Source organism: Rhizobium sp. L51/94, assembly GCF_019355555.1.
GTDB classification, from domain to species: Bacteria; Pseudomonadota; Alphaproteobacteria; order Rhizobiales; family Rhizobiaceae; genus Rhizobium; species Rhizobium rhododendri.
The window spans coordinates 856746-1312658 of record NZ_CP072141.1; the positions used below are offsets into that span (position 1 = coordinate 856746).

The following is a 455913-nucleotide window of genomic DNA, read 5'->3' on the forward strand; positions in this document are numbered from 1 at the left end:
GGCGCTGCAAGGCCGAGGCGATCGACCATGCGATGCAGGAGCCCAGTGACGTCACCGTCCTTTTGCCGCCGTGTCGCAGCGGCTATGTCCGCCCAGCCGGCTTGGAGAAGGCGGCGGGCGCTCCACTCCGCCCCAACGCTGCGCACCAGTGCTGTCGTGCAGCAGGCAATGACGAGGCCTATAATCAAAGCCGTGTTCGAGTTGAGAAATGTCTGCAGGTCGAGGCTCAGTCGTCCCTGCAGCGACAGCATGTTCGGCAGGTTGACGCCGAAGCCGAGGCCGAGAAGCATTGTCTTCGGCTTCGCCATCAGGACACCGGCAGGAATGAGGAAGAGGCCGAGCGCGGCCGAGAGCGCCCAGTAGCTGTAGACCATCGGGAATATGCCGAACTCGAGGACGAAGGCTGCCACGACGGCGGCAAGGCTCGCCGTGATGAAGCCCCGGATTGCCGGTGTCGGATCGTCCATGGCGGCAAACAGGCAGCAGATGACGCCGGCCATCATCGCCGCCGTACTTCCCTGCGGCCAGCCTGTGAGGATCCAGGCGGCGGTCGCAATGCAGGTCGAAAGCATCGCCACGAGTGCCGAATAGATCGCCATGCCGTAGTCCTTGTGCATCGGCTGTGTATCGAGCGACGCGCCGAAGCGGTTCCATCTCAAGGCGTGCCGCGATCCCGAGGCGATGTCCGACTTGAGGTCGATGCAGTCGCTCCAGATCTGGATGAGATCCCGCATGCGCGCGACGACATTCTGGACCAGCAGTTGCGCCCAGGGCGGCCGGCCGTCAGTGTCGTTTTCCGCCTCCTCCATCAGCGTTAGAAAAGTCTGCCGCTGGTCGGGCGAGAGTGGCTGGCCGCTCTCGAGCCAGTCGGACACAGCATCGATCAGCCGGGTCATGGCCGGCGTATATGTGGTCACACGCGACAGGGTAGCGAGCACGTCTGCAAGACCGGAGGTCACTGGGAGCAGCACGATCATGCGGCGTTGCAGCGCGCGAGCGCAGTCCACCATGTCTCGATGGCTGGAGGTGTCGTAGGAAACATGGGTCGTGAACGCATGCAGATCGACGGCATCGGCTGAAAGGCGTCCGACCAGCGCTGTGTTGGCGGGATCGCTGTAGCGGCCACGGAGTGTGCCGAGGGCAAGGGCCGCACCGTCCTTCAGCCAGGCGTCGATGCGCGTGGCAAGGACCGGGCCGGCGTGGCGGGGCAAAAACACGCGGCTGACAACCGCCGCGCAGACGATAGCCACTGCAATCTCGATGACCCGGGCCGCCGCATAGGTGAAGGCAATCTCCGGCGTTGCAACGATCGGAAATGCCGTCAGCGCCGTCGTATAGCCGGCAAGCATGAAGACATAGCTGCGCGGTGTCCGGTCGAGCAGCGCTACGGCGAGACAGAGCCCCATCCACAAGGAGATGGCGAGCGTCAGGACTTCGGGTGAATTGACCAGATTGGGAAGCAGGATGACGGTCATGGTGCCGCCGATCGCCGTTCCGAGCAAGCGATAGACGGCCTTCGACGTGCTTGCACCCGACAGGGGATGCGAAACGATATAGACAGTGCCCACAGCCCAGTAGGGATTCTGAAGGTCGAAACAGAGGGCAATCGCGAGCGCCAGCATCGCCGCGATAAAGGTCTTCAGCGAAAAGACGACGTCGCCCAGCTCCGGAAAACGGCTTGCTTTACTGGTCATCGTCGGATGCCCCGGTAAAGGAAGAAGCCTTTGTGGAAATGATCCTGAGGACGTCGAGCGCCGCCAGCATCTGCTCTGGTGGAATGTCGCCGAGCATCGTCTCACGCAGCTTTGCGGCGCATTTCTCACAGCGTTCGGCGACGATTTTTCCGGCTGGTGTCAGTTCAACCAGCTTGATGCGACGGTCCGTATCGTCGGGCACGCGGCAGATCAGGCCGTCGCTTTCCAGTCCGTCGAGCACGCGCACCAGCGTCGGGCCTTCTATTCCAACCCTGTCGGCCAGTACGCCCTGGGGAATGCGGTCGCCCAATCGAAGAAGGGTGATCAGCGGTGCGGCAGTCGCGTCCGACAGATTGTGTTCCACGAGCATGATGTTGAGAGCCCGCCGCCAGCCGCGCCCGGAGACGAGCAGAAGCGGGGCGAACTCGGCCCATAAACTCTTCAAATTAGTTTTCATGCTTATCGATAGCATTCAACTGATTTGAGTGCAATCGGATTTTGGGCAGGGAAGAAGGCTGCAAGTCCGGAAGATCTCAAGATCGGGGCCCAAAGCAGCATTCGGATGCCATTTTCAATATTTTGTGACCCTGCCCGCATCGTCTAAACTTGAAATGACTACTCATGTTAAATATAGGGCTGAGGAGAAATCTGTCCGCCCACCCAAATCGAGGATGCCATGAAGTTTTCCCGTTCATTTTTTGCCGGCCTGACACTTGCCTGCGCTACCGCAGCAGGCCCGTTGGCTGTTTCCCTGGCGCACGCGCAGGATGATGGCATCGTCGTCTACAATGCCCAGCATGAGACACTGACCCAGGCATGGGCCGAAGGGTTCACCAAAGACACCGGCATCAAGGTCACGGTCCGCAATGGCAGCGACATGCAGTTCGCCAATCAGATCATCGAGGAAGGCGCAGCATCGCCAGCCGACGTGTTCCTGACCGAAAATTCCCCGGCGATGGTCCTGGTCGATGCCGCCGGCCTTTTCGCCCCGATCGACGCGGATACGCTGGCCCAGCTTCCTGAGACCTTCAAGGCGGCAGACGGCAAATGGACGGGCGTTGCCGCCCGGACCACCGTCTTTGCCTATGACAAGACGAAGCTGAAGGAGGCCGATCTGCCGAAATCCATGATGGATCTTGCCGATCCGAAGTGGAAGGGACGCTGGGGCGCCTCGCCGGGCGGCGCGGATTTCCAGGCAATCGTCAGCGCCTTTCTGGAATTGAAGGGCGAGGCGGAGACCGCCAAATGGCTAAAGGCGCTGAAAGAGAATGCAACGAGCTACAAGGGTAACAGCGTTGCGATGAAAGCCGTCAATGCCGGCGAGATCGAAGGCGCGCTGATCTATCACTATTACTGGTTCGGCGATCAGGCGAAGACCGGCGAAAACAGCAAGAATGTCGCCCTGCATTACTTCAAGAACCAGGATCCGGGCGCGTTCGTCAGCATTTCCGGCGGCGCTGTGCTTGCCTCCAGCCAGCATCAGAAAGAAGCCCAGGCCTTCATCAAGTGGATCACCGGCAAGGGTGGCCAGACGGTGCTGCGCGATGGCAATTCATTCGAGTATGCGGTTGGCAACGGTGCGCAGTCCAATCCCAAGCTGGTGCCGCTTGCCGAGTTGCAGGCCCCCAAGATCGAGCCGTCCAAGCTGAACAGCAAGAAGGTGACCGATCTGATGACGGCCGCCGGCCTCATCTGATACCTCTTGCGCAAGGCTCGCCTGCCCTGCTAGGGCCTTGGCAACAGCGTCACGCATTATCATCGGCAATCGCCCACTGGCGGTTGCCGTGCTGTATTCAGAAATGAGGGCAGCCGTCATGCTGCAAAAAAACAGCCAAGCCGCACCCGGCTATCCGGCCGATGCCCTGCGCCTGACAAGGCCGGCGGCATCTCGTGGCCGCGTGCCGAACGTGCCGGTTTTCGTTGTTGCTGCCCTCGTGTCGTTGCTCAGCCTACTGCCGCTTGGCTTCATAGTCTGGATTACTATCCAGACCGGCTGGCAGCAGGTGATCGCGCTGGTCTTTCGAAATCGCGTCGGCGAGCTGCTGATCAACACTGTGCTGCTCGAAGTCTGCACGCTGCCGCTCTGCATCATCCTTGCGGTTACGCTCGCCTGGCTTACCGAACGCACCGACATTTTCGGCGCGCGGATATGGTCGTGGCTCTCGGCGGCACCCCTCGCAGTTCCTGCCTTCGTTCACAGCTACGCCTGGGTCAGCCTGGTTCCGGGCATGCGTGGCCTGTCGAGCGGCGTGCTCGTTTCGGTTCTCGCCTACTATCCATTTCTCTACCTCCCGGTCGCAGCTGCCTTGCGCCGTCTCGATCCGGCCATCGAAGATGCGGCCGCCTCTCTCGGGCTGGGCCCCTGGCGTGTCTTTTTCCGCGCCGTACTGCCGCAGCTGCGACTGGCGATTTGCGGGGGTTCGCTATTGATCGGCCTCCATCTCCTGGCCGAATACGGCCTGTTCATCATGATCCGCTTCGATACGTTCGCGACCGCCATCGTCGACCAGTTTCAGTCTGCCTACAACAGCCCGGCCGCCAATATGCTCGGCGGCGTTCTGGTGCTGTGCTGCCTGCTGATGCTTGGCCTCGATGCGCTGATCCGCGGCAATGAACGCTACGCCCGTGTCGGCTCCGGTGCCGCCCGTCCGGCAGATTGCCGCCGTCTCGGCCGCCTCGCACTCCCCTGCATCCTGTTGCCGGTCATCACGGCAGCGCTGGCTCTGGGCGTGCCCTTCGTGACGCTGGCGCGCTGGCTGGTGATCGGCGGCGCCGATATCTGGCGGATGGATATGCTCGGATTGGCCTTCGCGCAGACAATGGTGCTGGCAATCGCCGGCGGCATCCTGGCAACGGTCGCTGCAGCGCCGATGGCCTGGCTCTCCGTGCGTGCGCCGGGCAGGCTGCAACGGCTGCTCGAAGCCTGCCACTATTATGTGGGCTCGCTGCCGGGCGTTGTCGTGGCGCTGGCGCTCGTCTCGATCACCGTGCGAATGATCCTGCCGCTCTATCAGACCTTTGCGACGCTGCTGGTTGCCTACGTGTTGCTGTTTCTGCCGCGTGCCATGGTCGGCCTCAGGGCCAGCATTGCCCAGGCGCCGGTAGAACTGGAGCGGGCAGCCATGGCCCTTGGCCGCACGCCAGGTCAGGCGGTCCGCCAGATCACCATGCGGCTTGCGGCGCCAGGCGCTGCGGCAAGCGTTGCACTTGTCGCGCTCGGCATCACCAACGAGCTGACGGCAACGCTGATGCTCTCGCCAAACGGCACCGTGACGCTGGCGACGAAATTCTGGTCGCTGACCAGCGAGATCGACTATGTCTCGGCTGCCCCTTATGCCCTGATGATGGTCGTCCTGTCGTTGCCGCTCACCCTTCTTCTTCACATGCAATCCAAGCGAACGGCCGGGCAATGACCTTCCTGACGATCCAAGATATCAGCAAGCGCTACGGCCCTGTCCTGGCGCTCGACAGCATCGACCTGCAGGTTGAAATCGGCAGCCGCACCGCTATCGTCGGCCCTTCCGGCTCCGGCAAGACGACTTTGCTGCGTATCATCGCGGGCTTCGAACAGCCGGATCATGGCCGCGTCGTTCTGCAGGGCGAGACACTGGCCGATGGACCTTCTATCGTGCCCGCGCATCGCCGGGGCATCGGCATAGTCTCCCAGGACGGCGCCCTCTTTCCCCATCTGAGCGTGGCCGAAAACATCGGCTTCGGCATCGAGCGCGGTGTTGCTGACCGCAGCGAGATCATCCGCGACCTCGTGGATATGGTCGAGCTCGATCATGCCATGCTCGATCGACGTCCGCATCAGCTGTCCGGCGGCCAGCAGCAGCGTGTTGCACTTGCCCGCGCGCTTGCCCGCAAGCCGAAGCTGATGCTGCTCGACGAGCCCTTTTCGGCACTCGACACCGGGCTGCGTGAAAACATGCGCAAGGCCGTGGCGAGAGTTTTGCAGACGGCCGGTATCACCGCAATTCTCGTTACCCACGATCAGGCCGAGGCCTTGTCCTTCGCAGATCAGGTCGCCGTGCTACGCGGTGGACAACTGGTCCAGGCCGGCCCGCCCCAGTCGCTTTACCTCCGTCCTGTCGATCGGGAGACGGCAACGTTTCTTGGCGATGCGCTGCTTTTGCCTGCCGATCTCGGAGAGGGTTTTGCGGATTGCGTACTGGGCCGGATCGTAACGGACGCGCCAGCGCAAAGTGGCCCATCTGAAATCATGCTGCGCCCCGAGCAGCTTCATCTCTCCCTTGCCGAAGGCGCGCCGGACGGAACGGGATGCCGGGGAACCGTGGACGACATCGAGTTCGGCGGCGCGCTTTGCACCGTCACCCTGCGTCTCGCCGAACAGAACGGCGGCTCCACACTGATGGTCAAATGCTCCGGGATAGGCCTTCCCGCCATTGGCAGCGCGGTCGAGGTGACCGTGCGCGGTAGCGCCCATGTCTTTGCCACGCTTTAGGCATGGCAAAGGTTAGGCCGACAACTCTCTCAGAGAACCGGACTTTCCAGCAGCTGGCCGGTTGTCACGTCGGCAATGCCACGGTCGGTCTGGTGCGGCCCGATGTTGCAAGCGAGCGCCGCGCCGAAACACGCCTTGAACACCAGATAGGGCGGCTTCCAGTCGACAACCCGCGTCATGGCCTTGCGTATGGCGCCAAACCCCGCCGCGATATCCTCCAGTCCAGCCTCGCTGACAAGGCCGGAGAGCGGTAGCGGCAAGATGGCATCGAGCCTGCCGTTCGAGGCCACCGCCATACCGCCGCCCGCAGCGATCACGGCATTTGCAGCCAGCGTCATGTCGCGCACATTGCCACCGAACACAGTCAGGTTGTGGCTGTCATGCGATACAGTCGTACAGAAAGCACCTCGCCATTCACCCCAACCGGTGAGAAAGCCGATTCGCGGCCGTTCATCGACGCGGCCATGTCGGTGCGCGATCGCGAGCAGGGTCGTCCCCGGCGGCGGAACGACGAAGCCACCTGCAACATCGGCAGTCATCTCGCCCCAGGCCGTAAATCGTGGCTGGTCTATGGTGGCGATGCGTACTCTGTCTCCGTCCGCCAATACGCGAAAATCGTCTTCGGAAAGCGGTTCCAGCTTGACGGAATGGCGCAATGGCTCCGGATCGAGCCTCGCCGCTGTAAACAGCGCTTTGCCGTTACGGGCAACGGGCTTGCCATCGGCGAGGACAAGCCTTGCCCGGAAATCCTCGAGATCGTCGAATAACACGATGTCAGCCCGTCGACCGGCGGCAATCAGGCCGAGGTCAGGCCGGTTCAAGCGCATTGCGGCGTTCAGGGTTGCTGCGCGCAAAGCCCACTCTGGACGTAGGCCATCGCGCACCAGCCGCCGCACGACATCGTCAAGACCGCCATCCCGGTGGAGTTCGTCGGGAAATACATCGTCGGTGCATAGCGTGATGGTCTGGGGCATATGGCCGAGCTTATTGATTTCATTCACGAACTGCGTCAGCAGGTGATCATGTGAGCCGCGCAGTTCGATCGTCATTCCGGCCGAGAGTTTGGCGAGGAAGTCGGCGCCGGAGGTGAGCTCATGGTCGGATGTCACGCCTGCTGCCATAAAGGCGTTGAGATCGGCTCCCTCAAGTCCCCGCGCGTGGCCTGCAACGATCTTGCCTGAAGCGAGACCGGCGTTGACGATGCCGGTCATGCGCGGATCGCCGTCGATGACGCCGCGCATGTTCATCACCTCGGCGACGCCACCGATCTCGGGCCAGGACAGGATCTCGGCAATCACAGCTGCGTCGAAGTCCGCGCCGGCGCATTCCAGTCCCGGTGCCGAGGGAACGCTGGAAGGCGCAAGGGTGATCACTCGCAAAGGCAGGGGCCGCGTGGCCTCCACAGCCCAGCGCACGGCGGCCAGCCCGTGGACATTGCCGAATTCGTGCGGATCCCAGACAATTGTCGTAACGCCGCGCGGCATGACGCATTCCGCATAGGCCGCAGGCGTGATCATCGAGCTTTCGATGTGCATATGCGTGTCGATGAGCCCCGGCGACAGGAATGCGCCGGCCGCATCGATGATTTCGCTCGCGTCGGTTCTGCTGCCAGCAGGATGCACGCTGGCAATCAGGGCCCCCGTCAATCCGATATCGCAGTTGTCGATTTGCCCTGTGACCATGTTGACGAGTCGACCGCCGGTAATCAGCACATCAAACGGCGTATCGCCCCGCGCTGCCGAGGAGGCACGGGCCCTGAGAGCCGGATGGTTGAGGTCTGCGGGATCGCGCGCGCGCGTTTCGGTCATCGGCTGGCCTCGTCGGCGAGGGCACGCATGACCATGACGCGAGCCCTGGCTGCATCGATCCCGGCCACATAATGTGCGTTGAAAATGCCACGCGAGGCGCGAGATTCCACGACCGTCCGTCCTCGCGTATGGGATCCTTGCAACTCCACATCGATGCGGGCAGGTCGAAAGTCGGCGATATCTGGCTCAACGAAGATGGCAGCAGCGGTCGGATCGTAGAGCGCCATGCCGGCACGGCCGCGGCTGGTTCCAATCGTCACGTAGCCGCCCAGAAGATCGGCCAGCAACGTGGCTTTTTCGCTGGCTACCAGACGAAGGGCATCGACGTCCTCCGGGGTTGCGATCACCTTGCGGCAGATATCGAGATCGACCATGCGCAGCGGCAGGCCGTGGGCAAGGACGATTGCGAGCGCCTCCGGATCGGCAAAGGCATTGAATTCGGCCGATGCCGTATGATTGCCCGCTGTGACGCCACCGCCCATCCAGACCAGTTCCGTCACGCGGGTGGCAAGATCGGGCCGCGCCAGCGCCAGCGCCGCGATATTGGTGAGAGGCCCGAGCGCCAGGGTCCGGCAGGGACCTTGGTTGGTCTCAAGCCATTGGCAAAGCGCGGCAAAGGCATTGCCCGGAGGCAGCCGCTCTGCTGCCGGCAGCGTCCTTCCCAGCGTGGGAATTCCGCTTGAGCCAAGGATCGCCTCGGCTGTTTCCAGCTGGCATAGGACCGGCATTGCCCGCCCGCTGTGGATTTGAAAGCGCCAACCGAAAAATGCCGCCGCACTGGCTGCGTTGGCTCTCACCTGGTTGAGCGGAGTGTTCCCCATGACCAGCGAGACGCCGTCGATCTCAAGCCCCGAATGCGCCACCACCAGAATGGCGGCGATGTCGTCGAAGCCCATGTCGGTATCGATCCAGACCCCCATGTTTCACCCGAACCTTTCCAGCACCGCTGCCGCATCGACCGGCAGATCGAATGCGAGCTCGCTGCCCATCGGCTGCGCAGCCAGGGCGGCTCCGACTTCGGCCTTGATGGGACCGAGCGGCGTGTCGAGCAGGTACTCGCGTGTGTTTCCGGCAAAGGACGTGCCCCGGACGATGCCTCGAAACGGACCGACGCCGAGCGTGACCGCACGCGGACGCCAGGCGAGCCCCGCAGCACCTCGTGGCACGGGTTGAGACAGCGGCACGGCGCCACCGGCCGCTTTCATCCCGGTGCTCTCGGTGGGAAAGATGTTCTCGAATCCGACGAAGTCGGCAACGAAGGCGGAGACTGGTCGGTTATAGATCTCCTCCGGCGTACCGATCTGCTCGATTGCGCCATTCCGCATGACCACGATCCTGTCGGCCAGCGCCAGTGCCTCCACTTGGTCATGGGTGACGAAAATCATCGTCACGCCGGTCTTCTTCTGGACCCGCTGCAGTTCGGTGCGCATTTCCAGCCTGAGACGTGCGTCGAGATTGGACAGCGGCTCGTCGAGCAGCAGCACTTTAGGCTCCATCACCATAGAGCGTGCTAGCGCTACGCGTTGTTGCTGGCCGCCTGAGAGCTCTCCTGGTTTCCGGCGCGAGAAATCGCCAAGGCCCACAGACGTCAGGCCAGCGCCGACGCGCGCATCGAGGTCGCCGCCGCGCAGGCCCTTCAGGCGCAATCCGAAGGCGATGTTCTCGTAGACCGAAAGATGCGGGAAGAGGGCATAGGACTGGAAGACCAGGCCGACTGCCCGTTTATTGGCGGAAACACGGGTGATGTCGACACCGTCTAGGCTGATCTTGCCTGAGGAGGGCGTCAGCAGTCCGGCGATAGCGCGCATTGTCGTCGTCTTGCCGCAGCCGGACGGGCCGAGCAGCGCCACCAGTTCCCCCCGACCGATCGTCAGGTCGAGATCCCTGACGGCAACGGTGCTGCCGTAGGCAAGCGTCAGCTTCTTGAGGGTGAGATAGGAGGCGTCAGACATAGCGGGAAAATCCTAGAAAGCGTTCGGCCAGAAAGACGATGCCGATCGACAGGAAGGCGAGCAGTGCCGAAAGGGCGGCCACGGAGGGATCGTAGGTCGTCTCCATGTAGCCGAGCATGTTGATCGGCAGGGTCTGGATTCCGGGGCCCGACAGAAACAGCGACACCGGCACCTGATTGAAGCTGGTGACAAACCCGAGGATAAACGCCGCCAGCACGCCGCCGCGTATATTCGGCAGCACGACGCGGAAGAAGGCGCCCGGCCGCGAAGAACCGAGCAACACTGCGGCTTCCTCGATGTCGGAGCGCAGGTTGTCGAGGCTGGCCGAGACGACGCGCACGGCATAGGGCAACACCAGCGCAGTATGGGCGCAGAACAGCGCGGCGGTAATGCTGAAGCCGAAGGGCACGACGAGATACCGTAGGATGGAGAGCCCGACGATGATGCCTGGTACGATGATGGGCGCTGACACGACCGTGCGGATGGTCTCGGCAAACGGCAGCCTGTAGCGGGAGAGCGCATAGGCGGCCGGCACGCCCAGGACCAGCGCACACAGGGTGCCGCCGACCGCAAGCAGCATGGACATGGCAAAGCTGGCGCGAAAGCTGTCAACGGTGAAGACTTTTTCCACCCAACGCAGCGAGAGGCCCTGCGGCGGAAAAGCCAGCGTCTCGCCGGCTGAAAGCGAGGCGGCAACAATGATGACGAACGGCCCGATCAGGAAGACCAGCAGCAAAGACAGGGCAATCGGTGAAAACGGCCGGCGGCTCATATGCGGCTCCTCGCGGTTGCCACGCGCTTCAGCAGCAGATTGGCGCCGAAGCTCATGACGATGAGGATGAAGGCGATGACGCTCGCCGAGACGAAATCGCTGGAAACCGTGACCCGCTGGTAGAGCAGCGTTTCCAGCATCAGCACCTTGGAGCCACCAAGGATCGCAGGCGTGATATAGGCCGTCAGCGAACCGGTGAAAACCAGCGTGCCGCCGATCACCAGTCCCTCGCGGGTGAGCGGCAGGATAACTTTCCAGAACACCTGCAGCCAGTTTGCACCGAGCACTCGCGCCGCGGCGATCGCATCTTTCGGCATGTTTTCAAGCGCACTGATCAGCGACAGGATCATCAGGGGCAGGAACAATTGCAGCAGGCCGAGAAAAACTGCGGTCTCGCTGAAGAGAATGCGGAACGGGGTGTCTATCACATGCAGCCCGATCAGCGCCTCGTTGACGATGCCGGTGCGCCCGAGGATGACGATCCAGGCATAGGTGCGGGCAACCGGTGAAATCATCAATGGCAGCACGACAAGGCCGACCATGCGACCCTTGCTCTTCGGCGGTAGGTTGACGATGGCAAATGCGCCGGCATAGCCGATGACCGCAGAAACGGCCGTGACCTCGAGCCCGAGGCGTAGCGTGCGCAGGAAGACGGTACGATTGAGCGCCTCGGAGAAAAATGCCGTGTAGGCGCCGATCGACCACGCCCCATCGGGCGCGTGAAACCCCTCAGACAAAAGCAGGATGACCGGCACCAGGAAAACCACTGCCGCAAACAGTGCTGCCGGAAGCGCCAGCGCGAGGGCCTCGGTTCTATTCTGGAACATGCAGATCTTTCCCGCAGGCAGTGTCGTCTGAACGATATCCGCGGTGCTGGATTCGGATATTCCGCACCGGCAGCTTACTGGCCAACCGTCTCGTTCCATTCCTTCACCCAGGCCTCTCGCTCGTCGAGCGCCAGAGCGGAGGGGATGAGCTTGAGGCTCCTGGCGGTGTCTTCGCCAAAGGTCAGGTTGCTGGTGATGTCAGCCGGCAGCTTGACCTCCTTGTTGGCAGGGCTGTCGACCAGCTTCTGGCCAAGCGCGGTCTGCACATCCGTCGAAAGCCAGAAATCCATGAACTGCAACGCTAGATCCCGGTTCTTCGAACCTTTGGTCAGGATCATGACATTCATGCCACCTGTTTGGCCCTCCTTGGGGTCGGCCCAGGCAACGGGGACATCGAGCTTGGTAAAGCCGGCCCAGGAAAAGCGACCGATCGGCGCTGCCCAGATTTCCTCCTGCTGCATAAGTTGCACCAGTTGCGAGGACTTTTCGTAGAAGGTAACGATGTCGTCTTTATTTTCACCGATCGCAGCAATCGGCGCTTTGAGATCCGGCGTGTTCTTGCCCATTGCCTCGCCCAGCATGTAGAGCGCTGGCGGTCCCTGGTTGGTCGTCACATTCGGGAAGGCAATATGGCCCACATATTCGGGCTTCAGGAGATCGGCCCAGGACGTGATCTTCATTTTATCGGGGCGATAGGCGATGGACGTGGCGTAGAAGGTGTAGCCGACGCTCATACTGTCGCCGTTCGGGTCCTTGGCGATGTCGTAGAGCTTGTCGAAATTGGAAAGCCTTGACGTATCGATCTTGTCTGTGAGACCTGCGCGAGACGCCTGTAGCGCATCGGCCATCGAGACGACTGCCATGTCGATCACCGGATGGGCCTTGTTCGCCTCCATTTTTGCCAGCCGCTCGACGCTGTTGCCGGTCTCCACGACCAGCTTGCAGCCGCATTTCGCTTCGAATGGATCGTAGACCAGCTTCCTGTAGTCGTCCTGGGCAAACGCATAGACGGAGATCGTCAGCGTCTTGTCCGCAGCGCCTGCTGTCAGTGGAAAAAGGCAACAAACCGCGATGGACGTGCTCAGCAGCCAATTCATGGGACGGGATCTCCACCGGGTTCCTGCATCGCCGGTCCGGGAGGACCGGAGGACTGACGTGCTATAAGCCGCATCGGTACCCGTGAAACCGCCGCGGTGACGATGCGGCTGGCGTGCGGGGTCTCTTCTGCCAAAGATTGGTCGCGGGCGCCCATTTCGATGACGTCGACGAGCGCGCCGACGGCAATTTTTGCGATAGCCGGCATGTCCATACGCATCGTCGTTATGCCGGGCGTGACAACCGAGGACCAGATCAGGTCGTCGAAGCCGGTGACGCTGACGCTATCCGGCACGGATATGCCTGCCTGCTGCAATTCCGTCAGGGCCCGCAGCGCAGCGAGATCCGAGATGGCGGCAAAGGCGGTGAACCCTTGTCTGACTTTTTCCGCAAGCCCCAGCATGCAGCCTGCGCCATGCTCGGCTTCGATCTTTTCGATCCACATGACGCCCGTGGTGACGCTCGCGTCGAATGCCGATTTCAGGCCGCCGATGCGGTCGTTCTGGACGTTGGAGGCGGGGTTGTTACCCAGCAATATGATCTTGCGATGCCCGAGTTCATACAGATGTTGCGCCACCTGTACTCCGCCCTGCCAGTGATCAGCAGAGACGGTGTTGCCCGGCGTCGATGGCGTATCGATGACGGCTACCGGACAGCCGATGTCCGCAATCCGGGTGCCGCGCCGGGGGACAATGATCATGCCATCCACGCCGCGCTCCAGCAGACGATTGATAGCGTCGGTCTGGTGGCCGATATCGCCACGTGAATCGGCGATCAGCATGCCGTAGCCGGCAACCGAGGCAGCGTATTCCATAGCCTGGGCGATTTGCGGGAAGAGCGGATTGGCGATATCGGGCAGGACAAGGCCGAGCACCGCGCTTCTGCCGGTCCGCAACGCCCGCCCTGCCTGGCTCGGCACATAACCGAGGGCCGCTGCGGTCGCCCGTATACGGTCGCCGAGTTCGGCAGACACCCGGCCTTTGCCGGAAAGAGCATTGGAGACGCTGGCGACGGAAACACCGAGCGATGCCGCGATGCGGCTGAGATTAGGTCCGGAACGGTTGATAGCCAATGACATCACAATAAATGGTTAATCGTTTAATCAATCGATATACCACCTGATTTGATTTGTCGAATCGAATCTTGGCCCTGCAGTCATTTATGATGGTCGTGACGCCGGCAAGCAAGCCGCGAAGTGGTCGCATCCTGCTTGCCGGCTTTATTGTTATGCCGCCAGGGCGTCGAGGATCCGGATCCAGGAGCGTATGCCCTTGTGATAGGAGGCGAGCTCATACTTCTCGTTCGGCGAATGAATACGGTCGTCGTTCAGGCCGAACCCGACCAGCAACGACTCCATGCCGAGCATCTTCTGGAAATCGCCGACGATGGGAATGGAGCCGCCCATGCCGATGACGACAGCAGGCTTCGGCCACTCGTCAGAGAGGGCTGCCTTCGCCTTGTTGAGCAGCGCCGATTCATAAGATAGTTGAATGCCCGGAGACCCGCCGTGACCGTGAAATTCAACGGAGCAATCGGCCGGGATCTTCGACTTTACATAAGCGCGGAAACTGTCGCGGATGGCTGCCGGGTTCTGGTCGCCGACCAGCCGGAAGGATATCTTGGCGGATGCCTTCGAGGCGATGACGGTCTTGAAGCCGTCGCCCGTATAGCCACCGGTGATGCCGTTGACCTCTGCTGTCGGACGCGCCCAGGTCAGTTCCAGAGCGGAGCGCCCCTTTTCGCCTGATGGGATCGACAGTCCGATTTCGCCCAGCAGCTTTTCCGCCGAGGCGTCGAGCTTTTCCCAGCTTGCCTTGATATCGGCAGGCGTCTCGTTGACGCCGTTGTAGAAGCCCGGAAGCGTGACCCTGCCGGTTGCGTCATGCAGGCCGGCGACGATGTCGGCGAGGATATGGATCGGATTTGCGGCAAGTCCGCCGAACATACCGGAATGCAGATCGCGGTCTGCGGCCGTGACGACGATCTCATCGCCGACCAATCCGCGCAGGCCGGCGGCAATTGCCGGCGTTTCGGCATCCCACATGCCGGTATCACAGACGAGCGCGTAGTCTGCCGTCAGTTCCGCGGCATTGGCCTCGAGGAAAGGTTTCAGCGATGGCGAGCCTGATTCCTCTTCGCCTTCGAATAGGATGGTGATGCGGCATGGAAGCGCGCCGTTGATGTCCTTGTACGCCCGGCAGGCTTCAACGAAGGTCATTAGCTGGCCTTTGTCGTCCGACGTGCCACGGCCGGTGATGACCTTGCGACCATTGCCGATCTCCTTGATGGCTGGCGAGAAAGGGTCGTTCTCCCAGAGCTCGATCGGGTCGACTGGCTGCACGTCGTAGTGACCGTAGAACAGCAGGTGCGGCGCACCGGCACTGGCGCCTGCGTGGTGCGCGACGACCATCGGATGGCCGGGAGTATCGCGAACCGAGGCTTCGAAGCCGATAGAGACCAGATAGGCCGTAAGCCACTCTGCCGCCTTGCGGCATTCCGGCTTGAATGCAGGATCGGTCGAAATCGACTTGATCCTGAGCAGTTCGAACAGCTTGTCGAGGCTGGTGGGCAGGTTCTGGTCGGCGCGGTCGAGAATGGGGGATATGGCAGTCATGGATGGTCCTTCTTCCGATTTGGAGAGACGATAGACCAAAGCGGGGGGTGTTTCGAGCCGAAATCGGCTGTGTGTTCGATCGTAGCGGTCAGCGAAATGTCAAAGAGCTGCGATCGCCGCTAGAGGCGCTTGGCATTGTCGAGGACGCGCCGAATATATTCCAGCAGCAACTCACGCTCGAAGACCCTGAAACCTTTGAAGAGATCCTGGTCTGCAGCCATGGCTGCATCGACCGCGTCTTGCTGCATGGCAGATCCCTTTTCCGTCAGGTAGACGAGCTGAGCCCGCTTGTCGGAAGGATGAGGCTTGCGCTCGATCAGTTGATCGCGCTCCATGCGCGAAAGCGTGTTTGCCATGGTGGCCTGTTCGATGTCGACGCGCTCCAGCAGTTGCTTCTGCGTCAGGCCATCCTCGGCCCACAATTCGACCAGGATTGGAAACTGTCCGGGAGAAAAGCCGATTCCTGCCGCCCGCTGTTGCAAGGAGCGACTGAAACCCTTCGCAAGCTGGCTCGCAAGGTAGGCTGCGGAGTCTGTCCGACTATATCCCATGACGTGTGCTTATGCGCAATTTCAAGCCGAAACAACGCGTAAATCGCCGGCGAGGGTCTTAGCCGAGCGGGTTGTTGCACTGTCTGCTTCGATGGAAAAAGCCGCCATGGCCTGGAGGGAAACCATGGCGGCTAAAAATAGGGACAAAGGCCCGGAGAGGGGGGAAGGCCTTTGTCCAAGTCTGATGCGGCAGGGGACATGCCAGCGACCAGACCCGCGACGTTTGTTAAGCGCCGGCGAGGGAGAAATGCTAATTCAAATACGGCTTTTCAAGGGAACCGTTTCGTCGGCGCCGTTACAAATCGGTAACGTTTCGGTGACGCCGGGCACTGCATCCCTCAGCGAAAAGCAGGCAACGCGGTCTGGACCTCGGGCATGCCGCAGGCTATCCATTCCGGCATGAAAAATGGTGATCATCTCTTCCTCGTCGATGGCTCGGGCTTCATTTTCCGCGCCTTCCACGCCATTCCGCCGCTCAACCGCAAATCCGATGGTTTGCCGGTGAATGCCGTGTCGGGATTTTGCAACATGCTGTGGAAGTTGCTGCGTGACGCGCGCAACACCGATGTCGGGGTGACGCCCACCCATTTTGCCGTCATCTTCGACTATTCCTCAAAGACGTTCCGCAACGATCTATACCATCTCTACAAAGCCAACCGCTCGGCACCGCCCGAGGACCTGGTGCCGCAGTTCGGTCTGATCCGCGAGGCGACCCGCGCCTTTAATCTTCCGTGCATCGAAACTGAAGGTTTCGAGGCCGACGACATCATCGCCACCTATGCGCGGCTGGCAGAGGCCACCGGCGCCGATGTCACCATCATCTCGTCCGACAAGGACCTGATGCAGTTGGTGACGCCCAATGTGCATATGTACGATGCCATGAAGGACAAGCAGATCGGCATTCCCGATGTCGTCGAGAAATGGGGCGTCGCGCCTGAAAAGATGATCGACCTGCAGGCGCTGACCGGTGATTCCACCGACAACGTGCCGGGCATTCCGGGGATCGGTCCGAAGACCGCAGCCCAGCTTCTGGAAGAATTCGGCGATCTCGAAACGCTGCTGTCGCGGGCCGGCGAGATCAAGCAGCAGAAACGCCGCGAAAGTATCATTGCCAATGCCGATCTCGCACGGCTGTCGCGCCAGCTGGTCGAACTGCGCACCGACGTACCGCTCGACGTACCCCTCGAGGATCTGACACTCGAGCCGCAGGATGGCCCGAAACTCATCGCCTTCCTGAAGGCCATGGAATTCACCTCGCTGACCCGCCGCGTCGCCGATGCGACCGGCGCGAATGCTGCAGGCATCGAGGCGGCGGTCGTCGCGGTCGAGCTGGTTGCCGAGGCTCACGGCCCCGACATGGACACGCTCGCCTCCGCCACCGAGGGGGAGCGCTCCGAAGAGACGATCAAGTCGTCGCCCACCGACCCGCTGGCAGTCGAGGCGCCGCATCGGGGTGCAACGCCTACCGATCTTGCCAGGAGCCGGGCAGAAAGTTTCGCCGCCGCCAAACTCGATGCCTCTGCCTATGTCACCATCCGAGACCTCCCAACGCTCTCGAACTGGATTGCCGCCTGTCGCGAAACCGGCCTGGTCGCCTTCGATACCGAGACCACCTCGATCGATGTCATGCAGGCGGATCTGGTCGGTTTCTCGCTTGCCTACGCCGATCCCGCCGATGCGTCGGGCCTCACCATCCACGCCGCGTATGTGCCGCTTGCCCACAAGACCGGCAGCGAGGATCTGTTCAGCGACGGCGTCAAGCTGGCGCCGGACCAGATACCCATGGACGATGCACTGGCCCTGCTGAAGGGACTGCTGGAGGACCCGTCCGTCCTCAAGGTAGCCCAGAACCTCAAATACGATTACCTGCTGATGAAGCGCTATGGCATCATCACCCGGGGGTTTGACGACACCATGCTGATGTCCTACGTGCTCGATGCCGGTGCCACGACCCATGGCATGGACACGCTGTCCGAGCGCTGGCTCGGGCACAAGCCCATCGCCTTCAAGGATGTCGCCGGCAGCGGCAAGTCGCTCGTCACCTTCGACCGTGTCGCCATCGACAAGGCCACGGCCTATGCCGCCGAGGATGCCGATGTGACGCTGCGGCTGTGGATGGTGCTGAAGCCGCGCCTCGCCGCGCAGAAACTGACCTCGGTCTATGAGCGCCTGGAGCGGCCGCTCGTGCCGGTGCTCGCCCGCATGGAAGAGCGCGGCATCACCGTCGATCGCCAGATCCTGTCACGGCTCTCCGGCGAACTTGCCCAGAAGGCGGCAGCCTTCGAGGACGAGATCTATGAACTGGCCGGCGAGCGCTTCAACATCGGCTCGCCCAAGCAGCTCGGCGATATCCTGTTCGGGAAGATGGGCCTTGCCGGTGGCGGCAAGACCAAGACCGGACAGTGGTCCACCTCGGCAAGCGTGCTCGAGGATCTGGCCGCCGAGGGCCTGCCGCTGCCGCGCAAGATTGTCGACTGGCGCCAGTTGACCAAGCTGAAGTCGACCTACACCGACGCGCTGCCAGGCTACATCCACCCCCTGACCAAACGCGTCCACACATCCTACTCGCTGGCCGCGACCACCACCGGCCGGCTATCCTCGTCCGAGCCGAACCTGCAAAATATTCCGGTGCGCACCGTCGAAGGCCGCAAGATCCGCACGGCTTTCGTTTCGACACCCGGCCACAAGCTGCTGTCGGCCGATTACAGCCAGATCGAGCTGCGCGTGTTGGCCCATGTCGCCAACATTCCGCAACTGACCCAGGCGTTTTCCGACGGCGTGGACATCCATGCGATGACGGCCTCCGAGATGTTCGGTGTGCCGGTCGAGGGCATGCCGTCGGACGTGCGCCGTCGCGCCAAGGCGATCAACTTCGGCATCATTTACGGCATCTCAGCCTTCGGCCTTGCCAACCAGCTTTCAATCGAGCGCTCCGAGGCCGGTGAATACATCAAGCGCTACTTCGAGCGCTTCCCCGGCATCAAGGACTATATGGAGGCCACCAAGGCCTATGCCCGTGACAAGGGCTATGTCGAGACCATCTTCGGCCGCCTCATCCATTATCCGGAAATTCGCTCGTCCAATCCTTCGATGCGCGCTTTCAACGAACGCGCCGCCATCAACGCACCGATCCAGGGCTCGGCCGCAGACGTTATCAGGCGTGCGATGATCCAGATCGAGCCGGCATTGGCTGAAGCCGGGCTCGGCGAGCGCGTCCGCATGCTGCTGCAGGTCCATGACGAATTGATTTTCGAAGTGGAGGATGGCGATGTCGAGCGGACCCAGCCGGTCATCGTCTCCGTCATGGAAAATGCTGCCATGCCGGCCGTCGAGATGAGCGTGCCGCTTAAGGTCGATGCGCGTGCTGCCGACAACTGGGACGAAGCCCACTAGCAGAACCGGACTTGCTGTCAGCCGCGGAGTATTGCCTCGAGCGCATCGATCATCGCATGCGTCGCGGCATCCAGCGTGCCGCTGTTGTCGATGGTGACGACATCGAAGTCGCCTTGCACGGTCAGCGATCCGCGTTCCAGGCGCTTCAGGATGTCCGCACGGGTTTCACGTCCGCGCGCTTCCAGACGCTCTGCCAGCACCTCCGGCCGGGCTGTGACGTTGATGATCGTCAGTCTCGGGAAGGCAGCCTTGAAGCGATCGAGTACCGACCGCGAGCCGTTGGCGATGACGATATTGCCCTGTGCCAGTTCCTGGCGAACGGCGGCCGGAATCCCGTATTTCAGGCCATGTGCATCCCAGGATATGGCAAAACTGCCGGCCCTTTCCATCGCGTCGAACCCGCCCTCGGAGACGCTGACATGGTCCTCGCCACCCGCGTCGGCGCCGCGTGTGATGACGCGTCTCGCAAAGTGCACATCCGTCCGTCCGTCAAAATATTCTGCGGCGCGGCCGATCAGCGTGTCCTTGCCGGCGCCGCTTGGGCCGACCACCACCACCATCATGCCTGTTGCGGTCGGCGCGGCATTGCCGGTCTGCGGATTGGCCTCAAGCTCGGCCATCAGGCGATCCTTCGTCCTTCGCGCCAAATCGCGCGTGTCACAGGCACGCCGGTATCGCGGCGCACTCGCACGAGGTCTGCGCGCAGTCCGACCGCGATGCGGCCCCGGTCGTCGAGGCTGACGGTGCGGGCAGGGGTTGCCGTCACCATCGCAATCGCCTTCGGCAGCGAGATCGACTCGACCTCGTCGGCCAGTATGAACGGTGCATGCAGCAGGCTGAACGGCACGTAATCCGACGACAGCACGTCGAGTACGCCGAGCTCTGCCAGGTCCCGTGCGGCGATATTGCCGGAATGCGACATGCCGCGGACGATGTTCGGCGCTCCCATCAATACGCTCATGCCGGCAGCATGCGAGGCTTTGGCGGCCTCCACGCTGGTCGGAAACTCTGCCAGACGGACACCATAGGCAACGGCCTCATCGACATGTTCGAGCGTCGCATCGTCATGGCTGGCAATGGTGATGCCGCGCTCGTGGCAGATCTTGGTGATGGCGTCGCGGTGCGGCGTCGAATACTTGGCCGACTCCTCGAGGCGCTTGGCAATGAAGACCGCAAAAGCCTCGTCAGTCAGGCCGCGCTTCTTCTGGTAGTAGAAGATGTACTTGTCCATCGTCTGGAACTGTCGCTGGCCGGGCGCATGATCCATCAGCGACACGAGGCGAACCGCGTTGTCCTGCTGGAAGTCGGCAAAATGCTCGAGTACGTTTTGCGAAGACACCTCGCAGCGCAGGTGGATCAGATGGTCGGCCCGCAGCCGCCCGTCGTTCTGTGCCGCCTCGATGGCATCGGCCATGTCACGCATCTCGCCGTGGTCGAAGCCGTCATCCTCGTCGGAGCCCATGCGCAGGCAGTCGAACACGGTGGTTATGCCCGAAGTGACGATCTGCGCATCGTGCGCCTGTATGGCCGCCGTCTTGTTCCATCGCACGCCAGGCCGCGGCGAGTAATGGGACTCCAGATGGTCGGTATGCAGTTCCACAAGGCCTGGCATCAGATAATCGCCCTCGAAATCCTCTCCGACAGCGGACGCTCCCTCGGAGATCTCGGCGATCTTGCCGTCGCGGATGATCACTGTGCCCGACACGATCTGGTCTTCGAGAATGATACGGGCATTGGAGAGGATGGTTTCCTGGGACATGTCAGACGGTCTTTCAGCTTGCAGCGTGGGCGAGGGGTAACCAGGCGCGGACGGTAAATGGCGCGCCGCGTGTCTCTTCGACGAAGACGGCGAGGCCGGAGATGGGAAGGGGGCGGCCAATATAATCGGCAAATTTGTCGCCAAGCACGGTCCTGAACGCATCCTGGCGCTCGGGCGACACCTGGCCGGTCAGGGTCATGTGGAAACGAAACTGCTCCATGACATAGGGATAGCCCCAGCGAAGCAGATTGGCGCGGTGGGCGTCATCGAGTTGTTCAGGCTTGCGGCGGGCAATATCTGCCTCCGACAACGCGGCGCGGAAGGGCTCGAACGAGCGCACGACGTCGGCGGAGAACTCCTGCAGCGTCGGATACAGATCGCCCGGTACCAGCGCAAAGAAGCGCCCGAGCTGGCCTAGAACAAGCTTCGGCAGCGTGAACGTCGGCGTTTTCGCAGCAAATTCGGCAGCCACTTCCAGAAGATCGCGCTCGGTGACAGAGCTGGCAAGCTCGAAAGGCGCCTTCAGCGTGGCATGAAAACCGTAGCGGCGAGGATCTTCCGTTATCGCCACCCGCTCGTCCGCGTTGATATCACCGGCATCTGCTGCCGGAAACGTCTCGCCGGTAAACGCATCGCGGCCAAGCCAGCGACTGGCCGCCGTCGTCAGCGGATCGTCATGCGGCGGCGTGAAGTAGAGGGCGTAGCGCAAGTGGCCATCCTTGGGTCATGCGGGGAGCGCACAGTGACGTGATTTTTCCACCGACGGCAAGATGGTTCTGCGCTAAAAGATTTCCGTGACAGAATGATGATCAAACGCGCGGTATGCCGTCTTTATCGCTCGTTCTGCGTTCCCATGAGCCGGGTGCGCAGGGCGTTGGAAGCGGCATCGAAGATCATTACCACGGCTAGCGTCAGAAGCACCATATAGGCAACGTTTTCCCAGTTCTTGTTGGTACGCATCGCCTCCCAAAGCTTAAGGCCGATACCACCGGCTCCGACCGCACCGATGATCGTCGCACCGCGGACGTTCGATTCCCACTGGTATAGCGTCTGGCTGACGATGATCGGCACGATCTGCGGCATCACGCCGTAGCGCTGCACCAGCACTTCAGATGCGCCGGTCGACAGGATGCCTTCGCGTGGCTTGTCGTCGATGTTCTCCAGCGCTTCGGCGTAGATCTTGCCGAGCGTACCGGTCTCGGTAAAGAAGATCGCCGCGCTGCCTGCCAGCGGCCCCGGTCCGAAGGCCCGCGTGAAAAACAGCGCCCAGATCAGCATGTCCATAGACCGCAGGAAGTCGAAAAAACGCTTGAATATGTGGTTGACGATGCGGCTCGATGTGATGTTGCGCGCCGCCAGAAAAGCCAGCGGAAAGGAAACGATGGCGCCGAGCAGCGTGCCCAGAAATGCCATGACGATCGTCTGCAGCAGCTTCGTCAGCACATCGCCGTGCTGCCACTGGTTGTTGTTCCAGAAATCGTCGAATGCCAGCGACCAGTTGGACTGGCCTTTGACCAGCTGCGGACCGCTGAACAACAGGGTTGCGATTTCGGAAGGTGATTTCTCGAAAAACTTCGAGCTCGTGTCGAAGATGAAGTTCGGCCAGCCGAGAAAGCGCTTGCGGATCTTGACCCGGTCGTTGTCGATGCTGACGTCACCGGCAAAGCCGAGGTCGGCAAGCACGTTGTCGTCATAGACGGTCATCCAGGCAGGCACAGGGCCAATCACCTTCGGCTGGCCGCTTACAAGCGATACTGCGACCCGTTCGCCGTTGGCAACGACTGTCACCTCCGTCTTGGTGATCTCGATCATCTTGGCCTTGCCGGCAACCTCTACCGTCGTGCTGCCGTCGGCGTTGGCCTTTACCCAATCCGGATGCGGATCGTCGCCGAGCGGCGAAAAGCGCGGATAATGTGGCGCCACCTGATCTCCGGAGAGCCGAAACTCCGGCTGCACGTCGTAGCTGACCCATTGGCTGAGAAAGATGCCGACCCGGTCCCAGTGAGCTTCGCCGAGGATCTTCGGCAGCTGGAAGAACCAGACGGAATAGAGGGCGTAGAGCAGCAGCCCGATCACCACCAGGAGGCCGCCGAAGCGCTTGCGGAAGGGCGGGTTGAAGGCTTGCGGAAAGCGCTCTTCGATGGATGCCGCATGGCTTGCGTCGGTCAGCGTCATGGGAGCCTCAGTGATGCAGCAGGAAGGCGTGTTCGCCAACAAGCCGCTTGCGTAGCCAGGCGGAGAACTGGTCGACGGCGAGAATGGTGACGAAGAGCAGCAGGATCAGCGCCATCGTCTTGGCGCCGAAGCCGCGCGAGATGGAGAGCTTCAGTTCCTCGCCGATGCCGCCGCCGCCGACGGCGCCGATGATCGTCGAGGCCCGCACGTTAATCTCCACCCGCAGCAGGGTATAGGACATGAAGTTAGGCAGGACCTGCGGCAGGGTCGCAAACCGTACCCGCTCGCTCCAGCTGGCACCGACCGAGCGGATGCCTTCATCGGCCCGCATGTCGGCGTTTTCGATTGTCTCATAGAACAGCTTGCCCAGCGCGCCAATCGAGTGAAGGCCGACGGCGATGATGGCCGAGACCGGCCCTATCGAGATGATTGCGGCAAACAGCCCGGCAATGACAATTTCCGGAAAGGCCCTGAGCACCTCCATGACGCGCTTGACGACGATCCGCAAAGGCTTCGACGGCGTCAGGTTGCGTGATGCGATGAACGACAGTGGCAGGGCAAAGATGAAGCCGATGATCGTCGACACCAGCGCCACGTTGATGGTGATGAGCATCAGTTCGAAGTATTCGGGGATATAGAAATCGCCGAAGACATAGACGCGACCGCGCGGGAAATTGAACTCCTCGCCGCCCGTTCCCGGATCGTTGGGGCTGGCTATGTCGAAGAGGGCGCGCCAGACGTCGTTCCAGTCTTTCGGAACCAGCCAGCTGACGAAGTCGAAGAGATGCGGCAGGCGCTCGAAGAAGTGTCCGGCATTGCTGTCATTGGCAAATTGCATCGACGAGACGAAGGCCGCCAGCAGCACCAGAAGTCCGAAAATCGTGTAGACCCGCCGGCGCGCGACCTGCCTCGCCCAGCTGTCGCCGATCTGCTGCGCCGTTGGCATCTGCGAATGGGTGTCGGCTAGGGTCATGAAACGCTGCTCGTCGGACGGAGTTCAGGCACGTCAAAAAGGCGGCCGGTGGGACCGGCCGCCTTCAGTGATCTCGGATCAGCCGCCGATAGCTGCTTTGCGGACTTCAACGATTGCGTTGTAGAAGTCGGCCTTGACAGGAACGTAGCCCTTGAAGTCGCCGCCTTCGATGGCGTCGAAGCACTTCTTGTCCTTGGTCGGGAGCTGGGTGAAGAAGTCGGCCAGCTTGGTCTGCCATTCAGTGCCGAGCTTGTTGGAAACGACCAGCGGGCCGTTCGGGATCAGCGGCGAACGCCAGACTTCAACCAGCTTGTTCGGGTCGACAGCGCCCTTGTTGACTTCCTTGCGGAAGGTGCCGGAGGTGTAGCCGTCCTTGAAGTTGCCAATGCCGGAGGAATCGTCGACTGCAACATCGACCTTACCGTCATAGGCTGCGAGCAGGTTGTTCTCGTGGCCGCCGTTGAACTGCGTCGAACCGAAGAACTTGTCGTTCGGAACGCCCGTGCTCTTCGGGATCTGTGTCAGCGGAACGAGGTAGCCGGAGGTGGAGTCCGGGTCGGCGTAGCCGAGCTTCTTGCCCTTGGCGTCCATGATGGTCTTGATGCCGGAGGACTTCAGGGCCAGACCGATGGAGTAGTAGCCGGTCGCGCCGTCGGCCTGCTGAGTCGTCAGGATAGGGGTGACGGCCTTCGGATCCTTGATGAAGGTCGCGGCATAACCGGAGGCGCCGAGTTCTGCGAAATCGAGCGTGCCGCCCAGCAGGCCTTGGATAACGCCGTCATAATCGGCAGCCGGGAACAGCGAGACCTTTTCAAAACCGAAGGTTTCCTTGAGATGCTCGGCAAGGCAGGCGTAGTTGCGTAGACGGTCGGCTTCGTTCTCGCCGCCGAGAATGCCGACGCGGAATTCCTTGAGGTCGGCTGCGGATGCTGCCTGGCCGACGAGCGAAAGGATCGCCGTGGCTGCAAGAAGTGTCTTCTTCAACATGGGTTTCGTCTCCTGATTAACCGGTGTCCCCGGATGTTCGGTCTGAATGGATGCACCCGTGACGTGGGCCTTCGATCCCGGTCTCTCCCTCAGAGACCGGCCAGTGCCAGCGGCGAGGCGCCGGCAGATTGCTGAGCCACGCTTGCAGCAGGCAAGCTGGCAGTATTGATGCTCGTCGACGTCATCGTCTCGTCGATGCCCGCGCCATCCCGATCGGTGCCGTAGATGGCATTGACCGCGTCGGCGCTCAGCGCTGAAGGCGGACCGTCGAAGACGACGCGGCCGGACGCCATGCCGATGATGCGCTCACAATAATTGCGGGCTGTATCCAGCGTATGCAGGTTGGTGATGACCGTAATACCGTCGCGCTCGTTGATGTCGCGCAGCGCATCCATGACGATCTTCGCATTCAGAGGATCGAGGGAAGCGATCGGCTCGTCGGCAAGCAGCATCTTGGGCTTCTGCATCAGTGCCCGGGCAATTGCCACACGCTGCTGCTGGCCGCCGGAAAGGGTGCCTGCCATCTGCATTGCCGTCTGCTCGATACCGAGACGCTCTAGCGCCATGATGGCATCGATGCGCTCTTCGCGGGTGAAGATATTGAGCAGGCTGAGTGCCGTCGGCCGGTGGTTGAGCCGCCCGAGCATGACGTTGGTGAGTACATCGAGGCGGGGCACGAGATTGAACTGCTGGAAGATCATCGCGCAGTCGCGCTGCCAGTTGCGCAGGGCCTTGCCGCGAAATGCCGAAACCTCGGCGCCGGCGAAATGGATGGAGCCCGACGAGGGAAGTGCGAGATGGTTTATCATGCGCAGCAGCGTCGACTTGCCGGCGCCCGATCGACCGATGATGCCGACCATTTGGCCCTGCGGGATGTCCAGCGTCACGGAATCGACAGCGATCTTGTTTCCGAAAGTGCGGGTTACATCCCTGAGTTCGAACATCTGGTCTCTCTTTTCGCGACGACACACGTCATGTGTGAAGCTTTCAAAAAAGGCGCGTCTGAACGCGCCTATCGGTTGAAATGCTTACCGAAGGTTGATGAACCTCCGATGTCAGATTTGTGTAACTGCTGTCACAAATCCCGTCGGAGGCGTCCTTCAGCCACCGTAGCGGCTAAGAAAATCCTCGCCTGAAAGGGCACGGAAATCCTCCAGCGCAGTGCGCAGCCGGTTGTGGTCCCAATCCCACCAGGCCAAGGCATCCATCCGCTCGCCGACAGCCTTTGAAAATCGCTCGCGGATCAGTTTGGCGGGCACCCCACCGACGATTGTGTAGGGCGCGACGTCTTTCGAAACCACTGCTCCGGCGCCGATCACGGCACCGTTTCCGACCTTCACGCCGGGAAGCACAGTCGCGCCATGGCCGATCCAGACGTCGTTGCCGATGACGACGCGGTTCTCACGGCGCCAGGCGAAGAAGTCGGTTTCCAGGTCGGCATCCGGCCAGTAGTCCTTGGCACGGTAGGTGAAATGGTGAAGGGTGGCGCGCCATGTCGGATGGTTGGTCGCGTTGATGCGCACGGCGGCGGCGATATTGACGAATTTGCCAATGGTCGTGCACCAGACTGCACCATCCTGCATGATATAGGAATAGTCGCCCATATCGACCTCATCGAGCCGGCAGCGCTCGGACACCTCGGTATAGCGTCCGAGGGTCGACTGGCTGACGCGCGCCGTCGGATCGATAGAGGGCTGCTCGCCAATTTTCCTGGTCATCTCAATGTCTCCGGGCGCAGTTTCACCTTCACGCCGCAGGTCTGCGGCGCCATAGGTTTCTCGTTGGATTGGCAAAGTTCAGGCCTCGGCCGGAACGCGGGATATGCGTGGCGAGAACGCACTGACATCGAGGATGCGGTCGGCGACAGCAGCCCGAACCTCATCGTCATGGAAGATGCCGAGCAAGGCCACGCCGGCCTTCTTCTTGGCGGCGATCAACTCCACGACGACAGCGCGGTTGCGCGCGTCGAGCGATGCCGTCGGCTCATCGAGCAACAGGATCGCGTGATCGGTGATGAAGCCGCGGGCAATGTTGACGCGCTGTTGCTCGCCACCGGAAAATGTCGCCGGCGGCAGCTGCCATAGTTCCTCGGGCAGGTTGAGCCGCGATAGCAGTTCTGCGGCCCGTTCCCGGGCCACGATGTGGCTTTCGCCACGCGCCGTCAGCGGTTCCGCGACGACATCGATGGCGGCGACGCGTGGTACGGTGCGCAAGAACTGGCTGACATAACCCATCGTGTGGCGGCGCACGTCGATGACGGTGCGGGGATCCGCGGTCGCAAGGTCGACGATGCGGCCCTTGTGGACGACGAGGATCTGGCCACCATCGACGGCGTAGTTGCCGTAGGTCATTTTCAGCAGCGAGCTTTTGCCGATGCCCGATGGACCGCCGAGCACGACGCACTCCCCGGCGGCGACCGAGAACGAGACGTCGGCGACAACAGGCAGGCGAATGCCGTCGCGCAGATGCATGACGAAGCTTTTGAAAACTTCGGAGACGACGAGAGGGGTTGCCATGACGTTCTTTCCCTAGACTTGCAGGATCGAGGATACGAGCAGTTGCGTGTAGGGCTCCTGCGGATCGTCCAGCACGCGGTCGGTCAGGCCGTGCTCGATGACATTGCCGTCCTTCATCACCATCATCCGGTGCGAGAGCAGCCGCGCGACGGCGAGATCGTGGGTGACTACGATTGCAGAGAGGCCGAGATCCTGGACGAGGCCGCGCACGAGATCGAGCAGGCGGGCCTGCACGGAGACGTCCAGACCACCGGTCGGCTCGTCCATGAAGACCAGGCGGGGCGAGGTCACCAAGTTACGGGCAATCTGCAGGCGCTGGCGCATGCCGCCGGAAAAAGCGCGCGGCTGGTCGTCGATGCGGTCGGCATTGATCTCGACGCGTCCGAGCCAGTCAATGGCGGTCGCGCGGATATTGCCGTAGTGGCGATCACCGACGGCCATCAGTCGCTCGCCGACATTAGCCCCGGCGGAAACCGTCATGCGAAGTCCATCGGCCGGGTTCTGGTGCACAAAACCCCAGTCGGTGCGCATCAGGAAGCGCCGCTCGGCCTCGTTCATGTGGAAGAGCTCGCGATATTGCCCGTCGCGCATGTGGTACTCGATGCTGCCGGTGGTCGGCATCAGCCGGGTCGACAGGCAGTTCAGCAACGTCGTCTTGCCGGAACCGGATTCCCCGACGATCGCCAGCACTTCGCCCGGCCAGAGGTCGAACGAGACATTGCGGCAGCCGATGCGGCTCCCGTAGAATTTCGAGATATCCTTGACCCTGAGGAGTGGCGTCTCAGTCATTCCGCAGCCTCCTTGGCGGGTGCCAGCATCTCGCCGACATGCCCATGGGCCCGGCGATCCTCGCAATGGTCGGTGTCGGAGCAGACGAACATCCGCCCGCCCTTGTCGTCGAGGATGACCTCGTCAAGGTAAACGTCTTCCGCGCCGCAGAGTGCGCAGGGCTTGTCGAAGCTCTGGATCTCGAAGGGATGATCCTCGAAGTCGAGGCTGACCACGTCGGTATAGGGCGGCACGGCATAGATCCGCTTCTCGCGACCGGCGCCGAATAGCTGCAAGGCTTCCGACTGGTGCATTTTCGGGTTGTCGAACTTCGGCGTCGGCGAAGGGTCCATAACATAGCGGCCCTGGACCTTGACCGGATAGGCATAGGTCGTGGCAATCCGGCCGTTGCGGGCGATGTCCTCGTAGAGCTTGACGTGCATCAGGCCGTATTCTTCCAGCGCATGCATCTTGCGCGTCTCGGTCTCGCGCGGCTCCAGGAAGCGCAATGGCTCCGGCTGCGGCACCTGGTAGACCAGCACCTGATTGGGCCCGAGTTTCTCTTCGGGAATGCGGTGGCGGGTCTGGATGATCGTCGCCTCGCTGGTGCGGGTAGTGACAGCAACATTGGCGACCTTCTGGAAGAAGGCCCGGATCGACACGGCATTGGTCGTGTCGTCTGCGCCCTGGTCGATGACCTTGAGAACGTCGTCAGGGCCGATGATCGACGCCGTCACCTGCACGCCGCCGGTGCCCCAGCCATAGGGCATCGGCATTTCGCGCGAGGCGAACGGCACCTGGTAGCCGGGGATCGCAATCGCCTTGAGGATGGCGCGGCGGATCATCCGTTTGGTTTGTTCGTCAAGATAGGCGAAGTTGTATGTTGCAAGCGCGCTCATTCGGCAGCCTCCTGAAGGGGTTCCTGGCCGGCCTTGCGCGCCTTTTCGAAATCGCTGCGCATGCGGCGGACAAGATCGAGCTCAGCCTGGAAGTCGACATAGTGCGGCAGCTTCAGATGCTCGACGAAGCCGGTGGCCTGGACATTGTCGGAATGCGAGATGACGAATTCCTCGTCCTGCGCCGGTGCGGTCACGTCCTCGCCGAGTTCCTCGGCCCTCAGCGCTCGGTCGACCAGCGACATGGCCATCGCCTTGCGCTCGCTCTGGCCGAACACCAGGCCGTACCCGCGCGTAAACTGCGGCGGTGCCTTGGCCGAGCCCTTGAACTGGTTGACCATCTGGCATTCCGTGACCTGGATGGTGCCGAGCGAGACCGCGAAGCCGAGTTCCGGCACGTCGAGTTCGACCTCGACCTCGCCGATGCGGATCTCGCCGGTGAAGGGATGGTTACGGCCATAGCCCCGCTGCGTGGAATAGCCGAGCGCCAGCAGAAAGCCCTCGTCGCCGCGTGCCAGGGCCTGCAGCCGAAGGTCGCGCGTCATCGGGAATTCCATCGGCTCGCGCGTCAGGTCGCCGGTCTCGTTGTCCTCCGGCATGTCGCCATCTGCCTCGATCAGCCCTTCTTCCGCGAGGATTTCCGATACGCGCATGACGCGGTCATCTTCGGCCTGGCGCTGCGCGCCTTGCTCGACTGCTTCGTCTCCCAGCAGCGAGGGATCGAGCAGGCGATGGGTGTAGTCGAAGGTAGGCCCGAGCAACTGGCCGCCCGGCAGATCCTTGTAGGTCGCCGAAATGCGCCGCTCTATCTTCATCGCGGCGGTATCGATCGGCTGTGAATAGCCAAAACGTGGCAGCGTCGTGCGGTAGGCGCGCAGGATGAAGATCGCCTCGATCATGTCACCGCGTGACTGGCGGATGGCCAGCGCCGCCAGGGTCCGGTCGTAGAGCGAGGCTTCGGCCATGACGCGATCGACGGCGAGCGAAAGCTGCGCGACGATCTGGTCTATGCCGATGGCCGGCAGCGAGCGGTCACCGCGACGGCGGTCGGCGAGCAGCCGGTGGGCATTGGCGATGGCGGCTTCGCCACCCTTGACGGCAACATACATCGGTCAGATCTCCGTTGCAGTGATTTTGGTCGTACGCGGCAGGCAGACGAAATGCTTGCCCGCTGTCAGGACGATATCGGCGCCGCGCGGGAAAATGGCGCGGTTGTCATTCCAGAGGCGCAGGAAGCTCTCGGGAAGACCGATAGGTGCAATCGTCGCGATGTCCCTGATGCCTGGCCCGGAAAGAGCGAGCGGTCGGCCGCCCTCCAGAGCCTTGACTTCCAGCACGATGGTTGCCGAGCGATCCGGATATTCCTGGCTGCCCGACGCGAACTGGCTGAATGACGACAGCATCGTGCCGTCCTCAAGGAAGACGAAGCGCGCTTCCAGCTTGTCGCCGAGCGCAGCGCCCGTGTTGAAGGCCAGCCAGGCGGGGAGCGCAGACTTGGCAAGGGATGCCGACAGCCAGACGGGCGTCTCGTGATCGCAAAGCGTCAGCGCAATTGCGCCCGCAGCAATACCAAGCGGAGCGGGTGGGGCAATCTCCGGGCCGATCGTCTGGATCGTGCCGGGGCGCGCCATGCCGTCCATGATCGCCTTGAAGACGCTCTGGCTTTCGAAAACCGGGTTGGCAAAGCCGCCGCTAAAAGTATCGGGATTGACGCTCATTGATCTTCTCCGCGCACCATGGTGAAGAAATCGACGCGCGTTGCCGCAGTTTCCGCCGCCTTTTGGTGGTCGGCCGCTGCAATTCGCTCCGCAACAGGCGTCAGGATCGCCTGCTCGACGAAATCCCTCGTATCGGGCTCCTGCCACAAGGCGTCGAAGATCGCTGCCAGCCGCGCCCGCTCCATGTCGGTGCCGAGCGCCTGTGCATGACCGACGGTCCCGGAGGGGAGCCTGAACGTCGCCCGCGTGACGGTTACTTCGCCAAGGTTGAACATGGCGCCGCCGCCGCCGATGCGACCGCGGACCATCACAAGCCCGGTTTCGGGCCCGCGCACCGCCGTTGCCACCGGCTTTTGGGCCAGTGTTTCCCAGACGGCTTGCAGCTCTTCGCCTTCCGCCTTGGCCAGCAGGTCCGTGACGCGCTTGCGGGTGCGGAGTTCCCGGGCGGCCGCCTCGTGTCTTTGCGCCGAATTCATCTCTCGTCTCCAAATGTCTATTGATATAGACAACCATACAAGCTATTTGTAGCTTTAAGGGCGCGGGATGACAAGCGTGTGACGGGATGGGGAAGAATGGCAGTTCAGAAACAGGTGCAGCGGCAGACCGGAGTGGCCCTCTGGCGGCAGATTGCCGATCGCATCAGAGCGTCGATCAATCACGGAGATTTCGATGATTCCGGCATGGTGCCGGCGGAAACGGCGCTGGCCTTGCAGTTTGGTGTCAACCGCCACACGGTGAGAAGCGCGCTTGCGGCGCTGGCGCAGGAGGGTGTTGTGCGCGCCGTGCAGGGACGCGGTACGATGGTTGAGCGCAAGGAAAAGCTGAACTTCCCGATATCCCGCCGCACCCGGTTCTCGCAAGGGGTTGGCAATCAGGCAAAGGAAGCGCGCGGCGTGCTGATCGACGTAGCCTGCGAGACCGCCGGCGCCGACATCGCGGGCTGGCTAAAAATCAAGCCGGGGACCCCCGTTGTTCGGCTGGAAACGCTGGGCACCGTGGACAAGCGGCCCGTATCGCGCTCCACAAGCTGGTTTCCTGCGGATCGTTTCGCCAATATCGGTGAAGTCTATCGCCGGACGGGCTCGGTTACGCGATCATTTGCGGAGATGGGTCTGGAGGACTACGTCCGTGCCATCACCGAAATCACCGCCATGCATGCAGAAACAGCCGATGTCGCCGATCTCGAATTGTCGCCGGGCGCCATCGTCATGATGACGCGAGCCCTCAATACAGAACTCGGCGGCGCGCCGGTCCAGTATTCCATCACCCGCTTCGCAGCAGATCGTGTCCAGTTCACCATAGAAAACTGAGGTTCTGCAGCGTCGACTCGGGTTTTCAGGCATCCCCCGATGGGGACGCCTGGTTTTTAACTGACTTTAGTGAGCGGCAGACATATCGCCGAGAACTTCTTTCGACGCGACCGTCGAGTCGGCCTTCAGCTTGTAGACCATAGGGACCCCGGTCGCGAGGTTGAGCGCCAGGATCTGCTCCTTGCTGAGGCGATCGAGCACCATCACCAGCGAACGCAGCGAATTGCCGTGGGCAGCAACCAGCACCTTCTGGCCAGCCAGCACGCGCGGCAGGATTTCGGTGAGATAATAGGGCCAGACGCGGGCGCCGGTGTCTCGCAGGCTTTCGCCACCGGGTGGCGGGACGTCATAGGAACGGCGCCAGATATGCACCTGCTCTTCGCCCCACTTGGCGCGCGCATCGTCCTTGTTGAGGCCGGAGAGATCGCCGTAGTCGCGCTCGTTCAGTGCCTGGTCGCGGATCGTTTCCAGGCTGGGCTGGCCGACCTTGTCGAGGATGAGCTTCAGCGTGTGCTGGGCGCGGGTGAGGGCCGAGGTGAAGGCGACGTCGAAGGTGATGCCGTAATCGGCCAGCGCCTGTCCCCCAGCCGTGGCTTCCTCGATGCCGAGCGCCGTCAGATCGGGGTCTTTCCAGCCGGTGAAAAGGTTCTTCAGGTTCCAGTCGCTCTGGCCATGGCGAACGAGGACGAGGGTACCGCTCATAGTTTATTCCTCCGTAACAGTATCAGCGTGAAGACAGCCCGAGCACGTCGAGCATGGAATAGAGATCAGGTTTCCGGTCGCGCGCCCACAGCGCCGCCTTGACGGCGCCGCGCGCAAAGATGGAGCGATCCCCCGCGGAATGCGACAGGGTGACCATTTCGCCTTCCCCGGCGAGGATGACGGAGTGGTCGCCGATGACCGAGCCGCCGCGCAGCGTCGCAAAGCCGATGCTGCCACTCGCCCGCGCTCCGGTGTGCCCGTCGCGAACCCGCACGGAATTGTCGGCAAGATCAATCCCTCGCCCGTTGGCGGCCGCCTTGCCGAGCAGTAGCGCCGTGCCGGAGGGAGCGTCGACCTTGTGCTTGTGATGCATCTCGAGCACTTCGATGTCCCACTCGTCGGCCGGCAAGGCATGCGCCGCCTGTTCGACGAGAACACTGAGAAGATTGACGCCGAGGCTCATATTGCCGGACTTGACGATCCGGGCGTGACGCGCAGCAGCTGAAATCTTTGCCTCGTCGTCCAGAGAACAACCGGTGGTGCCGATAACATGGACGATGCGCGCCTGCGCGGCGAGACCAGCGTAGACGATCGTCGTTTCCGGCCGTGTGAAGTCAATGACGCCGTCGGCGTGCAGGAAGGCGGTTAGCGGATCGTCGGTCAGCAACACGCCGACCGGACCGAGCCCGGCGATCTCGCCGGCGTCCTTGCCGAGAAATTGAGACCCCTCGCGCCCGACGGCAGCGTGCAGCGTTGCGCCTTCGGTGGCATGGATGATGCGGATCAGCGCCTGGCCCATTCGGCCTGACGCCCCCACCACAACCAGTTTCATGGCCTGTTCGCTCATAGGATCGATTTGCTCTGCGTCTTGCGGGCCCGTGTCCGCACCGGTGCTTTCACCGGCGCCTGAAGGTTGTTGAGGCGAGCGTAAAGGCCCTCCGGCGATTTTGCCAGTGTCTCGTGATTGCCTTCCTCGACGACGCGGCCCTGCTGCATGACCACGATTTTCGCGGCCCGCACGACAGTCGAAAGCCGGTGGGCGATCACCACCACGGTGCGCCCGCTCATCGCTTCATCCAGCGCCCTTTGGACAGCCGCCTCGGACTCGGTATCGAGTGCGGAGGTAGCCTCGTCGAGCAGGAGGATAGGAGCATTGCGCACAAGCGCGCGGGCAATCGAAACGCGCTGGCGCTGGCCGCCGGACAATGTCACGCCGTTTTCACCGACCGGCGTATCGTAGCCCTGAGGCTGCGCCATGATGAAATCGTGCGCGTAGGCAAGCCGTGCCGCCTGTTCGACCTCGGCATCGGTCGATTCCGGCCGGCCGTAACGGATGTTGTCGCGGATTGTACCCTCGAAAAGGTAGGGCTGTTGGGAGACGTAGGCGAGGTGCTGGCGCAGCGACTGCTTGGTGATGTGGCTGATATCCTGCCCATCGATGAAGATTTGCCCGGCAGCAGGGTCGTAGAAGCGCGGAATGAGATTGATGACCGTCGATTTGCCAGCCCCGGAAGGACCGACCAGCGCCGTCGTCTTGCCACCCTCGGCCACGAAATTGACCTTGTCGAGTACAGGCTCGCCATTCGCATAACCGAACGTCACATCGCGAAACTCGATCCGCGCCTCGGTGATCGTCAGTTCCTTGGCGTCGGGCAGGTCCCGCTGGCGGGTCTCCATGTCGAGCAGTTCGTAGATCATGCTCGCATTGACTACGGCACGCTCCATCTGCACCTGCAGCTTGGCCAACCGGCGCGCCGGATCGTAGGCCATGAGCAAGGATACAACGAAGGAGAAAAATGCGCCTGGAGGGACGTTATAGTAGATCGCTCGATAGGCCGCATAGGCGAAGATGCTGCCGACTGCCACACCGGCAAAGGTCTCCGTCAGTGGTCCGTTGCGCTCCGAAAGCCGGGCAATGCGGTTCTGACGATGTTCGGCCGTGGTGATGAGCTTCTGGATCTTGCGTTCCAGTTGCTCCTCCATGGTGAATGCCTTGACGATGGCAATCCCCTGGATCGTCTCCTGCATGGCGCCGAGCACGTGGCTGTTGAGATTGACAGCCTCTCGCGTTGCCGACCGCAACCGCTTGGACACGTAACGAAGAGCGTAGAGAAGCGGCGGTGCCATGACAAACACGGCAAGGCTGAGGATCGGGTCCTGGTAGACCATGTTGGCGAGCAGGGCGACGAATGTCAGCAGGTCGCGCGCCGTCGACGTGATCGTCAGGTTCATGACATCACGGATGCCCGAAACGTTCTGGCTGACCTGCGCCGCAACCTTGGCCGACCTCGCCTCGCTGAAATAGCCGACCGAAAGCGTCATCAGATGGGCATAGATCCGGCGCTGGTATCGGGCGATGATGTTATTGCCGATCTTGCTCAGAATGACCGACTGGAAATAACCGGCGAAGCCGCGCACCAGGAATGCTGCGAAGATGCCTACGCAGACAAGCCCGACAATACCGGCATTGCGATCGACAAATGCCTGGTCGATGATGACCTTCATGATGAAGGCGATAAAGCCCGTGGATAAAGCGACCAGGATCAGGCAGATGATCGCGATCGTGTAGCCCTTGATATGATCCCGGCCGTTTTCTGCGATTACCCGCTTGAGAACGCCGGTCACGGTCTCGCTGTTAACAACAACTTTTTTGGTCTCGGGCGATTTCAAAAATCGACTTCCTGTCTGAACCAAGCGAGCGGCGGATGCCCGCGCTTTCGGCGGTTCTATAAAGCGTTCGGCTGGGTTTGGCTAGCGCACTCAGCGGCGCCAGCGGCGTCCTTCCGTCGAGAGACCGAACTTCTGGGGCATGCGGGCATAGGAGGAAAGGCCCTCGAGGGCAGCCAGCGGATGGGTTACGACATAGGTGGGTATGGAGCGAAGCATGGCGCTATGCGGCGCCTTGTCCTCGAAGGCAGCACGGAATTCCGGCTTCTTCAGCGCCGGAATAATCTTCTGGGAAATGCCGCCCGACAGATAGACGCCACCGCGTGCCATGAACAGCAGCGCGATGTCGCCGGCCAGCCTGCCGAGGTAGGTGACGAACAACGTCAGCGTCTCCACAGCCAGCCGATCGCTGGCGGCAAGGCCGTGGTTGGTGATATCGGCCGGTTCCTTCAGCGTCGGCTCGACGCCCTCGACATGGCAGAGTGCCCTGTAGAGGTTCTGCAGGCCACGACCGCAGATGATCTGCTCGGCCGAAATGCGGCCTTCGATAGCCTCGAGATGCGGCCAGATCTGCAGGTCGCGCTTGCTGCGGGGCCCGATATCGATATGGCCGCCTTCGCCAGGCGCTGGGATCCAGGAGTTCTTGGCGTGGATAAGGCCCGCGACACCGAGGCCGGTGCCCGGTCCAAGCACGGCGCGTGACGCAATCAACCCATCGCGGGCGGCGCCGATAGGCTCGCGGCCGTCGTCTGCGAGGTTGGAAATGGCCAGCGCCTGGGCTTCGAAGTCGTTGATGATCAGTACGTCTTCCATGCCGAGATCGGTGATCATCGTCCGAGGGCGAACGATCCAGTCGGAATTCGTGAGCGGAATTTCGTCGCCATTGATCGGGCCGGCAACGGCAAGGATCGCCGAGCGTGGAACGACGGTGCTCTTCGATAAAACGCCCTCACGGATGGCATCGTCGATCGTTGCGTAATCGGCGGCATGCATGATCGGAAACGGCTTCGCCTCGCTGTAAGCATCCACCTGAATGGAGAAACGAGCATTGGTGCCGCCGATATCGCCCATCAGAACGGGAAAGGGCAGGGGAATATCACTATGGTTGAGCTTAGGCATGGGCCCTATCCGTGGTCAGCCGCCGACAGGCGGATTGGTCAAAGGGTGGCTATCAGTCGTTCGGCGGTGGCTTCGTTGAGTGCCATCGGAATGTCGTAGACGATGGCAAGGCGCATCAGCGCTTTCACATCGACATCATGCGGCATCGGCGTCAACGGGTCGACGAAGAAAATCAGCGCGTCCACCTCAGCGGTTGCGATCATGGCGCCGATCTGCTGGTCGCCGCCGAGCGGACCGCTTTTCAGGCGGATGACATTGAGGTCAGGACAGGCCGCCAGCACGCGCGCTCCGGTCGTGCCGGTGGCAAAGATCTGCCATTTTGCCAGCATCGATTCGAACCGCCGGGCGAAGTCTGCCATGGCCGTTTTTTTCTCGTCATGCGCAATCAGCGCGATGCGTTTAACTTCTGCCATGACATGCCTCCCGCCACGCCTTAAATCGATTTGCAGCTTTCCTATACCATGCCAGTGCTCATTGAAAGTCTTGGCGAAAGACGTTGCCCGCAGATTTTCCCGGTAGTCATTGTGCAGCCGGTAAGGCGTCCTGCTCGGCCCCAGTGGGCGCTGAACTGCTGGGGGTGGTCATGCGTGCGGAGGACACCGGCGGTGCTGCCAACGTCGCTTTGCAGGCGGCCGGCAGGTCTGCCACCATGATTTCACGCGGCTTCACCGGCACTGCATTGGGTTTCGGGACAGGCTTTGCCCACGGTGCCGGCGTGAACCACCAGGCAAGGCTCTTGTCGCAACCGTCCCCCGCCTTCACCGGGGCCTGCGCCGTGCAGCCGATTTCCCCGGCGGGGCAGCGCAATCGTATATGAAAATGCGCATCGTGGCCGTATTCCGGCCGCAGCTTGCCGAGTGCGGTTCGGTCGCCGGCCCAGGTCTCGCACATTTTCTTCTTGATCGCCGGATTGACGAAGATTCGCTCGACCTCGGGGTAGCTTGCGGCGCGCATCAATAGTCGTGCACGGGCCTGCGTCCAAAGGCCGGGATCGACCGTCAGGAACTTGTCCTTGGCCAGCATGCTGGTGAACGGCATGGTTTCGCGCTCGGCTGCTGTCAATGTCCGCTTAGGCATCGGCATCAGCCAGATATCGGCGTCCAGGCCGATCTGGTGCGAGGCGTGGCCGCTGAACATCGGTCCGCCGCGAGGCTGCGAGATATCGCCCACCAGAAGCCCGGGCCATCCGTCGAGCCTTGCTGCGTCCTGGGACAGACGTTCGATCACGGAGATTGTCTCGGGCCTCCCCCAGCGTCGGTTGCGCGAAGGCCGCATTACCTGCCAGGTCGGACCATCCGTCGGCAGGGCGACTGCCCCGGCCAGGCAGCCCTTCGCATAAAACCCAATCGACTGCGGCGGGCCCAGTGTCGGCAGCGCGACGGCGCCGAAGAGAGCCTTGGCACTGCCGGGCGTCGGAACTGCTGGCTCTGCGGCAGCGCCGCCGAGTGTAGCGGCAATGGCGATCGTTGCGACCATGACGGCGCTGCAGAAGGTACGAAGTGTCCGGGCCGGGCGAAAAGTCATGCAGTTCCTTGGGTTGGGTCGGCCGATGCCGATGTGATTTGCGATTGAGCCTAGCGCGAAAAGCCCGCTTGGTGAATCGATCTTTGCGCAGAGGCATTCCCATATCGAAAGGTTCGTACAGCAACCACCAACGGGACTTGCGGATGGTACGACCACGACGAAATCTCTCAGCACCTATATTTCGCCTGTATTTCGCCTATCCTGCGGTCATCGCGAATCTTGGGGTATGTGAATGGCATTGTCGTTGTCGAAGACGGGTTCGGTTTTTCTATTGATTTCCCTGCTGGCCTTGCCGGTTGTCTCCCGCGCCGAAGACGCCCAGTTCCGGATCGGCACCGCCATTCTCGGCGACCTGAAATACGCCCCGGGCTTCAAGCATTTCGACTACGTCAATCCCGATGCGCCCAAAGGCGGCGATCTGAAGCTGTCGGCAGACGGCACCTTCGACACCTTTAACCCCGTGCTGAAAAAGGGCGAGACGGCCGAAGGCCTCTCGCTGGTCTTCGATACGCTTCTAAAGTCCTCCGATGATGAGACCGGCTCCGCCTATGGCCTGCTGGCCGAAGGCGTAGCCTACCCCGATGATATTTCCAGCGCCACGTTCAGGCTTCGCAGCGAAGCGAAATGGGCGGATGGGACGCCCGTGACTCCGGAGGACGTCGTCTACAGCTTCGACAAGACGAAGGAGCTGGATCCAGTGACCAAGAGCTACTATGCCCATGTCACCAAGGCGGAAAAGACCGGCGACCGCGACGTCACATTTTCGTTCGACGAGAAGGGCAATCGCCAGTTGCCGTGGATACTAGGTCAGTTTTTGATCGTGCCGAAACTTTGGTGGGAGGCCAATGGGTCGGACGGCAAGCCCCGTGACATTTCACGCACGACGCTTGAGCCAGTGATGGGCTCCGGGCCTTACAAGATCGCTGCTTTCTCACCGGGTTCAACGATCCGCTACGAGCTGCGCGACGATTATTGGGGTAAGAATCTCCCGGTCAACGTCGGCGAAAACAATTTCGGAGCGATTGCCTACACTTATTACGGCGATAGCCAGGTCAAGTTCGAGGCATTTCGGGCAGGAAATACCGATTTCCGCCAGGAACAGTCGGCCAGCAAATGGGCCACCGCCTATGACTTTCAGGCGATAAAGGATGGACGCATATTGCGAGAACAGGTTGCAAACCCGCTGCGCAGCCGAGGCATCATGCAGGCATTCGTTCCAAATCTACGGCGTGACCAATTCAAAGATGAGAAGGTCCGCGAGGCGTTAAACTACGCCTTCGATTTTGAGGATCTGAACCGCAATCTCGCCTATAACGCTTTCCAGCGTATCGACAGTTATTTTTGGGGCACCGAACTTGCTTCATCCGCCCTGCCGCAGGGGCGAGAACTGGAAATCTTGAACGAAGTAAAAGACAAGGTTCCGCCGGAGGTCTTCACCACGCCCTATACCAATCCTGTTGGCGGCGACCCGCAGAAAATGCGTGATAATTTTCGCAAGGCTATCGCACTCCTCAAGGAAGCGGGGTGGGAGCTCAGGGGCAATAACATGGTCAATGTCGCCACCGGCAAGCCTTTGAGTTTTGAAATTTTGCTCCAGAACCAGTCTTACGAGCGTACTGTTCTGCCATTCGCCAATAATCTTAAAAAAATCGGCATTGAAGCGCGACTCCGGACTGTCGATACTGCGCAATATACAAGCCGTATTCGTAGCTTCGATTATGATATGATTTACGGGATCTGGTCTCAGAGCGTAAATCCTGGCAACGAACAAAACAGCTTTTGGGGTTCTAAAGCAGCCAATTTGCAGGGAACGCAAAACTACGCAGGCATTACCGATCCTGGAGTGGATGCGCTGATTGCAAAGGTTGTCCAAGCTCAGAACCGCGAGGAAAAAAACGCAACGGCCCGAGCCCTTGATCGCGTATTGTTGGCGCATCATTATGTCATTCCGTTGTTTTATTCCTCGACCGTTCAAATCGCCTATTCCAATAGACTCGCGCGTCCGGCCAGCTATCCGGAATATTCCCTAGGCTTTCCGGACGTCTGGTGGTCGAAGTCGGCCGCAAAATGAGCGGCTCTTGCATTGGCGGAGCGGCTGGGGTCCAAATGGCCCTGACCGAATCAGCAGGATTTATGCTTGGCGATGACGGGTTTCGACCGGCAGAGCGCCGGTCGCGAAGGGACGATGCCTTGATAGAGATAGCAGCGCAGGACAGTCAGAAAAACGCCGGCAGAACCGGGGTTGTGGGCTGATGGGCGCCTATATTCTGCGCCGGCTTCTGCTGATGATCCCGACCGTCATCGGCATCATGGCGATCTCCTTTACCGTCGTGCAATTTGCCCCCGGCGGACCCGTCGAGCAGGTCGTGGCTCAACTCACCGGACAAAGCGACAGCGCCTCCGACCGCCTCTCGGGCGGTGGCGACCAAATGGCGCAGCAATCCTTCGATGACGGCAATTCCCGCTATCGCGGAGCGCAGGGGCTTGATCCGGAACTGATCGCCAAATTGGAGAAACAGTTCGGTTTCGACAAGCCACCGCTTACCCGCTTCCTCGACATGATGTGGAACTACATCCGCTTCGATTTCGGCGAAAGTTTCTTCCGCAACACATCGGTGATCGACCTCATCATCGACAAGATGCCGGTGTCGATTTCTCTGGGCCTCTGGATCATGTTGTTTTCCTACACGATCTCTATCCCGCTCGGCATCCGCAAGGCGGTGAAAGACGGCTCCAGTTTCGACGTCTGGACCTCTGGCATCATCATCGTCGGTTATGCAGTCCCGAGCTTCCTGTTCGGCATCCTTTTGATCGTCGTTTTTGCCGGCGGCTCGTTCTTTGACTGGTTTCCGCTGCGCGGCCTCGTCTCCGACAATTTCGCCGATCTCCCCTGGTGGCAGAAGCCGCTCGACTATTTCTGGCACCTGCTGCTGCCGCTGGTTTCGCTGTCGCTGGCAGCCTTCGCCACGACGACGCTGCTCACCAAGAATTCCTTCATCGAGGAAATCAAGAAGCAATATGTGACGACGGCGCGTGCAAAGGGTCTCACAGAACACCGCGTGCTCTACGGCCACGTGTTCCGCAACGCCATGCTGATCGTCATTGCTGGCTTCCCGGGCGCCTTCATCTCCGCCTTTTTCACCGGCTCGCTGCTGATCGAGAATATCTTTTCGCTCGATGGTCTCGGCCGTCTCGGCTACCTCTCGGTGGTCAATCGCGATTATCCGATCGTCTTTGCGACGCTCTATATCTTTTCGCTGATGGGCCTGTTTGTCGGACTTATTTCCGATCTTCTCTACACCTGGATCGATCCTCGCATCGATTTCGATCGAAGGGATGTCTGAGATGGATACACCGATCTCCACTGCCGCAGCCATTCCCGTCAAGCCGCCGCGCAAGGGCCTGTTGTCGCCGCCGAACCTGCGCCGCTGGGAAAATTTCAAGGCAAACCGGCGCGGCTACTGGTCGTTCTGGCTGTTCCTGCTGTTGTTCGTTCTCAGCATGGGCGCTGAATTCCTTGCGAACGATCGCCCGATCGTCGCTTCCTACAAAGGCGAGATCTTGTTTCCGATCTTCGTCAACTATCCGGAGGACAAGTTCGGCGGATTCCTGGCCCAGACCGACTATCGCTCCTCCTTCATCACAGACGAAATCGAGGCACACGGCTGGATGCTCTGGCCGCCCATTCGCTATTCCTATCAGACGGTCAATTCCAACATACCGCGCTCGGCGCCGACGCCGCCTTTCTGGCTGATGAGCAAAGATGAGCGCTGCGCCGCCTATCCGCAGAAGGCTGCCGATCCCGATTGCCGGCTTGGCAACATGAACTGGCTCGGCACCGACGACCAGGCCCGCGACGTCATGGCGCGGATGATCTACGGCTTCCGTGTTTCCATGCTGTTCGGCCTCGCATTGACCATCTGCTCGGCAATTGTTGGGGTCACGGCCGGCGCCGTCCAGGGCTATTTCGGCGGCTGGACCGATCTGCTGCTGCAGCGTTTCATCGAGATCTGGTCGTCGATGCCGGTGCTCTACATCCTGCTGATCATTGCCGCCATCCTGCCGCCCGGCTTCTTCGTGCTGCTTGGCATCATGCTGCTGTTTTCCTGGGTCGGCTTCGTCGGCATCGTCAGGGCTGAATTCCTGCGCGCCCGCAATTTCGAATATGTCCGAGCCGCCCGCGCGCTCGGCGTCAACAACCGCACGATCATGGTCCGCCACCTGTTACCGAACGCGATGGTGGCGACGCTGACCTTCCTGCCCTTCATTCTCTCCGGCTCGATCACGACGCTCACGTCACTCGACTTCCTCGGCTTCGGCATGCCGCCCGGTTCGCCATCGCTCGGCGAAATGATCGCGCAGGGCAAATCCAACCTCCAGGCCCCGTGGCTCGGCCTGACGGCTTTCTTCACGATGTCGATCATGCTGTCGTTGCTGATCTTCGTCGGCGAAGCCGTGCGCGATGCCTTCGATCCGAGGAAGACGTTCAGGTGAAGGCTTGGGCTCGTCATCACGCTCCGATCGGGTTAGGATCTTGTGTCCACTGCATGGAAAGGTTGAACCATGAACAAGCTCGTGCGTGACCATTATCCTGTATCGAAACTGCCGGAAGATCTGCGAGAGGGCTTCAATCCGGTAGGGACTGTCCGCGTGGTCATAGAGGTTGAAGATCGCGTTCCCGCTCTGCACATCGAAACAAAGCCGATGACCGGTAAAGACGTTGTCGAAGCCATCAGAAGTTATAAAGCGCTCGGTAGGCCATCCGTGACGACCGAAGAGGCCGTCGCGCGTATCCGCGCATTGCGCGACGAGTGGGATGATTGATGGCGTTCGGGACGATCTATCTGGATACCAATATTTTCGTCATAGCTTTCGAAGCTGAAGATGAAATCAGTGAAAAGCTGTCAGAGATTTTTGGCAATATCGATAGCCAGCCGGGTGCGCGCTTTGCTACCAGCGAGCTCACATTGTCCGAACTTCTTGTTCGGCCTATGAGAGACAACGACCCTCAAGCAGTCTTGCGCTATGAAGCACTCATCAGACCAAGTCCTTGGATGGAGGTAATCCCCGTTCGAAGGACCGTTCTTACCTCCGCTGCTTCTCTTCGCGCCCATAACACTTATCTGAAGTTGCCGGACGCGATCCATGTTGCGACGGCCATGGAAGCAAACTGTTCGCATATCCTCACCAATGATCATGGTATCAAGGGTCAGTACGCACTTCCTGGCAGCGAAAACGTACTGGGCCAAGCTCCACCGCTGCTCGACATTCTCCGCCCGGACGAACCCACCTTGACATCCCTCCTGCAAAGCCTGGCCTCATGACCGAACCGCTCCTGTCCGTCCGCAATCTCTCCGTCGCTTTCCATCAGGGCGGACGAACCACGACGGCTGTCGATGGCATATCCTTTGATATCCGGAAGGGCGAGGTGGTGGCGCTGGTCGGGGAATCGGGCTCCGGCAAGTCGGTCTCGGCCAATTCGATATTGCGATTGCTGCCTTACCCTTCGGCCAGCCATCCTTCCGGAGAAATCCTGTTCAAGGGCATGGATCTTCTGAAAGCATCGGACAACCAGCTGCGCTCTGTGCGTGGCAACGATATCACCATGATCTTCCAGGAGCCGATGACGTCGCTCAATCCGCTGCATTCGATCGAGAAGCAGATCGGCGAGGTTCTGGCACTTCACCAGGGCCTGACGGGGCAGGCCGCCCGCGTCCGCATTCTCGAATTGCTCGATCAGGTCGGCATTCGCGATGCCGAAAAGCGGCTGAAAGCCTACCCTCATGAGTTATCCGGTGGTCAGCGCCAGCGCGTGATGATCGCCATGGCGCTCGCCAATCGGCCGGAACTGCTGATCGCCGACGAGCCGACGACGGCGCTCGACGTCACCGTCCAGGCCCAGATCCTAAAGCTGCTGCGCGATCTCAAGGGGCAGCACGGCATGTCGATGCTGTTCATCACCCATGACCTGGGCATTGTCCGAAAGTTTGCCGACCGGGTCTGCGTCATGACCAACGGGCAGATCGTCGAAACCGGGAGTGTCGAAGATGTCTTCAGCCGCCCGCAGCATGACTATACGCGCCATCTTCTGGCAGCCGAGCCGCGCGGCGAGCCGCCTTTGGCGGATGCCAGCAAGCCGGTGGTCATGCAGGGGTCGGATATCCGGGTCTGGTTTCCGATCAAGTCAGGGCTGATGCGCAAGGTCGTCGATCACGTCAAGGCGGTGGATGGCATCGACCTGACATTGCGCGCCGGCCAGACGCTTGGCGTCGTCGGCGAGTCCGGTTCCGGCAAGACGACGCTCGGCCTCGCACTGGCGCGGCTGATTTCCTCGAAGGGTCGTATCAGCTTCGTCGGTCGTGATATCGAGGCCTATTCCTTCACGGAGATGCGACCGCTGCGCAACCAGTTGCAGGTCGTCTTCCAGGATCCCTATGGCTCGCTCAGTCCGCGCATGTCGGTCGGCGACATCATCGCCGAGGGATTGAAGGTGCATGAGCGCGGCCTCAGCTCAGATGAACGGGATCAGCGCGTCTGCTGGGCGTTGGAGGAGGTCGGTCTCGACCCGCTAACCCGCTGGCGTTTCCCGCACGAGTTTTCCGGCGGCCAGCGGCAACGCATCGCCATCGCCCGGGCCATGGTGCTGAAGCCCCGCTTCGTCATGCTGGACGAACCGACATCGGCACTCGATATGAGCGTCCAGGCCCAGGTGGTCGATCTCCTGCGCGATCTCCAGCGCAAGCACGACTTGGCTTACCTGTTCATCAGCCACGATCTGAAGGTGGTCAAGGCGCTGGCCAACGATCTCATCGTCATGCGCTTCGGCAAGGTGGTGGAGCAGGGCGCATCGGCAGATGTATTCCGCAATCCGCAGCACGAATATACACGTGCGCTGCTCGCCGCTGCATTCGATATCGAGGCTGTGCCGACGCCAGCTTTGCAGCACTAGGGCCGGCCGATCCTTGCACGGGTGGAACCTTCGGCAGGAACGTCCGTTCTGAGTTGTTAACGGCAGCGCAGGGCGGCAGCGCTTCGTCAACCAAAGGAGGAGAGAATGGCAACCATCGATCCAAAGAACCGCTGGCAGGAGCCGGAAAGCTCAAGCGTACCCGAAGGCGGGCTTCCCGCCACAAAGGCGCGGCAGGGTCGCGTCGGGCGCCGAGTTCTGACAGTTCTCGTGGCAGCTCTCGTCCTCTCTTTCATCGTCTGGATCCCCGTCGAGATCTGGGGCAGCCACAAGGCCGAACAGGCATCTCCTACAACGACAACGGAGACCCAGTCACCCACCGCCCCGGCTAAACCGGCACCATAGCCGCGCTACGAACAGGAGCTTGGCACGGTCGGTTGGTCAAAACTTCAGCAACCCTGCACGCGAAAAAAGCGGCAGGGCACGAATTTGCATCAATCTTTGTTCTGCGACTGGACTCTTCCGCAGCATTTTTTGATAAGAATAGCCGCGACCCCCACCTGCTTTGCTTTAGGCCTGCAGCGGGGACGTGCAAAGCAGCATGCAGTGATACGGGACGAGCAGCATGACCAAGACGGATATCGCCAACCGCGTCTACAATCACGCCTGGAAACTCGATCCGATCATCCGCAGCCTGATCGATACGGACTTCTACAAGTTGCTGATGCTGCAGATGATCTGGAAGCTTTATCCGGATGTCGACGCCACGTTTTCGCTCATCAACCGTACCCGCACAGTGCGCCTCGCCGACGAGATCGATGAGAACGATCTGCGTGAGCAGCTCGATCATGCGCGCACCCTGCGCCTCTCCAAGAAAGAGATGATCTGGCTCGCCGGTAACTCGTTCTACGGTCGCGCGCAGATCTTCGAGCCCGAATTTCTGACCTGGCTATCGCACTTTCAGCTTCCTGAGTACGAGCTGACGAAAAAGGACGGCCAATATGTCCTGAATTTCCACGGTTCGTGGAAAGAGACGACGATGTGGGAAATCCCCGCACTCGCTATCATCAACGAACTGCGCTCGCGTGCAGCCATGAAGGCGCTCGGGCCCTTCACGCTCGATGTTCTCTACGCGCGCGCCAAGGCCAAGATGTGGGGCAAGGTCGAGCGCCTGCGCGAGTTGCCAAACCTGCGGATTTCCGACTTCGGGACGCGGCGGCGTCACAGCTTCCTGTGGCAGCGTTGGTGTGTCGAGGCGTTGAAGGAAGGTGTGGGGCAGGCCTTCACCGGCACCAGCAACGTGCTTCTGGCTATGGACTCGGACCTGGAAGCCGTTGGCACGAACGCCCACGAATTGCCGATGGTGGCGGCAGCACTTGCGCAAACCGACCAGGAGCTGGCGAATGCGCCCTACAAGGTGCTGCGCGACTGGAACCGGCTCTACGGCGGAAATCTTCTTATTGTCCTTCCCGATGCCTTCGGCACGGCCGCGTTCCTTCGCGATGCCCCTGAATGGGTGGCGGACTGGACCGGCTTCCGTCCGGATAGCGCCCCTCCCATCGAAGGCGGCGAGAAGATCATTGCCTGGTGGGAAAAGATGGGCCGCGATCCGCGCCAGAAGCTGCTGATCTTTTCAGACGGCATGGATGTCGATGCGATCATCGACACCTATCGCCATTTCGATGGACGGGCACGCATGGGCTTTGGCTGGGGCACCAACCTCACAAACGACTTCGCCGGCTGCGCCCCGACAGAGATCCGCGGCCTTGCGCCCATTTCTGTCGTCTGCAAGGTGATCGAGGCCAATGGCCGCCCCGCCGTCAAACTCTCCGACAATCCGCAAAAGGCGACCGGCGAACCGGCCGAAGTCGAGAGATACCTGAAATTCTTCGGAACTGAGGAGAGGGTCGAGCAGCCGGTCCTCGTCTGAAGCTACATGGCTGTAAAGCCGTTGTCGACGAAGAGATGGGCGCCGTTGACAAAGTTGGAGTCGTCGCTCGCAAGGTACAGCGCTGCCCGAGCGACATCCTCGGGCTCGCCGATGCGGCCTTGCTGGGCAGCGATTGCCGCATCCGAGACATCGACGCCGAGGGCCTGCAATTCGGCAACTTCCTTCAAGCCATGGGGCGTGCGGATGAAACCGGGGCAAACAGCATTACAGCGGATATTTCGGTCGCGAAACTCCACGGCGATCGCTCGTGCAAACATGTGTACAGCCCCCTTCGTCGTATCGTAAAGCACCTCCATAGGCGTCGCTGCCACGGCAGAAATCGAGGAGGTGCAGACGATGGAGCCGCCGCCGGCTGCGAGCATCTGCGGCATCACGGCTTTCGTCATCAGAAACATCGAGCGGACGTTGACGGCGTGCAGCCATTCCCAGTCCTCGAGCGTCGTTTCCAGAAACGGTTTGATGACGATGGTGCCGGCATGGTTGAAAAGGACCGTCGTCGGCCCGAAGGCTTTTTCCACGGACGCGACGGCAGCGTTAACCTCTGCCTCCTGCGAGACGTCAGCGGTCCAGTGATCCGCGATGCCTCCCTGTCGCCGGATATCCGCGACCGTTTCCGCTGCGGCATCGCCATTGCGGTCGATGATCGCCACCTTGGCGCCCTCTGCAGCAAAAAGCCGGGAGGACGCTCCGCCCATGCCGGTCGCGCCTCCTGAAATGATCGCAACCTTGTCCTTGAGCCTGCCCGCCATTCTTGCTCTCCAGTATTCGACATCTCCGAGAGCACTACGATAGTGATCCCGCCTCGCTTGGCAACGCAATCGGACGCGGGAGAGCGTTTATTGTTCACATAAGGGGATGAAGCGAGTTAGCTCAACGAGAGCCAACCGCTAAGCGCATAGCGCATAGCTGCCCTGCGAATTTCTGCCTAGGTTTTGAGCAAAATATCGGTATAGTCGTTTTCATCGAAGCAATGCACCTCCTCCCGCAGAGCTTCGATGGTACGGAAAGCCTACTCCTCCTCCCAGGGTTTTCCGTAGGATCGGCAACACTCCTCCTCCCAGTTGTCGATCGGTTCTTTTCGAAAGCCTGCCGCACCTCCTCCCGCGGCAGGCTTTTTCGTTTTGGGACGATCAATTTTCGCTAGGCAACTGCCTTTTCAGGCAAAGAGATCGAAGACGTATCGAGCGGCTTTACGTCTGTCTTGGGGTCTCCGGGATGACCCAGAAATACGTAGCCAGCTGCGACGATGCAGGCCACGGCAAAAATCACTGCAACAAAGACCTTGAACCGGCCACGAACCATATTGCCACGAACCATGATGTACTCCTTGTAAGGTTATGCCCGTCAAACCGTTTGAGCGGCTAATCGGTTCCCGTTTATGCGGCATTGTTTTCGTTCGCTTCTTTCCATTGCGCCTGGGTGGATCAACATTCGTGCCTGTCCTCCTTCTTGCGCAGGCGCTGCCGGCACCCCCGGCGAGCGGGCGGCTTGGCCTTGGATCTCGGAACAAATTTCGTTCTCAGCCAGTTAGGCGACCACACCTTCCTGATGCGTTTGTATGTCTTGAGAGAAAGTACGCCTGTGAGCCTCGCCCATTTCGGCCCCGTCTTTACCGCCAGCGGCATGCTTTTCCGTCTATGGGCGCCCCGCCAACAGGCTGTATCCCTACGAATAGGCGATGTGGCGCCGGTCCCCATGGCTGCCGGTGTCGATGGCTGGTTCAGCGTCAACATAGATGGCGCCGGGGACGGCACCGCTTACAAGTTCGTTCTCGAGGATGGCCTGGAAGTTCCTGACCCCGCGTCCCGGTTTCAGCCTGACGGCCCGCATGGCCCGAGTGAGGTGGTCGACCCCAAATCTTATGTGTGGAGGTCAACGGGGTGGACCGGGTTGGCATGGGAAGAGGCTGTTGTCTACGAACTTCATGTCGGCACATTCACGCAGGAAGGCACATTTCGAGCGGTCATCGACCGGCTGGACCACCTGCAGTCACTCGGGATAACCGCGCTTCAACTCATGCCGGTCAATGATTTTCCGGGCGAGCGGGGCTGGGGCTATGACGGCGTCCTTCCCTATGCGCCGCATGGCAGCTATGGACGCCCGGAGGATCTCAAGGCGCTGATCGACGCCGCTCACGAGCGGGGCATCTGCGTTTTTCTCGACGTGATCTACAATCACTTCGGCCCGGACGGAAACTATCTCCCGTCCTATGCGCCGCTGTTCACCGACAAACACAAATCGCCCTGGGGGCAGGGCATCAATTACGATGGCGAGGGATCGCAGTTCGTCCGCGAATTCGTCATCCAGAATGCTCTGTACTGGCTCCAGGAGTTTCGCGTCGACGGTCTTCGCTTCGATGCTGTCCACGCGATTGTCGACGACAGCCGCGAGCATCTCCTGAAGGAAATGGCGCGACGCATCCGCAGCGAAATCTCCGGACGGCATATCCACCTCATTGTCGAGAACGAGGACAACAACAGCGCGCTGCTGTTTCGCAACAACTATGGCAAGCCCGAGCTTTATACCGCCCAGTGGAATGACGACATGCACCACGTGATGCACGTCGCGGCGTCGGGCGAGGATTTTGGCTACTACGCAGACTACGCCGACGATCCCGCCAAGATCGGACGCGGACTGGCCGAGGGCTTCGTATTTCAAGGCGAGCACATGCCCTACCGTGGTGCGGCGCGAGGCCAGCCCAGTGGAGCACTGCCGCCGACAGCCTTCATATCCTTCATCCAGAACCATGATCAGATCGGCAATCGTGCCTTCGGGGATCGTCTCAACGAGACAGCGTCGCCAGAGGCAATCGAAGCCATGGCCTCGATCTACCTCTTGGCACCGCAGATCCCGATGCTGTTCATGGGTGAGGAATGGGACGCAAGGCAGCCCTTCCCGTATTTCTGCGACTTCAACGACGAACTGAACGAGATCGTCCGGAAGGGTCGAAGGGAGGAGCTCTCGCGGCTACCCGGCTTCGACGATGACGTTGCCGATGTGCCGGACCCGACGCGGCGCGAAACGTTCCTGTCTGCGAAACTCGACTGGCAGGATGTGGAAAAAGAAGCGGGCGCCGCGCGGCTGGCCCTTTACCGCGACCTCCTTGAGGTAAGGCGTCAGGAAATCATTCCCCGCCTTCCGGGCATTGTCAGTGCCGGCGGCGGGTACAGCGTCGAGGGCAAGCTGGTGGCGGTCAACTGGTCGCTCGTCGACGGCACCTCGCTACGGCTGCTCGCAAACGTCGGTGCCGACGAGCTGCACCACGGAGAGGCATTGCAAGGCCGGGTCATCTGGAGCCAGGGCAAGTTTGCCGATGGTATCCTCTCGCCCTGGTCGGTCATCTGGTCGATAGGTTAGGCCTCGGAAGACTCGCCATCCCTGACATCGACAGGCTTAGCCCGGCGCCGGAAAGACCAGCGGCGGTGCAGCTTGGCGAGCATGATGTAGATGATCGGGGTGGTATAAAGCGTCAGGACCTGCGAGATCACCAGGCCGCCGACAATGGTGATCCCGAGCGGGCGGCGAAGTTCGGAGCCCGGCCCAGTGGCGATGATCAACGGCACGGCACCCATGATGGCAGCCAGCGTCGTCATCAGAATGGGCCTGAACCGCTGCAGGCAGGCCTGGAAGATCGCTTCTTCCGATGACAGACCGCGCGTGCGCTCTGCTTCAAGGGCAAAATCCACCAGCATGATGCCGTTTTTCTTGACGATGCCGATCAGCAGCACAATGCCGATAAAGGCAATGATGCTAAGCTCCGTTCCGCTGATTTCCAGCGCCAGCAAGGCTCCAAGCCCTGCCGATGGCAGCGTCGAGATGATGGTCAGCGGATGCGCCAGGCTCTCGTACAAAACCCCCAGCACGATATAGACGGCGACCAACGCGGCCAACAGCAGGAGCGGCTGGCCACCGGACGATTGCGCGGCGCTTGCAGCATCGCCCGCAAAGTCTGCATGCAGCGAATCCGGAAGGTGCAGATCGGCGACGGCGCGTATCACGCTGTCGTTGGCGGCCTGTAGCGTGCCCCCGGGCGCAAGGTTGTAGGAAAGGGTGACGGCTGGAAACTGCCCCTGGTGGTTGACAACTAGTGGCGCCAGTGTGCGCTGCACCTTGGCAACGCTGCTGAGGGGTACCTGGGTGCCATCCGCAGCCGGTACGTAGAGATTGGTGATCGCTTCCGGATCAAGGGCATAGGTCGGATCGGCTTCAAGCACGACGCGATACTGGTTGCGCTGAGTATAAATCGTCGAGATCTGTCGCTGGGCAAAAGCATTGTTGAGAGCGCTGTCTATCGACTGGATGCTGACGCCAAGCCGTGCCGCCTCGCTGCGGTCGATGTTGACGGTCGCCTGAAGCCCGTTCGGCTGGCGGTCGGTGGCGACATCCGCAAGCGCCGGTTCTGCCTGCAGCGCCGCCAGCACCTTCGGCGCCCAGGCAACGAGTTCGTCGTAATTGGAATCCCAGAGAGTAAACTGGTACTGCGATTGTGACGACCGCGCGCCGACGCGAATGTCACTGGGGGAGAAAAGGAAGGTACTGAGCCCTGGCACCTTGGCCAGCTGCGTTCGTAACCGGGCTATGACCTCGTCGGTCGAAACGCGTTCCGCAGCAGGCTTCAGCGAAATCAGCAATTGCCCCCTGTTGATCGAGCTGGAAAAGCCACCACCACCAACCGATGATCCAACCCCGGAAACGGCTGGATCGGCGCTGGCAATCGCTGCCGCCTTCTGCTGCAACAGCACCATGGCGGGATAGGAGATATCCGTAGAGGCTTCGGTGCCGCCCTGAATGAAGCCGGTATCGTCCTGCGGAATAAAGCCCTTCGGCACTTTAACATACAGAAACGCCGTGATGGCGACGCAGCCGAAAATGACGACAATAGCCATCGCGCGGTGGTGCAGAACAGCCTTCAAGGTCCGTCCGTAGAAGCCGACAACGGCGTCCAGCGTCCTTTCGACTGTGCGGGCGAAGAAATTCGGCGGCGCTTCGTTGTCGTGAGCCAGCAGCCAGTGGCCACAGATCATCGGCGTTACGGTCAGGGAGACGACGGTCGAGACGACGATCGCAAAACCGAGCGTCAGCGAAAATGCCTGGAAGAACCGACCGATGATCCCGCCGAGGAAGAACAGCGGTATGAAGGCTGCCAGCAGCGACAGGCTGATCGAAATGACGGTGAAGCCGATCTGTCGCGCGCCTTCTTTTGCCGCCTCCATCGGCCGCATCCCTTTTTCGAGGTTTGCGTAGATGTTCTCGATCATGACGATGGCGTCGTCGACCACGAAGCCGACGGAAACAACCAGCGCCATCAGCGACAGGTTGTCGATCGACAGCCCACAGGCCCACATCAGCGCAAAGGTGCCGGCCAGCGACAACGGCACGGTCACCCCGGCGGCCAGGGTCGGCGTCGTCCGTTGCAGGAATACGAAGACCACCGCCATGACGAGGAACACGGTTGCGAGCAGCGTCCACTGCATGTCATCGACGCTGGCGTTGATGGTGGTTGTCCGGTCGGAAAGAATTGCGATGTTGATCCCGGCGGGAATGGTTTTCTGCAGTTCGGGGATCAGCGCCTTTACCGCGTCGACGGTTGAAATGACGTTGGCGTCCGCCTGCCTGGTGATATTGAGCAGCACCGAAGGCTTGCCGTTATACCAGGCGTCGGAGCGGCTGTTGCGGACGCCGGGCTCGACGGTGGCTATATCGGACAGGCGAACCGACGTGCCATCGCCGCTTCGGATGATGATGCGGCCGAAAGCCTCTGGCGTCTTCAACTGTGCATTCATGCTGATGGCGAAGGCTGCATCCTTGCCGTCGATAGAGCCGATGGGTCCAAGCGTATTGGCATTGACGATGGCGGTGCGTACTGCATCGAGTGAAAGCCCGATGGCCGATAGCCGGTCGGGGTTAAGCCGGACGCGCACCGCTGGCTGGTCGGCGCCGCTGGCGGTCACTTCACCGACGCCATCAACCTGTGAAATCTGCTGCACCACCACCGTGTCGGCAGCATCGTAAACGGCACTCGGTGCCAGATTGTCGGAGGTCATTGCCAGGATGAGAACAGGTGCTGCGGCCGGATTGACCTTGCGGAACGACGGCAGTGTCGGCAAGTCAGCCGGGAGGTCGATGGCAGCAGCGTTGAGTGCCGCCTGCACATCCTGCCCGGCACCATCGATGCTGCGGGAAAGATCGAACTGTATGGCAATGCTGGTCGAGCCGAGCGAACTCACAGACGTCAGTTCGGTAACGCCGGCAATCGTGCCGAGATGCCGTTCGAGGGGGGCCGCGACGCTGGCCGCCATGCTGGCAGGATCGGCGCCCGGCCGGCTGGCCGACACGATGATGGTGGGCAGATCGACGGCCGGAAGACTGGCGACCGGCAGGAAGAAATAGGAGACGAAGCCGAGGATCATCAGCCCGATCGACAGGAGCACCGTGCCGACAGGCCGCTTGATGAACGGCTCGGAGATGTTCATGCCCGGCCTCCCGCTCCGCTCGCCTCTGGTGCCGGGGTGCCCGTCGGCCGGCCGACGATGCGGCTGCGCAGCCGCTCGAAGGCGAGGTAGATCACTGGCGTGGTGTAGAGTGTCAGCAACTGGCTGAGCACAAGTCCGCCGACGATACTGATACCGAGCGGGGTGCGCAATTCCGAACCCGTGCCGGTTGCCAGCGCCAGTGGCAACGCGCCGAAGAGAGCTGCCAGCGTCGTCATCATGATCGGCCGGAAACGCAGGATCGACGCTTGCAGGATCGCCTCGCGCGGTGGCAGCCCGCCGCTGCGCTCTGCCTCCAACGCGAAGTCGATCATCATGATGGCGTTCTTCTTGACGATCCCCATCAAAAGCACGATGCCGATCAATGCGATCAGCGACAGGTCCTGGCCGAACAGCATCAGCGCCAGAAGCGCGCCGACACCGGCCGACGGCAGGGTGGACAGGATGGTGATCGGGTGGATCGCACTTTCATAGAGCAGTCCAAGAACGATGTAGATGGTCAGGACCGCCGCCAGGATGAGCCAGGGCTCGCCGGCAAGCGATGACGAAAACTCCTCTGCATCCCCCGAATAAGCCCTCTGGATGCTGTTCGGCATGCCGATTTCGCTTTCGGCTGCCGTTACCGCGCTGACGGCATCGCTGAGTGACGCGCCTGGCGCCAAATCGAAGCTGAGCGTCACCGAAGGAAATTGCGCGTCATGACTGATGACCAGCGGCGCAGTGGTGAAGGTTGCGGTCGAGAAGGCATTGAGTGGTACCTGGACATCGCCGGTGCCGGCGACATAGAGCTTGTCGAGCGATTTCGGATCCGCCTGAAACTGCGGTGCCGCCTCGACGATGACGCGGTACTGGTTCGACTGCCCGTAGATCGTGGCAATCTGGCGCTGTCCGAAGGCGTCGTTCAGCGTGTCGCTGACCGCTTGCATCGAGACACCGAGGCGCGACGCCGTTTCCCGGTCGACATCGACGAAGATGCGTCCGCCGCCCGTCTGAACTTCGGAGGAGACATCGACCAGGGTCGGCGCCTTCTGCAATTGGGTCGCCAGTTTCTGCGCCCAGTCGACGACGACAGCGGTATCGGTGCCAGTCAAGGTGTACTGGTACGGCGCACGGCTCGACCGGGTGCTGATGCTGATGTCCCGCACGCTCTGGAAGGTCACATGAACCCCCGGCATTCCGGCGACCTCGTTGCGTAACCGGTCGATGATCTCTGTCGAGGACGAGGTGCGATCGCTGCGCTGGCGGAGCACAAGGCTGAGAGTACCGGTGTTGAGCGTCAGGTTGTTGGCGCTGGCCCCGACCACCGAGACGATGCCGGTGACGTCCTTGTCGCCACGAAGCCGCTCCGTCACCAGCGCCTGCGTCCGCTTCATGGATTCGAAGGACGTCGTCGGCTCCGTTTCAATGACTGCGGTAATGAGGCCAGTATCCTGCGGCGGCAGGAAACCCTTTGGAATGAAGATGTAGAGGCCGATGGTCGCAACCAGTGTCATTACGGTCAGAAGCAGCATCAGCGGGCTGCGATCGATGGCCCAGACGAGGCTCCGGCGATAGCCACCAATCAGGCGGTCCATCATCCGGTCAGCGCCGGCGAGCATGCCGCGGCGACCCTCTGCCGGCTTGCGCAGGATACGGGCGCACATCATCGGCGTCAGCGTCAGCGAGATGATTGCCGACACGACGACGGCAATTGTCAGCGTCAGCGCGAACTCGCGAAACATCCGCCCGACGATCCCGGTCATGAACAGCAGTGGAATGAAAACCGCGACCAGCGAGAAGGTCAGAGAGATGATCGTAAAGCTGATTTCGCCTGCGCCCTTCAGCGCCGCGTGCATCGGGTCGTCACCTTCCTCGATGTGGCGGGCGATGTTTTCGATCATGACGATGGCGTCGTCGACAACGAAGCCGGTGCCGATCGTGAGTGCCATCAGCGACAGGTTATCGAGACTGAATCCGGCAAACCACATGACGCCGAAAGTGGCGATCAGCGAGAGCGGCAGCGCCACAGCAGCGATGATGGTGGCGGTGATCGTCCGCAGGAAAACGAACACGACGAGAATGACCAGCCCGACGCTGAGCGCCAGCGTCCATTGTACATCGTGGATCGAAGCGCGGATGGTTTCCGTTCGGTCATTGACGATATCGAGGGCAATGCCGGCCGGCAGTGCTTCCTTCAACTGCGGTAGCTGTTTGAGGACATCGCCGACTGTCTTGATGACGTTTGCGCCGGGTTGGCGCATGACATCGATGATGACCGCCGGCTTGCCCTGGTACCAGGCACCGACGCGCGTGTTCTCAAGGCCCTGCACCACATCGGCAATATCCTTCAGCAGGATGGGCGCGTTGTTGCGGTAGGCGACGATCACCGATTTGTAGGCCTCGGGATCGACGATCTGGTCGTTCGCGGCAAGCGTGAAGGACTGGTGCGTGCCGTCGAGCGCACCCTTCGCACCGGCAACGCTGGCAGCGACGATAGCGCTGCGGATGTCCTCGAGCGCAAGCCCGTACGAGGCGAGGCGAGGCAGGTTTGCCTGGATACGGATCGCCGGCTTGACGCCGCCCTGGATCGTGACATTGCCGACGCCACTGACCTGGCTCAGCTTCTGGGCCATCATCGTATCGGCGAAATCGCTGAGATCGCGGATCGAATAGCTGGAGGAACGTAGCGCCAGCGTGATGATTGGCGTGTCCGCTGGGTTCACCTTGGAATAGGTCGGCGGATACGGAAGGGTTTTCGGCAATGTCGACCCGGCGGCATTGATGGCAGCCTGCACGTCCTGCGCAGCACCGTCGATATCGCGGCCGAGGTCGAACTGTAGGGTGATCTGGCTTATGCCGAAGGCGCTGGACGAGGTCATCGAGGCAAGCGAGGGGATCTGGCCGAGCGGTCGCTCGAGCGGTGCCGTCACCAGCGACGCCATTGTATCCGGATCGGCGCCGGGAAGCTGCGTCGTCACCCGGATCGTCGGGAAATCGACTTGCGGCAGTGGCGCCACCGGCAGCTGCGCGTAGCCGAGCAACCCTCCCAGCAGTACGGCTACTGCCAGCAGGGATGTCGCAATCGGGCGGTTGATGAAGAGCGAGGAGACGCTCATTGCGTCGCTGCCGGCGGGTTGGCCGGCGCCGCTCCATCGTTTGCGGGCTTGTCGCCGCCGTCGCTGTTGTGATGCCGGTGCGGCTTGCCATCGGCTCCGGTTGTTGTCGCCGGTTTATCGACGGCCGGCTTCGAAGGATCGGAGACCTCGACCTTGGAGCCCGTCTGCAGCCTTGCAAATCCTGTCGTCACGACGATGTCGCCGGCGGCGATACCGTCGGTGATCACGGCCTGGACATCGTCCTGCTGTCCGACCCTGATCGGTTTCATAAGCACGGTCTGGTCGGGCTGGAGGAGATAGGCGAAGGTTCCGTTCGGACCGCGTTGGACGGCTGCGGTCGGCACGACGATCACGCCTTTCATTGTTTCGATCAGCAGGCGTGCATTGACGAAAGCACCAGGCCAGAGTGCCAGCTTTTCGTTAGGGAAATTGGCTTTGAGCTTCACCGTGCCGGTGGTCACGTCGACCTGGTTGTCGACGACTGCCAGCGTGCCGGTATCGACAACGGCCTGGTCGCCGCCTGCAAGGGCCTGAACGCTGAGAGTGCCTGCTGCGTTGGCGGCATTGACCTTGGCCAGCTGCTGCTGCGGCACGGAAAAGACGACGGAAATTGGCCGGATCTGGGAAAGCGTCACGATACCGGTCGTATCGGTCGAGCTGACGATGTTGCCGATGTCGACATTGCGGATACCGGTGCGTCCGTCGATCGGTGCCTTGATGGTCGTATAGTCGAGCGTTGCCTGCGCGCTCTCGATGGCCGCCTGGTCGGATTGCACCTGCGCCTGGTACTGGGCAACCTGAAATTTTGCCGTATCGACCTGCTGCTGCGTACCGGAGTTCGACTGAAGCAGCCGCTGGTAGCGCTCGAAGTCGTTCTGGGCACTTTGCAGCAGCGCCTGGTCCTGGGCCTTCTTGCCAACGGCCTGGTCGAGCGTGGCCTTGTAGACGGCATCGTCGATACGGGCGATCACGTCGCCCTTCTTGATGTCCTGGCCTTCCTCGAAATGGATCTCTACCAGCTCGCCGCTGACCTGCGGCCGAACAGTGACGGTGTTGAGCGGTTTCACCGAGCCGACACCGTCGATGTAGACAGGCACATCCGTCGCCTTTGCCACGGCTGTCAGCACTGCCGTCGGGCCCGTCGATTGCGCCGCCCCGCGTCGTCGCCCGCCACCGCGTGTTCCGCTTGCCTGCTGGGTGTTTGCAGCTTGACCCACGCCAAGCATGCGCTCGGCCGGTCCCAGCCAGCTGTCGCGAAGGACGTAGGCTCCGACGCCGATGGCGGCGACGATTACGACCGATATCAAGACCCGAGAAGTCCGAGCCATTTATTCACCTTCTTTCGCGATTCCAGACAAGAGCCGTCGGTCACGACCTTATCGTGCAGCGGGCGCAGAAGGAATTTGTAGCGGAATTAAATTTTGTCCACGTGGACGGGCAAAACAGCAGTGCTCGCAGCAGTTTAAGGCGTGACAACCGCCGGTGCGACCGGCTCATTGGCAAACCCGGCTGAATCGAGTGCGCGGCGGACCAGTCCCGATCGCTTGGCTTTCTCCATGAACTCGCTGACAATCGAGAGAGCCATGGGTTTCTCGCGGCCGACAGCAATGGCGATGCCCGTTGCCTGGAAGCCGCCATCGAGAACGCGCGCGCCGGGGAGCAGCGGCAGAAGCGTCTGGAAGGCATCCCGCGACAACGCCAAAGCATCGGCATTTCCCGATCGTAGGCGTTCGACGGCCTCCGCAATCGTCGAAACGGCAACGGGCGCCGTATGACAAAGGGTGCGCGCCGCACTGCGAATAGTCGTGGTATTGGCAATGCCGACGACCCGCACTCGGTCGTCATCGACGCCGGTCAAATCGACGATGCCTGAGGCGTGGCTGACGAGATAGGTGCTTTCCAGGATGTAATAGGCCGGCCCGAAAGCCACGCGCGTGCTTCGCTCTGCATCCACCGGCATGAAGCTCACGTCGATCCTGCCGTCTTCGAGGGCTTGCGTACAGTCACCGGAGTTTGCAAATCCGGTGATCGCCAGCGGGCTGCCCAGCTGCCGGGCGAGTTCGGTAACGAGATCCACCGTAACACCCTTATATATTCCGCTAGCCTCGTCGAGTGTCACGAACAGTGCCGATGGCGCAGGTGCTGCTACAACGCCGGCCCTGAGGGTGCCGGTGGGAAGAAGTTCGCGCCTTCCGGCATCGTCGGCGCTGCCGTATGTTTTCGAGCCTGTCAAAATCTAGGACCTGATGACGCGCGATGGCGCTTGCCGGTCTTCCAGCGCCGCCTGTGCGGCGGCGTCTATCACAGCAAATTTTTCGGCCTGATAATTCCAGTATTCTGCCACGAAACTGCGAGACAGCCAGAAGCTGCTCTTGCCGGGCGCGCCGGCCCAGCCGACACTTCCCATGCCGGCGGCCTGTTTCAGAAGGCGTTTGAGGTGCGCATTTGAAATCATGAACTGCTGGTGGATATCGCGCATGGAAATGGGGCCGATCAGGATCTTGTCCGTATCTCCCTCCATCGTCTGTATACGGGAGATCAGGTAATCCATCACCACGCCACCGGAGTTGACCCAGTTGAAGAGCGCGAAACTCGGTCCGGGATTGCGGACCGCATCGCTGTTGATGATTTGCCTGGCAATCATCGGCTGCATGACCGCAATTGCGTCCGGATTGGCCAACATCTGTTCGATCCGCGAGCCACCGTCGAGACTATCGAGGATGAAGAGGTGCGTCTGCAGCCATCGGCCGAGATAGTCGACAGCGGTTGGTGTTGGCTCCAGCAGTCGTGTCCGCCGGTCTGCGCGGTCTGGAACAGCGGCCAGAAACCGGTAGGCCAGCATCTCCTGGAGAAAGGCGACGGCGGTGTTGCGGCTGGAGATCTGGTGCTTCAGCACGAGATCGACATAACGCGCCGCATAGAGGCCCGATCCTGGCTCGTCAGGGTATCCGTAATGAAGCGCGAAACCCGCATGGGCAAGAAGCCAGCGTTGCTGCGCAGCGAAAATAGAAGCAATGCGTGGATTTTCACGATAGATTGCAATAAGCTCGTCGGCACAGCGAAGGATTGCGGTCAGAAAATGCTGGTTAGCGCTAAGGTCTTTGGCTTTAAACGTCATGAATTTTGCCTAAGTAATAAAGTGCCGGTGCGCCGCAACCGGATGCGTTTGCCTATCGTCTCGTTGGTCCCCTGAGCTCCGACTGAACAAAGAGCTTCGAGATTCTCAGTTTATTTTTATCGTCTCGCATCCAAAAGCCTATCGATGCGTTTTAATTCTATTACAAGGAGAACGTTATGATAAATGCTTCAACAATAAAAGAACACGCAGAAGTTATTGGCGCCGATGGCGTCCACGTCGGCACCGTCGACCATGTCGTCGGCAGCCGCATCAAGCTGACCAAGAAGGACAGCGGCGAAGGTTCGCACAAAGGCCATCACCACTTCATCGACCTGAGCCTCGTTGCCGAAGTCGAAGGCGAACGCGTTCGCCTGTCGGCAAACGCCGATGTCGCTGTGACATTCGAGGAAGAAGAAGGCGGCCAGCAGGCCTGATCCTTCACAGCTTCACAATCGGAGCCCCGCTAAACGCGGGGCTTTTTTTGTGAGTTATACACTCTAGCGCCAGATCAGCAGCCGAGCGCGATGCCGTCCTTGCGATGGTCGGAACCACCGAGCAATATGCCGCGCTCATAGTCGATGAGGATTGCTTGCGCGCCGCCGATCGGCTCGTCGGCCCACTCCGTGAGGTGCCCTCGTCGATCGAGATCGGCCTTGACCTCCGGCGAAATGGTCGGCTCTAGCGACAGGGTGCCACCGAAGTAAAAGCTGCGCGGCTGGTCGCTGGCCTGCTGCGGATCGAGATCTCGGTCAAGAATCTGGCTCAGCAGATGCGCGTGCCCGCAGGCCTGATACTGGCCGCCCATCACGCCGAAACTCATGCGCGGCCGTCCGCTTTCCATCAGCATGCCCGGGATAATGGTATGGAAAGGTAATTTGTTTGGGCCGATGGCATTCGAGTGGCCTTCCGTCAGCACGAAACCGGCACCGCGATTTTGCAGCAATACGCCGCTGCGCGGGGCGTAGATGCCGCTGCCGAAGGGGAAGAAGACGGAGTTGATCAGCGAAACTGCATTGCCATCGCGGTCTACCACCGAAACGTAGACGGTATCCTTGTGGGTCGGCCCTTCCCACGTGGAGGCGGCAGACGCACGATCGAGACTGATCTCGCGGCGCATCGCATCTACAGAACGATCCGACAGCAGTTCGTCGATATCGAATGTCAGGTGGTCGGGGTCGCTGATCAGTTGATCGCGACGAGCATAGCCTGCCTTGGTCGCTTCAGCGAGCAGGTGGATACGGTCGGCCTCCGTCAGCTTAGGATCGCGCAGGTCGAAGCCGTCGAGGATGCGGGTAATCAACAGTGCTGCCAATCCCTGGCCATTAGGCGGGCATTCCAGCAGATCGAGCCCACGGTACTGGCCCGAAATCGGCTTGGTCTCAAATGCCTTGTAATTTGCAAAATCGCTTTCTTCATGTAATCCGCCGAGCGATTGCAGCAGCGTGGCGATCTCCTCCGCCACGGCATCCCGGTAAAATCCGTCTCGACCGCTCTTGGCGATCGCCCGAAGGGTTGCGCCGAGCGCTGGATTGGCCATGCGCTCACCGGTTCGCGGCGCCCGGCCATTGCGCAGGAAATAAGCGGCTGAATCTGGAAATTTGGCAACGCGGCCTGCATAGCGCGTCCAGTCCAGTTCGACCCGGGGGGTGATGACGTAGCCGCCTTCTGCTGCCGCGATGGCCGGTGCCAGCACACGATCCAACCCGAAGGCACCATACCGCTCGATCAACTGACACCAGGCATCGACTGCCCCCGGAATTGTCACTGCATGCGGGCTGTCATCGGGGATGCTTGTCAGGCCCTTTTCAAGCAGATGGCCAAGGTTTGCCTTCTGTGGCGAACGGCCGGATCCATTGAGGGCGACAGGTGTTCCACCCGCAGGGCAGTACAGCGCAAAGCAATCGCCACCGATGCCCGTCATCAGCGGATCGATGACCGATTGCAGTGCGACAGCGGCCACGGCGGCATCGACGGCACTGCCCCCGGCACGCAGGATATCGACGGCAGCAAGGCTTGCCTGCGGGTGCGATGTCGCCGCCATGCCCCGGTCCGAAATTGCCACCGAACGGCCTGGCTTGAAGAAATCACGGGATTGCATGCTGTTTTCCTTATGCTTTACGGCAGTTTGCTGAAAATCATCGGCTATTGATGCGCGACAAGGGCGGCGCGATCAAGCCCCGCCGATTCCCAGCCGTGTCAGCAGCATTGCCCAGGCGGTCAGCCCGATGCGGAAATTGGCAAGCCGGAAGAACTCGTTCGGCGCATGATAATCCTCGTCCGATGTCGAGAACGAGAAGAAGATCGCCTCTCGGTCCAGATGCTTGCGGAACGACGCGCCAATCGGGATCGTGGCGCCCATCGCAACGCGCAGGGGCTTCTGTCCCAACAGTTCCTCGAGCACGCCCTCGGCCACCGCCAGTGCGGGCAATTCGGGATTGACGAAAAATGCTTCGCTCCCGGGCCCGTGCCGGTGAATGTCGAGGGTGAAACCCGGCGGGAGTCTCGCCTGCAGATGTTGGGTGACGACCGAGAGAATGTGATCCGGTTTCTGCCCAGCAATCAGCCGGCAGGTGATCTTGGCAGTGGCGGAGGAGGGAATGACGGTTTTCGTGCCCTGGCCCTGGTAGCCTCCCGAAATTCCGTTGAACTCCAGCGTCGGCTCCAGCCATTGGCGGATCAGCAGATCCCGGCCCTCTGCGATCGGCGCCTGTCCCTGAACCCCGATGTCGCGATAGTATTCGCCGGCGTCGAAATCTGCCGCTTCGATGGCGGCGATGATCGTCGGATCCGGCGGCGCCGTACCGTCGAGAAAGCCGTCGACGGCCACTCGCCCATCATCTCTGTGCAGGGAGGCGAGCAGAACGGCCAACGCCCGGATAGGATTGGGGGCGCTGCCTCCGTGCCGGCCGGAATGCAGGTCCTTCGAAGCGCCGGTGACGGAGATATCCATAGCCACCAGACCCCGGCTGGCAACGGTCATCGACGGCCGGTCGGGCCGCCACATCGCACCATCGGCCGAAATGACCAGGTCGCAGTCTAGCCTCTCGCGGTAAGTCTGGAGCGTGGCTTCGAAATTCGGACTGCCGGACTCCTCCTCGCCCTCGATCAGCACCTTGAGATTGACCGGCAGGCGCCCCGCCGTCTTCATGAAGGCTTCCGCGACAAGGATCGGGATCAGCAGAGGCCCTTTGTCGTCGGAGACACCCCGCGCATACAGCCGACCGTCTCGTTCGGTCGGCTCGAAGGGCGGTGTCTGCCACTTTTCCAGCGGATCCGGCGGCTGCACGTCGTAATGGCCATAGATCAGGAATGTCGGGAGCGAGGGATCGCTGATCAGTTCTCCGTAGACTGCCGGATGGCCGCCGGTTTCAAGCAGTTCGACGGCAGCAAAGCCGGCCTGCGTCATGCGTCCCGCAACGAACCGGGCCGCCTCGGAGATACCGTCGGCATAGGCCGGATCGGTGCTGACGCTCGCGATACGGCAGAAGGCCTTGAGGTCTTCCAGCGCCTCGGCAAAATGCGCGTCGAGGTAGCTCTCCATCTCGCTCATTTGCCACCATCCACACTGATGACCTGTCCGCTAATCCAGTTGGCAAAATCCGAAGCGAAAAACATGACCATCGCTGCGATGTCATCCGGCACGCCGAGCCGTTTGAGGGCGATGTTCTGGAGGAGCTTGGCTTGTCCCTCGTCGCCCATCGCATCCCATTGTCGTTCCGTCGTCGGATTGGAACGCACGAAGCCGGGCGCCACATTGTTGACGGTGATACCCCACGCTCCGAGCTCGTGGGCAAGCTGTCGCGTCAGGCCGATCTGGCCGGCCTTGGCGCTAGCATAGGCCTGTATGCCGGTCAGCGATATGCCGAGGCCGGCACCACTGGAGATGTTGACGATCCGGCCGTAGTTCTGCCTCTTCATGCCGGGCGCCACGGCCTGTGCCATGAAGAAGGCGCCGGAGAGGTTGACGTCGAAGATCGACTGCCAGTCCTGTTCGGAAATCTCCTCGATCGGCCGTCCAGTCTGGCCACGCACGCCGCCGGCGTTGTTGACGAGGATATCCACCGTCGCACCGTCTGTTTCGATAGCGGCGATCAGCCGCTGGCAAGCACTGCGATCGCCGACATCGAGCCGGTGGGTCCTGACGGCGTCGCTGAGCGCAGCCGTGTCCGCAAGCCCGGCTTCGTTGACATCGCATGCGTGGACGATGGCTCCCCGGCTGGCGAAGGCCAACGCGATCGCTCGGCCAAAGCCATGGGCGGCACCCGTGACGACAACGGTCTTTCCGGCAAAGTCGATATTCACGCCACGCTCTCCAGTTCGTCGAGATTCCTCAGCGAAAGAGGACGCTTGCCATCCTCGATCTCGTGGATCATTTCCACCAGCCGCGTGGCGATCGGGGTCGGGACGCCGAGCGAGCGACCGACATCGACCACCGGCTGGACCTGTGCGTCCACCTCGGTCTTGCGCTTGCGCACCGCCAGGTCCCGCCAGATGCCGGAATGGGACTTCAGCGAGGTGCGGTTATGCGCCACCATCTCGTCGAACGACCGCTCGGTGTCGGCAGCGGTTGCCGTCGGTGAGAAGGCGGCGGGATCGAAGCCGTTGAAAGCCTCTGGCTTGATGTTGTTGGCGCTAGCGACGCGGCCGACTTCCAGCGCCAGCTTGGTCAGCACCGGCCGGTAGCGCGTATTGGCCAGCACATCGGCGATGCTGTCGTCAGTCAGCGCCGTGCCGAACAGCAGCGCGCCGTAGACCAGCTTGCCCCACAGGAAGCCCCAGATATTGTCGGTAAGGATAGCCTTGGAATCGAATTCGTGCAGCAGACGGTGGATTGTTTCGATTCGCTCTGTCGTCTTGCCATCGAGTTCCCCGACCACGACCGCGCCGCGCCCGCTGTAGTGCACCACGCCCGGCGACAGATAATCGGCACCGAAATTGACGAAGCAGCCGATCACCCGCTGGATGCCGACGACCGGCGCGATGACCTGTTCGTTGAGGCCGTTCTGTGCCGAAACGACGTAACCGTCGGAGGCGAGATGATCCACAAGCGCATGGCTCGCCGCCTCGGTGTGGTGGGCCTTGACGCAAAGATAGATGCGCTCGTAGACGCCCTCCAGTTGCTCCGGGAGGTAGGCCTTTGCCTTGACGGTATCCTCAAAAATCGGCCCTTCGATCGTCAAGCCCCTGTCGTTTATGGCGGACACATGGTCTGCGGCATTGTCGACGAAAATGACCTCATGGCCGGCGCGGATGAAAGCGGCGCCCAAGGTTCCCCCGATGGCGCCGGCGCCCCAGATGACAATAGGCGTGCTCATGCCCAGCCTCCTTCGAGAAGCTCACGTGTTTCCGTCACCGCCACATCCCAGATCGCCTGCATTTCCTCATCCGGCCGCTCGTAGTAGCCGCCGAAGTTGCCGTCGCCGAGCAGGGCTTTGACACCTGCGGGGTTCATCGCTCGCATGTGGGCGAGATCGACCATCGGCTTCTGTTGGGTCGATTGGACGACGCCCGGCAGGCGCGTCCAGGGAAAATTCTCCATCCACGACGCATGCGAGGCGACGGTGTCGATCTCCTGCACCTTGGCAAAGGTCTTGGGTGCGTTCCACCAGTTGTGGAACTTGACCGATGTGTCGGGATTGTCGGCCATCCATTCGACCGCCAGGCTGCCTGCCGGCTGGTTGCCGCCATGGCCGTTGACGATGAGGATGCGCCGAAAACCCTGCAAGCGCAGTCCATCGAGGATATCGCGGACGATGCGGATATAGGTCTCCTGGCGCAGGCTGATGGTGCCGGGATAGGCGAGGAAATAGGGCGTGATGCCGTAGGCAAGCACCGGAAACACCGGAATACCCAGCGGCTCGGCGGCATCGAGGGCAATTTTCTCGGCCAGGATCGAGTCGACCGACAGCGACAGATGAGCATGCTGCTCGGTGCTGCCAAGCGGCAGGATCGCCCGGTCGTCGGTCTTCAGGTAGGCCTCGATCTGCTGCCAGTTGGTGTCGGAGATCTTCATGGTTATTCCTCTTTAGCTCTGAACGATCGGCGCCGGTACGATGACGGGGGCTGGCGGCACTTCTGTGGGCGGCTGCGCGACGCCTGCGGCACGGATGATGGGCACGATGACCCGCTCGATATCAGCGGTATCGGGTGCATGGCGGTATTCGATTGCCTGTATGCCGGCCGGCGCGCGGCCGACGGCACCCTCGGCACCAGAGGCATAGATCACGACGCTGGAGCGGCAAAGGAGCTCATCTAGCCCCGTCGTTTCCAGTGTCGCCGCAGCGATCTCTCCGACATGGGGCGCAAAGCGCTGCACGCCGCTCTTCATGATCGGCAGGAAATCGGGAAAACGGGAGACCACGGCAACCGATGCCAGCGAATCCAGCGCGGCGAGGGAGAGGCGCGTCTCCTCTGACGGCGTAAAGCTGATCGAAACCACCTTGGTGTTCGGCAGCAGGCCTGCGACTTCCCGATGTCGGTTGGCAAAGGTGATGGCAAGATCGGCAGAATTGGCGCGTGCCTTGGCACCCGTCTCCCGCTCGATGGCAGAAATGGTGAGCGGCTCGACAGTCACGCCGCGGCCCAGCCGCGCTGCGATGAAACGTGCATAGCTCGCCGTCGCCTCCGGAAAAAGCCCGACCATGACGATGCGCATCCGAGGGCCGATACTGTCTCGGTAGAAGATGCGCGAACTGATCATCGACACGAGTTCCGTCGCCCTGATGCCCAGCGAGTGGCTTTCGTCGATCAACTGTTCGATCTGGCGATGCAGGTTGGCTGTGTCGTTGCGCCCAGCAAGACGCGACTGGCGGCTTTCAGTGACAAAGGTGCCCGAGCCCGGTCGCGCGTCGATCAGACCGGCGACCTTCAGGTCGGCGTACACCTGGCTCACCGTCATCGGCGCAACGCCGATTTTCTCTGCAAGCTCGCGCACGGACGGCAAGGTCTCTCCGGGCGTCAGCTCGCCACAGGCAATGCCATATTCGATGAGGCCGTGGAGTTGCGTCCTCAGCGGGACGGGCAACTCGCGATCAATAAAGAACTCCATGTCAAGGCACAATCTGGCTGTTATAGTGAACTATGACGATTATCCTGCTCCGGCGAAATTGCTGTGTCAACCGGCTCCTTTGCAATAGTTGAACCCTATAAGAAAGCGATTGACTCCGCAGAAAACGCATGAAATCGTTATACCCTATAAGAACACTTCATGCGTTTATCAGAGCAAGGGGAATTCAATGAAAACGATCGCCAAGGCGGCCCTCGTCGCCGGACTTCTTCTGGGCACCAGCTTGTCGGCCCATGCCGTCGAGCGCGGCGGCACCCTGAATTACGGCCGCTACGCCGACAGCCTTTTCCTGGAACCCGTGCTCAACGACGCCAATGTCGATATCTGGGTCCTGTCCAATCTCTACGACACGCTGCTGTTGCCGACCGACGACGGCAAGGGCGTTCAGGCCGGTCTTGCGTCCGCCTGGAAGCTTGCCGATGACGGCCTCAGCGTCACACTGACGCTGCGCGACGGGATCAAGTTTTCCGATGGCACGCCGATCACCCCCCAGGACGTGGCCTGGTCGCTGAAGCGCGCCGCCAAGCCTGACAATGGCGAGTGGACCTTCATCGTCGGCTCCATCGGCGACGTGACGACGGAGGGCGACAAGACAGTTGTCATCAAGCTGAAGAACACCGATCCGGCGATCCTGACGGCGCTGACCGTCTTCAACACAGGCATCATGCCGCAAAAGGCATTCGAAGCCGCTGCCGGCACGACAGAGGCAGAAAAGGCCAAGGCCTTTGCCGAGCATCCGATCGGTTCCGGCCCGTTCATGCTGAAGTCCTGGGATCGCGGCTCGACCATGAAGCTGGTGCGAAACCCTTATTACTGGGGCATGGGCGAAGACGGTAAGCCGCTGCCTTATCTCGACGGCATCAACTTCGAAGTCATCCCGGACGATGCGACCCGCATCCTCAAGCTCAACTCCGGCGAGCTCGATGGCGCCGAGTTCATTCCCTATTCGCGCGTCGACGAGCTGAAGTCCGCCGGCAACCTGAACATGGAACTCTACCCTTCGACCCGCGTCCAGTACATCACGCTGAACACGCGGCCGCAGTTGAATGGTAAAGACAACCCGTTGTCGAACGCCAAGGTGCGCGAGGCAATGAACTATGCCGCCAACAAGGAAGCGATCATCCAGATCGTTACCCACGGCGTCGGCAAGCCGATGACCTCCTATATGTCATCAGCGACGCCGCTGCACACCGGCGACAAGCCGCTGTTCCCCTACGACATCGACAAGGCCAAGAGCCTGATGAAGGAAGCCGGCTTCGAAAGCGGCTTCTCGACGAGCCTGCTGGTTCTGGCCGGCAACCAGGATGAAATCGGCATCGCCACGGCCCTGCAGCAGATGTGGGCGCAGATCGGCATCAAGCTCGAGCTGCAGCAGGTCGACAATGCCAGCCGGACGGCGCAGTACCGGGCCGGCACGTTCGCGATGCGTGAATCTGCCTGGACCGACGATATCGCCGATCCGAACGAGATCACGTCCTACTTCGTCTACTCTCCGAATATCGGTGCGCTGCACACCGGCTGGAAGAGCGAAGAGGCCGACAAGCTGTTCGAGGCTTCCCAGAAGGAAATCGACGTGACCAAGCGTGCGGCCGACTATGCCCGCATCCAGGCGATCTACAACGCGGAAGGTCCGATCGTGCCGCTCTATGAGACGCCTTATCCGGTGGCGCTCAGCAAGAAGGTGCATGGCTTCCTGCAGATCCCGCTCGGCAACAACATCTTCACCAAGACCTGGCTCGATAAGTGAGATTGCGATTGTCGCAGGCTGCCCCGGCAGTCTGCGACATCCCTGATGTCACCTGGAATACGAGGGCGGCTCTTTGCCATTGTTCAGTTATATAGTCCGTCGCATTCTGCAGATGATCCCGACCATCGTGTTCATTCTGATCGTGACTTTCGTGTTGATCCGGCTTCTGCCCGGCGACCCAGCCAGCGCCATGCTCGGAGACCGCGCCCGGGATGCCGATGTCCTGCGCATCAATGCCAGCCTCGGCCTCGACAAACCCGTGATCGTGCAGTTTTTCTACTTTGTCCGTCGTATAGCCACCGGTGACCTCGGCGATTCGATCACGCTGAAGACACCGGTCGTCGATCTGATCGCGCAGCGAATGCCCGTCACTCTGATGTTGATCGGCATGGCTGCGGTGATTGCGCTGCTGCTTGCCGTGCCGCTCGCCTTCGTCGCCGCCCTTCGCCGCGAGAAGACCGCCGATACCGTCATCCGCGGCACCTTCCAGGTCGGGCTTTCCATGCCGGTGTTCTATATCGGCATCCTGCTGCTGACGCTGTTTGCCGCAAACCTCAAATGGTTTCCGGTCGGCGGCTATGGCGATACGTTCGGCAGCAAGCTCTACCACCTGTTCTTGCCCGCTCTGACTCTGGCCCTGAGCTTTGCCGCCGTGCTGATGCGCAACCTGCGCACCGCCATCATCGGCGTCATCAATGCCGAGTATGTCGATTTTGCTCGCTCAAAGGGTCTGAAATCCCGCGTCATTCTCATCCGTCACGTGCTACGTAACGCGCTTATCTCGACAATCACCCTGTTCGGCCTGCAAATCGGCTCGCTGCTTGGCGGCGGGGTCATTACCGAGACGGTGTTTGCGGTTCCCGGTGCGGGTCGCTTGATGATCGACAGTATCTACGGCCGCGATTATCCCGTGTTGCAGGGCCTCACCATCGCGCTCGCCGTGCTGGTGTCGCTGACCTTCCTGGTGACCGATATCGTCCAGGCCTGGCTCGATCCGAGGGTGGCCCGATGAGTGCCGTCACCGATACCCCGCGCGCGAAGTGGCGATTGAAGCCCCGGACATGGCCGAAGACGCTGGTCTTCGGCGGCCTCATCCTGCTGGCCAGCCTGCTGCTCGCCTTTTTCCCGTCGTGGTTCGCGCCCTACGATCCCATCGCCTTCGATTATAACGCGCTGCTGAAAGGTCCAACCTGGGCTCATCCGTTTGGCACCGACAGTTTCGGCCGCGATGTGCTGTCGCGGGTGATCCATGCCTATACGATCGACATGCAGATCGCCGTCTTTGCCACCACCGGCCCCTTCATCTTCGGGACCCTCGTCGGCGCCTTCGTAGGCTATGCCGGCGGGATAACCGAGATCATCTTCGGACGCATCGTCGATGCCGTCCTGACATTTCCGTTTCTGGTTCTGGTCATTGCCGTGGTTTCTGTCCTGGGGCCGGGGCTCGGCAACATGTATGTGGCGATCGGCGTCGTTGGCTGGGTGTTCTATGCCCGCATCGTCGCTGCCGAGGTCAAGGTTCAGAAGCGGCTGGATTACGCCGATGCCGGCCGGGTCATGGGCTACACGCCGACGCGCATCGTCTTCCGCCACCTGCTGCCGAACGCCATCACGCCGGCCATCGTCTACTGGATGACCGACATGGCGCTCGCCATCCTGCTCGGCTCCAGCCTCGGATATCTCGGCCTCGGTGCGCAGCCGCCGGCCTCCGAATGGGGCGTGCAGATCGCCGATGGCAAGAACTACATGACGACGGCTTGGTGGATCTCCGTTTTCCCCGGTGTCTCCATCGTCCTGACCGGACTGGGGTTCAGCCTCGCAGGCGATGGCGTCGCCGAACTTTTGAGGATACGCCGATGATGCCGGCAAGCGACAACAGCGGCCTGGTCGTCCGTGGACTGACCACCACATTCGACACCGCGCGTGGCACGGCAATCGCGGCAGCCGATGTCGATTTCGATGTCGCTCCCGGCGAGGTCGTCGGTCTGGTCGGCGAATCCGGCTCAGGAAAGAGCGTGACGCTCCGCTCCGTCATGCGGCTGATCCGTGAGCCGGGCAAGGTGACGGGACGCGTCGAATGGGGCGGTCGCGACCTGATGGCTATGTCCGACGAAGATCTGCGACGGGTTCGCGGCAGCGAAATTGCCATGATTTTCCAGGAGCCAATGACCGCGCTCAATCCGGTGCTGCCGGTCGGCCTGCAGATCGAGGAGAACCTGAGCGCTCATACCGGCCTCGACCGCCGCGCGCGTCGTGCCCGGGCGCTGGAGTTGATGACCATCGTCGGCATCCCAGACGCCGAACGGCGGCTGAACGAATATCCCCACCAGTTTTCCGGCGGCATGCGCCAGCGGGCGATGATTGCCATCGCGCTCGCCTGTTCGCCGAAGTTGCTGCTTGCCGATGAGCCAACGACGGCGCTCGATGTGACGATCCAAGACCAGATCCTGAAACTGCTTCTCGACCTCCGCGACCGACTCGCCATGAGCGTCGTGCTGGTCACTCACGATCTCGGCGTCGTGGCAGCCACTTGTGACCGGATGGCTGTCATGTATGCCGGACGGATCGTCGAAACCGGCACCGTCGTCGATGTGTTTGCCCAGCCGCGCCATCCCTATACCCGCGGCCTTCTCGGCTCCGTGCCACGCGGCCGTGCGGTGCGCACCATGCTGTCTTCCATCGATGGTACGCCGCCGAGCCTCACGGACCTGCCCGACGGCTGTGCCTTTCATCCGCGCTGCAGCTTCGCCACGGAACAATGTCGACGCGAGCGGCCGCCTTTGGCACCGGTCGCGCCGGGCAGAATGGCCGCCTGCTTCCACCATGACCGGGTCGCGGCCTCGGAGGCTATCCTATGAACACGGTAAGGCCGATCATATCCATCGATGGCGTCACCAAGCGCTTTGCAGGCCCCCATTCGCTCGCGCGCCGGCTGGCGGGCAAGCCGGCGCTTGCGGTTCATGCGCTCAGCGACGTCAACCTCGAGGTCAACAGCGGCGAGACACTGGGTATCGTCGGCGAATCCGGCTGCGGAAAGTCTACGCTGGCGCGCTGCATGGTTCGCCTGCTCGATCCGGACGGTGGTGCTATCCGCTTCGAGGGCAAGGATATTGCTGACCTGAAACCGTCGGAACGGCGTGGCTTCAACCGGCGCGTCCAGATGATCTTTCAAGATCCCTACAGCTCCCTCAACCCGCGCATGACCGTTGCCCAGATCATCGGCGAGGCGCTCGGGGTTCACAACATGCGGCCGAAGGCTGACATACCGGGCCGTATTGCCGAATTGCTCGAACTTGTGCGTCTGCCGCAGGACGCCGCCGGCCGTTATCCGCACGAATTCTCCGGCGGACAACGCCAGCGCATCGGCATTGCCCGCGCGCTCGCGGTCGAGCCCGAGGTCATCGTCGCCGACGAGCTAGTCTCGGCTCTCGACGTCTCCGTCCAGGCGCAGGTGGTCAACCTCTTGCTGCAACTGCAGGAACAGCTGCAGCTCACCGTGGTTTTCGTGGCCCACGACCTGAGGCTTGTGCGTCACATCTCGCATCGCGTCGCCGTCATGTACCTCGGTCAGGTCATGGAGGTGAGCCCGTCTGAGGCGCTGTTCACCTCGCCTCGCCACCCCTATTCCAAGGCCTTGCTGGATGCGGCGCCCGAGCTAGACCCGACCCGCCGTACGCGTACGGCTGCCACCCGTGGCGAACTGCCGAGCCCGATGAACCTGCCTGTCGGCTGCCCCTTTGCCGGCCGCTGTCCCCATGTCTTCGAGCGCTGCCTCGTCGAGCGACCCGTGCTGACGCCGCGTGGCAACGGCCAGTCCGCCGCCTGCCACCTGACCGAGTTCGGTGCACCCCAAACGCTATCCAACGCCTAGAGGCATTTTCCCATGAGTTTTGCTGTGTTCGAAACCGAAATTGCCCGGATCAACGACATCCTCTGTGCGGTGAACCTGCTTACGTGGGATTCCCGCACGATGATGCCGGCTGGTGGTGTCGAAGCGCGCGGCCAGCAGATCGCCACGCTGGTTGGCATCGCCCGCGATATGGCGACAGGCGACGAATTGCAACGTGCCATCGAGACGGCGCGCTCGGAGCTAGCGGGGGCACCATCGGATGATCTGCGCCTCGTCGCTGTCGAGCAGGCGGCAGCGTCTATCGCCAAGCTGTCGCGCATTCCGGCAAAGCTCGTTGCTGCCTCGACCACCCTGAAGACGCTGGCCCAGGCGGCCTGGGTCAAGGCCCGTGCCGCCAACGATTTTGCAGGCTTCGCGCCCGTCCTCGAGCGCACCATGGAAATGCAACGAGAGATCGCCGGCGCGCTTGGCTACGAGGAGCACCCGTATGACGCTCTCGTCGATACCTACGAGCCCGGCATGCGCTGGTCGAAGCTGCAGACGCTTTACGGGCAGCTGCAGAAATCGCTGATCCCGCTGCTGGCGCAGGCGAAAGAGGCGCGGGTGCGCAGTGAAATCCTCGATCGCGCTTATCCTGTCGAGAAACAGCGTGAGTTTTCCAGCTTGATGGCTACGCGGCTCGGCTACGATTTCGGTCGCGGCCGGCTTGATGACGCCGTGCATCCGTTCGAAATATCCTTCACCCGCTCCGATGTCCGCATCACCGGCCGTTTCCGTGAAACTTGGCTGCCGGGCGGCCTGTTTGCGGTCTGGCACGAGGCCGGCCACGGTCTCTACGAGCAGGGCATCTCGGAGCAGTTTTCGCGCTCGACCTTCACCACGGATTTCGTCAATCTCTACGCCGTCGGCGGCGCCAGCTTCGGCATGCACGAATCCCAGTCGCGGCTGCTGGAAAACCGCGTCGGCCGCTCGCGCCGGTTCTGGGACCTGCACTTCCATGAACTCAAGGCCGTTTTCCCTGAGCAGCTGTCGGATGTCTCGGTCGATGATTTCTGGCGTGTGATCAATGCCGCCCGCCCGAGCCTCATCCGCGTCGAGGCCGACGAACTGACCTATGATTTCCACATCATGCTGCGCTCGGAAATTGAGGCCGGCCTGATTGCCGGCGACACCCGGGTTGCCGACCTGCCGGAAATCTGGCGCGACAAGGTAAAGTCCTATCTCGGTCTCGATGTCCCCACGGATACGCTAGGCGTGCTGCAGGACGTGCATTGGTCATCGGGCATGGTCGGCTCCTTCCCGACCTACACAGTTGGCAACATCATGTCTTCGCAGCTGTTTTCCACGGCGCGGAAGGAGGCTGCCGTCGAAAAAGGCCTGGAGAGCGGTGACTACATGCCGCTGAAATCGTGGCTCCAGCACAATGTCCATCAACACGGGCGCTCGAAAAGCCCGGGCGATATCCTGGTGGCGGCCACCGGCTCGGACCTGTCGGCAGATGCCTATATTGCAGACCTGACCGCCAAGGTCGCCGACCTCACGGCCTGATCATCCAGAGGGGCGCCACGCATCAGGCGCTTTTTGCCAGTTCTTCGTCGAGCATGGAGAGCAGGCGCGGATCGTCCGGCGTGACATCCGGCGCAAAGCGCGCAACGACGCTACCATGACGGCCGATCAGGAATTTCTCGAAATTCCAGAGGACGTCGCTGGCGGCGCCCGTATCGACGCCGTAGCCCTTCAGCCTTTCGCGCATCGGGCCATCGCCGGTGGTCGGTACGGGGGAGGCTGTCAGCATTTTGTAGAGCGGGTGCTTGGCCGCGCCCTTGACTGAGATCTTGGAGAAAACCGGAAATTGCACGTCGTAGGTCGATTGGCAAAAGGTCATGATCTCGGCGTCCGAACCCGGCTCCTGCTCCTTGAAATCATTGGCAGGAAAGGCCGCAATGGTAAATCCACGGTCGCGCTTCGCCTCATAGAGTTTTTCCAGCGCTTCGTATTGGACGGTCAAGCCACATTTCGAAGCGACGTTGACGACCAGCAAGACCTGTCCGCGGTAGTCGTTCAGTGTTGCAGCACGGCCGTCTGCTCGCTTGAGCGGGATATCGAACAGGGTTTCGGGCACTGGTCTCTCCATAACAGGCTTCGTTCCGTCTTGCCCGCGATATGAGGGCGGCGACGGGGCGCTGTCAATCGCGGGCATCGATGGCCAAGAGGTCCCGCGACCGGTCGTCGGAAGCTGAAAATATGAAGTCTCCCTTGCTTTTGTCCGGCTTGCGATCTTGACTTCGAGACCAGGAAATATTCAATGCCCTACACGCTCTGGCAGGCCTATTGACGAGGAGATTCGCCTGCCTTTCCTCCTATTAAACTACCTAAAAATCCATTGTGAACGCGATGCCGTAGACAGGTCACCCGCCGTGTTCATCCGGACGTATGCGTGAGAAAGGAATGTCGATGACCGACTTCGTCGATCCATCGAAGCGGCCGCTGGTTGTCGGCGCCATCGTGCTTGCGACTTTTATGGTGGCGATCGAGGCGACCATCGTCGCTACCGCGATGCCGCGCATCGTCGGTGAGTTGGGCGGCTTCACCTACTACAGCTGGGTATTTTCGGCCTTCCTGCTCGCCCAGTCTACGACAACAATGATCTATGGCAAGCTGTCGGATATTTTTGGCCGCAAGCCGATCCTGATCGTTGGCATCCTGATCTTCCTCCTTGGCTCCGCACTTGCCGGTTTCGCCTGGTCGATGACTTCGCTGATCGTCTTCCGACTTGTCCAGGGTGTCGGTGCCGGCGCCATCCAGCCCGTGACCACGACAGTTGTCGGCGATCTCTACAAGCTCGAGGAGCGTGCCAAGGTCCAGGGCGTGCTTGCCAGCGTCTGGGCTATCTCGGCTGTGGTCGGACCTCTTGCCGGCGGGCTTATCGTCGATCATCTCTCCTGGGCCTGGATCTTCTGGATCAACCTGCCGCTCGGCGTGCTGACTATTGCCGGGTTCGTGCTTTTCCTGAAGGAGAAGATCGAGCCTCGCGTGGTCCACATCGATTATCTCGGCACGTTGCTGTTTTCTGTTTCCATCGTTTCGTTGCTGTTTATCCTGACAGAAACCGATGCCAGCGCCGCCGTCCTCGGCGGCTTTGGCCTGCTGTTCCTTGTCTCTGGCGTGCTGTTCCTGCTTCAGGAAGGACGGGCGCCGGAGCCGTTGATTTCGATCGCCCTTTGGAGCCGGCGACTGATCGCCACCAGCAATGCCGCGACGCTGCTGGCCGGCATGGCGTTGATCGGGCTCACGACGGTGCTGCCGATATACGTCCAGGGTGTGCTCGGCCGCTCTTCACTCGAGGCAGGTTTCACGCTGACGATGCTGATCGTCGGCTGGCCCCTGGCGGTGGTGATGTCGCCAAAACTGTTTCGCGCTTTCGGTATCCGCCGCACCTTGAGAGTCGGCAGCCTGCTGTTTCCGTTCGGGGCGATATTCCTGCTGTTCCTGACCCCCGAAAGCACCCCCATACCCGCCGGTGTCGGCGCTTTTTTGATGGGCTTCGGAATGGGATTGATCAGCCTCACCAGCATCGTTCTGGTGCAGGACAGCGTCGACTGGTCGGAGCGCGGCAGTGCAACGGCCTCGATCCTGTTTTCACGCAGCCTCGGCAATACGCTTGGCGCCACGGCGCTAGGTTCGATCCTCAATCTCGGCATTGCCCACTTCGGCAGCGGAGCGCTAGCCGAGAAGCTTCATGACGTCTTGAACCAGCCGACCGGCCTCTCAGATCTTTCTTCCAATCCTGCCATCAGGGCCGTTTTCAATTCTGCGCTGCACTGGAGTTTCTGGGGGGTCTTCGTGGTCGCTGCTTTGACATTTCTCACCACCTGGCTCATTCCGGTCAGCCATCGCGCCGGTGGCGCAGCGGCGAAGGTCGATGCGAAGGAAGCGATGTCACACTGATCGGCAAAGCCGGCCCGGAGTTGTTGAATGGCAGACGTATCGACGCGGCAAAAGACCGATCTCGCAGAAGCACCGAAAGCACGGTCGCTGCTGCTTGCACTGCTGGTCGCCGGCGCGTTCTTCATGGAAAACCTCGATGGCACGGTGATCGCCACTGCCCTGCCGCAGATGGCCACGTCCTTTGGCGTACGGCCCGTCGATCTCAATATCGGCATGAGCGCCTACCTGTTGACGCTCGGCATCTTCATTCCCATCAGCGGCTGGATCAGCGACCGGTTTGGCGCACGGCTGGTGTTCTCGTCTGCCGTGGTCGTCTTCACGCTGGCATCCGTTCTCTGCGGATTTGCGGAGGGCATCGGGACGTTCGTTGCCATGCGGATCCTGCAAGGTATCGGCGGTGCGATGATGGTGCCGGTGGGCCGGTTGCTTGTGCTCAACAACACGCCGAAAGAAAAGCTGATTTCGGCCATCGCGACGATTACCTGGCCTGCGCTGGTGGCCCCCGTGCTCGGCCCGCCGCTTGGCGGGTTCCTCACCGATCATGCCAGCTGGCGCTGGATCTTCTTCCTCAATCTGCCGCTCGGCATCCTTGCCTTCGTCTTTGCCCTGATTCTGATTCCCAAGGGGCAGCATCAGGAGAAGCGGCCCTTCGACTGGACCGGCTTCGTCGCCAGCGGTTTTGGCCTGGCGTCTGTGATGTATGGTCTGGAACTGATTGGTCGAGCAAAGCCGGAATGGCTGTCAGCAGGCACCTATCTGGCGGTAGGACTTGTTCTGCTGACCGTGGCAATTCTCCACTTCCGTCGTAGCGCCCACCCGCTGATCGATTTTTCAGGCCTGAGCAAGCCGACATTTGCCGTCGCCTTGTGGGGGGGCTCGCTGTTTCGCATGGCGATCGGCGCGGTGCCGTTTTTGCTGCCGCTGATGTTCCAGGTCGGGTTCGGGCTTGGTGCCTTCGAGGCGGGGATGATGACGCTTGCGGTCTTTGCCGGCAATCTCCTGATAAAGCCCGCAACGACGCCGATCTTGCGACGATACGGCTTCCGCCGTGTGCTGCTGGTCAACGGCATCCTCAATGCGCTCTTCATCGCAGCCTGCGCGCTGTTCTCGCCGACATCGTCGTTGGCGTTTATCATCCCCGTGCTGTTTATCGGCGGGATGTGCCGCTCGATGCATTTCTCGGCTCTCAATACCATCGCCTTCGCAGATATTCCCAAGCCGCAGATGACTGGCGCCAACACGCTGTTCAGCACCGCCTTCCAGCTGACGATGGGCATGGGCATTGCACTCGGTGCCATCGGTATTCGCATCGGTCAGGTCTTGGCACCCCCGCTGGGTCTGGCCCTGCCGGCCATCGAGTTCCGCCTTGCCTTCGTCCTGCTTGGTCTCGTGGCGCTGTTGGCCACCGTCGACTGCTGGCGTCTCGCTCCCGATGCCGGGGCAAATGTTTCCAGGAAACCGGCGCAGGGCAAGTGACGATCGCTATGTGCCCTGTCGTTGCCGGCACCGAAGATAATCGGATGATAATTGCTGCGCCGTCGCTCGGAACAAGCCTGCGGCAAGCTTGCGGGCGATAGGGTCCGCCACCGATCAGTTCACGCCGAAATCTCTGGACGCATGATGAAAAGCCACCACCGTCTGCTCGCCATCTTGAGCGTTGCCATCTCCTTGTCCGCCTGCGTAGATCATATCGGCAAACCCCTCCTGCTGCCGGTCGGTACCCCGGCGCAGTTTCCCGGGGTGGTGCATGTCATGTGCGTTGGCGATGCCGACGCTGCCTACGACCGGCAGAAGGAAGAATTTGCCTACCGCGCCCGCATGAATGGCCCAGGAGTGTTGCCAAGCGAGGTGCCGGCCCAGGAAAGCCAGGCAGAGGCTGCGGCACGCATGAAATATATGTCCTGCGTCTCGAGCCAGGGATACCGCGCCGTCTTTAACTGACGCCTGTGGCTGGAGGCACGCTCAGGTTCACGAGAGTGGATTTGCCGGAAAGCGCATGGTGAATGCGGTTCCGTTCGCATTCTCATAGGAAAAAGTACCATTGATCTGGGCAACGAAACCAGTGATCAGCCGGCTGCCCATGCCCTTGTGCGTCAGTTCCGGATCGATGCCGGGCCCATCGTCACGCACTGTCAGAACTGCCATACCGTCGCTTTCGCTTTCCAGTTCCACAACGAGATGCCCGTCGGAGCGGCCGATAAAGGCGTATTTGAAGGCGTTTGAGACCACCTCGTTGATGATCATGCCGATAGGGAGAGCCTGGTCACGGTCCACGGAAATTGAGGTAAGCCGTGTTTCGATCGTGACCGCCGCGTCGTAGGAGGCGGCGATCTCCCCGACCAGTCGCTCCGTATAGGGGGCGACATCGACACGGTCGAACTGGTCCGTCTGGTAGATCTGTTCGTGAACCGCAATCATGGCTGCGATCCGCCGTTCCATATCGCCGCGCGCCTCCTTGGAGATAGGCTGAAGGCGGATCAGCGCCGATACGGCCTGCAGGTTGTTCTTCACGCGATGATGAATTTCCCGGAACAGAAACTGGTTGCGCTCCAGCAGCCGCTCGAGAACGGCGTTGCGTTCGGCAAAGGCATTCAACAAGGCGACAATCCAGATGGCGCTTGCGATGATCATCAGGATGATCGGCAGCCCGAAGATGAGTTGCGTGTCGAGGCCTGACCAGAACATCTGCAACGTCTGCGCGGTATCTATACCCGCAGTGGCGATCAGCGGCCATCCATCCACATGCCAGTAACCGACGATCCGCGCCACGCCATCCACCGGCGAGGCGCCGCTGCGATAATAGCCTTGCGGACTTTTCGGGAGGTGGACCGTGAAAAGCGGAGTCTGGCTGAAATCCATCGGCTTGTCGAAGGTCGGGTGGCGCGCCACCAGCCATCCGTCGGAGCGGATCACGCCGACGCTCGATTTCGGTCCGAGTTCCATGGAGTTCCAGAACTCGTCGAGCTTCTCGGTCGGAATGGCAATGCTCGCCACGCCGTGGAACTGCCCGTCGCGCTCGATGCGTCTTGCAATGATGAAAACCTGCTTCCCACTCAGCCGCTCCTGCAACTGCTCGGAAATGACCACTTCCCGACCGGCCTTCAACTGCTGGAAATACTCGCGATCGGCCACCGTGATGCCCGTTGCCTGCCGTACGCTCGAAAGACGCAGCGCGCCGTTTTGATCGTAGACGGAATATTGAAACCCGGAGGGCAGATCACCAACCGCCTGCGAGATGTCGGAAATCGTATTGGCGTTGGACTCGATCGGCTGTTCGTCGAGCTTTGCATCGATGCGCCTCAGCGCCTGGTCGCTGGCTTCAATCATCCATTGCAGATGAGCGGCAACCACGTGGGCAGAGGATTGCGCCCGAGCTTCGCCGGCCGCTATCGTGGCCTTGTAGTTTTGCCAGATCATGAGGCCGGAGAGGCTCAGGACGGCAACAAGAAACAGGCTGACGAGCACTACGGCCGACTTTGACGTCAACCGAGCTATCCGTCGCTCAGGACCATCCACTCCGCGAAATCTCCCCGTGCAAATCGCTTGCTGGAACGTTCTAACACGCGACGTCACAGGGCTGGAAGAGCAAGTTAAGTTGAAACATGTTTGAAGTTCTGGCCGCCTTTGCCAACCTGGCGATGACGCCACGCCTTGGCAGACGCCAAGGTTAGAAAGCGGAAAATCGACCGGCGGCGGGCACCTCTTCGAAGCGCGAATGCGGCGAAGGATATCATGACGATGTACCAGCAAAGGATAATGGCAAACAGATCGAAATGCTCGTTCAGGGCGATTGCAATGCCCGCGAAGCCGACGAATCCGCAGGCGAGGAAACCGATACCAATGAACGGGATGTTTGACAAAGTCATAATGAGAACTCCTCAAGACTGTAGTAAGGAAACGCTTGCATCCTGAGGTAGTTCGATGTGGTCTGCTTTCTTGGTAAGTAAAGAGTAAACAGGCGAGCGTCCAAAGCTGCGTCTTTGGTTGTCAAGTTGCCACCAGAGAAGGGCCAATTTTGGATACTGGCCCTTCCTGAAATCAGCAGATTTCGTGGGGCAACCTAGTTCCGCAGATACGCTTCGAGGCTGTCGTCCATGGCCTCGATCCAGGGCGTGTGGTGCTTCGGGGCCATATTTCCGGTCATCAGCGAGCGATAGCCGTTGTCACGGAAGCTCATGATGCTTTCTGCCTTGTGATGCTCCCATTCCATGAAAGTCCGGTTGACGCCCTCGATATCGAAATCGGGGTAATCTGTGGCGGCAAGCAGCTCCTTGACGTAGTCGCCCTGGAACCAGATCATCTGCTCGGCGTCCTCGAGCCCTTCCTCGCGGGCACGCCATGTGTCGAAATGTGCTTTCATCCCGTCTGCGTCCGGCAATGCGATGCGGCCGAGGATAATGTCGCGAGCGTACCAGGCCTGCGCGTCGAACATGTTGAACGTGTAGAACTGGTCCTGCATGCCGATGTAGAAGAGCTGCGGGTTTTTTTCATAGACGATGCCGTTGTAGAGATCGTCGGCCCACAGGCGGTTTGCAGTCTTCAGGCGCAGGCTGTCGGGCAGGAACGGAAAATGGTGTAGGTAGCCGGTGCATAGGATCAGCGCGTCGACTTCCTTCGTGGTGCCGTCCTTGAAATGTGCTGTCTTGCCGTCCAGCCTCTGTAGCAGCGGCCTCTCTTCGAAACGCTGCGGCCACGCAAAGCCGATGGGCTTGCTGCGATAGCTGACGGTGACCGATTTGGCGCCATATTTCCAGCACTGCGAGCCGATGTCCTCGGCCGAATAGCTGCGACCGACGATGAGGATATCCTTGTCCTTGAACTCCAGCGCATCGCGAAAGTCATGGGCATGCATGACACGACCGCCGAAGCTGGCGACCCCCTCGAAATAGGGAACATTAGGCGTCGAGAAATGGCCTGATGCCACCACGACATAGTCGAAGACCTCGTCATACATCCGGTCGTTGACGCGGTCATGGGCTGTCACCGTGAATTTTTTACTCACCTCGTCGAAGGTCACCATCCGCACGGGCGTGCTGAAACGCACCCAGTCGCGGACGCCGGCTTTCTCTACGCGACCCTTGATATAGTCCCAGAGCACGGCGCGCGGCGGGTATGAGGCGATAGGCTTGCCGAAGTGTTCCTCGAAGGAATAATCGGCAAACTCCAGGCATTCCTTCGGGCCGTTCGACCATAGATAGCGGTACATGCTGCCGTGCACCGGTTCGCCATATTCGTCGAGCCCGGTGCGCCAGGTGTAGTTCCACAAGCCGCCCCAATCCGCCTGCTTCTCGAAGCAGACGACTTCGGGGATTTCTGCGCCTTTCGCTGCGGCCGATTGGAACGCTCTCAGTTGCGCCAGTCCCGATGGTCCGGCGCCGATCACGGCAACTCTCGTCATGTCAGTTCCCTCATTTTTATTGATCTGCTTGGTATGATCGGTCGGTCAGTCCGGAAAAATGCCCGGGCTGGTCGGCGCTCCGTCATCGTAGGTGCTGAGCCAGTCGATCATGATCGGGCGATTGCGCGTCAGACCCTTGTAGTCGACGATCTCGGGCGGCAGGCTCGCCAGCACACGCGGCAGGCGGCGTGCCCATTTAGGCACGGTGACCAGTTCATCGAGGCTGATGAGATAGCAGCGGATCACGAACAGGATGGCGTTAGAGCGGGGCAGGCGCCAGAGGCTCTGCAGCTCGACGCGAAGATGCATTTTCCGGCCGACGTTTTCCGGCGTGACCGTCAGGCGGTCAGGCCCCCATTTGTGGTAATTCTCCGGGCTGGTGTCGAGGCGCGGGTTGACCGTCATCGTCCAGTTCAGCCGCCGCGTCGGCTTGCCCTGCTGCAGGTTCAGGAGGAACTTCAGCGCCCGCTCGAAGACGCCGATCTGGTGGGCCAGCGGCACCGGGCCATGCCATTCCATGAAGTTCATGCCGATGTCGAAATCGAGCGACCAGTCGGCCTGCGTCGTGACCATGCCGGCATCCATCCAGAGATTGCCGTCGCGCTGATCGACAATGCAGAAATCGCCCTGCGCCTGGCGGGTGATATATTCCATCGGCTGATAGGGGAGGGTCGAGGCATCGCCGAAGGTGAAGCTGTCATCGATGCCGAGCGGCCGATTTATCCAGCGCCACTTGTCACCGTCTTTGGTGAGGGAGAAATGCTCCGGATAATCGGAGGCCTGGTGCTCCATGATCAGTTCCAGCGTATCCCACTGGGCCGTCATCATATGCGGCAGTGCCTGGCACCGCAGCGGATCCTCCTTCAGCACCAGCGCCCGGTCATGCATCTCGGCGACGTAATGTTCGTCGACGTCGATCAGGTTTTCAAAGACGCTATTGGCCGGCCCTCGCACGTGCGGTTCCATGTTGACCGCGTACATGTAGGCGTCCCGGTCGAAGGGAAATGGAAATCGGCGAATGTTTTCCGGGCTGTTGCGAAAGGTGAAATCGTCCCGGAATGTTTCCTGCCTGAACTTGATGGTCATCCGTCCGATCCTTCCTCGAGGCTAAAGTTGAAGCAACAGTTGCTGGCCCTTGAAGCGCGACACGCAGATCATGATTTTCCGCCCCTCGGCCTTTTCCGCGTCCGAGAGGTAGACGTCGTTGTGCTCGAGTTCGCCATCGCTGGAGAGGACGACGGTTTCGCACTGCCCGCAGGCCCCGCCGCGGCACATGTAGGGCGCCTCGCAGCCAGCAGCCTCCACCGCCTCGAGGATGCTCTGATGCTCACCGACCGTGATCGCCCGATCTGCCTTTGCCAGCATCACCTGGAACGGCAGGCCGGCAGGAGGTGCAAGAAAGCGCTCCGCATGCAGGTTTTCCTTCGGCCAGCCGGCCTCCAGCGCCGTCAGCAGCACACCGTCGATCATGCCGGAGGGTCCGCAGACATAGAGATGCGTGCCGAGAGGCTGGTTATCGACGATCGTCTCCACCGGAATGAGTCTTTTCTCGTCGTCGAAGTAGAGTTTGACCTTGCGCGGTCCGTAGCGCTCAAGCAGTTGCTGCCAGAAGGCACCGTGTTCGCGAGAGCGCATGGCATAGTGCAGTTCGAAGGCGGCGTTATCGCGCGTAAACTGCTCCATCATCGCCAGAAACGGCGTGATGCCGATGCCGCCGGCAAACAGGATATGCTTGCGGCCGCGATGATCGACGGGAAAGAGGTTGACCGGCTGGCTGATCGTGAGCTGGTCGCCTACGCGAAGCCTGTCGTGGAGAAACGCCGAGCCGCCGCGCGAATTGGCTACCCGCAGCACGCTGATTTCATACCCTGATGTATCGTCCGGTGACGACATCAGCGAATAGGGATTGCGCCGCAGCTGCTCGCCGTCGTTCATTGAGACGACAATATGCGAACCGCCCGAAAACACCGGCAAAGGGGCGCCGTCGGGCCGCTCCAGCCGGAAGGTTTTGACCGCTGCCGCCACCTGCGTCACGGCTGTCACTTGGACGGTCATCTCTGTGTTGATGCTCACAGGAAAATTTCCTCCGGCTCCGGTGCAGTGCCCGGCTCTTCGGCATCGACGTTGACGCCCTGGAAAGCGCCGAGCCGTCGCGAATAATGGTCGCGAACGAGAAGCTTCAGGCCGCAGTGCGAGCAGACGAAGGGCGTCGTGGTGACGTTGTCGGTCACGCCCTTGCAATGGACGCACTGCACACGCCGGGCCAGCGATCCCCGATGCTCCGTCCTCAGCGAGTTGAAGTCGACGCCGAAATCGAGGGCCACCTGGATCGCCTGACCAATAAAGCCTTCCGTCCCGGCGATGTAGATCCGCATCCCCATGGTCGCATTGTCGAGGCAGACGCGAAGACGCCCCAGCAGCGGCTGCAAGCCGGCGGCCGTCCAGGTGACGTCGGCGCCAAGTGCTGCGAGATCGGCGACGTGGCTCTGGCCAGCCGAGCCACCCGGCAGATAAAGGATTTCGGCCCTCGGTAGAAATGCCCCGCCATCGCTCCCGGCGCGATCGAGAAGAGCCAATGCGCCTTCGCCCTCAAGCACAAAGAGGTGGCGCTTCGCATGGGGGTCGATGTCGAGCCCCTTATATTCCGGTCTGCTCTTGATCCCTGCAACCAGCATCGGGCTCGCCCCTCAATCTTTCGCCGTCCGCTTCTTTTTCTCCGGATCGTCGAAGGTGATGGTGTGGGCAATCGCCGGCGCATTGACAGTCTTGCCCTTGACCTCGAGCTTCACGCCCTGCGACGCATAAGGCACTTCGACGCGCATGATCGCCATGGATCGGTTGGTCAGCTTGGAATAGCTGGGGCAGGTTATGACCCCGACCTTGCGACCGTCGGCCCAGACCTCGTCGCCGAGATCGGTCGGGCCATCCGCATCGACCAGCAGGCCGAAAATCTTGAACCTCTCCTTGCCCTTGAGACGCGCATGCTCCTCGGCGCCTCGAAAGCCCACCTTGCCGGGGCTGACGGTGAAATCGAGCCCCAGCTCCCACAGGCTGTCGCCCGGCTGCTCATTGTCGAACGGGTACATCTGCGAATTGTCGTAGGGGAAGAACAGCAGGTAGCTTTCGACACGCAGCATGTCGAGAACACTAAAGCAGCAGGGGATGATGCCCATCTCCTTGCCCTCGTCGACGATCCGGTCCCAGATCATCCCGGCATCCTGTCCGCGAACGAAAAGCTCATAGCCCCGTTCGCCGGTATAGCCGGTGCGAGAGATCATCACGGGCGCCCCGAACAGCGTCGTCTGCATGTGGTGAAAGTATTTGAGCTCGCGGATGCCCGGCACATATTTCGACAGGTAGTCGACGGCAAGCGGCCCCTGCAGCGACAGGTCGTGGAGGTCGTCGTCGAACAGCACAGCGCAATTGCGGCCTGCGGCCTGTTTCGTGATCTCCTCGTGACCGGTTCCCGAACCGTGCACCAGCATCCAGGAGTTCGGGCCGGTGCGATAGACGATACAGTCGTCTGTGAAATGGCCGCGATCGTTGAGCATGCAGGCATAGACCGAGCGGCCCGGATAGATTTTGCTCATGTCGCGGGTGGTGATGTATTCTAGCACTGCAATCGCGTGCGGACCGACGAGGTGGACCTTCTTCAGTCCCGACACATCCATGAGGCCCGCCTTTGTGCGGATGGCGATGTGTTCCTCGTAGATATCCTTGTCGTAGGTCCAGGCGGTTCCCATGCCGCTCCAGTCCTCGAGCTTGGATCCGAGCGCCCGATGCCGGTCCGCGAGCGCAGAAAATCGCCAACTCAAAGCCATGCCATTCCCCTTCAATATTTCACTATGTGGAAATAATTATTCCTGATTATATGTGTGTGGACGCGAACGGCAAGGGTAATCTGGACACCCCGCGAGACAATGTTGGAGCTATCGTGGGAAACCACCTGCTGGCGGATTGCTGTCGTGCTCAGGCGATCTCAACTTTTTTGGCTGGCATAAAGTGCTATTGAAGGTCGATCGCAGATTGGATGGAAACCAGCGCATGCGCAAACTGCCGGCATTGTCCGCCATGAAGGTGTTTGAGGTCGTCGGCCAGACGCGCAGTTTCACCAAAGCAGCCGCAAGGCTCAATCTTACCCAGAGTGCCGTCAGCCGACAGGTGCGAAACCTGGAGGACCAACTCGGCGAACCGCTCCTCATCCGGCGTCATCATGACCTGGAACTGACGCCGGCGGGCGTTGCGCTGTTTTCCACCCTGCAGCATGCCTTTCACAGCGTCGAACTGGCCGTGCGCGGCATCGTCGACAAGAGCGCCGGCAATCGTCTGCGCATCAATGTGCCACCGACCTTTGCCAAGCGTTGGCTGATGCCGCGGATGGGACGGTTGCGCGTGGCACTTCCGGACGTCGGGATCAGCATCGGCACGGAACTGCGCGACAGCCTTGCCGAGCGCAGTCTGCTCGACTGCGCGATCCGCTTCGGCGATGGCGAGTGGCCGATGCTGAATGCCCATCTCCTGATGACCGAACGCCATATCGCCGTCTGCGCACCGACATTGCTGAACGGGCGGCGCGACACGTCTCCCATGGACTTCTCCGGCCTCACCTTTCTGCACGTCCTCGCCTCCCCAGACCGGCGCTATATGACCTGGCAGCACTGGCTGGATGCCGCAGGCCTTGCGGATATCGACACGAGCGGCGGCCTCGAATTCGATCTGCTGGATCTGGTGATCGAAGCCGCCTGCAATGGCCTCGGCGTCGCCGTGGTCGATCGCTTCATGGTCGGCGAATACCTTGCAGACGGCAGGCTCGTGCAATTGTCCGATGTCGAGATCGAGGGCCATGAATCCTATTGGCTTGTCGAAAGGGCGGGCGTCGCCGGAGGCAACCATCTCAAGGCCTTCAGGCAGTGGCTGTTCGACGAACTCTCGCTGACTGGCGCCAGGGTCTGACTGTTGCCGTTGGAAGCATTCCATTTTGGAATGCTTTGCCCGACAATAACACGCTTGCGCGCGTCCTAACCTGCCGGTCGAATGGCGAGGATGGCGTCGACCTCCGACGCTTTGTCGCGATATCGGGGACGGAAGATGCAGCACTACCGCAATTTCATCGGGGGCCAATTTTGCGAGCCGACGACGGCCTCGCGGATCGAGGTCCGCAATCCTGCCGATGGCGCCGTTTTTGCAGCTGTAGCCGAAGCCGACGAAGAGACTGTCATCGATGCCGTTGCACAGGCAGCGGCAGCACAGAAGCTGTGGCGGGTCTTGCCGGCGATCCAGCGCGGCGACGCCCTGCGCCGTCTGGCCGATGCGATCGAGAAACACGCAAGGCAGATCGGCGAAGCCTTGGCACGCGAATCCGGCAAAAGTCTTGCCGACGCGACCGGCGAGGCGATCTACGGTGCCGAGCTTATGCGCTACCATGCGGAGTGGGCGCGCCGCGTCGAAGGCGAGATCATCGAGAGCGATACGCCCAACGAGACCCTGCTGCTGAAGCGTGAGCCGATCGGTGTCGTCGCCTGCCTGATCCCGTTCAATTTTCCGATCTACACGCTGGTGCGCAAGATTGCGCCCGCGCTGATCACCGGAAACGCCGTGGTGGTTCGCCCCAGCAACACCACGCCGACCTCCGCCTTTGCGTTTGCCGACGCGATACTTGACGCCGACCTGCCGCCCGGCCTGGTCAACATCATGGCCATGAGCCATGACGTCTGCCGGACGCTCTGCACCCAGCCTGCCGTCGGCATGATCACACTGACCGGTAGCGTCGCTGCTGGCCAGGCGGTGCTCGATTTCTGCAAAACCAATATCGCCAAACCGTCTCTGGAGCTCGGCGGCAAGACACCTGTCATCGTCGAACCTGATGCCGATCTCGACGCCGTGGCAGCTGCGATCATCACCGCCAAGACCGCCCATTGCGGCCAGATCTGCACTGCGGCCGAGCGGCTCTATATCCATGCGTCGGTGCATGACGCACTTCTTGAAAAGCTGCGCGTGGGCTTTGCGGCTCGCAGCTTCGGCAATCGCGCCGTCGATGCCGGCTCAATGGGGCCGCTGGCGACAGCCGCCGCCCGGGAAAAACTACATGCAATGGTCGAACGGGCGCAGGCGGAGGGCGCGACGCTGGAGACGGGTGGCGTGCTGCCGGAAGGCCCCGGCTTCTTTTATCCTCCGACGCTGCTGTCCGGATGCACTCAGCAAATGGAAATCGTCCGCGACGAGGTTTTCGGCCCTGTCTTGGCAGTGCTCAGATATGAGACCTTCGAACAGGCGCTGGCGTTGGCCAGCGATCACCAGTTCGGTCTTTCTTCGGTACTGTTCACCGAGAACTACCACAAGGTGATGCAAGCTTCAGGTGAGATCGAAGCCGGCGAACTTTATATCAATCGTTTCCCGGCCGATCCCTATCAGGGCTACCATGCCGGCTGGAAGAAATCCGGCCTTGGCGGCGACGACGGCAAGCACGGCATGCTCGAATTCACCCAGACCCGCCTCGTCATCCTGAAGCACTGACGCCGCGCCATCCCGGCGCTGGATCGTTGAGGAAACCGCCATGAAGATCGCCTCGCTCAAGACCCATATCGTTGCCGTACCGCCGCCCCATGTCGGCGGCATGTACTGGATTTTCGTCCGGCTCGAGACGGCATGCGGCATCGAGGGCGTCGGGGAGATCTATGCGACGTCCTTCCACCCCTCGGCCATGGTTCCGCTGATAGACGACGTCTTCCAGCGCTATCTGCTGGATCACGATCCCCACCGTATCGAGCGTTTCTGGCGGGCGGCCTATTCCAGCGGTTTCACCCAGCGGCCGGACCCGACGATGATGGGCATCGTCTCAGGCCTCGAAATCGCCTGCTGGGATATCATCGGCAAGGCGGCGGGTCGCCCGGTGTCCGATCTCCTGGGCGGCACGGTCAACGAGAAGCTGCGGGCCTATACCTATCTCTATCCGAAGAACGCCGCCGGCGAGTTCGATTTCAACGACCCCGATCTTGCTGCCGAATGCGCCGTGGACATGGTCGACCAGGGCTTCACGGCTGTCAAATTCGACCCAGCCGGTCCCTACACCAATTATTCGGGCCACCAGTTGTCCATGGGCGTCATGGCTCGTTGCGAGACTTTTTGCGCAAGGATCCGCGAAGCCGTCGGCGACAGCGCCGACATCCTGTTCGGAACCCATGGCCAGATGGTGCCATCCTCCGCCATCCGCCTTGCCCGGCGGCTGGAGAAATACGATCCGCTATGGTTCGAGGAGCCGGTGCCGCCCGGCCAGGAGGCCGCGATGGCGGAAGTGGCCCGTGCTACGTCGATCCCGATTTCGACCGGCGAGCGCTTGACCACGAAGTATGAATTTCAGCGCGTCCTGCAGCTGGGTGCGGCCTCTATCCTGCAGATGAACGTGGCACGCGTCGGCGGATTGCTGGAAGCCAAGAAGATTGCCGGCATGGCAGAGGCCTATTACGCACAGATCGCTCCGCATCTCTACAACGGTCCCGTCGGTGCTGCCGCCAGTATCCAGCTATCGGCGGCCACCCCGAATTTCCTCATTCACGAGGCGATCATGGATTTCGGCGGCTTCCACGCCGAGGTGCTGAAGACCAAGCTGCAGTTCGATGACGGCTATCTCATTCCGTCGCGCGAGCCCGGCCTTGGCATCGAGCTGGATCTCGACGTGATCGAGCGTCATTCGCCCTACACTGGCGACCGTCTGCATTTGCAGATGGCTGCCGAACCCGCCGATATCAAAGCGTTTGCCCCCGCGCGTGGCTGATCACGATAGAGACAAACCATGATCTACGACTTCGTCATCGTCGGCGCGGGTTCGGCCGGCTGCATCCTGGCTAGCCGCCTCAGCGAAAACGGAAAGTATAGCGTGCTGCTCATCGAGGCAGGCGGCAAGGACAATTCCTTCTGGTTCAAGATCCCCGTCGGATACGCCAAGAGCTTCTACAATCCCGATGTCAACTGGATGTATTCGACGGAACCGGAGCCTGAACTGAATGGACGCCGGATCTATGTCCCGCGCGGCAAGGTGCAAGGGGGCTCCGGCTCGATCAACGCCATGATCTTCGTGCGTGGCGCTGCAGCCGATTTCGACGACTGGCAGGCGGCAGGCAACCCCGGCTGGGGCGCAAGTGACGTGCTCCCCTATTTCCGCAAGCTGGAAACCCACGCACAGGGGGCGTCCCGGTGGCATGGAGGCGAAGGACCGATCCACGTCACGCCGATGCGCGGAATGACCCACGGGATCAGCGATGCCTTTCTCAAAGCCTGCGGCGAAGTGAATTTGCCCGCCAACCCGGATTTCAACGGCGCTTCGATCGAAGGCGCCGGTGTCTACGACATCAACACCCGCAACGGCCAGCGTTCCCACTCCAGTGCTGAATATCTGCGTCCCGCCCTTAGACGACCGAACCTGACGATAGAGCGCCATGCCTTTGCACAGCGGTTGCTCTTCGCTGTCGATGGAAAGGTCGAGGGCGTCGAGGTGGTGCAGAACGGTCTGTCTCGACGTTTCATGGCCCGCCGGGAGGTGATCCTTGCGGCCGGCGCCATCGATAGCCCGAAGCTCTTGCAGATGTCGGGCGTTGGCGACGCCGCTTCCTTGACGCAACTCGGAATTCAGATGCGGCATCACCTGCCGGGGGTCGGAGCAAACCTGCAGGACCATCTCTGCGCCAGCTTCTACTATCGCGCCAACCGCCCGACGCTGAACGGCGTCTTCGGCAGTAAATTCGGCCAGGCGGCACTCGGTCTGCGCTATGTTCTGACGCGCAAAGGCCCCTTCGCCATGAGCGTCAATCAGGCGGGCGGTTTCTTTCGTGGCAGTCCGCAGGAGGAAAAGCCCAACATCCAGCTCTATTTCAATCCGCTTTCCTACCGGATTCCTGCCACTTCCAAGTCCGGGCTCATGCCGGAGCCCTATCCGGGGTTTCTGATTGCTTTCAATGCCTGCCGCCCCACCAGCCGGGGAAAGGTGCAGATCGCCTCTAGCGATCCCTCGAGGGCGCCTCTGATCCAGCCGAACTACCTGTCGACGGAGCGCGACGTCGCCGAAGTCCTGCAGGGCAGCCGCCTTGTGCGTCGCATAGCCTCGGCGCCGTCATTTTCAGAGATCACCGACACGGAAGTCTCGCCTTCTGCTGCGGTCGAAAGCGATGCGGATCTGCTCGCCTATTTCCGCGCCAACAGCGGCTCGATCTATCATCCATGCGGCACCTGCGCGATGGGGCCGGATAGCGGCAGATCGGTGGTCGATGCGCGCTTGCGGGTGCATGGCCTCAGGGGGCTGCGGGTTGTCGATGCCTCGATTTTCCCGACGATCACCGCCGGCAATATCAATGCGCCGACGATGATGGTGGCAGAAAAGGGAGCCGCCATGATTCTTGAGGATATCCGAGGCTAGACGCAGGCCGTCGAGAAGGCGAACACGTCGATGGGATCGCCCAGACCGCGCAGCGGATAGGAGCCGAGGTTCTCCAGCACGCCAGAGCAGCTAGCCATCTCCACGAAGGCGCGCGACAACAGGACAGGGCGTTTGATTTCCTTGGTCAGGCTTTCCAACCGCGAGGCGACGTTGACGGCTGGCCCGATCACGGTGAAATCGAGACGCCGTTTGGAGCCGATATTGCCATACATGACATCGCCGACATGGACCCCGATGCCGTAGCCAAGGGCTTCATAGCCGCGTGCCATATTGTGGACGTTGAGCGCCGTCATGGCGGATTGCGCTTCCGCAATAGCCCGCATGAGGTTGCGGCAGGCGTCGGGGTTGCTCAGCGGAAAGATTGCCAGCAGCCCGTCACCCATGAATTTGAGAATTTCGCCCCCAAACTTCTCGATGGGCTCGGACATGGCGTCGAAATAGCCATTGAGTAGCTCGATCACATCGTCGCGCGGCCAGATATCGGAGAGTTTGGTGAAATCCCTGAGATCGCAGATCATGATCGCCGCACCGACGGTGACGCCGCTGCCCCGCGTGGTGGCACCCGCCAGGATTTGCTCGCTGGCATGCGGACCGACATAGGTCTCGAGCAGCGTCCGCGCCAGGCGATTTTTCAACCGGATTTCGCTTACAAGCGCCAGCACCGGTATAAGACCTTTGAGCACGGCGATGTCGGCGTCGCTGAAGCCGCCGGGCTTTTTGGTCGCAAAGCTTGTGACGTGACGTTTTCCGTGCGTGTGGTCGATCGGCCAGGCCACGTACTCTGTGTATCCCTCCAGCTTCAGATCGTCGTAGATCGGATGCCAGACGCCCTTACCGTCCTTGCCCTCCAGCAGCTGGCGCGCCTGGTCGGCACCTTCACTGATGGCATACATCGGGCTACCGAGATATTGCGTAGTCAATTCGACGCCATAGTCGAAAGTCCGGATTTCCGCTTCGGTCATGCCGGTCTCCCAGAGGATGCGGGCGCCCAGCCATTGCGGATTGCGGGTGCTGAAATGCAGGGTCGCGCGGGCCACCGGCACACCCTCCGCCACCAGCCGATCGCACATCTCGACAAAGATATTATCGATGTAGGGCTGCGTCCGGGTCTCCATAATCAGCCATTCGAGTATTTTCCCATGCGCGAGCGAAAGGTGGCCGGCCGGCGGCTTCGAATCGAGACCAGCGTTTTGCGGCGATGACATGGCGGCACTCCATTGGGTCATTGGCTTGCATGCCCACATGGAGCAAAGCCGCATCGATTTACTGTCCAGTGTGGACTTTGCACATGCAATTGAAAAGCCGGCTGAACGAAAGCGGCCCTATCCTTCTTCGCGCACAAGGGCTTCCGCTGCAAGACCGACGCCTAACAGGTGATCGTCTGTGCGCGGCATGCCCGAGAGAAGCAGCCCCACGGGCATGCCGGCATCGCCCGTCCCGCAGGGAATGGAAATGCCGCAGCCATCCAGAAAATTGCCGATCAGCGTATTGCGCAACGTCTTGCCGTTCGTCTGGAAAAACAGATCGTCGTCATTGAGAACAGATGCGATGGGTGGCGCAACATGCGGAAGCGTCGGGAAAACGAGGATATCCTTCGGTCCGACCAGAGCCGCCATTGCGGCAATCAGCCTCTCGCGGGCACTGAGCAGGTCGATATAGCCGGTCATGCTGATATTGGCACCGAGACGGGCGCGCGCAACGACGCGGCGGTCCATACGGTCGGTGTCGGCTCCCGCTAGGCGGTGACGGTGCAGTGCGAAGGCCTCCGCGGTGACTAACGGGCCATGCTGCTGCTGCAGATCGAAAATCTCCGAAAAGATCGGGAAAGCCTGGCGCCTGACGACGGCGCCCGCCTTGACCAGCCGCGCCAGTGCGGCCTCGAACGCCGCCAGAACTCCATCCTCAATGCCGTCGAAGACGACTGTTTCCGGAACGATCAACACCAGCCCGTCGATCGACCCGCGCGTGATTACAGGTGCTGTCAGACCGCGCATCGCTGCATCGATCCAGACTGCGTCCTGGACTGTGCGGCAGAGAGGGCCGAGCGAATCCAGGCTCGTTGCCAGGGGAAAGACGCCCTTCATCGAATATCGCCCGCGTGTCGCCTTGTAGCCGACGATGCCGTTGAAAGCGGCCGGAATGCGGATGGAGCCGCCAGTGTCGGTGCCTATCGCAACGGGCACGAGCCCTGCTGCTACCGCCACTGCGGAACCGGATGACGAACCTCCGGGCAGGCGCGGAACGTCTCTCGATGCCGGGTTGTAAGGAGTGCCGTAATGCGGATTGATGCCGAGGCCGGAAAAGGCAAACTCGCTCATGTTGACGCGGCCGACACTGACTATCCCGGCTGCGGCAAGTGCCGTGACGACATCGGCGTCATTAGTCTCGGGGGAAGCATCTTTCAACACGACTGAGCCAGCAGTGGTTGCAAGGCCTTCGACGGCAAACAGATCCTTCCAGGCAATAGGTACGCCGTCGAGCAGGCCGAGCGAGCGACCTTCGCGGATGCGACGCGAGGCGGCGGCGGCCTCTGCCTTGGCCCGGGCCTCGCTCAGGCTGACAAAGATCGCCTGGTCCGGGTAGGTTCGGATCGCATCGAACGTCTGCTCGACGAGTGTCTGCGGGTCAAGCACACCGGCTTGCAGCAGCGCAGACAACTGGGACACGGATTTTCCGGCAGTGGCATCGCTCATGATCTATCCTCGAGGCTGGGCTTGCCGATTGGGGCAGCAAATTGTCAGCTGTCAAACTAGAGGGGTTTTCACAGGCGGTCGAGCAGTTCGCGTTTCTTGGCGTGGAATTCCTCGTCACCCAGAATGCCTTTGGCATGAAGCGCTGCCAGGCGCTCGATCTTGGTGAATATGTCGTGCTCCGGAGAAACCGAAAGCGCATCGGTGGATTGCTGCGGGGCCGGACCAGTTGACGGTGCAGGTTCAGAAGCCGATTTCGAGACGCCTGCTTCAATCTCTCCGCCCGCGTGAACTTCCTGTAGCTCCTTGACGCTCACCGGCCCGTGTTGGGAGGTAAATGAGAGGGACTGGTCGTAGCCCTGCTGCTGGGAAAAGCCGGTAATCCGGTGATCGCCGGTGTCGTAGATCGTCACCTGACCGTCCTTGCGGATCGCAAGCCGGTTGGTTGCGGGAAATATTGCGTAACGCATATCGTTCTGCGACCCGGTCGAGCCGGCGGCGCCGAGCCCGTGCGGCCACCAATGCCCGCCGCCCGTAGATGACTGATTGCCCGCGTGGTCCGGGTGGGTCTGGCCCTGTTGCGAAACATGCGCGACGTCGGGTTGTTGAAGCCTGCCGTCGCGGCTGAGTTCGGCAAGGTCGCGGCAGACATCGGCCACCTGGGCCTTGAGGCGGTTGTTGAACATGTCGCCGATCATCGTCATGCCGCCCGTAGACCATTGCCCCATGCCGCCGAGTTCCGGATGGTTGAACTGTGCCTGATACCCTCCGCCAGACACGACCGCAGCCAACAGATGTTCGGCTGCGCCTCGGCTGATGCCATGGCGCCCGGCGATGTCGGCCAGGGCGCGGTTTCCCTCTTCGGTCAGCTTCATCAAGACGCGCCTCCTAGAGCGATGCTGCGGAGGCGTATCTCTGCTCGCGAAAGGCGCTGCCGCTGCCAGCGAGCGGCTCGGCAGCCAGACCCTTTCCGGCTTCGGCAATTATCTCGTAGGAGCGCAGGCGTGCCTTATGGTCGAAGATATCAGAGACGATCATCAGTTCATCCGCACCTGTCTCGGCCACCAGCTTCTGTAGGCCCGCGCGGACAGTTTCGGGAGAGCCGACGATCGACCGGCCCAGCATCTGCATAGCCTGCGCCTTCTCCCTCGGCGACCAGTAAGTCTCGATATCGTCGATCGGCGGTTGGCTGAGGCCACGCGTTCCGCGAAACATGTTTGTGAACGACATCTGTTGCGTTGTTGCCAGACGCTTTGCCTCGGCATCCGTCTCGGCGCCGATGATGTTCACGCCCACCATGGCGTGCGACGTTGCAAGCTGTTCCGATGGCTTGAAGCGGGTGCGATAGATCTGCAGGGCCTGCATCAGCATGTCAGGCGCAAAATGCGAGGCGAAGGCATAGGGAAGGCCGAATTCTGCAGCGAGCATCGCGCCGAAATTGCTTGAGCCGAGAATCCACAGCGGGACGTTGGTGCCCGCCGCCGGTACTGCCTGTATCCGCTGGTTATCACCGGCGGGCGCAAGAAAGGCCTGCAGCTCGAGCACATCCTGTGGGAAGTTTTCGGACGCCTCGTTGGTGCGTCGCAGGGCGCGCAGTGTCATCTGGTCTGTGCCGGGTGCGCGCCCGAGGCCGAGGTCGATGCGGCCTGGAAACAGCCGGGCGAGCGTGCCGAATTGTTCGGCGATGACGTAGGGCGAGTGGTTGGGAAGCATGATGCCCCCGGCGCCGACCCGGATGGTCTTGCTGCCAGCAGCGATGTGGCCAATTACGACGGACGTGGCTGCACTGGCGATACCGATCATGTTGTGGTGCTCGGCAACCCAGAAGCGCTCATAGCCCCACGTCTCGGCATGCGCTGCGAGATCGCGCGCGTTGTCGAGAGCGCCGCGGGCATCTTTGTCCTCGGTGACGCGGACAAGATCGAGAATGGACAAGGCGGTCATGGCGCTGCTCCTGGTTTGAGACGCAATCCGGCGATCGTTGGCCGATCGCAAGGCAGGCTTGCTATATCACATATGGAGGCGACACCGGGTCGAGACAAGGCGCCGGATGCAGGCATTGGCCGCGCATCGTAAAATCTAGACGGCGGAGTTCTGGTTTACTTGCGGCTGATGAGAGAGACGTTTTGTGCCAGTCGTTCGCCGCCCCGCATCTTCAATAGCCTGGCCGGAACGCCGCCGTAGACGCCAAATGGCAATGTCTTGCCCTTGACCACTGCATTGGCGCCGATCACGCAACCCTTGGCGATATGGGCCCCGGCGAGAATCTTGGCACCCGCGCCGATCCATACGTCGTCTTCGATGATGACGGCCTTGTTGGTATTGCCTTGCGTCCTGATCGGGCGCGTCGGATCGTCGAAATTGTGCTCGAAAGACGTAATCAGCACCTGCGCGGCAATTCTCACATCATGGCCGATATGCACCCCACCGTGGCCAAGAACGATTGTATAGTCGTTAAAGGAGACATTGTTGCCGATCTCGATGCTGCCGTGCTGGGCATCGAGGATCACTCCGTCCCTGATGGCACTATGGGTGCCGACTGAAACCGCACCGTGTTTCCAGATGATTTTCGCAGTCCATGGCAACCGAATGTCAGCCGCCAGAAAAAGCGAACCGCGCGAGAACAGCGCCTTGAGCCTGTAGAAGAATGCCAAATTGCGCATGCGAAACCCTTTGAAACTTCCCGACAGGATTGCACTAGGGCAAGATTGTGTCGGCCTTTCGGCTCGGGGGTTTCCGAAGGTTGACCACGGAGCGTGCGGTGCAGATGGTGATCGGGTTGGCGATGCGCAAGTCTGCTGCTGGCGGGTCCGCTACCGGATCGAGAGGCTGGGATCGGCCGCAGTTACGCTTGGCCAAGTGGCAAGCGAACGTCGCTGTTCGGCTGATCCAAGCGAGGAAGACCCGTCCGGCGTGTTAACGAGGTGTGCCGTGGGATGCAGCACAGGCTCCTTGCGCCTGAGGCCGAAGGCTTTCAGCACCTCGAGATAGCTGGAATATACATAGCCGTCGTTCATCTGCCGCCATTCCTCGCGCCGTTCGCGGTAGAGGCGCGGCAATCTATACCATGCCGCCGTTGGTTGCTTGTGGTGCACCAGATGGAGGTTGTTGTTGAGGAACAGTAGCCCGAGAACGGATTTTTCGATGATCACGGTCCGGCCGTCCGGATGTTCCGACCACTGGTGCTCGCAATAGGAGCGGATGGCGAGGATCGACAGCGAGGCATAGGCCAGCAGCCCATAGAGCCAAAGCGGCATGCCGAACAGGAAATGAACAATCGTCAGAACCGGTACCAGGCCTGCCAGGTGCAGCACCCAGGCGAGACGCTGCGCCCTGCTGCCTGCCGAGAGGAGTTTGATTTCTGTCAGAGCGAAGCCGATAACCCCGATCGCGGGTCCGATCAGCACCCGGCCAAGCAGCGCGTTGTTGGCGTGGAGCATGCTCTTCAACCAGGCGGGAAATCTTTTCCACTCAGTCAGCCCCCGATAATAGCTCTCCGGATCGTCGTAGGGATCCGTCAGTCGCTCGTCTGCGTGGTGTCGCAGGTGCAGGTTCTTGTAGCGCCTGAAGGGATAGAACAGCGCGATCGGAAGGAAAACCAGGGCCTCGTTTATTAGCGCATTGCGCGTCGGGTGACCGTGAAGAGCTTCGTGCTGCAGTGACGAATGAAATGTCGCCATGACGGGAATCGCGAGGACCCCTATCCACGGCAGTGACTGGTACATCATGCCGGCAGCAAACCATATGAGGTAGCAACCTGCAATCATTCCGAGTGTCACCCACTCGATCCTAAGTCGCCGGTTTCGCCGCTTTGAACGCTCACCAGTTCTCAATTTTATGATCATGCCCTTGATCTCGCTGCGATTCGTTGCCCCCGTATCAGCTTCCGCGCAAGTTGCATTTTGTGCAACGCGATAATGGTGACGATGCGTTGACATTGCGCACGGAATTGCCATGATGGTGATAATTGTCACCAAACGGAACGATATGATGGATAAACGCAAGCTGGCAGTCCTGTTTCAGCAGCGTCTCCGCTTGCTTTTCGACCGCTCCCAGGAGAGCCAATCGGCGTTCGCGGATAATGTCGGCATCGACCGGTCGGCATTATCGCAATTGCTGTCGGGGAAAACCGCCCGGCTTCCAAGGGTGGAAACCCTGCTGAGCATCGCCGAGCGCCATCAGGTTTCGCTGGACTGGCTGCTCGGCATTTCGCAGGACGAGGGCCTGATGGGCGCGCTTCTGCCAAGCCTCGAAATTGAGACCAGCGACGACGAAGGGGCGGGGCTCCTGATCAAATGGCATGCCGAGGCCACCGGCTCTAAAATCCGCTATGTGCCGGCTCGCATTCCCGATCTCCTGCGGACACCCGAAGTTATTGCCTATGAGGCGTCGGAGGCGCACCAGAGCGCCGCGACGCAGGTGGCGGGAACGGCGTTCCGGCTGGATTACAATCGCGAGCCCGGCACCGACATGGAGTCCTGCATGCCGCTGCAGACGCTGGAGGCTTTTGCCGCTGGGCAAGGCATCTGGCAGGGGCTTCCGAAGGCTGCGCGTCAGGGGCAATTGCTGCATATGGCAGACCTTATCGACGATCTTTATCCATCATTCCGGCTGTTCCTTTTCGACGGTCGGGCCCGTTTTTCGGTGCCCTACACCGTCTTCGGCTCCCTGCGGGCAGCGGTATTCGTCGGGCGGATGTATCTCGTCCTGCACAATGTCGATTCGGTCCGCATGATGCAGAGGCATTTCGACGATCTCGTCCGCGATACCAGGATCCATGCGCATGAAGTAGCCGCCTATATCCGCTTGCTCACGGTGGTATGAGCAAGTGCTTCCCGGCTTGGTAGTGGACAGGAACATCCGCGTCTCTCTTGCGTTGTCCTCGCTCTGGTCAGACGGGTCTCTCCGGTTGTATGGAGCCGATGTCTGACTTCGGATTGGAGCCCTATGGAAAAGAAGCAGAACGACGCAAGCCGCGACAACGCAACCCTGATCACCCACGGATCGGCGAGCCTGCCCTCGGTGACGATCGACGGCTATAATCTCGAGTTGCGCGACAAGAACGGCTTTATCGGCGACCGGGCTAGCAAGTCCGCCTTCCAGGCAAAGCTCAACGAGTGGCGCCAGCGCATCCGCAACGGTGGGGATGACCCGCTCGGCGATGTCGCGACGAAAGACATGTCGAAGAAGCAGATCGACGCATTGCTGACTGGAGACAACAAGGAAGCAGCTGCGCTGGTCATGGGCGCCGTCGAGGACTTTGCTGGCGAACTCGGCCATGTGCTCGGGAAGTTCTTGAAACAAGATAGCTGGAAGGGTACCGAGAGAATCGTCGTCGGCGGCGGCCTCAAGGAGAGCGGCTTCGGCGAACTGGCAATTGCCCGCGCCATGGTGCTGCTGAAAAGCGAGGGTTTCAAGGTCGAGCTCACCCCGATCGCCCACCACCCTGACGAAGCCGGTCTGATAGGCGCTGCGCACCTGATGCCGGGATGGATGCTCGAAGGCTATGATGCGATCCTCGCGGTCGATATCGGCGGCACCAACATCCGGGCCGGCATCGTGGAAATGCGTCTCAAGGACCATCCTGATTTATCCAGGGCCAGTGTCTGGAAGTTCGACCTCTGGCGGCACGCAGACGAGGCACCGAAGCGCAGTGCCACGGTTGAAAGGTTGGCCGGCATGCTGGAAAGTCTCATCAGAAAGGCTGAAAAGGCCAAGCTGACACTGGCGCCCGTCATTGGCATTGCGTGCCCAGGGGTTATAGAAAGTGACGGCTCTATTGCCCGTGGCGGGCAGAACTTGCCCGGCGGCAACTGGGAGAGCGAGAAATTCAATCTGGGCGAGGCCCTGACCAAGGCTATCCCGCAGATCGGCAGCCACGATACTTTGGTGGTTATCCACAACGACGCCGTCGTGCAGGGTCTTTCGCAAACGCCTTTCATGCAGGATACAAAAAAATGGGGTGTGGTGACCATTGGCACGGGGCTCGGAAATGCGCGCTTTACCAACAAAGCGCCGAAGGAAAATTCTGACAAAAGCAAGACTTGACGTTAGATAGAAGGTCAGAGAACCATCAGACTGCGGCGCCATTCTTTGGACATTGGCTTAGAGAGACATATCAATGGCGCATGATCATCATGACCACCACGACCACTCCCATGATCACGCGCACGACAGCCATTCGCATGTCTCCGGCCTCGGCCACAGTCATGTGCCGGCAAACTTCGGCAAGGCATTTGCGATCGGCGTCGGCTTGAATATCGCCTTCGTGCTGGTCGAAGTGATCTATGGTATCGCCAGCAATTCGGTGTCGTTGCTGGCCGATGCCGGGCACAATCTTTCCGATGCGCTCGGGCTCTGCGTTGCCTGGGCGGCGGTTATCCTTGCCAAGCGCAATCCCACCCAGCGTTTCACATTCGGGCTCGGCGGCAGCTCCATCCTTGCCGCGCTGTTCAACGCGGTCTTCCTGCTTGTGGTGGTCGGCGGTCTCAGCTGGGAGGCGATCGGCCGTATATTCGAGCCGCAGCCTGTCGCCGGAAAGACGGTGATGATCGTCGCAGCCTGCGGCATTGCGATTAACGGCTTCTGCGCCTGGTTGTTCTCCTCCGGCGGAGGCGATCTCAACGTGCGCGGCGCCTTCATGCATATGGCAGCGGATGCCTTGGTTTCGCTCGGCGTGGTGATCGGCGGACTGCTGATCCTCCTGACCGGCTGGCACTGGATAGACCCCGTCATGAGCGTGGCGATTAATATCGTCATTATCGTCGGCACCTGGAGCCTGCTTACCGGCTCGATCACCATGACATTGAATGCCGTTCCTGCTGGCATCGACATAGTCGAGGTCCGTGCGTTCTTGAGCAAACTGCCCGGCGTGGCTTCGGTACACGACCTGCATGTTTGGTCGCTGAGCACGACCGATACGGCGCTTACCTGCCATCTCGTCACGCCTGCCGGCCATCCTGGCGACGAGGTGCTGGAGGAGGCAGCCAGGGGCCTGCAGCGTCGCTTCGGCATTGGCCACGCGACTTTCCAGCCCGAACTTGACCGTTGTTCCCTTGAAAATACGCCGCACCAACACATCTAAAGGCGCCTGACGGTTATCATGTGGGTCCCATCGAGTGGCCCCGGCTGGCGCAATGACGCAAAAATTCGCTTCAGCTGCTTTTTTCTATGGCGAAAACGCCATGATATGATAGGACGCCGTTGGCAAAGCGATCGCGTCAGTATATGACGCGTCGTCGCCGACCTTTATTGAAAGGGCCGGCCGAGAATTACGACAGCGCAGCGGCCTTGCGAAATAGGGAATATTTCCTTTCGCATGACGATCTGCTGCCGAATGCGAATAAACAAGCGCAGGTCACGCGCCAGCAGCGACCGCGAATGTCAACAAAAGGATAGAAGTTTGCAAGTTCTAGTTAGAGACAACAACGTCGATCAGGCTCTCCGCGTCCTCAAGAAGAGAATGCAGCGCGAAGGTCTCTTCCGCGAAATCAAGGCACGCATGGCTTACGAAAAGCCATCGGAAAAGCGCGCTCGCGAAAAGGCTGAAGGTATTGCACGTCACCGCAAGCTTGCCCGCAAGAAGCTGCAGCGCGAAGGTCTGATCCCAGGTCCTAAGAAGGCTGTATACACACGCGGCGGCGAAGCCGGCGCTGGCGCCAACAAGGCTTAATTGCCTGACGATTGGATCTCGGCCCGACTGAACGGTTTGCACCTCTGTGCAGCTATGCGTCGGGCACGACGCTAGTCGTTGACGTCCTTCTTCCTTTTGCCAATAGAATTGAGACGCTTGTCGTGCGCGCGACAAGCGTTTTTCTGCGTTTCGCTTGCCTTCGTCTTTGCGAGATAGTAGGTCTTTTCCATGGAGGAGGCGCCTCGGACAAGTCGTATTTGCTGTCGAGAAATCACCATCGGCCTCAGCCGCGTGGGCGATCGCAATGTGAGAGGTTTTCGACCCGCCAGACTATCCTTCCGATAGGTCACCCAGGCACAACAGACGGAGATGACGATGGCTAAAGGTCAGATGAAGAGCAACCGCGAAACGCGCAAGCCAAAGAAGGACAAGGCGGATGTCAAGTCGGCAACGCCTGTCGGCTCGCAGGTCAAGCAGGCGGAAAGCAGCCTGAAGCTCGGCAAGAAAGACAAGTAACTCCGACAACACGACGTCAAGGCACAGCGTCGGCCTGCGATCCTCGAGATAGGCAGGCCGCAGCGACGCTGATAAACAACCAATATTGCTGCCGGACTTCACGGCTCCCCACACTGATCCTGTATTGTCGCAAGATAATCTGGAACACCGGCTATCAGCACTGGAAAATCTCCGGTTCATGGCCCAAAGTCAGCCTCGCGAAGCCTGGTTCCAGGCATCTCCCTGGCTTACTGGCAGGACAACGCTCCCTTTGTCGCACTTGCCCACCGAGGTTCCATGGCCCGCGTGCTCGTTCTGTTTGCTCATCCCGGCCAGCGCCATTCGAAGATCAACGTCGCAATGGCAAAGACCGCGCGGTCCATCGAAGGCATCACCTTCGTTGATCTCTATGCCGAATACCCGACCTTCAATATCGATATAGACCTGGAACAGGCGCGGCTGCTGGAGCACGATGTCCTGGTGCTGCAGTTCCCGATCTACTGGTATTCGACGCCGTCTCTTCTGAAGGAATGGCAGGATCTGGTGCTGGAATACGGTTTTGCCTATGGGCACGACGGAGATCGACTGAAGGGCAAGCGCTTCCTGGTGGCCGCAACGGCCGGCGGGGATGAACAGGCCTACCATCCGCAGGGAAGCAATCATTTCGGCTTCCGCACTCTTTTGTCTCCACTCGAGCAGACAGCCAATCTTTGCCAGATGGAGTTCGTCGCACCATTCGTGCTGTTTTCGGCGGGTAAAGGTGCCTCCGACGGCCGAGGGGCGCGGCATGTCGCGGATTACCGCGCTTTGCTGGAATCGCTGCGCGACGATCGGTTCGACTACGAAGCGGCGCGCCATGTCGATGTGCTGCACCACGATACTCTTCCCATTCAAGGTGGTGCGCGATGAGCGGCTTTGTCTTCCAGGCTTTCGTCTATCTCCTCGCCGCCGTCGTCTCGGTGCTGGTCGCCAAGCGTCTCGGCCTTGGTTCGGTGCTGGGTTACCTCATCGCCGGCGTGCTGATCGGGCCGGTCTTTCATCTGATCGGCAACGAGACGAAGGATCTGCAGCATTTTGCGGAGTTCGGCGTCGTCATGATGCTGTTCCTCGTCGGGCTCGAGCTGCAGCCGCGCGCGCTTTGGGAAATGCGGGCAAAGCTGGTCGGCCTCGGCGGTCTTCAGGTGGTGGGTACTGCGGCGATCGTTACGGCGATCGGCATGGCGTTCGGGCAGGTCTGGAGTGTGGCACTCACTGTGGGCTTCATTTTCTCCCTGTCGTCGACCGCAATCGTATTGCAGACCCTTGGAGAAAAAGGCCTTCTGAAATCCGACGGTGGCCAGGCAAGCTTTTCCGTCCTGCTGTTCCAGGATATCGCCGTAATCCCCATGCTGGCATTCATTCCGCTGTTGGCGCTGCCTGAACTCAGTCATCATGCGCAGGATGTCGCTGCAGCCTCCGGCGGCCACGAAAGCGTCAGTCTCCTCGACGGCCTGCCGGCATGGCAGGTGGCGATCATTACCCTTGCCGCCGTTGCCTTCGTGGTCGTCGCCGGGCATTACCTGTCGCGGCCCATCTTCAGGATCATCGCTGCCGCCAGGCTGCGCGAGATTTTCACGGCGGCAGCCTTGCTGCTGGTCATCGCCATCGCCCTGCTAATGTCTGTCGTCGGCCTGTCGCCGGCGCTCGGCACTTTTCTTGCCGGCGTGGTGCTGGCCAACAGCGAATTCCGCCACGAGCTGGAGAGCGACATCGAGCCCTTCAAGGGCCTGCTGCTCGGCCTCTTCTTCATCACCGTCGGTGCCAGTATCGATTTTGCGTTGCTATGGGCTCATCTTGGCGTCGTCCTGGGCCTGACGGTGGCGCTGATGGCAGTCAAGGTCGGCGTGCTCTATGGCCTGGCGCAGTCCTTCAAGCTGCGCGGCTCCGACAAATGGCTGTTCGCGCTCGGCCTGGCGCAGGCGGGCGAGTTCGGCTTCGTGCTCTTGTCCTTCACCGTGCAGAATGCCGTTCTTCCACCGGATATCGCTGCCGTTCTTCCACCGGATATCGCTGCCGTTCTGCTGTTGGTGGTCGCGCTGTCCATGATGCTGACGCCGGCGTTGTTCATCATGCTCGATAAGGTCATCCTGCCGCGCTACAATCGGCAGCAGGCGGAAGAGGCCGACGAGATCACCGAGCCTGGCTCGGTTATCATTGCCGGCGTCGGGCGTTTTGGCCAGATCATCAATCGGCTGCTGCTGGCCAATGGCTACAAGACCGTAGTTCTCGACCATCGGGCCGATGTCGTCGAAGGCGTGCGCAAGTTCGGTGTGCGGTCGTTTTTCGGAGATGCCGGGCGTCCGGATCTGCTGCACGCTGCAGGTCTGTCGAGCGCCAAGCTGCTGATCGTCGCGATCGACGATGTCGAGCGGACAATAGAGATCGTCAAGCATGCGCGCCGGGAAAATCCGCAGTTGCACATCATTGCCCGCGCCTTTGACCGCGGACACGTCTACCGTCTCTACCAGGCCGGTGCGAACGACATTGTGCGGGAAATGTTCGACAGTTCGGTGCGGGCCGGCGGTTACGCGCTATCGGCGCTCGGCATGCACGCCTACGAAGTCGAGAAGAGCAAGGCCGTCTTCGTCAAGCAGGACCGATGGGGCCTTCGCCAGCTGGCGCCCCTGTGGCGAGAGGATATCGAGGTCTTCAACAACCCCGAATACATCGCCCGGTCAAAGGAGATCGGCGAAATCCTCGATGCCGCCATGCTGGGCGACCGTAGCGCCCTGCACGACAGGACGGAGCGCGGCTGGATGCCGCCCGGCGCTCGTGAGCGGCCGGACGAAGAAGACGCGCCCGCCGCCTAGCGACGCGTCAATCTCAGCGGTGGTCGAGCTTGGCGACCAGCCGGTCCCCGAACCACTGCATGGCGCAGACGATGACAATCAGCACGGCAACCACGGCGACCATCACACTGGTCTCGAACCGCTGGTAGCCATAGCGGATGGCAAGGTCGCCAAGCCCGCCGGCCCCGATCGCACCGGCCATGGCCGACGCGCCGATCAGTGTCACCAGCGTCACCGTGAAGCCTGCAACCAGGCCCGGCATCGCTTCCGGCACCAGTACCTCGCGGACGATTGTCCAGCGGTTTCCGCCCATCGCCCGCACGGCGTCGATCAGGCCGTGATCGACCTCGCGTAGCGAAACTTCCGCAATGCGGGCGTAATACGGGATAGCCGCGATGGCGAGCGGCACGATGGCAGCCGTCGTTCCGAGCGCCGTACCGACAATCAGGCGTGTCAGAGGTATCAATGCCACCAGCAGGATAATGAAAGGCACTGACCGGAAGCCGTTGATGATGGCGCCGAGAATGCTGTTGATCCAGCGGTGTTCGGCAATGCCGCCTTGCCCCGTCGTCACCAGAGCCAGCCCGAGCGGCAGACCGACGATGAGGGAAATCAGCCCGGAGGCGACAGTCATGACGATCGTCTCCCAGATGGAGCGGCCGAGCAGTTCAAGCATGATCGGTGTCATAGCCAAGCACCTCCACCCGCGCGGAGCGGGTTTTTAGAAACTGTTGTACGTCGCCGGCAAGCGCCGGATTTCGTGTCGGCACGGCAATGAAGAACCGCGCCACCGGCTGGTTCTGGATATGGTCTATCCCGCCATGCACCAGCCGGTAGGAATTCGGCAGTGCCGTCGACAGGTCGTTGAAGACGGCTCCCTGCGCTGCGGGTCCGGCAACATCGACGCTGATGATCGCTTCCGTTCCCGATGTCTGAGAAAGGCGCTGCAGGATATGATCCGGCAGTTGCGGGCGAATGCCTTCAAGCAGGCTCTGGGTGATCGGCTGCTGCGGATCCGAGAAGACGGACCAGACACGGCCCTCCTCGACGATCCGGCCGGCATCGATGACGGCAACGCGGTCGGCAACTGAGCGGACGACTTCCATCTCGTGAGTGACCAGCAGGATTGTCAGGCCGAGCTTCTGATTGATGTCCTTGAGCAGCGCCAGTATGGCCCGCGTTGTCTCGGGGTCGAGCGCCGAGGTGGCCTCGTCGGAGAGAAGCAGTGCCGGTCGTGCCGCCAGCGCCCGGGCGATCCCGACCCGCTGCTTCTGGCCGCCGGAGAGCTCCGAGGGATAGGCCTTCGCCTTGTCGGCCAGGCCGACGAGATCCAGAAGTTCACCGGCGCGCTTCAGGCGCTCAGTCTTGCCGATGCCTTCGATCTTCAGCGGCAGTGCGACGTTTTCCTCGACGGTCTTTGCCGAAAGCAGGTTGAAATGCTGGAAGATCATGCCGATCCGCCGGCGCATCGGCTGCAGATCCTGCTCCGCCAGTCCGGTGATGTCGCGGCCTTCGATCTCAATCCGTCCACTGTCGGCTCGCTCCAATCCATTGAGGCAGCGGATCAGCGTTGACTTGCCGGCGCCGCTGCGACCGATGATGCCGAGGATCTCGCCGCGATGGACGGTGAGCGAAATGCCGTCCAGCGCCGGCGTGGTGCCGAAGCGACGGGCGACATCTGTCAGCCGGACAACCTCCTCTGTGGTTGCTAGCGACTGCGCCTCGGCTGCGGTCGGAATATCGTTCATTGTCTTTTCCTTCATGCCTTCACGTCAAGGCGGCCCGGAATGACCCGGGCCGCCTTGGTCGATAGCTGTTGTCGCGCAGATATCAATAGGCGCTGATGCCGGTGCCCTTATAGACTTTGTCGAACTCGGCCTTGACGTCAGGGTTCTGGTAGGAGGCGACCAGCGTCTTCACCCATTCCTGGTTCTCGTTACCCTGCTTGACGGCGATGAAATTGCGGTAGGGATTGTCGGAGACAGGCTCCTGGGTAATGCGGTCATCGGCCGACAGGCCGCTCTTCAGCGCCCAGTCGGTATTGACGACAGCGGCATCGAGATCGTCGATCGAGCGGCCGACGATGCCGGCATCGAGTTCTTTGATCTCGATTTTCTTGGGGTTCTCGGAAACGTCGGCGACAGTGGCCAGAATCCCGGTGCCGTCCTTAAGCTTGATCAGGCCGGCGGTCTGCAGCACGCGCAGCGCGCGGCCCTCGTTCGACGGATCGTTCGGCACGCCGATCACGGCGCCATTCGGGATCTCGCCGACGGACTTGTATTTCTTGGTGTAGAGACCGATCGGCCAGACGCCGGTGTAGCCGACGCGGACGATATGGTAGCCATGCGTCTTGATCTGGTTGTCGAGATAGGGCTGGTGCTGGAAGGCATTGGCATCGATCTCGCCGCGCTCAAGCGCCTCGTTCGGCTGGGTGTAGTCGTTGAAGGCTACGGTCTCGATCTTCAGGCCCTTCTTGGCTGCCTCGGCGGTCACAACACGCCAGACGTCCTCGTCCTCGCCACTCATGATGCCGACCTTGATCGACTTGTCTGCGGCCAGACTAGACTGCGGCAAGGCCGCAACTCCAATGATGGCTGCCGCCGACGCAATCATCACGGCAAGGCCAGCGCGACGCGACAGGCTGGAGGTCAAAAGATTGAATTTGAATGTCTTGGTCATTGTTTCATCCCGTCAAAATCGCGGGGCTTTCCGCCCCTTCACGCCGAGACAATCGCAAATGGGAGATCCCTATACCAAGCACGATCATCTGTTGTTGGCGCAAGGACAGGAAAACCTGTGTTGCCGTGGAGCGATCGACGCCGCATTTATTTCAGCACACCGCCACCGCCGTAGGCGCGCCGATCTGAAGATTACCCCTCTACACCGGCGATGGACCTTGCCACGTCCCGCGCCTGCGTGCGTATATCGGGCACCGCCGTAATCTCCCAGAACTGTCCTGCCGTCAGCGCGCCGATTGCAAACAGTCCGTCCTGTTGACGACCGCCCGCATCGAGCACCCGCGAATGCCGGTCGACGACGATGCCCAGCCCCAGTTCATCGGCTGCGATCATGTCTTTCTCCAGCATTTCGCGGAGCAGGGGCGAATGGGCAATGCCGGCCCGCTCCATGCCCGTGCAGTTGACGACCCAGTCTGCGCGCAAGCAGGCCTCTTCCTGGCGGCCGCGTGGCCGGTAGTGAATGTCCAGTCCAACCTCCGACTGGCGGATCGCCTGCAGAAACCCTGCATGCGCTGTCACCGTCCCGTCTTTCACCAATCCATCGAACTCGCTGAACACGGCGGGCGCGATGCGGTGGCGGTGAATATTCCACCAGGCAAGTGCGTGGCGTAGAAACCGCGCTCGCTGGTCTTTGTCCAGCCTCTGCCAAAGCGCTTGGGTCTGCGAGCGCAGGCCGTCCATCAGGTCGCGCCAGTCCGTTCCATCGCGCACCTGCCTTCGCAACGCGTGCAGGACGGCACTCATCGCCATCGTGTCTGTCGGGAGGTCCGGTTTCGCCGGAGAATGATGCCCGGCGCGGTGCGAATGCGGCAGTAACCCGCGCCGCGAAAGCAGATGGATCGGCCCACGATGCCCATGCGCCCGGAGCGCAAGCACCTGGTCGACCATGGTGAGGCCCGAGCCGAGAATGCAGATCTCGTCCGAAGGCGCGACCTTCGAAAGTCAGCCCAGTCGCCATGGGTTGCGCACGATCCTGGGTTTTGCGGCAGCATCGAGGCTGCCCGATCCAAGCGGCAGCTCGGCATTTCCGACGCCGAGACAGAGGACGACGTTGCGTGCGGTCATTTCCGTCTGGTTGTCGAGATGGAAGATCACGCCCGAAGTTGCACACTCGACGCAGGCCCTCGCTTTCGCCTTGATGAAATCGACACCCGCACGGTTTGGTCTGTCGCGCAACAATGCAGCCAGCCGATCGCGCAGATAACGCCCGTAATCCCCCCGCGAGGCGAAGTCGTGGGTATCGACCAGTCGGTTCTCGGCGCGTAGCCACGCGACGAAATCGTCCGGTTCGTCCGGGAACACACTCATGCGACCCGCCGGCACATTCAGGCGGTGTAGATAGAATTCCGTTCTGTAAGCAGTCCCACGCCCGAACCCTGGATCGTCTCCTACCACGGCGATACGTGCCGATGATGGCAGTAGCCTGAGCAGATTGATCGTAACGGCTATAGCCGAAAACCCCGAGCCAACGACAGCGACATCATACGCCATATAGGCCCTCACTTGTGTTCATACGGATACCAGCTGCTATCGCAACATAGCCACATCTGGTACCGATTGCCGCGCAAGTCACTGAAATCGCGCGATAAAAATCGCAAATTTCAGTCAGATCTCGATTGTCGTCGGTTCCAAACTTACAGGAAATCGAAGCTGTGGCCAAGATGCCAGCCTCAGAACTAGCCGAGTTCGATGCCATGTCGCGCGATGAAATCGACCATTGCCCGGTCTTCGACGGCGTCTTTTTCGATTGCCTCGACGACGCCGAAGACTTTGCGCTCGTACTTCGTTCGCTCCGCATCATAGGACCACCCGCGCGTCACCTTCGCCTGAAGTTCGGCGCGTGATTTGCTGTAGTAGTGGTTGAGCTGCAAGAAACGATTGGAATAGAAGGCCGGCGACTTGCGGCCGGAGCGGGTGAATTGCTGGCCCGCATCGTTGACGGTGAGCTCTCCATGCTGGCGCGTCCTGAATTGGTGGACGCTGACTTCGACCACTTCGCAGGGATCGACGATGCATTTGAAGTTGGAAACGTTTTCCTGCCGTGTCAGCGGATCTGCGCCGCGCATCGTGTAGTTGGAAAGCAGCGGTCCATCTGGCTTTACGACATGACCTGATGTGCCGAACATATGCCAGGGCAGGGAGACATTCGGAAAGCCGCCGGCGCCTTCCAGCGCCTGCTCGATGGTCGAGCCCTGTTTGGGCAACAGGAATTCATCGACATCGATGAACGCCATGCGGCTGTAAAGGCTGCCGAAGTTGAGAATAGCGTGAGCAAAGGCAATCGTCTGGCCATTCAGCAACTGTCCACTTGCCGTATCCGACATGCGGGCGATCCAAGGAACGATTGTCAGGGCATTGGCTGGAAGGAGATCCGACAGAAGCGCCCGCGTACCGTCCGTCGAGCCGTCATCGTAGATATAAAAATGGTCCACGCCAACGGCACGATGGAAGCGGATCCACTCTTCGATATAGACTGCCTCGTTCTTGACGCAGGCCATGATCGCAATGCCATGGCGGCCGGGAGCAGGCGCCGGCGGTACGATCGAAAGCTTTCGTGTGAGCGGCCTTGCCGACTTGAACCAACCCATTGAGGCCTCTTTTCGCGAATGGGACTGCCGAATCGCAGCGCTGTTGCGACAGCATATCCACCCGCCAGCCCCCTAGGGCAAGTCGCGCTGCCGATGATGCTTACTAACAAAATAGCGTCGCAATTCTGTCGACAAATGCGATATCCGTCCTATTTCGCGTCGAAGCTGCAACTTGACTTTCGAAAGCGGGAGTTACAAGCATCAGGCCGTAGTTTTGATAACGGTGGCTACTGTAACAATATCTGTTGCTTTGCGAGGTGACGGCTTTTTGGCCTAGCACCTGGCACATGGACGATAGCGGAGAGATCATGATCGATAATTTAGCGCGTATTTTCGTCGGCTTCGATTCCAAGGAAGTCGTAGCCTACCACGTTCTCACGCAGAGCATCGTCGAACATTCATCCATTCCTGTGGCGTTCTCGCCGATCGTGCTGAGCAATCTCGGCGACCTCTTTACCCGCGAACGCAATGCCCTGCAGTCTACCGAGTTTTCCTTCTCGCGCTTTCTGGTCCCGCACCTTTGCAACTACGAAGGCTGGAGCATCTTCATGGATTGCGACATGCTGGCGCGTACCGACATCGCCGAGCTCTGGAACCTGCGCGACGACCGCTATGCAGCGATGTGCGTCAAGCACGATTACCAGCCCAAGGTTGAAACCAAGTTTCTCGGCCAGACCCAGACCAAGTACGAGAAGAAAAACTGGTCCAGCCTGATCATGTTCAACAACGCCAAGTGCCGCGCGCTGACGAAGGAATTCGTCAACACAGCGACCGGCCTCGAACTGCACCAGTTCAAATGGCTGGAAAGCGACGACCAGATCGGCGAACTGCCGGTAACCTGGAATTACCTGGTCAACGAATACGATCACCGCCCTGATGCAAAGATCGTCCACTTCACCGACGGCGGCCCTTATTTCGACGAACACCGCAACGACGATTACTCGGAAGAATGGTTCGCGATGCGCGACCGCGTCCTCTCCGTTCAGCAGAAATAAGTATTCGTGGAACCCGTTTCAGGCAATGAACAAGCGCCTGGCAGTTCTCTGCCAGCGGCCGGCTCTCTTTCAGGGATCACCGAGGTCAAGGATTGGCAAGCGATTTTCGCGGCCTTCTCCCATGTCGTTCTCGTTGCCAACAGCGATACGGTCGATATCGCCGGGCTTCAGAAGCAATATCCGCCCAGCACCCTCTTCGTGTTTTTCAACAAGGTCTACAAGGTGCTGGACGCGCCCTTTCAAGGCAACGCGCTGCTGATATCGCGCGGCAGCTCCAAAGGTGCCAACATTGTCTACCGGCGAGAAGTTGGCGACGTCGTCAAGTTCTTCCCTCGGGATCGTTTCCTCGGCATCATGAATATTCGGCTTAACACCGAGGAGAAATTCAATACCGCCGCCGAATTTGAAAACACGCCCACCGGCCATCTCGATCTGAGCGGGTTCTGCAACGACTTCTATCCCGAGGACAAGGTGCCGACCAGCGGCTTTGCCATTGCCCTGTGGCTCAGCGACCTGAAATTGCCCGGCACCATTGTCCTTGCCGGGTTTTCCGCGCGTCGCAGTCAGCAATGGAAGGTCGTTTCCGTTCACGACTGGAGTTTCGAGCAAGTCTTCTTGCGCCTTTTTGCGCGCATGGGGAAAATCTCTGTCCATGGCGGCATCTCACAAAATGCCTACGCAGCCTTGGCAAAACGTTTCCCGGATATTCCGTCGTCGGAAATTTCAATGGCGATTGCCGATGTCTTGTCCGAGCGTCTCGGCAACGCCAATGCCGAGATCGACAAACTGATATCCCTCACCAATGTCATTCGCGACATCGATAATTTCTTCCGTCGCCTGCGGCCGCGTTTTCTAAAGCGACGCTGAGACGGTATTCCTCCCAAAAAAGATGGCTATGCCCGGCTCATTTTCCGACCTCAAAAAACTTCTTTACCGGAACATCAAATACCGGCTGACGCGCCCGTCGCCGCCGACAGTTACACCGCGCTTCGCAGGCCCCGTGCTTGTCGTCGGTTCTGCGCCGGTCTCCCATAAACCGGCCGATTTCGACGACAGGTTTCGCGTCGTGACGATCAACGGTTCGCAGGCGGTGACTGAGGCCTGGGGCATCGAGGAGCCGGATGTTACCTTCGTGCAATTCAACCAGATCGAGGGCACCAACACCAACGCTGTAGAGGTTCGTCGCGTGCTCAACGGCAAGCGGACTGGAGCTTTGTTCGTCTTGCTCTGGCGCAAGGATGAGCGCGAACGGCTCGAAAGGGGTTTGCAGGCGTTCAATTACAAGCCGCGCACGCTGACGATCGTCGATCGGTACGAGCGAATGGCTTTGCTGGACCGCGTTGTCGGCCGCAAGAGTTTCGAGATGGATACCGATTCCAAGTGTTCCAATGGTATCAACGCCGTGCTCTTTGCCCTATACAACGGCGCCACGGCAGTGATCATCACCGGCATCAACCCCAACTCGGGCGGGCATGCCTACAATCAGGTGAATTTATCGCGTCAGCATGTTCGAATGGATCAGGAGATCCTTGTGAGACTGATGCAGCAGGGTTATCCCGTTTTTACCACTGACCCATCGGTGTCGGAGTCGATCGGCCTGCCGCTGTGGCAGGGCATTGAAAATGTCCAGCATGCAGGATTGTCTGGCGAGCGGAGCAATTCATGAACCCTTTTAAACCCGTCGTTGCGCTCTGTCGTCACATTGAGCAGCGCTTTGTGCCCTGGCCATTGCTGCTCATTATCCTACTGACGATTGCCGCCTTTTTATTCGGCTATCTCGCACCCTGAAGGAGCGGTCGACATCCTATGTCGCGACTGCCCTTAATTTTCGGCGTAAAAGTAAATGACGTCGCTGGCTCCTGGCTCTGATCTGCCGAAAAACGCGTCCCTCACGAGCGCGGCTTGAGCTTCTGCGGATCGTAATGGGCGAAAGGCACGATCACGGCTGGAAGGCGCTTTTGCTGGCCATCCAGCATGCCGATCTCGACCTCGGTTCCGATCCCGGCATGCACTACGTCCATCCGCGCCAAGGCAATGGTCTTCCTCAACAGCGGCGAGCGGGTCGCACTGGTGACGACACCGACCTGCGCCCGCCCGATATGCACGGTGTCTCCATGCCCAACCGTCTCGTTGGCATCGATATCGAGGCCGACAAGCCGGTAGCGGGGATTTTCCTTGCGGGCGAGCAGCGCGGTGCGTCCGATGAAATCCTCCGTCTTCGACTTCAGTGGCACGGTAAAGCCGATGCCGGCTTCAAAGGGATCGGTCTGGTCTGAAAATTCGTAATGCGCGAAGATCAGTCCGGCCTCGATGCGCACCATATCGAGTGCTTCGAGCCCCATCGGCTTGATGCCATGCTTCTGGCCGGCCTCCCACACGGCGTCGAACACGGAGATGGCATCCTTCGGATGACAAAAGATTTCGTAGCCGAGCTCGCCGGTATAGCCGGTTCGTGACACCACCACCGGTGCGCCTTCGAAATGACCGATCCGGCCGACTGCGAAACGGAACCAGTCAAGCTCGGAGATCGCTGGCTGCGTCGGCGCGGTCCAGACGATTTCCGCAACGATGTCCCTGCTTTTCGGCCCCTGCACGGCGATATTGTGCATCTGGTCGGTGGACGAGCGCACCCAGGCTTTGAAGCCCATCTTTTCCGCCTGCTCGCGCAGCCAGACGCCAGAGAAATCGTCGCCGCCGATAAAGCGGAAATTGTTCTCCGCCAACCGGAAGACGGTACCGTCGTCGATCATCCCACCGTTTTCGTAGCACATGGCGGTGTAGACGACTTGGCCGGGAGACAGCTTTCTGATGTCGCGGGTCATGCAATATTGCAGCAGGGCCTCGGCATCCGGCCCGGTGATCTCGAATTTCCGCAGTGGCGACAGGTCGATCACCACAGCCCGTTCGCGGCAGGCCCAGTATTCCTCGGTCGGTCCGTCGTTGTTGAAGCGGTTGGGCAGCCAATAGCCGCGATATTCGGCGTAATTCCGCGTCATTGCGGACAGGCGGGGATGGAAGGCGGTTTCCTGGGTCATGTCCGGCTCTGCATCGGGAGTCATTCTGGTCGCCACGGCTCGAGAGAATTTTCGGTCAGCGGAGTAGGTACGGACATGGATATCTGTGGGGTCCCAGCCGTTGGCGGCATCGATATCGTCGGGACATGACGAGGAGACGCAAACGAGATCGGTCAGTGCCCGCATCAGCACATAGTCGCCCGGCCGCGACCAGGGCTCGTCGAGGTAGAGCTGGTTCTGGTGGTCAATGTTGGTGTTGTAGAAATAGTTGATCGCCTCCCAGCCTTTGCGGGGAGCAATGCCAAAGGGCGACAATGCATCGTTGAAATTGTCGGTGCAATTGGCATGGCCGGGATAGCCCATGTCGTCATAGTAGCGGGAATTGCAGGCGGTGGCGAAGGCGTCGTGCCTTCCGACCGTGTCCTGGACGATTTCGACAAGCGGTTCGAAGTCTCGGTCAAAACATTTTGAGGGAAGACCGGGTGTCGGATAGCTGCGGCTGAGCAGCGTCCGTGTGACCGTGGCGTCGATGGCCCGGTCGAGCCCCTTGTCGACCTTGCGGGCGGCAAAAGCCTGGAAGTCGGTACATTGGCGGCCGGCGACATCGATGATCTGGATGAATTCGCCGGCGCGGACAAAATAGGCTGATGCCGATGCCGCCGCGATGCGCAGGTCCTGCAACGGATCGGCCATAGGCTCCGGCAGCGTCTCCTCGTAGCTGCGCGACAGGCGTGCGCGCTGTACCATGACAGAGATTGCCGTCGATGTGTCCTGCCGATCGAAATCCATGGGAGCGCCGGGTGCGGCGACGACCAGCAATCCATCCATTGTCATGGTCAGCGCGGCCGAAGACCCTGGTGCAGAGCCGCCACCGAAAACTGTCAGTGCAGCGGCCTTGCTGAGGTCTGCGCCGCGTCGCCTCAGCGCTGCGAGCGTTCGGCTGGCGCTATCGCCACCTTCGGAGAGGATATCCTGCAGGCCTGATGCAGTTCGCGAAAACGCCACGCCAAGTCCCGCCGCATTGAACTGGCCTGCCCCGTCGATGAACGTGATCTCGCAGAGCTGGCCGCCTTCGGTATCGGTGACGACAACTGTGTCGCCAGCGCTGACCCTGATCACGGTCGAGCCTCGCCCTTTCACCCGGTAGCGCTCGCCGCCGGGCCCAAGTGCCGGCATTCCGGGCCTGATGATCCGGCTGGCGCGGGGCGGCTGCAATACGTTGGCGGAATGGGGCATTCGAACCTCCGGCGAGCATCGGCCGCCTGATCTGCATGTTCTTATATATCCAAATTTTGGGATGGAACACAAAGAGAGACTTGACCCTCATGAAAAAAAATTCACTATGAGAAATAAGTGACGCGACCGCTTGAGACTGGGATCGATCAGGAGACGCTGTAAAAGCGCCCTGCCGAACAAAAGCGCCGCCACGATCCAACAAAAATACAAGGGAACGCGCATACCGCGCGACGCAAAAACTGGTCGAGGAGACTGCTATGGTAGCTTTCGTTGAAACCGAAGGGTCCGAAGCCGCGTCAAGCGGCGGGCTGATCCGATCCCTGGATTGGAAGGGCGCCTTCTGGGTTGCCGCCGGCGTCCCGCCGCTTGTGCTGTTCTCAATCGGCGGCATTGCCGGCACAACCGGAAAGCTGGCCTTCGTCGTCTGGATCATCTCCATGGTGATGGGCTTCCTGCAATCCTTCACCTACGCCGAAATCGCCGGCATGTTCGCCAACAAGTCCGGCGGCGCATCCGTCTACGGCGCCACCGCCTGGCTGCGTTATTCGAAGTTCATCGCGCCGCTATCCGTCTGGTGCAACTGGTTTGCCTGGTCGCCGGTGCTGTCGCTCGGCTGCGCCATTGCTGCGGGCTACATTCTCAATGCGCTCTTCCCGATCCCGGGCGCCGATTCGCAACTTGTCGTCTCCTGGATCGCCGCCCATGCCGGCAGCATCACGGCCGATAGCCCGAGGGTTGCCGAATGGCTGGCGACCAATACCGGCAAGACCCAGGCAGACGCGATTACCGCGCTGATGTCCGCCGATGGCATCGCTGCCTATACGCCATGGATCAGAAGCTGGTCGCTGGTGACTTTCAACATTCCGTTCCTCGCCAAGGCCAGCCTCAATGCCACCTTTGTCATCGGCGGCATTCTGATGCTGATCATCTTCGCCATCCAGCACCGCGGAATTCTTGGCACTGCCAGCGTTCAGAAGTGGCTGGCCATCATCGTTCTCCTCCCGCTGCTGATCATCGGCCTCTACCCGATCTTCAGCGGTCAGATCGACACGCTCAACGTCACCGGCCTGCTGCCGCCCACGGCTGCCTATTCCGGCGTCGATGGCACCTGGAGCAATGGCGGCTGGACACTGTTCCTTGGCGGTCTCTATATCGCCGCCTGGTCGACCTACGGCTTCGAGACCGCCGTCTGCTACACGCGCGAACTGAAAAACCCGAAGACAGATACGTTCAAGGCGATCTTCTATTCCGGCCTGCTCTGCTGCCTGTTCTTTTTCCTCATTCCATTCACGTTCCAGGCCGTACTTGGCCAGACGGGCATGCTGGCACCGGGGATCGTCGATGGAACGGGCGTCGGCGAGGCGCTTGGCGGGCTGGTGCATGGCGGCAAGATCGTCACGCAGTTACTGGTTATCCTGATGATCATGGCGCTCTTCCTGGCCATCATGACAGCGATGGCCGGCTCCTCGCGGACGCTCTATCAAGGCTCGAAGGACGGCTGGCTGCCGAAGTATCTTGATCACGTCAACGAGCACGGCGCACCGACGCGCGCCATGTGGACGGATTTTGCCTTCAACCTGTTCCTGCTGGCGATCGCCTCTGACACGGCCGGGTACTTCTTCGTACTGGCGGTATCCAATGTCGGTTACATCATCTTCAATTTTCTCAATCTCAATGCCGGCTGGATCCACCGTATGGATAGCGGCCACATCGAGCGCCCCTGGAAGGCGCCGACATGGCTGATCGGTCTCAACACGATACTGGCGTTCGTCAACGCATTGTTTCTTGGTGCCGGCGCCAAGGTCTGGGGATACTCCAATGCGCTCTGGGTCGGCTTCATCTTCGCAGCCCTGATCCTGCCGGTCTTCGCCTACCGCCATTTCGTCAGGGACGGCGGGAAATTTCCGGAAGGCGCGATGGAGGACCTCGGTCTCGTCGGCCAGGACCTCGGTGTGAAGAAAGCCGGTATCCTGCCATATGTAGCGCTGGCAGCAGGACTTGCGGTGGTGCTCGTCGCAAATGTCATCTTCCAGCTTCCGGCCTGAGCCTTGCAGACGACACGCGGCCTATGCCGCGTGTCTGAACTATCCGCATGCCTCACGCTGAGGTGAGACGTCCGCCCAGTTTCTCAAGGCCAGCACTAAAATGAACATACCTCAGGCTGTGATAACCCGGGTCGAGTATCGGCCAAGAGAGGAATGGGACGATCCCGTACGCGGCAGCGTCGCCTTCTACACACTGCTCAGCAGCGACATCACCCCCACCGACAGCATGTGCGCCGGCGTCGCCGAAATCGCGCCGGGCGGCGGTTCGAGGCAACTGCATCGCCACGCCGAACCGGAGATCTACTATATGCTCGAAGGCACTGGCGTCATGAGCATCGACGGGACCGAGACGCTCGTCGCTGCGGGTGATGTGATCTTTATTCCCGGCAATGCGGAGCACGGATTGAGGAATGAGACGGATGCGCCGGTCAGGCTATTTTATGTATTCCCGACTGGACGTTTCGGTGACGTCGTCTATCGCTTTCCGGATTGATTGCTCGTCAGTAGTCGACGAAAATATCTGCATCCTTGGCTGCAGCAATGAAGGCTTCGCGTGACGCGCTGGTCGGCTTATCGTTGTCGAGCACTGCAAGACAGATGTTGATAGCCATGCGATGGGTATCCCCCTGTGGGCCTGGCCAGCAGGAATAGAGGCAGTCTACGGCATCGAGCGCGCTTCCAACGTGCCTGAATTCACCAGCTTTAGGAGCCTCGACGGTCACCATGACGTCCCAGATTTTCATATCCATACAACACAACGAATGAGTGATCGAAATGGTTGCATACAATTATTAATAGAATTAGAGAGTATGAAAATTCAACACAGGTAATATACGCTCCTCTCGGGCATCAGGGCCTCGAGGATCCGAACAGGTCACCCCAGGCTGGCTGTGCGCCGTCGAAGGGCAGGGCAGTTGCTTGATGGACGCCACGTGCAATAGCGCGTGCCATCACCGTCGTCGAGAGTTGGCAGAGTTCGAGAAAGTCAATCATGCCTTCCATCGGCCGGGCGCCGGTCGATGCTGCAAAGACTGTGTCGCCGTCGAATGGCAGATGGGCCGGCAACAGGGCGCGAGCCAGTCCGTCCTGCGCCATGATTGACAGCCGGTGTGCCTCCACTTTGGTGACGATGGCATCCGTGACGACGACGCCGATGGTGGTTGCCGTGATATTGACCCCCTTCAAGCGCATCGCCCGGTCTGCCGTGGAAATGGCGGGAGGCATGCCAAGACCTCCGAATTCGTTGTTCTCCTCGAACGGCGCGGCCCAGAAATGCGGACCGTCTCCGATGGTAGGCGTGCCCAGCGCATTGACTGCGACCAGCGCGGCAATTCGGTGTCCGCCGCTTGTGACAGCACTCGCCGACCCAAGGCCTCCCTTGAACGTTGCCGTCGTGGCCCCAGTGCCGGCACCGATGCTTCCGAGGGTAAATTCGCCCTTGGTCGCTGCGACGAATGCCTCATAGCCCATGTCGCGATAGGGGGAATGCAGGCCCCAGTCCTTGTCTCCTCCGTTCAGCAGATCCATCAGGATCGCCTGTGGTACGATCGGCACGCGCGTGGTGCCGACCTGCAATCCGCGTCCAATCTCGCGCAGCGCCGCCTGTACGCCGCCCGCCGCATCCAGCCCGAATGCCGAGCCTCCTGAAAGCACGAGCGCATCGACTGCGCCCACCGACATCGACGGATCGAGCAGCGCCGTATCCCGCCCGCCGGGCGCGCCGCCCATCACCGTGCCGGAAGCAACGGCCGGTGCATCGAAGACGATGACGGTGACACCGGACCCGAGCTTTAGGTCGGTGCAGTGGCCGACGGAAACACCCTCTATGTCAGTCAGCAGATTGCGGGAAACGGTCACGGGAATATCCTGTCGCTATGGTCGGATGGCGATAGGATCGCAAGGCATTGGAAAAGACAAGACCGGCACAGCTTCCGCTGAACCGGTCTTGCTTGGCAGGATTTGGACGACAATGCCGACTTTGGCCCTTAACTGAGCCTAGACGTGAATGGGCTTTGCAGGGCTGCGTGCCAAGAGGTCGCGAATGGCGAGCCTGACTTCGTCAGCGCTGCCGAAGCGGCGCTCATCCAGGTCATGGACATGGTATTTCACGGCAATGAACCGCAATTGATTGTCGTCAGGAACGACGATACCGACAGGCACGCCTGCATACTCGATAACTTGCTTCTTCATGCGATACTCCCACCGCGCTATGCACGGTTATGGAAAAATGACGATGTTGTTCCGAAAGGGACGAACGTCACATTCGACAGCGCGGGCCGGAGCGAAAGCCCGAGCAGTCTTGGTCCAGCACAAGCTCCCAAGGCGGGCATGCGATAAGTGTGTCTTTCTCATGTCACTTCCCTTGCGTTGGCGTTGCACTTTTGAGGTCCCCGCGATATCCGGGGTACCGGACGATGGAGCCAAGTTTGTCTACTCAGTTAGTAGATTATAGCCTGGTTTCCATCGCAAACATATTCTGGTCGATGTCAAAAATTTGCCTGTTGTCGAAATATCGTTCCGGCTATCGAGCATATCTGCGAAAGATAATTCGTTCTTCCGTATATACCCGACGCCGGGATTCGCTCCTTCTCCGACGCGCCAGAGATAGGAATTTGGGATCAGCCGGACAATCCCCCAACGGTTGAAAATCAGCCGGGTCGCCAAATGACCCTAATGGTTAACGGCCAAACCCAGGTTCTCCGAAGCCTCGATGAGCGCCTTTTCCAGGGCTTGCAGGAAAAATTCGGCGCTCTCCCTGCTGATGCAAAGTGGCGGCTTGATCTTCAACACGTTGAGGTGATCGCCGGTCGGCTGCACGATGACGCCGAGTTCCAGCAGCCTATCGCAGAGCGCCGCCGTCTCCATGGTTGCAGGCGCGAGCGAATCACGGTCGGTGATCAGTTCCAGGCCGAGATATAGTCCCATGCCATGTACCGCGCCGATCAGGGGAAAGCGCTCCATCATCGACACCATCCGGGCCTTCAGGTGTTCACCGACAACTCGAGCATTGTTCTGCAGCGCCTCGTCCTCCAGGATGTCGAGCACGGTCATGCCGACGATCGAACTCACCGGACTTCCACCTGTCGAGGAGAAGAAATAGCCTTGCCGTTCCAGCGCATCGGCAATCGGCCTGCTGGTGATGACAGCACCGAGAGGGTGGCCGTTGCCCATGCCCTTGGCGATCGTAATGATGTCGGGGACCACGCCCTGCTGCTCGAACCCCCAGAAAAAATCCCCGAGCCGGCCATAACCGATCTGCACCTCGTCGGCGATGCAGAGGCCGCCAGCGTCGCGCACGAGCGCATAGATCTGGCTGAGGTAGCCCTCGGGCGGCACGATACCGCCGGCATTGCCGCAGAGTGATTCTGCAATCACGCCAGCCAGGCCCTCGCCACTTTCACGGACGGCATCGATCAATGGCCTCGTTGCTTCGAGATAGGCGTTGCCTGCGTCGGGTCCGCGAAACTGCCCACGAAAGCTGTTCGGCGCCGGTGCTGCATGCACCCAGTCTGGCCGCGTTGTCAGGGCTTGCGGGTTGTCGGCAAGCGAAGTCGAGACCGCGTCGCTGGCGACCGACCAGCCATGATAGCCCTCCTTCAGGCAGAGCATGTTGCGGGCGCCGGTATAGGCCCAGGCAAGCCGCAGGGCGAGATCGTTCGCCTCCGAACCGCTGTTGACCAGGAACACGCAGTCGAGGCCCTTCGGCGCAAGTGCGGCCAGCCGCTCTGAAAAATCTGCGATTGCCGCATAGTGAAAACGCGAGTTGGTATTGAGCAGCGACCACTGCCGGCCAATCGCCGCGTTGAGGCGTGGATGGGCATGGCCGAGGATCGTGACGTTGTTGATCATGTCGATATAGGTGCGGCCTTCGACGTCGAAGAGATATTCGCGCCACCCGCGCTCGATCTGTGGCGGGTTTGCGTAATAGTGCTTCTGCGAGGCCGCAAGATGGCGCATCCGGCAGGCCAGCCTTTCGGCGCCGCTTGCCTTGGGGGCTTCGATCCCGGGCCCGAGCAACGCAGACGGTGAAGGGCAAAGCGCCGACCAGGCCGGGGCCGCATGGCGGGCACACAGCAGCGGCGGCACCAGCGCGGGACTGCGGCAAAGCTGCACCCGCAACCCGCCGACCGCGCCTTCTTCTCCGGCTATCGATCCGAGAACGTGGCCGGCAGCAATCTCGGCGCCGTCTTCCAGGCTGCAGGCGATGCCGTCGAGGTGCAGGCAGACATCCTGTCCTACCAGCACCAGATGCTGGGCGTCGTTGATGATGCTGCCGGCAAAGGGCGCGTTGACGATGGTGCCGGCGGGCAGGCAGACGTCGCAGTGCAGGGCAAAATTCTTTGGCGGTTGCAGGGCAAGCGGTTCCGTCAGCGACAGGCGGAACTCTCCGTACCGCGTCGCTGCCAATCCCGTCTCGCTGGCTGCCTTCGCCAGCAGTCGCCAATCGATATCAGGCTCCAGCCAGTTGCCATCGTCCAGCAGCGGGCTCGTTGTCGACAGATCGAGCGAAAGAATATCCGCAGTGTCGATGCCTGCAAGCAGCGGCATCCACGCCGAGGTGTCGATGGGCTGCGGATCGATGCCGACCGCCCTCAGAATGGCAGCGTCCATGAAATCGGCATTGGTGGACGTCGCGACCTCGAAGATCTCGCGCTCGAGGACAATGTTGTCACGGACATAACTATTGTCGGGATCGATCGCCAGCTGCTGCTCGCTGCTCGCCACCAGGATCACGGCGCGCGCGACGATCAGCGGCCACAGAGCCTGCAACTCGACCCCGCTCAGCGGCATCACGGCATGGTAGGCGGCAACCGCCGGCAGGATAAACAGCGGATCGCCATCCGCATGATGCAGAAGGGAGGCGCATGTCACGGCGAGGTCGCCGACCACCCAGCCCTTGATGATGTCGCCGAAGTCGATCACCCCATCGGGAATGAGATTGCCATGACCATCCGGCCGCGCCACGACATTGTCGCCGGTGATGTCGTGGTGCACCGGCTGCACGCGCAGATGCGCCGCCAGCGGCTGGATGCGCTTGACTGCCGTCACCATGGCCTTGGCGATGCGGTCGCGGGCCTCGTGATTTGTGATCGCAGACAACAAATGCACCGCCACCGGGCCGGCCCGGCGCAGATCCCACTGCAGGGTACGGTCGAGCCCGTGATGGTCGAAACCGGAAAGCGACTTTGCCAACCTGGCACAAAGCGACCCGAGCGCTGCCACCGTCGCTGTCGGCAGATGCTTGCGGCGCGTCAGGCCCTGGCCCTCGACATAGCTCAGGAGCCGGATCTGGAGGTCCTGGTCGTTGATGCTCAAAGCGACGATCTCGGCACCGCCGACTGTCGGGATGATCTCCGGAACGCGCGGTGCCCCGTCCATCGCGCGAAGATAGCGAAGCGCGGCATTCTGTGCTTCGAGCTCGACGGTGGCATAATCCGCATGGCAGATTTTCAGCACGTAGCGCGCTTCGCCGGTATCGAGCCGGAAGTTCCGGTCCTGCTGGCTGCCGAGTTCGATGAACTCGCCCGAGAGACCATAATAGGTCGCTGCAATTTCGGCAGCGTCTGCCACCGTGACTTCGGGCCTCGGCAATTGCATGCGGTTGACGAGCGCTTGGTCGGTCATGACACCCCCCGGATCACTTACTGCAAGAAGCAGATACGGCAAATCCTGGCAGCCACAAGACAAAGATGCAATCCGCCGGGGCGCAAACGCCGAGAATGTCGATTTTGCTCGCCGTTATGTCCGGCTAACCCATGCGCTCCGAAGCATAGCTGCCGGGGCTTGCCGGGAAGACGACTGTTCGGTTGCCGTTGATGAAGGTCCGGTGATGGATATGGGCGTGGATGGCGCGGGCGAGCACCTGGCTCTCGACGTCGCGACCGATGGACACATAGTCCTCGGCGCTCTGCGCGTGGGTGACCCGTGCCGTATCCTGCTCGATGATCGGGCCTTCGTCGAGATCGGCAGTGACATAATGCGCCGTGGCGCCGATCAGCTTGACGCCGCGCTCATAGGCTTGCTTGTAGGGGTTGGCGCCCTTGAAGCTAGGCAGGAAGGAGTGGTGGATATTGATGATCCGCCCCGACATCTTGCGGCACATGTCATCCGACAGGATCTGCATATAGCGGGCAAGCACGATCAGCTCCGTGCCGGTCTGCTCGGCCACGTCCATGATCTCCGCTTCGGCCTTCACCTTGTTTTCCTTGGTCACCTTGATGTGGTGAAAGGGAATGTCATGGTTGACGACGACCTTCTGGTATTCGAAATGGTTGGATACGACGCCGACAATGTCGATCGGTAGAGCGCCGATCTTCCAGCGATAGAGCAGGTCGTTGAGACAATGGCCGAAGCGCGACACCATCAGCAGTACTTTCATGCGCTTCGTCGCATCGTGGATTTCGGCATCCATCTTGAAGGTCGCGGCTATCGGCTTGAAGCCCTCGACCAGCGCCTCCTGCGCGATGCCTTCCTCGGACATGAAACTGACGCGCATGAAGAACTTGCCGGTATCGAGGTCGTCGAATTGCGATGAATCGACTATGTTGCAACCCTGGGCGGCCAGATAGGTTGAAATGGCAGCAACGATCCCGCGCGTTGATTGGCAGGATACCGTCAGCACGTAGCTCTTCATGTCTGTTCCCTCATTCGCAGGTTTTGGACCTGCATAAATCAAAGCATGGGCGCCGGATAGCCGGATGCGCAGCGCAATCCGCAAAGCCAGGGCCTACCGGCGCCTAGATCACCTTGCAAGCCCGCAGCCCATTCGCTTGCAGATTACGGCAGGCAAGCGAAAATCCCGTTCCCATTGCGTCGTCGGAACGCGTATCCCCGCCGTTGGCAGGGAAGTGCTTGCGCGGGATTTCCAAATGCCGCCGTCCTAGATGTCCAGCGTCGTATCGCGCTCCCACTGCGTGAAGTGCGAGGCATAGCTATTCCATTCCTGGTGCTTGAGCTTGACAAAGGCGGCGGAGAATTCGAGGCCCATCGCCTGCTTCAGTCCCTCGTCCTTGTCGTATTCGCGCAAGGCATCGAGAAGGTTCAGCGGCAGGCGCGGCGCGTCCTTCACGAGATGGCCTTCGGCATACATGTCGATGTCGTAATGCCTGCCGGGATCGGCATTGGTGTTGAGCCCGTCGAGGCCGGCAGCGATGATTACCGCCTGCAGCAGGTACGGATTGACCGCGCCATCGGGCAGCCGCAGCTCGAAGCGACCCGGCCCGGGTACGCGCACCATGTGGGTGCGGTTGTTGCCGGTCCATGTCACCGTGTTCGGCGACCAGGTGGCGCCGGAGGTCGTGCGCGGCGCATTGATGCGCTTGTAGGAATTCACGGTCGGATTGGTGATCGCCGCCAGCGCCGAGGCATGCTTCATGATACCGCCGAGAAACTGGCGGCCCTCGGACGATAGCCCGAAATCCATGCTCTTGTCGGCAAAGACGTTGGTCTTGCCGTCGGTATCCCAGACCGAGATGTGGCAATGGCAGCCGTTGCCGGTCAGGCCCTTGAAGGGCTTGGGCATGAACGTAGCGCGCAGCCCGTGCTTTTCTGCAACGGATTTGACCATGAACTTGAAGAAGGAATGCTTGTCGGCGGTGATGAGCGCGTCGTCGAACTCCCAGTTCATCTCGAACTGGCCGTTGGCATCCTCGTGGTCGTTCTGGTACGGGCCCCAGCCGAGTTCCAGCATGTAGTCGCAGATCTCGGTGATGACGTCATAGCGGCGCATGACCGCCTGCTGGTCGTAGCAGGGCTTGTCGGCCGTATCGTATTTGTCGGAGATCTGTTCGCCGTCCGCCGTGATCAGGAAGAACTCGGCCTCCACACCCGTCTTGACGCGCTTTCCAAGCGCCTTGGCCTCGGCAATCAGCTTCTTCAGCACGTTGCGCGGCGCCTGCTCGACCAGCTTGCCCTCCATCACACAATCGGCTGCAACCCAAGCAACATCCTTCTTCCACGGCAGCTGGATGGCCGACGAGGCATCGGGCACTGCAAACAGATCCGGATGCGCCGGCGTCATGTCGAGCCAGGTGGCAAAGCCAGCGAAACCGGCACCATCGGCCTGCATGCCTGCAATCGCCTGGCTTGGTACGAGCTTTGCCCGCTGGCCGCCGAACAGGTCAGTGTAGCTGATCATAAAGTATTTGACGCCGCGTTCCTTCGCCCACGTCTCGAGATTGATCGTCATCGTTCAGTTCCCCATTTGGTTTTTGCTGCGGCCTTTCCGGCCTGTCAGTCTACGGGTTCGCAGGCCACTTCCGTGCGCACCGAATTCGCGATAAAGCATTCGTCATGGGCCAGGTGATGCAGTTCGGCAGCCGCCTTCGCGTCCGGACCATTGCCCTCCCAGACAATGCGCGGACGCAGCACGACTTTGGCGACCCACATGCGACCGCTCTCGTTCTTTGCCATCACGCCTTCGGCGACATCTTCGTAGCGGTTGACCACGAAGCCGCGCTTGGCCACGAGGTAGAGAAACGTCAGCATATGGCAGGACGAAAGGCTGGCAATAAAGGCTTCCTCCGGATCGACGCCGGATGGATCCGAGTAGCGCGGTACCACGTGCGGCGAGGACGAGGCGCGAACGCTGACGCCGCCGTCGAACGACCAGAAATGTCCGCGACCATAGCGATTGTCGGTGAACGGCTCTGCCGCGCCCCGCTCCCACAAGATGGTCGCAGTATAGACGGCCATGTCAGAAGCCGCCCTTGCCGGGGATCCAGGAGGTGCCGGCCAGCGGCACCTGCGCCATGCCCGACGCCTCGATCGTCAACGCGCACAGATCTTCCGGCTCCAGATTGTGTACGTGGTTCTTTCCGCAGGCCCTGGCGATGGTTTGCGCTTCCAGCGTCATCACCTTCAGATAATTGGCAAGCCGGCGCCCGGCAGCAACCGGGTCGACGCGCTTCATCAGTTCCGGATCCTGGGTGGTGATGCCCGCCGGGTCCTTGCCTTCGTGCCAATCGTCATAGGCTTCGGCTGTCGTGCCGAGCGCCGCATATTCTGCTGCCCAGCGCGGGTCGTTTTCGCCAATGGCAACCAGCGCTGCCGTACCGATCGAGACGGCATCGGCGCCGAGCGCCAGAGCCTTTGCAACATCGGCACCATTGCGGATGCCGCCGGAGATGATCAGCTGCACCTTGCGATGCATGCCGAGATCCTGCAGCGCCTGTACTGCGGGACGGATGCAGGCGAGCGTCGGCATGCCCACATTCTCGATAAAGACTTCCTGCGTTGCCGCCGTGCCGCCCTGCATGCCGTCGAGGACCACGACATCGGCGCCGGCTTTTACCGCAAGTGCCGTGTCATAGTAGGGACGGGCGCCGCCGACCTTCACATAGATCGGCTTTTCCCAGTTGGTGATTTCGCGCAACTCCATGATCTTGATCTCAAGATCGTCGGGCCCGGTCCAATCGGGGTGGCGCGAGGCAGAGCGCTGGTCGATGCCCTTCGGAAGGGTGCGCATGTCGGCGACCCGGTCCGATATCTTCTGGCCGAGCAGCATCCCGCCACCGCCGGGCTTGGCGCCTTGTCCGATGACGATCTCAATGGCGTCGGCGCGGCGCAGGTCCTTGGGGTTCATGCCGTAGCGCGATGGCAGGTACTGGTAGACGAGGATCTGCGAATGGCCGCGCTCTTCCTCCGTCATACCGCCGTCGCCGGTTGTGGTCGAAGTCCCGGCGATCGTCGCGCCACGTCCGAGCGCTTCCTTGGCCGGGCCTGATAGCGATCCGAAGCTCATGCCGGCAATGGTGATCGGGATCTTGAGTTCGATCGGCTTCTTGGCGAAGCGGCTGCCAAGCACGACATTGGTCTCACACTTTTCGCGGTAGCCTTCCAGCGGATAGCGCGAGATCGAAGCGCCGAGAAACAGCAGGTCGTCGAAATGCGGCAGCTTGCGCTTGGCGCCGCCGCCTCTGATATCATAGATGCCGGTTGCCGCAGCCCGGCGGATTTCCGACATCGTATATTCGTCGAAGGTTGCCGAGGAACGTGGCGTGGTCGGCGGGTTCTGGTAGCTCATGGCGGACCTCGATTGATCGCATTGTTTTTTTGTCGCAGCGGAAAGTCCCCGCTGACTGCCTTGGTCTGACGCTCAATAGGCGTCCGCATTGTCGACATTGAAAGTATAGAGCTTGCGCGCCGAGCCGTAGCGGTTGAATTCCTCCGGCTTGACGTCTGTGATGCCGGCCTTTTCGAGCAGTTCGGCCAGCAACCTCAGGTGTTCTGGCTTCATCTCCTTGGCGATGCAGTCCGCGCCCAGGCTTTTCACCGTACCGCGCACGAAAATCTTCGCTTCGTAGAGCGAGTCGCCCAAGGCATCGCCGGCATCGCCGAGCACCACCAGGTTACCCGCCTGCGCCATGAAGGCCGACATATGGCCGATGCTGCCGCGCACGACGATATCGACGCCCTTCATCGAGATGCCGCAGCGCGACGAGGCGTTACCCTCGATGACCAGCATGCCGCCGCAGGCCGTCGCGCCGGCATATTGCGAAGCGTCGCCTTTGACGACAATCGTCCCGGACATCATGTTTTCGCCGACACCGGGGCCGGCCGATCCGTGGATGGTGATGGTGGCGTCTTCGTTCATGCCGCCGCAATAATAGCCGACATTGCCCTGCACATCGATGGCAACCGGCGCATGCACGCCGCAAGCGACGGCATGGCTGCCGCGCGGGTTGATCACCTCGAAATGCAGATCGTTGGATCCCGGCGCAATGTCATGCAGGGCCTGATTGAGATCGCGGAGCGGCGTGATCGCCAGATCGAAGGTGGGCATGTTCTGTCCTGCAATTGGTAACTTGGAAGGGGATAGAGGCATCCGGCGTAGAGCCAGTTTAGTGCTCCCAGAAATAAACGGTCGCCGGCTCCGGCTCCCAGACACGCGCAGCCTCGATACCGGGCAGGCTGACCAACGCCCGGTATTCCGAACCGAAGGCGACATACTGGTCGGTCTCGGCCATCACGGCGGGCTTGCAGGCGATGGCATCGCGCAGCACGCCGAAACCGGATTTGGTGCCGACGACGAAGGTGAAGAAGCCGTCGAGATCGTCGACAGCACCTTCCAGTGCCGCTCCAAGGTTTTTGCCCTTTGCCATTTCGGCCGTCAGGTAGGCGGCCGCGACTTCGGAATCGTTCTCTGTCTCGAAGCGCATGCCCTGATGCTTCAGCGTGCGGCGCAGGTTGTTGTGGTTGGAGAGCGAGCCGTTGTGCACCAGGCACTGGTCCGAGCCTGTGGAAAACGGATGGGCGCCGAGCGTGGTGACCGCAGACTCCGTCGCCATGCGGGTGTGGCCGATGCCGTGCGTGCCGGACATGTCGGCGACGCCGAAGCGCGCCACGACATCGCGCGGCAGGCCGGTTTCCTTATAAATCTCGATCGAATCGCCGCTGCTCATCACGCGGATATCCGGGCGAATTTCGCCTAGCGCCGAGCGGGCATCATCCAGCTTGTCTTTCGGGAGCGTAATGACGGCATGGCTGCTTTTGATCTCGACCGCAATCGTCTGTCCCAGCGCCTCTTCCAGCTCTGCCTGAAGTCCGGCAAAATCCTTCGCAGGCGTCGCGGATTGCACGGTGATCTTGGCGTCGCGCCCTTGAGAGCCCCCGTAGATCGCGATACCAGCCGAATCCGGCCCACGGTCGGTCATCGTCACCAGCATCGTGGACAGCATCGCGCCCAACTGGGGTTCCAGGCTTTTGTCCTTGAGGAACAGGCCGACAATGCCGCACATGATGAAATCCTCCGAATGATCGTTGCGAAAAAGGCCTAGCAAGAATCTTGGAATACTTCAACTAGGAAGAAAATAAATTTCCCTTAAAGAAAGATTGTCTGATCGTGTCAGTTTGTTTTACGGGCAGTTTTCGGAGGTCCGCCATAAGCCTGCCGATAGCAGCGAGAAAAATGTCCGGGGTTGGAGAAGCCGCAGGCAAAGGCGATTTCGGAGATGGATAGGCTGCTTTGCTGCAGCAGCTTTCGCGCATGGGCCAGCCTTATTCGGTGGTATTCTGCCAGGAATGTCGAGTTTAGCCTGGTTGCAAATAGCCGGTCGAGATGGCGTGGCGTGATCCGCGCGAAGGTCGCCATCGCCTTGCGATCGAGCGGCTGCTCGATCGTCGTCTCCATCTTCTCGATCACCGCAAGCAGGATAGGATGGTGCGTGCCATGGCGTTCGGCCTCGGAAGCCCGCTGCGGCTCTGCGGCCGAACTGACATGCCGGTGCAGGTACCAGTCGCTAACCCGGCGGGCAAAATCTGCACCCATGCGGGCCGCAATGATCGCGTGCAGCATGTCCAGCGGCGCAACGCCACCGCCGCAGGTCAACCGCTTGCCGTCGATGATGTAGCGCGCCTGCAACGGCGTCATGCCGGGAAAATCCTCGATTAGCGCCGGGGCATGCTCCCAGTGGATGGTGAAGCGCTCGCCGGAGAGAAGTCCGGCTGCGGCCAGCAGGTACGGCCCACCAGAGATGCCGCCGATGCGTACCCCGTCGCGATCGAGGGCCCGGAGCGCGCTATAGACGCCCGGCCAGTTCCATTCGTCAGGGTGGCCGCCGGCAACCACGAAGACCGTGTGCAGCCGTTCACCGCGACCCGGCAGAGGTTCTGCGGGAACCTGCACGCCATTCGAGGCGACTGCGAATACACCTTGCGGTGAGAACACGCGAAAGCGATAGATTTCCCGACCGGCGAGGAGATTGGCCGCCCTCAGCGGCTCCACCGCCGAGGCGTAGCACATCAGCGCAAAGCCTGGGATCAGGATGAAGCCAATTTCCTGGACATTGCTGCTTTCGCTATCGCGCATCACGTTTGCCCCAAGCCGGTCGCCCATAGGGATACGGAGTGGAAGCGCGGTCCGTGAAAGAGAAGTCGTGTCCCTGCGGACCATCGCCGGTCTTTGCTCTCGCTTATTTTACGGTCGCGCTGCATGCTTTCGCCATACGCTGGTTCTTGGCCGCAGTTGCCAGCAGCGCCATCTGCGGCCGGTCCGGTGTCTTGCGCGGTTGCACGTTGAGCGGCTCGCTCTCCGGCCACCAGTCGCCCGCCGCCCAGTAGCTCCAGCCGAGCCAGACATCGCTGTTCTTGCCGAGGATGTCGAGCATACTCTGAAGCCCGTCAAGGCAGGGCTGATTGCCGGCGGCGCCGAACTCGCCCAGAAATCCCCGTTTATGGTTCTGCCTCAGCCAGTTGGTGACGTCAGTGATACCGGTGCGTGCCTTCTCGGTGCCTTCGCAGAGAGCGTGGGTTCCTGACCAGTCAGCGTCTAGATACTGGTGAAATTCATAGGCGTAGAAATTGAGCGGGTCCGTTACGCCAAGCATGATCTCGGCGTTCGAGCCGCCGCCGAGCCTTTCCTCGCTCCATGAGTGGGCACCGGTCCAGATCGTCCCGGGAACGAGGATGAGATTACGGGCACCGATCGCGCGGATCCTGCCGATCGCGGTATTCGCCGCTTTAAGCCAATCCGGTGCCTTGATATCGTGCGGCTCGTTCATCAGGCCAAAGACTGTGCTCGGCTGGTTGGCGAAGGCCCCGGCAAGCCGCGACCAGAAATCACCGAATGCATCATCGGTGACCGGATCCTGCGAAATCGTCACCTTGTCGTAACGGGCGTAGTTGTGCGGGTCGAGAACGACTGTCATCCCGTTCTTGTGGATCCGGTCGACGGCCGCCTTCAGGCGCGAAAGTTCTTCGTCATCGAGTTTCTCGTTCAACTCGGGCTGCAGCCGCTCCCAGAGGAAGGGCAGGCGGACGACATTCATGCCCTTGCCGGCAAAGTAATGCACGGTTGCTTCCGTAGGGTAGATGTAGTCCGTACCTGCGACGCCATCGCGATCACCGTACTCAGCGCCCGAAAGATTGATCCCGCGATAGCAAAGCCCCGCTGCCTCGCCGCTGCCGGCGAAGGTCACGAGCCCTATGAGGGCCGTCGATAGCATCGCAAACCTGCGCGCCATGCCAGCGATCGAGATTTTCATATCAGTCGCCCACGGGTTAGCGGTCTCGCCGCGCGTTTATACTCTCTGCATACAGACAGGTTCACGGCAGGTCCAGAGATAGGCAGCCGCAGATCTGCCACCCGTTTAAGGACTTGGGATTATCCCTTTCAAAACAATAATCGCGCCAGAGGTTTTCCTTTTGCCGCGAGTGGTGAATTTGCGCTATAGCGTTGCGAAAGACGCAGCGCGGCTGTCTCGCGCAATTGCCTTTTGCTGTTGGAAGCAGCAAGACATACTAGGTGTGCTGGAGACGGGCGAATACGCCCGGAAGAAATGCAATTGCGGACTGGGATGACCGGCGCCTGAGGAAATTGTTGATGGTACCTGCCGATCGGCTCGTTATGCCCTTTTTGGCTTTGCCGCGCGTAACAAAGCGCGCCTTTGCACTCCTGGTCGACTCCAGCCTTTGTGTACTTACGGTATGGTTTGCCTATTGCCTGCGGCTTGACGGGTGGGTGATCCTCGAGGGTGTCGAATGGGTACCCGCCTTCGTTTCGCTCCTGCTCGCGATACCGATCTTCATTGTGCTCGGGCTTTACCGCGCGATCTTCCGCTATGCCGGGCTCTCGGCGTTCATGACGGTGGTCAAGGCCGTGGCGATCTACGGCCTGGCCTTCATGACGATCTTCACCGCGATCAGCATTCCAGGCGTGCCGCGTACCGTCGGCATATTGCAGCCGTTGCTGCTTCTGATCGCCGTCGGGCTGTCGCGCATGTGGACACGCTATTGGCTCGGCAACGCTTACCAGCGGCTTCTGAACCGCAATTCGCTGGCAAAAGTGTTGATCTATGGCGCTGGTGCTTCCGGAAGGCAGCTCGCCGCAGCTCTGTCCAATAGCTCGGAGCTAAATGTCGTAGGCTTTCTTGACGATGACAGGCACCTGCATGGCAGTATCATGGCCGGGCTGCCGATCTACGATCCCGCCGACCTGCCGGCACTCGTTGCTACCGGCGAAACACGCGATGTATTGCTGGCGCTGCCGAATGCCACAAGGCAACGCCGCAACGAAATCCTGGAGGCGATTCGCAAGGCCCGCGTCACCGTCCGCACCATGCCCGACCTGACCGCCTTGGCGCAGGGACGTGTGGCCGTCTCCGACTTGCGTGAACTCGATATCGAGGATCTTCTTGGCCGCGATGTCATTGCGCCCGACCAGGCTTTGCTCGACCGCAACATCCGCGGAAAGGTCGTCATGGTGACCGGTGCTGGAGGCTCGATCGGCAGCGAGCTGTGCCGCCAGATCGTCAAGAACCGCCCCTCCAGCCTGCTGCTGGTAGAGCAGAACGAATTCGGCCTCTATCTCATCTTGGGCGAGCTGGAAAAGGCGGCGCTGGCGATCCAGGATGCCGAGATCCGCATCATCCCTTTTCTTGCCTCCGTTCGCGACGGGCCGCGTCTGGAGCAGATCATGACGGCGTGGAAGCCCAGCACCGTCTATCACGCTGCCGCCTACAAGCACGTGCCGCTCGTCGAATATAACCCTGCCGAGGGTATCAAGAACAACGTCACCGGGACCGTCGCCGCAGCCACGGCAGCGCAAAAGGCTGGCGTCGAGAATTTCGTCCTCATCAGCACGGACAAGGCGGTTCGTCCGACCAATATCATGGGCGCGAGCAAGCGACTGGCGGAGATGGTACTGCAGGCCCTCGACGCTGATCGCGTCACCAGCGGCACGACCACGAGTTTTTCGATGGTCCGCTTCGGCAATGTGCTGGGCTCATCGGGTTCCGTCGTGCCGCTGTTTCGCCAGCAGATCCGTGACGGTGGCCCGGTTACGCTCACCCATCCGGAGATCACCCGCTATTTCATGACAATCCCGGAAGCCTCGCAGCTGGTCATCCAGGCCGGCGCCATGGCATCGGGCGGGGATGTCTTTCTGCTCGACATGGGAGAGCCGGTTCGCATCGTCGATCTCGCCCGCCGTATGGTTGAGCTCTCCGGCTTCAGTGTTCTGGACGACGATAATCCCGAGGGCGATATCGAGTTGCGGATTACCGGCCTGCGTCCCGGCGAAAAACTCTTCGAGGAACTGCTGATCGGCGACAACCCGCAGCCGACGCCGCATCCGCGGATCATGCGGGCTCGCGAGGATTTTCTTAGGTGGCCGGAATTGTCCGAGCGCCTGGCGGCGCTGGAGAAGGCTTTGGATGAAAATGACATTCCGCTCGCCCAGAGCATCCTGAAGATGCTGGTCTCCGGCTATGCCCCGAACGGAGATGTTGTGGACCTGGTGTTTCGCGAACGCGAGGGAGAGGCCGCCGCATAGACCTGCTCGCGGTCTTTTGTGTTTTCTTTGAGCGCCTGAAAGCTTCTAGCGGCTGATCCGCTGGCATCCCCATGTCGCATAGAACCACCGTCGCAGCTGGTCGTGAGCGCGAAACCAGTGGGTTGTCATGCGCAGCATGAAGTGTCGCTTGGCAGCCCTGTAATGCGACCTCTTGCCGATCGTCGTGTCTCTTCGATGCGGACTGAATGTTACGAGATTGTCTTCTGTCGAAAACGTCTGGACACCAGTCGACCAGCCGCGTTCGAGAGCGACATCGTAGGGCAACAGAACCGTATTCAACCTCTTTACCAACTTCAACGCCGCTTCGCGCGTGACGATGTAGCATGCAGCCGAGCCCTGGGGACCGTGCAGGCAGCGGCCGACGACATCGCCGAGGGTGGTCATAGCGACGGGTCTGAAACCGACCTTTCGGTGATTTGCGAGCTTGATGACGCTGCCCTCGGTGCCAGGCACGGCCGCCACGGCCGCTATGGCCCGCGGGATAAGTGCCGCGTTGAGGTCGACATCATCCTCTATGATGATGGCCATCGCGTCGCCACTGGCAACGAAGGTTTCAAGAGCCAGCAGGTGGCTTCGATAACAGCCGTATTCGCCGGCGAGGATCGTGCGGCCGTTGTGATAACTGAAGGAGCGGGGATGAAAGCCGACCCGCTCCTCCGCGAGCACAGATTGGCCGTCTACGGCTGCGACCCGAACGAGGTTCAGGCCATGCTGGACGGCCTGGGTGCGGAGGCGATCCCAGCGCTCGATGCAGCGATCCAGATTGATAACGTAAATGAGGAGCGGAGACGCGGGTACTGCCCTGTCAATCCCGCGACAGGCATCCTTTCGCTCGACCCGTTCAAGCATTCACTCAACTCCCGACAGATCAGCACGACTTAAACGTCATAAAACCGGAAAAGATTGGACAGATGCAGTACAGCGATCGCAACTTTGTTCCCGCTCTAACTAATGCCATGTCGTCCGAGCGAGTTCAAGCGCGTCCGGGATCGCCATTTGTGACAGGCTGTTACGTTGGGACATCGGTTTCAGCAAGATGTGATGAGGCCGCGCTGCCTTTTGCAAGCCGCTCAGGCTTTCCCTCGGTTCCTGTAATGACTATATGCGGATAGCACGGGGTGTTGCGCAATGCTCCGCCCAGCAGAAGGGTTGGCGTTCATGTGGATAATGAGAGTTGCTCTGGTCGGAGCCACGCTGCTTGCCCTGACACCCTACAACGGCTTTGCCGAAGGTGAGGGCAAACTCACATGGAATAAGCCGATCTATCCCTACAAGGATTTGCCAGGCGTCACGGCACCACAGGCATTTCAGGAAAAGTTTAAGTGCTGGACGCGCTTGGCCGACCTCGATTTCGGCTATCGCAGCTTCTACCGCGACTACCCGCGCCTGGTCTACGTCTGCGACCAGAACGGCGTCATTTCCGAAAGCACCCGCCCACCCAACTACAGCTACTGGCAATATAACAATCGTAATCGCTGACCTGTCCGACACCGAGTTTTCGCACAGCGTAACGACAGCAAAAGACACCCCCGAAGGGGCGTCCGCTAACAATTACTATGAAAGCTAAGCTGTTGATCTGGCAGAGATCAAAAATGGAATGGTGCCCAGAAGAGGACTCGAACCTCCACACCCTTTCGGGTACCAGCACCTGAAGCTGGCGCGTCTACCAATTCCGCCATCTGGGCGACGGTCAGGCATGTAAGGGGGTCGTCCGCTGCTGTCAACAACGTTTTTGAAGTTTTGATGTCATTCCCCGAAAAAGCGACTTATTGCGCTGTTCGGGCGAAGGCGCGGACCAGATCAAGTCCTTGGACCAAAAGCGACTTTGCCTCGTTTTCGCTGGCCGCCTCGACATAGCAGCGCATTTCCGGGGCATTGCCCGAGGGACGGAAATGGATCATCCGGCCGTCCTCCAGCATGACCTGCAGGCCGTCTATGTCGCTCGTTGAGGCCACCGATCCAACAGGTGCCAGAAACGCAGCCAGATTGCTTTCCGAGGCGCGCAGATGCGCCATCAGCGCGCCGCTGGTCTCTAGTGCGAAATTCTCCAGCCGGTCGGCTGCGGCAAAGGGCAGGCTGTAGCCGGCGGCGACCTGAGACAGGGTCTTCTTCGAAGCCGCTGCCGCATGGAGCGTGGCAAGGATCGGCAGAAAACTATCGCGCGTCGGCAGGGGCTGGATGGTCGTGCCGTTGACGGTAAAGGCGCTTGCCGTCAACGTGCCGCCATTGGCCTCGAAACCCATGACGCCCGGCCGGCCGTCCGCCAGCGCGGCGTTCATGCCAGCGATCACATAGGGCGAGCCAACGCGGGTGCGGGTAACGCTGTAGCGGCCGGCGGTCTCGACACCGGAATTAGAGGTGACAGGCGTAACGAGCACACCGGCACCGAGGAAATTGGCGGCGATGAGACCGAGAAGGTCGCCGCGCAGCGGCTCGCCGTGTTCGTCCGAGACCAGTGGCCTGTCGCCGTCGCCATCGGCGGAGACGATGGCATCGAGCCGGTGTTCGTTCGTCCATCCGCGGAGCAGTTCGACGGTCTGGGCAGAAACGGCTTCGGTATCGACCGGGATGAAGCTGTCGGAGCGACCGAGCGGCACGACGCGGGCGCCGTAATGATCCAGGACTTGCCCCAGCAGGTCGCGGGCGACCGTGCTGTGCTCGTAGACGCCGACGGTCAAGCCCACAAGGCTGCCTGCCGGCAGGAGTGCTGCGTTGCGGCTCAAGAACTGTGCCTCAGCCTGCTCGCCGCGCTTCTCCGCGCTGGCAGGCGAGGCGTCGATGGCGCTGTCGCCGATGGCGGCCGCTTCCGCTGTGATGGCTTCTTCGTCCTGCTTGTCGATTTCGCCATCCGGGCGGTAGAATTTGATGCCGTTGCGATCAGCCGGAATATGAGAGCCGGTCACCATCAGGCTGGCGGCTCCGAGTTCCAGGCCATAGAGTGCCAGCGCTGGCGTGGCGATGGCGCCGCAATCGATCGGTACGAGGCCCGCGCGCCCCAGCGCCCCGATGCAGGTCGCAGCAACTGATGGGCTCGACTCGCGGAAATCACGACCGACGAGAACGGGGTCACCAGGCTTGGCATGGCCGCTCTTCAGGAGATGACGGGCAAACGCCGTTGAATAGAGAGCCGAGGCGCGGCCTTCGAGATCGACAGAAAGGCCGCGAAGGCCGCTCGTTCCAAATTTCAGACTGCTCACGCGATAACTCCCGACATTGATAAGGCTTTATGGCGCAGGACCGAAGATCGATCAACCGACGCAAACGGTCGGACGCACCAGGTTTGGCCCTGCGCACTTGGGCAGGACATGATGGTGTCCTATATAGCCTACCATATGACGCGCGAAAGAAAGCGGCACGGGAAATGATGAAATTTACCGCAAGGAGCCCCGGCGCTCCAAGGGGAGGTGGTGCCGCACGGTTTCGTAACCTCGTTCCGATGGCTGTGGTAGCCATGGCTTCGCTGACTGCAATGTCAGCTCAAGCCTTGCCTCTCACAGCCGTCGCCAAGATAGAGCCTTCGGCGGCTTTGATCGAGATCTCGACGGTGTGCGATACGCGCGGTTGTTTCACATTCGGGCCGCGCCAGAGCTATCAGCGGCCAAACTATCGTCCGCTCGGCCAGACCGGACCCCGATATTATAGTCCCGGCGCACGGCCGCCTCGCTTTATCTTCCGACCCCAGCCCCCGAGGCTGCCGCCGCAGGTCCGGGTGCCTGCCGCCGATCCGAGCTTTCACCGCCAAAGCTGCATGAACCGTTACCGCTCCTACGACCCGTTGACCGACAGCTACAAGGCGCCGGGCGGAAGGCCGGTGCGCTGCGTCCTGCCGGAGCGCCGCTGATCGCTCCAGCTCTCGCTGCGCTCCCGGTCGGTGTGGCCGAGATCGCGCTCGGGTTCGATGATGTCGCGGACCCGCTGCTTCAATTCCTTCGGGCCCGGAAAACCACCGTCGCGCTTGCGTTCCCAGATCAGCTCACCGTCCACCCGGATCTCGAAATTGCCGCCGGTGCCGGGCAGGAGGGCCACCTCGCCGAGACTGTCGCCAAATGTTTGGAGCAGTTCCTGCGCCATCCACGCGGCGCGCAGCAGCCAGTTGCACTGGGTGCAGTAGAGGATGCTGATGCGGGGTTTTGCGGTCATGTCGGTTCTCCTGTGCGACCCGCAGTCTAGGGACGTGGGCCCCATGTCACAACGGCTAAACGTTTATCGCGAAGCGGGCACTGGTGACTTAGTGTTCCATCCGGTCGTCACCAGCAGGGACTCGCGCTGCTTGGCTGGCATGGCGCGCAGTCGGCTTTGCGTTACCAGGCGTATCGCGGCAAACCCCGCCAAGACGAGAAGCACTTTGCTGGAGATGGTAAAGATCGCCATCGTCAGTGCCCAGGTTTTGATTTCAGTGCTGAGCGCGAGGTACGCATTGAGCGCTGCGGTGGTGAACATAAGGCCTGACCACACGAAGCCGAGCGCGATGCCGATATCGGCCGAAACGGCGCGGGCAATCGCAGGCAGGTAGCGATTGATCCATCCGGGCTTCAGCATCGCGGCACCGACAATCACATAAATCACGCTCGGCTTGAAGAGCACGAAACGGGGATCGTCCGTCACCATCGTTGCCGTACCGGAAGCGAAAACCAGAAACAGGCTTAGCCACTGCATGCTGTCGACAGGCTTCCTCCTTGAGATCTGGACAGCAATTTGGCAGGCACCGAACAGCATGCCGAGACAAGCCGACAGCACTGCGTTCTGCGTTAAAGAGAAGAGGATGACAAAAAGCAGGCTCGCGCCGAGGTCGTTGGCCATCAATCCTATGGTTTTCAGAAAGGACTTCATAAGGACTGGCCCAGCGATCGCTATGCGAAGGCATAGAGCCAATCGCGTATTGCAGCAAGCCGGGAGGTTAGGCAATGGATCAAGCTTGAGCCGAAGCGCACGTTTGCCGCAAACCAGACAGCAAAAAGGGCGCCTCGGCGCCCTCAATCATATGCCTTGAAAGGGCTTCCCCTCACTCGTCGCTCATCTTCAGCGCCGCAATAAACGCTTCCTGTGGAATGTCGACCTTGCCGAACTGGCGCATACGCTTCTTGCCAGCCTTCTGCTTGTCAAGCAGCTTGCGCTTGCGGGAGGCGTCGCCGCCGTAGCACTTGGCGGTCACGTCCTTGCGCATTGCCGAGATCGTCTCGCGGGCGATGACGTTGCCGCCGATGGCCGCCTGGATCGGAATCTTGAACATGTGCCGCGGGATCAGGTCCTTCAGCTTTTCGCACATGTCGCGACCGCGCTTTTCGGCGGCGGTCCGGTGTACCAGCATCGACAGCGCGTCGACCGGCTCGCCGTTGACCATGATCGACATTTTCACAAGGTTGCCTTCCTTGTAGCCGTCGAGATGGTAGTCGAAGGAGGCATAGCCCTTGGAAATCGATTTCAGCCGGTCGTAGAAGTCGAACACGACTTCGTTGAGCGGCAGCTCGTAGGTCAGCATGGCGCGCTTGCCGACATAGGTAAGCTCGGTCTGGACGCCACGGCGATCCTGGCAGAGCTTGAGGATGCCGCCGAGATAATCGTCCGGGGTAAGGATGGTTGCCTTGATCCAAGGCTCGTGGATTTCCGAGATGCGCACGACATCCGGCATGTCGGCCGGATTGTGCAGCTCGCGCTCGCTGCCGTCGGTCATGTTGAGCTTGTAGACCACCGACGGTGCCGTCGCGATCAGGTCGAGATCGAACTCGCGCTCGAGGCGTTCCTGGATGATTTCGAGATGCAGCAACCCGAGGAAGCCGCATCGGAAACCGAAGCCGAGAGCTGCGGACGATTCCATTTCGAACGAGAACGAGGCGTCGTTGAGGCGCAGCTTGCCCATGGCAGCGCGCAGATCCTCGAAGTCGGCCGCATCGACGGGGAACAACCCGCAGAAGACGACCGGCTGGGCCGGTTTGAAGCCTGGCAGCGCCTTGGCCGTCGGCTTCTTGTCTTCGGTTATGGTGTCGCCGACGCGGGTGTCTGCCACTTCCTTGATCGAGCCGGTGAAGAAGCCGATCTCGCCCGGGCCGAGGCTGTCGACCGCCAGCATCTTCGGCGTCAGCACGCCGACGCGTTCGACCTGGTATTTTGCGTCGGTGCCCATCATGCGGATGGTCTGGCCCTTGGTCAGCACGCCGTCGAGGATACGCACCAGAACCATGACCCCGAGATAGGTGTCGTACCAGCTGTCGACCAAGAGCGCCTTCAGCGGGCCTTTTTCGCCCATCTCGCTTTTCGGCGCCGGCAGCTGGTGGACGATGGCTTCCAGAACCTCGGGGATGCCGAAGCCGGTCTTGGCCGAAATCAGCACGGCCTGGCTGGCGTCGATGCCGATGACTTCCTCGATCTGCTCGCGGATGCGGTCGGGTTCTGCGGCCGGCAGGTCGATCTTGTTGAGAACGGTGACGATCTCGTGGTTGTTGTCGATGGCCTGGTAGACGTTGGCAAGGGTCTGCGCCTCGACTCCCTGTGACGCGTCGACCACCAGCAGCGATCCTTCGCAGGCCGACAGCGAGCGCGACACTTCGTAGGCGAAGTCGACGTGCCCGGGTGTGTCGATCAGGTTGAGGACGTATTTTTCGCCGTTGTTGGCCTGGTAGTGCAGGCGCACGGTCTGAGCCTTGATGGTGATGCCGCGTTCGCGCTCGATGTCCATGCTGTCGAGCACCTGCTCCGACATGTCGCGTTCGGCAAGGCCGCCCGTCGACTGGATCAGCCGGTCGGCAAGCGTCGATTTGCCATGGTCGATATGGGCGACAATGGAAAAGTTGCGGATATGGTCGAGTGGGATGCGGTTCGGATCGGTGCTCATGCGCGCCATATAGCAGCGCCGTCCTCAGCCGCAAAGCGGAAAACGGGTGCAGTGCAGGGCTTTGCGGCAATTTGCAAAGCACCCGAGGCGGTAAATCTCTAAGCTTGACAGGGGTCGATTCCATTATATGAATAATATATTCCCTAATAGTAGAAAAAGAGGGTGTCATGGAACAGGAGCTCGACATTGCAGTTGGCGCCCGGATCCGACAGTTGCGAATCGATAAGGCGCTGACGCTGGATGAGTTGGCCCGGTCCTCGGGCGTCAGCCGTGCCATGATCTCGCGGATCGAGCGCGCCGAGGCGAGCCCGACCGCGTCGCTGCTGGCGCGCCTTTGCGCGGCTCTCGGTCTGTCTCTTTCCGCCTTTTTTGCCGACGAGGGCAGGGCCGCGTCGCCCTTGGCGAGGCGCGAGGAGCAGCCGGTCTGGCGGGATCCGGAGACGGGCTATGTCAGGCGCGCAGTCTCGCCGGCGCGCACCGCTTCGCCCGTCGAAATCGTCGAGATTTCGTTTCCGCCCGGCGCCCGCGTCAGTTTTCCACCGCATGCTGCCGGCCGTGGCATCACTCAGCACGTATGGCTGTTCGAGGGCGAGATGGAGGTGATTACCGCCGATTGTGTCCAGCCGCTACAGGCTGGCGATTGCCTGTTCATGCCCATTGGCGAGGGCCACGTCTTTCACAATCCGACCGAACGCCCCGCGCGCTATTGCATCGTGCTCGACCAGAGCGGCCGATGACCAACATCTGGAGAAAACAATGATCGATATCCGCATGCTCGATGCCGACCAGGCTCGCAGTGCAGGGCAGCAGCTTGCCGAAATCCTGGTGGATTGCGTCGAAGACGGCGCCTCCCTCGGTTTCATGCACCCCTTCGGCGTCTCGGATGCGCTGCCCTTCTGGGCTGGCGTCGCCGATGACGTGGCATCCGGCAAGACGCTTCTGTTTGTCGCCGAGATCAATGGTGAGATGGTCGGTACGGTGCAGATCGGCTTTGCCAGCATGCCAAACCAGAGCCATCGCGGCGACCTCAAGAAGCTGCTCGTCCACCGCTCGGCGCGGGGCAAGGGCGTGTCCCGGCTGCTCACGGAAGCCGCCGAGCAGGAGGCGGCACGGCATGGCAAGAGCCTGCTGGTGCTCGATACCGCAACCGGCAGCCCGGCAGAAGCCATCTACCCCCGCCTCGGATGGAACAGGGTCGGCATCATTCCGGACTATGCCGCCTGGCCCCAGGGTGGCCTCGGCGATGTAACGCTGTTCTACAAGCGGATAGGGCTTCCTGCTGCTTGACAGCGGTGGCCTCGTCCCCGTTCTATCCTCCCGGACGACAATTGGGGACCTCCAATGCGCATTTTCTATTCCGAAGACCACAAGCTGCGCGATGCAAAGACGGAACTCCATGGCGGCTTGCTGGTGACCCCGTTCGAGGGGCCGTTCCGCGCTGAGTGGATCCTCGCGGCGGTGCGGGAGGCCGGTTTTTCCGACGTGGTATCGCCGCGTCCGCAGGGACTTGAGACCGCGTTAAAGGTCCATGATGCCGGCTACCTCGATTTTCTGTCGAAGGTCTGGCGCCTGTGGAAGGCAAGTGGGGCGGAAGGCGAGGCGATCGCGACCTCGCTGCCGGTGCGCCGCTCCACCCAGCGCATTCCCAACGATATCGACGGAATGCTCGGCTACTATGCCAACGCTACCGAGACCTCCATCACCGATGGTACCTATGAGGCCGCGCTTTCCGCCATGCGTTGCGCCCTCGATGGCGCGGACTGGCTGAATGCCGGTAACCGCTTTGCCTTCGCGCTCTGCCGCCCGCCCGGTCATCATGCCGGTATCGATCTTTTCGGCGGCTATTGCTTCATCAACAATGCCGCCGTCGCCGCCGAGCGGCTGATCGAGCATGGCGCGAAAAAGGTCGCCATCCTCGACGTCGATTTTCACCACGGCAACGGCACGCAGGACATCACCTACCAGCGCAGCGATATCTTCTTTGCTTCGCTGCACGGCGAGCCGGCCAATGCGTTCCCCTATTTCTGGGGTTACGCCGACGAAATCGGGGCAGGCGCTGGCGAAGGGTGCAACGCCAATTATCCGCTGCCGCGCGACACTGCCTGGCAGGCCTGGTCTGCAGCGCTCGCCGATGCGCTCGCCCGCATCAAGGCGTCAGGTGCAGAGGCGATCGTTCTGTCGCTCGGCGTCGATACGTTCGAGCGCGACCCGATCTCCTTCTTCAGGCTGACCTCCGAGGACTTCAGCCGCATGGGAGCGATGATCGCGGCGGCCGGCCTGCCGGTGATCACCTGCATGGAGGGCGGCTACGGCGTTCCGGAAATCGGCCTCAACGTCGCCAATGTTCTGATGGGCCTGGAAGCCTGATCCGTAGCCATCGGTTTTCCTGATGTCAGCATGACAATTTGGCGTTTGCCGCCATGCCCGCCGCCCGCTAGGAGCGGTGGCAAAGGGGGAGTGGCATGGATCAGAACGCAGCGACGATGGGAAGCGATGGCGGTGCGCCGTTGATGCCCGTACCGGACAAGGCGCCGCAGGGCGGCATGGCCGCAGGCGCGCTGATGTGCCTGCTGTCGATGACGTCGATCCAGTTCGGCGCGGCTTTTTCGTCGCCGGCCATCGGGCTCTATGGGGCAGCCGGCGCCAGCTGGCTGCGGCTTGGCTTCGCAGCCCTTATTCTTGTCGCCATCGTCCGCCCTCCGATCTCTCGCTACAGCCGCCGGCAATGGTTGGGCGCCTTGTTGCTGGGCACGGTAACGGCCTGTATGACGATGTCGTTCTTTGCGGCAGTCCAGCGCATCCCGCTCGGGCTGCTCGTGGCGATCGACTTCCTGGGGCCGCTTTCCGTGGCAGCTTTCGGTTATGGCATCGGCTGGCGGCTGGCCTGGCCGCTGGTGGCGGGCATCGGCGTGTTGTTTCTGGCGCGCGACGGACAGGGCTGGGTGGGCAACCTGCCGGGCGTCATGTTCGCGCTCGCCTCGGCCGTCGGATGGGCGATCTACATTATCCTCACAAAGAAAGTCGGTGCCGCCTTCAAGGGTTTCGAGGGTCTGGCAATGTCGCTCATGGTGGCGGCCCTGCTGGCCACGCCCTTCGGCCTGCCGGCCTCGATCGGGGCTCTCTCCTGGGAAGGTCTGGGCGAAATGCTCGGCCTCGCCATCCTCGTGCCGCTGTTGCCCTACGCGTTGGAAATGGTGGCGCTGCGGCGCATGCCGACAGCCTCCTTCGGCATCCTGATGAGCCTGGAGCCAGCGCTCGGCGCGCTCGCAGGCTTCCTGGTGCTGTCTCAGCCGATGACACTGCTGCAGATGCTAGGCACGGCCTTTGTCGTCGCAGCCAGCGTAGGCGCCACTCTCGCGCCCTAGGCTGGAGGAGGACCGGCCGGGGCGTCGTTGGCCGAACTGTAGAAAAGCGCCAGGAACATGCTCTTGGCGATCCGCTCGGCCGTTGTCATGAACCAGTCACGGGCCTCTGGCGTCGGCGCGATATCCTCGAGCGTCGCAGCAAATAGCCCCAGCCATTCCGGAAACATCTCCGGCACCAGCCCCTCCACCGATGCATGCGCCTGCACGGGCTTGCCGCCATAGGCGCCGGTCTTCAAGGCGATCGACGACCAGAAGCGCTTCATCTTTTCCATATGCTCCGGCCAGCGACCGGAAAGCCGCGCCTCGAAGACAGGCCCAAGTCGCGAGTTCACCTGGATCCGTTGGTAAAACTCTTCGACCAACTTGTCTATGAATGCGGCATCGATGCCGATGCGAAGCATGTCCGCCTCGGCACGCTCGCGCATCGCGGCGATCTGGGCGGCGCGGCCCTGCAACTCGTTGGTCATTCGGTTTCGCTCCTGCCGCAGCCGCTCCTGCAGCCATGGAGGCCGCGTAAGAACAGCCGGTATAGCCGCGTTGCAGAGGATACAGAAGGCCATGCCCGGCAGCTTTGCTCAAATTGCACGATTGCCCTTGCCAAGATCTTGACCCGTGCCATATCGCACTTTAGATTTAGATTAATTCTAAAGTGGAGACACCCATGCTGACCCGCCTGTTCCGATCGTCCAAGCGCCCGTTCAAGTCCCTGACGGAGCAGGAAGTCCTTGCCGTGGCAATCGCGGCAGAAGAGGACGATTCCCGCATCTACCTCGCCTATGCCGACACCCTGAGGCCGAAGTATCCCGCGTCTGCCAAGGTCTTCGAGGACATGGCCGAAGTCGAAAGCACGCACCGCAAGATGCTGATCGAGATGCATCGCAAGCGGTTCGGCGAGCGCATTCCGCTTATTCGCCGCGAGCATGTACAGGGCTTCTACGAGCGCAAGCCGGATTGGCTGCGCAACACGCTGTCTCTGGAAGCCATGCGCCAGGAGGCCGAGACGATGGAGGGCCAGGCATATCGCTTCTATCTCCAGGCGGCCAAGCAGACCTCCGATGCCGGGACGCGTCAGCTGCTCGACGATCTCGCCATGGCCGAGCAGGGCCACGAAGACGTCGCCGCAATGCTGAGCGAGAAGCATACGCCGGAGGACGTCAAGAAGAACGAAAATGCCGATGCCCGTCGGCAGATGGTGCTCACTTATGTGCAGCCGGGCCTGGCAGGCCTCATGGACGGCTCGGTCTCGACGCTGGCGCCGATCTTCGCCGCAGCGTTCGCCACCCAGGACACCTGGCAGACATTCCTGGTCGGCCTTTCAGCGTCCGTCGGTGCCGGCATTTCGATGGGCTTCACAGAGGCTGCCCATGACGATGGCAAGATTTCTGGTCGTGGCTCGCCGATCAAGCGCGGTCTGGCCTGCGGCATCATGACGGCACTCGGTGGCCTCGGACATGCCTTGCCCTACCTTATCCCGGATTTCTGGACGGCCACTATCACCGCTGGCGTCGTTGTCTTCTTCGAGCTCTGGGCGATTGCCTTTATCCAGAACAAGTTCATGGAAACGCCATTCCTGCGTGCCGCTTTCCAGGTCGTCCTCGGTGGCGGTCTCGTCCTGGCGGCAGGTATTCTGATCGGCAATGTCTGACGATATTTCGCTCCGACAGATCTTACCTGAACCAGCAATGAAAATGGGACCGAAGCCATCCGGCTTCGGTCCCATGTTTGTATTCGGAAATCACCTGACGGCGGGCGCCGGGCTCAGTTTCCTCCGCGGCTGAACATGGGGCCGCGCGGCGAGTCTGGATTAGGCACGATGATCTGGTTGTTGTCGGGGCGGTCGCGGTTGTAGTCTCTTCTTGGGCCGTCGGGCCTGCCGTCACCGCGTCCTGGACCGCGGGGCCTGTCGTTATCCCGGCGACGATCCGCATAATCTCGCCTGTGATATCCGCCGTCGCGACGGTAGCCCGGGTAACCGCGATAGTAGCCTCCGTCACGGTAGCCACCATAATAGCCTCCACCGTAATAAGGCGCGTCATAGGTGGTGACGTAGGCGCCGCTGTAGCCTCCGCCTTCCACGCAACCGGCAAGAGTGAGGGTCGCGAGACCCATAACGGCCGTTAACAGCAATGATCTGATTTTCATTTATTTCTCCCCACACTCGGATCCGGGAATGAAAACAGGTTTTCAATTCGCAGCCGAGGCAATTTGTATTTCTGAACGTTCTAATGCAGCTGACCCGCCGAAGTTCCATCCGCGTGCACGGAATGCTTCGATGCGTTTGTGAGGCGGTATGAACAAACGGGTCATGGCGACGAAATATCTTGCCCGGCTCCGGTCGAGCCGCTGCATCCGCAGGCTTCCGGATGCAGTCCCGCCTTACTTCAAGGCGCCGACCAGTACGTCACGGCCATTCTCGATCGTCACCCAGCGGCCTGCATTATAGCTCGCCTGGCGTTTGATGTAGGAATAAGGCGTCTGGTACCAGATCTTCACTTCATCGGTGAGGTTGTCGAGCTCGTAATCGCCCTGGGCGGTGCGCAGCGTCAGAATGGCGTGACCTTCGCCATCCGGCTTGCGGACGACGGTCATGAGAAGGTTGGACGGAGAAAAGCCGCGCTGGATCAGGATACGGCGCTTCAGCAGTGCAAAGTCTTCACAATCGCCAGCGGTGACCGGATAGGCCCAGTATTCTTCCTTGCCATAGACTTCCATGTCCGTGGCCGGGATGATGGTGGTGTTAACCTGCAAATTGACCTGCTTGACCGTTGCCCAGTTTGCATCGGTCATCTTGACGGGCATCAGATCCGAATTGGGGCCGCATTCGCTGCGGTAGCGCTGACAGAAATCATAATGGCCGATTGGCTGCGAGGTGGTGCCGCCGACAACCATCGAAGGCCCACTCTGGGACGCCGGCATAGCCGATGTCGACATGGCAAATATCGCCACTAAGGCTAGAAAGATGCCCTTGAAATCCACGCCAGCAACCTCGTACCGTCCCTAATTCTTAACAAATTGTTAATGGACGCGAGGCCGCATGGTCAATCGTTACTTAAACGTTAACAGGGTGAACCGTGCAACATGGTTAAAATGCAACAGAAATCGATGTTGGTTTAAGGCCGCCAAGGACCTCTAAACCGTTGCGAACGCCGCGATCACACCGAGCATCCTCTCCAGATCCTGTGGGCGGGAGAGGCGATGGTCGCCATCGCGGATGAGCGTCAGCACCACATCGTCGGCCGGCAGATGCTCCACCAGTTTCATCGCGTGGGCGTGGGGTACGTCCTTGTCCTGCATGCCCTGCAAGATGTGGACCGGGCAGCCAGTCTCGATCATGCCTGACAGCACCTGGTTCGCCCGGCCGTCCTCGATCAGCTTCCGCGTATAGATATTGGGGATAGGGCTGTAGGCAGACGGCTCCTCGAAAAAACCTTTCTCCGCCAAAGCCTGGCGCTCGACATCTTTCAGGTTTGGTTCGATCAGGTCGATCGTAAAGTCCGGTGCCGGGGCGATCAGCACCAGGCCCTTGATATCTGGCGCGCTCTTCCGGGCGCGCAACTCCTGGATCAGCCGTAGCGCGATCCAGCCGCCCATAGACGAGCCGACGATCACGAGGCGTTGCGGATTGGCGTGATCGACAACCGCCAGCGTTTCCTCCAGCCAACGCGAGATCGTGCCATCGCGAAATTCGCCGCCCGAGACGCCGTGACCGGAATAGTCGAACCGGATGCATCCAAGACCCAGCCGCTCGGCCAGCGCATCGACCTCGACTGCCTTGGAGCCCCCCATGTCGGAGCGATAGCCGGACAGCCAGAGAATTGTCGCTTGCTTTTCGGGGTTCGAGGTCTCGCGAAGTCGCATGGCAATCGGACGGGCACCATCGCCGCTGCCGACAGTGATTGTCTCGAGCGGAAGGGCATTTGCGGTTTCGGACATAGGCTGAGCTCCTGTTTGGCCGCTTTTAAAACAGATTCGCTTCCGGGCTGACAGGAGGTGATTTCTGCCATACACTGTGCTATTGACATCGCTGCCGCTTTGAGCACATTGCCGCCAACTGCGCCGACGGGAGCTTGGGGCCGCAAACACTTTAAACAATTCGTGGAGAATACGACCATTCGCAGACCTTTTAAAACCGACGCTCCCGTTAAGGACGGGCCGCGTTCAAACCGGGAAATTCGCATCCCGAAAGTCCAGCTCATCGGAGCGGACGGCGCAAACCTGGGCATAGTCCCCACAGACGAAGCAATGAAGATGGCGGAAGACTCAGGTCTCGACCTAGTGGAAATTTCCCCTAACGCAGAGCCGCCCGTCTGCAAGATTCTCGATCTCGGCAAGCTGAAATACGCCAACCAGAAGAAGGCGGCCGAAGCGCGCAAGAAGCAGAAGATCGTCGAAATCAAAGAAATCAAGATGCGTCCGAACATCGACACCCATGACTACGAGGTGAAGATGAAGGCCATGAGCCGCTTTTTCGATGAAGGCGACAAGGTCAAGGTGACCCTGAAGTTCCGCGGCCGCGAAATGGCCCACCAGGAACTCGGCATGAAGCTGTTGCAGCAGGTCAAGGTCGACACGATCGAGTTTGCCAAGGTCGAAGCCGAACCGAAGCTCGAAGGTCGCCAGATGATGATGGTGCTCGCGCCGAAGTAAGGTGCGGACCGTCACACTGGAAGTCGAAGCCGTCCGTCCGGGCGGCTTTTTCTTTTGTCAGGGCTGCGTTCGAAAGATTCAGCTGCGGCCCCGTTGCACTTTGGCGGGACTGCGGTTATAGGACCCCGTCCGAACTGACCGGCAGGGCATGCCGTGGCAGTTCAGAATGCTTGCAGAACGGTTCGTCACCGCACCTGCAGTTCAACAACCAAGCCACCCGCACTTTGTGCAAGCCCGGCATGCCGGACCTGCGAGAGGCGCCTTCTTCAAAAAGAGCGCGACCGGGGGCATAGAAGGAGTAGCAAAATGCCCAAGATGAAGACGAAGTCCTCTGCCAAGAAGCGGTTCAAGATCACCGCAACCGGCAAAGTGAAGGCCGCCGCTGCTGGCAAGCGCCACGGCATGATCAAGCGTAGCAACAAGTTCATTCGCGATGCACGCGGCACCATGGTTCTTTCCGAGCCAGATGGTCGCAAGGTCATCAAGAATTACTTGCCGAACGGTCGCTAAGACCCTTCGCCCGCTATTATTAAGGAGATCATGACATGGCACGTGTCAAAAGAGGCGTCACCTCGCACGCCAAGCATAAGAAGGTTCTGAAGCAGGCCAAGGGTTTCTACGGCCGCCGCAAGAACACCATCCGCGCCGCCAAGGCAGCGGTCGATCGTTCCAAGCAGTACGCTTACCGCGACCGCAAGGTAAACAAGCGCAATTTCCGCGCCCTCTGGATCCAGCGTATCAACGCTGCCGTCCGCGAGCACGGCCTGACCTACGGCCGCTTCATCGACGGCCTCACCAAGGCTGGCATCGAAGTCGACCGCAAGGTTCTGTCTGACATGGCGATCCATGAAGTCGAAGCATTCGGCGCCCTGGTTGCTGCCTCGAAGAAGGCGCTGGACTATCTGAAGGATGCCGGCACGAAGAACGAATTCGAAGCGGTCGTTAAGTAACGGCGCGACGAACCCTTTGTGTTCCAGGTTTGAAACCCGCGCCGGCAAGCTGGCGCGGGTTTCGCGTTTTCGTCACCCCGTTTTTTCATCAACCCAGTCTCTGAGCGGCGCGCCAGGCCCGCAAGACAGGATCGCAAAGTGGAAGACCAGCAAGATTACCTGCGTTCTCTACCGGATCTGACCGCCAGCGACATCGAGACGCTGCTTGCGGTGCTGGTTTCTGGCAAGAAGCGCGTTCAGCGGGTCGTCCTGTCTCAGCGGACTGTCTGGATCAAGCGCTACGGCACGGAGAAGCCGACATGGTGGCGTCACCTGCAGGCTTTTGTTTCACGATTGATCCCCGTCGATTACCTCAGGCCCTCACCCTATCTGACACCACGAGAGATGGCAGAGCGCGAACAGCGGCGCATCCGGTTGTTTGCTGCCAGCGGCATCGCCGCTCCCCAGATCCTCTATGCCTCCAGAAGCGCCATCGTGCTGACCCATGTCGGCGAGACGGTGCAGGCGCGCCTGCGCAAGTCGGACGACGATACGGTCCGCGACGGGCTGCTGGTTGCCTGCGCCGAGGAACTTGGGCGTCTCCATGCCGCCGGTCTCTGCCATGGAAGGCCTTACCCGCGCGACATGTTCTTTGCCGGCGACAGGCTCGGTTTCATGGATTTCGAGGAGGAGCCGCAAAGCGTCATGCCGCTGCCGGTTGCCCAGGCGCGCGACATATGGCTGCTGTTTCTGCAGATCGCCAGCACGGCCCGGCGCGGTACCGACACCTTCGACGCTGCCTACAACGCGTGGTCGGCGCGGGCGCCAGCGGCAGCGATTGCCGAATTGCGACGCATGACGGGCTTCCTCGGGCATTTTTTGTCCTTTGCCCGGTTGATTGGCCGCGTCCGCATGGGTAGTGATCTGCGGCGCTTCATTGTCGCCACGAGCTATCTGGCGACGGTGCCGTCCGATAGTCGCTCCAGCACGACCCACGAAGAACGCCCGCAAGGCAGGACACCATGACCGAACTCGATACATTGCAACAGCAGCTGCTTTCCGACGTCCATGCCGCATCCGACGAGGCGGCCATCGAAGCCGTCCGGCTTTCAGCGCTCGGCAAGAAGGGCTCGGTCTCGGAACTGCTGAAGACGCTGGGCGGAATGTCGCCGGAGGAACGCCAGACGCGCGGTGCCGCCATCAATGCGTTGAAAACCGTTGTGACCGAGGCCATCGTCAGCCGCAAGGCAGAGCTGAAGGACGCCGCGATCACGGAGAAGCTCAAGGCGGAGACAGTCGATGTCAGCCTGCCGGTGCGCTCCTCGCCGGCCGAGCGCGGTCGAATCCATCCAATCAGCCAGATCGTCGACGAGATCACGGCCATCTTCGGCGACATGGGCTTCTCGATTGCCGAAGGTCCCGACGTAGAGACCGATCACTACAATTTCACGGCGCTGAATTTCCCGGAAGGCCACCCGGCCCGCGAAATGCATGACACGTTCTTCTTCCAGCCGGACGAGAACGGCGAGCGGAAGGTGCTGCGCACCCACACCTCGCCGGTGCAGATCCGCACCATGGAAGCCCAGAAGCCGCCGATCCGCATCATCATTCCCGGCAAGACCTACCGCCAGGACTCGGATGCCACCCATTCGCCGATGTTCCATCAGGTCGAAGGCCTGGTGGTCGACAAAAAGGCGAATGTCGGCAACATGCGCTGGGTTCTGGAAGAGTTCTGCAAGGCCTTCTTCGAGGTCGACAGCGTCACCATGCGCTTCCGCCCGTCCTTCTTTCCCTTCACCGAGCCGTCCTTCGAGGTCGACATCCAGTGCGACCGCTCCGGCCCGAGCGTCAAGTTCGGCGAAGGCACCGACTGGATGGAGATTTTGGGCTGCGGCATGGTCCATCCGAACGTGCTGCGCCACGGTGGGCTCGATCCGGACGAATATCAGGGCTTTGCCTGGGGTATGGGCCTCGACCGTATCGCCATGCTGAAATACGGCATGCCGGACCTGCGCGATTTCTTCAACGCCGACGTCCGCTGGATCTCCCACTACGGCTTCCGCCCCCTCGACATGCCGACGCTGTTTGGGGGCTTGAGCGTTTAAATGCCAACCCTGCTGGTCTGGCATGGATACGAGTTCCGGTTCTATGCGCTGGATATGGGCGAACCTCCCCATACTCACGTCGTGAAGTAGGGGAAGTCGTTGAAGGTCTGGCTGGAAAGCGTGGCGGTTGCGCGGAATGTTGGTTACAATGAGCGGGATGTTGACCGCCTTCTTGCGGCGATTGCAGAACACAGGGATCAATGGATCGAGGCGTGCGTCGAATGACTTCTTTGGAGTTTGAAACCGAGGATATGCGCCCCATCAAAGCCTGGTGCTCTGCGGATGAGGTCCATGTAACGTTGGCAGACGGCCGTACCATTTCGGCTCCGCTCTGGTGGTATCCGTTTCTTCTTGATCTCGATCAATCCGCGCTCAACGATATCGAGTTGATGTATGAGGGCGTCTGGTGGCCGGAAGTGGACGAGGGCATCTCTGTCCAGAGCATGTTCCGTGGCGTCAAGGCACCGGGGGCGAAGGCTCCGCAGAAGGTGGCTTGAGTGACGGAACAACGGCCCACCTATTACTTCGTCACGGACGTCGAGACGAACGGTCCGGATCCTTTGCGTCATTCGATGTTGAGTTTCGCGACAGTTGCGTTGCGTTCTGATGGGGTCGCGTGCGGTGAGTTCGAGGCGGTTCTGATGCCCCGCGTGGATCGAGGAACGGATGAGCGGACCATGGCCTGGTGGGGGACGCAACCGGAGGCATGGGAGGCGGCAACTGCTGATCCAGAAGATCCAGCGGCTGTTATGGTGCGGTTCGTGGAATGGATTGAAGGCTTTGCCGGAGAGCGCGCATTCGCTGCGCGCCCGCTCATGTTCGATGGTCTCTGGATCGACCACTATTTGAGGACATTTGCTGACCGTTTTCTGCTGGATGTCCCCTATTGGGGCCAATGCGTTTTTAACGCGGGACCACTGGATATCGGGACTTATCTTTTGGGTGTATTTGGCAAAACTCAGCCTCAGTCGGGTGCAGACAAATTTCCCGATGACTTGCTTGGTCATCATCCGCATACCCACAAGGCTATCGATGACGCACGCGGTTATGCGTCACTCCTTTCGAAACTATTTGATGTGGCTCGGGGTCTGCCAGAAAACCCGCTCGATTTTATAAGGGTGCAACAATGAAATTCACGCTCTCCTGGCTGAAAGATCACCTCGACACCGAGGCGACGCTTGATGAGATCTGTACGCGCCTGACCGAGATCGGGCTTGAAGTCGATGCTGTCGATGACAAGGCGGCGTTCAAGCCGTTCGTTATCGCCAAGGTGCTGTCGGCTGAAAAGCATCCGCAGGCCGACCGGCTGAAGGTGCTGATGGTCGATACCGGCGCGGACAAGCCCGTGCAGGTCGTCTGTGGCGCGCCGAATGCTCGGGCTGGGATGATCGGCGCCTTCGCCCCCGCCGGTACCTATGTGCCCGGCATCGATGTGACGCTGACGGTTGGCAATATCCGTGGTGTTGAAAGCCATGGCATGATGTGCTCCGAGAAGGAGCTGCAGATTTCCGACAATCATGACGGTATTATCGACTTGGCAGCAGATGCACCGGTCGGTTCGAGCTATGCCACTTACGCCGGCCTTGACGATGCCATGATCGACGTCAACCTGACGCCGAACCGGCCGGATTGCACCTCGATCTACGGCATTGCCCGCGATCTCGCCGCTTCCGGCCTCGGCACGCTGAAGACCCGCGCGGCGCCTGCGTTCCCCATCGAGGGCGAAACGCCGGTCAAGGTGACGCTCGATCTCGATGACCCCAGGCTTTGCCCCGGCTTCGCGCTCCGCCTGGTGCGTGGCGTGAAGAACGGCCCGAGCCCGGCCTGGATGCAGCAGCGGCTGATGGCGATCGGCCTCAGGCCGATCAGCGCGCTGGTCGATATCACCAATTACATGACCTTTGACCAAGGCCGTCCCATGCACGTTTTCGACGCTGCCAAGGTCAAGGGCGACCTGACCGTGCGCCGTGCCCGCGACGGAGAATCCGTCCTCGCGCTGGATACCCGAGAATACAAGCTTTCCGGCAACAATGTCGTCATCGCTGACGACAACGGTATCGAGTCCATCGGTGGCATCATGGGCGGCGAGCACTCGGGCTGCGACGAGAACACCACCGACGTGCTGATCGAATCCGCACTGTGGGATGCCATGAACATCGCCAAGTCCGGCCGCGGCCTCGGCATCATCACCGATGCCCGTTATCGTTTCGAGCGCGGCGTCGATCCCGAATACATGCTGCCGGGTCTCGAGCGCACCACGGAACTGGTGCTGGAGATCTGCGGCGGCACTGCTGCCAAGGCCAATGTCGTCGGCTACACGCCCTACGAGCCCAAGATCGTCGAGTTCCCCTTCGCCGAAATCAAGAGGCTGACCGGGCTTGAGGTCTCCACCACCGAGAGCACCGAAATCCTGACGCGCCTTGGCTTCAAGGTCTCGGGCTCCGGCGAGCGCGTCTCGGTTGCCGTCCCCTCCTGGCGCCCGGATGTCGATGGCAAGGCTGATCTCGTCGAAGAGGTCATGCGTATCCACGGCGTCGATAATATCAAGCCGACGCCTCTCGAAAGCCATGCCGCCGTCAACGGCAAGATCCTGACGACGCTGCAGATTCGCACCCGCACCGCTAAGCGTGCGCTGGCCTCGCGCGGCATGCTGGAAGCGGTCATGTGGTCGTTCATCTCGACGGACCAGGCTAAGCTGTTCGGCGGCGGATCCGATACCCTCAGGCTCGCGAACCCTATCGCCGCCGATATGTCCGATATGCGCCCGTCGCTGCTGCCGGGCCTGCTGAGCGCTGCCCAGAGAAATGCCGACAAGGGCTACGGCGACGTCGCGCTGTTCGAAGTTTCCGGCACCTACGAGAACGACCGGCCGGAAGGCCAGCGGCGTGTCGCCGGCGGCATTCGCCGGGGCACGGCGACGCTTTCAGGCGCCGGTCGCCTCTGGTCCAACGCCACCAAGGGCGGTGGCAAGCCGGTCGATGTGTTCGATGCCAAGGCCGATGCCCTGGCCGTCATCGAGGCTTGCGGGCTGCCGATGGGCAATATCCAGATCGAGCATGGCGGGCCGGATTGGTATCACCCGGGTCGCTCAGGTACCATCAAGATGGGCCCAAAGGTCGTGCTCGGCTATTTCGGCGAGTTCCATCCGAAGACGCTGGAGGCACTCGATGTGTCTGGCGCTCTCTGTGGCTTCGAGGTGTTCCTCGACGTCATGCCCGAGCCGAAGCGCAAGCCAACGCGGACCAAGCCGGCGCTCGAGCTTTCGCCCTTGCAGGTGGTCAAGCGTGACTTCGCATTTGTCGTCGACAAGACGGTGGAAGCTGGAGCGATCATCCGGGCGGCATCCGGCGCAGATCGCAAGCTGGTAACGTCGGTCAACGTCTTCGACGTGTTCGAAGGGGCTTCGCTCGGCGATGGCAAGAAATCCGTTGCCATCGAAGTGCAGATTCAGCCGGCTGAGCGCACGTTGACCGATCAGGATTTCGACGCGCTGACCCAGAAGATCGTCGCCAACGTCACCAAGACGACCGGTGGCGTCTTGCGCGGCTGATACAGTCAACCCGCAAGCGCCTCACCCGCCAGCACGTTCTGACGGCGGGTGAGGGCACGTTTGGTGCATTGCATCATATTTTTGCGATGCACCAAACCTCGACCCCTTGTCCATGAGCGCATTTGCGCATAGCGAGGAATGGTGCTGGCCATCACGGCCGCTCGAGGGCAGCGAAGTGTCGAAGCGCAGTTTTTCCTTCCCCAGTGCCGAGATTCGCGCAAAGGCGATCGGTGAGATCCATTCGAGGCCCTATACGCTGCTCGCACTTCCGCGCGTCGTCTTCCAGATTGCCTTCCTGACGGAAGCAAATTTCACTGCCGACCACGCAATCCTCACGGATCTGTCGCTAGGGCAGGGTGTTCCGGCTCCGGCTGCCGATTCCAGCCATCATACGATGACCTGGGGTGGCGGCACGTTGCGCTGGGAGCGTCATACGGAATTCTCGACCTATTTCTGGGACACCCCGGCTCCCGCGAAATTCGGCGGCGATATCCCGATCAATCCCTTTGGATCCCGCTTTGTAGCGCCCGGTCCGTTCATCTCCGGTGTCCGCATCGAGATCCGGCCTGCCACAGAGGTATCGGTTGATGTGATCGAGAATTTCGACCTGACCAGTCTCTGTCAGAGCACCGTGGCGGACGGCAAGGCGACGATCGTGACCGACTTCCGCCAAGATGGTGATGGCCTCACCAAGTTCCTGATCCTCGACCGCGGTATGACGGATGCCGCCCGTGGCATGCTCACTCAGCGTATTCTCGATATCGAGACCTATCGCACGCTGGCGATGATGGGTTTGCCGCTTGCGCAGACCCTTTCCCCCGAGATCCGCCAGATCGAGAACAGCTTCACCGCCATCACCCAGGGCATGAAGCAGCACGCGCGTGACGAAGCCGATGCGATGCTCGCCGAGATCACCCGCCTTGCTGCCGAACTGGAGGCAAATGCGGCGCTGAGCCTCTATCGATTCGGCGCCAGCCGCGCCTATTACGACATCGTCCTTGATCGTGTCGCCATGCTGGCGGAGAAGGGATTGCCCGGCAACGAGACGCTCGGTGCTTTCCTGCAGCGGCGCCTGGCGCCGGCCATGCGAACATGCCAGTCCGTTGAAGTGCGGCAGGCCAACCTCTCGAGCAAACTGGCGCGCGCCAGCGGCCTGCTGCGCAGCTGGATCGACGTCGACCTGCAGAAGTTCAACACCGAAATTCTGGCATCGATGGACAAGCGGGCGCATCTGCAGCTGCGCTTGCAGCAAACGGTGGAAGGCCTGTCGGTAGCTGCCATTTCCTATTATGTCATCGGCCTGGTCGGCTATCTCGCCAAGGTCATCCACGCCATCGGTCTCAATATTTCGTCCGATACGCTGACGGGTGCCTCGGTGCCGTTCGTGATTGTCGGCGTCTGGCTTACGGTCCGGCGCATCCGGAGCCGGCATAGCGATGATCCCGTGCGTGCATCAGACAAACCCCGCTCCATCAACTAAAGACGCTCATTCTGGCGTTACTGCAGGAGCTGAATTTTCGATGCCGATGACCGGATCCGCAATGGAAAAGGCGGCGTCTGCTCTCGCTGACGTCGCCTCGTTGTATCGCGCTTTTCCATTGTATGCAGCGAACTGCTTCAGTGTTGTTTTTGCATCCGGCTCTTGATCTCGTCGATACGCTTGGACGCCTCTGCCTTGGAGAGCTCTTCGGAAAAAGCATCCGGCTCGTGCGCCTGTTCCGTCAACGTTTTCAAATAGGACTTCTGGGCACCGGTCATCGGTTCGTCGCCGGTGACCCAGTCGTCCGGATCCTTTTCCGTGTTGGAGGAAGGGTCCGGATCGGTCTTTGGATTGTGCTCGTCTATCATTGCTAGCCTCCTTGTTTGTTCTCTTAACGTTCTTGAGGAGGCCAGGTTCCGTCAGCGCTTTGCATTCCAGGCCGCAGGTTTGCCATAGCGCGCCCCGGCGATCTTGTCCGGCGACAGCATGTCATCCAGTCTCGTCACGTCTTCGGCCGTCAGCACGACGTCGGCCGCAGCAGTGTTCTGCTCCAGATGGGTAATCTTGCGGGCGCCGGGAATGGGCACGATGAAATCGCCCTTGGCCAGAACCCAGGCGAGCGCCAGCTGCGCGGCAGTGGCTCCCTTTTCAGCTGCCATCTCCTCCACGAGCTTCACGAGCGCCAAGTTGGCAGCCATGTTCTCGGCTTCGAAGCGTGGCAGGTTCTTGCGGAAGTCGCCTTCCCCGAACTCGGAGGTGTTTTGGATCTTGCCTGTCAGGAAGCCGCGTCCAAGCGGGCTGAACGGTACGAAACCGATGTTAAGTTCGCGGCACGTATCGAGGATCTCGCCTTCGGGATCGCGGGTCCAGAGCGAATACTCGCTCTGTAGCGCCGAGACCGGCTGCACGGCATGGGCGCGGCGAATGTGCTCAGCGCTCGCTTCCGAGAGGCCGAAAGCGCGGACCTTGCCGGCTTTGATGAGATCGGCCACGGCACCGGCAGTGTCTTCGATCGGCACTTCCGGGTCGGGGCGGTGCTGGTAGAACAGATCGATCACCTCGACGCCGAGCCGCTTCAACGAGGCCTCCGCCACCTCGCGCACATGCTCCGGCCGGCTGTCGAGCCCGGACATGGCCTGCGAATCCGTCTTGGCCGGATCGATCTTGAAGCCGAATTTGGTGGCGATAGTCACCTTGTCGCGGACGCTCTTCAGGCCCTTGCCGACCAGGATCTCGTTGGCGAAGGGGCCATAGACCTCGGCCGTGTCGAAAAAGGTGACGCCGATCTCGACGGCGCGATGCAGGGTGCGGATGGCATCCTGCTCGTCCTGGCCACCATAGGCGTGGCTCATTCCCATGCAGCCGAGGCCGATGGCCGAGACGGTGAGTTCTGTTCCGAGTTTGCGGGTCTTCATGAAATCTCTCCTTGGGAACGGTCAGCCCTGCAGGCGACGCAATACACCCAAGAGATAGGGCGCGGGAAAGCTTTTGAATATGGGTGCAAATTGCAATGCACTGTTCTATCATTTCGATCAATGAACAGAACACAGCTCTCGCAACTGGCGGTCTTTGCCTCCGTGGCCGCCCATCGCAGCTTTCGTGACGCCGCCAAGGAGTTGGCGATCGCGCCGTCGGCTGTTAGCCATGCCATATCCAGCCTGGAGGCGAGCCTCGGCGTCCGCCTGCTGGCCCGCACCACCCGCAGCGTCGCGCCGACGGAGGAGGGGCAACGCCTGCTGGAACGCCTGCGCCCGGCGCTCGACGAGATCGGTATTGCGCTGGAGGCGGCCATCGACGCGCGCGACCGGCCCGCCGGCAACCTGCGCATCACCGCGCCCCGGTTCGCCTCGGACATCCTGCTTGGACCCCGCATCGGCGATTTCCTCAATGCCTATCCCGATATCACGCTGGAAATCGCCAACGAGGATGGCTTCATCGACATCGTCGACCAGGGCTATGACGCGGGCATCCGGATGGAGGAAAGCCTCGATGCCGACATGATCGCTGTGCGCATCTCGCCTGAGATGCGCACAGTCATCGCCGCCTCGCCCGGTTATTTCGCAAAGCATCCGATCCCCGTCCATCCCCGCGACCTCGTCGCACACCGCTGCATCAAGCGCCGCTTTTCGAACGGCTCGATCTATCGCTGGGAGTTCGACAAGGACGGAGAGGCTCTGGTGGTCGCGGTCGACGGGCCGCTCATCGTCGGTGAGGATAGGCTTGCGCTACTGGCAGCGCTCAGCGGCGCCGGTCTAGCCTATCTCTTCAACATCCGCGTCGAGGACGAGGTGGCCGGCGGGCGGCTGGTCAGAGTGCTGGAGGACTGGTGCCAGCCCTATCCCGGTCCCTTCCTTTATTACCCGAGCCGCCGGCAACTGCGTCCGGCGTTGCGCGCCTTCATCGATTTCTTCAAGGTCGGCGGCTGAGATGCAGCATTTCGGGTGGCCGGCATGAAAATGCCGCTTACCCTGGCGGGGAGGAGAGCGGCATGAGAAAACCGGCATCTATGCGCGGGCTGGAAGACCTGGGGCGGGTGCGGCTGTCCGAAAACTTCTTCCTTCGCGATTTCCTGTATTCCGAAATAGACAGCCTTTACGGCATCCCCAATATCCCTGATGACCCCGCCCTTGCCATCGCGGCCGGCAGTCGGCTTTGCGCCGACCTGCTGGAGCCCCTGCAAGCGACCTTCGGAAGGCTGCATCTTCGCTCAGGCTACCGCTCGCAGGCGCTTAACCGGTTCGGAAACGACAACAATCTGAACTGCGCTCGCAATGACGCCGCCGGCCATGTCTGGGACCTCAGGGATTCCAATGGCTATATGGGCGCGACGGCCTGCGTCGTCGTCCCCTGGGTGTGGGATCGCTATCAGGCACCGGGCGACTGGCAAAAGCTGGCATGGTGGATCCAAGACCATCTGCCATACGCCTCCTTGCAATTTTTCCCGAAGCTCTGGGCCGTCAACATTTCTTGGCATGAGCGCCCGAAGCGATCGATCAACAGCTATGCCGAGCCGCGCGGCATCCTGACCCGGGAAGGTATGGCCAACTGGTTGGACGATCATTCGCGGTCGTATGACGGCTTTCCGCGGATCAGAGTGTGATGCGATAGCGTATGTGGCCGTCGCTCTGGACGAAGCGGTCGTATAGCTTGCGCGCAGTGCTGTTGGTCTCGTCCGTGTGCCAGTAGAGCCGCGTCCAGCCGCTGGCTTTGGAAAGTGCCACGAGGTCGTCGAGCAGTGCCTGACCTACGCCCCTGCCACGCACTTCCGCGTCGACGAACAGGTCTTCGAGGTAGCAATCGAGACCTGAGGTCCACGTACCTTCGTGGGTCAGGCAAAGGGCGAAGCCCATCACCACGTCATCGACAACGGCCACTCGCATGAAGATCGCCGACGCCGGGTCGAAAACCCGGCGCCAAGTGAGATCGGTGATGTCGTCCGAGATGCCAACGCCATAGAAAGCGAGGTAGTCGGCCCAGAGTGCGCGCCAGCGGACCTCGTCTTCAGGCCTGGCTTCTCGGATCGTCACCGTCATTTCGTCGTCCTCGTTATGCGCCTGCCTTGTCGAGCAGGGCCATCGCCTCAGGCGACAATGTCAGCTGCGCAGACTTCACCAAAGCCTCCAGCTGCGCAAGGCTGGTCGCTGAAGCAATCGGCGCCGTCACGGCCTTTTTCTGCTGCAGCCAGGCGAGCGAAATCTCCGCGGGGGTTGCCCCTGTCTCCTTGGCGACGGTATCGAGCGCCGACAGGATTCGAAGTCCCTTGTCGTCCAGATACTTTGCTACCCTGTCCTGGCGTGCCTTGCCCTCGGTGTCGGCTTTGCTGCGGTATTTGCCGGAGAGGAAGCCCGACGCCAGGCTGAAATAGGTGATGACGCCAATGTCTTCACGCATGCAGAGGTCGGCAAGCGGGCCTTCGAAACTCCCGCGATCATAGAGATTGTATTCCGGCTGCAGCACGTCGTAGCGCTGGACGCCGGCCTTTTCTGCAGCATCCAGCGAGGCCTGCAATTGCGCCGCGTCGAGATTGGAGCAGCCGACCGCGCGGATCTTGCCCTGCTGGCGCAGCTTGGCATAGGCACCCAGAGTTTCCTCGTACGGCGTCTCCGGGTCGGCCCAATGGGATAGATAGAGGTCGATGTAGTCGGTCTGCAGCCGCCTCAGCGAATCTTCCACCGCCTTCAGGATGTAGCTTTCCTTCAGGCCCTTTTTGCCGGGGCCCATTTCTGAGCCCACCTTGGTGATGATGATCGCCTTGTCGCGCGCCACATGCCCCTGTTTCAGCCACTTGCCGATGATCTCTTCAGAATCGCCACCTTTGTTGGTGGGCACCCAGCGCGAATAGACGTCGGCCGTATCGATGGTGTTGAAGCCGGCGCCGAAGAAGGCGTCGAGAATGTCGAAGGACGTCTTCTCATCGGCAGTCCAGCCGAAGACATTGCCGCCGAAGACGATTGGCGAAATTGAAAGTCCTGTTTTACCGAGTGGGCGCATCTGCATGCCGCTCTCCTGAATGAAGTGGGACGCTGAAAAATTGGCGCAGCGCTAAGCCGCCCTGCCTATGTAGGGCCTGGACGTCGCTAAGGAAACCGGACGTCGGTGAATTGCCCCGCCGCCGTTGCGCGCTACCTCAACGCTGCCTATGATCAGGCGAAAGAGGATGAGGAGATATCGATGTTGCGTTTTGGAATTCTGTCGACGGCCAAGATCGGTCGCGAACTCGTGGTGCCGGCCATTCAGGATGCGGAAAACTGCGTAGTCACCGCCGTTGCCAGCCGCGAGCTCGCTCGCGCTCGAGAAATGGCGGACCGCTTCTCCATTCCGCACGCCTTCGGCTCCTACGAGGAGATGCTCGCCTCCGACAAGATTGACGCCGTCTACATTCCGCTTCCGACATCGCAGCATGTCGAGTGGTCGATCAAGGCCGCCGATGCAGGCAAGCACGTGCTCTGCGAAAAGCCGATCGCCCTCAAGGCTGCCGAGATCGACAGCCTGATTGCTGCCCGTGATCGCAACAAGGTGCTGGTGAGCGAAGCTTACATGGTGGTGTATACGCCGGTCTGGAAGAAGGTGAGGGAACTGCTTGCCGAGGGCGCCATCGGCCGCCTGCGGCATGTGCAGGGCGCTTTCACCTATTTTAATCGCGATGCCGGCAACATGCGAAACATTCCAGCACTCGGCGGCGGCGGCCTCCCTGATATCGGCGTCTACCCGTCGATCACCACACGCTTTGCCACGGGCAAGGAGCCGCAGCGCATCCAGGCGGTCACCGAGCGCGATCCCGAGTTCGGCACTGACATGTACTCCAGCGTCAAGGCCGATTTCGGCGACTTCGAGATGAGCTTCTACATCTCGACGCAGATGGCCAGCCGGCAGATCATGGTCTTCCACGGCACGGACGGCTTCATCGAGGTGAAATCGCCGTTCAATGCTGACCGCTACGGCGCTGAAGAGGTCGAGCTTGCCAACCGCAGCCACGGGCAGTCGCAGATCTTCCGCTTCCCCGACAGCCGCCAGTACAAGCTGGAGGCGGAGGCCTTCGCCGATGCTGCTACCGGTGGGGCTTCAGAGGTGGTGACGCTGGAAAGCTCGAAGAAGAACCAAGCGATGATCGACGCGATCTACCGCGCCAGCGAAAAAGACGGCTGGGAAACAGTCTGATCCATCGATAAAACTCAGCGGCGGAAGACGAAGCGGGAATAGCCGAAAAAGCTGAACGCCGTCGCCGCCGCCGAGGCCATTACCAAGGCAAAGGTCGGACGCAGGATCGGGATGGTGATCAGCAGCCCGGAATAGATGCCGTAATTGATCAGCGCCGAAACAACTCCCACCGAGCCGTACCTAAACCCCTCGACGGCCAGCGACTGGCTGGATTTTTCGAAGGTAAAGCTGTGGTTGAAGAACCAGGTCGCCAGCATCGCCGACGGAATGCTGATGGCACGGGCGCCAAAAGGCCCAATCGGGGTGAAATGCAGGAGCAGCATCAGCAGGCCACCATCGACGACGAAGCCGATACTGCCGGCGATGGCAAACCAAAACAGTTTTTTCATGCTGCACCGCTGCAGCTGAAATCGGGTGCCGGGCGAGGGTTGGTGATATCGGTGGTCAACGGCTGGAGCATCGGCTTGGTCGCTCATTCATAACGTCGTTGGTGCGGTGGCCGATACAAAGCGTCTCGGCAACCAGTGTCTCCCCTGACCATCCCACCAATTTGTCAATATTTCCTGACGGATGATGGCCGGCAACTTTACGCTTTCTTGAGGCTGGAACGGTAGTTTCGTCTCTGCAGCAAGTAAGGGTACGGGATCACGACATGACTGGTGTGACGGATATGCGGCCGATCGAAGGCATCGACGGAAAAACAGCAACCGCGTCGCTCTGGTCGAGCGCCTGGTTCGTGATGCTGGCCTACAGTCTGGTGGTTATTCTCGTCCTGCTGTTCCTCAACCGCAATGCCGTCGATTATATCGGTGCCGACAACGACGATGCCATGCGCCTCGTCGAAGTCCGCGACCTGCTTGGCGGCCAGGGCTGGTTCGACATGATGCAATACCGGCTAGGCCTCGACGGTGGGACGCTGATGCACTGGTCCCGCTTCATAGACTTGCCGATTGCGAGCCTGATCGTTTTATTCCGTCTGTTTGTATCCCCGGAGCGGGCAGAGGTGCTCGCCGTCACTGTCTGGCCGTTGTTCCTTGTGTTGCCGTTCATGGGCAGCATGGCGCTTCTCGGGCGTCGGCTGGGCGGACTGCCAGGCCTGCACGTCACGCTCGTCCAGACCGCATTTTTGATCATCACCTCCGTTCGCTACCTGCCGGGGTCGATCGATCACGACAACGTCCAACTTGGCCTTGTCGCACTGATCGTCGCCATGCTGGTCGACGAGCGGTTTCGAGCCTCGAGCTTCGCCATTGCTGCGCTGGCCTCGGCCCTCGCCATCGGCATAGGCGCCGAAACGACGCCTTTCGTTGCCGTCGCCTGCATCGTGGTCGCAACGCTCTGGGCCTGGGAGGGAAAAGTTTTCGCACCGGCCGCCGCAGCCTTTGCGCTGACCTTGACCGTCGCCATCAGCGCTGCGTTCTTTGCAACGGTGCCACCGCATTTCTATTCCATGGTCACCTGCGACAATCTTTCGCTCGGCTTTTACGGCATCACTGCTGTCGGCGGGGTGGGTCTGCTGCTCTCAGCGCTGTTTGCCAGCCACCTGCCACGCCAGGCACGGTTTGCAGTTTTGGTTGCAAACGGTGTTGCCGTGGCAGTCGCCACAGTGCTGCTTGCCCCGCAGTGCCTAGGTAACCCGCTGGGTGGCCTCGATCCGATGCTGGTCGAACTCTGGCTCAACAGCGTCAGCGAGGCGCAGTCCATCGTGACGCTCAGCGTTACAGAACCGACAGCGCTTGGCGCGTTCTACGCCGTCGGCCTGCTCGCAATCGCGGTCTGCGTCCTCAGGATTGTCCGCCATGAGAGGCCGCAACTGCACGCTGTTTTGCTGGCGCTGCTCGCGGTCAACTGGATCATTGCGCTGGTGCAGGTGCGCGGCGCAGTCTTTGCCAACCTGCTCGCCATTCCGCCGCTGACGCTTTTCGTCCTCGACCTCAGGCGTGTTTCCAATGCCGATTCCGAGGACATTCGCGCAGCATTCTTTTACGTGGTCGGAGTGTTGATCTCGGTACCTGCGGTCTGGGCGGTCGGCGGTGGCCTTGCCGATAGCAATGTCGGCAATATCTTCTCGAAGACGCCGGCCATTGCAGATGTCGCAGCCGACCAGAGCAAATGCTCCTCGAAGGACGCCCTCGCTCCGCTCGCAGCGCTCGATCCGGGCGTGGTCGTCGCGGCCTCCAACCTGGGCTCACCGATCCTGCGCTTTACGCGGCATCGTACGCTGTCGGGCCCATACCATCGGGACGCCGATGGTATGCTGGCGGAAATGAAGATCGGCCTTGCCACGCCGAAGGATGCGCAGGCCCTGTTGCAGCAGGCCGGTGTGACGCTGCTTGCCTATTGCGCAATTGATCCGCAAGTCGAAAAGCTCTCGCAGCGGAGCCCTGACGGCCTCTATGCGCAACTAGCAAAGGGTAACGTGCCTGCCTATCTGGAGCCACTCTCGGTAAAACAGGGTCCGGACATAAAGTTCTTTCGCGTCAGGCAGCCCTGAATTCCGGTTTTCCGATGGCGTCGGCCAACCTAGGCGACGCGGGGCTTCTGCAGCAGGAGAAGCAGGGCAACCTGCCCTGCAAAGGCTGAATTGAAGCCTGCAATCGCCAGCAACAATGAAACAAGGGAAGCTCCTGCCGGAGACAGCAATGCCGCGGCAGCGAAGGCGACACCTATCAAGGCGGCCGAAAGCACTATGCTTGCAACGGACCGTGTCAGGGACACGGCAACGCCGATTGCCAAGGCAACCACGAAGACCATCTGGGAAACTCCTGTAGAAGATAGTCCCGGATATACCCGGATCTCACTAAGAAACACTGAAACAGCTCGTTCAAAGTGTTTGCAACGGCTGAAAACTGCGTCGTTCTATAACAGGACAAGCCCAATCTTCTGATCTTGTTAATGGCTTGCCGGATGGCTGAAAACTGCGGGTGAAGGCGGTCGGATGGCTGATCTTGGCGCACAGTTGCGCTAAAAGAATGCATGAGCAGCTTATTCGAAAATGATTCGCCATCGAACCTCGCGGAATATTCGGTCTCCGAATTGTCCGGCTCGATCAAGCGTACGGTCGAAAATGCCTTCGACCAGGTGCGGGTTCGCGGCGAGATCTCCGGCTATCGCGGTCCACATTCTTCCGGGCACGCCTATTTTTCGCTGAAGGACGACCGTTCACGCATAGACGCGGTCATCTGGAAGGGAAGCTTCTCCAAACTCAAGTTCCGCCCGGAAGAGGGTATGGAAGTCATTGCCACCGGCAAGGTCACCACCTTCCCCGGATCCTCGAAATACCAGATCGTCATCGAGACCCTGGAGCCGGCCGGCGCCGGCGCCCTGATGGCGTTGATCGAGGAACGCAAGCGCAAGCTTGGCGCCGAAGGCCTGTTCGACGCCGATCGCAAGAAGCCGCTGCCCTTCATGCCGAAGGTGATCGGCGTCGTCACCTCGCCAACCGGTGCCGTCATCCGCGATATTCTGCACCGCATCGCCGATCGCTTTCCGGTGCATGTGCTCGTCTGGCCAGTCAAGGTCCAGGGCGAGGGATCCGGGTCGGAAGTCGCCAACGCCATCCGTGGGTTCAATGCGTTCGAACGCGGCGGAGCGATGCCGCGTCCGGATGTGTTGATCGTTGCGCGGGGCGGAGGGAGCCTCGAGGATCTCTGGAGTTTCAACGACGAGATCGTCGTGCGTGCTGCAGCCGAGAGCACCATCCCGCTGGTCTCTGCCGTCGGCCACGAGACCGATTGGACGCTGATCGATTATGCGGCCGATGTGCGCGCGCCGACCCCGACAGGCGCTGCCGAGATGGCCGTGCCGGTGAAAGCCGACCTTGAGGCGCAGGCAGCAGGCCTTTCCGCCCGTCTGCAGACAGGCATCCGTCGCCATATGGATCATCACGGCCAGTCGGTGCGGGCGCTGGTGCGCGCCCTTCCGTCGCTCGATCAACTGCTGGCATTGCCGCGTCGCCGCTTCGACGAGACGGCCGCAGGCCTTGGACGCGGTCTCGAACTGAATACCCTCAACAAGCGCCGCAGTTTCGAGCGCGCTGCCGCTCACTTGCGCCCCGAGGTGCTGTCGACCCGGATTGCCGAGAAGCGTCAGAAACTCAACGAGCGGATGGTGCGCGCCGAGCGTCGCGTCGAGCGCCTGCTCCTCGACGGCCACAAGCGTATTTCCAACGCCGATGTTGCGATGCGCGGCGTGCCCGCGCGGTTGACCGCCCAGACCCGCAGCTTTCGCGACCGCCTGGCCAATCTCGGCCGGCATTCCGATACTGCCATCTTGCACAGGCTCAGCATGGCCAAGGGTGCCATCTCTGCGCAGGACCGCATGCTGCAGTCGCTGTCCTACAAGAATGTCCTGAAGCGCGGCTATGCTGTCGTGCGCGATGAGGAGGATCGCCCGCTCTCGTCGGCAGCGCTGATCTCGGCCGGCCAGGCGATCTCGCTGGAGTTTGCAGACGGCCGTGTGGCTGCCACCGCAGGGGAGGGGATGGATACGATGCCGCCGCCCGCCGCGCCTGTTCCTCCGACGAAGAAGCGCGCCGCAAAACCGGCGGCGATACCTGCCGATGGTGAGAAACAGGGTACCTTGTTCTGAGATTTGCGTCGCTACTCCACAGCGGCCCTTTCGAAATGCGCGAGATAGCGAGCAAGAAGTCCGTCCAGCGCTGCAAACTCCTCCGCGCTAAGGCATGCGATGATCCTCTGCTGGTTCGCCACATGCGCCGTCACGGCATCCTCGATCACCGACAGTCCCTTGTCCGTTAGGCCTATCAGCACGCTTCGGCCGTCCTGCGGGTTGGAAAGGCGGGCGACAAGGCCCTGCTTCTCCAGTTGGTCGATGCGGTTTGTCATGGTTCCTGACGTCACCATGGTGGCGGCGATCAGATCGCCCGGAGAAAGACGATAGGGTGCACCAGCTCTCCGGAGCGTCGCCATAACGTCGAAGCTCGCGGGTGACAGGCCATGTTCGGCAAGGGTCGTCTCGACCTCGCGCATGAGATGGCTGTGAAGGCGACCGAGACGCCCCAGCAGGCCCATGGCCGCGGTGTCCAGATCCGGCCGCTCTCGGCTCCACTGTTCCAGAATTCTATCGACATGATCCATGCAGCCACTATGGCAAAATTTATCTTGACGTCAAGATTTATGGATCTATCTTGAAGTCAAGATAAATAGAGATATGCCGTGTCCCGCCTCCGCGATATTGGCCTGACGGCGCTTGCTCCCGCCATCTGGGGTTCGACCTACATCGTCACGACGCAACTGCTGCCGGCAGGAGTGCCGCTGACGGTAGCGACGCTGCGTGCCTTGCCGGCAGGGCTTCTGCTGCTGGTAATGGTGAGGGAATTGCCGCAGGGCGCATGGTGGTGGAAAAGCCTCGTGCTCGGTCTGCTCAATTTCTCGCTGTTCTGGGCTTTTCTCTTCGTCTCCGCCTACCGCTTGCCCGGCGGCGTGGCCGCGACCGTGGGAGCGGTGCAGCCATTGATCGTCATCGGCCTCTCGCGCCTCGTCATGGGCACCTCGGTGCGCCCAATTGCCATCGTGGCCGGCATGGCGGGACTTTGCGGCGTCGCACTGCTGGTGCTGCGGCCGGGTGCGTCGCTCGATCCTATCGGCATCGCTGCGGGACTTGCCGGCGCTCTCTCAATGGCTTTCGGCACGGTCCTCAGTCGCCACTGGAAGCCGCCTGTATCACCGCTGACCTTCACGGCCTGGCAACTCACAGCTGGCGGTCTGATGCTGGCACCTGCGGCACTTCTGCTGGAGCCGGGTTTGCCGCCGCTGACGATCGCAAATCTTGCCGGGTTTCTCTATCTCGGGCTGGTCGGCGCGGCCTTCACGTATATCCTGTGGTTTCGCGGCCTCCGCCTCATCGGCGCGCCGGCGGCATCAGCGCTAGGCTTCCTGAGCCCTCTCGTGGCAGTCCTTCTCGGCTGGAGCCTGCTGGGACAAGCACTCGATGCGGTGCAACTGGCCGGTGTTGCCGTCGTGCTGGCCAGCGTCTGGGCAAGCCAGCGCGCGTCTCGTGCCCAAGGGCCGAAATGACGCGCGCAACGCTCTTAAATCAGGCCCATTCGCCCTTGCGCATCACAGGTACGCGCGTGCCGTCCGGCTTTACCCCGTCGATGTCTACCTTGTCCGAGCCGATCATCCAGTCGATGTGGATCAGGCTGGAATTTCCGCCCTGCGCCTTGACCTGTTCCTGCGTCAGCGACGCGCCGTCGAGGAAGCATTTCGAGTAGCACTGGCCAAGCGCGATATGGCAGGATGCGTTCTCGTCGAACAGCGTGTTGTAGAACAGGATGCCGCTGGCGGAAATCGGCGACGAATGCGGCACCAGTGCCACTTCACCCAGCCGTCGCGCGCCGTCGTCGGTGTCGAGCACCTTGTTGAGCACTTCCTCGCCACGACTGGCCTTGGCCTCGACGATCCGGCCCGCTTCGAATTTCACCCGGATATCGTCGATCAGCGTGCCGCCATGCGACAGCGGCTTGGTGCTCGAGACGTAGCCGTCCACTCGCAGGGCATGCGGCGTGGTGAAAACCTCTTCCGTCGGGATGTTCGGGTTGCAGGTCACGCCGTTCTTCGCCGTCGAGGCGCCGCCATGCCACTCATGGCCGTCGGCAAGACCGATGGTGACATCGGTGCCCGGGCCAACGAAATGCAGGCTTTCAAAGCGCTGGTCATTCAGCCAGCTGGAGCGGACGCGCAGGTTGGTATTGTGCTCCGCCCAGGCGGCAATCGGATCCTCGACATCGACGCGCGAGGCGGCAAAGATCGCCCTGGCGAGCTTGGCAACCGCAATCGGCTCGGGGTCGTTGGGGAATACCAGTCGTGCCCAGGATGGGTTCGGGTAGGAAACGATGTTCCAGTTGATGTCGAAATTGGAGATCTTCTCGAGCGCCGGCTTGTATGCCGTCGAATTGGCGCGGTTCGCACGGGCTACCTTGGCCGGATCCTGGCCGGAAAGCAGCATCGGGTTGTCGCCGGAGACGGCGAGCCGGGCAGCACCGTTGGCAAAGGCATTGGCCATGCCGTCATAAAGCCAGCCTGCGGCGCGGTCGAAGCTTTCGTCGCTGCCGTTTTCATAGCGGGCAAGGGTTGCTTCCTCGTCGGCATAGAAGGAGGTCACCAGCCCGGCGCCGGCGATATAGGCGTGCCGGGTAATACGGCGGACCAGCGGCATGGCGGCGACCGGCGCGGTGATGACCAGATCCTGGCCCTTCTGCAGCTGCAATCCGACCTTGATGGCCACTTCGGCAAGCTTGTCGAGCTTGACGGGATCAATGGTGTGGGCGCTCTGGGAAACGGATGTCATGGGAACCTGCCTGCTGGGAAATGCGAAGGCAGAAGACTTAAACCCCATTGCGGCGAAAATGAAGCTTGCTGGCTGCCAAATCGCCAGCGGTATCGGCAGAAAAAAATCAGGCGACCAGCGGCACGGCAACGGCTTTCAAAACCGCCAGAGCATCCTTCGGATCGAGCCGAACTTGCAGGCCGCGTTGTCCGCCGTTCATGAAAACATAGGCCTCGTCCATGGCACTGACTTCGATGGCCGTCGGCACGAGCTTTTTTTGGCCGAAAGGGCTGATCCCGCCAACGTGGTAGCCGGTCAGCCGCTCGGCATCGACAGGCTTCATCATATGGGCCGGCTTGCCGCCGAAGGCAGCGGCCAGCTTCTTCATGCTGACTTCGTGATCCGAGGGTACGACAACGCAAACCGGCTTGCCATCGACTTCCGCCATCAGCGTCTTCAGAACCCGATGCGGCTCCTCACCCAAGGCTTCCGCCGCCTGCAGTCCGATACGCTCGGCGTTCGGGTCGTAGTCGTAAACATGGGTAGTGAAAGCGATCTTTGCCTGGCTAAGGACCTGCGTCGCCCGGGTGGTTTTTGACATGGATCAAACCTTGAAAAGGGCGTCGTATTCGCCAGGCCTGAATCCCACCAGCAATTTACCCTCAGCTTCCAGCACCGGCCGCTTGATCATCGAGGGCTGGGCCAGCATCAGCGCAATGGCTTTTTCGGCGTCGAGACCGGTCCTGTCGGCCTCGTCGAGCTTGCGAAAGGTGGTACCGGCGCGGTTGAGCAACGTCTCCCAGCCGGCTTGCCCGATCCAGCCTTGCAGATGTTCGCGGTCGATGCCTTCGGCCTTGTAGTCATGGAAACGGTACGGGATGCCGTGGGCGTCCAGCCAGCTGCGCGCCTTCTTCATCGTGTCGCAGTTCTTGATACCGTAGATCGTGACGCTCACGCTCAGTCCTCCAATGTGCCGGGCTTGCGAACGACGCTGCTCGGGGCGTCGCAGCCGATCTTCATGAGGTCTGCGCCGCGCCGCACCAGGCGGTCGGAGACGCGGGTGACGATCAGTCCGCCCTGCGGCGCGACGATATCCAGCGTACTGTCGGGCATGCCGGGTGCAGTGATGATCGTCGCCAGAAGGTCTCCCTTTTCAACGCGCTCGCCGATATTGCGGTGGAAGAGCACCGTGCCGGCGACAGGGGTTCGGATCATTTCGATATTGTCGAGCGGAACGGCCGGCCCGGTAAAGGCGGAAAGACGGACATCGTCGTCGCGGACGATGCCGCGGGCTGCAAGGAAATTCCACAGGCCATCGGCATCTTTTCTCGCCATCTCGGGATAGACGTCTCGGGTACCGCGCAGCTCGACGGTCACCGACAGTTTCCCTGGGAGCCGCTGCTTCTTTTCGCCCGGCACCTCGTATTTCCAGGCATAGCTCACCGCCTCCTCGAAGGCGGAGCTTTCCCCGTCGGACAAAAGCACCGCCTCCATCTCGAGCGCTGCGGCAAGGTCGGAAGACTCCGGCCAGAAGGCGCTGTCGATATAGGCGTATTGCAGCGATTCATCATCGCAATGGAGATCGATGACCAGATCTGCGCCGAGCGCCATGTGGATCAGCTGGCGCTTCAGCCGCACCACGGCCGGCAGGCGGTCGAGGTTTTCCAGCAACTTGTCGCGGTCGCCAAGTGCGATCAGCGGAAAGTCACGGTTGAAATTGGTGCGCGAGCCGAGCTCGAAGCGGCCTTCCATGCCGCCGAACAGCGATTGGGCAGCACCGATGGGATTGGCATGCGGGACGACGACGATGTCGCTCTGGATGCCGCCGCTGGCCTCCGCCGCCCGCAGTTTCTCGCAGAGAAAATGCAACAGCGCGGTTCCCGGCAATTCGCCGGCATGCAGCGCCGCCTGGATATAGACCTTTGGCGCAGAAGCATCGGAGCCGGCAAAATGCAGCACCGGCAGCTTCCAGGCGATGCCCGGCGTATCGCCCTCGATGACGATCTCGGTAACGTCCATAGATGCGGCTCCCTGGCTGATGACGAGAGGTTCAATAGCAAGCAGGCTCCCCCGCCGACAAGCGCTTTCGGTATGAATCGGGCAGGCAGCTGAGGTGGTGCTGCTAAACTGGAGTAAATATGAGCGCACAACTCTTGTTTTTATCCCGACGGAATGGTTATACCGCGCTGACAATCTCACATTGCCGCAAGGCCAAGAGCAGGATGTTTTCCGTGACCGTATTCAGATCGTTCCTGACCGCAATTGGCGTCTGCCTCGTGCAGGTTTTCGTCAGCCAGCCGGCGCTCGCCGCGGCAACGAAATATCCGCTTACGATCGACAATTGCGGTGCGAAGATCACGATCAGCAAGGCGCCGCAGCGGGCTATCGGGCTCGGGCAAAACAGCGCCGAGATCATGCTGCTGCTCGGCCTGCAGGACAGGATGGCAGGTACCGCGTTCTGGCCGAGCAAGGTCCTTCCCCAGCTCGCCGAGGCCAACGCCAAGGTAAAACTCCTGACGGTAGAGTTCCCGACCTTTGAATCGATCCTCGCCGAAAATCCCGATTTTGTGGCCGCCGCCCTGCCGAGCCTGATCGGGCCGAGCAGCAAGGTCGCCAAGCGCGAGGATTTCGACAAGGTCGGCGTGCCCACATACCTTTCGCCGAGCACCTGCCTCAGCACCGAGAAGGTCAAGAACGAATATGGCAGCCGCGACCAGCTGTGGAACATGGATCTGCTCTACAAGGAGATCGACGAGCTCTCCCAGATCTTCGATGTCGCAGATCGTGGCCAGGCGCTGATTGCCGATCTGAAGACGCGTGAAGCAGCCCTGCGTGCCAGCGTTTCAAAGGACGGAAAAAAGCTGTCCTACGTCTTCTGGTTCTCCAGCCCCAGCCCTTCGGCAGACGCTTATGTCGGCGGCAAGAACGGCGCATCCGGCTTCATTGCCGATGCGCTGGGCGGCCGAAACGCAATCGAGGCGGAAGCCGAATGGCCAACGCTTGGCTGGGAGAGCATCATCGCTGCCAACCCGGACGTCATCGTCGTCGCCAATCTCGACCGTAATCGCTGGGAACTCGACAAGCCGGAAGCGAAGATCAAGTTCCTCACCAGCGATCCTGCCGTCAGCCAGATCGCAGCCGTGAGGAACAAGGCCATCGTTGTCATGGACGGTCAGGCGATGAACCCGACAATCCGCACCATCTATGGTGCCGAACAGGTGGAGACCCAGCTGAAAGCCGTCGGCCTGCTGAAGTGACCGTGACGCGCCGGTCTCTAAGACAGCTGGCGACAGTCAGCCTGCTTGTGCTGGCGTCGCTCGCCGCCATCGGCCTGGTGGTCGGCATCAGCGTCGGCATCGGCGATCTGCCGATCCCGCTTGCGACGACGTTTGCCGCTGTCACCAACCGCCTCGGCATGACGGCGATCGAACTCAACCGCATCCATGAAACCGTGATCTGGGATTACCGCCTCAGCCGGGCGCTGGTGGCGGCATTCTGCGGTGCGGGGCTGGCTCTGTCAGGGGCCATCATGCAGTCGCTGCTGCGCAATCCGCTGGCAGAACCTTATGTGCTCGGGATTTCGGCCGGCGCCTCCACAGGCGCAGTTGCCATCGTCATTCTCGGCATCGGATCGGGCGCGGTGTCGCTATCCTCGGGCGCCTTTGCCGGCGCTTTCGCGGCCTTCCTGTTCGTGGCGCTACTGTCGAACGGCGCGCGCGGCGGCGCCGATCGCACGATCCTTGCTGGCGTCGCCGCCTCGCAGCTTTTCAATGCCACCACATCCTACATCGTCACCACCTCGGGCAACGCGCAGCAGGCGCGCGACGTGATGTTCTGGCTGCTCGGCAGTTTTGGCGGCGTGCGCTGGCCGGAACTGACGCTGGTTTCGATCGTCATCGGCATCTCGCTAGTTGCCTGCCTTGCCTATGCGCGCGTGCTGGATGCCTTCGCCTTCGGCGACGAGACAGCCTCATCGTTGGGAGTGAACGTCGGTCGCGCCCGGATTGTCCTGTTTGCCCTGACGGCGGTCATGACGGCAACGATCGTCAGCATGGTCGGCTCGATCGGTTTCGTCGGCCTCGTGGTGCCCCACGCTGCACGCTTCATCGTCGGGCCGCTGCATATCCGGCTGCTGCCAGCCTGCGCCATCTTCGGTGCGATCTTCATGGTGCTGGCGGATATCGCTTCGCGTGTGCTGATCCCCCATCAGGTGCTACCGATCGGCGTCGTCACCGCGCTCGTCGGCGTGCCCGTATTTTCCTTCATTCTCTACCGGTTCCAGCGGGCATCATGAGCATTGCAGCTGAAAATCTCATCTGGAGCATTGGCAGGAAGACGATCCTGGACGGGATCTCTTTCAGTGCCCGATCAGGCAAGATGCTGGGCCTGCTCGGCCCCAACGGCTCCGGCAAGACATCCCTCCTGCGCCTGCTGGCGGGCCTCAAGCAACCGGATACGGGGCAAGTCACACTCGACGGGCAGGACATCGGCACGGTCAGCCGTCGCAACATCGCCCAGCGCGTCGCCTTCGTGGAGCAGCATGCCACCACCAATGCCGGTCTTCGGGTCATCGATGTGGTCAAGCTCGGCCGCTTTCCCCACCGTTCGATGTTTTCGGGCTGGTCGATCGCAGACGAGGAGGCGGTGGAAGCGGCCCTAGCGCGCACAGGCATGGGGGAGAAGCGCCAGGACCGTTGGCATAGCCTCTCCGGCGGTGAACGGCAGCGCACCCAGATCGCCAGGGCGCTGGCACAATCGCCGAAAGAGCTCATCCTCGACGAGCCGACGAACCACCTTGATATCCAGCACCAGATCGGCCTGCTCAGGCTCGTCTCCAGCCTGCCGATGACCAGCATCATCGCACTCCACGACCTGAACCACGCCGCCATGTTCTGCGATGAACTGATCGTCCTGGAGCGAGGAAAGGTCGTGGCCTCAGGCACTCCCGAGGAGGTGCTGACGGAGACGCTGCTGCGCGACGTATTCTCCGTCGACGCCAGGGTGGAACTGTCGCCGCACACCCAGAGGCCGCACATCCACTATCTCGGGTAGTGCGCATCCCAAGCGGGATATCAGGGAGAAAGACCGCCGCACCGCTGTCTCCGGGGACGGCAAGACTGCGCTTGCTCGCAGGCTAGATGTCTGCAGGTCAGAGGTTCGAAGGGACTTGAAACATTCTCAGACGCTTACTTCGATACGTAAGCGCGCCCACTCCGCGGACGTGACCCGGATGGCAAGCGCATTCGAGCATGATGATATGAAGCGGGCGGTAGCGCTGTGAGACGGATCGGACCGGACTAAGCTGTAATATATCTATGCGCGCAAATTTGTTATGTCGCTAAGTTCGAGCTCATAGGATCGAAACACTAGACAATCTACTCGGTTCGCTGACTGGCGGATCGACGTTTAGGCAGCTTCCTTCAAACGAACCAGCCAGGCGAGTGATCTCATTCCCACTCGATGGTCCCGGGTGGCTTGCTGGTGACGTCATAGACGACGCGGTTGATGCCGCGGACTTCGTTGATGATGCGGGTGGCGGCGCGGCCGAGGAATTCCATGTCGTAGTGGTAAAAATCGGCAGTCATGCCGTCGACAGAGGTGACGGCGCGTAGCGCGCAGACAAATTCGTAGGTGCGGCCATCGCCCATCACGCCGACGGTCTGTACCGGCAGCAGCACGGCAAAGGCCTGCCAGATGGCGTCGTAGAGGCCGGCCTTGCGGATCTCGTCGAGGTAGATTGCGTCGGCCTCCCGCAGGATTTCGAGTTTTTCGCGTGTGATGCCACCGGGGCAGCGGATCGCGAGGCCGGGGCCGGGGAAGGGGTGACGACCAATGAAACTGTCGGGAAGGCCGAGCTCCTTGCCGAGCACCCGGACTTCGTCCTTGAACAGTTCGCGCAGCGGCTCCACCAGGGCCATGTTCATCCGGGCGGGCAGTCCGCCGACATTGTGGTGAGACTTGATGGTGACCGATGGGCCGCCAGAGAAGGAGACGCTCTCGATGACATCAGGATAGAGCGTGCCTTGGGCGAGGAAATCGGCGCCACCGAGCTTCTTTGCCTCGGCCTCGAAGACGTCGATGAACAGCCGGCCAATCGTCTTGCGCTTGGTCTCCGGGTCGCTTTCGCCCTCCAGCGCATCGATAAACATGTCGGACGCATCCACATGCACCAGGTGCAGGTTATAGTGCTCCTTGAACATGGCGACGACATCGGCCGCCTCGTTCTTGCGCATCAGGCCGTGGTCGACGAGGATGCAGGTCAGCTGATCGCCGACGGCCTCGTGGATCAGCAGCGCTGCAACGGAGGAGTCGACACCGCCGGATAGGCCGCAGATCACCTTGCTGCTGCCGACCTGGGCACGGATCGCTTCGACTGCCTTGGCGCGGTAGGCCGACATCGTCCAGTCGCCCTTGAGGCCGGCAATGTTGTGGATGAAGTTGGCGATAAGCTTGGCGCCATCAGGCGTGTGGACCACTTCCGGATGGAACTGCACACCGTAATATTTGCGCTTCTCGTCGGCGATGAAAGCATAAGGCGCGTTCGACGATGTGGCGATGACCTCGAAGCCTTCCGGCAGCGCCGTTACGCGGTCGCCGTGGCTCATCCAGACCTGGTGGCGCGAGCCGGAAGACCAGAGGCCTTCGAACAGCTTGCAATCCTGGTTTACCTCAAGGAAGGCGCGGCCGAATTCGCGGTGATGGCCGCTCTCTACCATGCCGCCAAGCTGCATGCACATCACCTGCTGGCCGTAGCAGATACCGAAGACCGGAAGGCCGCTGTCGAAAATAATCTGCGGTGCCCGAGGCGAGCCTTCGTCGACCGTCGATGCCGGGCTGCCGGACAGGATGACCGCCTTCGGGTTCAGCCGGTGAAAGGCTGCTTCGGCGGACTGGAAAGGGGCGATCTCGCAATAGACGCCGGTTTCGCGGACGCGCCGAGCGATTAGCTGGGTTACCTGGCTGCCGAAATCGACGATGAGAACGGTATCTGGATGAACTGTATGGGTCATGGCGAGCCTTTAGAGAAAAGCCTTGCTTCATGCAATCGGGCAATGCCGGCAAGCGTTAAAAATATTGTCCCGATTGTCCTTGGCAGCAGGGCTTTCAGAACCAGAAGACACCGTCCTCAAGCGCTGCAAACAGGCTGTCGACGGCATAGGAGAGCTTGCGGTCGACGATGTGCAGGTATTCTGTCCAGCCGCTGATATGCTGCAGCTCGACGATGCCGTCCGATATGCCGCGCAGCCCGATCAGCGGCAGGCTGTAGGTCTGGCAGGCGCGCAGCACGGCGAAGGTCTCCATGTCGACCATGTCAGTACCGATGGCGGCATAGGCTTCCGCTCCCGAGATGACGTTGCCGCCGGTCGACAGGCTGGCCGTCGGCACTGCCGGGATACGCAGCGGCAGTTCGACTGAGGCAGGAAGATCGAGAAACGGCGTGCGTCCGCGCTCAAACCCCAGTGGCGAAGCATCCATGTCGCGGTAGGAAACGGAGCTGACCTGGTAGACCTCGGTCTGTTCCAGCGTTGCAGAGCCGGCCGAACCGAGCGAAACGACGAGATCTGGCAGTTCGTCGCGGGCGTCGAGCTGCTCAAGCGTCCGGGTGAGCGCAATCGCTGCCTCGACCGGCCCGACACCGGTCATCAGCGGCTCGATGCGGGAGCGCAGGAACGGCCCGTATTCCGCCTCTGCCGCCATCACGAACAGGATCGTCTTGCCGGAAACGGATTTCAGTTCGAAGCTCATCCCGAAATTCCTTCCCTGCCGCGGATCACCATCATCGTGCCGGTCATCGAGGCGATCAGTTTGGCAGGTCCGTCGCCGATGGCGTAGCCCCGACCGTCGGCGACGATAATCGTCGTGCCCGGCTTGGTGACTTCGCCGCGAAAAAGGAAGCGCTCGCCGCGGCCCGGCGACATCAGGTTGACCTTGAATTCGATGGTCAGGATGGAAGCCTCCGGATCGATGACGCTGTAGGCGGCAAACCCACAGGCGGAGTCCAGGGCTGCAGAAATGATGCCGGCATGCAGGATACCGTGCTGCTGCGTCAGCTTGATGTCGAAGGGCAGTTCGATCTCGACCATGCCGTGCTGGACACGCGTGAGCTCGGCGCCGATGGTTTCCATCGCTGCCTGCTTCTCGAAGCTGTCGCGGATCCGCTGCCTGAAATCGCCGCTGCTGCCATCGTTCATGCCATGCCCTCGTTGGTCACGGGAAAGTGGCATGGCTGCCGGTGTCAGACAAGCGGCGACAGGGCAATTTCAGTTGAGATAGGCGATGGAAGCGTTCAGCACCATCGCAAAGGCAACCCAGGCGGCATAGGGGATGAACAGCAGCGCCGCAATCCTGTCGCGCTGCCAGCGGTTGGCGATGAAGGCGAGGATGACGATCAGCATTCCGAGGATGATGACGAGCGCGATCACCGGCTTCTCTAGACCGAAGAAAAACGGCGACCAGAGAAAGTTGAGTGCCATCTGGACGAACCAGAGCTTCATGCCTTCCGTCTTTGGCCCCATGAGCCATGTGCGTGCACCGGCAATGCCGATGAGGACGTAAAGCGTGGTCCAGGCAGGGCCGAACAGCCAGTTCGGCGGATTGAACGGCGGCTTGACCAGCGACTGGTACCAGGCACCAGGCAGATTGAAGAAGCCGATCGCAAGTCCTATCCCGAGAACGGCGACGATGAAGACGATATAGGTCGATGCTTTGTTCATGGCGACCAACATAAGGTAGCGCCGCCTGTCCGCCAAGCGTCATACCTTGCCAGTATGCATTCCCGGCTGCACGGTTGCGTGTGGCTCTGAAAATTGACCGAAGTTAGAATGGAAAGTGTGATGGCTAGCATCTTGCAGTCGACTGAATCCTACGAGACGTGGCTGCGGACGGCGCTGCCGGGAGAAATTGTAGAGGCCGATCTCGCCCTGAAGCACCAGAAGATGAAGAGCGGCAGCTTCGCGTTCCTTCGCGCCACCTACTGGCGCTGGGCTGAAACCATCCTCGACCTCTGCCCCGAACTGGCGTCGGCGCCCGAGGTGCTGGCGATCGGCGATACCCATCTTGAAAACTTCGGAACGTGGCGCGATTGCGAAGGCCGGTTGGTATGGGGAGCCAACGATTTCGATGATGCAGCGACCATGCCTTATGTGCTCGATCTCGTTCGCTTGACGACAAGTGCCATTCTTGCCCGCAAGGCAAGCTCGCCCTCTACCACTGCCATTGCCGCTGCTATCCTTGCCGGCTACCGACGCGGACTAGGTAGGTCGATGCCCGTTATCCTCGAGCGGGACTACAAGTGGCTGCGAAAGGCCGTCATGTTGTCCAATGGCGAGCGTAAGGATTTCTGGGAGAAATTTACAGAATTGCCGGCCTGCACCGCACCGCCGCGGCAAAAATACCTGGAAGTGCTCCATGGTTCGATGCCAGAGCATACGCGTGACTTTGTTATCAAGCCCCGCACTGCCGGCACGGGAAGCCTTGGTCGTCCACGCTTTGTAGCGATGGTGGATTACTGGCGCGGTGGCCCGGTCCTCAGGGAAGTCAAGGCGCTCGCCATGTCCGCCTGGTCGCTGCGCCACGACCCCGCCAACACCGCCATTCATGCCGGAATTATCGCTGACGGCCGGGCCCGTTCTCCCGATCCGCAATACAGGATCACGGGAGACCTCCTTGTTCGCCGCCTTTCGCCGAACAGCCGCAAGATCGAGGTCGATGGCGATCTCGACATGCTGCTTATGCCGAACATGCTCGACCTCATGGGTTTCGAGATCGCCAGTTGCCATTCGAACGACGCGTCCGTCATCCCGGCCATCCTCGCCGATCTCGATGCGCGCGGCGATGCGTGGCTGCGTGCGGCGGCGAAGACGGCGGCAGCCGCAGTTGCTGCAGAGCAGGCCGAGTATGCGGCAGCTGGCTGAGTTTGGGGCAACTCGTTTGCCCGAGGCAACCGGCTACACCGGCCGGCCGATCCTCACGATATGCTGGTCCCAGGAAACATCGCTACGGGCACCACCGAAAGTGCCGTCGTAGGAGGAGACTGCAAAGCCATCCGCCCCGGGCGCAATACCGGCGGCATTGTCGATGCTCTCGACTTTCAATACGACACCCGTGCGGCCGTCGAGTGTCACGGCTGTGCCGTTGACCGGCGAGGTAACGCCGACCAGATGTTCATGCCGGTTGACGGCAATGGCGCCGACATAGTTGCCGAGTGCCCGCGTCGTGTCGTCGGGCAGCGTCACGAACGTCAGATCCTCGCCCTTTGCGAAGTGACCGACGAGAGGCGGCAGCGAATTGCGCGGGCCCTCGTACTGGCAGGCAAACCAAATCCTGCCACTGGCATCTATGTCCACGTGACGCGTCGACACCTGGGCATATTCCGCCGGCAGGCCGTGTTTTTCGACCAATGCTCCGGTGGCCGCGTCAATCAGCGTCAGCGACGGTTCCATGTGGTCGAGATTGAGCTTCGTGCGGCCGAATTCCGGATGGGTCTCGATGCCGCCGTTGGCGACGACGATGAGACGGCCGTCGTCCGACACCGTCATGTCGTGCGGCCCGGTGCCGAAGGTCTGGTATTCGCCAATGCGGGAGAACCGATTGCGGGCGTCGTAGAGGCCGATGACGCCGCGGTTGTTGTCGAAGTCGTTCTCGCTGGCATAGAGCAACCGGCCGTCCGGAGAAAATGTCCCATGGCCGTAGAAATGGCGCCCTTCTGCGGCGGCGATAACGATAGGCTCGGCCTTGCCTAAAGGATCGAAAATCATCGCGTAGGTGCCGGGGCGGCGGGCGAAGGCTACGGTATGGCCGGTCGCTTTCGAAAAGGCCATGCCGTGGGCGCGGGCGGGAAGGGCCACGCGATCGACGATCTCGCCGCGCTCGGTCACGGTCGCCACGGCGAAGGAGCCGTCGGCTGCGCGGATGCCGGATGCATAGACCGCATCGGCCCGCTCCAGCGCCATCAGCGCGTCTGGCCGGAGGCATGCGAGGAAACCGATCCCGGCAGCCTTGACGAATTGTCGGCGATCGATGAGCGCGCTGCGCAAGGCCTCAGTCTCCGTCAGCAAACGAAAAGCCGGCCGACAGACCGATGTCCACGCCATAGCCGTCTGAGAGATCGGTCGCCAGCAACCGGGCTTCGGCGAGCAGCGTATCGATCTTGCCGCGCTCCGTGGGGTCGCCGATGGCGGCTTCGATATCGGGATTGATCGAGCCTGCGGTGGCGATCAACTGGCTCAGTCTCGTGTCTATCTTCGCAGCGATGTCATGCTTGGCCGGCGGCAGGAGGTCGGTCATGCCAGCTTTCTGCCACAGAGCCTGCAAGCCTTCGAGGTTGGCCTTCACCGAGGGCCAGGTGTTTCGGGAGCGCCAGTAGATGGCCATGTGCGGTCGGGCCGCCGCAGGGTCGCCCTTGTAGAAGGTCTCCAGCCGCTGGTCGCGGACGTTCTCAGCCCCGTGGACAAGGATGCCGAGCAGAGCGGTGATGGCTTCCTTGTTGTCCATGAAATCGTCGCTGGTCTTGCCCGGTGTCTTCCAGGAGGCCTGTACGCCCTTCGGGTCGTCCCATTCGGCTGAAATATCGCCGGAGACCTGCGCGATATTGCCGGCGATGGCCGCACCGTAGCGGCATCGGAAGCCGTTTTTATCGGTAGCAAGCGTCTCGGAGCCATTGCCATACAACACGTATTCCAGCGCCGTCAGGCTCTGCAGCGCGACGCTCTTGGCGGCAACATCGGCAATTGTGGTGTCCTTCTCGTCGGCCTTGGCGATGAGCGCCTGCACCTGCTTCATGCCGATGCCCTTGCGGTCGGGGTAAAACAGGATGTGCTCGAAGCGGTTCTTGTCGAGAACCGGGCCAACCTGGACGATCTCGATCATGGACCACGCCGTGATGGTGTCGGTGAAGGCAGCTTTAGCGATCGTTTCCGCCTGCACCGAGGGATTTTTGCAAAGACCTGTTATCGCGGTCGAAAGCGCATTTGAGGACGCGTGCATCCTTGTGTAGCCGGGGCGGATGACGTCATCGACGGCCTTCTGCATAACGCCGGGGACCGCCGCGTCGTTCATGGGGCCGGGCGCCGGCGTCTCTGCACCGGCCGGCATAGCAGCGCTTGTCATCAGCAGGGCAGCAGCGAGAAATTTCCAAGGGCGCATCACAGGGACTCCACAAAGGTGATCAGGGCTTGCCTATCGTCTTTCGACAGGGTTGCAAATGCGTCGCGCGCTTTTGTCGCCTCGCCGCCATGCCAGAGTATGGCTTCGGTCAGGCTGCGCGCCCGGCCGTCGTGCAGGAAGAAGGTATGGCCGCTGACGGTTTTCGTCAGGCCGATGCCCCACAGCGGAGGCGTGCGCCAGTCCTTGCCGCTCGCCACGCCGACAGGTTGACCATCGGCGAGACCGTCGCCCATGTCGTGGAGGAGGAAATCGGAATAGGGCCAGATCAGCTGGAAGGACTGCGCCTCGGTGCCGGCATCGCTGCGGGTGACGAATTTCGGCGTGTGGCAGGCAATGCAGCCGGACTGATAGAACATCTCCTTGCCGTGCAGCACGGTCGGATCGCTGGGCTTGCGGCGGGCCGGCACGGCGAGGTTCTCGGAATAGAACGTCATGAGATCGAGCACTGCCTCAGGCGCTTCCGTCGGGCCGAGGCGCTTCTGCACGCCATCCGGCATGGCCAGACATTGCGGCTCCCGGGCGGTGCAATCGCCATAGGCGTTCGGCCTGTCGGGGTTGGATATGCCGATATCGCCTTCGAGGGCAGCCGAGGACTGGTCGCGCACCGTGGCATTCTGCGCCTTCCAGCCGAAGCGTCCGAGCGCAAGCTTGCCGGTCCTGTTGTCCCGCACGATCGCCGCCTTGCCAGCAATGCCATCATGGTCGCGGTCGTCTGGGTCGGCATGCGCCAGGATATCGGCATCCGGAATGGCCTCGATCAGCCCGAGCCCGAGCATGGCCGGGGCGACGCGCGCCGAGAGCGTTGTATCTGGCTCAAGCGGACCATAGGCCAGATCGGTGGCGGAATAGCGCGGCTGTCGCAGCGATACCGTCTCGCCACCTGCCAGGGTGACAGAATGCTCGGTGTAGGCGACAGCGACCTGGCCCTCGCCGGCAAGCCCGGGCACTGCCGTGTCCTGAAGCTGGGTGCCATAGGTCGCGTCGGGAAAGTTGACGACACGGGAGTCCGCCACGGCCTGGCGCTCCTCGGCCGTTCTTGCTGGCCGAGCCAGCCGGAGGAACATGGTGGCAGCTCTGCCCGAAGTCTCCGGCGGGTGGCCACGGCCGTCGTTGATATGACAGCTTTGGCAGGAGCGGGCATTGAACAGCGGCCCGAGGCCATCGGCCGCCTGGGTCGATGACGGCGAGGAGACCCAGAGCTGGCGGAACAGCGCATTGCCGAGATGAAAATCGAGCCCGCGTGCCGGATCGAGAGTGGTCGGAGGCTGGGAGAAGGCCTGATCGTTGACGGCAGCAGTCGACGTCCCGGCGCCGCTTTCCATCGTCTCGTAGGTCTCTGCCCGGGAGAAGTCCGTCGTCGGGCGGGTCACGGCCTGCACGCGCTTCAATTGCTCCGGCGTCAGGTCGGTGCGGACCGCAGGAGCGTCAATCCCGTCGGCAGCCACCGGCAATCCGCTGCAGCCAAGCGCAGCAGCCAGCAGTGTGACGGTGAAAATGCGACGGCCAGAATGGTCTTTCATAACGGACGAAAGGGCGGCGGTATCGCGCCACCGCCCTCCTTCATCACTTCTTGAAGACGGAGCCGGGGTTGTCGAGGCTGTCAGAACCTTCGAGCTTGACCGTCCCGACGTCGAGCGCAGCGATAACCCGCTGGATGCTCTTGGTCTGATCCAGCAACCCGTCGATGACGCTCTGGACAACGGCGTTGCCCTTGGCGTTGCCTTCGCCGATCATCTGGTCGTACTTCTCGACGGTCTCGCCACGCTTGACCATGGCATCGGCCGCCTTCTGGGTGAGGGCGAACTTGGCCATCATTTCCTTATCGACGGCCTTGTCCTTCTCGGCCACCAGCTCGTGTAGCGAGGGACCCTTCATCTTGGTGCCGTCGATGCGCGTGTAGTTGCCGGTGTAGGCCGACTGGATGCCGACGATGTCGTTGTTATAGGTGTTGTAGGTATTGTCCGAGAAGCAATCATGCTCCTGCTCCGGATCGTGTAGCAGCAGGCCGAGCTTCATGCGTTCGCCAGCCAGCTCGCCATAGGAGAGCGAGCCCATGCCGGTCAGGATGGCAACGATACCGGCTTTCGGGTCCTTCTCGTCTTCCTTGGTGGCAGCACCATCGGGCGCCCAGTCGTCGGTCATGGTCTGGAGATCGGCAACCAGCTTGGTCGATGCCGACTTCAGATACTCGGCGCGGCGATCGCAATTGCCGCCGGTGCAGTTCTTCACGTCGTAGTCCGTGGCTGGACGTTCGCCGGCACCCGGGCCGGTGCCGTGCAGGTCCTGGCCCCACAGCAGAAATTCGATGGCGTGGTAGCCGGTGCCGACATTCGCGTCGACCTTGCCTGCGCTGTTCAGCGAGGTGATGAACTCAGGCGTCAGATGCGACGCGTCGACGTCCTTGCCATCGATCTTGATCGTCTTGTTGGCGATGACGTTTGCGACATAAAGGGCATTTTCGTCGCTTTCTGTGCCGTAGGACTTGTCGACATAGTCGATCAGACCTTCGTCCAGCGGCCAGGAGTTCACGTCGCCTTCCCAGTCGTCAACGATCTTGTTGCCGAAGCGGTACACTTCCGACTGCGAATAGGGAACGCGGGCCTTGATCCAGGCAGCGCGGGCAGCGTCGAGCGTCTTCTTGCTCGGCGTCGCGATCAGCGCATCGATGGCCTTGTCGAGCGCCTTTGCGAGCGTCAGCGAATCCTCGTACTTCGCATGGGCGACGTCTGCATAATGCTTGACGATGGCAGCCTCATCGACGGCAGCGCGGGCTGGAAGTGCGTAGGCGGTCATGGAGGTAGCGGCGAGCGCCAGGGCGGCGTAAAATCTGATTTTCAATATCGTAATCCTCTACAGCGACTGTCTGCGCCATCGGAAACTGGGGCGATGGCTTCATGGCCGAAAAATAAAGTGGTGTCAAACACTCTAGTTTGGAATGAATTTAAGCGTGGCCTGTCCCTAGGATGCCCGAAATGCGAAATGCCTTTGCTTGCAAAGCAGGGCGTTGCGGCGCAAAACGCTATTCAAGCCGAAACTTTAGAAGTCTGCTATGATCCATCGCCATTTAAGACACTTCATTCACCGCCACGAGCCCAGGGGCCACTGGCACGGGCAGTTAAAGGCCGGTATCGGCGCCTGCGTCGGCATGCTTGCCGTCGGGGCGTTGGCGATCATGACGGGAATTCCGCTGCTGATCGCACCGTTCGGCGCCACGGCCGTGCTGATATTCGGACAGCCGAAAAGCCCGCTGGCCCAGCCTGCCAATGTGTTCGGCGGCTATCTCATTGCCGCCGCCATCGGCAGCCTCGCCATGGCCGTTGCGCCCGGCCTCTGGTGGACGGCGGCCATCGCTGTGGGCGTAGCGATCGGAGCCATGCAATTGCTGCGCGTTACCCATCCGCCGGCCGGCGCGGTGCCGTTGGTGGCCTTCGCCTCCCACCTTTCGGCGGGTCTGTTATTCACCGTCGTCGTGGTCGGCGCGCTGGCATTGATCGCCATTGCCGTTCTGCATCATGCCATCCCGCCGCGACATCAATATCCGCTGCGGGTGGATTGAATTACGGATTGCGACGCATCCGGCAGAAGAAGAAGCCGTCTGTGTCGGTGGAGGCCGGCGTCAGCGTGATCGTCTTGCCATCCGACGAGCGCGGCTGCTGTGCGTCAGCACCGAACAGCGCTGTCCACGAACTCAGCGACTCGATGATCTCGAATTGTGGATTGTCGGTGGTAAAGCGCTGGACCTGAGCCTCGTTTTCTTCCGGAAGTACCGAGCAGGTCACATAAATAAGAATACCGCCCGGCCGGACATATTCAGATGCCTGTAACAGGGCGTCGTGCTGCTGGCCGATCCGCTCGTCGAGGTTCTTCTGCGTCAATCGCCATTTAGTGTCCGGCCGACGCCGCCAAGTGCCGGTCCCGGTGCAGGGAGCGTCGACCAATACCTTGTCGAAGCGACCGACGAGTGCGGCAAGACTGGTCTTGTCGTCGTGCACCTGAACGTTGCGGGTGCCTGCGCGCTTGAGACGCTCGATGATGGGCGCTAGTCGCTTCCGATCGGAATCGTAGGCATGCACCTGGCCCTTGTTGTTCATCGCAGCAGCCATTGCGAGTGTCTTGCCGCCGCCGCCGGCGCAATAGTCGAGAACTTGATCGCCTTCCGCCGGCATGACCAGATCTGCAACGATTTGCGAGCCTTCGTCCTGGACTTCGAACCAACCTTTTTGGAACGAAAGCTCAGCCGTGACGTTAGGGAGACGGGAAGCACCTTCGCCTGCGGCAATTCGGATGCCGTATCGGGCGATCTTCGCGGGGTGGGCGCCCACCCGTTCCAGCGCCTTGGCAGCCTTTTCCCGGGAAGACTTGAGTGCATTAGCGCGGAGATCGAGCGTGGGACGCTCGGCCAGCGATTTTGCCTCGGCCAGCCAGTCGGAACCAAATGCCGTTTCGAACGACGCCTGCGTCCATTCAGGGATGTCGCCCTGGATATAGCCTTCGGCATTGGCGAGTGAGCGGCTTGCAAATGCGGCAACCGAGGCATCGCTCAGCGGTTCGGGCGCAAAGCGGTCGCCCTCCGTCTCTGACGCCAGGCTTTCGGGCGTAACGCCCCATTGGCGAAACAAAACGGCATGGGCAAGAGCGGCAGGGCCGTCATCGTCCATGAGGTAGGCATGGGATAGACGCATGCGAAGTGCGTCGTAGACGATATTTCCGATTGCAGCCCGATCGCCCGATCCGGCGAAACGGTGACCCAATCCCCAGTCCTTTAGCGCGTCGGCGACAGGTCGCTTGCGGGCCTCGATGTCGGCAAGGATCTCAATGGCCCCTTGAAGCCTGCCGCCCAGACGCATGTACTCTTCTCCCGCATATCTCTAGGTCCCCGTGACGTACTCGACCAACGTCGGTTTGCCAGCAAGGGGCTGTCTCAAGCGGCTAGGTAGCCGCGATTTACGCGGAGAGCAAGCTTTGGAGCAGACACGTGGCTCAGGTGACGACCGAATAGCAGATGCTGGCGGTGCCTGAAGCAACCATGCCGATGTCCTGTGCGGCAGCGCGGGAGAGGTCGAGGACACGTCCGCGGATGAATGGACCGCGATCGTTGACGCGGACGACAACCGTCTTGCCGTTGTTCTTGTTGGTAACGCGGATACGGGTCCCGAAGGCCAGCGAGCGATGGGCAGCGGTCAGCGTCGAAGCATTCATGCGTTCGCCGGAAGCGGTCTTGGAATGTGCTGCATACCAGGATGCGCCTCCACAGCCCGTTGCTGCCGATGCTGTAATAGGATTGATAACAACGCAAGCTGATATAGTTGCGGTGATCGCTAGAATGCGGGAGATAATATTCAAAACAGATTTACCCTCGACGTTGTTGAGCGCCGTGCTTGAACGACGAGGGGCTTAAATCCGGCGAAAAATGGCGAAAAAGTGCTGCAATCGATCACGGAGTATTACAGTCTGTAATATTCGTTGTGAAGCCGATAAAAGAAGATGTAAATCAAATTGTCTGTTTTTTGGAAAAAAATGAATGGAATCAGCGAGAAATCAGATGATTATTCTGCCGGCTCAGGCGCGGGCGGGGAGATCACGATATTTCTGAAATTTCTTTTGCGCGAGCGTCATATTCGTTGCCTTAGTTGCGCAAATTTAGAGGCCGTTAACCTTTGCTGTCAGCACTTTTCATCCAGAAAAGCTTCTAAGTAGGAAAATTCAACCCTTTGATCGCATGCGATCCATGAATTTTCCAGCGATGTCGCGTGCGTTGCGCTTGAGAGAAAATGCGGGTCTCTTCAATCATGACGCGAAAGAATTCATTCGCTCGCCCATGGGCGAACGCGATTTCAGCCGCGCCAGCGACCGGATGACCAGAGTTCGGCAAGCGATGCGCGGTACTCGGGATGGCTGAAGTGGAAGCCCAGCGCCTTCAGCCGGCTATTCGATACACGCTTGTTCTCCCCATAGAAGGATCTCGCCATGGGGGATAGTTCGGCCGTCTCGAACGGTGTTTCCGGCGGCGGGGCAATGCCCATGAGCTTTGCCGCTTCCGCCACGATGTCCTGCGGTGGGGCGGGTTCGTCGTCGGTGACATTGAAGATGCCGCCAATGCCGCGATCTGCGAGGAAACGGCTGGCGGCGCCGATGTCTTCAACGCGAATGCGATTGAATACCTGGCCCGGTTTCACGAGCCTGCGTGCTGTACCCTTTTCGAGATTACAGAATGCGTTGCGGCCCGGACCATAGATACCGGAGAGCCGCAGCACGGCTGTCGGCACCCCGAGTTTGTCGCCGATGGACATCCATCCGTCCTCTGCGGCCACCCGCTCGACGGATCGGCCGGACACGGGCCTTATCGATGTATCCTCGTCGATCCATGCACCCTTGTGGTCACCATAGACGCCGACGGTCGAAAGATAGCCGATCCATTGCAGCTCGGGCATCAGCGTCGCGATGCGCTCGCCCGCCAGCCGGATCAGTGGATCCCCCGCCTGCCCGGGCGCAATCGACTGCACGAGGTGGGTCGTCTTCCTCATTTCGTCGAGAAGGCGCGGTTCCAGCTTTTCGCCGTCGAACACCAGGCCCGAAATGCCTTGCCGTTCAAGGACCAAGCGCTTTTCCTCGGCGCGCGTCGTACCGACGACGGTGTTTTGCGGGCCCGAAAAGCTTTTGGCGATGGCTGTGCCGGAATAGCCGCAGCCGAAAATCATTGTGTGCATGACATCATCCTTGCAGCGCGCCACTCCTCGCGCACCTCTTCGTCGAGATCGTCCGGCCTTTCTGCCGCAAATAGCGCAAACTCGCCAGCCGTCATCAGTCGACCCAGGGCCCAGGCCGCCATGCCGCGCACGATGGGCGCGCTGTCGTCGGCAAGCCGCCGGCATGGCTCGATCAATGTCCCGTCGCGCGAATTGCCGGCAGCGATCAGAACGTTACGCGTAAACCTGTCGCGGCCGATGCGCTTGATGGGCGAGCCGCTGAAAAAGCTGCGGAAGCTTGCGTCGTCAAGGCCGAGCAGGAAGGCGATCGACGGCTCCCGCAGATCCTCCCGTGCCACCAGCTTCATCTCGGAGGCACTTGCTGCAAACTTGTTCCAGGGGCAGGCGGCAAGGCAATCGTCGCAGCCGTAGATGCGGTTGCCGATGAGCGGCCGCAGTTGTCTGTCGATCAGCCCCTTGTGCTCGATCGTTAGGTAGGAAATGCAGCGGCGCGCATCGAGTTGGTAGGGAGCTGGAAAGGCATCGGTGGGGCAAGCCGTAAGACAGGCGGTGCAGGAACCGCAATGATCGCTCTCCGGCTCGTCGCTGCCAAGGTCTGCCGTGGTGAACATCGACCCTAGAAACAGCCAGGAGCCATGCGTACGACTGACAAGGTTGGTGTGTTTTCCCTGCCAGCCCAGCCCGGCTGCTGCCGCCAGCGGCTTTTCCATGACCGGTGCGGTGTCGACGAAGACCTTGACGTCTTCCTTCGAGCGCGCCGCGAAACGGGTGGCAATCTCCTTCAGCCGCCCCTTGATGACATCGTGATAATCGCGGTTGCGGGCATAGACCGAAATCGCAGCCTTGTCCGGCTTGCCAAGGATGCCGCGTGGATCTTCGTCCGGCCCGTAGTTCAGCCCGAATACGACTACCGAGCGTACGTCTGACCAGAGGGCAGCCGGACTTGCCCGACGCTCCCGTGTCTCCGCCATCCAGTCCATCGTTCCGTGAAAACCCTCGTCGAGGTAGATGCCGAGCCGCGGGCCGGCCTCCTGAATGGAGTGCGGACCGGTAATCCGACAGAGATCGAAGCCCAGTCGCAGGGCTTCCTCCTGGAGGAATGTCTTCAGGCTCCGGCTTCGGGCCGCCGCCTTGTCGGGCCTTGTCGGCGGATTTTCGGTCGCCTCAGGCATGGCGCGCCCCGTTAGAAGTCCAGGTCGGTATAATGGGAGACCGGTGAAAGGCCGCGGACGCGCTCGGTGAGCAGGGGCCTGAAGGAAGGCCGCGATTTCAGGCGCTGGTACCAGTCCTTGACGATCGGCACCTCGGCCCAGGCGATCTCGCCCATGTAATCGAGCACGGAGATCGAAGACGCGGCCGCCAGGTCGGCGTAGCTCATCCGCTCGCCGGCCAGCCATTGGCGCGAACCGGCAAGCCAGGTCACGTATTTCAGATGCTGGCGAATATTGGCGCGGGCGGTGCGCATCATCTTCGAATCGGGAGCGCCGCCGCCCTGGGCAGCCGTCATCTGCAGTTTGTAGACCCGTTCGCGCGCGAGAGGCCGTGTGACGTCCTGCTCCATCTTCAGGAGGAACCATTCCGTCAGCCGGCGGATCTCGGCGCGCTGGAAAGGATCTTCGGCAAGCAGGCGCCGATCGCGTTTCAGCACACCATGCGTCTCGTCGAGATATTCCGAAATGACGGTAGCGCCGCACAATGCCCGCATGCTGTCGTCGACATAGACAGGCAGTGTCCCGGCCGGGTTGAGCGCCAGGAAATCATGACGCTTTTCCCAGGTCTGTTCTTCGATCAGATCGGCGTGGAACCCGTATTCCGACAGGATCAGTCGTACGAAGCGAGACGCGGATGACATGGAATGATGATAGAGAGTCGGCATGTAAACTCTGAACTATGGGATTGATGAAGGGCTTGGGCGTGGCTTGTCGTGTGGCTGCCCTAGTCATGACTTGTTTGTTGCAGCTATAGAAGTTTGGTCCCGGCAACACAAGCCAATCGGACCACCCGCCCTTTGACATAGGACACAAGATGGCTGAAGAAACTATCAAGGGCCGATAGGCGGCCCTATCGACAGCGCATCATATCGATAAAAACGGACCCCGTTTTTGCCCCCGCCCACCCCTCCAATCGAGCGAATCCCAACTGGAGACTATTCATGGACTACATCAATGCTGCGCTTCTTGGCATTATAGAGGGTATCACCGAGTTTCTGCCGATCTCGAGCACCGGCCACCTGATCATCGCCGAGCAATGGCTCGGCGCCCGGTCGGAACTTTTCAATATCGTCATCCAGGCTGGCGCCATTCTCGCCGTGACCTTCATCTACTGGCGCCGGTTGATGGATCTGGTGCTCGGCTGGCGGGATCCACGCAACCGATCCTATGCCGCCAAGCTGATCGTCGCGTTCCTGATCACTGCGGTGCTCGGGCTGATCGTCAAGAAGTTAGGCTTCGAATTGCCTGAAACAGTTACGCCAATCGCCTGGGCGCTGATCGTCGGCGGCATCTGGATGATCTTTGCCGAGTGGGCTGCAGCCCGTCGGCCACAATACAAGAGCATCACCTGGTATGTGGCGATCCTCGTCGGCATCGCCCAGATCGTCGCTGGCATCTTTCCCGGCACGTCGCGCTCGGGTGCAACGATCTTCGTTGCCATGCTCGCCGGTACCGGCAATCGTGCCGCCGCGACCGAATTCGCCTTCCTGGTCGGTATTCCGACGATGTATGCGGCCAGTGGCTATGAGTTGCTGAAGACATTCAAGGACGGCGGAGCGGCAGGCGAGGACTGGGGCGCTCTGGCGATTGCCTTCATCGTCTCGACGGTCGTTGCCTTCGTCGCCGTCAAGTGGTTGCTCTCCTATATCCAGAGCAACCGGTTCACGGTGTTTGCCGTGTATCGCATCATTCTCGGCGCGATCCTGCTCGGTCTGGTGGCAGGTGGCATCGTTCGCTGATCAAAGACTTCCAGCATTCGCGCCTGATGGCGCGGATGCGATAGGGCGATTGCTTTGATTTAGCTATTTCCGGGGGGTAGAAGTCAGGAAGCCGGTGGTCATGCGCCGGCTTCTTTTCGTTGTCAGTGGGCGATCGATGCGGAATCGATGGAGCCGGTGCTGCATGGATCGACGCCATAAGCAGGCGAGCACTCGCCCTTGAGTGCGGCAACACTGTTTGGTGCCATGAATGAACCGGCAACGATAACCAGAGCCGCACAGACGAAGAGAAGTGCGATTGACTTGCCCATCTAAAAATACCTTTCCGCAATGAATAGTGCGCGTTGAGACCCTTGGGGACGTCGTCCGTCGCGCGGTTTTGTTAATCAGTGGAATGGAAATTAGCAATAAAGGTTCCTGCTGAATTTCCCGTTAATTCGAGTATTCCGGCGCTGCGTCTTTTGGGCAACGCTGCGCGGTGGACAACCGCTCGAAAAGCCCGAAAGAGGCCGTTTTCCGGCCACAAACTAAAGACGCCGTCTGCGAAATCGCAAACGGCGTCGAGGGCATTTAAAATTTATTTTATGAACCTCAGGCCGCTTTGCCGGTTCCGGAGAATTGCCCGTGAGGGCGAAAGCGCACCAGATAGGAGGGGAGCACCGAGGTCGGCATGGTCGGGCGGATGCCCATTGCAGCCAATGTCCGGCCTTCAGCCTCTGCCTCCGGCGACACGATATTGTCGACCTTCAGCAGCGTCACCTGGTCTGGTGTAATCGGTGGCGTGATCAACGGTATCATCGAGGCGACGCTGCCGATCATCGAGGCGACGCCGAACGGGATCGACACCAGCGGCCGCTTGCGGTTGACGACCTTGAGGATAGTCTCGAGACATTCGCGGAAGCTCAGCACTTCGGGGCCGCCCAGCTCGTAGATCGTACCCGGTGTCAGCTTGCCATCGACCGCGCGGCCTACGGCCTCGGCAACATCCTCGACATAGACCGGCTGAAACTTCGTCTTACCGCCGCCGATAAGGGGCAGGGCAGGCGCCAGGCGCGACATATCGGCAAACTTGTTGAAGAAGCCGTCCTCCGGTCCGAAGACGATAGACGGCCGAAGAATGATTGAATCCGGCACGATCGACAGCACTGCGGCATCCGCCTTGCCCTTGGTACGGCCATAAGAAGAGGCTGAACCGCCGTTGGCTCCGATCGCCGAGATATGGGTAAGCTTGGCACCGACTGCGCGGGTGGCCTCGGCAATCGCCCGGCCGCCGAATTCCTGCACGGCGTCGAACGTATTCCGACCGCTCTCCGACAGGATGCCTACGCAGTTGACGACGAACTGCGCGCCTTCGACGGCGCGGTCGACAGAGTCGCGATAGCGCAGGTTGGCCTGTACGGCAGAAATTTGTCCGACATTGCCGGCAGTCAGCAGGAAGCCTGCAAGATCTGGACGCCTGACGGCGACACGGATGCGATAACCGCGTTTCGCCAACACCCGCACGACATGCCGCCCGACGAAACCGGACCCTCCGAACACGGTGACAAGCGGCGGCAGGTTGGACAGTGTCATTGCAAATTCCTCGAAAGGCTATGGTGCTGATCGCAAAGGTCTTAGCCGAATCGCCACGCGAGGTGAAGGGCCTGCCGTGCCATCAGCGCTGCTGTTTTCTACCCGATGTCGACGGCAAGGCACTCGACAAGGCTTGGTCACGCACGGGTGAGGCGCGAGAGGCTTCAGGTCGCCGTGAGCGCCAGCCATTCAGCGCCCGTATGCGGCCGCCACCGACACCGATCTTTGCCTAACCCGGCGATCCGACCGTGCTTATTCCAAAAGGCGGCAACTCTACGTTTCCGGTACCCGTTTCGACCGTCTGGACATAGGGCGTGAGATTTGCGATCCACAACAGCCTTTTGCCATCTGGAGCACTGACTTCAAGCCCCATGAGCTTGTCCGGTGCGCTTGAAATGCATTGGATCCAGCGACCGCCGAAGAGCGCCGCCAGGCCATGGACGACCCTGTGCAGCGGTCGCATGCCGCCTTCGGCAACAGGTTCGCCCCGGCCGGCGATCAGCCCGAATGGACCTGTCAGCGCCGAAAGGGTCAGGCACTCGAGCCCGGCTTCCACCACACGCGCCGCATAGCCAAGCGCGAAAGCCGCAGCAAAATCGGCATTGTGGCGCGGGTCGCTGTTGGCCATCGCCATCCGCGCGCCAGATGGATTATCCATCGTCCGGCTCCCATAGGGGTTCTGGCGCATGGGAATCGTAGAAGGGCCGATACGGTATGGTTTATTCCCATAGATCGCCCGGACCGACCGGGTGATGAAGGGCAGCGCTTCGAGCGTCTGCATGACGCTGAGATCGTCTGCGGCATGAACGATTGGATTGGTGCAATGCGTGATAAAGTCGAGTTGTTCGGCCGGTACCCGCTTGCGGTTGAGCTCTGTGAAATAGCTGAGCATGCCTCCGCCAAGACGGACTCCGGGAAACGCGGCGCGGGCAGCGCTGTAAACCGTCTCCAGCGGCGGGCAATCCGGCCACGGGCTTCCCGGAGGCGTCGACTGCCGGTCGATGGAGGGCGAGACGACGACGGCGTCTGGCGAAAAGCCGGCATCGCGCATCCATCCCGCAATCTCTGACAGCTCGTCTGACACGGCCGCACGGCAAGGAACCGCGATCTCCAGCGTAGTCCGGCCGTGGTGCAGGTTGATAATGTCGGCAAAGTCTGCAAACGCGCTTCTGCCGTGACCTGCCAGCGGATCGAAGTGGAACAGCAACTCCTGCGCGCCGACAGCATTGAGTTGCATGCCCGCCCCGAGCGTCGCAGCCGCTTCCTCGGGCGTCACGACCAGTCCGACGGCAGGCATTTTCCCGGACGCAGGGCCGGAAATCAGCCGGATGACTGCATCTGGTGATACGCTTTTTAACGGAGCCGTTTTTCTGAGATCCGTGATGGTCAGCACGACGCGCTGATGCACCGTCTCGCCGGCTGCGATCCGGTAGGGCCATGGCAGCGCAAGCGGCCGCACATAGGTCTTGTACGAGGCGTCCGACCAGTTGCGCTGGTCTTCCATCTCGAATGTGTCGCCTTCCATCCGGCATTCGGCGGTCACATCTGGCATCACCTCATGGCTGATGGCGCGCATTTCCAGGAAGGGTTGCCAGGGCTCGATGAGGTCGGGAAAGGTCGACGTCTCCATGCTGCCGTCGACATGGGTGACAGTCACCGGTCGACCGGCAAGGCCGACAATGGGATGGAGAATGCAGAAGCCGCAGCGGCAGGTCTCGAAGCCGCTCTTCGAGACAGCCTCGGCATCAAATCGTAGCTGTCCGCCGGCATCGGCTGAGATGGTCACGGGAATGCGGAGGTCGGCATCATCAGGACCATCGCATGTGGCTAAGTAGCTGACCGCAAAACCGTCCGTTTGCTGATCGATGACGAGGTTCTCGATACGGGGACCGTAGGTCCCCCAGTCGCGGTCGCGCACCAGGAAGGCGACGCCCCTGAGCACTTCTACGCCGTCGTAGCGGACTGTGCGAAGATTGCCGCCGGCCAGATCCACCGTCAGACGCCCGGCCAATAGGCGAACGGGCGGGGCATCACTCCGGTCAGTGCCGTAGAGGGCAAAGGCATCATCCTGCCTCCTGTCGCCGGTCATTTCAGCATCGCTCCGACATCGACGGTCCTGCCGGTGGCGGCGCTCTCATAGGCAGCTTCGACGAGCGCGAAAGTCTTCAGATTGTCGGCTCCCGAGGTCGAGGTCTCGCCGCCTGTCGCCAGTTGCTCGACCCAGTGCTGTTGGATGGCCAGCACGCTTTCCTGGATATTGTGCCAGGGCCGCGATGCCCAGGAGAGCAGGTTCGGCGAGACATCGCTGACCTCTGTGCCATCGGCGCCGGTGACTTCGAGCCGGTAGCCCTGCAAAAGCCTGAGAGAACCCGCGCTGCCGTCTATCTCGACCAGCGTTTCCGGGAACGGCTCGACTGACTGCTTCGTCGCATAGCTGACGTCGACGATCGAGGTAACGCCGCTTTCGTGGTCGAGCAGCATGGTGGCGACATCCTCCCCCCTGATCGCGGGATTGACGCGCTGCGTGCGCGCCGTCATCGCCTTGACGTCTCCCAGCAGGAAGCGGGCAATATCGAGCGTGTGGATGCCGAGATCCTCGATAATGAAACGCTCGCCTTCTGCCAGGTAGGGCTGCCCGGAAAAGACGTCATAGCCGGATCGAAACGAAAGTCGTCCCCAGAACGGCATGCCGATCACGCCCGAATCGAGCACCTTGCGCACCGCTTGGATAGGTGTCTGCCAGCGAAAGTTCTCGTGCACCATTAGCGGGACGCCGGCCCGTCCGCAGGCTGCGACCATAGCCTTGGCATCGTCGAGTGTTTTAGAAAACGGCTTCTGGCAGATCGCCGGCACCTTATGGCTTGCCGCCATCTCCACCAGCGCCCGGTGGCTGGACACGGTAGTGGCGATATCGACGAAATCGAAACCACCATCGGCAAACAGTGCCGCCGCATCACTATAGCGCCGCGAAATGCCAAACTGGTCACCGACAACTCGGAGCCGCTCCGGATCCCGGTCGCAGATGGCTACGATCCTAGCCCCCGCCACATCACCCCAGGCATGCATCTGGTTCACCGCAAAGAAGCCGCAACCGATCAGGGCACCGCGCAATTCCGTCATCTCTCAGCCCGCCTTTGCCATCTGCATCAGGGTCACCCGCTGCTGCAATTTCCGCTGTGCCTGGTCGACGACCACGGCGATGATAATCACCAGGCCCTTGATGACCATCTGCCAGAAGGACGAAACGCCCATCATCACCAGGCCGTCTGAAAGGATACCGATGACAAAGGCACCGACAATGGTGCCGCCAATCGTGCCCCGTCCGCCCGACATCGACGTCCCGCCCAGAACCGCCGCCGCAATCGCATTCAACTCGAAGCTCTCGCCGGTCGCCGGATGCGCCGCCATTAGCTCTGACGATATGACGATGCCGACGATAGCGGCGCAGAGGCCGGAAAACATGTAAACGAAGATCTTGACGAGATCGACCCGCACACCGGACATCCGGGCGGCGCGCTCGTTGCCGCCGACTGCAAAGATGTGGCGGCCGATGGGTGTCGAGCGGGCGACGTAGGCGGCAGCCAGTGCCAGAAAGATCAGGATCCAGATGGAGACGGGCAAGTCGAGAATGCGGCCGGCACCGAAAAAGTCGAAGCCGGTTGTCGCGTATTCAGGCCGGCCCGAGAGGTTTGGAAACGTCTGTCCATCCGACGACAGCAGCGCCAGGCCGCGGGCGACATAGAGAGTGCCGAGCGTGGCGATGAATGGCGCGACGTTCAGCTTGGTGATCAGCAATCCGTTGATCAGGCCGATTGCAATGCCGACGGCAAGCGTGATCAGCACGATCTCGAACAGGTTGAAATAGACGGTGTAGCCCATCGGCAGGTCGACGCCGTTGAGGATCAGCGCGCCCGCTACCATCCCGCAGAGCCCGACGATCGAGCCGACCGACAGGTCGATGCCACCGGTGATGATGACGAACGTCATCCCCATCGCCAGGAAGGCGTTGAGGGCCACATGCTTCGACATCAGGATCATGTTGGCGGTGGAGGTGAAATTCGGGGCCGCGAAGGCAAAGAAGATCAACACGGCAAACAGCGCGATGAAGGTGCGCAGTTTCATGATTGTCAGCAGAGCCGAGCCGCTCGAGCGCTTGACAGCCGGTGTAGAAGAGGAGGTGTCCGCTGTCATGATGCGAGTTCCCTTGTATGTCCGTGTCCCTTGGCCGAAGCGGCGATGATGGCCTCTTCCGTTGCGTCGTTACGATTGAAGATTGCCACCAGCTTGCCGTTGCTGAGCACTGCGATGCGGTCGGAAAGCGCCATGACCTCTTCGAGGTCGGAGGTCGAAAACAGGATGGCCAGCCCTTCGCCAGCCAGCCGCCGCATGGTGCGGAAGACGTCCGCCTTGGCGCCGACATCGATGCCGCGGCTGGGCTCGTCCATCAGCAGCACTTTCGGGTTCGTCATCAGCGCCTTGCCGATCACCACCTTCTGCTGGTTCCCGCCTGACATCGAGGTCACCTCGAAATCCGGATTGGGTGCCTTTATCGAAAGCTCCCGGATGCTTTCGCGGATCGCCTGCTTCTCTGCACTGGCATTGATATGGAAGAATTTTGAGAAACGCCCGAGGCTTGCCAGTGTCAGGTTGCTGGCTATCGACAGTATCTGGACCAGGCCCTCGCGCTGCCGGTCCTCCGGGATCAGCGCCAGTCCGCGCCGGATACGTCGCGTGGTGTCGCGCTCGCGCACTTCGTTGCCATCAATATGGATCCTGCCGGTCGATTGCGGGTGGCGCCCCATGATGCATTCGAAGAACTCGCTGCGGCCGGCCCCCATCAGCCCGTAGATGCCAAGAATTTCGCCGGCCTGGACGCTGAGCGAAACATTGTCGACGGCAAGTCCGCCGGTGGCGCGTGGCATGGTGATGCCATCGGCGCGAAACATCTCCTTGCCCATCGCGTGGCCATCGGCTTTGGCAAAGTCCTTTGCGTCCGAACCGATCATCGACCGGACGATCCATTTGGTGTCGATGTCCTTCACCATCGCCTGGCCGGTAATCTGGCCGTCGCGCAGCACGGTGATGTAATCGCCGATGCGCATCAGTTCTTCCAGCCGATGAGAGATATAGACGATGGCCACGCCCTCTGCCTTCAGTTCGGCGATGACCTTGAACAGGATATCGACTTCAGCCGCAGACAGCGCCGAGGTTGGCTCATCCATGATCAGGATGCGGGCATTGAGCGAGATCGCCTTGGCGATTTCCACCAGTTGCTGCTGGCCGATCGGCAGGTCCTCGACCATCGTTTCCGCATCGATCCCGGCATCCAGCTTCTTGAGGTACTGGTTGGCCTTGGCGACCTGCGCCTTGTGGTCGATGCCGAAGATGCCGCGGGTGATCTCGCGCGTGGCAAAGATGTTCTCGGCGACCGTGAGGTTGGCAAAAAGATTGAGTTCCTGGAAGATCATCCCGATGCCGTTCGCCTGGGCATCGGCCGGACTGTCGAAATGGATCGCCTTGCCGTCCAGGATGATGCGGCCGATGGTCGGCTTCTCGACGCCGGCGATGATCTTCATCAGCGTCGATTTGCCGGCGCCGTTCTCTCCAACCAGCACATTAACCGCGCCGCGCCTGAGTTCCAGATTGGCGCGCTTGACGGCAACGATGCCGGAATAGACCTTCGTCACATCGTCAAGCCGCAGGATGATATCGTCCGGGGTGAGCGCTTCCATGCTATTGGCCGATAGCAAGTGTTGCGGGTGTCACCAGCGGTAGCTGGCCAGATGTCGGCAGCGGGAAGGCGCCGGTGACCTTCACGGTCTTGCCGGGTAGAGCATCGCGCGGCAGCGCCGAGAGAACGGTAGCATTGACCTTTTCATTGAACGACTTGCCGAACTGCGCCCATTCGATCTGGTTCTTGAACTCGTTGAAATTAACGATGTCGAGACTGTCGCGCAGCGCGGTGCCGCGGATGGCCGGGCCGATCTGCACCTTGATATCCGCCTTGCCGTCGCCATCGATGTCGACATCGATCGTGGCTGCCCGAGATGTGGTTTCGGCCGCGCTGATCTTGCCTTCGAACTTGACCACGTAGGTCCAGGGCGCATTGCCTTCCTTCTCGCGGTGACCGAACTTGGCACCGGCGTCGTCCGGGTTGGCGGCAATAAGTGTCATCACCTGCCTGAAGTCGCCGGCTCGCTTTTCGATGGAGGGCAGGGCCTTGCTCTGCCAGATCGCCTCGACCCTGTCGCCAGGATTGAAGTCGGTCTTCGCAGCTTCGGCAGCTTTTTCAGCGGCTGTCTGCGTCTTGACGATCTTGCAGCCCGGCAAGGCTGCCGCAGCCAGCATCGCCATCAGCAACGCGCCCTTGATCCTCACCATTGGCATGCACTCCGCCCGTATCAAATACCGTCTATCGAGGTGACGGAGAGCGGATCTTGTCGCTCTCCGTCGATGTCAGTCCTGTGAGATCAGTTTTTCAGGGCGAAGGTTTCGAGCTTGTCGGCGTTCGCGGCGTTGATCAGCACGCAATCCATCAGCTGCTTTTCTTCCTTCGGCGCGGTCTTGTCCTTGATGTAGGCCGCTGCCTGGTCGACCGCCATCTGAGCCTGCGCATAGGCTGGCTGCATGACCGTAGCCTTGATGCCGCCCGCCTTGATCGAATCGCGGACGTCATTGGAGCCGTCGAAGCCGACGACGATGACATCCTTGCGGCCGGCAGCCTGCAGCGCTGCAATCGCGCCCATGGCCATGGTGTCGTTGCCGGCGATGACGCCCTGGATCTTCGGATTGGCCTGCAGGATGGTTTCCATCTTGGAATAACCTTCCGTCTGGCTCCAGTTGGCCGACTGCTGGGCGACCATCTTCATGTCAGGATAGTCATCGATGACGTCGTGATAGCCCTTGGAGCGGATGCCGGCGTTGAGATCGGCTTCCCGTCCGAGCAATTCGACATAGCTGCCCTTTTCGCCCATCAGCTTGACGAACTCCTCAGCGCCGAGTTGTGCGCCCTGGTAGTTGTTCGAGACAATCTGCGAGACGGCGATGCCGGTGGCATTGATCTCGCGGTCGATGAGAAAGGAGGGGATACCGGCGTCCTTGGCCTTCTTGACGGCAGCGATCGAGGCTTCGGAGCCGGCATTGTCGAGGATGATCGCCTTGGCGCCGCGGCCGATGGCTGTATCGATCAGCTGCGACTGCTTGTTGGCGTCGTCGTCGTGGCTGAGCACCAGTGTGTCGAAGCCGAGCTCCTTGGCGCGGGCTTCGGCGCCGACCGACTCTGCCTTGAAGAACGGATTGTCGAAGGCCGGCGTGATGATGGCGATGAGGTCTGCCGAAAACGCGGGTAAGGCTGTGCCGAGTGCCAGAGCGCCGGCAAAGGCCGCGATGGTGAGCTTGCGTGTCAGTTTCATGATTATCCTCCCAGATGTGAAAATCAGCCCCGTTTCCCGGACAGGGCTGTCGAAGAAGGGAGAGCGGGTGCTCTCCCTGGTATCAGGTGATGCGCTGAATGCTGTCAGCGATCTCCTTGGGTTCGAAAACCTTCTTCCAGTCGTCGCGCATCAGCGCCGGAATGCCGAACTCGATGGCCTTGTTGCAGGCATCGGAGAACACGCCATGCACTTCGCCGAAGATCACGGCGCCGAGCACGTTGAGGTGGCCGAGCAGGAAGTCGCGGGCCGCTTCTTCCGGAACGCCGCGTTTGACGCACTCGTCCATCGCCTGCTTCATGACGACGAGCAGCGAAGCTGCCACCGTTTCCGACAGGCCCGGCTCCAGCATTGCCATCTGGTCGACGGTGACGCGGTGCGAGCGCATGACGGGCGCCCAGATCGTCTTGGCGATTTCCTCGCCGAGGCCATAGGCTTCGTCCGGGCCCTGCATCAGCGCCGACACGATGTGCTGCTTGGCGAACAGGCCGCCGAAGTGATCCTTCTTCGCCTGCATCTCCGTCTCGTCGTTGAAGATCGGCGGATGGCAGGGGTGGGTGACGAAATAGGTGAGATCCGGCCGCTCGGGGAAGTGACCGGCGAAAGGCGCTGCAGCGTCGAGCGCAACCACCATCGTACCAGGCTTCAGCTTGTCTGCGATGCCGGCGGCAACCTTGCCAATATGCGTGTCCGGAACCGCCAGGATGACAACATCGGCGCCATCGAGGGCCGCGTCGACATCAAGGCAGGTGAGGCCGAGATCATCCTTCAGCCGCGCCTTGCCGGCGTCGCTGATCTCGACATGACGCACGTCGAACCGCGAACCTTTGAGATTTTTGGCCAGCCGATAACCCATTTTGCCGCCGGCGCCGAAGAGTGCAATCGAAGTCATGTTTTTCACCCAATCTGTTTGGTGAGGCGACTATATCTAACTGGTATAATGAGTCAATGAGTATATCAGTAAGTGGGTGATCTGGCGGCAAATCAGGCCGCGAGCCCATCGCGGATTTGGGCGAAGTAACCGTCAGAACCAACCTGGCCGCCCTTGAGCGCGATCTGCAGGCCGTTTGTCGCGGTGTCGTTTCCATGCGCCACACATAGCGGAGACCCCGGGGTCTGCGGCAGAGGAAGCAGCGTCGTCAGCGCGTCCACATGTAGCTCCTTCAGCGCGTGGCTCGACGTGTCGCCTCCGGCGATCACGGCCCGACCGAGTTTTTCCTCGGCGACCAGCTGATGCAGGATGCCGCCCAGGATGCGTCCGAGCCGATGGCGGCTTCCGGCAATCCGGTCGATATCGCCGCCACGATCGGCCGATGGTCCGAGGGCGGTGTTGAGAATGACACTGTGGCCGCTCTTCAGGCTGGCGAGACCGCTCTGTACCGCGCGCTCGATGGCAGAACTGCCACCTTCGCCGAGCAATTCCAGTGGGTCCAGGTCGATCCCATCAAAGCCGTTGGCCGTTGCATGGCGGATTTGCCGCTCCGTCGTCGGAGAAACGCTACCGGAGACGACTGCGAGCCGGTCAGCTTTGCCGGGAAGCGGAAAGACGCTCGTCCCTGTCGTCAGACCCGTCTTTTTCCAGGCGGCGAGCAACGCGTATTCGATGCCCGAGGAACCGGCGACGAACCAGCCTCCGTCCCTTTTGATCCGCCAAAGCTGGTTCCCGGCCTGCGCCTGGCTCTCGGCGCTGTCGACGTCGAACAGCAGCATGCCGCTGCAATCGCTGGCGAGCGTATCGATCCGGCGGTCGGCATCGACCGACGATAGCACTGCAAGATCGGCTAGCGCTGTTGAAAGCTTCGTTTGAGCCTTGAGATGAATCCGGAGATCAGCCTCCCGCATCGGCGTCACCGGATGCCGGCTCATGACAGGATGGCGGTCTATGCGGAACACCTCGCCTTGGTAGGCGGCAAACAGGTTGCCGAACGCGGTAAACCGCTTCAACTGCGGTGCGCCGACGACAAGGGGAACGAAGGGCTGATCGAAGACTGATTTGCCGATTTCGACCGCCCTGCCAATGTTGCCGACTTCGGGGCTGGAATCGAAGGTCGAGCAGACCTTGTAATGGCAGATGGCGGCATCGAGGCTTTTTAGCCACCTGAATGCAGGCGTCAGATGAGCCTCCATCCAATCCGGCGTCTCGCTGCGGCTGGTGCCGGCTAGGCCGATGGCACGGCAATAACTGAATCGGGAAAGCAGCGCCTCATCGGGCTGGTCCATGAACAGCACCGTATCGACGCCGTTGGAAGCCAGCGCTTCCATGACGTCGGTCGAACCTGTCAGGTCGTCGCCATAGTAGGAGAGCAGCAGATCGCTTCGAGCAGGCACGGTCATTCCCCTTCGCCCCCGAATTTCTTCAGCGAGGCGGCAAGTTCCGGATGGCCCGTGGCATAGGTCGCAAGCGGGATATCGCGGACTGCTGCCTGCCATGCCTGCTGAACGGCCCGCACGCCGGCCGCCGGGCCGCCGGGGTGGCTGACGATTCCGCCGCCGCAAAGATACATGAGGTCAGTGGTGCGCCCAGTGCGCTGATAGGTTTCAGGCGCCTGGCCACCCCACTGGCCGGAGCCGGCGACGGGAAGCGCGCAATCGACCTCTGAAAACATCGGCGTGGTCACGGCCGCAAAGGATTCGACGAAGCTCTCGTCCGGCTCCCAGTATTTGACCTTGATGCCGTTGATCTGGAACTGGTCGACGCCGAGCAGCCGCCAGAATTTCTGCCACACCTTGAAATCCAGGCCGATGCCCGGGTGGCGGGTCAGCACGTCCCAGCCGTTGCGATGGGCGTGTAGCACGAGGCCGGAGCGCTTGCGCAGGAACAGCATGCCGCCCATGCCGATCGAATTGATGTTGATGACGGCGCAATTGCCCCCGGCTTCAAGAACCATGTCGTGATTGCGCATCATCTCGTCAGGGTCGGTGTGCGAGATGCCAAAGGCGTACATCACTTTCTTGCCGGTCTTCTGCTCGTGATCGAGGATTAGCGGCATGATGGCCGCGACCCGCTCCTTCAGCGGCGAGTAGGCCGGGCTCATCAGCTTCTCGTCGTCCTTGATGAAGTCGACGCCGGATTCGATCAGCTCGCCGACCAGGGCTGCGGTCTCCATCGGACGAAGGCCCAGCGCCGGCTTGACGATGGTGCCGATGATCGGCCTGTCGTAAACGCCGGTGAGCCGGCGGCTGCCGGCCACGCCGAACTGCGGGCCGGGATAGGCATCCCGATAGGGCTCCGGCAGATCGACATCGACGACCCGCAGGCCGGTCATCCCGCGTATCGAAAAGATGCCGCCGATGGCAATGGTCATCAGCGCCGAGAGGTCGGTGCCAACAGCGTCCAGCGGAAATGCGATGTCGACATCGGCGCGGCGGATCGGGCCATGTCCGGCAGCCGCTTCCGGCCAGCTAGGAAACGCGGCATCCTCGAGCGGCCGGATGGCCAGCACCCTGGCGGCAACGCGCGCCTTCAGCTCGTCGGTTTCGCCGGGAACAGCAACAAACGTGCCTGTCGATTGGTCGCTGGCGATTTTTTCCGCCATGGCTTCGATGCTGCCCGGCGTTTCGATGCGGTAGGTGACTTTTATCTGCATGAAATCTCGGTTGCTCCTCTCGCCAATCCCGGAAAAGACTGACGTCAACTACTCAACTGGTATAATGAGTATTCCATTGAGGCAATAGAAACTTTTGTGAGCGGTCGGGATGAACGGCTATGCATTCCGCGATTGACGTTTTCCCAAACGATGGGAAATGTGCATAAGGGAGGGTCTTGATGAGCCGGAAAGAATCCATGGACCAACCGAACGAACCCATCGTCCGCCGCAAGCTGTCCGACGAGGTCTTTGCCCGTCTGGAAAGGATGATCACCAGTGGTGAACTGGCACCCGGCGACGAAATGCCGTCGGAGCGCGATCTAATGGAGCGCTTTGGCGTCGGCCGGCCGGCTATCCGCGAGGCCATGCAGTCGCTGGCGAGCATGGGACTTGTGGTGATCTCGCACGGCGAACGGGCCCGCGTGCTGCAATTGACGGCAAAGACGATCTTCAAGCAGGTGGACCTGACCGCCAAGATCATGCTGTCGCAATCATCCGCGACGCTCGAATATCTGAAAAGCGCCCGCATCTTCTTCGAGCGCGGAATGGCTCGCCAGGCCGCGACCGAGGCGACGCCGGAGGATATTGCCGATCTTCAGGCCATTATCGATCGCCAGCGCGCCAGCCTCGGCAATGCCGATGCCTTCATCGCGGCCGATATGGAGTTTCATACGCGGATCGCCCGCATCTCGGCCAATCCGATCTTCGTGGCTGTGAGCGAGGCCATGCTCGCCTGGCTGAAGGAATATCACACCGACATGCTGATCTGGACCGGCAAGGAGAAATTCACCCTCGTCGAGCACGAGGAAATCCTCCAATGTCTTGCCGCCAACGATGCCGACGCGGCCGAAACCTCGGTGCTGAAGCATCTGGAGCGGTCGCGTGGCCTCTATCTGAACAACGGCCAGCGCGATGCGCCGGACCATCGGTAACCGCAAAGTCTCGATGTTCTTTGCCGCGCAATCAATTCGTCAGATTCCGAGGCTACGCCTTTTCGCCCAAACCTTGGCTGGCTAAACGCCTTCGACCACGACCATCTCTGCGGTGGCAATTTCCTGGCGGATCTTGGCTGCGACCTGATACTCCGGTGAGTTGTAGCAATCGACCGCGTGCTGCAGTGATGGAAATTCGATGACCACGTTGCGACCGCGTGCCGTCCCCTCCAGTTCGACGAATTTTCCGCCGCGCGCTATGAAATTCGCCTCGTAGCGCTCAAACGCCGGCTTTGCGGCCGCAATGTATTCGCCGTAGCGCTCCGGTGTGTGGACGTCGACGCGTGCGATCCAGTATCCCTTGGCCATGGTTTTCCTCCTCGTTGAAATCTCAGTGGTTGGCGGGCCAGAGCGCCGTCAGCATCTCGTCGAGAATGGCGCGGGCCGCAGCCTTCGGATCGGGCGCCTTGACGATTGGCCGGCCGACGACGAGATGGCTGGAGCCGGCGCGTATCGCATCGGCGGGCGTCATCACCCGCTTCTGGTCGCCGGCGTCGCTGCCTATGGGGCGAATGCCAGGGGTTACCAGCGCCATGTCCGGTCCGATGATGGCGCGAACTGCAGTGGATTCCTCGGCCGAGCAGACAATACCGCCCATGCCGGCATCACGGGCCTGTTCGGCGCGCCGCATCACCAGCGCATGCGGATTGGACGAATAGCCGGCCTCCAGCATGTCGTCGCCATCCATCGAGGTCAGGACGGTGACGCCGAGCAGGCAGAGGCCCGAGCCTTCCGCAGCCTTGACAGCAGCCCGCATTGCCTTCGGGTAGGCGTGCAGCGTCAACATCGACATGCCCATTTTGGCGATGTTCTCGACGCCGGATGCAACGGTGTTGTCGATGTCGAGCAGCTTCATGTCGAGAAAGATCTTCTTGCCGCTCTGTTCGAGCTCGCGCGCAAACTCAAGGCCGCCGGCAAACACCAGCTGGTAGCCGATCTTGTAGAACAGGATGTCGTCGCCGAGCGTCGAGACCAGCGCCTCGGCCTCTTTCAGGTTCGGTACATCCAGGCCGACGATCAGCCGGTCGCGCGCTGTTTCTGTCGTCATCGTCCAACCCATCCCTGCCAGTCTTCCATTGGCGTCCAGTCGCATGCGACAGACCCGTTCGCAAGATCGAAGGCGAAAAGATTACCTCCACCTGCCGGCTGGTCGCCGTCACGGCCGATTGCCCGGCCCATCAGATGGCACTTCAGCAGGGTTCCCACCCCGCCATGGCCGACGAACGCAATCGGCGTGCTGGGATCGTGAGCGTCAAGCACCGCATCAACTGCCCCGACAATCCTTGCCTGCGCATCGGTAGCCCGTTCCCAGCCGCGAAAACTCTCATCCGGATGGGCGAAGAACCAGTCGGCCGCTTCCTCGAAAGCCATTGGTGGCAGGAACCCGGTGGCAGACCGGTCGTTTTCGTGCATGCCGCCAACGATCTCGACCGTAAGACCGGCCGCGGTTGCCAGCAGGTTTGCGGTTTCGATGGCCTTGGTTTCATCGCTGGACACAATGCGCCCGAGCGTTGCTGCCCACGGTTGGGCGGCCGCTTGCCCGGTGCGCGCACGACCGAGATCCGAAAGTCCCCATTGCGGCACCGGAACATCGGGGTCGATCTGCACCTGCGGATGCGTAATGTAGAGACCAAACATCTGACGCTCCCGGGATCAGCCGCGGCTGTAGATCCAGAGCTGCGCCGGCGGAATATTTCGGACGATGAAATCGAAATGCTTGATGTGGTAGCGGTCGGGCCGGGCTATGATCGGCGAGACGGCACCATAGGAGATTTGTACCACCGGTCGGCCCGGCGGCATTCGGTCGAGCAGGCTCTCCAGTAGCGCAACGCGCGCCTGCATCGGGAAATTCAGCAACGGGATACCGGAAACGACGCAATCGAACGTCTGTCCGTTGAGCACTCCGAGCGTCTTGTCGAGATCGAAAGCGTCGCCGTTGATGAAATGCACGCCGGCGTAGCGCTTGACCAGATGGTTGAAGAAGTCGGTCGAGTACTCGATCGCGATCAGCTTCTCGGGTTCAATGCCGCGCGCGAGAATTGCCTTGGTGATGGCACCGGTTCCAGGTCCTAGTTCTAGAACGGGCAGACCGGAGTGCGGATTGATGACGCTTGCCATCTTGCGGGCGGTGATCGTCGAGGTCGGGGCGATCGAGCCGACGGTTCGCGGCCCCTGCATCATTCCCTTGAAGAAACGGATTTCCTCGTCGAATTTCTTTCCCAGACGTTCCTTCAGGCGTAGCGCCATAGGTATTCTCCACGAGCATTTAAAAGCGGAGAGGGGCACTCTGCCCGCCTCGATCTCGTAGACCCGTCACGAAAAGGGGGGCGAAGCATCGCTCGGCCCATCCTCGCGCCGGTGCCTGTCTTGCCTAGACCCGCATCGGCATCAGGACATAGATCGCATCGTCACCGGCCGTATCGCGAATAAGGGTAGGCGAGCCTGCATCCGCCAGCAGGAAGATGGCTTCGTCGCCGGAGAGCTGCGCGGTGATGTCGAGCAGGTATTTGGCATTGAAGCCGATTTCCATCGGTTCGGTTTCATAGCCGACGGCAACTTCTTCGGTGGCGCTGCCGGAATCCGGGTTGTTGACGGTGAGCAGCAGCTGCCCCTCCGTCAGCGCCAGCTTCACGGCGCGGCCGCGTTCGGAAGAGATCGTCGAGACGCGGTCTACAGCCTGTGCGAAGGTCTGGCAATCGACGCGCATTTCCTTGTCGTTGTTGGCCGGAATAACGCGCTGGTAATCGGGAAAGGTGCCGTCGATCAGCTTCGACGTCATCACGATGTTGCCGACCGACAGGCGGATCTTGGCATCGGACACTTCCAGCGTGACGATCACGTCGGGATTGTCCATCAACTTCTGGAGTTCGCCCACCGTCTTTCGGGGAATGATGATGCCGGGCATACCCTCGGAGCCGGAAGGCGCATCGACATCGGCCCTCGCCAGGCGGTGACCGTCGGTCGCAACGGCGCGCAGCTTCAGCCCACCGCCGCTTTCGATGGTGTGGAAGAAGATGCCGTTGAGGTAATAGCGGGTTTCTTCGGTGGAGATGGCAAATTGCGTCCGGTCGATCAGCATCTTGAGTTCTGCCGCCTTCAGCGGAAACTTGTGGCTGAACGTGCCGGCGGTCAGGTCCGGAAAGTCCGATTGCGGCAGGCATTGCAGGGTGAACTTCGAGCGGCCGGAAGCGACCGTCATGGACCCGCCATCGGCATTGGTCGACAACGAAACTTCGGAGCCGTCGGAAAGCTTGCGGACGATGTCGTAGAGAAGGTGCGCCGGAACGGTCGTCGCGCCGGGCTGCTCGACATTGGCTGGCGTCGCCTCGGTGATTTCGAGATCGAGGTCGGTCGCCTTCATGTCCAGCGTCGAGCCTTCTGCCTTCAAAAGCACGTTCGACAGGATCGGAATAGTGTTGCGGCGCTCCACCACGCGATGGACGTGGTTCAGCGATTTCAAAAGGTGGGACCGCTCAATAGTAATACGCATGGATGCTACCGCTTTCGACCGTGACTGTCCGGGCGTCGAGACGATGCCCAAAAAATTCTCGCCCGGGTCCGGCCCGGAGGAGTGGACCGGCAAAGTGGCAGAAATCCGCATGTGAAAGCAAGAGGTATAGCGCCGACGCCGGGTTCATTTCCCCCATTTCGTCTTCAAAGCACACAGGATTCCACGCTCCCTTGCCGAAGCCGTGCGCCTCGCCCATAAAGACCCAACTTCAGGAAGGGCATATCAGGGCATGGACGACGAGATTTCGAGCGAAGTCGCCAAGGGGCGTAGTTTCAGGTTGCACAACGTGACCGTGCCGGCCCGCCCGCTCGAGCCAATGCTTTATCTCGTCGCCACGCCGATCGGCAATCTCGGCGATATCACGCTGCGGGCGCTGGAAACGCTGGCCGGAGCCGACGTGCTCGCCTGCGAGGATACCCGCGTCACCCGGGTGCTGCTCGATCGCTACGGTATCCACAATCGCCCCTACGCGTACCATGAATACAATGCCGATGAGGCGGGTCCGAAATTGCTGGCAGCACTGGCCGGCGGTCGGTCCGTGGCGCTGGTGTCGGATGCCGGTACGCCGCTGGTCTCCGATCCCGGCTACCGGCTGGCGCTGCAGGCGATCGATGCCGGCTACCGCGTCGTGCCTATTCCGGGCGCCTCGGCCCCCCTCGCGGCCCTGGTTGGCTCCGGTCTTCCGAACGACGCCTTCTTCTTTGCGGGCTTCCTGCCGGTCAAGGACAAGGCCCGCCGTGACCGGTTGGCAGCACTCTCCTCGGTTCCGGCTACTCTGCTGTTCTTCGAATCTCCCCATCGCATCGCCGCAACCCTGACTGCTGCCGCCGATGTGCTAGGTGTCGACCGCAAAGCCTCTGTCTGCCGCGAACTGACAAAGACCTTCGAGGAATTTCGTCGCGGCACGCTCTCCGAACTGGCAGCGCATTATCATTCCGTTGATAACGTCAAGGGCGAGATCGTCCTGGTGATCGGGCCGCCGCCGGAGATCGCCACGCCGGAGGCCGATGTCGAGGCAATCCTTCTCGATCTCTCCCGTGAGATGCCGACCGCCAAGGCGGCCGCCGAAGCGGCCCGGATCACCGGCCTTCCGCGCCGGGATCTCTACCAGAGGCTGCTCGCCATGAAGGCGAGGGTCGATGGACGATAGCGGCGAGCGCCGGAAACGGCGCAAGGCCTGGCGCCGGGGGCATCTCTCGGAATACCTCGCCGCGCTCTATCTCGCCTGCAAAGGCTACAGCATCGTCGCCATCCGCCACAAGACAGTCCTTGGCGAAATCGATATCGTTGCCCGTAAGGGCGATCTTGCTGTGTTCGTGGAGGTCAAGGCAAGGCACGGCGAACAGGCGGCGATCGACGCCGTCTCATTTTCCTCTCAGCGCCGCATCCGTGCCGCCAGCGACCTGTGGCTTGCCCAGCAGCCGGATTTCGGGCGCCTGTCGCAGCGCTACGATATTGTTGCGATCCTGCCCGGCCGCTGGCCGAGGCATTTCCGCGACGCTTTCTGAACCCGGCCCATCATGCAACTGTCATATATTGCCTCTAAGGCGCGGCGACCCCCACCATGCGCCGAGGACAGCCCGATCATGATCCGCACTACCGTTTCCGCCTTCGAGGTACCGTCCGAAGAGCAGCGTCAGCACTTTCTGACACTGCAGAAGACGCCGGCAGTTTGCGAGGCGACGATCGCATCGCTGCCCTGCATGAACGCTGCGCGCACCGGCGGAAAGAGCCCGGCTGCGCCATTGGCTTTTCCGTTTACGGTCGCGGCATGGAACATGGAGCGCTGCCTCTTCCCGCAGGCCTCCGCCGAGAAACTGAAGGCGCTGGGGGCACCGCTGGTCCTGTTATCGGAGATGGACGATGGCATGGCTCGCACCGCGCAGGCCGATCCGACTGCGCTGATTGCGACCGAACTCGGCATGGCCTATGCCTACGGTCTCGAATTTCTGGAACTCAGTCTCGGTTCCGAGATCGAGCGCTCCTATTGCACCGACAGCACCAACGCGAGAGGCTTTCACGGCAACGCAATCCTGGGTGCCACGCCGCTTCGGGATGTTTTCGTCTTTCGGCTGCCCGGGGAATCGCTCTGGTTTTCCAATGCCAGGGAGCAGCCGCGTATCGGCGAGCGCTGCGCAGTCGGTGCGACGATCGATACGGAGGCCGGGGCCTTCGTCGCCGTTTCGGTTCACCTCGAGAGCGTCGGAGATGGTCCCTACCGCGAACGCCAGGTGGCGGCGCTGATCGATGCCGTCGAGGCCTATGCGCCTGGCCTGCCGATCCTCATCGGCGGCGACCTGAACACCGGCAACCACACTGGCGGCAACTTCGAGACCGACACGCTGTTTGCCATGGCGGCGGCCCGGGGCTTCGAGCGCCATGGCGGCCCGCTCGACCAGGCCAGCACCCGGCCAAGCCTGATCACCCGTTTTCCCGACCGGGCCATGAAACTCGACTGGTTCCTCAGCCGCGGTCTTGCGATATCCGGCAGCCGGCTGGTGACGTCGCTCGATGCTGACGGCAAGCCGCTTTCCGACCACGACATCATCGCCTGTGACATATCAGGTTTTCTCTGAGCTGCCGATGAGGCGGACGCTGAGACTGATGCGTAGTCCGACGGCTGCCTGATTAGCCGTTGCCTTCGAAAGCCCGCCGACCTACATCTGTCGAGAAATCGAGCAAGGAATAGCGATAGTGACGATCAGGAATGTGGCGGTCCAGATGGACCATGTGTCGGGCATCAATATTGCAGGCGACAGCACCTTCGCCATGAGCCTCGAGGCGCAGGCGCGCGGCTACAAGCTGTTCCACTACACGCCGGAGCGCATGAGCATGCGCGACGGCAAGGTCTATGCCACAGCCGAACCGATGGTGCTGCGCGACATCAAGGGGGACCATTTCGACCTCGGCGCGCCCGAGCGCATCGATCTCTCGACGATGGACGTGGTGTTGCTGCGCCAGGATCCACCCTTCGACATGGGTTATATCACCTCCACCCACATGCTGGAGCGCATCCATCCGAAGACCTTGGTGGTCAACGATCCCGCATGGGTCCGCAATTCGCCGGAAAAGATCTTCGTCACCGAATTCGAAGATCTGATGCCGAAGACGCTGATCACCCGCGATGCCGATGAAATCCGGCGCTTCCGCGAAGAAATGGGCGACATTATCTTGAAGCCGCTCTACGGAAACGGCGGCGCCGGCGTCTTCCACTCGACGCGCGATGACCGCAACCTGTCTTCGCTGCTGGAGATGTTCGGCCAGCTGTTCCGCGAGCCCTTCATCGCCCAGCAATATCTGCCTGATGTCCGCAAGGGCGACAAGCGCATCATCCTCGTCGACGGTGAGCCGGTGGGCGCCATCAACCGTGTGCCGGCCGAGCACGACAGCCGCTCCAACATGCATGCCGGCGGCCGCGCCGAGGCGACCGATCTGACGAAGCGCGAAGAAGAGATTTGCGCCCGCATCGGTCCGGCCCTCAAGGCGCGGGGCTTCCTGCTCGTCGGCATCGACGTCATCGGCGACTACATGACGGAGATCAACGTCACCTCGCCGACCGGCATTCGTGAGGTCAAGCGTTTCGGCGGTGCCGATATCGCCAGCCTGCTTTGGGACGCCATCGAGCGCAAGCGCGCTTAACACAGACCCCGACTTTCAATCGCCAGCGGTAATATGTTCCGCCCCCGCAACCCGCTGCAACCTGGCTGCAGCGGGAGGCTGTGCTTGTTCATTAATTGTTCTTGTTTCATTCCATCTTCTATGCCAGATTGCATTTAGCCTGCTGCAATCGCTGCGGGTCTTTACGAAAAGACTGCGGCATAGGGGATTGCGCATGATAGCGCGGGTCAGCACGGTTGCATTTCAGGGCATAGAAGGGGTTCCGGTCGAGGTCCAGGTGATGATCGCGCCGGGCAAGATCGGCATCAACATTGTCGGGCTGCCGGACAAGGCGGTTGCAGAGAGCCGCGAGCGCGTTCAGGCGGCCTTGCATGCCTCGGGCTTGGCGCTGCCGCCGAAAAAGGTGACGGTCAACCTTGCTCCGGCGGATTTGCCAAAAGAGGGATCGCATTTCGATCTGGCCATCGCGCTTGGCCTGATGGCGGCACTGGGAGCCATTCCCGGCGATGCGCTGGCGGACTTCATGGTGATCGGCGAGCTCAATCTCGACGGCACGATTGCGGCGGTGTCCGGGGCATTGCCGGCGGCTATCAGCGCCAATGCCATGGGCAAGGGGCTGATCTGCCCTGCCGACAGCGGCCCGGAGGCGGCTTGGGCGGGTGCCGACATCGAACTGCTGGCGCCCCGCAGTCTCATTGCCCTCGCCAATCATTTTCGCGGTACGCAGATCCTGTCGCGCCCCGAACCTGCCATCCGCGCCGCCCCGGCCAATCTCGGCGACCTTGCCGAGATCAAGGGTCAGGAGAGCGCCAAGCGTGCTCTCGAGGTGGTGGCTGCCGGCGGCCATAACTTGTTAATAGTAGATACAAAAGACCCAATTGAAACGAGGGAAATGCCTTATCGGAAAAAGTTACCTCTCCAGCCGCAGGTCATCCTTTCGGGGTGTCAGATTGAGAGTAGGGCCTCCTCAACAGCAAACATAGGTGGTAGCTTCCCAAAAAAATCGGGGGGTTTCTGTGACAGTGCAGTTGGGTAACATTGAGTTCGATGAGGACCTGATAGTCAAACAGCTAAAAATTGACTTCAAAGACGATTGGTTTCCCGATCCCATCGGGTACGCGGACTTCATAAGTGCTGGCCTCTTGCCCGGTATCGTTAGGGAGAATTTCGAGAGAAATGACGGGGCGTATAGTCCGTCAAAAGCACTGCTTTTAAACGTTCCCAAAGGCAACTTTACGTTGAGATACGCTCTCGAAACGAGCTTTTCCGACCGCGCTATCTATCATTCGTTGGCAATGCACCTGTTGCCCTTCTACGATCCTACAATCTCACGATGGGTATTCAGCCACCGCTGGGGCGAAAGCGCAGGCCGCCAACGTAGTGATCCGAAATACGTTTTTCGAAATGGTATACAGGCTTGGAGCGATTTCCTTGGTTGTGTGCAGTCGGCTGCGAAACCCGGCACTTACCTTCTGTCGACTGACTTAGCGAACTATTTTGAGAACATTAGTCTTTCGACATTGAAAGAAATTATGTTGGAGCTTGTCCCATCGCTGGATGCTGACGAAGAAGCGAAGGACCAAGTTCGGAGACTGGTCGATCAATTATTTGGTTATCTCACGTCATGGTCATTCAACGGGGATAGAGGATTACCGCAGAACCGTGACGCCTCCTCTTTCCTCGCAAATGTCTATATGAGGTCGGTTGATCAAGCGATGCTCGATAAGGGATACAACTATTTCCGATACATGGACGACATAAAGATTGTCTGTGGTTCAGAGGGGGCTGCAAAGCGCGCATTGAAAGAGCTTGTGCTGGCGCTTCGCCCTCTGGGTCAGGTGGTCAACGGGGGAAAGACCCAAATCGTTGCGTCCGACAATCCTGAGGCAATTCGCCTGTGCTTGGACCTGCCAAGCCTAGAAATGAAGCGCATCGACACGGCTTGGGCAAGCAAAGCTTTGAGCCCCATTTCGCGGACTTTTGTTCCCCTAAAGCGGCTCGCGCTGTCTGCTTTAAGGGCGGGGAATTTCAATAGTCGAGAGTTTCGATTTTGCATTAACCGGCTTGAGACGTTGGGAAGGTGCAGCGAGTTCGAAGTTCCAGCCACCTATTTTGAAAACCTGACGCCCTTAGTCATAGGCGGACTTGACGCTTCTCCCGTCTCAACGGATCAAATTTGCAGATACTTACGGGCAGTGCCTATAGGTGAAAAAGACTACGAGACATTAGAAAGTCATTTAATTGATGATGAACGCGTTATTTACAACTGGAAAAACTACCGTCTTTGGGTCCTGCTGACGCAGCGGGGTTATCGTTCAGACACTTTGATCGAACACGCAAGGAAGATGGTCAGAGAGCGCGATGACGATCCAACACGCGCGGGAGCCAGTCTCTATCTAGGCGCATTTGGTGATCTGGAAGACCGCGAACTCATCGCTTTGAAATTCGGTGAACTCCACAGTTTTCTTGGTCAACGTACCGCTATAATTGCAGTGCAAGAGCTACATTTTCGGCCAGCAGCTACCAGAGAAGTAAGCATTAACACGCATGTCCGTTCCCATCTCCGCGAGGATTTGAAAGGTACTTACACGGCCCTCAAACGCTCTGGGGTGTATTCCGAAAAACTCGAACCGGTGTCCATCACGCGTTATGTGGAACGGGAGCGCGATTATGACTGAGCGGGTACTAGTCTATCTCCCCGACCCATATGGGGTAGGGAATTCAAAGTACGCGATTGCGGACGTCAACGGCATTGAGTTCGTGGATGGAACGTGTCTGCCAGAGATCGTGGATGAGGCAGTCACCTATGACGTGATGACATTGGTAGACGATCTTCGTCGTAGCGGTGGCGCACTACCAGCCAGACTTATAGATGTCGGAGAGGCAATACGACTTTCAGTTGGGGTGTCAAAATCCGACGGCGGTGAACAAAAGTGGAGCTTGTGGAAGCGTCTTAAGCCGCATTTCAATAAGGTGACAGATTGGAAGCTTGCTCAATCCCTTCACGAAGGAAGGGCGCTGCATCCCGATGCCGAAGAGCTCATCTCTTGCCTTGGCATGTTGGCAAATGCCATTACGTCACTCTGGGCTGCGATGAAAAAAGAGCTTTCTGCCAATGGTGAGAGTGATCGGTTCTTCTCTGTAGAAGTTCCTGTTGCTCAGATATTTTACAATCGCCAGTTCAAGGGCGTGCCTATCGACACCAACAGCACGAGGGCGGCCATCCAAAAGGCTTCGGCGACCAAATATGACGCTTACCGGGAGGTTGCAGACGCTTTGGAGGTAAGCCCTACTGGGCTGAGTTATTGGAATATCTCTCCGCACCTGAAAAATACAGATGTCCCGAAAATTGGTGAGAAAATCGAGGGATACGCCCTCCGTGATCAATTGAAACTTGCGGCAGATATTTCGGTATTCGCAAAATCGTTCACAGAGTACCAGAGCGCAAGCCGAGATGTGGCTGTTCTGACAAGACTGTCGGACGCAGATGGGCGGGTCCATCCGATATTTCATCCAATGGGTACGATAAGTGGAAGAATATTGGTTTCCGACCCTCATCTTCAAGAATTGAGGCGAAGCCTCCGGGGCTCAATCGCGGCCGACGATGGATTTGAAATCGCTTATTTCGACTACTCCCAGTTTGAGCCCGGTATTATGGCCTCAATCTCGGAAGACGAAAAATTGATATACCTGTATAACTCAGGAGATGTTTATTCCGCCTTGAGTAACGAAATATTCGGGTCAGCAGAAAATCGAAATCTTAGCAAGAAGATATTCCTTGCGTTTAGCTACGGCATGTCTGCGGAGGGCATTGCCGCGCTGGTGGTGGGAAAAAATACCGATCCATCCAAGAGGGCGGAAATTGAGGCTGCTATCAGGAGGTTCTTCTCGCAGTTTCATTCATTGGCGGAGTTCAAGCTAGCCTCTGAAAAACGCCTAGCGGTAGATGGTCGCGTAAGCAGTTTGCTCGGCAATTACCGGCATCGAAACAGAGACGGGGAATTGACTGGGAAGGAGAGGCGGTGGTCTCTCAGCCATGCTGTCCAAGGAACAGCGTCACTTATTTTCAAGCGAGCTCTTCTTTCCATAGCGCATGAGTTCGGCAATGATGCGGTGATCCTGCCAATGCACGATGCGGTAGTGATGCAACTGCCATCGGGTTCCCTACCGGATATGTCGGGTAAAGTTCAGCGTTTGATGGAAACAGCATTTGTGGAGCACTGCCCTCGGTTAACGGTCAAGGTTACTGCCGGAAAATTCGATGGCTAATTACAATTTCTTAGCCACACAAGTCGTCTGCGCATCTTGGAAATTTTGAAGAGTAACATAAGAGTGCGCGGTCTCATGGTCTGAAGGCGGGGCAACTTGAGCCCCACCCATGATATCGTCAGTCTCGGAGAAAATAATTAGTTCCCTTTAGCTTGCGCCACGGCGCGTCAGGGGGGCTTTCTTTCGCGAATTCAATAGGTCACCTAACCATCAGCCCGTTGCGGCCCCTCACCAACCTCTTGGCGGGCTTGTCATCTGCAGCAGGCATGGGGCGCTTGACACCATCCCCAGCATACCCAAGCTTCGTTGATCCTGCCTTCGCCGCAAGCGTAGCGGCGGCACGGGCCTTAGCCTTCTGAAGTCGGTCGCTCATTGTGTCAGCAGGGTCAGAAGATGCACCATCGCTGACCGTGGTGGCTGACTGTACTGGTGTGGACTTCGGTGCAGCACCGGGCCGCTTGATGCCGTCGCCAGCGTAGCCTGATGCCGTCACAGGGGTCACGGCAGGTGTTGGCCGCTTTACGCCATCGCCGGGATAGCCAGCCTTCGATGGGACTGGTGCCACCGCCGTGCTAGTCTTATCGTCTTGGACGGGAGGGGTGTTGCTCGGGGCGACGGAAGGTTTACGGTCTGAAGGGCGAGGCGTTGGTAGAGGACCCGCCTTGGGTGTCTTGGCAGCGCTGTTGACTTCGGACTTCAGCTTTGTGGTGTAGGACTTGCCGTTGAATGTGAAGGTCTTCGCGCCGGAATTGCGGGCGGCTCTGAATGCGTTGCCAAAGTTGGACATGGTATCTCTTTCTATTGTGGGATTGCGGTTAGCGCGGAGGGTGCGGCACGTTGACCGCTGGGAGCCGTCGGGGCTGAAACGTGGCATGGTTCAGGATGATGATAGTTCGCGTTCGGTGAACCCAGCGTCCTCCTTTCGTTGTAGCCGGGAGGCGTGAGCCGTTCGATTGCCTTCCCTGTCTTTCGCTCCCACGCTTTGCGGAGTTGCCATGTGTAGCGGGACTTCTCTTTGAAAGACGCGCTCGCTGTCGGGGGCGGTGGTAGTTGGGCTAGGGGTATCCCAGCTTTGATGCACTCAACGAGCCAGTTAGGCTGTGTTCGCTTTGTCGTGGCGTCTTTGCCTGTTCGTATGTCTGCCCTCATTCAGGCCTTCCTTTCGTGGAATACAAAAAGGGCCCGGTGTGAACCGAGCCTGTGTGGACGTTTGATGCGGTGAAACATCGAGGCGAATGGTCTACACGCCTTATTTTACAGGGCTTCTAGGGCTCTGCTGTCGCCTGTAGGTGGCTAATTAGCCACTTTGGTCGGCAAGCCATTGAAATCCTTAGGTTCACCTCAGAAATCTCCGAGATCAACAGCAGCCTTGGGCCATTCCCGACTGCCTGTGACAGCTTCCGATACCTCAGTAACTCGGGCAGCAGCGGCGACACACACGGCCCTAGCAGCCTTGTTGCTGGACATCGCTCGCATGCAGGCCATGAACTCGTCCAACTTGGCGACAGCCACACGGGCATACTCCTTGTCCATGTCTGCGGGCTTCAGTCCCATCTCGGCTATGTCGCCGTCGTCGCAGTTCATCGCCGCATAGATCGCAGGGAAATCGGACTGCATCCACTTTGGCAGCTGGTGGCGCGATACAATGCCATTCAAATCCTTGGCCATCTCCCGGGCTGATTTCAGCGCCTTGCCTCGACCCTTTCGGTGCCTCTTGGCTTTGACGTAAGCCCTGAACACATTCCGCTTATCCGCTCGGGACAGGGGCAACCCGTGCCGCCTGTTAGCCTCTGCAGCCAACCACGGGATTTCCTCGGGTGACGCCTTGACCACAATGGCCCTGATGGTTCGACAGCCATTCCGCTGAGCCGCCGTGACGCGGTGCCACCCGTCAATCAAGGTGTACCCCTTGTCCCCGCTAGTGCCGTCTGTTGGTGCCACCCTGATAGGCGGGAACTGGTCTCCGCCCATCATCAGGTCAGCGTATTGCTTGGCAATTTTCTGACAGGTCGCGGTGCGTATCTGATTGCTCGGGAGCATCAAGAGGCTATCGAGACGGATGTCGATTACCTCGATTGCCGTGCCTCTCTGGTGGTCCTCAGCGATCACAGCGGTCCAACATGAAGGCATCTTTGGTCGCTCTCGCTCTTGCCCGCCGTTCGTCTTTCTCGACAGCAATGCGGGCCATCGCCATTATGCTGAGTTCCCGCTTTTGCTTGGCGGTCACGGTCTTGGTCTTCTTTGGTCGTCTGTGGTTCAAGCTTTTGTCCTCATCGGTTTCCTCTGGTGTGATTGGCGGCTGACATGCGCGGCATGAGGCCTCTGCTCATGGTCTGAGACATAGATAGGCAAATGCGGGCCTGTGACGTTTTCAGCCGGTGCAGTGCATGGAAATGCACACGGCAGCGCTCAAGCCGGTCTCCCCTATGAGGAGTAGGTTCGACAGAGGAGCGCTAGCGTGTGGATTTCGGAGGGGATAGGCAGCGCGGTAGAAGATCGACACACGCTTGGTCGTGCTATTGGGGGACCTATTCGACATGGGCCAAAATAGCGCCATTCGTCCTATTGGAATATCCAACCCTGCGACCGCGGAAGCACTTCATAGACCTATTGATGGACCCATTCCCCTCCGCCTCAGGCCAGACAGCGGGCCTCTGACACAGAGAACAGGTCCGTGTGAAGCTTCCGTAGGCCACGCATTATTTTCGGTAACATCCAAGAGTATAGGCCAGCCGGTGCGTCACTGACCCTAAGTCTGATTAAGGGTCAACTCAGGTTTGCACGTAGCCATGGCGAGGTTGGGCGGCGTGAAGTGCAATGGTCGCACTCCCGAGGTCTCAAAGGATCACCCACGGTCACGCTCGATCACCCGAGACACCTGTGTCGCTGTCCATACGCCACCTCGGGAGGTCTTGACGCCGGTACTGTTGAGTGATGCTGCGATTGGGCGAGGGTGGCCCCGCCGTCACGCATGGGCACGACAGGCCTCCAAACAACATCCACGGATGCAACTACTTTTTTGGTCAAGCGCCGATTTCGTAGTCGTTTCAGGTTCGTGCGGTTTGCCATGTGCTTTCATATTGCTCCCACTGCTGCAAATGTTGCGATAGTGTAACTAAGTGGTTGATATGTATGGATATTTATATTGCCAGATTGTGGGGCAAGCCGTAAGCTTCGGAAATTCGCAACACAAAGGAGCGCTACAATGTCATTGCCAACGGGAACCGGGATTGGCCTGCCACCGCAAACCAATCAGTTCAGCGCATTCCAAACTACGAGAACACCCCGGGGATACGAAACGGCACACTCCTATTTTTCCCAGCACAACCCGGAAGCGTTCTGGCTTTTGCAGGACGCCGCACAAGAGGTCGATGCTGACTTGGGTCCGTTGGCTGTTATGACGCTGGAGAAGGGACGGGAAGTGATTGTAGTCGATGCGCCGTCGGCTCTTCAAGAAAGGGGCGTGCGCAAGACGCTAGCGTTCCCAGAGATCATTTTGAGGCGCTTCTATAGGTAGGCCATCCCTCCACCACCTTGCTCAAAGTCTGGGCCACTGCCGTCCGATTTGCCACTGAATAGGGCCGCAACCTTTCCAGATTTGTGCCGCTGGTTCGGTGCGTGGATACGTTGGACAAGGTGATGGGCACTGCAAATTGCGCTAGCACAAAGATTGCCGCTGAGCTACCACCATAGGGTTCAGTTACCGGATACTGGGAACGATCATCCGTTGTAGCGTTGGCGTGAGCTTAGCCTGCGTATCGACAGTGATTTTGGAAGGCGCAGGGGTAAGAGCGTGGATTTGGATTTACTTTTTAGACTTATCAGCACTCAAGGTACCCTTGAGCAAGTTGGCGCATTTCTGAAAGAGAGAAAGCTTCCGTCATCCGGAAATTCCTGGCAGACAATGATCAACTCTCGCTTGAAACCATTTGCGGTCGACGGGCGGTTGACCGAAGTAGACCTAGTAGAGTTATTACGGCAAACTGAAGAGCATGGTAGTCAGCATATTTTCTTGTACGATCTGGTCAGCGGGCAGAGCGTTGCTAATCTGTTTAATGGAGGCCTGCCGGCGATACTGGCATCTGCCGGTTTTCCCGCACTTGGAACGACGTCGCTAGTCGACATGCCTGTAACCCCCAAAATCGTAGAAGTCCGTGAGGAGTTTGGTTCACAGAGGGCAGTAGTGTTCAAGATAGTGGAGAGGCAGACAACTTTAGAAAAAGAGACTGATGTCGGAGTGCCTGGAAAGGTTGTGATTACTTATAATGAGGTGCCTAGGCGGGCAGTCAATCTCATGCGTATTAGGGAGGATGGGTTCGCCGAGGTGCGGATCCAATCGTCCGCTGACGCCATCAGCTATGTCGGAAATGCAGAAGCGGTGTTTTCGATCTTGAAGCCTGTGGTGAGTAGATTTGATTGGAGAGACGCAAATCTTGATAAGTTCAAGGCGAACCTCCTGGATGGCGCGAAAAGAACGCTGTTGCAGACGATCTTTGGGTTGAGGCATACTCAGTTTTCTAACACGGTAGGCACAAGGCTTTCTGCGGCTGCTGGCCCTATTGGTTCCAGTATGTACGACGATGAAGAAGGTGTGGCGAGTTTAGACCGATTTCTGCAAAAAAAGGGGGATGCTCATTGTGAACGTGTTACCATCACAATGAAGAGGCATGGTCCAATGGAGCGATCAGTTGGACTGTTGGTCACTGGTGAGGCAAATGAAATGGCAATCACTAGCAAAGTGTCGAAAATTGAATACGAATACATCATCGGCAAAATTTTAGAGAACAACACATGAACTCGAGCGGCTGGGTCCAACGGCTTCATCGTTTGATCTCAAGCATGCGTGCTAAAAGGCCGCGTGGTGAGTATCCTGCGAAGCGCGTCGTCGAGCTAGTCGGTGCGCCTAGTGTCGCGATCCTTAATACTGAACTAACCAAGCTAATTGGTGACGGAAAACTGGACGCTATCTACAGGATAAGGTCGCTGCGGACTGGAGTTGGTATCGCGGAATTTCATTCAATTACGGAAATACCGCCAAGAGTGTTCGATGATAGCGCTGACATCTACCAAGACGTGGTGCTTGGGAGGGATGTAGAGATGATTTACAGAGCCCCATGAAGGGACGTAAATCGGTGCCGGAGTGGTTGGCGGCAAGCAATGATATCCTAAGAGTGGTAGGGGAAGCCTCCCCTAATGATCAGCTCCGGGTATTTCAACAGCAGCTCCGATTGCTCCCTGCGGAAATATCACCAATGGTGGAGCACTTTGTATCTCTAGCAGTCGTCTTCAAAAGTAATGAAATGGGATCGCAAATGGCAGCTAAGAAACATTTCCATCTTTCTTTAATTAGTTGCTTTACGTTCGTATTTGCCTTGATACTGGTCGGCGGCGGTATATATATTGTGATGATCGCTGGGCCTTCTGCAGCTTCTAAAATCAATATTCTTGGTGCTACCGTAGAGACATCAAGTGTTGGGGTTGCGTGCTTCGGACTGGCTGCAATCATGTTCATTTTTACCATTCGCTCTGTGGTGGCGAAGATGTAACAATGCAAATTTACAGCCATGCTCCGCTTGCCCCGGTAAGCAACTGTCTCAAGTTTTAGCTTTTTCCTCCGCAACCATTGTTCGGCAACTTCAATAATAGGTTCTCCGTCTCGCAGATAATGCGCCACAAAAAAATGGGGCCGCTGTGTCTTTCGGTTAAACACGTGAGCCGGTGACTACACATTACCTTTTTCGCGCATAATGTTTTTTGCCCTCTCTTGCTTCCGCCGCGCATTTCCACGAGGCAACCTGCTGCGCCGCCTTGGCGGGATCGGCACGGATGCGAATGATGGTCTGTCTCACCAGCCCCGTCTTCCTCGCAATCTCGCTATTGCTGGTTTCGATGCCGACCAACCTCATGACCTCGTCCAACTGATCGCCATCGAAAGTCGGCTTGCGTCCTAGGAACTTCTCGGGTTCCTTGGCCTTTGTATGGGCTATCCCCGCCGTCTGAGCATCCTTGGTTGCCTCCAGCTGCGCTTGAGCCATGCCTGCCATGAATGTCATCATTGCGTCTCTCAGGGCCATTCCCATGGGATCTGTGCGAGATCCATCAAACTCTATGTCGTTGATCAGGGTCTTGACGATGACACCTTGCCGCATGAATGCCCTGAGGTTGTCGTTCACGTCGTTGTAGTCACGGCCAAGCCTGTCTATCCACCTGATAACCAACGTGTCTCCACGGCGTAGGATATCAAACAGACGCTTGCCTTCCTTGCGTTCTTTTAAAGGCAAAGTGCCCGACACGCCTTCGTCGACGACGACAGTGTCGAAGGTGTATCCTTTGGCCTCTGCGGTGGTGCGCTGGTGCGCTACGGTCTGGTCGATAGTTGATACGCGGGCATAAAGAACGGTCTTTGTCATAGGTCTTCCTGTCCATAAGGCTTATGTACACAAGAATAGGATGTCCACAAGACTAAGTCAACCCTAGTGGACAGGAGAAGGCGAACGAATGTGAGTGTCCACAGTCCTATACCCCTGTGTACGCCTTTGCATCGGGCGACCTCTGTCCTACAGTAGGGTGATGGCCTCATTCACCCTTGGATACGAATGTCTGACTGACGTGCCGAGGAGCGCGATGAGTTTGGCTTGGGGAGGACACCATGACGACACTTAGGGTCTACGATCTCAAAGATAGCCGGCTCGCGCTAGATCTCAAAGACTTGCTCCGGCTGTTAATTCCCAGGTCTTTGGAGGCAAACTGGATCGTCTCGACAGTTAAGTCGGCTGAGCCAGGGCACGAATGGTTTGAGGCGACAGGTGAAGGCGGGGAGCAGCTTGAAGTATTGGCGCAAGACGACGCCCAGCTTACGGGTTCTGAGTTGGCCGTGTTGGCTGAGGATACGTGGCAAGTAATTTGGGGGGAGTTCGTCGGCTGGCAACCCGCACAATCAGACAAAGCGTGGGTGACAATACGAGCGGTCGATAGCACGTTCTACGAAGTGGACACAGACGACGAGACTGTACTGAACAAGATTAGCTCGACATACAAAGATGTCCGAGCCGGGGAGCCTCCAGTTACATCATGGGATTTAGGCCTCAATGAATAATGGCAGCCAAACGCGAACGGCAGCCAGACCCAAGCCCACCCAAGCCCGACCCAAGATGTCACAATTTTCCGAGGGTGCTTATTAGGCTTCGAGGGGGCAGAGGGGGGATCGCCGCGCGGTCCATCTCTATCATGCCGCCTGAAATTTCTGTGACGGAAACAGCTAACGCTTCAGCGCCGTCGTAGTGCACCGATGCCATCGCGGAACATGTAACTTAGTCAAACCATCGCATAGAAGACTTTCACCTCTGCCTCATCCATGTGCCTCCATTGTAGCCGCAAAAACCCGGTATCGTAGTCGATTACGACGGCATCGAACAACTGCCTCAGGACGGCGTTGACTTTTGCGAGATCTAGGCTCTCAGGTTCGACGGTGGTCAATACGCGGAACTCATCCACAGTATTACCAATTCTATTCGTGATCAGTGCGGCGGCCCTTGACGCGAGTTCAGCCTCCTCCAAACGGAGCTTCGGGAGAAGGGCCTCTCGTTCCTCAATGCCACGCAATACAGCCTTGCTCCCCCTTCCACTTGCCACGCTCTGGACGAGGTTCTGTATCTGGAACTCGACTTCTTCCACCTGCATCCTGACGGTCCGGTATCTCTCCTCGATCTCCACATCTGGCGACGGGATCAGATCGTGAAGGTAGGTTCCCAAGGAAATGACTGAACGTTCGATGAACTCAAGTTTCACCTGCCGGTAGTCACAGCCTGCACCAACCTTCGCCTTGCTGCACACCAAGAACGGTTTGCCGCCCTTGGCTCCTCCTTTGTTCACGCGGGTCATCGTAGTGCCGCAGGCGGGGCACTTGGCAAGGCCAGAGAGAATATTGGCTACGTGCGCCACCTTGCCAACGCCAGCTGATTGACGAGCTCCACGGCTACCGCTCATAGCGGACACCCTCTCGAAAGTTTCAGCGTCAATGATAGGGGGGAAATATCCTTCAAGCGTCTCTAGTGCCGTTCTCACTTTGCGTCTGGCAACGGTGTCTTGCGTGTGCGGGGTGAAGCGTCCAATGACGGCGGGGTTCTCCAGTATCTTCTTCACATAGGACCGATGCCATAATTCGGACCGACCGAATGGCGCAATCCTCCTAGTGTTGAGATCGGAAGCGATCGCGTGTTGACCAAGGCCGCGAAGGTACATGTCAAAGATACTACGGACTACATCGGCACGTTCGCTAATTACCTCGTACCTCGACCGATCATTGCTCAGCCTCAACCAGCCGGGGCAGATCGCAGTGAGTGGTGCTGTAGCCATTTTCAGTCGCTTGCCCTCCCACGCTTGCTTCAGGCGCCGAGCCTTTGTTGCGCTTTCCTCATGGGCTCGCTGGGCGACCATAAGCGCAAGGATCATGGGCAAGGGATCCTTGTCGAAGGCGTCATGCGTCCAGACCCTGTTGTCAAATAGCGTGACGACGATGATACCGGCCTCGCAGATGTTCTCCAGAAGCCTAACCGCCTTGCGTGGGGTCATGCGGCTCAATCGATCTAAGCTTTCAACAAGTAGGTAGCTACCCACTGAGATATCGCCGTGCCTAACGGCTTCAAGGAAGTCACCTAAACGTCCTGTCTCCTCATTAGCCCCATGATAGGCCGAAATGCCTTCGTCGCGGAGCTTGAATGTCCGGTCTAAGTCAAGGTTGTGGAGTGCGGCATAGGTTTCTGCTCCAGCAATCTGTCTTCGGGCGCTATCGCCTTTCGCTTGCTCAGGTGTGGAGAAACGCAGGTAAGAATAGGCTTTGGGCTTGATCATGGAATGGCTCATACCACTCTCTGACGTAAGTAGGGTCTATTGTCAACATTATGTTGATGGTCGGCCCTCCAGGGTCGGGAAAATCGATGCTGGCTGCCCGTTTGCCATCGATCCTGCCGCCGCTGTCGGCTGCCGAATTGCTGGAAGTCTCGATGATCCATTCCATTGCCGGGCAACTGTCGGGTGGCAAGCTCTCCGACCGCCGGCCATTCCGGACCCCGCATCATTCGGCCACCATGGCGGCGATGGTCGGTGGCGGGATACGTGCCCGGCCCGGGGAGGCCTCGCTCGCCCACCATGGCATCCTCTTCCTTGACGAGTTTCCGGAGTTTTCGCCGCAGGCACTCGATGCGCTGCGTCAGCCGCTGGAAACCGGGGAATGCATCATAGCCCGCGCCAATCACCGCGTCTGCTATCCGGCTGTGATCCAGCTGATTGCCGCGATGAACCCTTGCCGCTGCGGCATGGCTGGCGAACCCGGCCACAGCTGCGCCCGAGGGCCGCGCTGCATGACGGACTATCAGAACCGAATTTCCGGACCGCTGATGGATCGCATCGACATCCGCATCGATGTGCCGGCCGTCTCCGCCGCCGACCTTATCCGGCCGATGCCGGCCGAGAAGAGCGCCGATATCGCCAGACGTGTCGCAAGGGCGCGGGAATGGCAGCAGGAGCGGTTCTCGCAAGCCGGCATGCGCGGCGTGTCGACCAATGCGCGCTGCTCGACATCGATGATCGAGGTTCTGGCCGAACCCGATGCCGGTGGCCTTCAATTGCTGCGCGATGCCGCCGAGAAGCTGAAGTTCTCCGCCCGAGGCTACCATCGCGTCCTGAAAGTGGCGCGCACGCTCGCCGATCTCGACGGCAAGCAGACTGTCGGCCGGATCCATCTGGCCGAAGCGATTTCCTACCGCATAGCCGGCACGCGCCTGCCAGCCGTCGCCTGAGCCGCAGATACTGAGAAGGGCGCCTCCGCCCTTCTGTTCTTTGAAAAGTGAAGAAAGTTAGCCGCCGAGGCCTTCGAACAGCGCTGTCGACAGGTAGCGCTCGGCAAAGGACGGGATGATCACGACGATCGTCTTGCCGGCATTCTCTTCGCGTTTACCGATCTCGATGGCTGCAAACAGCGCCGCGCCGGAGGAGATGCCGACCGGCACGCCTTCGAGCCGGGCGACGTGGCGGGCGGTTTCGAGGGCTTCGGCGCTGGCGACGGTGATGATCTCGTCATAGATTTCGGTGTCGAGAATGGCTGGCGCGAAGCCGGCGCCGATCCCTTGGATCTTGTGCGGGCCGGGAGCGCCGCCGGACAGCACCGGCGATTCGGCCGGCTCGACGGCGATAACCTTGAGGCTCGATTTCTTGGACTTCAGCACCTGGCCGACGCCGGTGATCGTACCGCCGGTGCCGATGCCCGCGACCAGGATATCGACGCCGCCCTCGGTGTCGTTCCAGATCTCCTCGGCGGTCGTCTTGCGATGGATCTCGGGGTTTGCCGGGTTTTCGAACTGCTGCGGAATGACCGCGTTCTCGATGCTTTCTGCCAGTTCCGTCGCCTTGGCGATGGCGCCCTTCATGCCTTTGGCGCCTTCGGTCAGTACCAGTTCGGCGCCCAGCAGCGCCAGCATCTTGCGGCGTTCCACCGACATCGTCTCCGGCATGGTGAGGATGAGCTTGTAGCCCTTGGCGGCGGCGGCAAAGGCCAGCGCGATGCCGGTGTTGCCGGAGGTCGGCTCGATCAGCGTTGTCTTGCCCGGCGTTATCTTCCCCTGGGCTTCCAGGCTCTCGATCATCGCCACGCCGATACGGTCCTTGACCGAGGCAATCGGGTTGAAGAACTCCAGCTTGGCGAGCAGGTGGGCCTTGACGCCGTTCTCCCTGGCCAGCTTGTCGAGGCGAACGATGGGCGTGTCGCCAATGGTGTCGGTGATCGACGCATAGATGCGACCGCGGCCTGGCTTACGGGTGTCGGACATGGAACTCTCCCTTGGTATTTATTGGCGGGAGAATAGGATCAAACATGGCACTAGGCCAGAGTGCGTTTGTCCAACCAAGGCCACGAAGTTGGCATAAAAATCTCCGCCAAAGGCTTTTGGTAAAACGCAGCACAGTACCATCGGCAGGATGCCTGTCGCTGCAGCACGAAAAACACTCATGGATGCTAAAATGCTATCGTTCTGTCGACCAGTGCCGCAACTGCGGGCACTCGTTCCGTTGCTCCTTATGATGATAACTATGACCCCAGCCGGTCCCGTCCGCGCTGCCTCTCCGCCGGGAGAGGAGACGATCGTCTTCCTGCGCCACGGTGAAAAACCTGAAGCAGGGCTCGGCCAATTGAGCTGCAAGGGCCTCAACAGGTCGCTGGCGTTACCCGCCGTGCTTTCCCGTCAATTCGGCGGGCCGGATGCCGTCTTTGCGCCCGATCCTTCGAAGCAGAAAGTCGATGACGGCATTCTCTATGATTATGTCAGGCCGCTGGCGACGATCGAGCCAACGGCGATCGCCGCTGGACTGCCAGTCGATACCACGTTCGGCTACGACGAGATTGCCAAGCTGCAGGCAGCACTGACTGCGCCGAAATATCGCTCGGCACTGGTCTTTGTGGCCTGGGAGCACAACGAGATCCAGGATCTCGTCGCCGCGTTGCTGAAAGACAATGGCGGCGATCCGGCGGCTATGCCGAAGAAGTGGAAGGGCAAGGATTTCGACAGCCTCTACGTCGTCCGGATCAAAACCAGCGGAGCCGGGCCATCTGCGACATTCGAGGCAAAGGCTGAAGGCCTCGATGATGTCGCCGACGGTTGCCCGGTCAATTAGCGATCAACAGACGGGCATCGTGGTATCAGACGCCGGTGGAGCCGAAGCCGCCGGCGCCCCGCGTGGTTTCGCTGACATCCGTCGTTTCGACGATTAGAACCTGCGTGACCGGCGCGATCACCATTTGCGCGATGCGCATGCCGCGCGTCACGACGAAATCCTCGTTGCCGTGGTTGATCAGCAGAACCTTCACTTCGCCGCGGTAGTCGCTGTCGATGGTTCCCGGCGTATTCAGGCAGGTGACGCCGTTCTTGAACGCCAGGCCGGAGCGCGGCCGGATCTGCGCCTCGTAGCCATCAGGCACCGCAAATACGAAGCCCGTCGGCACCAGCGCGCGCATGCCCGGCGACAGCACCAGCGGCTCGCCGTCGTCGATCGCAGCCCTCAGGTCCATGCCGGCGGCACCGGATGTTTCGTAGGACGGCAGATCGAGGCCGAGGCCGTTGGCAAGGCGAACGAGGGATAAGCTCGGGCGGTTGTCTGTGCGAATATTCATGCCCTCATTAGCAATTTGGCGATGGTTCGGGTCAATCCGATTTGCAAGTTATCCACGGAGTCGCTAGATACGCGGCAATTCACAGGATCCGACATCATGGCCGAAAGTCTCGCCGAGGCGGTCTCCCGCCGCCGCACATTTGCTATTATCTCCCACCCGGACGCCGGCAAGACGACGCTGACCGAAAAGCTGCTGCTGTTCGGCGGCGCCATCCAGCTGGCCGGCGAGGTCAAGGCGAAGAAGGATCGCATCCAGACGCGCTCCGACTGGATGAAGATCGAGCGCGAACGCGGGATCTCGGTCGTCACCTCGGTGATGACCTTCGAATATGACGATGTCGTCTTCAACCTGCTGGACACGCCGGGCCACGAAGACTTCGCCGACGACACCTATCGCACGCTGACCGCCGTCGATGCCGCCGTCATGGTCATCGATGCTGCCAAGGGTATCGAGCCCAGAACCCTGAAGCTGTTCGAGGTCTGCCGTCTTCGCGACATCCCGATCATAACGTTCGTCAACAAGATGGACCGCGAAAGCCGCGATATCTTCGAAATTCTCGACGAGATCGAGGTCAAGCTGGCGCTCGATACCGCCCCGATCACCTGGCCCATCGGCCGCGCCAAGAGCTTTTGCGGTTCCTATCACCTTGCCAAGAACGAGGTTCGCGGCAACGACAAAGAGGCCGACACCACGCCCGTAAACGGCCCGCAGGCAGTGGCCGAGCGGCTGCCGGAAAACGAGCGTCAGGCATTGATCGACGAACTGGATCTCGCGCGTGATGCCTGTCGGCCGTTCGAGCGCGAGGCCTTTCTCGAAGGTCATCTGACACCGGTATTCTTCGGCTCGGCGCTGCGCAATTACGGTGTGCGAGACCTGATCAATGCCTTGGCCGAGATGGCGCCGCCGCCGCGCGACCAGGTTGCCGATATCAAGACGGTGCATGCCACCGATCCGAAGATGACCGCCTTCGTCTTCAAGATCCAGGCGAACATGGACCCGAACCATCGCGACCGTATTGCCTTCGTGCGCGTCTGCTCGGGTACGCTTGCGCGTGGCATGAAGGCGCGCCTGTCGCGCACCGGAAAGCAGATGAGCCTGTCCGCGCCGCAGTTCTTCTTCGCCTCGCAGCGCCACATCGCCGACACCGCCTTTGCCGGCGATGTCGTCGGCATTCCGAACCACGGCACCCTGCGCATTGGCGATACGCTGACAGAAGGCGAGGATCTGGTGTTCCAGGGTGTGCCGAATTTCGCCCCGGAAATCCTGCGACGCGTCCGTCTTGAGGATGCGATGAAGGCCAAGAAGCTGAAGGAAGCGCTGCAGCAGATGGCCGAAGAAGGCGTTGTGCAGCTGTTTTCCCCGGAAGATGGTTCGCCGGCTATCGTCGGCGTCGTCGGCGCGCTGCAGCTCGACGTCCTGAAGGAGCGCCTGCAGGGGGAATATGGCCTGCCGGTCTCCTTCGAAATGTCGCGCTTTTCCGTATGCCGCTGGGTGTCTGCCGATGCACCCGCCGACATGGATAAGTTCGTCACTGCCAAGCGTGGCGACATTGCCCGCGATCTCGACGGCGACCCTGTCTTCCTCGCGCAGGACGGTTTCTCGCTGCGATACGAATCCGAACGCTATCCGGCCATCAAGATGGTCGCCATCAAGGAATATCACGCCATCAAGGCGGCGTGATTTTTCGATCGCCAGAGCGTCGGGCTGGTTCCTGTGATGCGCAGGAATTCGCGGTTGAAGTTCGATTTGCTGAGAAATCCGGCATCGAACATGATGGATGTCACCGGCGCGTCGGTTTCTGACAGCAACCGGCACGCCTCGGCAATGCGGAAGTTGTTGACATATTGCGACACGCTGACGCCGTGCACCCGGTTGATCGCTATCGAGACGCTGCGGGCAGGGCAATTCAGCTTCCGCGCCAGCCGCCCGAGATTGAGTTCCGTATCCCTGTAGAGCGCCTTCGTCCGCATCAGGGCGTCGACAGCGGCAGCGGTTGCCGCAACGTCTTCCGGCGCTGACCCGGCTATGGCGGCCGTCGGTTCGGTTTCGCCGCGGTCGTGCACTGTGGCGCCGGAGCTTGCAACCGATGCTGCGGCGCCGAGCGCCAGCAATGCAAGCACATTTCCCACCGCCACCACTTCGCCGGCATGGCTGCCATCGCTCCAGGAGAAATCAAGGCTGATGGCGATGTCGGCAACCGCGGACATGAGCACGGCTGCTGCGGTGAGCTGCAGGGAGCGATAGGACCTGAGCGCGCCGTCTAGGCGGGAGGAGACGAGACCGTCCGGCCCCGTCAGGCACAGCCATGTCAGCGCAGCGCCATAGCCGAGAAAAACGAGGATAATGACGAGGCCCACCGGCTCCGGCCATACGATCCGCAGCAGGACAACTGTGGCTGTCGGCAGGCAATGTCGCCACGTCGTCCATGTTCGAAAGATCGATCCTTCGCTCGCCAGATCGTAGAAACTCAAGAAAGCCAGGGTCGCGATCACGGTGGCCAGCACGGCCTGGAACGGCAGCACCGCGGAAATCCCGTATCCCCAGCGCAGGCCGATCAGCACCGATTGCATTGCGTAGGCTCCGATCAGCAATGCAAACAGGGGCTGGTCGCGCAGGCCGTCGTCGCTCCGCCTATGCATCTGCAGCAGCAGTGTGAGGAGAAAGAGCGTCTCGACAAAGGGCAACGGGATAAAAATCATGGTGCGTTGTTCTGGCTGCTGAAACTGGATCAAAACGTCAGAATGCCCCGGATGGCGATCGAGGTCGACCCGCATCGCGTTCGAGGTCGCGACGGACAGTGATTTTCGCGAATTTGCGCTCGGCCCGCTGATGGGACCGGGAGCACATCATGAAGCGACTTCTTTTGACAGTCATTGTCCTTTTCGCAGCAGCGACCGGCTGCAATGCGACACAGCCGCGGGGCTTGCCGCTGGATATTTCCGGTATCACGGCCGTGGCCATTGGCGGCGAGGCCAGTTCCATCGACATCACCACCGCGCCGGATCGACCCTATCAGGCAACTCTCATGCGCCATCGCTCGGGCTGGTTTGCGCGATGGAATTCGATCTGGTCCTACGATGACTGCAGTTCTTCCAGCCGAATGTGGATCGAGGGCACGCTGCTGCACATCGATGTCGGCGTATCTACCTGGTTCGGCGTTTCCGATTGCAGCTACGACATCAATCTGAATGTCAAAAAGGATACGGCGGTCGCGATCCATCAGCAGGCTTTGAGCGCCCGACTTGCCGGGCAGTTCTCGGCCGTGATGATAGAATCGAAGGCCGCAGACGTCGCCCTCTCCGGCCATGCGGAAACGATTTCCGTCAACAGCGATGCTTTACGTCTAGGGATCGTCCTTCATTCGCCCGGCAGGGCGGAAGCTGTTACCGTCAATGCCCGCATGCTAGAGGCCGATCTCGACTTCTCAGCGGCACAGCAGCTTGCCTACGCCGTAACGGCAAAGGCATCCTTCGTCGACACGTCAAGACTATCCACGCCGGGAGCGCCGGTCTCGCTGACGATTGCCGGCGAGTTGGTGCACGCGACGATCCGATGAATGCAAGCCTCTGCCCGGCGGCCGGCCCACTCGCGCTGCCGAGCTCAGGCGGCTTCGTCTTGCTCGGTAAGATCCTTCAGGAAATCGTCGCACCAGCGCACGACGTCGTGCTCGAGCAGATGCGTCATCATGCCTTGCCAGCGCTGGCGACGCTCCTCGAGCGGCATCTCCAGGGCCCTCGCTATGGCATTGGCTGTCGCCTCGACGTCGTAGGGGTTGACGATGATTGCACCATAGAGTTCCCGCGCGGCGCCGGCGAAGCGGGACAACACCAGCACGCCGGGATTTTCAGGATCCTGCGCGGCAACATATTCCTTCGCAACGAGGTTCATCCCGTCGCGCAGCGGCGTGACGAGGCCGATCTTTGCAAGCCGATAGAGGCCGGCTAGCACTGTGCGCGGGATCGAACGGTTGATGTAGCGGATCGGCACCCAGTCCACCGTGCTGATGGCACCGTTTACGCGGCCGGCCTGCTCGGCGACCATGCGCTGCATCTGCTCGTATTCAGGCACTTCCGAGCGCGATTTCGGGGTGATCTGCAGATAGGTGACCTTGCCCTGATGAGCGGCGTCGGCGGTGATGAAACGTTCGAATGCGTCGATACGCTGGGTAATGCCCTTCGAGTAATCCAGCCGGTCAACGCCGATGATCAGATCGCGGCCTTCGACGCTTTGTCGCGCCTTGCGGACCATGACGTTGGTGGCCGCCTTGGTCGCGAATTCGGCAAAGGCTGCAGTCTCAATGCCAATCGAGTAATACCCGCCCTTGAATGTCCGTCCGTGCGCGCTGAACAGGCCTTTGCCGAGTTCGTCGCCAATGCCTTCCCGACGCAGGCAGCCGGCGAAGTTCTCGAGGTCATGGTCGGTCTGGAAGCCGACAAGATCGTAGTGAGAGAGCCCGCGCATGATTTCCTCATGCACCGGCATGGTGAAAATCACATCGGCCGGCGGCCATGGGATGTGCAGGAAGAAGCCGATCTTGTTCTTGAACCCCATCTGGCGCAGCTCTGCAGCCAGCGGGATGAGATGGTAATCGTGGACCCAGATGATGTCGTCCGGCTGGATCAGCGGCGCCAGCCGATGCGCAAAGAAGCGATTGACGCGGAAATACCCGGCCATCTCCTTGCGTCCGTATTCGGCCAGATCGAGCCGATAATGGCAGATCGGCCAAAGAACACGATTGGCAAAGCCGTGATAATATTCCTCGACGTCGGTATCAGTCAGATCTGTGAGCGCGTAGGTGATTTTGCCCTGCTCGTTCATGGTCAGAGGGCCTGGCTCGGCATCGCCGCTGGAATTGCCGGACCAGCCCATCCAGACGCCACCCTGTGCTTCGAGCGCAATCTTCAGGGCAACCGCGAGGCCGCCTGCCGGTGCGGCGCCGCCCTTTTCGGGCACGGGAACACGGTTGGAGACAATGATAAGACGGCCCATGGGAAAATCCCTTCAGAAGTTCGGTCGGGTATTATGTGGTCAGGACGCAAGCTGTGCCAGAATCTGGCGAAGAATGGCCGGAGAGGCGACGCGGTTGCGTGCCTGGGTCTCGACGCTGTCGAGGCCGATGAACAGCGATTGCCCGCCGATGCGATTGACGGTGCGAAACATTGCCTCGTCGGTAAAATCGTCGCCGGCCGCAAAGGCGCGCCTTCCCTTGAAAGGCGCCTCGCTCAGGAACGCGGTGACTGCATCGCCCTTGCCGGCGCGCGCCGGGCGGATTTCAACGACCATCTTGCCGCGCTGCAGCGACCACTCAGGCCCGGCTTCCCGGAAGTAGCGCTCCATCATGGCTTCAACCAGATGCTGGCATTCCGGGGCAAGCCGGTAGTGTGCAGCCACTGCAGCACCCTTGTCCTCGACGAGGACGCCGGGCCACTGGCTTGCCTCTTCGGTCATGCAGCGCTTCATTTCGGTAAAGGCCGGGGTGACGGTGACCCGCTGGACATTGCCGGCAGCGTCGCGCCGCTCCGCTCCGTGGAGGCCGGCAACGGGGAACTGGAATGGATAGAATAGCGGATCGACGAACGATAGCGATCTGCCGGTTACCAGTGCCAGCGCGCCGCCAAGTTTTTTCGACAGCGCATCGAGATCGTAGGGAAGGGAGGAGGGGACGGTGATCGAACTCGGCGTTTCCGCCAGATCGACAAGCGTGCCGTCGATATCGAGAAAAAGCGCCCATTCGGAGGGATGGGCTGCCAAAGCCGAAAGGGCTGTGCTTTCCATCACCGCCGCAACGGTCGCTTCGGTTGCGGGTTGTATTTGCTCAGACATGGCTACCTATTTATGGCGCGTTCGCCTCAAGGCAAGGCCGAATTGTGGTGAACGACCATTCTTTTGTTGCGCTGCAGCATCGTGTTGATGGCTCGTACAGCATAGCACTTAACCGCCGGAGCGCCACAGTGTCCATCGATGAGCGCGCGCTCCGGGATCTGAAAGGTGACTATCACGTAGCCAGCGGCACGCTCTTCGATCGCACATATTTCGACCTGCCGGCACCCCAGCCGTTGACGGCCGCGATGAGCCCGATAGCCACGAACAGGATAGCGCAGGGGCCGAAACTTCCGGTCCAGCTCCGGATCAGGCCGACGATCAGAGGCCCGATAGCGGCGAGCAGATAGCCGACGCATTGCGCCATGCCGGAGAGATGGGCGGCGATGTGGGCATCCGGCGATCGAAGAACGATAACCGTCATGGCAACCGCAATCAATCCGCCCTGACCGATACCCTGCAGCACAGCCCAGAGCCAGACGGTCGACAGCGGCGCGAACAAGAGCCCGAGCAATCCGCCGACCGCAAAAAGGCAAAGTGCAACGTTGATGATCCGCTGGTCTTTGCCGCGTACAGCCAGATGCGGCATGAAAAGGCATGAGGCAGCCTGCACCATGACCGATGCCGAAACGATACCCCCGGCAGTGATGCCGTCCAGGCCCCGTTCCCGCAGGATGGGGGCCAGCCAGCCGAATACGCTGTAGGCCAGCGCCGACTGCAGACCCATGAACAACGTCACCTGCCACGCCAGCGGATCGCGCCAGAGCCCCTCGACGCGAAACGCCGTCTTGCGCGCTCGGCTCTTCGTCGACATCGCCTGCGGCAACCACAGCAAAGCGGTCGCCAGTGCGGGCACGGCCCAGACGGCAAGAGCAGCGCCTGTGGATCCGCCGAAAAGGCGTTCGGCCGGTAGGCTGAGGCCTGCGCCACAGGCTGCACTGGCGCAGAGCGCCATGGTATAGAGGCCCGTCATCAGCGCCGCCTTGTCCGCGAAGTCGCGCTTGACAAGGCCCGGCAGGAGAACGTTGCCAACGGCGATGCAGGCACCAGCCAGCCCCGTGCCGATAAACATGAGCGGGATCGAGCCCAGTCCGCGCAGGGCAATGCCGAGCGTCAGCAGGAAAAGGATAGCGAGCAGCGCCCGTTCGGCGCCCATGCGTTGCGCCAGTCTCGGCGCCAGCGGCGAAAACAGGCCGAGGCAGAGGACCGGCACGGTGGTCAGCAGGCTGGCGCCTGTTGCCGACAGGTCGAATGTACTGCGGATCTCCGGCAGCAGCGCCGATGCGCTCGAAAACAGTCCGCGCAGATTGAAGGCGATCAGTACCAGGCTGATGCCAAGCAGCAGACGCGAGCCCTTGGCGCTTGCGATCGGCTGCGGAGCATCGTCGATTTCGGCGTCAACCAGCATTGCAGTTTCGGCGGCCAGCGTGTCACGCGAGAGGGACACGGTCACGAGAACAGGCTCCGATCGAGAGCGGCAATCACGGGTGCCATGAAACTCCGCACCGATGCATCGGCCTTGTCGGGGTCGCCGGTCTCGATGGCGTCGACAATCGCTGCATGGGCCAGATGATCGGGTTCCGGCACGTCGTCGCCTATGCTGGCCTCGATGGTCTGCTGGATCGAGGCCGAGAAGAAGGCATAGATGTCGATCATCGCATCATTGCCGGAGGCGGCGATGACAGCCTGGTGAAAGGCGAGGTCACGGGCGATAAATCCGGTATCGCCCCTTCCCTGATGGGTGCCGCGCAAAGCCAGCAACTCGCGCAGGTTGGCAATGACTGCCGGCGTATGCCGGAGTGCTGCCAGCCGCGCACCTTCGACATCCAGCGCGCATCGCGCCTCGAACCGGTCGCGCAGGCTCGCGCGCCGCGCCATGTCGAGAATATCGGTCCTGTCGATGGCCGAGCGCAGGTAAGTGCCGGATCCCTGCCGCGTTTCGAGGTATCCCTGCGAGACGAGAACGCGCACCGCCTCGCGGATCGTGCCCCGGCTGACCGACAGCATCGCCGAAAGCGCGGTCTCGTTTGGCAGCTTTTCGCCCACAGACCAACGATTGGCGCGGATTTCACCGCGTATGATGTTGGCCGCGGTCTCGGCGAGGTTGCTTCGGGGGAGAGGTTGCATGATCGCACCAGTCATAAAGTCATCGGATGACTTTATGACTAATATGCGTACGGCCGGCCGTCAAGCCATGTATGTCGTTTCAGTGAGCGGCCTTGATAAACGTGCCGTTTTGCAGTTCCTTCATCGCCTGCATGATTTCCTCACGGCTATTCATGACGATCGGCCCATGCCAGGCGACGGGTTCCTGTATCGGTTTGCCGGAAACCAGAAGGAAGCGGATGCCCTCGTCACCTGCCTGCACGGTAACTTCATCGCCGCTGTCGAACACCACCAGCGTTCTATTGCCGGACATGTCGCGAATGTTCAGTTCTTCGCCGTCGACTTCCTTTTCAATGCGGATGCCAAACGGCCTGGAGGCATCCCTGAAGGTGCCGGAACCGGCAAAAATATAGGCAAATGCGTTGCGATAGGTGTCCACCGGCAGCCGTTTCCTGACGCCGGGTGGGACCGAGACATCAAGATAGATCGGCTCGGCTGCAACGCCATCGACCGGTCCGGCCTTGCCCCAGAAGTTTCCGCAGATGATCCGGACAGCCGTGCCGTCATTGTCGATCACGAGGGGAATGTCCGTCGATTTGACGTCCTGATAACGCGGCGCGGTCATTTTCAACGCCGACGGCAGGTTCGCCCAGAGCTGGAAACCGTGCATGCGCCCGGCAAAGTCGCCCTTCGGCATTTCCTGATGCATGATGCCGCTGCCAGCCGTCATCCACTGGATGTCGCCGGCATTGAGGTCGCCGCGATTTCCGAGGCTGTCACCGTGCTCCACCGTGCCCGCCAGCACGTAGGTGATCGTCTCGATGCCGCGATGCGGATGCCAGGGAAAGCCCCTGATGTAATCGCTCGGCACATCGTTGCGGAAGTCGTCCATCATCAGGAAGGGGTCGGTGAGCGAAGGATCTCCGAAGCCGAAGACGCGATGCAGCTTGACGCCCGCGCCCTCCATGGTCGGCGTGGCCACGCTTTCATATTTGACGGGACGGATGGACATCGCAGGCTCCTCATTTGGTTGACCATGCTGTCATACAACCAACCCGCCAATGCAGCGAGCTTGGGTTCAAGAACGCACCGTTCACAAAAAGAAATTGCTGCGTTGCAAAATCGTGATCTGACTTGCGTCAAAAATATGTCATGCTCAACGGCAAGCTGCGGAATCATTAAGGTTTTGTTATCCATTCCGCTTAACAATCGTCCTTGATTTCGACATTCTTCCGCCGGAGTAAATACAGGCGAGAATCGGAGCAAAAGCATGTGTCGCTGGGCAGCCTACTGTGGAGACCCCCTCTATCTGGAGGAGCTCGTCTCGTCACCGGCCCACTCTCTGATCGAGCAATCGCACTGCGCCACCCGCGCCAAGACAGCGACAAATGGCGATGGTTTTGGCATAGCCTGGTATGGCGACAGGCCTGAACCCGGCCGATATCGCGACATTCTTCCAGCCTGGTCCGACTGCAATCTGAAGAGCATGGCGCGGCAGATCCGCTCTCCATTGTTTCTGGCCCATGTTCGCGCCTCCACCGGCGGCGGCACGCGGCGCGACAACTGTCATCCGTTCGTGTGGGATAACTGGTCCTTCATGCACAACGGCCAGATTAACGACTTCGAGCGTTTGCGCCGTCCGATGGAAGCCATGCTCGACGACGAGCTTTTCAATGCCCGCTCCGGTACGACGGATTCCGAGCTGATGTTTCTGCTGGCGTTGCAGTTCGGCCTTTGCCAGACACCGATATCGGCTATGGCCGATACGATCAGCTTCGTCGAAGGCCTCGCCGAGCACATCACCGGTACGGCTCTGGTGCGTTTCACCGCCGCCTTTTCCGATGGCAAGTCGCTCTATGCCATCCGCTATGCCACGGATCGCAAGGCGCCGACGCTCTATGCCGCTCCGCTCGGCGCCGGCAAGGGCTACTGCCTTGTGTCTGAACCGCTGAACGACGACATCGACAGCTGGGCCGAGATCCCGAACGGCAGCGCCGTGACGATCACGCCTGCCGGTGTCGATGTTGCCGTGTTCCACCCCGAAAGGCGTGAAGTCGCAAAATCGGTCGCGTTGGCTATTCCGGCCTGAACCGCTCGGCGATCAGTGCCGCCAGCTCTGCGGCCACTTCGTCCTTGCTCATCTCCGGCCACGCTTCCGTGCCCTCAGCGCTGATCAGCGTCACGCTGTTGCGATCGCCGCCCATGATGCCGGTACCCGGCGAAACATCGTTCGCCACGATCAGGTCGGCACCTTTGCGGGCAAGCTTGGCCTTGCCATTGGCCTGTATATCTTGCGTCTCTGCCGCAAAACCTATGACGAACGTCGGGCGCATAGGATGATGGCCGATCGTCTTCAGGATGTCGGGATTTTCGACCAGCGACAGGCTCGGCAGCGGCTGGCCTGCGACCTTCTTGAGTTTCTGGCCAGAGGCAGTTTCAACGCGCCAGTCTGCTACCGCGGCGACCATGACGGCGATATCGGCCGGCAATGTCTTTACCACAGCCGCAAGCATGTCCTCTGCGCGCTCGACATGGATCGTCTGCACGCCCAATGGATCGGGGATCGACACCGGGCCGGATACCAGAGTCACGTGGGCGCCGAGATCAGCCAGAGCTGCGGCGATGGCATGGCCTTGGCGGCCTGACGAGCGGTTGGCAATATAGCGGACCGGATCGATGGGCTCGTGTGTCGGGCCTGATGTGACGATTGCGGTGCGGCCTGCAAGCGGCAATGGTCGGTCTTGAAGCAATGCTTCGAGGGCGGCGACGATCTGCAGCGGTTCCGCCATGCGTCCGGTGCCGGCCTCGCGGCTTTCGGCCATTTCTCCCTCCATCGGTCCGATAAAGCGGATTCCGTCGCCCTGGAGGGTGGCCACATTGCGCGTCGTTGCTGCGTGCGACCACATCTTCGGGTTCATGGCCGGCGCCACGAGCACAGGCTTGTCTGTTGCCAGCAGGATGGTGGAGGCAAGGTCGTCGGCAAGGCCGTTCGCCATCTTGGCCATAAGGTCGGCGGTGGCCGGCGCCACGAGCACTAGGTCGCATTCGCGCGCCAGGCGTATGTGGCCGACATCCTGTTCGTCCTCACGGGAAAACAGGTCGGTGTAGACGTGGTCTGCGGCGAGCGCTCCGACAGCAAGCGGCGTGATGAACTGCTGCGCTCCCGCCGTCATCACCGGGCGCACGGACGCGCCGCGTTCACGCAAGCGACGGATAAGGTCGAGGCTTTTATAGGCCGCGATACCACCGGAAATGATGAGAAGGATGCGTTTGCCCGAAAGAACCATCGCCTGAACCTGTCGCCTGGGTTGTTCAGAACACCTAGGGCTTCGACAGGCAACATGCAATCTCCGCCACGGACGGGGAAGAGACTGGTAGCGTCAAAGCCCCCGGGGTCGTATCAGCAGAAACCGTTCAGCTTCAGGATCTTGTGGGCCTCGATCGCGGCCTGAAGGTATGTCTCGGAGCCGCGGTCGCCTTCGTTGGCGTCCGGGTGGTGAAGCTTCAGTTGTTCCTTGTACTTCGCCTTGATCTCTGCAGCCGTTGCCGTCTGCGGCAGGCCGAGCGTCTCGAATGCCTTGGCCTCGAGCGTCTTCAGCTTGCGACCGCGCACCTGCGGCTCGTATCGGTCGGCACTGTTGCGCTTGGCTGCGGGGCGTTTGAACTTATAGGCCTGTGCCGCGCCCGATTTCACCTCGGACTGCGCCGGCGCGTCCTGCGCACCCTTGTTGACGCCCATGCTCCATGTCGGCCGCCCGCCGGTCGCGGCTTCCCGCTGATACCGGGCTATCTCCGCGTCGGAGAGGCCGGACATGAAGTTGTAGCCCTTGTTGTATTCCTTGACGTGCTCGAGACAGAACAGAAAGAATTCTCCTTCTGCCTCGCGGCCGACCGGTGCGCGATGCGTGCCCTTTTTGTCGCAACCGTCCCAATGGCATTTCGGCCCGGAATCGTCCGGTTGCGAGGCAGGCCGCTTGCGTTTTGTCCGGATGCTGTCGAATATTTTTGAATCAAGTCCCATGCCTCCTTATGCAGGCAAGAGCCGTTTCCGGCAAGAACCGCAGAAAAAAATCGTCTGAAATCCGGAGATCAATTCTTATCGGTCAGACGTTGCCGCCTCCGATCGGCGTGGCTGCCAGATGACGTCGAGGGTTCGCTCAGGCCAAGGGCTGGCAGAATACGGCTCGTCTACAGAGCCGGCAGCAGGCTCATCAGATTGTCGGTCACGGGCGATCGCTGGCTCTTCAGCATCGCCAGGCCCAGTCGTGCCACGAGAGGCGGGCCGTCGATTTCGCGGTAGACGACGCCGTCGAGCTTGATCTGGGCGATAGAGGCTGGAACGATCGAGACGCCGAGATCGGCCGCCACCAGGTTGACCACCGACGGGATTTGCGGTGCCTCCTGGCTTACCACGAGTTCGAACCCCGCTTCGCGGCAGGCGGCGGCGATGTCGTCGTAAAGGCTGAGGCCCGCGACGCGCGGAAAGAGAATGAACTGTTCCTCGGCAAGCGCCGAGAGCGGCAGGCGCGGGGCGGCGGCCAGTCGATGCCCAGTCGGCAGTGCGATGACCATGCTCTCGACGGCAAGCATCCGGAGACGCACTTCGCGCGGATTTTCGAGGCCGGGCCGGATGAACGCGGCATCGATCTCGCCGCGCATCAGCCGCTCCATCAACCCCTTGCTGTTCATCTCTGTCAGCGACAGGCGCACCTCTGGCCAGCGTTTGCGAAACTGGCGTATTGCGCCACTGACATGGGTATTGAAGGCGGAGGACGCGGTGAAGCCCAGCGACAGGCGCCCGGTTTCCCCTCGGTTTGCGCGCTGAGCCGAGAGCTTTGCCCTCTCAGCCGCATCGATCGCCGCCTGCGCCTCCGGCAGGAAGGCCTCTCCGGCAGCGGTCAATTCTGCACCGTGCGGCACACGGTGAAACAACTGCACGCCGATTTCGGTTTCCAGATCGCGGATCTGCTGGCTGAGCGGTGGCTGGCCGATGCCGAGTTTCCCAGCTGCACGTGTGAAGTTGCCTTCATCCGCCAATGCCAGAAAATAGCGCAGGTGACGCAACTCCATCGCTATCTCCAAAACAGATTGAAAACGTCTCTTTCATATATTGGACACATGAAGGCGGTTTGACTAGATCAGGGACAAGAAAAGGTTGGTGCTCATGTCCCTTGTCACTCCCCTAAAACCTCTCGCTGCCACACGCCCCGCACTGAAGATCGTTGCAACTTCAGAGGCGCCGCAGTTTCTCGTTCGCGGTACGCCCGAATACAAGCGCGCCAGCCTTGCGCTTTTCCTGTCGGGGTTCTCGACCTTCTCGCTGCTCTATTGCGTGCAGCCGCTGATGCCGGTTTTCGCCAACGACTTCGGAGTCACTCCTGCTGCAAGCTCTCTGTCGCTGTCGCTGTCGACAGGCTTTCTCGCCTTCGCCATCTTCATCGCCGCAGCGGTCTCCGAAGGTGTCGGCCGCCGCAGCCTGATGTTTGCCTCGCTGCTCGGTGCAGCGCTCTGCACACTCGGCTGTGCGATCGCGCCCAATTGGCAGACCCTGCTGGTCATCCGTGCCCTGGAAGGTTTTTTGTTGGGCGGTGTTCCGGCCGTCGCCATGGCATACCTGGCGGAAGAGATCGATCCGCGCGGTCTTGGCGCTTCCATGGGCCTCTACATTGCCGGCAATGCGTTTGGCGGCATGGCAGGCCGCGTGATGACGGGCATGATTGCCGAAAATTTCTCCTGGCGCCCGGCACTGGCAACGGTCGGCATGCTGGGCCTTGCTGCTGCGGTCGGATTTCTCCTGCTGTTACCGGCCTCGCGTAATTTTACGCCCCGTAAGGGCTTCAATGCGGCATTCCATGTGAGCGCCTGGCTCGGCCATCTCCGCAACCCGGCGCTTCCCTGCCTGTTTGCCATCGGCTTCCTAATCATGGGATCCTTCGTCACGGTCTACAACTACGCCGGCTTCCGCCTCGTCGCCGCTCCATTCAATCTCAACCAGACGGAGCTTGGCCTGATCTTCACGGCCTACTTGTTCGGGATAGCCGCCTCCTGGGCAGCTGGATTGCTGGGCGACCGCTTCGGGCACTTCCGCGTCATGCCGGTCGGCATCCTGATTGCCGCAATCGGTGGCCTCGTGACGTTGTCGTCATCGCTACCGTTGATCATCGTCGGCATCGTACTGGTCACCATCGGCTTCTTCGGAGCCCATTCGGTGGCAAGTGCCCTGGTCGGACGGCTGGCACGCGACACCAAGGGCCACGCCTCGTCGCTCTACTTGCTATCCTACTACCTCGGCTCGAGCATTGCCGGTTCGCTTGGCGGTTATTTCTGGCTTGCAGACGGCTGGTCGGGCGTCATCAGTTTCAATCTGCTGCTGCTTGTCGCCTGCATGACGGCGGCGCTAGCGGCGGCGAGAGTTGCCCGCCGCTAGTCCGATACATATTGCAGATAGAACATCAAAACGGCCGGCTGGCCCGGGCAATGGCGGCCTTGCGCGCTGTGGAGTTGCGAAGGCCGCTCCACAGATACCAGGCCACTGCCACCAGTATCAGGCTGGCGCCCGCAATCGTCGAATTGCCTGGCCATTCCGAAAAGGCAAGCCATACCCAGAGCGGGCCGAGAACGACGTCCATCAATCCGATCAAACCGGCTTCGCCCGACGGAATATAACGGCCGCCGGTCATGTAAAGCAGGTAGGCGATCCCTGAGGTCGTCGATCCAAACAGGGCGAGGATCGCCAGATCCGACGGGCTCGGTAATGCATGCGACATCAGCGGCAGGCAGAGCAGCACGCAGAGGCCGGAGCCTAGGGCGTTGACCGGTGCCATCCGCAACGAGGGGTGCTTGCGCGCCATGACCAGGAGGATGCTGAAGGTGACCGTCATCAGCAGGGCGAGTGCGTTGCCTGCGAGATCTGTCAGTCGCGCCGCAAAGCCCGCGACCACGAGGACGCCGAGAAAAGCGACGCAACTGGCACTCAGAACGCGCCTCTCCACCCTTTCGCCGATCAGCAGATAGGCAAGCCCTGCTGCGATGAATGGCACCGTGGCGTAGATCGACAGGACATTGGCAACGGTCGTCAATTTCAGCGATGCCATGTAACCGAACATCGACAGCGCCGAAAATAGCCCGAGCAGCGCGTACATTCCATAAGGCGTGGTTGCGGTCGGTGGCGCGGCGCGCCGTCCGAACAAGGAAATGATGAGCAGCGTCAGCCCGCCAAAGACCGAACGCCAGCCCAGCGTTGTCCAGACATCCAGATCGAGCATGCGGACAAATAGCCCGGCGCTGCTCCACATCACCGTCGCGACGGTGACGAGCACGAGTCCATAGGTACGGGGTTTCATTGATTCTCCGCATGTTTGGAGCTTAATGATCTGAAAAATATGTAGAAATATATCGTGTCTGTACCGGCCGCGCGCATGGGTCAACCACCTTGCAGATAGCCTAGCAGATGTCGGCCCGAACGCAGGATATTGCTGGCGACAATCGATTTCGCAATTGGGACCGTTGCGACATGATGGCGTCGCTCATAAACAGGGCGGGAGCCGACGCACCAGGCAGGTCGGCGGCAGGAGCATGTCTTGAGACATCTGTATCTGATCGGGATCGGCACCGGTAATCCGGAGCATATGACCGTTCAGGGCATCAACGCCCTGAACGCCGCAGACGTCGTGTTCATAGCCGAAAAAGGAGACGCCAAGAGCGGGCTCGCCGATGCTCGCCGTGAAATCTGTGCCCGCTACCTGACACGTCCGGAAACTCCCGTGATTGCCTACGATGTGCCCGTGCGCCAGACGAAAGACCGATCCTACGGCGAGGGCGTCGATGCGTGGCATGCCGACATCGCCCTGGTCTATGAGAAAATGCTGTCGGAGGCGACGGCAGAGGATGGCCGTGCCGCGCTTCTCGTCTGGGGAGACCCGGGCCTTTATGACAGTACCATCCGCATCCTGCAGCGCGTGATGGCCCGGGGCAATGTCGCCCTCGACTACAGCGTCGTTCCCGGCATTACGAGCATTCAGGCCTTGACGGCCAGCCACCGTATCCCCCTCAATCTGGTCGGCAAGCCGGTCGAGATCACCACCGGGCGACGACTGGCAGCGCGCTTTCCTGAACTGGAAGGCACAGCGGTCGTCATGCTTGACGGCGAGCAGGCCTTTGCCAGGCTCGACGACCCCGATGCCTATATCTATTGGGGTGCCTATCTCGGGAGCAAGGACGAGATCGTCCTTTCCGGTCGTCTTCACGAAGTGGCGCAGACGATTGTCGAGACCCGCGCTGCCGCCCGTGCCCGGCACGGCTGGATCATGGATATCTACCTGCTCCGCAAGGGGCAGGATTTCGACGACTGAGCAGGCCCGGCCGTGCCTGCCAAATTGTTTGCCTCAAGGACGGGATGATGTAAGGAGACAACAGGAAAGGGTGTGGATATGGCGATAGATGGGCAAACGATGGCCGAACCGGGTCTCGCTGTGCCGCGCGTCGGTCTTGGCCATGACGTGTCGTTGCCGTCCCGCCTCGTCCGCGGTGCCTGCCCCTCGCTGGCCACCCCCATGCAGACCGGCGACGGCCTGCTCGTCCGGCTCCGGCCGTCGACTGCGGGCCTGACTGTCTCCCAGTTTCGCCTTGTCGCCAGCGCCGCCGCAAGACATGGAAACGGCCTGATCGAGGTGACCGCCCGTGGAAACCTGCAATTGCGTGGCCTCGCCTGGGAGACGGTGCCGCGCCTCGAAGCCGACATAGCCGGTGCCGGCATCGTGCCCGTTACCGGCCTGACGATCGAAACGCCACCGCTGTCCGGCCTCGATCCCGATGAAATCGCCGATGCGCGCAGCATGGCCGCACGCCTCGGCGAGGCCCTCGCGAGTCTTCCTGCGCAACTGGTGCTCGCCCCAAAATTGTCGATCATCGTCGATGGCGGCGGCCAATTGGTTCTCGATCATGTCACCGCCGATATCCGCCTCTCGGCAATACCGAGCGCCGATGCAAGGCCGCTATGGCAGGTGGCCGTGGGGGGCACGCGTACCGAGGCTCTCCCCGCGTTGCTCGGTCCCGACGAGCAGGCCCTGTCGGCGGTCCTCGATCTGCTGAAGAGCCTGGATGCACGTGGCCCCCGCGCGCGCGGCCGTGACTTGGCCGAGAGCTATCGTGGCGAAAACGAGACGCTCGCCAATGCCCCTTTGGATATCCAATCTTCAAAGTCCTGTGTCGGCATCCATCCGCTGGGTCCGACGTCGGTCGCACTTGGCCTGCAGCTGGCTTTCGGTCAGATTCACGCCGTCGAGTTGACTGCTTTTCTTGATATCGCCGAGGCGAAGGGCATTGCCGAAATCCGGACGGCACCCGACCACGCGCTTCTGCTCTTGGGCGCGTCGGCCGATATCATGGCCGAGATACAAGCACAGGCTGCGGACTTCGGTTTCTGGACCGACGCCAGTACTCCGGCCAGCGCCGTTGCCACCTGCGCCGGCGCCGGCGGGTGTGCTTCAGGCACATACCGTACCAAACATCTGGCGGCCAAGGTGGTCGGCTGGGTCCCCGAATTGCTGGATGGCTCTGTCGTGCTTCACCTTTCAGGCTGTCCAAAAGGCTGCGCCCACCCCGCCGCGAGTGCCCTTGCGGTCGTCGGCATGCCTTCCGGTTTTGGCATCGGCGTCAATGAGAAAGCCTCGGGCCCCCCAGCCGTTTCCGTTGACGAATACGGACTGCAAACCGCCCTGGAGAGTCTGGCACGAATGGTCGCAGCTACGAAAGCGGCTGGCGAATCGGTCGGGGACTGCCTTACACGGCTTGGCAGCGACGCGACCGTCGCCGCGTTGAGACAGGAATAGGCATGGTTGACTACGATTATATCCATCAGGGCGACGCGATCTACGAAAAGTCCTTCGCGATTATCCGCAGCGAGGCAGACCTGTCGCGCTTTTCGGATGACGAAGCCGATGTCGCCGTTCGGATGATCCATGCCTGTGGCCTCGTCGAAGCGGCCGCTCATTTCCAGTTTTCTCCCGATTTCGTCACCTCGGCCCGTGCGGCGCTTGCTGCCGGCGCGCCGATCTTCTGCGACGCCGAGATGGTGGCGCAGGGCGTCACCCGCGCCCGGCTGCCCGCCAAGAACGATGTCATCTGCACGCTTCGCGATCCGCGCACGCCTGGCCTCGCGAAGGATAGCGGCAACACCCGTTCGGCTGCTGCCATGCATCTCTGGGGTGAACGCCTGGGCGGCTCCGTTGTGGCCATTGGCAACGCGCCGACGGCTCTTTTCCATTTGCTCGAAATGCTGCGCGACGGCGCCCCGAGACCGGCGGCGATTATCGGCATGCCGGTCGGCTTTGTCGGCGCTGCGGAATCGAAGGATGCTTTGGCGGAATATTCCTATGGCGTTCCCTATGGCATCGTCCGTGGTCGGCTTGGCGGCAGCGCCATGACTGCGGCAGCCGTCAACGCCCTGGCGCGAGGCGGCCTATGACCCTTGTTTCGACCGGTCGCCTGATCGGCGTCGGCACCGGTCCCGGCGATCCCGACCTTCTGACCGTCAAGGCCGTAAAGGCTCTTGAGCGGGCAGATGTCGTCGCCTATTTTGCCAAGGCCGGTCGCCATGGCAATGGACGCACGGTTGTCGATAACCTGCTGCGGGCGGACGTCACGATGCTGCCGCTTTACTATCCCGTCACCACCGAGATCGACCGACATCACGAGGATTACAAGCGGCAGATTACCGCATTCTACGATCTGTCGGCCGAGGCGGTCGCCGCACATCTCGACGCCGGACGCACCGTTGCCGTCCTCAGCGAAGGCGATCCGATGTTCTACGGCTCCTACATGCACCTGCATATCAGGCTCGCGCACCTTTACCCGACCGAAGTCATCCCCGGCATCACGGCGATGTCCGGCTGCTGGTCGCTGGCCGGCATGCCCATCGTCCAAGGCGACGATGTGATGTCGGTGCTGCCTGGCACCATGGAGGAGGCAGAGCTGGCTCGCCGTCTGGTGGATACCGAGGCCGCGGTTATCATGAAGGTCGGCCGCAACCTGCCCAAGATCCGCCGTGCGCTTGCCGCCTCCGGTCGGCTTCACCATGCCGTCTATGTCGAGCGCGGTACGATGAGAAATCAGTCGGTGACGCAGATGATCGAGCGCGACGACAGCGAGGCGCCGTATTTTTCGCTGATCCTGGTGCCCGGCTGGGAACGCGGTTCATGACCGGCCGCCTCTATGTAATCGGCACGGGGCCGGGCAACCCGGGGCAGATGACGCCGGAGGCCATGGCAGCCGTCGAGGCCTCGACCGAGTTCTTCGGCTACGGCCCTTATCTTGACCGGCTCTCGCTGCGGCCGGACCAGTTGCGGATCGCCTCCGACAACCGCGAGGAAATCGATCGCGCCAGGGTATCGCTGGAGCGGGCTGCGGCAGGTTCGACAGTCTGTGTCGTCTCCGGCGGCGATCCCGGCGTATTCGCCATGGCCGCCGCCGTCTGCGAGGCGATCGACAATGGGCCGGAACACTGGCGCAATATCGACCTTGTGATCGTTCCAGGCATCACTGCGATGCTGGCGGTGGCGGCGCGTCTTGGAGCGCCCCTCGGGCATGATTTCTGTGCTATGTCGCTGTCCGACAACCTCAAGCCATGGGATCTGATCGAGCGGCGGCTTACGCTTGCAGCGCAGGCCGGTTTCGTCATCGCGCTCTACAATCCGATCAGCAAGGCACGTCCCTGGCAGCTGGGTCGCGCTTTCGAGATTTTGCGCCTGGCCCTGCCGCTGACGATACCCGTGATTTTCGGCCGTGCGGCTGGACGCCCTGACGAAAGGCTGTCCGTTGTCCCGCTGTCGGATGCCGATGCGTCGGTCGCAGACATGGCGACTTGCGTCATCATCGGATCGCCGGAAACGAAGATCGTTAGGCGGCCGGTCCTGCCTGACCTGGTTTACACGCCGCGTTTTGCTTCCACGGAGACAAAATGATCGATCCGGGCGAGCGCAGCCTCGAGCGAAAAGACCGATGCCACGTTGGTGGCCGCGCTGCGGGCAATCATCAGCACGGGAATGCCGAGCAGCCTTGCCGCCTCGATCTTGGCATAGGTGGCGCTTCCACCGCTGTTCTTGGCAATGACGCAATCGATCAGGTGCAGCTTCATGAGGCGCAGTTCGGCGTGAAGGTCAAACGGCCCGCGTTCCAGGATGCTGACGACATCCGGTGCGAGCAGAGGCGGATCGACGGGATCGACGCTGCGCACAAGATAGAAGTGCTGCGGGAAGAGATCAGCCCTATGCGCCTCCTGCCGGCCGACGGCCAGAAATACGCGGCGTGGTATGGGTCCGAGCGCGGAAAGGGCGGCCGTCACATCCGCTACCTCGTGCCAATGGTCGCCGGCAACCCGCTGCCAGGCCTCGCGGCTGAGGGCAAAGATCGGAGTGCCCGTTATCGTCGCGGCGGTAGCGGCGTTTGCGGATATCTGCGTGGCAAAGGGGTGGGTAGCATCGACCACGAGATCGATGGCCTCAGCCTTCAGAAACGCACACAGACCTTCGCTGCCGCCAAACCCGCCGGTGCGAACCGGAGCATTCTGGGGGAGGGGATCCTTCGTCCGTCCGGCCAGCGACAGCAGCACGTCGATGCCATCGCGTTTCGCCAGCGTCTCCGCCAGCAGCCGCGCCTCCGTCGTGCCACCCAGAATAAGGATGCGAGTCCTGCCCATGTCTGAGACGCTTTCTTCGTTGCCAACGCAATGGCTCACCCTTATCGGCCTCGGCGAGGACGGTCCAGCCGGCTTGACCGAGGAAACAAGGCAACGGATCGCCTCTGCACCGATCGTCTACGGTGGGGCCCGCCACCTGGAACTGGTGGCGCCACTGATCGGCGGCGAAACCCACAGCTGGCTCAGCCCGTTCGAGCGCTCGATAGATCACCTGCTTGCCCGGCGTGGAATGCCTACCGTCGTCCTAGCATCGGGCGACCCCTTTTGGTTCGGGATCGGCGCCACCCTCTCGCGCTTCATTCCGCCCGAAGAAATGTACGTCATCCCGGCGCCGTCGGCTTTCAGCCTGGCAGCAGCAAGGCTGGGCTGGCCGATGCAATCGGCGACGCTCCTGTCGCTGCATGGCCGTCCCATCGATCTTCTCCGGCCCCATCTCCATCCCGGCCGAAAGATCATCGCGCTGACCTCTGATGCCACCAGTCCGGAAGCGATAGCCGCACTTCTGACAAGGCTCGGCTTCGGTCGTTCGACGCTGACGCTGATGGAGGCGATGGGCGGAGCACGCGAGCGGGTAACCCTGCACAAGGCAGCAAGCTTTTCACTCGAGGATATCGACGCCTTGAATGTGATGGCAGTCGAGGTCGTCGCCGACCGGGATGCACGGCTATTGCCGCTGGCGCAAGGCCTGGACGACGCCCTGTTCAGCCATGATGGCCAGATCACCAAGCGGGAGATCCGGGCGATGACGTTGTCGGCGCTGGCCCCCCGTCACGGCGATCTGCTCTGGGATATAGGCGCCGGCTCTGGCTCGGTCTCCATCGAATGGTTGCTGGCCGATCCGAGCCTGCGGGCAATCGCCATCGAGGCGGTGCGGGACCGTGCCGCGCGCATCCGCCGGAATGCCGACGATTTCGGCGTGCCTATGCTGCAGCTGGTCGAAGGCACGGCGCCTGAAGCATTGACCGGGTTGGCCCAGCCAGATGCGATCTTCATCGGCGGCGGCGGCAGTGAGCCCGGGGTGATGGAGGCTGCAAAGGCAGCCTTGAAACCGGGAGGCCGGCTCGTTGCCAATGGCGTAACCACCGAGATGGAAGCCGTGCTGCTTGCCGAATATGCCCGCCACGGCGGATCGCTGACAAGGATCGACATCGCCCGTGTCACACCCATCGGCACGATGCACGGATGGCGCACGGCGATGCCGGTGATGCAATGGTGCTGGACCAAGCCTGAAACCACAGAGATCGCCCAATGACAGTCCATTTTATCGGCGCCGGACCTGGCGCCGCCGACCTCATCACCGTGCGCGGCCGCGACCTCATCGCAAAGTGCCCGGTCTGCCTCTATGCCGGCTCGCTGGTGTCGAAGGACCTGCTTGCATACTGCCCGCCGGACGCGCGCATTATCGATACGGCGCCGCTATCGCTCGATGAAATCGAGACGGAATTCCGGCGCGCCAATGAGGCAGGCGAGGATGTTGCGCGCCTGCATTCCGGCGATCTGTCGGTCTGGAGCGCGGTCGCCGAGCAGATCCGCCGGCTGAACGCATGCGGTATCGGCTACACGATGACCCCCGGCGTTCCGGCATTTGCTGCGGCTGCCTCGGCGCTCGGTCGCGAGCTTACCATACCGGCCGTGGCGCAGAGCCTCGTGCTGACCCGCGTCTCCGGCCGTGCCTCGCCGATGCCATCGGGCGAGACATTGCAGGCTTTTGCCGTGACGGGGTCGACGCTTGCCATTCATCTGGCCATCCATGCCTTGCCTCAGGTGGTCGAGGAACTGATGCAGCACTACGGCGCCGATTGCCCCGTCGCGATCGTCGTCAAGGCGTCCTGGCCCGACGAGCGCATCCTGCGCGGCCGGCTGGATAATATCGAAGCAAAAGTTGCGGCCGAGCCAATAGAGCGCACCGCGCTGATTTTTGTCGGGCGGTCGCTTGCATCCGACGACTTTCGCGAAAGCGCGCTCTACGACCCTGCCTACCAGAGACGGTTTCGCGACCGGGAATAGCGCAGTCCCCTGTGTCTCGACTGGCGCAAATAACTATGATCCAGAACGGATCTCGCTTAAACTCCAGCCTTGAAATCGGTTCTGTAGCGGCCGATTTCCCGCCACTGCTATTTCCAATGTTTGCCGCGAGTAATCATGAACGTCACCAAGAGCGGCTATATCTTCACGATCGTCGCTATCACGCTTTTTTCCATCCAGGACGGCATATCGAAGCATCTGGCCGGCGCCTATCCTCCTTTTCTGGTGGCAATGATCCGCTACTGGACATTCGCCCTGTTTGCCATCGCCCTTGCCGCCCGTTCACGCGGCGGTCTCGCGGTGACGGTGCGCACCAGGCGCCCGTGGCTGCAGATCCTCCGCGGCCTGCTTCTTGCGGCGCAGATCGTCATCGTCATACAGTCCTTTGCGATGGTGGGGCTCGCCCGTTCCCAGGCGATTTTCTCTTCCGGCCCGTTGATCGTTGCGCTGCTATCGGTGCCGATCCTCGGAGAAAAAGTTGGCTGGAGGCGCTGGACGGCGATTTTCGTCGGTTTTCTCGGTGTGTTGCTGATCCTCAAGCCGGAAAGCGGATTTTTCGACGTCCGGTTTCTGGTTCCGTTGTCCTCCGCCCTGCTGTTCTCGTTCTACGTCATCGTCACCCGCCTGGTCAGCCGGCAGGACGCGTCGATGACCAGTTTCTTCTACACCGGCGTGGTTGGCGCCATCGCCATGAGTTGTATCGGGCCGTTCTTCTGGATGCCGCTGACGCCCCATGACTGGATCTGGATGGGGCTGCTCTGCCTGACGGGCATGTCGAGCCATTACTGCCTGATCCGCGCATATGACCTGCTGGATGCCGTCGTCATCCAGCCGCTGACCTATCTGCAGCTGGTCTACGCCGCCATCATCGGGGTCGTCGTGTTCGGGGAGGTCTTGACGGCAAACATGGTGGTTGGCGCAGCAATCGTGGTCGCAGCCGGGATGTTTACCGTGTGGCGGGAAAATGTCCTCGCCAAACGAAGGGCCGGGCACTGAGGCCCGGCCGCGCAAGGATCAATTGTCGTGGTAGTATGACGTGTAGCGCGAGTAGTAATATTCACTCGAGCCGTGGGCACGATACAGCTTCATCTTCTCCGTATCGACCTTGTTGAGGATGACGCCTGCGCACTTGCTGGCGATTGCCGGTTCCGAGGTAAACATGCTGCGGACAACCTTGCGCGATGTCTTGCCCCACTCGACGACGAACAGGAAGGCGTCGATGTTGGGGCTGATTGCCCGCGCATCGACGACGGGTCCGAGCGGTGGAAGGTCGATAACGATATAGTCGAAGTTCGCCCTCGCCATGTCGAGCAGCGCATTCATCGCCGGTGACGACAGCAGTTCGGACGAGTGTGGCACGCGCCGCTTGACGATGGCGGGCAGGAAGGCGAGCTTGGTCTTCTGGTCGATAAGCAGCAGATCCTGGATGGGTCTGCGTTCCAAAAGTGCTTCCAGCAGGCCGGCCTCGGCATGCCGGCCGATGCTCCGGGTGGCACCAGGATTGCGCAAGTCGGCGTCGATCAGCAGTGTTCGCGCACCTTGCATCGCAAGCAACTGCGCAAAGTTCATCGAGATCGTCGATTTCCCTTCGCCCGGAAGGCTGGACACGATGCCGACGACTTTGGCCATTCGCTCGCCGCTTTCGACATCGATTGCGATCTTGGCGCTGCGCATCGTCTCCGCGAAGGCTGAAAGCGGATGCTCGGCAACATAGTTCGAAACGCCGTTCACCTGCCTGATACTGCGCGGATGATCCTGCACGATCTCGGCGGCAGTCACCGGTTTGACGATCGGCGCGATGCCGAGATACTCCTGATGCAGGCTGTCGCGCACCTGGTCGCCGGTGCGGAAGAAGCGGTCACGGAATTCCCTGAACACCCCGATGCCGCCACCGACGATGCCGCCAAGGATGATCGACAGTGCAAGCACGATGATCTTCTTAGGCTTGCTCGCGCCGATAGGGAAAGTCGCCTTGGTGATCACGCGGGCTTCGGTGATCGGAAACGACTCCTGCTGCGAAGCCTGCTGGTAGCGGGTGAGGAAGCTCTGGTAGAGATCGCGGTAGGTATCGCGCGTCCGCTCCAGTTCGCGCAATTGCACCTGCGCATCGCTGGCCGTCGCCGAAACCGTCGTCGCCGAGGCAACGCTGTCGGCCAACGACTTCTCGCGCGCCTTGGCGACATCGAGGTCGTTGCGATAGCTCTGGGCAATACGACCGAGCTCCTCGAACATCAGGCGCTGGTATTCCTGCATTTCACCACGCAGACGCACCGCCTGCTCGTGATCAGGCCCAAGCCGGCGGGCAATGTCCGCCTGCATCTTCGAGGCGTCGAGGTACTTCTTGCGCAAGTCGTTGATCGTCGTGCTTCCCAGCACATCGGAGACGACAGCATCCATGTTCTTGGACTGGATGATGGATTCGACGCGGTCATATTTTGCCTGCGCGGCTGCCGTGTCGCCTTGCGCAGTCGTCAGCGCAGTATTCAGCTGTGACAGCTGCTGGTCGCTGACAAGCTGGCCACTGGTCTCCACCAGTCCGTTGTCGGCCCGGAATTTCTGGACGGCCAGGTCGGATGCGAGCGACTTCTTGCGCAGTTCCTCGATGCGGTCCTGAAGCCAGTCGCTGGCACGCCGGGTCGCGTCGTATTTCGAATTCAGCTTGTCGACGAGGTAGGCGTCGGCGATGCCGTCCGCGATCTGCTGGGCGAGCTTGGGCGAGGGCGATGTGTAGCTGATCGAGAGCACGAAGGAGCGGTTGACGCGCTCGACAAGCATGTTCCGCTCGATCTGGGCTGCAGCATTCTCCAGTTTGACTTCGGCTTCATCGACAGGAACTGGGGGTGTTCCAAGCCCAAGCCAGGATTTGATCTTGATCGACCCGATGAGCTTGCTGATCCAGGAGGGGCCCTTGCCGACGAAATCGGGATTGTTCAAGAGGTCGAGCTTCTGGATAACGGCAACCGCAATCGTGTCCGATCGAAGCACTTCGACCTGGGTGAGGATGTTGCCTTCTTCGTCCACGGACCCCGGTGGCACGGTCGTGTCCGTCATCTGGTTGACGATGGTGGACGTGCCATGGTCGATCAGTACGCTGGTGTTTGCCGTATACTGCGGCGTGGCCAGCAGCAGGTAGACGATACCCAGCACGATAAAGGCGCCGATGGCAGCGGCAACGACCTTCCATTGCCGCCGGGCGGCAGCAAGGATGCGGTCGAGATCGATGATCTCGGAAATCTCGTCGTGGTCGAAGCCGGCCCAGCTGTCGGTGTTGGACTTTTTGGGTGATAGCAAAGAGCGATCTCCTACTCTCGGTGGCTGAGCGTTTCATCCTCCGGCCACGCCGGAGGAGCACATAAAAGAGGCAAAAGCCCTGGGTCTGGCCGGTCTTGCCGAGCCGCGTTTCAGGCGGCCCGGCAAATTTGTCGGTCTATAGTTCGCGTATCGATTTGCGCGTCGTAACGGCATCGCTCGTCGTCCCCGCCGCCGTCGATGTGACGGAGTTGGCGATGTCGAGGAACTTCAACAGTTCGACGGAGTCGGAGTTGGAGATGTAGATGACATCCTTGTCCTCCATCGCGAACTTCTGAGCAGCAAAGAAGCCGGCTGGATCACGCAAGTTGGCACGGAAAACGACAGGCACCAGTTCGTCGCGGAAGTGCGTGGTGTCGACTCCCATTTGACGCAGCAACGTCTTGTCGACCAGGCGGTACAGCAGCACCTGCGCCGGATTTGCCTGCGTATCGAGCGCGCCTCCGGCCTTGCCCAGACCATCCGCCAGGGTCAGGTTTTCATCGTCGAAGGTGTAGCGTCCGTTGGCGCCGGTCGCACCGAAGGCGACGTAGCTACGCGGATGGTGATCGGCAATGACGGTGTCCATTGGCGACACGAAGATGTTTTCGGACGGGTTCTTCAGCAGTGTCTCGTAAGGAACGGTGACGATCTTGCCCCGGCGCTGCAGGGTGATGTTTGTTTCCATCGCCGCAGTCGACAGGCCACCGGCCTGAGAAATGGCATCAAGCACGCGTTCACCGGCCGGGCTGAGTTCTACCTTTGCCGGTGCGTTTACGTCGCCGAGAACGGAGACCTGGCTTGAGTTGCTGGTAACCGTCGTGATCACCACCTGAGGCTCGATTGCCCGGCTGGAGAGCTTCTTGACGATATCCGCCTCGACCTGCTCCTTGCGCTTGCCGGCAGCGACGATGCGTCCGGCATAGGGAACGCTGATCGTTCCGCCACGGTCGATCGTCTGACTTGGAATGGTCACGAAATTGCCGGCGCGGCTGCCGGCATCTGCGGGAATGAACAGGCCCCCTGCCTGGGATTCAAAGATCGTCACCTGCACCACGTCGCCATAGCCAAGCGGGATGTCAGGAGCAGAGGAACGCGAAGTGCCGAAGGTTGCCTTCAGCGATGAACTTGCTTTCCCGTCGAAGTATTTCAATGTGTTCTGGTTGAGGTCGACCAGTGCGTAGTCGATGCCGACCTTGCGGTCTTTCGACGAAACCTTGACGAGTGCCTGGGTGTCGATCAGGCCGGCATCTGGTCCTGAGCGAGGGAGCGACGTGCAGCTGGATAGCATGACCATCAGCGCAACAACGGAGCCTCGACGTATACGGATAGTGGTCTTCATGCCCAATCCCATCTTCATCCCCCCGTAAGCAGCCCCCTGGGCAGATCGATAGCAGGCTTTATTTATAAATTCGATGAGCAACCGGCCGCGCCACTTCAGCTTTTTGCCAGTGGCACCATGGAAGACGATCGGCGGAGTGGGATTTGGCGTGGAGAATGACAATCCTGCTTGCGACTGGATCGTGGAAGACGTCCAGTCCTTCATCGCAGGTACGCTGTCGGTTACAAACAAAGCATTCATAGATCGCGGTACTCTTTATTCGCCTGCATCAGGCTCGGGATAACGAAAACACATGGCAGCTCGATGTCAGTTGGCATCAGACGAACCTCCTCAGGATAGTCTTGCGGAACGGGATCTCGATAAATCGGCAGGTGAGCCAGCCCAGGATCACGGCAGCGACGATCGCCGCCAGGAAGCATAGCCAGCTTGCAACGGGCATTGTCGGATCGATGCCCAGGACTAGCGGTGCCAGTTTCATCCACAAGCTGATCCCCACGATGCTGACCAGGGCGTGCGTCATATACAAGCTGTAGGAAATCTTGCCCAGAAACAGGGCAGGTCGGTTTGTGAACACAAGCGCGGACCCCGGAGATTGCAGGACGGCGAGGACGAGAACCGGCGCCAGCAGCACTGAAAACGAGGCGATGGACGGAACGCTCAAGATAACGAGAAGCGCGGCGATGACTGCCCAGACGGTCCATCGGGCGGACAAAAAGTGACTATAGGAGAGATTGAGGCGAAACAGCGCCATCCCGGCAACAAATAGCGGCAGCACGCGCAGCAGGACCACGGGCGAGTTGGTCGGATACTGATCGGTGTGCATGTCGATGTTGTAGAGCGCGAACGCGCCGAGGCAGCAGAGCGTCAAGATCACCACGGAAAAACGCGCGCTCCACCGGCTGGCAAGAACCGCCACGAACGGAAAGATCACATAGGCATGCCATTCGGCACTGATCGACCAGGACGGAAAATTCCATGTCCGATGATCGATCCAGGGACCATGCAGCATGAAAAATGCCGCGAGCGCGGAATTCCATGAGTAGCGCCCATCGATCGAGGTGAAATCCGGTTTGGCGTGAATGAACGGCAGCAGCGCCAGTACCAGGATGCCCATGGCAAACAGGTGCACGGGATAGAGGCGCGCGATGCGGGCCGCAAAGAAGTCGCGAAAGTCCGCCCAGCGCACTTTATCTGAGAATGCCGTTCCATAGACGTACATCATCACAAAGCCGCTCATGATGAAGAACACGTCTACCGAAAACCAGGCCTGCGACAGGATCGGCAGATAAGCCGTCAGGGTGCTCGCGACCTGCGCGAACGGATCCTGCAGGTGATACACCACGACGAAAAGTGCGAGGATGCCGCGAAGGCCATCCAGTTGCTCCAGTCGTGCACGGCGCTGCTTCGGCGCGTTTCCACCGCGAACGTCGGTCGCTGGCGCCGCGTCTGCATTGGCTACGGCTATCGCTGCTGCTTGCGAGGTCATGCAGAAAATCCTCCTGTCAGAGGATTAGTAAAGCAAGCGGCGTGCCGTGTGCGGATACGGGAGACTTTATCGCTCAAGCGGCGTTCTCCTCGGCTGTCGCGGCGAACTCGGGCGTCGCCTTGTCCTCGACCAGGAAGGCTGCCAGCCACATCGCTCCCGCAAGGCAGGCGTGACTTGCAAGGAACGCCATCACCAGGCCGGGAACGCCGGCAATGTTCACCCCGAGTGCCATTAACAGTCCGAAACCGAAAGTGGCGCAGAGCGAGATGAAGGCGCGAATGCCCTGCTTTCCCGCACCGGTGAGCGCGTCGGCCGGCGGATATTGCAAGGCGATCAGCGGCAGGGCCAGCCCGAGCATCGCAGAGATATTCGCCATGCTGGCAAAGTCCTTGCCGAGCGCAAAGGGCGCAAGGTAGCCGGCGGCAGCGACTGCGATGCTGGAGGCAATGCCCACTCCGAAGAGCATGGGCGTAATCTTCAGCGCATAGCTGCGGCTCGCAGCAAGTCCGCTTTTGCCGTGAACGAAGAAATTGGGATAGGTGATGCGGGTGACCACCTGGAGGGGGAACAGCCCGAGCGCCAGCACGCGCGAGGCGGCGCCGTAGATCCCGACGCTGGCCGCATCGGCGAAACGGCCGAGAATGATGCGGTCGAAGTTTCCCTGCGATGCACGGGCCGCCTGGTTGACGCAGAATGCGCCGCCGGCCTTCCACTCCTGTCGCTTCAGCATGAAATCCGGGCGCCCGTAGAGCTTCACCACGAGCGCGATGTAGACAAGCGAAGTCACTGCGCATTGTGCAAACGCGACTTCTATCCAGCCGCCTAGATCGGTCAGCCCCAGAAGGCCGAAATAAACGAGTGCAAGCAGCATCCGCACGGAGGCTGTGGTCAGCCGTATCCAGCCCGCCCTTACGGTATGGCGATGCGCAACCATGATCAGCTCGACGGACGCGGCAATTCTGTTGAGCGCCACTTCGCCGACAATGATTGCCAGCACATGCCAAATCTCGATCTGCGTCTGCATGAAGCTGACAGCAACGACCACACCGGCGGCAACGACGACTGGGAACGTGGCTGCAGCAAGAAGCAGGAGGTTGCCGAAATAGGACGAGAATTTCTGAGGTTCGCGCGACACCGCCCGAACCAGCAGGTCGGCGCCGCCGAAGCCGACGAGTTCGACGCTGACGACCGTGACGGCAAGGATCGCCGTGTAGGAGCCGAAAGCCTCGACGCCCAGACCGCGTGCCGTCACCGCAAAGGCCACTAGCTGCACGGCAAGTGCCGACACCGTCGGCATCAGGGCGCCAACGAAGGTCATCAGTTTGAAGCGGCTCTCGAGATGACGGACAAACGTCATCAGTCGTTTCAGCATGCCTTCCCGGCTCCTTGCTTGGTCCTAAAACAGGCGGGCGTGTCAGCCCGTCCTCGCTGCATCAGCGGCAAACCCTGCCGCTGTCTTCCGGTTTCTGGGTGTCAGACGACTTGGCTTCGTCGGGCTTCGGCCTAGCATATTCTACAAAGACATCACCGAAATGTGCATTGTAGCGACCGCGAACCTTGTCGTATTCCAGCATCCAGCCCAGCATTCGAGATTCAGGCTCGCGCTGCAGGAGAGGATAGAGAACCAGCCGCGCTGTCAGCCCGAGTGTCTTCGCCAGGCTTTTGCGCCCGCCGCCACCGAGGCTCTCCCAGCGGACGGCATGGTTGCCGACGCGAAAACGTCGCTGCCGCATCCAGGCGATGGAAGCGCGAGATTGCGGCACTTCCTCATAGACGAAGGCTTCTTCCGACCATGCCATCTTCATGCCGGCAAAGAACAGGCCACGGAAGAACACCGTGTCGCCGCCGCCCGAAAGTCCGAATTCCTCATCGAAAAGCGGCCTCGGGATGGCCGCTACAGCTTGCAGGTCGATCAGGAAGTTGCAGGTGCAGAACACGAACGGCTTGCCGTTCAGGAACTGCTTATCCACTGACCAGTAGCGGGAATATTTGCGCAGATGGGCTGCGTTGTCCGGGAATACCGGGCGCACCGGACCGCCGACCACGGCAGCGCCCTCGGACGCTTGTGCCTTCAGCATTTCGCTGAGCCACTCCGGCGACGGCCATTCGTCGTCGTCGATCATCGCGACGAACCGCAGGTTCAGCTTTTCGGCTTCGTCGAAAACGGCATTGCGAGCTGCCGAAATGCCTGGATGTGTCTCGATCCTGTAGTGGACCTTCAGTCCCGATTGCGCGGAAAATGCGGCAACGCTCGCAGCAACAGCGGGATCCTGCCCGTCATTGTCGGCGATGATGATCTGCGGCGGCGACGACAGTGCCTTGGCGCTGATGGCAATGTGATCGAGAAGCCTCATCAGCGATGGCAGGCGCTTATAGGTGCACAGGCCAACCGCCAGACCCTCGCGGGGCCCCTTCGTACTCACATGTGTGTCAGGTGTCGTCACGGTCTCTCCTTGACGTTAAGTGTATCGCGCGGTGCTTCCGCCGAGCAGGCCGACGGCCCGTCCCGCATAATGCGCCGTTGAAAGCATTCCCTGTGCGACCGCGTTCCGGTCACGGCGAAATCCGGCGCCGATCGTTCGCAGCAACGAAGAAGCAAAGCCCTTGAACGCTGTGGTGTATGTCTTGCGCGGCCCGTCGTAGAACCGATCGATCTGCGACATGTAGATCCCGGTCGTATAATATCGCGAGAGCACGCTGCCATGCGACAGCCTGTTTTCAGGTGTCGGCTCGAAGACGACCGCCTCGTCGCACCAGGCGATCCGGCCGCCGCTCTGCCTTACCCTGCGGAACAAATCGTAGTCCTCGCCCCCGGACGCACTGTATTCGTTGCGAAACAGAGGTGCCGGTGCAAGCGTCAGTAATTTTCGCGAGATCAGCAGGTTTTGTGTTGTGTTCAGTGAATCCACCAGGCCGGTCTTCCAGCGCCGACGCCGGGCAAAAATGCTGTTGCGGGCGAGAATGTTTGCGCCCTCGGGCAGCACTCCCTCGACCGGCCCGCCGGTGAGATGGGCATCAAAGGTTTCGCCGCACGCGACGATACGAGCCAGCCAGCCTTCGGACACGTAGCCGTCATCGTCGAGCATCGCCAGCCAGCGCCAATCCGGCACAAGATCGGTCACCGCGCTCACCAGCCCGTTGCGCACCGGAGCCAGCCCACGCTCCGGAATTGGGACATAAAAACAACGCGGAAAATCCGCCGCAAAGGCAGTGACAACTGCCTTCGTATCGTCGGAACATCCGTTGTCCGCTACAACCAGCCATACGCTCTGGCTAATTTCGTTAACCAAACTCGACAGAAGTTTTTGCAGCAGTTCCGGCCGCTTAAAAGTGGGAATGCCGATCACAATATCAGCCATCTAGTGCAATCTCGTTTGTCAAGGTTGTCGTCCTAGCCTGGGTCCAGTCTATAGTGCAATGCAGCATTAGGCTATGGCAAATCGGTAAATTTTCCTCTACAGTCCGCTTCTAAGTGCGGGTCTTTGGCCGGTTATTCAATGAATATGCTATTATTATCAATAGCATATCTCTCGGTGCAGGCCTGTCGAAGATGTCGATGCGTAAGCCCTCGGAACACCACCTGAGAAACCAAGCGGGATGGGAATTTAGATGGTTCGAAGTGTTTTGGTTGCTATTCCGACGCTGAACGAAGCTGCTCATATAGAGGCTGTCCTGGATCAGCTTTACGTCGATCTTCCCGACTGCAATATACAATTTGTAATTGCAGATGGCGGAAGCACGGATGGCACGGTGGAGGTCGTTCGACGCCTCGAAAAGCAGCGTGATCATCTTTCGCTCGTTCACAATCCGCAGCGTCTCCAGAGCGCCGGCGTGAACCTCGTCGTGCGCCAGTTTGGACAGGATAAGGACGTGTTGGTTCGTTGCGATGCACATGCGTCTTACCCGAGGGGCTTTCTCCGCTCACTGGTCAATAGCCTGCAAGGGGTCGAAGCAGACTCCGTCGTCGTGCCGATGGATTCAGTCGGAAACGGCTGCCTGCAGCGCGCCGTTGCCTGGGTTTCGGACTCGCCGATAGGCTCAGGTGGATCTGCGCACCGGGGCGGTCGCCAGAGCCGTTTCGTCGATCACGGCCATCATGCCGCTATGCTGATGGAAAGTTTTCGCCGCGCAGGCGGATATGAAGAGACGTTCACCCACAACGAGGACGCGGAATTCGATTGCAGGCTGCGCGCGCTCGGCGGCAAGATCTATCTCGATACCGATATCCGCATCGAGTACCAGCCGCGAGCAACATTCGCCAAACTTGCCAGGCAGTATTTCAATTACGGCAAGGGTCGCTCCCGCACTGTTCGCCGTCACCCGACATCGTTCAAGATCCGCCAGTTCGCCGTTCCGGCTTTCATGAGTGCCTGCGCTGCGGCAATCGTTCTGAGCCCGCTGTTTCCACTGCTGCTGATGGTGCCGGCCTTCTATGTCTTCGTACTGGCGGTGACCTCGGTTGCCATCGCCTTCAACAAGCGATCTGCCTGCGGCCTGCTGGCCGGGCCCGCCGCTTTTACAATGCATGCCTCATGGGCACTTGGCTTCATCACCGGGATCCTGACGCTGCGGGAAACCCAGTGGCAGCCGGACAAGGCCTATCGTGGGCTGGGAGAAGCTGTTTGAATTCCGTGACGGAAAAAACGCCCGTGCGGGCCTTGCTGATCGACCCCTCGCTGTTCACGCCGGCCTACGACGCCGGATTGACGCGGGGTCTGCGCGCTGTCGGTGTCGCGCCCTATTGGGCAGCGCGGCCGTTGCGCAAGGGGGAGCAATCCGAGATCACCGTCGCCGATATCGGCATTACATTCTATCGCGGCGTCGAAGCTATCCCCGCGAAATGGAACAAGCTGCGCGGTCTGGCCAAAGGCCTGTCGCACATCGTCGATCTGGTTCGCTTGGTAACCCATGTCCACCGTCGCCGCCCGGCGGTCATGCACGTGCAATGGGCCGTCCTGCCTTTGTTCGATGCCTTGGCGATGCGCCTTGTGCGCCGTGTTTGCCCGGTCATCATGACCGTCCACGACACGGTACCATTCAATGGCGAGAAAATCTCCTTTCTGCAGAACTCTGGCTTCGATATGCCGATTGCTGCTGCGGACCACGTCATCGTCCACACTCGCGGCGCTCGCCAGAACCTGATTGCGCGCGGCATTGCCGAAGGTAAGGTCTCTATCGTCCCGCATGGCCCGCTGACGCTCAATGTCGAACCTGCTCCTCTTGCGCCGGGTGCAATCCGCGATCCGCGCTGGACGTTCGTTATGTTCGGGCAGATCAAGCCCTACAAGGGCCTGGATGTGTTGGTCGAGGCGCTCGGTCAATTGCCGCCGACCCTCCGTCAGCGTGCCCGCGTGGTCATTGCCGGCGCCGCTCATATGGACATGGCGCCGATCAGCCAGCGTATTGCGGCCCTCGGTCTGGAGGATGTCGTCGAATTGCGCCTTGGCCGGCTGGACGAAACCCAGATGGCGTCGCTTTTCGAGGAGGCCGACAGCTTCCTCTTTCCCTACCGACAGATCGATGCCAGCGGTGTCTACTTTCTGCTAAAGCCGACCGGCAAATGGATGATCGCATCCGACGTCGGTATCTTTGCCGAAGACATGCAGGAGGCCAACGGCGCGCTGGTGCCACCGGCGGATGCCAATGCGCTTGCGGCAGCCCTTGCCGATGCCATCGAACGCCGTCCCGAGATCAGGATTACCGCCGGCGGCGATTGGACCAGCATCGGCGAGCGCACCTTGGAAATTTATCACGAGGCGATGCGCCAGCGCGGCGCCGTCGTGGCTGGCCTGCCTTCGCCAGCCCGTTCCTCCCTCTAGTCCCAGAAGGGTTCTTCCCACTTGCAGCAGCCCCAGAAGAAGCAAATCCAGGAAATTCAGGTGCTTCGCCTCGTGGCGTCGATGATGGTGCTGATCAGCCATCTCCAGCACGAAGTGATGGATCAGTCATTTGTCGATACGGCAAACTTCAAGCCATTCGATCCGGTCTTCTGGGCCGGCGGTGTCGACCTGTTCTTCATCATCAGCGGCTTCATTATGTACCACCTGTCGCGCAACAGCTTCGGAAAGCCGGGCGCGCCGCTTCAGTTCATCCTGCGCCGCATCGTCCGTGTCGCGCCGCCCTATTGGTTCTTCACCATCGCCATGCTCTGCGCCATGGTGGTGTTTGCAAGCTCGATCCGCTACGGCAGCCCGTCTCTCGAACAGATCGTCGGCTCGTTCCTCTTCATTCCGTTGCCTGATCCTTACGGCCACTTCTATCCGGTCCTGATCCTCGGCTGGACGCTGAATTTCGAGATGCTGTTCTATGTCGTCTTCGCGATAGGCCTTTTCTTCAGCAAGGGCTGGGGCATGACCTGGGTCATCGCGGCGCTCCTGGTACTCGGCGGCTTGCCGTATTTTCACGTTGTCCAAACGCCACCGTTTGCTTTCTGGGCCAATCCTATCGTCTTCGAGTTCTTGTTCGGCATCGCGCTGGCGCATCTGCGCGACCGCGGCGTCCGCCTCGGCGCGTTGGCCGGCTGGTCGCTGTTCGTCGCCGGCATGCTGCTGATGGTGGTCTTCAAGTCGACAGGCCTGACCGAACTCGGCGGTCTCTGGCGGCCGCTCTGGATGGGGCTTCCCGCCTTCGTCGCCTGCGCCGGACCTGCCTTGCTCGATGAAAAGCTCGACAACGCCCTGAAGCCGCTGATGCGCGTTCTGGTGTTTGGCGGCAATGCATCCTTCGCGCTTTACCTGTCGCATCCATTCTCGATCAACCTGGTGGCGCTTGTTGCACCGCGCATCGGCATCCACAGCCCCTGGCTTTACATCTTCGTCGCCGGTGGCTTTGCTATGTTCGTGGCGGCCTTCGTCTACCTGTTGCTCGAACGGCCAATGACCGGCTGGCTGCACCGGCGCTTCTGGGGGCCGAAGGCGCTCAAGAGTTTCGACGTTCCGGCGGTGGGTCCAAGATGACGTGCGCTCGCTATCTTCATACGGCCACGACCCACACGCTATCGGGAGCCATCCATGACTAACGCCAAGGTCGCCATCATCACGCCGTCCTATCGCAACGATTTCGAGAACGCCGTCGACCTCTGCCGGAGCATCGATACTTTCTGCCAGTTCGACTTCGAGCACCTGGTCATCGTGCCCCAAAGCGACATGAAGCTGTTCGCCTCGCTGCAAGGGCCGCGTCGCCGGGTCATGGCGCGCGAAAGCATCCTGCGGCCACACGGGTTCATCAGGCTTCCCGTGCCGACTATCATCAAGCTGCCATTCGGCAAGACGCTGCGCCTCCGCGAGCAGTATTATCTGCCCGGCGTCGGACGGATAAGCGGTTGGCTGGTGCAGCAGATCGTCAAGCTCTGCGCGGGCGATCTTACCAAGGCCGACGTCTTCATCTTTGCCGACAGCGATGTCTTCCTGGTACGCCCGTTCTCGCTCGAAGCGCTGCAAAGCGGTGGCCAGCTCATCCTGCAGCAGCATGTGAGGGGTCGCGATCTCGATACGCACCGGCTCTGGAGAAAGACGGCGCACGAGCTTCTCGGCGTCGGCAAGCCCCGGGAGACCGAGCATTTCAACTATATCGGCCAGCTGATCCCCTGGGATCGCGCTACCCTCGATGGGCTCATTAGACGCATCCAGTCGGCAAAGGGCCCGGACTGGCAGCGCGCCATCGCCAAGGCCAAGACCGTCTCGGAATACATTCTCTACGGCGAATACGTCGTCGAGATCGCCGCCGTCGCCGAACCGCGCCCGATCAAGGACATGAAGCTCGCAAACTCCGTCTGGTCGCCGGATGCCGTGATCGACGTCGAGGCGATCATTGCGGCCATGGAGCCGGAAAATATCGCCGTCCACATCCAATCGACGAACCCGCTGCCCATCGCGGAAAGACGTGCAGCCATCGCGACAATCAGCGGCCGGGTCCTGGATCCGCAAGTTGCCTAGTTTCAAGGAAACAGCATGAACCGATCCCGCAAGATTCTCGCCATGCTCATCTCGCGCTTGCCTCACAAGGCTTTGCGCGCGGGAGCATACCGTATGCTGATGGGTTACAGCCTGGGCCGGGGGGCAAGCATCGGCTTCGGCGTGATCATCGCTGTCGACCGCTTTTCTTGCGGACCCGATGTCATCATTCGCCGCGGCACAAGCTTCGTGGGCCCCATTTCGGTGACGCTTGGCGAAGGCACGTTTATCGGCCGGTGGAACCGCTTCGAATGCGGTGACGCCGCTGCCGATCCGCGCCAGGCGCATATGGGCTATGCCCGCAGCTTCGAGACCGGGCGCGATTGCCTGATCAACGAAAGCCACCTGTTCGATATTCTTGGCAGCATCTCCATCGGCGACGGCACCTGGGTCGCAGGCTTTGCCTCGCAATTCCTGACGCACGGCGCGGGCACGATGAACCGTGACATCGTCATCGGCGAAAAGAGTTTCCTCGGCACCGCCGTACGCTTCGCCCCAGGCAGCGGTGTGGCCGACCGGGTGATCGTCGGCATGGGTGCGGTGGTCACGAAAAGACTTCCGGAGAGCGACGTCATTGTCGGCGGCTTGCCGGCCAAGGTGCTGCGCGTGCGCAGCGATGCCGATGTCTATTCATTCGAGCGGACGTGGTGAGGGTAAGCGCTCGATCGTGAGATCGGGCCCTGGGCAACGTCAAGGAACGAGTGCGGAATGAGCAATGTGAAATATCGCGGCGATATCGATGGCCTGCGTGCCGTCGCTGTCTTGTCGGTGATCCTCTACCATTTTCAGTCAGGTATTTTTCGCGGCGGTTTTGTCGGGGTCGATGTATTCTTCGTCATCTCCGGCTATCTGATCACCAGCATCATCAGCCGCGAGATGCTGGCCGGCCAGTTCTCCTTCATCAAATTCTATGAGCGGCGCGTACGGCGCATCTTTCCTGCGCTTGCCTTCATGCTGGTGGCGTCGGCCGTCGCCGCCTTCGTGCTGCTTTACCCGTCGGAACTGATCGACTACTCGAAAAGCATCATTTCGACGCTGACCTTCACTTCCAACTTCTACTTCTACGGTTTTCGCGGCTATTTCCTCAGCGATGTCGAGACCAAGCCGCTGCTGCACACCTGGTCGCTGGCTGTCGAAGAGCAATATTACATTTTCTTTCCGCTGCTCCTGCTCGGCCTCTATCGCTTCCTGCCGCGTTTCGTCACTGCAGCTATCGCCGTCATGGCTGTCCTTTCCTTCGGCCTCGCGCTCTGGCTGATGCACACGCAGCAGCCAGCGGCCTTCTATTTCTCTCCGCCGCGATTTTGGGAGATGCTGGCCGGTTCGCTGCTGGCGCTGGCAAAGATCCCCGTCTTTCCGCAGCGCATCCTGCGCGAGGGTGCCGGCGCGGCGGGTCTGTTTCTGATCCTTGCCGCCGGTCTCCTCTACAAGCCGACGACGGCCTTTCCGGGCATGACAGCCCTTGCTCCGGTGCTCGGGGCGACGCTGGTCATCTATTCCGGCTCCGGTCCGGCAACCCTTGTCAGCCGGCTCCTGTCGCTCAGGCCGATCGTCTTCATCGGCCTGCTCTCCTATTCGCTCTATCTCTGGCACTGGCCGGTTGCCGTCTTCTATCATCTGTTTGTCGAGAGGCCGCTCGAGCCTAAGGACATTGTCATCGTCGCGCCAATTACGGCGGTTCTTTCCTATGTGTCCTGGCGTTTCGTCGAGCAGCCTGCCCGTGATCGTGTTGCCGTGCCGCCAAGGCGGCTGTGGATCGCGAATTTCGCGATTTCGGCGCTCGGTATCGTCTTCGGCCTCTGGTGCATCGTGGCGTCCGGCCTGCCGCTGCGCTTTTCGCCCGAGGTCGACCGGCTGGCGACCTACCTGCAATATGATGACCGTGCTGCCTACCGCCGTGGTACCTGTTTCCTCGATGGCGAATTGCAGACGCCGGCCGATTACGACACGCAGTCCTGCCTTCGCTTTTCGGACACAAAGCCGAATTACGTTCTGATCGGTGACAGCCACGGTGCCCACTGGTGGAGCGGTCTCAGCAAGACGATGACCGACGTCAATCTGATGCAAGCGACGTCGTCGGGCTGCAAGCCGCTGATCTCGGGCAACGGGCTTAAAAATTGTCGCGCCTTTATGGAAGGTATCTATGACACGCTCGGCAAACAGCATCCTCAGGCCGTGATCATCTCGGCACGCTGGGTGGCAACCGACCTGCCGGACCTGCTTGCGACCATAGATCGGCTCAAGTCTTTCGGCAGCCGGGTCTACGTTCTCGGGCCGATCCCGGAATACAAGATCGGACTGGCGCGCCTTCTGACCACGCAGGCGCTCTGGGGATCGGCAGACCTTGCCCAGGAGAGGCGGGTGCCCGCCATGAAGACTATCGACGAACAGTTCGCCACTGCTCTGAAGACAACAGGTGCGACCTACGTTTCGATTTATGACCTGCTCTGCCCGCCCGGCACAGCCACATGTCAGACGACCACCGACTCCGGCGTGCCGATGCAGTGGGACTATGGCCATCTGACTGCGTCGGGATCCGTTGTCCTTGCCCGCCGTGTTGCACCGGAATTGATGCCTCACTGAAGTCGAAAATCATCGAGGATTACCCCATGAGCCACAGCCCTCTGAAAGCTTTCGCCACCGGTCTGCTCTTCGTCTCTTTTGGCGCCCAGGCCTGGGCCGCGGAGGAGACGATAACTTTGCCCGTTTCCTCAAAGCCGGCGACCGCGACATGCCAGCCGGCGACCGCCACCGGCGACGTGCCGGACGTGCACCTCACCCGCACCTTCTTCGACAATTTCGACAAGCTGGACCTTTCCGACAAGAAATGGACGCCGCACTACGATGGCGACTACAGCTGGATGACAAAGCGCACGTTGCAGGGCAACAAGGAGCAGGAAATCTACGTCGATCCGGGCTACAAGGGGCAGGGACAGAAGCCGGTCGGTATCAATCCCTTCAAGATCAAGGACGGCGTGCTCTCGATCATAGGCGACCGTACCCCCGATCAGTTCAAGCAGGCGCTCTACAATTACCAGTTCACTTCGGGTGTGCTGACGACCCGCCAGTCGTTCTCCCAGACCTACGGCTATTTCGAAATGCGCGCCAAGATCCCGGCTGGCAAGGGGCTCTGGCCGGCCTTCTGGCTGCTGCCGACCGACAAGAACAAATGGCCGCCTGAGCTGGATATTCTCGAGGTTGTCGGCCAGCAGTCCGACAAGATGGTGATGACCGCCCACTGGAAGGCCGGCGGTACCGGCGCCTATCAGCATTCCGGCTGCCGTGTGCCTTTTGCGCAGGCGACCACGGGTTTCCATACCTTCGGTGTGCTCTGGCAGCCGGATCGCCTGACCTGGTATATCGATCGCAAGCCCGTACAGGTCCTGACAACACCACCCGGCTATGACATACCGATGTACATGATCGTCAACCTGGCAATCGGCGGCAAGATGGTCGGTGTGGCGGATGCGGAAACGCCGCTGCCTGCCGCCTTCCAGATCGACAAGATTGCTGCCTACCAGATCGACGGGTTGCCACACCCGGGAGCAAGTAAATGACGCAGGCCTACATGGCTGAAGACGTCTACACACCGGTCTCGATGAAAGAGCGCGACTTGCCCGTGCTGGTAAGGCTCGGGCTGGTCGTGCTGCTCGTTCTCTGCCTGATCCAGTTCTCCGGTGCCTGGTACTGGGGCGGGGTGGATCTGACGCAGGAAGACCTGGAGGGCGTCCAGCCCTTCGGCGTGCCCTTCCGCTATGGTGTCTGGTTGTCGATCAGCATCGCCATCTTCTATTATTTCACCTCCCATTCCTACAAAGCTGTCGGCACGGCACTGATGCCGTTCCTGCCTTTTGTCGGTATGGGGATGATCTCCGGCATCCAGGGCTACTCGTTCATCAACTCGTTTCGCATCGAGATCTTCTGGCTGTTGATGGCGCTCAGCGGCACCATTATCGGCCTGCTCTTGCCTGCCAACCTCATGGCCCGGGTGATGTCACGCTATCTGACCGTAATCCTCATCCTGTCGATCGTGCTGGTCATCGCTGTCCCGAAAGCCGGCACGGAGGTCTACGGCGGCGCCAGCGTCTGGAAGGGAGCGTTCCAGCAGAAGAACTATCTCGGCGCCCTTGCCATGTGGGCCGCCGTCTTCGCCTTTTTCTTCTCGAAGGCCGTCGGCCGCTGGAAAAGCCTGCTGTTGTTTCTGGTTGCCGCCATCTGCCTAGTCGGCTCGGACTCGAAGGGGTCGCTTGCCGTCGCCTTTGCCGCCATCGGTTACTATGTGCTGCTGATGTCCATGTCGAGGTCGCGGCTGTCGCCCTTTATCGGATCGGCGGCGCTGATCGGCACGGTCCTGCTGCTGGCGGTGGGCGTCTATTTCCTTTGGGTCCCGATTACCGGCGCATTCGGTCGCGATGCCACGCTGACGGGACGAACGGATATCTGGATGGCCTATCTCGCCCGCGTGGTAGACCACTGGTTCCTGGGGCAAGGTCCCGGGGCCTTTACCTCCGTGTCTCCGGTGACGGAAGACCTGTTCTACCAACTGGCCGCGCTTGGCTCCATTCGCCAGCCGCATAACATTTTCATCGCAGTAGTCGGCGACGGCGGCGTGGTCGGGCTGTTTCTGTTCGTGTCCGCGCTCTTTTACGTAGCTTTCGTCCTGCCGTTCCAGAAAAGGACCTTCGAGGCGCGGCTCTGCGCAATCGGCGCCTTTCTCATCATCGTCGGCGGCATGGTGGAGGGCCGTGTCGGATACAATGCCAGCCTCGACAGCTTCTTCCTCTCGCTGCTGCTTGCCGCCAGGGTCCGGGCAGAGCGTGCAGTATTGCGGCGCCAGCGGCAATCCCAGGTCGCGACCGACGAGGATGCCCTGCTGGCGCCGTAAGTCTCAGGACGGCCCGGGAATTAACCCCGACGCCGGCGCAGCTGGTCGAAATAGACGATCAGGATGATCAGGAAACCGGTGATGACGCGCTGCCAGAAGGAATTCAGGTTGAGCAGGTTGGCACCGTTGTTGATGGTGGCGAGGATGAAGGCGCCGATCAGCGGGCCGTAGGCCGTGCCCACGGCTCCAAATAGGCTTGTGCCGCCGATAACGCTCGAGGCAATGGCCTGCAGCTCCCAACCGTCGGCCTGGGTGGCATTGCCGATAGCGATACGCGAGGCAAGCAGAATGCCCACGAAGGCTGCAAAAGTGCCCGAGAGGATATAGGCAAGGTAGATCATGCCCCTGACATTGACGCCCGAAAGGCGCGCCGCCTCCGGGTTGGAGCCGACGGCAAAGAGATAGCGGCCCCAGCGGCTGAGGTGCAGGAAGACGAAGGCCGGCACAGCCATGATGATAACCATCCAGAACAGGCTCGGCACGCCGAGGAAATCCGCGCGGGCAAAGTTGCTGAAGGCTTCATTGGTGATGTTGATCGAAGAGCCGTTGGTGATGAGCAGGCCTATGCCGCGCAGCGAAGTGAGCGTCGCCAGCGTGATAATGAATGGCGGCAAGCCCATGCGGACGATCCCGAAGCCGTGGAAGGCGCCGATCGCCGTGCCGAACAGCAGCGTGATGATGATCGACACCCAGACCGGAAAACCAGCCTGCAACAACCAGGCGATGATGACCCCGGCGAAGCCGACGATGGCGCCGACCGAGAGATCGATGCCGGAGGTGATGATCACGAATGTCTGGCCGAGTGCCAGGATTGCGGTCATCGAGCCCTGACGCAGCAGGTTGCTGATATTCAGCGACGTCCAGAAGCTGTCGGTCGCAAAGGCCAGCACCAGCCAGAGGAAAAACAGCAATCCGATCAGCGTCAGGCTGAAGAGCATGTTCATCCGCTTGCGGGGGACGGGCGCTACGGTTTCTGTAGGAGTAACTGTCATCGAATTCTTCCCTTAATCTTTATGTCTCACGCGCCGATGGCTTCGCCGAGGACTTCCTCGTGCGATGCGGCATGGAAATCATGGCTTGCCACCAGTTGGCCGCTACGGAAGACGTGCAGCCTGTCTGCCAGCTCGTAGACTTCCGGCAGGTATGAGGAAATCAGGATGATGCCCGCTCCCTGCTTCAGAAGCGTTGCGAACAGCCGGTAGATTTCCGCTTTGGTGCCGACATCGACGCCGACGGTCGGTTCGTCGAAGATGAACAGCTTGGCGCCGTGGCTCAGCCATTTGCCGATCACCACTTTTTGCTGGTTGCCGCCCGACATGCTGGCGGCGGGCACGCGCCGGGTAGGCGTCTTGATGCTGAGGTCGCGGATCTGCTTGTCGGCATTGGCAGCCTCCTTGCTGCGGTTGATGACAGGCCCCATGCTCAGGCGCTGGAATACCGGCAGGTTGATGTTGAGGCCAATCGGCAGATTGAGGCACAGGCCCTGGTCGCGCCGGCTCTCTGGGGCAAGCGCAATGCCGAGCGCCATGGCGCTCCGCTCGTTCTTGATGTCGACCTTGCTGCCCTTCCAGTGGATTTCACCGGCAGTTGTCTTCTCGCGGCCATAGAGGCCGAGTACGAATTCACTGCGGCCAGCGCCGATCAGCCCGTAGAGGCCGACGATCTGGCCCTCCTTGACTGTCAGCGAAACATCCTTGAAGCCCGGCCCGGATAGGCCACGAACGTCGAGGATCGTCTCGCCGATCGGGATTTCTTCCTTGTGGTAGATCTGCTCGATGGAGCGGTTGATCATCATGGTGATCAGCTCTTCGTCGTTCGTCTCGCCGATAAGGCGCGTGCCGACGTGGGTCCCGTCGCGCAGTACCGATACGCGGTCGGCCAGCTCGAACACCTCTTCCATGCGATGGCTGATATAGACGATGGTGACGCCCTCGGCCTGCAAGCGGCGGATGAGCTTGAAAAGCTGGGCCGATTCCTGCCGCGTCAGATAGGCGGTAGGTTCGTCGAAGATCAGGAATTGCGTACCACGCATCGCCGCACGCGCCGTGGCAACGAGTTGCTGCTGGCCGATCGTCAGTGAATTCAGCGGCGCTGCGGCGGGCAGTCCGAAGCCGAGGTCGTTCAGCACCGTCTGCGCCATTGTCTCCATCTGCTTCTTGCGCATCACGCCGAAGCGGCTGACTTCGTCGCCCAGAAACAGGTTGGCTGCGACCGAAAGGTGCTGGCACAGCACGACTTCCTGATGCACGGCATTGATGCCGCGCTCGATCGCCTCGTTCGGCGTCGCCAGCGCGACCGGATGTCCGCACCACACGATTTCGCCCGACGTCCTGCCGATGACGCCGGTCAGAAGCTTGATGAGGGTCGATTTGCCGGCGCCGTTTTCCCCGACGATGGCGTGGATTTCGCCGGCGAGGAATGTCAGTGTCGCGGGCTTCAGGGCCTGTACCGAGCCGTAATTCTTTTGAAGCGCCTTCAGTTCGAGAATGGGTGATCCCGGCGGAACACGGTTTGCTTCCTTGAGGGCGGCGTTGTCATCGTGGCGATGACTGACCTCTTCCAATCCGGCCATGGTCCTATCCTCTCCACTGCATCAAACGCCTTTCAAAGGCGCTTTTCGCATTTCTTCAAAGTCGGTTTGTCTTTGGGTGGAAAGGCCGCGCGGGTGTCCGCGCGGCCTCCGGTGATGGCTGTTACTTCAGCTTCGGGTTCAGGAGCGCATCGATCTTCGGATCGCTCATGTTTGCCTTGGTGACGAGGTTGGCACCTGTGTCGACCGTAGCGGGGACCTTTTCACCCTTGGAGACGGCGAGTGCGGTCTTGATGCCGTCATAGCCCATCCGGTAGGGGTCCTGAACCACGAGGCCTGCAATGGCGCCGTCCTTGAGGAAGCCGATCGTCTTGTCGTCGCTGTCGAAGCCGATGACCTTGACCTTTTCGCCGAGCTTGTTTTCAGCGATTGCCTGGCCGACGCCCTGCGCCATGATCAGGTTGGAGGCGAAGACGCCAACGATCTTCGGGTTAGACGTGATCAGGTCGGTCATGATGTTGAGACCAGTGGTCGCCTGACCGTCGGCATACTTGTCAGCAACAACCTTGAGGCCCGGATACTTGGTCTTGATTTCATCCAGGAAGCCGGCGCGGCGCTGCTCGAGGGAGCCGGCACCAGGTGTGTTGGTGATGATGACGACATCGCCTTCTTCCTTGCCGGTCATGCCTTTGATGGCAGCGGCAAGACCGTCGGCAGCAATGCGTCCGCCCTGGGTGTTGTCTGTCGTCAGGAACGACTTGAACGCCTTGGAGTCGGCACCGGAATCGATACCGATGATCGGAACCGCCTTGGCGGCTTCATCGACAGGCTTGCCGAGCGCCTTGGATTCGGTTGGCGAGATCACGATTGCAGCGGGTTTCCCGGCAACGGCATTTTCCAGGATGCTGATCTGGCCGTTGACGTCTGTTTCAGCCTGGGCACCGAGTTCCGGCACCTTGACGCCGAGATCCTTGCCGGCCTTGCGGGCGCCGGCGAGCACGATCTGCCAGTAGAAGGACGTAGTGTCCTTGACGATGATCGGGATCGTCACTTCGGCTGCAAAGGACGTGACAGGTATCGCTGTGGCAAGGACGGCAGCGCCGGCAAGGGCGGCAAATGCACGGCGGGAAAGAATGGATTTCATGATGTGAGTTCTCCTCTCAGGTGCGTTCTCCTCCAGATAAATCGCGCCGCTGAACGCATGCGGACGACCTTTTTCGGTAGTCTCGTGATTGTTTGACGCGAAAGGGAGCCCGCGTCCGGCGTGTCCGCCAATGGTGGCTCGAACTGTTTTGAAAAACGGACGGCGTCCGTACCTTTTCCTCCCTCTCCAAGGCCGTCTCCCCACGGCCAGTTGTCTCAACGAAACATAAATTCCACGAAGGTGTCAAGATGGAATATATGTTCCAAATAGTCGTTGTGGCGCTTTCGGCCCGGTAATCTGTGCAGCGCTACACCCGCACAGCATCTTCTCCCAGCGGCGGTGCCACCAGCACGTAGGGCTCGAATTGCGGATAGATGCTCTCCGGAACCGGCTGCGCGAAGTTTTCCATATTGCGATGCAGGCTTGCAGCCTTTCCCGTGCCGATCAGCACCGACGCAACGAGCTGATCTTGCAGCGGAAACTGCAGCGCCGGTGCCGCCAGGGGAACACCGCTTTTCGAGGCTATGGCTTCCATCGCTGCGACCTTTTCGATCACTTCTTCCGTCGCCGGCATATAGTCGAAATTTGCACCGGGAACCGGCCCCGTTGCCAGGATGCCGGAGTTGAACACTCCGCCGATGACAAGCGAGGTCTGCGCTGTCCGGCAGAGCGGCATCAGTTCCGCTACTGCCGAGCGATCAAGCAGCGTGTAGCGTCCGGCCAGAAGAATGCAGTCGAGCGGGGCGGCGCGCATGACGTCGAGGCAGACCGGAACTTCGTTGACGCCGAGACCGTAGGCGGAGATGGCACCTGAAGATTTCAGCTGCTCCAGCGCCTTCAGTCCGGAGCCGAGCAACTGTCCGAGATGATGTTCGTTTGCGGCCCGCCCGTGGGTGTAGGCACCGATATCGTGGACGTAGAGGATGTCCATATGGTTGAGGCCGAGGCGTGCATAGCTGAAGTCGACCGAACGCATGATGCCGTCGTAGGAATAGTCGTAGTCAGCATCGAAGGAGAGCGGGTCGACATAGCTGTAGTCGGGGACCGTCCCGGTCGGCACCGGCCGGAGTAATCGGCCGACCTTGGTCGACAATACGTAGCTGCCATCCGGCTTGTCGCGCAGGAAATCCCCGACATAGCGCTCGGCAAGGCCGAGGCCATACCACGGTGCGACGTCGAAATAGCGGATGCCGCTATCCCATGCCGCCTGCAATGTCTCCATAGCCTGATCGCGTGGGCAGGCGCGGTACAGACCGCCGAGCGCCGCGGCACCGAAACTGATTTCGGTGACTTCGAGCGCCGTCCTGCCGATTTTCCTCCTGTTCATCATCTCTCCTCAGACGATTGCAGATCTTCAGTCTTAAAGCGTCGCACCCAAATGCCAAGGCACAAACTCGTTGTCGCCATAGCCGAAGGCTTCGCTCTTGGTTTTCTTGCCCGATGCCGTTTCGATGATCAGCTCGAAGATCTCGCGGCCCTTGGCCTCGATGGTCGTCTCGCCGGTGGCAATCGTGCCGCAGTCGATATCCATGTCCTCTTCCATCGCCTTGTAGAGCGCGGAGTTGCTGGACAGTTTGAATGACGGAGCAGGTCGCGATCCGAAGCAGCTGCCACGTCCAGTGGTAAACGCGATCATGTTGGCGCCACCGGCAACCTGTCCGGTTGCCGATACGGGGTCGTAACCGGGCGTATCCATGAACACCAAGCCGCGTCCGGTGACCCGTTCGGCATAGCCATACACGTCTGTTAGCGGTGACCGGCCACCCTTGGCGACGGCGCCAAGCGACTTTTCGAGGATAGTCGTCAGGCCGCCGCGCTTGTTGCCGGGCGACGGATTGTTATCGAGCGATGCGCCGTGCAAGGCGACATACTTTTCCCACCATGTGATCTTGGCATCGAGCTTGGCAGCGACCTCTTCGCTCACCGCCCGGCTGCGCAGCAGGTGTTCTGCGCCGTAGATTTCCGAGGTTTCCGACAGAATGGCGGTGCCGCCGGCAGCAGCTAGGATATCTGCCGCAGCCCCCAGTGCAGGATTGGCGGTGATGCCGGAAAAGCCGTCCGAGCCGCCGCACTGCAGGCCGATGATGATCTCGCTGACGGAGATCGGCTCGCGGCGAGCGGTGCCCACTTCCTCGCAGATTTCCTTGAGCACGCCCATGGCAAGATTGACGGCACGGCGCGAACCACCGGCATCCTGAATGTTGAAATGACGCTTGCTGGCACCGGCACCGCTCTGACCGTAGAGCGTCAGCTGATTGACCTCGCATCCAAGCCCGATCATCAGCACGCCACCGAAATTGACGTGACGCGCGTAGCCGGCCAGTGTCCGGTGCAGGATATGCATGCCATCGCCGGTCGAGCTCATTCCGCAGCCCTGATCGTGGACGATCGGTACGAACCCGTCGATACCATCATAGTGCGGCAGCAGCGTCCGGTTTGCCTCTTCTGCGATGGCTCGGCAAACCGTGGTGGAACAGTTCACGCTGGCAAGGATGCCGATATAGTTTCTCGTTGCCGCTCGTCCGTCGGCGCGGCGGTAGCCTTGGAACGTCCGGGCCTTTTCAGCCTCGGTTGCCGGCTCCGGCGCCGCTGCTGCCGTCACGGAAAGCCGGTCGTTCTCGAAATGGAGGTTATGGCTGTGCACATGATCGCCGGCCTTGATCTCTGCCGTCGTGCGGCCGATTGCCTGTCCGTACTTGACCACAGCTTCGCCCAAGCCAAGATCCTTCAGCGCGAATTTGTGGCCTGGGTCGATCTTTTCGCGCGTCGTCAGCAGTCCGCTAAACGCAGTTCCCGCTGCGATCGGTGCAGTCGCAACGGCGACATTGTCCCCGTTGGACAAGATGATCCAAGGCTGGTTGTTCAACTTCGTCTCCCTGTCCAAGCGCTTGCTGCATTGGCAATCGCGCATTGATTTTGTTTTTTATCTACAATAAACATTTTGAAGTCAACGGGGAATATGCCGCTGACGAGGGAGAATGCGCCAACAACAAGCGCTTGTGAAAAGGCGCGCTACACTGGCCAAGCAAGCTTTGCCGCCCTAAGAGGTGGCCGAGCTGCGCGGGGTCGTGCAGGCAGCAGGGGGTCGGCATGGCCAGACAAAATACGGTGTTCAAGGAAGCGTTCAATCGCTATGCGGCGACGCTTGTCCCGCATGCCGCGTTGCCGTCCGAGCCTGATATCGCGGCCCAGCTCGGCATCAGTCGCAGCACTGCGCGCGCAATTCTCCTGCGGCTGAGCGAGGTCGGTATCATCCAGTGGAACAAACGCGAGAAGACGGTTCTCCGGCCGCCTGTGGCAGCCGATCTGTTTCCCGAGCAGGAAACAAACTCGCTGCACGACATCATCGAGCGCAGCTTCATGCTGCGCATATTATCGGACGAAGCCCAGCCGGGCATGCAGATCAACGAGCTGGAACTCGCCCGCGAAATCGGCACAGGCACGACCAGCGTGCGCGAGTTCCTCATTCGCTTCTCGCGATTCGGCTTGATAGAGAAACGCCCCAACAGCCATTGGACGCTGAAGGGTTTTACGCGCGAGTTCGCGCTGGAACTGGCTGACGTCCGCGAAATGTTCGAGCTGCACTCGGCAGCGGAATTCGGGCGGCTGCCGGCCGATCATCCGGCCTGGGCAAGCCTTGCCGCCATCCGCAAGGAGCACGACGAGTTGCTTGCCGACTTTGACGAACGATATCGTGACTTTTCACAACTCGACGAGAAATTTCACCTGCTGATCCAGCGCGCCTCGAACAACCGTTTCATCGCCGATTTCTACGACGTCATCGCCATCGTCTTTCACTACCACTACCAGTGGAACAAGGCACAGGCCCGGGAACGGAATGCCAGGGCGATCGCCGAGCATCTGGCCTATATCGACGCCCTGCAATCGCGCGACATCGGTCGTATCGATGAGGCTTGCCGTCATCACCTGAGGTCTGCCCGGCAGACATTGCTGCAATCGATACCGCAGGCCCCGAGCGAGGAAGGAAACCCAAAGTGAAGACCCCCATAATGCAGTTCGGCACCAGCCGCTTTCTCCAGGCCCATGCCGATCTCTTCGTCAGCGAGGCGATGGAGAAAGGCGAAGCCCTCGGGCCCATTACCGTCGTGCAGACGACAGGTGCAAGCGAGCGCGCCGAGCGCCTCAAGGGGCTCGCCGTCGAAAGCGGCTTTCCTGTCCATATCCGTGGCATTGAAGAGGGCCGCCCGGTGGACCGCTTACAGCAGGTGACTAGCGTCAGGCGGGCACTCTCCGCATCTGCAGACTGGGCAGAGGTCGAGCGCGTGTTTGTCGAGGAAGTCCAACTGGTTATCTGCAACACCGCAGACCGGGGATACGATATTTCCCTCGAGCCCGCGACGCTCCCGGCGGATATGCCGGTGTCCTTCCCCGGAAAACTGACGGTTTTGCTGCATCGTCGGTTCGGGTCAGGGCGGGCAGGTCTGACAATCCTGCCTTGCGAGCTGATCAGCAGGAATGGCGAGGCGTTGCGAGCTATCGTGACCGGACTTGCCTCCCGCTGGTACGCGGACGACACCTTCAATGCGTGGCTCGCTACGGAAGTAATCTTCTGCAACACCCTGGTTGACCGCATCGTCTCCGAGTCGCTGTCACCGGCAGGCGCAGTTGCCGAGCCCTACGCTCTCTGGGCGATACAAAGGATGCCGGGGCAGGCCTTGCCCTGCGTCCATCCGGATATCGTCGTGGCTGATGACATCGAGCCTTACGAGAAACTCAAACTCTTCATCCTCAACCTCGGCCATACCTATCTCGCCAGTCGCTGGATCGAGCAGGGCCGCACGGAAGCGATGACCGTGCGCGAAATGCTTGGCGATCCGGAAACCCGAGGCGCCCTCCTGTCGCTCTACGAGACCGAAGTCGTTCCGGGTTTTGCGCGAAAGGAAATGGAGGTCGAGGCGGAGGCCTATGTGGTCGCGACATTGCAACGCTTCGACAATCCGTTTCTCGACCACAAGCTTTCCGACATCGCCCAGAACCATGTCGAAAAAATTCGCAGACGTTTCGAGGGTTTCGTGGAATGGTCGGGCATCCCCGCGCCGACATTGCAAGCCATTATCCGCTCTAACGCCGAAGCGTAGCTGCTTCCCGGAGTGTCCAGGGTAGCCGGCAACGGTTTCCTCTGGTCAAGGGCTTCGAACGGCGTGTATCACATCTGCTCCTGAAGCCGTCGGACAGATGCACCATGCGCCTTGCAAGCCTAGCCATGTACACCACGCCAGCCCCGGTTGCTGCTGCCAACGACGCACTATGGGTCTATCTCCGAAATCGGTTGCGCCAGCTAGGGCTCGATGGTGTCCCGGACGATCTGGACAGGCTTGTGGTCTACGATCAGGCCTGGCTGCGTCCAGACCTGCTGGTGGCGCAGACCTGCGGCTTCCCGTTCGTAACCAAGCTGCTTGGTCGTGTCCGCCTGCTCGCAACCCCCGTTTATGATCTGCCGGGCTGCAACGGACCTCTCAACCGCAGCAAGATCATCGTCGCCGGAACCAGTCCTGCCACGGGCCTGGAAGATCTGCGCGGATTGACTGCGGCCATCAACGAACCCGGCTCGAACTCCGGCAGCAACCTTTTTCGCGCAGCTATCGCACCGCTTGCGCGAGACGGCAGATTTTTCGGCTCCGTAATCGAGACCGGTGGCCACCTCGCCAGCATCGAAGCCGTCGCCTCCGGCAAGGCCGACGTGGCCGCTATCGACTGCGTCACCTTCGGCAACACGCTCCGCTTCGATCCGGATCGGCTTGCCAATGTACGCATCCTTGCCGAGACCCCGGAGGGCCCGGGCCTGCCTTTCATCACGTCGATCAGGACGACGGACGACGAGATAGCGGCAATTAGGCTCGTTCTGGATGAGGTTGCTTTGGCAACGGAACTCGTTGAAGTCAGGGAAGTCCTGTCGCTTCGACGTTTCGAGGTCCTGCCCGAAAGCGCCTACCAGCGTCTCGCCGAACTGGCACGCGATGCCGCGTCGCTAGGCTATCCCGTCATCGCCTGATCTCGAGTAGGTCTCACCCGACGACGATCAGTTCGAGGGATGCGCCTGTTCGTTTCGGGCATTGGTCAGGCCGGTGATGGCATCATGGTCGCCGGTGGCGGCTGCAGCCTCGAAGATGCGGATGGCATCGGAATAGCGCTTGAGGTTCAGGTAGGCGTAGCCGCGCAGCACCATCAGGCCGATCTGCTCGGGCTGGATCTGGTTGAGCTGGTCGAGATAAAGAATGGCCTCCCGATACCGCTTTTCGTCATAGGCGGACGAGGCGCGCTTGGTGAGGATTGCCACTTGCAGGCTCAGCGCCCGCTCGCGGCTCTGCGGCGCCTTGATTGCGGAGACGGCGGCATTGCTGGCGAGATTGAGCTGCAGGTAGGCGAGGCTCTGCCCGTACGCGGCGTCCTGGCGATCCTTCGGCAGCGGGCTGCGAAGCGCAATTTCAAAGGTTGCCGCTGCTTCGGCCGGCCGCTTCTTGCTCATCAGGCACCAGGCGCGGGGGAGTGCCGCCTCTGGCGATAGCATGGCGGGATCGACGGTCGTCGTGCAGCCGGTGCCAGCAGGCCTGCGGGCTTCCCTTACCCTTACGACCTGAGCCTCCTGTCGCGGGGCAGACGAGAGATAGCTTGTCTCGCGAACCGGTGCCGGTGGCTGCCGTCTGGTGCCCTGGGGCGCAGCTTCGATCGCCTGCGTCTCGCCACCATCGACACGGGCCTGCCTTGGGGCTGCACCGATGTCGCGGAGCATGGCGATCCGCTCGGATCGCCCGGCCCACTGACGCTGGACATCCATGACGCCAGCCTTGTCGTTCAATTGGGCAAGGGTGATGGTCAGGCCGTAGGCGGAAGGCTCATCGTCTGCCTTCCACCCGAGCGCCGTCCGGAACCACTGTGCCGCCGTCTGTGGCTGGTTGAGGCCGCGCGCATACCAGCCGAACTGCTGTGCGCTGGGCACATCGCGGGCCTTGAGGACCGCGCCAGCGATCCGCTGCAGGACGTCGACCTTGAGGATAACCGGTGGGTCGATTGCCAAGAGGTTTGCTGCCGCCGCGAGGTAGGTGGCATTCGCATCCTTGGAGTCGTCACGCCACTTGAACATGACCTCCTCGGCCTCCTCCGGAGACTTGCGGGCAATCAGGGTCAGGGCAAGCCCCTGCGATGCCGACGCGGTGTCCTCCTTGGTGCGCGCAAGACGAAACCACTTTTCCGCATTCGTGAGGTCGCCCCGGGGATAGTTGTACCAGCCGAGCAGCAGCGCATCGGACGCCAGTCCTTGCGTCTCGCTCAGGCGCTCGAGGCGGCTCAGATATTCGGGGGCAATCACGAGTTTGGGGTCGGCATTGGCCTCGGCCACGAAACGGCGGGCGAGGTCGTCGCGGATACTCTCGAATTCCCGCGTCCCATCGGCCATTGGTTTTTCCTGCGCCATCAGGTCCTGCATGGTGCCGTAAGGCAGCAGCGCCGAGGCCTTCTGGATCGTCGCCAGCCGCTCGGCAGCATTGGTGCAGTTTTTCATGACGTACATGTAAGCGTCGCGCGCACGGGTCAGGCGGTCGATGTGACCGAAGGCATCCGCCACCCGCCACAGCACATCGACTTCGCTGCAGGTCAGCAAGCTCGGGGTTTCGGAGGCCACGCTGACGACGGTCTCGTACTGCTTCAGATCTGAAGCGTTGATCAGGCGGGTGCGAGCCTCCGCGACATTCAGGCGCTCGGTCAGGTCCGTAGGTGGCTGCCAGCCCGGCTCGGCGGCCTGACGGTCGGAGATTGCCTTGCGCACCTCCGCATAGCGTGCCTCCGAATAGAGCTGCCACATCGATTCCAGCTGCTTGTCCTGGTTCTGTGGCACGGCCAGCGGATCGGCCGGTGGGGTCCATGTCGGATAGAGGGCCTGCAGCCTGGAGATTTCGGCCTGCAGCCGCGCCTTGTCGCCGCGGCTGGCAAAATACCGCAGGGCGCTCTCGTCGATCGCCGGTTGGGCAGCGGCAGGCGGGTTCGGTGGCGGAGATGCGGCCTGCGAGACCGCGGAAGGCTGGTCGGCGGCAGTTGCCGGCGCATCGGAAGCTGCGGTATTCTGGGCGAGTTCCACGGCCTGTGCAGTATCCACATCGCGCCCCAGTTCCGGCTCTGTCGTCGGCCTGTCGAAGGGATGAAAGTCAGGGCCGGTGATACGCCCCATGCGCATCAGCTGGGGTATCTCACCAGGCGTGTTCGTGCCCAACAGGTCTGACACCCTGTCGGCGATCTGCGAGCGGTCCTTGAGTCCGACTATGCCCACCGTCATGATGAGCGTCGCCGACAACAGGACTAGTGACGGTCTCATAGGCACTCCGGATGCTTTTCCGCAACAAAGGCAAGCCCCAGCAAGTGGAGCGTGGACGGGAAATACAAAGTCGGAACAAATGATTTGGCCGACGCTGGGAGTTTCGTCCCCGCAAGCATACAGGCCATAGTATGGTTAATAATCTGATAACCGGGGTCGTCCAGCGTAGCTTTGACGCTGTCGTTGTTGAGGTCGATAAGCCGGATAGAGCCGTCGGCAGCGCTCATTCCAGACTGCAGCCGACCCAGCAGATCCTTGTCGTCGATGCCGCCGCGCATTAGGTAGAGCGGAATCCGGATTGCGTTATAGCCGAACTCCGGCACGAAGCCTTCAGCGGGCTTAGCCTGCCTCTTCAGGCTCACCCAATCTGCCGGCAGCTTTTCTTTTCCGAATTGCATCTGCGAAATCAGGACGTGGCCGTCATCCGAAAGCTGTTGCCACTTCGGCGATGGCACCAGGCCATTCATCACAGGAAAGGCCTCGAAGATCCAGTAGGACGGATTGATCACCGGTCCATCTGCACGGTCGGCCGCCGCAAAGCCTGAGACGCCCGGCAGCAGCAATGTCCGGCCGCCGCTTTCGACGACCGCCTTGTCGAGCAGCGTCGCCGCAATCTTCGTTGCCGCCTGCGTATAGTCTGCCCGGCCCCAGGCCGCGCCAGCGCGCGCCAGCGCGTAGGCAATCAGCAGGTCGCCATCGGTCGCATCGTTGATGTCGTCGACATGCGGGGTCTTATCGGGGCTCCAGCTCCAGGCGGCAAGCCCGTCATCGCGGATCAGTAACTCGGTTCGCGTGAAATACCAGATCTGCTCGAAATCTGCGGGGCTTTCGGAGAGGTAGGCGAGCAGCAGTCCGTAGCCCTGTCCCTCGCTGTGGCTGATCCCGCCGTTTCCGTCGTCCACGATGCGACCGGAGGGATCGAGAAACTTCGCCTTGTACGCCTGCCAGGACTGCGTCTGTATCATCGGCTCCTGTGCTCCGGCCGGGTTGTCGCAGATAAAGAAGAACAGCACTCCGATGACGCAGGCGGCGACCTGCCTCAAAGTCATCGGCGCCGTCCGAGATTGGATAGAAGCGCGGCAGTCGCAAGCCCCATCAGCATCGTCAGGGCTGCAAAGAGCAAGGCGTAGGAAAGGATGTTGGTCGACAGCCAGTTGGCGGCAACCAGCCGGTAGTTGGAGAAGGAGAAATCTTGCGTCGGCACGAAGGCAAACCGCGCCACCGGCACCGTCTCGATCTTCTTGGTTGCTGCCGCATAAGTCGTGATGCGACCGGAAAGCTCCGGCCACGTGTCCTCTGCGGACAGAGCAGTCAGGCCGGATCGCAAGTCGCCAGCCGTTGGCGAGGTGACGATGGTCCAGGTTCCGTTGCCATCCGGACTGGCGCCCTGCGCGACCATGATTGTCGCAGCGTTGCTCGGCATGAACGTTGCCTCGGCACTCGGTGCGAACCGCAGGGAGCTGAAGGAAATATCGAAATTCCGCCGCATCCATTCCTCGAACGCGGAGATCTGCCCGGTCCAACTTCCGCCACTGACCATGGACCGCCACTGCTCGAACGTTGCGCCGGTATCCACATCTGCCGGCTTTCCAGCCGTATTCGGTCTCCAACTGACCTGGCTTGCCGGCGCGATATTCAATTGCGTGAGTGCTGTCGGCGGGATCTGCGAAATGGGGCCGATGAACAGCGCGTTGCGATCGCCGATCCCGGCGGGCGAGGTTGCGACCTCGATGGGAATGGGTCGGCCAGCCATCAGGGCCAGCCTCGCGAGGAAGGTCGCCGATGCGGACAGCGTATCGGCGTCCACCCGGTCGAGATAGACCGGGAGAACATTCTCGATCAGGCCGTAGGGATAGCCGGTGCCGCCGGTTGCCGCGAGATTGGGACGCTGGCCGACGCGGGCGAAGTCAGGCATGCGGAATTCCGATGTATCGAACAGCGCGAAATGTGGCGTTGCCGATGCGTTCGAGCCCGGAGCGCAGGCGGCGTCGGCGCTCGTCAGAAGGGCGGCCTCCACCGCAACGTGGTTTAGCCCGGGCTTGAAGTGTCGGAGCGTAACACGGATCGGCAGGTGCCGGAAAATGCCACCGCCCTTGTTGGTGATTGGCACGGTCGAGGCAACGCTTCCGTTGACGAATACGTCGATATGGCTGCCGGGCAGGACGTCGGGGGAATAGGCAGCGTCAAGCAGTATGGTCGCCTCGCCGTAGGCGTTGGCATAGAAATCGGCCGGTACGCCGATCCCGAAATCTGTGCGGAATCGGCGTCCGGTAAATTGTGTCGTGGAGACGCCAAGCTGCGAAAACGGCAGGACAGTATTGCTGAAAATCAGTGGCACATCGGGTGCCTGCCATCGCTGCGTCGCCAGTACGTCGCGGCGGTTGTCCACTGCCCGGTCAGTCGATGTGACCAGGCTGTCGATGGCGGTGTCTATCGATTGCCACGAAGGACCCGTGACCAGCAGAACCGGTCCGCCGCTACGGGGATCGTTGACGAACGTTGCCACAGGGGCCACTTGTGCCGCCGGTGGCAGTGACGGAAAGAGTGGCTGCAGTTCGCTTGCCGTCCCGACAAGAACAGTGAGCTTGCCCGGTGCCAAGGCTGGCAGGCCGGCGGTCTGGAAGTTGAAGGACTGGTTGGGCATGCCGCTCAGTACCGAAAGGCCCTGCGCCAGTCGCATGAGCGGTTTCGTGGTGCCAGGCTGGGCAAGCCCAGGCACGACGAAGTCGAATTCAGTCGCGCCCTTTTCGTCGACGCCCACCGCGCGGACACCATCGGTGCTCACCAGCCGCGCGGCTTCCGTACCGCCAAAACTCAGATAAGTGCGGCTCGGGTCGATATCCGTCCAGAGTTCGTAGGTCGAGGAGATGCTGCAGTCCGTCCGGTGGCGCTGTTGCATCTCGAAGCTCACCAGGTTGGAGCCTGCCTGCAACAGCCCGGGCGGCACGTCGAAGCTGAGCTCTTCCGGCTTTTCGGAAGAACGTATGGGCGTCGATCCGACCGAACGGCTGTTGATGAGAACAGTCAGTTGAGACGCTTCGGGCGCGACGACGATAGCGTTCTGATAGGCGAGGTTGAGCTTGACCGGAGCGGCCGCTTGCGCCGGTGTCAGATAGATCGACCATGTCTTCTTGTCGATTTCGCCGTTCAGGCCAAGATCCGAAGCCGGGACGAGGAAGCGCCTGAAGCGCTCGGTCGTGACAGGCTTGCCAACCGGAGTACCTGCGCTTTTTGGCGGGGCCGCGGCGGTCGGCACGGGTGGTGGCTTTGCGGTGGTCGGCACGGGTGTAAAGGGCGGTATGGCCGGCTGCGCGGCAGGCGCGGCGGGTGCCGGCTGAACCGATGGGCTCGCGGGTGCTGCACCCTTCGGCCGCTCAGGCGTCATGTCGAAGGGCGTCGTCTGCGCGAGGGCAAATGGCGCGAGCCATGTTGTAGCGAGCGCGGCTACGACCGCGATACGACCCGGCCTCATTGTGCGCCCGCCTTCACTGGCTGGATCTGCTCCTCGGGCTTGCCTTTGAAACTGCGGAAGAAATACACAAGCCCGCGGCTCGTCTGGTAGGCCGATACACCGAGAAACCAGATCGTTCCCCTGATCAGCCCGGGATTGCGGCGACGGGAGAGCTGGAATTGCGTCCACTGGTCTGAGTTTGCAAAGATCAGATCCGCGATCAGGCGGTGATCCAGCGCGCTTTGTGGATTGTAGAGGCAGCCGATCGCCGTGATTTCGCCGCTAGGCTGGGTGTTGCGCACGGTGACGATCAATGTCTCTTCCTGGGCGCCGCTGTAGGGCCTGAACTTGATCGTCGCGCGAGTGTCCACTCCCAGCGGATCGAAGGTCTTGCTGAAGACGTGCAGCCTCGCACCATGAACGGATACGTCCTCGATAGAAGCCGGATACCAGCGTCCGTCGACGCCGAATTCGCACCGTCGGTTAACACGCACCCGCCGCGACGAAGACCGCTCGCCGCGCTCGGAGACAACGCCGAGAGCGCAGCCGGCCATGATTAGGTTGAGCAAGGTCCAGCCGGCAACGACCAGCGTCACGTCTGCCTTGTAGGGCTCGGCGTAAAGGCGGTAGATCGCCATTCCGAAAGCTACCAGCAGAACCCCAAAGATGACGAAGAACGGTCGGCTGATTTCGGAAAGGCGCGCGACGGCAATGGATTCGTCCTTGGCCGTCACCTTGAATGTCGGCTTGCGCGGATTGAGGATGACCGAGATCACCGCCGGCAGCAGGTGCACCGTCTGCACATATTCATAAAGCTCTGAGATCCAAGGCCAGCGGAACGAGCCGTAGAGATAGTTCTGCATCATCATGTTCACGACCATGTAGGCGAGCGAATAGGCCAGGAACTCGCCGCCCGACGAGGTGAAGATCTCGAGATTGAAGAAAAGATAGAACAGCGGCGCGAACAGGAACATCGTCCGTGGGAACGGGAAGAGCCAGAACAGCGTCGACGACATGTAGCAAAGCCGCTGCGGCAGGGAGAGCCCGCGCTTGAAGAGCGGGAAGCGGAAACGCAGGATCTGCATCATGCCCTGCGCCCAGCGGCTGCGCTGGCCGATGAAGCTGGCAAAGGTCGCCGGCTGGAGGCCCGCGATCAGCGGCTTGTCGACATAGATGCTGTTCCAGCCTCGCGAGTGCAGCTCGATCGCCGTTTCGCAGTCCTCGGTGATGCTGACGCCACTGAATCCGTTGGTTTCAGCCAGCGCCTTGCGCCTGAGGACGGCAGCAGAGCCGCAGAAAAACGAGGCGTTCCACTTGTCGAGACCGCGCTGGATAATGCCGTAGAACATCTCGTTCTCGCTCGGCATGTGGTCGAACGTCTGCAGATTGCGCTCGATCGGGTCTGGATTGAGAAAGAAATGCGGTGTCTGGCACAGGAAGAGCTTCGGATCGTCGTCGAAGTAGCCAACGGTTTCGAGCAGGAAATCACGTGCCGGCGCGTGGTCGGCATCGAAGACGGCGATGAGCTCGCCCGTCGAGTGCTGCATGCCGTTGTTGAGATTGCCGGCCTTGGCATGCTCGTTGCGATCGCGGGTCATGTAGCGAACGCTGAGTTGCTCGCACAGTTCCTGCAACTGGATGTGGCGGAGGGAAGCGGCTTGCGCATCGAGGATGTTGTTGGCATTGCGCTTTTGCAGTGTACTGCCGTCGTCGAGCAGCCAGACGGTGACCTTCTCGGGTGGATAGTCCATGGCCTTGGCCGCCGCCAGCGTATTGCCGAGAAGCGCCGCATCTTCGTTGTAGGTCGGCACGAACACATCGACATGCGGAAACTTGCCCTCGGTGGCGGCACGAGAGGGTCGTGGCGGCAGCGGCATGGCAACGACAAACAGGCTGAGCGCGCCCATCATCACGCTGTACATTTCGGCGAGATAGACGAGGAAGCCCGGAATAAAGTTTTCAGGCTGATTGATTGGCGGCAAGGTGCTGGTCGTCCGCCAGAACACGTAGCGCAGAATGATCGAGCTTCCGAAGGCGAGCGCTACGAGGCGCCATTTTCCCTCGCCCTGGAACAGCTTGATCAGCGCCATGATGATGACCACCGTGACACTGACGATCAATTGCGTCTGGAGGCTGATCGGCAGGGTGATGAGGGTAATTACGCATACCGCGACGATCATCCAGATCAGGATACTGGCGGCTTTGCGCATGGTTATTCCTTTACCTCAAGTCAACACTCAAGCACGACGCGATCATGGCGACGACACCAAGCACCGTGACACCGGATGGTTGACAAACCGTTCATGCTACTCGTCTCTTGATCGATATAATCGCAAGACCTTAGTTAGGAGCAGGCACAATGACCGCCGGAGCTGCTGTCGTGCTGCTTTTGTCGTCGCCGATCGGCGACGGAACGACCGGCCCTCTGGGCGCCGGCGCGGGTGGCTGCTGTTGCGCGACCGGACGCGGTGCTGCGCGCGGTTCTACGCTGCGCGGGCTTTGCGGTGCGATGCCAGGTGACGTCGCCGGCAATTGGAAAGCGGCTGGCAACTGGCCGGCGCTCGTAGGCGATACCACCGGGTAGATCGGATTACCGGTGCGGCCAAGCGTCGGATCGACCGGTGGAGCGCTGTCATACGGGTTCCAGCCGGGAGCCGGGAAAGTGCCTGTGATGGTGTAGCCATACATGACACGAAGCAATTGCTCGGCGGTTGCATGTGTGTCGCAAAGTCGCAGCCGGACCTGCACGGTACCGCGATTCTGAAAAGCACCACGAGCATTGTCGCTGGAGCGCACCTGCTGCCACGCATAGAGGCAGGTGTCGCCCTGTGCACTTTTGCCCGTGGCATAGCCGAACGGTCCGTAGTTGTTCTGGACGTAGATGCCGGACCGAACCATCGCCACGCCAGGCAACGCACGACGCATATCCCTGTCGACCGTGCTGTCGCGGATCGAGGCATAGCCGAGGCCCTTGCGGTTGTCGTAGTCGAGACCGACCGGCCCGAAGAACGTCACCTGCAGATCGTTCTGCCCCGAGGTTGCGGCTGAGGTAAAGAGGTAGATGTCCTGCTGGACGGCGTTGTTGTAGGAGTGCTGCACGACATTGACGATCGACGGACCGCCCGGAGGTGGCAGCGCGAAAGCCTTGTCGCTCGTCACCGTCTCCGCGGGACCGGGAACCCGGATCCCATCCTTCGACGCGCAGCCGGATATCGCCAGCGCCGCCGTGAGCCACAGCGCGCCATAGACACCTTTTGTCATGCGTGACGGCGCGACATGCCGAATCAGAGAACGAGGGACCATGCGCATGAAATAGCCAAATGCGCTACATAAGCAACATGAACATCGTTTTGCGGGTATTGGTGGGTGCGCTGAGGGCCCCGGTCGCGAATGAAATCTTCTGCCACGCGTGCCTTTCCGGCGACAATTGACAAGCCAGCGTGGATGAAGAACATGCCCTCGAGATTGCGTGATGCCCGGGAGTGCAGCGCGCCATTCAGAAAAATCAGGGCAGGAGACGGCAAAATGGCAGGCGATATCGGCATGTTCGAAGCGGGAAGCTTCATCGGGCGCACCTGGGATGCGGCCAAGGATGGTCCATCCGTTGTCGTTATCCGCGACGGCACTGTCTATGACGTCACGTCACGAGATATTCCGACCGTCTCCGCCCTTCTTGAGATGGACGATCCCGTCGCTTTTCTAAGCACGCAGGCGGGCGAAGCTGTCGGCAGCCTCGAGGCGCTGTTTTCGGCGGACGCCAATTCGCCCCACACCTTGCTGGCGCCGATCGACCTGCAGGCTGTCAAAGCTTGCGGCGTCACGTTCGCGCGCTCGATGCTGGAGAGGGTGATCGAGGAGCGCGCTGCCGGTAATCCGGATCTGGCGAACAGCATTCGCGGCCGCATCACATCCATCATCGGCGACAGCCTTCGCAATCTGAAGGCGGGATCGCCGGAGGCCGCCAAGGTCAAGGCGGCTCTGATCGAGGACGGTGTCTGGTCGCAATATCTGGAAGTCGGCATCGGCCCGGATGCCGAGGTCTTCTCCAAGGCGCAGGTACTCTCCTCCGTGGGTCACGGTGCCGATGTCGGCTTGCACCCCATTTCCAAATGGAACAACCCAGAGCCGGAAATCGTGCTGGTCGTCGATAGCCGGGGGCGCGTCAAGGGCGCAACGCTCGGCAACGACGTCAACCTGCGTGACGTCGAGGGCCGCTCTGCCCTGTTGCTCGGCAAGGCCAAGGACAACAATGCTTCCTGCTCGATCGGGCCGTTCATCCGGCTGTTCGACGATACTTATTCCATCGACGACGTCCGCAATGCCGACCTCGATCTCACAATAGAGGGAGAGGACGGCTACGTGCTGCACGGCAAGAGTTCGATGAAGGAGATCAGCCGTGATCCGCTCGATCTTGTCTCCCAAACAATGGGGCGGCATCACCAGTATCCCGACGGAATGGTGCTGTTCATGGGGACGCTTTTCGCGCCGGTCGAGGACCGCGACGTGCCGGGGCAGGGCTTTACCCACAAGATCGGCGATGTCGTGACGATTTCGAACGACAAGCTGGGCGCACTGCGCAACCGCGTCATGCTGTCGACAGATTGCCCGCCCTGGACTTCAGGCATTGCAAAGCTCATGCGCAATCTGGCGTCGAGGGGCCTGCTCTAGGAAGCCCCTCGCTCGCTGCGGCTACTCGGAGACGAGCAGCGCCACTGGTGAAGTGGCCAGCAGGGCTGCCAGTTTCAGGGGCTGGCTTGTCTCGTGGACCGTACCGTCGATGACATTTCGCACTCTGCCGGCAGCGCGCTCGGGCAAGGCGATCGCACTGTCTCCCCAGTAATCGCCGCACGGCCATTCGCCTTCGCCGAGTCCGTAAACCAGCCGAGGAGCAATGGCGACGACCATTTTGTTCTCGTGGCTGCGCAGGAATGCAATGGCGTTGTCGGCGCGTTCACCGGTGACGGCCAATGGCTGATAATCGCCTTTAGCAAACAGCGTTGGCTCAGCCTTGCGCAGCGCAAGGCCCTTTTGGACGAGGCGCTGCTTGAAGAGTCCCCGGGCAAGCGCGCCCTCATCGCGTGTCTGGAGGGGCACGGCCAGGTCCTCACCCAGGCGTGCAAAGTCTGGCAGGCGGCTATTGTCGGGATCGACGAGGCTGAGATCCAGTTGCTCGGCGCCCTGGTAAATGTCGGGTATCCCTGGAGCTGCCAGCTTGATGAGCGTCTGTGTCAGGCCGTTAAACAGGCCCGCCCGCACGAACGGCTGCAGCGTCTTGCGGAAGTCCTGCAGAAAAGCCGCATTGTCGCTCGCAAGCAGGTTGGCCGCGAAAGCCTTTACGGCGTCCTCGTACGCACCATCCTCCTCGCCCCAGTTGGTGCGCTGCTTGGCCTCGCGCAGCGCTTTCTCGACATAGGCAAGGAAACGGTCGAGCAAGTCGGCCGGAGCAGGCGCGTCGAGCGCGAGGTCTGCTGGCCAGGCACCGGCGAGTGCCTGATACAGCATCCATTCGAGCCGTGGTTCCGGCGCGGCGCCACCCGGCAGGGAAGCGACGGTGGCGGCATTGAGCTTGCGCCAGCGCTCCACGCCATCCAGCCATGCCTCCGGAGCTTCGGTAAGCGCATAAAGCCTCGCCCGCCCGTCCTCGCCGCGTTTCGTGTCATGTGTCGAGGTTGCGGACAGGCCGGCGGGCTGTGTCTCCATCCGCTTAGCCATCTCGTGGTGGAAGCGTTCGAGGCCGAATTCAGTGGCAGCAGGTTCGCCGCCGACCTCGTTCAGGCCGATCAGGCGGTTATATCGATAGAACATCGTGTCTTCGATAGACTTCGCCGTCAAAGGCCCCGTCAATTGCTGGAAGCGGCGTCGGAATTCGAGCGCATCCGCCTTGGCCTCCGGTGCCACATTGCCTTGAAATACCTTGTCGACAAAGGACAACGCGGCGTGGTCCGCCTTTTCGGACGAGCCACCCGCAGTTTCCACGATAGTGCTCCACATCGCGCCATCGGCCGCGTCGAGGGCGCCATCCGTCCCGTAGGTCCGATACACCGGGCAGGCGACAAGCAGAGACACCAGCGCCTGTTCCAGTGCCGCTTGCTCGGGCACGTCGCCATTGATCGCTCCGACACTCAGAAGCAGCTGCAGCAAATTGTTGGTTTCAACAGCGAAGTTTTTCCGGGCAAGCATCGCCTTGACCGCCAGCGCGCCCTCGGCAAATTCCGGCTCACCATCGGCAATTTCCCGATAGGTATCGGTGATTGCGTTCATTCCGGACGTGTTCACCAGAACGTCGGGCAGGGTAGTGATAAATTCATAGCCGGTGGTTCCGGAGATCGGCCACGCCTCTGGCAGCGTCTCTCCTTCGGCGAGGATTTTCTCGACGACGATATAGGTATCCTCACCCACGGCACTGCGCAGACGCTCGAGATAGGCGGCGGGATCTGCCAGCCCGTCGATATGATCGAGCCGCAATCCATCAACGGCACCATTGCGCACCAGTTCGAGTGTCAGCCGATGTGCATCGTCGAAAACAGCCGGGTCTTCGACGCGCAAGCCTACAAGACCGGTCACCTCGAAAAAGCGACGATAGCTGAGCTCGCGCGGCGCGTCCTTCCAATAGATCAGCCGCCAGGGCTGTTCATCCACCACGGTCTGGAGCGAAGCGGGGTCACTGAACTTCTGCGCTAGCGCCTTGTTTATCTCTGCCGCCTCGCCAGAGAGCATGTCGCGCATGCTCTGGTGAAATTCCGTCTCCCGCCGTGGATCTGCATCAGACGCCAGAGTGCACATTGCAGCGACGACCGGGAGATCAAGTCGCGACAGCACGGCGGCATAGGTACTCGGCGCCAGCGGCAGCCGCTGCTCGTAGTAGGCAACAGTGAGCGTGCCCGCATCCGCGTCCACAGTCAGCGTCAGTTCGCCTGCCTCCAACGCATCCTGCAGCGGCTTTCCGAGGATAGGCAACGTCAGCTTTCGGCTCCAGTCGATGTCGAAATGCTGGCTGAAAGGGCTTTCCTCACCCCACTCGACGACGCTGCGCCACCACGAATTTTCCAGCGAGGCGGCCATATGGTTTGGAACGATGTCGACCAGCAGGCCTATTTCGGCCTCCCGCAGCGCCTCGGACAACTTGTCGAACCCCTCGCGGCCGCCAATCGCGGGATCGATCTCGTTGGTGTCGGTGACGTCGTAGCCATGGGTTGAACCCTTGGTGGCGGTGAAGATCGGTGACGCGTAGAGATGGCTGATGCCCAATTGGCGGAGGTAAGGAACCATTTTCCGGGCATGGTCGAAAGTCATGCCGTCGCGAAACTGGATGCGATAGGTAGAATTGGGCAAAGTCATTGGATACCTGGCAGAGTGGGAAGGCCGTCGGGCGGCGCAGTCAGCAAATTGGCTTCCCGGGAGCCGATTTAAGGCCGCAAGGAAACGAATTAACCGGCCACACAACGCCGTTAGCCTCTCGGTGAAGCCTCGACCTGCAAACTTGCGGAAGCAAAATAAGTTCCGTCCACTGGCGATGTGGGGTGGCCGCAGGGCGCCTCCGTCTAGTGGGTCGGTGCCGGTTGCAATGCCGGCTGGCTGCGTGCGGCCGTCAGCTCTGCGGTAGTGTGGTTGAGGCGGTCGGCCAGCACCCTCATGATATCCACGGCCATTTCGGGGAAGTCGGAGAGCAGCTTGAGGAAGTGCTCTTTGCTGATCCGCAGTGCCTCGACATTCGAGGTGGCCTTTACGGTCGCAGTACGGGAGACGTCGCAGAGGATGGCGATTTCTCCGACAATCGAATTGACATCGACATCGGCGACCTTGATCTCACCGGTCGGCGTATCGACTAGGATATCGGCGGTTCCTGCCAGCACGACATAGGCAGCGTCGCCGAGATCGCCCTGGTGGAAAAGTATCTGGCCAGCACGGTAGCTGACGCGATCGGAGGTGAAGGCGAGCAGTTTCAGCTTCGCCGGCGCAATGCGTGCGAAAATCGGCACTCGCCGCAACATTTCGACTTCATCTCTTAACAGCATGCGCGTTCAACCCCGGGATCACAGCCGCCAGATAGCCTATAACGATAAAAGTTCTTTGAACATCCCGTCGTGCTGCAAAAGATCTTCGGTTGTGCCGCTTTCAGCCAGCGTGCCGCCCTGAAATACCAGGACGCGGTGGAACTGCTCCGCTAGCGCGACATTCGACAGAACCCAGATGATAGCCGGGTTGTGGTCGCTGTTTTCGATGTCGCGTAGAACGGTGCGGACGATCTGGTCCTGGATGCGATGGTCGAGCGCAACCAGCGGCCTGTTGAAGATCAGGTAGTCGGCGCGCTTCAGCAGCGCGCGGGCAAGGTTCAGCTTCTGGCGCTGGACGTTGGTCAGGCGCTTGCCGCCGGAGCCGACGTCGAAATCGAGGCCGATTGCCAATACGCTGTCCTGCAGGCCGAGCCTGTCGAAAAGATCGCGCATGATCACATGGATCTGCTCAGGCGCATCGGCCTGCTGGTGGGCGATACGCCCAAACAGCACGTTGTCCATCAATGTGGCCGAAGCCGTAAAGCGCTCGGGATCGTAGCGTTCGATGACAGCGTTCAGATCGGCCGGGATATGCTTGTGAAACTCCGTACGTGCCTCGACGATCTTGTTCATCAACTGCTTGGTGAGCAGACCGAAGCGGTGGCGTGGCTCGATGTAGGAGAAACTGAGACGAATGATCGATGCCCGCTCTTCGGGCGTCGCCGTCTCGAAGTTGCGGCCGCCCCGCTTCTGCAGCAACGCCTGATAGTCGGGAATGTCGTCCGCCGTCATGAAAGTGAGCTGCTGGAAGAAAGGATGGTCCGGCGGCAGGTCGTTGAACAACTCGACTGTGTTTTCGGCGATCTCGATGCCCATGTCGTAGAGTTCGCTGTTCAGGCCGCTGTCCTGGAAGAGCTTGATGAAATAGGGATGTGCAGCGAGCTTCCTGTTGGTCATCAGCGGACGCTTCAGTGTGCCGAACAGCAGGTTTTCACCCACCGTCGCCTGCGTATTGTAGGCGGTGAATTCGAACGGCACGACCAGCCCGTCGAGATCCTGCTCCTTCAGCCGCTCGATCAGCGCATGGCGCAGTTCGACGATCCGTTCGGTCAGGTCCTTGTGCGTCTCAGTATCGACCGTGGAGCGAAGCGCCATGTCGAGAATATCCTGCGACATCAGCACCGAATCGAGCACTGGTCGGATGACGCTGTAAAGGTCGTCCGGCCCGGTCGCCCCGGCAGATGTGTAGTCGACCCAGTCGCTGTCGAGGCTGAGAGACGGGTTGCCGGCGCGTTTGGCCTCCGAAATCGCCCACTTGTTGCGCACCGCGGCCTCGCCCTCATAGGTGACGGTCGTCAGCGGGGCATGCTTCAAGCCATATAGAATGTTGTCGCGCAACGTTCCGTGGAAGAAGTAGGTGTCCGAGCCGGCATAGGCGATCCGTCGGCCGGTCACCGATTCCGGTAATTCCAGGATGTCGTGCCCATCGACGGTCACCTTGCCGCTGTCCGGCCAGACCAGCCGTCCGAAGGCCTCGGCCAGATACTCACCCCCACTGCCGCTCTCACCAACGATCGCCACGGTTTCGCCGGGCTGGATCTCGAGCGAAACATGGTCGAGAACACGGGCGCCGCTGTCGTCGCTGATTGTCAGGTTGGTGGCGACAAGCGCATGCTCCAGCCGTGCCGGAGATTTGGGGTCCATGACCTGGATGCGAGGGTCGATCAGTCGGTCGACGCTGAATTGCTCGACCACCTGATTGTACTTTACCTGGACATCCTGACGCGACTGGTCCCAGTCGATCAGTTCCTTGAGCGGTCCCGGCAGATCCTTGTAGGCGTTGATGACCGCGACCAGCTGGCCGATGTCCAGGCGCCCCTGCAAGGCGAGAAACCCGCCGATCGAATAGAACAGGAACGGCGTGACCTGGGCCAGGAAATTGTTGATGAACTTGACCAGGAATTTCCACTGATAGAGGTCGTAGCGGATCGAGAAGATCAGCCCCAGCCGGGCAGCAATATCGGCCCGCTCGAAGTTGGACGTGTCGTTGCCATGGATGGTGCCGATGCCATCGACGATCTCGCCAACTCGGCCAGAAAGTTCGCGCGCCGTCAGCTGGCGCTGGCGGCCAAGCTCAAGCAGTCGCTTGCGCATGCGGGGAATAACGACCGCCTGCACCGCGACGATGCTGGCGGCGATCATACCGAGCCAGAAATTCTGCATGATGATGAAGATCAGAGCGGTGACCGCCTGACCGCCGAGCAGCGCGGGCTGCACGAAAGCGTCGCCGGTGAACCCGCCGAGAGGCTCCACCTCGTCCTTGATCATCGTCGCGATTTCAGCCGCCTTGACGCGCTTGAAATGCGAAGGCGGAAAACGCAGCACCCGATCGACAAGCTCAAAGCGGATGCGACGCAGCATGCGCTCGCCAAGCCTGCCCTTGTAGGTATTGATGTAGAGTTTGAAGAGGCCGTTCAGCACCACCAGGGCCAGAAACACCAGGCTGAGGGCGATCAGCATCTCGAAACGGTCGAGCTTCAGGCCTTTGAATACCTCGATATGGCCGACAAAGGGGATGTCGTAGGCGATATGCATGAAGGACTGCGTGGCGCCTTCGCCCTCGAAGCCCTTACCCTGGATCGGGCCGTTGACGATCTGCTTTGGCAGGTCGAAGGACAGGAAGTAAGGCACCATGGACGCGGCAACGACGAGCAGGATCCATATCTGCTCGAGGCGCGTGTTCGACCAGATATATTTGGCGAGGCTTTTTTCCATTGCTTACCGCATGCTTCTAAATTCGGGGGTCGCCACGCTCGTCTTGCTCTCTCGCATGCCGCTTTTCCCTGTCGCTCGAAATGCGAAATGCCATGGCGGCGATCCGTTCCGATTCCCCGCCTTCGAGCTTATATCACAACAGTCTGCAAAACGAGGTCAAAGCTGCAACGGTCAGGCGGCATCTTGAACGATAACAGCCGTCTTTTCGGCGCCATCCAGGTCGATGGAATGCGAAGCCGGCTTTGGTTTCTGCAGTGCTGTTGCAACGGACTGTTCCAGCATCTCCGCCGTCAGCCCTGCCTCCGGCAAGGCTGTTGCCAGCCCGAGCGCCTCCAGCCGTTCGGCGCGGACAGATTGCTCCGTTTCACCACCGGCGGTGAACGGCACGAGGATGGATCGGCAGCCGGTCACCAGCAGGTCGCAGACCGTATTGTACCCCGCCTGCGAGATCGAAAGCTCGGCCCCCCGCAGCAGCGACGGGAAATCGCTGCGAAAACGAACCAGTTGCGTATTGGCCGGAGCTTCGTTCTGAAGGGCCATGAAGTCCGCCTCGGGCATGTTCGGACCCGCGATCAGGCACCAGCGCCGGTCGGTCGCCACGCGTCTCGCCGCGTCGAGAGAGGCGCGGACGAGATCGCGCCCAACCGCGCCGCCGCCAGCAGACACGACGATATCGAAGACCTCGACCGGCTCCGGTGGTATCGCCGGTGCCACAAGTCCGGTGTAGCGTATCTTGCCGGCGATATCGGCGGCCAATGGAAACGTTTCCTCAAGACGTACGAAACGGGGGTCGCCATGCACAAGCACGCCGTCGAAATGGGCGTCGAGCGTGGCAACGGTTTCAGCGTCGCGCCCCGCCTTCTTCTGCTGCTGCAGGATGTCGCGCACCGAGGAGAAAAGCTTTGGCCGCGGCTTTGCCGTCTCGATGGCGTCGAGCAGCGGCAGCAATTCGAACCGCATTTGCCGACGGCCGAAGGGAAAGGCCTCGATGATGACGACGTCCGGTCGCGTCGCATGAAAGGTCGCAAGCAGCCGGTCGCGCCGGTCGTCCAGGAACGCCTGGTCGACCGGCGTGCCATCCTTGTGGGCAAGTCCTGAAAACCCCGACGTCGCAGCCACTACCGGAGGCAGGGCGATGGAGGTTACGTCGTCACCCGGAAATCCAGCGACGGGCAAACCGCCGGTCACCAGCGTAACGCTGCAGCCGCGACGCGCGAGCGCACTCGCGATGCGGCTTGCACGGGCGATATGGCCAATGCCGAGCAGATGCTGAACGTAGAAGAATACCTTTGGTCCGCTCACGCCGATTGCTTCCGGTTGTCGTCTTTTTGCCATTCCTCCTCGAACAGCCGGCTGAGGTGTCGGATGCTGGAATGATAGTCGAAGTTCTCGCGCACCCGCCGCTCGGCAGCCAAACCCAGACGGTGGCGAAGGGCGGGGTCGCGGATTGCGGTTTCCAGAGCCCGGGCCAGGCCGGTTGGGTCTTCGGAAGAGACCAGCAGCCCATTCTCGCCGTCGATCAAAAGTTCCGGAACGCCGGAAACCCGCGTCGAGATGCAGGCGAGACGCTGGCTGGAGGCCTCGACCAGCACGTTCGGCAGCCCATCGCGGTCTCCGTCGGCAGCAACGCGGCAAGCAAGCGCAAACACATCGGCACGTCGATAGTGTGCCAGCACCTCATCCTGCGCCATCGCACCCTTCCAGATGATGCGGTCGGCAATGCCGAGACTGTCCGCCAGTGCTTTGAGCTCGGGCAACCGGTCACCGCCGCCGATATGCTCGAAGCGCCAGTGGAGCGTCTCAGGCAACAGCGCCAGCGCCCGCAGCAGCACGTCGTAGCCCTTTTTCTCGACGGCGCGGCCGACGCTGAGCAGCAACACCGGTGCAGCGGGATCGCTGCCGTTGCGGTTGGAATGTTGACTTTGGGAAGGGCTGAAACGGGCGAGGTCGAGACCGTGGTAGCTTAGGTGCACACGCTCCTTGAATGGCGTTAAAGTTCGCATGTGGTCAAAACCACTATGAGTGCAGGTCACGGCCCAACGGGCCTGTCCGAGCTTTTCGGTCAGTTCCCAGTCGGGTGACGTCCAGATATCCTTGGCATGCGCCGAACAGGTCCAAGGGGTGCCGGTGAGAATGCTTGCATAGGCGGTGACGGAGGCGGGGGTGTGAATGAAGTGGGCATGCAGCCACTCGGCTCCGTCAGGCCACTCATGCGCAAGCACCATGGCCTGGCCGAGGCGGCGAAATCGGTTGCGCGTCGGGTCACGTTTCAGGTCGGCCCAGAATTGGCGCAGCAGCGGCCGAAAGCCGGGTCGGTGCCTGACCGATAGTAGCGCCTTGACGACGCGCAACGGCTCCTCGTGCAGATATTCCGGCAGGTAGACGACACGCGCCTTGATCTCGTCGTGGACCGGGTGCCGCTTCTTGTCGGTGGGACGGCGCATCGAGATCAGCGTCAGGTCGAAGCCCGCCTGCTCCAGCCCAAGCAGCTCCTGGGCAATAAACGTTTCAGACAGCCGGGGATAGCCCTTGAGGACGACCAGTATTTTTTTTCGGATAGGCAATGGCTGCGCTCTACTCACCGACGACGGAAAGCGAGGGATAGCTCTCCCGCCCGTCGAGCCACTCGCCGACGATCTGCGAGATGTTGACGAGACCCTCGAGCCGCATGTTCTTCTCACCGCTCTTCGATGGAGGTGCACGATTGACCAGCTTCTTCAAGGCTGCCGACAACTGCAATGCGTCCTCGGACTCCTCGGGCAGCAGCATGTCGACAAGTCCCAGTGCACTCGCCCGCTGGGCGCGGATCAGTTGTTCCTCGCGCGGCCGCGTCCGCGGGATGATAAGCGCCGGCTTGTCGAAAGACAGGATTTCGCAATAGGTGTTGTAGCCACCCATGGCGACCACGGCCGTCGCACCATCGATCAGTTCTTCCATGCGCTTGTCGAACTCGATCACCTCGAGACAGCTGATCTTGTTGGCACGCTCGACAAGTTCGGTCCGCTCACGGGCCGGCATATAGGGTCCGAGCACGATCAGCGTCTTGTACTGCAGCGAGCGATCCTTCTCATAGGCGTTGACGATATCTCGCACGAGATCCGCGCCATCGCCGCCGCCGCCTGTTGTCACCAGAATGTAGTCCTCATCTGGCACATGCTCGGATTTCTTGCCCTGCGGCACGCTGCGCTGCAGGAAGCCGACAAAGTCCATTTTCCGTCGTACACCGGCGGGAACGTCGAGGCCGAGAAGCGGATCGTAGAAATCGGGCGGCCCATAGACCCACACCCGGTCGTAGTACTGGTCGATCTTCTCCAGCATGTTGCTCTTCTTCCACTCGGCATCGAGCAGATGCGGCGCATCCATCACATCGCGCATGCCGAGCACCAGCGTCGTGCCGCGCGCCTTCAGATATTGCAGCGTTTCCTCGACTTCGCCCTTGAGACCGAGCGGTTCCTTGTCGACGATGAAGATGTCCGGCTGGAAGTTTTCGGCCGTCTGGCGGATGATCGCCTGGCGCATCTTCAGCGTGTCTTTCAGGTCGACGTCGCCGGACATCGAGGTGTATTCGCCGTCCTTGAGCTTGATGACGCTCGGCACCTGGACGAAGTCGACACGGGCACGGTAGTCGAATGCCCCGGCGATGGTTGCGCCCGAAATAATGAGGACATTCAGCCCGCGATAGTCGCCAACCAGCGAATGCGCGATCGTCCGGCAGCGGCGCAGGTGTCCGAGCCCGAACGTGTCATGGCTGTACATGAGTATGCGTGCATCTTCAACGCGCCGTTTCATGGGCAAAACCTCAAGTCCAAACGTCTTTCGCAGTTAGTTTGCAAGAGGGAGCCAATGCCGTCATGCGCCGTGCGCGCTGTTTTGCGTCCGCACCACACGCTATTTGTAGGGATCGGCAGCATCGCGCAAGCCATCTCCCAGAAAATTGAAGGCAAGTATCACAAGAATTACCGGAATCATCGGGAACAGAAGCCAAGGATAAAAAGCGATAACGCTGACGCTTCGGGCCTCTGTCAGCAGGATACCCCAGCTGGTGATGGGTGGGCGCAGGCCAAGGCCGAGAAAGCTCAGGGCTGTTTCGCCGAGGATCATGCTCGGGATCGAAATCGTCGCGGTGGCGATCAGATGCGACATGAAGCCCGGTACGAGATGGCGGCCGATGATGCGTCGCGATTTGGCGCCCATCAACTGTGCCGCCAGCACATAATCCTCTTCGCGCAAGGACAGGAGTTTTGAGCGGACGGCGCGCGCAAGCCCGGTCCAGTCGAGAATGCCGAGAATGATGGTGATCCCGAAGTAGACCAGGATCGGGCTCCACGTCACCGGCATGATCGCCGCCAGCGCCATCCACAGCGGCAGGCTCGGTAGCGATTGCAGCACTTCGATAACCCGCTGCACGAGAAGATCGAACCAGCCACCGTGATAACCGGCAAGTCCACCGAGCACGATACCGAGGATGAAGCTGATCGATATGCCGATCAGGCCGATGGTCAGCGAGATACGTGCACCGTAGATGATCCGCGAGAATACGTCCCGCCCGAGCCGGTCCGTTCCCAGCAGATACATCTGCCCGCCCACAGCCGGGCAGACCAGATGGATGTTGGAGGGAATGGCGCCCCAGAAATTATAGGCATCCCCACGGCAGAGGAAGCGGATCGGCTGCACGTCGTCAGGCTTATCCGTATAGGACCTGCGCAGCGTCTCGATATCGAGCGACATGGTGCGACCGTAGACAAAAGGCGCCACGAGCTTTCCGTCATGGAAGATGTGGACCGCCTGGGGCGGCGCATGGATGAAGTCGACATTGCGGGTGTGCAGGCCATAGGGAGCAATGAACTCGGCGATTATAACGACGCCGTAGAGGAAAAGCAGGAATATGCCGGAGGCGACCGCCACCCGGTGGCGCTTGAATTTCCACCACATAAGCTGCTTTTGCGACGCCATGTGATAGCGCGTCTGGCCCGCCGACATCGCCTCGAACTGCATCGGGTCGAATGGCGCTGTCGAGACGTAATGCTGCATCGGCGCCCCGGGTTCTGGCAAGGATGAGGTCAACGGATGCTCCTGCCCTGCAAGCGGATACGGGGGTCGAGAAAGCCAAGGGCTATGTCGGAAATCAGCACGCCGATGACATTGAGGACGGCAAGGAACATCAGGAACGATCCGGCAAGATACATGTCCTGGCTCTGCAACGCCTTGATCAGCATAGGCCCGGTGGTCTCCAGCGACAGGACGATCGCTGTTATTTCAGCGCCCGAGATGATCGATGGCAGGATCGAACCGATATCGGCGACGAAAAAGTTGAGGGCCATTCGTAGCGGGTATTTGATCAGCGCACGCAGCGGGTGAAGACCCTTGGCCCGCGCGGTGATGACGTATTGCTTCTGCATCTCGTCAAGCAGGTTGGCGCGCAGCCTCCGGATCATGCCTGCGGTACCGGCCGTGCCGACGATGACGACGGGGATCCACAGATGCGAGAGGATGGAACTCGCCTTCTCCCAGCTCATCGGCTGGGACAGATATTTCTGATCCATAAGGTGGCCGATGGAGACGCCGAACCAGACATTGGCGAAATACATCAGGATGAGCGCCAGCATGAAGTTCGGAATGGCGATCCCGAGCAGCCCGAGAAACGTCAGGCTGTAGTCGCTCCAGCTGTACTGATGCGTCGCCGAATAGATGCCGATGGGAAACGCGATCAGCCATGTCAGCAGGATAGTGGTGAACGACACGAGGATAGTCAGCCACAGTCGGTCGCCGACCACCTGGGAGACGGGTAGCTGATACTCGAAGGAATAGCCAAAATTGCCATGCAGCATGCCGGCCACCCAGTAGACGTACTGGACCGCCACCGGCTTATCCAGGCCGTATTCCTTGCGAAGCTCCTGTATTTCCTGAAGGTTGGCGGTCTCGCCCTGTGCTTGAAGTTCGGCAATCTGGCTTTCGAAGAAGTCGCCCGGGGGCAGCTGGATGATGGTGAATACCAGCATCGAGATGACCAGCAGTGTCGGGACCATGACGGCGATGCGCCAGACGATATATCTAAGCACGGGGATGGTCCTCCGTCAGCCAGAAGGTATCGGGCATGTAGATGCCGAGGAAGCATGTCGGATCGAAACCGTAGAGCGCCTTTTCGGGCACGTTCTGCAGCCGCCTGGAGTGCAGGATTGGCTGCAGGGTGCCATTGATCAATCCGATCGAAAATACCTGCTCGGTATAGATGGCCAGCATCTTTTGCCAGATTTCCGTCCGTTCCTCGAATGAGGCCGCGATACCCCATTGTGCCAGGAGTTCGTTCAGCTGCGCAGCCTCGGGAACATCGGGGGCAACCCCCTGGCTTCCGCCGGACAGGTAGTACATGCCCCAGAGCGGCCATTGAAGCTGGTCGTCCATCGTCGGTGCCAGTTCGCCGGGGTTCATGTCTGCCGTCGGTACGCCATTGTCGAGCCCGTACCAGATGGACATCATGATGCGCCCGCCCATCGCCCGGCTGCGGAAGATGTCGCGCTGCGAGGAGCGCGTGAAGGCCGCAATGCCGATCTTCCGCCAGTGGTCGGTGACCAGCTCCATCACATCGGTGTCGAGCGTGCTTTCGCCCGCTGTCTCAACGGTGATTTCCATCGGCCGCCCGTCGGGCAGCAGGCGCAGGCCGTCTGCGTTGCGCTTGTCGAGGCCAGCAGCATCGAGCAGGGCATTGGCCTGGGCCGGGTCATGGTTCACCCAGGCCTTGGCGTATTCCGGCTTGAAAAGCGGGCTTTCGGGCAGCACGGTGTCGGCACTTTCAGCACCTAGGCCATAGAAAGCCGCCATGTTGATCTCGTGACGGTCGATCGCCATGGACAGCGCCCGGCGTACCCTGACGTCGCGGAACACTTCGCGCCAGACCTTGTCGGCACAATTGAGGTTCGGCAGCAGCGCCACGCGCGATCCGCGCGCCATTTTCCAGAGGTTGACCTTCACCGGGTAGCGCTTTTCGGCGTCTTTCAGGAACGCATAATCGTCGAAATCAATGCCGGTCGCCTGCAGGTCGCTTTCGCCGGCACCGGTCTTGGCAGCAATTATCGACGACGAACTGACATTCAGAACGAAGCGGTCGATATAGGGAAGCTGCCGCCCGTTCTCGTCGACCCGGTGAAAATACGGGTTGCGCTCGAAAACGAACTGCTCGGCCGGTGGCGCGGTGGTGTTGTGCCAGGGATCCAGCACCGGCAGGGCCGGATTTTCCGGACGGTAGGCGCGACCCATCTTGATGTGCATCTCCTGCCACTTGCGCGCATGATTTTCCTTCATGAGCGAAGACAGCCTGATCTCGTCCTGATATTTCTTGTGAAACTGCTTGAGGTAATGAGCGGGGCCGGCAAGCACCAACGGCTGCGGGGCAGCGATGATCGGCAGGAAATTGGGGTTCGGCTTGTCCCAGGAGTAGCGCACCGTCAGGGAATCGATCACCTCGAACTTCGGCAGGCTGCCATGCGGCCTCAGTTCCAGGGCGCCGCCGCCCGGAGTGAGCTGCTTGTTGAGGATGACGTCTTCCCACCAGTAGCGAAAATCGTCGACGGTGAACGGCGCGCCGTCCGACCATTTATGGCCGGGCCTGAGGTGGAAGGTAAAGACCCGGTCGTCTTCGATGTCATAGGATTCGAGAATGTCCGGTTGCATCTGCAACTTCTCGTCATAGCCGATCAGTCGCGCGTAGCCGTAGATCGTCATGAACCGGAGATCGCTCTGCCCACCGATGATGGTCCGCACCGAGCCGCCATATTGGCCGGGCTGGCGCCCCATCGCCTTCAGTTGGACAACCCGAGGGCGGTCCGGCAGGCGGTCGGCCATAGCTGGCATCTGGGCTGCATCCAGCCATGGCCGAAGATATTCCGGCTCAATATCGCGATCTGCAGCGCGCGCCGAAAACGTCGGCAGCATGGTCGAGGCAATTGCACCAAGGAACGTCCGACGGGTTACCACGTGCGCAATTCCTGGATGTTGGCGTCGCGATGGGCGCGAACGAAATGGCCATCGCCGAGATCTGCGTAGGCAAGTTCTTCGCCTTCGGCCTCGGCGAAGTTCGGACCCCAATCCCGCTTCGAGCTCGGGCCGACCGCTTGCAGCCCTGCAAAGTCGAGGGGACGATCGAGGTCGGGGAAGGGGACGGCTGACAGCAGCGACCGGGTGTAGGGATGCACGGGGTCGCGCAATATGATGCCCCTGGGGGCGATCTCGACGATGCGTCCGCGATACATCACGGCAATGCGGTCGGCCATGTAATCGACGACCGCCAGATTGTGCGAGATGAACAGGTAGGTGAGCCCGAGTTCCTTCTGCAGGTCCTTCAGCAGGTTGAGAATCTGCGCCTGCACGGAGACATCGAGCGCCGACACCGGTTCGTCCAGGATCAGCAGCTTCGGACCGAGAGCCAGTGCCCGGGCGATGCCGATACGCTGGCGCTGCCCGCCGGAAAAGCTGTGTGGATAGCGGCTGAGGTAGCGTTCGTCGAGGCCGATCGCGCGCATCAGCGCCGAGACTTTCTGCTTGCGGCCGGCGCTATCGCCGCGCCCGTGTATTTCCAGAGGCTCGCTGAGGATATTGCGCACCGTCATGCGCGGCGAAAGCGACGAAACCGGGTCCTGGAACACCATCTGTATGTTGGTGCGCAATTCCATCAGTTCGTCGCCGCTCACAGCCAGCACATCGACATCGCCGTGGCCGTCGTTGAAAACGACGGTACCGCTGTCCGGCTGGACGGCGCGCATCAATATCTTGCTGACCGTCGTCTTGCCGCAGCCGCTTTCGCCAACCAGTCCCAGGCATTCGCCCCGACGAATATCGAAGCTAACATTGTCGACAGCACGCATCTCGGAGCCGGCTCCCCTGTCGAACAGACCGCGCTTTTTTGTTTTGTAAGTCTTGGCAAGATTGCGGACCGTCAGCAGCACTTCCGGTCCTGCCGGCTCGCTCTTGCGCTTTGCGGAGAATGTATCGATGTTGACAGGCACGTCGCGCAGCGATTTCAGCCGCTCACCGGGCTTCATGTCGAAATGCGGTACGGCGGACATCAGTCCCTTCAGATAGGGATGTTGCGGGTTCCTGAAGATAGTCTCGACGGGACCGGCCTCCATCACCTCGCCGTGGTAGATGACAACCACTTCGTCGGCCATATTCGCGACCACGCCGAGATCGTGGGTGATCAGCAGCATCGCCATTTGCATCTTGCTCTGCAGATCGCGGAGCAGCGTGAGGATTTGTGCCTGGATGGTCACGTCTAGCGCCGTCGTCGGCTCGTCGGCGATCAGCAGCGCCGGGCTGCAGATCAGCGCCATGGCGATCATCGCTCGCTGGCGCATCCCGCCGGAAAGCTCGAACGGATACATGTTGAAGGTACGCTTGGGGTCCTGAAAGCCCACGAGCTCCAGCATTTCCTCGGTCTTGAGGCGCTGTTCTTCCTTGGTCGCGGTGCTGTGTATCCGAAGCGCTTCGCTGATCTGGTTTCCAACCGTGTGAAGCGGGGACAGCGACGTCATCGGCTCCTGGAAAATAGTCGCCATCCTCCCGCCGCGAAGAGCCCGCATGGGGGCGCTGTCGCGCGACAGGCTCAAGATGTCGGTGGTGACGCCGTTTTTTGGGTCGGTGAACAAAATCCTGCCGGATGCAACAGCCGGAGTGGGCAAAATGCCCATGATTGCCTGGCTTATGATCGACTTTCCGGACCCGGATTCGCCGACCAGTGCGGTCACCTTGCCCGGTAGGATCCGAAGGCTGGCACCTTTGACGACGGAGAGCTTGTCGCCGTAAAGCGAAAACGATACGTCGAGATTTTCGATACGCAGCAAGTCCGTCTCAGGCGCCATGCAAAAGAATTTCCCCGTATCACCTGTGACCCGCGCCGGCACACTAACGTAGGCTATAACGGGTGTCCAGTTCGCCGGTTCCAGTCTCCCGACAGAAATCTGCTTCGTCTTCAGATACCTATCAGAATGGCGCGAAGGAGCTTATGCTTGGCTCTACTGGACGATTTTTCCGGGTTGCCGCCGGATATCCTGTTTCTTGGCGTCGCGATGCAGAAGAATAACTTGCTCTGCCTCGGATAACCCGTCCGTCGCGGCATCGTAGAAAACATCCTGATCACCCTGCGATGTAACAACAGGCTTCGGGTGAAGTACAGTCAGTTTCTGCCGTACGCCGCGAAGCTTTTCTTCGCCGAGCGTTACCCAATCGCCGCCGCTATAGCCAACGAATGCCTTGCTGGCGACCACTTCGCGGGAATACTTCTTGGTCAGCGATTGCAGTCTTTGCACTTCGTTGACGGCGGAGCCGAACGCGGAGAATGTCAGCCGGTCCCTGAGGCCGACGTTGCCGAACATAACATTGCCGACATGCAAGCCGATGCCATAGCGGATCGGGTTTAGCTTTCTGGACAGGCGATCCTCGTTCAGTTGCGCGACACGCATCTGCGCCTGCGCGACGGCAGCAAGCGCTGCCCGGCAGGCAACCTTCGACGGGTCCCTGTGCCTGTCGCAGGGATACACCGCCAGAAATCCGTCCCCGAGAAAACTCATGATTTCGCCGCCGTTCCGGTTGAACGGCGCGGCTATCGCGTCGAAGAACGCGTTCAGCGTGTCGATATACGCCTGGCGCCCCTCTTTCTCGGCAAATACCGTCGATTGACGCATGTCTCCCATCACCAAAGCGGCGCGGATAGTCTCGCCGTCGCCGCGCCGGATCTGGCCGTTCAGCACGCGTCTGCCCGCATCGCCTCCGAGATAGGTGGTCAGCATGTTGTTGGCGAGCTTGCCGAGCACCGCCATCTTGGCTGCCAGCGCCAGATGGTTTTGCATCCGCAACAGGGCACCGATCATCTCTTCACTGAAGCCGCTCGCGCCATCCGTTGCCCACGAACCCATCATGCCTTGCGCCGAGCCGTCACCGAAGGTCTGCACGAAGGCTATGTAGTCGGTGACTTTCTCCTTGCGCAGTTCCTCGAAGATCGGGAAGTCAAGCGGCCCGTCGCCGTCGATGCGGCGGCGCATATAGTCGAGATTGCTGGTCAGCAGATGGTAATAGGGGCTTTGCAGGAACCGCTCCGGCTTTTCGCCGGAGTGGCGATAACCTTCGATCGTCAGCCCGCTGGCGCGACGCCAGGTGAATCCCAGCGCATCATAGAGTGGATGCAGCATCGAAAATGTCAGATGCACACGGGCAATCGGCAGGCCGGATGCGGAAATACGGTCACAGAAGCCGCGCACGACGTTCTCGAGGTTTTCGCCCGTCAGCGCCGCCTGCGTCAACCACTCCGCCACCTTGTCGAGAAAAATGTCGGAGACGCTGGGAAAGGAGTTCGTCATGCAAGCGGTTCTCTGGAGTGGCGTCGGTTGCCGGGTGCAAGGGGCAACTGTTACGGAGGCAGATAAGAACATTTCAGGTTGAGGCAATGGGCACGGTAAAGCCTGTCGCGTAAAACACTATTCCTCCTGACGAACAGTGTCAGACCGGGCCCGATGCAATAGTCGACCAGCTTCCGGCGGGCATCTCGGCGCCAGACTGCGGCTGGCACGAAGATCCGCGGCAGCCATGGCGTAGCCGCCATTGGCGCCATCGATGAAATGCATGTGGTCGCGCGACAGGGGCGTCGGCACGAAGCAGGTCATCAGTGCCGAGGCCTGCCGGTGCAATCCGTAGCGGCATATACCCTTTGCTTCCGCTTCCTTCAGGATTTTCTCCAGTCGCGCGAGGCGGTCGGCATCGAGGTCGATCGTCATTTTCAGGCCGTCGTCGAATTTCCGGAAATCGGAATTGGCCGCGACGTCCCGCTTGTAGCGGCGTGCATCGAAGGACCCCAGCGTGAGCCTAAGCTTGTGCAGGGCGATGGTCAGGCCGATCTGTGCGGCGATGGCGAGCTTGCGGCGCAGGATCCGTCTGTCCGAGGCCGTCGCGCGCGCTTCGTCCGCCACCCCGCCAAGCGCCAGACCCAGTTCGGGGCCGTCGACCGGCACCGGATGGCCATCGCGACCCTGCTCGGCGGCGATTGCAATGATGCCGGCGACGAGGCTCTGGAACTCCAAACCATGGCCGCGCACATCCGGTACCGCGATGACAGAGACGATTTCGCCGTTGCGCGCCTCGATCGGGTTCCAGCGACAGGAAAGACCGGTCAGGTCCGGACGCATCTGCGTCTGGTCGGCTTCGACACCGTAGTTACCGGCCTTCATCTGCGCCTCGGCCCAGGTCGTGCCGCCGCCAGCGAACATGGCGTAGGAGACGAAATCCGTCGGGCTGAAACGCGCCACCCGAACGTCCATTCCCTGTGCCCGGATGTCGGCCATCGGCACGAGCGCGCATCGCAGGCTCAGGTGCAGGTCGGCGGCCACGAAGGATTGCACGGAGGCCAGCGCCTGGCGTGTGCGGTCCAGGCCGCTCGACGGAATGACGATGCACGCCCCATCTCCGCCGAATACGAAAGGATAGTCGGCGCGTCCGAGTGCGTTGAGAACGGCGGAGATGACGCTGGCTCCGGCCATGTTGACGGCCTTGTAGCGACCGGCTGCAATCGCTTCCGTCGAGGAGACAATATCGGCAAGAGCCAGATACCAGTCGTCGGGCAGGGGACGATAGTTGCCGTCGTCCGTCACCCCTTCGAAGCGGGTGAAGACCGGCAGGGCACTGAAGAACGCATCATGTGTCAAATCGTCCATAATCCATCCCTATCATATCCCTTTATGTTGAACGAGTGCAGTGACGGATGAGTTGCACGCGACGCGACAGACCGAAAACGTCGTTGTCCTGTCGACGGGGCCGTCCTGACCTGCTAGGCGGACACACTCAATTGCCAACCCTGGAAATTCCCGACCATGAGCCGCCTCGACAGTTTCATTCGACGCCTGAGCGCCCAGCGCGACATACTCGATCATCTGACCAGAGATGTCGCCGCTCTCGAAGGCCCGATCCTCGAGTTGGGGCTGGGCAACGGTCGCACCTTCGATCATCTGAGGGAGCGTTTTCCCGGGCGTCGGATCATTGCCTTCGACCGCGCCGCCAATGCCTCCGCCCATTCGATGCCGGCGCCGGAAGATCTGGTGCTTGGCGAAATCCAGCAGACGGCCCAGGCATTTCTCGGTGTGGATGCGGCACTCGCCCACGCCGATATCGGCACCGGCTACCCTGACAAGGACGAGATCACGCTGCGCTGGCTGCCCCAGTTGATGGCCGGTGTGCTGAGATCGGGTGGCGTGGCAGTCAGCGGCCTGCCGCTTGTCCACGCCGACCTGCAGCCGCTTCCGCTGCCGGATGGCATCCACGAGGATCGCTATTTTATCTATCGCCGCAGATAAGACTCAGCCGTAAAAGAGCACATCGAACTGTTCGCCGGTAACCGGCAACTCGTCGACCTGCATGTCGATCTGACGATCTTCGCTGAACATGATGCAGGTCTGGTAGAAGCCTGCCAGCTGCCGCTTGAAGTCGGCAGCCTGCTCCGGCCCGTAGAATGCCGGCGTGAACTCCATGTAAAGCGGCACGCGCCGAGCCATCAGGGCGTGCATCGAGCGACAGGCCACCGGCTCGTAGCCTTCGATGTCCATCCAGATCAGCCCGATCTGACTGACCGCCACGCCGGCCTCTTCGAGGATCTGCGCCACCGGCCTGACCGGAACGGAGATCTTCAAGGATCCGCCGGCCTTGCTGATGGCGCTGCTTTTGCCATGGTTGCTGTGATGCTGGAAGAATTCGAGGTTGCCAGTGCGGTCGCCTGCAGCGCAATTGACCAGCGTGACGCGGTCTTCGAGCTGGTTCTGCTGGATATTGCAGCTGAGCAACCTGACATTGCGCGGATCCGGCTCGACCGTGACGATCCGGCGATAGGCCTGGCTCAGGGCAAAGTAGATGGTCTGCGTGCCGATATTTCCGCCGAGTTCGAGCAACACGTCACCGCGGCGCTGCAATCCGCGCTCACGCAATACAGCCAGCAGGCGGTCTACATGGTCGCGCTCGAAATGCCCCTTCCGGAACACCTTGCGGCCGATATAGTCCGATGGCGAAACGCTCATGATGTGATCGCCGCAGTCGACCGTCAGCGTCAAAACCCGCGACCCTATCCCGCCGATCAGCAGTTTGCGGCCGAACGGCATGTCGAACAGGCGCGTCGCCAGACGGTCGCGCAGCTTGCGCAGGCGTCGCTTGTAGTTTTTGCGTATCCAAAGGAGAGGGCTCATCATCGCCTTCCCTACACCGGCCGCCCGCTCATGCAAAGCGGCGGCACTCGCTCTTCGGCACGATATAGACCTGCAGCGGCTGCGCACGACCGCGCACGGCGATCTCACGGCTCTCGATGCCTGCAGTGTCGACACCGGAGAGCAGCGCGACCGGCTCCGAGAATACAAGCGCGGTCTCGAACTCCTTGGCAGCGCTCTCGAGCCTGCTCGCGACGTTGACCGTATCGCCGATTGCCGTCAGAGATTTCACGTTGCCATAGCCCATCGATCCGACAACGGCCCGCCCGGTGTGGATGCCGATGGCGATCTGAAGGGGCGCTGAGAGTTCATCCGCCAGTTCCGCCGCCAGCTTGTCGAGCTCGACGACAATCGCAGCTGCAGCCTTCAGCGCCTGCCGGCAGGCAATCTCCGGCGTAGTGCCAAGGCCGAACAGCGCCATCACGCCATCACCGATGAATTTGTCGATACGGCCGCCTTGCTCCTCGATGACGCGCCCGACGATGGAAAAATAGCGGTTGAGCAGAAACACGATATCGAACGGCAGACGCGATTCGGTAAGCGTTGTGAAATGGCGGATGTCGCAGAACAAAACGACGATCTCGCGCTCCCGACCCGGGCTTGCCGCCTGGCTGAAGGTGGGAATGGCCGTCTCGGCGAGAGGCACGAGCATCGGCACGACGGTGACGTTATGGGGCGGGCGCAGCTGGCAGGCGAGCCTGACTTCAGGTGCCGCACCAATCCTGGTCAGGGTTTTCTGCTCGAGGGAATCAGGCGGCGGCAGGTTCTTGCCACCCTCGAGCACCTGGACGCGGCAGGTCGAACATTGCCCCTTGCCACCACAGATCGAATAATGCGGAATGCCCCCGAGGCGGCTGGCTTCGAGCACTGTAAAGCCACGCGGCACCTCGATGGTCTCGCCGCCGGGATAGCGAATGGTAATCTGGTGCGCCCGCTCGCTCCATCGACGTCTGGCCCGCAGCAGGAACAGTCCAATGATCGAGACAGCGAGGATTCCGTAGAGCGCCAACCGGTACGGGGCAAGCGCCTCCGACACGCCGCGGGGTGCGGAGCCTGCGACGCTTGCAGCCTCCCGGGCCCCGTAATAGCCGCCGGGATAGCCGTTGGGGACTTCATGGGCGATCTGGTAGGCGATATTGCGGCCCATCGCCGCAAAACCGAGCAAACCCAGCACCGGCAGGAGGATTGCGAACGCCAGCAGGGCAGGTGCGAGGCGGCTGTACCATGGGCGATATCGCAGCCAGAAATGCAGCCCGATGCATCCATGCACCCAGACCACGACCAGTGCGATCGCCTGTCGCATGCCAACGTAGGGCGAGTTGACCCATAGGGACCGGACGGTGGAATGGTAGGTGTCGGCAAAGCCGTAGAGGCTGTAGACGACCCGCGTGGCGACGACGTGGTCGATCAGCAGCAGCGGCACCAGCAACCCGGTGATAATCTGGAAGGCCTCGCCGACCGGCATCCGGAGCGTCCTGCGAAGATACAGCGCCCGGAACACCAGAAGGACATGGATGACGACCGCACCGTAGAAAAGGCCGGTGCCGATGGGATTGCGCCATATCAGCAGGAAGATAAGGCGACCTTTTTCCGCTACATGAACGGAGATCAGCCCGAGCGCGTGATTGCTGATATGCATCAGCACGAACAGGAACACGACCAGACCCGAGCCCAGTCTGGCTCTCCGGATGGATCGGTCGGAAAGCAGGGTATGTCGCGCCGCTATGGTTTCAATCCGCCTCTGGATGGCTGTTCACAAATGCGCTCTGATAGGCTAACCAAAACCGGCCATGAATATCGACATGCCACATTTGTCTATGGTTTATCTAGCGAATAACCGGGAAGCTGTCGAGGATCACCCCGCAATACAAGGTCGCATCATCCTGTCGTTCACGAAGGCTTTATGGGTTTTCCACGCCGTTCGACGGCAACGCGACAGGGGAAACGTCAACAAACTGGCGATGCCATGAAAATTGCCTTCTATGCGCCGCTAAAATCGCCCCACCATGCCGTCCCCTCTGGCGACCGCCTGATGGCGAGGCAGCTGATCGCAGCGCTCGAAATGGCAGGCCACAGCGTCGAGGTTGTGTCCGAACTACGCAGTTTCACGGCAACGCCGGATCCGGATTTGCGCGCGCAAATGACGACAAAGGCCGGCGAGGAGATCGCGCGCCTTGTGGCAATGCCGACATCAACCAGGCCACAGCTCTGGTTCACCTACCATCCTTATTACAAGACGCCGGACCAGATCGGTCCGGCTGTGGCACGTGTGTTCGGTATCCCCTATGTCACCGCCGAAGCCTCCTATTCCGGGCGCCGGGATGAGCAGGGCTGGCGCGAAAACCAGCGTCTTGTTGCTGATGCCGTGCGCCAGGCTGCCGTCAATTTTTGCTTCACCGAGCGCGATCGGTGCGGCCTGATGAAAGCCATTCCCGAGGGTGTGTATGCTCACCTTCCCCCGTTCATCGACCCGGCGCAGTTTGCGTCGCCCGCGACAGAGGCGCCCCACCGGCTGATAACTGTCGCGATGATGCGCGATGGCGACAAGCTCGACAGCTACGCGATGCTGGCGCGCGCGCTCGATTTGATCCGCGAGAAGGACTGGACGCTGACGATCATTGGCGATGGCCCCAAACGTCCGGACGTCCAGGCAATGTTCGCAACGTTCGGTGACCAGCGCATCGATTGGCTCGGCCAGAAAAATGTTGACGAACTCGCCGTCGAGCTTTCACGCGGCGGTATCTATGTCTGGCCGGGCTGCGGCGAGGCCTATGGTCTCGCCTATCTCGAGGCCCAGGCAGCAGGTCTTCCCGTCGTTGCCCAGGCAACGGCCGGTGTTCCGGAAGTCGTCGTGAACGGCAAAACTGGCATTCTGACGCCGGATGGGGATGTGCAGGCATTTGCGGCAGCGATTGCCGAGCTTCTCGACGATCCCCAGCGCAGCCGGGAGATGGGGGCCGCCGCGCGTCAGTTCATTTTTGCCGAACGGTCGCTGGAGGCCGCATCGAGCCGGCTGGACGCGCTCTTGCACCAGCATCTGGGAGAACGATATGCGCGATGAGCCGCACTGGGAAAAATTGGGCAACGTACTCGAGAGGATGTCCGATGCAAACCGCAGCGCTCGGCTATGGCTGCGCGATGACGATGCTATCCAACCGACGCCGGCGCTCGAGAGGCTGCTGGACATGACAAGGCATGCCTCGGTGCCGCTAAGCCTTGCCGTCATTCCCGCCTTCACCGGCCAGCCGCTGGCAGACAGGTTGGAGGGCGAGACCCACGCCGCCGTGACCGTTCACGGCTGGAGCCACGAAAACCATGCCGGCAGCGGTGGCAAGAAGTGCGAACTCGGTTTGGATCGCCCGGCCGACGTCGTGCTTGGAGAACTCGGTGACGGTCTGGCCAAACTCCGAGCGCTCTATGCCGCCCGGCTCGATCCAGTGCTCGTCCCGCCATGGAACCGCATCGACAAGACACTGCTGCCCGAACTGAAGCCTCTCGGCTTTCGCGCCGCATCCGTCTATGGCAAGGCAGACATCGCCAGCCCTATCGAATTGATCAATACCCATGTCGACATCATGGATTGGTCAGCAGGCCGTTGCCGCCCTCACGCGGACCTCGTGGATCTGCTGGTCGCCGAACTCGCACGTCGCATGGACGGCAGCGATGAGCCGATCGGATTTCTGACCCATCATCTCGTGCACGACGAAGCCTGTTGGGATTTCATGGAAAAGCTGTTCGAAGTGACGGCTACCAGCGACGCCGCGCGCTGGCATCCGCTGGGCGAGCTATTGGATTAAACAGTCACCGTCTGGCCATCGAACGCGGCGAATGCGCCAGGAAGACGTTCGCGAGCCTTTGCCTGCATGGCGTCCAGTTCGTCGTCCGTGCGCGATGGAGCATGGTGAAAGAGGGCCATGCGCTCGACACCGGCCATCTTCGCGAGCTTGACGCCTTCTTCCCAGGTCGAATGGCCGAACCCGCGATATTTCGTCATTTCCGGTTCTGTATAGGTCGTGTCGTAGACCACCAGATCGGCCCCCTGCATCAGGGCCAGAGCCGCTTCGTTGATCTGGTCGTCGCGGTGCTCGGTGTCATAGACAAGGGCGATGATCCGGCCGGCCCATTCGATGCGGTAGCCGACGGCCCCGCCTGGATGATTGAGCAGCGCGGTGTGGATGACGATCCCCGCATGGGGCTCGATCACGTCGCCGGGTTTGAAATCGCGAAAGCCGAGTGTCGCCCGGCAGATATCAGGCTCGACTGGAAACCATGGCGGCCGCATGAACTGGTCGATCATGCCTCTCGTGGTCGTCTTGCCGGCGAGATGTCCCGACCACAGGTTGACGGTGACGTTTGGATTGTAGATGGGCTCGAAGAAGGGCAGGCCTATGATGTGGTCGTAGTGGGAATGGGTGAAAAACAGGTCGATGTCCGTGACTCCGCCCTGTCGCAGCGCAGCCGACGCTTCGCGCACGCCTGTGCCAGCGTCGAACAGCAGGTGCCTGTCGCCAAATTTGATTTCGATGCAGGACGTGTTGCCGCCGTAACGCTCGAATTCCGGGCCGGAAACCGGGATACTTCCCCGGACGCCCCAGAATTTGAGTTCAAGCAGATCGCTTTTCATGCTCGTTTTTATACCAATTCCCCATTGCCGACAACGTAACCACACTTTTTCCTCCGTGCGAAGCCAGCAATTTCCATAAAAGTTTCCATCAGGCGAAAACCAAATCACCGAAAACCCGGCCCCGACCTTCGGCGCGCGCGCGTAAGGTCGGCTTTGTGCGTTTTCGCGGGAACCTAAGCATCTTCTTAACGTTTAAATTGTCGGCATCGTAATGCCTGCCGATCCAGAAATTTTGCAAACGGTGCATCATCTCCTTGTCGATATTTCATCGCATAATGCCGCAGCGCCTGTGCTCGACAAAGCGATGGGCGCGTTTGCCTGATCTGACAACCAACCCAAGAACGGACCTATCCTTATGAGTTTTTCATTCTCGGAACTAGACTTCATGAAGCCGGAACTCGGCGCCGAATACACCGGCGCCGGAACGCATTTTGCGGTGTTTTCGGCCAATGCCGAGAAGATTGAACTTTGCCTCTACACGGATGACGGCAAGACGGAAACAGCCCGCATGGCGCTGCCAAAGCGGGAAGGCGATATCTGGTCGGGTTATATCGCCGGCCTCGGCCCAGGCACGGTCTACGGCTACCGCGCTCACGGCCCCTACGATCCAGCCAATGGCCACCGCTTCAACCCCAACAAGCTGCTTCTCGACCCATACGCCAAGCAGATCATTGGTGACATAAAGTGGGATGACGCGCTCTACGGATATACGATTGGCGCCGAGGATGGCGATCTCTCGTTCGACGAGCGTGACAGCGGTCCGTTCATGGTAAAGGGCGTTGTTCAGGATTCTGATTTCGACTGGGATGGAGACAAGGCAATCCGGCGCCCCTGGACGGAAACCGTTATCTACGAAGCCCATGTCCGCGGCATGACGATGACCCACCCGGATGTTCCTGACGCCTTGCGCGGCACCTTTCTCGGCATGTGCAGCGATCCGATTATCGAGCACCTGACAAAGCTCGGCATTTCTGCCATCGAGCTCTTGCCGATCCAGTCCTTCGTCGATGACCGCTACCTCGAGGAAAAGAACCTCCGCAACTACTGGGGCTACCAGACCCTTGGCTTCTTCGCGCCGATGAACCGCTTCATGTCGAGCAACAAGATCACCGAAATCAAGACGATGGTGCGCAAGTTCCACGCCGCCGGCATCGAAGTGATCATGGACGTCGTCTACAATCACACTGCAGAGGGTTCCGAACGCGGACCTACGATGAGCTTCAGGGGGCTGGACAACCAGAGCTATTATCGCCTGTCGCCGGACGATCAGCGCCACACCTTTGATACCACGGGCACCGGCAACACCCTGAACGTGTCGCATCCGATGGTGCTGCGCATGGTGCTCGACAGCCTTCGCTACTGGGTCGGCGTCATGCACATTGACGGTTTCCGCTTCGATCTGGCGAGCACGCTCGGCCGCGAGGAAATGGAGTTCGACCGCCAGGGCGGCTTCTTCGACGCAATTCGCCAGGATCCGGTCCTCGCCGGCGTCAAGCTGATTGCCGAGCCGTGGGACATCGGCGAGGGCGGTTATCAGGTTGGCGGCTTCCCCTATCCCTTCCGCGAATGGAACGACAAGTTCCGCGACACCGTCCGGACCTACTGGACAGGCGAGGGCGGTCAGATTTCAAAGCTTGCGACGCGTCTCGCCGGCTCGGCAAGGCAGTTCAACCACTCCGACCGTGGCGCTACCACGTCTATCAACCTGCTTAGCGCCCATGACGGCTTCACATTGATGGACACCGTGTCGTTCAACGAGAAGCACAATGAGGCCAACGGCGAAAACAACAATGACGGCCATTCCGACAATCACTCGGACAACATGGGCGTTGAGGGCGCGACAGACGATCCCGAGATCAACGCTGCCCGCGCCCGTCGCCGTCGCAACATGATCATGACGCTGATGCTGAGCCAGGGCGTGCCGATGATTGTCGGTGGCGATGAAGTCGGCAACAGCCAGGGTGGCAACAACAACGCCTATTGCCAGGACAACGAGATCGGCTGGACGGACTGGAACGGTCTGAAAGATCCCTTCCTCGAATTCTGCCAAAAGGCCGTCGCCTTCAGGAAGGCTCATCCCGTCCTTCGCCAGGAGCGCTTTCTGACCGGTGACACCTCGGAAGACGGTCGCGCTGAGATCGCCTGGTTCAAGCCCGACGGCAACCAGATGGACGACGGCGCCTGGGATGATGGCGAATTGCGCGTCCTGGGTGTCTACATCGGTAAGAGTGTCCATGCTACCGATAGCGAAGTCCTCGACGACCTGTTCATGGTGTTCAATGCGGGCGGCGACTGTGAATTCCATCTTCCTGAATTGGGGGAGGGTGAAAAATGGTGCCGCGTCGTGGATACTGGCACGGAAGAAACCTTCAAAACCCATGAGGTTGAAAACACGGTTGTCGTCTACGCCGCGAGTGTCGCGGTATTCGCACCGAAAGCCGATGAGCCGGATCAGCCGAAGACTGCCGAGCGCAAGCGTTGGTTCCACTTTGGTCGTCAGGCTCAACCCGACAGGAAATAGCAGGCAGCTTCGATGAGCGAAATATCGATCACAGATCTTGGTCTTGTGTATGTGAACGACAGCGAACCTGGTATACGCCGCCATCGAAGAGGCACAGGCTTTTCCTACAGGCTGCCGGACGGCAGCGTGCTCAACGACGCGGTCCATCGCAAGCGGATCGCGTCGCTCGGTCTTCCGCCCGCCTATGACAATGTCTGGATCTGCCTGCAGGAAAACGGCCACCTGCAGGCAACCGGCATGGATGCGCGCGGACGCAAGCAGTACCGCTACCACAAGGAGTGGCAGTCGCACCGGAGCGTGGAGAAATTCCACCAGCTCATCGAATTCGGTCAGGCATTACCGAAAATGCGCCGCGCCGTCCTGCGTCACCTCGATGGTGGCATGGATGACATCCACGGTGTCCTTGCTGCGTTGGCCACGTTGCTCGACGAGGCCCATCTGCGCGTGGGCAATCAGAGCTATGCGCGCGAAAACGGCACCTATGGCGCGACCACTCTTCTGAAACGCCACCTTAAACTCAACGGCGGGCGTATCGAGCTTCGGTTCATCGCCAAGGGTGGCAAGAGGGTGCAGCGGAGCCTGAAACATCCGCGTCTGCAAAGGATGCTGGAAGAGATCGCCGATCTGCCCGGTCGCCAGTTGTTTGCTTGGAAAGACGAACACGGGTTGCTGAGACCAATCGATTCGGGCCGCCTCAATCTTTACCTCGGAGAAATCTCCGGCCTTTCCGTCTCGGCAAAGACATTTCGAACCTGGGGTGGCTCGCTCGCCGCCTTCACCTCCGCCCGCAATGCGCTGGAAAAAGGCATGCGGCCGACGGTCAAGGAAATGTCCGAGGCGTCTGCCGAGGTGCTCCACAACACGCCGGCAATTTCACGTTCGAGCTACATACATCCGTCGATAATTGCTCTTGCAGACAAGCAGCATTCTCTCGACGAAGAGGTCTTCGCGCCCCTCGTCGAACCCCTGCGTGGTCTTCGGGCTGACGAAAACCGATTGCTCGATTTTCTGATCAGGCGCAGTGAAGAGAGCAGTCCATCGGCATAGTAGGTCTTGGCTCCAGGAACCATTTGCCCCTGCAGCAGTTGCAACCTGAACAATGCGTTGTGGAGGTAGTGATGAAAGACGTCCAAGACAGCAAGGCCTCCAGGCAGCCGGATCCCCGCGATCGTTTGATAGTCGCGCTTTACGCGCAGCTAAAGGCGGAACGTGAAACCCGCGAGGCGCTGGAATGGCTCATCCATAACGGCACCTTGTCGAGCGCGGTTCTGGAGGCGGTCGCTGGCGATGCCGTGCCCGCTGCCAGCAGTGACGAGCTGGCTGCTGTCGAAAAGATCGTCGCCTTAGACAACCGTCGTCGCGGACACTGATCATGACAGCACGAGCAAGCTGGAAGGGGCAGTTGACCATCGGCGCACTAAGCTGCTCGGTAGGGCTCTACACTGCGGTATCGTCCTCCGAACGTCTTTCATTCCACATCATCAATCGCAAGACCGGCAATCGCGTCGAGCGCCAGTTCGTCGACAGCGAGACAGGCAAGCCCGTGGAGCGGGACGATCAGATCAAAGGCTACCTGCTGGACGATGGTGAGTACCTCGTCATGGAAGGCGACGAGCTCGCCTCGATAGTGCCCGAAAGTGATAAGGTCCTGTCGATCGAAAGCTTTATCGGCTGGGACGATATCGACCGGCTGTATTTCGACAGACCCTATTTCCTGATCCCGGTCAGTGACGATGATCGCGAGGTCCTGGCGCTGGTGATCGAAGCGATGAATCGGGAAAAGGTTGCCGCTCTCGCCCACGCTGTCCTATTCCGCCGGTACCGGACGCTGCTGGTTCGTCCCTATGAAAAAGGTCTCGTCGCCACGATGCTCAATTTCGACTACGAGGTCCGTTCCGAGGCCGATGCCTTCGAGGATATACCCGAGCTCGAGGTGACAGGGGAAATGCTGGAGCTGGCAAGCCACATCATCGATACCAAGAAGGGCACCTTCGACGCCTCCGCCTTTGACGACCGATACGAAGAGGCATTGGTGGAACTGGTCAAGGCGAAGGTGGAGGGCAAGCCTCTGCCGAAGAAGCCGCCAGTAAAAGAAGAGAAGGTCGTCGATCTCATGCAGGCCTTGCGCGAGAGCGCGGGCATGGCGAAGCCCAAGCCCGGGGCAAAGACAAAGAAAGCGCCAGCGCAGACAAAGAAAGCCGGCTAATCAGTTCTTTGGCCGAGTTATCGCCCCTTGGGTGTCTGGTTTGCTTCGATGCTCTTCTTCAGCGCATCCATGATGTTGATGACGTTGCCAGATGTCGCGGGAGCTTCTTTGCAAGCAGGTGCCGGCTTCTTGCCGCGTCCCTTTTTCTTCGCCTTGATCAATGCTGCGAGTTTGTCTTGGATAGGGTCGAGCGTCAACTCGGGAGACCAGTCCACCTTGCGCTTTTCGATCAGCGTCTTCATCAGGACAAGTGCCTCTGCTTCCGGCTTTTCTGCCACTGCAAAGGATTTGTCCGGCTCACGCACCTCGTCGCCATAACGCAGCGTCCAGAGGACAATGCCGTTGCCGCTCGGCTCCAGCAACACAGCACGCTCGCGCCGGTTCAGCACAAGGCGCGCGATCCCGACCACCCCGCTGGCCTTCATGGCCTCCCGAATGACGCAGAAGGCTTCCAGACCCACCTTGTCCTCAGGCGCCAGAAAATGCGGAGCGTCGTAGTAGATCCAGTCGATCGAGTTTTTTGGCACGAAGGTGTCGATACTGATGGCGCGATTGCTTTCGAGGGCGACAGCCTCGATCTCCTCGTCCTCGAGGAAGATGTAATCGTCGTCGCCGCGCTCGTAACCCTTCACCTGCTGATCGTCTGGCACAGGCTTGCCGGTGCCGGAATCGATGTAGTGGCTTTCCAGCCGGTTTCCACTCTTCCGATTGATCACATTGAACCTGATCTTGGCATTGTCCGTCGTCGCCGGCGTCAGCGATACCTGGCAGGTCACCAGGGAGAGTTTCAAATAGCCTTTCCAGTATCGGGGCTGTTTTGCCAAAATCTGTCTCCATCCCTTTCGCGACTACGCGATGTCCTGATCCAGCTCGGGGTAGTGTCGGAATATGCCGTCCTCGTTGAACGGGAGGCGCCTCTCGGATTGCAGGTAACGTGCGATGTTGGGTCTCTGGGCGACAGCATCGCGAAGCGCGATCAGCAAAGGATATCGAGGGGCGTAGCCTTTCATGGCGCGCGGAAACGCATAAGTCAGGCCTTCGACGACCTGGAGCAGAGACAGGTCCACATAACTCAGCGATGGCCCCACGCTGTATGTGGGGCCGGAAGTATTCGCCTTCAGGATACGCTCGAAATAGCCGAGGTACTTCGGAATGCGTTCCTGGATGAAAGCTTCCGCCCGCAGCTTTGCCGCGTCTTTCTGGTCTTCGTAATATTGCGATGTGGAGATTGGGTGGTGCGTGTCGTGAACCTCGGACACGAGGTCCGTGATCGTCAGCTGCAAGCCGTTGGCAACAAACCGTTGCTCGTCTCCCGCCGGCGCCAGGCCGAGCTTCGGCCCCAGATAAAGAAGGATATTGGCAACATGCGACACGAAGAGCTCGCCATCCTTCAGGAACGGCGGTGAGAATGGAATCTGGGGGCGCTTTTCACGCTTCATAATCTCCAGCATGGCACCCGTTCCCCGGCCGGGACCGTCGGCGCGGGTCACATCGACGTAGTCAGCGCCAGCTTCTTCCAAGGCGAGGCGGACAAACTCACCGCGGCCTTGTAGTCCGTCCCAGTAATATAACTCATAAGTCATCGAATCTCGCCATGTCATTGGGTCGTTTGGGTCGCCGCTGCAGACCTTCGGACCCGCTGAAAGACTGGTGCTTAACGGATGACCGTGCAGTTTACGGAGGTGGGGCTACGCTTTCGCAGTCACATCCTTCTTGGTCGACCGCTTCGGCGAAAGGGCTGGCGCTGGTGTTGACCCATTGGCTTTTGCCGCCTTGGAAGAGGTGGTCTTTGCTTTCGGCTTCACGGCAAGGCCGTGTGGCGCCGTCGTTTCCATGACGGCCCTTTCCTTGGTCGCCTGTTCCCAGTGGATTGAGTCTCTCCCTGTTGGATAGCCTTCCTCCTCCCAGAGTGCGTAAGCGCGTTTCATAATCCATTCGTCTCGGGATTCCGTCATCGCTTTTCTCCTTGGCAGCTTGGAAAGCTTAACTTCTTGGGAAATGCAAAGTTCCAGCTCCGCTGACACGTCTGTTGGATATCGGGTCGCAGCGTCGCGATGGCGCTGCCAGAACTGGGGCGATATTGGGACCAGGGAAACCCGCTCGTCGCGAACATCAGGTCGCATCAACATTGCCGCAAAATCAATATGAGCCGGCAATGGCGCTTGTTCAATTCAAAAACGTAATCCCTCGTTTTTTGCAGTGCAAAACCGCCCCTCTACACCCCGCTCCCCTCAACCCTTCGATTGCGCACAATTCCGGCACCGTTATAGTCGCCCGATGTTCAGCATTATCATTGCCTACTGGCCCCATATCCTTCTCTTTCTGTCGGTTGCCATGGGTGCAACTGCGGCTATTCATGCCGCCATGACGAAGGAAGACGTGCGTGCCGCCATCGGATGGGTCGCTCTCATCGTCTTGTCTCCCATCGTCGGTGCGCTTCTATACGCGGTCGCGGGTATCAACCGCATCCGGCGGGCGGCGCTGACATCCCAGCGAGACATGCTTTTCAGGCAGGAAACGCGCAGTGAACTGGCGATCTTCGAAGCTGACAGCGAGGCGCTGCGGATTGCCTATGGGCAGCGTTTTGGCGCGATGAAGGTGCTGGGAGATCGCGTCACCCGCCATCCCATGACCAGTGGCAATTCCATCAAGATGCTGGAGGGCGGCGATGTCGCCTACCCGGCGATGCTGGAGGAAATCAATGCCGCGGAGCGCAGCATCATCCTCGAAACCTACATCTTCGATCGCGATCCCATCGGGCTGAGGATCGCCGATGCGCTGATTGCTGCCGTCCGGCGCGGAATCACTGTTCGCGTGCTGATCGATGCCGTCGGCGCCCGCTATTCGGTGCCAAGCATCATGGGCCACCTGAAGGAGGGTGGGGTTACGGTCGACGTCTTCAACGGCAATGTCATCATTGGCCTCCGGCTGCCCTATGCCAACCTCAGAACCCACCGCAAGATCCTGATCGTCGACGGGCGCGTAGCGTTAACCGGCGGCATGAACATCCGGAAGGGCTTCACGACAGAGTTTGCCGGCGAACAGGCTGCCCACGATGCGCATTTCCGCGTCACCGGTCCGGCCGTCGCAGACCTGTTCCACACCGCGTCCGAAGACTGGCGTTTTGCCACCGGGGAAATCCTCCAGGGCGATGAATGGCGAATGGCAGAGCAGCAGAGGGATCCGGATGCACCGATCCTGATGCGCATCGTCTCATCCGGTCCAGACCGGAGCCTCGAGACTAACCACAAGATGCTGATTGGCGCGTTTTCAGTCGCCCGCAGCTCGATCCTGATCATGTCCCCCTATTTTCTGCCGGATCGCGAATTGATCAGCGCCCTGATCACGGCAGCGCGACGCGGCGTAACGGTCGATATCGTCGTGCCTGCGGCCAATAATCTGGTGCTCGTCGACCGCGCCATGACAGCGCAGTTCGATCAGATGCTGAAGAACTACTGCCGTATCTGGCGCGCGAAAGGCGCTTTCAATCATTCAAAGCTGCTGTCGATCGACGATGTCTGGGCCTATGTCGGCTCGTCCAATCTGGATCCTCGTTCGATGCGGCTGAACTTCGAGGTCGATATGGAGGTCATCGACCGGAGTTTCGCAAAGAAGATCGGCGACCATATCCGCGAAGTCCTGTCGACTTCGGAGCAGGTCGAGCAGCATGCGCTGCGCAAGAGACCGTTCCTGGTGCGGTTGCTGGAAAAGGTCCTCTGGCTCGGATCACCTTTTCTTTAGCGCCAAACGGGCATTGGGGACTGGCGGTCGCGTCGGCCGGCCCTATAGTCGGGAGAAGCGACATCGCGGTCGCCTGCAAGCTGGTCGAGTGAAATGCATACGAAAAACCACCAAAGCCTGCGCAGAAGCATTTTGCATTCCATCCGGAACCGGAAGATCCATCGCACGCACGCCCATGCGACCGACCATGAACGTATGCCGGGCACCGTAATCGCCTCCTACAATGTTCATAAATGCGTCGGCTCGGATCGACGCTTCGATCCCGATCGCATTCTGCGGGTCATCCAGGAAATCGATGCGGACATCATGGCCTTGCAGGAGGCCGACAGCCGGTTTGGCGAACGCACCGGCCTGCTCGATCTGTCCAGGCTCGAGCGTGAGACAGGGTTGGTCGCCGTGCCGGTCGAAGGGGTCGCGAAGGCCCATGGTTGGCATGGCAATGTCGTGCTGTTCAAGCAGGGAAAGGTCCGAGATGTCCATCAGATCAAGCTGCCAGGTCTCGAGCCACGTGGCGCGCTGGTGGCGGAGATCGAGCTGTCGAACGGCAGTGCCCTGCGCATCATAGCCGCCCATTTCGGCCTCTTGCGTCGCTCACGCGCGCAGCAGGCGCGTGTCCTCGTCGATATCATGACCAGGGACGATGAAACGCCGACCATCCTGCTCGGCGATCTCAACGAATGGCGTCTGGGCAACCGCTCATCGCTACACACGTTTCACGCGGCGTTCGGTCCTCAGCCGGCTGCGGTACCAAGCTTCCCCGCCAATATGCCGATCCTTGCGCTCGATCGCATGATCGCCAACAAGAGCGGCCTGATCTCGGCAATAGAGGTCCATAACACCCCTCTGGCGCGCATGGCTTCCGACCATCTGCCCATCAAGACGACGTTGGTGGCAGAGCCAATAGCCGCAGCAAGCGTCTGATCGCCGGCGTCAAACCTTATCGCGAAACAGTTTCCAGCGTGTCGGCCTGAAGGCGATGCGGCTACGGTCGAGCTCGCCAACTTTTTCGGGTGGTAATTCGATCTCGACCCGGGGATGACCGGCGCCGATATCGATTTCGATATGACGTGTGCCTGCAACGCGACGGCTGGCGGTAAGCAGCCCCGCTATGCAGCCGCCGCATCCATCGCGCAGTTCGACGTCGTGAGGCCGAAAGTAGAGATTGGCCGTACCGTCGGGCTCGCCTGCGGCCGTCAGTCCGAGCGGGCGATCCTCGAACCAGATCTCGCCATCGGTCAACTGCACCTTCAAGCAGTTCGACTGGCCGATGAAGCCGAAGACGAAGGGCGAATTCGGAGTGTCGTAGATATCGTCGGGCGTGCCGATCTGCTCGATGGCACCCTGGCTCATGACGACGACCCGGTCCGCAAGCTCGAGTGCCTCGTCCTGATCATGGGTCACGAAGACAGTCGTATGGCCCGTCCGGTCGTGAATTTCCCGCAGCCATTTGCGCAGATCCTTGCGCACCTGCGCATCGAGCGCCCCGAAAGGCTCGTCGAGCAAAAGCACGTTGGGCTCGACGGCCATGGCGCGGGCGAGCGCCACGCGCTGCCGCTGGCCGCCGGACAGCTGTGCTGGATAGCGTTTTTCGAGGCCGGAAAGCTGAACCAGATCGAGCAGTTCGAGCGCCCGCCGACGGATCTCCGATCGCGCCGGGCGGCGCGCCGAGGGGCGCACCTTGAGGCCGAAGGAGATATTGTCGAGCACCGTCATGTGGCGGAATAGCGCATAGTGCTGGAAGACGAAGCCGATATTGCGCTGCTGCACGGTCTTCATCGAGGCGTCTTCATTGCCGAAATAGATCTCGCCTTCCGTCGGCGTCTCCAGCCCGGCGATCAGCCGCAACAAGGTCGTCTTGCCGGAGCCGGAGGGCCCCAGCAGCGCAATCAGCTCGCCGGAGCGGATGTCCAGCGTGACGTCGTGCAGGGCCGGAAAGCGGCCGAAATCCTTGCGGATGTTTTGAACGCGAACTTCCATCAGTCTTCCTTAGTGACGCCGGCTCGCAGCGATTTCCTCGCTGAAGCGCATTTCCAGCAACGTCTTGAGAATAAGCGTCACCAAGGCGAGCAGCGCAAGCAGCGTTGCCACGGCGAAAGCGCCGGAGAAATTGTAGTCGTTGTAGAGAATTTCGATCTGCAGCGGCATGGTGTTGGTCTCGCCGCGGATATGACCTGACACTACCGAGACTGCGCCGAATTCGCCCATGGCGCGGGCGTTGCAGAGCAGCACGCCGTAGAGCAGTCCCCATTTGATATTCGGCAGCGTCACGTACCAGAAGGTCTGGAAACCGCTGGCGCCGAGCGAAAGGGCGGCCTCTTCATCGGCCGTGCCCTGTTCCTGCATCAGCGGGATCAGTTCGCGGGCAACGAACGGAAAGGTAACGAACATCGTCGCCAGCACGAGGCCGGGCACCGCGAAAAGGATCTTGATATTGTTTGCCTCAAGCCATGGGCCGAGCAGGCTGTTGGAGCCGAACAGCAATACGAAGACCAATCCGGCGATGACCGGGGATACCGAGAACGGCAGGTCGATCAGCGTCGTCAGGAACGCCTTGCCCTTGAATTCGAACTTGGCAATCGCCCAGGCCGCACCCACGCCAAACACCAGATTGAGAGGCACGCTGATGGCAGCGACAATCAGCGTCAGCTTGATGGCAGAAAACGTCTCTTCGTCCTGCAGCGCCTCGAAAAATGCGCCAGCGCCCTTGCGAAACGCTTCGACGAAAACGGCCGCCATCGGTAGCAGCAGGATCAGCGCCAGGAAAACGAGCGAGATTGCGATCAGCGTCCAGCGGGCAAACCGGCCCTCGGTGACGGCAGACGTCACCTCATGAGGCGGCGCTGTTGGATCATGCGCCATAGCCGTACCTCCGCCTGCTCCAGGTCTGGATGAGGTTGATCACCAGCAGCATCACGAAGGAGATGATCAGCATGATCGCGGCGATGCCGGTCGCTGCGGCATAATTATATTCCTCGAGCCGGATGACGATCAGCAACGGTGCAATTTCCGACACGTAGGGCAGGTTGCCGGCAATGAAGATCACAGATCCATACTCCCCGACCGCACGCGCAAAGGAAAGCGCGAAGCCGGTGAGCACGGCAGGAGCCAGCCCCGGCAATAGCACCCGGGTGATGGTTTGGAAGCGGTTAGCGCCGAGCGTTGCTGCAGCCTCTTCGACCTCGCGGTCGATTTCTTCCATGATCGGCTGTACCGTGCGCACCACGAAGGGCAAGCCGACGAAAATCAGTGCAATCACAACGCCCACAGGCGTAAAAGCGACCTTGATGCCGAGCGGCGAAAGAAACTGGCCGATCCAGCCATTCGGCGAATAGAGTGTGGTCAGCGCGATACCGGCGACGGCCGTCGGCAGCGCGAAGGGCAGGTCAACGACGGCATCGATGATCCGCTTTCCGGGGAAATTGTAGCGGACCAGCACCCAGGCCAGAATGACGCCGAAAATTGCATTGACGACGGCAGCGACCAGGGCGCCGCCAAAGCTCATTCGCAACGCCGCGAGAACCCGAGGGTCTGACGCGATCGACCAGAAGGCTCCCCAGCCGAGCGAACTCGTCTTCAGCAGCAGGCCTGAAATCGGAATGAGAACTATGAGGATAAGCCATATCAAGGTAAAACCGAGCGCCATTCCAAATCCTGGAATGACGCTCGGTTGCCTGAATTGCCACCGCCTACGGGTTGGTGCCTGCATCTAGTCTTACTGTCCCGGCTTGTAGATCTTGTCGAAGATGCCACCATCCGCGAAGAATTTAGGTTGCGCCACCTTCCATCCGCCAAAATCGTCGATCGAGGCGAGCTTGAGGTTGGGGAAGCGGGCAATGTCTTTCGGGTCGGCGGCTGCAGGCTTGATCGGACGGTAATAATGCGCAGCCGCAATCTTTTGTCCATCGTCTGAATAGAGATAGTTCAGATAAGCCTCGGCAAGCTTCCGCGTGCCCTTCTTGTCGACATTGCCGTCGACAACGGCAACCGGCGGATCGGCCCGGATCGATACCGAAGGGGTGACGATCTCGAACTTGTCCGGCCCGAGTTCCTCGAGCGACAGGTAGGCTTCGTTCTCCCAGGCAAGCAAAACGTCGCCGAGGCCGCGTTGCACGAATGTCGTCGTCGCGCCACGGGCGCCGCTGTCGAGAACCGGCACATGCTTCAGAAGTTTAGAGAGGTATTCCTCCGCCTTGGCATCATCGCCGCCATTGGCCTCTTTTGCCCAGGCATACGCCGCAAGAATGTTCCAGCGCGCGCCACCTGAGGTTTTGGGGTTCGGAGTGATGACCTGGACGCCGTCCTTGATGAGATCGGGCCAGTCCTTGATAGCCTTGGGGTTGCCCTTGCGCACGAGGAAGACGATCGTCGATGTGTAAGGCACGCTCTTGTTGGGAAACTTGGTGTTCCAGTCTGCCGGTATCTTGTTGGTCGCCTTGGCGATCGCATCGATATCGCCTTCGAGCGCCAGCGTCACCACATCGGCGTTCAGCCCGTCGATAACGGAGCGAGCCTGGGCGCCCGAACCGCCGTGAGAGGCCTTCAGCTCGACCGTTTCGCCGGTGTCCTTCTTCCACTTGGCAGCGAAGGCGGCGTTGAAATCCTTGTAGAGTTCGCGTGTCGGGTCGTAAGACACGTTGAGCAGCGTCTGTTCGGCTGCAAACACGGATGCTAGTCCCGAGAGCGAAAAGCTGCCGATTAGCACTGCGGTGGCAAGAAGTCTGGATAGCCGTAGCGTCTGCATGAACACCTCCCTGATTGTGCCTCAACTCTACCAATCTGGTCGTATAATGTAACGGCGATTGTTCCCGCGACGCGCGCCAACGTGGAATTTCATCCCATAGACTCGCGAAAAATGAAATCACATTGCTGAGCGAAGCAGCTTGGCCCTGCAAATGCCGCAGAGACCGGATCTCATTGATCGGCAATCATGATTTAAGCTGACATTGCCGGTCCCTTTGCGTTAATTGCTCGAAATGCCTGAGGAATAAGTTCGTGAGCGAAAAAATTGCAGTGATAGGGCTCGGCTATGTTGGCCTGCCGGTCGCCATGGCCCTGGCCGACAAATACGCCGACGTGATCGGTTTCGATGTCAACCACGCGCGGATCGAAGACCTGAAAAATGGCCGGGACTCCACCCGAGAAGTATCACCCGACCGCCTTCGCGAGACGTCGCTGCGCCTGTCGAGCAGCCTGGAAGACCTTGGCGACCGCACCGTATTCATCGTGGCGGTGCCGACGCCGATCGACAAGAACCGCCAGCCGGACTTGCGACCGCTTATCGCCGCCTCGCGCACCGTCGGCCAAGTGCTGAAGCCGGGCGCAATCGTCGTCTACGAATCGACCGTATTTCCTGGTGTCACGGAAGAAATATGCGGCCCGGTGCTGGCCGAAGTCTCCGGCCTGAAACAGGGCGAAGGCTTTCATCTCGGCTATTCGCCTGAGCGCATCAATCCCGGCGATCGCGAGCACACGTTCGAGCGAATCGTCAAAGTGGTGTCAGGCGATACGGCCGAAACGCTCGAACGGGTCGCGGCGATCTACAGCAGCGTCGTCGATGCCGGCATCCACCGCGCGACCAGCATCCGTGTTGCCGAGGCTGCCAAGGTCATCGAGAACACCCAGCGCGACCTGAACATCGCGCTGATGAACGAGCTGTCTATCATATTCGAAAAGATGGACATCCGAACCGCCGACGTTCTCGAGGCCGCGCGGACCAAGTGGAATTTCCTGCCCTTCACGCCAGGGCTGGTCGGCGGCCACTGCATCGGCGTCGATCCCTATTATCTGACGGCCAAGGCCGAGGAACTTGGCTACCATCCGGAAGTCATCCTGTCCGGCAGGCGGATCAACGATGGAATGGGAGCCTTCATCGCCCAGAAGCTGATCAAGATGCTGGTGTCGGCGGAAAAGCCCATCAACGGTGCGCGGATCGGCATCTTCGGCCTGACATTCAAGGAGAATGTCCCCGATCTGCGCAACAGCCGCGTGCCAGACATCATCCGCGAATTGCACCAGTTCGGCCTCAAGCCGCTGATCCACGACCCGATGGCCGATGCCGACGAGGCGGAACATGAGTATGACGTTCGGTTCACCGCCCTTGAAGCATTCCCGCCGCTCGATGCCGTCGTGCTTGCCGTTCCGCACCGCCAGTATCTCGCCGACGATGCCGGAGCCCTGCTCGGCCTGCTGAAACCTGGCGGCGTCGTGGTCGATGTGAAATCGGCGCTCCAACTCGATAATCCAGGCCTTGTGGGCCATGCCGTCTGGAGCCTCTAGCCTGGGAAAGCCTGCACCGTCAGCGCCACACCCTGTTCGCTTGAAAACGGTGGCGTCCAGCCGGTAATGCGGCGGGTCTCGCCGATATCGACTTGCAGCGAACCCAGCAGCCGTCTCGCCGCCGAACCCTTGCCCAGCATTGCCGCAGCCGCTTCGATGAGACGGGCTGGCACGGGCAGAAGCCAGGTCTTGCGACCCATTGCGCCAGAAATGCCGGCGATCAACTGCCCGATGGAAAGGTCCTCGCCGTCGCTGACGAGAAATGTGCGGTTGGCAGCGTTCGGGTGAGCGACGCAGAGGATGATGAAATCCGTCAGGTTGCCGACGAACAGCAGCGACCTTTTGTTGGAGATGAGACCGAAGGGGAGGGGCAGCCCGCGCCGCGCAAGGCGCATCAGGCTCGCGAAATTGGCTTTGACACCCGGACCGTAGATGAGTGGCGGACGGATCACGACGATGTCCATGCCCGTCTGCCTGCCGAGGTGAAACAGCGCCTGTTCTGCTTCCCATTTCGAAAGCCCGTAGGGATCCCTGGGCTCCGGCACGTCTGCGGCGGTGAAAGGCCGGCCTGGGGCCGTCTCCTCGCCGTTGACCTTGATCGAACTCACGAAAATGAAGCGTCGAGCGCCGGCTGCTGCGGCCTGGCGTGCCAGATTGAGCGTGGCGTCGACATTCGCGGCACGAAACGCAGCCAGCGGATCTGCCGCCGTATCATCCATGACATGCACGCGAGCGGCTAGATGAACCACGCAATCGATGCCGGCCAGCGCTTCGGTCCAGTCCGTGCGGGCGTCGATCGTGCCCACCGGATGAAATCCTGACGTAGGCAGACGACTGGCCGGACGAAAGGCAATCCCGCGCGCCGTAAGGTCCGCACAGAGCGCTGTGCCAACGAACCCGGTTGCCCCGGTCACCAATATCATGCGCCGGCCCCTGTGGTAGTTTCAAGCATTCGATCATCCCGCGTTTCTGTCTGCTATTAGCGCTATCAGCACTCAGGCGATAGACGTCGGGATGCGATCCAAAACCGGGAAAACAGGGTGCAAACGACAATCTGATTGTGAAATCGCCCCGGATATGAGATTCACGCCGAAATTTCTCTCCGGCAGTTCCAGATGTTGTACACCGTCTCCAAACGCAGTTTCGACCTGTTCGCAGCCCTTGCGGCAGCGATCCTGTTTTCGATTCCGATCCTGGTCGTGGCAATCTGTGTGCGCGCAACCTCGAAGGGGCCGGTGCTGTACTGGTCCGATCGGGTAGGCCGGGACAATCGCATTTTCCGGATGCCGAAATTTCGCAGCATGCGCGTCGATACGCCAGCCGTTGCGACCCATCTGCTTTCCGACCCGAAACGTTACCTGACGCCGATCGGCTCCTTCCTGCGCCGCTCCAGCCTCGACGAGTTGCCGCAGCTCTGGTGCATCCTCAAGGGTGAGATGAGCCTTGTCGGTCCGCGTCCAGCCCTCTTCAACCAGCAGGACCTGATCGAGCTTCGTACCGCCAGTGGCGTCCACACTCTGGTGCCGGGCCTGACCGGCTGGGCCCAGATCAACGGCCGCGACGAGCTGCCCATTCCCGACAAAGTACGGCTCGACGCCGAGTATCTGAAGCGTCGATCCTTCGCGTTCGATCTATGGATCATTCTCCTGACCGCCATGAAGGTGCTGGGGCGGGATGGCGTAACGCATTGAGCCGAGTGCGATCTTCTTGCCATGACGGCGTGAATTTCGAGCCCTGCTGCAGCTGAAACCCCGATCCCCTCTTTACAGCCAGCCGGCACCTCGGGATAAGCGTCAGGAGATTGTCCGGTCGGACACCCGAAGACCTCGACGAGGCCGGGGTCAATGCCCACCTACCTATCGGAGCGGTCAAGGGATATGATGACTACGTCGACTGCAGCGAAGCCGAATGCCCTTCTGACGATTATCATCAGTATCGCCTGGCTTTTCGCCGCCTCCGCGGTGTTCGTCGAAACGGATGCCTATCGCTATGCATCGGCAGTTCTCGCCATCATTGCCCTGGTCCATTTCCTGAAGATGCCGAACCGGCCCGCTACAAACTGGCTTGGCTGGCTGTGCATGGCGTGGGGCATCTATGTCGCGGTCCGCTTCCTTCGCTTCTACATCATGACGCATCCGCACGAGAGCGGCGCATCCGAGTGGCTCTACGCTTTCCCGTTTTTCTTCCCGATCCTGGGTGTTGCCTTTTCGATGACGGAAGGGCGGATCGAGCGCATCGTCGCAGCGTTTTTCGCGGTCGCCCTGGTGATGCTCGCGGCCACCACCGGATACGTGCGGATATTTGCCGGCGAAACGGTCAAGCCCCTGATCATGAACAACCAGATCCACGGGGCGGTCGCCTGCGGCCTTATCCTCTTGTCGGCCTATTTCTGGTGGCTTCACTACCTTTCCAACAGCGATGCGAAGCCGCTCCTGCGCCGATTTGGCCTTGTCGTCGCACCTGTAGTGATGATCCTCTGTCTCATCGCAATCTATGGCGCAAAGTCCAAGGGCGTCTGGCTGGCGCTGACCCTGACGTTGCCGATTGCTGGATTGTTGTCCCTGACCTATCTGCGCCTGCGTACCGGGCTGATCACCATCGTCGCTGCATCCATCCTGCTCGGTTGTGGCGCCTATGCCGTACGCCACAATCTCAACAAGACGGCCGGGCCGACTGTCGATGCGGCGATTTCCATGCTTGAAGGTTTTCACGCGCGTCGCGACTTCAACGGGGTCGTGCTCGGCACCATCGATTCCCCGACGACACCCGTCTCGATGGATGAGCGTTTGCAGCTCTGGTACGACGCCGGAGAACTCATTTCCTCGGCGCCGGTGTTCGGCTGGGGAAGCAAGTGGGTCGACCAGTTGAATGCCGCGCGCTATCCGAATGTCAGGTACACGCTGTTCCACAACGGCTATCTCGAAATCCTGGTGCGCTTCGGTATCTTCGGCGCGGTTATCATGTCTGTCATCCTCGGCGCGCTGTTCGTTTCGGTGTTTCGCGCCTTTCGCGCAGGCGTCATCCCGCGCGCCGCCTTCCACGTCTACACGGTCGGCCTGTTCTTCTTCGCTCTGACGCTACTCAGCAACTCGAACAACAGACTGGCGATCGGCGAAAGCCTGGCCCTCCTCAGTTCGGCCTTTGCCTGCTGGTGCAACATGCGAACCGCACACGACTACGATGCATTGCGGGAGGAGCCCGGCGCGAGAGGCTGAAAGTGCAACGCGCGAGCGAAGGATTGTCGCTGTCGGCATGCGAATATTCGAAAACTCTGCCGTTTGCTTAAAAGGGCAACCGCCCGTTTAATCAAAACGCAATTGTTACCCGTCATGGTAAGAGCGTCCAGGCGCCGCCATCCGCCTGTCAACGTTCGGGTCATTCGCTGGCAACGCAGCCGCCTCGGCCGGCAGGAGTTTTGATGAACATCGTCCACAAGCAATCGCATTCGAGCGGCGATACCCTCGAAATCCTCTCCTTCCACCTCAATGGCCAGGAATTTTGCGTACGCACGACGGCCATTCGCGAGATCCGCGGCTGGGATGCCGCAACGCCGATCCCCCATTCGCCGGCGGAGGTCATGGGCGTGATGAACTTGCGCGGCACGGTGATCCCGATCATCGACCTTTCGCTCAAGCTCGGCATGAAAAGCACCGTGCCAACCGAGCGCAGTGCCATCGTGGTCGCCGAAATCAACGAAACATCGATGGGCCTGATCGTCGACAGCGTATCCGATATCCTCACCATCGATGCCGCCCTGCTGCAACCGGTTCCCGACATGAACGTCCCCGGCGGCACGAGCTATTCCGATGGCATCATCGCTCAGGATAGCGGCATGATCTGCTTTCTCAATCTTGAGCGCATGTTCGAAGCATCCGGACTGGAAAACCTCGCCGCCTGAGCCGGCGGCTGACGACATTTGTGTTCGGTGACTTGCCCTGGTTGCCCCGGCTGATGGTCGACAGGTTGACATCAGGGCCACCGAACCCTATCTAAAGGTTGTCGATATTGCTTGTCTGACTTTTGTTATTGCGCGCATCTTGCGTGCCCTGGACGAACTTCCTTTCAAAATCGGGACTTCACCTCGCGGCGCTTTTTGCGCGGCGATCCTTCAAATTACATGAAAGGGTTTCGTCATGGCCACTGGCACAGTTAAATGGTTTAATTCCACAAAGGGCTTCGGCTTCATTCAGCCTGACAACGGCGATGCCGATGTTTTCGTTCACATCTCGGCCGTCGAACGCGCTGGCATGCGCGAAATCGTCGAAGGCCAGAAGCTCTCCTACGAGCTTGAGCGCGACAACAAGTCGGGCAAGATGTCCGCCGCTCAGCTTCAGGCTGCTTAAAGGTCTTTCTGTCCCGGCGGCGACAACGTAGCCGGGGCATGAACACCATCGGAAGGTCAGGCAATATGCCTGGCCTTTTTTGGTTGCAGTCGGTCTTCTCGCTGCAGGCAAACCCCTTCGTGTCCAGGCATCTCGAGCCGACACGCGCCAGCCTCCCGATCTAACCAAACAATCTGTACCGGCAACTTCATCCGAAACGGGTGACGATTGCGGCATTGGAGATATCATGCGCCCTACACGATGGAGCGAAATCGTCACGCTGACGGTCAAGCCAGGCGAACTCATAACCCTCAAGAACCCTGCTGAAGCGCTCGAGTTTCTGGACGGCCCATGGCCGGGCAGTCCCGGTCCACGCCATGCCGCTGCGCGCCGCTTTTGCCGCGCTGCTCTTGCTGGCAACAAGGATTCGGAAGACGCCCGCAAGGTCTTTGTCGAGGCAGCCCAGGAGGCCAACCTCAAGCCTCGCTGATTTCGAAGCCATATCCAGCGGATCGTCGCATGAACCATGCGGCAATCCCTAAAAAATACCAGTCCGGACACTTTTGGAAATATTCGGAAAAACGCCGTTCGCCGATGGATGTTATGCCCGGCGCAATGGAGAGTTTGATGATCCGATTGCTGCAGCCTGCCTGTCCCGCCTTTGACGTCGACGGGGAGAATTCCTGATGCGCCGTGCACTTTTATTCGTGCTCCTGCCGCTGCTGATCGTCGCTTCGGCAGCCTTCGTCTTTCGCGGCCGGCTGTTTGCGGCCGACGGACCGTCTTTCATCGTGGCCGCGGTGACGCGCGGCGATGTCGAGGAGACAGTTCTTGCCTCTGGCACCTTCAAGCCAGCGCAGATGGTGGCCGTTGGTGCGCAGGTTTCCGGCCGTATCACCGCCCTCAATGTCAAGCTTGGCGATACGGTGCAGAAAGGTGCGCTGGTTGCCGAGATCGATTCGGTCACCCAGAGAAACGAACTTCGCACGGCGCAGGCTTCCCTTGCCAACGTCAAGGCGCAGCGCGACGAGAGCGAGGCGGATCTTGAAAACGCCGAGATAACGCTAGCCCGCCAGCGGGCGATGTTTGCCAAGCAGGCCGGCCCGAAGTCCGACCTCGACAGTGCCGTCGCAACCGTCAAGAAAACGACCGCCGAGATCGCAGCTCTCGATGCCCAGATCACCTCTGCCCAGGTCGCCGTCGAGACAGCAGAGGCGAACCTTGCCTATACCCATATCACCGCGCCGATGGATGGCACCGTTCTGGCGATCGTCAATCAGCAGGGCCAGACCGTCAACGCTGCACAGTCGGCTCCGACCATTGTCATTCTCGGCCAATTGCAGACGATGACGGTGCGGGCCGAAATTTCGGAAGCCGATGTCGTCAAGGTCAAGGTCGGCCAGGCGATCGACTTCACCATCCTCGGCGATCCCGGAACGATCCACCGTACGGTGTTGCAGTCTATCGAGCCGGCGCCCGAATCGATCACCAGCGACAGCAGCATCAGTTCGTCGAGCACGACATCGAGTTCGTCCACCACTTCGTCGACATCGACCTCTGCGATCTACTACAACGGCATCTTCGATGTTCCCAATCCCGACGGCCGCTTCCGGACCTATATGTCCGCCGAGGTTCACATCGTGCTGGGCTCGGCGCGCGGCGTCCTCACCATACCTTCGGCAGCCTTGGGCGCCATGGGCGCGGATGGCCAGTACGATGTGCAGGTCGCCGCAACCGACAATTCGACGTCGATGCGCAAGGTGAAGATCGGTCTCAACAACAATGTCAGCGCCGAGGTCCAGTCCGGGCTGTCGGAGGGCGAGCGGGTCGTCGTCGGCGAGAGAAGTGCCACCCAGGCGACAACGAAAATGGGCGGGCCGCCACCGATGGGACTTTAGGCCATGGCCGAGCCAATCATCCGGCTAACCGATCTCAGGCGTGACTACCTTTCGGGCGACAGCACGATCAGCGTCCTCAAGGAGATCAACCTGTCGATCGAGGAGGGCGAGATGATCGCCATCGTCGGTCCCTCGGGGTCCGGCAAGTCGACGCTGATGAATATTCTGGGGCTGCTCGACAGGCCGACGTCGGGGACATATGCCGTCGCCGGCCAATCGACGCAAACGCTCGACAGCGATGCCCTTTCGAAGCTGCGCCGCGAGCATTTCGGGTTTATCTTCCAGCGCTATCACCTGCTGTCCGAACTGACCGCTCTCGGCAATGTCGAAGTCCCGGCCATCTACGCCGGCCAGTCATCTGCGCGCAGCATCCGCGCGCGGGAACTGCTTGTGCGGCTTGGTCTTGGAGATCGTCTCGGTCACAGGCCCGGCCAGCTTTCCGGCGGCCAGCAGCAGCGTGTCTCTATAGCCCGGGCGTTGATGAACAACGGCAACGTCATCCTCGCCGACGAGCCCACTGGCGCGCTCGACAGGCAGAGCGGTGGAGATGTCCTGCGCATTCTCAACGAGTTGAATGCCGAAGGCCATACGGTCATCATCGTCACCCACGACATGTCGGTCGCGGCCCACGCCAATCGCATCATCGAAATTTCCGACGGCTGCATCGTCGCCGATCGTCCTTCGGAAAAGGCTGCGTTGCCAACAGGCCCGGTATCCGCGATGGCGAGACCGGCACCGCAATCCGGCCCCGGCTGGCGGGCTGGCCTCGCCAGTCTGCGCGAAGCCTTCATCATGGCTGTTCTGGCGCTCAAGGCGCACCGGCTGCGCACTTTCCTGACGATGCTCGGGATCATCATCGGCATTGCCGCGGTCGTCTGCGTCGTCGCCCTGGGGCAGGGAACGCAGCAGAAGGTGCTTTCCAATATTAGTGGCCTCGGCACCAACACGCTGGAGATATTTCCGGGCAAGGGTTTTGGCGATCCCCGCGCCGGTCGCATCAAGACCCTGGTGGTCTCGGATGCCAACGCGTTGAGGCAGCTGAGCTATGTCGCGGCGGTGACGCCCACGGTTTCGACCAGCACCACCGTGCGGTTCGGCGCCAAGGAGGCCAATGCCCTGGTGAACGGCGTCGGCGACCAGTATTTTGTAGCCAAGGGCTCGAAGCTGACGAAAGGCCGGTTCTTCGATGACAGGGATGTCCGGGACATCACCCAGAACGCCGTCATCGACCAGAACACCGCATCGTCGCTGTTCGACCATACGGGGCTTGATCCGGTAGGCCAGATCATCCTGGTCGGCAAGACGCCGATCCGCGTCATCGGCGTCATTGCCATGCAGCAGGGCGGGTTCGGCTCCAGCGACAACCTGTCGGTCTATCTGCCCTATACCAGCGTCCAGGCACGCTTTCTCGGCGATATGTCGTTGCGCAGCATCACCGTGCGGGTGTCCGACGATGCATCGAGCTCGGTTGCAGAAGATGCCATCACGCAATTTCTGAAACGTCGCCACGCGGCGCAGGACTTCTCCATTCTGAACACGGACGACATCCGCAAGACGATCACCGCCACGGCCGAGACCCTGACGCTGCTGGTGGCGGCCATCGCCGTCATTTCCCTGCTCGTCGGCGGTATCGGGGTGATGAATATCATGCTGGTGTCGGTGTCCGAGCGGGTGGGTGAAATCGGCGTGCGGATGGCCGTCGGCGCCCGGCGCAAGGATATTCTCCAGCAATTCCTGATCGAAGCCGTGATTGTCTGTGCGCTCGGCGGCGCATTAGGCATTGCCACCGCGATGACCTTCGGCGCGGTCTTCAATGCGATCAGTACCAATTTCTCGCTGATCTATTCCGATGGCTCGATCGTGCTGGCGCTCGGCTTTTCATGCCTGATCGGCGTGGTGTTCGGCTTCATGCCGGCGCGCAACGCCTCGCTGCTGGATCCTGTCGCGGCGCTGGCGCGCGATTGACGCGAGGTGTCTGCGGCTTTCCAGGAAAAAGCCAGCTTCGCCAAGATGTGGGGCATGGTGACGAAGCTGGCCGATCGATGCTAATCAGGAAGCAGCGAACCACCAAAAATTTACAGCACTGCGCGGCAGAAACATTTCCAAGCATTGCTGAAAGAAGGTCATTCTGCGGAAATTGGTGTCTCAATATGCCCGCCTCTTTCTCTGTTGACCCGACATGCGTTCATGACAGGTGTCGCTGCTGGTTAAGTAATTGATTTAAATGACTAATAATCAATATCCGGAGGCGCGTCGAAAGTGCGGTTGCAAAGGAGCCAAAACGGGCCGTTTACCACCGCTTAATTGAACGCGCGCGAACGTGATGTCTCAATTCATCACGGGGGATAGCATCATGGTCAGCGCGGTTTCGAGTTCCACAATCTCGCTCTTTACGGCATCAACGACGTCTTCTTCGTCTTCCTCCTCGTCTACCGGCGCGAGCGACGAGACGACCATCAAGGCCCAGATCGCGGCCAAGAAAGCGGAGCTAGCCGATACAAAGGATGCCGACGATGCCAAGACGTTGAAAGCGGATATCGCGACATTGCAGGCAAAGCTCGATAAGATCGAAGCCGCAGCCACCGCAAGCGCCCAGTCCGGCACGGCTGCTGGCGGCAAATCTGGCGGCACACAGCCATCCGCCACTGCGGGTCCGGCTCAATCTGGTGCGTCCGCCAAGGCAACACCGTCCGATAGTGCAACGGCAAACAGCACCAGCGCGGACGACGAGGCATCATCGCCGATGTCCGGCGAAAGCGACCGCATCGGCACCACCAACTTCACCGCCGATACAAGCTTCGGCCAGCGCACGGCCTACCTCTGAAATGGCAGTGTGTGGGGCAGTGGGCCCTAGGACTGCGCCTCCTGTAAGGCGGTCGCCTTGAATGTGATCACCTGAGCAAGGCCGCCTGTGGTTCTGTTGCGAACCGCAATCTCGCCATCGAAGCGGGAAATGATTTCCTTGGCGATTGCCATCCCAAGCCCTGCGCCAGGGAAGGATTTCTGCCGGGCGATGTCGATCCGGAAGAACGGCTCGAACACCTGGCTCAGTCGCTCCTCGGGGATGCCCGAGCCCGTGTCGTTGATCTCGACCTTGGCAATGCCATTGGTCTCGGTCACCGAAACGGTGGCGGATTCACCGTGGGTAGCAGCATTGATCAGCAGGTTTCTTAGCGCACGCGTCAGGGCCAGCGGCCCGACACGCACAATCGTCTGCTCTGTCGTTGCTACCGAGACATCCATGCCGATTGCCGCGAGTTCGTCGACGATATCCGTGACGACAAGATCCAGCCTGATGTCCTGAAGGCTGTCGTGATTGACTTCTTCCCGCACCAGGCCGATCGCGCTGTCGGCGATCTGGTCGAGTTCCTCCAGGTCGGCAAGCCATTTCCGGCGCTCGATATCGTCGGCGATGAACTCGGCACGCAAGCGCATCCGGGTCATCGGCGTTCTAAGGTCATGTCCGGCTGCAGCGACCAGCCGCATGCGGCTTTCCGTGGCGCTCTTGACCTTGGCCGACAACCGGTTCAGCACCTGCGCCGTCACGCGGATTTCGCCAGGACCTGTTTCCGGTACATGCGGCAGCGTTCCATCGGGGCCGATCTCGCCCAGCACTTTCTCCAGCAGGCGCAGCGGCTTGATGATTTTCGAGGCAGCGACGATGGAGATCACGACGCTACCGGCGACTATGAGGCTGAGCCAGCCGATGAGAATTTTCCAGCCGCCGGGCGGCGGGCCGAAATTCGGCATCGGCACCAGTAGCCATTTTCCGCTGGCAAGCTTGATCGATGCCGTTGTGCCGGCTGTCTCATCCTGTCTGGTGACGAAGGCTTCCAGCGGCTCGCCGGTACGGCTCAGTCCTTCCGTCAGGAAATTGGAAAAGCGCTCATCGCGCTCACCTGCGGCAGGTTCATCAGAGATCACCATGCCGCGGGATGCCGCTTCTTCAGCGTTGTGCTCGGCGACATTGGCAAGCCAGTGCATCTGCCGCGCCACGGGGTCCATGGTCTCCTCAGGCCTGGGCCCACGCATGACAAGTGCTGCGGCCAGCGACGAGGTGATGACGACCAGCACGATTGCGGTCACCAGCAGTAGTGCAAGGCGCGTACCGAGCGATTTCATGCCTCGCCCTTTACGGCTGTCACCGGAACGACGAGCTGGTAGCCGCCGTTGCGGATCGTTCGGAAAATCGGCATCTCCGGCGTCTCGCCGAGTTTTCGCCTGAGGCGGCTCATCAGAACGTCGATCGACCGGTCAGCCGGATCGCGGTCACGGCCCTGGGTGACATCGAGTAGTTGGTCACGTGACAAGAGGCGCCCGGAACGCTCTAGGAATGCCTTCAGCAGGTCGAACTCGGCGCCGGTCAGGCCGATGATCTCGCCGGTGTCCCGGGTCACACGCCGCAACTGCGGATCGAGCTTCATGCCTGCGAACTCGTAACTCTGGCGCTGGGGCTCGGTTTCTGCTTCGTCGTTGGAACGGCGCAACACGGCGCGGATGCGGGCGGCCAGCTCGCGTGGATTGAAAGGCTTGCCGAGATAGTCGTCGGCACCAATCTCCAGGCCGAGAATCCGGTCGATGTCTTCCTTCAGCGCCGTCAGCAGGATTACCGGCACCCGCGGCCGTCGGCCCCAGAGATCGCGGCAAAGGTCGAGCCCGGAGCCATCCGGAAGCATGACGTCGAGAACCAGCAGATCGGGGGTGCGGCGGCTCATCGCCTCGTTACAGCCGCGCAGATCGCCAGCCGTCGATACCCTGAACCCCTGCTCTTCGAGATAACGGCTGAGCAGCGTCCGGATTTCATGGTCGTCGTCGACGATGAGGATGTCGGGGGAAGCATTGTTGTTCATGATCAAAAATCCAGTTCAGCAAAGCTTTATACAAACCGGGCGGTATGAGAAGGGCATCGACAACTGCGGCCAGCCAGAAAATAGCCCGGACGGCCAGGTTCACAAAAAATCCTTTTGCGAGAAAAGTTCAGACATCTAGGGAAAGGTGCCGTTCACACGCCATGGTTAGCGTCTGCACCATAGAAGCGAATCAAGGAGCGGAAATGCGCCATTCCCACGATCTTTCAGACACGTCACTTGGCCATGTCAGCCATGTTTCCAATGGCGACGCCGATCTCGTTGAACTCTGCTCCCGGATCCGGACGGCAAGCGGCTCCTCTGCCAGGGAGTTACCGGCGTTGGTGCTGCGTTATCTGGCAAGCAGCCTGCATCGGATCGAAATCGACATTTATGTCGAGGAGTGCCTGCCGATGGTTTGCGACGCATCCCATGCCTTCGTTCGCGCCATGGGTACGTTCAGCCCGCGCAAAGCCGATGACAGCCTTGTGGAGCAGAGCCGTATGCGGCTGATAGAGGCCCTCGAGACGCTGGCCGACGAGATCAGGCTTTGCAAGATCCGCACGGCACCTTTTGCGCACATCGAGCGGCGGCCGATTGGCCAGCAGGACCTGGCAGACGGGTCTCTGGCCTCGGCAAGGTAGGTTTTTTGTATCGCTCGTTGCCGGTCAGTGATCTGCGTATCCGGTCCTAAAACCGTTGATCCGGGAACTTCTTCCCCTCCTTTTGGTTTATCGCTGCCGAGAGGCAGTTTTTGCCAAGAGGAGGATGACTATGCAAGACGACCGCGAACAGCAGATCAGGGACCGCGCGTACAGCATCTGGGAAGAGCAGGGACGCCCCCAGGGTGAAGACATGCGCCACTGGCTGCAGGCCTGGCAGGAAATCTCGAACGCAGATATCCCGGCGGAAGATGCCAATGCAATGACGCTTCCCGATAGCGCCGAAGCTACCGTCAAAAAGCCAGCGGTCGCTAACGCCCGCCACGGCAATGGCGCTACACAACCCAAAGCCAGCCGCAAAAAGAAGTCCTGAACAGGCGGCGATGAGGGGCTCCGGCGCCGTCGCGCCATGCGATTGAATGCCGGCTAATGATCTACTATTGCTCCTCTCCCGTCGAACCTGCTCCTATTGCGATTTGACGGCTATCCAGATCATATGGCGGGCGCCGCCACGTTTGCCGTTAGCGCGCGTGGCTACCTCTTCCGCCGAAAACCGGGCGTCCCGCAGCCGTTTGGTAAAACGCGTGTCGGGACCAGAGGACCACACTGCCAGAACACCGCCGGGGCGCAGGGCGTCACGGGCGGCGAGCAAGCCCTTCCGATCGTATAACCCGTCATTGGCCGCGTGCGTCAGTCCGTCCGGGCCATTGTCTACGTCGAGCAGGATGGCATCGTAGCTGTCGCGACCGTTCTGAATGGCGGCGGCCACGTCTCCCTCGTGGATCGCAACGCGTGGATCGTCGAGGCTTCCGGAGAAAATCTCTGCCATCGGGCCGCGTGCCCAGGCGACCACGGCCGGCACAAGCTCCGCCACGGTCACCCGGGCATCGCTGCCGATCGCACCCAGTGCCGCCCGCAATGTGAACCCCATGCCGAGCCCGCCGATCAACAGGTGCGGCGACGGCCGACCGGCAATCCTCTCGCAGGCAAGCGTTGCCAAGGCTTCTTCGGAGCCGCTGAGCCTGCTGTTCATCAACTCGTTGCTGCCGAGCATGATAGAGAACTCGCGGCCTCGTTGCTTCAGCCGCAGTTCGCCGCCACCGTTGGGGATGGATGCGGTATCAAGCAGGGTCCATGGTATCACGGGGCGGCTCTTCGATGTTGGTTACGGTGGTGGTCATCTCCGGTGGCTGGAGGCACTGCCGGGCACTGGCGATAAAGTTGTTCAGCCACGCTTCTAGCTCAGTTTCCAGGCGATGTAGATCAGCGTCAGCGCGATCAGCCAGAGCGCCAGGCGACCAGACCGCGTGTGGCGGGCCTCGGCCTTGCCGATCGCCTCGGCGGTCTCGTTGTCGAAGCGCAGCCCGTTCTGGCTCATGGCCAGCAGCTGGCGGTGGAACAGTTCGGTCTTGGCGGCAATTTCGGGCACGGCCTCGGCCAGTTTGACGCCGGCCTTCAAGGCATCCTGCAGATCGCCGATAATACGCTTCGGACCGAGATTGTTGCGGATCCATTCGCCGACGACGGGCTCCGACGCCTTCCACATATTGAAGCGCGGATTGAGCATGCGGGAGACGCCCTCGACCACGACCATGGTCTTCTGCAGCATCACCAGTTCGGGTCGCGTTTCCATGTCGAACAGCTCGGTCACCTCGAACAGCAGGGTCAGCAGCTTGCCCATCGAGATCGTTTCTGCCGGCTGGCCATGGATAGGCTCGCCGATGGCTCGGATCGCCTGGGCGAAGCTCTCCGTGTTGTGGTGGGCCGGTACATAACCCGCCTCGAAATGCACTTCGGCGACGCGCAGGTAATCGCGGGTGATGAACCCGTAGAGGATTTCCGCGAGGAACCGCCGCTCCTTCTTGCCCAGACGACCGACGATTCCCATGTCGACGGCGACGATGATGCCCTGCGGATCGACGAAGAGATTGCCCGGATGCATGTCGGCATGGAAAAAGCCGTCGCGCAGCGTGTGCCGCAGGAACGACTGGATAAGCGTATCCGCGAGGCGGTTGAGATCATGTCCGGAAGCGCGGAGCGCATCGACATCGGACATCTTGATGCCGTCGATCCACTCCATGGTGATGACGTCGCGACCGGTGCGCTCCCAATCGACCTTCGGGACGCGGAAGCCTTCGTCGCCTGCGGTGTTCTCTGCAATTTCCGACAGTGCCGAGGCCTCCAGCCGCAGGTCCATCTCGACCCTGGTCGTCTGCTCCAGCGCCTTCGTCACCTCGACAGGCCGCAGCCGCCGGCTCGAGGGCACGAACCGCTCCTGTAAGCCTGCCACCAGATACATGACGGCGATGTCGTTGGCGAAGCGCTGGCGCACGCCCGGCCGTATGACCTTGATCGCTACCTTGCGCAGGCCATCGGCCGTCCTCACCTCGGCCGGGTGCACCTGTGCGATCGAGGCTGCGGCAATCGGTTCGCCGACGCTGGCATAGAGATCGTCGAGCGACCGGCCAAGCGAGCCTTCGATATTGGCCTTGGCGGCGGCCATCGGAAAGAACGCCATGCTGTCCTGAAGCTGCGAAAGGTCATTGGCAAATTCGATACCGACGACATCCGGCCGCGTTGCCAGGAACTGGCCGATTTTCGCATAGGAAGGTCCGAGCCGCTCGACTGCCTTCGACAGCCTGTCGCTGCGCGCCTTGGTTTTCGAGCGGCGGCGGGCAAACAGCGCCACGAAGGACTTGGCAAGGCTGACCGATGGCGGCAAGCCTTCGGAGGGTAAGGCCTCGACAACGCCTTCCCGCACCAGGACCCAGCCAACCCGGATCAGGCCAAAATATCCGCCGAAAGAGCTCATGCTGTTGTTTCTCTGTCTGCTGCGCCGGGCAGCGCAAGCTTCTGGACCTCTGTCCGCCCCATGCCTAGAGCTTCCAGCCGGAATGCAGTGCCGCAATGCCGCCGGTGTAGTTGGTGAAGGTGACGCGACTGAAGCCGGCCTGGCGGATCATCGTTGCAAAGTCCTGCTGGTTGGGAAACTTGCGGATCGATTCCACCAGATACTGATAGGGCTCGGCCTCGCCGGTAATGGCCTTTCCAAAGCGCGGAATGGCGTTGAACGACCATGCGTCGTAGACTTTGTCGAGCAAGGGCAGGTCGACCTCGGAAAATTCCAGCACCAGCAGCCGGCCACCGCGCTTCAACACCCGATGGGCTTCCTTCAACGCCACGTCGATGCGGGGCACGTTGCGGATGCCGAAGGCGATCGTGTAGGCGTCAAAGCTGTTGCCCTCGAACGGCAGGTCCTCGGCGTTGGCTTCGACGAAAGTCAGGTTTTCAGAAATCTTCTTCTTTTCTGCCCGGTCGGCCCCGACCGCCAGCATCGAGCCATTGATGTCGAGCACGGTTGCGTGGGCCAGCTTGCCGGATGCCTCAACGATGCGGAAGGCGATATCGCCCGTGCCGCCGGCAACATCGAGCACCTTGTAGGACGGGTCCTTGCGCGGATGAAGGGCTGAGATCATCGCGTCTTTCCAGGCGCGGTGCAGGCCCATAGACATCACATCGTTCATGACGTCGTAGCGCTTAGCCACCTTGTGGAACACGTCGTTGACGAGGGCCTGCTTCTCGCCTTCAGCCACGTCGCGAAATCCGTAGGATGTCTCCATGCCGCCATCGGCGGCGGTGCGGCTCTTTGCCATCACTCAACTCCCTTGTCTAAATCGCCGCCGGCTGTGGCGAAAATGCTGGTGCCACGCTATCTGACTGGCCGATGCCACGGCACGTTGTCGTTGGTTTAGAACATGGCCGCTGGAAAGCAAAGCGCATTTGGTCGCGGTCCCTGCTGCTGCCGGTCACACCTGAAGATGGATTGTCATGCCCGAATTACCAGAGGTCGAAACCGTGCGGCGTGGCCTTGCCCCGGCGATGGAAGGGGCAGTGATAGAGCGGCTGGAGCTGCGCCGGGGGGACCTGCGCTTTCCGTTTCCGCTAGAATTTGCAGCATCCATAGCGGGCCAGCGGATCGCATCCCTTTCGCGCCGCGCCAAGTATCTGTTGATCGATCTTGACAACGGCATGACCGTCGTCGCCCATCTCGGCATGTCCGGCTCGTTCCGCATCGAGGCTGGGGAGGCGGCCGTTACGCCCGGCGACTTTCACCACCCGCGCTCCAAGAACGAGGTTCACGATCACGTCATCTTCCACTTGGCGCGCAACGGCGAGGCCATGCGTGTCGTCTACAACGATCCACGGCGTTTCGGTTTCATGGATATCGTTGCCCGGGCGGAGATGGCTGCACACCCTTTTTTCCGCGATCTCGGTCCCGAGCCCACCGGCAATGCGCTGAGCCCGGAAGGGCTGGCAAAGCGTTTTTCCGGCAAGGCCCAGCCGCTGAAAGGCGCGCTGCTCGACCAGAAAACGATTGCCGGCCTCGGCAATATCTATGTCTGCGAAGCTCTCTGGCGGGCTCACCTGTCGCCTTTGCGTGCCAGCGGAACATTGTCGACAAAGACCGGCAAGCCGCGCGAGACGCTGGTGCGGCTGGTGGCCTGCATACGTGACGTCATCGCCGATGCGATCGCTGCCGGAGGGTCGTCGCTGCGCGATCATATCCAAACGGACGGTTCGCTCGGCTATTTCCAGCATTCCTTTTCTGTCTACGACCGGGAAGGCGAGGCTTGCCGGACAGAGGGCTGCGGCGGTAAGGTCGGCCGAATAGTCCAGGCCGGCCGCTCTACCTTCTATTGTGCCACCTGCCAGAAATGATGCGAGGAGATGTCGATGGCCTATGAAACCCTGATCGTCGAAACCCACGACGCCGTCGGCCTGATCAGGCTCAATCGCCCGCAGGCGCTGAACGCGCTGAATTTGACCATGCTCTCGGAGTTGAAGACAGCCTATGCGGCTTTCCACGCGGACGACGCCATCGGTGCCATCGTCCTGACAGGCTCGGACAAGGCCTTCGCCGCCGGCGCCGATATCAAGGAGATGCAGTCGCTGGACTTCGTCGATGTCTACAAGAGCGACTTCCTGGGCGGCTGGGACGATATCGCCAAGGCACGCAAGCCGGTGATCGCGGCCGTTGGCGGCTTTGCGCTGGGCGGAGGCTGCGAGCTCGCAATGATGTGCGATTTCATCATCGCCGCCGAGACTGCAAAATTCGGGCAGCCCGAGATCACGCTCGGCATCATCCCCGGCATGGGCGGCTCCCAGCGCCTGACGCGGGCTGTCGGCAAGGCCAAGGCCATGGACATGGTGTTGACCGGCCGGATGATGGATGCGGCTGAGGCCGAAAGGTCGGGGCTGGTGGCGCGCGTTGTACCGGCCGAGGCGCTCGTGGAAGAAGCGCTCAAAGCCGCTGCGAAGATTGCCTCGCATTCGCGTCCTTCCGTGCTGATGGCCAAGGAGGCTGTCGGCCGCGCCTTGGAAACGACACTGGAGGAAGGACTTCGCTTCGAGCGTCGCCTGTTCCAGAGCCTCTTTGCCACCGAAGACCAGAAGGAAGGCATGGCGGCTTTCGTTGCCAAGCGTAAGCCAATGTTCAAAAACCGCTGATGCTAAAAGCGCCGGTGGAAAACGCGCTGCTGATTGGTTTTTGGCGAAACCGCGTTGACGGACCTCCGCTTTAAGGCTATATGCCCGCCACAGTTTGGAAAGCCTATCTGGTTTTCCGCGATTGCTCCCGCATTGCTGGATGACAGGACCACACGGTCCGGCACGACGGTGACGGGACTTTGTTCGAATTCTAGAGAGGCATACATGGCCAATACAAGCTCGGCAAAAAAGGCGACCCGCAAGATCGCTCGCCGCACAGACGTCAACAAGGCGCGCCGTTCGCGCGTTCGTACTTTCGTTCGCCAGATCGAAGAAGCAATCGCTTCCGGCGACGTGGCTCTGGCAACTGCAGCCTTCAAGGCTGTCGAACCAGAACTGGCACGCGCTGCCAGCAAGGGCGTGGTACCGGCCAACACGGCATCGCGCAAAGTCTCGCGTCTTGCCAAGCGTGTTAAGGCTCTGTCGGCTCCTGCCGCTTAAATTACAGTAACGATTGCAGCGTTTAGCTCCAAGCCCGGTCCTTAGCCGGGCTTTTTGGATTCGGATTTTTTCCACCGCCTGATGACGGCAGCATGTCTGATTAATGTCTTTCCTGTGACACGAAAAGAAGTTGTAAATCAGAGGCTTGGCTCAATTGCATAAGGTGAATTGCGGCTTTTTCTGACAAATTCCGCCGCTCACTGAGTCAAGAACTTTATTATTTTTTTTGATTCCAGACGTGTCGAATTTGCATCAGAGGTGAATCCCCTTGATTCAAAAGCGATTCTTTTTTGACAGGGGCGTGACAGCCAAAATTGGCTCCCGGAGTCAATGGCAAACCCTCCGACAAGCGCAAAAATGCCCGTTGATCTTGGCAGCCGATCCTGCCTAAATGATTTCCAACAAGGGGCACGGCTTAATCCGAAACGGCTTTGGCGAACGCTGCCAGTTCAGGCAGGGTGGATAGTTTTGTTTCTTGTGGCGGAGCGTTAGTTTCCGTTTTTTCATAAAGTTGACGCGTTCGGACAAGATGACAGCAATGTCTCCTGACGGCCGACGTGTGTCCTGATGGCACGGTCCATATGCCGGATTGTCAGGAGCTGTGACAAGATTGAACAGCCACTCTGGCGGGTCGGTCGGTAAGCGAGGACCGAGAGACTGCGCTTGGGCGAGACGATCGAAGACGGGGGCCGCTTGAGTGCGGTGTTCGTCACAGGTCTTGCGCTGGCTCTATGAGGAGCTGTGGAGAATAAACGATGCGCGATGCGATGACTCAGTGCGAGCCGGACCCCGCCATCAGACGAGATAATATCGGGCGGCGTTCCTTCGCCCGACATGACGAGATTCTGGAAGGCGGCGAAATGCAGATGAATACGATGACGACCGGTGCACTGGCGAAAAGCGGCGACGGTGCGCAGCAGGCGTTGAGCTCGGTTTGCCTTGAAGTGGCGGGAGACAAAGCAGACATGAAGCATAGTGTACTGTTCGAGCGTGTGAGCGCACGTTTGAAGGCGCAGGTCGGTGCCGACGTTTATGCCAGCTGGTTTGCCCGTCTCAAGCTGCATTCGGTGTCGAAGAGTGTCGTCCGCCTGACGGTACCGACCACGTTTCTGAAGTCATGGATCAACAACCGCTACCTGGATATGATCACAAGCCTGTTCCAGGCTGAAGATGCCGAAATCCTCAAGGTCGAAATTCTTGTCCGTACCGCCCAGCGGCATGGCACAAAGGCCCCTGCGGCTGACGAGCAGGTCGTCGTGCCAGATACGGGCGCCGTGGCCCCGATGCGCCGCCAGACCGCCCAGGCGGCAGGCCAGGCCGTCGCCCAGGCTGTCAATGCCGCTGGCGCTGCCCGCACGCCGAGCTTCGGCACACCGCTCTTCGGTTCGCCGCTCGATCCTCGCTACACGTTTGACACCTTCGTCGAAGGCGGTTCCAACCGGATCGCGCTGGCCGCAGCCGAAACCATCGCGGAAGCCGGTGCCGGTGCCGTGCGCTTCAACCCGCTGTTCCTGCATTCGAGCGTCGGTCTCGGCAAGACCCACATGCTGCAGGCGATCGCCAACGCTGCCGTGCGCAATCCGCGCGCCCTCCGGGTCGTTTACCTGACGGCCGAATACTTCATGTGGCGCTTTGCGACCGCGATCCGCGACAATGATGCGCTGACCCTTAAGGAGTCGCTGCGCAATATCGACCTTCTGATCATCGACGACATGCAGTTCCTGCAGGGCAAGATGATCCAGCACGAATTTTGCCATCTGCTGAATATGCTTCTCGACAGCGCCAAGCAGGTTGTCGTCGCAGCCGACCGCGCCCCTTGGGAACTGGAATCGCTCGATCCCCGCGTCCGCTCGCGCCTGCAGGGTGGCGTTGCCATCGAACTGGAAGCGCCGGATTACGAGATGCGCCTCGAGATCCTCAATCGCCGGCTGGCCGCAGCCCAGGTCGAGGATCCGTCACTTGAAATCCCAGCCGAGCTTTTGTCGCACGTTGCCCGCAGCGTCACCGCCAGCGGCCGCGAACTGGAAGGCGCCTTCAACCAGCTGGTTTTCCGCCGCTCCTTCGAGCCGAACCTGACTGTCGAGCGCGTCGATGAGCTTCTTGCCCACCTGGTGGGCTCAGGCGAGCCGCGTCGCGTGCGTATCGAAGACATCCAGCGCGTTGTCGCCCGCCATTACAATGTGTCGCGCCAGGAGCTGGTTTCGAACCGCCGCACCCGCGTCATCGTCAAGCCGCGCCAGATCGCCATGTATCTGGCAAAAACCCTGACACCGCGCTCGTTCCCGGAAATCGGCCGTCGCTTCGGCGGACGCGATCACACGACCGTGCTGCACGCCGTGCGCAAGATCGAGGAACTGATCTCCGGCGACACCAAGCTGTCGCACGAAATCGAGCTGCTGAAACGTCTTATCAACGAATAGTCATCTACGCGGTATGAATCGAAACGGCCGGCGAAAGCCGGCCGTTCTGTTGTCAGATACGCTGTTGCTGCATCTCAGGAAGTGGGCATCCTGGACGTTGGCAGGCGTTCGCCATTGATCATTTCCAAACGTCCGCGGCGATCAGCACCGGAAGTTTTGAACCGAGCGCATTGAGCGCGATACGGTGAACGGTTTCGGTGGGCGCGGTGCAGAGATCGCCGATCACCTTCACCACCATTCCGTCTGCAGCCCTCGACATCGCGGTGAAGACGACACAGTTCTGCGTCATCATTCCGCAGATCAGTAGCTCTTCAGTCCCGTTTAGATGTTCGGCGAGGTCGGTATCCTGAAAGGCGTCTGCACTGCTTTTGATGATGACGGGCGCATTGTCTGCAGCCTTCAGGACATTGTCGCGAATGGCTGTTCCCGCCCCGTCCTTCGCAAAGAGACCGGTGCTCGCTGCCGAAATGTGCTGGACCAGCACCACCTTGTCGCCGGCCGCTCTGGCTTTCGCTATCGCCGAGAGAATGTGGCTTTCGGTTTCGTCCGCTTGCCACAGGGGCAGGGCACCTCCCGAAAAATAATCATTTTGAATGTCGATGACGAGAAGGGTGCGGTTCATCCTGGAATTCCTTTGCAGGTCTGGAGACATCCCTCGGGGATACCAGACGTTTCAGCAGCTTTGGTAGCGCGGGCGCGTAGCGTTCATGTCAAGGAGTGGAGAGATGCGTATCGACCCATCGGGGCGAAGGGTTTCCTTCTCCCGACTGGTCGTGGTTACCCCTCAGCACGCCAAATCGGCCACCACGGAATCAAGGATCAGCATGCCCGCCGGCGTGCAGCGCAGGCGCGAATTGCCGATGCGCTCAATAAAGCCGTGCTCGAGCAGGAACTCTTCGCGCTTGGGATCGGGATCGCGGCCCGAAAAATGCCGCCATCGAACGAGGTCGATGCCTTCCTTCAGCCTGAGCCCCATCAGCAGCAGTTCATCGGCCTGCTCGTCGTAGCCAAGCATTTCCTGCTCGAGGATGCCGTGGCCGTCGCGCTCGACCATGTCGAGCCAGCTCTCGGGCTTGCGCTCAGTAGCCGTTGCCAGCTTGTCGCGTCCTTGCGTCAGGCGACCATGGGCGCCGGGGCCTATGCCCGCATAGTCGCCATAGCGCCAGTAGGTCAGGTTGTGGCGGCTTTCGGCGCCGGGGCGGGCATGGTTGGATACCTCGTAGGCCGGCATCCCCTCGCGCTCGGTGATCTCCTGCGTCGCCTCGTAGAGCAGCGCTGACTGGTCGCCATCCGGCACTACCAGTTTGCCGGCCTTGTGCAGGCCAAAAAACGGCGTGCCTTCCTCTATCGTCAGCTGGTAGAGCGACAGGTGATCGACCGCGTAGGACATCGCCTGTTTGAGTTCCCGCTCCCATTCCTCAACCGTCTGGTCTGGACGGGCGTAGATGAGGTCGAACGACATGCGTGGAAAGATGTCACGGGCAAGGCCTATGGCCTTCAGCGCATTCTCGGTGTTGTGCAGCCGGCCAAGAAATTTGAGGTCACGGTCGTTCAGCGCCTGTACACCGAGCGAGACACGGTTGACACCGGCCGCTCGATAGCCGCGAAACCGGTCTGCCTCGACGCTGGACGGATTGGCCTCAAGCGTTATTTCGATCCCATCCGGCACGTGCCAATGCGTGGCGATGCCGTCGAGAATGGCGCCGACCGTTTCCGGCGTCATCAGCGATGGCGTGCCGCCGCCGAGAAAGATGCTGGTGACCGTCTTCGCGCCGCTGAGCTGGCGCATCGATGCCATTTCTTTGAGAAAGGCGGCTGTAAAGCGCGGCTGGTCGACCGCCTGATGACGGACATGGCTGTTGAAATCGCAATAGGGGCATTTGGCAGCACAGAACGGCCAATGCACGTAGACGCCAAAACCGGGCTCGCCGGTATCGGGCAGGAGAGGGGCGCCACGCAAAAGCGCGCTATGCGAATCGACAATGTTCACCGGACGATCCTACGCTTCCAGCCCGGTTTCGACAAAGCGCTTGAAGGCTCGTGCCCGGTGCGACAGTGCTTCCGGGTCGCCGGGCTTCCAGCCGTGCTTTTCCTGTGCCGTCATTTCGCCGAAAGTCGCTTCATAGCCTGATGGCTGGAAGATCGGATCGTAGCCGAAACCGGCCTCGCCACGTGGCGGCCAGACGATGGTGCCCTCGACTTCGCCGCGAAAAAGCTCGGTATGCCCGTCGGGCCAGGCGAGGCAGAGCACGCTGACGAAATGGGCGCTGCGCTTGTCCGTCGTCGTTGCGCCAGCCTTCTGCAGGGCCGTCTCGACCTTCTGCATTGCCATCGCAAAATCGCGGCTGCCGTCGGCCGTTTCCGCCCAGTTGGCGGTGTAGACACCAGGATCGCCGCCGAGCGCATCGATCACCAGCCCGCTGTCGTCGGAGAGCGCCGGAAGGCCAGAGGTCTTAGCCGATGCCAGAGCCTTGATGCGGGCATTTTCCTCAAATGTCGTGCCGGTTTCGTCCGGTTCGATGAAGCCCAGTTCGGCAGCGGATTTGGCAACAAACCCCATCGGGCCGATCAGGTCGGCGATTTCGCGGATCTTGCCGGCATTATGGCTGGCAACGACGATGGTCTTTGTTTCGAGCTTGCGCATGCACTATTCCTGTCAGATCGCCCAGAGGCCGGGTTCGGCGCATTCCAGACTGTTGCCCGCGGGGTCGCGGAAGTAAATCGACCGCGCTCCGTTCGGCCAGAGAAAATCGGCTTCGATGGCGACGCCAGCGGCTGTCAGGCTTTGCACCATCCCGTCAAGCTGGTCGGCAGCGACGCGAAAACAGGCATGTCCGCTCCCCGCTGTCCCGTGGGATGGCACCGGCAAGGCCCCCGCCGGCGCAGGCTTTACCGTTTCCGCGCGATTGAAGATCAAAAGCACGCCGGGTCCGCAGCGAAAGAAGACATGCCGATCACCCTGACGGGTAATCCTGGGCAATCCCAGGATCGTCCCGTAAAAGCTATCCGCCTCGTCGAGCTCGTCGACGTAGAGCGCCGTTTCGAGAATGCCGTCAATGGCAACGGGCATCTGGTATCTCCGTCGATCAGCCGATCGCCTGCTTTTGCATCGCGACGAGCTCGGTGCAGCCATTCTTGGCGAGGCCGAGCAGCGTCAGGAATTCTTCTTCCGAGAACGGCTTGCCTTCGGCCGTGCCCTGGATCTCGACGATACCGCCGGAGCCGGTCATTACGAAGTTGGCGTCCGTCTCAGCCGAGGAATCCTCGAGATAGTCGAGGTCGATTACCGGCTGGCTGGCAAAGATGCCGCAGGAAATGGCGGCGACATGATCCTTGAGGACCCGGTCGAGCTTGATCATGCTGCGGCCTTCCATCCACTTGAGACAGTCGTGCAGCGCGATCCAGGCGCCGGTGATCGACGCGGTACGGGTCCCGCCATCCGCCTGGATGACATCGCAGTCGAGGCTGATCTGGCGTTCGCCGAGGGCCTGCAAATCGACAACGGCACGCAGCGAGCGGCCGATGAGGCGCTGGATTTCCTGAGTGCGACCGCTCTGCTTGCCGCTGGCGGCCTCGCGCTTCATACGTTCGCCGGTAGCGCGGGGCAGCATGCCGTATTCGGCGGTCACCCAGCCCTTGCCACTGTTGCGCAGCCATGGCGGTGTCTTTTCTTCAAGACTTGCCGTCACCAGAACATGGGTATCGCCGAACTTGACCAGGCACGAGCCTTCGGCGTGCTTGGAGAAGTTGCGCTCGAACGAGACCTTGCGCATCTGGTCGGTTTTTCTGCCTGAAGGCCGCATGTTATACTCCTGATGGTGTTGCACCGCTTCTACGATTGACGGCCCGCTTTTGCAAAGAAAAAGCGGCCTGCGCCGGCCGGCCGCCGATGATGGCATTTTCCTTTGTCATTGCGGGATGAGCAGCTATACTTGGAAAGGATCAATGCAGGGGCACCACGGCGAAATGGGATTTTTGACATCGTCGATTTCGGACGCCGTTTCGGCACTCGACGAAAGATCGAAGGAAGTTTTTCGTCGCATCGTCGAAAGCTACCTCGAACATGGCGAGCCGCTCGGTTCGCGCAGCCTGTCGAAACTGCTCCCGATTTCGCTCTCGCCAGCCTCCATCCGCAACGTGATGGGCGATCTCGAAGAGCTAGGCCTTATCTATTCGCCGCATATCAGCGCCGGCCGGCTGCCGACCCAGATCGGCCTACGGTTCTTCGTGGACGGTTTCATGCAGGTCGGCGATCTCTCGGCCGAAGACCGCGCCACGATCGACCGGCAGATCCGCGGCAGCAACCGCGACCAGCCGATGCAGTCGGTAATGTCGGGAGCCAGCCAGATGCTCTCGGGCATTTCGCGCGGTGCCGGTATCGTCATCACCAACAAGAGCGATCCGGTCCTGAAGCATGTCGAATTCATCCGCCTGGAGCCGACCAAGGCGCTGGCCGTGCTCGTCGGAGACCACGATCAGGTGGAAAACCGGATCATCGAGCTACCCGCCGGCATCACGTCGTCGCAGTTGACGGAGGCGGCTAATTTTCTGAACGCCCACATGACCGGCCAGACGCTGCCGACGTTGCGCAAGCAGCTCCAGACCCTGAAGAACGACGTGCGCCACGAACTCGACGTGCTGTCGCAGGATCTGGTCGAGCGTGGCATTGCTGTCTGGTCCGGCGACGACGACGCCAGCAAGCCGGGACAACTGATCGTCCGCGGCCGCGCCAATCTGCTGGATGGCCTTGCCGATGCCGCAGATCTCGACCGGCTGCGCATGCTCTTCGACGATCTCGAAAAGAAGGACAGCCTGATCGAACTGCTCGATCTCGCCGAAACCGGCCCGGGCGTGCGCATTTTCATCGGTTCTGAAAACAAGCTGTTTTCGCTGTCAGGCTCGTCGCTGATCGTTGCGCCATATCGCGACGGCGACGATAAGATCGTTGGTGCCGTCGGCGTTATCGGCCCGACGCGACTGAACTACGCCAAGATCGTGCCGATGGTCGATTATACCGCCCAGCTGATTTCACGCCTGTCGCGCAACGGATTGTAGCGCCTCCCCATTCAATCGCGGCGATTGCCGGCAAATCGCCGCTTCTTCATCGGCAAGCCTTGATTTTTCGAAGTCAAACCTCGATATCGGGCACATCCTAGAGACCACGCAATTCGGAGACCGTCATGATCGTCGACACGACCAATGATACACACGACGCAACGCCCAACGAGAACCTCGAAGAGTTCGCGCCTGATGTGGACGATGCTGCCGAGACAGCGCCGTCGGAGCCGGATCCCGTCGAGGTCCTGAAGGGCGAAAATGCCGAGCTTCGTGACCGTTACCTGCGGCTTGCTGCAGAAATGGACAACCTGCGTCGTCGCACCGAGCGGGAAGTCAAGGATGCCAAGTCCTATTCCGTCGCAGGCTTTGCGCGCGATATGCTGGCCGTCTCGGACAACTTGCGCCGCGCTATCGATGCCATCCCGGCAGACGTCCGCGAAAATGCCGATGCAGGTCTGTCGACGCTGATGGAAGGCGTCGAGATGACGGAACGCTCGATGCTGTCCACCCTGGAGCGCCATGGCGTCCGCAAGCTTGAGCCGGTCGGCCAGAAGTTCGATCCGAATTTCCACCAGGCAATGTTTGAGATCCCCAACACGGAAGTGCCGAACAACACTGTCGTGCAGGTCGTACAGGACGGTTACAGCATCGGCGAACGCATCCTGCGCCCGGCAATGGTAGGCGTCGCCAAGGGCGGTCCGAAGGCCGTAGATGTGGAAGTCGGCGCCAACAGCCCGTTCGACGAAAAAGACGCCTGATTTTTCAGCAGCCAGATTTCAATGACAATTGGCTGCTGCCCGTTCCTTCTAATCCCCGCCCTCGTGGCGGGGATCCACAACGCCGCTTAGACGGCGCGGGATCTCTTGCTCACCGCAGCGCTCTATAACCGCGCAGGTGGCGGTTGCCGATGCCCTGCGGCAAGCGGAGGAGTGAGCTCGGGATGTCTAACGAGATGAATCTAAGTAGCAGGGATTGGCGCGAGCCTTTGGTTCAGGCCCGCGCAGTTTTGCGCGGTAACCGAAACGTCACGCCGCGTTAGAGGCCTGTTCCTCGTTGAGGAACGCGTAGATCGCCGAGGCTGATTCGGTGGCCCTGAGCTTGGCGACGAGATCCTGGTCTCGCAGCACGCGGGCGATGCGCGAAAGCGCCTTCAAATGGTCGGCGCCGGCGCCCTCGGGTGCAAGCAGCAGGAAGACGAGATCGACCGGCTGGTCGTCCAGCGCTTCGAAGTCGACGGCTGAATCCAGCCGCGCGAAGACGCCGGTGATGGTCTTGACGCTTGGCAGCTTGCCGTGCGGGATGGCAATGCCATTGCCCACGCCCGTTGAACCGAGACGTTCACGCTGCAAGATTACTTCGAAGATATCCCGTTCCGACAGTCCCGTCAGCTTGGCGGCCTTGGCCGCCATTTCCTGAAGCAACTGTTTCTTGGAATTTGCCTTCAAGGCAGGGATGATCGCATCTTGCTGCAGCAAATCTGCCAAAGCCATTCTTTTTTCCTCGTGTGCCGGGATGCTCCCGAAGAGCGGCGGCGGAACCGCCGCTCTCCGTGCTGTCTCAGCCCTTGATGCTGGCTGCGTCTATCCAGCCGATGTTGCCGTCATGACGACGATAGACGATGTTCAGTTCCTTGCCGGTGCTCCGAAACATCAGCACCGGTTCGTCGGTCATATCGAGCGCCATAACGGCCGACGCAACCGACATCGTCTTCAATTGCTTCGAGCTCTCGGCGATGATTGCGGGCGCGAAATCCTCGGCGACCTCATGGTCTTCATCCGGCATGCCGTCCATCACGGTGTAAGCGACTTCACCAAAAGCATCGTCTGCCGGATTGGTAGCGTGGTGATCCTTCAGGCGGCGCTTGTAGCGGCGCAGGCGCTTCTCGATCCGCTGCTGTGCGGCATCGAAGGCCAGTTGCGGATCCATCGCTTCGCCGGCCGCGTGCAGGATGACGCCGCTGTCGAGATGAAGCTTGCAATCCGCCGCGAAGCGCGAGCTGGACTTTTGCACCGTGACCTGCCCCGAATACCCTCCGTCAAAGTATTTGGTGACTGCCATATCGATCTGCTCTTCGATCCGCTGACGGAAGGATTCGCCGATTTCCATATGTTTACCGGATACACGCACACTCATGGAGTTTCCCTTTTTGTAGTGGTTGCGCCTGTCAGCTTACGCCAAGCGTCCTTCTCATCCAAGCACTTCGCACGATCTTTGACAAAAAGCCTGGATCGCCGACATGCGCTGAAAAGCGAGATTCCTGTGTGTGGTGATGCCTTGCACCGATTGCGGCGGGCTTCTAGCGCTGCCGCATGAAAGAGTCAACAGGCCCGCCGCGAACCTAGGCAGATGAACACCTAAAGGTTGAAATTCCAGGCTCTAGAAGCCTGCAACCCTGGCCAGTGCACGCTTTTCGCGGCGACGCTGAACGGAGGAGGGGATGTTCATGGCCTCCCGGTATTTTGCCACCGTACGCCGCGCAAGCTCGACACCATTCTTCTTGAGGTTGTCGACAATGTCGTCGTCCGACAGTACGCTGTCGGGAGCCTCCTGGACAATCAACTGCCGGATGCGATGGCGCACGGCCTCCGCAGAATGGCTGTCGCCGCCCTCGACTGCGCTGATCGAGACGGTGAAGAAATATTTCAGCTCGAACAGTCCGCGCGGCGTCAGCATGTATTTGTTGGAGGTGACGCGGCTCACCGTCGATTCGTGCATCTTGATGGCATCCGCAACGGTCTTGAGGTTCAGCGGCCGCAGCTGGCTGACACCGTTCACCAGAAATGCGTCCTGCTGCCGGACGATTTCCGTCGCCACCTTCATGATCGTCTTGGCGCGCTGGTCGAGGCTGCGCGTCAGCCAGTTGGCGGTCTGCAGGCACTCGGACAGGAAGGAGTAATCGTCACCGGTCTTCGATATCTTGGCGAAGTAGGACTGGTTGACCAGTACCCGTGGCAGGGTGTCCGGATTGAGCTCGACCTGCCAGCTTCCGTCTTGGGCTGCACGAACGACGATGTCGGGCGTAATGGCTTCGGACATGCCGGTCTCGAAGCTGCTGCCGGGCTTCGGGTTAAGCTGGCGGATCTCGCCCATCATGTCGAGAAGATCTTCCTCGTCCACGCCGCAGAGCCGTTTCAGCGTCGCAAAGTCTCGTCGGCCGAGCAGCTCAAGATGCTGCAGGAGCTGATCCATGGCCGGATCCAGCCGGTCCTTCTGGCGAAGCTGTATCGCCAGGCATTCCGAGAGCGACCGCGCAAAGACGCCGGGCGGATCGAGAGTCTGCAGGCAGGCAAGCACGCGCTCGACCTCCGCGCATGCAGTTCCGACGCGCGCAGCCGTCTCGGCAACTTCGCCGCGGAAATAACCGGCATCGTCCAGTTGATCGACCAGGTGTTCGGCCAGCATTCGGTCGGCGCTGGCTGGCAAAGCGAAGGGTATCTGCTGGTTGAGATGGTCGCGGAGCGAAATCTGGCCGGCGACGAAGTCGTCGAGATCGTAGCGTTCGGCTGCCTCGGTGTTGCCGGGCATCGACTTCCACTGGCTGACGAGCTCGGGCGCGTCCAGGCGCTGCGGCTGTCCGTCGTCTGGAAAGACATTGCTGAAATTGCTGTCGAGCTCGTCGTTCAGCCGCTCGGCATGGCCGGTGTTGCTGCTCTCGTACCAGTCGCTTGCAAGCTCGCCTGAGTTTCGCTCGGGACCTTCTTCACTTCGGCCATCCTCGGAAACGCCGCGTGCCTCTTCTTCAGGCTCGCGGCTGTTGCCGCTGCCCAATTCGCCGTCATTCGATGAAAATTCGAGCAGCGGATTCTTTTCGACTTCCAGTGCGATGAACTGGTTGAGCTCCAGATGTGTCATCTGGAGCAGCTGAATGGATTGCATCAGCTGCGGCGTCATGACCAGACTTTGGCTCTGGCGCAGGAAAAGATTGGCGGACAAGGCCATGACGGACGCAGAACTCCCCTTCAATCCCTCCTGGAAAACGCTGATACCGCCTAAAAACGGTCAGCCTTTTCCAACTGGCCCAAAAATTGCTTTTTTATTGGGTTTGGTCAAGGGCATGTCGGGGGCAGAGGCTAATTTCTGTGCCAGAATAATCTATCAGAGGCTGAAATTGTCGCCAAGGTAGAGCCGGCGAACCTCAGGATTATTAACGATGTCGTGGGCTCGCCCATGCGTCAGCACTTCTCCCGCATGAATGATGTAGGCGCGGTCGATAAGTCCCAGTGTCTCGCGGACATTATGGTCGGTGATCAGCACGCCAATGCCACGCGCTGTCAGATGGTGCACCAGGTTCTGAATGTCCGAAACCGAGATCGGATCGACGCCTGCGAAAGGCTCGTCGAGCAGCATGAACGTCGGGTCGGTGGCGACAGCGCGGGCAATTTCCAGGCGCCTGCGCTCACCCCCGGAAAGGGCTATGGCCGGCATGGTGCGTAGGTTGCGGATGTGGAATTCCTCGAGCAGGTCATCGAGCTTGCTTTCGCGCTCGTCCTTGCTCTTGATATGGACTTCCAGAACGGCGCGGATGTTTTCCTCGACGCTCAGCCCGCGAAAAATCGAGGCTTCCTGCGGCAGGTAGCCGACGCCCAGCCGCGAGCGGCGGTACATCGGCATCGTCGTCACATCGTTGCCATCGATTTCGATGGTGCCTTCATCGACCGGAACCAGTCCGGTGATCATATAGAAACAGGTCGTCTTGCCGGCCCCGTTAGGGCCGAGCAGGCCAACGGCCTCGCCGCGCCGGACGACGAGCGAAACGCCGTTGACGACACGCCGCGTCCGATAGGTCTTGGTCAGTCCGCGGGCAATCAGCGTGCCCTGATAGCGGGCCTTGTCGCCGGAAGGGGCTTGCGTCGAGGCTGACGGCTCGGAGGTGCCGAAGTTAGTGGTCATGTCTGGCGCTGTCACTCAAAGGTCGCGATCAGTTCGTCTTGGCAGCGGCAGGCTGCTTTGACTTCGGATCGAGCTGGATCTGTACGCGGCCGCCGCAGCTGTCGAGCTGAGCTTCACCGGTGTCCATGTGAACTGTCAGCATGCAGCCGGTGAACACATTGGGACCGTCCGTCAGGATGACCTTGTCGCCCTTGAGGATGGCGAGCTGGGCTGCCATGTCGAAGGATCCATTATCAGCCGTCGCGGTCTGGGTGCCGGAGGTCAGGTAGACCTTCTCGGACACCAGGATGTGGTCGATATCGGTATCTCCGGAAACGACCGAGTTGCCCGCAGCTGGCTTCTTCGTTTCGGCCACGGGTGCCGGCTTGCCGTTGGCATCCGGCTGCGGCTTCTTCTTGTAGAAGACGATCATTTTCCCGGCCTTCATCGTCGTCGTGCCCTGGACGACGTTGACCTTGCCGGTGAACACGGCGTTGCTTTCCGAATCATGGATTTCCAGCTTGTCGCTTTCGATCTGGATCGGTTGGTCCTTGTTGAGATTCAGGCCAGTCATCTTGGTGGTGGTCGACTGCTGGGCGCTGGCGCCTACCGCTGTCATCAACGCGAAAATGCCAATCGCGCCGGCCAGAGCGGCTTGACGGAGACCAGTGTTGGAAAAGTGCATGCGACAATCGTTTGTCATGGTCCGCCCGGCGGTTAGCTGCCCGTATTGTGGATGGTGGAAGCATCGATGTGCATTTTCACCTGTCCGTCGAATTCGATTACATTTCCCTTATCCGTCATCTTGAGCGACTGTGCAACAATTGACGCGAGGCCTTTGAAGATTGCGACGGGCTGTTGCGTAACGAGCGATCCGCCCTTGATATCGAGGAAGGCGCCCTTGAATTCCGCACGCAGGCCGTTGTCGAGCGTGACGGTAAAGGGCTCCGTCAGCTTCATGGTATCGGCAGCACGGTCGAAGTCGCCGCTAAGGGCGGTGACATGCGCGACACCGTCGCTGACGGGCATGGCTGCCTTGATGTTTTTCAGCGTTATCAAGTTCGGGTTCTTGATGTCCTGCAGCGCTTTTTCCGCAAGCATGGAGTAGTTGATGCCGTCGGAGTTGCGCCCGGCAATCGCCGGTCTCTGCATGACGATCTTGCCGTCCTCGATGGATGCGCCCTGGATCGAGATGTTTTCCGGCATGTAGGCGCGCACCACCGAGACGGTAATGAAAATCAGCGAGATGATGACGGCTGCGATCGGCAGCAGGATTTTCAGTCGGCGGACACGTCCCGAGTTGGCGACCGCGGCGTCGTAGGCGCGCAGTTCGGGCGTCAATTGGCGGCCCGGGCCGGTTGATTCGGCAGTGTTTGACATCGGCGGTCCGTCTCTCTGGTTCCGGCAGCGCAGTTTGTGCAGCGCACTTATAGGCTTGCAATCACATTTCGCACGCTTGCATTAGCTTGCCAATACGCATTTTTTTCGGCAACAAAAGGCATCGGATGCAAACGACGACGTCATCTGTCCGTCGACCATATGCTGCTTTAAGTTAACAACGCCGCGCTCTCGGCGATTATCTGGTTATTGTCATAAAAGGAAATAGGACCTCATGGAGAGTTCTGCAATTGCGGACCGTCGACAATTACGCCGCAAGTTAAGCTTCTGGCGCATCGTTGCAGTCCTCCTGCTGGTCGGTCTCGGCTTTGCGCTATATCGTTTTGCCGGTGGCGAACTCGGTGCCGGCCGCAAGCCGCAGATCGCTCGCGTCGCAATCACCGGCGTCATCCAGGATGATAAGGAACTTCTGGAGCGCCTGAAGACGATCGAGGACGACAACCAAGTCAAGGCACTGATCGTGTCGATTTCATCGCCGGGTGGTACCACTTATGGCGGTGAGCGCATATTCAAGGCTATCCGCGCGGTGGCTACCAAGAAGCCGGTCGTGTCCGATATCCGGACGATGGCCGCATCGGCTGGCTACCTCGTCGCCGCTGCCGGAGACACGATCGTTGCCGGCGATACGTCGATCACCGGCTCGATCGGTGTGCTCCTCCAATATCCTCAGGTCAAGGATCTGCTCGACAAACTCGGTGTCTCCATGGAGGCGATCAAGTCGTCGCCGATGAAGGCCGAGCCTTCGCCGTTTCATCCGCCGAGCGACGAGGCCAAGGCGATGATCAACAATATGGTGATGGACAGCTATGGCTGGTTCGTCGATCTCGTTGCGGATCGCCGTAAATTGCCGCGCGATCAGGTCCTGAAGCTGGCCGATGGCAGCATCTTCACCGGTCGTCAGGCGCTGGCAAACAAGCTGGTCGACAGTCTCGGCGGCGACGATGACATCCGCGCCTATCTCGAAACGCGAAAGGTCGCCAAGGACTTGCCTGTCGTCGATTGGGATGCGCCACGCCGCACATCACCATTCTTCCTGCCCGGCGCTGCGGCCGATCTCATCACATTGCTCGGTTATGGCGATTTTGTTAAGGGTGATGGCGCGCAGAAGCTGTTGTCTGAGAAGTTGTTTCTTGACGGCCTGCTTTCTGTTTGGCAGGGTGATGCGCATTGATAACTCAATGATTTAGGGGGCCACCGTGATCAAATCGGAATTGGTGCAGATCGTTGCGGCGCGAAATCCGCATCTTTATCACCGTGACGTCGAGAATATCGTCAATGCGGTCCTCGACGAGATCACGGATGCCCTGGCTGGCGGTAACCGGGTCGAGCTGCGTGGTTTCGGTGCTTTTTCGGTTAAAAACCGCCCGTCGCGCTCCGGTCGCAACCCGCGCACCGGCGATACGGTCTTCGTTGAGGAAAAATGGGTACCGTTCTTCAAGACTGGAAAGGAGCTCCGCGAGCGCCTCAATCCTGGCAGCCATGACGAAGACGACGACAGCTGAGACCGCTATCCAAGCCGTTGCCTCTTGAAGTTGCCCCAATCGTTCTTATCCTGTCGCCGGGATGAAGAGGAACGTCAGAAAGCCGGTATGGTGCCTAATAACGGTAGCGCCAGATTGCCTGTCGTCGACAAGGAGACTGTGAATGGCAAAGAAGATCGTCAACCTGTTGGTGCTGCTGCCGATCGGCATCATCCTCATCATCTTCTGCGTCGCCAACCGGCAGCTTGTGACGATGGCATTCAATCCGTTTCGCCCCGAAGATCAGGTCCTGTCTCTCAGCGCACCGTTATTCGTGTTCCTTTTCGTGACACTGATTCTCGGTATGGTGATCGGCTCGGCTGCGACGTGGTTCACGCAGGGGCGTTATCGTAAACGTGCCCGCACGGAAGCCCGCGAGGCCGTCCGTTGGCAGGCCGAGGCTGACCGCCATCGCAATCGCGCTGAACAGATCGCCGGCCATCTGCCGGCAAAGTGAATTACAAATTCCAGTCTGTAACCGGCCTGAACACCATGTCGTTGTAGTCGCCCTCGGCGGATGTACCGAGGCCGGTCACGACAAACCCTCTTTGCTCGTAAAAGCTCCGGGCAGCCTTGTTCTTCACCAGGCATTTCAGGCGGTAACGTCGCCGCGGCCATCCGGGCAATGCCTGCAGCAAGGCCGTTCCCGCTCCGGCGCCCTGCCATTCCGCGCGGATGTAGAGCATGTGGATGAACGCGTCCGCATCGAGAATAGCGATAAACCCTGCAATCGTCCCATCAGCATCCTCACAGACGAAAATGCTTTCGCCCTTCGAGTGAGTGGCGAAGTCTTCGAGGAGGAAGCGGGCGGGATCGACCCAGGTAAATGTCGCGCGCCGAGCCTTCAGATAGATATCTGAAAGCATCGGCTGATCGCCATCGACCGCCGGTCGGATATTCCATTGTCGTGTCGTCAAGCGGATGCCTTGGGATAGAGCCTGTCTTTAAGCTTCGATCTTGCCATTGATTGCAGCGTTGAAGTCATCGAAGAATTGCTGGGCCAGCTTCTTGGCGCTGGAATCGATCAGTCGCGAGCCCATATGGGCAATCCGGCCGCCGATCTCGCCGCGCGCTGTATAGTGCAGGATCGTCTCCGCGCCGTCTGCCTCGAGCACCACGTCGGCGCCGCCCTTGGCAAAGCCGGCGATGCCGCCCCTGCCTTCGCCCTCGATGGTGTAGCTGTCGGGTGCATTGATGTTGGAGAGCTTAACATCCCCATGAAACGAGGCAGACAGCGGGCCGATGCGGAATTTGATCAGGGCGACAAACTCCGTTGGCGACACCCGCTCGAAGCTTTCACAGCGTGGAATGCACTGCTTGATGATCTGGGGGTCGTTGAGCGCGGCCCACACGGCATCTCTGGTTGCGGAAATCCGCACTTCGCCGGTCATGTCCATCGTCCATCTCCCTTCATGCCTGCACTTCCGCCGACAATTGCAGATCGGAAAGCGCTTTGCCAAGAGCCGCCCAGATGCTATTTGCACGCCGACGTCAATATCGAGACAACAATGGTGAAACAAAAGGAACGCCGGCCTGGACAACGGTCGAGCGCTGGCCCAGGTGGCAAAGCCCCGCGCGCGGATGCCCCGAGCGGCCGCGCCAAGCCCTATGCCCAACCTGCGCGCGACACGAGGCCGGTGCGCGAAGAGCGTCCCCGCGAGGCGACACCCCGTGCGGAAGCCGCGCGCAGTGAGCGCATCGCCGAAACCCAAGGTGGACCCGCCGCTGCTGAGCGTCCTTTGTTGGTGCGCAGCGGCGAGCGACCGCCAGAGCGCGTGCCGATCATCCTGGAATCCTCTGGCGCTGGCGATTTCCACCTCATCGACATGGGCAACGGGCTGAAGCTCGAGCAATACGGCCCCTACCGGATCGTTCGCCCCGAGGCCCAGGCGCTTTGGCCGCCGACTTTGCCTGCTTCGGTCTGGGAGAATGCCGATGCCATCTTTACCGGTGATACGGAAGAGGACGGCATGGGACGCTGGCGCTTTCCCCGCGCAGCGCTCGGCGAAACATGGCCGCTGCAACTGCTCGACGTCGATTTTCATGGCCGCTTCACGTCGTTCCGCCATGTCGGCGTCTTCCCCGAGCAGATCGTTCACTGGGAATGGATGAAACAGCAGATCGAGGCCTCGAAACGGCCGCTAAAGGTGCTGAACCTGTTCGGCTACACCGGCGTTGCCTCGCTGGTGGCAGCCCGGGCCGGTGCAGAGGTCACCCATGTCGATGCCTCCAAGAAGGCAATCGGCTGGGGTCGCGAGAACCAGGCTCTCGGTCATATGGAGAAGCTGCCGATCCGCTGGATCTGCGAGGATGCAATGAAGTTCATCCTGCGTGAGGAACGGCGCGGCAATACTTACGATATCATTCTGACCGATCCGCCGAAATTTGGCCGCGGCCCGAACGGCGAAGTCTGGCACCTTTTCGAGCATCTGCCGATGATGCTGGATATCTGCCGGCAAATCCTGTCGCCCGACGCCCTCGGCCTCGTGCTGACCGCCTATTCGATCCGCGCCAGCTTCTACTCGATCCATGAACTGATGCGCGAAACCATGCGCGGTGCCGCTGGCGTCGTCGAATCCGGCGAACTGGTCATTCGCGAGACCGGCCTCGACGGCAAGCAGCCGGGCAGGGCACTCTCCACTTCTCTTTTCAGCCGCTGGGTGCCGCAATGAACGACGATTTTCGCGACACGGGCGCGCGCCGGGTCGGCCAGGTCAAGGAAGTGACCTCGCTTGCCAATCCCATCATCAAGGACATCAAGGCGCTGACCGACAAGAAGGCGCGTCAGGAAACCGGTACCTTCATGGCCGAAGGCCTGAAGCTGGTGATCGACGCCATCGAGCTCGGCTGGACCATCCGCACGCTGGTTTATGCCAAGGCCGCCAAGGGCAAGCCGCTTGTCGACAAGATGGCAGCCCGCACGGTGGCCTCCGGCGGGCTCGTGCTGGAGGTCAACGAAAAGGTGCTGTCTAGCATCACCCGACGCGACAATCCGCAAATGGTCGTTGGTATCTTCGATCAGCGCTGGCGGGCCCTGAAGGACATCCGGCCTAAGGCGGGCGAGACCTATGTGGCGCTCGACCGCGTCCGCGATCCCGGCAACCTCGGCACGATCATCAGGACAGCCGATGCTGCAGGCGCCGCCGGTGTCATCCTTGTCGGCGAGACGACCGACCCGTTCTCGCTGGAAACCGTGCGCGCCACCATGGGCTCGGTGTTCGCCGTGCCCGTCACCCATGCGACGGTCGACGAATTTCTCGTCTGGAAGAAGAACGCCGGCGTTTCCGTCGTCGCCACCCATCTGGCCGGCGCCGTCGACTACCGCACCATCGATTACAAGAAGAGGCCAATCGTGTTGCTGATGGGCAACGAGCAATCCGGCCTGCCGGAAGCTCTCGCGACCCAGGCGGATGCCTTGGCGCGGATTCCTCAACAGGGACGTGCCGATTCTCTCAACCTTGCGGTGGCGACAGCCGTGATGCTGTTTGAGGCCCGCCGACATGTCCTGACGCTCAGCGAGGCAAGATGACCGAAGTCAGCTCCACCGCACCGCAGCGGCAAGCACTGTTCTCCAGGCCGCTGCCGATCCTGATCTTCATCGTCATCGCCGTCATACTCGATCAGGCGATCAAGATCGCCGTAGACCATTACCTGCCGCTGCAGCAGGCCGTCCCCGTCATTCCGATGCTGGATCTCTATCGCACCTACAATCTCGGCGTCGCCTTCTCCATGCTTTCGGGCCTGGACGGCTGGCTGATCGTCGGCATGCGGTTGATCATCGTGGTCTTCGTGCTCTATCTCTGGCGCCATGCCGCCAAGGATCGCTGGCTTGCCCATCTCGGTTTCGCGCTGATCATATCGGGGGCGCTTGGTAATCTGGTCGACCGTTTTCTCTACGGCCACGTCATCGACTACATCCTGTTCCACACCGAAACGTGGTCCTTTGCCGTCTTCAACCTGGCCGACAGTTTTATTACGGTCGGCGCAGGCGCCGTGATTCTCGATGAACTGCTGCTTCCGAAAAAGCCCAAAACCTAAAATTTGAAAGGTTTCCGGAAGGCGTTGAGAAGGGTGGTCGTGGTAATTCGAGACCATGAACACACCGGCAGATCTCCAGAAACGTCTGTCTTCGGCCTTCGGGCAGGGCCTGAGCGAGCCGCCGGGTAACCCTGCCGTGACGCCGGTGGAGAATTCCGGATCCACTGCCCCCGACGCATGGCTCTCCTCAAGCCGTTTAGGCCGCTTATGGCTCGGCGGCGCCGGTGTTGTCGCCGGTGGCCTGTTGCTTGCCGCAGGCTACGTGGCAGGCGCGGCAGCCCTAGCGGGTGTCGTCGGTATCTTTGGTCTCGCGGTCCTGTTTGCGGCCGTCATCGGCCGGTCGGTCACCAGATCAGCACCGCTGGCGTCAGCTGAACCGCACGCAAGCGCAACTGCGATCAATGACCAGCCTGCACAGCCGCTAAATTTCTTGTCGGATATCCACGACGCCCTCGGTGATATCGCCGTCACGCGCGGTCTGAACCGCCGCATTCTCCACGCCAATGCGACGTTCCGGCTGGTGACGGGCAAGGCGCGACCCGAAGGCATGACCTGCGACGAGATCGGTATTGCCTTCCGACCGGACGACCGGCCCGATCATTACGATGTGGAGATCGCCACGCCGCAGGGGCAGCGCATCTATGCCTGGCGCGATGTGATGATGCGCGATCCCGCCTCCGGCCAGTTGCGCATCGAGAGCATTGCTCGCGACATCACCGACCAACGCCTTGCCACGCGCGAACGCGAACAGGCCCGCCTGAAGGCGGAGCATGAGAGCGCGGCAAAATCCCAGCTCCTCGCTACCGTCAGCCATGAAATCCGCACGCCACTGTCGGGAATCATGGGCATGAGCCACTTGATCGGCCAGACGGGATTGACCCCCGCGCAGGAAAGCTACCTGGATGGAATACGCCAATCGGGCCAGGCGCTGGTCCAGCTGGTCGAGGACCTGCTGGATTTTTCCACGCTCGAGAGCGGCCGTTTCCAGATCCATCCGCGCGCCGAATCACTGCGCCGGCTGATCGAGAGTGTCGTCGAGATGCTTGCCCACCGTGCCCATGAGAAGGGCATCGAGATCGGCGCGACCGTTCATTCTGACATTCCCGAGCTGATGAGCTTCGACCCCGCACGATTGCGCCAGGTTTTGTTCAACGTGATCGGCAATGCGGTCAAATTTACCCAGAGAGGCGGCGTATTGGTGCGCGCGGCCTACGACGACGGAGACTTGGTCATTACAGTTCAGGACAGCGGCCCGGGCATGACGCCCGAAGAACAAGCCCGCGTTTTCGGCGCATTCGAGCAGGCCGGCGACGCTTCGGAAAAGAGCGGCGGCACGGGCCTCGGCTTGACTATTTCCGCCCGCATAGTCGAAGAATTTGGCGGCAGGATGTCGGTCGTCAGCGAAAGAGGCGTCGGTAGCCAGTTCATCGTGCGGTTCCCGGTCGAGCTGCCCGCCAACCAGCTCAGTCGGAACCATCGTGCCACGATGCTGAAATCCTCCCGCGTGCTGCTGATTGCCCCGGACGGTCCCGCCGCCACGGCCACAGCAGAGACCATCCGCATGCTTGGCGGCACCTGCCGGCTGATCGAGGCCGGCGATGCCGGGAATTTCACGCTGGATACGCTGATGGAGGCCGAGGGGCCTCCGACGGACGTCATCGTCGACAATCGCATGGCGCCGCAATTTCTTTCCCAGTTCGCCGATCGTCTCGGTGTCATTGCGCCCGGCCTGCGCCGTATTTTCTTGGTGACGCCGGAGCAGCGCAACGCAGAGGAATTCGACATGTTCGACGCCTGGCTGATCAGGCCGTTGCGCGAGCAATCGCTGATCGACGTCTTGCGCGGCCGGATGCGCGGTATGGAGCGACGGGATGCCATCAATGACAACCAGCCCGGTTTCATGACCTTGCCCGAGCTGCCGGAGGGTACCGGAATTTCCATCGTGTTGGCCGAGGACGATCCGGTCAATGCCATGCTGGTGCGCGCTGTACTCACCAAGGCGGGGCATGCCGTCGATGTCGTGCAGGATGTCGAGAGCCTGCTCGACCGAGCCTGGCATGCCGGCCACAGTCGCCCCGACATTATCGTCACCGATCTGTCGATGCCTGGTGGCGACGGGGTCGAAATGCTGGGACGGCTGCGCGCCCACGAGCGCCGGCAGGGATTGTCGCCGGTGCCCGTCATCGTCCTGACAGCTGATAGCCGCGATGAAACCCGCCGCGCCGCGCTTTTGAACGGTGCCAGCATCGTGCTTGCAAAGCCCGCCGATCCGCAGCGGCTGATCCAGGAGGTCGAGACGCTAGCTGCAATGACGGTCGACTTCGCACGACTGTCGTAAAGCTGCCAATTAGCGCTTCCGATGGTGCTGCGTCGCCTTGCATTTGGCGACGCAGCATGTCACTTTCTTGTCGCAAGAATTTGCTTTATGGCGATCAAACAACCCAAAGTCGGGAAACGCCATGTCCATCGAAATGTTAAATCGCGAAGTTCAGGGCGACACTGTTCAAAATATCAAAAAAACGAGCGCCCCAGTGACTGGGGACGTGTTCGGCCGAATCGGTAATCTGGAAACGCGCCTTGCCCGTAACGAGCGCGAAATCGACGCTGCCCAGGCGGTGCGCTATCGCGTATTCGTCGAGGAGATGCACGCCCAGTTGCCAGCCGAGGCGATGCGCCTGAAGCGCGACGTCGATAGCTGGGATGCTATCTGCGATCATCTGCTGGTGCTCGATCATTCCATCGAAGGCGATACCGAGGACCAGATTGTCGGCACGTACCGGCTACTGCGGCAGGAAGTCGCCATGGCCCACGGTGGTTTCTACTCCGCTTCGGAATTTGCCACCGATGCCCTGATCGCCCGTCATGCGGACAAGCAGTTCATGGAACTCGGCCGCTCCTGCGTGCTGCCGGCCTATCGCACAAAACGGATCGTCGAGCTCTTGTGGCAGGGCAATTGGGCCTACGCGCTGAAACACGGCATGGGCGCCATGTTCGGCTGCGCTTCCTTCCCAGGCATACGGCCTGAAGAGCATGCGCTGGCTTTGTCTTTCCTCTACCACAACGTGCGTGCCCAAGGTGAATGGGCGGCAGACGCGCTTCCCTCGCTCGCCCGCACAATGGACCTGATGCCGGCCGAGGCGATCAATGCACGCAAAGCGCTGATGGCGATGCCGCCGCTGATCAAGGGATATCTTCGCCTCGGTGCGATGGTGGGCACGCAGGCCGTTGTCGATCATGCCTTCAATACCACCGATGTGCTGATCGTGCTGCCGATCGCCAGCATTTCCGATCGCTATGTCAACCACTACGGCGCGCAGGCGGATCGCTTCCTGAGCTAGACGCCCGCCGGTCTTGACGAAATCATCACCTTGATCGATGCAATGCCTTGCCTTGGTGGCCACGCATCCTAAACTTCAATGCACGCGTGAATTGTCGCGGTGAAGTGGAGGGTCGCAAGCGTCATGAGAACTGTAGTCGCCGGCGTTCTGGACATCGCCTACTACGAAACGGGCCGCGTCGACGGAGCGCCCGTCATACTCCTCCACGGATTTCCCTACGACCCCCATGCCTATGAGGCTGTAGCCGAGCGGCTGGCGGCAGCCGGAAAGCGCTGTATCGTACCCTTTTTGCGCGGCTATGGCGCAACCCGCTTTCTCGATCCGGACACGCCGCGCTCAGGCGAACAGGCAGCGCTCGGTGCCGATCTGCTGGCCCTGATGGATGCGCTGTCGATCCCGTCGGCAGTTCTTGCGGGCTATGATTGGGGCGGTCGCGCAGCCTGCATCGTCGCAGCACTTTGGCCTGACCGGGTGCGGGGACTGGTCAGCGGCGGGACCGGATACAACATCCAGAACATCGCCAGATCTGTGGAACCGGACACGCCGGAGGCGGAATACCGGTTCTGGTACCAGTATTACTTTCACAGCGAACGCGGCAGGATTGGGCTGGCCGCCGACCGGCGAGGTCTCTGCCGGCTGCTTTGGCGTCTGTGGTCGCCGACTTGGTCCTTCGACGAGGAGACGTTCGCCCGCAGCGCTTCCGCCTTCGACAATCCCGATTTTGTCGCTACCGTGATCCATTCCTATCGCCACCGGTTCGGTCTCGTTGCGGGTGACCCCGCCTACGCGGAGATCGAGCGGCATCTCGCGGCCCAACCGGCCATCGCGACGCCGACCATCGTCCTGCAAGGCGGCGACGATGGAGTAGACCCGCCGAGCCCGGCAGACGCGGTCCATCTTCATTTCACCGGGCCGTACGAGCGATTGGTCTTGCCCGGCGCCGGCCACAACCTGCCGCAGGAGGCGCCTGAGGCTTTTGCGGACGCAGTGCTGGCGGTCGGCTAGGGCATCGGGGCTGCAAACCGCAAAACGTCCTGTGGGCGATACGTGGTGTCGTCCCGATTGCTGTTGTCTTGCCCGCCTCCGCGCAGATAGGGTGCCGGCTTGTTTTGGGACAGAAAAATCACAGTGAACGAACGCATCGCACCCAGGATCGAGCCTTACTCGGCAAGCGAGCTTGCCACTGACGCAAGCCGCGCGTCGGCAACGCCGATGATGGAGCAGTACATAGAGATCAAGGCGAACAATCCCGGTTCGCTGCTGTTCTATCGCATGGGCGATTTCTACGAGTTGTTCTTCGAGGATGCCGTCGAGGCGTCGCGCGCTCTGGGCATCACGCTGACGAAACGCGGCCAGCACATGGGGCAGGATATCCCGATGTGCGGCGTGCCGGTTCACGCCTCCGACGATTACCTGCAGAAGCTGATCTCGTTGGGCTTCCGTGTCGCCGTCTGCGAGCAGATCGAAGACCCGGCCGAGGCAAAGAAGCGCGGTGGCAAATCCGTCGTCAGGCGGGATGTCGTGCGGCTGGTGACGCCAGGCACGATCACCGAGGAAAAACTGCTTTCGCCGTCCGAATCCAATTATCTGATGGCACTCACCCGCATCCGTGGCGGCAGCGAGCCGCAGCTGGCGCTCGCCTGGATCGACATCTCGACCGGCATTTTCCGGCTGGCCGAGACCGATCAGTCGCGTCTGCTCTCCGACATCATCCGCATCGATCCGCGCGAGTTGATCCTGCCCGACACGATGTTTCACGATCCGGAGCTCAAGCCCGTGTTCGATGTGCTGGGGCGCGTGGCGGTGCCGCAGCCATCGGTGCTGTTCGATAGCGCCAGTGCCGAAGGACGTATCACCCGCTATTTTAACGTCGCGACGCTCGACGGATTTGGCAGCTTTACCCGCGCCGAGCTTGCCGCCGCTGCTGCAGCCGTTGCCTATGTCGAAAAGACCCAGATCGCCGAGCGCCCGCCACTCGGCCGGCCGGAGCGCGAAAGCGGCGCCTCGACGCTGTTCATCGATCCCGCCACCCGCGCCAATCTGGAACTGGTACGGACCCAGTCTGGAGACCGCAACGGCACGCTGCTGAAAGCCGTCGATCGCACCGTGACAGGCGGCGGTGCTCGGTTGCTGGCCGAACGGCTGATGTCACCGCTGACGGATCCCGCGCGTATCAATGCCCGGCTTGATTCGATAGGCTTCCTGCTCGAGGAGCCCTCCCTCTGCAGCGATCTGCGGTCAGCCTTGAAGCACGTGCCGGATATGCCCCGCGCCCTCTCGCGACTGGCGCTCGACCGGGGCGGACCACGCGACCTGTTTGCGATTGCCAAGGGGCTGGGCGCGGCTTTCGCGATTGCCGAGATGCTGGGCGCAGCGCTGCTGCCGGGCGAACTCGACGATGCTCTTGCCGGGCTGAAGACGCTGCCGAAAGAGCTCGAATCGCTGCTCACCGGCACGCTCGCCGATGAGCTGCCGCTGTTGAAGCGTGATGGCGGCTTTCTGCGACAGGGTGCCGATGCTGATCTCGATGCGGTCCGGGCCCTGCGCGATCAGTCGCGCCGGGTGATCGCCGGGCTGCAGCTGCAATATGCCGAGGAAACCGGCATCAAGTCACTGAAGATCAAGCACAACAATGTGCTCGGCTATTTCATCGAAGTCACCGCCGGCAGTGCCGGCCCGATGATCGATACACCAGAGGCCAAGGGACGCTTCATCCATCGCCAGTCGATGGCGAATGCCATGCGATTCACGACGCCGGAACTGGCCGATCTCGAAAGCCGTATTGCCAATGCCGGCGGCCAGGCGCTGGCGATCGAACTGAAGGCTTTCGACGAAATGGTGGCAGCCGTGGTTCGCAAGGCCGAGGCGATCAAGGCAGGTGCCCGGGCGCTCGCCGTCATCGATGTCGCCGCCGGCCTGGCGTTGCTGGCCGAAGAGCAGGCCTACTGCCGGCCAACGGTGGACGATTCGAAAATGTTTGCCATCGGTGGCGGCCGCCATCCGGTGGTCGAGCAGGCCCTGCGTCGCCAGTCGGCAGGTCCTTTCGTCGCTAACAACTGTGATCTCTCACCGCGCGATGGGGCGCGGGACGGCGCCATCTGGCTGCTGACCGGCCCGAACATGGGCGGCAAGTCGACCTTCCTGCGCCAGAATGCGCTGATTGCCATTCTCGCCCAGATGGGCTGCTTCGTGCCGGCAACGTCGGCCCATATCGGCATCGTCGACCGCTTGTTTTCGCGCGTCGGTGCATCTGACGATCTTGCCCGCGGGCGCTCGACCTTCATGGTCGAAATGGTCGAGACAGCGGCCATCCTCAACCAGGCCAGCGACCGTTCGCTGGTCATCCTGGATGAAATCGGCCGTGGCACTGCGACTTTCGATGGCTTGTCGATCGCATGGGCAGCGGTCGAGCACCTGCACGAAGGCAATCGTTGCCGGGGCCTGTTTGCCACACATTTTCACGAATTGACCGCACTGTCGGAAAAACTCGGGCGTCTGGCCAACGCTACGATGCGGGTCCGGGAGTGGGATGGCGAGGTTATCTTCCTCCACGAGGTCGGACCGGGTGCCGCCGATCGCTCCTACGGAATCCAGGTGGCGCGACTGGCCGGTCTGCCGGCTTCCGTCGTGGAGCGCGCCCGCGATGTCCTGACGAGGCTTGAGGACGCCGACCGCAAGAACCCGGCATCCTCGCTGATCGACGACCTGCCGCTGTTCCAGGTGGCGGTTCGCCGCGACGAGGCGTCCCGCGCACGGGGAACGTCCAAGGTCGAAGAGGCGTTGAGGGCCATCGACCTCGATGACCTGACACCGCGCGCGGCGCTTGACGCGCTCTACGAATTGAAGAAGAAGCTCAGTGAGGCCGGCTGAAGTCGGAAACGGGATCGCGTCATGCATATCGAAAAACTGCTCACCGAAGTTCGAAATCTCTCCGACCGTTTCGTCATGCCCGAAGCGCGACCGAAGCCGGAAGCGACCATCGAGTGGCATTCCGCCCGTGGCCTGCTTGACATCGTGCTTGCTTGCGGCCGCATCTCGGATATTTCCACCCGCATTTCGGCTGCCGGTTATTGGGAGTGCGACCGCGAACTGCTGGCACAAATCGGTGCGCAGTCTCGACAGATCCTCTATCATATCAATGACATGAAGGCTATCGAGGCAAAGAATATCGCTGAAGGCCGCAGTGAAGCCTAGGCGGGACATCAGGTGTGCACGGATGCTCCCCGCGACCGGCTTCGTCCACCTTCGTCAAATATAAACACTCTGGTTTTTATGATGCCTGTCATCGGCGAGTCAGAAGGGCTATAGCGCATGGCAACGAAGAGTGAGGCGCTCCAGCAGAGGATGGCCGACAACGAGAAGCACCTTGGCCGGCGCAGGATGGCTGTCATCGATTATCCCGGCATTCTGGACGTGACCGCCGTCAGGGCCGAATGCGACGCCGTCATCGCCGCACACAAGGGCACCCGGATAGACCTGCGCAACGCGCTTTTGCCGCCTCTAAAAAGGGCCAGCCAGGAGGCACGCGAGCGCGCCCGGTTGCGGCTCTTTGCCCATGGCAGCGGTCTCGACTGCGCGCACGAGATTTCCTGGCTGCAGGACCAGCTGATCACCATCCTCTATGATGTCGCGGTCACGCAGGTCTACCCCGGCCAGAAGGACAAGTTCGCCGTCGCCGCGGTCGGTGGCTACGGTCGCGACACGCTGGCGCCGGGATCCGACATCGACCTGCTGTTCCTGTTCCAGCCAAAGCCCGAGGACGATACCCACAAGGCCGTCGAGTTCGTGCTTTATGTTCTCTGGGACATGGGCTTCAAGGTCGGTCACGCCACCCGAACCATCGAAGAGTGCATTCGCCTGTCGAAGTCGGACATGACGATCCGCACCGCCATTCTCGAAACCCGCTTCATTTGCGGTTACCGGCCTCTGGCGACCGAGCTCGAGGGGCGCTTCGACAAGGAAATCGTCATCGGCACCGGGCCGGAATTCGTTGCTGCCAAACTGGCCGAGCGCGACGAGCGTCATCGCAAGGCCGGCGATACCCGCTATCTGGTTGAACCCAACGTCAAGGAAGGCAAAGGCGGTCTGCGCGACCTGCACACGCTGTTCTGGATCTCGAAATACTATTATCACGTCCGCAACACGATCGAACTCGTCAAGCTTGGCGTACTCTCGAAGAGCGAATACCGGCTGTTCGAAAAGGCCGACGATTTTCTCTGGGCGGTGCGCTGCCACATGCATTTCCTCACCAACAAGGCTGAGGAGCGGCTGTCATTCGACATCCAGCGCGAAATCGCCGAGGCGCTCGGCTATCACGCCCGTCCCGGTCTTTCTGCTGTCGAACGTTTCATGAAGCACTATTTCCTGGTGACCAAGGATGTCGGCGATCTCACGCGCATCCTTTGTGCCGCTCTGGAGGACGAGCAGGCCAAGGCAACGCCGGGGCTGTCCGGCGTGCTCAGCCGCTTCACCCACCGCTCGCGCAAGATCGCCGGCTCTATCGAGTTCGTCGAGGATCGCGGCCGCATCGCGCTCGCCAATCCCGATGTTTTCAAGCGGGATCCTGTCAGCCTGATCCGGCTGTTTCATGTCGCCGACATCAACAATTTGGAATTCCACCCCGATGCGCTGAAGCTGGTGACACGCTCGCTGTCGCTGATCGATATCCGGCTGCGCGAGGACGAGGAAGCCAACCGGCTGTTCCTGTCGATCCTGACCTCGCCCCGCGATCCGGCGCTGATCCTGCGCCGGATGAACGAGGCCGGCGTGCTCGGCCGCTTCATTCCCGAGTTCGGCAAGATCGTCGCGATGATGCAGTTCAGCATGTATCACCACTACACGGTCGACGAGCACCTGATCCGCGCCGTTGCCATCCTGTCGGAGATCGACAAGGGCAAGGCCGAGGAAATTCATCCGCTCGTGAACAAGCTGATGCCCCATGTCGAGGATCGCGAGGCCCTCTACGTCGCCGTGCTGCTGCACGATGTCGCCAAGGGTCGGCTCGAGGATCACTCGATTGCCGGCGCAAGGGTCGCCCGCAAACTGGCGGCGCGCTTCGGCCTGTCGCCGAAGCAGACCGAACTTGTCGTCTGGCTGATCGAGGAACATCTGACGATGTCGATGGTAGCCCAGACCCGCGACCTCAACGACCGCAAGACGATTATCGATTTTGCTGACCGTGTGCAGTCTCTCGAGCGGTTGAAGATGCTGGTCATCCTGACCGTCTGCGACATCCGCGCCGTTGGCCCCGGGGTCTGGAACGGCTGGAAGGGCCAGCTGCTGCGCACGCTATACTACGAGACAGAGCTGCTCCTGGCTGGCGGCTTTTCGGAAGTGTCGCGAAACGAACGCGCCAAATACGCTGCCGAGGCGTTGTTCAATGCGCTGTCCGACTGGAGCGAGCACGACCGCGAAGCCTACGTCAAGCTGCACTACCAGCCCTATCTGCTGTCCGTCTCCCTGGAAGACCAGATCCGCCATACCGGGTTCATTCGCCAGACAGACAAGGCCGGACAGGTGCTGGCGACCATGGTCCGGACCGATAGTTTCCACGCCATTACCGAGATCACGGTCCTGTCGCCCGACCATCCGCGCCTGCTGGCGGTGATTGCCGGTGCCTGTGCGGCGTCCGGCGCCAACATCGTCAACGCGCAGATTTTCACCACGGCTGACGGCCGTGCGCTCGACACCATCCATGTCAGTCGCGAGTTTCCGGACGATGCCGACGAGTTGCGTCGTGCTGCCACCATCGGCAAGATGATCGAGGACGTTTTGTCCGGTCGCAAGCTTCTTCCCGAGGTGATCGCCAATCGCACCAAGCTCAAGCGCAAGAGCAAGGCGTTCGTCGTCTCACCGTCGGCAACGATCTCCAACAGCCTGTCGAACAAGTTCACCGTCGTCGAGGTCGAGGGTCTCGACCGGACCGGACTTTTGTCGGAGGTGACGGCGGTCCTCTCCGATCTGTCGCTGGACATCCAGTCGGCCCGCATCACGACCTTCGGTGAAAAGGTCATCGATACGTTCTACGTCACCGATCTCGTCGGCCAGAAGATTTCCAACGAGAACAAGCGCGGCAACATCATCGCCCGGCTGAAGGCTGTGATGGCTGGCGAGGAGGACGAGCTGCGCCAGCGCATGCCGTCGGGCATTATCGCCCCCTCGGAGACGCCGCTCGACGATCATGAAGAAAAGGCCGGTTCCGCAGCATGAGTCTCGTACGTAAATTTGCGACCGTCGGTGGCGCGACGCTCGGCAGCCGCATGTTTGGTTTCGCCCGCGAAACACTGATGGCGGCAGCGCTCGGTACCGGGCCGATGGCCGACGTCTTCTACGCCGCCTTCCGTTTTCCCAACCTGTTTCGCCGGCTCTTTGCAGAGGGCGCTTTCAATGCCGCCTTCGTGCCTCTTTTTGCCAAGGAGATCGAGGCGAACGGCATCGACGGCGCAAAGCGGTTTTCCGAGGAAGTCTTTGGCGTGCTGTTTTCCGTGCTGTTCCTCATCACCGTGGTGATGGAACTCTGCATGCCGCTGCTGGTTCGATTTGTCATCGCGCCGGGCTTTGCCGACGATGCCGACAAGATGTCGATCACGGTGCGCATGGCGGCAGTGATGTTCCCGTATCTGATGTGCATGTCGCTGACGGCGATGATGAGCGGCATGCTGAATTCGCTGCATCATTTCTTCGCTGCCGCCATCGCGCCGGTTTTCCTCAACGTGGTGATGATCGGCGCGCTGCTCTACGCGCTCTATGTCGGCGCGCCACCGCTTTCGACTGCCTGGTATATGTCCTGGGGTGTGCTGGTCGCCGGCATCCTGCAGCTGGCTGTCGTCTATTTCGGCGTGCTGCATGCCGGCATCTCGATCGGTATCCGCTTTCCGAAAATCACGCCCAACGTCAAGCGGCTGCTTATTCTGGCAGTTCCTGCCGCGATTACCGGCGGCATTACCCAGATCAACCAGATGATCGGCCAGGCCATCGCCTCCAGCCAGGAAGGCGCCATCGCCGCCCTGCAATATGCCGACCGCATCTACCAGCTGCCGCTCGGTGTCGTCGGCGTCGCAGTCGGCGTCGTGCTGCTGCCGGAACTTGCCCGTTCGCTGAAGGGCGGCAACCTGCGCGAGGCCGGCAACCTGCAGAACCGCTCGATCGAATTCGTGCTGTTCATGACCATTCCCGCCGCCTTCGCGTTGTGGATCCTCTCCGACGAGATCATCCGGCTGCTCTACGAGCGCGGCGCTTTCCACGCGCAGAACACCGCCGTCGTCGGCGCTATCCTTGCCATCTACGGCATCGGCCTGCCTGCCTTCGTCATGATCAAGGCGCTGCAGCCGGGCTTTTACGCCCGCGAGGATACGAAAACGCCGATGCGCTTTTCCGCTGTCGCCGTCGCTGTGAACTGCGCCACGGCGCTGACCCTATTCCCGCATATGGGCGCTCCCGGCATTGCAGTGGCCGAGGCGACGGCAGGCTGGATCAGCACGGTACTGCTGTTTGGCACGCTCCTGCGTCGCGGCCACCTGGTGTGGGAATGGGCGCTGGCCCGCCGTGCCGCGCTGCTGGTCGTGGCCGCCTGCGTCATGGGTGCCGTCATCTTTTATCTGAAGCAGCGCTGGGCACCCGAACTGGCGTCCAGTGCATCGCTACCGACCAAGCTCGGCACTCTCGGCTTGTTGATCGCCATTTCGATGGTTGTCTATTTCGCCACCGCCTTCCTCATCGGCGGCGCAAATCTTGGCATGATTCGCCGAAACCTCAATCGCAAGCCGGTGGCAAAGGATGAGGGGCCTACAGCGTGACGACTGCCTGGGGCGACAGGGTTGTCTCGCGGATTTCTTCGAATGCCTGCCTTGCGGCGGGGCTGAGATAAGGGCGGAAAAGCGCGGATACCTGGTTGATACCCCAGTCCAGGTGCTCCTCTCCGAGCGCCGATACCCGCTGCTGCAGGTTGAGATACACGGCCCAGTAGGTGGCGACGATCCACACATTTGCCAGCAGAGGCGCCCTGTCGTCGGCTGGTACGGTGATCAGGGCCTCGCTTTCCATACGCTTCAGGATTTCGTCCAGCGCGTGGCCCATCAGCGTGCTGACACTCCGGATTGCCTCGGCGAGCGATGGAGCAACCGCAAGCAGGTCGACAAGGTCGCGAAACAGGAAGCGATAGTCCCAAACGAGCGAAAACCACTGGCGCAGAAGGCCGGGATAGCTCGCCGGATCGTTGGCAGGAGCGGAGTGCGCGCTCGTGACAAAGCCGGCCGCCGCCGTCTCGAACCCTGAAAACAGGCTGGTGATCAGCGACTCCTTGGTGCGGAAGTGGTAATAAAGGTTTCCCTCGTTGATCCCGACCATGCCGGCAATCTCGGCTGTAGTCACACGACCGGGGCTCTTTTCATTGAACAGCGAAAGCGCTGCGACCAGGATCCTGTCGCGCGTGGGCATGCGTTTCTTCGACTTTCCTGCCGGCAAATCACCATCGACCATATCCGCCCCTTGCAAATATAAGGTATTCACCTTATTTCTCTTTAAGGTAATCACCTTAAGGTAGACGCTATCGCAGTTTCTGCGTTCGAACAAGGAGCCAGGCATGCAAGCCGCAACCGCAGTGCCCTCATCGTCCAACTTGCCGTTTATTCCCCGCCGGTCCACCGCCGCAGCAATTGTCGCGGTGATCAGAAATCCGCTGCAGGCCTTGCCCCCGCAAGTGTTCACGGAACGCGTGGTTTTCGCCAAGCGCGCCGGCAAGACTCATGTCTATCTCACCGATCCCGTCCTCATTCACGAAGCTCTCGTTGGCAATGCGGATGCGCTGAGCAAGGGCGAGAATGTGCGCAGGGCGCTGGGTCCGGCCCTCGGCGAAGGGCTTCTCACTGCCGACGGGTCGCACTGGAAATGGCAGCGACAGGCAGTCGCCGGCGCATTTCGCCATGATCGGCTTGTCGAACTGCAACCCGCCATGATCGCAGCGGCGGAAACCACCCGGGACCGGCTTCTGGCAGCCGAGGGCAGCACCGTCGATATCGGCCACGAAATGATGCGCACCACCTTCGACATTATCGTCGAGACCATGATGTCGGGCGGCCATGGAATCGACGTGGCGCGGGTCGAGCAGGGGATCACCGACTACCTGAAACCTAGCGGTTGGACATTCGCACTCGCCATGCTCGGCGCTCCGGAATGGGTTCCCTTTCCCGGTCGCGGCAAGGCGCGGGATGCAGTGGCGTTTTTGCGCTCGAGCCTCGCCAGGGTCATCGCCGAGCGCCGGGTTGCGCCCGATGCCCGTTACGACCTCGTATCGATGCTGCTCTCCGCCTCCGATCCGGAAAGCGGCCGTAGCATGAGCGACGGCGAAATCGTTGATAACCTCATGACCTTCATTACGGCTGGACACGAGACGACGGCGCTGGGCCTTGCCTGGACACTCCATCTCCTGGCAAAGCACCCGGAATATGAGGCCGCTGTCCTCGCGGAAATCGCAACGGTGACCGGGGGAGGCCCGCTGCGCCCGGAACACGTCGCGAGGCTCGGCTACACCAGGCAAGTCTTCTCGGAGGCCATGCGGCTCTATCCGCCGGCTCCCATCATCACCCGGACGGCCTTGCGTGAGTTCGCACTGGGCGAATTCAGGATCCCGGCAGGTGCGGATATCTACGTGCCGATCTACGCACTCCATCGTCATCCGTCGCTCTGGTCCGATCCCGAGACATTCGATCCCGCTCGGTTTGCCCCGGATGCCGCCAAGGCCCGCCACCGTTACGCCTACATGCCGTTCGGGGCAGGGCCACGGGTCTGTATCGGCAATGCTTTCGCCGTCATGGAGGCCGTCGCTATCCTCGCTGTACTCTTGCCAGCGCTGAGGCTCGGCAATCATGGTGCGGCAGATAAGAAGGCCATCATGAAAGTCACGCTGCGTCCCAAGGAAAACCTGATGATGGTCGTGCGTAAACGTGCCGCCCCGTCTCAGTCTTCATAGGCGTTGCACGAAGCTGAAAGCGGTACAAATGCTATACGCAAGTTTCGTAATATACCAAGCTCAGGCGAGGATGCGGCTCGCTGCTGCCGCGCTCCATGGCAATGATTGCTGAGGACGCGATAAGGAGAGGGCTGCTTGATGCAGTACGATTGGACAGGTGTCCGCACAAAAAGGGTAAGACGGTTTAAGCAGGTCTCGCTGACACTCCTCAGCATGCTGATGCTCTATTGGGTGAGCCTGCAGATACGCTGATGTTGCCGCTTTCGTGCAGCGCTCGGTACTCCATCATGCCATGGGGGCGGGCGCCGTCATTGTTCACGATGCCGCACAGCCTGTGCGGATTGCGGTTATTTCCAGATGGGGCAGCGAGCCCTATTTCTACCTCCTGCTTCACAGGAGAAAGCCATGTCCGCTACCCATCAGCCAGACACATTCACTCTCGGCAGTCACAGCGTCAAACGCATGGGCTACGGCGCCATGCAGCTTGCCGGACCCGGCGTGTTCGGGCCGCCCCGTGATCGTGACGCCGCCATCGCTGTGCTCCGCGCCGCTGTCGAGGCCGGGGTCGATCACATCGACACCAGCGACTTCTACGGTCCGCATATCACCAACCAATTGATCCGCGAGGCGCTTCACCCCTATGCCGACGATCTGGTGATCGTCACCAAGATCGGTGCCAAGCGTGGCTCGGACGCATCGTGGAACCCGGCCTTCTCTGCTGCCGAGTTGACCGAGGCCGTGCACGACAATCTGCGCAACCTTGGCCTCGATGTGCTCGATGTCGTCAACCTGCGCCTGATGTTCAGCGCCCATGGGCCGGCCGAAGGCTCGCTCGAGGCGCCCATGACCGTATTGGCCGACCTGCAGCGCCAGGGCCTCGTACGCCACATCGGGCTCAGCAATGCCACCCCGACGCAGATTGCCGAAGGCCGGCGTATCGCAGACATCGTCTGCATCCAGAACATGTACAATCTCGCCCACCGCAGCGACGACGCGCTGATCGACGATCTCGCCCGCGACGGCATCGCCTATGTGCCGTTCTTTCCGCTTGGTGGTTTCAGCCCGCTGCAGTCCTCGGCTCTCGACAGCGTCGCTGCGAGCCTTGGCGCCACGCCGATGCAGGTTGCCCTTGCCTGGCTCCTCCGCCGCTCTCCCAACATCCTGCTCATTCCTGGCACCTCGTCCGTCGGGCATCTCAAGGAAAATCTGGCTGCTGCCGACCTTCAGCTTACCGAAGATGTCCTCAGGGCCCTCGACGGCGTGTCTGCTGGCTAAGGCAAACTCGGGGCGCCGCACTGCAATGGTGCGGTGCCCTCTAGCTGGATAGCCTCGCCCACCGCTCATGGTCGCGCCATTCGCCGGCGATCTTGAGGTATCTTTCGGAAAAGCCTTCGCGCTGAAATCCGGCTCGCCGCACCAGGGCCAGTGACGCAACATTATCCGGCTGGATGTTTGCTTCCAGCCGATGCAAACCAATTTCCGCGAAAGCGTGTTTGCAGACGCTATCGACCGCCTCGGTCATGAAGCCTTTCCGCGAAAGCCCGGAAATGCCGTAATAGCTGAGGTATCCGCTTCGGAACGCGCCCCAAACAATCTCGCTGATATTCACCACGCCGACGATGGAACCGCTTGCTCGCTCGCGTGCGACGAAGCCGAGGTTGGGTCCGGTTATCGTCCTGGCGTACCACGCGTCGAAGCCATCCATATCCGTGAATGGAGCAATCCAGGGCGCATGAAAAGCTCTGCTCTTCCTGTTTGCCTCGATGAGGTCTTCAGCATCCGAAATATGGACGCGATCGATTTGAATGTTCGGCATATGCTTCCTTTAGTTCCGCCGACAACGCCCGTAAAGTATGGTGGCCGTCGATATCCCGACGACCCTTTGCCTAACTCGACGGTGGGCGTCCGCCCTAAGTAACCCACGACACCATCGTCCAGATAACAGAGAGCCCGACATGTCCGACCGATCCGTCTTTCTCGTCACCCTCGTTGTCGACGATTACGATGCTGCAAAGGCATTTTATTGCGACGCGCTTGGATTTGATTGCCAGCAGGATGAGGTCCAGGACGATGGCAAGCGCTGGGTCGTGGTGCGGCCTCCGGGCAAGGATGGGGCAGCGTTGCTGCTGGCGAGGGCGGAGGGTGAAGATCAGCGTGCGGCAATCGGCAACCAAACCGGCGGTCGCGTCGGCTTTTTCCTGAAGACCAGCGATTTCGCCCGCGATCACGCCACCATGCTGGACAAGGGCGTCACCTTCCTGGAGGCGCCCCGGCGCGAAATCTATGGCACGGTCGCGGTGTTTGCCGATCCCTATGGCAACCGCTGGGATCTGATCGAGCATTCTGCCTGAGATCCCTCTTGCTCGGCAGGTTGTCGCCGTGCATAAGCCGCGATGTTGCAACATGGGCGGAAAAGCCCTGGGGCCTTCCACAAGCCTATTGAGGACGACATGACCGAATTCAAGAAACTCGTATTTTCCGGCGTCCAGCCGACCGGCAACCTGCATCTCGGTAATTATCTCGGCGCCATCAAGAAATTCGTAGCGCTGCAGGACAATAACGACTGCATCTACTGCGTCGTCGACATGCACGCATTGACTGCGCAACTCGTCCACGACGACATGCCTGGCCAGATCCGCTCGATTACCGCAGCTTTTCTCGCTGCCGGCATCGACCCCGAAAAGCATATCGTCTTCGCCCAGTCGTCCGTGCCCCAGCACGCCGAACTCGCCTGGATCTTCAATTGCGTTGCCCGCATCGGCTGGATGAACCGCATGACGCAGTTCAAGGACAAGGCTGGCAAGGATCGTGAAAATGCCTCGCTCGGGCTCTACGCCTATCCAAGCCTGATGGCGGCCGATATTCTCGTCTATCGCGGCACGCATGTGCCCGTCGGCGATGACCAGAAGCAGCATCTGGAGCTTGCCCGCGACATCGCCATGAAGTTCAACATCGACTACGCCGAGCACATCCGCCGCGCTGGCACCGGGCTTGATATCGTCGTTGGCGAACAGCCGGTGCATGCCTTCTTCCCGCTGGTGGAACCGCTGATCGATGGCCCTGCGCCGCGTGTCATGTCGCTGAAGGATGGCTCCAAGAAGATGTCGAAGTCGGATCCATCGGACCTGTCGCGCATCAACCTGATGGACGACGAGGAGACCATCTCCAAGAAGATCCGCAAGGCGAAGACCGATCCGGATGGCTTGCCGAGCGAGATCGCCGGACTTGCCGGGCGCCCGGAAGCCGACAATCTCGTCGGCATCTACGCAGCACTTGCCGACAAGACCAAGGCGGAGGTCCTCGCCGAATTCGGCGGCCAGCAGTTCTCGGTTTTCAAGCCGGCGCTGGTCGATGTCGCGGTTGCTACCCTGGCGCCGATCACCGGCGAAATGCGCCGGCTGATGGCCGACCCCGGTCATATCGATGCCGTGCTGCGCGATGGTGGAGCAAGGGCCCGGGCCCGGGCCGAAGTCACCATGCAGCAGGTCCGCGATATCGTCGGCTTCATCTCCTAGGTCACGTGTCCAGTCTCCTTCTCCCTGCTGGGGAGAAGGAGAAGACGGGGGCTTGCAAAAATCGGCCATCACGTGTCAGAGTCCGGCCATGGTATCACAGCGACTTTCACGGCTAGAAGGCCATCGCCGCAAGTTCATGGCGGTGATCGACGGCACTCCGGAATGCCAGCGTGCGGTGCACTACGCTGGCCGGCGGGCGAAGAATTCCAATGGCGGTCTGCTGCTGCTCTACGTCATTCCCGATGGTGATTTCCAGCAGTGGCTGGGGGTCGAGGAAATCATGCGCGCGGAAGCGCGCGAGGAGGCCGAAGCTGTTGTCGCCAAGGCTGCCCAGCTTGTGCGGGAAACCATCGGCATCGAGCCCGAAACGGTCATCCGCGAGGGCGATGTTGCGGAACAGCTGAATGCAGTGATCGACGAGGACCGCGACGTCGCCATTCTTGTTCTGGCAGCGGGATCGAACAAGGAAGGTCCGGGGCCGCTGGTATCGTCCGTCGCCGGTCGCTCCGCAGCCTTCCCGATCCCGGTCACGGTGCTGCCGGATTCGCTGACAAACGAGGAAATCGACGCTCTTTGCTGATCCCGTTGCCGATTTGTTGAGTGTGGCGGTCTTGATTGGTTGGCCGAAAAGGCCTATTTTCTTTTGAAGAGTTCTAAACGACGGACAGGCTCATGCCGCCGTCATGGAGATGACGATGTTCATTCAGACCGAGTCCACGCCGAACCCCGCAACGCTGAAATTCCTGCCTGGCAAGGTTGTCATGGAAAATGGCACGGCGGAGTTCCGCAGCGCCGCCGACGCGCAGGTTTCGCCACTCGCGGCCCGCCTGTTCACCGTGCCCGGAGTCACCGGCGTCTATTTCGGCTATGATTTCATCAGCGTCTCCAAGGATGATCAGGAATGGCAGCATCTGAAGCCAGCTATCCTCGGCTCGATCATGGAGCATTTCATGTCCGGCAAGCCCGTCATGGGCACGTCCTCGGCATTGTCGGAAGTCACGGATGCCGATGGCGAGTTCTTCGCCGAGGGCGATGAGTCCATCGTCTTGACGATCAAGGAACTGCTGGAGACCCGTGTCCGTCCGGCCGTCGCCCAGGATGGGGGCGACATCACTTTCCGCGGCTTCCGGGATGGCACCGTCTTTCTCAACATGAAAGGCTCATGCGCCGGCTGCCCTTCGTCCACCGCCACGCTGAAGCACGGCGTCCAGAACCTCCTCCGCCATTTCGTGCCCGAAGTGCTGGAAGTCGAAGCGGTCTGATCGGGATTTTCCGGAAACGTCGAAAATGATCGTACTGGCGCTGGATACCGCAGGCATCGATTGCGCCGCCGCCGTCTATGACAGCGACGGCGACCGCGTGCTCGCCGAAATTACCGAAACCATCGGTAAGGGCCATGCCGAGCATCTCATCGCGCTGGTCGATCGTGTGCTCGACAAGGCTGGCCTGAAGCTCGATGCAGTCGAGCGGATCGCGGTGACTGTCGGTCCCGGCTCCTTCACCGGCATCCGGGTCGGCGTCGCTGCGGCCCGTGGCTTTGCCCTTGCGCTCGGCATCCCGGCTGTCGGCGTCACGACACTCGAGGTGATCGCGGCTGCCCATCGCCCGAAGGCTGCGGGCCGGCCGATGCTGGTGGCAATGGACGCCAAGCGGGGCGAAGTCTACCTGCAGACATTCGGTGCCGACGGAATGCCTCTTAGCGAGTCTGCGGCGGTGCTAGTGCAGGATGCTCGAGCGCTGGCCGCCGAGTTCGATGGCCTGTTGGCCGGCTCGGCCGTGCCGCTTTTGAGCTCCACGGCGGAGGATGCGCCGGCAGACGCGGCTGGCAATGCCTTTCCGATCTCGCATGTTGCGCGGCTGGGTGCAAAAATGCTTGTCGGCGAGAAGCCGAAGCCGCTTTATCTGCGCGGCCCCGATGCCAAGCCGCAGCTCGGCTTTGCCGTCGCGAGGCAATAGGCGATGCTGCCGTCATTCCTTAGAAGCAAGCCGGATTACGAGATCGTTGCCATGGTCTCGCGCGATTGCGCCGACGTATCCGCGCTGCACAGCGCCCGCTTTCCGAAAGCCTGGGGCACAGGCGAATTCCACAGCCTGCTGTCGCAGGAGCCGGTGTTCGGCTTTGTCGCCCGCCAGACCAACGGCAAGCCGGCACTTTGCGGTTTCGTGCTGGCTCGCCATGTCGCCGACGAGGCGGAGATCCTCACGGTTGCGGTGCAGCCGAAGCTCGGTCGCGCCGGTCTCGGCTGGCGGTTGATGCAGGCGGCGATGCGCGAGGCGCACCGGCGCGGCGGTGAAAGCATGTTTCTGGAGGTCGATGCTGGCAATGTTGCGGCAGTCGGGCTCTACCGCAAGCTGGGCTTCGCCACGGTTGGCGAGCGTAAGGCCTATTACACGGATGCATCCGGTACAAAATCGACGGCGCTTGTCATGCGCCGCGATCTTCGCTAGTCCCTAGGGTCGGATCCACGGGCCAGAAGACGACATCGATGACAGATATTGCCAAATCGCTCGAGGAGCTCTGTGCCGAACGCGGCATGCGCATGACCGAGCAGCGGCGCGTCATCGCTCGAATCATTGCGGATGCCGAGGATCATCCCGATGTGGAGGAACTGCATCGCCGTTCGGTGAAGATCGATTCGAAAATCTCCATCTCGACGGTCTACCGCACGGTAAAGCTGTTCGAGGACGCCGGCATTATCACCCGCCACGATTTTCGAGACGGCCGTTCGCGCTACGAGACGGTTCCGGAAGAGCACCACGACCACCTGATCGACCTGAAGACCGGCGACGTCGTCGAGTTCCATTCGCCGGAAATCGAGGCCCTGCAGGAACGTATAGCGCGCGAGCACGGCTTTCGCCTGGTAGGCCACCGGCTCGAGCTTTATGGCGTGCCGATCAAGAAGGACGAGCACTGAGTGCCTGATGTCTGCGACAGGGCCGGACGAAGCTTATGCATTCGGAAACCGCAGCTTTGCGGTGAGGTGGTAGGTACGCATCCGAAAACACTTGATGAGGCACGGCCTTGATCCACCGGCTTCGCCTTGCCTTCGGTCTGTTGCTGGTGGTGCTCGCCAGCGTTTTCCTGCTGCCGCTGCAATGTGTCTGCCTCTATTTTGACTGGAGGCTGCGCCGCTACCTGCCGCGCCTCTGGCACCGCCTCGTCTGCTATGCCTTCGGGCTGCACATCCGCGTTCATGGCGTGCCGGATCGTCGGAGGCCACTGATGCTGGCATCGAACCATTCGTCCTGGCTGGATATCCTGGTGCTGTCGGCAGTTGCCGATGTCGCCTTTATTGCGAAGATCGAGGTGCGCGACTGGCCGATCTTCGGACTTTTCGCGCGATTGCAGAAGACGATCTTCGTCGTCCGCGAGCAGAAGCGCAAGACGGGCGAGCAGGTGAACGAGATTGCCGAGCGCATGGCCGGCGGCGAGATCGTCGTTCTGTTTCCGGAAGGCACAACGTCGGACGGCAACCGCCTGCTGGAGGTGAAGTCCTCGCTGTTCGGGGCGGCGGCCGCCGCACTTCCGGCCGCACCCGAAGGCGTGGTGCACGTCCAGCCGGTCGCGGTCGCTTATACAGGCATCCACGGCATGCCGATGGGGCGTTATCACCGGCCCGTTGCCACATGGCCGGGAGACATCGAGATGCTGCCGTCGCTGAAGGGCGTGCTTGCCTGCGGCGCAATCGATGTCGACGTGCATTTCGGCGAGACGGTCGATTATCGCGCCGACAGCAACCGCAAGCAGGTCGCAGCGGAAGTCACCGAGCGCATTCGTGCCCTGCTTTCGGGCCTGCTGCTCGGTCGCCACAAGACCTGATACTCAAGATTGTCTTTTCACACCGTCAAAAAACCACTAGATAGCCGCCATGACCCAGGACAGCGCCCTTCTGATCGCCCCGGAACCCCGTGATGGCAGCAACAGCCGCAAGGTCTTCATCAAGACCTACGGCTGCCAGATGAACGTCTACGACTCCACCCGGATGAGCGACGCGCTGGCCAAGGACGGCTACGAGCCGACCGACGACATGGAAGAGGCCGACCTCGTCCTCCTCAACACCTGCCATATCCGCGAGAAGGCGGCCGAAAAGGTCTATTCGGCGCTCGGCCGGCTTCGCGACATGAAAAAGCGCAAGGCTGCAGACGGTCGCGAGATGATGATCGGCGTCACCGGCTGCGTTGCCCAGGCCGAGGGCGAGGAAATCCTGCGTCGGGCGCCCGCCGTCGATGTGGTGATCGGTCCGCAGACCTATCATCGCCTGCCTGAGGCGCTACGTCGCGCCAAGCAAGGCCAGCGCGTCGTCGATACGGAATATGCCATCGAAGACAAGTTCCTGCATCTGCCGATGGCCGAAAGCGCCAAAATCCGCGCCCGTGGCGTCACGGCGTTCCTGACGGTGCAGGAAGGCTGCGACAAGTTCTGCACCTTCTGTGTCGTGCCTTACACGCGCGGTTCCGAGGTTTCCCGGCCGGTGTCGCAGATCGTCGACGAGGCGGAGAAACTGGTCGCTGGTGGCGTGCGCGAAGTGACGCTGCTCGGCCAGAACGTCAACGCCTGGCACGGCAAGGGACCGGATGGCGAGGAATGGAGCCTTGGCGACCTGCTGTATCGGCTTGCCGATATTCCGGGTCTGGCGCGGCTGCGCTATACCACAAGTCATCCGCGCGACATGGATGACAGGCTGATCAATGCCCACCGCGACCTGCGCATGCTGATGCCCTATCTGCATCTGCCGGTGCAGGCAGGCTCCAACCGCATCCTAAAAGCGATGAACCGCCGCCACACCACGGCCGACTACCTGGCCCTGGTCGAGCGCATCCGGGCCGCGCGCCCGGATATTGCCCTGTCCGGAGATTTCATCGTCGGCTTTCCGGGGGAGACAGACGAGGATTTTGAGGATACGCTCACCCTCGTCAAGGCCGTGCGCTATGCACAGGCCTACTCGTTCAAATATTCGACGCGTCCCGGCACCCCCGGCGCGGACTTGAAGGATCAGGTGCCCGAAGAGATCAAGGCTGAACGGCTGGAACGGTTGCAGGCGCTTCTGATGCGCCAGCAGCAGGAATTTGCCGAAGCCTGCGTCGGCCGCGTGGTCGATGTGTTGCTCGAAAAGCCCGGTCGCATGCCAGGACAGTTGATAGGTCGCTCTCCGTGGCTGCAATCGGTGAATGTTGATGCAAAGGCATCGCAAATCGGTGACATTATCAATGTACGAATCACCGGGACAAGCACCAACAGTCTCTTTGCAGAGCAGGTGTAGGTCCGAGATTGGCAAAGGAGCTTGACCGCTTGAACGCACAAGAATTGGTTTCCTCTACTCCGCGCCAGTCCCCTGCCGCGACCGACGCCAATCACTTCGTTCTGACTTTCGAAAACAACAGGTTCGCCAGCGAGCTGTTCGGTCAGTTCGAGCAGAACCTGAAGCTGCTCGAGGAGCGGCTGAAGATCAACGTCCGCGCTCGCGGCAACTCCGTCGTCATCACCGGCGATGTGCTGGCCACCAACCAGGCCCGGCGCACTCTCGATTACCTCTACGAAAAATTGCAGAAGGGTGGCAGCGTCGAGCCGTCCGATGTCGAGGGCGCCATCCGCATGGCGCTGGCGGCCGATGACCAGCTGATCCTGCCGACCATGGAGCGCAAGGCCAAGCTGACCATGGCCCAGGTTTCGACCCGCAAGAAGACCATCGTCGCGCGCACGCCGACGCAGGATGCCTATCTCCGCGCACTCGAACGCTCGGAACTGGTATTCGGCTGCGGCCCGGCCGGTACGGGCAAGACCTATCTTGCCGTGGCGCAGGCCTGCCAGCTGCTGGAACGCGGCGCGGTCGAAAAGATCATCCTGTCGCGCCCGGCTGTGGAAGCTGGCGAACGGCTGGGCTTCCTGCCCGGCGACATGAAAGAGAAGGTCGATCCCTATCTGCGGCCGCTCTATGACGCGCTCTACGACATGATGCCGGGCGACAAGGTCGAGCGGGCGATCATCGCCGGTGTCATCGAAATCGCGCCGCTCGCCTTCATGCGCGGCCGTACGCTGGCCAACTCCGCCGTCATCCTCGACGAGGCGCAGAATACGACCTCGATGCAGATGAAGATGTTCCTTACCCGTCTCGGCGAAAACTCGCGGATGATCGTCACCGGCGACCCGAGCCAGATCGATCTGCCGCGCGGCGTCAAATCCGGGCTGGTCGAGGCTTTGCAGCTGTTGACCGGCGTCGAGGGCATTTCGGTGATCCGCTTCAAGGACACCGACATCGTCCGCCATCCGCTGGTCGGCCGCATCGTGCGCGCCTACGATACGATGTACGCGACGCCCGAAAGCGAAGAGGCCGATCGGCAGAGCTGATGCCGGCATGACGCCATGACCCGACTGGACATACAGATCAGCATCGAGGAGGGCCGCTGGCCCTCCGAGGAAACACTTCAGGCAATGGCCGAGCGCGTGCTCGGCAATGCCGCAGATTTTCTGCAGACGGAGGTCCATCAGCCTTTTCCATCGATGGAGCCCGAACTCTCGTTGGTTTTCACCGACGATGCCTCTATCCGGGCGATCAACGCCGAATGGCGGAAGCAGGACAAGCCGACCAATGTCCTGTCGTTCCCGGCTTTTCCGCTTGCTCCGGGCGGCATGCCCGGCCCCATGCTGGGCGATATCATCATCGCCCGCGAGACGGTGGAGCGCGAGGCGGTTGATCTCGACAAGGGTGTCGACGAGCATCTCACCCATCTGATGGTGCATGGATTGTTGCATCTGTTTGGCTACGACCATATGAATGATGAAGACGCCGAACTGATGGAAGGCCTTGAGACTCGTATTTTGGCGAGACTTGGCCTATCAGATCCCTATGCGGGTCAAGACCCGATCTGATTGGAACCATGAGCGACTTTACAGCAAAACCGGCCACTGACGCCAAAGAGCAGGACGCAGCCTCCGAAGAGGCGGCGAGTAGCAACGGCAGGGCGGGGCACAAATCCCAATCCACCTTCTGGAGCCGTGCGGCGCGCGTGCTGCGTCCGGCCCAGGGCTCGCGCCTGCGCGAGGACCTCACCGACGCCCTAATGGTGAACGGCACCGACGATGACGGTTTTTCGGCCGACGAACGGGCGATGCTGCACAATATCCTGCGCTTCCGGGAGGTGCGCGTTGCCGACGTCATGGTGCCGCGTGCCGATATCGAGGCTGTCGACCAGAGCCTGACCATCGGGGAACTGATGATCCTGTTCGAGGAAAGCGGACGTTCGCGCATGCCCGTCTATTGCGATACGCTCGACGATCCCCGCGGCATGGTGCACATCCGCGACCTGCTTTCCTATGTTGCCAAGCAGGCGCGCAACAAGCGCCGGGTCGGCGCCAAGGCTGCGGCAATCGATCCGCAGGTCGCCGCTGTTGCTGCCGAGAAGGCCGAAAAGGCACCGCGTTCCGCCAAGCCGAACTTCGATCTCGCCCGGGTCGATCTTCGCAAGACCGTTGCCGAAGCCGGTATCATCAGGAAGATCCTGTTCGTGCCGCCGTCGATGCTGGCCTCCGACCTGCTTCGGCGCATGCAGGTCAACCGCACCCAGATGGCGTTGGTCATCGACGAATATGGTGGAACCGACGGTCTGGCCTCGCATGAGGACATCGTCGAGATGGTCGTTGGCGATATCGACGACGAGCACGACGACGAAGAGGTCATGTTCAAGCAGGTATCGGAAGACGTCTTCGTCGCCGATGCCCGCGTCGAACTCGAAGACATCGCCCGGGCTATCGGCTCAGACTTCGATGTCAGCGAGGAAGTCGACGACGTCGATACGCTGGGTGGCCTCATCTTCTCGGCGCTCGGTCGCATTCCGGTTCGCGGCGAGCTTGTCCAGGGGCTTCCCGGGTTCGAGTTTCAGATCCTCGAGGCTGATCCGCGCCGCATCAAGCGCGTCCGCATCACCCGCAAGCGCCATCCGGTCCGCCGTCGCCCCGTCAAGGGTGAAGTGGAGGCATCCGGTAATGACAAAGACCATCCGGCTGTCGACGGGCCATCCGATGGCGGTGCCGTCAATCGCAACGCAGCCGGCTAAGCTACTGTCGTAAGCCTTCAAGGGACAAACCGCGCCTTTTTTGAAACACTGCGCAACGGGTTTGATTCGTGGTGTTTCAAGGGAGAGCGTGCATGGAATGGCTTGCGGACAGGGTCATTCTGGTCTGGGGTTTCAGGCGTGCCCTGCTTGCCATAGGTGCCGGCGCTATCGGCGTGCTGGCGCTCCCGCCCTTCGGCTTTTTTGCCGCGATGTTCGTCTCCTTCACCCTGCTTGTCTGGCTGCTTGACGGCGCCACTGCCGCTCCAGGCAGCGGCATCCTCCGCCGTCTGTGGCCAGCTTTCGTGACCGGCTGGCTGTTCGGTTTCGGCTATTTCGTCGCCGGCCTCTGGTGGCTCGGCCATGCGCTGATGATCGATGCGGAGCAGTTCGCGTGGGCCCTGCCTCTGGCGATCCTCGGCCTGCCGGCATTTCTCGCGATCTTCTACGGGCTCGCCGCCGCGCTGGCGAGGCTCGTATGGTCCGACGGTCTTGGACGGATCGCGGCACTGGCCTTCGCATTTGGGCTTATCGAATGGCTGCGCAGTTTCGTCTTCACCGGCTTTCCCTGGAATGCCATCGGCTATGGCATGATGCCGACGCCGCTGATGATGCAGTCGGCCCACATGATCGGCATGCTGGGGGTGACGGTGCTGTCCGTCTTCGTATTTGCGGCGCCGGCGCTGTTAGGCACCCGCAACGGCGCCATCCCCGGAATTACACTCGCGGCTCTCCTGTTCGCTGCCCATCTCGGCTACGGCTACTACGCGCTAAACCAGCCGGAGTCTGCCTTCCGTGCAGATGCAAAGGCGCCGGTCGTGCGCGTCATCCAGCCCGACATCGATCAAGAGGCCAAGCAGGACACTGACGGCGATCGCACCGCGATCTTCGAGAAGCATCTGGCGTTGTCAGCGGCGCCACCGCAGGATGGTGGCAAGCGGCCTGACATCATCGTCTGGCCGGAAACGGCGCTCCCCTTTCTCCTGACCGACAACCGGGACGCCCTGACCCGCATTGCCGATGTCCTCGCCGACGACCAGATCCTCATCACCGGCGCCGTGCGGGCCGAGGACATGGGGCCGGGGACGCCGCCGCGCTACTACAATTCGATCTACGTGATCGATGGCCGCGGCCAGATCATCGGCGCTGCGGACAAGGTGCACCTGGTGCCGTTCGGCGAGTATGTGCCCTTCGAGAGCATCCTCCAGAATTTCGGCATAGCCAACATCGTCGAGATGCCGGGCGGTTTTTCCGCTGCCGCCCGTCGCTCGCTGTTGACCCTGCCATCGAGCATCCGGCTCTACCCGTTGCTCTGCTACGAGATCATCTTTCCCGACGAGATGACGCCCGATATCGCCAAGGCCGACGCTATCGTCAATGTCACCAACGATGCCTGGTTCGGCAATACACCCGGACCCTACCAGCATTTTCAGCAGGCCCGTGTCCGCGCCGTCGAATACGGCCTGCCGCTCGTCCGCAGCGCCAACAGCGGAATTTCTGCTCTGGTCGATTCTCATGGACGTCTCGTCGCCGGCCTCGATCTTGGCCAGCAGGGATTTGTCGACGCCACCTTGGGTAGCGTAGACCAAACTAAAATAGGCGAAAAACTGCGGGTTCTGTACTTTTGGTTGGCACTTGCGTGCATGGGCCTGATTGCAGTGATTTCACGCATGGGTTTTATTTCAGCCCTGAATTGACCTAAAACCCCTAAAAATGCATAGTGGTCCAGGACGCTAATCTGTACGTAAGATGGTGATCAAGCGAATATAGCTCTGCAACGTGGCGTTATATAAGCATGGTCGGGGGTAGTGGGGGCGAAGAAGCCGATTCAACCAGAGCTAGTTAGGGCATTATAATGATCGAAAATAAGAAGAAGCCGAATCCAATCGACATCCATGTCGGTAGCAGGATCCGTCTCCGTCGCACCATGCTGGGCATGAGCCAGGAAAAACTTGGCGAAAGCCTCGGCATCACGTTCCAGCAAATCCAGAAGTACGAAAAGGGCACCAACCGCGTTGGCGCCAGTCGTCTTCAGAATATTTCCAGCATCCTCAACGTGCCGGTCTCGTTCTTCTTTGAAGACGCACCGGGCGATCACTCGACGTCCGCCAGCGGCATGGCTGAAGCCTCGAGCTCCAACTATGTCGTGGACTTCCTGTCGTCCTCGGAAGGCCTGCAGCTCAATCGTGCTTTCGTCAAGATTTCCGATGCAAAGGTTCGCCGCAAGGTCGTCGAACTGGTCAAGGCATTGGCTGCCGAAGCCGACGCCGAGTAAGCGCCGGCTATACATGAAGACGCAAAGGCGGTCATTTTGGCCGCCTTTTGCATGTTTGGCGCAAAAATCTTAACCGGAAAGTGGGATATAAAGATATATCCATGTCCTTCTGTGCCTTGTCATTCGGCTTTGAACTGACTAACACAGACCCAGCTTTATTCTTTGAGGGGAATTCCCGCATGCGTGCCAACTACCTCTTTACCAGTGAGTCTGTTGCCGAAGGTCACCCGGACAAGGTCTGTGACCGCATCTCCGACGAAATCGTCGATCTGGTCTACCGTGAAGCCGCAAAGACCGGCATCGATCCCTGGAGTGTCCGCATTGCCTGCGAAACCCTGGCGACCACCAACCGGGTGGTTATCGCCGGTGAGGTCCGCCTGCCGCCGAGCCTGATGAAGAAGGACAAGGACGGCAAGGACGTCATCAATCCGGCCAAGTTCAAGACAGCTGCCCGCAAGGCGATCAAGGATATCGGCTACGAGCAGGAAGGCTTTCACTGGAAGACGGCGAAGATCGATGTCCTGCTGCACTCGCAGTCGGCCGACATCGCGCAAGGCGTCGACAACGCGTCCGACAAGCAGGGCGATGAAGGCGCTGGCGACCAGGGCATCATGTTTGGTTACGCCTGCCGCGAAACGCCGGACCTTATGCCGGCACCGATCTACTATTCGCACCTGATCCTGCAGCTGCTTGCCACCGCCCGCAAGAAGCATGAAGGCGAAGCCGGCAAGCTCGGCCCGGATGCAAAGAGCCAGGTCACCGTCCGCTACGTCGACGGCAAGCCTGCAGAAGTCACCTCGATCGTTCTGTCGACCCAGCATCTCGACGAAAGCTGGGACTCGAAGAAGGTCCGCTCGGTCGTCGAGCCCTACATCATGGAAGCATTCGGCGACCTGCCGGTCGCTGCCGATTGCGCCTGGTACATCAATCCAACCGGCAAGTTCGTCATCGGCGGTCCCGATGGCGACGCCGGCCTGACAGGCCGCAAGATCATCGTCGACACCTACGGCGGTGCTGCTCCGCACGGCGGCGGCGCCTTCTCCGGCAAGGACACCACCAAGGTCGACCGCTCTGCTGCCTATGCAGCCCGCTATCTCGCCAAGAACGTCGTTGCCGCCGGTCTCTCCGACCGCTGCACCATCCAGATCGCCTATGCGATCGGCATTGCCCAGCCGCTGTCGATCTATGTCGATCTGCACCAGACCGGCAAGTACACCGAGGATCAGGTCGAAGCTGCCATCCGTAAGGTGATGGACCTGTCGCCGACCGGTATCCGCCGCCATCTGGACCTCAACAAGCCGATCTACGCCAAGACCTCCGCCTATGGCCACTTTGGCCGCAAGGCCGGTCGCGACGGTTCCTTCTCCTGGGAGAAGCTCGACCTCGTGAAGCCGCTCAAGGAAGCCATCAAGGCCTGAATGTCATGAACGATACCGAGCGCCGATCGCGGGCAACGGAAGCCTTCTACGGTCGGCGCAAGGGCAAGCCCCTGCGTGGCCAGCAGGCAGGGCGGCTGGAAACCCTACTGCCCGCCTTCATGGTTGATCTCGACACGCCTGCGCCTGCTTCTCTCCAGGCGCTGTTTCCAGTTCAGGTTGAACGACTGCGGCTCGAAATCGGATTCGGCGGCGGCGAGCACCTGATCCACCGGGCCAAGGAAAACCCGACGACCGGTTTCATCGGTGTCGAGCCCTTCGTCAATTCGATGCAGAAGCTGCTTGCCCATGTCGAGGAAGCGGGTGTGCAGAACATCCGCGTCTACAACGACGATGCCACGCAGTTGCTCGATTGGCTGCCGGACGCCTGTCTCGACCAGATCGACCTGCTCTATCCGGATCCTTGGCCGAAAACACGCCACTGGAAACGCCGCTTCGTCTCCGCGGTCAATCTCGCCCGCTTTCACCGAGTCCTGAAGCCCGGCGCAATATTCTGCTTCGCATCCGACATCGACACATACATCAACTGGACGCTGCAGCACTGTAAGGCCCATGGCGGCTTCGAATGGACGGCGAAAAACGCCGCCGACTGGCTCACACCTTATGACGGCTGGCCCGGCACGCGCTACGAAGCCAAAGCCAAACGCGAAGGCCGCTCCTCGGCCTATCTGACGTTTAAGCGGGTTTGACCACCGCCTTAACCTTTCATGCCGACAATCCGCAGCTCCAAGCAGCGCAATCAAACTCGGCACCTGGCACCGCACGCACAACCGCATGCCGCAGTGGCGGGATCAGCTCTTGTGGACAACTTCGAACGAATAGCCATCAGGATCGATGACGTCGGCGGCGTAATAACCGGGATAATACTCAAGCCGCGCCCGTGGAGAGATATTGTCACGCGCGCCGGCGGCGATGGCCACTTCATAAAATCTATCCACAAGGGCGTTGCTGACCGCTTTGAAACCCCAGTGAATAGCGTCAGGATTGGGTTTCCCTTGCTTCAGCCAGAAAATAGCGCTTTGACCGTCGCCAAAACCCCAGAGATCAGGGTGGCCGTTTTCACCTTTGTAGGGCACGAAAAATCTGATGTTCAGCGGCTCCAATACGGCTTCGTAAAACGCCAACGAAGCCTTAATGTCGCTGACGGTCAGGATGATGTGGTCAAGCATGATGACGTCCTGTCTTCTGGATTTATACGTTCGAAAAGCTGTACTACCTCTGATCCAGACGACCGCAGTGCGGTTGTCTTCCTTTCGGTGCTAAGCTAACCTTTCGTAAGTAAGTTGTACGTCGATAGCTGTTTCTCCACAAGAACGCACGTTCACCGCTGCTACGAACAGGGAAGTAAGTATGGCGAAGATCATCGCGAAAAAGCAGCTGGCGCCCGGGCTCCTGTGCGGCCATGAAGACCCGATCGCCTTCCGTGAGCTGCTCACAAAGGTCGGAGACAAGTGGAGTATTTTCGTGATGCTTGCGCTCTCCATGCTGCCGGGTGAGCGGGCCCGGTTTTCGGAGCTAAATAGATCGATACCCACTATTTCCGAGAGAATGTTGGCACTCACGCTCCGCAACTTGGAGCGGGACGGTCTGGTTATCCGGGAGATTTTCGCGGAAGTGCCGCCACGGGTGGAATATGAGCTGACCCCCATGGGGCAGAGCCTGTTGCCAGCGCTCCAAGGCCTGGTCGACTGGGTCGGCCATAACGCGGATAACGTCAAGGCAGCACGAGCGGTGTTTGACGCCCGGTAGCAGAATACCTGCAGCGGGAGATCCGCCGGTGCCGCTATAGCCGCCGCACCGCTTTAAGAGCACGTCGGATTTGGCGAACGGCTTATTTATATTTTGCGTTGGGCGGAAAAAGCCCGTTGGCATTTTGCCGCCTGGACCAGCTGCAAACTCAGTGCAGGCTGACGGTTTTCAACTCGTCTTCGGCAGCCTTGAAGAAGGTGCTGGAACGGTTGTCGGTCAACAGGATGGGGGTGCCGTCGGCGCCGAAAAGAGCCCACAGATCAACTGTGGGATCGATGTCCGGAGCTTCCGGGAAGCAACGGGACACTTCCTCCTGGCGGATCTTGCGGACATAGGCGACTTCGCCGCTGCCGAGCGATACGAGTTCGTTTTCGGTGAGGCGTGCGGTGGCTTCTTTGAGTAACATTTCCCGTTCCTCCAGCGTGGGGGACCAACGGCTCGGATTCGCCGTTGCCTTACTCTGGGACCGAAATGTTAATTTTCTTCACCCCACGCGGCGGTTCCGGTCTGATAAGATCGACCGAAAGCAAACCGTTTTTCAATGCCGCGCCAAGGACATGCATCCCTTCGGCCAGTACGAAGACGCGCTGGAACTGCCGGGCTGCGATGCCCCGGTAGAGATAGTCACGTGCCTCCTGCTCGATCTGCCGGCCGCGAATGATCAGCTGGTTTTCTTCCGTTGTGACTTCGAGTTCGTCCTCGCTGAAGCCGGCAACGGCAAGCGTGATGCGCAATCGCTCCGGTTCGCCAGTTGCCGGTTCGGCCTGCATTCGCTCGATATTATAGGGTGGGTATCCATCGCTGATCTTGGAAATCCGCTCGAGGGTCTTTTCCATGGCGTCGAAGCCCAACAGGAGAGGGCTGGCAAAAGGCGTCATACGGCTCATCTCTACAAGTCCTTGGTTGTCAAGCGACCCTGCCGGACCTGCATCTCAGCATCCGGATGGCCGCAATATGGGCATTGCCTGCTTTCGGCGCAAGCACGCTGCCTGACGCAATCGGAATCCAGCGGGATATTCGATGCCGCTATGGTTGCAGCACTTGCTTGACAAAAGCAGTTCGAATGGCGTCAAAAAGGGGTGGAACAGGCGCAGTGACGCCGCAGTGACAAGGGAAGAGGACGCTCGTTTGGCAAGGAAGATCATCATCGATACCGATCCGGGACAGGACGACGCAGCAGCCATCATGCTGGCGTTCGGCAGCCCGGACGAGCTTGAAATTCTCGGTATCACCACCGTAGCCGGCAACGTGCCGCTGCCCATGACCAGCCGCAATGCGCGGATCGTCTGCGAGCTTTGCGATCGCCGCGATATCAAGGTTTTTGCCGGTTGCGACCGGCCGATTGCCCGGCCGCTGGTGACTGCGGAGCACGTGCACGGCAAGACGGGGCTGGATGGTCCGGAGCTTGCCGAGCCGACGATGGCGCTGCAGCCGCAACACAGCGTCGACTTCATCATCGAGACACTGTTGCGCGAGCCCGCGGGCACGGTGACGCTTTGCACCCTCGGCCCGCTCACCAATATCGCCACGGCGTTCCGCAAGGCGCCGGAAATCGTCGGGCGCGTTCAGGAATTGGTGATGATGGGCGGCGGCTTCTTTGAGGGCGGCAACATTACGCCGGCCGCCGAGTTCAATATCTTCGTTGATCCCGAGGCGGCCGACATCGTCATGCAGTCGGGCGTACCGGTGGTCATCATGCCGCTCGATGTCACCCATCAGCTGCTGACCCGCAAGGACAGGGTCCGCAAGATCGCCGACATCGGCACCCCGCCGGCGAAGGCCATGGCCGAGATGCTGGAGTTCTTCGAGCGCTTCGATATCGAGAAATACGGCTCAGACGGCGGCCCGCTGCACGATCCGACCGTCATTGCCTACCTGCTGAAGCCAGAGCTTTTCGACGGCCGCACCTGCAATGTCGAGATCGAGGTCAACTCGGAGCTCACAATCGGCATGATGGTCGTCGACTGGTGGCACGTGACAGATCGCAAGCGCAACGCCCGGTTCATGCGATCCGTCGACGCCGATGGATTTTTTGCGCTGCTTACGGAGCGCTTTGCGCGGATCTGAGAATTCGGAACAGGGTTTAAGGCCGCCGGATTGTCCCGGCGGCCTTTGTTATTTCAGTCAATTCCCGCTTTTTATAGCACTGCTAAGTTTGCCGTACATTCCGGGCAGAACTACACCAGATTATCCGTGAGACACCGATCAGAGCCTTGCGGCGACCGCTTCGGCTAGGGGTATCGATGGCTGAGCTCCGGCTGAAAGGCAGGCGAGGGAGCCGGCGACGGCGGCGCGACGGAGTGCGGCCTCGAAATCCAGGCCCTGATCGAGGCTCGCGGCGAAATATCCGCAGAACGTGTCGCCGGCACCGACCGTGTCGATGGGCTCGATAACGAGGCCCTTGGCGCGCGACAGTACGCCGTCCCTTATGGCAACCACACCGTCGCCGCCGAGTGTGACGATGAGCGTCTGCCCGGTTTCCCCATGCAGTCGGGTCATTGCCGCTTCACGGTCGGCAGCCGTCATTCCGTCCTGGCCTGCCAGAAGCTCGAATTCGGTTTCGTTGGCGATGACGATGTCGGCCAGCCGGCCAAGCCGCTTGGCATCTGATGTTAGCGGCGCGAGGTTGAGGATGGTCTGGACGCCGGCGGCCTTGGCAGCGCCTAGCGCCGCCTCCACCGCATTCCCGGGCACCTCGAGCTGCAGCATGAGGATATCGCCGGCCTTCAGTCCGGCCACCGCAGCAGTGGCGTCTTCGGCGGTGACGGCACCATTCGCGGCGGGCACCACGACAATGACGTTTTCACCGTCGCCGCCGACGAGGATGAGTGCTGTCCCGGTTGGGCCCTCGACATGCTTTACCGCGCCGAGATCGGTGCTGGCTTCTGCCAGCAGCGCCAGCGCAGGTTCGGCGAAGCCATCGGTGCCGACAGCTCCGGCCATGCGCACCGTTGCTCCGGCGCGCCGGGCGGCCAGCGCCTGGTTTGCACCCTTGCCGCCGGCAGCCGTTGCAAAGCCGTTGCCGGCAACGGTTTCCCCGGGCTTCGGCAGCCGGTCCGTGGTTGCAACGAGGTCCATGTTGATGGAGCCGAATACTGTGATCATGGGAATGCCTGCTCTGCTGGAATGTCGGCGCGACACTGCCGAAGCGCTTAGTCCTCGTCAACCACCCTCAGCTTCAGAAGTCCAGTACGGCTTTCGACACCGCGTGATGGTTCTGCCGGCTCGCGTACCGCCTCGGAGTGCTCTGTCAGGTCCAGCGCCTCGATCTTCTGGCCGCGCCTCGCAAGCTTCGAGGAGGACGTGGCGATCATCTCGACATCCTTCTGGGCAGCGGAGAAATGTCCCTGGAGTTTGGTGACACGCTCATCGAGACGACCGAGATCGGCCATCAGCAGCGCCACTTCGCCCTGGATGAGATGCGCCTGCTCACGCATCCGCTGATCCTTCAGGACAGACTGGATCACCTGGATCGATAGCATCAGCAGGGACGGAGAGACGATGACGATCTGCGCGCGGTGCGCTTTCTGGATAACACCCTCGAACTTTTCGTGAATCTCGGCAAAGATCGATTCCGATGGTACGAAGAGAAAGGCAGTGTCCTGGGTCTCGCCCTGGATCAGATATTTCTCGGAGATATCGCGGATGTGGACTTCCATGTCGCGGCGAAACTGTTGGCCGGCGATGCGTACCATTTCCGGGCTGGAGGCCGCGCGGATGGCGTTCCAGGCTTCCAGCGGGAATTTTGCATCGACCACCAGCGGCGGCAGTCCGTTTGGCATATGGATGATGCAATCGGGCCGCGACCCGTTCGACAGCGTGTGCTGGAAGGCATAGGCGCCGAACGGCAGGCCGTCGGCAACTATGGTCTCCATCCGTGCCTGGCCGAAGGCGCCGCGCGTCTGCTTGTTGGACAGGATCGCCTGCAGCCCGACGACATCCTTTGCAAGCGACTGGATATTGGTCTGTGCGGCATCGATGACGCCGAGCCGCTCCTGCAGTTTCTGCAGGTTTTCATGCGTCGATTTCGTCTGTTCGTTGAGCGTGCTGGTCACCCGGTGCGACATCCCGTCGAGACGCTGGTTGACGGCGTGGTTGAACTCCGCCTGGCGACTGCCAAACACCTCGGTCATCGTCGCCAGACGGCCCTGCATCTCGGCCTGAAGCCGCAGCATCTCCGCCATCCGCTGCTCCGCCTCTGCTGCGCGAAAATCCATCTCGTCGTCGCTCTGCCTTCTCCCGGCACTGCGGACCAGCAGGATCACGATGACAAGAACGAGCAGGCCGACCGCGCTGTACAGCAACTGCACCGTCTGGAAGTCGGAACCAAAAAGGGAGATCGTCATGGCATCCTGGCGATAGTTGGAGATCGCCGGACTATAACGCCAGTCAGGGTAAAAGCCAGATCAAAACGTGAACAATGTAAACTGTCTATACCGGGCGAAATCTGGGTAACAAAGTTAACGGATGGTCAATGCAAATCGGTCAAGTCTGGCAGATTGCCTTTAACCTGCACGCTTGGCGTGCGGAAGCCTCATTCAGACCGAGATCAAGATGAAAGCTGCGCCCGACACATCCACCCTCAGACAACGCCTGGACTTCATCGAGATCGACGACGCCACCCGCGAGACCCTGCGCGAAATGCGCCCGACGCTTTCGGAGCTCCTCGGCGGCGCGCTCGACAAGCTTTATGCGAAGATGGGCCGGACACCCGCTATTTCCCATTTCTTCCGAGACAAAGCCCACATGGACGGCGCCAAGGCGCGCCAGGAAAGCCACTGGGGACATCTGTCGAATGGACAATTCGATTCCAACTACGTGGCTGGCGTAACTGCTGTCGGCAAGACCCATGCGCGCATCGGCCTCGATCCCAGCTGGTACATCGGCGGCTACGCCCTGGTGCTGACGGAACTGATGCATGGCATCATGGAGAAGCACTGGCCGTCGCGCTTCGGCAAACGCCACGCCCGGGGCCTGTCGAACAAGCTGGCGGCCGTCGTCAAGGCGACTTTCCTCGACATCGACTACGCGATCTCCGTCTACCTCGCCGAACTGGACGAGAAACGCCAGGTCCTGGAGCAGGATCGAACCCGCGCCGAGGCCGATCAGCGCATAGCCATGGAGCATTTGAGCCGCGGCCTCGAATCTCTGTCCAAGGGCGACTTCGAGGCGGTATTGCCGGAAAACCTCCCGGGCGCCTTTCAGAAGATGGCCAGCGACTACAACAACGCGGTAGCGGCTCTCCGCCATTCCATCGGTGGTGTTCGCGCCACGTCCGAAGGGGTGTTGAGCGGTACGGACCTTATGTCGAAGGCGACGGATGACCTTTCCATGCGCACGGCGCAGCAGGCCGCCGGCGTCGAGCAGAGTTCTGCAGCACTGCAGCAGCTGGCTGTCAGCGTCGGCCAGACGGCATCCAATGCGGCCAGGGCCTCCGTTGCCGTAGGCGAAACCCAGCAGCAGGCGAAAAGCTCGGGCGATCTGGTCAACAGCGCCGTTGCCGCCATGGCTGAGATCGAGAAATCCTCCACCGAAATCTCGAAGATCATCGGCGTCATCGACGAGATCGCCTTCCAGACCAACCTTCTGGCGCTCAACGCTGGCGTCGAGGCAGCCCGGGCCGGCGATGCCGGAAAGGGCTTTGCCGTGGTGGCGCAGGAGGTACGGCAGCTGGCGCAGCGCTCTGCCAGTGCCGCCAAGGAGATCAAGGATCTGATCTCGCAGAGCTCAACCCAGGTCAACGCCGGTGTCACCATCGTTTCGAACACCGGCGTCGCCCTTGCGGACATGATCAGCCGGATCGACGGCGTCAACAAGTTTGTCGGCGATATTGCCGCTGCTGCCAAGGATCAGGCAATCGGCGTCGCCGAGGTCAGTGCCGCCGTGCGCAACATGGATACGATAACCCAGCAGAACGCAGCGATGGTCGAACGTACATCCGCCGAGACACGGCATCTGCGCAATGAGGCGAATACTCTCGTCGCCCTTCTCAGCGGCTTCAAGACGCAGGCCGATATCCGCAATGGCAACATCCAGGGCGAGAAACGTCGCGCGGCCTGAGCGGCCATCAAACATGGCCGCAAAAAACCCGTTTTGCGGCCATGTTCATAATTCCCTCCCAAACAAAGATGGGCTATGGGAGACTTTATGACGATCAAGCCTCTTATCATTCTCCCCGATCCGCTGCTGCGCGTAGTCTCGAAGCCGTTCGAACGCTTCGACGCCGAGACCAAGCGGCTGGCAACCGATATGCTGGACACGATGTACGACGCGCCGGGCATTGGCCTTGCTGCTGTGCAAATGGGTGTCGACCGGCGCATGCTGGTCATCGACCTTTCGCGCGAGGGAGAGGAGAAGACGCCGCTGGTGTTCATTAACCCCGAGATTGTCGCGTCGTCGGAAGAGCGGTCGGTCTATGAGGAGGGCTGTCTCTCCATCCCCGACTACTACGCCGAAGTCGAGCGCCCGGCAGAGGTGACGGTCGAGTATTTCGATGTCGAGGGCGTCAAGCAGACCGTCAAGGCCGACGGCCTGCTCGCGACCTGCCTGCAGCACGAGATCGACCACCTGAACGGCGTCCTCTTCATCGACCACATCTCGCGACTGAAGCGCGAAATGGTCATCAAGAAGTTCACCAAGGCCGCCAAGACCAAGGCGGGCTGAAGCCCAGATTGAAACTCTTGGCAGCGTCCTCTATGATACGGGAGATATCAGGGAGGCGCCTATGGGTAACTTACTGCTGCGTGGCGTAGACCAAGCCTTGAAGATGAGGCTTGAGGAAATTGCTCGCCGCAACGGACGCAGCATTTCCGAAGAAGCCATCGACCAACTGCAACGAGCATTGCCAACTCCCGACGATACCGGTACCTCCGCCGGTGGGCGTTTGCGAGCTATACTTGGCGAAGAGCGTTTCGACGACGCCGACATCGAAGCTATTTCAGCTTTCCGCCATCAACCGGATCGTGAGCCGCCCCGGTTCGACGGATGATCGTCCTCGACACGAACGTGATTTCCGAGTTGGAGGGGCGAACGCACAGCGAAGGGATCTTGGCCTGGCTGGATGACTATGCGATCGAGCGGATTTTCCTGACGACGATTACTGTCGGAGAAGTTCGGTACGGCATAGCGCTGCTACCTGAAGGCAAGCGGCGCCAACAACTGGCATCGACTTTTGATCGCATTGAAGCTGCATTCTCCGGACGTATTCTCGATTTTTCACTGGGTGCGGCGCACCTTTATGCAACTATCAGTGCCGCAAGAAAAAATGCAGGACGCTCCATCGAAACCAAGGACGCCATGATCGCCGCGATCTGCCTCTCGCATGGCGCGACGCTGGCGACGCGCAACACGAAAGACTTCGAGGGGCTTGATCTAGTTCTGATAAACCCGTTTCAAGGTGGCTAAATCGTAACGACGGACAATCGCATTTCGTGAGATGTGCAGAACAGGTTTCGGACGTGTCGAGAAAAAGGCTTTGTCATGGTGAGCATTTCGTCTCGGAACAACTATCAAACGGATACGACACGCTCGGACTTGGAAAAAGCCCGTATTTGCGCCGCGAACAATGCCGACCTCTATCAGGCAATGTTCCGTTCCCACGGACTGGCCGACCAGCGAACCACGGCATTCTGGTCCAGCGATGCGGTCGCGCCGCCGTATTATTCCAACATGACAACACTTGAGCCTCATTCGACCGAGGAGCAGCTGTCTGAAATTGCTCGGCTGACAGAGAGACTGGGAAAACGACCCGGCTTGAAGGATGGCTTTTGCAGGCTCGATCTGGTGAGCAGGGGGTTCAAGATGTTGTTTTCCGCCTCATGGATTTGGGCTGAACCCCACGACCTGCCGGCGGATAGACCTCATGGCTGGGGACGCATAGGCGACGGGGCGGCGCTGGCTCGCTGGGAGCAATTCTGGAAAGACTCAGGTAGCCCGACCGATGCCAACGTCTTCACACCCGCACTGCTTCTGGATCCCGACATACATATCTACGGTCGACTGGCCGGCGGCAGCTTTGATGCCGGATGCATCGTGAACCAATCGCCGAAGGCTGTCGGCATCTCCAACATCTTCAGCCTCAATGGTACGCCAGATGCATTCCGGGATGCAGTTTCACTGGCAGCGACAGCGTTTTCACGCAATGCGCCGCTGGTTGGATATGACAGCGGCGACGCGCTCGGTGAAATGACGAAGCTTGGTTTCAGGGCGGTCGGCGAACTCAGAGTCTGGTTGCCCGACGGGGAAACCTAAGCGCGGAGTTCGGAGGGTAAAAATGCCGGCCCCTCCGTCAAACCAAGGACGCGACGATCGCCAGGACATGCCTCTCACACGGTGCGACATTGGCGACGCGCAAGACAAAAGACTTCGAGGGGCTTGATCTCGCGCCGATAAAGCCGTTTGAAGGCGGTTAAATCGCAACGACGGACGATCGCATGTCTCTCAGCATCATCTTCATGGGAACACCGGCCTTTTCGGTGCCGACCCTGCGCACCCTGGTCGACGCCGGTCATCGCATCGTCGCTGTCTACACGCAGCCGCCGCGCGCCGGCGGCAGGCGCGGGCTGGAACTGCAGAAATCGCCCGTTCACCAAGCCGCCGAACTTCTGGGCCTGCCCGTCTACACGCCGGTCAATTTCAAGGATCCCGAAGAGCGCCAGCGCTTTATCGACCTCAAGGCAGATGTCGCCGTCGTCGTCGCCTACGGGCTGCTGCTTCCGCAGGCGATCCTCGATGGCACGGCGCTCGGCTGCTACAACGGCCATGCGTCGCTGCTGCCGCGCTGGCGCGGGGCGGCGCCGATCCAGCGGGCGATCATGGCAGGCGACACCAAGACCGGCATGATGGTGATGAAGATGGACAAGGGCCTCGATACCGGCCCGTTGGCGCTCACCCGCGAGGTCGCGATTTCAGAGACGATGACGGCGGGCGAACTGCACGACAGGCTGAGCCAGGTCGGAGCCAAGGCGATGGGCGAGGCCATGGTCCGGCTGGAGATGAATGATCTGCCGCTGACGTCGCAGCCAGCCGAGGGCGCGGTCTATGCCGCCAAGATCGACAAGGCCGAGACACGGATCGACTTCCACAAATCCGCGGCCGATGTGCACAACCACATTCGCGGCCTGTCGCCGGCGCCCGGCGCCTGGTTCGAGATGGAGATCTCGGGCAAGCCGGAGCGCATCAAGGTGCTGGCATCCGAGATGGTGGCGGGTGGCGAGGGCGTTGCTGGCACTGTGCTGTCTGACGATCTTACCATTGCCTGCGAGACCGGCGCGGTGCGGCTGACGCGGTTGCAGAAGGCTGGCGGCAAGCCGCTGGCTGCCTTAGATTTCCTGCGCGGCACGCCGATACCTCATGGCACGAGGCTCGCCTGATGCCGCGATACCGCATGACTGTCGAATATGACGGCACGCCCTATGTCGGCTGGCAGAAGCAGGACAACGGCCATTCCGTCCAGTCGGCCATCGAGAACGCTATCCTGGCGCTGACGGGCGAGGCCGTTCTGGTGCGCGGCGCAGGCCGCACCGATTCCGGTGTGCATGCGATGGGGCAGGTGGTCCACGCCGACCTGTCGAAGACGTGGCCGTCGCATACCCTGCGCAATGCCCTGAACGCCTATCTCGGCAAGGCCCGCGAGCGTGTCTCGATCATCGATGCCGCCGAGGTCGATGAACGCTTCGACGCGCGCTTTTCCGCCCATCGCCGGCACTATCTCTATCGTATCATCAGCCGCAAGGCGCCGCTGGCGCTGGAGGCAAAGCGCGCCTGGTGGGTATCCAAGGATCTCGACCATGTTCCGATGCATGCGGCAGCCCAGACGCTGATCGGCTATCACGACTTCACCACCTTCCGCTCGATCCATTGCCAGGCCAACAGTCCGCTGCGCACCCTCGACCGGCTGGATGTCACCCGCAATGGCGATCTGATTGAAATCCGCGCCACGGCGCAGAGCTTCCTGCACAATCAGATCCGCTCCTTTGCCGGCACGTTGAAGATGGTCGGCGAGGGAAAATGGTCGGTCGAGGATGTCCGCGCTGCGCTCGAGGCGCGGGATCGAAAGGCCTGCGGCCCGGTAGCGCCGCCGGAGGGGCTATATTTCCTGCAGGTCGACTATCCCGCAGATCCCGATGCCCGCCGCATTCGCCAGAGTGAGCAGCCGCGCCCGGCACGGGAATAGGCGTCAGGAGCCGGGCGGATAGATGCCGAGGAAATGCTGCAGGAAGTCCGTCAGCAGCATCGGCGGAACCATCATCATCAGTGTCATCGCCGCGACGAACAGCGGATGCGGTCCGCAGATCATCCGCAGGATGCGGGCAAGCGCGAAGATCAGCGCCATCATCAGCACCAGCCACAGGATGGCGGTGAGGCCGGCCGATCCCGGCACGAAGGCGATGAGCGCGATCAGCAACGCGTTCAGGTAGGCAAGCGGCAGACCCAGCCAGTTCATGGCGACGACGACAGGCTGGAATTTTTCGCCACTCCTGAAAAGCAGCAGCAGCAAGCCTGCCATGACGGGCGGTACCAGCCAGTTTGCCGCCTCCACGAGGCCGAGGCGGAAGAAGAAGGCTGGCCCGGTGGCGCTGCCCGGCGGCATGGCCGACAGATAGGTCTGCTGCCACCAAAGCCAGGAAATGCCGATCGGTGGCAGGCACCAGAGAACGGCCCAGAAAGACCGTGTCAGGCCCCGATCGGAGATGTCGAGGTAGTTGAAACCGCGCGCGTCGTTGCGCACCAGCAGCCAGAGCCCGGCCAGATAGTACTGGACTTCCCTATACGTCGGCATTCTGGAACCAGCGTTCGAGGAATGTCTCGTAGATTGCCGTCAGCGTTTCGAGATCGGCGACCGCAACGCGCTCGTCGACCATGTGCATGGTCTGGCCGACGAGGCCGAATTCTACGACCGGACAATAGTCCTTGATGAAACGCGCATCCGACGTGCCGCCGGTCGTGGACAGTCTGGGCGCCTGCCCGGTCACCGTCTCCACAGCTGACGAAAGCGAGGCGATCAACTCGTTGTTGCGGGTGAGGAACACATGGCTCGGCCGCTCCGCCCAGGCGATCTCGTAGGATGCCGGCGGACGACCCGGACGCAGCGTCTGGTCGGCTGCCGCCCGGTCGAGCCGTGCGACGATCTCGGCCTTCAGCGTATCTGCCGTCCATGTGTCGTTGAAACGGATATTGAAGCTTGCCGTCGCCTTCGCCGGGATGACGTTGGTAGCGCCGTTGCCGACGTCGAGCGTCGTCACTTCGAGGTTGGATGGCTGGAAATTGTCAGTGCCCGCGTCGAATGGCGGATGCATCAGCGCCTGCGTCAGGGCGAGAATACTGCGCACCGGATTGTCGGCGAGGTCAGGATAGGCCGCGTGGCCCTGGACGCCGTTGACGGTGATTCTGCCCGACAGTGAACCGCGCCGACCTATCTTGATCATGTCGCCGAGCCTGTCGGGATTGGTCGGTTCGCCCACCAGGCAGGCGTCCCATGTCTCGCCCTTTTCGGCAGCCCATTTGAGTAGCTTGGTGGTGCCGTTGATCGCCGGCCCTTCCTCGTCGCCGGTAATCAGAAACGAGATCGAGCCCTTTGGCGCGCCGTGCCGGGCGATATAGCGGGCAACAGCAGCAGCAAAGCAGGCGATACCGCCTTTCATATCGACCGCGCCGCGTCCGAATATCTGGCCATCGGCGATTTCGGCGGCAAAGGGCGGATGGCTCCAGCTTGCTTCGTCGCCAACAGGCACGACGTCTGTATGGCCGGCAAACATCAAATGCGGCCCCTCATGGCCGAGCCGGGCATAGAGATTGTCGATGTCGGGAATGCCAGGTTCGCTGGCAGTCATCCGTTCGACGACGAAGCCGAGCGGCAACAGCATGTCGGTCAGTGCCGAAAGAGCACCGGCGTCGGCGGGTGTTACCGACGGGCAGCGGATCAGGGTCTGGAGATTGGCGACGGGATCGGTGGTGTTCATGACAACGATGTATCCGGCGGGAAATGGCAAAGCGATGGCAAATGTCGGAACGGCGATAAATACTCAGGCTCGAAATGGAGCTTTTGCTGTTCCGGACGCTCCCGTTGCCGGGAGCGTCCATCCAATTGCCGCTCAGTCGCGCAAAAGTTCGTTGATACCGGTCTTCGAACGCGTCTGCGCATCGACGCGCTTGACGATGACGGCGCAGTAGAGACCGGGGCCGGGCTGGCCGTTTGCCATCGGCTTGGCTGCCGGCAGCGATCCAGCGACGACGACGGAGTAGGGCGGTACTTCGCCATAGGTGATATCGCCGGTGGCGCGGTCGACGATCTTCGTCGACTTGCCGATGAACACGCCCATGCCGAGAACCGAGCCTTCGCGGACGATGCAGCCCTCGACGACTTCCGAGCGGGCGCCGATGAAGCAATTGTCCTCGATGATCGTCGGGCCGGCCTGCATGGGCTCCAGTACGCCGCCGATGCCGACGCCGCCGGAAAGATGCACATGTTTGCCGATCTGGGCGCAGGAGCCGACTGTCGCCCAGGCGTCGACCATTGTGCCTTCGCCGACATAGGCGCCGAGATTGACGAAGGACGGCATCAGGATGGCATTTGGGGCTATATAGGCCGAGCGCCGTACGACGCAGTTCGGTACGGCGCGGATGCCCGCTTCGCGGAAGCGGTTTTCGCCCCAGCCTTCGAACTTCGAGGGGACCTTGTCCCACCAGGTCGATCCGCCAGCACCGCCCTCGATGATCGTCATGTCGTTGAGGCGGAAGGATAGCAGCACCGCCTTCTTCAGCCACTGATTGACTGTCCAGACGCCATCGGCACCGCGTTCCGCAACACGCACCTTGCCACCGTCGAGCAGGGTCAGCGCCGTGTCGACCGCATCGCGGATTTCGCCTGACGTCGAGAGGTTGACGCTGTCGCGCGCGTCGAACGCCGCTTCGATGGTCTTTTCAAGCGAGGCAAGATCGGTGGCGCTCATGACAATTCCTTGAACATCTGTGGATTTCGTCCCGGCCGGTGGATCATTCGCAGATGTGATCGCTTGGCCGGTGATCTGCTCTACAACAGCCGTCCCGGAAATGGAATGATCTTTCCTGCCGCATTGCATCTGGATTGGGCGCCCGATCGCGGCATATCTGGAGATGCGGAGGCTGCGCCGATTCGGGCTGCGGTCCCATTGAGTTATGGAAGGCAGGACAATGGCTAAAGGCAGGAACGGCAAGCTGCGGCGCAAGGACGGCGTCTGGGATCCGCTGAAGACCAGCGGCGCCGACAAGACCCGCGCCGAAGCCATTCCAAAGACCCCGCAGTCGCTGTCGCCATCCTACAGGCTTGCCTATGCCGACGAGGATTTCCTCTGCCGCGAGGAATTACGGCCAGTCCGGCTGCAGCTGGAGCTGATGAAGACGGAAATGGAGCTCACCGAGCGCGGCATCAAGTCGACTGTGGTGATGTTCGGCGGCGCACGCATTCCAGCACCCGGCCAGAGCGCCTGGGCCGCGCGCAACGATGTCCAGCGCGCCAATCTCGAGGCCGCCTCTGTCTATTACGAGGAAGCCCGCAAGTTCGCCCGGCTCTGCGCTCGCTATTCCGCAGCCTCAGGTTTTCACGAATATGTCGTCGTCACCGGCGGCGGCCCGGGGGTCATGGAAGCGGGAAACCGTGGCGCTTCGGAGGAGGGTGCGCCGTCGATCGGCCTCAACATCGTCCTGCCGCACGAGCAGGCCCCGAACGCCTATGTCACCCCGGAGCTGAGCTTCAATTTTCACTACTTTGCGATCCGGAAGATGCATTTCATGCTGCGTGCCAAGGCCATCGCCGTTTTTCCCGGCGGTTTCGGCACGCTCGACGAATTTTTCGAATGCCTGACCCTGATCCAGACCGGCCGCATGGCCCGCCTGCCGCTGATCCTTTTCGGCGAAGCCTTCTGGCGCAAGATCATCAATTTCGACGCACTCGCCGAGTTCGGTACAATCGCCCCCGACGACGTCAACCTGATCAGCTTCGTCGATACAGCCGAAGCCGCATGGAAGATTGTCAGCGATTTCTATGAGCATTGAGGAATGCGCGAAAGTCTCAATCGCGTCGTTCCAACCCGGTTGACACGCAATCACCCGTTCGCTTATCACAGCGAACGGTAATGGATTCTGCCGGACCAGAAAAGGTCGAACCGCTTCCCGGATGAAGCTGATGACTCCTACTCAACGCGCTTATGCGAAGGAGTAGAGTCGTGCCTGATATCCAGAACCAATCCTCACATGTAGTGCCTGCCGGAGTGACCGCGTGATGGTTTTCTCCGATATTCTTGGCATACGCCTGCAGCTAGCTCGCAGCCTTTTGAAATGGATGGCTGTTGTCACGCCGATGGCGATCACAATCGGGTCTCTGGTCGCGCTCTTTCTTTGGAGCCTAGACCGGGCGACCGAGGCACGGTTTGCCTATCCATGGCTGATCTATGCTCTGCCGGTTGCGGGTTTCGCGATGGTTTTCGCGTATGGTCGCTTCGGCGTTTCTGCCGAGGGTGGAAATAACCTCATCGTCGACCAGATCCACGAGCCAGGCGGCGGGGTGCCGTTGCGGATGACGCCTTTCATCCTCGTCTCCACCGTTCTCACGCACTTGGTTGGCGGCTCCGCCGGTCGCGAAGGCACCGCAGTCCAGATGGGGGGTAGCCTTGCCAGCGCCTTCGGCAGGGCATTCCGGCTGGACCGAGCCGATGTCCGGATCCTGCTGATGGCAGGTATTGCGGCCGGGTTCGGAGCTGTCTTCGGCACGCCGATTGCCGGAGCCGTCTTCGCGCTGGAGGTCTTGACGATAGGACGGATGCAGTACGAGGCACTGCTGCCAGCACTGATGGCGTCGGTCATCGCCGATTGGACATGCCAGGCCTGGGGGATCACGCATGTCCGCTACGCAATTTCCTATCTGTCGGCTTTGGGGACCACGGGTAATTTCCATCTCGAGCCGCTTCTTCTCCTCAAAGCCGTTGCGGCGAGCGCGGCCTTCGGCATTGTTGCGCATCTCTTCGCTGACGCCTCCCATCGCCTCTCCTCTCTCCTGAAGCGGCTGATACCCTATGCGCCGCTGCGCCCGGTGCTGGCAGGCCTGGTCATCCTGGGCTTGGTGCACCTGCTTGGCACGCGGGAATACCTTGGCCTCGGCGTCTGGTCTCCTGATCACGACGACGCGACCATTCTCGGCTTTTTCCGCCCGGATCACATCGACAGCTGGAGTTGGCTCTGGAAAATGGTCTTCACGATCATAACGTTGAGCGCCGGTTTCAAGGGCGGTGAAGTCACCCCGCTATTTTTCATCGGCGCAGCGTTGGGAAATGCGCTGGCAGGTCTGATGGGCGCTCCCGTTGACCTGTTCGCCGCTTTGGGCTTCGTTGCCGTATTTGCTGGAGCGACGAACACGCCGCTTGCCTGCATGATCATGGGCATCGAGCTCTTTGGCGCAACCCATGCTGTTTACATCGCGATTGCCTGCTTCGTCGCCTATCTCTGCAGCGGCCATTCGAGCATCTATCTGTCCCAGCGGATTGCCATCCCTAAAACCTCGGCCGGCAGCCACATTCCTCCGGGCACGGCGGTTCGGCATCTTCGCGACCTCCAAAAGCGCGCTCCGGTCGGGATGAACGGCGATTCATTACATATCCGCGCCTCCGATCATTCAGCCAGGAAGGACCAGCCATGACCCGGCATTCCATCTCACAGAAAGAAATCGGTATGGTGCGCATCTACATGAAGCCTCGCGAAAAGGTGCCTGGCAAAAGCGGCTGGCTTCGTGGATCCCTGCTCTATCGCGAACTGATCCTGCAGGCGAAGGCTGCGGGCATTCTGAACGCCGTCGCTCATTCCACCCACTTCGGATACAGCAATGGCGGCAGGGTGGCAGACGACGGATTTGAGATATCCAACCCCGATCTCACCATGTGCGTCGAGCTTATCGGAGATCGTCACGAACTTGAAAATTTCTGTCGGACACATGGAGGCATGTTGAAGGGCAAAGTCATCATCTACAAGCACATCGAGCACTGGGATATCACTGGGCACAGCGTCATCGTTGAAGATGTCCTCAAACCGTAAATGCCTTGATAACTGGTTGCGCTGCCTTAGCCGTGTGAGCGTGTGACGGGGCCGATCTCTGCACAGTTGTTTAAGCTCAGACCCCATTCAAAAAGCCCGCCATCGCAAGACTGCGAGGCGGGCTTCCGTTTGTCCTGCTAGGACGTGCCGTTCCTTACAGGAGCGGCATCTTCGGCATGTCGTCGAGCGCGATGAAGCCGTCGTGGTTGCGGTCCATCCGGTCGAAGAGCTTGGCCATGGCGGCTTCGGCCTCGGCCTTGCTGATCTGGCCGTTCTGGTCGGTGTCGATGCGCTTGAACAGCATCTCGCCCATCATGCCGCCGCGCATGCCCTTGCCGTGGCGACCTTCGCCGCGCGGGCCGTCCTTGCCGTCACGCGGAGGCTTGCCGCCTTCATCGTCGTTCATCGCCTGGTCAGGCTTTGCCTTGTCCTTGTTGTCTTCCATCATCTTCTTGCGCTCTTCCCACATCGCCTTCATCTGGGTCTTGCGGTACTCGCGGTATTCACCGGGCGTGATGGAGCCATCCTTGTTGGTGTCGATGGCATCGAACAGCTTGTCGGCGCCGGCTGTCGCCTCGTCCTTGGAGATCTTCATGTCGCCGTTGGTATCGAACTGCTGCAGCATGCGCACGAAGATGACTTCAGGGGGAATACGAGGGCCGTGACGTCCACCCATGTGATGGCCGTTGGCTGCAAAAGTTGCCGCCGCGCCGCCAAGGAGGAGGGTTGCGGACATTGCCGTAATGAGAATTTTCTTCCCGATCATTGGGTGTTTCCTTTGGTTGCCGTGGTGACTACTCAAAGGTAGGGCGGCGGACCCGAAACACCCAGTTAAACATCGGTAAGATGGATGAAACTTTTGTAATTAAAGCAGTTTTCGTCAGACGAGCGCCGACAGGAACGCTGTCAGATCGTCTGTGATGTAGTCGATGTGCTGGTCGTCGTCGCTGTGGCGCTCCCACCATTCGGTGAAACTGCCTTCGACATTCTGAGGCACCATCAGCACGGTTTTCATGCCCAGTGCCTTAGGTACAGTCAGGTTGCGCGGCAGGTCTTCGAACATGGCAGCGTTTTGCATGTCGATCTTGTGCAGGCCGGCAAACTTGTCATAGGTGCCGGCAGCCGGTTTCGGCAGATAGTCTGCCGCGACGATATCGAAGATGTCGTCGAAATGGTCGAGGATGCCAAGCGCTCCGGCCGTATCCTGCGCGTGCTTGACGCTGCCGTTGGTGAAGATGAACTTGCGGCCAGGCAGCGCCTTGATGGCGGCGGCAAGCGCCGGCTGCGGCGTAAGACCGGTATAGTCGATCGCATGCGCCTTTTCGAGAAAGTCGTCGGGGTCTACGCCGTGATGCAGCATCAGCCCCTGCAGCGTGGTGCCGTGTTCCAGATAATACTGCTTCTGCAGTTTGCGCGCCGAAGCCCTGTCCGTCTTTAGCAGATCCGCGACATAGCTCGTCATGTTGACATCGACCTGCGAAAACAGGTCGACATTGTGCGGGTAGAGCGTGTTGTCGAGATCGAATACCCAATCACGGATATCAGCGAAATCGGCGGCGGCGGGCATGTTTCTTGGCTGTGTCATGGCCGCCCTTATGCCATGCGCCAGCCTGCCGGCAAACCGCATTTTATCGTGATCAGGGAATGATCAGCGTGCCCGCGCCATGCTCCGTGAAGATTTCGAGCAGCACCGAATGGGCGGTCTTGCCATTGAGGATGACGACACCCTGAACGCCGGCCTGGATTGCCTCGATGCAGGTCTCCACCTTGGGAATCATGCCGCCGGAGATGGTGCCGTCCTTGATCAGCGCCTGTGCCTGGGCCACCGTCAGTTCCTTGATCAGTTCCTTGTTCTTGTCCAGCACGCCCGGAACGTCAGTCAGGAACAGCAGGCGCGTCGCATTCAGCGCCCCGGCGATAGCGCCGGCAAAGGTATCCGCGTTGATGTTGTAGGTGGCGCCATCGCGACCGGGGGCGACCGGTGCGATGACCGGGATCATCTCCGACTTGGCGAGCAGGTCGAGCAGCGTACGGTCGACTTCGACGACCTCGCCGACGAAGCCCAAATCCAGCACCCGCTCGATATGCGAGTCCGGATCGACGATGGTCTTCTTGGCCTTTTCGGCAAACACCATGTTGCCGTCCTTGCCGCAAAGACCGATTGCCCATTCGCCGGTCTGGTTGATGAGAGCGACGATTTCCTTGTTGATGGAACCGGCGAGTACCATTTCGACGATCTCGACCGTCTTGCGATCGGTCACGCGCAGGCCGCCTTCGAATTTCGATTCGATGCCCATCTTGGTCAGCATCGCACCGATCTGCGGGCCGCCGCCGTGTACGACGATCGGGTTGACGCCGGACTGCTTGAGCAGGGCGATATCGGCCGCGAATGCCTTGCCGAGTTCCGCATCGCCCATGGCATGGCCGCCATATTTTACCACGATCGTCTTGTTTTCGTAGCGCTGCATGAACGGCAGGGCTTTTGCCAGCAGGCGTGCCTGCAGTTCGTTTTCGGATTCGGCCATGACACACCCCGCTGAAATTGTTCGAGGGGTTTTATCTCAAGTTTTTGACAGAGGGAATAACGTCGAGGCGATAAGTTTTGATCGGGAAATCCACCGCGAGGAAGGTGCCTGAAGTGTTATTCGTCTTGCCCGGCCGCTCAAACATCCTAATATGACGGTATTGGGAACGGGAGCGGGGATCATGGATGGCCACTGACGATATAGCCACCCTCGTCAGCCGCGTTGCAATGCGTGACCAGAGTGCGTTTTCCGAACTTTATAAGAAGACAAGCCCGAAACTATTTGCCGTTTGTTTGCGTATCCTGAAAGACAGGACAGATGCGGAAGAAGTTCTTCAGGAAGTCTTCGTCCGGATATGGCAGCGTGCAGATCGTTTCGTCGCGTCGGAAAACCCGGCAATGGGGTGGCTGACGTCGATCGCCCGCAATCGGTCCATCGACGCCATCCGGGCTCGCAAGCCCGTGGCGGACGAGATCGACGCGGTGTATGATCTGGCTGACGACGAGCCCGATCCGGAGACGCAGGCTGTCATCAAGGGCGAGGGCAGGCGCATCGATCTCTGCATGGAAACCCTGGAGGACGGCCGCGCCCAGGCAGTTCGCAGTGCCTACGTCGAGGGACTGAGCTATCAGGAACTCGCCGATCAATACGCAGTGCCTTTGAATACCATGCGCACATGGCTGCGCCGAAGCCTGATCAAACTGAGAGAGTGCATGGACCGATGAGTTCACCCGATCAAAGCAAGGGAGGCCGCTCCCGCGACGAGGTACTGGCCGGCGAATACGTGCTGGGTGTTCTGTCGCTGGAAGACCGGCAGAAGGTCGAGACGCGCATGCGCAGCGATCGCCCCTTTGCGGCGATCGTCAACCGCTGGGAACAGAACCTGTCGTCGTTCAACGACGAATACGAAGCGATCTTGCCGCCGGCATCGGTGTTTCCGAAGGTCGAAAAACGGATTTTCGGCGAACGCCCAAAGCGCCGCGGCGGCGTCTGGAACTCGCTCCCGGTCTGGCGCGGGCTGACGCTTGCCTCGCTCGTGCTGGCTGCCGGTGCGATTTTCTACGATGCAAACGGTGGTCTGAAGGTCGGGTCCGGCTCCAGGCGGATGGTGGCCGACCTCGCGGTCCCCGCCAGCGTCAACGGTGCCCTCAACCTTGTTGCAAGCTACGACACTTCAAGCGGACGCCTGAAGATAACGCCGGTTGCAGCAGCGCAGACCGAAAAGAAATCGCTGGAGCTATGGTTGATCAAGGGCAGCGACCCAGCAAAAGCACTGGGCGTTCTGCCCCAGAGCGGCGAGGGCGAAATCGCCGTGCCAGCCAATATGCGCAGCCAGTTTGGCGAAGGCGCCACCATCGCCATCAGCGTCGAGCCCTTCGGTGGGTCACCATCCGGCGCGCCGACCGGACCCGTTATCGCTGCGGGTAAAACCCGTAGCCTTTAGTCATTTCCCCAGATTGTCGACACCATGCGCCGCGAACTCCAGTGTTTGCGGCGTTTTTCGTGGTTTTTACGTTTCATTTGAATTCGTTAAAAATCAGCGAGCAGTTTGAAACTGTTTTCAGGAGCGTTCCGTACTACCAGTGTCCCCGGCGGATAGGGCACAAGCCCAGGTGAGTTGGATCGGGGATATAAGAGGAAGAGGAATCAGATCATGATGAAGACCACGCTTCGCATTGCCGCTCTGGCCGTCGCATTGTCCGCAGCCACCGGCGCAGCTTACGCCAAGGACCCTATGGTCGGCGGCGCAAAGATGTACGCCTCGAAGAACATCATCGAAAACGCCGTCAACTCGAAAGACCACACGACGCTTGTTGCCGCTGTAAAGGCTGCAGGCCTCGTAGAAACGCTGGAAGGCAAAGGCCCTTTCACCGTATTTGCCCCGACCAATGAAGCATTTGCAAAACTCCCGGCCGGCACGGTCGAAACCCTGCTGAAGCCTGAAAACAAGGCCAAGCTCGTCAAGATCCTCACCTGCCACGTCGTCTCCGGCGACATCATGGCATCCGCTGTCAAGAAGATGGTCAAGGACGCCGGTGGCGAATACGACATCAAGACTGTCGGCGGCTGCGTGATCAAGGCCATGACAAAGGGCAGCAAGGTTACGCTGACCGACGAAGCCGGCGGCACGGCCCATGTCACCATCGCCGACGTCAAGCAGTCCAACGGCGAAATTCACGTCATCGACGCAGTTCTGCTGCCGAAGATGTAATCAACATCGACTTCGAAGGCCGTCGCTCCGGTAATTCACCGCGCGGCGGCCTTTTTGCGTTCAGTCACGTCAGGCGCCGTAGCCGACAGTTTCGATGATTGCCTGGCGGAGGTCATCCATACCTTCGTTCTCTTCGGAAGAGGTCGGTATGATGCCGGGGAAGCAGGCCGGGCGCTTGCGGGTCATCTCGGCTGCCTCGGCAACAACCCTCGGCACGCCGGCGTCCTTGATCTTGTCCGTCTTAGTGAGAACGATCTGGTAGGAAACGGCAGCCTTGTCGAGCAGGGCCATGACGTCTTCGTCGTTCTTCTTGATGCCATGGCGGGAATCGATCAGCACGTAGACGCGCTTCAGCGTCGCCCGGCCGCGCAGGTAGTCGAATACCAGCCTTGTCCAGGCATCGACATTGTCCTTCGGCGCCTTCGCATAGCCGTAGCCAGGCATGTCCACCAGCGCCATCGGCGGCAGGTCGCCGGCTTCCCCGGAATAGCCGTCGGGCACGAAATAGTTGAGTTCCTGTGTCCGGCCCGGCGTGTTTGATGTCCGGGCAAGCCCATGGTGGCCGACGAGCGCATTGATCAGCGACGACTTGCCGACATTCGAGCGTCCCGCAAAGGCAATCTCCGGCGGGCCTTCCGGCGGCAGGAACTTCATCGAGGGCACGCCACGAATGAAAATCCAGGGGCGGCCGAACAACGGCTTTTCGGTGGGTACGGGTGCTTCGGCCATGGCTCGCGATCGTTTGTTGATGGTTTGGCTTCACGGTTTTGGCAGCCGATGTCAAGACTTGCCGCTCTTGGGACAAAGGCCCCCCGCGTTGAAAAAGAAAACCCCGGACTAAGCCGGGGTTTTCAAGGCTATTTCGTTTCCGCCGGTTTCTTCCGCTTGAACAACCCGCGCATATTGTCGAACAGCTCGACCTTGGCACCGTGGCGCCGCATGATGATCGCCTGCTGAATCACGGACAGCGTGTTGTTCCAGGCCCAGTAGATAACCAGGCCGGCCGGGAAGCTCGACAGCATGAACATGAATACCAGCGGCATCCAGTTGAAGATCATTGCCTGCGTCGGATCGGGCGGCGTCGGGTTCATGCGCATCTGCAGGAACATGGTCACGCCCATGATCATCGGCCAGACGCCAAGATGCAGGATGGTCGGGGCCTCGAACGGCAGCAGGCCGAACAGGTTGACGATAGACGTCGGGTCGGGCGCCGACAGGTCGCGAATCCAGCCGAAGAACGGTGCATGCCGCATCTCGATGGTGATGTAGATGACCTTGTAGAGCGAGAAGAAGATCGGGATCTGCAGGGCGATCGGCCAGCAGCCGGCGACCGGGTTGATCTTCTCTTCCTTGTAGAGCTTCATCGTGGCCTGCTGCAGGCCCATCTTGTCGTCGCCGAACTTTTCCTTCAGCTCAGCCATGCGTGGCTGCATCTTCTTCATGTTGGCCATCGACGCGTATTGCTTGCTGGCCAGCGGGAAGAACAGGAGCTTGACGACGATGGTCGTGCAGAGGATGGCGACGCCGAAGTTGCCGAAGTAGCGGAAGAAGAAGTCCATCAGCTTGAACATCGGCTTGGTCAGGAAGTAGAACCAGCCCCAGTCGATCAGGCGGTCGAAGCGCGGGATCGAGTAGCTTTCCTCGTAGCGGTCGATGACAGGCACTTCCTTGGCGCCGGCAAAGACGAGGTTCTTGAGGTCGACGGACTGTCCGGCAGCGATGCTGATGGCATCCTGCTTGTAGTCAGCCTGGTAGCGGGGCTGGCCATCGGTAAAATGCGAGAAGCGGGCATCGTAGGGGGTCGTCTGCGGCGGCACGATGGTGGCTGCCCAGTACTTGTCGGTAAAGCCGAGCCAGCCGGTGGTTGCCTTTGCCGGGGTTGTCGGTTCCTTGTCGACAGCCGTGTACTTGGTTTCCAGCAGGCCGTCGTCGCCGATTACGCCGATGAAGCCTTCGTGCAGCACGTAGGCAGACGGCGTTGTAGGCAAGCTGTAGCGGATGACGCGACCGTAACTGGCAACCGAGACCGGCTGCTGGCTGGCATTGGTGATCTTGTCTGCAACCGTGAACATGTAGTGGTCGTCGACGGAGATCGTACGCGAGAAAGTCAGTCCCTTGTCATTGGTGTAGGTCAGCGTCACCGGCGTCTTGTCGGTGAGCTTTGCACCTTCAGGTGCCGTCCAGACGGTCGAAGGGCCAGGAACAGCGCCGGTCTTGTCGTCACCGATGTAGCCGAGTTCGGCGAAGTAGCCGTCCTTTGTTTCGGCCGGACTGAACAGCGTGATGATCGGGCTCATGTTGTCGACCGTCTCATGGTACGACTTGAGACGAAGGTCATCCAGGCGCCCGCCGGCCAGATTGATCGAGCCGAGAAGCGATGTGGTCTCGATGGCGACACGCGGCGTTTTTGCCAGCGCCTGCTGCAGCGTCATGGTGCCGATGGCGGCCTGGCCGGAAACGGGGGCGCCAGCGGTGGTGTTGGTGCCGGGGGTCGGTGCCGCTGCGGTGCCGTTCGGCTGAACCTGCTGCGTCGTCTGCTGCTGCGCCTTGAGGGCCGCATCGGCCTTGCGCTGCGCTTCGATGCGCGGGTTCATATAGAAGAACTGCCACCCGAGGACGATCACCACCGACAGGGCGATCGCGATGAAGTAATTGCGGTTCTTTTCCATCATTCTTTCCTGGAGCGGTCCGGTTGCGACCGGCGGTGTTTCGGCATGGCTTCAAAGCGGGCTGACAACTCCCGGGCCAGCGCTTCGAAGGGCGCAGTCAATACATCGCGGCGCGCGACAACCACATAGTCGTGTCCCGGCTGCATTGCAAACCCGGCCTTCAGCCGTACCGCTTCTTTCAGGCGGCGGCGCATGCGGTTGCGCTCGACGGCATTGCCATGTTTTTTGGTGACAGTGAAACCGACGCGTGGCGGCTCATCAGGCAGGGCGCGATCGAGCGCCTCGACCAGAAAGAAATTGCCCCGTCGTTTCTCTCCCACGCGCACGGCAAGAAACTGCGGCCGGCTTTTCAGCCGCCCGACAGTTTTGGTATTGGGTCGTTTATTCGTCATTCGCCCGCCATCGCGACAGGGCCTATTCGGCGATTAAGCCGAAAGACGCTTGCGACCGCGGCCACGCCGGGCGATGATGACCTTGCGGCCGCCCTTTGTTGCCATACGAGCACGAAAACCGTGGCGACGAGCGCGAACGAGCTTCGATGGTTGGTAGGTACGCTTCATTTATTTTAACACCGCGGAGTGCGGCCCTTCTTGGGTTTGCATAGTGCAAGGAGCGTTGTTGGACGCACGGAAGTAGCCCGCTAGGCAGGCTCCGAAACCGGACGTGCGGCGGCTTATAGGGATGAAGGCCGGAAAAGTCAATTATCGGGCCCGGGATTCACAGTTTGCAGCAACGCATGCCGCCAGTGTCGATTTCGCGCGCACTCCATACTTTGGAGGCGCCCCGGATTTTCCGCCAATGCTGCGCACGCGAAGAGCTGATATAATCCGTTCGGCGTGAAGCTGATGTATAATGTCTTAACTTACCAATTGGCGCCAATAGAGGCAAGTTTATCTCGTATTTTATATTTCAATATAGGAAAGGCTACCTTAACGATTGGCCTCGATAATACAAAATGAATGGGCTCTCCTGTTTTGAAGCCCATATATTTTGGGGGGTATTTAGTTGAAAATCCGTGGCAAGATCAATTTGCTCGTTGCTGTCATGGCAGGCGCAGCAATGCTTATAGGCGCGACCGCGCTGTTTGCCATAAACCAGTATGACAGCCAACTGAGGATATATGAACGCGCTTCGACCCGCGCTTATCTCGGTGAGCGCCTCAACCGTTATGTCACGGCGGTCGTCATGGAAAGTCGAGGCATCTACGGCGCCCCCGATATCAAATCCGCCAAGGGCTTTGCCGACGGACTAACTGCCGATCTCGTCGAAATCGACAAGATCATCGCCAAGTGGGCGCCGCTGGTGCCGGAAGGCCAGAAGGCCGATTTCGCTAAGCTGCTCGATAAGTCCAAGGAGTTCAACGGGTTCCGTAGCGAGACCGTGCGGTTGCTTTTGGCGGAGGGGCCGCCTGCAGCCAACAAGCAAGGCAATAACGAAGACAATCGCGCCAATCGCAAAGCTTTTCAGGCCGACATCGACGCCGTCGTGAAGGCCGACACGCAGGAACTGACCGCTGTCCGTGCCGACATCGATTCGTTTGGCGACATGATTTTCTGGGTGGTGCTCGCAGCCACCGGCCTTGGTATCGTCAGCGGCATTGGCTTTGGCCTCTATATCGGCACAAACCATCTGACGCGCCCGATCAACAAGGTCACCGATACCATCAAGCAGGTGGCAGGTGGCGATTTCAACGTCGACGTTCCCTATGTCGGTCGCGGCGATGAGATCGGCGACATGGCAGCGGCCGTCGAGGTGTTCAAGCAGAGCGGCCTTGCGGTCCAGCGCATGCATTCCGACGAGGCAGTGCTGCGCGCCAAGAGCGACGATCTGCAGTCGGGCATGTCGCATGTGGTGGCCTCGGCTGCTGCGGGGGATTTCAGCCGCCGGATCAAAAAGACCTACAACGACGAAAATCTCGATCGCTTCGCACGCAACGTCAACGAGCTTGTCGCTAGCGTCGATGCGGGGATCACGGAGACCCGACGCGTCATCGCCGAACTCGCTGCCGGCGACCTGACGCAGACCATGCGCGGCACCTATCAGGGTGCATTTGCCGAACTCCAGCAAAACGTCAACGCGACCCTGTCGACACTGCAGGACACCATGCGCGAGGTTCGCGACACGACGAGTTCGATCCATGGCAATGCCAACGAACTGCGCGTTGCCGGCGACGATCTTGCCAAGCGCACCGAGCAGCAGGCTGCAGCCCTCGAGGAAACTTCGGCGGCGCTCGACGAGATCACTGCCGTGGTGCAGAACTCGACCACCCGCGCCCAGGAGGCCAGCATCATGGCCACCGAGGCCAAGGACAACACTGCGAGATCCGGCATTGTCGTGCGCAATGCAGTCGATGCGATGGGCCGCATCGAGCAGGCATCGCGCGAAATCAGCCAGATCATCAATGTCATCGATGAGATTGCCTTCCAGACCAACCTGCTGGCGCTCAATGCAGGGGTGGAAGCTGCCCGGGCAGGCGAGGCTGGCAAAGGCTTTGCCGTCGTCGCCCAGGAGGTGCGCGAACTGGCCCAGCGCTCCGCAAAGGCAGCCAAGGACATCAAGGGGTTGATCACCAAATCGGGCAGCGAGGTGCAGGCCGGCGTCAAGTTGGTGCAGGAAACCGGTGAAGCACTCGGCGACATCGAAACCCGCGTGCTGGCGATCAACGACCATATCCATTCGATCGCCACCTCGGCGCGTGAACAGGCAACCGGTCTTGCCGAGGTCAACACCGCCGTCAACCAGATGGACCAGGTGACGCAGCAGAATGCCGCCATGGTCGAGGAAACGTCGGCGGCAACCCACAAGCTCACCGCCGAAGCCGACAGCCTCGTGCGGCTCGTTGCTGGCTTCAAGGTCACCGGCGCTCGCAATATCGCTCCGGCCGTTGCGCGTCTGGACACGCGCCGCCCGGCAGCCGCTCCGCCTCGCCAGATGGCTGTATCAGGTTCCCGCATGATGTCCGGAGGACGCGGCGGTGCGGCGGCCCAGCCCGCTTCTCAGGAATGGGAAGAATTCTGATCGCACGCAGGCTTTAACGTTCGCCCAGGCGCGGCACCCGGTGCCGCGCCTTTTTTCATCGGTCTGCCACCTTCATAAGGACGGCCGCGTTACGATGGCGCATTGAAGACACCGGCAAAAACTCTTATCGTATTGCCTAATTGACCAAGGCAATCTGCATTGCCGCTGAATGGGATGGCCGGAAATGAAATTTCCGCTGGGTACCAAAGCCGGCATGGGTAACAGGATATGCGCGTCGCGACCGACCGGACTTTTTGGCGGCCTGTCCGGCAAGCTCCTGTCGCTGACCGTCGTTTTCGTCATGGTCGCGGAAATCCTGATCTTCGTGCCCTCTGTCGCTTATATGCGGCTGCGTTGGCTGCAGGACCGCCTCAACACAGCTGCGGCTGCGGCGATCGTTATCGACGGCCTGCAGCCCGTCGAGCTGCCGCGCTCGCTGCAGAAGGAAACTCTGATGGCGACCGGCACCAGGGCCATCATCTTGCGCAAGGACGGCACCTCGCGGTTGCTTGCCACCGCCGATATGCCCACATCCGTCGACGACCAGTTCGACCTGACCGACGTTTCGCTGCCGACGGCTGTCCACGATGCGCTGAATACGCTGCTGTTCGGCGGCGAGCGGATCATGCGCGTCTACGGCCCGGTCGGGGAAACGAAAATGGGCGTCGAGGTCGTGCTCAAGGACGCCAGCCTGCGCAAGGCCATGCTGCGCTATTCGACAAACGTACTGCTTCTTTCGCTATTGCTTTCCTTCTTCACCGCAACCCTGATTTTCTTCGCCATCAACCGGATCATGATCAAGCCGATCCGCAAGCTGACCGACAGCATGCAATCCTACTCCGACGATCCGGAGGATCCTGCGCGGGTTCTGGTGCCGGATGACGGGCGCGACGAACTCGCCGTTGCCGGCCGCCATCTGGCGACGATGCAGGCGCAGCTGCAGAAGACGCTGAAGCAGCAGAAGAACCTTGCCGCTCTCGGTCTTGCGGTGTCGAAGATCAACCACGACATGCGCAATATTCTCGCCTCCGCCCAGCTGATGTCCGACCGGCTTGCTGACATCGACGACCCGATGGTCAAGCGTTTCGCGCCGAAGCTGTTGCGCACCATCGACCGCGCCGTCGGTTATACCAACGAGGTGCTATCCTATGGCCAGGCATCCGAATCGGCGCCACGCCGCCGTCGCCTTAAGCTCCACGATCTCACCGCCGAGGTGAGGGACATCATGGCGATCGATCCCGAAAGCGGGATCGAATTTGTCGAGGTGGTGTCCCATGAGCTCGAGGTGGATGCCGACAGCGAGCAACTCTTCCGCGTTATCCACAATCTCTGCCGCAACGCCCATCAGGCACTCATCGCCTATGGAGAGCAGCAGCCGCAGAGCGTTCGCCGCATCACTGTCGCGGCCCACCGGATCGGCAGTGTCGTCGGCATCACCATCGACGACACCGGTCCGGGTATGGCTCCGAAGGCGCGGGAAAACCTGTTCACGGCGTTCCGTGGCTCGGCGCGCTCCGGTGGCACCGGTCTCGGCCTGACCATCGCCCGCGAGCTGGTGCTTGCCCATGGCGGCACCATCGCTCTTGTCGAAAAGCCGTCCCCTGGGACCCAGTTCCGTATAGAGATCCCGGACCGCCCGATTTCCCTCGAGGCCTATCGCGGCCGCAGCGCCACCGAAACCTGAGGAGGCTCGGCGCTTTCCACAGTCGCCAACCGAAAAACAGCAGATTTTCAAGAAATCCGCTTGCTTTCACTCTGCGGACGTTTTAGAGGATCGCCACGCAAGCGGCTCAGCCACTTGCTTCCGCACCCGTAGCTCAGCTGGATAGAGCACCAGACTACGAATCTGGGGGTCGGGCGTTCGAATCGCTCCGGGTGCGCCATTTTCTCCTAATGTTTGTGTATGCAAGTGTCGTGACAGAAGCCGCGTAAGATCGATATTTGATCGCCAGGCTCCTGAAACTCTGTCGTTTGTGTCGAACTCCTGCGCATCTCCACGCACGCGACACAGCCGAAAATGAACCGGCTCTCTCTATAGAACCATCGCGAAAGCGAGCTCCGGTTGAGCTACTCTCAGGGCTGTAAATGCCACTGTGATCCCGGAGGACGAGATGCTTTTTCGTACGCTTATGACTTCCTGCATATTGCTTGCTCTGCCTGCACTGGCGCTCGCCGACCCCACCGGAACGTTCGACGTGACCGGAAGCGGCGATGGGAGCGCTTATTCAGGGACCGTAAAAGTCAGCCGCACCGGCGGTACCTACGATGTGCAATGGACCATTGCCGGCGAAAAATTTGTCGGAACGGGGATCGGTGCGAAGTTTACCGGCGACCGCTTTGAGATGGGGCCGGCATCGTCAGACGACACGGCAATCTCGGTCGGATACGCATCGAAGAACAATTTTGGCATCGCCATGTATTTCGAACAGCCCGACGGAACGTGGCAGGGCGTCTGGACTTATGGTGGCGCTAAAAAGGTCAATATGGAGACCTGGACACGCAGATAGCGCCAACGATCGCAACGGCGACCATAAAAAAACGCCCGTGCTGCGGCGGCAGAACGGGCGTTTTTCGGTATTGAGGACTTAGCTGGCGGATGCGAGCGTCATCGATGTGCCGGTGGCAGCGATGTTGAGGCCGAGCTGGCCGGTTACGCTGATGGTCTGGAGGTGGATTGCACCCGTTGTGCCGCCGAACAGCATGTTAGCACCGACACCGGCACCGACGGTAGCTTCAGCAGTGGCACCCTGGTAGAGGCCGGCAAGTGCGCCGTGGTGATAGCCTGCGGTCGGTGCGAAAACAGCCCAGACCAGACGGCTGCGTGTTGTGAAGCCGAGGTCGACACCGAACTTGCGGATGGCGCCGGTGTAGTGATCGACGCGGCCGCTACCGTTTGCAGATGTGTAGGTGCAATCGACGCTCTTGGCCGAGCCGAGGACGTAGCCAACGCCGCCAGCGATATCGCAGGTCAGGTAGCCGATCTTGACGCCGTTGCTGTTGTCCTGGTCTTCGTAGTTGGTGACCATGTCGGCAGCAGACACAGCCGGAGCAACGGCGAAGGTCAGCGATGCGGCGGCCAGCGCCATTGCAATTGTCTTTTTCATTTTTCTCTCCTGTTTATCGTCGTATCGGCGCCAAACGCCGGATAGTCTTTAATGAATATCGCGATTGCTAACGGATGAGCCGCGAGCAGGTTCCCGATCAGAACGATGAAGCCGGTGTGTTCGCCAAAAATTGATTAACGGATCCCATGAGCCCAGGATCAGCGTTCATCCTTCATTAGGACATTTCGAAGGCGGGCGCGTTGCCGCTTCGAAATATTGCCGCCAGCAATTGTGCCAAGCAAGCGACGCCCTGGAATTTGATGTGCCGCCGGGTTTGCATCTGGCATGCGTGTGGAAAGAGCGGCCGTCAGGCGGTAGCAGCGTCTGTCGCGGGAGTACCTGTGCTGGAAGTGATGTTGGCGCCTGTCCAGCTCAGATAGTAGAACTGCGTGCCGACCTGGCCGAAATAGGCGGCGTTGCCGGTGGTTTTGTCGATGAAGCTGTTGTCGGCGGCGCGACTGAGTGTGCCGTCGCCGTTGCGCTGCAGATGCGCCTTCAGATAGTCGTTCCAGTCGCTGGTCGGGATGGTTTTGGCGGTGTCAGCTGTCGCGGTCGTGTCAGCGCTGCTGTTGGTTTTCGATGTCGGATCCCAGGCAGCGATTGATACTCCCTGCGTCGGATCGGAAACGGTGAGGGTGCCGCCGCTGAGCGCGTCGAGCATCGCTTTCGCCTGTTTCGCGCCGTCGCTGGTGCCGGCTGCGGTCGCGGTAAGGTTCTGCTTCAGCAGCGCCATGAACGAGGTCGTGGTGATGTCGGTGCTCGCCGTGTCCGAGTTATCTGTCGAGGATGTCGTCGCAGTTTCGTCGGACTGGCTGTTCGAGAGGCTGTTGAGCATGCTGGCAAGCGATGCCTGAGCCGATGACGGCAGGCTCGAGACATTTTTTCCGACGCTCGATCCGTCGAGCAGCGAACTGTCGGACGTGCCGCTGCCGCTGCTGTCGCTGCTGGTATCTCCGGAGGTCAAAACCTTGAGGGCCAGTTGGGCGGCGATCAGTCGCGTGGAGGAGAGGGCGGTAACCATCTGGGGCCTTCCTGGGCGATGCCAACCCGCCCGTTTGCGTGCTCGGCCTGGCGTGTGAACGCTGCCGCTTGCGAGGAGGTCGTTGTGAAAGGGCCACTGCGTGGCACCCCCGGACAACCCTCGCAGCGCCGGCAGCGCGACTGTCCCAAGGCTAGGCGAAAGGGCTTGCCCGGAGCTTGCCCGTCAATCGGCGCAGGTTGACGAGCCTCAGCTCAGCTGTTGTGAAAATCTCTCCGCTGCTCGATCTCGGCGATGAGGCGCTGTTGCACCTCGTCGCCTTGGGCCTTGATGCCATCGACCAGATCGCGAAGCGTGCCGCGCAGGCCGTGCACCTGATCGACGAGTTCCATCACCACATCGACACCGGCCTCGTTGAGCCCCATCGTCTCGATTAGGTCGAGTATCAGCCTGCCGCGCGCGACATCGGCTTCGCGGAACGCTCTTCCCCCTTCGGTGGCATCGGGCACAAGCCATCCCTGCTCGATCCAGACGTCAAGAACCGAGACTTCGATATGCAGCGACTGGCGGAATTCACGATCGTCCATGGTTCAGCCTCCCATGCTGGCTCTGGGTTCGTGTTTCTCCCCGGCTGCCCAGTCTTTCACGAAGGCCGTCAGTTCGGCATCCGGTGTCTCGGGCAGCACGATCTTTAATGTGACATAGGCGTCGCCATGTTCGCCGCCACGCTTGGGAACGCCTTTTCCTTTCAGGCGCATCACTTTGCCCGTGTTCGAGTTCGGGGCGAGCGTGATGGCGACCGCGCCCGATGGCGTGGGTACTCGCACCTTGCCGCCCAGCACCGCCTCACGCAGGCTGATCGGCATGTCGAAGCGGATGTCATCTCCGTCCCGCACATAAAATTTATGCGGCCGGACCTTGATGTCGATCATCGCGTCGCCGGCCGGAGCGCCGTTCAAGCCCGGATCGCCCTTGCCGCGCAGTCGCAGTGTCTGGCCATCGGCAGTGCCCGGCGGGATCTGCACGTCGAGCGACGGGCCGTTCGGCAATTTGACTTGCGTCTTGGTGCCGTTGACGGCGTCGAGAAAGTCGACCTCCATCGAAAAGCGTCTATCCTGGCCCTTCATTTGCTGGGCTCCCTGCCCACGGCGCGAAAAGAAACTGGAGAATATATCGTCAGCACCGCCAAAGTCGGCAAAACCGCCGCTGTTCTGGTAAGGCCCGCCGCGTCCTTCGTTCGAGGCATAGTCGCGGTAATACTGGCGCTGCTGAGCTTTTTCGCTGCCGCCGGCATCGATTTCTCCGCGATCGAAGCGCGCCCGCTGTTCCTCGTCGCCGAGGATCGCATAGGCGGCCGAAACCTCCTTGAATTTTTCTTCTGCCTGCTTGTTTCCCGGATTGAGGTCCGGATGAAGCTTCTTGGCGAGCTTGCGGTAGGCGCTCTGGATGTCCTTCTGCGCCGCGTCCCGCTTGACGCCGAGAAGCTGGTAGGGATCACCACTCATGGATTTCTCCGTCTCGTAAAGAATTTAGCCCGGCAGAAACTACCTCGTCGGCGCGCTTCCCGGGTCTATCGAATCACAGATAGGCATTGATGCCGCCGTTCACACCATTGGAAGCCTTTTTTCCGCAGAAGACCAGCGGCTTGGCATAGAAGCCCCCGGCCAATTCACACCATCGCTGCCGGTCCGGCAGGGGACGACGGTACTGCATCCGGGGAGCGGTCAGTGACGACGATCGCGGAGGGCCAGAACCAGCCGTTTCGGCGTCGCTTGTTGTATCTTCGTCCCGCCTACCCATCTCCCTCTACGCCGGGCAGCGAATGGCCTTGCGCAGAAAATGCCTCCGGCCTCGAAGAATTTCCGAAAGATAGATTGAGAAAGAGACGATCATGACCGAATTGAATGCATCCAAGTCCGGGACCTTCAAGATTGGCGGCGATCTCACCGTCAACCGTCTTGGTTTCGGCGCCATGCGCATCACAGGCAAGGGAATCTGGGGCGACCCCGCCGATCGCGAGGAGAGCATCCGCACCCTCAAGCGACTGCCCGAGCTTGGCGTCAACTTCATCGATACCGCCGATTCCTACGGCCCTGATGTCTCGGAGCAGCTGATCAAGGAGGCATTGCACCCCTACGGAAATATGGTGATCGCCACCAAGGGCGGTCTGACGCGCACCGGTCCTGAGGTCTGGATACCCGTCGGTCGCCCCGAATATCTCATCCAGCAAGCCCACAAGAGCCTGCGTAATCTCGGCGTCGAACAGATCGACCTCTGGCAATTGCACCGCATCGATCCAAAGGTTCCGGCGAAGGAACAGTTCGATGCCATCAAGTCGTTGCTGGACGACAAGATCATCCGCCACGCCGGCCTGAGCGAGGTGTCCGTGGCCGAGATCGAAGCCGCCTCGAAGGTCTTCAAGGTATCGACGGTGCAGAACCGCTATAACCTCGTCGACCGCACCAGCGAAGACGTGCTCGATTACTGCGAGAAGCACGGAATCGGCTTCATTCCCTGGTACCCGCTCGCCGCCGGCGATCTCGCCAAGCCCGGTTCGCTGCTGGATACCATCGCCAAGCGCCACAACGCAGCCCCGAGCCAGATCGCGCTTGACTGGGTGTTGAAGCGCAGTCCCGTGATGCTGCCGATCCCCGGGACGTCAAAGGTCAAGCATCTGGAAGAGAACGTGGCGGCGGTCAACTTCACCCTGTCCGAGGATGAGTTCAAGGCCCTCGACGCGGAAGGCAGGAAGGTCTTCAAGGCCGCCTGAGCCAGAGCGGCAGCCGAAAGTGACAACAGCCGAAAGTGACAAAAGCAACGCCGTCACTTTCGGCATTATCTCACGAAACCCATGGACTTACGGTCGCGCGAGCATTTGCCCGTCGCTCTGTCAATATCCCAAACGCTCACTTTCTCGGCTGCTAATTAGGCGAATTGTCGCAGAGGCATGCTCTAATGCAGGCGCTGGCTCAATAAGCCTGACTTACTCATGCATCAAGCGCATTGCTGCAATGCAATGTCAGTCATTTTAAAAAGCGGGCAGTGACTGTATCTATTGTTTCGAAGGCAGCGCACTCCTCCTCCCGGCGCTTCCTTCTTCGATCGGCAGCACTCCTCCTCCCAGTTGCCGATCTCTATTAAGAGCCCGACGCATCCTCCTCCCGCGTCGGGCTCTTTAAGTTTCCAGCTCAGCCAATATCAGTCTCCAATACGCGCCACGCCTGTCTGGCCGTTGTCGCGCGTCCATTTGACCTTGCCGGCGCCGTCCCGTTCGAGCACGAAGCACATCGGCGCGCCGTCGTACCAGGTCTTGAATTGCTGGCAGAGCCGGTCGGATTTGATCCACCATTTCCCGACGTCGTTCGGCTTGATGAACTTGCCAAGGCCGACCGCCTCGCCATTGCCGTCGACGGTTCCGGACTTGTGGTAGGTAAGGGGCATTTCGCCACCGAGCGGGGCTGCGAGATAGATCGTGCGGCCAATGATATCGCTGCGGATATCGTTGTCCGTCATAGCTTCGGCCCGGGCGGAGACTGGAAGGAGCGCTGCGAGCGCAAGGAGTGCAGGGAGCAACGGCTTCATCTTTGACCTCTGGTCGGTTGATACAAAGCCATCTACGTCGCAGCCGCCAATTTGGTTTCACCATCTCCCGACAAAGCCATCGTTTCTACCGGCCATTCGCTCCATCGGACGTCTGTGATGGAGAGGTCCAGTCTTTCAAAAATCTATAGGCACCAGGGCAGCGCCTGATATATCTCTGCGATTGATTTGCTGCGCAGCGCAGCCGTGTTCGGATATGCAGGCCCATGACGGAAGACACCCGGAAAACCACCATCGTCATCGGCGCCGGCATTGTCGGCGCTGCCATCTCTTTCGAACTGCAACGACGTGGCCACCGGGTGACGCTTGTCGACAAGGGCGAGCCTGGCAGGGGCACGTCGTTTGGCAACATGGCCAGCATCGCGCTCGATTTTGCCGCCGGCTCCGGCCCCTCGACATGGCGCAAGATGCCGGGGTGGTTGCTCGATCCGGAAGGGCCCGTCTGGCTACGGCCTTCCTATGCGCCAAAGATATTGCCGTGGTTCCTGCGTTTCCTCGCCGCCGGCCGTCCATCGCGTCTGCGTCAGATCGAGGATGCCGGGATGGCCCTGTCGGCTCCTGCACTTGCCGATTTTCGCGCCATGCTGGATGCAATAGGCGCACCCGAATTGATGACCGAGGACGGATGCCTTGCCATCTACGAAACCGAGGCTGAATTTGCGGGCGATCGCGGCCATCTGGAGATGATGCAACGCAATGGTTTCGAGCATTCGGTCGTCAGCGGTGCCGACCTCCGCGCTCTCGAACCGGCCCTCTCTACCCACATTGCCAAGGCGGTGCTGCTGCCGAACAACAAGTCCATCCGCAATCCCTATCATCTGGTTCTGAAGCTGGTCGATGCTGCGAAAGCGGCCGGTACAGGCTTCGTCTCTGGCGAAGCCACCATGATGGAGCGCCGGGCGGGCGGCGGTGTCACAGTCATGCTCGCCGATGGCCGCAGGCTCGATGCCGACGATGCGGTGGTTGCTGCCGGCGTGCCGACGCGGGTGATCGCCAAGGCTTTGGGCGAGCCTATCCCGCTCGAGACCGAACGGGGTTATCACACGCAGATCATGGCCCCCGGCATTTCCATGCGCCACTCGATCATCTGGCCGGCCCGCGCCTTCATGGTGACGCCGACCGCCGGCGGCATCCGCGTCGGCGGCAACGTCGAGCTTGCAGGCCTCGATGCGCCGCCGGATTATCGCCGTCCCCGCGTCCTCGTCCGCCATGCCCAGAGGGCGCTGCCCGGCCTCAAGGTAGAGGAGGCCACCGACTGGATGGGCCATCGCCCCTCGTTGCCGGATACCATCCCCATCATTTCCGCGTCCTCCCGACTACCGGGCGTCTGGTATGCAACCGGTCACGGTCATCTCGGTCTCACCTATTCCGCCACGACAGCCCGCCTGATGGCGGATATGATCGGTGGCATGAAACCGTCGATCGATATGACGCCGTTCCGCATCAACCGTTATTAGGAGAAAGCCGATGTCCGATACCCAAAAGCCAGTCGCTCTCATTACCGGCGGCGGCCGGGGCATGGGCGAGGCGATCGCCCGCGAACTGGTGGCCACCGGCTATCGTGTCGCGCTGATGTCGCCCTCCGAAAGCTGCGAGAAGCTGGCTGCCGAACTCGGCGGAGTCGCCTCGCGCGGCGTGGCGGAAAAGGCGGAAGACATCCAGGCAATCTTCGACCTGACCATGAAGACCTATGGTCGCATCGATGCGGTGGTCAACCATACCGGCCATCCGCCGAAGGGCGATCTGCTCGACATTTCCGACGAAAACTGGACGCTCGGCTCCGACATGATGGTGCTCAGCGTCGTGCGCATGGCGCGGTTGGTCACCCCGGTGATGCTGCGCCAGGGCAAGGGTGCCTTCGTCAACATCACCACCTTCGCCGCATACGAGCCCTCGCTGGTATTCCCGGTCTCCTGCGCGTACCGTGCAGCCGCCGGTGCCTTCACGAAGCTCTATGCCGATCGCTACGCCGCGGACAATATCCGCATGAATTGCCTGTTGCCGGGCTACATCGATAGCCTCGCCCACAAGCCTGAGACGGCCGAGAAGATCCCGATGAAGCGCATTGGCCAGATGCAGGAGGTTGCCAAGACCGCAGCCTTCCTGCTGTCCGACGGTGCCGGCTACATCACCGGCCAGAATATCCGCGTCGACGGCGGCGTCACCCGGCACGTCTGATTGGAGAAGATGATATGAGATGGAAGCGGACGATCCAGCTGCTGGATGTTCATTGCGAGGGTGAGATCGGCCGGGTCGCGATCGGCGGCGTGCCGAAGATCCCCGGCAATACGATAGCCGAGCAATTGCACTGGATGAACACCGATCCGAAAGGCGAAGAGCTCCGGCGCTTCCTGGTGCTCGAACCGCGCGGCGCGCCGATCGGCTCCGTCAACCTGCTGCTGCCGGCAAAGCACCCGGATGCAGATGCCGGCTTCATCATCCTGCAGCCCGACCAGGCCCATGCGAGCTCCGGCTCGAACTCGATCTGCGTCACCACGGCGCTGCTGGAATCCGGTATCGTCGAGATGCATGAGCCGGAAACCACAGTCACGCTCGACACCGCCGCAGGCCTCGTTCGGGCGGTTGCCACCTGCCGCGATGGCCGCTGCGAGAAAGTGCGGCTGACCATGGTGCCATCTTTCGTCCACGAACTCGACGTGCTGCTCGACACGCCGGAATGGGGCGCGATCAGCGTCGACATCTGCTATGGCGGCATTTTCTACGCCCTGGTCGATGTCGGACAGGTAGGCCTCACCATCGAGACGTCGAAGGCGGCCGAGCTGGTGAAAGCTGGCATGGTCCTGCGCGATCGTATCAACCGTACGATGGCCATCGTCCATCCGGAAATCCCGGCGATCTCGGGCGTTGCCTACGTGATGTTCCGCGATATCGATGCCGACGGTGCCATCCGCACTTGCACCACGATGTGGCCCGGCCGGGTCGACCGCTCGCCCTGCGGTACCGGCAACTCCGCCAATCTCGCGACGCTGTACGCGCGCGGCAAGGCGAAGGTCGGCGACGTCTTCAAGTCGCGCTCGATCATCGGGTCGGAATTCGAAGTAGGCCTCTCCGCCGTCACGGAGGTAGCCGGCAAGCCCGCCATCATTCCGACAATCACCGGCCGAGGCTTCACCTTCGGCCTGTCGCAGGTGTCGCTGGACCCCTTCGATCCTCTCGCAGCCGGTTTCGCGCTGACGGACGTCTGGGGCCCCTCCGCCGGCGAGATCGGCGCAGGTAAATAACCTTCCCCTTCTCCCCTCGGGGAGGAGGTGCCCCAAGGGCCGATGAAGGTATCTAGCCTTCTAAAGCCCGATTTCCCGGGCCCATGGCGGATTGGCGCCGGCGCGCGACACCGTGACGGCCGCAGCCTTGGCACCGAGCCCGAGGGCATCGCGCAACGCCTTCTCGTCGAGCGAGGCGACCTGCGCCTTCGTCAGCAGATTGTTCATCTTCAGCGATGCGAGGATGCCGGCGTCGAATGTGTCGCCGGCGCCGACTGTATCGACCACAGTGACGCGTTCGCTCGGCACAGAGACCTTCTGCGACTTGGTGTATCCCGTCGCGCCCTCCGCCCCCTTGGTGATGACAACCAGCCTGGCGCCGTGGTCGAGCCAATGGGAGGCCAGTTGGTCATGGTCGCCGGACATGCCGAACCATTCCAGATCCTCGTCCGAGAATTTCAGGATGTCCGACATCGCCGCCATGCGCTTGATGCGCGCCATATGGGCCGGCTTGTCCTTGATGAAGCCCGGCCGGATGTTCGGATCGAGCGAGATGACGCGGCGGGCCTGCTCGCGCGCCATCAATGCCTCGTAGGTCTCGCCGCAGGGGCTGGGGATGAGGCTGATGGCGCCGAAATGCAGCGCCTCGCAGCTGTCGCCGAGGTCCGGCAGATCGGCTTCGGTGATCATCCGGCCGGCGGTGCCTTCGTCGTAGAAGGCATAGGTCGCCTGGCCGTTGACCAGCTTCACGAAGGCGATGGTGCTGGGCCGCGAAACGATGGCGCAGGGGCTGGAATCGACGTTGCTCGCCTTCAGCGTCTCGATCAGGATTTCGCCCAGCATATCGTCGGCAAGGCCGGTGAAGAAGGCAGTCTCGACGCCGAGGCGACCGAGCGCGATAGCGGTGTTGAAGATCGCACCGCCGGCATAGGGCGCAAAGGCCTTTTCACCCAGCGTCGTTTCCCGGGGCAGCATGTCGATCAAAGCTTCGCCGCAGCACAATATCATTCCGGCCTCCCAGAGAGCGTGTCTCTATCTTGTACACTGTCAAAAACGGTTAGAGCGATTTCGAAGAAATGCAAAGCGTCACGTCGCCGAAAGCTGGGTGATGCCGCCGTGCGCGCCCGACCAGGCGAGCGGTGCATCGAGAAACGCCTCGACGGCGGACAGCGTCTTCTCGTCGAAAAGCTTCTGCGCCTTGGCGACGGCAAGCACGTTGCGCCACGTGGCGATATGATGGAAGTGCACCTTGCCGTCGGCAAACCGCAACGCCCCTTCGTCAAAAATGCCGTAGTAAAAAAGAGCAATCGCGTGGTCGACGATGCCGCCGGCAGCGCGGATCGCGTCGATGAACGTGAACATGCTGCCGCCGGCCGTTGTCAGGTCCTCGATAACCAGCACGCGCGCGCCGGCCGGCATGTCGCCCTCTATCTGGGCGTTGCGGCCATGGCCCTTGGGCTTCTTGCGGACATAGATCATCGGCAGGCCGAGGCGGTCGGCGAGCAGCGCTGCAAAGGGGATCCCGGCCGTCTCGCCGCCGGCGATGCAGTCGAACTGCTCGAACCCGGCATCGCGCAACAGCACGCTGGCAGCAAAGTCCATGACCGTCGAGCGGACGCGTGGATAGGAAAGTAGTTTGCGGCAATCGATATAGACGGGGCTGGCCATGCCCGAGGCAAATTTGTAGGGCGTCTCGGCGTTGAAATGCACAGCCTTGATTTCCCAGAGCATCTTTGCCAGAAGTTCAGCCATCACGGCGCGGTCGGGAAATGTCGTCTGCATGATGCGGCTCTCCTCAGGCTTTGAACGTTGCCTGCGGCATAGCAGCAAGGCGCGGCGGTTTCCAGAAGGCGACCACGTTTACGGGCTTAAATTACGCGGAGCGCCTGTTAAAAATGAGGCCACCAGGGGAGGCTCAGACCTGTTCAAGCCGTGATGCGGCGCCATATGGACAGCTTCGCCTCATCCACAGCGAAGTTTGTTATTAAGTAATAACTAATAAGATATATATCCTGGTCGTTTCCTTGCCATTGTGGGTTGCGGTTGAAAAATTCATTAAAATGGTTGGTATTTGCTTAGGATTGAGGTTTCTAAATTACCCTTAGTTTCCACCCGCCAAATGGGGCATGCAAGGAGACCGGAATGCGCCTGCCACGATCTGCGGCACTGAAGAAATTTGGTTCGTCGCTTACGCTGAAGATCTTCTCGATCTGCTTCCTGGCGACGCATCTGCCGCTGCTGGCGCTGATCGCCTATCTGCTGACGGGCTATGAAGCGGCAGCGATGCCGATCCTCGCCACTGCACTGCTGGCGACGTTACTGGGCACGGGGCTCTGTTTTCTCTCGGTGTGGCTGTTGCTGCGGCCGCTGGAGGCTGTGACCAAAACCGTGCAGGCCTACCGGGAAACCGGTGCGGTATCGACGATCCGCAGCCAGCGCCGCGATGAAATCGGCGTCGTCGTCAACGCGGTGTCGACGCTGATTGCAGAACTGCATGCGACTCTATCCCAACTACGCCGCCAGGCGACGACCGATGTGCTGACCGGCCTCGGCAACCGCCGCTGGCTGCGCGATATCGGCACTTCGGAACTCCAGCGCGCAGAACGCGAAAATGAGCCGGTTTGCGTCATTGTCTTCGATCTCGATCACTTCAAGACCATCAACGACGAGCATGGGCACGAGGTGGGCGACCAGGTGCTGACCGTGACCGGCGCGATCATCCAGCACAACATGCGGCCTTACGATATCGCAGCGCGTATCGGCGGCGAAGAGTTCTGCATCCTTTTGCCGCGCACCGACACCGCGCAGGCGATTGCCATTGCCGAACGTTTGCGAAGGGAGCTGGCAACCCGGGCGGTCGGCCCCGTGCCCGCCGGGCGGATTACCGCTAGCTTCGGCGTCTACTGCGGCGATCCGACCACCGAGACACTGAAAACGATGATGATGGCAGCCGACCGCAAATTGTATGCGGCTAAGAACGGCGGACGTAATGCCGTTCACTGGGATACCGCCAGGCCTGTCGCGGAAGTCGCAGTCAGGCAGTAGCGGATTCAGTTTCCGGTGGATTTTCCGTCTCGCTCGTGACGACATGAAGATACTCAGCGGTCTCCACGCGGTTTCGGCCGTTACGTTTCGCGGCATAAAGCGCCCGGTCGGCAGCCTGGAGGACGCCTTCGAAATCGGCTCCCTCGTTTGAGCCGAAGGCGATGCCGGCACTGACGGTACATTTGACGGTCTTGCCTTCGAAGGAAAAGGAGCGTGCCGCAAAACACTCGCGTATGCGGTCGGCGATCTGTTCGGCCCGGCCGGGCATGACATTGTCGAGCACCAGCGTGAATTCCTCGCCGCCGAGACGGGCCACGACGTCGTAGGCCCTGAGATTGGTGACGAGTTCTTCGGCGAACAATTTGAGAACGGCATCTCCTGCCGCATGGCCAAATTCGTCATTGACCGCCTTGAACCGATCGATGTCGAAGATAACAGCGGCCATCACAGTCGAAAAGCTCCTGTTTCCGCAACGATCGAACAGCGCCCTGCGGTTCATCAGACCCGTCAGCTGGTCCGTCATGGCATCCGACCGGTGACGGGTCGCCTGGCGCCACTGATGGAGGGCCAGCGACAGGGCGCCGATTCCCGTCATGGCAGCGATGGCAACCGCGATGCTGAGGTTTTCCGCCCAGTTTTGAGGCGCCTTGCCAATCACCATCTTGCCGTCGGAGATGAGGACGGCGGAGCAGAGCACGAAGGTGAACGCGGTCAGGAGGTAGAGAGTCGTGATACCGTAGATCGGAGCGGGCGCCTCGGCGCGGCCGAGCCAATATTCATAAGCTGTGGCTGACAGCATCGCAGCGATGACGAGATTGTAGACGATGAAGGCCAGCCCGTCATAACCGAGCAACATCGGCGGCACGCTTATGGCCAGCCCCAGGACAGTACCGGCGACGATCCTGACGGGAGACAGGCGATCCTTCCTGAACTGGTAGCCTGCCGCCCAGATGACGGAGAAACCGGAGAGAGCGATGGTGAAGGAGACGATCGCGAGGCTCATCGTCGGATGAGCTACATAGAAGCTGTAACAGCAGATCGCTGCGACGACCAACAGCAACCCAATGGCGCAGGTTAGGAGGAATGTTTCAGGTCGGCGGTTGAGCCAGCTACCCAGCAACGTCACCGCAAGGCAAAACGTCGATGCACCCAGCGCGATCAGAAGAGAATTATAGTCGAGCATCATGCCGTCTCTCTACGGGTTCATTCCGCGATGCATGGTATCAGCGCGAGACTATTCTGACATAGGTATCCAATCGGTTACCATCATGCGCAAAAAGCCTGGTTTTGTCGCATGAAGGCATGTCCAATGACGGACATTATAGCTGCCTAAGGTTCGACGGCCCAATGCAGCGGGAACATCGGGTCGAAAACTGTCACTGGACCCGCTCCCGTCTCTATTTTCTCCGGAAACGCAATCGATTCGACCCGGCGGACCAGCGTCATCGTCTCCGTATTCGGCTGCAGTCCATACCATGCCGGTCCGTTCAGCGACACGAAGGCCTCCAGCTTGTCGAGTGCGCCTTCCTGTTCGAAGACATGCGCAAGGCAGCTCATCGTGTTGATCGAGGTGTAGATGCCGGCGCAGCCGCAGGCACATTCCTTGAGCGGGTCGACATGGGGCGCGGAGTCGGTACCAAGGAAAAACCGATGGTCGCCGCTTGTCGCTGCCGCCCGCAAAGCCAGCCGATGGCTCTCGCGCTTGGCGACCGGCAGACAATAATAGTGCGGCCGGATACCGCCGACGAGGATGGCGTTGCGGTTGATGATCAGGTGGTGGGTGGTGATCGTCCCGGCCAGGTTGGCGGTTGCCGACTTGATATAGTCGATCCCGTCGGAGGTGGTGACATGCTCCATCGTCACCTTCAATTCGGGCAGGCGCTGGCGCAGCGGATCGAGAACTGTCTCGATGAACACCGCCTCACGATCGAATATATCGACGTCGGCAGCCGTTACCTCACCGTGGACGCAGAGTGGCAGGCCAATCTTCGCCATACGCTCCAGCACCGGCATCGCCTTGTTGAAATCGCGCACTCCACCATGCGAGTTTGTCGTGGCGCCCGCCGGGTAAAGTTTTACGGCAGTGATCAGGCCGCTGTTCTTGCCCTCCTCGACATCGTCGGGGCTGGTGTGTTCGGTGAGATAAAGCGTCATCAGTGGCTGGAAGCTGTCGCCCTCCGGCAACGCCGCCATGATCCGTTCCCGGTAGGCTATTGCATCGGCAGTGGTCACCACTGGCGGTACGAGATTGGGCATGATGATGGCGCGGGCGAAGTGGCGGCTGCTGTCTCCGATCACGCCCTCCATCATTGCACCGTCGCGAAGGTGCAGATGCCAGTCGTCGGGGCGGCGGATGGTAAGCTTTTGCATCGATGTCTCCCGGAGGCGGGCTTATGGCGTCGCGCCGGGATAACATTCATGCACCGCCGATGACAACTGTCTTCGTCAAGGTGCTGCCAAGTAGGTATCAGGCGATTTCCAGCGTCACGTCTGCCGGGCGCCTGTTGCCGAGGATCAGCCGGCCGTTCGGCAGGTCGTTGTCGTAGACCTTCGCGTGGGCTTCCTCTTCGCTCAGCTTGTAGCCGCGCCAGCGCGCCCAGAGGCGCTCCTCCAGCACTTCCATCGGCGGCGCCATCAGGATCGAAAAATCGAACATGCCCTCCAGTTCAGCCCATTTTCCCTGGCTGAACAGGAGATAGTTGCCCTCGACGATGATGAAGCGATGATCGGGCGAGACAACGCGGGCGGAGGCGATCGCCAGTTCGCGCGACCGGTCGAAGACCGGCACGAGAACTTCCTGGTCGCCAGGCCGTACGGCCTTGACGATGTCGAGGAAGGCGCGCACGTCGAAAGTTTCCGGCGTGCCTTTGCGGGCAAGCTGGCCCCGGGCGATCAGGATGGCGTTGTCCATGTGGAAACCGTCCATCGGCAGCACTTCGGCGCTTTCGCCGCGTGCTTTGAGTGCATCGGCCAGGTTATCGGCCAGCGTCGATTTGCCGGCCCCGGGAGGACCGGCAATCGCCACCATGAACCGCTTGACCGATCCAGCCCTGTCGATGATCTGGCCGGCCATGTCCTCGACAGTCGGGCTCATGCAGCGACGGTCTCGGCGGGCACGCCCTTGGCGCCTGTCATGAAGGCAACGGCGTCGGACATCGAGTAGTCCTTCGGGTTGATGACCGTCAGGCGCTTGCCAAGCCTATGGATGTGGATGCGATCGGCCACTTCGAAGACATGCGGCATGTTGTGGGAGATCAGAACGATCGGAATGCCGCGTGACCGCACGTCGAGGATCAGTTCGAGAACGCGACGACTTTCCTTGACGCCGAGCGCTGCCGTCGGTTCATCGAGGATGATGACCTTTGATCCAAAAGCTGCAGCGCGCGCCACGGCCACGCCCTGGCGCTGGCCGCCGGAGAGGGTTTCGACGGTCTGGTTGATATTCTGGATCGTCATGAGCCCGAGTTCCGAAAGCTTGTCGCGGGCCTTGGTCTCCATGGCCGGCCGGTCAAGCATGCGAAACACGCTGCCGAGAATGCCAGGCTTGCGGATCTCGCGACCGAGGAACATGTTGTCTGCGATCGAAAGCGCCGGCGAAAGAGCCAGGTTCTGGTAGACCGTCTCGATGCCGGCTTCGCGGGCCTCGAGCGGCGACTTGAACTGAACCACACGGCCTTCCAGCTTGATCTCGCCTTCGTCGACGATAGTAGCTCCGGAAATGGCCTTGATGAGCGACGACTTGCCGGCGCCGTTATCGCCGATGACCGCCAGGATCTCGCCCGGATAAAGGTCGAAGTCGGCATGGTCGAGGGCGGTTACGCGGCCGTAGCGCTTGACGAGGCCACGGGCGGTGAGAATGGGTTGAGCGGCCATGTTACACCGAAACCTTTCTGATCCACTGATCGATGGCGACAGCGGCGATGATGAGAACGCCGGTGAGCAGAACTTTCCATTGCGGATCGGCGCCGAGCATGTTGAGGCCCATCGATACGACGCCGACGATCATTGCGCCAAACAGCGTTCCGAGGATGGAACCACGGCCGCCGAACAGCGAGATACCGCCGATAACGGTTGCCGTGATGGCCTGTAGGTTGAAGTCGGTGACGGCCGAAGACGGGGAAACCGAACCATTGCGGCCGATCGACACCCATGCTGCAAGCCCTGCGATGACGCCGGAGATTGCGTAGACTGTGAGGAGAACTTTCTTGGTCTGGATGCCGGCAAGCTTCGCAGCCTCGGGATCATCGCCGACCGCATAGACATGGCGGCCCCAGGCCGTGTGGTTCAGCACATACCAGAGCAGGATAACCAGCAGCACCATGGCAACAACGCCGAGCGTCAGGACCGCGCTGCCGAGCTTGAAGCTGACGGCAAAGAGATGCAGCAGGGGCGCCTTGTCCTGGACATCCGTGTCGCGAATGGTCTCGTTGGCCGAATAGATGAAATTCGTCGCCATCACGATGTTCCATGTGCCGAGCGTCACGATAAACGGCGGAAGCTTCATGTAGGCGACGAGGAGGCCGTTGAGCAGTCCGCAGACGCCGCCGGCAAACATGCCTGCCACAACCGCAATCGGTGTTGGCAAGCCATAGGTAATGGCAAAATTACCCATGATGACTGAAGAGATGACCATGATGACGCCGATCGACAGGTCGATACCCGCCGTCAGGATCACCAGCGTCTGGGCGGCACCGAGAATGCCGACGATGGCAATCTGCTGCAGGATGAGCGTCAGAGTGTAGGACGAAAAGAACCGTCCGCCGATCGCCAGTCCGAAAACCACGATGGCAAGCACGAGAACGATCAGCGGCACGGCCGCAGGCGTCGAATGCAAAAAGTGCTGGGCGCGCTTCAAAAGGGAAAGTTTTTCATTCTCGAAGGAGACGACATTCTTGTCGCTGTCGTCGAGAACACGTTCGAATTCCTGTGCTCCGGTCATATTTCCTCCTCTGCGCGCCAAACGGCGCAGAAAGCCTCACCAATGTCTCCGGGCGTGATGCCGGCAGGCGGCGAACGTTCGTTGGCTAGTTACGAAATTCCGGCCGGGGCTGACCCCGGCCGGATGAAGATGTCAGACGAATATCAGCCCCAGCACTTCGCAGTGCCTTCCTTGACGTCGATCGACGGTACGCCGTTAACCGGCTTGTCCGTGACGAGCGAGACGCCAGTGTCGAAGAATGCCTTGCCAGGTGTCGGCTTCGGCTTTTCGCCCGTGTCGGCGAACTTCTTGATGGCTTCGACGCCCATGGCTGCCATCATCAGCGGGTACTGCTGCGATGTCGCTCCGATGACGCCTTCCTTGACGGACTTGACGCCCGGGCAACCGCCGTCGACGGAGACGATCAGCACGTCTTTTTCCATGCCGACAGCCTTCAGTGCCTGGTAGGCGCCGACTGCAGCAGGCTCGTTGATCGTGTGGATGACGTTGATCCCTGGATCCTTCTGGAGAAGGTTTTCCATGGCTTTGCGGCCGCCTTCTTCATTGCCGTTGGTCACGTCGTGACCGACGATGCGCGGATCGGTTTCGTCGCCGATCTTGTTCGGGTCCTTGGGATCGATGCCGAAGCCAATCATGAAGCCCTGGTCGCGCAGGACGTCGACGGAAGGCTGCGATGGCGTCAGGTCGAGGAAGCCGACCTTTGCGGTCTTGGCCTTGTCGCCCATGGTGCCCTTGGCCCATTCGCCGACGAGCTTGCCGGCAAGCAGGTTGTCGGTGGCAAAGGTTGCGTCGGCAGCATCGGCTGGCTCAAGCGGAGTGTCGAGCGCGATGACAACGAGCCCGGCGTCGCGAGCCTTCTTGACCGAGGAAACGATGCCCTTGGTGTCCGATGCAGTGATCAGGATGCCCTTTGCGCCGCTGGCAATGCAGCTCTCGATGGCCGCAACCTGGCTTTCGCTGTCGCCGTCGATCTTGCCGGCATAAGCCTTCAGGGTAACGCCGAGTTCCTTGGCCTTGGCCGTGGCGCCTTCCTTCATCTTGACGAAGAACGGATTGGTGTCGGTCTTGGTGATGAGGCAGACAGTCGTGTCGGCGGCATTTGCCGGCATGGCGAAGACGACGCCAAGAGCAAGTCCGGCGAGCGCTGCAGTGATAACGGATTTCTTCATGCGATCCTCCCAGGATGTGAACAGGCCGGCCCAAACAGGGTCCGGGATGCAGTTGCGGCAAATGCTTTAAATTTGATCTGCACGCTTCCTCCAAAGCCGTGCCGCGCCTCCATATCGGCGATTTAAAGCGGAAAGGTCGCGCCCTGTCAATAAATAAATCCAATTGAATTATTAATCGACTGTGGCATGATGCTGAAAAATGAGGCATGGCCATTACGGGAGGAGTCGGCCGATGTCATCCGTGGAAGATCCGGCAAGCACATTGCCGTCGTCATACAATCTGGAAGCCAGCGGCGGAGCCAATCAGGTTCGCGTCCGCGCCTACAATGAGCGGCTGGTGCTGTCGCTTGTGCGCCGCCACGGAGCACTTTCGAAGGCCGACATCGCCCGGCGGACAGGTTTGTCGGCCCAGACCGTATCGGTGATCATGCGGGTGCTGGAAAAGGAAGGCTTGCTCTTGCGTGACGAGCCGGTACGCGGCCGTGTCGGCCAGCCCTCGACGCCGATGCGTCTCAACGCCGATGCCGTCCTCTCCTTCGGCGTCAAGATCGGCCGGCGCAGTGCCGATCTCGTGTTGATGGATTTCGTCGGAAACATCCGCAAGCAACTCCACCAGACCTACGCCTATCCGTTGCCGCACGAGATAATCGAGTTCGTCACGCGCGGTATTCGCCAGATCGAAGGCGAGATGAGTGCCAAAGAACGCGGCAATATTGCCGGGATCGGCATAGCCGCACCCTTTGAACTCTGGAGCTGGGCCGAAGAAGTCGGGGCTCCCGATGGTGCGATGGAGGTCTGGCGCGGCTTCGACCTGCAGATCGAGGTCGGCGCGCGCGTATCGCATCCGGTCTATCTGCAGAACGATGCCACCAGTGCCTGTGGAGCGGAACTGGTTTTCGGCGCCGGCGCCCGCTATCCGGATTTCGTCTACATGTTCATCGGCTCGTTCATCGGCGGCGGCATCGTCCTCAATTCGTCGATCTTCGTCGGTCGTACCGGCACAGCCGGCGCCATCGGACCGCTGCCCGTGCGCGATCGCCACGGTGAGACGCGCCAGCTGCTGAAGATTGCTTCGATCTTCGTGCTCGAAAATCTCCTGCGCGAGCATGGCATCGATCCGCAGCCGCTGTGGTATTCCGCCAACGACTGGATCGATTTCGGGCCGCCGCTCGAGATCTGGATCCAGGATACGGCCGCAGCCCTGGCGCAGGCCATCGTCGCCGCGGCATCGATCATCGATTTCAGTGCTGCGGTGATCGACGGCGGGTTCCCCGATTGGGTCCGCCAGCGCGTTGTCCAGGCCACCATCAAGGCTGCTGCCGAACTCGACTTGCAGGGCGTCGTGATGCCCGAAATCGTCGAGGGGTCGGTCGGCACCCAGGCACGCGCCATCGGTGGCGCCAGTCTGCCGATCTTTGCCCGCTATCTCATAGACCAGAACATTCTCTTCAAGGAAATTGACAATGCTGAAGCACATTGACCCGCTGCTGAGCCCGGAACTTCTCTTCGCCCTCAGGGCCATGGGACATGGCGACGAAATCGCGCTGGTGGACGGGAATTATCCCGGCCTGACCGACGCGCGCCGCCTCATCCGCCTCGATGGTCATGGCGTGATTGCCGTGCTGAATGCTGTTCTGAGCGTCCTGCCGATAGACGAATTCGTCGACGAAGCCATCTTCCGCGCCACCGTCAAGCAGGACCGCGACACCCTCGATCCAGTCCACCGGGAGATGGTCGAATGCTGCGCCCGGCACGTGCCGGACATCAAGGTCGTGCCATTGCTGCCCGCCGATTTCTACGCTCGCGTCAAAGGCGCCCACGCCCTTATCCAGACAAGCGAACCTCGGCTCTACGGCAATATCATCCTGCGCAAGGGTGTTATTTACCCGGCTTAAGAAATCTCTTTATCGGCTCCAGGCGGCCTGTTGCAGAACGACGCGGTAGCCGTCCGGATCCTCGAATGTCTTTCCCTGTACGTCCCAATAGTCGTTGTACGACGTGACCGTCGCGCATCCTGCGGCTTCTATGCGGTCCACGGCAGCCCGCCACTCCGCCTCATCCGGCAGGTACAACACCAGCAGGTTATCCTGCGTCGGAGCCCGGCCGACAGTGTGGCCGCGGTGATGGGTGAATTCCAGGTGATAGGGCCAGTGCGGGTGACCTAGGACCAGCCCGTCAAAGCCGTTGTGACCCTCGAAGGCAACGAGAACCTCAAATCCCAGCCCCGCCTCGTAGAAGGGGCGGAGCCGGGCGATGTCGTCCGTCGGTCTTGCGACACGCAGGACAGGGACGGTCATGACTTGGCGCGAGCTTTCAGCGCGGCGACGAGACCGATGGTCGAGGAATCGTGGCCCTCGGCACTTTCCTTGCCTTCGACGACAGGTAGCAGGCCGGTCGCCAGTTCCTTGCCGAGTTCGACGCCCCACTGGTCGAAGGAGTTGATGCGGAACAGCACGCCTTCGACGAAGACGCGGTGTTCGTAGAGGGCAATCAGGCGGCCGAGCGCAAACGGCGTCAGCTGGTCGTAGACGAAGGTGATCGACGGACGATTGCCGGTAAAGACGCGGTGCGGCGCGATGAAGTCGGCCTTCTTGTCCTCCATGCCTTTGTCGGTCAGCTGCTTCTTGGCTTCCTCGAACGTACGGCCCTTCATCAGCGCTTCCGACTGGGCAAGAACGTTGGCGATCAGCAGCTGGTGCTGGTGGCGCAGTTCAGGCTCAAAGGAGTTGGCGGCAATCATGAACTCCGCCGGGATGACGCTCGTGCCCTGATGAATCAGCTGGTAGAAAGCGTGCTGGCCGTTGGTCCCAGGCTCTCCCCAGACGACCGGGCCGGAATTGCCCTCGACCGGGGTGCCGTCGATGGTGACGCCCTTGCCGTTCGATTCCATGTCAAGCTGCTGCAAGTAGGCCGGAAAACGCGACAGGCGCTGGTCATAGGGCAGGATGGCGCGCGTCGCATAGCCGAGGACGTTGCGGTCGTAGTAGCCGATGAGGCCCAGCAGCACCGGCAGGTTCTTCTCGATCGGTGCCGTGCGGAAATGGTTGTCCATCGCATGCGCTCCATCCAGGAACTTGCCGAAATTTTCAGGACCGACGGCAATCATCAGCGGCAGGCCGATGGCCGACCAGATCGAGTAGCGTCCGCCAACCCAGTCCCAGAAGCCGAAGACGCGGGCGCTGTCGATGCCGAAGGTCGCGACCTTGTCGAGCGCTGTCGAGACGGCGCAGAAATGATGTTGCACGGCCGCTTCGCCTAGTGCCTTGGAAATGAAGTCGCGCGCCGTCTGCGCATTGGTCATCGTCTCGATGGTCGTGAACGTCTTCGAGGCGACGATGAACAGGGTGGTTTCCGGCTGCACCAGTTTCAGGATATCGGCGATATGGGCGCTGTCGATATTGGAGACGAAATGCGACTTCGGGCCATCGTGGAAAGGCGCCAGTGCCAGCGTTGCCATAACCGGGCCGAGATCTGAGCCGCCAATACCGATGTTTATGACGTCGGTGATCGCCTTGCCCGTGGCGCCCTTGATGGTGCCGGAGCGGATACCATCGGCAAACTTGCCCATCGCTGCCAGCACGCCGTTGACATCAGGCATGACGTCCTTGCCATCGACCATCACCGGCGTGTTCGAGCGGTTGCGGAGTGCGGTATGGAGCACAGCGCGCCCCTCGGTGAAATTGATAGGGGCGCCGGAAAACATCTCGTCGCGCTTTTTCTCGACCCCGCCCTCGGTGGCAAGCTTCAGCAGCAGCGCCATGATCTCGTCATTGACCGCCGTCTTGGAGTAATCCATCAGCAGGTCGTCCAGCGAAGCGGTGTAGCGGGAGAAACGGCCGCTATCGGCGGCGAATGCCGCGCGAATGTCGGTGGCATTGGTGGCCGCAGCCGTGCTCTTCAATTGTTCGACGATCGCTTGCATGGGAAGCTCCTTAGGGGTTCGGAGAAGGTCGCGGAAACTATTCGCTTTGTGATGCCTAAATCAAGTTGGGTCACAAACTATTCGTAAAAAAGCGGAGAGGTGCCGCACCTCCGTTTCAAAAGCAAGGCTCTTGCCAAAGTCGGTGCGGCCCATCCTCACCGATGGGCCGGCTGGTCGCGGCCCCTACTGCTTCTGCCTTGAAACAGGGTGCTACAATCACTCTTTCTGGTTGCTTTCAATTGAAGTATTTCTACCCACGCAATTCCTTCCGCAAGATCTTGCCGACATTCGATTTCGGCAGTTCGTTGCGGAATTCGATGAAGCGTGGGCGTTTGTAGTTGGTGAGGTACCGGGCGCAGTGGGCCTTGATGTCAGCCTCGGTGAGTGCGGGATCGCGGCGGACCACGAAGAGCTTGACGGCCTCGCCGGAATGCTCGTCTGCTACGCCGACCGCAGCCGCCTCGACGATCCCTGCATGCATCGCGGCGACTTCCTCGATCTCGTTGGGATAGACGTTAAAGCCCGAAACGAGGATCATGTCCTTCTTGCGATCGACGATCTTGGTATAGCCGCGAGTATCCATGAAGCCCATGTCGCCGGAGCGAAAATAGCCGTCCGGCGTCATAGCCCGCGCAGTCTCTTCCGGCTGCATCCAGTAGCCGGCCATCACCTGCGGTCCGCGGATGCAGATTTCGCCGACGGTGCCGAGCGGCAGCGAATGGCCCTCGTCGTCGCGAATATCGATATCGGTCGACGACAGCGGCAGGCCTATGGTGCCGGAAAATTCGGTGCTGTCGAAACGGTTGGCGCTGGCCACCGGAGAGGTCTCGGAGAGGCCGTAGCCTTCGGTGATCCAGGCGCCGGTCAGCGTATGCCAGCGCTCCGCGATCGGCCGCTGCACGGCCATGCCGCCGGCAAGCGTGCTCACCTGTGAAAGGTCCAGCTTGCCGAAATCCGGATTGTTCATCAGCGCATTCAGGAGCGTGTTCAACGCCGGGAAGATGTCGACGCGATGCTTGCCCAGTTCCTTGATGAAGCCCGGGATGTCCCTTGGATTGGCGATCAGCACGTTGTGTGCGCCAAGTGATACGCCCATCAGGCAATTCACCGTCAGCGCGAAGATATGGTAGAGGGGCAGGGCGCAGACGAAGGTCAGGATCTCCGGCCGTGGCTTGGAAATATACGCCGAGTTCAGCCACAGCTGCAGCTGGAGCTGGTTGGCGAGTAGATTGGCGTGGGTGAGCGTCGCCGCCTTTGCAGTGCCAGTCGTCCCGCCAGTATATTGCAGGAACGCGGTGTCGCCTTGCGTCAGTGCCACCCGTTCCAGCTTCAGACCTTCGCCTTCGGCCAACACCTTCGAAAACGCTATGTGAGACGGGATGGACCAGGACGGCACCAGCTTCTTGACATGTCGGACGATGAAATTGACGATGTGGCCCTTGAGGCCGATCATCTCTCCGAATGAGCTGACGACCACATGGCGAAGCGCGGTGCGATCGAGCACTTGCTCCACAGTGTGGGCGAAATTCTCCAGCACAAAAATGGCCTTGGCGCCGCAGTCGCGCAGCTGATGCTCGAGTTCTCGAGGTGTGTAGAGTGGGTTGACGTTGACGACGATAAGCCCTGCCCGCAGGATGCCGAACGTCGCGACCGGGTTCTGCAGCCCGTTCGGCATCATCACGGCGACGCGGTCGCCTTTGACAAACCCACGGCTCTGAAGCCAGGCGGCGATCTTGCGTGTCTGCTGCTCCATCTCGCCATAGGTCATGGCCCGTCCCATGCTGGTAAAGGCCGGACGGGTGGCGTAGCGGGCGCAGCTATCCTCGAAAAGTTCGCTCAGCGACTGATGCTCAAGTGGCGGCAGGTCTGCCGGCACGCAATCAGGGTAGGACGAAAGCCAGATCCGATCCTGTGCCGGTCCGGTGTAGGTGGGCGCCTCGCTCATGCCACTCTCCTCCCGCAGCCCAACCGCTGCAGTGATTTCGCCGGTGGTTGTGGTGGAAGCCTCCCGCTGGCCACCACGCCGACGCATGTCTCGCATGAAACTAGGCCGACTGCACGCCGGGGGTCAATCGCTGCCGTCGCATTGGCCGTGAAACGACAGCAGACCGGATCGGTCGGCTGAGGGGCACTTCATTTTACTGATACCGGCCATGACGCTGCAGCACCTCGATCTTGTAGCCGTCTGGATCGGTCACGAAGAAAAACAGCGCGAGCAAGGTTCCGTCGCGGTTGAGCTCGGTGATCTTGCCGGGATTGAGACCAAGTGCCGTGAAACGTGCATGCTCCTCCTTGATGTCGTCGACCGACACCGCCAGGTGACCGTAGGCCTCGCCGATGGCATAGGGCTCGACGCGCTGGAGGTTGATTGTCAGCTCCAGCTCGAAGCCGGTCTCGCGATTGCTGAGATAGACCAGCGTGAATGTCTCGAAGGCGATGCGATCGGCCACTTCGAGGCCGAATGCTTTTTCGTAGAACTCGACCGACCGCGCCTCGTCGAGCACGCGGATCATCGAATGAATCATTTTCGCCATGGCGGTCTCCTTTGATGTGCCGAAATCTACGAGCGACGGGTAAGCCTTATGCTGCACGCAGGCCAGTTCGTCTGGCGAGCAGCCGCTCGACCTGCGCCATCGCATCATAGATCAATACGGCCATCAACCCGACGATCAGCCCACCCTGCAGGATAAAGGCGGTGTTGTCGGAAATCAGCCCGGCAATGATCACCTCTCCCAGCCCTTTGGCGGCGACAGTCGAGCCGATTGTCGCCGTACCGATGTTGATGACGGTCGCGACCTTCAATCCCTCGAGTATGAGAGGCATGGCCAACGGCAGCTCGATCGAAAAAAGCCGTTGGCGCGGGCTCATGCCCATCCCGTCTGCGGCCTCGAGCAGGGACGCCGGTATTTGCTGCAGCCCGGCTACGGTATTCTCGAAGATCGGCAGCAGGCCGTAAAGAAAGAGCGCGATCAGTGTCGGCGCCATCCCGAAGCCGGTGGCCGGCACCGCCAGTGCCAGCACGGCCACGGGCGGGAACGTCTGGCCGGCATTGGCGATGGCCCGGGTCAGCGGCAGGAAATCGGCGCCGCTCGCCCGCGTCACGAATATGCCGCCGAGAACGGCAAGCACCGCGCTGCCGGCTATGGAGATCGCCACAAGCTCGAGGTGGTTGGCTGCCAGCAGTACCAGACTGTTCTGCGTATAGACCGGCGGCGCACCGTAGTTGGTAAGCGGCGCCAGCAGGAAAGTCAGCCACTCCGTCCTGAACAAGAGGATGAGAAGAAGCGCCAGCGCGGTAAGCCTGAAGACGTTGGCGACGAAGAGCCTCATGCGCGCTTGCCCAATTGTAGCAGTCGCTGCATCGAGATCGAGCCTACCGGGTTCTCGTTCTCGTCGCGGACGGAGGCCTCGTCTATCCCCTGCCAGATCATTTCCGACAGCGCGTCGCGCAAGTTCAGGGTTTCGGGAAGGCCGAAGCCAAGACCTGCCTTTGCCGGCTCCATGCCGGCTTTCAACGGCAGCATGGCCATCAGCTTCAACGCCTTATCGGAAGTCCCGGTGAGTTGCTCCACGAAGCTGTCGGCTGGCTCGGTCAGGATAGTCTCGGGCGAGGCGCACTGCAGCAGCTTGCCCTCGCTCATCACTGCGATGCGGTCGCCAAGATGGAACGCTTCGTCCATATCGTGGGTGACAAGAATGATGGTCGTGCCGAATTGTTTCTGGATCGCCAGCAGATCGTCCTGGGCCTTGCCGCGGATGACGGGGTCGAGAGCTCCGAACGGCTCGTCCATCAGCAGCACCTCCGGTTCTGCCGCAAGAGCCCGGGCGACACCGACACGCTGCTGCTGGCCGCCGGACAACTGATGCGGATATTTGCCGGCGAAGGTCGCTGCGTCCAGGCGGAAAAGCGACAGCAGTTCCTCAACCCGTCGATCGATGCGCGGCTTGTCCCAGCCAAGCAACTGCGGCACGGTCGCGATGTTCTGCGCCACCGTGCGGTGGGGAAACAGACCGTGACCCTGAATGGCGTAGCCGATCCGTCGCCTGAGTTCGGTCACCGGCACGGAAACGACATCCCTGCCGCCAACCAGGATCTGGCCGCTTGTCATCGGCACCAGCCGGTTCACCATCCGCAGCAGTGTCGATTTGCCTGAGCCGGAGGTGCCGACGACGACGGTCACCGAGCCCTTGGTGACCGTCATGCTGACGTCGTCGACAACAGTAGCGTCGCCATATCGCTTCGTCACGTTGCGAAATTCGATCATCGTTTCCTGCTGTATCCCGGTCGAATTCATGCGCGGCGTCCCCGGATGGTGTCGATGACGGCGTCGAGAACGACGGCCGATGAAAATGCCAGAAAGACGGTCGGCACGGCGCCGAGCAGCACCAGATCCATCGCGGTCTGGCCCAGTCCCTGGAAGATGAACAATCCGAAACCGCCGCCGCCGATAAGCGCTGCCACGGTCACCAGTCCGATTGCCTGGACCAGAACGATGCGGATGCCGGTGAGGATGACGGGAAAGGCAAGCGGCAGGTCGATGCCGAACAGGATCTGCAGCCGCGTCAGTCCCATGCCTGCTGCGGCATCGCGCACGGCCGGATCGACTCCCTCGAGGCCAACGACCGTATTGGCGACAACCGGCAGCAACGAATAGAGGATCAGCGCGATCAGCGCCGGCGCGGCACCGATACCGCGGATGCCGAGGTCAGCGGCGCCAGGCACGTGGGTTGCGATGTAGCCGAGCGGCAGCATCAGCAACCCGAACAGGGCGAGGCTGGGGATGGTCTGTACCATGCTCAGCACCTGCAGCACGATTGCCCTTAGCCTCGGCACCCAGAAGCAGAGGATGCCGAGCGGCAAGGCGAGGAAGATGGCAATGATGACCGAACCGAAGGCGAGAAAAACATGAATTACTGCCTCGCCCCAGAACTGTTCGGAGCGAATAGCAAATTCCTTCATGATCGACAGGCTGTCGAGACTGCCTGAAAAGAGAAATGCCGCGAGGAGCGCCGCATAGAACAGCAGCGATGCCACCCGCATCCAAGGCGTGAGCTGCAGCTTCACCAGCGCGTCCGAAATAACCAGCCCCACAACGGCGAGAAGCACCCAGAACGTACCGCCGGGCGTCATGCGAGCAGACGCGCTGCCATTAGGCGTGGAAGCAGTCGACACAAGGCCGATGGCAAGCAGCAGGGTGGCAAGGCAAAGTGTCGCGATGACAAGGCGCAGGGGTGCATTCCGGACAAAGATGGCGGCAATTCCGGTGGCCAGCAGCAATGCCATGAGAGCCAGCACAACGGGTTGGCCGAGAAGCTGGGTCAGGGCCAGCGGCTTGCCGGCAGCAATCCGGTTAGCTTTGGCAATGATAAGCGGCATCGTTGCCGTTGCCAGAAGGCCGACGGTTACAAGTACAATGCCGAGACGATCCGCTCCACGGACCCTGTACCCATCATCCATCCACCGGCTCCAGACGTCGAAAACGAACTATGGCCCCGCACAATGGGCGGGGCCATAGGAAAATGTCGATTGTTATTTCAGGAAGCCCTTGTCCTTCAGGTAGGACTGGGCAACCGCCTTGGCCGGCTCGCCGTCTACCTGGATACGGCCGTTGAGGGTCCGCAGTTCCTCGGCCGTCAGGCTCTTGAAGATCGGGGCCAGTACTTCTTCGATCTTCGGGTTGGCCTTCAAGACTGCCTCGCGGATAATGGGCGTCGGTGCATAGACCGGCTGTACCCCCTTGTCGTCTTCCATGACGGTCAGTTCGGCAGCCTCGATAGCACCGTCCGTGCCGTAGACCATGGCGGTGTTGACGCCGTTGGTCTGGTCGGCGGCGGCCTTGATGGTGGCCGCTGTATCGCCTCCGGAGAGAACGATCGTCTGGTCAGGGCTGATCTTGAAGCCGTAGGTCGTCTGGAAGGCTGGAAGCGCTGCGGCCGAATTGACGAACTCAGAAGATGCCGCCAGCTTTACCTTGCCGCCACCCGAGATCCACTTGCCGAAATCCGACATGGTCTTCAGCTTGTTGGGGCCCGCCACGTCGTTGCGCACGGCTACCGCCCAGGTGTTATTGGCAGGCGAGGGTGTCAGCCAGACGATCTTGTTGGCGTCGTAGTCGAGCTTCTTGGCAAGAGCGTAACCAGCGTCGCTGCTCTTCCAGGCCGCGTCATCCGCCTTGTTGAAGAAAAAGCCGGCATTGCCGGTGTATTCGGCATAGATATCGATTTCGCCCGATGTGATCGCCTTGCGCAGAACCGGCGTGGTGCCGAGCGCGATGCGGTCCTGCGCCTTGATTCCGGCAGCGTTCAGCGACAGCAGGATGATGTTGCCGAGCAGCGTTCCCTCGGTGTCGATCTTCGACGAGACGACGACATCTGCGGCACTGGCGCCGGTAGCGATGAAGGCCGCAAGCGATGCGGCGACGGTAAGTGTTTTCAGCATAGTGTTCCCTTTACCCCAATGATCTCTGTCACGCCCCCAACGCTGACCGGATGGCACATGCGTTACTGGCCGTCATTTCGTCCGATAGTCAGTTGCGATGAATTAGCGCTTGTCTACGAAATATCGATAGGACTCGCCTGCCAATTGCGACCAGCCAGGCATTATCGCCGATGCTGCGGTAAAGGCGTGGAAAATCATGCTGAATTTTAGTCCGCGCGGCGTTGTTTTTACCAAACGTGCAAGCAACGTCGCGTCATGGTTTCAATAGACGCCAAAGTTGCAAGCGTGCCGCCGGCGCCTTAACCAGTGATTTTAGCCGATTTTTCTGCCGCGAAATGGGGTTGTTTGTGACAGTAGAATGACGAAAGGTAGCTCAGAAGTAATTTTTTATTGGTTCTGCACCTTAAAACGCGCAGTCGGAGAGCTGAAAAATTGGGCGAGAAGAAAAAAATCTATCATGCATTGGTTGATGGCGCGACCGCTGGTCTCAGCGACAACGCCCTCTATGAATTCGTGCAAAAGGAATGCGGCAAGACCAGTAGCAAGAAGATCGTGCGTGCTTCGTTGCTTGCACTGAGCGACCCCGATCTGCGCGATGGCAATGTACTGAACACAATCTACGCG

General features: G+C 60.7%; 427 protein-coding genes, 3 tRNA genes, 4 pseudogenes and 1 riboswitch (2 of these 435 running past the window's edge). Of the genes and pseudogenes, 196 read left to right on the top strand and 238 right to left on the bottom strand.

Annotation, left to right across the window (positions count from 1 at the left end; translation table 11 throughout):
* Both J5274_RS04130 and J5274_RS04135 read right to left on the bottom strand, forming a co-directional pair.
* Window positions 1-1694, bottom strand: the 5' portion of a protein-coding gene (locus tag J5274_RS04130) for an FUSC family protein (protein ID WP_142830035.1). 388 nt of this gene lie to the left of the window's left edge; only the first 1694 of its 2082 coding nucleotides appear in the window; its start codon is at window positions 1692-1694; the stop codon falls past the left edge of the window.
* Window positions 1684-2139, bottom strand: coding sequence for a MarR family winged helix-turn-helix transcriptional regulator (locus J5274_RS04135; protein WP_202617167.1), 456 nt, complete (start codon window positions 2137-2139; stop codon window positions 1684-1686). Before J5274_RS04135 ends, J5274_RS04130 begins: the two co-directional genes overlap by 11 nt.
* 231 nt (window positions 2140-2370) lie before the next feature.
* On the opposite strand from J5274_RS04135, the gene J5274_RS04140 reads away from it, so the two are divergent.
* The 3 genes from J5274_RS04140 to J5274_RS04150 all read left to right on the top strand — a co-directional run bounded on the left by J5274_RS04140 (window position 2371) and on the right by J5274_RS04150 (window position 6159).
* The gene (locus J5274_RS04140; protein ID WP_142830039.1) at window positions 2371-3390 is read left to right on the top strand and encodes an iron ABC transporter substrate-binding protein; all 1020 of its coding nucleotides are present in this window, start codon (window positions 2371-2373) and stop codon (window positions 3388-3390) included.
* A 118-nt stretch (window positions 3391-3508) separates the two neighbouring features.
* Window positions 3509-5107 (top strand): iron ABC transporter permease, encoded by a 1599-nt coding sequence (locus J5274_RS04145; protein ID WP_142830041.1) that lies wholly within the window; start codon window positions 3509-3511, stop codon window positions 5105-5107.
* Window positions 5104-6159, top strand: a complete 1056-nt coding sequence (locus J5274_RS04150) for an ABC transporter ATP-binding protein (RefSeq protein ID WP_142830043.1) — start codon at window positions 5104-5106, stop codon at window positions 6157-6159. Before J5274_RS04145 ends, J5274_RS04150 begins: the two co-directional genes overlap by 4 nt.
* Window positions 6160-6188: 29 nt before the next feature.
* On the opposite strand, the gene J5274_RS04155 is transcribed toward J5274_RS04150, so the two are convergent.
* The 9 genes from J5274_RS04155 to J5274_RS04195 form a co-directional block, all read right to left on the bottom strand.
* Window positions 6189-7967 carry an adenine deaminase gene (locus J5274_RS04155; RefSeq protein ID WP_142830045.1) on the bottom strand — a complete coding sequence of 593 codons (1779 nt, stop codon included), beginning with the start codon at window positions 7965-7967 and terminating at the stop codon, window positions 6189-6191.
* Window positions 7964-8887: a nucleoside hydrolase gene (locus J5274_RS04160; protein ID WP_219274762.1), complete on the bottom strand. Its 924-nt coding sequence runs from the start codon at window positions 8885-8887 to the stop codon at window positions 7964-7966. Before J5274_RS04160 ends, J5274_RS04155 begins: the two co-directional genes overlap by 4 nt.
* 3 nt (window positions 8888-8890) lie before the next feature.
* Window positions 8891-9919 carry an ABC transporter ATP-binding protein gene (locus J5274_RS04165; protein WP_142830049.1) on the bottom strand — a complete coding sequence of 343 codons (1029 nt, stop codon included), beginning with the start codon at window positions 9917-9919 and terminating at the stop codon, window positions 8891-8893.
* Window positions 9912-10691: an ABC transporter permease gene (locus J5274_RS04170; RefSeq protein ID WP_219274763.1), complete on the bottom strand. Its 780-nt coding sequence runs from the start codon at window positions 10689-10691 to the stop codon at window positions 9912-9914. The genes J5274_RS04165 and J5274_RS04170 overlap by 8 nt, the downstream gene beginning before the upstream one ends.
* Complete coding sequence (locus tag J5274_RS04175) at window positions 10688-11518, bottom strand: ABC transporter permease (protein ID WP_142830052.1); 831 nt, start codon at window positions 11516-11518, stop codon at window positions 10688-10690. The genes J5274_RS04170 and J5274_RS04175 overlap by 4 nt, the downstream gene beginning before the upstream one ends.
* 74 nt (window positions 11519-11592) lie before the next feature.
* A complete protein-coding gene (locus J5274_RS04180) occupies window positions 11593-12615 on the bottom strand; it encodes an ABC transporter substrate-binding protein (RefSeq protein ID WP_142830054.1) in 1023 nt (340 codons plus the stop codon).
* A complete protein-coding gene (locus tag J5274_RS04185) occupies window positions 12612-13679 on the bottom strand; it encodes a LacI family DNA-binding transcriptional regulator (RefSeq protein ID WP_202617172.1) in 1068 nt (355 codons plus the stop codon). The genes J5274_RS04180 and J5274_RS04185 overlap by 4 nt, the downstream gene beginning before the upstream one ends.
* Window positions 13680-13838: 159 nt before the next feature.
* Window positions 13839-15227, bottom strand: coding sequence for a M20/M25/M40 family metallo-hydrolase (locus J5274_RS04190; RefSeq protein WP_142830058.1), 1389 nt, complete (start codon window positions 15225-15227; stop codon window positions 13839-13841).
* 119 nt (window positions 15228-15346) lie between these two features.
* Window positions 15347-15778 (bottom strand): MarR family winged helix-turn-helix transcriptional regulator, encoded by a 432-nt coding sequence (locus J5274_RS04195; protein ID WP_142830060.1) that lies wholly within the window; start codon window positions 15776-15778, stop codon window positions 15347-15349.
* A gap of 399 nt (window positions 15779-16177) precedes the next feature.
* Between J5274_RS04195 and polA the strand changes: the two genes are divergently transcribed.
* A complete protein-coding gene (gene polA / locus J5274_RS04200) occupies window positions 16178-19171 on the top strand; it encodes a DNA polymerase I (protein ID WP_219274934.1) in 2994 nt (997 codons plus the stop codon).
* A 17-nt stretch (window positions 19172-19188) separates the two neighbouring features.
* Here the strand turns inward: polA and phnN are convergent, their stop codons facing one another.
* The 14 genes from phnN to phnG all read right to left on the bottom strand — a co-directional run bounded on the left by phnN (window position 19189) and on the right by phnG (window position 31439).
* Window positions 19189-19791, bottom strand: a complete 603-nt coding sequence (phnN, locus tag J5274_RS04205; protein ID WP_224128618.1) for a phosphonate metabolism protein/1,5-bisphosphokinase (PRPP-forming) PhnN — start codon at window positions 19789-19791, stop codon at window positions 19189-19191.
* Window positions 19791-20930, bottom strand: coding sequence for an alpha-D-ribose 1-methylphosphonate 5-triphosphate diphosphatase (locus J5274_RS04210; RefSeq protein ID WP_219274764.1), 1140 nt, complete (start codon window positions 20928-20930; stop codon window positions 19791-19793). Before J5274_RS04210 ends, phnN begins: the two co-directional genes overlap by 1 nt.
* Before the next feature lie 13 nt (window positions 20931-20943).
* Window positions 20944-21639, bottom strand: coding sequence for a DUF1045 domain-containing protein (locus tag J5274_RS04215; RefSeq protein ID WP_142830064.1), 696 nt, complete (start codon window positions 21637-21639; stop codon window positions 20944-20946).
* A gap of 122 nt (window positions 21640-21761) precedes the next feature.
* On the bottom strand, window positions 21762-23105 hold the full coding sequence (phnE, locus tag J5274_RS04220; protein WP_142830066.1) for a phosphonate ABC transporter, permease protein PhnE: 1344 nt from the start codon (window positions 23103-23105) through the stop codon (window positions 21762-21764).
* Between the two features lie 7 nt (window positions 23106-23112).
* On the bottom strand, window positions 23113-24078 hold the full coding sequence (gene phnE / locus J5274_RS04225) for a phosphonate ABC transporter, permease protein PhnE (protein ID WP_209182369.1): 966 nt from the start codon (window positions 24076-24078) through the stop codon (window positions 23113-23115).
* 78 nt (window positions 24079-24156) lie between these two features.
* Complete coding sequence (gene phnD, locus J5274_RS04230; protein ID WP_219274765.1) at window positions 24157-25065, bottom strand: phosphonate ABC transporter substrate-binding protein; 909 nt, start codon at window positions 25063-25065, stop codon at window positions 24157-24159.
* 89 nt (window positions 25066-25154) lie between these two features.
* On the bottom strand, window positions 25155-26009 hold the full coding sequence (gene phnC / locus J5274_RS04235) for a phosphonate ABC transporter ATP-binding protein (protein WP_142830072.1): 855 nt from the start codon (window positions 26007-26009) through the stop codon (window positions 25155-25157).
* Window positions 26010-26165: 156 nt separating this feature from the next.
* Window positions 26166-26783 (bottom strand): DapH/DapD/GlmU-related protein, encoded by a 618-nt coding sequence (locus J5274_RS04240; RefSeq protein WP_142830074.1) that lies wholly within the window; start codon window positions 26781-26783, stop codon window positions 26166-26168.
* Window positions 26784-26861: 78 nt separating this feature from the next.
* A complete protein-coding gene (gene phnL, locus J5274_RS04245) occupies window positions 26862-27581 on the bottom strand; it encodes a phosphonate C-P lyase system protein PhnL (protein ID WP_142830076.1) in 720 nt (239 codons plus the stop codon).
* 12 nt (window positions 27582-27593) lie between these two features.
* Window positions 27594-28370: a phosphonate C-P lyase system protein PhnK gene (gene phnK / locus J5274_RS04250; RefSeq protein ID WP_111215949.1), complete on the bottom strand. Its 777-nt coding sequence runs from the start codon at window positions 28368-28370 to the stop codon at window positions 27594-27596.
* Window positions 28367-29248, bottom strand: a complete 882-nt coding sequence (locus J5274_RS04255; RefSeq protein WP_142830078.1) for an alpha-D-ribose 1-methylphosphonate 5-phosphate C-P-lyase PhnJ — start codon at window positions 29246-29248, stop codon at window positions 28367-28369. Before J5274_RS04255 ends, phnK begins: the two co-directional genes overlap by 4 nt.
* Window positions 29245-30354 carry a carbon-phosphorus lyase complex subunit PhnI gene (locus J5274_RS04260; RefSeq protein WP_219274766.1) on the bottom strand — a complete coding sequence of 370 codons (1110 nt, stop codon included), beginning with the start codon at window positions 30352-30354 and terminating at the stop codon, window positions 29245-29247. The genes J5274_RS04255 and J5274_RS04260 overlap by 4 nt, the downstream gene beginning before the upstream one ends.
* A 3-nt stretch (window positions 30355-30357) precedes the next feature.
* Window positions 30358-30963, bottom strand: coding sequence for a phosphonate C-P lyase system protein PhnH (gene phnH, locus J5274_RS04265; RefSeq protein WP_219274767.1), 606 nt, complete (start codon window positions 30961-30963; stop codon window positions 30358-30360).
* Window positions 30960-31439 carry a phosphonate C-P lyase system protein PhnG gene (gene phnG, locus J5274_RS04270; protein ID WP_142830084.1) on the bottom strand — a complete coding sequence of 160 codons (480 nt, stop codon included), beginning with the start codon at window positions 31437-31439 and terminating at the stop codon, window positions 30960-30962. Before phnG ends, phnH begins: the two co-directional genes overlap by 4 nt.
* 96 nt (window positions 31440-31535) lie before the next feature.
* Here phnG and phnF point away from each other — a divergent pair, with 96 nt between their 5' ends.
* The gene (gene phnF, locus J5274_RS04275; protein WP_142830086.1) at window positions 31536-32273 is read left to right on the top strand and encodes a phosphonate metabolism transcriptional regulator PhnF; all 738 of its coding nucleotides are present in this window, start codon (window positions 31536-31538) and stop codon (window positions 32271-32273) included.
* Window positions 32274-32339: 66 nt separating this feature from the next.
* Here the strand turns inward: phnF and J5274_RS04280 are convergent, their stop codons facing one another.
* The 6 genes from J5274_RS04280 to mepA form a co-directional block, all read right to left on the bottom strand.
* Entirely contained in the window at window positions 32340-32975 is a 636-nt protein-coding gene (locus tag J5274_RS04280; RefSeq protein ID WP_142830088.1) for a 2,3-bisphosphoglycerate-dependent phosphoglycerate mutase, read from the bottom strand.
* Window positions 32976-32997: 22 nt separating this feature from the next.
* Complete coding sequence (gene dapB / locus J5274_RS04285) at window positions 32998-33822, bottom strand: 4-hydroxy-tetrahydrodipicolinate reductase (RefSeq protein ID WP_142830090.1); 825 nt, start codon at window positions 33820-33822, stop codon at window positions 32998-33000.
* Window positions 33819-35645: an ABC transporter ATP-binding protein gene (locus J5274_RS04290; protein ID WP_142830092.1), complete on the bottom strand. Its 1827-nt coding sequence runs from the start codon at window positions 35643-35645 to the stop codon at window positions 33819-33821. The genes dapB and J5274_RS04290 overlap by 4 nt, the downstream gene beginning before the upstream one ends.
* A gap of 90 nt (window positions 35646-35735) precedes the next feature.
* The gene (locus J5274_RS04295) at window positions 35736-36761 is read right to left on the bottom strand and encodes a glucokinase (RefSeq protein WP_142830094.1); all 1026 of its coding nucleotides are present in this window, start codon (window positions 36759-36761) and stop codon (window positions 35736-35738) included.
* Between the two features lie 38 nt (window positions 36762-36799).
* Complete coding sequence (locus J5274_RS04300) at window positions 36800-37174, bottom strand: methylglyoxal synthase (RefSeq protein WP_142830096.1); 375 nt, start codon at window positions 37172-37174, stop codon at window positions 36800-36802.
* Between the two features lie 106 nt (window positions 37175-37280).
* Window positions 37281-38237 (bottom strand): penicillin-insensitive murein endopeptidase, encoded by a 957-nt coding sequence (gene mepA / locus J5274_RS04305; RefSeq protein WP_224128632.1) that lies wholly within the window; start codon window positions 38235-38237, stop codon window positions 37281-37283.
* Window positions 38238-38517: 280 nt separating this feature from the next.
* Between mepA and J5274_RS04310 the strand changes: the two genes are divergently transcribed.
* The 8 genes from J5274_RS04310 (at window position 38518) to pncB (ending at window position 47122) form a co-directional block, all read left to right on the top strand.
* Window positions 38518-40356 carry an extracellular solute-binding protein gene (locus J5274_RS04310; RefSeq protein ID WP_142830100.1) on the top strand — a complete coding sequence of 613 codons (1839 nt, stop codon included), beginning with the start codon at window positions 38518-38520 and terminating at the stop codon, window positions 40354-40356.
* A 181-nt stretch (window positions 40357-40537) separates the two neighbouring features.
* A complete protein-coding gene (locus tag J5274_RS04315) occupies window positions 40538-41629 on the top strand; it encodes a microcin C ABC transporter permease YejB (RefSeq protein WP_111215967.1) in 1092 nt (363 codons plus the stop codon).
* A gap of 1 nt (window position 41630) precedes the next feature.
* Window positions 41631-42779 carry an ABC transporter permease gene (locus J5274_RS04320; RefSeq protein WP_142830102.1) on the top strand — a complete coding sequence of 383 codons (1149 nt, stop codon included), beginning with the start codon at window positions 41631-41633 and terminating at the stop codon, window positions 42777-42779.
* A 69-nt stretch (window positions 42780-42848) separates the two neighbouring features.
* Entirely contained in the window at window positions 42849-43109 is a 261-nt protein-coding gene (locus tag J5274_RS04325) for a hypothetical protein (protein WP_143123049.1), read from the top strand.
* The gene (locus tag J5274_RS04330) at window positions 43109-43609 is read left to right on the top strand and encodes a type II toxin-antitoxin system VapC family toxin (protein ID WP_224128621.1); all 501 of its coding nucleotides are present in this window, start codon (window positions 43109-43111) and stop codon (window positions 43607-43609) included. Before J5274_RS04325 ends, J5274_RS04330 begins: the two co-directional genes overlap by 1 nt.
* Window positions 43606-45234, top strand: coding sequence for an ABC transporter ATP-binding protein (locus J5274_RS04335; RefSeq protein ID WP_142830108.1), 1629 nt, complete (start codon window positions 43606-43608; stop codon window positions 45232-45234). The genes J5274_RS04330 and J5274_RS04335 overlap by 4 nt, the downstream gene beginning before the upstream one ends.
* Before the next feature lie 105 nt (window positions 45235-45339).
* Window positions 45340-45597, top strand: coding sequence for a hypothetical protein (locus J5274_RS04340; RefSeq protein WP_142830110.1), 258 nt, complete (start codon window positions 45340-45342; stop codon window positions 45595-45597).
* 220 nt (window positions 45598-45817) lie between these two features.
* Window positions 45818-47122 (top strand): nicotinate phosphoribosyltransferase, encoded by a 1305-nt coding sequence (gene pncB / locus J5274_RS04345; protein WP_142830112.1) that lies wholly within the window; start codon window positions 45818-45820, stop codon window positions 47120-47122.
* A gap of 2 nt (window positions 47123-47124) precedes the next feature.
* On the opposite strand, the gene J5274_RS04350 is transcribed toward pncB, so the two are convergent.
* Both J5274_RS04350 and J5274_RS04355 read right to left on the bottom strand, forming a co-directional pair.
* On the bottom strand, window positions 47125-47892 hold the full coding sequence (locus tag J5274_RS04350) for an SDR family NAD(P)-dependent oxidoreductase (protein WP_142830114.1): 768 nt from the start codon (window positions 47890-47892) through the stop codon (window positions 47125-47127).
* Window positions 47893-48283: 391 nt separating this feature from the next.
* Window positions 48284-48460 (bottom strand): hypothetical protein, encoded by a 177-nt coding sequence (locus tag J5274_RS04355; RefSeq protein ID WP_153816483.1) that lies wholly within the window; start codon window positions 48458-48460, stop codon window positions 48284-48286.
* Between the two features lie 231 nt (window positions 48461-48691).
* Between J5274_RS04355 and treZ the strand changes: the two genes are divergently transcribed.
* Complete coding sequence (gene treZ, locus J5274_RS04360) at window positions 48692-50500, top strand: malto-oligosyltrehalose trehalohydrolase (RefSeq protein ID WP_142830254.1); 1809 nt, start codon at window positions 48692-48694, stop codon at window positions 50498-50500.
* Here treZ and J5274_RS04365 read toward each other — a convergent pair.
* The 5 genes from J5274_RS04365 to J5274_RS04385 form a co-directional block, all read right to left on the bottom strand.
* Window positions 50497-53616 carry an efflux RND transporter permease subunit gene (locus J5274_RS04365; protein ID WP_143123048.1) on the bottom strand — a complete coding sequence of 1040 codons (3120 nt, stop codon included), beginning with the start codon at window positions 53614-53616 and terminating at the stop codon, window positions 50497-50499. The two genes, treZ and J5274_RS04365, sit on opposite strands and share 4 nt — an antisense overlap.
* Window positions 53613-56729 carry an efflux RND transporter permease subunit gene (locus tag J5274_RS04370; RefSeq protein ID WP_219274768.1) on the bottom strand — a complete coding sequence of 1039 codons (3117 nt, stop codon included), beginning with the start codon at window positions 56727-56729 and terminating at the stop codon, window positions 53613-53615. The genes J5274_RS04365 and J5274_RS04370 overlap by 4 nt, the downstream gene beginning before the upstream one ends.
* Window positions 56726-58057, bottom strand: a complete 1332-nt coding sequence (locus tag J5274_RS04375; RefSeq protein ID WP_142830119.1) for an efflux RND transporter periplasmic adaptor subunit — start codon at window positions 58055-58057, stop codon at window positions 56726-56728. Before J5274_RS04375 ends, J5274_RS04370 begins: the two co-directional genes overlap by 4 nt.
* A gap of 134 nt (window positions 58058-58191) precedes the next feature.
* Window positions 58192-58962, bottom strand: a complete 771-nt coding sequence (locus J5274_RS04380; RefSeq protein ID WP_142830120.1) for a transporter substrate-binding domain-containing protein — start codon at window positions 58960-58962, stop codon at window positions 58192-58194.
* A 3-nt stretch (window positions 58963-58965) separates the two neighbouring features.
* Window positions 58966-59847: a hypothetical protein gene (locus J5274_RS04385; RefSeq protein WP_142830122.1), complete on the bottom strand. Its 882-nt coding sequence runs from the start codon at window positions 59845-59847 to the stop codon at window positions 58966-58968.
* A 176-nt stretch (window positions 59848-60023) separates the two neighbouring features.
* Between J5274_RS04385 and J5274_RS04390 the strand changes: the two genes are divergently transcribed.
* Window positions 60024-60281: a DUF2171 domain-containing protein gene (locus J5274_RS04390; protein ID WP_202617168.1), complete on the top strand. Its 258-nt coding sequence runs from the start codon at window positions 60024-60026 to the stop codon at window positions 60279-60281.
* Between the two features lie 74 nt (window positions 60282-60355).
* On the opposite strand, the gene ggt is transcribed toward J5274_RS04390, so the two are convergent.
* The 6 genes from ggt to J5274_RS04420 all read right to left on the bottom strand — a co-directional run bounded on the left by ggt (window position 60356) and on the right by J5274_RS04420 (window position 66895).
* Entirely contained in the window at window positions 60356-61945 is a 1590-nt protein-coding gene (gene ggt, locus J5274_RS04395) for a gamma-glutamyltransferase (protein WP_142830124.1), read from the bottom strand.
* A gap of 72 nt (window positions 61946-62017) precedes the next feature.
* A complete protein-coding gene (locus tag J5274_RS04400) occupies window positions 62018-63397 on the bottom strand; it encodes a dipeptidase (protein ID WP_142830126.1) in 1380 nt (459 codons plus the stop codon).
* Complete coding sequence (locus tag J5274_RS04405; RefSeq protein WP_142830128.1) at window positions 63394-64149, bottom strand: SDR family NAD(P)-dependent oxidoreductase; 756 nt, start codon at window positions 64147-64149, stop codon at window positions 63394-63396. Before J5274_RS04405 ends, J5274_RS04400 begins: the two co-directional genes overlap by 4 nt.
* Window positions 64146-65162 (bottom strand): ketopantoate reductase family protein, encoded by a 1017-nt coding sequence (locus J5274_RS04410; protein ID WP_142830130.1) that lies wholly within the window; start codon window positions 65160-65162, stop codon window positions 64146-64148. The genes J5274_RS04405 and J5274_RS04410 overlap by 4 nt, the downstream gene beginning before the upstream one ends.
* A complete protein-coding gene (locus J5274_RS04415) occupies window positions 65159-65860 on the bottom strand; it encodes a creatininase family protein (RefSeq protein ID WP_209182401.1) in 702 nt (233 codons plus the stop codon). The genes J5274_RS04410 and J5274_RS04415 overlap by 4 nt, the downstream gene beginning before the upstream one ends.
* A gap of 12 nt (window positions 65861-65872) precedes the next feature.
* A complete protein-coding gene (locus tag J5274_RS04420; RefSeq protein WP_142830133.1) occupies window positions 65873-66895 on the bottom strand; it encodes a GntR family transcriptional regulator in 1023 nt (340 codons plus the stop codon).
* Between the two features lie 187 nt (window positions 66896-67082).
* On the opposite strand from J5274_RS04420, the gene J5274_RS04425 reads away from it, so the two are divergent.
* The 6 genes from J5274_RS04425 to J5274_RS04450 all read left to right on the top strand — a co-directional run bounded on the left by J5274_RS04425 (window position 67083) and on the right by J5274_RS04450 (window position 74058).
* Window positions 67083-68660 (top strand): ABC transporter substrate-binding protein, encoded by a 1578-nt coding sequence (locus tag J5274_RS04425; RefSeq protein ID WP_142830135.1) that lies wholly within the window; start codon window positions 67083-67085, stop codon window positions 68658-68660.
* 79 nt (window positions 68661-68739) lie between these two features.
* Entirely contained in the window at window positions 68740-69672 is a 933-nt protein-coding gene (locus J5274_RS04430; protein ID WP_224128623.1) for an ABC transporter permease, read from the top strand.
* The gene (locus J5274_RS04435; RefSeq protein ID WP_219274769.1) at window positions 69669-70520 is read left to right on the top strand and encodes an ABC transporter permease; all 852 of its coding nucleotides are present in this window, start codon (window positions 69669-69671) and stop codon (window positions 70518-70520) included. The genes J5274_RS04430 and J5274_RS04435 overlap by 4 nt, the downstream gene beginning before the upstream one ends.
* The gene (locus tag J5274_RS04440) at window positions 70520-71518 is read left to right on the top strand and encodes an ABC transporter ATP-binding protein (protein WP_143123052.1); all 999 of its coding nucleotides are present in this window, start codon (window positions 70520-70522) and stop codon (window positions 71516-71518) included. Before J5274_RS04435 ends, J5274_RS04440 begins: the two co-directional genes overlap by 1 nt.
* Window positions 71515-72531, top strand: coding sequence for an ABC transporter ATP-binding protein (locus J5274_RS04445; RefSeq protein ID WP_142830141.1), 1017 nt, complete (start codon window positions 71515-71517; stop codon window positions 72529-72531). Before J5274_RS04440 ends, J5274_RS04445 begins: the two co-directional genes overlap by 4 nt.
* Window positions 72532-72543: 12 nt before the next feature.
* Window positions 72544-74058, top strand: coding sequence for a carboxypeptidase M32 (locus J5274_RS04450; RefSeq protein WP_142830143.1), 1515 nt, complete (start codon window positions 72544-72546; stop codon window positions 74056-74058).
* Between the two features lie 22 nt (window positions 74059-74080).
* Here the strand turns inward: J5274_RS04450 and J5274_RS04455 are convergent, their stop codons facing one another.
* Window positions 74081-74632, bottom strand: a complete 552-nt coding sequence (locus J5274_RS04455; RefSeq protein WP_142830145.1) for a glutathione peroxidase — start codon at window positions 74630-74632, stop codon at window positions 74081-74083.
* Between the two features lie 332 nt (window positions 74633-74964).
* On the opposite strand from J5274_RS04455, the gene J5274_RS04460 reads away from it, so the two are divergent.
* The 3 genes from J5274_RS04460 (at window position 74965) to J5274_RS04470 (ending at window position 78399) form a co-directional block, all read left to right on the top strand.
* Window positions 74965-76458, top strand: a complete 1494-nt coding sequence (locus J5274_RS04460) for an MDR family MFS transporter (RefSeq protein WP_142830147.1) — start codon at window positions 74965-74967, stop codon at window positions 76456-76458.
* Window positions 76459-76485: 27 nt separating this feature from the next.
* Window positions 76486-77934: an MFS transporter gene (locus J5274_RS04465; protein WP_142830149.1), complete on the top strand. Its 1449-nt coding sequence runs from the start codon at window positions 76486-76488 to the stop codon at window positions 77932-77934.
* Window positions 77935-78078: 144 nt separating this feature from the next.
* Complete coding sequence (locus tag J5274_RS04470; RefSeq protein WP_142830151.1) at window positions 78079-78399, top strand: hypothetical protein; 321 nt, start codon at window positions 78079-78081, stop codon at window positions 78397-78399.
* Window positions 78400-78426: 27 nt separating this feature from the next.
* On the opposite strand, the gene J5274_RS04475 is transcribed toward J5274_RS04470, so the two are convergent.
* The 7 genes from J5274_RS04475 to J5274_RS04505 all read right to left on the bottom strand — a co-directional run bounded on the left by J5274_RS04475 (window position 78427) and on the right by J5274_RS04505 (window position 85677).
* Entirely contained in the window at window positions 78427-79944 is a 1518-nt protein-coding gene (locus J5274_RS04475) for a sensor histidine kinase (RefSeq protein WP_142830153.1), read from the bottom strand.
* 104 nt (window positions 79945-80048) lie between these two features.
* A complete protein-coding gene (locus tag J5274_RS04480) occupies window positions 80049-80324 on the bottom strand; it encodes a hypothetical protein (RefSeq protein ID WP_142830155.1) in 276 nt (91 codons plus the stop codon).
* 194 nt (window positions 80325-80518) lie between these two features.
* A complete protein-coding gene (locus J5274_RS04485; RefSeq protein WP_219274770.1) occupies window positions 80519-81856 on the bottom strand; it encodes an NAD(P)-binding domain-containing protein in 1338 nt (445 codons plus the stop codon).
* A gap of 45 nt (window positions 81857-81901) precedes the next feature.
* Window positions 81902-82942, bottom strand: coding sequence for a DUF3445 domain-containing protein (locus J5274_RS04490; protein ID WP_142830159.1), 1041 nt, complete (start codon window positions 82940-82942; stop codon window positions 81902-81904).
* Window positions 82943-82963: 21 nt separating this feature from the next.
* Window positions 82964-83929, bottom strand: coding sequence for a PDR/VanB family oxidoreductase (locus J5274_RS04495; protein WP_142830161.1), 966 nt, complete (start codon window positions 83927-83929; stop codon window positions 82964-82966).
* Window positions 83926-84531: a dimethylamine monooxygenase subunit DmmA family protein gene (locus J5274_RS04500; protein WP_142830163.1), complete on the bottom strand. Its 606-nt coding sequence runs from the start codon at window positions 84529-84531 to the stop codon at window positions 83926-83928. Before J5274_RS04500 ends, J5274_RS04495 begins: the two co-directional genes overlap by 4 nt.
* 12 nt (window positions 84532-84543) lie before the next feature.
* Window positions 84544-85677: an aminomethyltransferase family protein gene (locus J5274_RS04505; RefSeq protein WP_142830165.1), complete on the bottom strand. Its 1134-nt coding sequence runs from the start codon at window positions 85675-85677 to the stop codon at window positions 84544-84546.
* Window positions 85678-85900: 223 nt separating this feature from the next.
* Here J5274_RS04505 and J5274_RS04510 point away from each other — a divergent pair, with 223 nt between their 5' ends.
* The 4 genes from J5274_RS04510 (at window position 85901) to J5274_RS04525 (ending at window position 91262) form a co-directional block, all read left to right on the top strand.
* A complete protein-coding gene (locus tag J5274_RS04510; protein WP_142830167.1) occupies window positions 85901-86809 on the top strand; it encodes a LysR substrate-binding domain-containing protein in 909 nt (302 codons plus the stop codon).
* Window positions 86810-86944: 135 nt separating this feature from the next.
* Window positions 86945-88369, top strand: coding sequence for an aldehyde dehydrogenase family protein (locus J5274_RS04515; RefSeq protein WP_142830169.1), 1425 nt, complete (start codon window positions 86945-86947; stop codon window positions 88367-88369).
* Between the two features lie 40 nt (window positions 88370-88409).
* On the top strand, window positions 88410-89627 hold the full coding sequence (locus J5274_RS04520) for a mandelate racemase/muconate lactonizing enzyme family protein (RefSeq protein WP_142830171.1): 1218 nt from the start codon (window positions 88410-88412) through the stop codon (window positions 89625-89627).
* Between the two features lie 18 nt (window positions 89628-89645).
* The gene (locus J5274_RS04525; RefSeq protein ID WP_142830173.1) at window positions 89646-91262 is read left to right on the top strand and encodes a GMC family oxidoreductase; all 1617 of its coding nucleotides are present in this window, start codon (window positions 89646-89648) and stop codon (window positions 91260-91262) included.
* Here the strand turns inward: J5274_RS04525 and J5274_RS04530 are convergent.
* The 6 genes from J5274_RS04530 to J5274_RS04555 all read right to left on the bottom strand — a co-directional run bounded on the left by J5274_RS04530 (window position 91259) and on the right by J5274_RS04555 (window position 97752).
* Window positions 91259-92488 (bottom strand): adenylate/guanylate cyclase domain-containing protein, encoded by a 1230-nt coding sequence (locus J5274_RS04530; RefSeq protein WP_374108569.1) that lies wholly within the window; start codon window positions 92486-92488, stop codon window positions 91259-91261. The two genes, J5274_RS04525 and J5274_RS04530, sit on opposite strands and share 4 nt — an antisense overlap.
* 117 nt (window positions 92489-92605) lie before the next feature.
* The gene (locus J5274_RS04535) at window positions 92606-93976 is read right to left on the bottom strand and encodes an amidase (protein WP_142830176.1); all 1371 of its coding nucleotides are present in this window, start codon (window positions 93974-93976) and stop codon (window positions 92606-92608) included.
* 68 nt (window positions 93977-94044) lie between these two features.
* Window positions 94045-94848 carry an SHOCT domain-containing protein gene (locus J5274_RS04540; RefSeq protein WP_143123042.1) on the bottom strand — a complete coding sequence of 268 codons (804 nt, stop codon included), beginning with the start codon at window positions 94846-94848 and terminating at the stop codon, window positions 94045-94047.
* 13 nt (window positions 94849-94861) lie between these two features.
* Window positions 94862-95917 carry an LLM class flavin-dependent oxidoreductase gene (locus J5274_RS04545; protein ID WP_219274771.1) on the bottom strand — a complete coding sequence of 352 codons (1056 nt, stop codon included), beginning with the start codon at window positions 95915-95917 and terminating at the stop codon, window positions 94862-94864.
* A 155-nt stretch (window positions 95918-96072) separates the two neighbouring features.
* Window positions 96073-96636 carry a DapH/DapD/GlmU-related protein gene (locus J5274_RS04550; protein ID WP_142830180.1) on the bottom strand — a complete coding sequence of 188 codons (564 nt, stop codon included), beginning with the start codon at window positions 96634-96636 and terminating at the stop codon, window positions 96073-96075.
* Between the two features lie 150 nt (window positions 96637-96786).
* Window positions 96787-97752: a fatty acid desaturase gene (locus tag J5274_RS04555; protein ID WP_224128625.1), complete on the bottom strand. Its 966-nt coding sequence runs from the start codon at window positions 97750-97752 to the stop codon at window positions 96787-96789.
* Window positions 97753-97963: 211 nt separating this feature from the next.
* Here J5274_RS04555 and J5274_RS04560 point away from each other — a divergent pair, with 211 nt between their 5' ends.
* The 7 genes from J5274_RS04560 to J5274_RS04590 all read left to right on the top strand — a co-directional run bounded on the left by J5274_RS04560 (window position 97964) and on the right by J5274_RS04590 (window position 104950).
* Entirely contained in the window at window positions 97964-98797 is an 834-nt protein-coding gene (locus tag J5274_RS04560) for a helix-turn-helix domain-containing protein (protein ID WP_142830184.1), read from the top strand.
* Between the two features lie 123 nt (window positions 98798-98920).
* Window positions 98921-100021, top strand: a complete 1101-nt coding sequence (locus tag J5274_RS04565) for an ROK family protein (RefSeq protein ID WP_142830186.1) — start codon at window positions 98921-98923, stop codon at window positions 100019-100021.
* A gap of 73 nt (window positions 100022-100094) precedes the next feature.
* Window positions 100095-101057, top strand: coding sequence for a cation diffusion facilitator family transporter (locus tag J5274_RS04570; protein WP_142830188.1), 963 nt, complete (start codon window positions 100095-100097; stop codon window positions 101055-101057).
* Between the two features lie 318 nt (window positions 101058-101375).
* Complete coding sequence (gene rpsU / locus J5274_RS04575; protein WP_142830190.1) at window positions 101376-101645, top strand: 30S ribosomal protein S21; 270 nt, start codon at window positions 101376-101378, stop codon at window positions 101643-101645.
* 336 nt (window positions 101646-101981) lie between these two features.
* Entirely contained in the window at window positions 101982-102122 is a 141-nt protein-coding gene (locus J5274_RS04580) for a hypothetical protein (RefSeq protein WP_162854774.1), read from the top strand.
* Window positions 102123-102398: 276 nt separating this feature from the next.
* Entirely contained in the window at window positions 102399-103010 is a 612-nt protein-coding gene (locus J5274_RS04585; protein ID WP_219274772.1) for an NAD(P)H-dependent oxidoreductase, read from the top strand.
* A complete protein-coding gene (locus J5274_RS04590) occupies window positions 103007-104950 on the top strand; it encodes a monovalent cation:proton antiporter-2 (CPA2) family protein (RefSeq protein WP_219274773.1) in 1944 nt (647 codons plus the stop codon). Before J5274_RS04585 ends, J5274_RS04590 begins: the two co-directional genes overlap by 4 nt.
* Before the next feature lie 13 nt (window positions 104951-104963).
* Here the strand turns inward: J5274_RS04590 and J5274_RS04595 are convergent, their stop codons facing one another.
* The 5 genes and pseudogenes from J5274_RS04595 to J5274_RS04615 all read right to left on the bottom strand — a co-directional run bounded on the left by J5274_RS04595 (window position 104964) and on the right by J5274_RS04615 (window position 110255).
* On the bottom strand, window positions 104964-105617 hold the full coding sequence (locus J5274_RS04595; protein WP_142830196.1) for a methionine ABC transporter permease: 654 nt from the start codon (window positions 105615-105617) through the stop codon (window positions 104964-104966).
* Window positions 105598-106677 (bottom strand): methionine ABC transporter ATP-binding protein, encoded by a 1080-nt coding sequence (locus J5274_RS04600; RefSeq protein WP_142830198.1) that lies wholly within the window; start codon window positions 106675-106677, stop codon window positions 105598-105600. The genes J5274_RS04595 and J5274_RS04600 overlap by 20 nt, the downstream gene beginning before the upstream one ends.
* An 82-nt stretch (window positions 106678-106759) precedes the next feature.
* Window positions 106760-107608 carry a MetQ/NlpA family lipoprotein gene (locus J5274_RS04605; protein ID WP_142830200.1) on the bottom strand — a complete coding sequence of 283 codons (849 nt, stop codon included), beginning with the start codon at window positions 107606-107608 and terminating at the stop codon, window positions 106760-106762.
* Window positions 107609-107799: 191 nt separating this feature from the next.
* Window positions 107800-109158 (bottom strand): annotated as a pseudogene (locus J5274_RS04610) (FAD/NAD(P)-binding protein).
* 185 nt (window positions 109159-109343) lie between these two features.
* Entirely contained in the window at window positions 109344-110255 is a 912-nt protein-coding gene (locus J5274_RS04615; protein ID WP_142830204.1) for a glycosyltransferase family 92 protein, read from the bottom strand.
* A gap of 308 nt (window positions 110256-110563) precedes the next feature.
* Between J5274_RS04615 and J5274_RS04620 the strand changes: the two genes are divergently transcribed.
* From J5274_RS04620 to J5274_RS28720, 4 genes are read left to right on the top strand one after another with little or no spacing between them, the layout of a single operon-like run.
* Entirely contained in the window at window positions 110564-111250 is a 687-nt protein-coding gene (locus J5274_RS04620) for a glycosyltransferase (RefSeq protein ID WP_161990963.1), read from the top strand.
* A 6-nt stretch (window positions 111251-111256) separates the two neighbouring features.
* Window positions 111257-112117: a 3-deoxy-manno-octulosonate cytidylyltransferase gene (locus J5274_RS04625; protein WP_161990964.1), complete on the top strand. Its 861-nt coding sequence runs from the start codon at window positions 111257-111259 to the stop codon at window positions 112115-112117.
* A 28-nt stretch (window positions 112118-112145) separates the two neighbouring features.
* Window positions 112146-112916, top strand: a complete 771-nt coding sequence (locus J5274_RS04630; RefSeq protein WP_142830206.1) for a membrane-anchored protein — start codon at window positions 112146-112148, stop codon at window positions 112914-112916.
* Complete coding sequence (locus J5274_RS28720; protein WP_257625651.1) at window positions 112913-113038, top strand: hypothetical protein; 126 nt, start codon at window positions 112913-112915, stop codon at window positions 113036-113038. Before J5274_RS04630 ends, J5274_RS28720 begins: the two co-directional genes overlap by 4 nt.
* A gap of 101 nt (window positions 113039-113139) precedes the next feature.
* Here J5274_RS28720 and J5274_RS04635 read toward each other — a convergent pair whose 3' ends face one another.
* The gene (locus J5274_RS04635) at window positions 113140-115500 is read right to left on the bottom strand and encodes a DUF1989 domain-containing protein (RefSeq protein ID WP_142830208.1); all 2361 of its coding nucleotides are present in this window, start codon (window positions 115498-115500) and stop codon (window positions 113140-113142) included.
* A gap of 257 nt (window positions 115501-115757) precedes the next feature.
* Here J5274_RS04635 and J5274_RS04640 point away from each other — a divergent pair, with 257 nt between their 5' ends.
* Together J5274_RS04640 and J5274_RS04645 are read left to right on the top strand one after the other, a co-directional pair.
* Window positions 115758-117545, top strand: coding sequence for an APC family permease (locus J5274_RS04640; RefSeq protein ID WP_219274774.1), 1788 nt, complete (start codon window positions 115758-115760; stop codon window positions 117543-117545).
* Between the two features lie 100 nt (window positions 117546-117645).
* Complete coding sequence (locus J5274_RS04645; protein WP_142830212.1) at window positions 117646-118038, top strand: cupin domain-containing protein; 393 nt, start codon at window positions 117646-117648, stop codon at window positions 118036-118038.
* 7 nt (window positions 118039-118045) lie between these two features.
* Here the strand turns inward: J5274_RS04645 and J5274_RS04650 are convergent, their stop codons facing one another.
* The 12 genes from J5274_RS04650 to J5274_RS04705 all read right to left on the bottom strand — a co-directional run bounded on the left by J5274_RS04650 (window position 118046) and on the right by J5274_RS04705 (window position 131527).
* Window positions 118046-118294 (bottom strand): DUF982 domain-containing protein, encoded by a 249-nt coding sequence (locus J5274_RS04650; protein ID WP_142830214.1) that lies wholly within the window; start codon window positions 118292-118294, stop codon window positions 118046-118048.
* Between the two features lie 100 nt (window positions 118295-118394).
* Complete coding sequence (locus tag J5274_RS04655) at window positions 118395-119402, bottom strand: P1 family peptidase (RefSeq protein ID WP_142830216.1); 1008 nt, start codon at window positions 119400-119402, stop codon at window positions 118395-118397.
* Window positions 119403-119540: 138 nt separating this feature from the next.
* Complete coding sequence (locus tag J5274_RS04660; protein WP_142830218.1) at window positions 119541-119735, bottom strand: hypothetical protein; 195 nt, start codon at window positions 119733-119735, stop codon at window positions 119541-119543.
* A gap of 480 nt (window positions 119736-120215) precedes the next feature.
* Entirely contained in the window at window positions 120216-123170 is a 2955-nt protein-coding gene (locus J5274_RS04665; protein ID WP_219274775.1) for an aminotransferase, read from the bottom strand.
* Window positions 123171-123294: 124 nt separating this feature from the next.
* Window positions 123295-124179 carry a formyltetrahydrofolate deformylase gene (purU, locus tag J5274_RS04670; RefSeq protein WP_142830222.1) on the bottom strand — a complete coding sequence of 295 codons (885 nt, stop codon included), beginning with the start codon at window positions 124177-124179 and terminating at the stop codon, window positions 123295-123297.
* 246 nt (window positions 124180-124425) lie between these two features.
* Window positions 124426-125733 carry a type III glutamate--ammonia ligase gene (gene glnT / locus J5274_RS04675; protein WP_142830224.1) on the bottom strand — a complete coding sequence of 436 codons (1308 nt, stop codon included), beginning with the start codon at window positions 125731-125733 and terminating at the stop codon, window positions 124426-124428.
* Window positions 125734-125777: 44 nt separating this feature from the next.
* Window positions 125778-126239, bottom strand: coding sequence for an OsmC family protein (locus tag J5274_RS04680; RefSeq protein WP_142830226.1), 462 nt, complete (start codon window positions 126237-126239; stop codon window positions 125778-125780).
* Between the two features lies 1 nt (window position 126240).
* The gene (locus J5274_RS04685) at window positions 126241-127569 is read right to left on the bottom strand and encodes an FMN-binding glutamate synthase family protein (protein WP_142830228.1); all 1329 of its coding nucleotides are present in this window, start codon (window positions 127567-127569) and stop codon (window positions 126241-126243) included.
* 72 nt (window positions 127570-127641) lie between these two features.
* On the bottom strand, window positions 127642-128328 hold the full coding sequence (locus J5274_RS04690) for a GXGXG domain-containing protein (protein WP_142830230.1): 687 nt from the start codon (window positions 128326-128328) through the stop codon (window positions 127642-127644).
* Window positions 128329-128386: 58 nt separating this feature from the next.
* Window positions 128387-129283 carry a glutamine amidotransferase family protein gene (locus J5274_RS04695; protein ID WP_142830232.1) on the bottom strand — a complete coding sequence of 299 codons (897 nt, stop codon included), beginning with the start codon at window positions 129281-129283 and terminating at the stop codon, window positions 128387-128389.
* A 107-nt stretch (window positions 129284-129390) separates the two neighbouring features.
* A complete protein-coding gene (locus J5274_RS04700) occupies window positions 129391-130353 on the bottom strand; it encodes a GlxA family transcriptional regulator (RefSeq protein ID WP_142830234.1) in 963 nt (320 codons plus the stop codon).
* Between the two features lie 103 nt (window positions 130354-130456).
* Window positions 130457-131527 carry a glycoside hydrolase family 5 protein gene (locus J5274_RS04705; protein WP_142830236.1) on the bottom strand — a complete coding sequence of 357 codons (1071 nt, stop codon included), beginning with the start codon at window positions 131525-131527 and terminating at the stop codon, window positions 130457-130459.
* A 338-nt stretch (window positions 131528-131865) separates the two neighbouring features.
* Between J5274_RS04705 and J5274_RS04710 the strand changes: the two genes are divergently transcribed.
* On the top strand, window positions 131866-133815 hold the full coding sequence (locus J5274_RS04710) for a nucleoside-diphosphate sugar epimerase/dehydratase (protein ID WP_219274776.1): 1950 nt from the start codon (window positions 131866-131868) through the stop codon (window positions 133813-133815).
* Between the two features lie 45 nt (window positions 133816-133860).
* On the opposite strand, the gene J5274_RS04715 is transcribed toward J5274_RS04710, so the two are convergent.
* Window positions 133861-134685 (bottom strand): glycosyltransferase family 25 protein, encoded by an 825-nt coding sequence (locus J5274_RS04715; protein WP_219274777.1) that lies wholly within the window; start codon window positions 134683-134685, stop codon window positions 133861-133863.
* Window positions 134686-134994: 309 nt separating this feature from the next.
* Between J5274_RS04715 and J5274_RS04720 the strand changes: the two genes are divergently transcribed.
* On the top strand, window positions 134995-135315 hold the full coding sequence (locus tag J5274_RS04720) for a hypothetical protein (RefSeq protein ID WP_161990923.1): 321 nt from the start codon (window positions 134995-134997) through the stop codon (window positions 135313-135315).
* Window positions 135316-135434: 119 nt separating this feature from the next.
* On the opposite strand, the gene J5274_RS04725 is transcribed toward J5274_RS04720, so the two are convergent.
* Together J5274_RS04725 and J5274_RS04730 are read right to left on the bottom strand one after the other, a co-directional pair.
* Window positions 135435-135521 (bottom strand) — tRNA-Leu (locus J5274_RS04725).
* An 81-nt stretch (window positions 135522-135602) separates the two neighbouring features.
* On the bottom strand, window positions 135603-137024 hold the full coding sequence (locus tag J5274_RS04730; protein WP_202617139.1) for a phosphomannomutase: 1422 nt from the start codon (window positions 137022-137024) through the stop codon (window positions 135603-135605).
* 281 nt (window positions 137025-137305) lie between these two features.
* On the opposite strand from J5274_RS04730, the gene J5274_RS29265 reads away from it, so the two are divergent.
* Window positions 137306-137677 (top strand): BA14K family protein, encoded by a 372-nt coding sequence (locus tag J5274_RS29265; RefSeq protein ID WP_224129485.1) that lies wholly within the window; start codon window positions 137306-137308, stop codon window positions 137675-137677.
* On the opposite strand, the gene J5274_RS04740 is transcribed toward J5274_RS29265, so the two are convergent.
* The 3 genes from J5274_RS04740 to lepA all read right to left on the bottom strand — a co-directional run bounded on the left by J5274_RS04740 (window position 137623) and on the right by lepA (window position 140674).
* On the bottom strand, window positions 137623-137976 hold the full coding sequence (locus tag J5274_RS04740) for a SelT/SelW/SelH family protein (protein WP_142823627.1): 354 nt from the start codon (window positions 137974-137976) through the stop codon (window positions 137623-137625). The genes J5274_RS29265 and J5274_RS04740 overlap by 55 nt on opposite strands.
* Before the next feature lie 63 nt (window positions 137977-138039).
* Window positions 138040-138666 carry a septation protein IspZ gene (locus J5274_RS04745; protein WP_219274778.1) on the bottom strand — a complete coding sequence of 209 codons (627 nt, stop codon included), beginning with the start codon at window positions 138664-138666 and terminating at the stop codon, window positions 138040-138042.
* A 172-nt stretch (window positions 138667-138838) separates the two neighbouring features.
* Window positions 138839-140674, bottom strand: coding sequence for a translation elongation factor 4 (lepA, locus tag J5274_RS04750; protein ID WP_142823629.1), 1836 nt, complete (start codon window positions 140672-140674; stop codon window positions 138839-138841).
* 158 nt (window positions 140675-140832) lie between these two features.
* Here lepA and J5274_RS04755 point away from each other — a divergent pair, with 158 nt between their 5' ends.
* From J5274_RS04755 to J5274_RS04770, 4 genes are all read left to right on the top strand, one after another.
* The gene (locus tag J5274_RS04755; protein ID WP_142823630.1) at window positions 140833-141402 is read left to right on the top strand and encodes an XRE family transcriptional regulator; all 570 of its coding nucleotides are present in this window, start codon (window positions 140833-140835) and stop codon (window positions 141400-141402) included.
* A 19-nt stretch (window positions 141403-141421) separates the two neighbouring features.
* A complete protein-coding gene (locus J5274_RS04760) occupies window positions 141422-141952 on the top strand; it encodes a GNAT family N-acetyltransferase (RefSeq protein WP_142823631.1) in 531 nt (176 codons plus the stop codon).
* A gap of 54 nt (window positions 141953-142006) precedes the next feature.
* Window positions 142007-143032 carry a histone deacetylase family protein gene (locus tag J5274_RS04765; protein ID WP_142823632.1) on the top strand — a complete coding sequence of 342 codons (1026 nt, stop codon included), beginning with the start codon at window positions 142007-142009 and terminating at the stop codon, window positions 143030-143032.
* A gap of 95 nt (window positions 143033-143127) precedes the next feature.
* On the top strand, window positions 143128-144030 hold the full coding sequence (locus J5274_RS04770) for a DMT family transporter (protein ID WP_142823633.1): 903 nt from the start codon (window positions 143128-143130) through the stop codon (window positions 144028-144030).
* On the opposite strand, the gene J5274_RS04775 is transcribed toward J5274_RS04770, so the two are convergent.
* A complete protein-coding gene (locus J5274_RS04775) occupies window positions 144027-144497 on the bottom strand; it encodes a group III truncated hemoglobin (protein ID WP_142829078.1) in 471 nt (156 codons plus the stop codon). The genes J5274_RS04770 and J5274_RS04775 overlap by 4 nt on opposite strands.
* A gap of 194 nt (window positions 144498-144691) precedes the next feature.
* On the opposite strand from J5274_RS04775, the gene mbfA reads away from it, so the two are divergent.
* Window positions 144692-145675 (top strand): iron exporter MbfA, encoded by a 984-nt coding sequence (mbfA, locus tag J5274_RS04780; RefSeq protein ID WP_142823635.1) that lies wholly within the window; start codon window positions 144692-144694, stop codon window positions 145673-145675.
* A 113-nt stretch (window positions 145676-145788) separates the two neighbouring features.
* Here the strand turns inward: mbfA and J5274_RS04785 are convergent, their stop codons facing one another.
* From J5274_RS04785 to J5274_RS04795, 3 genes are all read right to left on the bottom strand, one after another.
* Window positions 145789-146172: a hypothetical protein gene (locus J5274_RS04785; protein WP_202617122.1), complete on the bottom strand. Its 384-nt coding sequence runs from the start codon at window positions 146170-146172 to the stop codon at window positions 145789-145791.
* Between the two features lie 234 nt (window positions 146173-146406).
* The gene (locus J5274_RS04790) at window positions 146407-147006 is read right to left on the bottom strand and encodes a transglutaminase-like cysteine peptidase (protein WP_111216096.1); all 600 of its coding nucleotides are present in this window, start codon (window positions 147004-147006) and stop codon (window positions 146407-146409) included.
* 153 nt (window positions 147007-147159) lie between these two features.
* Window positions 147160-147963 (bottom strand): carboxylesterase, encoded by an 804-nt coding sequence (locus J5274_RS04795; RefSeq protein WP_142823636.1) that lies wholly within the window; start codon window positions 147961-147963, stop codon window positions 147160-147162.
* A 177-nt stretch (window positions 147964-148140) separates the two neighbouring features.
* On the opposite strand from J5274_RS04795, the gene infC reads away from it, so the two are divergent.
* From infC to J5274_RS04845, 10 genes are all read left to right on the top strand, one after another.
* On the top strand, window positions 148141-148677 hold the full coding sequence (gene infC, locus J5274_RS04800) for a translation initiation factor IF-3 (RefSeq protein WP_202617140.1): 537 nt from the start codon (window positions 148141-148143) through the stop codon (window positions 148675-148677).
* Between the two features lie 306 nt (window positions 148678-148983).
* Window positions 148984-149187 (top strand): 50S ribosomal protein L35, encoded by a 204-nt coding sequence (rpmI, locus tag J5274_RS04805; RefSeq protein ID WP_111216101.1) that lies wholly within the window; start codon window positions 148984-148986, stop codon window positions 149185-149187.
* A 35-nt stretch (window positions 149188-149222) separates the two neighbouring features.
* Window positions 149223-149627 (top strand): 50S ribosomal protein L20, encoded by a 405-nt coding sequence (rplT, locus tag J5274_RS04810; protein WP_111216103.1) that lies wholly within the window; start codon window positions 149223-149225, stop codon window positions 149625-149627.
* A gap of 138 nt (window positions 149628-149765) precedes the next feature.
* Complete coding sequence (locus J5274_RS04815) at window positions 149766-150632, top strand: serine/threonine protein phosphatase (RefSeq protein ID WP_142823637.1); 867 nt, start codon at window positions 149766-149768, stop codon at window positions 150630-150632.
* Entirely contained in the window at window positions 150629-151711 is a 1083-nt protein-coding gene (gene pheS, locus J5274_RS04820; protein WP_142823638.1) for a phenylalanine--tRNA ligase subunit alpha, read from the top strand. The genes J5274_RS04815 and pheS overlap by 4 nt, the downstream gene beginning before the upstream one ends.
* A 99-nt stretch (window positions 151712-151810) precedes the next feature.
* Window positions 151811-151936, top strand: coding sequence for a hypothetical protein (locus tag J5274_RS28725; RefSeq protein ID WP_257625652.1), 126 nt, complete (start codon window positions 151811-151813; stop codon window positions 151934-151936).
* Window positions 151933-152208, top strand: a complete 276-nt coding sequence (locus tag J5274_RS04830) for a DUF2442 domain-containing protein (protein WP_224140241.1) — start codon at window positions 151933-151935, stop codon at window positions 152206-152208. Before J5274_RS28725 ends, J5274_RS04830 begins: the two co-directional genes overlap by 4 nt.
* Entirely contained in the window at window positions 152209-152841 is a 633-nt protein-coding gene (locus J5274_RS04835; RefSeq protein WP_142823640.1) for a 3'-5' exoribonuclease, read from the top strand.
* On the top strand, window positions 152838-155261 hold the full coding sequence (gene pheT, locus J5274_RS04840; RefSeq protein WP_142823641.1) for a phenylalanine--tRNA ligase subunit beta: 2424 nt from the start codon (window positions 152838-152840) through the stop codon (window positions 155259-155261). The genes J5274_RS04835 and pheT overlap by 4 nt, the downstream gene beginning before the upstream one ends.
* 175 nt (window positions 155262-155436) lie before the next feature.
* Entirely contained in the window at window positions 155437-156741 is a 1305-nt protein-coding gene (locus J5274_RS04845; RefSeq protein WP_142824422.1) for a DUF3422 family protein, read from the top strand.
* Between the two features lie 137 nt (window positions 156742-156878).
* Here the strand turns inward: J5274_RS04845 and J5274_RS04850 are convergent, their stop codons facing one another.
* A complete protein-coding gene (locus tag J5274_RS04850; protein ID WP_142823642.1) occupies window positions 156879-157109 on the bottom strand; it encodes a DUF3072 domain-containing protein in 231 nt (76 codons plus the stop codon).
* A 51-nt stretch (window positions 157110-157160) separates the two neighbouring features.
* Window positions 157161-158156, bottom strand: coding sequence for an aldo/keto reductase (locus tag J5274_RS04855; RefSeq protein WP_142823643.1), 996 nt, complete (start codon window positions 158154-158156; stop codon window positions 157161-157163).
* 120 nt (window positions 158157-158276) lie between these two features.
* Here J5274_RS04855 and J5274_RS04860 point away from each other — a divergent pair, with 120 nt between their 5' ends.
* On the top strand, window positions 158277-159167 hold the full coding sequence (locus J5274_RS04860) for a LysR family transcriptional regulator (RefSeq protein WP_142823644.1): 891 nt from the start codon (window positions 158277-158279) through the stop codon (window positions 159165-159167).
* 62 nt (window positions 159168-159229) lie between these two features.
* Complete coding sequence (locus J5274_RS04865; protein ID WP_142823645.1) at window positions 159230-159841, top strand: hypothetical protein; 612 nt, start codon at window positions 159230-159232, stop codon at window positions 159839-159841.
* Here the strand turns inward: J5274_RS04865 and J5274_RS04870 are convergent.
* Together J5274_RS04870 and J5274_RS04875 are read right to left on the bottom strand one after the other, a co-directional pair.
* A complete protein-coding gene (locus J5274_RS04870; RefSeq protein WP_142823646.1) occupies window positions 159831-160274 on the bottom strand; it encodes a GNAT family N-acetyltransferase in 444 nt (147 codons plus the stop codon). The two genes, J5274_RS04865 and J5274_RS04870, sit on opposite strands and share 11 nt — an antisense overlap.
* A 13-nt stretch (window positions 160275-160287) precedes the next feature.
* Window positions 160288-161238 (bottom strand): aldo/keto reductase, encoded by a 951-nt coding sequence (locus J5274_RS04875; RefSeq protein ID WP_142823647.1) that lies wholly within the window; start codon window positions 161236-161238, stop codon window positions 160288-160290.
* Between the two features lie 174 nt (window positions 161239-161412).
* Between J5274_RS04875 and J5274_RS04880 the strand changes: the two genes are divergently transcribed.
* Window positions 161413-162399 (top strand): Gfo/Idh/MocA family protein, encoded by a 987-nt coding sequence (locus J5274_RS04880; protein ID WP_142823648.1) that lies wholly within the window; start codon window positions 161413-161415, stop codon window positions 162397-162399.
* A gap of 14 nt (window positions 162400-162413) precedes the next feature.
* Here J5274_RS04880 and J5274_RS04885 read toward each other — a convergent pair whose 3' ends face one another.
* A complete protein-coding gene (locus J5274_RS04885) occupies window positions 162414-162788 on the bottom strand; it encodes a GtrA family protein (RefSeq protein ID WP_142823649.1) in 375 nt (124 codons plus the stop codon).
* A gap of 263 nt (window positions 162789-163051) precedes the next feature.
* On the opposite strand from J5274_RS04885, the gene J5274_RS04890 reads away from it, so the two are divergent.
* Window positions 163052-164893: a hypothetical protein gene (locus tag J5274_RS04890; RefSeq protein ID WP_142823650.1), complete on the top strand. Its 1842-nt coding sequence runs from the start codon at window positions 163052-163054 to the stop codon at window positions 164891-164893.
* A 29-nt stretch (window positions 164894-164922) separates the two neighbouring features.
* Here J5274_RS04890 and J5274_RS04895 read toward each other — a convergent pair whose 3' ends face one another.
* A complete protein-coding gene (locus J5274_RS04895) occupies window positions 164923-165153 on the bottom strand; it encodes a hypothetical protein (RefSeq protein WP_111216129.1) in 231 nt (76 codons plus the stop codon).
* A gap of 222 nt (window positions 165154-165375) precedes the next feature.
* Between J5274_RS04895 and xseA the strand changes: the two genes are divergently transcribed.
* Entirely contained in the window at window positions 165376-166989 is a 1614-nt protein-coding gene (gene xseA / locus J5274_RS04900) for an exodeoxyribonuclease VII large subunit (RefSeq protein ID WP_142823651.1), read from the top strand.
* 11 nt (window positions 166990-167000) lie between these two features.
* Here xseA and J5274_RS04905 read toward each other — a convergent pair whose 3' ends face one another.
* Window positions 167001-167498 carry a MarR family winged helix-turn-helix transcriptional regulator gene (locus tag J5274_RS04905; protein WP_142823652.1) on the bottom strand — a complete coding sequence of 166 codons (498 nt, stop codon included), beginning with the start codon at window positions 167496-167498 and terminating at the stop codon, window positions 167001-167003.
* Window positions 167499-167576: 78 nt separating this feature from the next.
* Here J5274_RS04905 and J5274_RS04910 point away from each other — a divergent pair, with 78 nt between their 5' ends.
* A complete protein-coding gene (locus J5274_RS04910; protein WP_142823653.1) occupies window positions 167577-168437 on the top strand; it encodes an EamA family transporter in 861 nt (286 codons plus the stop codon).
* A gap of 19 nt (window positions 168438-168456) precedes the next feature.
* Here J5274_RS04910 and J5274_RS04915 read toward each other — a convergent pair whose 3' ends face one another.
* The 4 genes from J5274_RS04915 to J5274_RS04930 form a co-directional block, all read right to left on the bottom strand.
* Window positions 168457-169710, bottom strand: coding sequence for an aminopeptidase (locus J5274_RS04915; protein WP_142829081.1), 1254 nt, complete (start codon window positions 169708-169710; stop codon window positions 168457-168459).
* Between the two features lie 106 nt (window positions 169711-169816).
* Window positions 169817-170290, bottom strand: a complete 474-nt coding sequence (gene ybaK, locus J5274_RS04920) for a Cys-tRNA(Pro) deacylase (protein ID WP_142823655.1) — start codon at window positions 170288-170290, stop codon at window positions 169817-169819.
* 3 nt (window positions 170291-170293) lie between these two features.
* Window positions 170294-170644: an ArsC family reductase gene (locus J5274_RS04925; protein ID WP_142823656.1), complete on the bottom strand. Its 351-nt coding sequence runs from the start codon at window positions 170642-170644 to the stop codon at window positions 170294-170296.
* 2 nt (window positions 170645-170646) lie between these two features.
* Complete coding sequence (locus tag J5274_RS04930; protein WP_142823657.1) at window positions 170647-171708, bottom strand: succinylglutamate desuccinylase/aspartoacylase family protein; 1062 nt, start codon at window positions 171706-171708, stop codon at window positions 170647-170649.
* A 212-nt stretch (window positions 171709-171920) separates the two neighbouring features.
* Here J5274_RS04930 and J5274_RS04935 point away from each other — a divergent pair, with 212 nt between their 5' ends.
* From J5274_RS04935 to J5274_RS04945, 3 genes are read left to right on the top strand one after another with little or no spacing between them, the layout of a single operon-like run.
* Window positions 171921-172946: an ABC transporter substrate-binding protein gene (locus J5274_RS04935; protein WP_224140244.1), complete on the top strand. Its 1026-nt coding sequence runs from the start codon at window positions 171921-171923 to the stop codon at window positions 172944-172946.
* The gene (locus J5274_RS04940) at window positions 172943-173983 is read left to right on the top strand and encodes an iron ABC transporter permease (protein WP_142823658.1); all 1041 of its coding nucleotides are present in this window, start codon (window positions 172943-172945) and stop codon (window positions 173981-173983) included. Before J5274_RS04935 ends, J5274_RS04940 begins: the two co-directional genes overlap by 4 nt.
* Entirely contained in the window at window positions 173980-174741 is a 762-nt protein-coding gene (locus tag J5274_RS04945) for an ABC transporter ATP-binding protein (RefSeq protein WP_142823659.1), read from the top strand. Before J5274_RS04940 ends, J5274_RS04945 begins: the two co-directional genes overlap by 4 nt.
* Window positions 174742-175136: 395 nt before the next feature.
* On the opposite strand, the gene guaA is transcribed toward J5274_RS04945, so the two are convergent.
* The 4 genes from guaA to J5274_RS04965 form a co-directional block, all read right to left on the bottom strand.
* Window positions 175137-176699, bottom strand: coding sequence for a glutamine-hydrolyzing GMP synthase (guaA, locus tag J5274_RS04950; protein WP_142829083.1), 1563 nt, complete (start codon window positions 176697-176699; stop codon window positions 175137-175139).
* 94 nt (window positions 176700-176793) lie between these two features.
* Window positions 176794-177435 (bottom strand): 5'-methylthioadenosine/S-adenosylhomocysteine nucleosidase, encoded by a 642-nt coding sequence (locus tag J5274_RS04955; RefSeq protein ID WP_142823710.1) that lies wholly within the window; start codon window positions 177433-177435, stop codon window positions 176794-176796.
* Window positions 177432-177881 carry a PaaI family thioesterase gene (locus J5274_RS04960; RefSeq protein WP_111216155.1) on the bottom strand — a complete coding sequence of 150 codons (450 nt, stop codon included), beginning with the start codon at window positions 177879-177881 and terminating at the stop codon, window positions 177432-177434. Before J5274_RS04960 ends, J5274_RS04955 begins: the two co-directional genes overlap by 4 nt.
* Window positions 177882-177950: 69 nt before the next feature.
* Window positions 177951-178403 (bottom strand): TspO/MBR family protein, encoded by a 453-nt coding sequence (locus tag J5274_RS04965; RefSeq protein WP_142829085.1) that lies wholly within the window; start codon window positions 178401-178403, stop codon window positions 177951-177953.
* A gap of 120 nt (window positions 178404-178523) precedes the next feature.
* Between J5274_RS04965 and J5274_RS04970 the strand changes: the two genes are divergently transcribed.
* Complete coding sequence (locus J5274_RS04970) at window positions 178524-179603, top strand: DUF2252 family protein (protein WP_142823712.1); 1080 nt, start codon at window positions 178524-178526, stop codon at window positions 179601-179603.
* Window positions 179604-179636: 33 nt separating this feature from the next.
* Here the strand turns inward: J5274_RS04970 and J5274_RS04975 are convergent, their stop codons facing one another.
* The 4 genes from J5274_RS04975 to J5274_RS04990 are packed head-to-tail and all read right to left on the bottom strand — an operon-like array spanning window position 179637 to window position 184647.
* Window positions 179637-180782: a DUF1513 domain-containing protein gene (locus J5274_RS04975; RefSeq protein ID WP_219274779.1), complete on the bottom strand. Its 1146-nt coding sequence runs from the start codon at window positions 180780-180782 to the stop codon at window positions 179637-179639.
* Entirely contained in the window at window positions 180730-181833 is a 1104-nt protein-coding gene (locus J5274_RS04980) for an imelysin family protein (RefSeq protein ID WP_142823714.1), read from the bottom strand. Before J5274_RS04980 ends, J5274_RS04975 begins: the two co-directional genes overlap by 53 nt.
* Entirely contained in the window at window positions 181833-183374 is a 1542-nt protein-coding gene (locus J5274_RS04985; RefSeq protein WP_142823715.1) for a di-heme oxidoredictase family protein, read from the bottom strand. The genes J5274_RS04980 and J5274_RS04985 overlap by 1 nt, the downstream gene beginning before the upstream one ends.
* Window positions 183375-183417: 43 nt before the next feature.
* Window positions 183418-184647, bottom strand: coding sequence for an imelysin family protein (locus J5274_RS04990; protein ID WP_142824430.1), 1230 nt, complete (start codon window positions 184645-184647; stop codon window positions 183418-183420).
* Between the two features lie 259 nt (window positions 184648-184906).
* Here J5274_RS04990 and J5274_RS04995 point away from each other — a divergent pair, with 259 nt between their 5' ends.
* Window positions 184907-185410, top strand: a complete 504-nt coding sequence (locus tag J5274_RS04995) for an HPP family protein (protein ID WP_202617141.1) — start codon at window positions 184907-184909, stop codon at window positions 185408-185410.
* Window position 185411: 1 nt separating this feature from the next.
* On the opposite strand, the gene J5274_RS05000 is transcribed toward J5274_RS04995, so the two are convergent.
* From J5274_RS05000 to J5274_RS05020, 5 genes are all read right to left on the bottom strand, one after another.
* Window positions 185412-186701, bottom strand: coding sequence for an RsmB/NOP family class I SAM-dependent RNA methyltransferase (locus J5274_RS05000; protein ID WP_142823717.1), 1290 nt, complete (start codon window positions 186699-186701; stop codon window positions 185412-185414).
* Window positions 186702-186834: 133 nt separating this feature from the next.
* A complete protein-coding gene (locus J5274_RS05005) occupies window positions 186835-187197 on the bottom strand; it encodes a septal ring lytic transglycosylase RlpA family protein (protein WP_142823718.1) in 363 nt (120 codons plus the stop codon).
* A 491-nt stretch (window positions 187198-187688) separates the two neighbouring features.
* Window positions 187689-188561: an SDR family oxidoreductase gene (locus J5274_RS05010; RefSeq protein ID WP_142823719.1), complete on the bottom strand. Its 873-nt coding sequence runs from the start codon at window positions 188559-188561 to the stop codon at window positions 187689-187691.
* Entirely contained in the window at window positions 188549-189733 is a 1185-nt protein-coding gene (gene queG / locus J5274_RS05015; RefSeq protein ID WP_142823720.1) for a tRNA epoxyqueuosine(34) reductase QueG, read from the bottom strand. The genes J5274_RS05010 and queG overlap by 13 nt, the downstream gene beginning before the upstream one ends.
* 11 nt (window positions 189734-189744) lie before the next feature.
* Entirely contained in the window at window positions 189745-190437 is a 693-nt protein-coding gene (locus tag J5274_RS05020) for a glutathione S-transferase family protein (RefSeq protein ID WP_111216170.1), read from the bottom strand.
* Window positions 190438-190713: 276 nt separating this feature from the next.
* On the opposite strand from J5274_RS05020, the gene J5274_RS05025 reads away from it, so the two are divergent.
* Window positions 190714-191511 carry an undecaprenyl-diphosphate phosphatase gene (locus tag J5274_RS05025; RefSeq protein WP_111216172.1) on the top strand — a complete coding sequence of 266 codons (798 nt, stop codon included), beginning with the start codon at window positions 190714-190716 and terminating at the stop codon, window positions 191509-191511.
* 122 nt (window positions 191512-191633) lie between these two features.
* Here the strand turns inward: J5274_RS05025 and J5274_RS05030 are convergent, their stop codons facing one another.
* Together J5274_RS05030 and J5274_RS05035 are read right to left on the bottom strand one after the other, a co-directional pair.
* Window positions 191634-191801, bottom strand: a complete 168-nt coding sequence (locus tag J5274_RS05030; RefSeq protein ID WP_162854759.1) for a hypothetical protein — start codon at window positions 191799-191801, stop codon at window positions 191634-191636.
* 280 nt (window positions 191802-192081) lie between these two features.
* A complete protein-coding gene (locus tag J5274_RS05035; protein WP_219274780.1) occupies window positions 192082-193062 on the bottom strand; it encodes a complex I NDUFA9 subunit family protein in 981 nt (326 codons plus the stop codon).
* Window positions 193063-193082: 20 nt separating this feature from the next.
* Between J5274_RS05035 and J5274_RS05040 the strand changes: the two genes are divergently transcribed.
* Window positions 193083-193295, top strand: a complete 213-nt coding sequence (locus J5274_RS05040) for a hypothetical protein (RefSeq protein WP_142823722.1) — start codon at window positions 193083-193085, stop codon at window positions 193293-193295.
* Here J5274_RS05040 and J5274_RS05045 read toward each other — a convergent pair.
* The 9 genes from J5274_RS05045 to oiaX form a co-directional block, all read right to left on the bottom strand.
* Entirely contained in the window at window positions 193292-195151 is a 1860-nt protein-coding gene (locus J5274_RS05045) for a hypothetical protein (RefSeq protein WP_219274781.1), read from the bottom strand. The genes J5274_RS05040 and J5274_RS05045 overlap by 4 nt on opposite strands.
* Window positions 195148-196182, bottom strand: a complete 1035-nt coding sequence (locus J5274_RS05050; protein WP_142823724.1) for a Gfo/Idh/MocA family protein — start codon at window positions 196180-196182, stop codon at window positions 195148-195150. Before J5274_RS05050 ends, J5274_RS05045 begins: the two co-directional genes overlap by 4 nt.
* A gap of 3 nt (window positions 196183-196185) precedes the next feature.
* Window positions 196186-197253: an ABC transporter permease gene (locus J5274_RS05055; RefSeq protein WP_142823725.1), complete on the bottom strand. Its 1068-nt coding sequence runs from the start codon at window positions 197251-197253 to the stop codon at window positions 196186-196188.
* Complete coding sequence (locus J5274_RS05060) at window positions 197250-198794, bottom strand: sugar ABC transporter ATP-binding protein (protein ID WP_142823726.1); 1545 nt, start codon at window positions 198792-198794, stop codon at window positions 197250-197252. The genes J5274_RS05055 and J5274_RS05060 overlap by 4 nt, the downstream gene beginning before the upstream one ends.
* Before the next feature lies 1 nt (window position 198795).
* Window positions 198796-199443, bottom strand: a complete 648-nt coding sequence (locus tag J5274_RS05065; RefSeq protein ID WP_142823727.1) for a DUF2291 family protein — start codon at window positions 199441-199443, stop codon at window positions 198796-198798.
* A gap of 89 nt (window positions 199444-199532) precedes the next feature.
* The gene (locus J5274_RS05070) at window positions 199533-200474 is read right to left on the bottom strand and encodes a D-ribose ABC transporter substrate-binding protein (protein ID WP_142823728.1); all 942 of its coding nucleotides are present in this window, start codon (window positions 200472-200474) and stop codon (window positions 199533-199535) included.
* A gap of 82 nt (window positions 200475-200556) precedes the next feature.
* The gene (locus J5274_RS05075; RefSeq protein ID WP_142823729.1) at window positions 200557-201384 is read right to left on the bottom strand and encodes a phosphogluconate dehydrogenase C-terminal domain-containing protein; all 828 of its coding nucleotides are present in this window, start codon (window positions 201382-201384) and stop codon (window positions 200557-200559) included.
* Window positions 201385-201476: 92 nt separating this feature from the next.
* The gene (locus J5274_RS05080) at window positions 201477-202826 is read right to left on the bottom strand and encodes a four-carbon acid sugar kinase family protein (RefSeq protein WP_142823730.1); all 1350 of its coding nucleotides are present in this window, start codon (window positions 202824-202826) and stop codon (window positions 201477-201479) included.
* Complete coding sequence (gene oiaX / locus J5274_RS05085) at window positions 202823-204079, bottom strand: 3-oxo-isoapionate-4-phosphate decarboxylase OiaX (RefSeq protein ID WP_142823731.1); 1257 nt, start codon at window positions 204077-204079, stop codon at window positions 202823-202825. Before oiaX ends, J5274_RS05080 begins: the two co-directional genes overlap by 4 nt.
* A gap of 197 nt (window positions 204080-204276) precedes the next feature.
* Here oiaX and J5274_RS05090 point away from each other — a divergent pair, with 197 nt between their 5' ends.
* Window positions 204277-205011, top strand: coding sequence for a transcriptional regulator NanR (locus J5274_RS05090; protein WP_142824431.1), 735 nt, complete (start codon window positions 204277-204279; stop codon window positions 205009-205011).
* An 81-nt stretch (window positions 205012-205092) separates the two neighbouring features.
* On the opposite strand, the gene J5274_RS05095 is transcribed toward J5274_RS05090, so the two are convergent.
* The 5 genes from J5274_RS05095 to dnaN all read right to left on the bottom strand — a co-directional run bounded on the left by J5274_RS05095 (window position 205093) and on the right by dnaN (window position 208672).
* Window positions 205093-205380 (bottom strand): DUF1330 domain-containing protein, encoded by a 288-nt coding sequence (locus J5274_RS05095; protein WP_142823732.1) that lies wholly within the window; start codon window positions 205378-205380, stop codon window positions 205093-205095.
* A 22-nt stretch (window positions 205381-205402) separates the two neighbouring features.
* Complete coding sequence (gene pyrF / locus J5274_RS05100; protein ID WP_219274782.1) at window positions 205403-206119, bottom strand: orotidine-5'-phosphate decarboxylase; 717 nt, start codon at window positions 206117-206119, stop codon at window positions 205403-205405.
* Entirely contained in the window at window positions 206116-206709 is a 594-nt protein-coding gene (locus J5274_RS05105) for a histidine phosphatase family protein (protein ID WP_142823734.1), read from the bottom strand. The genes pyrF and J5274_RS05105 overlap by 4 nt, the downstream gene beginning before the upstream one ends.
* Window positions 206710-206724: 15 nt before the next feature.
* Window positions 206725-207318 carry a phospholipid N-methyltransferase PmtA gene (gene pmtA / locus J5274_RS05110; RefSeq protein ID WP_111216194.1) on the bottom strand — a complete coding sequence of 198 codons (594 nt, stop codon included), beginning with the start codon at window positions 207316-207318 and terminating at the stop codon, window positions 206725-206727.
* A gap of 124 nt (window positions 207319-207442) precedes the next feature.
* Window positions 207443-208672, bottom strand: a complete 1230-nt coding sequence (gene dnaN / locus J5274_RS05115) for a DNA polymerase III subunit beta (protein WP_374108245.1) — start codon at window positions 208670-208672, stop codon at window positions 207443-207445.
* A 139-nt stretch (window positions 208673-208811) separates the two neighbouring features.
* Here dnaN and rsmI point away from each other — a divergent pair, with 139 nt between their 5' ends.
* The 7 genes and pseudogenes from rsmI (at window position 208812) to J5274_RS05150 (ending at window position 216469) form a co-directional block, all read left to right on the top strand.
* On the top strand, window positions 208812-209732 hold the full coding sequence (gene rsmI / locus J5274_RS05120) for a 16S rRNA (cytidine(1402)-2'-O)-methyltransferase (RefSeq protein WP_142823735.1): 921 nt from the start codon (window positions 208812-208814) through the stop codon (window positions 209730-209732).
* Entirely contained in the window at window positions 209722-210090 is a 369-nt protein-coding gene (locus tag J5274_RS05125; RefSeq protein WP_142823736.1) for a YraN family protein, read from the top strand. Before rsmI ends, J5274_RS05125 begins: the two co-directional genes overlap by 11 nt.
* Before the next feature lie 78 nt (window positions 210091-210168).
* Window positions 210169-211158: an endonuclease/exonuclease/phosphatase family protein gene (locus J5274_RS05130; protein ID WP_142823737.1), complete on the top strand. Its 990-nt coding sequence runs from the start codon at window positions 210169-210171 to the stop codon at window positions 211156-211158.
* Between the two features lie 115 nt (window positions 211159-211273).
* Window positions 211274-212221 carry a glutathione synthase gene (gene gshB / locus J5274_RS05135; protein WP_111216201.1) on the top strand — a complete coding sequence of 316 codons (948 nt, stop codon included), beginning with the start codon at window positions 211274-211276 and terminating at the stop codon, window positions 212219-212221.
* A gap of 193 nt (window positions 212222-212414) precedes the next feature.
* Window positions 212415-213062: pseudogene (locus J5274_RS05140) on the top strand (magnesium chelatase domain-containing protein); the annotation flags it as partial.
* A gap of 154 nt (window positions 213063-213216) precedes the next feature.
* Window positions 213217-214878: an RNA-directed DNA polymerase gene (locus J5274_RS05145; RefSeq protein WP_219274784.1), complete on the top strand. Its 1662-nt coding sequence runs from the start codon at window positions 213217-213219 to the stop codon at window positions 214876-214878.
* The gene (locus tag J5274_RS05150) at window positions 214871-216469 is read left to right on the top strand and encodes a DNA polymerase (RefSeq protein WP_219274785.1); all 1599 of its coding nucleotides are present in this window, start codon (window positions 214871-214873) and stop codon (window positions 216467-216469) included. Before J5274_RS05145 ends, J5274_RS05150 begins: the two co-directional genes overlap by 8 nt.
* A gap of 199 nt (window positions 216470-216668) precedes the next feature.
* Here J5274_RS05150 and J5274_RS05155 read toward each other — a convergent pair whose 3' ends face one another.
* A complete protein-coding gene (locus tag J5274_RS05155; protein ID WP_219274786.1) occupies window positions 216669-217256 on the bottom strand; it encodes a hypothetical protein in 588 nt (195 codons plus the stop codon).
* Between the two features lie 554 nt (window positions 217257-217810).
* Window positions 217811-218578 carry a ParB/RepB/Spo0J family partition protein gene (locus J5274_RS05160; RefSeq protein ID WP_219274787.1) on the bottom strand — a complete coding sequence of 256 codons (768 nt, stop codon included), beginning with the start codon at window positions 218576-218578 and terminating at the stop codon, window positions 217811-217813.
* A 1096-nt stretch (window positions 218579-219674) separates the two neighbouring features.
* On the opposite strand from J5274_RS05160, the gene J5274_RS05170 reads away from it, so the two are divergent.
* The 3 genes from J5274_RS05170 (at window position 219675) to J5274_RS05180 (ending at window position 222015) form a co-directional block, all read left to right on the top strand.
* The gene (locus J5274_RS05170) at window positions 219675-219986 is read left to right on the top strand and encodes a hypothetical protein (RefSeq protein ID WP_219274788.1); all 312 of its coding nucleotides are present in this window, start codon (window positions 219675-219677) and stop codon (window positions 219984-219986) included.
* Between the two features lie 276 nt (window positions 219987-220262).
* Window positions 220263-221264 carry a hypothetical protein gene (locus J5274_RS05175; RefSeq protein WP_219274789.1) on the top strand — a complete coding sequence of 334 codons (1002 nt, stop codon included), beginning with the start codon at window positions 220263-220265 and terminating at the stop codon, window positions 221262-221264.
* A gap of 319 nt (window positions 221265-221583) precedes the next feature.
* Window positions 221584-222015 carry a hypothetical protein gene (locus J5274_RS05180; protein ID WP_219274790.1) on the top strand — a complete coding sequence of 144 codons (432 nt, stop codon included), beginning with the start codon at window positions 221584-221586 and terminating at the stop codon, window positions 222013-222015.
* 183 nt (window positions 222016-222198) lie between these two features.
* Here the strand turns inward: J5274_RS05180 and J5274_RS05185 are convergent, their stop codons facing one another.
* Window positions 222199-222879: a recombinase family protein gene (locus J5274_RS05185; protein ID WP_219274791.1), complete on the bottom strand. Its 681-nt coding sequence runs from the start codon at window positions 222877-222879 to the stop codon at window positions 222199-222201.
* Between the two features lie 239 nt (window positions 222880-223118).
* Here J5274_RS05185 and J5274_RS05190 point away from each other — a divergent pair, with 239 nt between their 5' ends.
* Window positions 223119-223565, top strand: a complete 447-nt coding sequence (locus J5274_RS05190) for a hypothetical protein (protein WP_219274792.1) — start codon at window positions 223119-223121, stop codon at window positions 223563-223565.
* A 218-nt stretch (window positions 223566-223783) separates the two neighbouring features.
* Here the strand turns inward: J5274_RS05190 and J5274_RS05195 are convergent, their stop codons facing one another.
* The gene (locus J5274_RS05195; RefSeq protein ID WP_224129191.1) at window positions 223784-225319 is read right to left on the bottom strand and encodes a recombinase family protein; all 1536 of its coding nucleotides are present in this window, start codon (window positions 225317-225319) and stop codon (window positions 223784-223786) included.
* Window positions 225320-225369: 50 nt separating this feature from the next.
* Between J5274_RS05195 and J5274_RS05200 the strand changes: the two are divergent.
* Window positions 225370-226266: pseudogene (locus J5274_RS05200) on the top strand (YifB family Mg chelatase-like AAA ATPase); the annotation flags it as partial.
* Window positions 226267-226323: 57 nt separating this feature from the next.
* On the opposite strand, the gene cysK reads toward J5274_RS05200, so the two are convergent.
* The gene (gene cysK, locus J5274_RS05205) at window positions 226324-227292 is read right to left on the bottom strand and encodes a cysteine synthase A (protein ID WP_142823740.1); all 969 of its coding nucleotides are present in this window, start codon (window positions 227290-227292) and stop codon (window positions 226324-226326) included.
* 259 nt (window positions 227293-227551) lie between these two features.
* On the opposite strand from cysK, the gene J5274_RS05210 reads away from it, so the two are divergent.
* Entirely contained in the window at window positions 227552-228133 is a 582-nt protein-coding gene (locus tag J5274_RS05210) for a hypothetical protein (RefSeq protein WP_224129189.1), read from the top strand.
* Between the two features lie 25 nt (window positions 228134-228158).
* Here J5274_RS05210 and dut read toward each other — a convergent pair whose 3' ends face one another.
* Entirely contained in the window at window positions 228159-228629 is a 471-nt protein-coding gene (dut, locus tag J5274_RS05215) for a dUTP diphosphatase (RefSeq protein ID WP_142823741.1), read from the bottom strand.
* Between the two features lie 96 nt (window positions 228630-228725).
* Between dut and J5274_RS05220 the strand changes: the two genes are divergently transcribed.
* Window positions 228726-230309 carry a peptide chain release factor 3 gene (locus J5274_RS05220; protein WP_142823742.1) on the top strand — a complete coding sequence of 528 codons (1584 nt, stop codon included), beginning with the start codon at window positions 228726-228728 and terminating at the stop codon, window positions 230307-230309.
* Here J5274_RS05220 and J5274_RS05225 read toward each other — a convergent pair.
* Window positions 230288-231328 (bottom strand): AraC family transcriptional regulator, encoded by a 1041-nt coding sequence (locus tag J5274_RS05225; protein WP_142823743.1) that lies wholly within the window; start codon window positions 231326-231328, stop codon window positions 230288-230290. The genes J5274_RS05220 and J5274_RS05225 overlap by 22 nt on opposite strands.
* 149 nt (window positions 231329-231477) lie before the next feature.
* On the opposite strand from J5274_RS05225, the gene J5274_RS05230 reads away from it, so the two are divergent.
* Complete coding sequence (locus tag J5274_RS05230) at window positions 231478-232185, top strand: hypothetical protein (protein ID WP_142823744.1); 708 nt, start codon at window positions 231478-231480, stop codon at window positions 232183-232185.
* 44 nt (window positions 232186-232229) lie between these two features.
* Here J5274_RS05230 and otsA read toward each other — a convergent pair whose 3' ends face one another.
* The 5 genes from otsA to J5274_RS05255 all read right to left on the bottom strand — a co-directional run bounded on the left by otsA (window position 232230) and on the right by J5274_RS05255 (window position 237567).
* Window positions 232230-233618 (bottom strand): alpha,alpha-trehalose-phosphate synthase (UDP-forming), encoded by a 1389-nt coding sequence (otsA, locus tag J5274_RS05235; RefSeq protein ID WP_142823745.1) that lies wholly within the window; start codon window positions 233616-233618, stop codon window positions 232230-232232.
* Between the two features lie 39 nt (window positions 233619-233657).
* Window positions 233658-234452, bottom strand: coding sequence for a trehalose-phosphatase (gene otsB / locus J5274_RS05240; RefSeq protein WP_142823746.1), 795 nt, complete (start codon window positions 234450-234452; stop codon window positions 233658-233660).
* A gap of 172 nt (window positions 234453-234624) precedes the next feature.
* Window positions 234625-235857 (bottom strand): MFS transporter, encoded by a 1233-nt coding sequence (locus tag J5274_RS05245; RefSeq protein WP_142824433.1) that lies wholly within the window; start codon window positions 235855-235857, stop codon window positions 234625-234627.
* A 41-nt stretch (window positions 235858-235898) separates the two neighbouring features.
* The gene (locus tag J5274_RS05250; protein ID WP_142823747.1) at window positions 235899-236576 is read right to left on the bottom strand and encodes a FadR/GntR family transcriptional regulator; all 678 of its coding nucleotides are present in this window, start codon (window positions 236574-236576) and stop codon (window positions 235899-235901) included.
* A 79-nt stretch (window positions 236577-236655) separates the two neighbouring features.
* Window positions 236656-237567, bottom strand: a complete 912-nt coding sequence (locus tag J5274_RS05255) for a pirin family protein (protein WP_142823748.1) — start codon at window positions 237565-237567, stop codon at window positions 236656-236658.
* A gap of 258 nt (window positions 237568-237825) precedes the next feature.
* Between J5274_RS05255 and J5274_RS05260 the strand changes: the two genes are divergently transcribed.
* Complete coding sequence (locus tag J5274_RS05260; RefSeq protein WP_142823749.1) at window positions 237826-238644, top strand: class II glutamine amidotransferase; 819 nt, start codon at window positions 237826-237828, stop codon at window positions 238642-238644.
* On the opposite strand, the gene coaBC is transcribed toward J5274_RS05260, so the two are convergent.
* From coaBC to J5274_RS05275, 3 genes are all read right to left on the bottom strand, one after another.
* Entirely contained in the window at window positions 238631-239842 is a 1212-nt protein-coding gene (gene coaBC, locus J5274_RS05265; RefSeq protein WP_142823750.1) for a bifunctional phosphopantothenoylcysteine decarboxylase/phosphopantothenate--cysteine ligase CoaBC, read from the bottom strand. The genes J5274_RS05260 and coaBC overlap by 14 nt on opposite strands.
* A 113-nt stretch (window positions 239843-239955) precedes the next feature.
* The gene (locus tag J5274_RS05270) at window positions 239956-240576 is read right to left on the bottom strand and encodes a J domain-containing protein (protein ID WP_142823751.1); all 621 of its coding nucleotides are present in this window, start codon (window positions 240574-240576) and stop codon (window positions 239956-239958) included.
* A 167-nt stretch (window positions 240577-240743) separates the two neighbouring features.
* The gene (locus tag J5274_RS05275; RefSeq protein ID WP_142823752.1) at window positions 240744-241625 is read right to left on the bottom strand and encodes a LysR family transcriptional regulator; all 882 of its coding nucleotides are present in this window, start codon (window positions 241623-241625) and stop codon (window positions 240744-240746) included.
* A gap of 94 nt (window positions 241626-241719) precedes the next feature.
* Here J5274_RS05275 and J5274_RS05280 point away from each other — a divergent pair, with 94 nt between their 5' ends.
* Window positions 241720-242982 carry an MFS transporter gene (locus J5274_RS05280; protein ID WP_142823753.1) on the top strand — a complete coding sequence of 421 codons (1263 nt, stop codon included), beginning with the start codon at window positions 241720-241722 and terminating at the stop codon, window positions 242980-242982.
* 25 nt (window positions 242983-243007) lie between these two features.
* Here the strand turns inward: J5274_RS05280 and J5274_RS05285 are convergent, their stop codons facing one another.
* Complete coding sequence (locus J5274_RS05285; RefSeq protein ID WP_142823754.1) at window positions 243008-243898, bottom strand: DMT family transporter; 891 nt, start codon at window positions 243896-243898, stop codon at window positions 243008-243010.
* A gap of 237 nt (window positions 243899-244135) precedes the next feature.
* Between J5274_RS05285 and cobF the strand changes: the two genes are divergently transcribed.
* The 5 genes from cobF (at window position 244136) to J5274_RS05310 (ending at window position 248515) form a co-directional block, all read left to right on the top strand.
* Window positions 244136-244906 carry a precorrin-6A synthase (deacetylating) gene (gene cobF, locus J5274_RS05290; RefSeq protein ID WP_142823755.1) on the top strand — a complete coding sequence of 257 codons (771 nt, stop codon included), beginning with the start codon at window positions 244136-244138 and terminating at the stop codon, window positions 244904-244906.
* Window positions 244907-244984: 78 nt separating this feature from the next.
* The gene (gene cobG / locus J5274_RS05295) at window positions 244985-246385 is read left to right on the top strand and encodes a precorrin-3B synthase (protein ID WP_224129201.1); all 1401 of its coding nucleotides are present in this window, start codon (window positions 244985-244987) and stop codon (window positions 246383-246385) included.
* Between the two features lie 2 nt (window positions 246386-246387).
* Window positions 246388-247020 carry a precorrin-8X methylmutase gene (locus J5274_RS05300; RefSeq protein ID WP_142823756.1) on the top strand — a complete coding sequence of 211 codons (633 nt, stop codon included), beginning with the start codon at window positions 246388-246390 and terminating at the stop codon, window positions 247018-247020.
* Window positions 247017-247754, top strand: coding sequence for a precorrin-2 C(20)-methyltransferase (locus J5274_RS05305; protein WP_219274795.1), 738 nt, complete (start codon window positions 247017-247019; stop codon window positions 247752-247754). Before J5274_RS05300 ends, J5274_RS05305 begins: the two co-directional genes overlap by 4 nt.
* Complete coding sequence (locus tag J5274_RS05310) at window positions 247751-248515, top strand: precorrin-3B C(17)-methyltransferase (protein WP_142823758.1); 765 nt, start codon at window positions 247751-247753, stop codon at window positions 248513-248515. Before J5274_RS05305 ends, J5274_RS05310 begins: the two co-directional genes overlap by 4 nt.
* Here J5274_RS05310 and J5274_RS05315 read toward each other — a convergent pair.
* Window positions 248479-249249 (bottom strand): cobalt-precorrin-6A reductase, encoded by a 771-nt coding sequence (locus J5274_RS05315; protein WP_142823759.1) that lies wholly within the window; start codon window positions 249247-249249, stop codon window positions 248479-248481. The two genes, J5274_RS05310 and J5274_RS05315, sit on opposite strands and share 37 nt — an antisense overlap.
* Between J5274_RS05315 and cbiE the strand changes: the two genes are divergently transcribed.
* The 3 genes from cbiE to J5274_RS05330 all read left to right on the top strand — a co-directional run bounded on the left by cbiE (window position 249248) and on the right by J5274_RS05330 (window position 252270).
* Window positions 249248-250501, top strand: a complete 1254-nt coding sequence (gene cbiE / locus J5274_RS05320) for a precorrin-6y C5,15-methyltransferase (decarboxylating) subunit CbiE (RefSeq protein ID WP_161990924.1) — start codon at window positions 249248-249250, stop codon at window positions 250499-250501. The genes J5274_RS05315 and cbiE overlap by 2 nt on opposite strands.
* Complete coding sequence (cobM, locus tag J5274_RS05325; RefSeq protein ID WP_142823761.1) at window positions 250498-251256, top strand: precorrin-4 C(11)-methyltransferase; 759 nt, start codon at window positions 250498-250500, stop codon at window positions 251254-251256. Before cbiE ends, cobM begins: the two co-directional genes overlap by 4 nt.
* Window positions 251257-251391: 135 nt before the next feature.
* Entirely contained in the window at window positions 251392-252270 is an 879-nt protein-coding gene (locus tag J5274_RS05330) for a DMT family transporter (RefSeq protein WP_142823762.1), read from the top strand.
* Between the two features lie 18 nt (window positions 252271-252288).
* On the opposite strand, the gene J5274_RS05335 is transcribed toward J5274_RS05330, so the two are convergent.
* The 6 genes from J5274_RS05335 to J5274_RS05360 form a co-directional block, all read right to left on the bottom strand.
* Complete coding sequence (locus J5274_RS05335) at window positions 252289-254565, bottom strand: polysaccharide biosynthesis tyrosine autokinase (RefSeq protein ID WP_142823763.1); 2277 nt, start codon at window positions 254563-254565, stop codon at window positions 252289-252291.
* A gap of 136 nt (window positions 254566-254701) precedes the next feature.
* Window positions 254702-255904 carry a polysaccharide biosynthesis/export family protein gene (locus J5274_RS05340; protein WP_219274796.1) on the bottom strand — a complete coding sequence of 401 codons (1203 nt, stop codon included), beginning with the start codon at window positions 255902-255904 and terminating at the stop codon, window positions 254702-254704.
* Window positions 255905-256220: 316 nt separating this feature from the next.
* A complete protein-coding gene (locus J5274_RS05345) occupies window positions 256221-257390 on the bottom strand; it encodes an acyltransferase (protein ID WP_142823765.1) in 1170 nt (389 codons plus the stop codon).
* A 73-nt stretch (window positions 257391-257463) separates the two neighbouring features.
* A complete protein-coding gene (locus J5274_RS05350) occupies window positions 257464-258762 on the bottom strand; it encodes a lipopolysaccharide biosynthesis protein (protein ID WP_142823766.1) in 1299 nt (432 codons plus the stop codon).
* 61 nt (window positions 258763-258823) lie between these two features.
* On the bottom strand, window positions 258824-259834 hold the full coding sequence (locus J5274_RS05355; protein WP_142823767.1) for a glycosyltransferase family 2 protein: 1011 nt from the start codon (window positions 259832-259834) through the stop codon (window positions 258824-258826).
* A 15-nt stretch (window positions 259835-259849) separates the two neighbouring features.
* Window positions 259850-260749, bottom strand: coding sequence for a glycosyltransferase family 2 protein (locus tag J5274_RS05360; RefSeq protein ID WP_219274797.1), 900 nt, complete (start codon window positions 260747-260749; stop codon window positions 259850-259852).
* A gap of 250 nt (window positions 260750-260999) precedes the next feature.
* Here J5274_RS05360 and J5274_RS05365 point away from each other — a divergent pair, with 250 nt between their 5' ends.
* The 8 genes from J5274_RS05365 to J5274_RS05400 are packed head-to-tail and all read left to right on the top strand — an operon-like array spanning window position 261000 to window position 270227.
* Window positions 261000-262016, top strand: coding sequence for a glycosyltransferase family 2 protein (locus J5274_RS05365; RefSeq protein ID WP_142823769.1), 1017 nt, complete (start codon window positions 261000-261002; stop codon window positions 262014-262016).
* Window positions 262017-262021: 5 nt separating this feature from the next.
* Window positions 262022-263209 (top strand): glycosyltransferase, encoded by a 1188-nt coding sequence (locus tag J5274_RS05370; protein ID WP_224129199.1) that lies wholly within the window; start codon window positions 262022-262024, stop codon window positions 263207-263209.
* A gap of 60 nt (window positions 263210-263269) precedes the next feature.
* The gene (locus tag J5274_RS05375; protein WP_142823771.1) at window positions 263270-264346 is read left to right on the top strand and encodes an acyltransferase; all 1077 of its coding nucleotides are present in this window, start codon (window positions 263270-263272) and stop codon (window positions 264344-264346) included.
* A gap of 54 nt (window positions 264347-264400) precedes the next feature.
* The gene (locus tag J5274_RS05380) at window positions 264401-265324 is read left to right on the top strand and encodes a DUF6492 family protein (RefSeq protein WP_142823772.1); all 924 of its coding nucleotides are present in this window, start codon (window positions 264401-264403) and stop codon (window positions 265322-265324) included.
* Between the two features lie 15 nt (window positions 265325-265339).
* Complete coding sequence (locus tag J5274_RS05385; protein ID WP_142823773.1) at window positions 265340-265993, top strand: hypothetical protein; 654 nt, start codon at window positions 265340-265342, stop codon at window positions 265991-265993.
* Window positions 265994-266050: 57 nt separating this feature from the next.
* Window positions 266051-267925: an acyltransferase family protein gene (locus J5274_RS05390; protein WP_142823774.1), complete on the top strand. Its 1875-nt coding sequence runs from the start codon at window positions 266051-266053 to the stop codon at window positions 267923-267925.
* 26 nt (window positions 267926-267951) lie between these two features.
* A complete protein-coding gene (locus tag J5274_RS05395) occupies window positions 267952-268899 on the top strand; it encodes a glycoside hydrolase family 16 protein (RefSeq protein ID WP_161990926.1) in 948 nt (315 codons plus the stop codon).
* A complete protein-coding gene (locus J5274_RS05400) occupies window positions 268896-270227 on the top strand; it encodes an O-antigen ligase (protein ID WP_142829095.1) in 1332 nt (443 codons plus the stop codon). The genes J5274_RS05395 and J5274_RS05400 overlap by 4 nt, the downstream gene beginning before the upstream one ends.
* Window positions 270228-270247: 20 nt before the next feature.
* Here the strand turns inward: J5274_RS05400 and J5274_RS05405 are convergent, their stop codons facing one another.
* The 5 genes from J5274_RS05405 to J5274_RS05425 all read right to left on the bottom strand — a co-directional run bounded on the left by J5274_RS05405 (window position 270248) and on the right by J5274_RS05425 (window position 276767).
* The gene (locus J5274_RS05405; RefSeq protein WP_142823777.1) at window positions 270248-271219 is read right to left on the bottom strand and encodes an ABC transporter permease; all 972 of its coding nucleotides are present in this window, start codon (window positions 271217-271219) and stop codon (window positions 270248-270250) included.
* A 26-nt stretch (window positions 271220-271245) separates the two neighbouring features.
* Window positions 271246-272799 (bottom strand): sugar ABC transporter ATP-binding protein, encoded by a 1554-nt coding sequence (locus tag J5274_RS05410; protein ID WP_142823778.1) that lies wholly within the window; start codon window positions 272797-272799, stop codon window positions 271246-271248.
* A 121-nt stretch (window positions 272800-272920) separates the two neighbouring features.
* Window positions 272921-273901 (bottom strand): ABC transporter substrate-binding protein, encoded by a 981-nt coding sequence (locus J5274_RS05415; RefSeq protein WP_142823779.1) that lies wholly within the window; start codon window positions 273899-273901, stop codon window positions 272921-272923.
* 307 nt (window positions 273902-274208) lie between these two features.
* A complete protein-coding gene (locus J5274_RS05420; protein ID WP_142829097.1) occupies window positions 274209-275228 on the bottom strand; it encodes an aldo/keto reductase in 1020 nt (339 codons plus the stop codon).
* A gap of 33 nt (window positions 275229-275261) precedes the next feature.
* Window positions 275262-276767 (bottom strand): UxaA family hydrolase, encoded by a 1506-nt coding sequence (locus J5274_RS05425; RefSeq protein ID WP_161990927.1) that lies wholly within the window; start codon window positions 276765-276767, stop codon window positions 275262-275264.
* 224 nt (window positions 276768-276991) lie between these two features.
* Here J5274_RS05425 and J5274_RS05430 point away from each other — a divergent pair, with 224 nt between their 5' ends.
* The 3 genes from J5274_RS05430 (at window position 276992) to J5274_RS05440 (ending at window position 279914) form a co-directional block, all read left to right on the top strand.
* Window positions 276992-277900 (top strand): GntR family transcriptional regulator, encoded by a 909-nt coding sequence (locus J5274_RS05430; RefSeq protein ID WP_142823782.1) that lies wholly within the window; start codon window positions 276992-276994, stop codon window positions 277898-277900.
* The gene (locus tag J5274_RS05435; RefSeq protein ID WP_142823783.1) at window positions 277897-279000 is read left to right on the top strand and encodes a mannitol dehydrogenase family protein; all 1104 of its coding nucleotides are present in this window, start codon (window positions 277897-277899) and stop codon (window positions 278998-279000) included. Before J5274_RS05430 ends, J5274_RS05435 begins: the two co-directional genes overlap by 4 nt.
* 104 nt (window positions 279001-279104) lie before the next feature.
* Window positions 279105-279914: a phosphate/phosphite/phosphonate ABC transporter substrate-binding protein gene (locus J5274_RS05440; protein ID WP_142823784.1), complete on the top strand. Its 810-nt coding sequence runs from the start codon at window positions 279105-279107 to the stop codon at window positions 279912-279914.
* A 27-nt stretch (window positions 279915-279941) separates the two neighbouring features.
* Here the strand turns inward: J5274_RS05440 and J5274_RS05445 are convergent, their stop codons facing one another.
* The 5 genes from J5274_RS05445 to bcsN all read right to left on the bottom strand — a co-directional run bounded on the left by J5274_RS05445 (window position 279942) and on the right by bcsN (window position 288939).
* A complete protein-coding gene (locus J5274_RS05445; protein WP_142823785.1) occupies window positions 279942-282227 on the bottom strand; it encodes a tetratricopeptide repeat protein in 2286 nt (761 codons plus the stop codon).
* Window positions 282224-283276 (bottom strand): glycosyl hydrolase family 8, encoded by a 1053-nt coding sequence (locus J5274_RS05450; protein ID WP_142823786.1) that lies wholly within the window; start codon window positions 283274-283276, stop codon window positions 282224-282226. The genes J5274_RS05445 and J5274_RS05450 overlap by 4 nt, the downstream gene beginning before the upstream one ends.
* Window positions 283273-285699 carry a cellulose biosynthesis cyclic di-GMP-binding regulatory protein BcsB gene (locus J5274_RS05455; protein WP_142829099.1) on the bottom strand — a complete coding sequence of 809 codons (2427 nt, stop codon included), beginning with the start codon at window positions 285697-285699 and terminating at the stop codon, window positions 283273-283275. Before J5274_RS05455 ends, J5274_RS05450 begins: the two co-directional genes overlap by 4 nt.
* On the bottom strand, window positions 285696-287888 hold the full coding sequence (gene bcsA / locus J5274_RS05460; RefSeq protein WP_142823788.1) for a UDP-forming cellulose synthase catalytic subunit: 2193 nt from the start codon (window positions 287886-287888) through the stop codon (window positions 285696-285698). Before bcsA ends, J5274_RS05455 begins: the two co-directional genes overlap by 4 nt.
* 130 nt (window positions 287889-288018) lie before the next feature.
* Window positions 288019-288939 carry a cellulose biosynthesis protein BcsN gene (bcsN, locus tag J5274_RS05465; RefSeq protein WP_161990928.1) on the bottom strand — a complete coding sequence of 307 codons (921 nt, stop codon included), beginning with the start codon at window positions 288937-288939 and terminating at the stop codon, window positions 288019-288021.
* 264 nt (window positions 288940-289203) lie between these two features.
* Here bcsN and J5274_RS05470 point away from each other — a divergent pair, with 264 nt between their 5' ends.
* Window positions 289204-290346 carry a fumarylacetoacetate hydrolase family protein gene (locus tag J5274_RS05470; protein WP_162854760.1) on the top strand — a complete coding sequence of 381 codons (1143 nt, stop codon included), beginning with the start codon at window positions 289204-289206 and terminating at the stop codon, window positions 290344-290346.
* Between the two features lie 21 nt (window positions 290347-290367).
* Here the strand turns inward: J5274_RS05470 and treY are convergent, their stop codons facing one another.
* The 12 genes from treY to J5274_RS05530 form a co-directional block, all read right to left on the bottom strand.
* Window positions 290368-293016, bottom strand: a complete 2649-nt coding sequence (gene treY / locus J5274_RS05475; RefSeq protein WP_219274798.1) for a malto-oligosyltrehalose synthase — start codon at window positions 293014-293016, stop codon at window positions 290368-290370.
* 203 nt (window positions 293017-293219) lie between these two features.
* Window positions 293220-293693: a Crp/Fnr family transcriptional regulator gene (locus J5274_RS05480; protein WP_111216298.1), complete on the bottom strand. Its 474-nt coding sequence runs from the start codon at window positions 293691-293693 to the stop codon at window positions 293220-293222.
* A gap of 36 nt (window positions 293694-293729) precedes the next feature.
* Window positions 293730-296447, bottom strand: a complete 2718-nt coding sequence (locus tag J5274_RS05485; RefSeq protein WP_142823791.1) for an ABC transporter ATP-binding protein — start codon at window positions 296445-296447, stop codon at window positions 293730-293732.
* Between the two features lie 171 nt (window positions 296448-296618).
* Window positions 296619-297749 carry a glycosyltransferase family protein gene (locus J5274_RS05490; protein ID WP_142823792.1) on the bottom strand — a complete coding sequence of 377 codons (1131 nt, stop codon included), beginning with the start codon at window positions 297747-297749 and terminating at the stop codon, window positions 296619-296621.
* Complete coding sequence (locus J5274_RS05495; protein WP_142823793.1) at window positions 297746-299011, bottom strand: glycosyltransferase family 4 protein; 1266 nt, start codon at window positions 299009-299011, stop codon at window positions 297746-297748. Before J5274_RS05495 ends, J5274_RS05490 begins: the two co-directional genes overlap by 4 nt.
* 10 nt (window positions 299012-299021) lie before the next feature.
* Window positions 299022-300236, bottom strand: coding sequence for a glycosyltransferase family protein (locus J5274_RS05500; RefSeq protein WP_142823794.1), 1215 nt, complete (start codon window positions 300234-300236; stop codon window positions 299022-299024).
* Window positions 300237-300335: 99 nt separating this feature from the next.
* Complete coding sequence (locus J5274_RS05505) at window positions 300336-301478, bottom strand: ABC transporter permease (RefSeq protein ID WP_161990930.1); 1143 nt, start codon at window positions 301476-301478, stop codon at window positions 300336-300338.
* A 29-nt stretch (window positions 301479-301507) separates the two neighbouring features.
* Window positions 301508-302506: an ABC transporter permease gene (locus J5274_RS05510; RefSeq protein ID WP_142823796.1), complete on the bottom strand. Its 999-nt coding sequence runs from the start codon at window positions 302504-302506 to the stop codon at window positions 301508-301510.
* Window positions 302499-304418: an ABC transporter substrate-binding protein gene (locus tag J5274_RS05515; protein WP_142823797.1), complete on the bottom strand. Its 1920-nt coding sequence runs from the start codon at window positions 304416-304418 to the stop codon at window positions 302499-302501. The genes J5274_RS05510 and J5274_RS05515 overlap by 8 nt, the downstream gene beginning before the upstream one ends.
* A complete protein-coding gene (locus J5274_RS05520; protein WP_142823798.1) occupies window positions 304412-306298 on the bottom strand; it encodes an ABC transporter ATP-binding protein in 1887 nt (628 codons plus the stop codon). Before J5274_RS05520 ends, J5274_RS05515 begins: the two co-directional genes overlap by 7 nt.
* A gap of 153 nt (window positions 306299-306451) precedes the next feature.
* Window positions 306452-307792 carry an adenylate/guanylate cyclase domain-containing protein gene (locus J5274_RS05525; RefSeq protein ID WP_142823799.1) on the bottom strand — a complete coding sequence of 447 codons (1341 nt, stop codon included), beginning with the start codon at window positions 307790-307792 and terminating at the stop codon, window positions 306452-306454.
* A gap of 117 nt (window positions 307793-307909) precedes the next feature.
* The gene (locus J5274_RS05530; RefSeq protein WP_219274799.1) at window positions 307910-309139 is read right to left on the bottom strand and encodes a DUF3095 domain-containing protein; all 1230 of its coding nucleotides are present in this window, start codon (window positions 309137-309139) and stop codon (window positions 307910-307912) included.
* 156 nt (window positions 309140-309295) lie between these two features.
* Here J5274_RS05530 and J5274_RS05535 point away from each other — a divergent pair, with 156 nt between their 5' ends.
* On the top strand, window positions 309296-309775 hold the full coding sequence (locus J5274_RS05535) for a class I SAM-dependent methyltransferase (RefSeq protein WP_142823801.1): 480 nt from the start codon (window positions 309296-309298) through the stop codon (window positions 309773-309775).
* Between the two features lie 3 nt (window positions 309776-309778).
* On the opposite strand, the gene J5274_RS05540 is transcribed toward J5274_RS05535, so the two are convergent.
* A complete protein-coding gene (locus tag J5274_RS05540) occupies window positions 309779-310654 on the bottom strand; it encodes an FkbM family methyltransferase (RefSeq protein WP_142823802.1) in 876 nt (291 codons plus the stop codon).
* Between the two features lie 28 nt (window positions 310655-310682).
* Window positions 310683-312407: an adenylate/guanylate cyclase domain-containing protein gene (locus J5274_RS05545; protein WP_142823803.1), complete on the bottom strand. Its 1725-nt coding sequence runs from the start codon at window positions 312405-312407 to the stop codon at window positions 310683-310685.
* A gap of 231 nt (window positions 312408-312638) precedes the next feature.
* Here J5274_RS05545 and J5274_RS05550 point away from each other — a divergent pair, with 231 nt between their 5' ends.
* On the top strand, window positions 312639-313733 hold the full coding sequence (locus J5274_RS05550; protein WP_142823804.1) for a glycosyltransferase family 4 protein: 1095 nt from the start codon (window positions 312639-312641) through the stop codon (window positions 313731-313733).
* Window positions 313723-314469, top strand: a complete 747-nt coding sequence (locus tag J5274_RS05555) for a polysaccharide deacetylase family protein (protein ID WP_219274800.1) — start codon at window positions 313723-313725, stop codon at window positions 314467-314469. Before J5274_RS05550 ends, J5274_RS05555 begins: the two co-directional genes overlap by 11 nt.
* Here the strand turns inward: J5274_RS05555 and J5274_RS05560 are convergent.
* Window positions 314466-315296: an MBL fold metallo-hydrolase gene (locus J5274_RS05560; protein ID WP_142823806.1), complete on the bottom strand. Its 831-nt coding sequence runs from the start codon at window positions 315294-315296 to the stop codon at window positions 314466-314468. The two genes, J5274_RS05555 and J5274_RS05560, sit on opposite strands and share 4 nt — an antisense overlap.
* A gap of 355 nt (window positions 315297-315651) precedes the next feature.
* On the opposite strand from J5274_RS05560, the gene glgX reads away from it, so the two are divergent.
* The 4 genes from glgX to J5274_RS05580 all read left to right on the top strand — a co-directional run bounded on the left by glgX (window position 315652) and on the right by J5274_RS05580 (window position 320023).
* Window positions 315652-317817, top strand: a complete 2166-nt coding sequence (gene glgX / locus J5274_RS05565) for a glycogen debranching protein GlgX (RefSeq protein WP_142823807.1) — start codon at window positions 315652-315654, stop codon at window positions 317815-317817.
* 12 nt (window positions 317818-317829) lie between these two features.
* Window positions 317830-318864 (top strand): DNA topoisomerase IB, encoded by a 1035-nt coding sequence (locus J5274_RS05570; protein WP_142823808.1) that lies wholly within the window; start codon window positions 317830-317832, stop codon window positions 318862-318864.
* 71 nt (window positions 318865-318935) lie between these two features.
* Window positions 318936-319187 carry a hypothetical protein gene (locus J5274_RS05575; RefSeq protein ID WP_142823809.1) on the top strand — a complete coding sequence of 84 codons (252 nt, stop codon included), beginning with the start codon at window positions 318936-318938 and terminating at the stop codon, window positions 319185-319187.
* Window positions 319188-319189: 2 nt separating this feature from the next.
* Window positions 319190-320023 (top strand): Ku protein, encoded by an 834-nt coding sequence (locus tag J5274_RS05580; protein ID WP_142823810.1) that lies wholly within the window; start codon window positions 319190-319192, stop codon window positions 320021-320023.
* 17 nt (window positions 320024-320040) lie between these two features.
* Here the strand turns inward: J5274_RS05580 and J5274_RS05585 are convergent, their stop codons facing one another.
* The 3 genes from J5274_RS05585 to J5274_RS05595 all read right to left on the bottom strand — a co-directional run bounded on the left by J5274_RS05585 (window position 320041) and on the right by J5274_RS05595 (window position 321978).
* Complete coding sequence (locus J5274_RS05585) at window positions 320041-320847, bottom strand: Ku protein (RefSeq protein WP_142823811.1); 807 nt, start codon at window positions 320845-320847, stop codon at window positions 320041-320043.
* Window positions 320848-320871: 24 nt separating this feature from the next.
* On the bottom strand, window positions 320872-321606 hold the full coding sequence (locus J5274_RS05590; protein WP_219274801.1) for a glutathione S-transferase: 735 nt from the start codon (window positions 321604-321606) through the stop codon (window positions 320872-320874).
* A gap of 105 nt (window positions 321607-321711) precedes the next feature.
* Window positions 321712-321978: a DUF2934 domain-containing protein gene (locus J5274_RS05595; protein ID WP_142823813.1), complete on the bottom strand. Its 267-nt coding sequence runs from the start codon at window positions 321976-321978 to the stop codon at window positions 321712-321714.
* Window positions 321979-322300: 322 nt separating this feature from the next.
* Between J5274_RS05595 and J5274_RS05600 the strand changes: the two genes are divergently transcribed.
* Together J5274_RS05600 and J5274_RS05605 are read left to right on the top strand one after the other, a co-directional pair.
* On the top strand, window positions 322301-323764 hold the full coding sequence (locus tag J5274_RS05600) for a phosphatidylserine/phosphatidylglycerophosphate/cardiolipin synthase family protein (RefSeq protein WP_142823814.1): 1464 nt from the start codon (window positions 322301-322303) through the stop codon (window positions 323762-323764).
* Window positions 323765-323857: 93 nt separating this feature from the next.
* Entirely contained in the window at window positions 323858-324685 is an 828-nt protein-coding gene (locus J5274_RS05605; RefSeq protein WP_142823815.1) for an endonuclease/exonuclease/phosphatase family protein, read from the top strand.
* Between the two features lie 9 nt (window positions 324686-324694).
* Here the strand turns inward: J5274_RS05605 and J5274_RS05610 are convergent, their stop codons facing one another.
* Genes J5274_RS05610 through J5274_RS05625 form a run of 4 tightly spaced genes read right to left on the bottom strand, consistent with a single transcriptional unit; the run spans window position 324695 to window position 328505 of the window.
* Window positions 324695-325741: a sulfate/molybdate ABC transporter ATP-binding protein gene (locus J5274_RS05610; RefSeq protein WP_142823816.1), complete on the bottom strand. Its 1047-nt coding sequence runs from the start codon at window positions 325739-325741 to the stop codon at window positions 324695-324697.
* Between the two features lie 9 nt (window positions 325742-325750).
* Window positions 325751-326623, bottom strand: coding sequence for a sulfate ABC transporter permease subunit CysW (gene cysW, locus J5274_RS05615; RefSeq protein ID WP_219274802.1), 873 nt, complete (start codon window positions 326621-326623; stop codon window positions 325751-325753).
* Window positions 326613-327470: a sulfate ABC transporter permease subunit CysT gene (gene cysT / locus J5274_RS05620; protein WP_111216351.1), complete on the bottom strand. Its 858-nt coding sequence runs from the start codon at window positions 327468-327470 to the stop codon at window positions 326613-326615. Before cysT ends, cysW begins: the two co-directional genes overlap by 11 nt.
* Before the next feature lie 6 nt (window positions 327471-327476).
* Complete coding sequence (locus tag J5274_RS05625) at window positions 327477-328505, bottom strand: sulfate ABC transporter substrate-binding protein (protein WP_142823818.1); 1029 nt, start codon at window positions 328503-328505, stop codon at window positions 327477-327479.
* Between the two features lie 251 nt (window positions 328506-328756).
* Between J5274_RS05625 and J5274_RS05630 the strand changes: the two genes are divergently transcribed.
* Window positions 328757-330040 (top strand): nucleotide sugar dehydrogenase, encoded by a 1284-nt coding sequence (locus tag J5274_RS05630; protein ID WP_142823819.1) that lies wholly within the window; start codon window positions 328757-328759, stop codon window positions 330038-330040.
* Here the strand turns inward: J5274_RS05630 and J5274_RS05635 are convergent.
* Window positions 330037-330963, bottom strand: a complete 927-nt coding sequence (locus J5274_RS05635) for an SDR family oxidoreductase (protein ID WP_142823820.1) — start codon at window positions 330961-330963, stop codon at window positions 330037-330039. The two genes, J5274_RS05630 and J5274_RS05635, sit on opposite strands and share 4 nt — an antisense overlap.
* A gap of 192 nt (window positions 330964-331155) precedes the next feature.
* Here J5274_RS05635 and J5274_RS05640 point away from each other — a divergent pair, with 192 nt between their 5' ends.
* From J5274_RS05640 to J5274_RS05680, 9 genes are all read left to right on the top strand, one after another.
* Entirely contained in the window at window positions 331156-331731 is a 576-nt protein-coding gene (locus J5274_RS05640) for a sugar transferase (RefSeq protein ID WP_142823821.1), read from the top strand.
* A gap of 189 nt (window positions 331732-331920) precedes the next feature.
* Window positions 331921-333255, top strand: a complete 1335-nt coding sequence (locus J5274_RS05645; protein ID WP_161991063.1) for an O-antigen ligase — start codon at window positions 331921-331923, stop codon at window positions 333253-333255.
* A 203-nt stretch (window positions 333256-333458) separates the two neighbouring features.
* Complete coding sequence (locus J5274_RS05650) at window positions 333459-333938, top strand: chemotaxis protein CheW (RefSeq protein ID WP_142823823.1); 480 nt, start codon at window positions 333459-333461, stop codon at window positions 333936-333938.
* Window positions 333939-334173: 235 nt separating this feature from the next.
* Entirely contained in the window at window positions 334174-334383 is a 210-nt protein-coding gene (locus tag J5274_RS05655; RefSeq protein ID WP_111216365.1) for a cold-shock protein, read from the top strand.
* A 226-nt stretch (window positions 334384-334609) separates the two neighbouring features.
* Window positions 334610-334852, top strand: coding sequence for a DUF982 domain-containing protein (locus J5274_RS05660; RefSeq protein WP_111216367.1), 243 nt, complete (start codon window positions 334610-334612; stop codon window positions 334850-334852).
* A gap of 29 nt (window positions 334853-334881) precedes the next feature.
* Window positions 334882-335049, top strand: coding sequence for a hypothetical protein (locus tag J5274_RS05665; RefSeq protein ID WP_153816478.1), 168 nt, complete (start codon window positions 334882-334884; stop codon window positions 335047-335049).
* The gene (locus J5274_RS05670) at window positions 335049-336260 is read left to right on the top strand and encodes an efflux RND transporter periplasmic adaptor subunit (protein ID WP_142823824.1); all 1212 of its coding nucleotides are present in this window, start codon (window positions 335049-335051) and stop codon (window positions 336258-336260) included. Before J5274_RS05665 ends, J5274_RS05670 begins: the two co-directional genes overlap by 1 nt.
* A gap of 3 nt (window positions 336261-336263) precedes the next feature.
* Window positions 336264-338225 (top strand): MacB family efflux pump subunit, encoded by a 1962-nt coding sequence (locus J5274_RS05675; RefSeq protein ID WP_142823825.1) that lies wholly within the window; start codon window positions 336264-336266, stop codon window positions 338223-338225.
* 388 nt (window positions 338226-338613) lie between these two features.
* The gene (locus tag J5274_RS05680; protein ID WP_142823826.1) at window positions 338614-339084 is read left to right on the top strand and encodes a hypothetical protein; all 471 of its coding nucleotides are present in this window, start codon (window positions 338614-338616) and stop codon (window positions 339082-339084) included.
* Window positions 339085-339110: 26 nt separating this feature from the next.
* On the opposite strand, the gene J5274_RS05685 is transcribed toward J5274_RS05680, so the two are convergent.
* A complete protein-coding gene (locus J5274_RS05685; protein ID WP_142823827.1) occupies window positions 339111-340382 on the bottom strand; it encodes an ATP-binding protein in 1272 nt (423 codons plus the stop codon).
* Window positions 340379-341110, bottom strand: a complete 732-nt coding sequence (locus J5274_RS05690; RefSeq protein WP_142823828.1) for a response regulator — start codon at window positions 341108-341110, stop codon at window positions 340379-340381. Before J5274_RS05690 ends, J5274_RS05685 begins: the two co-directional genes overlap by 4 nt.
* A 203-nt stretch (window positions 341111-341313) precedes the next feature.
* Here J5274_RS05690 and J5274_RS05695 point away from each other — a divergent pair, with 203 nt between their 5' ends.
* Both J5274_RS05695 and J5274_RS05700 read left to right on the top strand, forming a co-directional pair.
* Window positions 341314-341751, top strand: coding sequence for a hypothetical protein (locus tag J5274_RS05695; protein WP_142823829.1), 438 nt, complete (start codon window positions 341314-341316; stop codon window positions 341749-341751).
* A gap of 130 nt (window positions 341752-341881) precedes the next feature.
* Window positions 341882-342142, top strand: coding sequence for a DUF2934 domain-containing protein (locus J5274_RS05700; RefSeq protein WP_142823830.1), 261 nt, complete (start codon window positions 341882-341884; stop codon window positions 342140-342142).
* 93 nt (window positions 342143-342235) lie between these two features.
* On the opposite strand, the gene J5274_RS05705 is transcribed toward J5274_RS05700, so the two are convergent.
* From J5274_RS05705 to ubiE, 3 genes are all read right to left on the bottom strand, one after another.
* On the bottom strand, window positions 342236-342913 hold the full coding sequence (locus tag J5274_RS05705; RefSeq protein WP_142823831.1) for a spermidine synthase: 678 nt from the start codon (window positions 342911-342913) through the stop codon (window positions 342236-342238).
* 93 nt (window positions 342914-343006) lie between these two features.
* Window positions 343007-344581 carry a 2-polyprenylphenol 6-hydroxylase gene (ubiB, locus tag J5274_RS05710; RefSeq protein ID WP_142823832.1) on the bottom strand — a complete coding sequence of 525 codons (1575 nt, stop codon included), beginning with the start codon at window positions 344579-344581 and terminating at the stop codon, window positions 343007-343009.
* Between the two features lie 64 nt (window positions 344582-344645).
* Entirely contained in the window at window positions 344646-345422 is a 777-nt protein-coding gene (ubiE, locus tag J5274_RS05715; protein WP_142823833.1) for a bifunctional demethylmenaquinone methyltransferase/2-methoxy-6-polyprenyl-1,4-benzoquinol methylase UbiE, read from the bottom strand.
* A gap of 175 nt (window positions 345423-345597) precedes the next feature.
* Here ubiE and mutM point away from each other — a divergent pair, with 175 nt between their 5' ends.
* The 4 genes from mutM to dnaA all read left to right on the top strand — a co-directional run bounded on the left by mutM (window position 345598) and on the right by dnaA (window position 350177).
* The gene (gene mutM / locus J5274_RS05720) at window positions 345598-346488 is read left to right on the top strand and encodes a bifunctional DNA-formamidopyrimidine glycosylase/DNA-(apurinic or apyrimidinic site) lyase (protein ID WP_142823834.1); all 891 of its coding nucleotides are present in this window, start codon (window positions 345598-345600) and stop codon (window positions 346486-346488) included.
* Window positions 346489-346503: 15 nt separating this feature from the next.
* Window positions 346504-347277 carry an enoyl-CoA hydratase gene (locus J5274_RS05725; protein ID WP_142823835.1) on the top strand — a complete coding sequence of 258 codons (774 nt, stop codon included), beginning with the start codon at window positions 346504-346506 and terminating at the stop codon, window positions 347275-347277.
* Window positions 347278-347481: 204 nt separating this feature from the next.
* Window positions 347482-347757, top strand: coding sequence for a 30S ribosomal protein S20 (gene rpsT / locus J5274_RS05730; protein ID WP_142823836.1), 276 nt, complete (start codon window positions 347482-347484; stop codon window positions 347755-347757).
* A gap of 860 nt (window positions 347758-348617) precedes the next feature.
* Window positions 348618-350177 carry a chromosomal replication initiator protein DnaA gene (gene dnaA, locus J5274_RS05735; protein WP_142824436.1) on the top strand — a complete coding sequence of 520 codons (1560 nt, stop codon included), beginning with the start codon at window positions 348618-348620 and terminating at the stop codon, window positions 350175-350177.
* Window positions 350178-350295: 118 nt separating this feature from the next.
* Here the strand turns inward: dnaA and J5274_RS05740 are convergent, their stop codons facing one another.
* From J5274_RS05740 to rph, 5 genes are all read right to left on the bottom strand, one after another.
* The gene (locus J5274_RS05740; protein WP_219274803.1) at window positions 350296-350799 is read right to left on the bottom strand and encodes a cysteine hydrolase family protein; all 504 of its coding nucleotides are present in this window, start codon (window positions 350797-350799) and stop codon (window positions 350296-350298) included.
* Window positions 350800-350961: 162 nt separating this feature from the next.
* Complete coding sequence (gene hemW / locus J5274_RS05745; RefSeq protein WP_142824437.1) at window positions 350962-352161, bottom strand: radical SAM family heme chaperone HemW; 1200 nt, start codon at window positions 352159-352161, stop codon at window positions 350962-350964.
* Window positions 352162-352176: 15 nt separating this feature from the next.
* The gene (gene rdgB / locus J5274_RS05750) at window positions 352177-352821 is read right to left on the bottom strand and encodes an RdgB/HAM1 family non-canonical purine NTP pyrophosphatase (protein ID WP_142823838.1); all 645 of its coding nucleotides are present in this window, start codon (window positions 352819-352821) and stop codon (window positions 352177-352179) included.
* A gap of 12 nt (window positions 352822-352833) precedes the next feature.
* Window positions 352834-353247, bottom strand: coding sequence for a VOC family protein (locus J5274_RS05755; RefSeq protein ID WP_142823839.1), 414 nt, complete (start codon window positions 353245-353247; stop codon window positions 352834-352836).
* Window positions 353248-353263: 16 nt separating this feature from the next.
* Window positions 353264-353980, bottom strand: coding sequence for a ribonuclease PH (gene rph / locus J5274_RS05760; protein ID WP_111216399.1), 717 nt, complete (start codon window positions 353978-353980; stop codon window positions 353264-353266).
* Window positions 353981-354143: 163 nt separating this feature from the next.
* Between rph and hrcA the strand changes: the two genes are divergently transcribed.
* Entirely contained in the window at window positions 354144-355232 is a 1089-nt protein-coding gene (hrcA, locus tag J5274_RS05765; RefSeq protein WP_142824438.1) for a heat-inducible transcriptional repressor HrcA, read from the top strand.
* A gap of 125 nt (window positions 355233-355357) precedes the next feature.
* The gene (grpE, locus tag J5274_RS05770; RefSeq protein ID WP_142823840.1) at window positions 355358-355993 is read left to right on the top strand and encodes a nucleotide exchange factor GrpE; all 636 of its coding nucleotides are present in this window, start codon (window positions 355358-355360) and stop codon (window positions 355991-355993) included.
* 267 nt (window positions 355994-356260) lie between these two features.
* Here grpE and ptsN read toward each other — a convergent pair whose 3' ends face one another.
* From ptsN to J5274_RS05800, 6 genes are all read right to left on the bottom strand, one after another.
* Window positions 356261-356725 (bottom strand): PTS IIA-like nitrogen regulatory protein PtsN, encoded by a 465-nt coding sequence (ptsN, locus tag J5274_RS05775; protein WP_111216405.1) that lies wholly within the window; start codon window positions 356723-356725, stop codon window positions 356261-356263.
* A 67-nt stretch (window positions 356726-356792) separates the two neighbouring features.
* Window positions 356793-357368, bottom strand: a complete 576-nt coding sequence (gene hpf / locus J5274_RS05780) for a ribosome hibernation-promoting factor, HPF/YfiA family (RefSeq protein WP_142823841.1) — start codon at window positions 357366-357368, stop codon at window positions 356793-356795.
* 243 nt (window positions 357369-357611) lie between these two features.
* Window positions 357612-359174: an RNA polymerase factor sigma-54 gene (gene rpoN / locus J5274_RS05785; RefSeq protein ID WP_142823842.1), complete on the bottom strand. Its 1563-nt coding sequence runs from the start codon at window positions 359172-359174 to the stop codon at window positions 357612-357614.
* 156 nt (window positions 359175-359330) lie between these two features.
* Window positions 359331-360125 (bottom strand): LPS export ABC transporter ATP-binding protein, encoded by a 795-nt coding sequence (gene lptB, locus J5274_RS05790; RefSeq protein WP_142823843.1) that lies wholly within the window; start codon window positions 360123-360125, stop codon window positions 359331-359333.
* A 28-nt stretch (window positions 360126-360153) separates the two neighbouring features.
* The gene (locus J5274_RS05795; RefSeq protein WP_142823844.1) at window positions 360154-360807 is read right to left on the bottom strand and encodes an LptA/OstA family protein; all 654 of its coding nucleotides are present in this window, start codon (window positions 360805-360807) and stop codon (window positions 360154-360156) included.
* Between the two features lie 14 nt (window positions 360808-360821).
* Window positions 360822-361484 carry an LPS export ABC transporter periplasmic protein LptC gene (locus tag J5274_RS05800; protein ID WP_142829111.1) on the bottom strand — a complete coding sequence of 221 codons (663 nt, stop codon included), beginning with the start codon at window positions 361482-361484 and terminating at the stop codon, window positions 360822-360824.
* Window positions 361485-361716: 232 nt separating this feature from the next.
* Between J5274_RS05800 and sppA the strand changes: the two genes are divergently transcribed.
* The 3 genes from sppA (at window position 361717) to J5274_RS05815 (ending at window position 363479) form a co-directional block, all read left to right on the top strand.
* Entirely contained in the window at window positions 361717-362673 is a 957-nt protein-coding gene (gene sppA / locus J5274_RS05805) for a signal peptide peptidase SppA (RefSeq protein ID WP_142823846.1), read from the top strand.
* A 25-nt stretch (window positions 362674-362698) separates the two neighbouring features.
* Window positions 362699-363004, top strand: coding sequence for an integration host factor subunit beta (locus J5274_RS05810; protein ID WP_142823847.1), 306 nt, complete (start codon window positions 362699-362701; stop codon window positions 363002-363004).
* 142 nt (window positions 363005-363146) lie between these two features.
* The gene (locus J5274_RS05815; protein ID WP_142829113.1) at window positions 363147-363479 is read left to right on the top strand and encodes a LapA family protein; all 333 of its coding nucleotides are present in this window, start codon (window positions 363147-363149) and stop codon (window positions 363477-363479) included.
* A 1-nt stretch (window position 363480) separates the two neighbouring features.
* Here J5274_RS05815 and J5274_RS05820 read toward each other — a convergent pair whose 3' ends face one another.
* Window positions 363481-363888, bottom strand: a complete 408-nt coding sequence (locus J5274_RS05820) for a GNAT family N-acetyltransferase (protein ID WP_142824439.1) — start codon at window positions 363886-363888, stop codon at window positions 363481-363483.
* Window positions 363889-363966: 78 nt separating this feature from the next.
* Entirely contained in the window at window positions 363967-364419 is a 453-nt protein-coding gene (locus J5274_RS05825) for a carbon monoxide dehydrogenase subunit G (protein WP_142823849.1), read from the bottom strand.
* A gap of 111 nt (window positions 364420-364530) precedes the next feature.
* On the opposite strand from J5274_RS05825, the gene J5274_RS05830 reads away from it, so the two are divergent.
* The 10 genes from J5274_RS05830 to murJ all read left to right on the top strand — a co-directional run bounded on the left by J5274_RS05830 (window position 364531) and on the right by murJ (window position 379193).
* On the top strand, window positions 364531-365694 hold the full coding sequence (locus J5274_RS05830; protein ID WP_142823850.1) for a class I SAM-dependent rRNA methyltransferase: 1164 nt from the start codon (window positions 364531-364533) through the stop codon (window positions 365692-365694).
* Window positions 365691-366551 (top strand): RNA methyltransferase, encoded by an 861-nt coding sequence (locus J5274_RS05835; protein WP_142823851.1) that lies wholly within the window; start codon window positions 365691-365693, stop codon window positions 366549-366551. Before J5274_RS05830 ends, J5274_RS05835 begins: the two co-directional genes overlap by 4 nt.
* Window positions 366548-367060: a signal peptidase II gene (gene lspA / locus J5274_RS05840; RefSeq protein WP_209182631.1), complete on the top strand. Its 513-nt coding sequence runs from the start codon at window positions 366548-366550 to the stop codon at window positions 367058-367060. Before J5274_RS05835 ends, lspA begins: the two co-directional genes overlap by 4 nt.
* A 55-nt stretch (window positions 367061-367115) precedes the next feature.
* Entirely contained in the window at window positions 367116-369398 is a 2283-nt protein-coding gene (locus J5274_RS05845) for a hybrid sensor histidine kinase/response regulator (protein ID WP_142823853.1), read from the top strand.
* Window positions 369399-369519: 121 nt separating this feature from the next.
* Window positions 369520-370398, top strand: a complete 879-nt coding sequence (locus J5274_RS05850; protein WP_142823854.1) for a GNAT family N-acetyltransferase — start codon at window positions 369520-369522, stop codon at window positions 370396-370398.
* A 123-nt stretch (window positions 370399-370521) separates the two neighbouring features.
* Complete coding sequence (locus tag J5274_RS05855) at window positions 370522-371403, top strand: alpha/beta fold hydrolase (RefSeq protein ID WP_142823855.1); 882 nt, start codon at window positions 370522-370524, stop codon at window positions 371401-371403.
* A 207-nt stretch (window positions 371404-371610) separates the two neighbouring features.
* Window positions 371611-374268: a DNA mismatch repair protein MutS gene (gene mutS, locus J5274_RS05860; protein ID WP_219274936.1), complete on the top strand. Its 2658-nt coding sequence runs from the start codon at window positions 371611-371613 to the stop codon at window positions 374266-374268.
* 21 nt (window positions 374269-374289) lie between these two features.
* Window positions 374290-374592: a hypothetical protein gene (locus J5274_RS05865; RefSeq protein ID WP_142823856.1), complete on the top strand. Its 303-nt coding sequence runs from the start codon at window positions 374290-374292 to the stop codon at window positions 374590-374592.
* Between the two features lie 117 nt (window positions 374593-374709).
* Window positions 374710-377607, top strand: coding sequence for a [protein-PII] uridylyltransferase (locus J5274_RS05870; protein WP_142823857.1), 2898 nt, complete (start codon window positions 374710-374712; stop codon window positions 377605-377607).
* Window positions 377604-379193 (top strand): murein biosynthesis integral membrane protein MurJ, encoded by a 1590-nt coding sequence (murJ, locus tag J5274_RS05875; RefSeq protein ID WP_142823858.1) that lies wholly within the window; start codon window positions 377604-377606, stop codon window positions 379191-379193. The genes J5274_RS05870 and murJ overlap by 4 nt, the downstream gene beginning before the upstream one ends.
* Here murJ and J5274_RS05880 read toward each other — a convergent pair.
* Window positions 379183-379875: a TetR/AcrR family transcriptional regulator gene (locus tag J5274_RS05880; protein ID WP_142823859.1), complete on the bottom strand. Its 693-nt coding sequence runs from the start codon at window positions 379873-379875 to the stop codon at window positions 379183-379185. The two genes, murJ and J5274_RS05880, sit on opposite strands and share 11 nt — an antisense overlap.
* Before the next feature lie 103 nt (window positions 379876-379978).
* Here J5274_RS05880 and J5274_RS05885 point away from each other — a divergent pair, with 103 nt between their 5' ends.
* Window positions 379979-381364, top strand: coding sequence for a cytochrome P450 (locus J5274_RS05885; protein WP_142823860.1), 1386 nt, complete (start codon window positions 379979-379981; stop codon window positions 381362-381364).
* A 405-nt stretch (window positions 381365-381769) separates the two neighbouring features.
* Complete coding sequence (locus J5274_RS05890) at window positions 381770-382639, top strand: aldo/keto reductase family oxidoreductase (protein ID WP_142823861.1); 870 nt, start codon at window positions 381770-381772, stop codon at window positions 382637-382639.
* A gap of 40 nt (window positions 382640-382679) precedes the next feature.
* Here J5274_RS05890 and J5274_RS05895 read toward each other — a convergent pair whose 3' ends face one another.
* Window positions 382680-383180 carry a GNAT family N-acetyltransferase gene (locus J5274_RS05895; RefSeq protein WP_142823862.1) on the bottom strand — a complete coding sequence of 167 codons (501 nt, stop codon included), beginning with the start codon at window positions 383178-383180 and terminating at the stop codon, window positions 382680-382682.
* A gap of 139 nt (window positions 383181-383319) precedes the next feature.
* Between J5274_RS05895 and J5274_RS05900 the strand changes: the two genes are divergently transcribed.
* The 16 genes from J5274_RS05900 (at window position 383320) to trmB (ending at window position 397328) form a co-directional block, all read left to right on the top strand.
* On the top strand, window positions 383320-383715 hold the full coding sequence (locus J5274_RS05900; protein ID WP_142823863.1) for a VOC family protein: 396 nt from the start codon (window positions 383320-383322) through the stop codon (window positions 383713-383715).
* 99 nt (window positions 383716-383814) lie between these two features.
* Window positions 383815-384879, top strand: a complete 1065-nt coding sequence (gene trpS / locus J5274_RS05905) for a tryptophan--tRNA ligase (RefSeq protein WP_142823864.1) — start codon at window positions 383815-383817, stop codon at window positions 384877-384879.
* Between the two features lie 88 nt (window positions 384880-384967).
* Entirely contained in the window at window positions 384968-385459 is a 492-nt protein-coding gene (locus J5274_RS05910; protein WP_111216455.1) for a universal stress protein, read from the top strand.
* A 115-nt stretch (window positions 385460-385574) separates the two neighbouring features.
* Entirely contained in the window at window positions 385575-386141 is a 567-nt protein-coding gene (locus J5274_RS05915; RefSeq protein ID WP_219274804.1) for a NifU family protein, read from the top strand.
* A gap of 25 nt (window positions 386142-386166) precedes the next feature.
* Window positions 386167-386835, top strand: a complete 669-nt coding sequence (tsaB, locus tag J5274_RS05920; RefSeq protein ID WP_142823866.1) for a tRNA (adenosine(37)-N6)-threonylcarbamoyltransferase complex dimerization subunit type 1 TsaB — start codon at window positions 386167-386169, stop codon at window positions 386833-386835.
* A gap of 3 nt (window positions 386836-386838) precedes the next feature.
* Window positions 386839-387327 carry a GNAT family N-acetyltransferase gene (locus tag J5274_RS05925; protein ID WP_142823867.1) on the top strand — a complete coding sequence of 163 codons (489 nt, stop codon included), beginning with the start codon at window positions 386839-386841 and terminating at the stop codon, window positions 387325-387327.
* A gap of 38 nt (window positions 387328-387365) precedes the next feature.
* A complete protein-coding gene (locus J5274_RS05930) occupies window positions 387366-387794 on the top strand; it encodes a Fur family transcriptional regulator (RefSeq protein WP_111216460.1) in 429 nt (142 codons plus the stop codon).
* Window positions 387795-387901: 107 nt separating this feature from the next.
* Window positions 387902-388699, top strand: coding sequence for a 1-acyl-sn-glycerol-3-phosphate acyltransferase (locus J5274_RS05935; RefSeq protein ID WP_142823868.1), 798 nt, complete (start codon window positions 387902-387904; stop codon window positions 388697-388699).
* A 49-nt stretch (window positions 388700-388748) separates the two neighbouring features.
* The gene (gene miaB / locus J5274_RS05940) at window positions 388749-390140 is read left to right on the top strand and encodes a tRNA (N6-isopentenyl adenosine(37)-C2)-methylthiotransferase MiaB (RefSeq protein WP_142823869.1); all 1392 of its coding nucleotides are present in this window, start codon (window positions 388749-388751) and stop codon (window positions 390138-390140) included.
* A 29-nt stretch (window positions 390141-390169) separates the two neighbouring features.
* Window positions 390170-391225: a PhoH family protein gene (locus tag J5274_RS05945; protein ID WP_142823870.1), complete on the top strand. Its 1056-nt coding sequence runs from the start codon at window positions 390170-390172 to the stop codon at window positions 391223-391225.
* Window positions 391226-391240: 15 nt separating this feature from the next.
* On the top strand, window positions 391241-391747 hold the full coding sequence (gene ybeY, locus J5274_RS05950; RefSeq protein ID WP_142823871.1) for an rRNA maturation RNase YbeY: 507 nt from the start codon (window positions 391241-391243) through the stop codon (window positions 391745-391747).
* A gap of 8 nt (window positions 391748-391755) precedes the next feature.
* Window positions 391756-392931, top strand: a complete 1176-nt coding sequence (locus J5274_RS05955) for a hemolysin family protein (protein ID WP_142823872.1) — start codon at window positions 391756-391758, stop codon at window positions 392929-392931.
* Window positions 392932-393023: 92 nt separating this feature from the next.
* Entirely contained in the window at window positions 393024-394625 is a 1602-nt protein-coding gene (gene lnt, locus J5274_RS05960) for an apolipoprotein N-acyltransferase (RefSeq protein WP_219274805.1), read from the top strand.
* Between the two features lie 158 nt (window positions 394626-394783).
* Window positions 394784-395203: a helix-turn-helix domain-containing protein gene (locus tag J5274_RS05965; protein ID WP_111216473.1), complete on the top strand. Its 420-nt coding sequence runs from the start codon at window positions 394784-394786 to the stop codon at window positions 395201-395203.
* Window positions 395204-395382: 179 nt separating this feature from the next.
* Window positions 395383-396621, top strand: coding sequence for a methionine adenosyltransferase (metK, locus tag J5274_RS05970; protein WP_142823874.1), 1239 nt, complete (start codon window positions 395383-395385; stop codon window positions 396619-396621).
* A gap of 5 nt (window positions 396622-396626) precedes the next feature.
* On the top strand, window positions 396627-397328 hold the full coding sequence (gene trmB, locus J5274_RS05975; protein WP_142823875.1) for a tRNA (guanosine(46)-N7)-methyltransferase TrmB: 702 nt from the start codon (window positions 396627-396629) through the stop codon (window positions 397326-397328).
* Window positions 397329-397430: 102 nt separating this feature from the next.
* On the opposite strand, the gene J5274_RS05980 is transcribed toward trmB, so the two are convergent.
* Window positions 397431-397808, bottom strand: coding sequence for a VOC family protein (locus tag J5274_RS05980; protein ID WP_142829115.1), 378 nt, complete (start codon window positions 397806-397808; stop codon window positions 397431-397433).
* 181 nt (window positions 397809-397989) lie between these two features.
* Between J5274_RS05980 and J5274_RS05985 the strand changes: the two genes are divergently transcribed.
* Window positions 397990-398388, top strand: a complete 399-nt coding sequence (locus tag J5274_RS05985; RefSeq protein ID WP_219274806.1) for a helix-turn-helix domain-containing protein — start codon at window positions 397990-397992, stop codon at window positions 398386-398388.
* Between the two features lie 148 nt (window positions 398389-398536).
* Here J5274_RS05985 and J5274_RS05990 read toward each other — a convergent pair whose 3' ends face one another.
* Entirely contained in the window at window positions 398537-398794 is a 258-nt protein-coding gene (locus tag J5274_RS05990) for a DUF1150 family protein (protein ID WP_142823877.1), read from the bottom strand.
* Between the two features lie 49 nt (window positions 398795-398843).
* Complete coding sequence (locus J5274_RS05995) at window positions 398844-399275, bottom strand: Hsp20 family protein (RefSeq protein ID WP_142823878.1); 432 nt, start codon at window positions 399273-399275, stop codon at window positions 398844-398846.
* Between the two features lie 241 nt (window positions 399276-399516).
* Between J5274_RS05995 and J5274_RS06000 the strand changes: the two genes are divergently transcribed.
* The gene (locus tag J5274_RS06000; RefSeq protein ID WP_224128598.1) at window positions 399517-400455 is read left to right on the top strand and encodes a nucleoside hydrolase; all 939 of its coding nucleotides are present in this window, start codon (window positions 399517-399519) and stop codon (window positions 400453-400455) included.
* Between the two features lie 138 nt (window positions 400456-400593).
* On the opposite strand, the gene J5274_RS06005 is transcribed toward J5274_RS06000, so the two are convergent.
* Together J5274_RS06005 and J5274_RS06010 are read right to left on the bottom strand one after the other, a co-directional pair.
* Window positions 400594-401493: a ribokinase gene (locus J5274_RS06005; protein WP_142823880.1), complete on the bottom strand. Its 900-nt coding sequence runs from the start codon at window positions 401491-401493 to the stop codon at window positions 400594-400596.
* A 47-nt stretch (window positions 401494-401540) separates the two neighbouring features.
* Complete coding sequence (locus J5274_RS06010; RefSeq protein ID WP_142823881.1) at window positions 401541-402734, bottom strand: DNA recombination protein RmuC; 1194 nt, start codon at window positions 402732-402734, stop codon at window positions 401541-401543.
* Between the two features lie 208 nt (window positions 402735-402942).
* On the opposite strand from J5274_RS06010, the gene J5274_RS06015 reads away from it, so the two are divergent.
* The 8 genes and pseudogenes from J5274_RS06015 to truA all read left to right on the top strand — a co-directional run bounded on the left by J5274_RS06015 (window position 402943) and on the right by truA (window position 408562).
* Complete coding sequence (locus J5274_RS06015; RefSeq protein ID WP_142823882.1) at window positions 402943-404448, top strand: globin-coupled sensor protein; 1506 nt, start codon at window positions 402943-402945, stop codon at window positions 404446-404448.
* 87 nt (window positions 404449-404535) lie between these two features.
* Window positions 404536-405051, top strand: a complete 516-nt coding sequence (gene def / locus J5274_RS06020; protein ID WP_142823883.1) for a peptide deformylase — start codon at window positions 404536-404538, stop codon at window positions 405049-405051.
* A 61-nt stretch (window positions 405052-405112) separates the two neighbouring features.
* Complete coding sequence (locus tag J5274_RS06025; protein ID WP_142823884.1) at window positions 405113-405376, top strand: plasmid stabilization protein; 264 nt, start codon at window positions 405113-405115, stop codon at window positions 405374-405376.
* A complete protein-coding gene (locus tag J5274_RS06030) occupies window positions 405373-405792 on the top strand; it encodes a type II toxin-antitoxin system VapC family toxin (RefSeq protein ID WP_142823885.1) in 420 nt (139 codons plus the stop codon). The genes J5274_RS06025 and J5274_RS06030 overlap by 4 nt, the downstream gene beginning before the upstream one ends.
* 75 nt (window positions 405793-405867) lie before the next feature.
* On the top strand, window positions 405868-406638 hold the full coding sequence (locus J5274_RS06035) for a hypothetical protein (protein WP_219274807.1): 771 nt from the start codon (window positions 405868-405870) through the stop codon (window positions 406636-406638).
* 38 nt (window positions 406639-406676) lie between these two features.
* A pseudogene (locus J5274_RS28730) lies at window positions 406677-406799 on the top strand (type II toxin-antitoxin system VapC family toxin); the annotation flags it as partial.
* A 21-nt stretch (window positions 406800-406820) separates the two neighbouring features.
* On the top strand, window positions 406821-407759 hold the full coding sequence (fmt, locus tag J5274_RS06040) for a methionyl-tRNA formyltransferase (protein WP_142823887.1): 939 nt from the start codon (window positions 406821-406823) through the stop codon (window positions 407757-407759).
* Entirely contained in the window at window positions 407759-408562 is an 804-nt protein-coding gene (gene truA / locus J5274_RS06045) for a tRNA pseudouridine(38-40) synthase TruA (protein ID WP_142823888.1), read from the top strand. The genes fmt and truA overlap by 1 nt, the downstream gene beginning before the upstream one ends.
* 3 nt (window positions 408563-408565) lie before the next feature.
* On the opposite strand, the gene J5274_RS06050 is transcribed toward truA, so the two are convergent.
* The 3 genes from J5274_RS06050 to dapD form a co-directional block, all read right to left on the bottom strand.
* Window positions 408566-409168 (bottom strand): hypothetical protein, encoded by a 603-nt coding sequence (locus J5274_RS06050; RefSeq protein ID WP_111216504.1) that lies wholly within the window; start codon window positions 409166-409168, stop codon window positions 408566-408568.
* Window positions 409155-410348 (bottom strand): succinyl-diaminopimelate desuccinylase, encoded by a 1194-nt coding sequence (dapE, locus tag J5274_RS06055; RefSeq protein WP_142823889.1) that lies wholly within the window; start codon window positions 410346-410348, stop codon window positions 409155-409157. The genes J5274_RS06050 and dapE overlap by 14 nt, the downstream gene beginning before the upstream one ends.
* Before the next feature lie 132 nt (window positions 410349-410480).
* Window positions 410481-411338, bottom strand: a complete 858-nt coding sequence (dapD, locus tag J5274_RS06060; RefSeq protein WP_142823890.1) for a 2,3,4,5-tetrahydropyridine-2,6-dicarboxylate N-succinyltransferase — start codon at window positions 411336-411338, stop codon at window positions 410481-410483.
* 220 nt (window positions 411339-411558) lie between these two features.
* On the opposite strand from dapD, the gene J5274_RS06065 reads away from it, so the two are divergent.
* From J5274_RS06065 to J5274_RS06075, 3 genes are all read left to right on the top strand, one after another.
* Window positions 411559-412419, top strand: coding sequence for an LOG family protein (locus J5274_RS06065; protein WP_142823891.1), 861 nt, complete (start codon window positions 411559-411561; stop codon window positions 412417-412419).
* A gap of 67 nt (window positions 412420-412486) precedes the next feature.
* Window positions 412487-412566, top strand: a riboswitch (Fluoride riboswitch).
* A 79-nt stretch (window positions 412567-412645) separates the two neighbouring features.
* A complete protein-coding gene (locus J5274_RS06070; protein ID WP_142824441.1) occupies window positions 412646-414055 on the top strand; it encodes a voltage-gated chloride channel family protein in 1410 nt (469 codons plus the stop codon).
* The gene (locus J5274_RS06075; RefSeq protein ID WP_142823892.1) at window positions 414052-414447 is read left to right on the top strand and encodes a DUF190 domain-containing protein; all 396 of its coding nucleotides are present in this window, start codon (window positions 414052-414054) and stop codon (window positions 414445-414447) included. The genes J5274_RS06070 and J5274_RS06075 overlap by 4 nt, the downstream gene beginning before the upstream one ends.
* Before the next feature lie 154 nt (window positions 414448-414601).
* Here the strand turns inward: J5274_RS06075 and J5274_RS06080 are convergent, their stop codons facing one another.
* The 3 genes from J5274_RS06080 to argB all read right to left on the bottom strand — a co-directional run bounded on the left by J5274_RS06080 (window position 414602) and on the right by argB (window position 416972).
* Window positions 414602-415213: an EF-hand domain-containing protein gene (locus J5274_RS06080; protein ID WP_142823893.1), complete on the bottom strand. Its 612-nt coding sequence runs from the start codon at window positions 415211-415213 to the stop codon at window positions 414602-414604.
* Between the two features lie 114 nt (window positions 415214-415327).
* Window positions 415328-416032 carry a pyrimidine 5'-nucleotidase gene (locus J5274_RS06085; protein ID WP_142823894.1) on the bottom strand — a complete coding sequence of 235 codons (705 nt, stop codon included), beginning with the start codon at window positions 416030-416032 and terminating at the stop codon, window positions 415328-415330.
* Between the two features lie 52 nt (window positions 416033-416084).
* On the bottom strand, window positions 416085-416972 hold the full coding sequence (gene argB, locus J5274_RS06090; RefSeq protein WP_142823895.1) for an acetylglutamate kinase: 888 nt from the start codon (window positions 416970-416972) through the stop codon (window positions 416085-416087).
* A 185-nt stretch (window positions 416973-417157) separates the two neighbouring features.
* Between argB and J5274_RS06095 the strand changes: the two genes are divergently transcribed.
* The 3 genes from J5274_RS06095 (at window position 417158) to J5274_RS06105 (ending at window position 419184) form a co-directional block, all read left to right on the top strand.
* The gene (locus tag J5274_RS06095) at window positions 417158-417697 is read left to right on the top strand and encodes a sigma-70 family RNA polymerase sigma factor (RefSeq protein WP_142823896.1); all 540 of its coding nucleotides are present in this window, start codon (window positions 417158-417160) and stop codon (window positions 417695-417697) included.
* Window positions 417694-418416, top strand: coding sequence for an anti-sigma factor domain-containing protein (locus J5274_RS06100; RefSeq protein ID WP_142823897.1), 723 nt, complete (start codon window positions 417694-417696; stop codon window positions 418414-418416). Before J5274_RS06095 ends, J5274_RS06100 begins: the two co-directional genes overlap by 4 nt.
* A gap of 210 nt (window positions 418417-418626) precedes the next feature.
* Window positions 418627-419184, top strand: coding sequence for a fasciclin domain-containing protein (locus tag J5274_RS06105; protein ID WP_111216520.1), 558 nt, complete (start codon window positions 418627-418629; stop codon window positions 419182-419184).
* Between the two features lie 69 nt (window positions 419185-419253).
* Here J5274_RS06105 and yihA read toward each other — a convergent pair whose 3' ends face one another.
* The 4 genes from yihA to rpmH form a co-directional block, all read right to left on the bottom strand.
* Window positions 419254-419913 carry a ribosome biogenesis GTP-binding protein YihA/YsxC gene (gene yihA, locus J5274_RS06110; protein ID WP_142823898.1) on the bottom strand — a complete coding sequence of 220 codons (660 nt, stop codon included), beginning with the start codon at window positions 419911-419913 and terminating at the stop codon, window positions 419254-419256.
* 128 nt (window positions 419914-420041) lie between these two features.
* Complete coding sequence (yidC, locus tag J5274_RS06115; protein WP_142823899.1) at window positions 420042-421853, bottom strand: membrane protein insertase YidC; 1812 nt, start codon at window positions 421851-421853, stop codon at window positions 420042-420044.
* Entirely contained in the window at window positions 421853-422245 is a 393-nt protein-coding gene (rnpA, locus tag J5274_RS06120) for a ribonuclease P protein component (RefSeq protein WP_111216526.1), read from the bottom strand. Before rnpA ends, yidC begins: the two co-directional genes overlap by 1 nt.
* Window positions 422246-422278: 33 nt before the next feature.
* Complete coding sequence (gene rpmH / locus J5274_RS06125) at window positions 422279-422413, bottom strand: 50S ribosomal protein L34 (RefSeq protein WP_111216528.1); 135 nt, start codon at window positions 422411-422413, stop codon at window positions 422279-422281.
* Between the two features lie 445 nt (window positions 422414-422858).
* On the opposite strand from rpmH, the gene J5274_RS06130 reads away from it, so the two are divergent.
* The 4 genes from J5274_RS06130 (at window position 422859) to J5274_RS06145 (ending at window position 427378) form a co-directional block, all read left to right on the top strand.
* Window positions 422859-424871, top strand: coding sequence for a methyl-accepting chemotaxis protein (locus tag J5274_RS06130; RefSeq protein ID WP_219274808.1), 2013 nt, complete (start codon window positions 422859-422861; stop codon window positions 424869-424871).
* A gap of 214 nt (window positions 424872-425085) precedes the next feature.
* A complete protein-coding gene (locus tag J5274_RS06135) occupies window positions 425086-426555 on the top strand; it encodes a HAMP domain-containing sensor histidine kinase (protein WP_224128606.1) in 1470 nt (489 codons plus the stop codon).
* Window positions 426556-426677: 122 nt separating this feature from the next.
* Window positions 426678-426754 (top strand) — tRNA-Arg (locus J5274_RS06140).
* Window positions 426755-426982: 228 nt separating this feature from the next.
* Complete coding sequence (locus J5274_RS06145) at window positions 426983-427378, top strand: hypothetical protein (RefSeq protein ID WP_142823902.1); 396 nt, start codon at window positions 426983-426985, stop codon at window positions 427376-427378.
* Between the two features lie 78 nt (window positions 427379-427456).
* Here J5274_RS06145 and J5274_RS06150 read toward each other — a convergent pair whose 3' ends face one another.
* From J5274_RS06150 to J5274_RS06165, 4 genes are all read right to left on the bottom strand, one after another.
* Entirely contained in the window at window positions 427457-427975 is a 519-nt protein-coding gene (locus tag J5274_RS06150) for a DUF992 domain-containing protein (protein WP_142823903.1), read from the bottom strand.
* 307 nt (window positions 427976-428282) lie between these two features.
* Entirely contained in the window at window positions 428283-428996 is a 714-nt protein-coding gene (locus tag J5274_RS06155; protein ID WP_142823904.1) for a hypothetical protein, read from the bottom strand.
* A gap of 212 nt (window positions 428997-429208) precedes the next feature.
* Entirely contained in the window at window positions 429209-429541 is a 333-nt protein-coding gene (locus J5274_RS06160; RefSeq protein WP_142823905.1) for a chaperone modulator CbpM, read from the bottom strand.
* 3 nt (window positions 429542-429544) lie between these two features.
* A complete protein-coding gene (locus J5274_RS06165) occupies window positions 429545-430459 on the bottom strand; it encodes a DnaJ C-terminal domain-containing protein (protein WP_142823906.1) in 915 nt (304 codons plus the stop codon).
* Between the two features lie 386 nt (window positions 430460-430845).
* Here J5274_RS06165 and J5274_RS06170 point away from each other — a divergent pair, with 386 nt between their 5' ends.
* Entirely contained in the window at window positions 430846-431724 is an 879-nt protein-coding gene (locus tag J5274_RS06170; RefSeq protein WP_142823907.1) for an aldo/keto reductase, read from the top strand.
* A gap of 549 nt (window positions 431725-432273) precedes the next feature.
* On the opposite strand, the gene J5274_RS06175 is transcribed toward J5274_RS06170, so the two are convergent.
* Window positions 432274-432371 (bottom strand) — tRNA-OTHER (locus J5274_RS06175).
* A gap of 389 nt (window positions 432372-432760) precedes the next feature.
* Between J5274_RS06175 and J5274_RS06180 the strand changes: the two genes are divergently transcribed.
* From J5274_RS06180 to J5274_RS06190, 3 genes are read left to right on the top strand one after another with little or no spacing between them, the layout of a single operon-like run.
* Complete coding sequence (locus J5274_RS06180) at window positions 432761-434011, top strand: FAD-binding oxidoreductase (protein ID WP_142823909.1); 1251 nt, start codon at window positions 432761-432763, stop codon at window positions 434009-434011.
* Between the two features lie 10 nt (window positions 434012-434021).
* On the top strand, window positions 434022-434732 hold the full coding sequence (locus J5274_RS06185; protein WP_142823910.1) for an SDR family oxidoreductase: 711 nt from the start codon (window positions 434022-434024) through the stop codon (window positions 434730-434732).
* A 14-nt stretch (window positions 434733-434746) separates the two neighbouring features.
* Window positions 434747-435796 (top strand): 4-hydroxyproline epimerase, encoded by a 1050-nt coding sequence (locus J5274_RS06190; protein ID WP_142823911.1) that lies wholly within the window; start codon window positions 434747-434749, stop codon window positions 435794-435796.
* 60 nt (window positions 435797-435856) lie between these two features.
* On the opposite strand, the gene J5274_RS06195 is transcribed toward J5274_RS06190, so the two are convergent.
* Both J5274_RS06195 and J5274_RS06200 read right to left on the bottom strand, forming a co-directional pair.
* Window positions 435857-436783, bottom strand: a complete 927-nt coding sequence (locus J5274_RS06195) for a carbohydrate kinase (RefSeq protein ID WP_142823912.1) — start codon at window positions 436781-436783, stop codon at window positions 435857-435859.
* A gap of 78 nt (window positions 436784-436861) precedes the next feature.
* A complete protein-coding gene (locus tag J5274_RS06200) occupies window positions 436862-437560 on the bottom strand; it encodes an orotate phosphoribosyltransferase (RefSeq protein WP_142824442.1) in 699 nt (232 codons plus the stop codon).
* A gap of 357 nt (window positions 437561-437917) precedes the next feature.
* Here J5274_RS06200 and J5274_RS06205 point away from each other — a divergent pair, with 357 nt between their 5' ends.
* Window positions 437918-438820, top strand: coding sequence for a GGDEF domain-containing protein (locus J5274_RS06205; RefSeq protein ID WP_142823913.1), 903 nt, complete (start codon window positions 437918-437920; stop codon window positions 438818-438820).
* Here J5274_RS06205 and J5274_RS06210 read toward each other — a convergent pair.
* The 6 genes from J5274_RS06210 to J5274_RS06235 form a co-directional block, all read right to left on the bottom strand.
* Window positions 438810-440006 (bottom strand): GGDEF domain-containing protein, encoded by a 1197-nt coding sequence (locus J5274_RS06210; protein ID WP_142823914.1) that lies wholly within the window; start codon window positions 440004-440006, stop codon window positions 438810-438812. The genes J5274_RS06205 and J5274_RS06210 overlap by 11 nt on opposite strands.
* A gap of 143 nt (window positions 440007-440149) precedes the next feature.
* On the bottom strand, window positions 440150-441190 hold the full coding sequence (gene pyrC, locus J5274_RS06215; protein WP_142823915.1) for a dihydroorotase: 1041 nt from the start codon (window positions 441188-441190) through the stop codon (window positions 440150-440152).
* A gap of 97 nt (window positions 441191-441287) precedes the next feature.
* Entirely contained in the window at window positions 441288-441914 is a 627-nt protein-coding gene (locus tag J5274_RS06220) for a nucleoside triphosphate hydrolase (RefSeq protein ID WP_142823916.1), read from the bottom strand.
* A complete protein-coding gene (locus J5274_RS06225) occupies window positions 441911-442693 on the bottom strand; it encodes an ATP-binding cassette domain-containing protein (RefSeq protein WP_142823917.1) in 783 nt (260 codons plus the stop codon). Before J5274_RS06225 ends, J5274_RS06220 begins: the two co-directional genes overlap by 4 nt.
* Before the next feature lies 1 nt (window position 442694).
* Window positions 442695-443759 (bottom strand): ABC transporter permease, encoded by a 1065-nt coding sequence (locus J5274_RS06230; protein WP_142823918.1) that lies wholly within the window; start codon window positions 443757-443759, stop codon window positions 442695-442697.
* Window positions 443760-443902: 143 nt separating this feature from the next.
* Entirely contained in the window at window positions 443903-444928 is a 1026-nt protein-coding gene (locus J5274_RS06235) for a sugar ABC transporter substrate-binding protein (protein ID WP_142823919.1), read from the bottom strand.
* Window positions 444929-445160: 232 nt separating this feature from the next.
* Here J5274_RS06235 and J5274_RS06240 point away from each other — a divergent pair, with 232 nt between their 5' ends.
* Both J5274_RS06240 and J5274_RS06245 read left to right on the top strand, forming a co-directional pair.
* Entirely contained in the window at window positions 445161-446408 is a 1248-nt protein-coding gene (locus J5274_RS06240) for an ROK family transcriptional regulator (protein ID WP_142823920.1), read from the top strand.
* Window positions 446392-446823: an RbsD/FucU family protein gene (locus J5274_RS06245; protein ID WP_111216568.1), complete on the top strand. Its 432-nt coding sequence runs from the start codon at window positions 446392-446394 to the stop codon at window positions 446821-446823. The genes J5274_RS06240 and J5274_RS06245 overlap by 17 nt, the downstream gene beginning before the upstream one ends.
* 9 nt (window positions 446824-446832) lie before the next feature.
* Here J5274_RS06245 and J5274_RS06250 read toward each other — a convergent pair whose 3' ends face one another.
* From J5274_RS06250 to J5274_RS06285, 8 genes are all read right to left on the bottom strand, one after another.
* Window positions 446833-447225 (bottom strand): VOC family protein, encoded by a 393-nt coding sequence (locus tag J5274_RS06250; RefSeq protein ID WP_142823921.1) that lies wholly within the window; start codon window positions 447223-447225, stop codon window positions 446833-446835.
* Window positions 447222-448850: a glucose-6-phosphate isomerase gene (pgi, locus tag J5274_RS06255; RefSeq protein ID WP_142823922.1), complete on the bottom strand. Its 1629-nt coding sequence runs from the start codon at window positions 448848-448850 to the stop codon at window positions 447222-447224. The genes J5274_RS06250 and pgi overlap by 4 nt, the downstream gene beginning before the upstream one ends.
* Before the next feature lie 250 nt (window positions 448851-449100).
* Window positions 449101-450795: a long-chain-fatty-acid--CoA ligase gene (locus J5274_RS06260; RefSeq protein ID WP_219274809.1), complete on the bottom strand. Its 1695-nt coding sequence runs from the start codon at window positions 450793-450795 to the stop codon at window positions 449101-449103.
* A 193-nt stretch (window positions 450796-450988) separates the two neighbouring features.
* Window positions 450989-451384: a VOC family protein gene (locus J5274_RS06265; protein ID WP_142823924.1), complete on the bottom strand. Its 396-nt coding sequence runs from the start codon at window positions 451382-451384 to the stop codon at window positions 450989-450991.
* Between the two features lie 46 nt (window positions 451385-451430).
* The gene (locus J5274_RS06270; protein ID WP_142823925.1) at window positions 451431-452180 is read right to left on the bottom strand and encodes an ABC transporter permease; all 750 of its coding nucleotides are present in this window, start codon (window positions 452178-452180) and stop codon (window positions 451431-451433) included.
* Complete coding sequence (locus J5274_RS06275; RefSeq protein WP_162854761.1) at window positions 452177-453115, bottom strand: ABC transporter ATP-binding protein; 939 nt, start codon at window positions 453113-453115, stop codon at window positions 452177-452179. Before J5274_RS06275 ends, J5274_RS06270 begins: the two co-directional genes overlap by 4 nt.
* Before the next feature lie 26 nt (window positions 453116-453141).
* Window positions 453142-454308 (bottom strand): ABC transporter permease, encoded by a 1167-nt coding sequence (locus J5274_RS06280; protein ID WP_142823927.1) that lies wholly within the window; start codon window positions 454306-454308, stop codon window positions 453142-453144.
* Window positions 454309-454380: 72 nt separating this feature from the next.
* Entirely contained in the window at window positions 454381-455289 is a 909-nt protein-coding gene (locus tag J5274_RS06285; protein ID WP_142823928.1) for an ABC transporter substrate-binding protein, read from the bottom strand.
* 432 nt (window positions 455290-455721) lie between these two features.
* Between J5274_RS06285 and J5274_RS28735 the strand changes: the two genes are divergently transcribed.
* Window positions 455722-455913, top strand: partial view of a hypothetical protein gene (locus J5274_RS28735; RefSeq protein ID WP_224128600.1) — the 5' portion only. 168 nt of this gene lie beyond the right edge of the window; 192 of the gene's 360 nt are visible here — the first part of the coding sequence; its start codon is at window positions 455722-455724; its stop codon lies beyond the right edge, outside the window.

What these genes read in the sequence shown, in the direction of transcription:
- J5274_RS04140 (WP_142830039.1), top strand. Translation starts at nt 2,371, where the DNA reads ATGAAGTTTTCCCGTTCATTTTTTGCCGGCCTGACACTTGCCTGCGCT.
- J5274_RS04145 (WP_142830041.1), top strand. Translation starts at nt 3,509, where the DNA reads ATGCTGCAAAAAAACAGCCAAGCCGCACCCGGCTATCCGGCCGATGCC.
- J5274_RS04150 (WP_142830043.1), top strand. Translation starts at nt 5,104, where the DNA reads ATGACCTTCCTGACGATCCAAGATATCAGCAAGCGCTACGGCCCTGTC.
- J5274_RS04155 (WP_142830045.1), bottom strand. Translation starts at nt 7,967, where the DNA reads ATGACCGAAACGCGCGCGCGCGATCCCGCAGACCTCAACCATCCGGCT.
- J5274_RS04160 (WP_219274762.1), bottom strand. Translation starts at nt 8,887, where the DNA reads ATGGGGGTCTGGATCGATACCGACATGGGCTTCGACGACATCGCCGCC.
- J5274_RS04165 (WP_142830049.1), bottom strand. Translation starts at nt 9,919, where the DNA reads ATGTCTGACGCCTCCTATCTCACCCTCAAGAAGCTGACGCTTGCCTAC.
- J5274_RS04170 (WP_219274763.1), bottom strand. Translation starts at nt 10,691, where the DNA reads ATGAGCCGCCGGCCGTTTTCACCGATTGCCCTGTCTTTGCTGCTGGTC.
- J5274_RS04175 (WP_142830052.1), bottom strand. Translation starts at nt 11,518, where the DNA reads ATGTTCCAGAATAGAACCGAGGCCCTCGCGCTGGCGCTTCCGGCAGCA.
- J5274_RS04180 (WP_142830054.1), bottom strand. Translation starts at nt 12,615, where the DNA reads ATGAATTGGCTGCTGAGCACGTCCATCGCGGTTTGTTGCCTTTTTCCA.
- J5274_RS04190 (WP_142830058.1), bottom strand. Translation starts at nt 15,227, where the DNA reads ATGACTGCCATATCCCCCATTCTCGACCGCGCCGACCAGAACCTGCCC.
- J5274_RS04195 (WP_142830060.1), bottom strand. Translation starts at nt 15,778, where the DNA reads ATGGGATATAGTCGGACAGACTCCGCAGCCTACCTTGCGAGCCAGCTT.
- polA (WP_219274934.1), top strand. Translation starts at nt 16,178, where the DNA reads ATGAAAAATGGTGATCATCTCTTCCTCGTCGATGGCTCGGGCTTCATT.
- phnN (WP_224128618.1), bottom strand. Translation starts at nt 19,791, where the DNA reads ATGGCCGAGCTTGAGGCCAATCCGCAGACCGGCAATGCCGCGCCGACC.
- J5274_RS04210 (WP_219274764.1), bottom strand. Translation starts at nt 20,930, where the DNA reads ATGTCCCAGGAAACCATCCTCTCCAATGCCCGTATCATTCTCGAAGAC.
- phnE (WP_142830066.1), bottom strand. Translation starts at nt 23,105, where the DNA reads ATGACGCTGACCGACGCAAGCCATGCGGCATCCATCGAAGAGCGCTTT.
- phnE (WP_209182369.1), bottom strand. Translation starts at nt 24,078, where the DNA reads ATGACCCTAGCCGACACCCATTCGCAGATGCCAACGGCGCAGCAGATC.
- phnD (WP_219274765.1), bottom strand. Translation starts at nt 25,065, where the DNA reads ATGTTGAAGAAGACACTTCTTGCAGCCACGGCGATCCTTTCGCTCGTC.
- phnC (WP_142830072.1), bottom strand. Translation starts at nt 26,009, where the DNA reads ATGTTCGAACTCAGGGATGTAACCCGCACTTTCGGAAACAAGATCGCT.
- J5274_RS04240 (WP_142830074.1), bottom strand. Translation starts at nt 26,783, where the DNA reads ATGACCAGGAAAATTGGCGAGCAGCCCTCTATCGATCCGACGGCGCGC.
- phnL (WP_142830076.1), bottom strand. Translation starts at nt 27,581, where the DNA reads ATGGCAACCCCTCTCGTCGTCTCCGAAGTTTTCAAAAGCTTCGTCATG.
- phnK (WP_111215949.1), bottom strand. Translation starts at nt 28,370, where the DNA reads ATGACTGAGACGCCACTCCTCAGGGTCAAGGATATCTCGAAATTCTAC.
- J5274_RS04255 (WP_142830078.1), bottom strand. Translation starts at nt 29,248, where the DNA reads ATGAGCGCGCTTGCAACATACAACTTCGCCTATCTTGACGAACAAACC.
- J5274_RS04260 (WP_219274766.1), bottom strand. Translation starts at nt 30,354, where the DNA reads ATGTATGTTGCCGTCAAGGGTGGCGAAGCCGCCATCGCCAATGCCCAC.
- phnH (WP_219274767.1), bottom strand. Translation starts at nt 30,963, where the DNA reads ATGAGCGTCAATCCCGATACTTTTAGCGGCGGCTTTGCCAACCCGGTT.
- phnG (WP_142830084.1), bottom strand. Translation starts at nt 31,439, where the DNA reads ATGAATTCGGCGCAAAGACACGAGGCGGCCGCCCGGGAACTCCGCACC.
- phnF (WP_142830086.1), top strand. Translation starts at nt 31,536, where the DNA reads ATGGCAGTTCAGAAACAGGTGCAGCGGCAGACCGGAGTGGCCCTCTGG.
- J5274_RS04280 (WP_142830088.1), bottom strand. Translation starts at nt 32,975, where the DNA reads ATGAGCGGTACCCTCGTCCTCGTTCGCCATGGCCAGAGCGACTGGAAC.
- dapB (WP_142830090.1), bottom strand. Translation starts at nt 33,822, where the DNA reads ATGAGCGAACAGGCCATGAAACTGGTTGTGGTGGGGGCGTCAGGCCGA.
- J5274_RS04295 (WP_142830094.1), bottom strand. Translation starts at nt 36,761, where the DNA reads ATGCCTAAGCTCAACCATAGTGATATTCCCCTGCCCTTTCCCGTTCTG.
- J5274_RS04300 (WP_142830096.1), bottom strand. Translation starts at nt 37,174, where the DNA reads ATGGCAGAAGTTAAACGCATCGCGCTGATTGCGCATGACGAGAAAAAA.
- mepA (WP_224128632.1), bottom strand. Translation starts at nt 38,237, where the DNA reads ATGGTCGCAACGATCGCCATTGCCGCTACACTCGGCGGCGCTGCCGCA.
- J5274_RS04310 (WP_142830100.1), top strand. Translation starts at nt 38,518, where the DNA reads ATGGCATTGTCGTTGTCGAAGACGGGTTCGGTTTTTCTATTGATTTCC.
- J5274_RS04315 (WP_111215967.1), top strand. Translation starts at nt 40,538, where the DNA reads ATGGGCGCCTATATTCTGCGCCGGCTTCTGCTGATGATCCCGACCGTC.
- J5274_RS04320 (WP_142830102.1), top strand. Translation starts at nt 41,631, where the DNA reads ATGGATACACCGATCTCCACTGCCGCAGCCATTCCCGTCAAGCCGCCG.
- J5274_RS04325 (WP_143123049.1), top strand. Translation starts at nt 42,849, where the DNA reads ATGAACAAGCTCGTGCGTGACCATTATCCTGTATCGAAACTGCCGGAA.
- J5274_RS04330 (WP_224128621.1), top strand. Translation starts at nt 43,109, where the DNA reads ATGGCGTTCGGGACGATCTATCTGGATACCAATATTTTCGTCATAGCT.
- J5274_RS04335 (WP_142830108.1), top strand. Translation starts at nt 43,606, where the DNA reads ATGACCGAACCGCTCCTGTCCGTCCGCAATCTCTCCGTCGCTTTCCAT.
- J5274_RS04340 (WP_142830110.1), top strand. Translation starts at nt 45,340, where the DNA reads ATGGCAACCATCGATCCAAAGAACCGCTGGCAGGAGCCGGAAAGCTCA.
- pncB (WP_142830112.1), top strand. Translation starts at nt 45,818, where the DNA reads ATGACCAAGACGGATATCGCCAACCGCGTCTACAATCACGCCTGGAAA.
- J5274_RS04350 (WP_142830114.1), bottom strand. Translation starts at nt 47,892, where the DNA reads ATGGCGGGCAGGCTCAAGGACAAGGTTGCGATCATTTCAGGAGGCGCG.
- J5274_RS04355 (WP_153816483.1), bottom strand. Translation starts at nt 48,460, where the DNA reads ATGGTTCGTGGCAATATGGTTCGTGGCCGGTTCAAGGTCTTTGTTGCA.
- treZ (WP_142830254.1), top strand. Translation starts at nt 48,692, where the DNA reads ATGCGTTTGTATGTCTTGAGAGAAAGTACGCCTGTGAGCCTCGCCCAT.
- J5274_RS04365 (WP_143123048.1), bottom strand. Translation starts at nt 53,616, where the DNA reads ATGAACATCTCCGAGCCGTTCATCAAGCGGCCTGTCGGCACGGTGCTC.
- J5274_RS04370 (WP_219274768.1), bottom strand. Translation starts at nt 56,729, where the DNA reads ATGAGCGTCTCCTCGCTCTTCATCAACCGCCCGATTGCGACATCCCTG.
- J5274_RS04375 (WP_142830119.1), bottom strand. Translation starts at nt 58,057, where the DNA reads ATGGCTCGGACTTCTCGGGTCTTGATATCGGTCGTAATCGTCGCCGCC.
- J5274_RS04385 (WP_142830122.1), bottom strand. Translation starts at nt 59,847, where the DNA reads ATGACGTTTAAAGCCAAAGACCTTAGCGCTAACCAGCATTTTCTGACC.
- J5274_RS04390 (WP_202617168.1), top strand. Translation starts at nt 60,024, where the DNA reads ATGATAAATGCTTCAACAATAAAAGAACACGCAGAAGTTATTGGCGCC.
- ggt (WP_142830124.1), bottom strand. Translation starts at nt 61,945, where the DNA reads ATGCAATCCCGTGATTTCTTCAAGCCAGGCCGTTCGGTGGCAATTTCG.
- J5274_RS04400 (WP_142830126.1), bottom strand. Translation starts at nt 63,397, where the DNA reads ATGAGCGAGATGGAGAGCTACCTCGACGCGCATTTTGCCGAGGCGCTG.
- J5274_RS04410 (WP_142830130.1), bottom strand. Translation starts at nt 65,162, where the DNA reads ATGAGCACGCCTATTGTCATCTGGGGCGCCGGCGCCATCGGGGGAACC.
- J5274_RS04415 (WP_209182401.1), bottom strand. Translation starts at nt 65,860, where the DNA reads ATGAAGATCTCCGACACCAACTGGCAGCAGATCGAGGCCTACCTGAAG.
- J5274_RS04420 (WP_142830133.1), bottom strand. Translation starts at nt 66,895, where the DNA reads ATGGAGTTCTTTATTGATCGCGAGTTGCCCGTCCCGCTGAGGACGCAA.
- J5274_RS04425 (WP_142830135.1), top strand. Translation starts at nt 67,083, where the DNA reads ATGAAAACGATCGCCAAGGCGGCCCTCGTCGCCGGACTTCTTCTGGGC.
- J5274_RS04435 (WP_219274769.1), top strand. Translation starts at nt 69,669, where the DNA reads ATGAGTGCCGTCACCGATACCCCGCGCGCGAAGTGGCGATTGAAGCCC.
- J5274_RS04440 (WP_143123052.1), top strand. Translation starts at nt 70,520, where the DNA reads ATGCCGGCAAGCGACAACAGCGGCCTGGTCGTCCGTGGACTGACCACC.
- J5274_RS04445 (WP_142830141.1), top strand. Translation starts at nt 71,515, where the DNA reads ATGAACACGGTAAGGCCGATCATATCCATCGATGGCGTCACCAAGCGC.
- J5274_RS04450 (WP_142830143.1), top strand. Translation starts at nt 72,544, where the DNA reads ATGAGTTTTGCTGTGTTCGAAACCGAAATTGCCCGGATCAACGACATC.
- J5274_RS04460 (WP_142830147.1), top strand. Translation starts at nt 74,965, where the DNA reads ATGACCGACTTCGTCGATCCATCGAAGCGGCCGCTGGTTGTCGGCGCC.
- J5274_RS04465 (WP_142830149.1), top strand. Translation starts at nt 76,486, where the DNA reads ATGGCAGACGTATCGACGCGGCAAAAGACCGATCTCGCAGAAGCACCG.
- J5274_RS04470 (WP_142830151.1), top strand. Translation starts at nt 78,079, where the DNA reads ATGAAAAGCCACCACCGTCTGCTCGCCATCTTGAGCGTTGCCATCTCC.
- J5274_RS04480 (WP_142830155.1), bottom strand. Translation starts at nt 80,324, where the DNA reads ATGACTTTGTCAAACATCCCGTTCATTGGTATCGGTTTCCTCGCCTGC.
- J5274_RS04485 (WP_219274770.1), bottom strand. Translation starts at nt 81,856, where the DNA reads ATGACGAGAGTTGCCGTGATCGGCGCCGGACCATCGGGACTGGCGCAA.
- J5274_RS04490 (WP_142830159.1), bottom strand. Translation starts at nt 82,942, where the DNA reads ATGACCATCAAGTTCAGGCAGGAAACATTCCGGGACGATTTCACCTTT.
- J5274_RS04500 (WP_142830163.1), bottom strand. Translation starts at nt 84,531, where the DNA reads ATGCTGGTTGCAGGGATCAAGAGCAGACCGGAATATAAGGGGCTCGAC.
- J5274_RS04505 (WP_142830165.1), bottom strand. Translation starts at nt 85,677, where the DNA reads ATGGCTTTGAGTTGGCGATTTTCTGCGCTCGCGGACCGGCATCGGGCG.
- J5274_RS04510 (WP_142830167.1), top strand. Translation starts at nt 85,901, where the DNA reads ATGCGCAAACTGCCGGCATTGTCCGCCATGAAGGTGTTTGAGGTCGTC.
- J5274_RS04515 (WP_142830169.1), top strand. Translation starts at nt 86,945, where the DNA reads ATGCAGCACTACCGCAATTTCATCGGGGGCCAATTTTGCGAGCCGACG.
- J5274_RS04520 (WP_142830171.1), top strand. Translation starts at nt 88,410, where the DNA reads ATGAAGATCGCCTCGCTCAAGACCCATATCGTTGCCGTACCGCCGCCC.
- J5274_RS04525 (WP_142830173.1), top strand. Translation starts at nt 89,646, where the DNA reads ATGATCTACGACTTCGTCATCGTCGGCGCGGGTTCGGCCGGCTGCATC.
- J5274_RS04530 (WP_374108569.1), bottom strand. Translation starts at nt 92,488, where the DNA reads ATGTCATCGCCGCAAAACGCTGGTCTCGATTCGAAGCCGCCGGCCGGC.
- J5274_RS04535 (WP_142830176.1), bottom strand. Translation starts at nt 93,976, where the DNA reads ATGAGCGATGCCACTGCCGGAAAATCCGTGTCCCAGTTGTCTGCGCTG.
- J5274_RS04540 (WP_143123042.1), bottom strand. Translation starts at nt 94,848, where the DNA reads ATGAAGCTGACCGAAGAGGGAAACCGCGCCCTGGCCGACATCGCCGGG.
- J5274_RS04545 (WP_219274771.1), bottom strand. Translation starts at nt 95,917, where the DNA reads ATGACCGCCTTGTCCATTCTCGATCTTGTCCGCGTCACCGAGGACAAA.
- J5274_RS04550 (WP_142830180.1), bottom strand. Translation starts at nt 96,636, where the DNA reads ATGCGCAATTTGGCATTCTTCTACAGGCTCAAGGCGCTGTTCTCGCGC.
- J5274_RS04560 (WP_142830184.1), top strand. Translation starts at nt 97,964, where the DNA reads ATGGATAAACGCAAGCTGGCAGTCCTGTTTCAGCAGCGTCTCCGCTTG.
- J5274_RS04565 (WP_142830186.1), top strand. Translation starts at nt 98,921, where the DNA reads ATGGAAAAGAAGCAGAACGACGCAAGCCGCGACAACGCAACCCTGATC.
- J5274_RS04570 (WP_142830188.1), top strand. Translation starts at nt 100,095, where the DNA reads ATGGCGCATGATCATCATGACCACCACGACCACTCCCATGATCACGCG.
- J5274_RS04580 (WP_162854774.1), top strand. Translation starts at nt 101,982, where the DNA reads ATGGCTAAAGGTCAGATGAAGAGCAACCGCGAAACGCGCAAGCCAAAG.
- J5274_RS04585 (WP_219274772.1), top strand. Translation starts at nt 102,399, where the DNA reads ATGGCCCGCGTGCTCGTTCTGTTTGCTCATCCCGGCCAGCGCCATTCG.
- J5274_RS04590 (WP_219274773.1), top strand. Translation starts at nt 103,007, where the DNA reads ATGAGCGGCTTTGTCTTCCAGGCTTTCGTCTATCTCCTCGCCGCCGTC.
- J5274_RS04595 (WP_142830196.1), bottom strand. Translation starts at nt 105,617, where the DNA reads ATGACACCGATCATGCTTGAACTGCTCGGCCGCTCCATCTGGGAGACG.
- J5274_RS04600 (WP_142830198.1), bottom strand. Translation starts at nt 106,677, where the DNA reads ATGAACGATATTCCGACCGCAGCCGAGGCGCAGTCGCTAGCAACCACA.
- J5274_RS04605 (WP_142830200.1), bottom strand. Translation starts at nt 107,608, where the DNA reads ATGACCAAGACATTCAAATTCAATCTTTTGACCTCCAGCCTGTCGCGT.
- J5274_RS04615 (WP_142830204.1), bottom strand. Translation starts at nt 110,255, where the DNA reads ATGGGTTGGTTCAAGTCGGCAAGGCCGCTCACACGAAAGCTTTCGATC.
- J5274_RS04620 (WP_161990963.1), top strand. Translation starts at nt 110,564, where the DNA reads ATGATCGATAATTTAGCGCGTATTTTCGTCGGCTTCGATTCCAAGGAA.
- J5274_RS04630 (WP_142830206.1), top strand. Translation starts at nt 112,146, where the DNA reads ATGCCCGGCTCATTTTCCGACCTCAAAAAACTTCTTTACCGGAACATC.
- J5274_RS28720 (WP_257625651.1), top strand. Translation starts at nt 112,913, where the DNA reads ATGAACCCTTTTAAACCCGTCGTTGCGCTCTGTCGTCACATTGAGCAG.
- J5274_RS04635 (WP_142830208.1), bottom strand. Translation starts at nt 115,500, where the DNA reads ATGCCCCATTCCGCCAACGTATTGCAGCCGCCCCGCGCCAGCCGGATC.
- J5274_RS04640 (WP_219274774.1), top strand. Translation starts at nt 115,758, where the DNA reads ATGGTAGCTTTCGTTGAAACCGAAGGGTCCGAAGCCGCGTCAAGCGGC.
- J5274_RS04645 (WP_142830212.1), top strand. Translation starts at nt 117,646, where the DNA reads ATGAACATACCTCAGGCTGTGATAACCCGGGTCGAGTATCGGCCAAGA.
- J5274_RS04650 (WP_142830214.1), bottom strand. Translation starts at nt 118,294, where the DNA reads ATGGATATGAAAATCTGGGACGTCATGGTGACCGTCGAGGCTCCTAAA.
- J5274_RS04660 (WP_142830218.1), bottom strand. Translation starts at nt 119,735, where the DNA reads ATGAAGAAGCAAGTTATCGAGTATGCAGGCGTGCCTGTCGGTATCGTC.
- J5274_RS04665 (WP_219274775.1), bottom strand. Translation starts at nt 123,170, where the DNA reads ATGACCGACCAAGCGCTCGTCAACCGCATGCAATTGCCGAGGCCCGAA.
- purU (WP_142830222.1), bottom strand. Translation starts at nt 124,179, where the DNA reads ATGAAGAGCTACGTGCTGACGGTATCCTGCCAATCAACGCGCGGGATC.
- glnT (WP_142830224.1), bottom strand. Translation starts at nt 125,733, where the DNA reads ATGACGATCAATCTCGAGACGTGGGCGAAGGAACGCGGCGTCAAATAC.
- J5274_RS04680 (WP_142830226.1), bottom strand. Translation starts at nt 126,239, where the DNA reads ATGGCCGTCTATACTGCGACCATCTTGTGGGAGCGGGGCGCGGCAGAG.
- J5274_RS04685 (WP_142830228.1), bottom strand. Translation starts at nt 127,569, where the DNA reads ATGAGCTACCAGAACCCGCCGACCACGCCACGTTCCTCGGCAACCTTC.
- J5274_RS04690 (WP_142830230.1), bottom strand. Translation starts at nt 128,328, where the DNA reads ATGCCCACCTTCGATCTGGCGATCACGCCGCTCCGCGATCTCAATCAG.
- J5274_RS04695 (WP_142830232.1), bottom strand. Translation starts at nt 129,283, where the DNA reads ATGTGCGGCATTGTCGGCCTGTTCCTCAAGGACAAAAGCCTGGAACCC.
- J5274_RS04700 (WP_142830234.1), bottom strand. Translation starts at nt 130,353, where the DNA reads ATGCGCGATAGCGAAAGCAGCAATGTCCAGGAAATTGGCTTCATCCTG.
- J5274_RS04705 (WP_142830236.1), bottom strand. Translation starts at nt 131,527, where the DNA reads ATGAAAATCTCGATCGCTGGCATGGCGCGCAGGTTTGCGATGCTATCG.
- J5274_RS04710 (WP_219274776.1), top strand. Translation starts at nt 131,866, where the DNA reads ATGGTACCTGCCGATCGGCTCGTTATGCCCTTTTTGGCTTTGCCGCGC.
- J5274_RS04715 (WP_219274777.1), bottom strand. Translation starts at nt 134,685, where the DNA reads ATGCTTGAACGGGTCGAGCGAAAGGATGCCTGTCGCGGGATTGACAGG.
- J5274_RS04720 (WP_161990923.1), top strand. Translation starts at nt 134,995, where the DNA reads ATGTGGATAATGAGAGTTGCTCTGGTCGGAGCCACGCTGCTTGCCCTG.
- J5274_RS29265 (WP_224129485.1), top strand. Translation starts at nt 137,306, where the DNA reads ATGTCAGCTCAAGCCTTGCCTCTCACAGCCGTCGCCAAGATAGAGCCT.
- J5274_RS04740 (WP_142823627.1), bottom strand. Translation starts at nt 137,976, where the DNA reads ATGACCGCAAAACCCCGCATCAGCATCCTCTACTGCACCCAGTGCAAC.
- J5274_RS04745 (WP_219274778.1), bottom strand. Translation starts at nt 138,666, where the DNA reads ATGAAGTCCTTTCTGAAAACCATAGGATTGATGGCCAACGACCTCGGC.
- lepA (WP_142823629.1), bottom strand. Translation starts at nt 140,674, where the DNA reads ATGGCGCGCATGAGCACCGATCCGAACCGCATCCCACTCGACCATATC.
- J5274_RS04755 (WP_142823630.1), top strand. Translation starts at nt 140,833, where the DNA reads ATGGAACAGGAGCTCGACATTGCAGTTGGCGCCCGGATCCGACAGTTG.
- J5274_RS04760 (WP_142823631.1), top strand. Translation starts at nt 141,422, where the DNA reads ATGATCGATATCCGCATGCTCGATGCCGACCAGGCTCGCAGTGCAGGG.
- J5274_RS04765 (WP_142823632.1), top strand. Translation starts at nt 142,007, where the DNA reads ATGCGCATTTTCTATTCCGAAGACCACAAGCTGCGCGATGCAAAGACG.
- J5274_RS04770 (WP_142823633.1), top strand. Translation starts at nt 143,128, where the DNA reads ATGGATCAGAACGCAGCGACGATGGGAAGCGATGGCGGTGCGCCGTTG.
- J5274_RS04775 (WP_142829078.1), bottom strand. Translation starts at nt 144,497, where the DNA reads ATGACCAACGAGTTGCAGGGCCGCGCCGCCCAGATCGCCGCGATGCGC.
- mbfA (WP_142823635.1), top strand. Translation starts at nt 144,692, where the DNA reads ATGCTGACCCGCCTGTTCCGATCGTCCAAGCGCCCGTTCAAGTCCCTG.
- J5274_RS04785 (WP_202617122.1), bottom strand. Translation starts at nt 146,172, where the DNA reads ATGAAAATCAGATCATTGCTGTTAACGGCCGTTATGGGTCTCGCGACC.
- J5274_RS04795 (WP_142823636.1), bottom strand. Translation starts at nt 147,963, where the DNA reads ATGTCCGAAACCGCAAATGCCCTTCCGCTCGAGACAATCACTGTCGGC.
- rpmI (WP_111216101.1), top strand. Translation starts at nt 148,984, where the DNA reads ATGCCCAAGATGAAGACGAAGTCCTCTGCCAAGAAGCGGTTCAAGATC.
- rplT (WP_111216103.1), top strand. Translation starts at nt 149,223, where the DNA reads ATGGCACGTGTCAAAAGAGGCGTCACCTCGCACGCCAAGCATAAGAAG.
- pheS (WP_142823638.1), top strand. Translation starts at nt 150,629, where the DNA reads ATGACCGAACTCGATACATTGCAACAGCAGCTGCTTTCCGACGTCCAT.
- J5274_RS04830 (WP_224140241.1), top strand. Translation starts at nt 151,933, where the DNA reads ATGACTTCTTTGGAGTTTGAAACCGAGGATATGCGCCCCATCAAAGCC.
- pheT (WP_142823641.1), top strand. Translation starts at nt 152,838, where the DNA reads ATGAAATTCACGCTCTCCTGGCTGAAAGATCACCTCGACACCGAGGCG.
- J5274_RS04850 (WP_142823642.1), bottom strand. Translation starts at nt 157,109, where the DNA reads ATGATAGACGAGCACAATCCAAAGACCGATCCGGACCCTTCCTCCAAC.
- J5274_RS04855 (WP_142823643.1), bottom strand. Translation starts at nt 158,156, where the DNA reads ATGAAGACCCGCAAACTCGGAACAGAACTCACCGTCTCGGCCATCGGC.
- J5274_RS04860 (WP_142823644.1), top strand. Translation starts at nt 158,277, where the DNA reads ATGAACAGAACACAGCTCTCGCAACTGGCGGTCTTTGCCTCCGTGGCC.
- J5274_RS04865 (WP_142823645.1), top strand. Translation starts at nt 159,230, where the DNA reads ATGAGAAAACCGGCATCTATGCGCGGGCTGGAAGACCTGGGGCGGGTG.
- J5274_RS04870 (WP_142823646.1), bottom strand. Translation starts at nt 160,274, where the DNA reads ATGACGGTGACGATCCGAGAAGCCAGGCCTGAAGACGAGGTCCGCTGG.
- J5274_RS04875 (WP_142823647.1), bottom strand. Translation starts at nt 161,238, where the DNA reads ATGCAGATGCGCCCACTCGGTAAAACAGGACTTTCAATTTCGCCAATC.
- J5274_RS04880 (WP_142823648.1), top strand. Translation starts at nt 161,413, where the DNA reads ATGTTGCGTTTTGGAATTCTGTCGACGGCCAAGATCGGTCGCGAACTC.
- J5274_RS04885 (WP_142823649.1), bottom strand. Translation starts at nt 162,788, where the DNA reads ATGAAAAAACTGTTTTGGTTTGCCATCGCCGGCAGTATCGGCTTCGTC.
- J5274_RS04890 (WP_142823650.1), top strand. Translation starts at nt 163,052, where the DNA reads ATGACTGGTGTGACGGATATGCGGCCGATCGAAGGCATCGACGGAAAA.
- J5274_RS04895 (WP_111216129.1), bottom strand. Translation starts at nt 165,153, where the DNA reads ATGGTCTTCGTGGTTGCCTTGGCAATCGGCGTTGCCGTGTCCCTGACA.
- xseA (WP_142823651.1), top strand. Translation starts at nt 165,376, where the DNA reads ATGAGCAGCTTATTCGAAAATGATTCGCCATCGAACCTCGCGGAATAT.
- J5274_RS04905 (WP_142823652.1), bottom strand. Translation starts at nt 167,498, where the DNA reads ATGGATCATGTCGATAGAATTCTGGAACAGTGGAGCCGAGAGCGGCCG.
- J5274_RS04915 (WP_142829081.1), bottom strand. Translation starts at nt 169,710, where the DNA reads ATGACATCCGTTTCCCAGAGCGCCCACACCATTGATCCCGTCAAGCTC.
- ybaK (WP_142823655.1), bottom strand. Translation starts at nt 170,290, where the DNA reads ATGTCAAAAACCACCCGGGCGACGCAGGTCCTTAGCCAGGCAAAGATC.
- J5274_RS04930 (WP_142823657.1), bottom strand. Translation starts at nt 171,708, where the DNA reads ATGGACGTTACCGAGATCGTCATCGAGGGCGATACGCCGGGCATCGCC.
- J5274_RS04945 (WP_142823659.1), top strand. Translation starts at nt 173,980, where the DNA reads ATGAGCATTGCAGCTGAAAATCTCATCTGGAGCATTGGCAGGAAGACG.
- guaA (WP_142829083.1), bottom strand. Translation starts at nt 176,699, where the DNA reads ATGACCCATACAGTTCATCCAGATACCGTTCTCATCGTCGATTTCGGC.
- J5274_RS04955 (WP_142823710.1), bottom strand. Translation starts at nt 177,435, where the DNA reads ATGAGCTTCGAACTGAAATCCGTTTCCGGCAAGACGATCCTGTTCGTG.
- J5274_RS04960 (WP_111216155.1), bottom strand. Translation starts at nt 177,881, where the DNA reads ATGAACGATGGCAGCAGCGGCGATTTCAGGCAGCGGATCCGCGACAGC.
- J5274_RS04965 (WP_142829085.1), bottom strand. Translation starts at nt 178,403, where the DNA reads ATGAACAAAGCATCGACCTATATCGTCTTCATCGTCGCCGTTCTCGGG.
- J5274_RS04970 (WP_142823712.1), top strand. Translation starts at nt 178,524, where the DNA reads ATGGCTAGCATCTTGCAGTCGACTGAATCCTACGAGACGTGGCTGCGG.
- J5274_RS04975 (WP_219274779.1), bottom strand. Translation starts at nt 180,782, where the DNA reads ATGGCGTGGACATCGGTCTGTCGGCCGGCTTTTCGTTTGCTGACGGAG.
- J5274_RS04980 (WP_142823714.1), bottom strand. Translation starts at nt 181,833, where the DNA reads ATGCGCCCTTGGAAATTTCTCGCTGCTGCCCTGCTGATGACAAGCGCT.
- J5274_RS04985 (WP_142823715.1), bottom strand. Translation starts at nt 183,374, where the DNA reads ATGAAAGACCATTCTGGCCGTCGCATTTTCACCGTCACACTGCTGGCT.
- J5274_RS04990 (WP_142824430.1), bottom strand. Translation starts at nt 184,647, where the DNA reads ATGACCGCCTACGCACTTCCAGCCCGCGCTGCCGTCGATGAGGCTGCC.
- J5274_RS05000 (WP_142823717.1), bottom strand. Translation starts at nt 186,701, where the DNA reads ATGCGTCTGGGCGGCAGGCTTCAAGGGGCCATTGAGATCCTTGCCGAC.
- J5274_RS05010 (WP_142823719.1), bottom strand. Translation starts at nt 188,561, where the DNA reads ATGCACACAATGATTTTCGGCTGCGGCTATTCCGGCACAGCCATCGCC.
- queG (WP_142823720.1), bottom strand. Translation starts at nt 189,733, where the DNA reads ATGCCTGAGGCGACCGAAAATCCGCCGACAAGGCCCGACAAGGCGGCG.
- J5274_RS05020 (WP_111216170.1), bottom strand. Translation starts at nt 190,437, where the DNA reads ATGCCGACTCTCTATCATCATTCCATGTCATCCGCGTCTCGCTTCGTA.
- J5274_RS05025 (WP_111216172.1), top strand. Translation starts at nt 190,714, where the DNA reads ATGGACTACATCAATGCTGCGCTTCTTGGCATTATAGAGGGTATCACC.
- J5274_RS05030 (WP_162854759.1), bottom strand. Translation starts at nt 191,801, where the DNA reads ATGGGCAAGTCAATCGCACTTCTCTTCGTCTGTGCGGCTCTGGTTATC.
- J5274_RS05035 (WP_219274780.1), bottom strand. Translation starts at nt 193,062, where the DNA reads ATGACACTGTCCAACCTGCCGCCGCTTGTCACCGTGTTCGGAGGGTCC.
- J5274_RS05040 (WP_142823722.1), top strand. Translation starts at nt 193,083, where the DNA reads ATGGTGCTGATCGCAAAGGTCTTAGCCGAATCGCCACGCGAGGTGAAG.
- J5274_RS05045 (WP_219274781.1), bottom strand. Translation starts at nt 195,151, where the DNA reads ATGACCGGCGACAGGAGGCAGGATGATGCCTTTGCCCTCTACGGCACT.
- J5274_RS05050 (WP_142823724.1), bottom strand. Translation starts at nt 196,182, where the DNA reads ATGACGGAATTGCGCGGTGCCCTGATCGGTTGCGGCTTCTTTGCGGTG.
- J5274_RS05055 (WP_142823725.1), bottom strand. Translation starts at nt 197,253, where the DNA reads ATGACAGCGGACACCTCCTCTTCTACACCGGCTGTCAAGCGCTCGAGC.
- J5274_RS05060 (WP_142823726.1), bottom strand. Translation starts at nt 198,794, where the DNA reads ATGGAAGCGCTCACCCCGGACGATATCATCCTGCGGCTTGACGATGTG.
- J5274_RS05065 (WP_142823727.1), bottom strand. Translation starts at nt 199,443, where the DNA reads ATGGTGAGGATCAAGGGCGCGTTGCTGATGGCGATGCTGGCTGCGGCA.
- J5274_RS05070 (WP_142823728.1), bottom strand. Translation starts at nt 200,474, where the DNA reads ATGAAACTGACACGCAAGCTCACCATCGCGGCCTTTGCCGGCGCTCTG.
- J5274_RS05075 (WP_142823729.1), bottom strand. Translation starts at nt 201,384, where the DNA reads ATGACTTCGATTGCACTCTTCGGCGCCGGCGGCAAAATGGGTTATCGG.
- J5274_RS05080 (WP_142823730.1), bottom strand. Translation starts at nt 202,826, where the DNA reads ATGACCGTGCCTGCTCGAAGCGATCTGCTGCTCTCCTACTATGGCGAC.
- oiaX (WP_142823731.1), bottom strand. Translation starts at nt 204,079, where the DNA reads ATGCAGATAAAAGTCACCTACCGCATCGAAACGCCGGGCAGCATCGAA.
- J5274_RS05090 (WP_142824431.1), top strand. Translation starts at nt 204,277, where the DNA reads ATGGACCAACCGAACGAACCCATCGTCCGCCGCAAGCTGTCCGACGAG.
- J5274_RS05095 (WP_142823732.1), bottom strand. Translation starts at nt 205,380, where the DNA reads ATGGCCAAGGGATACTGGATCGCACGCGTCGACGTCCACACACCGGAG.
- pyrF (WP_219274782.1), bottom strand. Translation starts at nt 206,119, where the DNA reads ATGACGACAGAAACAGCGCGCGACCGGCTGATCGTCGGCCTGGATGTA.
- J5274_RS05105 (WP_142823734.1), bottom strand. Translation starts at nt 206,709, where the DNA reads ATGTTTGGTCTCTACATTACGCATCCGCAGGTGCAGATCGACCCCGAT.
- pmtA (WP_111216194.1), bottom strand. Translation starts at nt 207,318, where the DNA reads ATGGCGCTACGCCTGAAGGAACGTCTGGGAAAGAAATTCGACGAGGAA.
- dnaN (WP_374108245.1), bottom strand. Translation starts at nt 208,672, where the DNA reads ATGCGGATTTCTGCCACTTTGCCGGTCCACTCCTCCGGGCCGGACCCG.
- rsmI (WP_142823735.1), top strand. Translation starts at nt 208,812, where the DNA reads ATGGACGACGAGATTTCGAGCGAAGTCGCCAAGGGGCGTAGTTTCAGG.
- J5274_RS05125 (WP_142823736.1), top strand. Translation starts at nt 209,722, where the DNA reads ATGGACGATAGCGGCGAGCGCCGGAAACGGCGCAAGGCCTGGCGCCGG.
- J5274_RS05130 (WP_142823737.1), top strand. Translation starts at nt 210,169, where the DNA reads ATGATCCGCACTACCGTTTCCGCCTTCGAGGTACCGTCCGAAGAGCAG.
- J5274_RS05150 (WP_219274785.1), top strand. Translation starts at nt 214,871, where the DNA reads ATGACTGAGCGGGTACTAGTCTATCTCCCCGACCCATATGGGGTAGGG.
- J5274_RS05155 (WP_219274786.1), bottom strand. Translation starts at nt 217,256, where the DNA reads ATGTCCAACTTTGGCAACGCATTCAGAGCCGCCCGCAATTCCGGCGCG.
- J5274_RS05170 (WP_219274788.1), top strand. Translation starts at nt 219,675, where the DNA reads ATGTCATTGCCAACGGGAACCGGGATTGGCCTGCCACCGCAAACCAAT.
- J5274_RS05180 (WP_219274790.1), top strand. Translation starts at nt 221,584, where the DNA reads ATGAAGGGACGTAAATCGGTGCCGGAGTGGTTGGCGGCAAGCAATGAT.
- J5274_RS05185 (WP_219274791.1), bottom strand. Translation starts at nt 222,879, where the DNA reads ATGACAAAGACCGTTCTTTATGCCCGCGTATCAACTATCGACCAGACC.
- J5274_RS05190 (WP_219274792.1), top strand. Translation starts at nt 223,119, where the DNA reads ATGACGACACTTAGGGTCTACGATCTCAAAGATAGCCGGCTCGCGCTA.
- J5274_RS05195 (WP_224129191.1), bottom strand. Translation starts at nt 225,319, where the DNA reads ATGATCAAGCCCAAAGCCTATTCTTACCTGCGTTTCTCCACACCTGAG.
- cysK (WP_142823740.1), bottom strand. Translation starts at nt 227,292, where the DNA reads ATGTCCGACACCCGTAAGCCAGGCCGCGGTCGCATCTATGCGTCGATC.
- J5274_RS05210 (WP_224129189.1), top strand. Translation starts at nt 227,552, where the DNA reads ATGACCCCAGCCGGTCCCGTCCGCGCTGCCTCTCCGCCGGGAGAGGAG.
- dut (WP_142823741.1), bottom strand. Translation starts at nt 228,629, where the DNA reads ATGAATATTCGCACAGACAACCGCCCGAGCTTATCCCTCGTTCGCCTT.
- J5274_RS05220 (WP_142823742.1), top strand. Translation starts at nt 228,726, where the DNA reads ATGGCCGAAAGTCTCGCCGAGGCGGTCTCCCGCCGCCGCACATTTGCT.
- J5274_RS05225 (WP_142823743.1), bottom strand. Translation starts at nt 231,328, where the DNA reads ATGATTTTTATCCCGTTGCCCTTTGTCGAGACGCTCTTTCTCCTCACA.
- J5274_RS05230 (WP_142823744.1), top strand. Translation starts at nt 231,478, where the DNA reads ATGAAGCGACTTCTTTTGACAGTCATTGTCCTTTTCGCAGCAGCGACC.
- otsA (WP_142823745.1), bottom strand. Translation starts at nt 233,618, where the DNA reads ATGGGCCGTCTTATCATTGTCTCCAACCGTGTTCCCGTGCCCGAAAAG.
- otsB (WP_142823746.1), bottom strand. Translation starts at nt 234,452, where the DNA reads ATGTCTGAGCAAATACAACCCGCAACCGAAGCGACCGTTGCGGCGGTG.
- J5274_RS05245 (WP_142824433.1), bottom strand. Translation starts at nt 235,857, where the DNA reads ATGCTGGTTGACGCCGAAATCGACGATGCTCCGCAGCCGATCGCAAGC.
- J5274_RS05250 (WP_142823747.1), bottom strand. Translation starts at nt 236,576, where the DNA reads ATGCAACCTCTCCCCCGAAGCAACCTCGCCGAGACCGCGGCCAACATC.
- J5274_RS05255 (WP_142823748.1), bottom strand. Translation starts at nt 237,567, where the DNA reads ATGTCCATCCGTCCCGTCAAATATGAAAGCGTGGCCACGCCGACCATG.
- J5274_RS05260 (WP_142823749.1), top strand. Translation starts at nt 237,826, where the DNA reads ATGTGTCGCTGGGCAGCCTACTGTGGAGACCCCCTCTATCTGGAGGAG.
- coaBC (WP_142823750.1), bottom strand. Translation starts at nt 239,842, where the DNA reads ATGGTTCTTTCGGGCAAACGCATCCTTCTCATCATTTCCGGTGGTATC.
- J5274_RS05270 (WP_142823751.1), bottom strand. Translation starts at nt 240,576, where the DNA reads ATGGGACTTGATTCAAAAATATTCGACAGCATCCGGACAAAACGCAAG.
- J5274_RS05275 (WP_142823752.1), bottom strand. Translation starts at nt 241,625, where the DNA reads ATGGAGTTGCGTCACCTGCGCTATTTTCTGGCATTGGCGGATGAAGGC.
- J5274_RS05280 (WP_142823753.1), top strand. Translation starts at nt 241,720, where the DNA reads ATGTCCCTTGTCACTCCCCTAAAACCTCTCGCTGCCACACGCCCCGCA.
- J5274_RS05285 (WP_142823754.1), bottom strand. Translation starts at nt 243,898, where the DNA reads ATGAAACCCCGTACCTATGGACTCGTGCTCGTCACCGTCGCGACGGTG.
- cobG (WP_224129201.1), top strand. Translation starts at nt 244,985, where the DNA reads ATGGCGATAGATGGGCAAACGATGGCCGAACCGGGTCTCGCTGTGCCG.
- J5274_RS05300 (WP_142823756.1), top strand. Translation starts at nt 246,388, where the DNA reads ATGGTTGACTACGATTATATCCATCAGGGCGACGCGATCTACGAAAAG.
- J5274_RS05305 (WP_219274795.1), top strand. Translation starts at nt 247,017, where the DNA reads ATGACCCTTGTTTCGACCGGTCGCCTGATCGGCGTCGGCACCGGTCCC.
- J5274_RS05310 (WP_142823758.1), top strand. Translation starts at nt 247,751, where the DNA reads ATGACCGGCCGCCTCTATGTAATCGGCACGGGGCCGGGCAACCCGGGG.
- cbiE (WP_161990924.1), top strand. Translation starts at nt 249,248, where the DNA reads ATGTCTGAGACGCTTTCTTCGTTGCCAACGCAATGGCTCACCCTTATC.
- J5274_RS05315 (WP_142823759.1), bottom strand. Translation starts at nt 249,249, where the DNA reads ATGGGCAGGACTCGCATCCTTATTCTGGGTGGCACGACGGAGGCGCGG.
- cobM (WP_142823761.1), top strand. Translation starts at nt 250,498, where the DNA reads ATGACAGTCCATTTTATCGGCGCCGGACCTGGCGCCGCCGACCTCATC.
- J5274_RS05330 (WP_142823762.1), top strand. Translation starts at nt 251,392, where the DNA reads ATGAACGTCACCAAGAGCGGCTATATCTTCACGATCGTCGCTATCACG.
- J5274_RS05340 (WP_219274796.1), bottom strand. Translation starts at nt 255,904, where the DNA reads ATGAAGACCACTATCCGTATACGTCGAGGCTCCGTTGTTGCGCTGATG.
- J5274_RS05345 (WP_142823765.1), bottom strand. Translation starts at nt 257,390, where the DNA reads ATGACCTCGCAAGCAGCAGCGATAGCCGTAGCCAATGCAGACGCGGCG.
- J5274_RS05350 (WP_142823766.1), bottom strand. Translation starts at nt 258,762, where the DNA reads ATGCTGAAACGACTGATGACGTTTGTCCGTCATCTCGAGAGCCGCTTC.
- J5274_RS05360 (WP_219274797.1), bottom strand. Translation starts at nt 260,749, where the DNA reads ATGGCTGATATTGTGATCGGCATTCCCACTTTTAAGCGGCCGGAACTG.
- J5274_RS05365 (WP_142823769.1), top strand. Translation starts at nt 261,000, where the DNA reads ATGGTTCGAAGTGTTTTGGTTGCTATTCCGACGCTGAACGAAGCTGCT.
- J5274_RS05380 (WP_142823772.1), top strand. Translation starts at nt 264,401, where the DNA reads ATGACTAACGCCAAGGTCGCCATCATCACGCCGTCCTATCGCAACGAT.
- J5274_RS05385 (WP_142823773.1), top strand. Translation starts at nt 265,340, where the DNA reads ATGAACCGATCCCGCAAGATTCTCGCCATGCTCATCTCGCGCTTGCCT.
- J5274_RS05390 (WP_142823774.1), top strand. Translation starts at nt 266,051, where the DNA reads ATGAGCAATGTGAAATATCGCGGCGATATCGATGGCCTGCGTGCCGTC.
- J5274_RS05395 (WP_161990926.1), top strand. Translation starts at nt 267,952, where the DNA reads ATGAGCCACAGCCCTCTGAAAGCTTTCGCCACCGGTCTGCTCTTCGTC.
- J5274_RS05400 (WP_142829095.1), top strand. Translation starts at nt 268,896, where the DNA reads ATGACGCAGGCCTACATGGCTGAAGACGTCTACACACCGGTCTCGATG.
- J5274_RS05405 (WP_142823777.1), bottom strand. Translation starts at nt 271,219, where the DNA reads ATGACAGTTACTCCTACAGAAACCGTAGCGCCCGTCCCCCGCAAGCGG.
- J5274_RS05410 (WP_142823778.1), bottom strand. Translation starts at nt 272,799, where the DNA reads ATGGCCGGATTGGAAGAGGTCAGTCATCGCCACGATGACAACGCCGCC.
- J5274_RS05415 (WP_142823779.1), bottom strand. Translation starts at nt 273,901, where the DNA reads ATGAAATCCATTCTTTCCCGCCGTGCATTTGCCGCCCTTGCCGGCGCT.
- J5274_RS05420 (WP_142829097.1), bottom strand. Translation starts at nt 275,228, where the DNA reads ATGAACAGGAGGAAAATCGGCAGGACGGCGCTCGAAGTCACCGAAATC.
- J5274_RS05430 (WP_142823782.1), top strand. Translation starts at nt 276,992, where the DNA reads ATGGCCAGACAAAATACGGTGTTCAAGGAAGCGTTCAATCGCTATGCG.
- J5274_RS05440 (WP_142823784.1), top strand. Translation starts at nt 279,105, where the DNA reads ATGCGCCTTGCAAGCCTAGCCATGTACACCACGCCAGCCCCGGTTGCT.
- J5274_RS05445 (WP_142823785.1), bottom strand. Translation starts at nt 282,227, where the DNA reads ATGAGACCGTCACTAGTCCTGTTGTCGGCGACGCTCATCATGACGGTG.
- J5274_RS05450 (WP_142823786.1), bottom strand. Translation starts at nt 283,276, where the DNA reads ATGACTTTGAGGCAGGTCGCCGCCTGCGTCATCGGAGTGCTGTTCTTC.
- J5274_RS05455 (WP_142829099.1), bottom strand. Translation starts at nt 285,699, where the DNA reads ATGAGGCCGGGTCGTATCGCGGTCGTAGCCGCGCTCGCTACAACATGG.
- bcsA (WP_142823788.1), bottom strand. Translation starts at nt 287,888, where the DNA reads ATGCGCAAAGCCGCCAGTATCCTGATCTGGATGATCGTCGCGGTATGC.
- bcsN (WP_161990928.1), bottom strand. Translation starts at nt 288,939, where the DNA reads ATGACAAAAGGTGTCTATGGCGCGCTGTGGCTCACGGCGGCGCTGGCG.
- J5274_RS05470 (WP_162854760.1), top strand. Translation starts at nt 289,204, where the DNA reads ATGGCAGGCGATATCGGCATGTTCGAAGCGGGAAGCTTCATCGGGCGC.
- treY (WP_219274798.1), bottom strand. Translation starts at nt 293,016, where the DNA reads ATGACTTTGCCCAATTCTACCTATCGCATCCAGTTTCGCGACGGCATG.
- J5274_RS05480 (WP_111216298.1), bottom strand. Translation starts at nt 293,693, where the DNA reads ATGCTGTTAAGAGATGAAGTCGAAATGTTGCGGCGAGTGCCGATTTTC.
- J5274_RS05485 (WP_142823791.1), bottom strand. Translation starts at nt 296,447, where the DNA reads ATGGAAAAAAGCCTCGCCAAATATATCTGGTCGAACACGCGCCTCGAG.
- J5274_RS05500 (WP_142823794.1), bottom strand. Translation starts at nt 300,236, where the DNA reads ATGAAACGGCGCGTTGAAGATGCACGCATACTCATGTACAGCCATGAC.
- J5274_RS05505 (WP_161990930.1), bottom strand. Translation starts at nt 301,478, where the DNA reads ATGCAGCATTACGTCTCGACAGCGCCATTCGACCCGATGCAGTTCGAG.
- J5274_RS05520 (WP_142823798.1), bottom strand. Translation starts at nt 306,298, where the DNA reads ATGGCGCCTGAGACGGACTTGCTGCGTATCGAAAATCTCGACGTATCG.
- J5274_RS05525 (WP_142823799.1), bottom strand. Translation starts at nt 307,792, where the DNA reads ATGACGAACTCCTTTCCCAGCGTCTCCGACATTTTTCTCGACAAGGTG.
- J5274_RS05530 (WP_219274799.1), bottom strand. Translation starts at nt 309,139, where the DNA reads ATGGACGATTTGACACATGATGCGTTCTTCAGTGCCCTGCCGGTCTTC.
- J5274_RS05535 (WP_142823801.1), top strand. Translation starts at nt 309,296, where the DNA reads ATGAGCCGCCTCGACAGTTTCATTCGACGCCTGAGCGCCCAGCGCGAC.
- J5274_RS05540 (WP_142823802.1), bottom strand. Translation starts at nt 310,654, where the DNA reads ATGAGCCCTCTCCTTTGGATACGCAAAAACTACAAGCGACGCCTGCGC.
- J5274_RS05550 (WP_142823804.1), top strand. Translation starts at nt 312,639, where the DNA reads ATGAAAATTGCCTTCTATGCGCCGCTAAAATCGCCCCACCATGCCGTC.
- J5274_RS05555 (WP_219274800.1), top strand. Translation starts at nt 313,723, where the DNA reads ATGCGCGATGAGCCGCACTGGGAAAAATTGGGCAACGTACTCGAGAGG.
- J5274_RS05560 (WP_142823806.1), bottom strand. Translation starts at nt 315,296, where the DNA reads ATGAAAAGCGATCTGCTTGAACTCAAATTCTGGGGCGTCCGGGGAAGT.
- glgX (WP_142823807.1), top strand. Translation starts at nt 315,652, where the DNA reads ATGAGTTTTTCATTCTCGGAACTAGACTTCATGAAGCCGGAACTCGGC.
- J5274_RS05570 (WP_142823808.1), top strand. Translation starts at nt 317,830, where the DNA reads ATGAGCGAAATATCGATCACAGATCTTGGTCTTGTGTATGTGAACGAC.
- J5274_RS05575 (WP_142823809.1), top strand. Translation starts at nt 318,936, where the DNA reads ATGAAAGACGTCCAAGACAGCAAGGCCTCCAGGCAGCCGGATCCCCGC.
- J5274_RS05580 (WP_142823810.1), top strand. Translation starts at nt 319,190, where the DNA reads ATGACAGCACGAGCAAGCTGGAAGGGGCAGTTGACCATCGGCGCACTA.
- J5274_RS05590 (WP_219274801.1), bottom strand. Translation starts at nt 321,606, where the DNA reads ATGACTTATGAGTTATATTACTGGGACGGACTACAAGGCCGCGGTGAG.
- J5274_RS05595 (WP_142823813.1), bottom strand. Translation starts at nt 321,978, where the DNA reads ATGACGGAATCCCGAGACGAATGGATTATGAAACGCGCTTACGCACTC.
- J5274_RS05600 (WP_142823814.1), top strand. Translation starts at nt 322,301, where the DNA reads ATGTTCAGCATTATCATTGCCTACTGGCCCCATATCCTTCTCTTTCTG.
- J5274_RS05605 (WP_142823815.1), top strand. Translation starts at nt 323,858, where the DNA reads ATGCATACGAAAAACCACCAAAGCCTGCGCAGAAGCATTTTGCATTCC.
- J5274_RS05610 (WP_142823816.1), bottom strand. Translation starts at nt 325,741, where the DNA reads ATGGAAGTTCGCGTTCAAAACATCCGCAAGGATTTCGGCCGCTTTCCG.
- cysW (WP_219274802.1), bottom strand. Translation starts at nt 326,623, where the DNA reads ATGGCGCATGATCCAACAGCGCCGCCTCATGAGGTGACGTCTGCCGTC.
- cysT (WP_111216351.1), bottom strand. Translation starts at nt 327,470, where the DNA reads ATGCAGGCACCAACCCGTAGGCGGTGGCAATTCAGGCAACCGAGCGTC.
- J5274_RS05625 (WP_142823818.1), bottom strand. Translation starts at nt 328,505, where the DNA reads ATGCAGACGCTACGGCTATCCAGACTTCTTGCCACCGCAGTGCTAATC.
- J5274_RS05635 (WP_142823820.1), bottom strand. Translation starts at nt 330,963, where the DNA reads ATGATATTGGTGACCGGGGCAACCGGGTTCGTTGGCACAGCGCTCTGT.
- J5274_RS05640 (WP_142823821.1), top strand. Translation starts at nt 331,156, where the DNA reads ATGTTGTACACCGTCTCCAAACGCAGTTTCGACCTGTTCGCAGCCCTT.
- J5274_RS05645 (WP_161991063.1), top strand. Translation starts at nt 331,921, where the DNA reads ATGACTACGTCGACTGCAGCGAAGCCGAATGCCCTTCTGACGATTATC.
- J5274_RS05650 (WP_142823823.1), top strand. Translation starts at nt 333,459, where the DNA reads ATGAACATCGTCCACAAGCAATCGCATTCGAGCGGCGATACCCTCGAA.
- J5274_RS05655 (WP_111216365.1), top strand. Translation starts at nt 334,174, where the DNA reads ATGGCCACTGGCACAGTTAAATGGTTTAATTCCACAAAGGGCTTCGGC.
- J5274_RS05660 (WP_111216367.1), top strand. Translation starts at nt 334,610, where the DNA reads ATGCGCCCTACACGATGGAGCGAAATCGTCACGCTGACGGTCAAGCCA.
- J5274_RS05665 (WP_153816478.1), top strand. Translation starts at nt 334,882, where the DNA reads ATGAACCATGCGGCAATCCCTAAAAAATACCAGTCCGGACACTTTTGG.
- J5274_RS05670 (WP_142823824.1), top strand. Translation starts at nt 335,049, where the DNA reads ATGCGCCGTGCACTTTTATTCGTGCTCCTGCCGCTGCTGATCGTCGCT.
- J5274_RS05675 (WP_142823825.1), top strand. Translation starts at nt 336,264, where the DNA reads ATGGCCGAGCCAATCATCCGGCTAACCGATCTCAGGCGTGACTACCTT.
- J5274_RS05680 (WP_142823826.1), top strand. Translation starts at nt 338,614, where the DNA reads ATGGTCAGCGCGGTTTCGAGTTCCACAATCTCGCTCTTTACGGCATCA.
- J5274_RS05685 (WP_142823827.1), bottom strand. Translation starts at nt 340,382, where the DNA reads ATGAAATCGCTCGGTACGCGCCTTGCACTACTGCTGGTGACCGCAATC.
- J5274_RS05690 (WP_142823828.1), bottom strand. Translation starts at nt 341,110, where the DNA reads ATGAACAACAATGCTTCCCCCGACATCCTCATCGTCGACGACGACCAT.
- J5274_RS05695 (WP_142823829.1), top strand. Translation starts at nt 341,314, where the DNA reads ATGCGCCATTCCCACGATCTTTCAGACACGTCACTTGGCCATGTCAGC.
- J5274_RS05700 (WP_142823830.1), top strand. Translation starts at nt 341,882, where the DNA reads ATGCAAGACGACCGCGAACAGCAGATCAGGGACCGCGCGTACAGCATC.
- ubiB (WP_142823832.1), bottom strand. Translation starts at nt 344,581, where the DNA reads ATGAGCTCTTTCGGCGGATATTTTGGCCTGATCCGGGTTGGCTGGGTC.
- ubiE (WP_142823833.1), bottom strand. Translation starts at nt 345,422, where the DNA reads ATGGCAAAGAGCCGCACCGCCGCCGATGGCGGCATGGAGACATCCTAC.
- mutM (WP_142823834.1), top strand. Translation starts at nt 345,598, where the DNA reads ATGCCCGAATTACCAGAGGTCGAAACCGTGCGGCGTGGCCTTGCCCCG.
- J5274_RS05725 (WP_142823835.1), top strand. Translation starts at nt 346,504, where the DNA reads ATGGCCTATGAAACCCTGATCGTCGAAACCCACGACGCCGTCGGCCTG.
- rpsT (WP_142823836.1), top strand. Translation starts at nt 347,482, where the DNA reads ATGGCCAATACAAGCTCGGCAAAAAAGGCGACCCGCAAGATCGCTCGC.
- dnaA (WP_142824436.1), top strand. Translation starts at nt 348,618, where the DNA reads ATGCAGATGAATACGATGACGACCGGTGCACTGGCGAAAAGCGGCGAC.
- J5274_RS05740 (WP_219274803.1), bottom strand. Translation starts at nt 350,799, where the DNA reads ATGAACCGCACCCTTCTCGTCATCGACATTCAAAATGATTATTTTTCG.
- rdgB (WP_142823838.1), bottom strand. Translation starts at nt 352,821, where the DNA reads ATGCGCAAGCTCGAAACAAAGACCATCGTCGTTGCCAGCCATAATGCC.
- J5274_RS05755 (WP_142823839.1), bottom strand. Translation starts at nt 353,247, where the DNA reads ATGCCCGTTGCCATTGACGGCATTCTCGAAACGGCGCTCTACGTCGAC.
- rph (WP_111216399.1), bottom strand. Translation starts at nt 353,980, where the DNA reads ATGCGGCCTTCAGGCAGAAAAACCGACCAGATGCGCAAGGTCTCGTTC.
- hrcA (WP_142824438.1), top strand. Translation starts at nt 354,144, where the DNA reads ATGGGATTTTTGACATCGTCGATTTCGGACGCCGTTTCGGCACTCGAC.
- grpE (WP_142823840.1), top strand. Translation starts at nt 355,358, where the DNA reads ATGATCGTCGACACGACCAATGATACACACGACGCAACGCCCAACGAG.
- ptsN (WP_111216405.1), bottom strand. Translation starts at nt 356,725, where the DNA reads ATGGCTTTGGCAGATTTGCTGCAGCAAGATGCGATCATCCCTGCCTTG.
- hpf (WP_142823841.1), bottom strand. Translation starts at nt 357,368, where the DNA reads ATGAGTGTGCGTGTATCCGGTAAACATATGGAAATCGGCGAATCCTTC.
- rpoN (WP_142823842.1), bottom strand. Translation starts at nt 359,174, where the DNA reads ATGGCCTTGTCCGCCAATCTTTTCCTGCGCCAGAGCCAAAGTCTGGTC.
- lptB (WP_142823843.1), bottom strand. Translation starts at nt 360,125, where the DNA reads ATGACCACTAACTTCGGCACCTCCGAGCCGTCAGCCTCGACGCAAGCC.
- J5274_RS05795 (WP_142823844.1), bottom strand. Translation starts at nt 360,807, where the DNA reads ATGACAAACGATTGTCGCATGCACTTTTCCAACACTGGTCTCCGTCAA.
- J5274_RS05800 (WP_142829111.1), bottom strand. Translation starts at nt 361,484, where the DNA reads ATGTCAAACACTGCCGAATCAACCGGCCCGGGCCGCCAATTGACGCCC.
- sppA (WP_142823846.1), top strand. Translation starts at nt 361,717, where the DNA reads ATGGAGAGTTCTGCAATTGCGGACCGTCGACAATTACGCCGCAAGTTA.
- J5274_RS05815 (WP_142829113.1), top strand. Translation starts at nt 363,147, where the DNA reads ATGGCAAAGAAGATCGTCAACCTGTTGGTGCTGCTGCCGATCGGCATC.
- J5274_RS05820 (WP_142824439.1), bottom strand. Translation starts at nt 363,888, where the DNA reads ATGCTTTCAGATATCTATCTGAAGGCTCGGCGCGCGACATTTACCTGG.
- J5274_RS05825 (WP_142823849.1), bottom strand. Translation starts at nt 364,419, where the DNA reads ATGGACATGACCGGCGAAGTGCGGATTTCCGCAACCAGAGATGCCGTG.
- J5274_RS05830 (WP_142823850.1), top strand. Translation starts at nt 364,531, where the DNA reads ATGGTGAAACAAAAGGAACGCCGGCCTGGACAACGGTCGAGCGCTGGC.
- J5274_RS05835 (WP_142823851.1), top strand. Translation starts at nt 365,691, where the DNA reads ATGAACGACGATTTTCGCGACACGGGCGCGCGCCGGGTCGGCCAGGTC.
- lspA (WP_209182631.1), top strand. Translation starts at nt 366,548, where the DNA reads ATGACCGAAGTCAGCTCCACCGCACCGCAGCGGCAAGCACTGTTCTCC.
- J5274_RS05845 (WP_142823853.1), top strand. Translation starts at nt 367,116, where the DNA reads ATGAACACACCGGCAGATCTCCAGAAACGTCTGTCTTCGGCCTTCGGG.
- J5274_RS05850 (WP_142823854.1), top strand. Translation starts at nt 369,520, where the DNA reads ATGTCCATCGAAATGTTAAATCGCGAAGTTCAGGGCGACACTGTTCAA.
- J5274_RS05855 (WP_142823855.1), top strand. Translation starts at nt 370,522, where the DNA reads ATGAGAACTGTAGTCGCCGGCGTTCTGGACATCGCCTACTACGAAACG.
- mutS (WP_219274936.1), top strand. Translation starts at nt 371,611, where the DNA reads ATGATGGAGCAGTACATAGAGATCAAGGCGAACAATCCCGGTTCGCTG.
- J5274_RS05865 (WP_142823856.1), top strand. Translation starts at nt 374,290, where the DNA reads ATGCATATCGAAAAACTGCTCACCGAAGTTCGAAATCTCTCCGACCGT.
- J5274_RS05870 (WP_142823857.1), top strand. Translation starts at nt 374,710, where the DNA reads ATGGCAACGAAGAGTGAGGCGCTCCAGCAGAGGATGGCCGACAACGAG.
- murJ (WP_142823858.1), top strand. Translation starts at nt 377,604, where the DNA reads ATGAGTCTCGTACGTAAATTTGCGACCGTCGGTGGCGCGACGCTCGGC.
- J5274_RS05880 (WP_142823859.1), bottom strand. Translation starts at nt 379,875, where the DNA reads ATGGTCGATGGTGATTTGCCGGCAGGAAAGTCGAAGAAACGCATGCCC.
- J5274_RS05885 (WP_142823860.1), top strand. Translation starts at nt 379,979, where the DNA reads ATGCAAGCCGCAACCGCAGTGCCCTCATCGTCCAACTTGCCGTTTATT.
- J5274_RS05890 (WP_142823861.1), top strand. Translation starts at nt 381,770, where the DNA reads ATGTCCGCTACCCATCAGCCAGACACATTCACTCTCGGCAGTCACAGC.
- J5274_RS05895 (WP_142823862.1), bottom strand. Translation starts at nt 383,180, where the DNA reads ATGCCGAACATTCAAATCGATCGCGTCCATATTTCGGATGCTGAAGAC.
- J5274_RS05900 (WP_142823863.1), top strand. Translation starts at nt 383,320, where the DNA reads ATGTCCGACCGATCCGTCTTTCTCGTCACCCTCGTTGTCGACGATTAC.
- trpS (WP_142823864.1), top strand. Translation starts at nt 383,815, where the DNA reads ATGACCGAATTCAAGAAACTCGTATTTTCCGGCGTCCAGCCGACCGGC.
- J5274_RS05910 (WP_111216455.1), top strand. Translation starts at nt 384,968, where the DNA reads ATGGTATCACAGCGACTTTCACGGCTAGAAGGCCATCGCCGCAAGTTC.
- J5274_RS05915 (WP_219274804.1), top strand. Translation starts at nt 385,575, where the DNA reads ATGTTCATTCAGACCGAGTCCACGCCGAACCCCGCAACGCTGAAATTC.
- tsaB (WP_142823866.1), top strand. Translation starts at nt 386,167, where the DNA reads ATGATCGTACTGGCGCTGGATACCGCAGGCATCGATTGCGCCGCCGCC.
- J5274_RS05925 (WP_142823867.1), top strand. Translation starts at nt 386,839, where the DNA reads ATGCTGCCGTCATTCCTTAGAAGCAAGCCGGATTACGAGATCGTTGCC.
- J5274_RS05930 (WP_111216460.1), top strand. Translation starts at nt 387,366, where the DNA reads ATGACAGATATTGCCAAATCGCTCGAGGAGCTCTGTGCCGAACGCGGC.
- miaB (WP_142823869.1), top strand. Translation starts at nt 388,749, where the DNA reads ATGACCCAGGACAGCGCCCTTCTGATCGCCCCGGAACCCCGTGATGGC.
- ybeY (WP_142823871.1), top strand. Translation starts at nt 391,241, where the DNA reads ATGACCCGACTGGACATACAGATCAGCATCGAGGAGGGCCGCTGGCCC.
- J5274_RS05955 (WP_142823872.1), top strand. Translation starts at nt 391,756, where the DNA reads ATGAGCGACTTTACAGCAAAACCGGCCACTGACGCCAAAGAGCAGGAC.
- lnt (WP_219274805.1), top strand. Translation starts at nt 393,024, where the DNA reads ATGGAATGGCTTGCGGACAGGGTCATTCTGGTCTGGGGTTTCAGGCGT.
- J5274_RS05965 (WP_111216473.1), top strand. Translation starts at nt 394,784, where the DNA reads ATGATCGAAAATAAGAAGAAGCCGAATCCAATCGACATCCATGTCGGT.
- metK (WP_142823874.1), top strand. Translation starts at nt 395,383, where the DNA reads ATGCGTGCCAACTACCTCTTTACCAGTGAGTCTGTTGCCGAAGGTCAC.
- trmB (WP_142823875.1), top strand. Translation starts at nt 396,627, where the DNA reads ATGAACGATACCGAGCGCCGATCGCGGGCAACGGAAGCCTTCTACGGT.
- J5274_RS05980 (WP_142829115.1), bottom strand. Translation starts at nt 397,808, where the DNA reads ATGCTTGACCACATCATCCTGACCGTCAGCGACATTAAGGCTTCGTTG.
- J5274_RS05985 (WP_219274806.1), top strand. Translation starts at nt 397,990, where the DNA reads ATGGCGAAGATCATCGCGAAAAAGCAGCTGGCGCCCGGGCTCCTGTGC.
- J5274_RS05990 (WP_142823877.1), bottom strand. Translation starts at nt 398,794, where the DNA reads ATGTTACTCAAAGAAGCCACCGCACGCCTCACCGAAAACGAACTCGTA.
- J5274_RS05995 (WP_142823878.1), bottom strand. Translation starts at nt 399,275, where the DNA reads ATGAGCCGTATGACGCCTTTTGCCAGCCCTCTCCTGTTGGGCTTCGAC.
- J5274_RS06005 (WP_142823880.1), bottom strand. Translation starts at nt 401,493, where the DNA reads ATGATCACAGTATTCGGCTCCATCAACATGGACCTCGTTGCAACCACG.
- J5274_RS06010 (WP_142823881.1), bottom strand. Translation starts at nt 402,734, where the DNA reads ATGACGATCTCCCTTTTTGGTTCCGACTTCCAGACGGTGCAGTTGCTG.
- J5274_RS06015 (WP_142823882.1), top strand. Translation starts at nt 402,943, where the DNA reads ATGAAAGCTGCGCCCGACACATCCACCCTCAGACAACGCCTGGACTTC.
- def (WP_142823883.1), top strand. Translation starts at nt 404,536, where the DNA reads ATGACGATCAAGCCTCTTATCATTCTCCCCGATCCGCTGCTGCGCGTA.
- J5274_RS06025 (WP_142823884.1), top strand. Translation starts at nt 405,113, where the DNA reads ATGGGTAACTTACTGCTGCGTGGCGTAGACCAAGCCTTGAAGATGAGG.
- J5274_RS06030 (WP_142823885.1), top strand. Translation starts at nt 405,373, where the DNA reads ATGATCGTCCTCGACACGAACGTGATTTCCGAGTTGGAGGGGCGAACG.
- J5274_RS06035 (WP_219274807.1), top strand. Translation starts at nt 405,868, where the DNA reads ATGGTGAGCATTTCGTCTCGGAACAACTATCAAACGGATACGACACGC.
- fmt (WP_142823887.1), top strand. Translation starts at nt 406,821, where the DNA reads ATGTCTCTCAGCATCATCTTCATGGGAACACCGGCCTTTTCGGTGCCG.
- truA (WP_142823888.1), top strand. Translation starts at nt 407,759, where the DNA reads ATGCCGCGATACCGCATGACTGTCGAATATGACGGCACGCCCTATGTC.
- J5274_RS06050 (WP_111216504.1), bottom strand. Translation starts at nt 409,168, where the DNA reads ATGCCGACGTATAGGGAAGTCCAGTACTATCTGGCCGGGCTCTGGCTG.
- dapE (WP_142823889.1), bottom strand. Translation starts at nt 410,348, where the DNA reads ATGAACACCACCGATCCCGTCGCCAATCTCCAGACCCTGATCCGCTGC.
- dapD (WP_142823890.1), bottom strand. Translation starts at nt 411,338, where the DNA reads ATGAGCGCCACCGATCTTGCCTCGCTTGAAAAGACCATCGAAGCGGCG.
- J5274_RS06065 (WP_142823891.1), top strand. Translation starts at nt 411,559, where the DNA reads ATGGCTAAAGGCAGGAACGGCAAGCTGCGGCGCAAGGACGGCGTCTGG.
- J5274_RS06070 (WP_142824441.1), top strand. Translation starts at nt 412,646, where the DNA reads ATGGTTTTCTCCGATATTCTTGGCATACGCCTGCAGCTAGCTCGCAGC.
- J5274_RS06075 (WP_142823892.1), top strand. Translation starts at nt 414,052, where the DNA reads ATGACCCGGCATTCCATCTCACAGAAAGAAATCGGTATGGTGCGCATC.
- J5274_RS06080 (WP_142823893.1), bottom strand. Translation starts at nt 415,213, where the DNA reads ATGATCGGGAAGAAAATTCTCATTACGGCAATGTCCGCAACCCTCCTC.
- J5274_RS06085 (WP_142823894.1), bottom strand. Translation starts at nt 416,032, where the DNA reads ATGACACAGCCAAGAAACATGCCCGCCGCCGCCGATTTCGCTGATATC.
- argB (WP_142823895.1), bottom strand. Translation starts at nt 416,972, where the DNA reads ATGGCCGAATCCGAAAACGAACTGCAGGCACGCCTGCTGGCAAAAGCC.
- J5274_RS06095 (WP_142823896.1), top strand. Translation starts at nt 417,158, where the DNA reads ATGGCCACTGACGATATAGCCACCCTCGTCAGCCGCGTTGCAATGCGT.
- J5274_RS06100 (WP_142823897.1), top strand. Translation starts at nt 417,694, where the DNA reads ATGAGTTCACCCGATCAAAGCAAGGGAGGCCGCTCCCGCGACGAGGTA.
- J5274_RS06105 (WP_111216520.1), top strand. Translation starts at nt 418,627, where the DNA reads ATGATGAAGACCACGCTTCGCATTGCCGCTCTGGCCGTCGCATTGTCC.
- yihA (WP_142823898.1), bottom strand. Translation starts at nt 419,913, where the DNA reads ATGGCCGAAGCACCCGTACCCACCGAAAAGCCGTTGTTCGGCCGCCCC.
- yidC (WP_142823899.1), bottom strand. Translation starts at nt 421,853, where the DNA reads ATGGAAAAGAACCGCAATTACTTCATCGCGATCGCCCTGTCGGTGGTG.
- rnpA (WP_111216526.1), bottom strand. Translation starts at nt 422,245, where the DNA reads ATGACGAATAAACGACCCAATACCAAAACTGTCGGGCGGCTGAAAAGC.
- rpmH (WP_111216528.1), bottom strand. Translation starts at nt 422,413, where the DNA reads ATGAAGCGTACCTACCAACCATCGAAGCTCGTTCGCGCTCGTCGCCAC.
- J5274_RS06135 (WP_224128606.1), top strand. Translation starts at nt 425,086, where the DNA reads ATGGGTAACAGGATATGCGCGTCGCGACCGACCGGACTTTTTGGCGGC.
- J5274_RS06145 (WP_142823902.1), top strand. Translation starts at nt 426,983, where the DNA reads ATGCTTTTTCGTACGCTTATGACTTCCTGCATATTGCTTGCTCTGCCT.
- J5274_RS06150 (WP_142823903.1), bottom strand. Translation starts at nt 427,975, where the DNA reads ATGAAAAAGACAATTGCAATGGCGCTGGCCGCCGCATCGCTGACCTTC.
- J5274_RS06155 (WP_142823904.1), bottom strand. Translation starts at nt 428,996, where the DNA reads ATGGTTACCGCCCTCTCCTCCACGCGACTGATCGCCGCCCAACTGGCC.
- J5274_RS06160 (WP_142823905.1), bottom strand. Translation starts at nt 429,541, where the DNA reads ATGGACGATCGTGAATTCCGCCAGTCGCTGCATATCGAAGTCTCGGTT.
- J5274_RS06165 (WP_142823906.1), bottom strand. Translation starts at nt 430,459, where the DNA reads ATGAGTGGTGATCCCTACCAGCTTCTCGGCGTCAAGCGGGACGCGGCG.
- J5274_RS06170 (WP_142823907.1), top strand. Translation starts at nt 430,846, where the DNA reads ATGACCGAATTGAATGCATCCAAGTCCGGGACCTTCAAGATTGGCGGC.
- J5274_RS06180 (WP_142823909.1), top strand. Translation starts at nt 432,761, where the DNA reads ATGACGGAAGACACCCGGAAAACCACCATCGTCATCGGCGCCGGCATT.
- J5274_RS06185 (WP_142823910.1), top strand. Translation starts at nt 434,022, where the DNA reads ATGTCCGATACCCAAAAGCCAGTCGCTCTCATTACCGGCGGCGGCCGG.
- J5274_RS06190 (WP_142823911.1), top strand. Translation starts at nt 434,747, where the DNA reads ATGAGATGGAAGCGGACGATCCAGCTGCTGGATGTTCATTGCGAGGGT.
- J5274_RS06195 (WP_142823912.1), bottom strand. Translation starts at nt 436,783, where the DNA reads ATGATATTGTGCTGCGGCGAAGCTTTGATCGACATGCTGCCCCGGGAA.
- J5274_RS06205 (WP_142823913.1), top strand. Translation starts at nt 437,918, where the DNA reads ATGCGCCTGCCACGATCTGCGGCACTGAAGAAATTTGGTTCGTCGCTT.
- J5274_RS06210 (WP_142823914.1), bottom strand. Translation starts at nt 440,006, where the DNA reads ATGATGCTCGACTATAATTCTCTTCTGATCGCGCTGGGTGCATCGACG.
- pyrC (WP_142823915.1), bottom strand. Translation starts at nt 441,190, where the DNA reads ATGCAAAAGCTTACCATCCGCCGCCCCGACGACTGGCATCTGCACCTT.
- J5274_RS06220 (WP_142823916.1), bottom strand. Translation starts at nt 441,914, where the DNA reads ATGAGCCCGACTGTCGAGGACATGGCCGGCCAGATCATCGACAGGGCT.
- J5274_RS06225 (WP_142823917.1), bottom strand. Translation starts at nt 442,693, where the DNA reads ATGGCCGCTCAACCCATTCTCACCGCCCGTGGCCTCGTCAAGCGCTAC.
- J5274_RS06230 (WP_142823918.1), bottom strand. Translation starts at nt 443,759, where the DNA reads ATGACCGGAGCACAGGAATTCGAACGTGTTCTCGACGACAGCGACAAG.
- J5274_RS06235 (WP_142823919.1), bottom strand. Translation starts at nt 444,928, where the DNA reads ATGAAGAAATCCGTTATCACTGCAGCGCTCGCCGGACTTGCTCTTGGC.
- J5274_RS06240 (WP_142823920.1), top strand. Translation starts at nt 445,161, where the DNA reads ATGTCATCCGTGGAAGATCCGGCAAGCACATTGCCGTCGTCATACAAT.
- J5274_RS06245 (WP_111216568.1), top strand. Translation starts at nt 446,392, where the DNA reads ATGCTGAAGCACATTGACCCGCTGCTGAGCCCGGAACTTCTCTTCGCC.
- J5274_RS06250 (WP_142823921.1), bottom strand. Translation starts at nt 447,225, where the DNA reads ATGACCGTCCCTGTCCTGCGTGTCGCAAGACCGACGGACGACATCGCC.
- pgi (WP_142823922.1), bottom strand. Translation starts at nt 448,850, where the DNA reads ATGCAAGCGATCGTCGAACAATTGAAGAGCACGGCTGCGGCCACCAAT.
- J5274_RS06260 (WP_219274809.1), bottom strand. Translation starts at nt 450,795, where the DNA reads ATGAGCGAGGCGCCCACCTACACCGGACCGGCACAGGATCGGATCTGG.
- J5274_RS06265 (WP_142823924.1), bottom strand. Translation starts at nt 451,384, where the DNA reads ATGGCGAAAATGATTCATTCGATGATCCGCGTGCTCGACGAGGCGCGG.
- J5274_RS06270 (WP_142823925.1), bottom strand. Translation starts at nt 452,180, where the DNA reads ATGAGGCTCTTCGTCGCCAACGTCTTCAGGCTTACCGCGCTGGCGCTT.
- J5274_RS06275 (WP_162854761.1), bottom strand. Translation starts at nt 453,115, where the DNA reads ATGATCGAATTTCGCAACGTGACGAAGCGATATGGCGACGCTACTGTT.
- J5274_RS06280 (WP_142823927.1), bottom strand. Translation starts at nt 454,308, where the DNA reads ATGGATGATGGGTACAGGGTCCGTGGAGCGGATCGTCTCGGCATTGTA.
- J5274_RS06285 (WP_142823928.1), bottom strand. Translation starts at nt 455,289, where the DNA reads ATGCTGAAAACACTTACCGTCGCCGCATCGCTTGCGGCCTTCATCGCT.